The following is a 360,088-nucleotide window of genomic DNA, read 5'->3' as shown; positions in this document are numbered from 1 at the left end:
GTTGTTGCTTGAAGACTTTCGTCTTCATTTTATTCCATTAATTCTTTTCAGAATTAACAGGGCAGTTTCGCTCGTTGTTCAGTTTTCAAAGAACAATCTTTTCTTTCTTTAGGCTTCCGCACTTCATTTGCTCAAGTGTGAAAGTCTTTCGTGTCAACCGCTTGTCTCAGCGGCGACTTTTATAATATATCACAGCCACCCAAGTTAATGCAAGTACTTTTTTAAAATCTTTTTTATTTCTTTTTTCAAGCCGTTTTCCTCGCGCTTGGGGCGAACATTAATGTAGCATATTCACCACAAGCTCGTCAACCTCCATCCCCATATTCGCATAATTCTGAAGATATGACTAACAATAGCCCCTGCTATCCAGCCACCCATTGCAGCCCGGCCAGCATCATTACACCAGGAACGCCTAATACAACTGTTGCACCGATCGTAAACGGACTAAGTGGAATATGCATGCCTGGCACAAGCTCCATTTCATTTACGATATATAATAGTCCTGCCGCAAGAATAAGATGGAGAGCAAAGCCCCGCAGCCACCCCCATGAGATTCTATTTTTCAACAACACCCATGCCAGCAATAACGACGATCCAATCAACATGCACAGCCATACCATTTTCATGGAGCCACCTCTTCCACCCATTGCGGCCAAGGACCGCTTATTTTTTTGGCTTTCATCAATAACATGGCATATCTTTTCTCCGCCGTTATAATGGCATGAATCGCATAATCCACTTGCTCGTGTCCCAGAGCATACTCAAAGTACCTTCTGGCGCTTTCCCATTCCCTCAACGCTTCTTTGATTTCATCCCGCAGCTTCCGCTTACGCATGATGTCTTCCTCATCCAATAGTAATCTTTGAATCATGCCCTCACCCCGTATTCCATTCGTATCGGTTTCTTTTTATGTGTATAGGCCTGTACCACAGATTAGAACCCGCAAAAAGAAAACGGACTACAGCGTTTCAAAAACGTATAATGGCATAGCAAAAAAACCGCCACGAAACCAATTGAATGATTTCGTAACGGTTTTTTGTTTTAGCTAAGCTCTCGTCTTCCCTCCAAAGCTTTGGAAAGAGTGACCTCGTCGGCATATTCCAAATCGCCGCCTACTGGCAAGCCGTGGGCAATCCGCGTCACTTTCAAGCCGAAAGGCTTAACTAGACGGGACAAATACATAGCAGTCGCTTCGCCTTCAATATTAGGGTTTGTTGCAAGAATAAGTTCCTGCACTCGTTCGTCGCTTAGTCTTTTCAAAAGCTCAGCGATTCGGATTTCTTCAGGACCAATTCCCTCCATAGGAGAGATAGCGCCTTGAAGAACATGATAGTATCCGTCGAATTCCCTCGTACGCTCCATCGCCACCAAGTCTCTTGATTCCTGCACGACGCAAATGATGGAACCGTCCCGCGTTTTGTCCTGACAAATCCGGCAAGGGTCGGTATCCGTAATATTGCAGCATACGGAGCAATAAAATAAATTCCGCTTTACACTGACCAGCGCTTTGGCAAAATCGATCACATCGTCTTCTTTCATCCGCAGCACATGGAAAGCCAGCCTCGCAGCCGTCTTAGGCCCAATGCCGGGAAGGCGGGTAAACGCATCTATCAGCTTGGCTATCGGTTCCGGGTAATGCAAAAAAGGTACAGCTCCTTTCAAACTGCATAAGCAGCTTTGGTCCGCCTCTTAAAATAGACCCGGGATTTTCATGCCGCCTGTAAATTTGCCCATATCCTGATTGGCCAGATCGTCTGCTTTTGTAAGTGCATCATTGACCGCAGTCATAACCAGATCTTGAAGCATTTCGATGTCATCCGGATCTACTGCTTCAGGTTTGATCGTAATGTTTAGAAGCTTTTTGTGCCCGTTAATGGTAACGTTAACGACTCCGCCGCCCGCAGTGCCATCAACCGTTTTGGTCTCAAGCTCTTCCTGCGCTTTCAGCATTTGTTCCTGCATCTTCTTCACTTGCTTCATCATTTGGTTCATATTGTTCATGTTCATTCACCTCATCAATGGTATTGGTTTATTAGCTATTCTCTTTAACGACTACAAGTTCTTCACCAAAAAGCTTCACCGCTTCCTCCACCCAAACGGGACGAGCGGCCCCCGCGGATGACTCCTCGCCTTGCAGCTCCAGCTCAAGCGTCTCGCCAGGTTTGTCACCGGCTCCATCGACGGCAGTCTGCCAGTCTTTCAGCATAACCGTAACGAGCTGATGAGGAGAGCCCAGCACATCCTGAATCACACGTTCGATGATCTCCCGATGATTAGGCTTTTCGGTTGTTTCCCGGTGAATTTCATTTTTGAAGGCGAGCAGCAGCCGGTCGCCATCTACGGAAACAAGCTCCCCGTCCTTCAGCCAAGCATGGAGAGTTACTTTGGCATCCTTCACCCGCTGAAGCACTTCGGCCCATTTGTTGCGAGCCTTGGCCGTCTCCTGCGAAATAACGGAAGCTATATAAGCATCCAGCTTAACCTTTGTCCGGGCAAGGCCTCCCCCGCCGCCGAACGAATTTCTTACCGCTCCACGCGGAGCGGCTCCCGCATTGCGCGAATTTCCGCTTTGCGCTTCTCCCGGCAAGGAAGCTGCCACTCCATTTTTCAGAAGCTGCTCAAGCTTCCTTTCCAATGCCTCTACTTGACCTCTCAGTCTAGAGACTTCTTGCGAAGATGAGGCGCCGGCAGAATCGCTAGCCGACGTTTGCCCCGTTTCCTCTCCCGAAGTGCAAAGCTTCATCAGCGCGACCTCGAACAAGGTTTGGGGCTGGGAAGCATGCTTCAGCTCCACCTGGTATCGATTTAATATATCGATCATTGCAAATAAACGGCCTGGGGTGTAGGATTCCGCCATAGTTTGAAAACGATCGCGATCCACCATTCTCTCCGTTACCGCACCAGAGGGAGCAAGTTTAAGCACAAGCAAATCGCGGAAATAATAAATAAGATTTTCCAAGCATTTATCCGCGCTTTTGCCTGCTAGCATCAGCCCTTCAACAAGAGGCATCAAAGCCGAGACATCACGAGCCTGCACCGCTTCCGCCAGCTGATAAAACTGTTCCGAAGCCATTCCGCCCGTAACGTCTACCGCCGCATCAAGCGTAATTCGATTATCTCCGAAAGCGGAAACTTGTTCAAGCAGGCTAATGGCATCCCGCATCCCGCCTTCCGACAAACGGGCTATATAAGCAAGGGCGTCTTCATCGGCGCTAATGCCCTCTTCCGAACAAATCTGTCTCAGCCTAGCCGTTTGCTCCTCCAAGGACACTTGGCGAAAATCGAAACGTTGACATCTGGACACGATCGTTGCGGGAAGCTTGTGCGGTTCGGTCGTCGCCAAAATAAAAATAACATGACCCGGCGGCTCTTCAAGCGTCTTGAGCAAAGCATTGAACGCTTCGGTCGTGAGCATGTGCACTTCATCAATAATGTACACTTTGAAGCGTACTTCAGAAGGCGCATATCTTACTTTGTCGCGAATGTCCCTAATCTCGTCAATGCCGCGGTTGGACGCCGCGTCTATTTCAATCACGTCCATAATATGTCCGGCCGTTATCCCTTCGCAAGCGGCGCATTCGTTGCACGGTTCTATAGAGGGACCGCGCTCGCAGTTGACCGCCTTGGCGAGTACTTTGGCCGTCGTCGTCTTCCCCGTGCCTCTTGGACCGTTGAATAAATAAGCATGGGAAACTCTGCTTTCGCGAATGGCGTTCTGAAGCGTTTGGATAATATGCTGTTGACCGACCATATCCTGAAACGTCTGTGGACGCCAGGCACGATACAAGGCTATATGTGACATGCGACCATTCCCTTTCAGCTTGCATTGTTTAATTGTCTAACAGCCATTTCTCATTTCACTATTATACTACAATGACGGGACAAGCAAAATGTTTTAAAAAGAGACAAGCAAAAAAGCCCCGCACAACCGCCTTCGTTCAAACTTGTTGGCTTGAACGGGCTGTTATTGCAGGACTTTTGTTGTACGGGCCATCATCGCCCATTGCTCTTTTACTTAGAACCGTGCACCTATCCCTGATACATGCGACCCAAGCGGCACTCTTGCTACACAGCTCGAGCCAGGCACTCCCCCGGCACATGAACTAACTTACTTACGGCTGCTTCCTTCCGGACCTGACCGGGTTCACAAGCGTCCATTGCGGAGGACCCAGCTGTCAACACTGCTTGCAAGCGCCAAACCTCACATCGGCATAACCTCAGATAGGAATTCAACCTCGCTACAGCGGATTGCGAGTTACAGGGCACCGCTACCTCCCCATCTAGCACGGCATAGACAAGTATAGTACATTACTAAGCAAAGCGCAACCTAAGATGTTTTTCGCACATCGGGGATTGCGGAAAATCGTCTTGGTGTTTTCGCATATCGGAGCATACATCCCCATAATGTTCTTTCCCATATCATCTCAGCCTGATTCAAGCCGCGGGTGAGCCAACGAGCCAAGCGAGCTACCTGTTCGCTTTTACACGAACCTGATAGCTGGGGAGGTTAGCCTGCACGGCATTCTGCACATCCGTCCGGAGCTGATTCGCTTGAACGGCGGTGATGCCCGGGTCCAGCTTCAAAGTAACGGTCACCTCGTTGCCATGAAAGCCGACGCTTGCTTTTTTAACCCCTTTGATCGGCTTCAGCACTTGCTGAATCAATTCCATATCCTTGGCGTACAACGTTCCGCTGCGGCCGAGCAAATTGGGATTGCTGTTGGAATACCCCATATATCCATCATTTTTGTACGACTGCATCTTATGGTCGGATCCGCTCGCGCAGCCGCCAAGCAGAAGCGCCGAAACGGATGCGCCAACCCAAAGCAGTCGCCAAAACCTTTTCCCTTTTCGGATTCCTTTAAAATAAGCCATAAAAAAACCTCCCTTATAACCATAGGATGGCTGAGGGAGGTTCTTGTATTCTGCCAAATAAAGGCCGAATGTACATATAAAATTAAATGCCGTATTTCTTCTTGAAACGGTCGACGCGGCCGCCGGCATCCAGGAACTTCTGCTTGCCCGTAAAGAACGGGTGACATGCGGAACAAATCTCTACTTTAAGGGTCGACTTGATCGAACCTGTTTCGAATTGGTTGCCGCAAGCGCAAGTTGCTGTAACGACGTGGTATGTCGGATGAATACCTTGTTTCATCTCGTTCACCTCTTTCTGCCCTGAACCTCATGCGGGTCCAGAGTTAAAATGCACATAACGTGATTATAGCACGATTACCCTATGCTGTGCAATGTCCCTGTCCAAAAATGCGGACATGAAGGTTGCAGCATCCTTCTGCGGTTATCGCTTAATGGAAGCCGGAGGAACATGGGTATAAGATCCGATGACAACATCAGGAAGCTCTTCGCGGAATATTTCCAACATTTGCTTCATGCCGTAAATTTCGCCCTGCGCTTTCGGAATTAGCGACAAATAGCTCTCAGGATCGATATTCAAATTTCTCATTTGAATAAGTTTGAGGCCCGTTCGTTTGGCAAAGCCGATCATCGCTTCGATTTCTTCCTCGCGGTCTGTAACCCCAGGGAATATCAAATAGTTGATAGAGGTATAAACCCCTTTGTCCGTTGCGTACTTCAAGGATCGTTCCACATTTTGCAGCGTATAGCCGCGTGGCTTGTAATAAGCGTTGTAATGCTCATCGATCGCGCTGATCGTGCTGACCCTCATCAAATCGAGACCTGAATCGACGATTGCGCGCATAAAGTCCGTCAAGCCGGCATTGGTGTTAATGTTGATGTAGCCAAGCGACGTTTGCGCTCTTACCCGGTTGATCGCCTCTACAATAATTTTCACTTGTGTAGAGGGCTCCCCTTCACAGCCTTGGCCAAAGCTAATGATGGACTCCGGCGTCTTAAGCTGCTCCAGCATTATGTCGACTACCTCGTCTACCGTCGGCTTAAAGTTCATACGGGTTTGAGGTGCGACGAAGCCGCTTTCCTCCGGCTGCTCGGAAATACAGCCAAAACAGCCCGCATTGCAGGAGTACGATACCGGAACGGCTCCTTCCCATCTACTTAGAAAAGTATTGGAAGCCGTTAGGCATTCATAACCCAAAGCGCAATTCGACAAATGTTTGTACAGTCGGTTTTCCGGATATTTGTTCAGCAATCTTTCCACTTGAACATTTAATTCGCCGCGATCGCAATTAAGCGGGTCCCAACGCTCGGGATCGTCGCATTGCTCCGCTGTCACGTAAAAACCGCCGTCCTTCCAAACCACGGCTGTATAGCCAAACAAAGGCAGCTTTTCGTTTTTGTCGGATTTTACGTAGCCGGGCAAACATAAACGAGTATAGCCTTGCGGCAAAAGAGCGCCTACTGCTTGTGCGCCGTTTTGAAGCGCCTGCATTTCGCCCGTTTTCGGATCAAGTCCGATCGGACGGGTAAAAGGAAGACTGACGAGCGTTGCTCCGGCAGGCAGAGGAATAAGCTCATCTTCCATTATATCTACAATCATATCGCCGCTGCGGCCGAGTCCGATGTAGTCGGGGTGGTCGAACACGTTGCCATGTTCGTCCGCATATACGAGATTCATGATGTACTCCTTTCAGGCGGGACTACGAGCTGTGTGTAGAGCGGGTTACCGGTCTCCGTCCGCTAGAAGGGGACGACCCGCTTTTTACCATAGGACGCTCCGTCTTGACGCCATCTTGAGAAGTGTCCAGCGACATTAAAAACTGCTCGTTGTTTTCCGATTCTTTCAGCTTCTTTAGGAAGTTGTCTACAAAATCCGGGGTATCGGTCATGCTGCGGCGAATGGCCCAAACTTTATCCAGTTCTTCTTTTGAAAGCAGCATTTCTTCGCGACGGGTTCCCGATCTGCGCATATCGAGCGCAGGGAAAATACGGCGTTCCGCCAGCTTCCGGTCAAGGTGAAGCTCCATGTTGCCCGTCCCTTTAAATTCTTCATAAATGATATCATCCATACGTGATCCCGTTTCGATCAGCGCCGTCGCCAAAATCGTCAGGCTGCCGCCCTCTTCCACGTTGCGCGCCGATCCGAAAAACCGTTTCGGACGGTGAAACGCCGCAGGATCGATACCGCCGCTAAGCGTCCGTCCAGACGGAGGAATGACTAAGTTGTATGCTCTTGCCAAACGAGTAATACTGTCGAGCAAAATGACAACGTCTTTTTTGTGCTCGACAAGTCTAAGCGCTCTTTCCAGCACAAGTTCAGCCACTTTGATATGATTTTCCGGCAGCTCGTCAAAAGTGGACGCTACAACTTCCCCTTTGACCGAACGCTGCATATCCGTAACTTCCTCCGGACGCTCGTCGATCAACAGCACAAACAATTCAATATCCGGCCGGTTTTCCGATATGCTGTTGGCGATTTCTTTCAGCAAAAGAGTTTTGCCCGCTTTGGGAGGAGCGACGATCAGCCCCCTTTGACCAAGGCCAACGGGTGCAAGCAAGTCCATCATACGTGTGGATAACTTCGACTGCGAGGTTTCTAGCACTAGCTTCTTCTCGGGATATAGAGGAGTAAGGGCAGGAAAATGAAGTCGTTCCGAAGCCGTTTCCGGATTTTCACCATTGACTGCGTTTACTTGCAGCAAGCCGAAATAACGTTCGTTTTCTTTGGGAGGACGGCATTTGCCCGATACGAGATCGCCGTTTCTTAGGTCAAACCTGCGAATTTGCGATGCGGAAATGTAAATATCCTCTTTGCTCGGCAAATAGTTGATAGGACGTAGGAAGCCAAAACCTTCTTGTAAAATATCAAGAACGCCTTCCATAAACATAAGGCCGCTCTTTTCTGCTTGCGCGCGAAGGATAGCAAAGATGAGCTCCTTCTTTTTTAGCTGCCCGTAATACGCGATCTGGTATTGCTTCGCAAGCTTGTAAAGCTCCGTCAGCTTCATTTCTTCCAAATCTGCGATTTGAAGATCCGACATAATCTCACCACTCTACTCAAAATATAAAAAAATATAGACTGATTAATCAGCCTGTCCAATAATTCCCGGATCTATTCGAGAGGCGAGAGGAAGAGCCGCTTAGGACTCCGTCTCTCTCCAAATTTCCGCTCCGAGCCTCGTTAAGTTCTCAACTAGATGGTCGTATCCTCGATCGATATATTCTACGCCGGTAATTTCCGTTACTTCATTCTCTACCGTAAGAGCAGCTACAACAAGCGCCGCGCCTGCTCGTAGATCGGCCGCTGTCACTTTAGCCGCTTTCAGCTTGTTTCCTTCGATAACGGCGGAGCGTCCCTCTACCCGGATATTTGCGCCCATGCGAGCCAGTTCGGGTACATGCTTGAAACGTGTGCCATATACATAGTCGGATAAAATGCTGACACCTTTCGCTTGAGTCAAAAGGGTCGTCATCGGCGATTGCAAATCGGTGGGAAAGCCAGGATAAACAAGTGCTTTTACATCAATGGCGGAGTATTCCGGAGCGCCGACAATTCGAATCGACTCGTCCATCTCCTCGACGCCAACGCCCATCTCTTCCAGTTTGGCAGTCATAGCTTCCAAATGTTTGGGAATAACGTTGTCGATAAGTACATCGCCACGGGTAGCCGCAGCCATAATCATATAAGTGCCTGCTTGAATTCGATCAGGGATAATGGAATGGCGGCAGCCGTGAAGCTTGTCGACCCCTTCGATGCGGATCGTTTCGGTACCTGCGCCTTTGATGGTTGCGCCCATCGCGTTAAGGAGAGTAGCTACATCTATAATTTCAGGCTCTTTTGCCGCGTTTTCGATAATGGTAGAGCCTTTGGCCCGCGAGGCCGCCAGCATAATGTTAATTGTTGCCCCAACGCTTGCGACGTCCAAATAAATTTTGGCGCCACGCAGTTCCTTTGCGGAGATGTGGATGGAGCCGTGGTCATTGGTTACAGTTGCGCCTAACGCCTCAAACCCTTTAATGTGCTGGTCGATAGGACGGGGCTCAAAGTTGCAGCCGCCGGGCAATCCAATCGTCGCTTCACCGAAGCGGCCGAGCATGGCGCCCATCAAATAATAAGAAGCTCTCAAAAGCTTTACTTTGCCGTTAGGCATTGGTTTTGCTATTAGATTGGAGGGATCGATGCGCATCGTATCGCCACTGCGAGAAACTTCCGCGCCAAGATCCTGCAAAATTTCACTATAAACCGCTACATCGCTAATGAGCGGCAAATTATCAAGAATAACTTCGGATTCCGCCAATATTGCAGCAGGAACTAGAGCGACCGCGCTGTTTTTTGCACCGCTGATCTGTACCGTCCCGCGAAGCGGCCTTCCGCCGCGAATCATTAATTTCTCCATGAAATGATTAGTCCTCCCGTTAGCCCAAAAGAAAACAAAGGAAAAACCGCCGGAGCGGCAGGCTTCGGCCACACGGCTTCAGCCCGCTGCCCTGATCAGGCGGTTTGTCTCCCTTGATCCTTTTACTTACGCTTGGTTATTGCTTCCGAACAAGCGAATTTTTTCTTGAATTACAGCCTTCATCGCGGAGCGAGCTGGCGTCAAATATTTACGCGGATCGAATACTTCAGCGTTCGAACCCAAAACTTCACGGATTGTTGCTGTGAATGCAACTTGGTTCTCCGTATTTACATTGATTTTGCCAACGCCCGCTTGGATCGACAGACGAATTGCTTCGTCAGGCACACCGGAACCGCCGTGAAGAACGACTGGCACTGGAATCGCGTCAGCTACTTTTTGAATAATATCGTAATGGATTTTAGGCTCGCCCTTGTACATACCGTGAGCTGTACCTACAGCAATAGCCAAGCAGTCTACGCCCGTCTCTTCGTAGAAACGGATAGCTTCCTCAGCATTAGCAAGTTTCGCGTCAGCTTCATCAACACTCAGGTCATCCTCTACGCCGCCGATTGTACCCAGTTCGCCCTCTACGGAAACGCCCATAGCACGAGCTGCTTTTACCACTTCTTTAGTCAGGGCGATGTTCTCTTCCAGACCGTAGTGGGAACCGTCGAACATAACGGACGAGAAGCCCGCGCGGATACATTTCATAGCTACTTCAAAGCTGCTTCCGTGGTCGAGGTGAAGAGCGATCGGAAGACCGGACTTCTTAGCTGCGGCTTCAGCCATTGCAACTGTAAACTCGATACCCATATATTTTAGAGCGCCTTCGCTGACTCCATAAATAAATGGCGAATTTTCCTCCATAGCAGCCTCTACAGTCGCTTGCGCGAACTCAAGGTTGTTCATGTTGAATTGACCTACTGCGAATTTGTTTGCTTTTGCTTTTGGCAAAAACTCATTCATAGACACGAGTGGCATAGTTCTGTTCCTCCTAAAGTTAGCTTTCTGTCTCAAGCCCGTTCCGACTTGTCATTCTGAGCTATTATACCATATTGCGCGGACAAATAGTAAAGCTTGTTTTAACCTTGGTGCAAACAGTTCCTTCCATTTTCATTCCTTAACCCGCACGTCCACATTTCAAAATGAAGGGAAAGGAACAAAAAACGGTCGAAACACCCTTTTCAAATCCTCATACAAAAGGGCACCGCCACTGATTATCAGCAACGATGCCGCCTCTTCTTTTCATTATGAGCTGACTGCGAGACGTTCGGAAGAACCTCCGCTTTGCAGCTGGCGATTCACTTCGATCCGCATTTCGTCGATGTCGAAAGGTTTCGTAAAATGCATAAGCGCACCTAAATCCGTCGCCTCTTTGATCATATCCAGCTCGCCGTAAGCCGTCATCATGATCACCTTAATTGAGGAGTCGATCGCTTTAATGTGCTTCAATATTTCAAGTCCGTCCATGCCCGGAATCTTCATATCGAGTAAGACCAGGTCCGGAGCTTCGTGCTTCACGATCTCAAGGGCGATTTTGCCGTTAGCGGCTTGGAACGTATTATAGCCCTCGCTGCTGAACACTTCCAGGAGCAGCACTCGGATTCCATTCTGATCGTCAACAATTAATACCTTCTTCTTCTCCAACCTACATCTACCCCCCAAAGACTAAACTTCGAATAAAAAACGATGGACAACTTTCCGGCATTTTTTATATATATTCGTTAGGTCTAGGGATTTTCCTTCTAATCCATACAAAAACTTACTGGAATGCTAGGAAATTTAACATTAAATTTCAAATGAAGAAGAAAATTAACGCTGGGAGTAGGCAAGCGACGCTTGAACAAATCCTTTAAACAACGGTTGCGGACGGTTCGGTCTGGATGTGAACTCCGGATGGAATTGCACCGCCAAGAACCATGGATGATCCGGCAGCTCGACCATTTCAACAAGGCGTCCGTCGGGCGAAGTTCCCGAGATGCGAAGGCCAGCGGACTCAATGGTCTCTCTATATTCATTGTTAAATTCATAACGGTGGCGATGACGCTCGTATACGAGCTCGTCTCCATATTCGCGTGCAGCGAGTGTATCTTCTACGATTTTGCAAGGGTATAGGCCAAGACGCATCGTTCCGCCCAAATCTTCGATATCCTTCTGATCCGGAAGCAAATCGATAACCGGGTAAGGAGTCGAAGAATTGATTTCGGAACTGTTGGCGCCAGCAAGTCCCGTTACGTTGCGGGCAAACTCGATAACCGCTACCTGCATGCCGAGGCAAATGCCGAAGAACGGAATCTTTTGCTCGCGCGCATAACGAATTGCATTAATTTTGCCTTCAATCCCGCGATCTCCAAAGCCCCCTGGCACCAAAATGCCGTGAATGCCTTGCAGCTTTTCTCCTACGTTTTCCTGTGTCAGCGCCTCAGCGTCCACCCAGCGGATTTTCACTTCCGAGTCTGCGGAGATGCCTGCATGACCAAGCGATTCCACGATACTGAGATAAGCGTCGTGAAGAGCGACATATTTGCCGACAATGGCGATTTCCGTCGTTTTCTTCAACGATTTGACGCGGGCCACAAGGCTTTCCCATTCCGCCATGTCCGGTTGATTTGTCGTCAGCTTCAAATGGTTCACTACGATTTCGTCAAGCCCTTGCTCTCTTAACATGAGAGGCACTTCGTACAAGGTCGATGCGTCGATGCATTCTACGACAGCATTTGCATCGATGTCGCAGAATAAGCCGATTTTCCGTTTCAAATCCTCAGCAAGCGGATACTCCGTACGGCAAACGATCACATTTGGCTGGATGCCGATGCTGCGAAGCTCTTTGACGCTGTGCTGAGTCGGCTTCGTTTTTACTTCGCCGGCAGCTTTAATATAAGGAATGAGAGTAACGTGAATATACATCACGTTGTCGCGGCCGATGTCGCTTTTGATTTGGCGAATAGCTTCAAGGAAAGGCAAGCTTTCGATATCGCCAACCGTGCCGCCGATTTCCGTAATGACAACGTCGGACCCTGCTTCTCTGCCCGCACGGAAAACGCGCTCTTTAATTTCGTTCGTGATATGAGGGATAACTTGAACCGTTCCGCCCAAATAATCGCCGCGGCGCTCTTTTGTAATGACGTTGGAATAAATTTTTCCTGTCGTTACGTTGTTGTTTTTAGACAAGTTGATATCGATGAAACGCTCATAATGGCCAAGGTCGAGATCCGTTTCTGCGCCGTCGTCAGTTACGAATACTTCGCCATGCTGATAAGGGCTCATCGTTCCTGGATCGACGTTGATGTACGGATCGAACTTTTGAATCGTTACTTTAAGACCCCTGTTTTTTAGCAATCTGCCGAGAGAAGCCGCTGTAATGCCCTTGCCCAAAGATGATACTACGCCGCCGGTTACGAATATATATTTGGTCACTGTGATGATACCCTCCATGCTCCTATGTTTAATATTTTAGTTTGCCCCTTTGGAAGGCGGTTTAAAAAGCCCGCAACACTTAAAATAGCGATTTTTTTAAATAGCTCCCTAAGGTGATAAACCTGAAAACTTGTCCCTTCAAACAAAAAAAGTGACACCCGTAGCAACGGGGGCACTTTTCTTTTCTGCATATCATATGCGTTATTTGTTAACCCAATCTTAAAGCCCATGCAATAGTTTACTCCGCCCTTATAGGACATGTCAAGCGAAACTAGCTTCCAGAAGGGACTACTTTTCCTCTTCGTCTTCTTCGTCGCTGAAAGCCTCTTCTCCGTCTTCCTCTTCCAGCTCTTCGTCCTCGTCTTCAAGGTCTTCATCCTCGATGTCGACTTCCTCGTCCACTTCGCCTTCTTCTTCCGATTCCTCGAAGTCTTCGTGGTCTTCGTCGTAGGAGTCGAAGTCCTCTTCTTCCGCCGCGTAGCTGTCATCTTCCTCTTCCGTGTACAGGTCTTCGTCGTCCAAATCGTCGTCGTCGTTAATAATACGAGTACGCTTCGCATTGCCTACCGGATCTTCAGAACGCTCTACCGGGTACCAGCGCTTAAGTCCCCACATATTGCTTCCGACGCAGGCAAAACGCCCGTCGATGTTGATCTCTGTATAAACCTGTGCAATAAACTGATTAATGCCGTCTGCGGAAAGACCGCGTATCTTAGCGATCTCAAGCATTAGATCGCGATAATAATAAGGCGTATTAGCCGCTTTCAGCACCTCGAACGCCAAATCGACCATAGGCATTTCCTTTACGCGTTCAGGATCCAGCTTAAGTGTGAAATTGCTGCCGCTCATATGGACACATCCTCTCTTGCCAATTAATTATGTACTCATTCATTAGTTAATTACACGCTAGTCACAGTATAGTAAAACCTATTTTATTGAAAAAAGCAAGCAGGCCGAAGCGGAAGCAAAAAAGCGAAGGGAAGCTCCCTTCGCTTTGACTGTATCCATCCGATAAAGCCGCAGGCGGCTATTCCGGAGATGCAAGAGCGCAACGGCTCTTCATTTATCCTATGTCCTTCAGCAAATTTTGACACGGTATTCGGCCTATTTCTCGCAAAAAAGGCAAGTTGCTCATGCGGCGCGACGAGCGGGTTCATACAATAGTGCAGCATCGTCCTTCGGGAGGGGGAGCACAAAGTGGATACCGCAGCATTAGTACGCTGGCTACAGCATGCATTGGAAAAATCCGATTCTGATACAGCCAAAAGAATTATCCGATTCCAAAGCGGTTCCCAATATCGGAGCTTTCTGCGCAAATTGTCGGAGCTCGCCACGCCGGAATCGAAACTTAAATCGATAAAGCCTTTGCCCATTATCCGAGGTATTTCCTGTAGGCTGCCCGACGATACGACCATCTCTGAGCCGTTTTTGAAAAAGATTTGGATGGAAAAAGATTGCAAAATAAGCGTCAATCCCTCCAAACTAAAAACGCAATCGCTGGAGAATGGCATTCCATGGGGCGTGCAGCAAATAAAAGCGCCTTACGCTTGGAGCTTCACCACCGGACACCGCGTCAAAATCGGGGTCATCGATACGGGAGTCGACTTCGGCCATCCCGATCTTCACCATTCTCTTTTAAGAGGCATCAACCTTTTGAACCGCAGCAAAATGCCCTTTGACGACAACGGTCACGGCACTCATATCGCGGGCACCATAGCGGCAGCCAATCAAATGCAGGGCATGATCGGAGTCGCCCCGCGGGCCATTATCGCTCCGGTTAAAGCTTTCGACCACAACGGAAGCGCGTTCGTCTCCGATATTATTCTCGGCATCGAATGGTGCGTACGCAACAGAATGGACATCATCAACATGAGCTTCGGAATGAAAACCCGAAGCAAAGCTCTTCTTGGCGCCGTCACCAACGCTTTTAACGCCGGGGTTATTATCGTGGCTTCATCCGGCAACGACGGCCGGCTCCGTTCTGTCGATTACCCGGCCCGCTATCCTCAAACGATCTCCGTCGGCGCAACCAACAAATTGCGCAAGGTCGCCCCGTTCAGCAACCGCGGAGCTTATATCGACATTTACGCTCCAGGCGACAAGATCACCTCCGCTTGGCTTAGGGGCAATTATAACGAAATGAGCGGCACCTCTATGGCCACTTCCCATGTCAGCGGCGCCATCGCTCTCCTGTTGTCCCTTCGTCCCGGACTGACCCCAAGCGATATTAAAGCTATTTTAAAGCGGTCCATGCAACCGCTCCGTTACAGCAAATCCAAACGCAGCGCCGGCGAGCTCGACATTGTCCGCATGCTGCAGGCCGCAGAGAAATTCTAAACGTTAAATTCGACATAACGAACCGATGCGGAGCTATAAAAAAAGGAAAGGCCGTTTCCCCAAGGGGCAACGGCCTTTATTGTCGCAAATTACATTTTCTCCGGTGCAGAGACGCCAACGAGGCGCAGCACATTGGCAATCGTCAGACGGAGAGCGGCAAGCAGCGCCAGCCTCGCCTGAGTTTGGTCGGCGTCTTCGGTAATGACCCGCTCTGCGCGATAGTAGCTGTGGAATTCAGACGCCAGCTCGTACACGTAGCGAATTAGGCGATGCGGAGCAAACTGCGCCGCCGCTTCCTCGATTTCCTTCGGCAGCTCCCCAATTTTGCGAAGCAAATCGTATTCCGCTTCCGTATTCAGCTTCTGAAGCTGTACTCCGCTGAAATCGGCAGTCGCTATACCTTGCTCTTCCGCTTGTCTAAAAATGCTGCAAATACGGGCGTGGGCATATTGAACATAAAAGACCGGATTTTCATTGGACGTCGAAATGGCAAGATCCATATCAAAGTCCAGATGGGAATCCATGCTTCTCATTGTGAAGAAATAGCGGATCGCATCCACTCCCACTTCATCCATCAAGTCTTCCATTGTGACCGCTTTGCCCGTCCGCTTGGACATTTTCATCTTTTCGCCGTTTTGGAACAGGCTGACCATTTGCGCAATGAGAACCGTCAGCTTGCCTGGATCGTTGCCAAGCGCAGCCATTGCCGCTTTGACACGAGGGATATACCCGTGATGGTCCGCTCCCCAAATGTTGATCATACGGTCGAAACCTCTGCTGTATTTATCGCGGTGGTAGGCAATGTCCGGCGTTAAATAAGTGTAGGAGCCGTCATTTTTCACAAGCACACGGTTTTTGTCGTCGCCAAAAGGAACCGTGGCCAGCCAGGTCGCGCCTTCTTCCTCATAAACATGCCCGGACGCTTTAAGCGCATCCAGCCCTTGCTCCACTTGGCCGCTTTCATAAAGCGCGGTTTCGCTGTACCACACATCAAAGCCGACACGGAAACGGCCAAGATCCCGCTTAATTTTATCGAGCTCCTTCTCGAGGCCGAAGCTGCGGAAAAAGGCAGACCGCTCTTGATCGGGCAAGCCAAGCAGCTTGTCGCCTTCCGCTTCCGCAAGTCCTTTGCCGAAGCCGATAATGTCTTCCCCGTAATAACCGTCCTCCGGCATTACGGCCTCTTGACCCAAAGCCTGACGATATCGGGCTTCAAGCGACAAAGCGAGGTTTTCCACTTGTTTGCCGGCATCGTTAATGTAATACTCGCGCGTCACTTCGTATCCCGCGAAGTCCAGCAAGTTGCAGAGCGCATCGCCAACGGCCGCTCCTCTTGCATGTCCTAGATGAAGGCTGCCCGTCGGGTTGGCGCTTACGAACTCCACCTGAACGCGCTCTCCGCTTCCTGCGGAAATGCGGCCATATTTGTCGCCCGCCTCAAGCACCTGCGAAATAACAGGATAAAGATAGCTTTTGTCCATACGGAAATTGATAAAGCCCGGACCCGCGATTTCGGCCGATTGAATGGAGGCTCCTTTTTGATCGAGATGCTCAATAATCGCTTCCGCAATTTGGCGCGGATTTTTTTTGGCCAGCTTGGTCAGCTGCATAGCCGCGTTGGTGGCGAGGTCGCCATGCGACTTATCCTTTGGCACCTCCAGCACAAACACCGGAAGTTCCTCTCTCGACGCCAATCCCGCCGCAACAGCGGCATCCGCGATAGCGCCTTTCACTTGCTCGTATAAATGGTCCAACACATTTCCATTGTTGCTCATTATTCATGATCCTCCTGTATATGGAGACGGATGTGGAACCGCCCCGACATTTGCTCACTCACGTATAAATCGTATCTCCACTCCAGCGTAAAAGGCGGAGCGGTAGGCAGCATCTCTCCTCGGTCGCCGCTTGCCTTTGCGTTCAATACTAGCGACGATGTCCGCGTTTCCAAATCAAACAAAGCGACATCGTTGCGATAGACGCCCCTTCTGCTCTGGCCCGCCGTAAACGTCTGTTCCGACTGAACGGCTCCGCTGCGTTTGATAAAAAGCTCTCCCGGCGTATAGCGAACGAGCGCTTTCGTCCCGCCTTCTTCTTCATAACGGATATAGACCGACTTCTCCTTGCGGAACCATTCTCCCTTGTACTTATGCGTTGCTTTTTCACCGTTCTGCTTGCTTTCCAAAATGATAATTGCCTTGCCGTTGCTTACCATAATTCGCTCCCGCTTATGTTTCATTTCATATGTTACTACTATATACAGGAAGCCTCTCAATTTCAACGCCGGGATTCACAGGATTGCCTGGGGAGGCCCGCTTTTTATTCCGTAAAAGGGACGATGACGCTCCAAGCGCGAATTCGGTCCTCTAAAGAACGCATCTGTTTTGTCGGAATGGGACTGGTGGAGGGAAGCTTAAGAAGCGTTACCGTCTGGAGCGCCGGATGCCCGCCAAAAGCTTTTCGAAACGTATCGTACGCTTTGCTTCCATTAAACGCAATACAGCGTATACCGGGGTGACGCTCCAATAAAGATGGGATATCGTTAGGCACTTCTTCTTTGATTTTGGCATCTAAGCTGCCCTCTCGCTCGCATGAAGCGATAACGTCCCAAAGGGCAAGCCGATTGCGCTTTATAAAAGCGATCCGATTGTCATACACGGGGTCGGGCGCAGCATATTGCTCCCGGTCGCTTCCGCGTTCTTGAAAAAGTCCGTAGATGACCCGCCAAAAATAGTTTTGCGGATGGCCGTAAAACTGGCCGTGCTCCAGCGATTTGACGCTTGGCGCCGTACCCGCGATCAGCACACGCGCACGCTCGTCAACGACGGGTGGAAACGAATAAATACGCGACATATAGGCCGCCCCCTTTCTATTTCCATTATGTCCCCTATTGCGTCTATCATGCCAGTGGCTTCCTGGCGAAAATACAAGAGAACTGAAAAAAGCTCTCGCGGTCGAGAGCCTTTTTTGTACTGCTAATCCGCCACTTCCCGATCCCGGCAAGCCGATAAAAACGGTTCCGGCTGATCCACATAAATATATATTCTCGTCACAGCCCGTCTCCTGCCGTAAACGGGAGCGACCTCACGCTCGCCGCGCAAGCGGATTAACACATTCGGGTCAGGCGAAAAGGAAATAAAGGAACGCCCTCTCTCCTCTTTCGTTAGTTTCACTCCTTCTCCATTCACCCGTTCAACGCTTTCGATTTCATCCCAACAAATCCAAGCGGACAGTTGAAGACCAAATTGCGCCCGCAAGCCATCCTCTCCTACAAGAACAGGGTTAAGGCGCATCGCCCTGTAGTCGGCCACCATCATAAAGATGGCGTAAGCGTTGCCCGCCGTCAAAATCCATGCCGCCAAATGCGACCATTGCATAAGCAAAATATGAAAGATTGCACCCTCAATAATAAGCAGCTTGGCAAAAAGAAGAACGACGATCAAGCGCCCTGATTGTTCATGCATATAAAAAGCACTATAACCTGAAGGCTCGTATGGCTTCTTCCTCCAAGAAAACAGCGCATAATAATAGATGGACAACTCATGCAAAAGGAGCGACGAGCCGATGCCTCTCCCAAAAACCCCAGTCAGCCCTCCGCTCAGCCACTCCAAAGCAGAGCTTCCTGCGGAATGCTGCCTTTTGCTTTCGCGTACAGCCATAGTCAGTTTGATGATTCCGTACGTAATAAACGACAGTTCTACCGGGATGAGAACGTATTTGATCCAAGCGAGCGTCTCCTCGCCCGATTGCGGTACAAGAAACGTCAACACCGCAAATCCGAGCAGAAGCAGCGGCGGCAATATCATAACCGACTTGTTCCCTTTACGGACAATAAACAAATATACAAGGAGCGGCACTACGATCATCAGGTCAAAAGCAACACCGAAAACGAGAGGTTTTTCGTTGCCCTCAAACAGCGCGGAGCGGATCAGCGCAGCATCGACTGCACCGATGACCGCACAAACGACGAGTGTGAAATAAAAGCTGCGTTTATTAGTTGTTGCAGTCATTCCATTCCCCTCCATTGTTGTTTCGATACCCTCACTATAGAACATTTTTCCATATCATGATATTGAAATGGCCTTGTTTCCTCCGCTCAACGAACCAATTTTGCTTTTTTAGACACAAAAAAAGAGCCCGGTCGGCCGATGGCCGTACCTGACTCTTTAAAACGGGAGCGAATACCGCTCCGCATATGTTATTTCACAAGGTCTTCCACAAACTTCGGAAGAATAAACGCCGCTTTGTGCAGGCGAGGAGAATAATATTTCGTATCCAGTTCAGTGATGGACGACTCGTCCACTTGAAGCGGATCATGCTTCTTACTGCCCATTGTAAACGTCCAAAGACCGGACGGGTACGTTGGAATATTCGCACCGTACACGCGAACGATTGGGAACACTTCTTTTACGTCGCGGTTAACGCTTTGAATCAGATCGGCTTTGAACCAAGGGTTGTCCGTTTGGGCAACAAAAATGCCGTCTTCCTTAAGCGCCTCGTAGATGCCTTGGTAGAAGCCGCGCGTAAACAGGTTTGCCGCAGGACCTACAGGCTCGGTGGAGTCGACCATAATGACGTCGTACGTATTTTTGTGATCATGGATATGCATGAAGCCGTCGTTGACCAACACTTCAACGCGTGGATTGTCAAGCTCGCCCGCAATGGTCGGCAAATACTTTTTGGAGTATTCGATAACTTTGCCGTCGATATCGACGAGCACCGCTTTTTTAACTTTTGGGTGCTTCATGACTTCGCGAATAACGCCGCCGTCGCCGCCGCCGACTACAAGCACGTTTTCCGGATTCGGGTGGGTAAACAGAACAGGGTGAGCAACCATTTCATGATAAACGAACTCGTCCTTCACAGTCGTCATAACCATGCCGTCCAGAACCAGCATTGTGCCGAATTCTTCCGTCTCGATCATATCCAGCTGTTGAAATTCCGTTTGTTCGTGAACGTAGCTTTTCGTAATCTTCGCCGTAATGCCGAAGCTTTCGGTTTGTTTCTCCGTGTACCATAATTCCATGTCGATATATCCCTTCTTTCCCTCAGTGGTTCAACCTGTATTATAGTATTTCAAGACAAAAATGCAACCTTTTGCGGAACATTCGGCCTAAAATATTGCACAGATGCTTTCGGCACCTGACGAATCGCGCTTATTAAGCGCTCGCTGACGCCTGGAAAGGCGTCTTTTTGGATCTTGCCAGACCAAAAAGAAGGACGACCGCTACCAGCGTAAAGGCAGCGCAAGCCATATATACATTCCGGTAGCCAAACGCGTCCGCGATCACTCCAAACAGCACGAATCCAAGCATGGACCCCACTTTGTTTGAATTGGAGTACAGGTTGGTCGCCGTACCCGGCATGTCCGGCAAAAAGTCTTGAAAATACGTAATGGCGATGCCCGATGTAATGGAAATATAAGCGGCGCTCAAAATTTGCACCACAAAGATATGCCACGGCTCGCCGGCAAAATAAAGCGTTGAGAAGTACACAAAGGAGATAAGAACGCCAAGCCGGATGAGCTTGTCGCTTTTGATCCGGGTAGCCAAGTAACCGAAGCCCAGCATAAACGGCACTTCAAAAATAGGCGGAATGCTGAAAATAAGGCCGATATCCTCTTTGCTACCCCCAAGAACTTTGGTGACATATTGCGCCATATTCATGGAGTTAAGTGTATTGGCGGTTGAAATAAAAGTAAAAGCAACGAGATTTATAAAAATATAGGGCTGGAACACAATTTGACGCAGCGGCAAATTAGCTTGAGGAGACTTAGGTCCCGCAGCCTCCAGCTTGCGGTGAAGAAACAAGAGAGCAATAATCGCCACTATGGCGTTGCAAGTAGCCGCTACGATAAACAGCCCCGTAAACCCCATGTAAAGCAGCACATAGGCTGCAATCGCCGGACCGACCGTCCACGACAAAGCAAAGATGGTACGCAATATGTTCATATATAAAGGAAGCTGCTTTGGCGGCAAATCCGAACGGGTCAAAATTTCCCTGCCAATGGCGAACACTTGCGAAAAGGTAGACGAGGCAATGCCTAAAAAGATGGATGAAAACGCAAGCAGTACATAATAGTTGCGGGAATACGCGAATCCGATATAGCCGACCACTCCTGCAAGCGCACATAAAATCAAAATAAATTTGCGGTCATGCACTTTGTCGGACAGTTTAGCTATCCATGTGCTAAGTACGATGCCCGCAAGCGACGACACCATCATAAAAAGGCCAAATGTCGTATTGCTCATCCCCACTTCGTCGATGCCGAACAAGGAATTGAAGGGCATTACAAACGCAAAGGAAATGCCCAAAAAAATGTTGACGAGCATAATGATCGGAAACCCTTGAATGCTCATCGCTGTTTTCACGTGCTGTTTCATTGATGCTGATAAAGTCCCCATCTCCACCACTCCATCATGTCTTTTTCTGTCGAATAATTGCTTTAATCATCGTCCCATAAACAATTTCAAAGATCAATAGATTAAAGCGTTTAAAGTTTATAATTAATTAGGAAATACGTGTTGTACGACAAGCGCATGAATAGTGCATCCTTCTTTTTTCCATACTAAGGAAAAGCAATGTTTTTATGCGGAAGGAGCCAGCAGCATGAAACGGTTTTTGAAATCAAACTCCTCACGGCAGGGCAAGCCCTCTCTCCGTTTTCGGTTTCCTCTGCTGTCGGAGAGGCTGCTTCCTTTTCTATTGAAGATGAAAAAATGGCTGCGGCGTCTCGCCTTGGCGGGCATAGTCGCGCTCGTTGCGATAGCCGGGCTTTACATCTATTTGCGGGCACAGTCGCTGCCGTTCTCCACGATAAGCCAAACTTCTCAAATGGTTGATATGGACGGCAACGTCATCGACACATTCCATGCGGGAGAAAACCGCCGTTCGGTGGCGCTGGAGGAAATGTCCCATTACGTTATCGACGCTACGCTTGCGATAGAAGACCGCCGCTTTTACGATCATGGCGGCTTTGATCTAAAAGGGATGGCGCGCGCGGTCGTCGTCAATGTGCAGAGCATGTCCGCCAAGCAAGGAGCCAGCACGCTGACACAGCAGCTTGCGCGCAACTTGTATCTCACTCATGAGCGGACGTGGCAGCGCAAATTTAAAGAAGCCATGTATACGGCACAGCTGGAGATGAAGTATTCAAAAGAAGACATTTTGGGCATGTATTTGAACCAAATTTATTATGGACACGGCTCATATGGAATCGAAGCGGCGGCGATGATGTATTTCGGCAAACACGCATCCGGCCTGTCGCTTGCGGAAAGCAGCATGCTTGCGGGCATCCCGAAGGGACCCAAATATTATTCCCCTTATTTAAATATGAAAAATGCTAAAGACAGGCAATATCTCATTTTGGAGGCAATGAAAGAGGGCGGGTCCATAACGGAGGAGCAAGCGGCTGCCGCCTATGCGGAGTTGCTGCAATTTCAACCTGCCGGCTCGGGCCAGCAAGAGGGCTTCGCCCCGTATTTCCGCGACTATATCCGGCATGTAGCTGTGGAGAAGCTTGGCATCGATGAAGCGCTGCTGAACAAAGGCGGCATTACGATTTATACGACGCTGGATCAGAAAGCGCAAGCTGCCGCAGAGGAAGCCATCCGCAAGGCGATCCCGGAAACTTCGGAGGAGCAGGCCGCGCTAATCGCCATTGACCCCCGAAGCGGGCATATTAAAGCGATGGTCGGCGGAAGGAATTATAAGGACAACCAATATAACCGCGTGTTTGCCAGTACCCGTCAGCCGGGCTCATCCTTTAAGCCTTTTCTTTATTTGACGGCGCTGCAAAGCGGCTTTATGTCGCCCGTTTCCCGGTTCAAAAGCGAGCCGACCGTATTCAACTACGACGAAGGGCGCAAAACGTATGAACCGCATAATTACGGCGACAAGTATGCAAACGATTATATCGACATGCGGACGGCGATCAGCGGATCGGACAACATTTATGCCGTCAACACGATTATGACGGTCGGAGCGGATAAGGTCATTGAAACGGCGCGCAAAATGGGCATCCGCAGTTCTATGAAGCCTATGCCTTCGCTTGCGCTTGGAACGTTTCCCGTCAGCCCCTTCGAAATGGCCTCCGCTTATGGAGCTTTCGCCAATAGAGGAATTCGAGTGGAGCCCGTTGCCATTCTACGGATCGAGGATCGCAGAGGAAATGTGTTGTACGAGGCTAAGGAGCAAGCGGAACAAGTCATCACTTCAGCAGAAGCTTATGTCATGACGAGCCTGCTCGAAAGCGTATTTGATGAAGGCGGCACCGCGCACCGGGTTGCCGCTATGTTGAAACGGCCCGTCGCCGGCAAAACAGGGACGACTTCTACGGATGCATGGCTGGTCGGGTATACGCCGGAGTTGGCAGCTGCCGTGTGGGTCGGCTACGACAAAAACCGTATGCTTACCGTTGCGGAAGCGCGCCGCGCGGCGCCGATCTTCGCCGCTTTTGTGGAAGAAACGCTTTCGGCGGTGCCGCCCAAATATTTCGCGGTGCCGGATGGCGTTGTGAATGTCTATATCGATCCGGCCTCCGGCAGGCTGGCGGCCGCCACTTGCCCCGGCAGGCGGCTGGAGTCGTTCCTCGTCGGATCGGAGCCTACAGAGGTATGCGGCTCTGCACGCGACGCGGACGGAGCTTCAAGCGGCGGCGGCACAGGCACGGACAACAACAGCAAAACCGACAAGCAACGCTCTTGGTGGCAAGATTTGAAGCGTTGGTGGACCGATTAGCTTTAGTTTTTTAAGGAAGACCTGCCAAGATGAGAATCTAAGCAGGTTTTCCTTATTTGCATTCGTTCCCGCTCAGTAGACTCAATGAGTCCAAACGGATGCCCAAAAATAATTTTTTGTCTATTTTATGTTCAAAAAGTGAATTTTCTTTGAACAAACGACATAATATGTGGTATAGTATGGTTAAGAAAGCACTTACATTTCGATTGGGAGTGTTCAATATGACTACAAAATCAGTAACGATAAGCCATTTAGGGCCAACTAAATCCGACGTAAAGCGTCTTGTAAACGTAATGACCATCATCGCTTGGGGAGTACTCGCCATCGGCTTTGTTCTCTGCCTTGTCAACCTTAGCCACTTCAGCGACAAAAACATCGGCCTCATGGTCGGAATCGGTTTCCTTATCGGCAGCGTCCATATCTACGTGATCGGCACAGCCATCGGTCTTGTTCATGCAAGATTGAATAACAATTCTTCGTCCTCTTCCGATTCAAGCGGACAAGAATAATTTGCGATACCCTACCAATTATTAATCTAAAAGCCCTCCGGGTTCCGAAAGGAACCCGGAGGGCTTTGTTTGTTGCGATTATCCAATACAAGTGTGCCAGAATTCCGTTCAAATAAGGCAGCACATCGAAAGGTACGATCTCCTCCAAAAAGCAACTGAGAACCTCCTTCCCTCTTCAATCGTCCAAACTACCGCCCTTTGTCCATCAAACTTTCGATCCCTTTCTCTACTCCCACTGCCCCCTCATTATTTTTGAGTACTTTAGGCCTGATGTAACCATCTATGAATTGCAACACGTGTCGTATATCGTCAATTGTTATATGGTTTGTGTCAATATAAGGATGGAGTTGCTTTAGCCCTTCATGATTTTCTTCAAGGAATTATTTTGAAATAATAATAAAAATGATCAGGAAGAGGGATATGAACGGTCGAGATATTTTCTATACTTAAAAGGTCTAACCAAAGCGAAATCCCAACCGCATCGCGGGCGGTTATGAGAGCGCTTTCCTAATTAAAGGAGGGTATCATGATGTCCAATAGAATAGGCAACAAAATGTTATTTATATTGGTAATGGCAGCTTTACTCCTTAGTTTATTCCCACCCGCGCTCGCCAAGAAAGCTGCCGCTCAAAGCTATAAGATAAAGTACGTGACAGAATGGACTAACGGCGAGATTGTGACTAATTACGACAGGGAATATCCTGACAATTCGGGTGGCACCTTGAAGGCAATTACGATCTCCCTCGGCCCCGGGATCTCGTTGCCTCCCGGAGCCTACTTGGAGTATCGCATATATGCCCAAAGAGAAGGATGGTATCCGTGGGTAGCGGGGGGACAACGAGCGCACTCCGTTGTGCCCATGCATGCGATAACAGCCATTGAAATGAGACTGATCAATGCTCCTAACATACAGGTCCGTTACTTGACTGATATTGAATGGGGATCGGGATATAAACAGGATGGGGAAACTGCCGGCAGAATACCATCAACTGGCTATGATGGATATAGTATTGAAGTGTTTATTGCGGATATTAACGTTCTACCCACAGTAGCCGCACTCTTCAATCCGCAAAGCGGCAAAGCGCTCGATGTCCAAGGAGCTGGAACGGCAGACGGCGCGAGATTGATAATCTGGGATTTCTTCAATTTCAGCAACCAAAGATGGCGGCTCCAATATGTAGACCACAATGGTTACTATAAGCTGATCGATTCAAACAGCAATAAGGCTATCGATGTTTATGGGGTGTCTACTGCCAATGGAGCTATTATCCATATATGGACACCTTACAATACAGACTCTCAGCTATGGAAGCCTGTTAACCTTAATGATGGCACCTATAAATTCATCAACAAGTTAAGCGGCAAAGCGCTGGACGTCAAAAACGGGGGCACCGCTAATTTAACGCCTGTACATCTGTGGGAGGACAATGGCTCGGGCGCGCAAAAGTGGAGGCTCATTCCGGTTTAACATGTTTTGAAATGAACGCGGCTTCCCTCTTTTTCCGGTGGCCGCTTTTTTAAACTGTTTTTTCACTACCTGGCATATGAGTGCTGTTCCATCAAACTTACGGGATGCTTCCCCACCCGCTATTCACGGTTATTTATCAGGAATTATTTTGAATTAATGATAAAAATGAGTAGGAAGAGGGATACGAACTGCTTAAACTTTTTCTATACTTACAATGGATAAAGCGAAATCGAAATCGCACCGCGGGCGGTTATGAGAGCGCTTTCCAAATTAAAGGAGGGTATCTTGATGTCCAATTTAATAGGTTTTCGGTCGTTGAAATTACTAGTAATGGTCGCTTTACTCCTTAGTTTGCTCCCGCCTGCGTTAGCCGAAAGAGCTGCTGCGCAAACCTACAAGCTAAAGTATATTACCGAATGGACAGACAGTACGGTTTTGACTAGTTATGACGGTGATACTACCGTAGAACATGATGGTTTCTTGGATGGACTAACCGTTTCAACCGCACCGGGCGTCTTGCCTCCTGGTGCCCGTTTGGAGTTTCGCGTTTATGTCCAGAGGGAAGGGTGGTATCCGTGGACAGGAGGCGGACAACGATTGTTCGCAATTAGTCAGGCGAACGTAATATCAGCCATCGAAATGAGGTTGGTCAACGCTCCTCATATCCAGATCCGTTACAGGGTCGCGACTGCACCTGGAGGACCCGGGGAATGGAAGCAAGACGGGGAAACGGCAGGTGTACTTACACCTATGTTTGCTAACTACAGTATCAGATATATACAAGCGGAGATTAACGTTCTGCCCGCTTTAGCTGCGCTCTACAATCCGCAAAGCGGCAGAGCGCTAGACGTTCAAGGATCTGGGACAGCAGACGGAACAAGATTAATCATCTTTGACTTCTTCAATACTAACAATCAAAGATGGCGGCTCCAATATGTAGACCACAATGGCTACTATAAACTGATCGATTCAAACAGCAACAAGGCCATCGATGTTTATGGGGTGTCTACTGCGAATGGGGCTGTTATCCATATATGGACACCGTACAATACCGATTCTCAATTGTGGAAGCCCGTCAAACTTAGCGATGGCAACTATAAATTCATCAACAAGCTAAGCGGCAAAGTGTTGGATGTCAAAAATTCCGGAACCACTAATTTGACTCCTGTTCACTTGTGGGAGGATAATGGCTCCGGGGCGCAGAAATGGAGACTCATTCCACTATAAAATAGCTCCACGGCTTCCCGGATATTCGGGGGGCCGTTTTTTATGAACCGTCCATTTTGTCAGAGAACATACAATGAAATAAGTCGGCCTTTCTCTCGATTGCACCTAGCCCCTTTCGTCCTCCTTTTTTGCTGTTCCTATCGTTTAAAGTGGTTATTTTAAAATCGTTCGACACTCTCAAATCCCCTCCTTCTAAAAATTACCTATGTCTAACTCGTGACTAATATATGTCGGAAAAAAGTCGAATTATTTACGTAATTGTTAACCCCGCAGTCACGGAGGTTCAAATCTGCTATGTTAGTCGTAAGCTATTTTAATGAGCGTATTTTTTTGAAGCAAACTTAAACGTTGAGAGCAATCGTATTTTCGAAGGAAGCGTCCCTCTGCTGCGGATCGAGCTAACTACCAAAAGCGGACGCCCTAACGAAGCAAGCTTGCTCCCCAAAAAAGTTTGCTTCATAAACATGTTAAGGAGTTGGAACCGAGATGAGACGTAAATATCGAATGCTGACAGCAGGGCTCTTCATGGCGATGGTTTTCCTGCTCTCAGGCTGCGGGGAGCAATATATCGTGCTTGACCCGAAGGGACCGATTGCGCAGGATCAGAAGGATTTGATTATTATATCAACGCTTCTGTGCGCCATCATTATTGTTCCCGTCCTGATTTTGACAGGGATTATCGTCTGGCGTTACCGGGATCGCCCCGGAAGAAAAGCCGCATATGCGCCTAACTGGGAGCATAGCACGAAGCTGGAAGTGACTTGGTGGACCATTCCAATCGTCATCATCCTTATTCTTGCGATCATTACCGGCATTTACACATTCAAACTAGAGCCATCCAAACCTCTTGTATCCGAAAAAGAACCCATTACGATACAAGTCACCTCTATGGACTGGAAATGGCTGTTTAAATACCCTGGCGAAAACATCGCTACCGTCAACTATGTGAAATTCCCTGAAGATGTTCCGGTTCGTTTCCAACTGACTTCGGATACGGCGATGAACTCCTTCTGGATTCCGCAGCTCGGCGGCCAGCTCTACTCCATGTCGGGCATGGCGATGACCTTGTATTTGCAAGCCGACGAAAAAGGCAGCTACTTTGGCTCAGGCGCCAACTTCAACGGCGAACATTTCGCCCAAATGACGTTTAAAGCGGACGCCGTTTCACAAGAGGAATATGACGCTTGGATACAGGAAGTAAAAGGCGATGCGCCAGCTTTGACACAAGAAGGCTATAAAGAGCTTCAGAAGCCAGGAAGTTCTAATGTTATGCTGTTCTCCAGCTTCCCGGAAGGTTTGTTCAATCAAATCGTTACGCAATATGTAGAAAAAGGAAGTAAAGGCGCTCATGCAGGCCACGGCGCAGACTCCGGCGAAGCGAAAAGCGACGATTCAGCAAAAGCGCAATCGTCCGGCGAAAGCGACCATTCCGGTCAAGGCGATGCCGGAAACAAGGAAGCGGATAAACCGGCTTCCGATCAAAACAACGAGCATGCGGGGCACTAAAGGTACCGTCAACGAAAGGAGTATTACTCATGTGGGATAAGATCAAAGACTTTTCATCCGAGTTTTTCGTTACGGGCGACCCCCTCATTCTAGGCGCGCAAGTATCCATTGCGTTAACCCTTGTAGCGATTGTATTCACACTTACGTATTTCAAAAAATGGCGCTGGCTTTGGACGGAATGGCTAACCACCGTCGATCACAAAAAAATCGGCATCATGTACATTATCGCAGCCATTATGATGTTGTTCCGCGGCGGCGTAGACGCCCTCTTGATGCGGGTACAGCTTGCCGCACCAGAACTCGAATTTCTAAACGCGGAACACTATAATCAAATCTTTACGACGCATGGCGTCATTATGATTTTGTTTATGGCCATGCCGCTAATGTTCGGTTTGTTTAATATCGTCGTTCCGCTCCAAATCGGCGCGCGCGACGTTGCATTCCCGTTCCTGAACTCCTTGAGCTTCTGGATGTTCTTCTTCGGCGCCATGTTGTTCAATCTATCATTTATTATCGGCGGTTCGCCGGATGCGGGCTGGCTCGCTTACCCGCCTTTATCAGAGCTGTCAGGCAGTCCGGGCGTCGGCCAGGATTTCTATATATGGGGTATACAAATATCCGGTATCGGCTCGCTTGCAACAGGCATCAACTTTGTCGTAACGATTTTGAAAATGCGCGCTCCAGGCATGAAACTGATGCAAATGCCAATGTTCAGCTGGTCCGTGCTTTCGTCCTGCGTAACGATCATGTTCGCTTTCCCTATTTTGACCGTTACTTTGTTCCTGCTGTTCCTTGACCGTTATCTCGGCGCGCATTTCTTTACGCTCGACGGCGGCGGCAATCCGATGATGTATATCAACCTCATCTGGATGTGGGGACATCCCGAAGTTTATATCGTTGTATTGCCAGCCTTCGGTATTTTCTCCGAAGTGGTTGCAGCATTTTCGAAGAAAAAGCTGTTTGGTTACAAATCGATGGTATTCGCTCTTATGTCGATCAGCTTCTTCTCGTTCTTTACATGGGCGCATCACTTCTTTACGATGGGCACCGGCGCAAACGTCAATGCGTTTTTCGCCATCACTACAATGATTATCGCCATACCGACGGGCGTCAAAGTATTTAACTGGCTCTTTACGATGTACCGAGGAAGGTTGTCTTTCCCTACGCCAATGATGTGGTCGGTCGCCTTTATCCCTTGTTTTGTCATCGGGGGAATGACCGGGGTGCTGCTGTCCGTAGCGCCTGCCGACTTCCAGTTCCACAACAGCTACTTCCTGATCGCTCACTTCCACCAAGTGTTGATCGGCGGCGTTGTGTTCGGTTACTTCGCGGGTCTTTACTACTGGTGGCCAAAAATGTTCGGCTTCAAGCTGCACGAAGGGCTTGGCAAATGGGCGTTCTGGTTCTGGAATATCGGTTTCTATGTTTGCTTCATGCCGCAATATGCGCTTGGCCTAATGGGCATGACGCGCCGCGTGAACGAATACAACTTCGATATGGGCTGGCAGCCGCTTAACGTCATTTCGACGGTCGGCGCTTTCTTGATGGGTATCGCGTTTATTTTCCAAGTATGGCAAATTGCGCACAGCATCAAGTTCTACAAAAAAGAAACAACTGGCGACAGCTGGGATGGCCGTACGCTGGAATGGTCGATTCCATCTCCGGCTCCGTTCTACAACTTCGCCCGCACTCCAATCGTTACAAGTCAAGACGATTGGTGGGAGAAAAAGCAGCGCCGCCTAAGAGGCGAAGCGGAAATTCCGGAAGTCGCCCGCGCAGAGCAGGCTCCGCTTGAGCCGATTCATATGCCGCGCAACTCCGGCATCCCGTTTATTATGTCTCTCGCCTGGTTCGTAGCCGGCTTCGGCTTCGTCTGGGATTGGAAATGGATGATTGTCCTTGGACTCGCCGGCGTTGTCGCATGTATGCTGGCAAGATCTTTCACCTATAATACCGATTACTACGTTTCTGTCGCCGAGGTTGAACGGACGGAAGCCGCAGCCAGGGGGGCTCACTAAATGGCACACGCAATTGATCATAAAGCCGGAGCGCATGAGCACTCCGGGCATGGCGGCCATGACGACGGCCATCACGGCCACGATCATCATGACCAAGAAGAGATGAAGACGTTTGGCTTCTGGCTCTTCCTTATCACTGACGTTATTTTGTTCGGCACTCTATTCGCAACGTTCGTCGTGCTTCGCCTCAATACAGCAGGCGGCCCGACGGGCGAGGAATTGATCCAGATGCCGGGCATCATCCTCTCCACCTTCATCTTGCTGACGAGCAGCTTCACCAGCGGCATTGCGCTGCTGGAGATGAACCGGGGCAACAAAAAAGGGCTCATTACTTGGCTCGTCATTACCGCTTTGCTTGGCGCTTCCTTCATCTACTTGGAAGTATCGGAGTTTATCCACCTCGTTCATGAGGGCGCCAATATCGGAACAAGCGCATACTGGTCCGCTTTCTTTACTTTGGTCGGCACGCACGGCCTGCACGTTACGGTCGGTCTCGTCTGGATGACGGCGCTTATCCTTCAGATTCGCAAACGCGGCATTACACCAGTAACAAAGCGCAAAGTAAACATTATCAGCTTGTACTGGCATTTCCTTGACGTCGTTTGGATTTTCGTCTTCACAATCGTGTACCTGATGGGGGTGATGTAGAATGGGGAACCATAACGCGCATTCCGGCCACGGAGAACATGAAGGCCACAAAGGGCATGGCTCCATGAAGTCCTATGTCATCGGTTTTCTCCTGTCGATCGTGCTTACGATTATTCCGCTTGTTGTCGTGATGAACGATATGTTCAGCAAACAAGTGAACACGATCATTATTCTCGTGATGGCGATTCTACAATTTGCGGTTCAGCTTCTATTCTTCATGCACATTAGAGAAGAAGAAAAACCTCGCTACAACATGATCTCGCTTATTTTCGGTCTCGTCATTATGCTGACGATCGTAGCGGGCTCGATCTGGATTATGACTTACAATGCAGTCGCTACCTAAGAAGCTTATTCAATAGAGAGAAAGCAGCCTAGTGCAATAAGGCGGCCCGCTGGATGGTCATTTTGAAAAAAATGGCCTTCTCAGCGGGCCGCTTTTCATTTTCGCTCCAAAAAAAGCGCCATACTTCTTACCGGGTTCACGATAATAAGACATGCAACTTTTGTCCATGTCCTTCCGTTACTTATTCAAGCAAGATCATTTTAAACCGGGAGGCGTTGGTTTCGTCATGATGCTAGAGGAAGAAGTGCCTGGACTTTTGAGACTTGGATTGCTGCTGTTTCTTATTCCTGCAGGTTGTTTATCCGCATATTTGACAATGAAGTATAAACAAAGCGGTTTCGGCTGGGTCACGGTTCATCTGCTCTTATTGGCGATATGCGCGTTTTCCGGGGTACAATTGCTGGATACAAGGGCGGCAGCAAGCTCGGAGTACAATTCCTTGGCCTTTGCCGGAATGGGCATCTTGTGGGCGATCAGCATGATTTGTTTAGTGGTCGGTTTGACGAAGTTAAAAGATATGGTAAGGCTAGGGTTTCTTTGGCTCCAAACGGAAACGAAATAACAAAAGCGGCAAGAAGGGCTAACACGCTCTTCCTTGCCGCTTTATTTGATTACGGATAACGACGATCCAGCGCTACCCCATCCGGTATTGCCAGCGTCAAGCCTGGGTCGGCCGATACGGAAAACCATGATCCCGCAACAGCGTCGGGAGGGTTGACGAATACATACATGACGTCGCCTATCGTTTTGGTAGTCATAATGTTTTTGCTTGCCGTCTCGCGGCTCAAAGCCTCATCCGACCAATACCGGATTTGTCCCAGCAGTTGAAGCTCTTGCCCGCTTGTTTTGTCTATCGCGATTTCAACTGGCGACTGGAGCACGATTTTTATGATCTTATCTGGAACAGCCGCTTTTTCCGATTCTACATAGACGGTACGTTCCGTCGTTTTCATTTGGCGCTCCAACTCGTCAAATAATCCGGTCGACATCAGCAACGCCATCACTACACTCGCAAACCCGACCAGTCCGACAAAAAATACGCTGATCCAATCGTATCGAATAACCGTGTCCCGCTTGCCAGACACAAACAAATAAATGAGCAGCTCAAGACCAAGCAATATAAAGACAAGCGGCGCCACCCACAGAAGCATATCGTAAGCATCGATTTCCTGCCATAACGAAACGGCAAATGCGGTGCCGATCAGCATGAGCGTAAAGCCCATAGACAACGTCCCTACACGCCAGGAACGGCCCTTCTCACGTTCAGCCGGCTGATTGCCTACCGCTGCTGGGGGAACTGTATTGTCCAATGCGCTCATCGCCGATCCCCTCTTTCGCCAGAATGCGGACGCGGTTGATGTTCATGTCCGCGCTCTTTGCCGCCCAGCAGGCTGCGGCTGCCGAAAGCCAGCCTGAGTCCAAAAGCGATCATAACAAACGCGATGATGGCGGTAGGCAGCATATATTTGTATTGATAATAATGCTCCTGAATCAGCACCGAATACCGCGACAACACGTTCATAATAATCCGGTCAAGCAGGAAATATACCCCAAAGCCGAGCAGCCCGACTCCTAACCAGCGCTGGTAAGGAACAAACATCGGAATAATGGGATCGTCCGAAAGCATTTGACGGTTGTGCCGGGAAAGCTGAGCCAGCGCATCAAAAAAAGCAAAGCACCAAAACAGCGGCAGCAAGAATAAGAAGAGCGACAACCGCAACGTATCCATAATATAAATCGCGAGCAGGAAGCCGGCCATTAATTGCAGCCCTCTTTTTTGAAGACCGAGATAAAGATGGCCCGCGCCCGGAAAGATAGCCAGTGCAATCGTCAACACCTTGTTTTTCTGGCCGGAGGCAATATGAGCCTCAATTCCTTCAAATAACGACTTGTCCTCAAGCGTTTCTCCGCGATGCTTGCTTTGCACCAAACTGACCGCATCGAACATGGCATAAATCCAAATGATCGGCAAAGCGAGCAAAAAGACGAGCAGCGAAGCGCTGCTTGTAATCACACTCAGAAACAGAATGATCGCAAACAGCCCAACAAACGCCACGAGAAATGTAATGCCGCGCTGCATAAGGCCAAGATTCATATGGCCAAGCCCCGGAATAATCGACATTAGAATCGTTCTCGTTTTCTCCTGCTGCTGTTCGTAAGCGTCTTGTCGGAACCCCGCTCCGCCGTTATAGGAATACGCAGCACCTTGAGAGGTTGAAGCCTCTCCTTCGTAGCTGAATTGCCCCGGGTGCGGGCCGTTTCCGTTCATCCCTTGAGCCGAATAACTTTGAGGAGGCGCTGCTCCTCGTGAAGTATGCTTATACCCGCCGGAAACAAGCGTTAAAATCATGTCCAGCATGTTGGCAAAACCGAATATAGCGGCAACAAATAACAACAACATGATTGGCTCTTCGCTTCCATTGGATATAAAAGCAACGAATATGCTGAGCAAAATAGCGCCAAAAAATCCGCCTCCGTACAAAATGCACCGGATCGGCCTGCCCAAATAGGCATGGCCTAACCCAGGTATAAACGATAGCAGAAATGCCACTAACGGGCTTTTATTTATCGTCATATTGATCTTCCTCTCCTCACTAAAATTTATTTAAAGCGCCACTTTTGAACTCCGTCTAGCCATGATCCTGCTTGATCGACCAGCCGATCCGACCAGGTAGGCTGATTCACCCATTCCGAACCGATAGAATAAGGAGGTTCCTGTTGCTCCACTTTATCCAGCCGCTGCAATCCTTCGGAGAAGCTTGCCAATGCACCTGTAGCCAGCAGCAAGATGGTGATGGATGCTGCAATCGTGTAATGAGTAGCCGGGTGTTGCAGCCACGAATCGTACTTTTTCTTTTTCGACCGTTGATCCCTTTCAATCGGCTGCTCCTTTTGAAGCTCCTTTGGAACCAGCTTTTGCTCATAGTTGTCTCCGTGCGGGATATCGTTCTGAGCCCTCTCCGCTTCAAGCTTGGCGGCGGCGGGATTGTCGACATTTGCTTCACTTGAAGAGTATTCCGGCTTCTCTGCCGGGAACGACACATGATGCAGCGGACGTTCCGCAATAGTATGATTTGAGCCATGCATCAGCTCCGCCATAATTTGCTCTTCTATTCGGTCCATATCAGGCACAACTATATGGAGAGGAGACGGCCCGCCGCCGCGCTCGGCCTCCTCCATAGCGGCCATAAACTGCCACAAACAGCCTTCGCAAACCAACAGTTCTTCATCAACGCGCTCCCGCTCTTGCGGAGACATCTCTCCACGGATGTAGAGATAGAGCTGTTCCGTTGTCAAATGGCCCTTCTTTGTTTCGCTCATTCGAAATCCTCCTTCCGCCAATGTCGCTTCATCCAGCCCCTTGCCCGGTATAACCTGGATTCCACGCTTTTCAGCTCCAGCCCCGTCTCGGAAGCAATTTGCTCGTAGCTTTTCTCTTCTATATAAAACGCGGTTACGACTTCTCGGTAATTGTCCGGCAGCTCGCTCACCTTGGCTTGAATGTGCTTTAGCTCCTCTTCGCGCAATGCGACGGTCTCAGCCGCCGGCACGGGGGCGGCATCCAGCATCCCTTCGCCCCGGAACGATGTCTCGTGACGATCGACTGTCTCCAGTTCGATAAGCTGCTCCGGTCTTCTTGCTTTGCTTCGTTTAAAATCGATAGCCCGATTGACCGCAATTCGTGTAATCCATGTCTTCAGCCCATCCATTCGGCAGTTCGGGAGAGAGCGATAGATTTGCAGGAGCACATCCTGCGTCACATCCTCCGCATCATGCGGTGAATGCAACACGGCGTATACGGTTTTATAAATATAAGCGCCATAGGCTTGCACAAACGGTCGATAATGCTCGGGCCCTCCGTCGCGCGCGGCCAGCAGCCATGCTTCTTCTTGAATAACGCTCCCCTCCCTTCCGCTATAAATAGACGTTGCAACCTTGTCCAACCCCTGCACTATATTAAATTTTTTTTGCATCGCGCATTTAAAGGGTTCCAGCTCACGGATTCATTCTACCCCTATGCCCTAAAGACGGCAAACCGCCTGCAGCCCGCTCCGTTGAAAATATTGCAATTCACCAGCTCTAGACAAATGCCTCTATGCTCTTTATAATCCTTTAAAACATCAACTCAGCCTATGAAGGAGGAACGTACATGATCTTATACCCATCGCTAAAAGAAACGCCCGTCATCGGTATAACCGCCCCTTCGTCCGGCGTAGACGATCCGTTGCATCCTCTACTGAAAAAAGCTATCGGGCGGTTAAATGAAAGAGGCTTCGGCACGCAAACTGGAAAAACCACTTGGAACCAACATAAAGCAAAGTCTGCACCGGCCATCGACCGTGCAAGCGAGTTGAACGAGATGATGGCAAACGTTGAGATTGACCTCATCATTCCGCCTTGGGGTGGAGAATTGCTCATTGAGACGCTGGAGCATCTCGCTTTTGACCGGTTTCCAAACAAATGGCTGCTCGGTTACTCCGATACTAGCGTATTGCTGCTCGCCACCACTTTAAAGACGGGCATCGCAACCGCCCATGGAACAAACTTAATTGATTTGCGCGGGGAAAAAAGTGACGAAACAACGGCCAAATGGCTCTCCGTATTGCGTACGGAAAACGGTGGTACAATCGTCCAGCATTCATCGCCCTTTTATCAAGAGGAATGGAACTTCGAGGAGCCCTCTCCTTCCGTATTCCATCTAACCGAGCCGACCTATTGGAATACGTTGTCGGATGAGCCGGTTCGGATAGAAGGCCGCCTCCTTGGCGGCTGCATCGATCTCATCCGGCATTTGATCGGAACTCCATATGGCGACGTGTCTACGTTTCAGCGCGAAAAGCTTCGAGGTGAGCCGATTGTGTGGTATTTCGAAAATTGCGAGATGAAAACAACCGATCTCCGCCGCTCGCTCGTTCAGATGAAGCTGGCCGGGTGGTTCCGGCATTGCTCCGGCCTGCTGTTCGGACGCAGCCCAGCGGGCGGTCCCGTTGAAGACTACACGGTGGAAGACGTCTACCGGGAGCTTGCCGAAGAAGTAGGAGTACCGCTCATCCACGATATCGATTGCGGCCATATGCCTCCTCAAATCACCTTCGTGAACGGAGCATACGCCGTTATCGAGTCGGAAGGCGGTAAAGGAACGGTTGTACAACATTTCAAACCGTAAGTAAATATAAGAAAGACACCTCTTCACCGCGCAGCCACTGCATGCGGTGAATAAGGTGTCTTTTTAAAAAAAGGCTTATGCCTGCTTACGCAAAGGGCATTCCCTATCCCTTTATGGAGATAAGTCCCGCTTTCCCTAACAGTCGCTCCGCAATAACCGCTACCTCGGCGCGGGATACGAATGCTTTAGGATCAAGCGCTTCTGCAGAGCGGCCATTCACCATTCCGGCCTTCAAGTTTGCCGCAACCGCTGTTTTCGCCCATTTAGATACGCTCGCCCCATCGCGATAAGGCTTAACAATAGAATCTATTTCCTCTGGGGTCATTTCCGTGTTTATGCTCAGTCTGTCCATTGCTTTCGCAACAATAACCATAGCCTGCTCCCTCGTAATGCTAGCTTCTGGTCTAAAGCTTCCATCCTCGTATCCGGTAATCAAGCCGCTTTTAGATGCGGTATATACAACGTCCGCATACCATGCCGATTTGTCGACATCGCTAAATCCGGCCGATCCGCTTTCAAGCTTTAGTCCGAGCGCACGAACGATAATCGCTGCGAATTGAGCACGGCTAATGGCCTTATTAGGCGAAAATGACCCGTTAGCCCCGCCTTCCAAAACAAGGCGCGACGCCATGCGGCCAACCGGCTCCTCGGCCCAATGTCCCTTCATATCCGAAAATACGGCCGAGCGGCTAACCGCTCCATAAAGGCTGTTCGTTATGCTGCTTGCTACAGCGTAAGCCTTACCGTTTTTGCTCTCTACACGAGTCGGGACATGACGGATGGAACCATCCTTTTCAAAGACAACAACCGTCGTCATCTCCCCTTCGCTGCCATCCGGAAGAAGCAGCCAGCGCTCCACATACGAACTGAAGCCCGGCAGTTCAATCGTGCGGCCGCCATGGGTAGCCGTAATGACAAACGAGATCGGTTTGGCTATCAGCTGAATGTTACGCTGATTTGCCGATTGCTCGGCACGAGCCGCTTCATCCGCTGCTGCATCGCCCGCTTCTACTGCAAAGGTCAAGGAACCGGCTTCAATGTCCTTGCCGAATAAAGCGGCATACTTTTGCAAATCAATGGCGTTAGCTGATACAGGGTATATAGCGTTTTCGCGTTCGATTTGGATGACAGCTTTATTTTGAATCATCAATCTCATAATGTCCCCTGACAATTCCGCAACGGTTGCATCTGTACCTTTTATGGAAGGAATGACGATGGTCGCCTCTTCGCCACCAGTGATGGCGGCTTTCAGCTTCTCATAATCCAGCGTCACTTTCAAAAGCGACTGACCGCCGCGCGACACTACATTTGCCTTGCCCAAAGCAAGCGGTTTTCCGTCAATAATGACCGTAAAGTCAGGATCGGGTGATGTGCCGCCGCCACCGCCGCCTGTATAGATAGGCGCAAATATCGCTGTCACATTCAAATTGCGGCTAACGGCTTTATCTGTACGGGCCTCGCTCGTCACACCGTCGCTCCAGCGGACAAACTGGTAGCCGCTACCCGGCACGGCTTTTACTTCCGTACCGTCCTCGCCGTGGAATACCGTTTGGCTGGCATTTCCGTTCAACGTTCCGTTCGCATCGGCTTGATAGCTAAGTGTATACTGGTTGCGTTCAAAAACAGCCGTCACCTGAACGTCGGCAGTGACTGCCCCCTCCGTCCGGCTTGCGGTCGTTACGCCGTCGCTCCAGTTTTTGAAATGGTAGCCTGCTTCCGGCACAGCCGTCACTTCAGCCCCGTCTTTGCCGTATTCGATCGTTTGGGAGGCCGTTCCCGCTATTCTGCCGCCCGTTCCGCCGGAGTAAGTCAGCGTAAAGGTGTCGATAGCGAATTGTGCCGTGACGCTAACCACTCCTTTTATGTTGGAATCGGTCCGACCAGCGGTTGTTACCCCGTCGCTCCACTTTACAAAATGATAGTGAAAATCCGGTACGGCCGTCACGGCCGTACCATCCGAGCCGTGCTCCACCGTTTGGGAGACGTTGCCCGTAATGGTGCCGTTTGCCCCCGCCAAATAATCCACCGTATATTGATTGATAGCAAATTGAGCCGTTACATTGATATTGCCCCTCACGTCCGCATCAAGGCGCGAAGGCACAATCACTCCGTCGCTCCAGCTCACGAAATGATACCCTTCATCCGGCACTGCCGTAACTCGTACTCCGTCCGAACCATGATCGACAAGCTGAGCAGCATCGCCGTCTATCGTCCCGCCCGATCCAGCCGCATACGTTAACGTATATTCATAAATAGAAAATAGTGCAGTGACGTCGATCGCGCCAGTTACGTCCAAATCAGTGCGGGAAAGCGACGTTATACCATCGCTCCAGCCGGTAAATTGGTATCCATCATTCGGCACTGCGGTAACGGCAGTCCCGTCAGCCCCATGGTCGACCGTTTGCGAAGCTGAACCGTCAACGGTTCCGCCGGAACCCGCCCGATAAGTCAAACCGTATTGGTTGATGGCAAATTGGGCCGTTGCTTGGAACGACGCTCTTACCGCCCTTTCTGTTCTCGAGGGGGACACAACTCCGTCGCTCCATTGAACAAAATGATAGCCCGTATTCGGCACTGCCGTTACTTGCTGACCGTCTTGTCCCGCATTGACGGTTTGAGAAGCCAGTCCGCTAATCGTGCCGCCCGCAGACGCCGCATAAACCAAATTGTAAGTGTCGATGGCAAAAATCGCCTGTGCCGCAATCGGTCCCGTCACGACGAGATCGGTTCGCACCGCCCCCGCATAACCGTCGCTCCAGCCCGCAAAATGATAATCTGCATCCGGCACCGCCGTCACTTCCGTACCCGAATCTCCATGAGCTACGGACTGAGCGAGATTGCCCGTTACGCTTCCGTTCGGGCCAGCCGAATAAATCAGGTCGTACATATTGATTTCGAACTGCGCCGTAACGGATAAGTCTCCCGTTATCCCGGCATCGGTTCGAGTCGGGTTCGTATTTCCGTCGCTCCAAGCCGTAAAATGATAACCTACGTTTGGAACAGCCGTGACCGCTTTGCCGCTGCCTCCCGGTGCAACGCCTTGAGCCGCCTCGCCGCTAATCGCTCCGTTTGCTCCGGCGACATATTCCAGCTTGTGCTGTGCCATTAGAATTGTGCCGTTAGCGCCAAGCGCCATAAACCCGCCGTTTACATAAGCTGCTCCGTACAACACTGCGGTAGTTCCCGATACTCTGGAAGTCCAATTGACTCCATCGGACGAGCTGAGAATATTCCCGCCGTTTCCAACAATAACGTAGGTTCCGTTGCCATACGCAGCGCTTTGGAATGTACCGTTCACAGGCGGTGTCACCGCTGTCCAAGCTATTCCGTCCTCCGAAATGAGAATCGCGGAGCCGCTGCCTACCGCAATAAATTTGCCATTGCCATACACAATACCGCGCAAAGTGGAGGAAATGCCGGATGTTTGCGGAGTCCAGTTACGTCCATCCGAAGAAGTCATAATGAGTCCGCCGCCACCTACAGCAACATATGTACCTTCTCCAAAAGCCACCGCATTAAGCGCTACATTTCCCGCAGGGTTATGCGATGACCAGTTTACTCCATTGCTTGAATATAAAATAACCGGGCTTTGCGCGAAATTAATATCGCTTAGCGCCCCGACCGCAACATAGCCTGCCGAGCCGCCCGTTACGCCAAAAAGCTGCGTCCCCGTATCGTTCGGCGGCGCAATATGCCGCCAGCTTACGCCATCATTGGACTGCATTATGGCGCCATGGTAGCTTTGCTGGCCGTACATGACTCTCTGCGCATAGCCTACACCGATAAAACCGTCCGTACCATAGGTTAGGCCTCTAAGCTCATGATTCCGTCCTGTGTCCAGCACGGACCACTCCGCCCCGTCAGTCGAGCTTCGGTAAAGACTGCCGCTATGCATGTCTCCGGCATTCGAACCTTTCCAAGGCATAGGCGGCGTTCCAGCGGCAATCACCTTTCCGTTTCCATAAACCGCCGTTCGAAAACTATCTGTAGAATCGGTAGACTTCGATGGTTTCGCCATCCAATGAAGCCCTTCAAGCGCGTCTCCCGCCGCATAAGCTTTGTCTAATCCTACGCCTGACGCCGATTGCAACAAACCTGCCAATAGCGCAACGACGAGCAGAGACGAAATTTTATTCCTAATACTCTCGTTCATCATGTAACCTCCGTCTAAGTTGTAAACCTTCTTCACTATACAGCGCTACAGCGGTTTTGTTAATAGGCGATAATTGTAAGCCAGCAGACTCAATCGGCCGCATAAAAAAGAGCCGTCCCCCCGGAACTTATCGCTCCGGAGGGACAGCTCTTTTTTTCCTTATCAAACAAGTGAAACGCTCTATCGCTTACCCGCCCAACACTTCTTTCAGTTCGGCTGGCGAACGGTCCCACCACTCGCTATTATGCTCGACAAGCAGCTTGCGAAGCGCAGCCTTTTCCGTTTCGCCCAAATTGTCCAGCATATAGCGGCGTTTAATCGCGTAGTCTAAACGATTGACGTGATCGGCAAGAATTTTCCAGCCCCGCTTCGCTTCGGAATCGACCAGCATTTCGCATGCCGTCGCTCCGGCGTAATAGGAGCCTTCCTCGCCACGCTCAACCGCTACCCAAACGATCCAGCACTCGCGTCCGTTCGGAGTATCTTCCTTATTCGGCGTAAACTTGATGCCGCGTTCGACTTTGCTCTTTGCATGCATCGCCCCAACGTCGATATAAGCGACTCCTTCATCAATCATTACGCATGCTACATCGCTAAGGTCGATGGAGCCCGCGCCAAACCCTTTATGTTTCTTGCTGCTCACTACGTTGAGCGACAAGGATTTCTTCTCTTTCACTTCCGGCTGATCCGGCGTATTTCCTTGATCTGTCAAGCTTATCCCACCTTCCCATGCAATAATTCCATTTTAGCTAATAATCTTGGAATTGCAAACATATACATGCTTTAGATGCTTGTCAACGGGAGGGAATATTCAATGTCTCCACGCTATGTCAAACGAATAGTATTCGGCACGCTCGCCGTCGTCCTCATCGCTCTTTCGGTCAGGTATGGCTTCGGCAACGCTTGGCAATCCCAGTATACGTATGCATTCGCCCCCGCTGGCAGCGCGATGAAATCTGTTTCGGCTGCGCCCATTTCGGCCAAGCCGCAAACCTTCCAGCAGCCGGATGCCGCCATGCCGCCAAAGCCGCAGCCGCTAAGCAAATGGGTAGTGGAATACCACATTAACGTCGCATTGCGCGATGACGGACAACACTTGGACGGCACACAGGATGTCACTTGGACCAATCCCGGCAAAAAAACGGTGTCCGAGCTGTATTTCCACTTGTACCCCAATGCCTTTCAATCGCCCAAAACCACATTTATGAGCGAATCCGGGGGGATGCTGCGGAAGGACAAAGCTACGCCGAACAGCAAAAGCCATCTAAAGCTTCTGACGCTTCAAACGCTGGAAGGAGAAAGCTTGCTGCCTCGCCTGCAATATACGCAGCCGGATGACGGCAACCCGAGTGATTACACGCTGGCTAGGCTTAGGCTGCCGGAGCCGGTCGCTCCGGGCAAATCGGTTACGCTGCGGATGGGCTTCGAGGTGAAGCTGCCGGAAGTTTTTGCTCGAATGGGCTATTCCGGTGATTTCATTATGGCGGGCCAATGGTTTCCCAAGCTTGCCGTATATGAAACAGACGGCATGAGAGGCCGTTCCTCCGAGGGCTGGAACGTGCACCAATACCACGGAAACTCAGAATTTTACAGCGATTTCGGTATCTACAGCGTGCGTATTGCCGTTCCCGAATCGTATACGGTGGCCGCGACCGGCTTTCAAACGAAACCCGTTGTCCGTCAGGACGGGAAAAACATTTTTCAATTTTACGCCGAGGATGTCCACGATTTTGCATGGGCCGCCTCTCCGAATTTTATTTATGAGGAAGTCGCTTTCTCCGACAAGGGCATTCCCGGCGTTCGTATTAAACTATATTTGGACCCTGCCCATGCGGAGTTAAAAGAACGCTACATGCACGCCGCCAAATCCGCTTTGTCCAATTATGCGAAATGGTACGGAGCTTATCCGTACACGACCTTGTCCGTAGTCGTCCCGCCAAAAGGAGCCGGGGGGGCCGGCGGCATGGAATATCCGACGCTCGTCACCGCATTCTCCGCAGAGAACGACAATCCCGGCTACGAGTTGGAACGCACAGTCGTGCATGAGATTGGCCACCAGTATTGGTACGGCATGGTCGCGTCCAACGAATTTGAGGAAGCTTGGCTTGATGAAGGCTTCACCTCTTACGCCGAGGACAAAGTGATGGAAGCCGCTTATGGCGTAAGCTCAAATCTAAGAACGGAAGCGAGCTATATGACCGATCCGGCTCCGCTCAAGCAGCCGTCCTGGGTTTATCACAACCGCAACCAATACGCAGAAAACGTGTACATGCGTGCCAAGCTGGTGCTGGTCGATATCGAAAACAAGGTTGGCCCGCGAGTTATGAGCAAAATCATGCGCACGTATTTCCAAAAATATAAGTTCAAGCACCCCTCTACAGCCGATTTTCAACGGGTTGTGGAAAGTGTGACGAAAGCGGATTGGACCGAATATTTTAATCAATTTGTTTACGGCAGCCGAATGGCCGACTTTTCAGTGGATGCCATTCAAGTAAAAGCAGTAGGCGGGAACGAGACGCCTCAATATGAATCGACCGTCCTTATTCGCAAAAACGGCGGGACGAACGGTCCGATTCCGATCCTGTTCCGGTTCGAGGACGGCACATCCCTCTCGAAAGTATGGGCGGGAGACGAAGCGCATATCGAATATACCGAAGTATCGTCCTCACCTCTGAAATGGGTATCCGTCGATCCCGACCATACCAACGTGCTGGACAATAAACTCATCAACAACTACATGCTGGCACAACTGCCCGGCGATACCCGTACACGCTGGAATGTAGGAGTTTCCCGCTTTCTGCAAGGATTGTTAGGCGCTTTCGGGTGGTAGCCGGTTCAATTGCTCAGACGGTTGGCTTCTGCAGTCGCTTTGCACTTGCTTTTGCACTTGCTTTTGCACTTGCTGTGGCACTTGCTGTTGAACTTGCTTTTGCAACTGCTTCGGAACTGGCTTCTGCACTCGCTTCTACAATTGCTTCTACAATTGCTTCGGCGCAAGTATACGCTTTTGAGGAGGGTTGGCGATGAAACACGATATGCTGCAAGGCTGGCGGCTGACGTTTAAACATATGAATTTGATCGTGTTGTTGTTTCTGTACCAGCTGCTTTGGGGATTTCTGTTGTACCGCGTCATCGATGATACGATTACGCCGCTGCTGCGGCGTTTCCCCGCCCACAGTTCAAACGAGCAGGCCGTTCAGTCGTTTTTGACGGAGGCGCAATTCCAACTGTTCAAGACGGACCTTATCCAGCCGTATCTTTGGATGCTCGGAGGATTGTTTCTTGTGCGGATGCTCGTGACGCCGCTGTTTAACGCCGGACTGTTTTATTCCATCCATCGCCAGAATGAAGACCGTGCCGGCGGAACCCGGCTGCTGGAAGGGATACGCTCCAACTGGAAATCCGTTATGCTGCTGTACTGGGGCGGCTCCGTCCTTATGCTGGCCCCGGCATGGTGGCTCGTTCCGGATTGGATTAGCTCGCTGCGGCATAATGGCGTCTCGCCCGTCCTATTTTCCGAGACACTTCCCGGAGCGGCCGGTTGGATCATTTGGTCAGCGCTCGTTTATCTGCTGTTTTTATCGATGCAATTTGGCGCCGTCACTGGGGAAGGCATTCTAAACTCGCTTTGGAGCTCTCTCAAACGTTTCTTTTCATATGGCGCTATTTCATTAATCATGTGGGGCATCGCCGCCCTGCTTGGCATCGCCGTTACAAGCATGTCTCTCGCCTGGGCCGGGTTGTTCGCCGTCATCGTTCACCAAGCCTATCCGCTTATCCAAACTCTTCTTCGGGTATGGACCCTGGCGGCTCAGTTCAACTGCCTCAACAAAACAGAAGCGTAAAAAGGCTGTCTCTTGTGCCGCAAGGCTATGGGGACAGCTTTTTTCAGTCCATCTTCTAAATTCGAATGACTCCCGCATAATACAGCAGAACCAACAGTACGAGCAGCGGAGCGACAAACCGGAGCATAAACAGCCATATTTTGATCCAAAATGCCGTTAAACCGGCCTCCGCCGCCGCTCCTTTCCATGCATAACCCGCAAACAGAGTGATGACGAGCCCGCTGACCGGAAGCACGATGTTGGAGCATACAAAATCAATCCAGTCAAACAACGACTTCCCGCCTAGCTCCAGTACGCTTGAACCGATCCCCAGCGACAGCGCCGACGGCACCCCGGCTATAAAACAAAGCAAACTGACCGTCACAACAGTGGTCGGCCGATTCCAACCGAATCTTTCGCTCGCATAAGCAACGGGTACTTCCAAAATCGAGACAGCAGATGTAATGGCGGCAAAGGCCAGCAGCACAAAAAACAAGCCGCCAAAAAACGCTCCCCAAGGCATAGCGGAAAAAGCGGCGGGCAGCGCCACAAAAATGAGCCCCGGTCCCTCTGTCGGAGCGATGCCGAAAACGAAAATCGTTGGAAAAATAATAAGCCCGGCTAATAAGGCATACAAAGCGTTGCCAACCCCTACCGAGAGGGTAGCAGCGCCAAGCGACTGGCTTTTCTGCACATAAGCGCCGTAAGTAACCATAGTCCCCATGCCAAGCGACATCGAAAAAAACGCCTGCCCAAGCGCCACTAAAGCCGATTCCGCCGTCAGCTTGCTAAAGTCCGGTTTCAGGAAAAACGATACCCCTTCCATCGCGCCCTCCAACGACAGTGCATGAAAAGCCAGCAGAAGCAGAAGCACTACCAGTGCGGGAATAATAAATTTGTTAAACCGTTCAATTCCTTCCGATACTCCGCGTATAAGCACCAATGCCGTCACCAGCATCACAACCAGCTGCCACCCAATCGGAGTAAGGCTGTTCATAAAGTTGCTGAACAACCCCGTATAATCGCTCGTTCGGAACAACTTCCCCGTAAACGAAAGCAAGGCGTAATGGAGCGTCCACCCTGCCACAACTCCATAGAACGACATAATAAAAAATGAACCCGCCACCGACAGAAAGCCAAGCGCTCCCCACCCCTTATTGCCGCTGATTTTGGTCAAGGAGGAGGCGGCGTTGCCTCTCCCGCCGCGTCCCACCGCCAGCTCTGCGAGAAGAACGGGCAATCCGACGAGAAGGAGGCAAACCATAAACAGCAGAAAAAAGGCCGCTCCCCCATACGTCCCCGTCACATAGGGAAACTTCCACATGTTCCCGAGGCCAACAGCGCTGCCGATAGCCGACATAATAAACCCGAAGGACGAAAACCGGTCGTTCCGTCTATGTTCGCTCATAAAAAAATACCACCCATCCGTGTAATCGACACTAATGGGTAGTATGACCAATTGTATAAAATTATCGGCTACAGCAGCGCTTCGATATCGCCAGCCATAGAGAGCGGCTCATCCGTCGATTCAAAACGCTTGACCACACGGCCTTCACGGTCGATCAGAAATTTGGTGAAATTCCATTTGATCGAATCCCCCTCCAAGAAATGAGGCAGCTTCTCTTGCAGGAACGCATTCAGCATCCGGCCGCTTGGCTCGTCTGTATTCAGACCGTGAAACGGCGCTTCTTCCGTCAAATGACGGAACAGTGGGTGAGCCGTGTCGCCACGCACATCGGTTTTCGCAAATAGCGGGAACGACACGCCATAATTCATTTGGCAAAAGGACTGCACATCGGAGTTGGCGCCAGGCTCTTGCTCCCCGAATTGATTGCTTGGGAAGCCGAGAATTTCAAAGCCGCGATCGCGGTAGGTGTCGTATAGCTTTTGCAAATCGGTATATTGCGGAGTAAATCCGCATTTACTTGCCGTATTGACGACAACAAGCACTTTTCCTTCATACGAATTCATTGATGTATGCGCCCCATTAATCTTTTCCAATTCAAAATTGTAGATGCTCATGAAAAGTCCTCCTGTTGGTTGGATATGGTCAAACATGACTGCTTTCCGCGCCCCGGCTCAGCCGCAAATAATCGCTAACCATCGCCAGTCTCCACGGCACAATCATGCCGAAAGCAAGCAAATAAAAAATCGCTCCGGTCTGAGGAATCGTCATATAGTGCTCGACCACCCCATGCAGCATTAGGCGAAGCAGAAACAGCACAATCATAATCGCGATAAAAGCTTTCGAGCGGCGAACAAATATATCGGAATCCACCTTCTCCATCCGAGTCGTCACGATGAGCGGAAACGCGAACAACAGCAGTCCCGTTCCAAAAGCGGACAAGCCCCACAACCAAGAAATATGCGTATCGGGCACCGCAAACATAATAAAGCCGGTCGCCATGCCAAGCGGCGGCATAACAATCTTCTTCAGCGTCGTCGGCCTTTTGCCGGCCCGCAAGCGGATAAAGATAAGCGTAAGTCCCGCCAAAACCGAAAAAGCGACCGCTCCGGCTTGCAGGATGGGGTTGGACCACATAATAACGAACCTCCGTCTATTATCCGATTCACTAAGCTCTGCCTCTCCATAGTTTACCTTTCAAAACGATGCCGCGCAAACATCGCGCATAGAAAAAACGGCCCTCATGCCAACTAGCATGGGGCCGTCTATAAAGTGTTATTTTATCCCTGTGGAACATACTGCCGAATATCTACGCCAAGCTCTTCCGAGAGCTTCATCCCGAGCGTTCGGTCGGCACGGAAAAAGTTGCAGATCGCCCGCAGACGGATATCGTCGTTCGTCGCCCTCAGATCGCCCGTCAAATTGGCAATCAGATTGGCCTGTTGATCTTCCGGCAAAGAACGGAACCGCTCGCCCGCTTGCGTAAAATCATCCGTCTTTTCGATTTTTTCTCTGCCCGCCGCCCCGTGGAAAGGCGCATGATAATCGGCGTATGCCGGATCTTCCTTCGGGCTTTCGGAATCGCTGTTCGGCTCATAATTGACGGGAGACGGATCGGCTTTTATCGTCATAGCGCCATCCCTTTGATGGTTACGCACCGGAGCATAAGGGCAATTGACGGGAATGTTTAAATAATTCGCCCCAAGCCGGTAGCGCTGCGTATCGGGATACGAAAACAGTCTTCCTTGCAGCAGCTTATCCTCAGACGGCTCAATGCCGGGTACGAGGGAGCTTGGAGAAAAGGCCGATTGTTCCACCTCGGCGAAATAGTTGACGGGATTGCGATTCAAAGTCATCGTGCCCACTTTGCGGAGCGGATACATATCTTCCGGCCATACCTTCGTCGGATCAAGCGGGTCGAAGGTGTAGCGGTCCACATGCTCTCTCGGCATAAGCTGGACATGCAGCTCCCATTCCGGAAAGTTGCCGAGTTCAATCGCATCGTAGAGATCCCTTGTCGCATGGTTAAAATCTTTGGCCTGCATCTCAGCCGCTTCCTGAGCCGTAAAGTTCCGCACTCCTTGCAGCGACTTCCAAGTGTATTTGACGTAAATGGTCTTCCCCGCCTCGTTGATCCACTTGAATGCATGGACACCGAAGCCGTCCATTTCCCTATAAGTGGCCGGAGTTCCATCATCCGAAAACAGCCAAGTGAGCATATGCGTCGACTCCGGCGTTAGCGTCATAAAATCCCAATACCGGGAAGGCTCCTGGATATTCGTATGCGGTGCGGGCTTGAGTGAATGAACCATATCCGGGAACTTGAGCGCATCGCGAATAAAGAAGACGGGAAGATGATTGCCGACTAAATCGTAATTGCCCTCTTGCGTATAAAACTTGACTGCGAACCCGCGAGGATCGCGCGCCGTCTCCGGTGAGCCCGTGCCATGAATAACGGTAGAGAAACGGACAAGTACCGGAGTTTCCGTTCCGGCTTCACCAAGAAAATGAGCTTTTGTATGTTCCGTCATGCTGTTCTCAAGCCGGAATACGCCGTGCGCTCCCGCTCCCCGGGCATGAACGACCCGCTCAGGAATACGCTCCCGGTCGAAGTGGGCCAGCTTCTCAAGCAAATGGTAATCCTCTAGCAGAGTCGGTCCCCGCTGTCCCGCCGTACGAGAGCTTTGATTGTTGCCAACCGGAGCGCCTTGATTTGTAGTTAAACGATTGTCCATAATGTACACCTCATTAGTTTATATATTTAGACTTGATCTAAATCTCTATACTAATTGTACCTATCCGGTGCCCGACTATCATGAAATCACGATGAACGGTAGATGAACATTGGATGAACGAAAGAAGACGAAGTCCGAGTCATCAAGTGCTAAACGCAAGAAAGGAGTGGACATAGACAACAGGCGGCCATAGCGAACATACGATCATAGCAAACATGCTCTTCAGTTAGCCATACTACTAATGGCTGATGTCGTCCGCCAGCCGGTACCCCGCTCCGCGAACGGTCACGATATATTTGGGCGTCACCGCGCTGTCTTTCAGCTTTTTGCGCAAGCTTTTGATATGAACATCTACAACGTTGCTGCCCCCGTAGAAGTTTAGACCCCACACCGCGTCCAGCAAATGTTCCCTTGTCAACACCGAGCCGTCGGAAGAAACGAAAAAAACAAGCAGATCATATTCCGTTTTGGTTAGTTCGATGCGCTGCCCGTTTCGTTCCACCTTCATCTTTTTTAAGTCAATTCGAATATCTTTAAACAGTTTGATGTCGTCAACGCCTGCGAAGGGTTGCGAAGGCGCAGGACGATTCTCCAACATCAGATTAATGCGTTCTACTGCTTCACCCGGCTCGGCAGGCCAGAGGAGAAGCTCTGCCCCGGAAAGCTCCGCATCCCCGCGCTCCTCGTAAGACGGGAGATCGAGCAGCACCAACACAGGGACATGATGCTCTGACGCCGCTTTCAGCAGCCCTGCGCCGCCCTCAAGCGTATGCTGGGCGGAAGGCAATTGAATCGGCAAGGCATCATAAACAAGCAGCTCAGGCTGCAAGGCTGGAAGCATGTTCTTATCAAACTCGTGCAGCGAAAATATGTCGAAACAATCCGCGGCGAGCGCGGCAAGCAGCCCCCGCACCCTCTCAGGCATAGGACTGATGACCATAACCCGTTTTGTCAGGCCGCACAAGACGCCTTCCGTCTGCCCGGTCAGGAGTTCGTCGCCCGACATGTGCCGCACACTCCTTCCAAAACAACTTGCGCATGCTCAATCCGATAACCCGTTTGCCCGGCCACTTTCTCCATCCAATCGGAAGGAACTTCGGCGAGGACTTCGTCTACCCGTCCGCATTTGGTACATACAATATGCTGGTGATCTTCCGTTCTGGCATCATAGCGGCTAACCGCCTCGCCTAGCTTCAGCTCACGGATTAATCCGACATCCGTCAAGTAACGAAGAGAGTTGTACACCGTTCCATAAGCAAAGTTATGGCCCTGAACCCGCAATCTCTCAATGACTTCCGCTGCTGTAGGGTGGTCATGCGTTCCCTGTACGATCTCGTACACCGCTTTCCTCTGTATAGTTAAGTTTATTTTGTTCATCTCTATCTCATGCCGCCTTTACCTATAATATGATTTAGACTAAGTATAAATTCATTCCAAACGACCGTCAACCTGCATCCGTCGCCAATGAGCAGGGGCCGTTTTTGTCCTATCAACCTACCTAGAAAAAGAACAGAGTTTAATTATCTGAATATTTACAAAATTAAAACAATGGGCTATAATGAGGGTAGCTAAAGGAGAGGGGATAGTCCATTGAAGCAAGTTAGCGAAGCATGTCTTATTACTTGAGAAAGGAGCAGGACGCTCACATCGGACATGCGGGGAACCGTCGCAACTAGTCGCAAAGCCATCATAAAAAGGACTATTAAAAAAGCTATGCAAGAGCAAGCTGAGGATTGGAGCGTTTGAAACAATTGAATAGTTGGTTCATAGAAAGGTAAAGGGATTTCGGTTATCATCGATAAGCGAAATCCCTTTTTATGTGTCGTTTAATATTAAAGCAGCGGACTGAGAAGTCTGGAGACCGACTCCCTGAGTCGATTGAATAGAGGTCTCTCGCCATAAATCTCCATCGTTAACTCTCTTGCGTTATCCACATCTTCCAAGAAAATATCCATCAAGCGCCTCGCCGTTGCAGTGTCATAAATAAAAGCGTTGATCTCGAAATTCAGCTTGAAGCTGCGGATGTCCAAATTGGCCGTTCCCACCGAGGCGACTCTGCCGTCCACAACGAGCGTTTTGGCATGCAGAAAGCCCTTTTCGTACAAATACACTCGAACCCCGCTCGACAACAGCTCCCCTAGATAGGAGTGCGTAGCCCAATAAACAAAAAAGTGATCCGGCTTGCTCGGAAGCATAATACATACCTTCACGCCAGAAAGCGCAGCAATGCGCAGCGCCGTCATCAAGCTTTCGTCCGGGACAAAATACGGCGTTTGCAGGGCGATCGACTCTTTGGCTGAATAAATCATTTTGATATACGCGTTTTTGATTTCCTGATACTCGGTATCCGGTCCGCTGGCTACCAGCTGCATGCCGATAGAGCCGACGTTCTGCTCCCCGGCAGGGAAGTACGTTTCGCTCAGCTCCATTCTACCCGCCGAAGCCATATTCCAGTCCATCAAAAACTGCGCCTGCATTTGCAGCACGGCCCCGCCCTTCACTTTCAAGTGCGTATCCCGCCACTCTCCAAAATGTTTGTTGAGCCCCAAATATTCATCGCCAATATTAAAACCGCCAATATAGCCGATTTTGCCATCCACAATAACAAGCTTGCGGTGATTCCGGTAATTGATCTTCAAGTTCAAATAAGGAATGCGCGACGGGAAAAAGGCCGCCTCCATTCCGCCCGCTTCTCGCAGCTCCTTGAAATAGCGGCTTGGCAGCTTCGAGCTCCCAATATGGTCATACAAGAAACGGACCTCCACGCCTTGCGCAGCTTTTTTGGCTAGCGCGCTTACAAGCCGGCGCCCAAGAACATCGTCCCGAACAATGTAGTAGACCATATGGATATGATGTTCCGCCGCTTCGATATCCCGTATAAGCGAATCAAACTTGTGATTGCCATCCGTATAAATTTCAATTGAATTATTGCTCGTATACAGCGCGTAGCCTGTCGTCAAATTCATGTACATCATGTCTTGATAATCCGACAGCTCATGTCCTTGCGGCAGCAAACTTCGCTCTTCCAGGCGATGCTGCTGGTTTTGCATCGTTTCCTCGATAATGCGCTGATTGACTCCGACTAGCTTGGAAAGCTTTCGCTTCTTCATCTTTTGACCCAAAATCAAATACAACACGAAGCCGAGCACCGGGATAAAAAATAAAACCATCAGCCAAGCCCAAGTTGAACTGGCATTTCGCCGCTCCAAAAAAATAACCGTAACAGCAAGAAAAATATTGAGCAGCGATATAATAAAATAAACATTTTGCAGCATGTTAGAATGCACGCCGGCACCTCCGTAAGTGGCAACAATCGCAAGTTGCGATTCGAGTATAAAAGGTTCGCCTCGTGGTCTATCCTAGTACCAAGGAGGTGATGAATCATGGCAAAAGACGTATTGTGCGAAGTTAATTCCTGCAAATTTTGGGCTGCCGGCAATCATTGCGGAGCATCATCCATTTATGTCGTAAGCAACCGCGGCAAGCAGGCAAGCAGCTCCGGAGAGACAGACTGCAAAACTTTTGAAGCAAAGGTATAAAAGAAAGGCCTCACCTTCTGCGGCGCGGAGCCTGAAACCGTCCTTCATGTTTCTTGAACATGCGGCTTATGCCGTCTTCCGCGCCGTCGACTAATTGTAGTGTGCTACCTACTCCAACCCTTCATACCGGCATGCTATCGCCGCCGTTACCCCTTTACAGGAACCGCATCGTAATACTCCTCTAGCGTGGAGCCGTTATCCGAAATCTCCTTCGCTATTTCCTTGCCGACATAACGCAAATGCCATGGCTCGTATTGGTAACCCGTAATATCTTGCTTCCCTTTCGGGTATCGAATAATAAAACCGTATTCCGCCGCATATTTGGCAAGCCAGTCCGCCTCTTTTGTCTCGCCAAAGCAGTCCTGTGCGGCACATTTCCCATCGCTTCCGGATATATCAATTGCCAGACCCGTTTCATGCTCGCTTGTCCCCGGCAAAGCGCTGTACGTTCTTGCCTTTTTGTAGCCGTCCCGCTTTACATAACGGTCGAACAGCGCCTTTTGCGTTTCGTGGGAGCGGTAAGCCGACACTCCCGCCAAGTAGACGCCGTCCGATTCCGCACCGGCAAACATGTCCTCAAGCGCGCCAGACGCCTCTTTACGCAACATGCGCTTCTCGATTTTTTCAGAGAAAGTGAACCGCACATCGGGATATACTAAATCGTCCGGAGAATAGTCTTCAGGCAGCTTATTGAATGGATTGACGAGCGCCTCTACGCTGTCCGGCACTGCAATGACCGCAATTGCACCGTCTTCTCCTTTAGAAATGCCGGTTCCCCCGCTCTGCGGCTCGCTGCTTGGCTTTGCTGTTGGCTGTTCCGGCTTTTCGCTCGGCTTTGCCGCGGGCTCCTCCGCCCCAGCTTGTCCGCCTTGCTCCCCGGACGTTACGCCTCCGCTTTCTCCCGGCTGCTCGGCCGATCCGCCTGTCAACTGGCCGCCTTTGCCTTCCCCGGTGCTTGTCCCTTCCGACAACTTAGGCTGCTCCAGCTTGGCAGACTGAGTCGCATCTCCATCCTTATTTAGAGCCATGTAGCCTCCTATTGCAACCATACCTGCGACTAATACAATCGCCAACCGTTTTCTTTTCATTTTTTCCGTTCCCCCTGCTCGAATGTTGGCATACCATAACCTATTGACGCAATGAGAAGCCGGGATGATGCGCCTATTCACCTGTTAAAAACCGACATAATTGTTAAGGGCCGTTTTGCCTTTTGACAACCGACTGAAAAAAAGAGCATAATAATAATAGATTTACAATATCTATTTATACTATAGAAAAAAGCACAACGGCTAACTCGGAGAGAAGGCCTGTTTTTGCTGTGAAAGGTAGGGTCCTAGTGTCAAATACAAAGACAAAACGGCTTTTGAGCACTCGTCCTATTTTATTTTTCTCTTTCATTATGCTCATTAAAAGCTACTTGGCGTGGATGGTTATTTTCGAGGGAGGTCCATCTTGGACAACCATCCTGAAGGAAGTTCCGTTTGTTCTGATCGTCTATTGTTTAATTGAATGGTTTGCCAGCAAAAGAAAGCTTCTCTATTACACCATCGCAAACCTGCTCATGACTTCTATTTTATTTGCCGTCATTATGTATTACAAGTATTACGGAGTTATTGTCACTTATTTCGCACTAGCTCAGGTCAATCAGGTGACCGCCGTCAAAAACAGCGTGTTCTCCTTAATGGACCCTTACTTCCTGTTTATTTACACTGATGTTGTCATCATGATTGCTCTACTATTTCTTAAAAAGAAAGCGGTAGGATGGAAAAAATCGTTTGCCGAGAAAGAGAACAAACGAGTGGTCGTCGCCATGCTGTCCTTGTCGCTTGCGATTTGTTTGTTCAATGTGCTGCCGAATCGGGCCAGCATGAACGAAATCGTCAAGGCGGAGCAAATGGGCATTCTCAATTATGAGGCCTATACCATCTTCTCCAACAAAGACATTGATTATGTCGATCCTAACGTCATTACGCAAGAAAAAATCGACACCGTCAAAAAGAGCGTCAAGCCTTCCGCCCCATTGCTTGAAGGAACAGCGAAGGGGAAAAACTTGATCATCATCCAAATGGAATCGATGCAAAACTTCTTGATCGGGCTTAACGTAGAAGGTCAAGAAATAACGCCGAATATGAACAAGCTGGTCAAAGAAAACAGCTACTTTAAACATTTCTATCAGCAAGTTGGACAAGGCAATACGTCCGATGCGGAATTCGTCGTGAATACGTCGCTGTATATCCCGCCTCGCGGCGCGGCTACGCAAATGTACGCAGGCAAGGAGCTTCCGAGCTTGCCGAAGCTTTTGAAAGCCCAAGGATATGACACATCGACATACCATACCAACGTTGTGGAGTTCTGGAACCGCGGCGAGCTGTACAAAGCGCTTGGGTTCGACCGCTATTACGACGCCGATTTCTTTGGCACCGAAGACACTGTTTTCTTCGGCGCTTCCGATAATACGCTTTATAAGAAAACGGCCGACGAGCTTTCCAGTCTAGACGCGAAGGAAAATCCGTTTTATGCTCACATCATCTCCATGACGGCTCATCATCCTTATACAATGCCTGCGGAGAAGCAGCTCATTACAGTACCGGAGCGTTATCAAAATACGCTTGTCGGCGATTACCTCATCGCTCAAAACTATGCGGATCACGAGCTTGGCCTCTTTATCGAGGATTTGAAGGCTCGCGGCATTTGGGACGACAGTCTGATCGTCCTGTACGGTGATCATCTTGGCTTGCCGATTTACTCTCTAGACCGTCATGAGAAGGATTTGATGGCGGAGATTTATTCAAGAGAGTACACGTACACGGATATGATCAACATTCCGCTCGTCGTCATTAATCCGGGCAGCGATGCCAAGCCAGCAACCTACGATCAGCTTGGCGGGCAAGTCGACGTACTGCCGACAATCGCCAATCTGCTTGGACTCACGCTCGACAACCAAGTCCATTTCGGGCAAGATTTGTTTAACAACGAGTCGTACAACATTTTGCCTCAACGTTATTATTTGCCTAGCGGTTCCTTCTTAAGCAGCCAAGAGCTGTTTATGTCAGGCAGCGGCTTTGAGGACGGACGCCATTATCCGATTGCAGGCGACGGTCACAGCGAGCAAGCCGTTACGCAAAACGATTTTGACCGCGCTTTGGAATTGCTTAACTTGTCCGATAGCTATGTCAACCATCTTCCAAGCTGGAAGAAAGAATAGCCTTATGCAAAAGAGGGCCCCGTTTCTCGAAAACGGCGGCCCTCTTTTTATATTTTAACAAAGCGCATACCCATTCCTCTGAATGAATGTTACACATACGCCAGCATCATTCTTGAGCCGGCGATTGCCGCTTAGCCTTTTACAGCTTCCAGCACTTCCGCTGCATGTCCTTCCACGCTTACGCTGCGCCACTCGCGCACAAGCACTCCCTCTTCATCCAGCAAAAAGGTGGAGCGTTCCACTCCCAGGAACGTTTTGCCGCCCCAGCTAAGCTCTTTCCATACGCCAAACAACTGCGCAGCCTCTTGATCTGTATCCGAAAGCAGCAAAAACGGCAGCTTGTACTCCCCTACAAATTGCTCATGCGAAGCCAGATCATCCGGGCTAATCCCTACAACTTCTGCGCCATACTCCGCAAACTGCCCGTTAAAGTCGCGGAAATCGCAAGACTCCGCCGTACAGCCCGGTGTCATATCCTTAGGATAAAAGTAAATAACGAGCTTCTTCCCCTTAAAATCATCAAGCGAAACCTTCGATCCATTTGAAGCCAGCAGCGTAAAATTCGGTACTTTGTTGCCTACAGTTGCAGCGCTCATTGCCATTCCTCCTCAAAGTGTCCATCATATAAACCATGAAATCGTTTAAACGGCCGCTTCTATAATGTCAGTTATAAAGTCCAATTCATTACGGCCGAGCAACAGCCAGTACTTGACCTGTTCTATGTTCTTCGAGGTGAACTACGCCAACCCCTTTTATTCGTACGGAAAAAGGAAACAGCTCCGCGGAAAGCGGGGTGAAATGCCATCTGCGCCCCTCTATGGCGACGATAAACATCCCCTCTTCATCGCCTGCGGGATTAAAATCCGGAGAACCTTTTTTGTACGTGTGAATGCCAAGCTCCTCAAGTTCTTTTACGGCGCGCGGCACATCCCTGGTCGGCAATCCCATTTCGCTGATGCCTAGCAGATCGCTTTTGGGATTAAAGGGCCTGTCTATCGCGTTGTCCATAGTGTGTCTTGCAATGATCTCCAATATATTGCCGCCGCTGTCCATAAAATAAACGGCGTGCGAGTCCCACAACTCGCTGCGCGATATATCGGAGCCCGCCTCCGTGCAAAGCTCTAGCTTCGATTCGATCCAGCTCTTTGCCTCGCCCAATTTGTTTTCCGGAATATTAATGGCAAAATGATAAAAGGGATCTAGATGTTCCTCAATGCCTGCCTCATCCGTTACTTTTTTAAACGTCATGTCGCTGTATCCGACTTTTACGGTAATCTGCCGCTCATCCGATGACAATATCGGAAACTCCATTACATCCCGGTAAAAGGAAACGAGCTTATCCAGCGGCGAGCGGGTCCACATTTCAATAGATTCCATAATCATGACTTTTGCGCCTCCAGCTTTTCGTAATAAACAACTTGTTCCCGAATAAAAAGGTCTCGTGCTTCATCGTCCTTCAACATTCCGTAAGAGAGCATCAGCTTGGTCAGCGCCGCTTCCATGGACATATTTTCGATAAACCGGGCTCCCGCACCGATAAGCTTGTGAGAAGATTCGTAAAGCGCATCCGATGCATCTTTAATTGGACATAAGTAACAAGCGATTCCGTGCTCCTGGCAACGTTCAAGAAAACGCAGCAAAGAATACGAGCCACTCTCCAAGGCGTTGGCCGTTCCGGAATGATGCAAATCATGCAAAATGACTTTCGGCTTTGCCCCTTCGAAATGGTAATAGTCATAATTCAAGCCGGGATAAGGCTTTATGTAAATGATAGCGTCCTCCAACCGGAGCGACGAACTTTCCCATTGGAGCGGGTTTTGGCCAGCTCGTTCCTTCAGCATGGCAGGCGCCGGGTTGCGGCCGTCTTCCCTCCATTTGAACGTTCGATCTCCCGCCATTTCCCCATATTCCAGCTCATAGGGGCTGCGGAACTGATCCGTAAACGATTCATTTTGAAATACTCGCGTTCCCAAATAAACAAGCGATTGTCCCTTATCGTTTTCGTAGACGACAAAAACGCCCGGCAATTGAGCATCGACAATAAAATCGATCGAGCTGGAGAGGTTGCGCAATCCGTTGCTGCGCTCATCGGCAATAGGGTAATTGCTTGCCGTCAGCACTAGCGGAAACGAAATGTCGGCAAACAAGTAGCCCATCATCGCTGCTGTATAAGCAAGTGTGTCGGAGCCGTGCGTAATGATTACGCCGTCATAGCTGGCGGGATCGGCTTCGCGGATCGATGCGGCGAGCGTGATCCAATCTTGAGGAGTTATATTTTCGCTGAGCAAATTAAGCGGCTGCAGCGTAACAAGCTCCACTTCGCTGCGGCTCGAAGACATATTGCGGTATTCCTCTAGCAGCGTATAGGAGCCGGAATCGTCAACATTTATAGCAAGGCCTTGCGCTTTGCTGCCAATCGTACCCCCTGTAAAAACAACCAAAATTCGCTTCATCGCAAGTCCTCCTTTTAAATTTCATCTTTTTGGTAAGCTTCAAGGCAATCTTATTATTACTATCATCATCTTACTACCAACATAAAGGATTGTCTAAAAACGACTCAATGATTCGCATAGCCGAAAAGGATAACTGCGTAAGACATATCCCTCCGATCGCTGTTATAACCAGATTCCCTGAACATGATAGCAGGGGGGGAATCCGGTTATAATGGCGAGCGCTGCGCTTCTCCATGATAGGTCTTACTCCGTTTGTTTTTCGGCCATTATTAGAAGGCGAAGATGCTGTTCCTTCGTTATCTCGAAGCGCACGGTAGCCACTTTAATGAGGGTCATCTGTTGCGTACTCCTCATGTGAAAAAAATAGAATACAGCAAACAGCTTTCTGCCGAACGACAGAAAGGCGGTTAGGAACACATCGTTCCTAACCGCCTTTCTTTATTTGAGCCATATCTTTGAGCTATATTTTCGTCAAATGAGTCTTAAGAGTGAGTCTTATGAATTTTATAATGATGCCGATTTATCTTTCCGCTCCCCGCGGCCCATAAACGGCCACCAGTTGGCCTCGCCAAAGGTGCGCACCATGACCGGGATAAACAAAGGCAAAATGACAAGAGCGTACAAGAACAGCCCGCTTAATACGACTGTGGCAATTTGCAGAAGAGACATGACGCCGGATGGCAGCATCGCCGCAAACGTTCCGCCCAAAATGACGGCTGCGGACATGATGACCGCGCCCATGTTTTTCATCGCTTCCAGGATGGCCGCTTTTGCCCCTAAGTGGCGATATTCTTTGAAACGGTCCATCAAGAAAATGCTGTAGTCCACGCCTAGTGCAATGAGCAAGACAAAGCCGAAGAACGGAACCGCCCAGCTTATGCCGGATATTCCCAGCATTCTGACAAAAATCACTTCCGTAATCGCCAGAGACGTATAGAACGTCACCAGTAGCGAAATGACTACGTAAAGCGGAATGACAATGGAACGGAACAATAAGATAAGAATAAGCGAGATGCCGATCAGCATCAGCATTACCGTTTTGGAATAATCCTCGTTCGAGATCGTATTCAGGTCGTGGTTCATGCTTGTAACCCCGCCGATCGCGACCGTTGCTTCGCTGTATGGCGTGCCCTGGAAAGCGCGTTTTACGGCTTCTTCTAAGGCTCCGACCTCCGCCATTGTATCCTGGGAGTAAGGATTGCTTGCAAATATAACATCAAACTTCGCCGTATTGCGGTCTTTCGACATATAAACATTAAGCGAAGATTGGAATTGCTCATTTGCGATAGCCTCTTGCGGAATATGCCAGCCCGTCATATTTTTGTCCGGGGCATCCGCTAGCCCTTGTAAATATCCTCCTGCCGAGGAGAGGCCTTCTGTCACTTGAGTAAGGCCGTTTACGCTTTGGTCAAGGCCGCTGGTCAATTGACCAAGCTGATCGTTCAGCGACGCAAAGCCGTTTTTCAGCTCCTCTTGCCCCTTCGCAAGTTGGCCCAGACCTTGTGTGACTCCCGGCAGCTTATCGATAATTTGACCTTGGCCACTCGCCGCTTTTTCGATGCCGCTTTGCAAATCGGAAAGACCTTTCGACAGCTTGCCAAGTCCGGTCTCCAGAGCGGATTGGCCATTCACAGCTTGAGAGAACCCTTTATTGGCTTCCTCTACGCCCGAAGCAACGCCACTCAGGCTTTTGTTCATTTCAGTCAGCTGCGTTCCAAGCGCGGCAGCGCCCTTTTGCATGCCGGCAAGTGCCCCAATCGCCTGTTGGAAAGTGGCGTCGCTTTTTAATTCGGGATAGGTTTCCTGCAAACCGCTCAAGCTTTTCGTAATCCCGTCAAGCCCTGAAGCCAACTTCGCTTGTTCTGCCGCGACAGCGCTATACCCTTTCGTCAGTTGGTTCAGCCCGCCGCCGACTCCTTCGTAGCCCTCCAGCAGCTTCTTGCTGCCTTCGGCTAGCTTGGCTGCGCTGCTTTGCGCTTCCTGAAGTCCTTTCACCAACTGGTCTGCGCCAACCGAACCTTCATTCAGCCCTTTCTCTAAAGCGCGAAGTCCCGACGCAAGCGCATCTACACCCGTTTGCAGCTCTTTGGTACCACTCACCAACTGCTCCGCTCCATCGGCTGCTTCCGCCAGCTTTGGCGCATTGCCGCTCAGCGCGCTGCTCGCTTCGGAAAGGCCGCTGCTGATTTCGACAAGCCCATCGCCGCTTTTGCCAAGCCCGTCATCCAGCGTCAGCACCTGATCTGCAACGAGAAAATCTTTGAGTACTTCGCCTGTAGGCCGCGTTGCGCTGCGCACCGTCTTAACGCCCTCGACTTTGGCAAGCTCACGGCTCACCTGCTCCAAAGCCGCCAATCCCTCTGACGTATCGAGCGGCTCCTTCGATTTAACTATGACGCCCGTCGGCAGCGTCTCGCCCGGGCCAAATCCGTCCGCGATCAAGTTAAAGGCTTTGACGGAGTCATATTTTTCACCGATTTCATCGAGCGAGTTAAAGGAAATGGTCCCTTTGTAAGCCGTCAAAAAAGGAACAATGATGACAGCCAAAATAACAAGCGCCCACACTGGCCGTTTCAGCGAAAAGCTGCCAACGGCTCCCCATAGCTTGCTCGGCTTATGCTCCAGAGAACCTTTGGACGGCCAGAACAACGCTTTGCCCAGCACGGACAAAAATACAGGGACAAGCGTAAACAACGCCAGAAGCAAGACGAGAACTCCTACCGCCACCGCTACTGCGGAACGATAGAGGACAAAGGTCGACAGGCCAATGGAGGCGAATCCGACCAGCACCGCAAGCCCGGAGAAAAACACCGTTCTTCCCGCAGTGCGATAAGTATGGACAATGGCTTCCGTCTTGTCGCCTCGATGGGCTAGCTCCTCTTTGTACCGGCTAATAATTAAAATACAGTAGTCGGTCCCGATACCAAAAAGGACGGCAACCATAAAGATTTGCGTGAAATTGGAAAGCGGGAAGTCTAAGTATTCCACCAGAAACGCTACGATCGACTGGGAAACCAAATAAGCGAATCCGACCGAAAGAAGCGGCACAAGCGGCGCTGCGGCGGAACGGAATACAATAAACAGGATAATTAGTATAAAGCCTACCGTAATAAATTCCGTTTTCTTCAGCCCGTCTTGAGAGCTCTGAACAACATCCTCGTTAATGATCCAATTGCCAGTGTAATAGTGGTCGACCGGCACGCCTTCCAAAGCTTGGTACAGTTCGTCCTTCAGCTCTTTCAGCTCGCGCTCCCCCGCATCTACGTACAGAAGCGACAGTATCGTGCTGCCGTCCTTTGATACCATCTGCTCTTTCAGCTCGGGGATATTAAAATGGGTCATCACTGCCTTGACTCCTAAGGAGTCATCGGCGCTTTCCAGCTTTTCAATGCTTTTTTTCACTTCGGCAACATCAGCGTCTTTTAAGCCGCCTTCTTTATGAAACACAAGAACGGTCGAAAGGTTATCCTGCCCGTTCCCTTCTTCCTTGGCCGTTCCTGCCAGCTCGCCGATTTCCTTCTCTAAATCGCTGGCGATGGTAGAGGAATATCCATCCGGTACCGTAATCTGCCCTTTTGTCCGGACCAGCTCCTCCATGGCTGGAGCGCTCACCATAAGTGCTACGGCGCCAAGCACCCATAACACAAGAACAAGCCATTTCAGCTTCAATACGACTTTCATATTTCCTCTCCCTCTCCTCTAGACCTAAATTGCTCTCTGTTTAAGTACTCGCTCACGACTTCACAAAGGAATCGGCCAGCTTCTCGTATGTTTCAATAAATGCGGTAGCCTCTTTTGTATCGAAGTGTTGAATGACCTCTTCCAGAATGGCTTGAACGCGCTCCTCCAGCTCTTCGCAAATCCGGTTTCCTTCTTCCGTCAGCATCAGGTTAATCACTCTGCGGTCCTTCTCCTCCGGAACTCTCTGGATGAGCCCCTTATCTGACAATCTTGTAATAATAGCCGTAATGGAGCTTTTGCCCACACAAAATATTTCGGACAGCTCCGATGCGGTGCTCGTTTGTTTATGCTTCAGAAAACGCAGCGTTTTAAATTGCTCGACCGTCAAATCTTCGCTCATCAGATCGCGCACCTTGGCATGCATTCTTCGCTCTACAATAAAGCTCGCCAGCTCATACCGAAGGATCCAATCCCTCAGCAGGTTCTGATCCAGCTCCACAATCATTCCTCCCCTATAATTAATTCTACTGTTGAACTATTCGATAATAGAACTATATCAGAAGAGAAGTATCTTGTGCAACTTTGCATAACCATATTCGAGCAATCGAGAAGGATAATAGAAAAATTTGTCGAATAGTAGGGAAATAACCCGTTTTAACGCAAAATTATACATAAGATTCCATCTTAATCGATCGAACTGCTACATCTCACTGCTTCAACTATGCTTTCAACCCATAAACTGTAAAAAGAATCAACAGCATGTTACAACACCGGGAGGACGCACGTGAGCATTTTGCAACAATCTCAACGAAACAAATGGATGGCCGCAGCTTCATTTACCGCCTGCGTAACGCTGGCTGTTGCGGGAGAATGGAGCCAGTTTCACTTTGTATATGGGATGAGTTTTACGCTGACAAGTCTGTTCGTTTTGCTTGCTGTCCGCCTATTCGGTGTTTGGGGGGGCTTTTGGACATCGGCAGTCGCCTTCTGTGCCGGCGTCTTTTTTATGAACAGCCCTCTGCTGCACGGCATTTTTATTTTGGAAGCTTTATTTGTAGGGCTGCTTCTTCGCCGTTATAACGGGCGGCTATTCGGGAGCGACGTTTTGTTCTGGCTGTTGATCGGCATACCGGCTACCTACTTTGCTTACCGTTACGACCTGCAAGGCGCCGTTATCGACATTAAACCGATTGCCTGCATTCTCGCCCTGAACGGGCTGTTTAATGCTTTGTTCGCAGAGATGGCCTATCAATATTTGCCGCTGAGCCGCTGGAGCGGATGGTCTGGCATCAAGCGGCTGCCCGTCACGATCAGCCAATTGCTGCTGCATCTTTCTTTAGGCATTGTCATGCTGTCTTTCTTTTTGAATATGGCGGTAAACGGGATGAATTCCTTTAAGGAAGTTTCATTATATGTCGAGCGGCAAGCTGAAACGACCACTATGATGGTAAAGAAAGAATGGGAGGCGGCTAGAGATCCTCTGTCTTCCCCTCAAGACGAAATGCAAAGCCGCAGGCTGCAATACATTATTGACCGCTATACGCTGGACAGCATCAGCTTCAGCTTTACGGACCGCAACTATCGAGTCATTGCCTCCAACCAGCATGAACTAGTCGGAAAACAATTGAACCCTTGGGACAACCATACCTTTAAACGGCTGAGCACAAAGCTGTATTTCACCAAAATTAAGCGGGAACGCTTCCAGATCACTCCGTATACATGGCATAACGAACGATTCCTGTTTCAGGAGAAAATGCCCACCAGCAAAGGTCAAATTGTCATTTCATTTCCGATGAAGTCGTATGAAAACTTTTTATTTAATAAATACATAACTCACTTTCTATATATGATCGGATTTGGGCTTGTCGCAGCCTTCATCTCTTTGCTCATTAACCGCACCTTTGCAAAAGGCATTCAGCGGCTCGCCGTCTCCACCCGAAATTTGCCGCTTAAACTTAAACAAAACAACGCTCTGCATTTGCCGACTAGCAGCGTAGTCGAAATCCATTCTTTAATTATGAATGTCAAACATATGGCCAGCAGTCTAGTGTACCTATTCCATGAATCTCAGCGCAACAATGAACGGCTGCAGGCTCAGGCCCAGCTTTTGCAGCAATCCGAGGAAAGGCTTCATCGCTTGGCGTATTACGATACGTTGACGGGCTTGCCCAACCGACTGCAATTTTCCCGCTTTTTCCATGAGCTTGTCACCGTCAGCGAAAAAACGGGGAACTTATCCATCGCGGTTATTTTTGTCGATATCAACCGATTCAAGCAAATCAACGATACGCTTGGCCATGCCGCCGGAGACCGACTTCTGCAATATGTCGCCAAACGTTTTCAGGCGCTCACATCTAAGGAAAGCGACGTATTCCGCCTGGGCGGCGATGAATTTGTATTTATGGTGAGGCATCAAACGGAAACGGAGCTGGCTCGCTTTGCCGATTCGGTTCGGAGCAGCTTTGCCGATTCGTTCCTATTAGACGGCATGCCGATTTATTTGACTCTCAGCATTGGCATAAGCGTTTACCCCGATGATGGGGACGATGCGGATACCGTCATTCGGAACGCCGATATCGCCATGTATAACGCCAAAGAAGAGGCCGATGGAAACTACCGTTTTTACAAACCTTCACTGCTGCCTCTCCTGGAGGAAAAAATGAAGCTGGAGAACGGGCTGTACAAAGCGCTCCTGGAAAACCAGTTTTCCCTTTATTATCAGCCCAAAATAAATGCCGTTTCCGGTGACTTATGCGGGATTGAGGCATTGATTCGCTGGACTCATCCGGAATTTGGGCTGGTGCCGCCGGATAAATTTATTCCGCTTGCGGAGGAATCTGGATTTATTTTGGAAATAGACCGTTGGGTATTCCGTGAAGCTTGCCGCCAGAACAAAGCGTGGCAGGAAGCGGGACTGAAGCCGATTAGCGTATCCGTTAACATTTCCGCAAAACATTTTTATCAGGGCAACCTGACGGATATGATTATGGCCGGGCTGCATGATACAGGACTTGATCCGCAGTACGTCAGCTTGGAAATTACGGAAGGCGTGTTTATGCGCAATATCGAGCAAGTGATTGAAACCATTCTCTACTTGCGCACGCTCGGCATCCAAATTTCCATTGATGATTTCGGCACGGGATACTCTTCGCTCAACCAATTGCAAAGACTGCCTATTTCCGATGTCAAGCTGGACCGTTCTTTTATTAAAGGCATAACAAGCGACAACAAAAAATCGTCTATCGTCAGAGCCATCATCGAGCTGGTTCATAGCATGAATATGAAGGTTGTAGCCGAAGGAGTCGAGACGGCCGATGAATCGGAGTTTTGCAAACAGTTAAAATGCGATGAGCTTCAAGGTTACTTATTCAGCCGTCCTCTGCCAGCGGATGAACTGGAGACGATGCTGGAGAAGTCAGCTGGCTAGCGGGCAATATTTTAATAAACTTTTATAACTTCACACTTTTCTAACAACAGCAACGGAACTTCTCTAATAATTAAGTGCTATGGTGATAATATGGCAGATCCAAGCCGTTAATCAAACCGCGGAAGCATACGGTTGGCAATCGGGTCTCCCCTTATTTTACATACACTCTAGAGAGGTGCGACCTTCATGTTCAAATGGAAAAATCGAAGCTTAGTCGTAACAAGTTCCCTCGTGCTGACGGTTTTGTTGATCGTTATGATCGCGGCGAACCAATTCATGTCCTATCATTCGCAGAAGAAAGCCCTGATGGACGAAATCAACCATATCGGTGAAACCTTGGGCTATCAGCTTGAATACGAGGACGATCTGGTATCGGCAGCACATGAAGAAATGATCGTGAGTGGAACGAGCCTCTCAACTCCGTTTGGCGTACTAAAACAAAAATTTGACGGCATGGTGCGAAATGCGCTGGTTACGAACGCTTACATCTACATGCCGGAAGTTAAAGAAGAAGACGGGAAACGTATTATTACCATGCTTCAAAGCAATCAAGAATTAGTTGACACGGATCTCGGGCCGGGCGGAACCTACGCCATGAATGCGACATTCGATAAAGCGATTCAATCCGCTCTTGAGAAAAAAGAAGTATGGACCAGCATATATTCAGACTCGTACGGGCAATGGATCAGTTATGTCAAACCAATCACCGATTCTACGGGTAACATCGTCGGTCTATTCTGTCTTGATTTCGACTATGGAAAAGTATCTTCAGAGCTCAACAAAGTATTGTTGGAGAACTTAATTATCGCAGCTGCGTTGTCGGCTGCCGCCATTCTTATCGTTGTCATTTTGGTAAGAGCAGCTGTAAAACCGCTTCGCCGCCTTGCTGAAATGTCCGAGCTGGCCGCAGCGGGCGATTTGACGATTGCTGTTCCCGCTAAAGGAACAAACGAAATTGCTTTAGTTTCTCAATCGTTTAATACGATGATTGCCAGCCTTCGCAAACTGACGCAAGAAATTCGCAGCAGTACGATAGAAGTAGCGGAATCCGCGTCAAACATGCAAGAAAGCGCCGAGCAAACGTCGAAAGCTACGGAAGAAGTAACGGAGGCGATTCAGGAGGTTGCATCAGGCTCTGACGCTCAGTTGCTTAGTTTCCAAGAATGCCAGCGTGCTATGGGCGAAATGGCTATCGGAATCGGGCGGATCGCCGAATCTGCATCATCCGTATCCGAGCTTGCCACGGACGCGGCTACTCTTGCCGTGGATGGCGAATCCGTCATCGAGCAAACCCAGCTTTCCATGCGGCAAGTCGAAGCCAATATTGAAAAAACGACTGAAGCTTTGCGCGAATTAAGAGAGCATAGCGACCGGATCGGAGATATTCTTGGTCTGATCGGCGAGGTAGCCGACCAAACGAATCTACTGGCACTTAACGCATCGATTGAGGCGGCCCGTGCGGGTGAACACGGGAAAGGTTTTGCTGTAGTTGCCGTTGAAATCCGCAAGCTGGCCGAAAGATCCAAGGAATCGTCCGCTCAAATCGGGCAAATTCTCCACTCGATCGGCGACAGATCCAAAGAAGCGGCGGGCTCCATGGAGCATTCTTTCGCCGCAGCAAGAGTTTGTTCCAGCGTTGCTAGTCAGGCGGGCGAATCTTTCCGTGCAATTGTAGACTCCATTAAACAAGTGTCTATCCAAGTGCAAGAGGTGTCTGCGGCCTCCCAGCAAATGTCCGCAGGCAGCGAAGAGATCGCTGCTTCGCTTGATGAGCTCGAAGGCATCGCTCAAACTTCAGCAGGCAATGCCCAGCGCGTCGCCGCCGCATCGGAACAGCAACTGGCTTCCATGCAGGAGGTCGCCAGCAGCTCCGAGCAGCTTCGCAATTTAGCCAGCGACCTGAACAACGCGGTTGGATATTTTAAGACTTAAGCTTTGCTTTGTCCAATGTTAAATTGGCAATTGGCAGATGTAATAAAGCCCCTAAAGCGGTCACGTTTATGTGACTGCTTTAGGGGCTTTTTTGGACTAGGCTTAGCTTGCGGCGGTGTCAGAAACCATTAGAGTGCTCGGGGGCTGCCGTTTCGGACATTTAGTTGTGCAAGAAAACACTAGACCGCTCAGTTGGCACCGTATCGGACATTTAGTTGTGCCAGAAACCACTAGACCGCTCTGTCGGCGCCGTTTCAGACATTTAGTTGTGCCAGAAAACACTAGACCGGTCAGTTGGCACCGTATCGGACATTTATTTGTGTCAGAAAACACTAGACCGCTCTTTCGGCACCGTATCGGACATTTAGTTGTGTCAGAAACCACTAGACCGCTCTGTCGGCGCCGTTTCAGACATTTAGTTGTGTCAAAAACCACTAGACCGCTCAGTTGGCACCGTATCGGACATTTAGTTGTGCCAGAAACCACTAGAACGCTCTGTCGGCGCTGTTTCAGACATTTAGTTGTGTCAGAAACCACTAGAACGCTCTGTCGGCGCTGTTTCGGACATTTAGTTGTGCCAGAAACCACTAGAACGCTCTGTCGGCACCGTATCGGACATTTAGTTGTGCCAGAAACCACTAGAACGCTCTGTCGGCGCTGTTTCAGACATTTAGTTGTGCCAGAAACCACTAGACCTCTCAGTCGGTGCCGTTTCAGACATTTAGTTGTGTCAAAAACCACTAGACCTCTCAGTCCGCGCCGTTTCAGACATTTAGTTGTGTCAAAAACCACTAGACCTCTCAGTCGGCGCTGTTTCGGACATTTAGTTGTATCAAAAACCACTAGCTCATGCAAAAAGCTCCACCCAACAAAAAAACGCTCCCCACGGAACAAGCAATATAGCTTGCTCCGTGAGAGCGTTCTTGTTCTTGTTCTTGTTCTTCCTCTTGTAGATTGCCTTTTACTGTGCAGATTGTCCTTGCACACTGCCCTTTCGCACTGCCCTAACGCACTACCCTTGGCAGGCTGCCTACAAATTGCCTCCGCAGACCAACTCTACCTCTACCTCTACTTCTACCTCTAACTTGGACGCCTCAGGACAGCTTCCCCACTATTAAGCCGGCTGAACCGAACCTTGCTGCAGCTCATACATCGCATAATATTTCCCGTGATGCTCCATCAGCGCGTCGTGGTTGCCGCGCTCAACGATTACGCCGCGATCCAGCACTAAAATTTGATCCGCTTGACGAATAGTCGACAATCGGTGCGCAATAACAAAGGTTGTGCGCCCTTTTTTCAGCACGTTCAGCGCCTCTTGAATAATGGCTTCCGTCTCAGTGTCGATACTGGCCGTCGCTTCATCCAAAATGAGGACGGCTGGGTCGAAGGCAAGCGCCCGCGCAAAAGAAATCAGCTGACGCTGACCAGCGGACAGCGTGCTGCCCTTCTCAATGACCGGGGCATCAATGCCGCCCGGCAATTGGCTGAACATGTCGTATGCGCCGACATCTTTAAGCGCCTGCACCACTTTTTCGCGCGTAATCGACGGATCGTCAAGGCTTACGTTCGATGCGATCGTTCCCGTGAACAGGAACGGGTCCTGCAAGACGATACCCATATGCTGGCGAAGCATTTGCTTCGGAATATCCCGCACGTCCATCCCGTCAACGATGATTCGGCCCGAGCCCTCTTGAATGTCATAGAATCGGAATAGAAGGTTCAGAATCGAGCTTTTGCCCGATCCGGTATGACCGACCAGAGCGACCGTTTCACCTTGTCGCGCCTCGAATGTAATATTTTTCAGCACCTTTTCATCCTTTTTGTAGGCGAACGTAACATTTTCAAACGATACATTGCCCTTGTAACGCTCCATGCGGCCTTTCGCCACGTCGATGCCTTCTTCATCCATCAGCTTGAACACCCGCTCAGCGGAAACACGAGCCGTCTCTAGGTTCGACAGTTGGTTTACGATACCGACAATCGGCGCAAACATCCGGTTCATATAGTCTATATAAGCGTACAATACGCCAACCGTTACGAACGAGCCAAGCGATCCGCCCCAGAACATCCAAATGACGATGAGGAACAACACATTCCTTACGACGTTGACCAGATTATGCGACGTAATGGAGTTTAGGCTGAGCAATTTATTTTGATATTTAAAATAGTGATCGTTCATTTCGGCGAACTCTTTTGTCGTTTCCTTCTGACGCCGAAACGCCTGAATAATCGTCATCCCTTGAATCGACTCATTGATCATAGCGTTAATTTCGCTAAGCTTCGTTCGAATGACCCGATTATATTTCGCCGCAAATTTGCGGTATACAATAATCCATACGATCAAAATCGGAATCAACGGCAGCGTAATAAGCGCAAGTTTCGGGTCCAAAAGGAACAAAGCTCCGTAGATGGCTCCCATGTAAATCGCACCTGTAAAAAAGTTCGCCAACACGCCCACATACAGCTCGCGAATCGCTTCCGTATCGTTTGTAATGCGGGAGACAACCTGACCTGCGGCCAAATTGTCATAGTAGTTGACCGGCAAACGCTGCGTATGCGCATATACGTCGTTCCGCATCTTTGCGACGATTTTGTTCGCCGATGTTTGCAGCATAAGCTTCTGTCCGTATGCGAAAATCGCCACCAGAATAAGCAAGCCGAAATAAAGAGCGGCCAGCTTAAGCAGTCCTGGAACCTCCGGCTTGTAAAAGCTGTAAAGCTCCTGCGTCGTCAGCTTTACAACGGGATGAGTTGCGCTTTGTCCCGTTTTCTCATCCGTAACTGTTAATTGCCCGTCCCGGACAACCCGTCCTCCACTCTCCAAACCAAGCGCCCCGTTCAAAAAGTAATAGCTGCGCCCGACTTGAAGAACGCGAACCTCGGCTCCTTTTTCCCCGACTTCCTCGGTCTTGAAGCGGTCTTCCCGTTTGTACCACTTCTCTCCATAACGAACAGCAAACGGCTGCTCGCCTTTCACTTCATGCCATTTCTTTTCGATTCCCAAAATGTTCTGGTCAATCATCCGCTTGGCAATGAGGGGGCCCATAAGCTCCGCGCACACCGCCAAAACGAGCAGTACCATAGCGATTAGAATCGGTTTTTTGTACAGCATGGCGTATTTAAACAATCTCTTGCCCGTTGTGCCCATCTTGTTTCTACGCCTCCTATCTATTCATTCTCTATTTTGGCTTCCAGCTGTTGACGATCGTATTGCTCCTTGTACCAGCCATCGCCAGTCAGCAGTTTCTCATGAGTTCCTTCTTCCACAATACGTCCTTCATCCAGGACGATAATCCAATCGGCATGTTGAACTGCCGACAGCCGGTGTGTTGTAATAAGCGTTGTTTTGCCGGCGCGTTCGGTGCGAATGCCCTCTATAATTTCAGCTTCCGTCTTCGCGTCAACGGCGGACAATGCGTCGTCCAGCATCAACATTTCGGGATCGGCGATAAGCGCCCGCGCGATGCTGACCCTCTGCTTCTGGCCGCCGGACAAGGCGACGCCTTTTTCCCCAACCATCGTTTCCAGGCCATCCGGCAAAAAGGCGATATCTTTCGCAAAAGACGCTCTCTCCAGCGCATTTTGCAAATCGGCGGCCGATGCATCCGCTTTTCCGAACAGGATGTTTTCCCGAATCGTCTTCGAAAATAAAATCGGCTGCTGAGGCACATAACCGATCCAGCCTAGCACCTGATCAATTTTCAAATTGCCGAGAGGCTCTCCGGAAATGCGAATGTTCCCTTGCCCTAGCGGATATTCGCGCAGCAACTGCTTAAGCAAAGTCGTCTTGCCGCTGCCCGTGCGTCCTACAATACCAAGCGTCCCGCCTTGCTTCAGATCCAGCGTAATGTTTTGCAAATTATCGCTTTGCGAAGAAGGATATCTAAACGTTGACCGGTCAAACTCAACCATCTTCGGCTCGGCAACGACTGCCGGGGACGAGGACTCCTTCACATCGGGCTTGTAGCCCAGCGTTTCGTTCACCCGATCAAGCGAAGCGTTGCCACGCTGCATAATATTGATTAGCTCGCCAATGGCGAACATCGGCCAGATGAGCATGCCGAGAAAAATATTGAAAGAAACGAGCTCGCCAAGCGTAATTTCATTATGAAAAACGAGATAACCGCCGTAGCAAAGGCCTATCAAATAGCTAAGTCCAACCAAAATTTTCATCGTAGGCTCAAACAATGCATCGATGCGGGCAACGGCGATATTTTTGCCAAGGACTTCTTCCGTCTTCGCTTGAAATCTCGCCTCGCTCGCCTCCTCCTGAACAAAAGCCCGAGTCACCCGAACCCCTGCAACGGATTCCAGCACCTGATCGTTCATCTCGCCGAAAGCGTCTTGCGCATCCATAAAGCGCTCGTGTATTTTCTTCCCGTAATATTGCATAGCCAGCGCCATAATCGGGAGCGGCAGAAGCGCCGCAATCGTTAGCTTGAGACTAATGGTCGCCGCCATAACGATCAAAATGGTAATCATAAACAAAGTTGAATCAACCAGCGTCAAAATGCCGAATCCCGCCGTAGTCGACACCGCTCCAAGGTCGTTCGTCGAACGCGCCATCAAGTCGCCCGTCCGGTTGCGCTCATAAAACGTCGGTGTCATACGGAGAAAATGACCCATCATGCTCGACCGAAGCAGCCTTTCCAGAACAAACGCTCCGCCAAACAATTGATAATGCCAAACATAAGTAATTAAATACCCGACGACCGTCAGCCCTATCCAAAGGTACATGATGTTGTTGAACTGCGCTGTGCCGATCGTATTTTGGCTAATGCCGTCTACCAGGTAGCCCAGCAGCCATGGAGGAATAATATCGATAACTCCCGTCAGTACAAGCAGCGTGACCGCTACGGTGTACCGTTTCCATTCTTTTCTGAAAAACCATCCTAACTTTTTCAGTACGCCAAACATTGTTTTTTACCACACCTTCCGTGATCCAGCCTCATGTCTATTTTTCGGCAGTGCCGGTCTTGCTCTTAACCCTTAACTCTTATTCACCTGTCGCGCATGAAAAAAGAGCAACAAAAAAAGCATGCCGTCGCAACGACACGCTTTCTCCCGCCTAGAAAGAAAATCCATTGCAGTGGCAACGGCTCTCTTTCGGAGGACTCAGAAAAGGCGCATGATTACGACAACGTAACCCTGCGCCTCAAGCTTCGAAATTTTTAGAAAATTTCTATTCAGGAAATGCGCGGGCGGATTAGATTGATCATGCCGTTGTTCAATTGCTTATTCTTGATGTTGTGATTGTGGTTTGTTGGCATGAACGTAATCCCCCTTAGAAATTTTTTGAAATCTAATTGTCACTTTATCATCGCTATTAAACGACTGTCAATCCATAATACGGTTATAGGTATTCTTTACCGCCTCCTGCCACTCTTCCGGAAGCAGCTGCCGATAGCCGGATTCTAAATAGCGGTCATCTATGAGGGCAAGCGTCCCGGAGTCCTTCTCTGAACGGATCAGGCGTCCTCCAGCCTGAAGCACCTTGTTCATGCCCGGAATGACATAGGCGTAATGAAAACCGCTTTTTCCCCGCCCCTGATAGTAGGCTTTCAGCGTGTCCCGTTCGAGCCCAATCTGAGGCAATCCTACGCCTATGACAAGGACGCCGATAAGCCTATCGCCCGGCAGGTCGACCCCTTCCGAAAATACGCCCCCCATCACGGCAAAACCGACCAGCGAAGTTTCCCTTCCCGCCTGAAAAGCGGCTAAAAACTGCTCCCGCTCCCCCTCATCCATGTCGCCCCGTTGCAGCATGACAGTCGGTCCCGCATCGCTTTCATCCAAGCCCATTAGCTCTATATATGCTTCATAAACGGCGTTCATGTAAGCGTAGGAGGGGAAAAAGACGAAATAATTGCCTCTTTTGGCATCCACGGCTTTATCAATCAGCTCGGCAATCGGTCTATAAGAATCAGCCCTGTCCTGATAGCGGGTCGATACGGGATGAATGGCGACGGAAAGCTGGCTGCTGGAAAATGGAGAAGGCAGCGACAGCGTATAATCCTGCTCTCCCCCGCCAAGCATGTCCATGTAGTAGCCTTGAGGCGACAGCGTTGCGGAAAAATAGATGGCGGAGCGATAGCCTTTGACCGTCTCCTTCACCAGCTCCGAAGGGTCAAGGCAAAATAGCTTCACCCTTACATCGTTCCTCCCTACTTCCGTCATCACGGTGTAGCGCTCGTCATATAGCTTCGCAGCCCGCAAAAACTGCTGCGTTTGAAAATACAAATCCAGCAGCTCTCCATCCGCTTCGTCGAGAACAGATTGAACGGTTTCCGAAAATCGCTCCGTCCTCTGGATTAGCTCCGACGGCCTTTCTTTTTCCGCAATGGCGGGTTTTCCGTCCAGCATCTCTTTTCTTTTGGCTATAAAATAATCGTTTACAACTTTGGCCGCTGCGCTAATTTCCGCATTCCTTCCCTTAAACGCCCTTTGCACGGACAGAAACGGCGCTTTGGTCAGCTCGCCGGAATACATTTCTCGTGCCCGATCGGGCAAATTATGAGCCTCGTCCACCAAAACGGCCGTTTTTCGCTTTGCCTCGCCATACTGCCGTTTGAACGAAATTCTTGGATCAAACACGTAGTTGTAATCGCAGATCGCCATATCGGAAGCATAGGCCACGTCCAACGAATATTCGAACGGGCAAACCCGATGCTTGCGCGCATAACTTTCGATAACCGAACGAGTCATCAACGTTTCTTGCTCCAATATGTCCATCACGGCCTCATTGATCCGGTCGTAATAACCGTCCGCATAAGGGCAATGCTCCTTCTCGCAGCGGGTCTCCTCTTGGAAGCAAATTTTATCTTTTGCCGTTATCGTAACGGCATGGAGCCGAAGCCCTTTTGACTCCATCAGCACAAGCGCATCTTCCGCCGCGGCCCTCGTCGTCGTCCTCGCCGTCACATAATAAATCCGCTGCAACAGAGCGGTTCCGATCGCTTTGACGGCGGGAAAAATGGTGGAGATCGTTTTGCCAATTCCCGTAGGCGCACGGGCGAACAAGCTAACCCCTTCATCGATTGATTTATAAACCGCGCCCGCAAGCTTTCTCTGGCCGTCCCTGTAGCTCTCGAACGGGAAAGGCAAAGCCGCAATGCTGTCGTCGCGCCGCCGCTCGTGCTGCTTGCGCAGCCTGGCATATGGCGCAAATCGGCGCACCATATCCAAAATATCGCGTTCCAGCTCCTCCATGCTTGCCTCGCGTTGGAACCGTACCGTCTCATCCGTCAACGTATTGATGTAGGTAAGCTGAACGCGCATAGCTGGGACACCGGCTTCTTTGGCGTACATGTAGGCATAAAACCATGCTTGCGCCCAGTGAACGTCGTAGCCCCCAGCTTCGCGTACTTTGGAGAGGTCGCCTTTGGATGACTTGATTTCATCTATGGTCGGCAGCGGGTCCGTTGCCAGCAATCCATCGCATCTGCCGTCCACCTCAAACAGCAGCTCATCGCATGGGATGCCCGCTTTTAAATAAACTTCCTTCTGATCCCCGTCGCCATAGGTTCCCTGCACCCGCTGATGCGCCTTAGTCCCCTCCAGCATGGCATCTGGCGATTGCAGCCGGACATCAATACTGCCGCTACTAAACACATATTCGACCAGATGTCTGACCGACAAGGCTACCGTAAATGTCTCAGCCATTGCTTCTCCTTTTTCGATCCATTCTTCGCTTTTTCGTTCCGTAGAGTTCGCTTCTTAAGAACATTTGTTCTCTCGATTGTAACATAGTTGGCGAAGCCGTCCAATCGGACCGTGCGTACATTTCTTTTTTGAAAGCGGGTTGACAACCCCAAAAATGCTATGGTAGGATTGGAAACAATTCACAAGAACGGAGGGTTACGTGTGGTAAACTAATTTTTCGATGCGGCACTGGCACAAGGTTGGACAATCATTTTATAGGCTAATTGTGCATAGTAATCGGAGAATGGTTTCCCATTGCGGGACCCTATATTTTAGCATCTGCTGGAACGGATAGTCTGACCATGATTGAGCTTGGTCATATTTTGAGCGTAAATGCAGCTCAGGCTTAGATCCGTTCGGAAATGAAATTAAAATTCGCAGATGCAAAACTAATTTTTGGTATGGAATGGCGAAGGAAATGCCCCTCTTTGAAGAAATTGAAGTTTTAGCGTTCTAGCCCTTGAATGTTATGGGTTTAGCGCAGCCTTCAATTCGGCGTTTCATGATCTATTTACATCCTATCTCCCATGATTACTTTAAGCACAGGCAGCCGGCCTGTGTTTTTTATTTTTCTCTTGAGGAGAGTGATCATTTATGCAACAGAAAATTATTCATACAAACGGAATCGAACTATATACGGAACATTTTGGAAATCCTTCTAACCCGGCCATTTTGCTCATTATGGGAGCGCAGGCTTCGCTAGTTTGGTGGGAAGAGGCCTTCTGCAACTATTTAGCCGATGAAGGTCGTTTCGTTATTCGCTACGACAACCGGGACGTTGGACGGTCCACCTTTTACGAGCCTGGCAAGCCTGATTATACGTTTGAACATATGGCGGACGACGCTATCGAAATCTTGAATGCTTATGGCATACAACGGGCACATTTTGTCGGCATGTCCATGGGTGGAATGCTTACGCAAATGATTGCGCTTCGTCATCCGGAACGGGTCGACAGCGTCACTCTCATTTCGGCTTCGAACTTTGCTCCGGACCTTCCGCCAGTGAGCGATAAAGTGATGGAGTTTTTCTTAACAATCGGTGAAGTTGACTGGGCAGACGAAAAAGCCGTTGTCGAGCTGGCGGTAGCCAAAGCTAAAGTATTAAGCGGGTGGAAGTATCCCATTGACGAAGAAAGAGTAGCCCTGCTCTCCTTGCAGGAAATGCGGCGCGGCAAAAATTTGGCCTCCATGAGCAATCATGCGCTTGTTGCCGGTGGCGAGGGCTATTTAACCAGAACGTCGGAAATTGCGGTTCCCGCACTGATTATCCACGGTTCAGAGGACCCTCTCGTCCCTTACGCACACGGAGCGGCATTGGCTGCCGCGATTCCCAATTCGACTATCCTCCCTTTGGAGGGAACCGGGCACGAATTGCCTTTTGGAGATTGGGATGAAGTCGTGCGGGCCATTGTTCGCCATACTTCCTATGAAAATAAATGTACGTGTTCAAAGCAATCCGGTTTGTAGTATACGGCGCGGTCGTATTCCGTTTTCATGCATTCCGCGTTGTTTTCGACAGCATTAAACGCGCCTCTGACAACAGAAAGGCTGCTCGGCAAGCCATAGCTTGCGAGCAGCCTTTCAACTATTAACTACTCTAGCGGCATTTTATTTCTTCACAATGTCCTGGACCGCTTTATCGAGCTTCTCCAGCAATTGCTCGCCCGTAATTTGTTTGCCGAGGTATTCCTGCATCGCCGCGCCCCATTGCTGAGTGATGCCGTCGGGCAGACGATCCCAGTTCCAGCTTTTCACCTGGGCAGGATTCGCCCCGGAAAATACAGCGAAGTCACCGGCGATATCGCCGACCGCTTCAGGGTTAGCCTCAATGGAAGTCAGCGCCGGCACAAACTTGAAGTCTGTCGAGATGTAGCGCTTGCCCGTCTCTGAAGTTACCATCCAATTCAGGAACGCTTTTGCTTCCTCCACTTGATCGGACTTGCTGTTGACAATCCAGTTGTTCGGCACACCGGTAAATACGTTTGGCGTTGCATCCAAAAGCGGCACCGGCATCATGCCGAGGTTCAGCTCAGGATCAACTTCGTCCACCATGCCTTGAATCCAGTTGCCATGCTGAATCATAGCATATTTGCCAGCGGCGAATTCCGCCACTTGCGTATTGTAGTCCGTCGTCAGCGCATTTTCTTGGCCGTTAGCAAACATAATGTCGACCAGCTTCAGCCACTGCTTCATGACCGCATCGTCTTTCAGCGTCGCTTTGCCCGCTTTCACATCTTCGATAAATGCCGCAGGATCGGCTTGGTTAGCGAGTGCGATATTAAGCGTATGGATACCCATCGACCACCACTCGGAAGTAAGAGCAAACGGCGTAATGCCAGCCGCTTTAAGCTTCTCAGCAACCGCCGACAGCTCATCGAGCGACTTCGGCAGCTCGGTAATGCCCGCTTGCGCGAACAAATCTTTATTGTACGTAAATCCGTACGCTTCAAGGTTCATCGGCATGCCGAGAAGTTTGCCGTCGCGAGTAATTTGCGCCTTCGACGCTTCAACCAAATCTTTAGCCCAAGGCTCGGCGGACAAGTCTGCCGCACGGTCTACATAAGGATCGAAGCCAGCCCAGCCGCTGGAATTGAAAATTTCAGGCTCTTCGCCCGCTGCGAGCTCAGCTTTGAGCAAGGCGCTGTAATCTTCACCGCCGCCATGAGTTTCGATTTCGACCTTAACGCCGGTTTCCTTTTCGTATTCCTTAGCCAGTTGCTCCAGCGCCGCCGCAATTTCAACCTTGAACTGGAATACCTTAATCGTCACGTCTTTTTTGGGCGCTTCGGAAGGCTGTGCGGACGCATCCGTACCTGCCGAGCCCGATCCCTTATTTGCATTGCCATTTGCGCAACCGCTTGCCACGCCAATCAGCAGCATGGCGGATACGAGCAGCATCATCATTTTTTTCATGTTATGACCTCCCTGGCTATTGTTTGTTCTCTTCCTATTACAGCGCTTACAACGCCATTATAATTGTGCAACTACGAGGCACAACACCGACGATATTGAACGGTTAGGTGTAAAATGTTGATCGCTTTTTGACGCCTTACCCTTTGACCGACCCCGCCGTAATGCCTTCAATAATATGTTTTTGCAGCATGAGGAAAAAGACAACAATCGGAATCGTACTCAGCGTCAAAGCCGCCATGGCGAGATCCCACTTCCGTAAATATTGACCGAAAAACTTTTGCACCGCAAGCGGTATGGTCGTCATCGTATCGTTAATGACCAGCACCGGCAGCAAATAGTCGTTCCAAATCCACAGCACATTCAAAATCGCCACCGTCACCCCAATTGGCTTCAGCAAAGGAAATACGATTTTCCAAAACACGCCGTACGGCGAGCAGCCGTCCACCACCCCGGCTTCTTCAATTTCCACCGGCACCGATTTAATAAAACCGTGATAAAGAAACATAGAAAGCGAGATGCCGAAGCCCATATAACAAATGACGATTCCGTAAAACTCGCCCCGCAGCTCCAGCAGCGACGTCACCCGCATAAGCGGCAGCATAACCGATTGGAAAGGAATAATCATTGCGGCTACCAGCACCGTAAGCAGCAGCTTGTTAAAAAAAGTCGGACGCCGCACCAAACGATAAGCCATCATCGAGCTAATGACCACAAGGAGCAGCACGCTCACGGACGTGATGAGAAACGAATTTAGAAACACCTTTGGAAAATCGATCGCCACCCACGCCTTGCGAAAATTGTCCAGTCCCAGCGTTTCCGGCAACGAGGCGGCATTCAGCAAAATGTCTTTCAGCTTTTTGAACGAATTGACAAACAGAAAGTAAAACGGCACCAGAAAAACTATCGCGGTCAAAATGCCGATTAGCTCGTAAACTCCAAGCAGCGCCGTATAAGAACGTTTCGTTTTCATTACGCCTCCACCTCCCGTTTTTTCGTAAACCACACTTGGGTGATGGTAATGAGCGCCACGGCGGCAAAGAAAATCATCGCTTTCGCCGTTCCGAGGCCGTAACGGTTATTCACCAGCGCCTCGCGATACACGTTTAGCGCAATCGATTCCGAGGAATGGCCCGGGCCGCCCCCGGTCAACGACAGGTTGAGGTCGAACATTTTGAACGCGTTTGAAGTGGTCAAAAAGAGGCAAATCGTAATCGCCGGCATAATGAGGGGCACCAGAACGGATCGAAGCAGTTGAAACCTGCCAGCACCGTCAATACGTGCTGCCTCCAGCAAGTCTTTCGGCACGCCGATTAGCGCGGCGATATAGATAATCATCATATACCCCGCCGTCTGCCAAACAAAAACGATGACGATGCCCCAAAAGGCGGTATCCGGCGTTCCGAGCCATTGCAGCTTAAAAAATCCGATACCCATCGCCTCGCCCACAGCAGGAAAGCCGCGTACAAAAATAAAATACCAGATGTAGCCGAGCAAGAGCCCGCCGATAACGTTTGGAAGGAAAAAGACCGTTCGCAAAACATTACGTGTTTTTACCTTTTGCGTCAGCAGCAGCGCCAGCAGGAAAGCCGCCGCATTTGTGATCAGAACGGCCGCCAGTGTAAATTTTGCCGTAAACCAAAACGCCTGCCAAAAGCGCGGGTCATCGGTAAAGATACGCTCGATATTCTTCATCCCAATCCATTTCGCGCCATTTAAATCTAGACCGTTCCATTCCGTAAATGTATAATAAAAACCCATCGCAAACGGAGCCAGCACAATTATGATAAAAGCAAGCAACCCCGGCCCTACAAACACCGTCTGCTGGAGCCATTCGCCTCGGCCCTTGGAACGCCGCACTGCCTTTGCCATTGTCATCATCCTCTCATTCTTCTGTCCATTCAGTATAAAGCGGCTGCCCGCTCGCCAGCGACGGAGGATGATGAACAGCTAGGTGGAATATATTGACCTCTACGACGCTTATCGGTTACTGTGGCGAAGAGGAAGGATCGTTAGAAACGCTAGTCAAGGGGGACCCGCACATGAACAAAAGAAAGCCCTTTCATACGATTCGAAAAAAGCTGATGCTGCTTCTATTAGCCGCTACCATCCTGCCTTTTGCCATTTCTATGGCCATCTCTTACGAGGCCACGACCCGCTCTCTTACGGATGATGCCATAGCGGAAAACACCCGCCTTCTATCGCTAGGCAAAACAAATTTAGCCAACTATATGAACAATATCAATCAAAAATCTTTGGCCGTCTACAACGCGATGAACGTTCCCCGCTCCCTGTACTATATTTTAGATCACGGGATGGAAGATGAAGTGTTCCCAAACGATATTACCGATGTGATCCGCAACCGTAATTTGCTTAAGGATCATCTCTACAATATTTATCAAAGCGTCAGCGAGTTTCATAAGGTACGCCTCTATGTCGTCAAACAAAATGCGACTTACCTGCTTTGGAAAGACGATTTGAAAGTAGGACAGCATACGGGGGAGCCCGTCCGCGAAGCCGCTGACAAAGCCTACATCGAGCCGGCGCATCCCAGCCACAATTACGGCCTTGATTTCCTCGCAGATGCACCCGACGATACGGTGTTCACGCTGCACCGTCCCATCTTTCGCGCGCCGAGCGACGAGCTTCTAGCGGAGCTGTCCATCGATGTGCGGCTGGATGTGCTGGGCGAGCTGAATCGGCAGCTGTATGACGGTGAATACGAAAACTTTTATATTGCCGATGCCAACGGAAAATTGATTCTCTCCTCCCCAGGCGAAAGCGGCGGGAACGAGCCCGGCTCAGCTTTAATGGCGCAAATTTTCGAATCTGGCCAAAACAACGGGCATTTGGATTGGCAGCACGAAGGGTTTGACGGCATTGTATTTTACGAACGAGTTACCACTCCCTATATGGACTGGTATTTGATCAAACAGACTCCTTACAAGCACTTATACAGCTCGGCCGACCGGCTGGCCCGCATTCACATCGCCGTTGGGGTCGCTTCATTAGCCATTGTGGTGATCGGAACGCTTTTAATTTCTATTCGGTTCACGAAACCTCTCATGCGTTTAATCGGTTATGTCAACAAAATTGAGACCGGCAAGCTCAACGTCGAAATCGATATCGACAGCAACGATGAAATCGGGCTGCTTGCCAAACGGTTCCGTTCCATGATGGGCAAAATCAATCATCTCATTATGACGGAATACCGACTGGAAATCGCCAACAAAACAAATGAGCTGAAGGCGCTGCAAGCGCAAGTAAATCCTCATTTTTTGTACAACGCCCTTCAGTCGATCGGCACCGTTTCGCTACAGCATGGCGATCATAAAGCGTATTCGCTTATCGCCTCGTTAGGAAAACTGATGCGTTATCAGATGAATGCCATAGACGGTTCGGTCGAGTTGAACCGGGAGCTGGACTATGCAGCCGCTTATCTCGACTTGCAGAAGCAGCGATTCGATACGGCTCTGGCCGTCGAATGGAATATTGAAGAAAGCAGCCGAAGCGTTCTTGTCCCCAAAATGATTTTGCAGCCGCTGCTTGAAAACTTTTTTAAACACGGATTCGCTCAAACCGAAGAGCCGACAAAACTTGCCGTCACCTGCCGGATCCTAGCACGGCCCTCCAAGCTGCTTATCCAAGTCGAAGACAGCGGAAAAGGAGTCACGGAGACTCGGCTTGCGGAATTGCAGAAGCAATTGGATGCTCCGTTTGGTTCGCTCCACGCCGAGCTGACGGATGAGGGAAGCGGCATCGGGCTGCGCAACGTCCTATCGCGGCTTAAGCTGCATTGCCATCCCGATGCGGCTATGAAGCTGAACGGAACAGACGGAACAGCATTTTCCGTTGTCATTGAAATACCGCTAGCGGGGGAGGATGAGCAAAGATGAAGGCATTAATCATTGATGACGAAAAACATGTACGGGACGCTATTAGACTCCTCATCGACTGGAACCGATACGGCATCTCTTCGCTATATGAGGCCAAGGACGGCGAAGAGGCCACCCAAATGATTCAAATTCATCGGCCCGAAATTATTTTTACCGATATGATGATGCCGGAGATGAACGGCTCGGAGCTGATCGAATGGGCTGCGCGGCACTCTCCCGCCAGCAAGCTGATCGTCGTGAGCGGTCACGACGATTTCAGTCTTGTCCGCCACACGCTCAAATACGGCGGGCTCGACTATATTTTGAAGCCGATCGATCCGGAACAACTGGATGCCGCTCTTTCTAGAGCCGTAGAATGCTGGAACCGCGAGGAACGGGACCGCAGCCGCAGCCGCTTGCAAGCGATCGAGCTTAACCAGCTTAAACCTATGTTTTTGGAGCATTATTTCTGCTCCATTCTGAACGAACCGTCCGCACAGCAGGAGATGCCGGAAGCGATCATGCGGGAGCTGCAGCTTGAGGCGCCGATCCGGAGAGTGCGAATTGCCGTTGCCAGCTTGGAGCTTTCAGCGCCCTCCATTCGAAAAAAATTTGCAACGTCGGGACCTGACCTCATGTTTTTTGCCCTGACTAATATATGCAACGAGATATTGATGGCGGAAGGAGCCGGATGCGCTTTCCGATATTGGGGAACGGAGCAGGAGCTTGTCCTTATATTCTGGGAGGGAGCCGAGCAAGCGCGGGAGCAGCTCGCAGCTATTAACGGAGCAATTGAAGAGGCGCTCAAAATCCGCTTCGTCTTTGGACTGGGCGCGCCCTCCTCCTTCCCCTCTGGCGCCGCATTCTCTTACGAAGGGGCGAAAACCGCCCTGCTCCGCCGAAACGTGCTTGATAGTCGCTCCGGTGAAGTGTTAGAACACGATGCACAGACCAAGCGCGGCCATACTTTGCTTGCTTTCCACGAGTTTGAGGAGCAGATCCGCTTTGCGGTACAGAGCGGGGGCGCAGAGCGAATTCGGCGCGCTTTAAACGATTGGTTTTCCTTCATAGAGAAAAGCGGTTATGTTTCGTTTGAAGCGCTTATTCATTGGCATCAGCATTTTGAACTAACGAAGGCGATTTGGGAACTTCCCGATCAAGAAGAGGAGCATGGCGCTTCAGAGAGGTCTGAAGAACGGAATGAGCGGCGGCAGGAACGAAGAGAAGGCGGGACGCGGAGCATCTCGGACATTCCGATGGACGGGGATGGAAACTTTCGCTTTGAGGCTTGGAAAGAAGCTGTGTTTGCGGATGTCTGCGCTCTTTCCCAGCGGATACTTGCTCAGAGCAAAGACAAAGGCGTCATCCATGAAATCGCCAAATATATCGAGCAGAACGCTGGAAGAGATATTACGCTGCAAGACGTCGCGAGTCATTTCTATTTGAGCCGGGAATACATTTCGCGGAAATTCAAACAGGAGATGAACGAAAATATTTCGGACTATATTGCCGGTATTCGGATGAACAGGGCTAAGGAGCTGCTGGCGAACAAAGGACTTAAAATTTCTCAGATCGCGGAGCAGGTCGGCTTCCACGACGAAAAATATTTCAGCAAGGTGTTCAAAAAATGGATCGGCTGCACTCCCAACGATTATCGGAAGCACCATTACGGAAACAACGGGTAAAAAAACACCCCCACAAGAGGAGGCCATCGCCTCTCTTGCGGGGGTCTTGTTGCTTTGCTTATTCAGCCCTTTAATTCAGCCGTGCTGTTGTAAAGTACGGGCAGAACTTTCTCTCCGCTGATCATTGGAGAATTGCACATAATGCAGTTGGGCACGTTTTGGAACGAAAAGTTGTCTCTCATCCAACTGTTGCAGCCCTCGGTTGCGCATGTCCATACCTTCGTGTTCTCTTGTGGAATTTCTTCTAGCGGTTTTTTACGATTGTACATGGCCAGCCTCCTTGGCGCCAGCGTCAGCATAAATCCAAAAGGACAGCTATGCCCGCCTAGCTAATAAATGTGAATCCGCCCTGCCGGTATTGCGGACCTGCCCCTGCCCTAATGGCTGCAAACGTAAAAACTGCCTCAAACACAAGGTCATAGGGCAGTTTTCGTCTATAGGCTCTGTCATTGCAACGCACGACGCAGGGTTATGTTTTCAAATTTACGTCATTGTACCACGTCTTACTAAATAAGGCAAATGGATCGAAATATCCTTGCGTCATTTTAGGGAACAAAAGCCGGTTCGATCACGGATTCCCTGCGCTTATTGAGAGTAATGATGCGGATAATATTCGATTTTTGAGCCTGCATAAATGCAAAGCTCCCTTTGTTCCTCGTCGTAGTGTACGGGCCCATCCTGAACGTAATACCACGTTTTTAATACCGGTTCATCCTCGAACTCTTTAAAAATGAACACGTTCAGCTCAGCTTTGAACCGATTGACGGCCTCCGCTGTATCTCCCTGAACATGTTCAATCCGAAAAAGCCAGCCGTCCCCGCTCTCCTCCACCAAATAGGAAACGTCCTCCCGCCTCGAATCGAAAAAAGTCCGGCCGCTTACCGCGTGTTTGATCAGCAATGTTTGCATCATGGTTGCCTCCCTCCGCCCGACGTTATGGTATATCTATAAGCATAAAGAAACAATCCTTTTCCGCTTCAAGCGTAAGGGAGCCGACGTCTTCGATTTCCGCCGCATCGCCGCTGGAAAGCCGCTCCCCAATCAGCGACAGCTCCCCTTCGATTGTAAACAAAAATAGCTTCCTGCTGCTCACGGTATTGTGGCTAACGGTTTGCCCTGCCGTCAGCTTGCTCAAATAAATCGTCATCTCTTGCCCAATCGATGCCGTTCCATCCTCTGGCCCTTGATTCGAAACGACAGGAAGCAGAGCACCCTCAAGCTTTTCGGACTGAAACTTCACCGCCTCATAGCTCGGGCGAACTCCTCTTTCCTTTGGCATAAACCAAAGCTGGAGCAAGCGCAGCTCTTCTTCCTCTGAGGCATTAAACTCCGTATGAATGATGCCGCTTCCCGCCGACATGCGCTGCACTTCACCGAATCCGGTCACGACACGATTGCCTAGATTGTCCTCATGTCTAATCTTCCCGCTCAGCACGATAGACACAATTTCCATATCGCTGTGCGGATGAGCCCCGAACCCTTTCCCCGGCGCCAAATAATCGTCGTTGAACACCCGCATAACGCCAAATCCCATCCGAGCTTCATCCTGATAATCGCCAAACGAATAATAAGGATGGCTGCGAAGCCAGCCCAAATCCGTCGTATGTTTATCCGATGCGGAAAGCTTTCGAATCATGAGACCCGCTCCTCTTTATTTTTATTTACCCGCTGTTGTCAGAACAGACTCTTGTTTTCCTTTTTCGCTAACCGCTTCCGTTTTAGGATACAGCTTCATCAGCAGAAATGACTGCCCAATCATAAATAATCCCCCGGTTACCCAGTACAGAGAAATGGCAGCCGGCGCCCAAAGGGCGAACAGACCCATCATAATTGGCGACAAATAGCCGAGAAAAGCAAGCTGCTGCTGTTGCGGACCCGAAGTATCCATCCCTCTTTGCGACACTTTAAACTGCAAGAAGTAAACAAACGCCGCGATCAAAGGCAGCCACAAATCCGGTTGACCGAGCTTAAACCATAAGAATGCATGGGTGGACATCTCCGGAGTCATTTTGATAGCGGAATACAGTCCCGTTAAAATGGGTATTTGAATGAGCATCGGCAAACAGCCAATCGCCAGCGGGTTAATTTCATGCTTTTGATAAAGGGCCATTTGCTCCTGTTGTTTTTTCGCAAGGCTGTCGGCATCCTTTTTGCCTTTGAACTTCTCCTCCAGCTTCTTCAGCTCGGGCTGCGCGGCGGCCATCTTCTGCCTCATGCTTCGCTGCGACTTGTACTGCTTCTGCATAAGCGGGAATAGAGCCAGCCTAATGATGAGTGTAATAGCCATAATGGCGAACCCGTAATTGTCTTGAAAAATACCCGCCAGCCAGCTAATGAGCTCAGACAACGGATAAATGACGTAGTGATTAAAAATGCCGGGCGTATCTTCGTTAATCGTTCCGGATGCCGAGCCGCAGCCAGGCAAAATCATGATCGTTAAAAGAGCAAAGAAAATGAGAACCGTGCGTTTTCCGTTCTTGCGGAAAGGGATAAATGATCTATTAAACATATATAGCCTCCTCGTTGATTGGGTTTGCGCATAATCAACGAGGCGCGGCACTCCGATTCGTCTTCGTCAGGCGATTCCTTACGCTTTACGTGACGGACAAGCCGCTTCTGAACAATGGCAGCAGGCAGCGTCTCTTGCGGCACAATCGGGACAAGCCGGTCATCCTTATGCCGGCTCCCGAAATTCATAGAGCCTTCCGTATATAAGCCCAACGTATATATTCCGGCAAGCGCGCATATCCATCCGATGGAGAACAAATACGGCAGCCATTCGTGCAGCTCCAGTTCGAGTATCATTTTATCCCCTCCCTTCTCCGCTTAGTAATACGCCATTAATCTGGATATAGTAACAATAATCCAAAAGACTAAAGATTTCTACAGGAAGTGGGCGCCATGCGAAGAAAGACGAAACTAAATTTGATTTATTTTCTTCTCCTTGCCTTTGTCGCGGCCATTTCTTTGCCGGGCTTAGTGTTTAGCGAGACGAAGGAAACAAGCGGCTCACCCGCCGTGTCGACCGTCACTTCTCCCCAAACACCCCTCGCTGCCGGGGCAAAAGGCACTCTTGTTATGGGAACATCTCCCGATTATCCGCCTTACGAAAACGTCGATGCCAAACATAACGGCGAAATCGTCGGCATGGATATCGACATCGCCAAATTTATTGCCGAACAGCTTGGCTACAAGCTAGAAATTGCTTCCATGGATTTTAACGGGCTCATTGCCGCTCTGCAAACGGGTCGCGTCGACTTTGTCATGTCCGCCATGTCCGTCACGGAGGAGAGGAAAGAAAACGTCGATTTTTCCAATTCCTATTATGTAGCCCGCAATACAATCGTTTCTAAAAAAAGCGAGCCGCTTCAAGAGCCAAACGATCTCACCGGCAAAATAGTAGGCACGCAGCTAGGCTCCACGCAAGATTTGTATGCCGGAACGTTGCAGGACATTCAGCTTAAGAAGCTGAACCGCATCCCGGACTTGATCCAGGAATTAAAGACGGGACGCATTCACGCGGTTATTGTTGAAGATGCCGTGGCCGTAGAAATGACCGCCGCCAATCCCGATCTGGTCATGAACTTCCTGCCGCCCGGCAGCGCAGAGGACGGGTACGCCATCGCCTTTCCAAAGGGCTCTTCGCTTGTGGAGCCGTTTAACGGCGTTCTCGATGAAATGAAGGCTAACGGGAAGCTGGGGTCCATCGTCGACAAATGGTTTGCAACCGAAAAAACCGATCAAAAAGCCTCTTTGCTGAATCTGAATTTCGGCATTTTGAAAGGGTATGTCCCTTATATTTTAAAAGGCGTTTATGTGACGCTTCTGTTTACTTTGGTGTCGGCGGCATTCGGCTTTGTGTGGGGCACCATCCTGTCCCTGATGAAATTATCCGGCATTAAGCCGCTGGAATGGTTTGCGACTGCTTATACTTCCGTATTGCGCGGAACGCCTCTGCTGCTGCAACTGTTTCTCATTTATTACGCAACGCCGCAGCTGTTCCAATACGATATTTCGCCGCTCATGGCGGCAGGCTTAGCTTTCGGCCTTAACTCCGCCGCTTATTTGTCGGAAACGATTCGCGGCGGCATCATGGCCGTAGACAAGGGCCAGCGGGAAGCGGCCATGTCGCTTGGCATCCCGTATTGGACGATGATGTTCAGCATCATTTTGCCCCAGGCGGTTCGAACGATTTTGCCTGCGCTTGTCAATGAATGCGTTGCGCTGCTTAAGGAGTCCTCCCTCGTGTCCGTCATCGGGGTGCAAGATATTATGCGCCGGGCGAATGTCGTACAGGCGACGGAATTCCGCGCGCTGGAGGCGCTGCTGTTCGCAGGCCTCATCTACTACGTGCTTGTCCTTGTGCTGACATCGCTTGCCCATCTGCTGGAGAGGAGGCTTCGCCGAAGTGATTAACGTAACCGAGCTGACCAAATCGTATGGCAAACATCAAGTTTTAAAAGGGATCACGACCTCCGTGCAGCAAGGAGAGGTCGTTGCGCTGATCGGGCCTTCCGGGTCGGGCAAGTCAACCTTCCTTCGCTGCCTCAATTTGCTTGAGACTCCCACCTCCGGCATCATTACCGTTAACGATATTGAGCTGACGAGCAAGCATACGGACATAGCTGCCGTCCGGCAGCGCATCGGCATGGTTTTTCAACATTTCCATCTCTTCCCCCATATGACGGTGCTCGAAAACATTACGTTCGCCCCAAGGCGCGTAAAGAAAATTCCGGCAGCCGCAGCCGAGGAAAAAGCGATGGCTCTGCTGGAGCGCGTTGGCCTTGCGGAGAAGGCCGGCAGCTATCCTTCACGGCTTTCCGGCGGTCAGAAGCAGCGGGTAGCCATTGCAAGAAGCCTTGCCATGGAGCCGGACATCATGCTGTTTGACGAGCCCACTTCCGCGCTGGACCCCGAAATGGTCAAGGAGGTGCTGGCCGTTATTCAGAGTCTCGCAAGCTTAGGCATGACGATGCTGATCGTCACCCACGAAATGAAATTCGCTCAGGGCGCAGCCGATACGATTTATTTTATGGACAACGGCAAGCTGGTCGAGCGGACGCCTCCCGCTCAATTTTTTGCCAAGCCCCAAAGCGAGCGGGCTGTTCGATTTCTGGAGCAAGTGCTCTAGAAGGGCGGCGGAGTGCTCTGTAGTACATGTTGGAGTCGAGAACACTATTCTTTTAAAAGCCTTGACCGGAGTGGTTCCAGTCAAGGCTTTATTATGTTTAATATGGATTTATTGGATTTGGTTATAACTTTTCCGCATTCGCAACTTTTTCTCCTGTAAGCTACTATTTTAGGTAGAGGAGCTTTCAAAGGAGCTTTCAAAGGATTTTTTAAAGAAGCTTTTAAAGGAACTTTTTTAGAAGAACATTTTACAAAAACTTTTTTATAAGATTTTCTAGATGAGCATTTTTGTAAAGTAATCTTAAATAAAGCTTTTGGGAGGAATCGTGCTGTGCGTTCGGAAAAGGAAATGATGGATTCCATTATGCGTTTTGCCGAAGAGGAGCCTGCGGTGCGCGCCGCCGTTCTGAACGGCTCAAGGGTGAACCCGCATGCTGCCAAAGACCGGTTCCAAGACTACGATATCGTCTTTTTTGTGAATGAGGTCCGCCACTGGGTGGAAGACCGCAGCTGGATCGGTCGATTCGGAGACATTTTGATCATGCAACTGCCCGACGAAGGTACGCTCCTTGCGGACGAGCCTAGAGAAAGCTTTGCCTATTTAATGCTGTTTGCCGATGGCAACCGGATCGACTTGACCTTCTCCCCTGCAAGGGAGCTTCCCGAGTGGAAACACGACAGCTTAACGCTCGTTCTTTTGGACAAAGACGGCTTAATCGGTCAGCTGCCTCCGCCAAACCTTAATGATTACATGACCGAGCATCCTAGCCAAAGTCATTTTGCCGAATGCTGCAACGAGTTTTGGTGGGTCGGCACATATATTGCCAAAGGTCTGGCTAGAGGCGAGCTCTATTATGCCAAATTCCATATCGAACGCCCTGTGCGCGACATGCTTATCTACATGCTTAACTGGTACATAGCCGCTGGTTCGAACTTTAAGGCCAATCCCGGCAAGCTGGGTAAATATTATGAGCAGCTTCTGCCGCCGGACATGTGGAGCAAGTTCAAGCTGACTTTTGCGGATAGCGATCCCGAAAAGATATGGAAGGCTCTCTTTATGATGTGCGACCTATTCCGGGAAGCAGCGGAAGAAACGGCGGAGCGGCTGGGATATGTCTACAACCGCGATGAAGACCGCCGCGTCTCCGCTTATTTAAAAAGCATTTATCAATCCATGTTTCCAGGCAACGGCGTGTCGTAGCCATCCGGTTCCTTTTTGCCAGCGGCGCGGAGTTCGGCTAGACCGTTCATATAAGGCCTAAGCGCTGGAGGGATATAAATCGAGCCGTCCTCCCGCTGATGGTTTTCCAATAGAGGGATGAGGATGCGCGGGCTCGCCACTGCCGTATTGTTCAGCGTATGGCAATAGCGCAGCACGCCGTTTTCATCCTTGTAGCGGATATTCGCCCGCCTCGCCTGAAAGTCGTGAAGGTTCGACGACGAATGCGTCTCTCCGTAAGCGTCCCGGCTTGGCATCCAAGTCTCCAAATCGTATTGCTTGTAGGTTTTTTGCGACATATCGCCCGTACATACCGCCACCTTCCGGTACGGAAGCTCTAGCTCCATAAGCAGCCTCTCTGCGTTCCCCGTTATGGCCTGTAGCATCGCTTCCGATTCCTCGGGAACCGCTCGGCAAATGACTACCTGCTCCACCTTTGCAAATTGATGGACCCGATAAAGCCCCCGCACGTCCCGGCCTGCCGAGCCTACCTCGCTACGAAAACAAACCGACGCCGCAGCCAGCTTGATCGGCTCCTCCACATCGACGATTTCTCCCGAGTAATACATCATCAGCGGAACTTCCGATGTGCCGACCAAATAACGGTCTTCTTCCGGAAGATGAAACGCCTGGTCTCTGCCCATCGGAAAAAAAGCGGTATGGCTCATCGCCTCTTCCTTCACCATAAGCGGAACCTCGAGCGGCGTGAAGCCTTGCGCAAGCAGCATATCCATGGCTAGCTGCTGTACGGCGCGATGAAGCAAAACACCCGCTCCTTTTAAATAATAGTGCCGGCTTCCGGCCGTTTTGACGCCCCGTGGCACATCGATCAAGCCGTGAATGTCGCCAAGCTCCATATGGTCCCTCGCTTTAAAGCCGAATGCCGGAGGGGTTCCAACACGCGTAAGCTCCACATTGCCCTCATCCGACCTGCCGATTGGCGTATCGGGCGATGCAGGGTTCGGCATTTTTTCGTGAATGGCGGCGAACCGCTGCTCCGCCCCTATCAGTTCCTCCTCAAGCTGGCCAAGCCGCCCGTTGACGAACTGCATTTGTTCCCGAATGCTCTCGGCTTCGGTTTCGTGTTGCTTCGACTGCTCTCGTTCACCGGCGGTTTCGTCTCCCGCATTCAGTTCCGCTCGATCACCAGCGGCCTCCGCTCCTGTATCTGGCTGCACTCCCTCAGCTTTGCGCTTGCTTTGCATAAGCCGGCCCATCTCTGCCGACAATCGGTTCCGCCGCTCCCGAAGGAGATCCGTCTCGCTTTTTAATCTGCGCCGCTCCGTATCCAGCTCTAGCCACTCGTCGACCGAAACGTCGATTCCCTTTCTTACAGCCGTCAACTTAACCTGCTCTGCGTTTTCCCTGATCCATTTTGCATCCAACATGACACCGCGCTCCTTTTTGATAAAAATACAAAAAGCGCCCTCATCCCAATGGGACGAGGAGCGCTTATCTCGCGGTGCCACCCAAATTAACCGGACTATTAACCAAAGTCCGATCCTCTTTGCTCCGCTGTAACGGGCGGAACCCGGCAAACTTAGGGCGAAGGCGCTAAAGGCCATCCCTTGGCGAAAACGCCTCCGAGTTGGATGCTCATCTCAGGCATAATGTCCGTATCGAATTTTTAAGTATTATAGCTCAAGCAGCTCTGTACCGCAAGCGGGGATCAAGACGCCTGGTTCAAAATACGGCCAGCTTCCAACTTCGTAAGCGTGCCCAAATCAGTCCTTGCAACCGTTTCGCCGCCCAGCTTTTTAATCGCCTCAAGCTGAGTTTGGGTTGCCGGCTGCTGCTTAATAAGACGTTCTATGTTGTCGTATCCGATTTTTTGAGCGAGTCCGCGGTCTCCGAGCGCATCAAACAAACGGTAAATCGCATCGATGGCCTCCACCTCATTGCCAATCCCAAATCCAGAGTCCGTGCTGACCAGAAAACGGTCAGAATACTTTTGGATAATCGGCACAAAATCAATCAACTCATTTTCGCTTTCGGCATTATACTCCGTAAATCCAGCAAAAAAATCAGCGTACAAATTAGGGTGGTTCTCCAGCAACTTCTCCAATTGAAACGGAGAGTTGTGGGCATTGGCATGAGCCAATATAAAAGTAGTATCCGGATATGCATCAAGCGCCTCTTTTAACTTGGCTAACGGAACCCCTGCTATAGGATCGATATGCAGCAAAACGGGCGCTTTGTATTCGGCCAGAAGCTCGTAAATTTGCGGCAATACCCCGTCCATTGGATGCTCCGTTTTCCAGGCGGCTGTGGCAAGAAGCGGAGAGAACTGGGATGCCGCCGCAATTTCTCCCAGTCCAAAAAACCCTTTTTCCAAGTTGACCTTCAATTGCTCAATTCCAGACTCCTCCACTAAGTTGACGCCTGTTGTGAACGGAATAAACCTTTCCGGATCGTCCAAGTAGGCTTTCCACGCTCTGTTATCCGTTTCGACGGCACCCGGCGTGGACACTTGGCCAAACAAGACGACCCGGTCGATGCCGTAGTTATCCCATGATTCCTTCATCGTTAAATGCTTTTCATTAGCCGAATTATGATTATGAGCATCGATCACAGGAATGTCTTTATACTCCGCTACAAGCTCATCGAACGTTTTCTTTTTGACTGGTTCCGTGCTTGGCGGGGCGCTCGTTGCAGGCGACGGGGAAACTTGCGAAGATGATGACGGGAGGATCTTTATCGCATATTTTTTAGAATTCATTTTCTCAACAAGGAACAGACAAAGCACCGCGATCCAGAAAGCGGCAATAGTGATGAAAAATACCTTTCGATATTTGCCCGATGACATCTGAACCCTCTCGCTTTCTCCGCTATTTTCACCATATTATAGCAGAAAACAAAAAAAGGGGACTGCCGAGATTTTCCTCGGAATCCCCTCTTGGCTAAGCTGAACCTTACGCTTGTTGCAAAGCTTCAATTTCAAGCGAGATTTTCACTTCATCGCCGATTAGAACACCGCCTGTTTCAAGCGCAGCGTTGTAAGTCAGACCATAGTTGCTCCGTTTGATCGAACCCAATGCGCTGAAGCCCGCTTTTGTTGCTCCCCACGGGTCCTTGCCCGAACCTTCAAACGTCACATCAAATGTTTCGGTGCGAGTTACGCCATGCAAAGTGACATCTCCCGTTACCGCATATTCGTTTTTGCCTGTCTTTGCAATAGATGTAGCCTGGAAGCCCAAAACCGGAAATTGCTCTACATTGAAGAAATCTGCCGATTTGAGATGAGCGTCGCGATCTCCGTTGCGCGTATCTACGCTGCCAAGATCAATGCTGAACGTAATATGGGCATTCGTCAGGTCGCTAACGTCCGCGTCTATTGTCGCCTCGAATGAATGGAACAATCCTTTTACTTTCGCGATCATCATATGTTTGACCGAAAACCCGATTTCACTATGCGATGCGTCTACTGTCCAAATTGCTTTTGTCATGATTAAAAACCTCCGCTTTCTTAATTAAATTATATTTTGTTATTTACTAACTTTTTGTTATGTACTTATCTTAAAACAAAGATATTGTGCTGTCAACCTTTTTTTCAAATCACATTTCCGCAGCAAAAAAAGCCGTCGCCACGGCCGGGATGCGGGCTCTGGAGACGGCTCTACTTCTATTTAGAAAGAATAAGGTTATTCTGCAGCTTCTTCGGATACTTCCTCCGCGTCCACACCGGCTTCCTCCGCCGACGCAGCCGCTTCTTCCAGTTCTTCCTCCAATTCAGCCTCCACTGTATCAACAGCGTCGGCCTCTACCGTTTCTCCCGATGCATCCGCCTCTTCCTCTGCGGATGAATCATCGTCCGAGATCAATTCGACTGCTTCAATTTGTTCAGCGCCTTCTTGAACCTCTTCGTGTTCATGGCTCATTTTTCCCACCTCCCTTCCTGCGATTATCTTAATTGTAGCGCTTTCATAGACTCTCGCAAGAGGTGTAAAATGTCGCATTGTAGGAACTTTTCGCACTTTGGTTGCCGGCAGCTTTCGGCCATTCCATAGCCGGATCAAATCCCCCGACTGAGGTCTAGGTTCATGATGCGACTGACGGAGGTATCCAGTTGTGGTAGATAAGTTTAAGATTAAGACGAATCGCTGGAACGGGAGGATATCCAACACATGTACAGTATATTGGCCTATATCGAGCAAGGCGCCATCCTATTGCTGCTGGCTCTAAGCCTGGCCGCCTCGAGTCAGGCTTCCAAGCTTATTGTTGCAAGCTCCGAAAAAGAAATGCATCTGAACGCACGCATGCTTAAGCATCGAATTGCCGTATTGGGTATAATTGGCGTCATAGCCATCGCTGCCGATATAACCATATCCGCAATTGCGCATCCGGTTTTCTGGATGGACCGGCTGGCGCTTCACGTCCCCCTTCTTCTTCTAGCGGCATCTCTTCTCTGGTTTCTTGCCGTACCTAGACTGAATCTCCTTATTAGAAGAACAAGAGCAATGTCGGACAAAATGCCTGATGCCGCAAGAATCCGCTTTGCCGCAGATACCGCGCTCAGAGCGCCCTTTAGACTGTCGGCTCTTTTATCGCTGGGCTGCCTTTACTTTATTATCGTACCGCCCGTCCCATTCCGCCCCTTTGAAGTCGGCGCCCCACTTGCCGTCCTTCTCATAGCGGGGCTGGTCATTTGGCGGAATCAAATGACAAGGTACCATAAAGACGGGATTGCGAGCTGGATAGGCTCTCCTCCTTCGCTAAGACGCAGCCGGTTCCGCCCGGTCGCTGTAATGGTGTCCGTGGCCGCCCTTCCGTTATGGGCTATTCTTAACAGCGGCTTTGTATCCGATCGCTCAAGCGCCGCAATGGAAACGCCCATTTATGGTCTAGATGGGGCTGAGACAGCCTCACCCGCTTCCTTGCCTTTCGCTGATACCCAGCTTGCTTTGGAAGCACGTCCATACAATGGGGAAATGATTATGATTTTGGACAACAAGCTTTCTTTTTATAACGGAACCCCTTCTCTCTATGATACAATTAATGGAAAGGTGTTCCCGGAATCATCCGCCTACACGATGCAGAGTGGCGATTTGGTAAAAACAACCGTTATGAATCGCGATACCGTTAATTTGCCTATGCAATTGAAGGATTGTTACTTGCTTGTGCTTTCCCGCAACGGAGAAATAGCGGATGGCCGAGCGGAGTGGTTAGATACGCTGGACGTTGCTCCTGGAGAAGTATACGAAATTGCCCTGCTTGCCAAACATTCCGGCAGCTTTCGACTCCAGATGGAATAACGCTATTTGGAACCTGCCTCATCATCCTTTATACTATATAAGAATGGAGTGCTAATCGGTATGAAACTAAAAACGATTGGCGGCGCGCTGCTGCTGCTGCTCGGCATCATCCTCTTGCTTAACCAAGGACAAGGGGAAACGTTCGGTCCGGGAAAAATTTTCGCTTACTTCTGGCCTTCGCTATTCGTACTTCCGCTCGGTTTGCTGCTGCACTGGCTTTATTTCGGCATGACGGGAGGCAAAGGCGCAGGACTGCTCATTCCAGGCGGCATCCTGATCGTATCCGGCATTGTTTGCCAGATCGCTATGCTGGTGGGCAACTGGGAGTATATGTGGCCAGGGTTTATTCTCGCGCCGGCTGTCGGCTTGCTTGAGTTTTATTGGTTCGGCGGACGGAACAAGTGGCTGCTTATTCCCATCAATATTCTCACCGTTCTTTCTTTACTCTTTTTCGCCGTCTTCTCGTTCGGCACTTTCTTCAATACCGCACTATCGAAGCAGCCTTACTTCGCCATCATTCTGATTTTAGGCGGAGCCGCACTGCTGACTTGGCGGAAGAAAACCGACTGAGGCACGGAACGTGCGGAGATGCTCCGCCCCATATGCCAAGGAGGGTTCACCCAATCTATGTTGACCTTTGACCAAAAACTTTCCATTATCGCGTCCTTTCCTGAACTACAGCGGAAGGACGTTTCGCTTGGGCGCGTAAATTTTCATTATGAAGAAAGCGCTCATGAGAAAAAAACCGTTGTTTATCATTTGCATCCCAACGGCAATGGCTTTGTATTCGCCGGATTGCTGAACGATGTCGAAACCGATGCCAAAGGAATGGCAAACATTCGAGAGTTCAGCGAAGAAGGGCTGAAGTCGCTTATTGCGCGCTCCATCGAATCCTTGTCCCCTGGACAAGCCGGCGCAGCTTCCGACGACAACGAGTCCCCGGATGACGAGGGGCAGTATCGCCCGTCGCAAGCCGAGTTCTGGCGCGGACCCGGCGGCGCGAGGCTTACGCTGCTTTTCGAGGATGATTTGTGGTACGTGTATGCAGGCAAAGAATTGGAAATGGCGTTTGAAACCCATAGCGAAGCTGTGCAATATATGGCTGACGAGGGTTTTCGACGCGAATAGACAGGAATTTACCCCCCCGTTGTCTAATTGTTAGAAAACAACTTAGAGATCGGGGGGAAATTTTTGTCCATAAAAGCCAAGTTATCTTTCTCCATTTCCATCATCGTGGCTATCATCCTAATTTTGAACGTTACATCTTCCTATATATCTTCCCAAATGGCTCAAGAGGTCGCACAGGAGCAGCAGACGGAAACGATTGCCCGGCAGCTCGTCCTGACATTAGAGACGCTGGAGAACACCCGGCGGTCCATGGACTTGGAGCTCGGGAAAAAGCTGCGGCTGGCGGCCATTTTAGCTGAAGAAAGGCTGAATCCCGACATCCGCTTTGTGAGCAATGAGCAGCTAAGAGAGCTGAGCAACGATCTTGGGCTGGACGATATTACGTTGTGGCAGCGCATAGACGGCGAAGTCGTCTCCGTCCAATCGTCGAATCCCGAGGAAATCGGGTTAAGCTCCAAGACATGGGATTATTGGGACAAAGCCTTCCACCAACTGCTGGATCTGGAGCCCGTAACGGTATCGCAAGGAAAGGCGATGAAACATTATTGGACGGGGCCAATCAACTATGCCTCTTCCGATCCGACGCTGATCAATAAGTGGGGCTATTATTACGACGGCAGCACCAACTATATGATCAATACGATTATAAATACGGATAAAAACTTTCAATACGATTTGGTAAACGGAACAAATGATTTAATTCACAAGCTGCTTGCCCAGCAGTCTTCGCTGCTGGAAATTTCGGGCTTTGACCCGCAATATTTTGGCACGGCACCGATCATTAAAATGAAAAAGGGTGTACCTGTCTACAATCTTGACGTTAGAGACGTTCCATTCGGGGCTTATACATACCGCAATGTCGAGTCGGACTTAGCCAGTATAAAGCAAGCTCTCGAAACCGGAGAAACGATAACGGAAACGTTTGAGACCGGGAGCGAGCGGGTTATGCGAAGCTTTGTTCCCATACATACGGACAAACCTTACGTAATCGGGGTCGCCTTTGATATGAAGGCGCTCCAGAAGCCGCTGTATCATGAATTGATTACCCATTCCGTCATTTCGCTAGCGCTTGTCCTGCTCACCATGGTAGCCAGTTATTTTATCGCCGGTTACATGTTGCGTTCGCTCAACCAAATTTTTCACAAGGTCAACTCCATTGCGGAAGGCGACTTTTCCGCGACGATTTCCATACGCAATAAGGATGAGCTTGGCCTGCTCGCCGCCCGGGTAAACACGATGGGTGTCAACCTACTCAACTATACGACCCAGCTTAAAGATACGGCTCGCGAGCTGCAGAGCACCCAGCAATACTTGGAGTCGTTTTTCAGACATACTTCCAATGCGATCCATGTCATTGATTTGGAAGGGCGAATCATGCAAGTCAACAATGCATTTGAATCGATTTATGGCTGGAAGGAAGCTGAGCTGGTCGGTCGGCACTTGCCGAATCTTCCTCCTCAGCACCGGGCGGCATATGACCGATTAATCCAAACCGTATTGCGCGGCGGCTCCGTTACGGATTATGAGACGACTCGCTATACGAAAAACGGGGATATCATTGATGTCAGCATCACCATTTCCGCCATTAGGGATGAACAGGGCAGCATTGTAGCCATTGCCGCGATTTCCCGCAATATTACGTCCCGGAAACAAGCCGAAGAGATGATCCGGCGTTCGGAAAAGCTTGCCGTTGTAGGCCAGTTAGCCGCCGGAGTTGCGCATGAGGTGAGAAATCCGCTGACCACTTTGCGGGGATTTGTACAGCTGCATAAGCAGACGGGGCGCTTGTCCGAGACGTATCTGGACATCATGCTCTCCGAGCTCGATCAAATCAATATGATTGTGAGCGAGTTTCTCGTTTTGGCAAAGCCTCAAGCCATATGCAAAAGCGCGCTTCGCGTCGACGAGCTAATCTCCGACATTGTGATGCTGATGGACCCTGTAGCCAGAATGAGCCATGTCGCCCTGTCCGTTTCCAAATTGGCCGATATTCCAGAGATGGACGGCGTAGCCAATCAGCTCAAGCAAGTATTTGTCAACATCGTCAAAAACGGGATGGAAGCTATGCCCGATGGAGGGCAGCTTGTCATTGAGCTGGATAGGTTAGGCGAAAACGAAATCGCCATTCGGTTCATAGATACGGGCTACGGAATTACAGAGGACGATTTAAAGAGGCTAGGCGAGCCATTTTTTACGAAAAAAGACGGTGGCAACGGGCTTGGCATTATGGTATGCCAACAAATTATAGTCAATCATAAAGGAAGCATGACCTACAGCAGCGAGATCGGCATAGGAACATGCGTCGAAATTCGTCTGCCCCTCGAAACCGACTCAGACGAAGAGCTGGAATAGCGGTTCGAGAAACGGCGGCAACCAAATTTAAAGGGGTCATTTTATGTCTGGCTCAATATCAGATGAAAATAAACGTATTTTGATTGTTACGGCGGTCGAAGCGGAACGTGATGCCGTACGAAGAGGGCTGGAACAAGCCGGTGCTGCTAATAAAGGAATAGATGCCATTGCAGTGGGAGTCGGTCCCGCTGCCGCGGCTGCTGGGACGGCGGCGGCGCTTGCGCTCGCATCCATCCCCTATGCTGCGGTCATTAGTGCGGGAATCGGGGGAGGTTTTGCCGAGCGTGTCCAAGTAGGCGGACTTGTCCTTGCTACTTCCATTGTAGCGGCTGATCTTGGCGCGGAATCTCCTGACGGTTTTATTTCCCTCGATGAATTGGGATTCGGCACTGCGGCTGCTCCCGTTAGCGACGTATGGAATGTTCAAATAGGGAGAGCGTTAACCGCAAGCGGAATAAGCGCCGTCCACGCCCCGATTATAACCGTCACCACCGCGACCGGAACGGCTCATACCGCGGCCTTAAGAGAGAAAGTGGTACCCGGTGCGGCGGCGGAAGGAATGGAAGGCCATGGCGTTGCAGCAGCGGCAGCTCGTATGGGAGTCCCCGCTACTGAACTTCGCGCGATTTCCAACCCGGTTGGCCCGCGTGACCGGGCCGCTTGGCGGATTGGAGACGCGCTGAAGGCTTTGGAAGCCGCTAGTCGGGCGCTTGCCCTTGGCTTAAAATAGAACCAGGACGCCCCAACAATTGCTTCTAACGACGATCTATTGAATTTCAACTGGAGGAGGCAGACGAACCATGACGGAAATAACCAACAATCTGAACATCGCCTATTCCCCTTGCCCCAACGATACTTTTATTTTCCATGCGTGGGCGCATGGACTTGTGCCAGGCGCCCCTAAATTAAACGTCACTTATGCCGATATCGACAAAACGAATTATTGGGCTGCTGGGCTCGAAGGCCCCGAGGTCATGAAAATTTCCTATGCCGCCTTGCCTTGGGTGCTGTCCGATTATCGGCTGCTTCCATGCGGCGGCGCGCTCGGCAGAGGCTGCGGCCCGCTTGTTCTGACTGGCAACGGCGGCGGGACTGAGGCGAACGGCGCTTCATTGTCCGGCAAGCGGGTTGCAGTGCCAAGCGACCGGTCAACCGCTTATTTGCTATTTCGGTTATGGGCCGAACAGCAAGTGCCGGGCGGAGTAGGCGAAATCGTTGTCATGCCTTTCCATGAAATTATGCCCGCTGTTCAAGAAGGCCGCATCGATGCCGGATTAGTCATCCATGAGGCTCGATTCACTTACCCGGACTATGGACTGAAGCTGCTCGCCGATTTGGGAAGCTGGTGGGAAGAGGACACTGGCCTGCCAATTCCGCTTGGCGCCATTATTGCCCGTCGGTCGCTTGACGCCGATTCCATTAGCGCATGGATTCGCTCTTCGCTTGATTACGCTTGGAATCAGCCGGAAGCATCGGCCTCTTACGTAATGGCTTTTGCACAAGAAATGTCTCCTGAAGTGGCGAAATCGCACATTGGACTGTACGTAAACGACTTCAGCCGCGACCTCGGCAACGACGGGTACGGCGCGGTTGAATCGCTGCTTGGCCGGGCTGCCTCATTAGGACTCGTTCCCGCATTCGACCTTAGCTTGTTGAGGGGCTAATCTATACGAAAAATCCCGTTCGGCCCTCGGAGCCCCCGCCTAATGACTGGCGGGCAGCCCCGGCGCCAACCGGGATTTTTTTTTTTTTGACCTCTTCGTTTAACTGTTGTCTTCCACATAACGCTGCAAAGCGGAAAGCTTGTTCTCCCAGTACCTCTCGTAATAGGAGAGCCATTTCTCCAGCTCCCTCAGCGGTTCGGCATCAAGCCGGTAGCGCGTCTCGCGTCCGACCTTCCTGTCCTTCACAAGCCCCGCTTCCGCCAAAATGCGCAAATGCTTGGACACCGCAGTTCGGCTAATCGGAAATTGCCCGCTAATGGCCGTTACGGGCAGCTCACCGCTGTCGCTGAGCAAATGAAGCAGCTTCCTCCGGGTCGGATCGGCAATCGCTTGAAATACATCATGCTTTTGCAGCTCGCCCATTCTAGTCCTCTACAACCTGTACTAATTTGTTCAAAATACCTACCCAGCCGCCAGCCATGCGCTCCCGTACAACTGAATGCTTCTCGCTAAAAGCCGTCGCCGTATCGGCGTTCCAGCCCGCGTGGGTCAGAGTAAAGAGCGTCCCGCCGTCCGTCTCCTCAAGGACAAATGAAACCGTCCAATCCTTGTCCCAAGAAAAGGACAAGCGATGAGGCGGAACAAGCTCCAGCACCTTGCATGGAGACTGTCCGAAAGGTCCTGCATTCAAATGAAACTCATGTCCCAATACCGGCTGAAAATCGTTTGGCATAAACCATGCCGCGATTCCTTCTGCCGTTGCAACGGCATCCCACACTTTAGCGATCGGCGCTTTGATCGTTACCTTTTTGACCACGTCCTCCAATGGTCCACTTTGTTGTTCATTAGAGTTTGTCATCGTATTTGTCCTCCGTTTAGGTTAAATTTGCAAGCAAAAACTGAATAGTAGATTGTATGTCCATCCGAAATTACGAAACCATTTGGTTTCATATTCAGGATTATATGACACCTTAAGGTTTCGTGTCAACAATACCTTCATTTGACGCAAACGCGTTTTACGGGAATAATAGATAAAAAAAGTGGATCCGCGCTGGACAAGCGCATATTTATAAGGAGGTTTTCCCATGTCTATCGTTCCTCAATTGGTCTCGTTTAATAAAAAATTTGTTCAAGAAAAACAATACGAGGCTTATTTAACGGACAAGTTTCCGGAAAAAAAGATCGCCATTCTTACTTGTATGGATACAAGGCTCGTGGAATTGCTGCCCAAAGCTTTAAATTTGCGAAACGGCGATGCCAAGTTTATTAAAAATGCAGGAGCTATTTTGACTCAGCCTTTTGGGAGCGCCATGCGCAGCATTCTTATCGCCGTATACGAGCTTGGAGCGCGCGAGGTGCTCGTGATCGGCCATCACGGCTGCGGCATGACCAACCTTGACGCCAAATCGATGATCGACAAATTTCCCGCTCATGGCATCGACCCGCTCGCCGTAGAGACGCTTGAACACGCGGGCATTAAGATGGAGAAGTTTCTAAAAAGCTTCAGCAGCTCCGAAGAAGGGGTTATGCACAGCGTGCGTATGATTCGCAACCATCCCCTTTTCCCAAAAGCGATCCCTGTTCACGGCTTCGTTATCGATCCCGTTACTGGAGAGCTTGAAGTGATCGTGGAGGATTACCGGGAGGAATAGAATTATCTCTTTCCCGCAATAGTGTTTATCTACCATGAACTGCGCCGTCTCATCCCATTTGAACTGGGCTGGAGCGGTGTTCTTTTTTTGTCAAACTTTCTCGCTCCATTCCTTCTCGGAGTAGGTATACTATTGGAAACATAACTTTTTTGAAAACTGCTCTACTCAAAGATAGCTTTAATGACTAATGACATCTAACTCCGACAAACGAAGAGGAGGTCTAGGAACTATGCTGCTGAGAAAATCGATTGCCGGTTACCTCGCGTCTTTTGCCACTGTCATTTATTACGTCCTGCACTTTACGTTGTTTGATGGACAATCGCTTTCTACAACTTTCGAGGATCTATTTCAATCTTTATCGTTTTTGAGCCTATATGTTTTTCCCGTTGTATTTGTATACGGATCGCTGGTCTCTATTGGAGTCGAGCTGGCAGCAAAGCGCTGGGTCTCTAATCGGACTCTAAATTGGCTGTTGATGGCCGCGGGGCATATGATCTTCGGAATGCTATTTGCATTGCCCTTCCGCATATGGGGATTCGTACTGCTTTGCGGGGCAAGCGCTCTCGTTTACTTTTTGATCGATAGACTTCTGGTGTCGCTACTGAAGCTGAAGCTGCGAAATGCGGTCGTAACCGGAGCTTTTTTACTTCCGATTGCCGTCATTACGGTTTCGGGACTGTTTTGGCAGTCGAATGCAGCGCCCCTCCCTGCTTTTGACCAAGCGGCAGCGGTTAAATTCGCCACCTCAAGCAAAGACACGGTCATTGATTCTTTCCCTAAGCATGTCGGAATGGAGACAGCGGACATTCAAGGATATTGGGTGACCAAAGAAACCGCCGTCCAACCGGTAGGGGAGGAAAAATACGAAGTGACTTTTACCGAGGAATGGAGCAAGGAAAACGAAAGCGGCGAGCGGTGGTACACGTATATCGTAGATCGGCACAGCATGCTTTCTAAAGACAGCGGAGGCATCACCCCTCCTTATGAGCAGGCGTCTTCCACGAATTAAGAAACTTCATGAGATATAAATCCCATGTGGATTAAACTCTATTTAATAACTATGCATTAAAAAAATCCCGTACAAAAAAAGCCGGCAGCTCCATTGCCGGCTTTCTTATCCTATGTGATCACTTGAACAGCTTTCGTCAAATGATCACTCGGAAACATTCACGTGACTTCCACTTCTTGTCCGGCAGTTAGATTGGCGATCGTTTTTAAAACATCCTTATTATTTTCACGTCCACAAATTTTTGTATCCTTGCTTACGGAAAAGCCAGTTTGCCCATTACCGTTGGTCTTGAAGCCCCCGTCGCTGACGGTACGTTATTCGAAATGCCCCTTAAGCAGTCATGGCCGAGCAGCGCAAAGATAACCGCCTCTTTGGCATCGTCCGCAAGTCCAAGCGATCCGGAGGTCGTCAGCTGCAGCTCTGGCAGCTGACGCTGAAGCATCGCCATCAATGTACGGTTATGCGCCCCGCCGCCACTAACGATCAGCTCATCTATCCGGCTTCGCGGCATAACCAGCTCCCTGCATGCTTGTGCAATCGAATAGGCGGTAAACGCCGTCGCCGTTGCGATTATATCCGCGGCTTCAAGCCCGCGCTCCGCAGCCCGAACAAGAAATCCCCTTGTATACTCCGCCCCAAACAGCTCTCTGCCCGTCGACTTAGGCGGCGGCATCCGGAAATAAGGATGTTCCATCAGCTCGTCCAGCCATTCCTCATCCGGTTCCCCAAGCGCGGCCCAAGCCCCTTCCGCGTCATAGCTCATCCGGCCATCCGTTAAGGTGAACACCACTTGATCTATGATCATATTGCCAGGCCCCGTATCAAAAGCAAAAATATCGCTCACTCCGGCTCCGGCAGGGATAGCAGTACAATTGCCGATTCCGCCGATATTTTGCAGCAGTCTTCCTTTTGCGGAATCGCCAAATAAAATCAAATCTCCATAGGGGACAAGCGGGGCTCCTTGACCGCCTACAGCCATATCCGCAGGCCGGAAATCGCCTACGGTTAAACATCCCGTCCGTTTGGCGATGACGGACAAGTCCCCTATTTGCAAAGTTGAACTCGGCTCAAACGGATCGGCCGATGAAGCGTTGGGCATATGCCAGATCGTCTGGCCATGGGAGCTTACAAAATCAATTTGCTCCATCGGCAATCCGGCTTCGCGCGCGCCTTCTATAGCCGCTTCTGCAAATACTTCTCCCAAATAAGCGTTCATGCCGCAAATGGCAGAGACGCCGGAGGCCGCCGGATCGCAAAGCTCCTTTATTTTGTTGCGAAGCTCATCGCCGTATGGCCTTGTGTAATAGTGAAGCAGCCGCACTTTGGATTCCCGGCCGTTCCCTTCGATTTCAACGACAGCGGCATCGACCCCGTCAAGCGAAGTTCCCGACATCAATCCAATGCCAATGACGGCCGACTTTCCTGTTGACCAAGCGAGCATGCGCCATCACCCCCACCCATGTAGTTGAATGCCTAGTTTAAGCGTGCAACGAATCGTGCCAGACGTTAGCCGCGAAGCTTCTCCAAGGCGAGCAGCACCGCTCCATAAGAAGCGTCCCGCTTCGGCTCGATACAGCGAAGTAAAGGCTGTCTCCATGCCACACGCTCTATGAAAGTGGAGCGCATTTGCCTGTTTTCAGTAAGCACGCTCCCCAGCAAAGCGATTTCCCCATCCCGCATATCCAATTGCTCGACTAGCGACGATGCCATCTCCGCAAGCGCATCCGCATTTTTCCGTACAATGCGCTGTGCGACTCTATCGCCAGCTTCGCATGCCTCGGATAGCAGTGGAGCCAAAGCGGCGATTTCCTTTTTGCTTCTCGCCTTGTCATACACATAACCTATAAGTTCGGGCACGCTCGTCAAACCTAAGCGATCATATACAAGCTCTGTAATAGCCGTGTTCGGTTCGCGACCGTCCGCCGCACGCACAACCGCCGCCAGCAAATCCCTACCGATGCTGTAGCCGCTGCCTTCATCGTCGATGAGATGGCCATAGCCGCCTACACGTTTGGTCATGCCCGATGAATGGCGCCCATAAGCAATCGAACCGGTTCCCGCGATCAAAATAGCTCCGTATAGCCCGGAATGCGCTCCGCACAGTGCCGTTTCGTGATCTCCACCAAGGACAAGCTCGCCGCCAAAGCCGCCGCTTCGCATACCGTCCGTCAACAATCCGCCTACAACGGGATTGCTAATACCCGCCGCTCCGACACAAATGGCCGCGCAAGCGGCAAGCCCTCCCGCAAGTGCCCCATCGATAACGGCGCAAGCCTCCGAAAGGGCGGCACGCACGCTAGTTTCATCCTGTCCGTTGTAATTTAAGGGACCCACCGTGAAGGTATGAAGGACTCCGCCATTTTCGTCAGCTACGGTTACCGCCGTTTTTGTCCCGCCGCCGTCCAGCCCTGCTACGTATCTCATATCCATCACTCCGACTTTTGTTGTTAATAAAGGTGAAACCGTTTTTTCCGAACCGCAAATAGCCGGCTTTCTTCGCGGAACTGCTCCAGCAGCTCCGAAACGTTCACCGATTCGTCGCGATAAACGTTGTCTCCTCCAAGCAAATCAATAAACGGCCTGCCGTTTTCCTTCACCGGGGGGAGAAAGGCAAATGGCTCGAACAGCCTTTGGACGGTAAACAAAAGCCGGACCCCCAGCTCCACAGGCCGAACAGCTTTTTCATCCAGCACATGGACATAGACGCCTCCGCACAGCTCTCCCTCATGTTTGGAGAAGGTTGGCTTAAAAAAGACAGGCCGGAAATGTACGCCCGGCAGCTTCTGCCCGTTCATTTCGCGGGCCAGCAGCTCGGAATCCACAAACGGAGCCCCGATCATTTCAAACGGCGCTGTCGTACCTCGCCCCTCCGACAAGTTTGTTCCTTCGAACAAACAGGTGCCGGGATACAGCAACGCGATATGGAAACGCGGAATGCCCATCGAAGGCGGAATCCACACCTTGCCCGTATCGGAGAAAGTCATCTCCCTACTCCAGCCCTCGCATTTGATGACATGCAGCTCCGCGTTCCAGCCTCGCTCTTCGTTTGCCATCACAGCCACTTCTCCCCCGGTAAGACCATACCGCACAGCCAGAGGATAGTTGCCGACAAAAGAAGAGTATTTCTCCTTCAGCACATTGCCTTCGACCGTGTTTCCGTCCAGCGGATTGTACCGATCCAGCACAACAAAAGGTTTGCCCGCCCCGGCGCAATCCTCCAGAGCAAAAAGCATCGTGTATATAAACGTATAATAACGAGTTCCGACGTCTTGAATATCGTAAACGACGATATCGACGGCATCCAGCATTTGTTTGGAAAGCCGTTTGGAATCTTTGCGGTAAAGGCTGTACACCGGGACCCCGGTAGCCGGATCTTCATACGTATCCACCAAAGCCCCCGCCGCCATATCTCCTCTCACTCCATGCTCGGGCGAGAACAGAGCCGACAGCCCAAAGCGCTCGTGCAAAATATCAATCGTAGACCGAAACTCAGCCGACAGCCCTGTCGGGGACGTAATAAGGCCAATCCGCTTCCCCCGGAACAACGGCTCGTATTCCGATATCCGGTCAATTCCGTTTAAAATCATCGCACTCTTTGCCTCCTGTCCCTGTTACAGCTCAGACTGGCGCAGACGCATCGTTTCCGCCGGAATCATAAACGTCTCCGCATATTCCTTCCTCGCCTCAAGTCCGCGCACTCTCGCCAACGACTTATAATAATCCATATAATTAAACGATTTGCTGCCGGTCACAAACCAATGCGTCGACAGAGCCTTAATCCACAAATCGAATGCTTCCTGATTAAAATCGACGTACACATAAGGCACGTAGTCGACCGCGTCCTCCCAATTTTCTCCGTAATAAAGCTTTGGGGCAAAATGAGGCTGATGCTCCCGCTCCATGGCCCGCAAGCCTGCGAAAAAACGGGCGTCATTGACGATGCGATGAGTCGTCGCGTGGTCTTTGTGCATGCTGTTCCGATGATGCGTAATAATGATAGTGGGCTTTAGTTCACGAATGACGTCGCAAACGCGCAGCCGGATGGCCTGATCGTCTGGAACTTCGCCGTCCGGGATTTCGAATACGCGGGCTTCCCCTCCAAGCATTCCCGCAAACGTATGCGCCTCGCGAATTTTTTGCTCCCGGTATTCGTGAACGTCTTGTCCTTCCGGCACGCCTCTCTCCCCGGCAGTTAGGGCGAGCGTCGCAATTTTGTCGCCTTTCAAATAATGGCTGGCGAGCACGCCTCCGGCTACCAGCTCCACATCTCCTACATGCGCGCCTATCCCCAAAATCGTGATCGGTTCTCTTTCACTCATGACTGGAAAGCTCCCTTCTCATCGTAGCGAATGTTTTGACTGTGCGAAAGCCGGCTTTTTCATAAATGCGCTTGGCGGGATTTTCGCTTCCTGTATAAAGAGACATATAGTCCGTTCCGATCGATTGAAACGCTTCGCAAAGCCGGAAAAACAAGCTTGAACCAAGGCCATGCCCTTCATGGGCAGGATGTACGCCGATTCCGGCAAAATAGCCTCTGCCGCTTAGCTGGCGAATAACGGGACCCGCGAAGCCAACCGACTTTCCGCGAAATGCGGCAATGACGACGGGCACGCCAGCTTCGGCCGCCGCCGAAACTTCTCGTTTCCAAAGCGGGTTGTCGAGCGCTTCTAGCAAAGCGTCCAGCTCAAGCTCCGCCTGCTCTTCGGCACCCGCACTTTTCCTAACGACTGCCGGCTCCGCCGAGCCTAGCAAACCAACCGTATATCCTTGCTCCGCGCCCACTCGTTCTTTTTCCACAACGCTCTCCGGCACTTTAAAATCCCCAAGCGGCAAATACATCGCGCATTGAACGGCCCGCTCCGCGTACCCCCGGCCCAGCAAAAAATGATGCAGCGCGCTTCCCGCCGGAACCCCAGGGGCATTGTTGTGTTCGTGACGGTCCGTTCCCGGAATGTACCAAGGCAGCTGCATTGGGTTAAAAAACAAAACATCCGATTGCGTTTTCCCCAGCTCTCTGAACCGGGACTCCAAAGCGTCCAGCAAAAGGCCGAAACGGATGTCGCGGACAGTCCCGGCATCTTCTTTTAGAATAATCGCCGTTATATATCCCGCCCTCTCGCCAAGCGGTAATTCATCTCCCGTACAGCCGCACGCGAAGCCGGTGACAGCTCCCTCTTCCATCCATATAAACGTGCAAGCGGGATCGAAATGCGGATTACCAGCGATGATGCGGTCAAAGCTTTCCTCCGTCATTTCTTTATAGCCGTCCTTCACCGCCACTGTATTCCAAAGCTCGATAGTCCCCATTTTATACCGATCATCCCATTGCACAATCATGCCTATCCCCCGCTCCCTCCTTCGACTTGCCAAGCCGCTACCATGGAAACCACACGAAAAAGGCTGCGGGGAGAGCCGCAGCCTTTACTGGCGTCAGCTAATCCCCGCCCGTTATCGATATGCGCCGACTATCCTTTGACCGCCCCAACCGTTACCCCTTCGAGGAAATAACGCTGCAAGCTGAAAAACAGAATAAACATCGGCACCGCTGAAATCGTCGCTCCGGCCATCATCGGCGCAAAATACGTCGTGTTGGCAAACCGGAAGTTTTTGAGGCCGACCTGAATCGTCTGCATATCCATCGTGTTCGTCACGAGGAACGGCCAGAAAAACGTGTTCCACGATTCCATAAACGTCAGAATAGCCATAACGGCCATGACGGTTTTGGACAGCGGCATAATGATTTTGGTGAAAATTTTGAACTGGCTGGCGCCTTCCACCTTAGCGCTCTCCAAAATTTCTTTCGGAATGGAGCCCATAAATTGTTTTGCCAAAAAGATATTGTATACGGTTACGAGAGACGGCAAAATAAGCGCCTCATACGTGTTTTGGATTTCGAAAATGTTGACGATCAAAATATAAAGCGGAACTTGCGTCACCTGATACGGAATCATCATAGCCGCAAGCAGCACGGCAAACAGCACGTTGCGCCCTTTAAACTGGATTTTGGCAAAAGCATAACCCGCCATCGTAGCGAACAGTACATTGGATACCATAACAACCGACGCGACTATGAGAGAGTTCACAAGCCAGCGCCACGTATGCTCGCTGAATTGAAAGAAAAACTTGTACGATTCCAGAGAAAACTTGCCCGGCCAGATGCTGTAGCTAATGGCACCGGCTTCGACGGGATCTCCAAAGGATGACATGATCATGAAATAAATCGGAAACAGCGTCGCAAGCGCAAACAGCAGAAGGAGGACAACTATAATCGTGTTCCGTACATATCTGGCTGTTCGGTTGCCTAAATGATTGTTAAACAGGGCCAAATCGGGTCCCTCCTTCTGCTAGTATTCAACGTCCTTGCCCAAAAATTTAAACTGGATAAATGCGATCAAGCCGATGATAAACGCCAGCACAAGCGATTGAGCGGCCGCCTTGCCGAACTCGAAATATTTGAACGCCGTATCGAAAATAAGCAGGCCAACCATCGTTGTGGAATGATCCGGGCCGCCGCCCGTCATCAGGTAAGCGTTCTGGAATACTTGGAACGAGCCGATTACGCCGGTCACCAGCAGGAACAAGGTCGTTGGCTTCAAGCACGGGATCACGATATGCCACATCTTTTGCCAAAACGTTGCCCCGTCAATTTCCGCCGCCTCGTAGTAGCTTTCGTCGATGCCAAGAAGCGCGGCTACATAAATGATAATGCTTGTGCCGTGGCTCGATAGCCAAGACATCAAAACAAGCGAAAACATCGAAGTGGAGCTAGAGCCGAGCCAGTTCTGATTGTCGATGCCGAGCATCCCGACCAGTTGATTGAGTACGCCGCCCGGCATCGGATCGAAAATCCAAAGCCATACGACGGATAGTGCGACGCCAGACGCTACAGCAGGCAAATAATAAATCGCTTTGAAGGTCGTCTGCGCCCATTTTTTAAGCGGCATAATCATAATGGCTACGCCGAAGGAAAGAAGCAGTGCTACCGGAACGGTAAGTATCGTATACAGCGCCGTGTTCCAGACCGCTTTGCCAAACAGCTCGCTTTTGAAAATGCTCGCGTAATTGTCGAGTCCAATATAGGTGGAACCTAGAGGCCGATACTCTTGAAAACTGATGAGAAGAGCGCTAATGACGGGATAAGCGGTGAACAGAGCGTACACAAGAAGCGCAACCGCAATAAATGCGTACCCCCATGCTCCGTCACCTTTATTCAAGCGATTCTTAATGCCAGATGTTGTTCGAGCCATCCTGCAAGACTCCTTTCCACTACCGAAACTTCAGCTAAAACGTAGATCGGATAGCCCCCCGTTCAAGGGGCGGCTATCCGAACCGGGACGCGCTACATTACTCTTGGACAACTCCGTCCGCACCGAAGGCTTCTACAGCAGCCTTTTTCACGGCCTCGTACATTTCTTCAGGCGTAATTTCGTTTGCAAGCAAAGCTTGCAGCTTAGGAATAATCACTTCTGTCTCTACTTTAATCGCTTTTGCGCCAAGGTCAACAGGGATGTCTGGACGAGCCGGAGCCGCATGCTCAAGCATTCTGTCAACAGCCGCTACGTTGTCCGGATTGCGAGTGGACTCCATCGTTTCAGCGATTTTGCGCGCGCTGTCTGAAATATGAGCTGCGAACAGATCGGCGTTCGTTTGCGCCGCCACTTGACCGCTTGCTAGGAAGTAAGCCGCTTTTGCAACGTTTGCTTTATGCTCGGCAGTAGGCTCTTTTTTGCCGCGGAAAGCGACGTAGCCGTCAACTACTGCATGGGATACCGCTTCATGGCCTGCGAAGGATGGGAGCGGCAATACGATGTAATCGACTTTGATGCTGCCCGCTACCGCGCTGCCGTCGTTGGCGTCGATTTTTTTGTTATTGTTGTTAGCGGAGTTTTCAAATACGGCAAGACCTTTGCCCGTAATCATCGTTTGGCCGGTCAGGAACATATTCCAGCGCTTGCCTGCGTCTACGGAGCCGAGCTCTTTCGGCATGGAGCCGTCGTCGATCATTGTTCTAACCGCTTTCAAAACTTCAAGGAAGTTTTTACTTGTGTATGCATACTTATTATCCATTGTAAAAGGAGACGGCAAGCCCGCATTTTTCACCAAAATGCCGAGGTAGTCTCTGGATGCTACGCCCGCTGTTGCGAAAACGAAGCCGTAACGGGAAGTCGTTCCGTTTTCTTGCACGACGCCTTTTTTGATCGCCGCGCGGAACTCGTCGTAGGTCCAGCCTTCTTGCTGCACTTTTTTCCAATCGATGCCCGCTTCCTCAAGGAACTGCTTGTTGCCGCCGATCGCGTGAACTTCCATGTACGCTGGAAGACCGTATTGGCCGCCGTCCTTCTGCATGTAAGACAATGGCGCTTCGTCAAAATCAGCTAGCATTTCCGGTGTGAGCACATCCTTCATATCCATCACCATGCCCATTTGAGCATACTTGGAAATACCTTCGGAGTTAATAAAGGCCAAGTCCGGCGGGCTGCCCGCATTCACTTGCGTATCCAGCTTCTGAGTCATATCTTCCCAGCTGGCGGGTTCAATTTTTAAAGTCAGGTTTGGATATAGTTTGTTGAAGTCTGCTTCCATCTGCTTGAAATTTTCCTGGTACTTAGGGGAAACCGGCGGCAGCAAAGCCGTGATCGTGTCTTTCGCCCCGGAATCGGTTCCGGCTGAAGCGGACGGGCTAGTGCCAGGCGAGCTGCTCGGTCCCGCATTGTTGTTGCCGGACCCGCATGCGGACAATGCGCCTACGGACAGCATTAGTGCCAAAACAGTTGCAGCAAATCTTGTTTTTCTTTTCATTGCTGAGATCCTCCCTTAAGTTAAATTCTATATACTCTCATCTGGCCAAGCAATACTACATGACTTTGGTACAGACGCGTATAGCCTTTTTCAGGCTGCCACCGCATTCCAAAAGCACTTTCCGCGCTTCCTCCGAGCCGAGTCCTGACTTGATCATCATGATGGCCAGCTTGCAATCCATCCCGGCCTGACTCAGCACTTCCTCCGCAGCCGCCAAATCTGCTCCCGTCGAGGTCGTAATCATTCTAACGGCTCTTTCGTACAGCTTTTTATTGCTGGCTCTCATATCGACCATCAAATTGTTGTACGTCTTGCCCAGCTTCACCATTGTGCCCGTTGTCAGCATGTTGAGCACGAGCTTTTGCGCCGTGCCTGCCTTCATACGAGTGGAACCCGCGATGACCTCCGGCCCGACAACCGGAGCAATCGTAATGCCGCTTACCTCGCTCAGCCTCGTCTCTTTGTTGTTCACCACACAAATCGTCTGAGCGCCGATTTCCCCGGCTCTGCGCAGCCCTTCAATCACAAAGGCAGCGCTTCCACTTGCAGAAATGCCAATGACGGCATCCTTGTCTGTGACGCCAATCCGGTCGATAAGCGCCCGGCCTTCCACTCCATCGTCCTCGCAGCCTTCCACGGCAACTCTCAGCGCAATATCGCCACCGGCAATATGTCCCTGAATGAGCTTTGGGTCCGTTCCGAAGGTTGGCGGGCATTCCGAGGCATCCAGCACACCAAGCCTGCCTGAGGTTCCCGCGCCGATGTAAAACATTTTACCACCGCCGGACAATACACGATGAAGCGCTTCCACAGCTGCGGCGATTTGGGCCAGCTCCGCTGCAACCGCCGCCGGGACCGTCGCATCCTCCTGATTGATCAGCGCCAGCATTTGCTCCGTGGTCAGCTCATCAATCATGTCCGTACTGGCATTAATCCCCTCCGTCGTTAAGCTTGCAAGATAGTCATTCATAGTGATTCCCCTAACGTGATCATGGATCGGGCTCGCTTTTCTCCACTCCGCCCGTTTGATCGATTGATTCTGTTGTGTAGCTTAGCTTTATATTAAACTTTTTATTTCAGACGCGTCAATACATTTTGAAATAAAAATTTATATTGAAAATTATAATTGGCATTTTATATCAAGGAGTGAAGGAGGGGATTCGCTTTGAAGGGGGGAGAAGGCTGGAGAGGGTTTGCTTTGATGGTGTACCTTTATTGGTTTCTGGCGCCGCAATTTACTCTAGAACAACTGTTTCCGCACCTCTAGTTGTTTCTGGCATCACTATTTACTCTCAAACACCTGTTTTCGCACCTCTAGTTGTTTCTGACACCACTATTTACTCTCAAACACCCGTTTCCGCACCTCTAGTTGTTTCTGGCACCACTATTTACTTTCGAATACCCGTTTTCGCACCTCTAGTTGTTTCTGGCACCACTATTTACTTTCGAATACCCGTTTTCGCACCTCTAGTTGTTTCTGGCACCACTATCTACTTTCGAATACCCGTTTTCGCACCTCTAGTTGTTTCTGCCCACCACTATTTACTTTCGAATACCCATTTTTGCACCTCTAGTTGTTTCTGGCACCACTATTTGTTCTCGGGCATCATCCGTTTTCACTACGAAAAGCCGGAGTTATCCGCTTGGCTGAATGCTCACCCATTGGGGGGCAGCAGCATAGAATACAAAAAAAAATCAGCACCACACGATGCTGATTACGCCAGTTATCTACAACCAAAAATAACACGAAACAGGAGTGACTATAAACATGTCCTTTTTGCCCCCATTCGGACCGCCGTCGGGAGGACCTCCATTCGGGCCTCCGGGAGGACCTCCATTCGGACCAGGACCAGGTCCAGGCCCTACGCCCGGCCCTCCAGGCGGCCATCAGCAAATGGCGCCAACCTCGCCGCCGCCATCGTTTGTCCCTCAGCACCAATCTGCCTCACTGCTGACCGTCGATTCGGGCGGCATTCGCCGCTGCATGTTCCGCTTCACGTATATATGGCTTCATAACGGCAGCCAGTTCTGGTACTTTCCTATCTTTTTGGGACCGCACTCGATCGCCGGGTTTAGGTGGAACGGCTTTACGTGGCTGTATGTCGGCTTTGACCTTCGGTCGATCGAATCGTTTAGCTGCGTTTAAGGAATAACGATCTCTTTGTCTTTGCAAATATACTTGAACTTTGTATTGATTTTATCCGGCCCGTACTTTTTGACTTCCTTAGCGATGCGCGCATTTAGTTTTCTTACTCGCTTCGGAATGGGGACGCAAATATATCCGCCATCACAAGGGTCGTCGATTTCACAACATGAGCAACAGGAATGTTTTTTCGAAGAGGAAGAAGCCGCTCCGTTACGTCCGGATAACGCTAAAGCGCCTGCTCCTGCCTGGGCCAATACCGGAGCAACAGGATTGTTTTCGATGATGACCCTGCTTTGACTCGCGACGCCACACTGCGCAGCATTGATAAACGGGTTGCTTGCAGGGACAAACGGAAACATAATGTTTTGTGGATTGTTGTTATGGCCATCTCCTGGATTCGAAGGATCGTTGATCGTAAAGCTGTTCGAATCGTTGTTCAAAAAGCGGCCAAACAGAACATGCCCAGCTTCATGAGCAAGCAAATACGAATCGATCGCATCGTCGCTTAGGACGCAATGTCCGACAAGGCGGAAATTGTTCGTGTTGACGAAATTGTCAATATAAGGACCCGCATTGCCAACTGCGCCGGAGCTGAGTGTCGGCCCGCTCACATAGACCACATAAATCGCGATCGCATTGTTTGTTGCCGCTTTTGTTTGTGAGATCAAATTCACCACCCTTGGATCGGAGCTGCTCGGTACCGTACTAGCTACCAAAGTAACGTCGTCCCGAAAAATGATTTGCTGGGAAACAAAGTTAATGTTGCAGCTTACTCCGGGAAAAAATCCTGTGCTCCACACCTGAGTCGCTCTTGTAATATCCGCCGTTACTCGGGCGAGTCGCAGCTCCGGTGTATCACTTGATCTTGCCCCTCTGGTAAAAATGCTAATCACGTTAACAGTTGCCATAACCATCCGCCTCCTTGTAAAAGATAAGGGTTGTACAATTACAGGAGATGCAAAAGGTTACAAAACGGCTTGGACAAACTGCCGACAGAGCAGCTTTTTCATAAAAAAAGGCTTAACCGGAAGTAATGCCGGCTAAGCCTTTTTTCTCGTAAGTCTATTAAGCCAACTAGCATATGAGCTAGCCCCATCGTTTGACCTTTTCTATATCTATCTTCTTCTTTTGTTCGCAATAATCGTGTGGCTCTTGGACAAGTACTTTTTCACTTGCTGGTAATCGGCGCTGGCTACGCCTGCAAACAGCATGTCGATAATCGTAAGCATAGCGATGCGCGAGCCCATGGCGCCGCTGCGGATCGAAATTTCCGGCGTCGAGATGCTGAGCAGCGTGTCCGCCCGGTCCGATAGCTCGCTTTTGCTATACTTGGTAATCGCCACGATATGCGCTCCGCTCTTTTTCGCCATATCAAGCGAGTCCAAAATTTCAACCGTGTCGCCGGAATTGCTGACAAAGATAGCGACATCCTCTTTCGTAAGCAGAGTCGCAGCCGTAAGCTGGCTATGCCCGTCCACAAACGCATGACAAATCTTATTGATTCGCGTAAACTTTTGCTCCGCATCCTGCGCTACGAGTCCCGACGCGCCAATGCCGAAAAACATAATGCGCTTGCTCGTCCGAAGCGCCTGTACAGCACGCTCGACAGCCGACCGATCCAGCACGCTCAGCGTATCTTCAATCGATCTCATGTTGTTGCGGCTAATGTTGGAAATGATCGTTTGGAGCTCGTCGCCGGGCTGAATGTCCGTATACTGGTCCGCCGACTCTTCGTCCATGGAACCGAGCGAAGCGGAAATGCTGACGATGAAGCTGCGATAGCCGTTGTAGCCCATCGTTTTGCAAAAGCGCAAGACGGAGGCGTCGCTCGTTTTGCTAGCTTGTGCCAGACTTTTGATAGATAGATGCGGGATCTCTTCCTTATTGGCCAAAATGTACTCCGCGACCAGCCGCTCAACGGGCGTCAGACTGTCCTTGCGGTCCCGGATTTTGATCAAAACGTTATCGTTTATCGCCATGTGCCGCTCCCTGTCCGTTTCATATTTTTGCAACTAAATAGTATACGTATTAGGAACAAATTACAAGTAGTATTCCGATATGTTCCATTGCCTTATTTTACTCGTTTGAAAATTTATTTCAAAATATTTTTATCATAATGATTAATATACTGCAATTTTTATTGTTGGAAATAATCCTCCCATGCTATACTTGCATCACAAACGACTAACGCGGCAAAGGATGAGTGACATGGACAAAACGTTGAAAATCGCGATTATCGGAGCGGGCAGCACGTACACGCCTGAGTTGATGGAAGGCATTATCAAACGCAAAGACGCACTCCCGCTCAGCGAGCTGGCGCTAATGGATATAGACGAGAGGAAGCTGGATATCGTCGGCGGCCTATGCGAGCGAATGATCGAAGCGGCAGGCATGAGCACCAAAGTCGTTAAAACCGATCAGCTTGACAAAGCTTTAGCCGGAGCTGATTTTGTACTGGGCCAAATAAGGGTCGGCAAGCTTCCCGCACGGGTGCTCGATGAGCAAATCCCGCTCAAGTACGGTCTGATCGGGCAAGAAACTTGCGGAATCGGCGGCTTTTTCAAAGCGATGCGCACTATTCCCGTCATGCTGGACATCGCGAAGCGAATGGAAAAGCTTTGTCCCGATGCGTGGCTCATCAACTTCTCCAACCCTGCCGGAATAATTACGGAAGCGATTTTGAATCATACCCATGTGAAAATGCTCGGCCTGTGCAACGTTCCCTACAACATGTCCAAAAGCATTAAAGAGTCGATGGAGCTTCCAGACGCCGAGCTTACTTATGTCGGGCTCAACCATCTAAGCTGGATTACTGCTATCGAACAGGATGGGAAAGACCACTTGAAGACGGCGCTCGATAGGGGCTTGAACAGCGAAACGATGAAAAACATCCCGTCCAGCGGCTTCAGCAAAGAGCTCGTCCAGCTTGTCGGAGCGATCCCATCCTCTTATTTGGAATATTACTATTTTAAACATAAAAAGTTGAGCATTTTAAAAGAATCGGAGCTGTCACGCGGCGAAAAATGTATGCAAATCGAAGAAGAGCTGCTGGGCATCTACTCCGATGCGGAGCTGCATACGAAACCGGAGCTGCTCGCCTCGCGCGGCGGAGCCAACTACTCCGAGGTCGCCATCAGCCTCGTCGACGCCATCTATAACGACAAGCAGGAGAAGCACGTCATCAATCTGCTTAACCATGGCGCTCTGCCGTTTATGGAGGATAGCGACGCCGTTGAGGTAACGGCCATCATCGGGAAGAACGGCGCTGTTCCGGTTTCCGTCCCCGGCTTCGACAACCGCCATATCATCGACTATATGCGAATGGTAAAAGCGTACGAGCGCGAGACGGTGGCCGCAGCGGTCGACGGAAGCGAAGCGGCAGCTATGCGCGCTCTAATGATGAATCCTCTTGTCGGAGATTATCATACGGCGTATGCTTGCTTCCAAGAGATGAAAGAAGCGCACAAAAGCTATCTTCCCCAATTCAAATAAGGAGCTTAAACGGCTATGAGAGGTCAATATGTTATCGGAGTCGACGGCGGCAACAGCAAAACGGACTATTTTCTGTTTGATTTAAACGGAGAAAAGAAGGACCATATTCGCTCCGGCACTTGCAGCCACGAGCAATTTAAGGACGGGTATGAGGGCGCCTACCGCGAAATGAACGAAAACATTACGCTTATTTTATCGCGAAACGGGCTTGGCACGGAGCATATAGCGGCGGCGGCTTTCGGACTGGCGGGGGCGGATATTCCTTCGCAAAAGAAACGGTTGAACGAAGTGGTGGAGAGAATCGGCTTTACTCACTATGCGCTCGACAACGATTCCTTCCTCGGCATTAAGGCCGGGAGCAGTAAGGGCTGCGGAATCTGTTCCATCAACGGTTCCGGCGTCGTAACGGGGGGCATCTCTCCGAGCGGAAGAAGACTGCAAGTCGGCGGGGTCGGCAGCGAGCTGTCCGGCGACGAGGGCGGCGGCTACTATTTGGCGAGGCGCGTCATCCGGGCGATTTACGACAGCTTCTACCGTCTGGCGCCTGAGACCAACATGACGGATTCCGTCATGGGGCTGATTGGCGTTCAGAACAAAGAATCGTTTATGGAGCATGCCCTGGAAAGCATTCTTGCCCGCACTCTTCCCTATACCGAAATCGTAACGATTTTGCTTGAGGCTGCCGAAGAAGGCGATGCCGTCGCTTGGTCTATCGTCGACCATACCGCCAGACAGTTGGCTTATTCGACCGTAGGCTGTTTAAGTCATCTCGACTTTGACGATGAGCCGGTCGACATTGTGATGGCGGGGTCCGTTTGGGTAAAAGCGAAGTCTCCTGTCATGCGCGAACGATTCAAAGCGCTTGTCACGGAACTGACCGGACGAGAGTGCCGCTTCATTCTTCTTCAAGAGCCTCCAGCGGCAGGCGCCGTTCTATGGGCGCTGGAGCTGGCGCATAGCGGTATCGCAGGTTCCGGCCTTCGCCGCAAAGTCATTGAAGCAGTTCGTTAACGAAAAGCCCTTTCGTATCCACTATGGAGACGGGAGGGCTTTCATTTTTTTAAAAAGCAGCCCCGACTTCAAGTAATGTCTGTCTCAGGTTGTCTCTGCCCATACTTTTATTTACAATAGCCTATTATGCAGCATTGCAGAAGGAGGCTCTGTCATGGCCGATTCACGTATAGGCGATTTTAAAAAAGTGATCGAAAACTTGCCCGGCACGCCTTGGAAAAGAGAGGATTTGCTCATTCCAGAGCTTTTATTGGAGAGAGAAAAGGATTTGGAGCTTTATTACGCTCCATACGACTATGTCAATCCGGCCGCCAAAGTGATGATCGTCGGCATTACGCCAGGCTTTACCCAAATGTCGCTATCGATTCAAACGGCCAAGCAAGACCTCGCCTCCGCTTCCCCCTTGTCTGACATCGACCGCAGAGCCAAAATCGAAGCCAGCTTCGCCGGCTCTATGCGAGTTCATCTGATTGCCATGCTGAATGAGCTGGGCCTGCCCTCTATGCTTGGCCTAAGGGACAGCAGTGACCTTTTTGGACCCTACCGCGAGCTCATTCATACGACTTCCGTCATCCGCTACCCTTTATTTCGCAAGGGAGACAACTATACGGGCCATCAGCCCAAAATGCTCTCATCCGCTCTCATTCGTAAATATGCGATGACCGGCTTTGCGAATGAGCTTGCCGCTGTAAGCGACGCCGTCGTTATCCCGCTTGGCAAATCTGTAGCGGAGGTGCTTGGGGCCATCGCGTTGGAAGACGAACGGTTTCAAGACGGCGCCCTCCAACAACGCTGCCTGTTCGGGTTTCCTCATCCCTCCGGGGCGAACGGCCATCGCAAAAAACAGTTCGAAGCGCTTAAAGAGGAGCATCGGTCCACTCTATCTAAAATCCTCTTGAATTAAGTCCGCATTGATGCCAATCGCCGCCCGGCTGCCTTCGCCTGCGGCAATGACGGCTTGCGCGGGCGCAATCATCGACGCATCTCCTGCGGCATAAACGCCAACAACGCTGGAGCGCCCAAGCCGATCCGTCGCAATGCCGCCTTGCTCATTCAATACGCAGCCCAGCTCATTGCCGAACGGTGAGGCTTGCCTCCACGAAGGCGACACGAACCCTCCTCTACGCACGACCTCTTCACCACCGGCGAAGCGCACGGCGCGAAGCTGCCCTTCTTCGCCGAGCATATCCGTAATTTTTTTCTTGGTGACGACGATCCCTTTTTTCCAAAGCAGCTTCAGCTCGCTCATCGTCAAAGGCTCGGCTCCGTTCGTGCAAAGCATCAAGTCTTGGCTCCATTGATAAGCTAGACGAGTCAGCGGGAAAGCACCTGCCCCGTCCGCAATAATAATTAAGGGCCTGTCATGCATTTCCCAGCCGTCGCAGTACGGGCAACTAAATAGGCTGGTGCCATAGAAGGCTCCAAGGTTCGGAACTCGGGGCAGCGTCTCCTTGAGCCCCCCGGCCAAAAGAAGCTTGCGAGCCTGCACCGAAAAGCCTCCGCTTGTCGCCAAACGGAAGCCTCCTTCTTCCGCAGTAATCTCTTCGACCTTATCCCGTTTCAGCACAACGGACGGATAACTTTTAATATCCTGCCATGCCAGCTTTCTAAACTGCTCTGGAGTAACCCCGTCTCTTGTAATAAAGCCGTGCGTATGTTTCGTCACTGCGTTTCTTGGCTTGCTGTCATCAAACACAATGACGCTTCTCCTCGCTCTTCCAAGCAATAATGCCGCATTTAGCCCCGCCGGGCCGCCCCCGACGATCGCGCAATCCACTTTCATTCCGCTTCCACCTTCCGGGACTGCCCCAGCATAATGAAATCCCACTAGTTACCCCTTTATATATATCGCCAAAAGAACTCCATCATGCTTGAAACTAAACAGCATTGCGGAATGGGGCTACCTGCCAGCCTCTCGATTTTAATTATGCCGTGCTTTAAAAAAACGACGACCGTTCCCCGGTCAACACCCGGATCGCGGTCGTCGCATCATTTTATTTTACAATTGGATTGGGTTGACTACCCCCGTTACAATCCCCTTAACGTATCCTTATAGTTGCCGCATTTACAGTTGACTGAGAGTACGGAATCGCTTATCCTTACTATTTCGATTAGCTCATTACACTGCTCACAATGAGTAAATTCTACCTTTTGTTTTACTTTGAACTCCCCCAAAGCCGATTCCAATTTCTCAATTTTTTGCAGGATTGCTTTATCCACTTTATCTAGCCTCCATTTCAGAAAGAACTTTTCTTAAATCCTTGCCTTCAATTCTGGCTCGCTCAACAGCATCACGCAGTAATTGATACCGCTCAACATTGTTTAGTCCCGGAAGATTTCTGCCGGTTAAGCTGGCTGCTACTTCATCATATAACGAACCTGCTTCGAACGCAGTACCATTTCTAGTGGTTATCATATGACCAGCTTCATGCGCAACTACCGCCCTAGGTGTCATAGATTCGAATACAGAACTACTCGTTCTAGCATTAGCCTTAAATGCATTTGGTCCAATGAATACTTTATCCAACATATCAGAATATGACGACATATGAGAGCTAATAAGAAAATCATCTGGATTAAGCCCTAATTCCTTAACATGCTTTTCGATTTGTGCTCTTTGAGCATCTGTTAATGTTTCTGTATTACGGACACCACGACTCCCAAGTTCACGTAAGCCAAGATCACTTGCCGCATCGGCTTTCCTTGCGCTACCAATACCATCTATCACGTCATCGGCACGCTTTACAACATCAACGACAGTGTCCGCCTTCCGTACCCAAGGAACGAATGTTCCAGCTGCTGCAAGCCATCTCTCACCCGTGGACAACTTTTCGCCTGTAATAACATCACTGCCCATAATAGCTTCAGCAGCCGATTTAATATTGCCCACGATTGGCACAAAATCCAATCCAAATGAGAAACCTTTGGCTAGCCATCCTGCACCTTTTTTCTTCTCCTCGTATGGGGTGCTTTTATCCGTATAATTTGGACCACATGTGTTGGGATACTCCGCTAAGTAAGCCGTTTTCGGCGGATAACCACCCTTTTCCCTTAGCTTATCCAGTATCGCCTGCGGGGTAAGCATTGGATATCCGACCATAGTTATGCCTGCATTCTGGTTTTGTAAATTAGTAGGGTTTCCAATATAACTTGTGACACTTACGTAATCTATAGTGCTGCTTCCAAGCTCGGGAACGAGCTTAACAATTCCCGCTTCAGTATTGTTGTACCTCTCCATCGACTGATTTGCGAATGCCTGTACCGCTCTTATCTTTCTCTCCAATTCTGCCAATCGGCTACTCGTCCTGTTCATACGAGAACTAATTTGACGGCGTGACGAGATTGCATAATCGATATGGATATTGCCGAAGTCCCTCAAAACCGCAGTTGCCATAAAATCATAGTTTAAATAGAGCTTTTTATTATGTCATGCGCTCATATTACAGCTTCATAAAAAAAATCAGCGACCAGTACCGTTGAAATACCCGGTCGGATCGCTGCATCATTTAATCATCTAAATACTTAACATCCGCTTACAGCGGCCGCTCCAAAGTAAACCGCTCGCCCAGCTTCGCATAATCGTGGCCGGCCAAGCGGCTGACCGGACTTAGCAGCTCCGGATTGATTTTCCCTCTATCATACAGCGCTTCGTCAAGATGAAACCTCACTACTCTGCCAATCAGCAAGTCGCAGGAAGGCGCATCGTCCGTGCCGCCCAGCGGAATCGACCGCTCCAGCACACATTCCATTCGAATTCGCGCCTCAGCTATGCCCGGCACCGAGATGACATCGCTCGCCACAGCGGTTAGACCCGCAAGCTCCACTTCGCTAACTTCCGGCGGAACGGGAGCCGCCGTTGCATTGATTGCCTTAATATACGTTTCGTCGGCAATATGCACGACGAACTCTTCCCGGCTCTCCGCATGAGCCGCCGTATCCTTTTTTACACCGCTTTTGCGCTGAACGGATACGGACAGCAGAGGCGGATTGGCGGACACAATGTTGAAGAAGCTGAACGGAGCCGCATTAAGCACCCCTTCCTCCGACATCGTCGTCACAAGAGCAATGGGCCGTGGAATAACGCTTCCGATCAGAAGCTTATAGTTATCCTGCGTACTTTGGCTGGCCGGGTCGATGGCAATCATTCCGACTCTCCCCCAAACGTCCGGGCAAACCATTGTGCCGCAGCATCCGCTTCCGTCGAGGTCAACTGATGACCGAACCTCTCCCAATGAACTGCCACAGATGCTCCGGCGCCGGAAAGCAGTCCCTCCAAATCGTTTGTTTCGCCTGGCGTGCACATAGAGTCATTTTCGCCAGCCCCGATAAATACAGGCAGCCCCGTCATATCCGGCAGCTCTAGTCCGCGAATAGGAACCATAGGGTGATGCAAAACAGCGCCGCGAAGCGAATCCTTCTCGTGAAACAACAGGCTGGCCGCGATATTGGCCCCATTGGAATAACCTACAGCGACCACATTGCGGCGGTCAAAGCCGTATTCGGCCGAAGCGCTGTTCAAAAATTCGTTCAGCTCCCCCGTACGGAATACCAAATCTTCTAAATCGAATACGCCAGCCGCCAGTCGGCGGAAAAATCTCGGCATTCCGTTCTCCAGCACGTTGCCTCGAACGCTGAGGACGGAGGAGGACGGAGAGATTAAATTCGCGAGCGGGAGCAAATCCCGCTCCGTTCCCCCTGTGCCATGGAGCAGCAGCAGCACTGGCGCTTTATCGTCTGTACCCTTTTGAAAAATATGCTTCATCCTTACATCTCCTCCAATTCTCTTACGGTAAACGGGGTCAGCAAACGCTCAATTTCCTCGCGATGCTTCTCGTACCATTCCGGCAGCATGAGCTTCTCGCCCAAATGCTCCGGCTCTTCGTCGCGTGCAAATCCAGGTGGATCGGTCGCAATTTCAAACAAGATGCCGCCTTCCTCGCGGAAGTAGAGGGCATTAAAATATTGACGGTCCACAATCGGAGTCGGCTGATAACCGTTGCTGGCTACAAGACCTCTCCACAGTGCATGCTCCTCATCGTCTTTGGCTCTCCATGCAATATGATGCACAGTGCCTGCGCCGCCATGGCCGGGAGCCATTGCCGTAGCGTTCACTTCAATGACGTTGCCGATATCGCCAAACGACCGGTAGCGGACAAAACCAACATCCTCTCCCACTTTCGTGAGGCCCATTACATTTTCGAGCAGCTTTCCTGTCGATTCCGGCGCCGTACTAAACAATACCGCTCCGCCAAAGCCTTTAATCGCTTTATCTGTGGGAATTCCGCCAAAGCTCCACTCGCTAAGCGGCCCTTCCTCGCGAGCTACGATTTCCGCACGCAAGCCGTCCGGGTCGGCAAACTGCAAATACTGTTCGCCAAAACGCTCCGTTTCCTGCACTTCGACCCCTAATTTAGCCAGACGCTCCTGCCAGAACGAGTAAGCGCCAGCTGGAACAACATAAGTAGTAATGCCGACTTGACCTCCGCCGATTTTTCCTTTGCGCGAATCCTTCCACGGGAAAAAAGTGATGATCGTACCCGGACTTCCCGCTTGATCGCCGAAATAAAGATGGTACACTTCCGGAGCATCAAAGTTAATCGTTTTTTTCACAAGACGCAGCCCCAGAATGCCTGCGTAAAAATCTGAAGTTTGCTGCGGATCTCTTACAAATGCAGTAACGTGGTGAATGCCTGCCGTTTTCGTTGTCATGTTCATCTCTCCTCTATATTATCTTTAATTTAAGATATATGACCTGCAAAAGCAGTCCCGCTTACGATACTTCCTTCCCTGTTCACTATCTGTCTGAAGAGAAGAAGAAACTCTCTACTTAAAGGACTGCTGAGCGTATTTCCCGAGCTTTTTCAGCAGGTGGCTGGCCGCCCGCTTTTCTTCAGCCGTTAATCCTTCCGACGCTTGTTCAATAACGGTAGTATGCACCGGGAAAACGTCTTCTATAAACTTGCGGCCCGCTTCCGTCACTTCTGCGTAAATGAGACGGCGGTCTTCCGTGGAAGTTCGTCTGACGACCAGCCCCTTTTTCTCCAGCTTATCCACGACATAAGTAATGTTCCCGCTGCTCATCAGCACTTTGCCGCCAATTTGCTGCAGAGGCTGCGCTCCCTTATGGTAAAGCAGCTCCAATACGCCAAATTCCGTGCGGTTAAGTCCTTGCTTGCGGATGTCGCGGTCGGCATGTGCGTTGATCCATTGCGCAGCCCGGGACAAAGCGATATACAAATCCAATGCTTCATTGGAGGACTCTTCTTTTGTCATCGTCCCACATCCTTTTATTTTGAATTGCGTTATCTTAAATTTAAGATATCAGAATTTTTATGTCCTGTCAACAAGATGACCGCTACATTTTCCGAAAATTTTTCCGAAGTAGCAAATGCCCGCCTATTAAAAAACGCGTTCAGAGAACGTAAAACTCTCTGAACGCGCTGCCCCAAACTATCCGGTCAAAGTCGCTCCCCCGTCCGGCGACGAGTCCGGCTTCACTAAAGCGTGCTTCTCCCACGCCCGGCTTCGCCAGCGGAAGAAGAAGATGACCGCTCTCAGCCATTCGTCCGCCGCAATCGCAAGCCAAATGCCAATCAGCCCTAGCTCCAAATGGAACACAAACAAATAACCGAGCGACAAGCTCATGACCACCATGGAAAACATGCCGACCCAGAGCGGATACTTCGCATCGCCGGAAGCGCGCAACGCGTTGACCAGCACCAGATTGATCGTTCTGCCCGTCTCCAGCAGCAAGCTGAACAGCAGCACCTGCGCTCCAATTCTCAACACATCCGCATCATCCGTAAACATGCCGACCAATTGCTCGCGGAACAAAATGACGACAGCCACGACAACGAGCGTGCTGATGCTGGCCGACTGAACGCTTTTCCATACCCGTTTGTAGGCTTCTTCCGCTCTTCCCGCTCCAACGAAGCGGCCAACCAAAATGGAAGTACCGATCCCGACGGCAAGCGCGAACAAATAAATAAACATAGAAATGTTGGACGCGTATTGCTTTGCGGCGAGTGCCGCCTCTCCCAAATAGGTCGTGTAGAACAAAAAGACGATTTGGCAAAATTGATACATGACCTGCTCCAAAGCGGACGGAATGCCGATTTTTAATATTTGGCGAATATACTCTTTGGACAGATTTACATAGTAGCTTAACTTGATTCGAACCTCCATTACCCGGTACAGCAGCCAGAAAAAGACCACTACAGCAAGCAATCGACTCGCGATGGTCGAAATCGCTGCGCCTTCCACACCCATAGCCGGCATTCCGAAGTTGCCGAAAATAAGCGCATAGTTGCCGATAATATGCACCACGTTCATCCCAAGCGACACAAACATCGCTTCTTTCGTAAAGCCATGAACGCGAATAATAGCGGCAAGCGAGTTAATAATCGCCTGTAGGAAGATCGCACCTCCGACAATCGCCAAATAGCTTTGAGCGAACTCGTATACTTCCCCTTGAAGATTTAGCGTGCGCAGCAAGTAACTGTTGAATAGGACAAAACCTACGCTCAGCACGATACCGACGAGCAAATTGAGCGTGACGGCGAGCGCCGATATTTTGGCCGTCTCCAAAAATTTGCGCGAGCCGATATATTGGGCCACAACGATGGCGGCCCCGTTGCCGATCACCTCAAGCAGCAAAATCGCGATGTGCAAATATTGATTCGCCGCTCCTACGCCCGATACGGCATTGTCGGAAATGGCGCTCAGCATAAACGTATCCGCAATACCCATCATCATAAACAGCGATATTTCTAGAAAAATGGGCCATGTCAAATAAAACAGCTTTAAATCTTTGGCTTCTGTCTTGTCTCCCAACCCTATCACCTTCGTTTTTTGTCTATTGCCCCTAGTGTGAGCATGTTATCGTATCGTAGCACAAAACACATGTTCGCGCATTTGCAATAATTGGCGAAAATGCATGTGATTTTGCTCACCCGTTTCAAAATGAAACACCGCCCCAAAGCCGGGATCGGCTCTGAGACGGTGTCTCCATCCAAACCTTATTTCTGCGAAGCTGCCAGCTCCCAAATGAACGCAGTCGCTTTGGCCGCTTGTTCGCGCGTTACCGTATCTTTAGGCGCAAAGCTTAAACCGTTTGCTCCGCTTTTTCCAACCAGCACGCCCGCTTGCTGCATAAGCGCCGCCGCCTCTTTCGCATAGCCGCTAATAAGCGCCGCATCAACGAATGGCGCAGGAGCTTCGCCGCTTGGCAGCTCCAATTCTAACGCCTTCACGAAACGGGCAAGCATGACGGCCATCTGCTCTCTTGTCACTTTATTTTCCGGACGGAAATGGCCGCTGCCGTCTCCCTCCGCAATACCCAGCTTCGCAGCCCACTCTATCGCTTTTGCATAGTATTGACCGTCCATTACATCGGCAAAACGAGATCCTCCGGCTTCTTTGAGATCAGCTTTCGCGATGCGTGACAGCAGCAACGTAAAGTCGCCTCTGCTTAATTCCAGCTTCAACCCGAACTTTCCGTCGCCGATGCCGTTCATCACTCCCGCTTCCGCCAGAGCTTTAATTTCGTTCTCCGCGTAGCTGCCCGCTACATCCGAGAAAACAACCTCAGAATGGTCGGACCCGCTCTTAATTTCATAGACCGCTACTTTTCCGCCTACTTCAAATGCCGCTAGCAAAAGCGGATTTCCTGTCGGGCTGTCCGCAGCGGAAATAAATTCGAGGCCTTCTGGCGCCGTATCCGTATCGAGGTTCGGTTCGCCTTTTGCATCCTTAAACTGACGAGTATTCACATAGCTTGCAAAAGCCGGCTTCACCGGATTCGTCACATCGTACATCATAATGCCGCCAATGCGCTCCAAGCCTACAAAAGCGAATGTTTTGCCATCGATTACACCCGTTTTGACATCTTCCGGCTCCGGACCTTTTTTGGCGCTGCGGTCGTCCAGTTTAATTTTGCTGTTGCTTGTATTGAAATAGTCCGGCAATCTCTCCGCCGTTATTTTTTCAAAGTCGCTGCCGCTGTCATAGACCTGTTTCATCGACGACGCTTCATAAATGGAGAAGGAACGGCCCCCATACAAATAGATTCCGTCATTGCCCCGGTCCGATACCACTTCCACATCGTCAAAATCGGTTGTCCCTTGCAATAAAGCGTACGCTTTCGACGATGGATTCAGCTTGCCTTTCATATCCTTCACTTTGCTCGCATTGACCCGGTTCGGCCACTCCGTCGCATCGCCTTCGTTCGCCGTCAGCAAATACGTTTTGCCGTCCACCTCGTATGAAGCGATGCCATCCGGCATGTACGCGCCATAGAATGGCACATTCTCAAACTTGATTTTGCCGTCCTTGCGAAGATCGAGCGCATTGCGCGGGTCGCTGTAATCCTTGAGACCAAGCGACTTAACGGATAAAACTTGTCCTTTTTCAATATCGACTGTCGCCATCGCGTTGTTCTCTTGCAGCGCTACATACGCCGTTTTGCCGCCAGGCGCGATCGTAATATATTCCGGCTCCAAATCGTAAAGCGCATCCGCTTTAGTCCCTTTGCCCGTAATGATTCCGTCTTTATCCGACGCCCCGCGAATATGAACATCGTCGTCGATAACGGAAGGTTGGTCAAAATAAAGCTGCGACGACTTCCCGCTCGCCGTGTCTACAATCGTCACGCTGCCTTTTCCGTCTTCGCCCGGCACGCCTGTGCGCGGCTCCGCTTCATCCGCCGTCAGGACGTATCGTCCGTCCTCCGTTACCGTAATCATATCCGGTTGAATGCCGGCCGCATATTCCGCCACCAGCTTGCCCTCGTAATCCAGCGCCAAAATTTTGCCCGCTTTGTTTACGCCTTTTTCCTGCACCGCTAAGTAAACACGGTCGTTTTTTGTGCTGATGGCTACGCTTGTCAAATCGCCAAACACAAAACCGTTCGTTTCCGCGAGCTTCTGAACGAGCACCGTCGCTTCTTTTTTAAGCTCGCCCTTGCCCCCGTTCAGCCCTACAATATCAAGGCTTGGCGGGTTGCTTGAGCCGTTGACCAAATAAAACTTGCCGTTTTCTTTATTGTATTTAATAATTTCTGCAACTCCGCCATTCTCGTTATGCGTCCCGACGGAATAATAACCAATCTTATTAAGCTTATAAGAATCAGCGAAAGCGCCTTCGGCTATTCCACCCTCTGCCATAACAGCTCCTCCGCCAAGGATCGAACCTAGTGCTAATTGTGAAGCGATAACGGTGCTCCATGCTTTTTTCCCTATTTTCTTTTTCAAAACAAATCCTCTCCCTTGTCCGATTTCATAAACCAAGTGTAGAAACAAAATGTTTTCCGCATGTTAAGGGGATTATGAAGGTATTGTAAAACGGCGGCCGTTCCGCTATTCCCATCTTTTTGCAGAGGACGGCTTGACTGGCGCCTTGATTCCCGCTATGCTAAATGACAATCCAATCAATCATGACACAGCCATGATGGGAAAGAGTACTCGGGCAGGGCGAATGCCGTTAGCGAGCCGGCGACTGGTGAAAGGTCCGGCGCATACAGCCCCCGATGAATGGGTCCCATCGCTTCAAACCGAACCTCGGCCGTTGCGGCGCATAACGAGCAGTAGGCTTTGACGGCACTCCCCCGTTATCATGGGAGAAATGAGAGCGGCCGATTGGCCGAATTCGGGTGGTATCGCGGAGCAGCGCTTCGTCCCTTGCAAGCAATAGGGATGAGGCGTTTTTTTGTTGCCTCCAATTAGAAGCGCCCTAATTAAATAAAGAAAGAGGTCTATACGATGAGCAAACGAATTTTGTCAGGTATCAAGCCAAGCGGCGAGCTTAACATCGGCGGCTACGTTGGCGCGCTGCGCCAATTCGTCAAACTTCAAGAGGAGTTTGAAGGCTTTTTTTTCGTACCCGATTTGCACGCCATTACCGTACCGCAAGACCCTAAGGAGCTGAGAGAACGCTCGCGCCAAATCGCCGCCCTCTATATCGCGGCAGGAGTCGATCCCAAAAAGAACACGATTTTTGTGCAATCGCAAGTATCCGCTCACGCGGAAATGGGCTGGATTATGGAAACGCAGGCGCACTTCGGCGAGATGAGTCGCATGACGCAGTTTAAGGAAAAATCCGACGGCAAAGATGCCGTAAGCTCGGCCTTGTTTACGTATCCCGCATTGATGGCGGCCGATATTTTGCTTTACCAAGCTACGCATGTGCCTGTTGGCGAAGATCAAAAGCAGCATTTGGAGCTGACCCGCGACTTGGGCAATCGCTTCAACAGCCGTTTTGGCAAAACATTTACCATCCCAGAGCCCGTTATTCAAGAAGTGGGAGCGCGCGTCATGGGACTTGACGATCCTTCCAGCAAAATGAGCAAAAGCAACCCGAACAAAAGCAGCTACGTGCTGTTGATGGATACTCCGGCCGATATTCGCAAAAAGTTTTCCCGCGCTGTTACGGATTCCGATATGAGCGTCCGTTACGATTGGGAGGCAAAACCTGCGGTCAGCAATCTGATTGAAATCTACTCCGTTTTTGCAGACGAATCGATCGCTGACGTCGAAAGACGTTATGAGGGTCAAGGCTACGGTACGTTTAAGAAAGAACTCGCTGAGGTCGTTATCGCGAAGTTGGTACCTCTGCAGGAGCGGTATGAGGAATTGATAAATTCCGAAGAACTGGACCGCATTCTGAAAGAAGGAGCTTTGAAAGCAGCCGAGACCGCTAACAAGACGTTAAATGCGGCTAAAAGTGCAATGGGTTTGTTGACTTACTGAAGCTTGAATCGTAGAGGCGGGGATCATCCATAAATCGTATTGCGGATTGCGGCTGATTCCCTGTTTTTTTTGAGGCAAAACCTATTTAGGGTACAAAATACTGCCTTTCTTTTTGTCAAAACGGAATAATCTCCCCTTTCCATCCTCGTAATAGAAGTACTCCTCGTCATGACTGTTATATTGTGCTCCTGTCACATTATACGACATGATGTCGTCGACTTCCTCTTTTGAAAATGCAAATGACTGCGGTTCGGCTATCATCTTGTCGATTAACCAATCGCCGTCCTTTAGCAGCAGCTCCACTGTCACTCCATGGGAACTGACCTGTGGGTGAAGTACCCCGCCGTATGTTTTAAAAGCAATGACGGCTCCGCTTTCGCTCTCCTTGACGACTTTCAAGCTCGGCTCGTACATATTAATTGCAAACAGCAAATCTCGCGGCTCCAGCAGCCAGCCCGGATCGTTTTCTATGACCGTTTGCCAGCTCGCTATATTATTTTTTGTGTTATAGGCCAGCAATGCCGGCTTTATATCCTCAAATGTTGGCATGTAGGCAGGGTCGGGACTGTCCTCCACTTTTTCATATACGGCCGCTATTAAAGCCATTAACGTATTGGACTCTAGCTGATGCAAAATTTGCGCGTATTGGTTTTCAAATTTCGCTTCTTTCAGCCAGCTAGGCATTTCCTGACTCACAGCCTGCGGAGATGGTTCGGTCGTCGACAAGTGCGGTGACGGAGCGGCAGTCGCTGACATTGAGCCCGGTTTAGCCGTTGAATAAGCGGTCAAGCTCCCAGACTCAGCCGAGCCGCTTATCGTTGCAGCCTCACTTCCAGCTTGCTCCGTTGCCTTGCCTGCTCCGACTTGGCATCCAGACAATAAAGCTACAACGACTATGATCGCTGCCGCCGTCGATGTTTTGAACAGCAGCAGCTTTTTGGACTTTTTGGATTCCGGCATATTCGTCTCTACCAACCCCTTTTCCAAGTAGACGCGTCATGGAATTAAATGGTTGCGTTCGGGAGCCGTAGTTTTTTACCGTCTATGAGGATGGCATGATGCCGTATCGGTTGCTTAAGCTTTGCCGCTTCTCCACCATTTTCGGGTAGGGTATGCTCCTGCCCCAATAGCCATGCTCTGGCCGATTAACGGCATCGCGAGCCGAACGCCTCTGCGCTCGGCTTCTTTCGACACCCGTTCGGCTGGATCGTCCCAATCATGCAGCGCAAGCGTAAAGCTGCCCCAATGAATCGGCATCAACACATCGCCTCGCACATCCTCATGCGCCAGTACCGTCTCCTCCGGGAGCATATGAATAGCGGCCCATTTCTCGTCGTATTGTCCGCATTCCATCATCGTCAAATCAAACGGGCCGTACCTTTCGCCAATTTGTTTAAAGTGAGGGCCGTAGCCGCTGTCCCCGCTAAAAAACACTTTGGCTTCCCGCCCGTGGATGACCCATGAGCACCATAATGTGCTGTCTCTCGATGAAGTGCCTCTGCCCGAAAAATGTCTAGCGGGAGTGCAAGCCAGCTTGATTTCTCCGAGCTTCATTTCTCCCCACCAGTCCAGCTCCGTAATGCGCTCCTTCTCTACGCCCCATCTGATAAGATGATTTCCGACGCCTAGCGGAGCAATAAACCGGCCGACTTTAGGTTTCAGCGCTCTAATGGTGCCGTAGTCCAAATGGTCGTAATGGTCGTGAGAAATAAGCACATAATCAATCGTAGGCAATGCTTCCAATTCCATTGGCAGCTTCCGCCCGAACCGCTTGCCGCCTACAAACGGAAACGGCGACGGCGCTATGCCGAACATGGGGTCGATCAACAGCGTAAGCCCCTCCATTTGCAGCATGGCCGCCGAATGTCCGAACCAAATCAGCCTTGGATTAGACGGCGCTTGAAAGGAATCGGCATGAAGCGTTGCCGACGGCAGCGGGGCGGACGGCTTGCGGCTCGGACTTCCTTTTATAAACTCCCATGCGACCGGGAACATATCCTTTAGGTTTGTTGTCATCCGAGTCGGGACGGGATATTGAAATCGGGTTCCCGTATAATGAGGCAGCTTCAAAAACTCCTTGCGCTGGCTGACCGGCACCCTCCCGCCGAAAGACGGGACGAGCTTTTGAACAAGAAAAAAGACAAGGGCAAGCAGAACGATAGCTAAAATGACTGTGACCGCAACAACCATAATTTCTCCTCCGTCTATTGGGATGTCTCCAAAAAATGTTATTCTTGATTATTATTATCTCAATTTGATCGTAGAGGAGCAAATCGGCATGAATTCATCCGTTGTAATAGGCATCGATGGGGGCGGTACGCATACGCGAGTCATGGTTTGCGATTTGAAAGGCCAGGAGCTTGCCCGCTTAGATAGCAAAGAAGCCGCCTCTTTATATAAAGACCGAAACGCTGTGCAAAATGTAAGGCGAGCCATTGTAAATGCCTTGCAAATCGCAGGACGCGGAGTGGAGGACGTTCGTCATTTGGCCGCCGGAATTGCGGGGTACGATACCCCCGAAGACTTAAGCTGGGTAGCGGAGCTGACGAGTATTCCCGGACTTTCTTGTCCTCAAACTTTAGTGAACGATGCCATAGCCGCTCATGCGGGAGCATTACTCGGTAAGCCCGGCATTATCGCTATTTCCGGGACAGGCTCAATTATCGTCGGGGTGACAGAGTCGGGAAGGCAAATTCGCAACTACGATTTCCATCATTACGCTCTAAGCGCCGCCAGATCTATTGCCTATGAAGCGGTTTACGAGCTGCTCGCCGGGCATGGAGACGAATCGGATCGCGAGCTTGCTCAGTCGGCGCTCTCCCACTTTGATGCGGAGAGCGTATTGGATCTCGCCGAACAGGCCCGCCGCGGCTTCGGCGAGAACAAGCAGGATCGCGACCGGCATTTCGGCCGGTTTGCGCCAGCCGTTACGATCGCTGCGGAACGGGGCAGTTCGATCGCTAAGCTCGTCTGCAGCCGGGCGGTGGACGGGCTTGCAACAGGTATTGAAATCATCGCCTCCGCATTTGAAAGCGAGGAAGTGGATGTTGCTTTTATCGGGAGCGTCCTCTCCGGCCGGTATGTTTCTAGGGAACTTGCCGCGCGGTTAGCCGATGGCAAAAACAAACGTTACCGCGTACTGCCGCCGGGACTTGACCCCGTTGCAGGAGCGGTTCTGCTGGCCCTGAAAGGGGCAGGGGCTTCCGTGTCGGAGCTTACGCTCGTCACCCGCTGCAGCTGAAGCTTTTTTCCGGCATGCATTCGCCAGAAGGTAACACCAAAAACCACTAAATCGATCAATGGGCACCTTCCGAGACATTTAGTTGTGCCAAAAACCACTAAATCGATCAATAGGCACCTTGTGGGACATTAGTTGTGCCAAAAACCACTAAATCGATCAATGGGCACCTTCCGAGGCATTTAGTTGCGTCAAAAACTACTAAATCGATCAATGGGCACCTTCCGAGACATTTAGTTGTGCCAAAAACCACTAAATCGATCAATGGGCACCTTTCGAGACATTTAGTTACGCCAAAAACCACTAAATCGATCAATGGGCACCTTCCGAGACATTTAGTTGTGCCAAAAACCACTAAATCGCTCAATAGGCACCTTTTAGGGCATTTAGTTGCGCCAAAAACCACTAAATCGCTCAATGGGCACCTTCCGAGAAATTTAGTTGTGCCAAAAACCACTAAATCGATCAATGGGCACCTTCCGAGGCATTTAGTTGTGCTAAAAACCACTAAATCGATCAATGTGCACCTTTTGGGACATTTAGTTGTGCCAAAAACCACTAAATCGATCAATGTGCACCTTCCGAGGCATTTAGTTGTGCCAAAAACCACTAAATCGATCAATAAGCACCTTTCGAGGCATTTAGTTGCTCCAAAAACCACTAAATCGCTCAATAGGCACCTTTCAGGGCATTTAGTTGTGCCAAAAACCACTAAATCGATCAATAGGCACCTTGTGGGACATTAGTTGTGCCAAAAAACACTAAATCGATCAATGAGCACCTTCCGAGGCATCCAGTTGCCCTACGGACGAACAGCAAAAAACCAGCCGCTGCTCAACAAGCAGTGGCTGGTTTTTCTGTTCATCCACTATAAGAAAATAGCTCCCAAAATAGCGACCACGACAATTCCCGTTAAGCCTTGCACAAGCGTAGCCATCGTCTGCGCCCGGTAGGCCGTTTTTAAATTCATGCCTGAAAATTGCGAGACGACCCAGAAGTAAGAATCGTTGACATGGCTAACTGCCATCGCCCCTGAACCAATCGCCATTACGGTCAAAATTTGGCCGATCGGCACCGTACCCATCGTCTCCATTAATCCGAGCGAAGGCATAAGCGGCATCATAATCGTAGATGTAATAATAAGCGCGGCGGTCGAGCTGCCCTGAGCCGTCTTTAGCACAGCCGCAATTACAAACGCCAGCACAAGCGCTCCCACGCCGACCAAAGCCGTGTTCCCTTCCACAAGCGACTTCACGTAATCCGCAATAGGGGTAGCTTTAATGACGGCGCCAAGAGCACCGCCCGCCCCAGTTATCATTATAATTACGGCTGCATCCAACAGACCTTCGCCCATCAGCTTTGTTAAATGCTCTTCGTCTCGTTTAGGCAGCAGTGTAAAAATAGCGAGCAATACGCCGACAAACAGCGCGTTGACAGGAGCGCCAAGGAAAGTGAATAGCGTATAGGCAAAACCGCTCATCAACATTTCTTTATTTCCTTCGGCGTCTACTCCTATAGGGAAGCTTGCAATCGATCCCAGGGCAAGCAGCAGCAGCGGCACAAATATCGGCCCGAACGCAGCCCAAGCGGATGGCAGCTTTCCGAATTTCTTTTTGTATTCTTCAAACGTTTCCGTCGCTTCATCCAGTGTAGAAGGAAGCTTGCTGGCCGCTACGCGAGCCCAAATATGTCCCGCAAGAGCGACGGGAATCGAGACGATCATTCCGATTACGATGACCCAGAACAAACCGGAAGGACCAATTCCCACATTGGTGGCAGCCGCGATAGGTCCCGGTGTTGGAGGGACTAGCGTATGCGTCGCATATAGGCCCGTGGACAAAGCGACCGACAAAGTGACGACGCTGACGCCTGAACGTTTGGCCAACGATTTTTTGAGCGACGACAAGATGACATAGCCGGAATCGCAAAAGACGGGAATCGATACAATCCATCCGATAATAGACATCGCAATGGCGGGATGACGATCGCCGAGCAGCCGGAGAACCACTTCCGCCATTTTGATCGCAGCGCCGGTCTTCTCCAGCACTTTTCCGATAATGGTACCAAAAATGATCACAAGTCCTATGCTTGTTATAATACCGCCAAAGCCCGACGCAATCGTTGCCCCTATATCTTTGATAATGGGTATTTCTTGACCGGACAGCTCGCCGACCAAATTCGTCCCAAGCGCCAAAATATAGGTTGCCGATACAATGGACAAAAACGGGTGGAGCTTCCACTTCGCCGTCGCGTATACAATAAACAGAATACAAGCAAGCAATAATGCTAAAATGACAGGGCCTAACCCAATAACTTCTTGGCTCATTTCCGTTCCCATACAGATCCCCCTATAGGTTCATGATGCGTATCACTTGTTCGGCCGATTGTTCAAGCAGCTCTCCCGTCCGCTCCATCGCTTCTTCCAGCGCCATAGGGCGGTTGACGATACTGAATACGCCTGTCACCCCATGCTCGTAAAGCTGTTCAATGCCTTCCCCTATCGAGCCCGCCAGCAGAATAACGGGGACCCCGTAGTCTTTTGCCGTTTTGGCCACGCCAAACGGAGTTTTGCCCCGGATGGTCTGAGCATCGACGCGACCTTCGCCGCTAATAACCAAATCCGCGCTGCGGATCGCTTCCGCAAGCCCCGCAAACCGAGCAACGATTGAAACTCCCGACTCCAGCTTTCCTTGCAAAAAGGCCAATATGCCGCCAGCCAAGCCCCCCGCCGCCCCCGTGCCGGGAACGTCATGAATCGCCACGCCCAGCGTTCTTTCAATGACATTTGCAAAATGGGTCAAGCCTTGATCCAGTTGCTCCACCATTTCAGGAGTGGCCCCTTTCTGAGGGCCAAAGACGGCAGAAGCTCCCTTCTCCCCGACAAAGGGATTGTCCACATCACATGCGATCATAAATTCGCTTTCCAAAATGCGAGCATCCAGGCGATCGATCCGGATCGTTTCAAGCTCATGCAGCTGTCCTCCGCCAAAACCGATTTCGCCGCCAGCCCGATTCAAAAGCTGGACTCCTAACGCCTGAAGCATACCCGCTCCGCCATCGTTGGTTGCGCTTCCGCCCAAAGCGAGAATAAACTGCCTGCACCCTTGGTCCAGCGCCGCTCGAATAAGCTCGCCAAAACCATAAGTCGTCGTATGAAGCGGATTGCGCTCATCGCTCTCGATTAAATAAAGTCCGGATGACATCGCCATTTCGATAATGCAGGTTGTGCCGTTTCCCAAAATGCCGAAGCCCGATTCCGTCTTTTTCCCCAAAGGGCCAAGTACCGAATGACGAACAAATTTGCCCCCTGTCGCGCTAATAAGGCAATCCATCGTTCCTTCCCCGCCGTCTGCCATAGGAATGACTTTCGTTTCGATTTCAGGAAACGCCCGCTTAATGCCTCTTTCAATTGCTCTTCCCGCTTCCTGCGCGGTCAAGCTCCCTTTAAAAGAATCCGGCGCAATGACAATGTTCATCGTTTTATCCTCCTAAAGGCAACAACCTTTCGTTTCTTCAACCGTATAAGCTGATGCTTCCTTCCGTTGTGATAATTCTCATTATAGAAGAGCGTACACGTCTTAAACTATATATAAAAAGCACAAGAAAACGCTTAATATAAAGCGCTTTCTTGTGCAAAATAAACAATGACATCCCTTTTTTATTCCTTAGATTCACGCAGCCGATACAACATTAAGCCCAATTGAATGCGGAGAGCTTGGCGAAATTCCCGCGGATCTTCGCCGCAATAATCGGCCACGCGCTCCAATCGATATAACAGAGTGTTGCGATGAATGCCCATCGCGCCTGCCGCTGAATTAGCGTTCATATTATGGTCGTAAAAGGTTTGCAGCGTATCCAGCATATGAGCATGATCCACCAGTTCCCCAAGCACCTGCGAAATAAGCTGCCTTGCCGTCCCTTCCGTTACCTCGGACAAAATAAGCTCCAGCGCGGAATCTTCAATATGAAGAGCCGTTCCGGCGATATACTCCTTGCGGGCAATTTCGAGCAGCTTGACCGTTTCATCATACGACTCCCTAATATCGCCGATATCGCGGCAGGGACGCCCAACCGCTATATGCGAATCGGCTTGGAACCTTTCCCGCAGGAGCTGCCTGAGGCTCTCGGCCGCTGCGAGCAGCGCTTTTTTGGCATGGCGGTTAGTTTTATAGGTTGAAGAGTCGGCTAAAATCATCCATCTCCCGCGACCAAGCTGAGCGATCAACGTCTCCTTTGGGTTCGGAAACAAGGCCGAAACTTCTTTGAACTTAAGCTCATACTCCTTCGCCTCATCCAGCGCGCTCATCTGCAACAACAGAATAACTCGGGGCAACCGCAAATCGAGGCCAAGCAGCTCTCCCCGGTTATACAGCCCTTCCTTAGCCGCGCGATCCATAGCTGAGCTCGATATTAACTCTTGAACCAAATACATTTTGGAGCGCTCTTTGAGCTCCACCTGCTCGGACAAATAAGATTGCTGGAGCAGCAGCTCCGTCATCATTCGTACAGCGCGGCCAAAGGGCACCACTTCCGCCTCACGGCCCGTTATGCCGATGACCCCCGCAATTTCGTTATGAAAATAAATCGGCATGTTGATGCCGGGTTTGCTCCCGGCGAAACTCACCGCGCCCTCCTCCGAAATCATGATTTCTTCGCCGCGCCGCACCACTTCGGCCGCTCCTTCATGCAGCATGCCGATTCTAAGCGGGTCGCTGGAGCTAATAATGATGCCATGCTTATCCATCACGTTCATATTCAACTGGGTTAGTTCTTTTGTTTTTTTGACGATTAAATCCGCCACTTTTTTCGTTATCCGCATACGAACCTCCGGCCAGGCAAACCGATTTTTAATGAAACGCATATGACGCGTCCACCTAAATCGTAGAGCCCCCTAAACCAAAAGTAAAGGTCCAAATCCTCTTATGCGGAAAAGAAAAAGCCGTCCGGGGACGTATAAGATGTCCTCAAGACGGCCCCTCTGGCCCTATCTAAGTGCTGTTTATTCCCCACGTCTATCGGCATATACCGCCATCGCATCGCGCATAAACGCAGCTAGGCCGTCGCCGAATTTATCGATATTTTTTGTAAAACGCTCATCGTCCACATACATTTGTCCAAGGCCTTTGAACGCCTCGGGCGAATAGGTCCCCATCCGGTTCAAAAAGGTGAACCATTCGCCGATAGCCTCCTGCGCCTCATCCGAAGCCGGATCCACTTGAATCAAGCTCGCTAGCTTGCGGTAGATTTGGTTCATCTCATCTTGCAGTTCACCCATACCCCCGTTCTGTTTGACCTCATCCAGCTTGGCATTCGATTGATCGATCAGCTTGTCGCCCCAGCGCTCGCGCGCTTCTTTCTCGTAAGGATTTGTACTGAAGTCGAATCCTTGAAATTTTTCCTGACTGCTCATCTCTACCTCTCCTTTTGCGTTTCGAATCGTTTTCTCCACCGTCAGAAGCAGCTTATCCAATTGAATTCGTTTTTCCCGCAGCATTTGCTCATGAAGGTAAAGCGCCTCCAGCCGGTCGAATTCCGGGCTCGTCACGATTTGTTTTATTTGCTTCAAGGGAAACCCGAGCTCGCGGAAAAATAAAATTTGCTGCAGCAGCTCCAAGTTTTTGTCCGAATACAGCCGGTAACCGGAGTCTGTCGTCTGATCGGGAATGAGCAATCCTATTTCATCGTAATGATGCAGCGTGCGCACGCTGATCCCCACCAAATCCGCAACCTCTTTTACTTTCATCGAGCTTTCGCCTCCCTATATCCATAACTTTAAAGTATCACGCAACGTGAGAGTCAATCCTTATTATCGTCTAATTTTTCAAAAGCGGAATCTAGCAAAAAATGCGTCCGCCCCTCTCCATCCACCCAAGCCAATCCTTCAACCCGCATATACAATATACTAGCTTGAAAATACGATTCTAACGGAGGGATTTACTCTTGTCCATTCAAAAGCAAGTCAAAGACGTCTTGAAATCGAAAGAAGTATCCCAGTTCATTGTCGAATACGAAAATGGAAGCTCTAAACAATATTTGCTGGACGGGAAAAAAAGCGAAAAGTCGGTCATTAAAAGTCTAATTAAATCCATCGACTGGAAGGATGTAGCTGAAGTCCAATTTGTTCTTGCCGATGATGAGGACGACGATGAGGAGGATATAGCGGACGAAAATATAGAGGACGCTGGCGACTTCGAGGACGATGATGAGGAAGATGAGGAATTCGAGGACGATGAGGACGAAGACGACGATTTCGAAGTCGATGAGGACGACGACAATTAATTATTCTTAAAAAAGGAACGTTGCAGGGCAACCTCACTTGCGGAGCTTGCTTTTGCCCAAATGCGCCTTTTTGCGTTTTAGGCTGTTTCATGAACGATTGGAACGCCAATGAGCTGCTGCAAGGGCCGACCGTCTTTGCAGCAGTGTAATCGTATGATTTAAGACGACCTATTATGAGACGAGCCTCTATTGAGGCCGAAATTAAACCGCTTTTGCAAACGAAAGCCTATCCCAAAAGCCAGACGAAAAAAAGCAAAAATCCTGCCCAAGGGCAGGATTTTTGCTTTCCAAATAAAAGAATGGGCCTTCCTTAACGTTTATTGCCCCCATACCTCCAAAATTTGTCCGGCGACATGGTTCCAAGTAAAGTTTTGCTCCACCAACTGCCGTCCGTGCAAGCCCATTTCACGGGCATTGCCGACATTGGCAAGCATGCTGTTTAAGTGGGAGGCATACTCCGCAGGGTCCTCCGGATTTTGAATGACAACTCCGTTGTTGTTGCGAATGACTTCGGGGTTGCCCCCGCGTGCCGTCGTAATGAGAGGAAGCCCTGCGGCCATCGCCTCGTAATGCACCCTCGCCAGCGGCTCTTCCCAAATCGAAGTGCAGACGAACACATCCGCCGCGCAAAACCATTTATGCACTTCGCTCGCTTGGACATAACCCGTCGTCACGACCTGTATCGGCGACTTTTCCGCAAGCGCCCGCAAATAAGCGATATAGTCGCTCACCCGGTCGTCGCTGTACCAGGCCGCGCCCACTACAACAAGTACGGCATCGGAATGCTTCACTTGCGACATGGCGCGCACCAGCACATGGGGGCCTTTGTTGCGGGAAAGCCGCCCCACAAACAAAATAATCTTTTTATTGCCGAGGCCATGCTGGGATCGGATGCTTTCGCGGTCTCTTAGGGCTGCCTGCGATTGCTTCCATGGAGCGAACTTAGCGAGGTCGACACCGGAATATATCGTTCGGATTTTCGACTCCGCCTGCGGATAGTCCTTGCAGATGGCCGCTCCGATATAGTTGCTGATGGTGACGATCGTATCCACTCGCTCCACAACGGCGTCTCCCTCTTCTCTGCTGAGCTTAAGAGGATTAAACATGTCGTTGTGCATGCTGAGCACGATTCGGGCATCCGGCTTCACCGCAGCGACGGGAAGCACCATTCTTGGCCGATTAAAGATGTGAATGAGATCGTACTGCTCGCCGTTCGATTCCAGATAAGGAATGACGTTGCCCATATAAATATCAAGCACGCCGCTCGATTCAAACCGCAAATATCGAATGCCGTTTACCGTTTCGTCGTTGCTCAGCTCGGGATCGGATCGCCCGATTATCGTTATTTTATGGCGCTCCCTCAGCAGACCCGATACGCCGCCGATATAGGTTTGGATCGCGCCTCCGCGAATATTGGGCACCGGAAGCTTTTCCGTACATATCATTAATATATTCATAGGCTATTCTCCCTTGCCGTTGCCCTGTTTCGATAGGCAGAAATAAAAGCATTGCCGCTGCCCGGCTTTGTTCCCGAGGAGGCGAGCCTCCCTTTGCCGAGGCGTTCATGTGGCTTAAGCGGGACAAATCTGCTCTTAGGCGCGCCTTTTACTGGAGAAACTAATTTTTTTGCGTCCTTTTGAGGCGGCTTTGCCTTCCACTTATGAACAGCCTCCAGCGCTGGCAACTTAAGCTGCTGCCTTGCCGCTTTTGATCCGCTTTCGCCCGGCGGCTTCACCGCTGCCGATTTTTTGGATTCCTGCTGCCTTGCCCTTTTTTTGGCATCCTTTTGCTTTGCCTCTTTTTCTTTTCTGTATTCCTTCAGTCTCCGTTCCTTTTCCTTGCTCAACTTCCGAGAATCTTTTGGCTTGATCGCTCTCAGCTTTTTGGCTTCCTCCGCCTTCGCCGCTTTCTTTTTCTTGCCCAATTTCGGCTTAACGGCGCCCATCCTCCTGTTTTCTATAGGCAGAAGCAAAGCGGGACGGGCTTTCTTACGCTCCACAGGCACTTTTTGCACTTTTTTCTTTTCTTTCTTGAGTTTCTCTGTGTTCTTCTTGGACTCGTATTCGACGCCCGGTCCTGGAATAATAACGGCTTTGCCGTCGGGATTGACGACGAGACGAATAACCTTTTTGCCTTTTCTGACCGTATCTTGCTCGCCGGTATCCGATCGGCCGGTGCCCGGAACGGCCTGCCCTCTCTTCGCGTAATCGCGGTAAGAGTATGGCCCCCGTACAACTTCTTCCGCTTCCGGATAGTCTCCGGCTGGATAGTTGGCTTTGTCCTTTTCAAGCTCCTTCAACACTTCCCACTTGTTCGCCTCCGTCGCAACGACCCGGTCCAATATGGCGCCAAGCTCCGTATTCATAAATTCTACGGGATGAAATACCACTTCTTTTACATGCTTATAAAATTCGTTCGGAAATGCCATATCGATCCACAACAGCTCGAACGTCTCTTGATCGAGCGGATTCGCCCGGTGGTAAGCGTCAATAACGCCGCGGATCCAGGCCAAATCCCATGCTCCCATGTCGTCCATGGTGCTTGTAATGATTTTCCTCAAATCTCGAATCGGAATATCAAATGCGACGCCGTCCAGATCGATGACCCAAATGCCGCCCGGCCCCATCTGGCCGTTAGACCAGCCGTAATCCTGGTGGGCGAGCCCCCAGTGCGCCTCTCCCTTACGGATCATTTTCGAATAAGCGGACGCTTGAAATCGGGTAAAAATGTCTTTCGCCTGAGTCTCGAACATATCGAGAACGGACAATAACTGAGGGCTGGCGGCCGTTTCCGGGTAGACGGAGGCAATATGCCGGAACCAACCGATTTTGGCCATTATTTTTTGATACTGGCCCTCCCATTTAAAAATCCGGGTCGATTTCCCCGCATCCAGCGGAGGCACATAGCCTTTCGACCATTTGTGAAACTCCCCAAGACCGTGGCATAGCGTCATCGCTCCATCGAGATCGATTTTGGCTACCGGAGTGAGCGTATCGATCCAGTCCGTTACAATCCACAGCTTGCCGCCTGCCACAACGGAATTGCGGCCGTCATGAGTAGGGATAATTCCGGGCACGCGAGCGCCATTCTCGACGACATATTGCTGCGCTCCCACACTAAACAAGCTCCGCTGCGGCGTCCGGTGCAGCACTTTCAGGCTGCGGGGGCCTTTGTTCGTTTCGATGCGCCAAATGGCCCCGCCTTTATCCGGCTTTGAAGTAATAAGCGTCATTCCGCTCACGCTCATGTCATAGGACTTGCACACTTGATGAGCAAGCTGTTCCAGCTCTGGCGGAACGTATTGCTCTAAATTTAAACCAGACTCCTCTTCCTCCAGCATGTTATCCCAAGGGACAATTTGATATTGTTCCAAATAAGCAACCTCCACTCATGTGTAGCCAATATTATGAAGTTCTATTATTTATATGTGTGCTAGAAAAGCATGGATAGGGATAGGAGTGGAGATTTGCTGAAGGGCGGGCGGTTTGGGTGCGGACAGGCGCTGAGGGACAGGCGCTGAGGGACAACCGCCGCTTGACCATTTGGACTTTTCCATAAAAAAAGCTTCTTCCGCCCAAGGATGACCCGTCGGTCATTCCGGCAAAAGAAGCCTATCGTTAGCGAGACTCGCCCTCTTCCTCAAAAAAATCTCCCCGGCGCAAGCCGTCTACAAAACGCTGGAGCCATTCGTAATATTTTTTGGCATGACGCAGCTTATGCAAATCTTGCAGCGCCAGCCTCCGCTCCTCTTCTCCAGTCCCTTCGCTAAGAACAAGCTCCGCCAGCTCCGGGCACGATTCCTCAATCGCTTCCGTCATGACGTCGATTTCCCTCTGCAGCTTATGGGAAAAAAACTTTTGAAAAGCTTGAAAAAAGTCTCCTTCCGCAGCATACCTCTCCTTCCGGTCCTGCTTCTCCCCAAGCTTATGTACCATTTGGGATTCCACAAGCGATCGAACCGCATAGCTCATGTTGCTTTTGCTCATGTTCATTTTTGTTTTCATTTCGTCGAGCGTCATCGGCTCGTTTTCAAAAAACATAACGCCGTACAGCTGCCCGGAAGAGCGTGTCACCCCATACAAATCCATGGTGTCCGCTATCGCTTCGATCATTTTATTCCGAATGGCCTCGCGTGTCTCCTCCGCCGTGTCCCGGCTTGATGGCTGCATCATGCCCGTTTTCCCCTCGCTTGTCTTATATTCCGTCCTATTTGTTCAAATATTTTTGAATGAGTATCTCTATTATATCAAAGAAAATCTGCGTGAAGGGGAAATTAGCAAAATTAGCAAAGAAAATCCCTTTCACAATAACTTAACGTGGAGATTACCGTCGCTTGACACTTCATCACAAAATTGAATGTACAATTATTTTTGAACAGACAAGCCAAAGCAAGAAAAAAGGAGGTAATAACTTGTAAATTAAATGATTTTTGAATTGATGACCAAAATAAAACCATTTTAGAATAGGAGACTACATCCATGAAAAAGAAGTGGGCTTGGAAAACAACGCTGATTCTTGCTGCAATAGCGGTTATGATAACGGGCTGCGGCGGCAAAACGGCGAACAAATCGGACCCGGCAAGCGGAACTGCGGGCTCTCCGCCCCCAGCGGAGCAAGCTTCCGGAGAAATTAACGTCTACACCTCTATTGAAGAAGAGCATGTCAAATTGTATCTGGAATCGTTCCACGCCAAATACCCGGATGTCAAAGTCAACATCGTGCGTGATGCAACCGGCATTATGACGGCCAAGCTCATTGCCGAAAAGGACAATCCGCAAGCCGACGTCGTCTGGGGCCTTGCCGCTACAAGCTTGCTCGTGATGGATGACATGAACATGCTTGAAGGCTACTCCCCAGCCGGTGTAGATCGTGTACTCCCTGAGTTCAAAGACAGTGCGAACCCGCCTAAGTGGGTCGGCATCGACATTTGGGAAACGGCGATTATCGCCAATAAAGTTGAGCTGGAAAAACGCAACCTGCCTATCCCGCAGTCTTTTGAGGATCTTGCAAAGCCGGAGTATAAAGGACTGATCGCTATGCCTCATCCCGCCTCTTCCGGCACGGGTTACTTGACGGTCAATGCGCTGCTCCAGCTTTACAAGGATGGAGCTTGGTCCTACATGGACAAGCTTCACGACAATATGATGGTCTACACGCATTCCGGCTCGAAGCCGGCCAAGATGGCCGCATCCGGCGAAGTTCCAATCGGCATTTCCTACGGCTTCAGCGGTATTCAGCAGAAACAAAAAGGCGCTCCGGTAGAAGTGATTTTCCCGAAGGAAGGTTCCGGTTGGGAACTGGAGGCGAACGCACTTGTCAAAAAAGGCGAAATCAAGCCGGCGGCCAAGCTGTTTCTGGACTGGGCGATCAGCGACGAGCCTATGAAGGAATATAACAAAAACTACGCGATTTTGAGCATTAAGCAAGAAGGCGCTACTATCCCTGAAGGATACGCTAAGGACCCGGTATCTCAGCTTGCCAAAATCGATTTGTATCAAGCGGCAAGAGACCGCGAGTCCGTACTGGCGGAGTGGGAAACGAAATACGGTGCCAAAACGGAGCCGAAACAATAAGGATCAGCCGGGAGGAGAATCGGATTGAACAAAGGATATCTGTCGCTGCGCCAGCTGTCCAAGCGGTTCGGCAAACAAACCGCGCTTCAGGATATTGAGCTGGATATTTATAAACATGAATTCATTTGTCTATTGGGACCGAGCGGCTGCGGCAAAACGACGCTGCTGCGCATCATCGCGGGTCTCGAAAAAACGGATCAAGGCACGCTTTCCATCGGAGGCAGGGATATTACGTCCCTGCCAGCCGGGAAGCGAAACTTCGGCATGATGTTCCAATCGTATGCTCTGTTTCCGAATTTGACGATTAGCGAAAACATCGCATACGGCCTCAAAAACCGGATGACGAAGGGCCAGATGCTCGACCGCGTGGATGAAATGCTGGATCTGGTTGAGCTCAGCGAGCAGCGAAACAAAGTGCCCTCTCAGTTGTCCGGCGGGCAGCAGCAGCGGGTTGCGCTGGCGAGAGCTCTTGCCATCTCTCCCGATTGCCTGCTGCTGGACGAGCCGTTGTCGGCTCTTGATGCCAAAGTACGCGTGAAGCTGCGCAATGAAATCCGCCGCCTGCATGAGCAATTCGGCATGACGACGATTATGGTGACGCATGATCAAGAGGAAGCTCTGACGATGGCCGACCGGATTGCGGTAATGAACCACTCCCGCATGGTGCAGGTAGGATCGCCGATCGACGTTTACGACCGTCCAGCCACCCCTTTTGTAGCCGACTTCATTGGCGCCGTCAGCTTTATTCAAAATCATCAGCGCCATGCCCGTGACGGCATAACAGCCATTCGCCCCGAGCATGTGAAGCTGGTGCGCGAGGAAACGAGAGGCAGCCTGCAAGGCTTCGTGCGGGAGCTGGAATATCGCGGAACGCATTACCGCCTGACGGCGGACATTGCGGGCAGACTGGGCCAATCGATTACCATCGATGTCCCGGCGGCAGATATGGGCGCATTTCAAGTCCGGCTGAACGGAATTGTCCGGTTCATCCTGCCGGACGAGCATATGATTACATTTGACCGCATCGCCGAATCCGCGGTCGGTTAAGGAGAGAAAACATGATGGTCGACTTGTTGAAACGGCTTAAGCCTGAGGGAGGCGGCTGGAGCCAAAACGCCATGATTCTTGTCATGACGATGGCGCTGGCGGTTTCTATTCTCCTCCCCCTTGGGGAACTGGTCGGGAAGGCCGTTACGGACCAAGAGGGCCATTTTATCGGACTCCAACATTTTATCCGCTACTTCTCGACGCCTGCGCTTGTTGCATCGCTATGGAATTCCATCTACGTATCCGCGATCACAACCGTCATCTCCGTTACTTTCGGTTTTGGCGTCGCCTTTGCGCTGGAGAGAAGCGGCATACGCGGCAAATGGTTCTTCCGCGCTGTCATGCTGCTTCCGCTGTTCGCCCCCTCCATGCTGCACGGCTTGTCGCTCATTTACTTGTTCGGCAACCAGGGGCTGATCTCGACCGGCTTTTTTGGAGTGCTGCCCGAATTTCGAATCGATCTGTACGGGCCGACGGGCATCGTTATGGCGGAAGTGCTTTATACGTTCCCTCAAGCTTTTCTAATGATGTCCATCGCCCTTGCCGGAGCGGACTTTCGCTTGTACGAGGCTGCGGATACGCTTGGCGCTTCCAAGTGGCGCACGTTCTGGACCGTCACGGTGCCGAGCGTCAAATTCGCGCTCATCAGTGCCATTTTGGTCTGTTTTGTGCTCACGTTCACCGACTTCGGCGCTCCAAAAGTAGTAGGCGGACAGTTTAACGTCCTGGCTACCGATTTGTACAAGCAAGTTATTGGTCAGCAAAATATGGGGCTTGGGTCGGCCGTAGGGGTGCTTCTGCTTATACCGGCTGTCCTTTCCTTCGCGGCGGACCGAATATTCCAGAAAAAACAAAGCGGATGGATCAGCTCCAAGTCGACCCCTTACCGCATTGCAAACCGCAAGCTGCGGGACACCTTGCTGTTTCTGCTTTGCTCCACGGTTGCAGCGGTCATCCTTGGCATTATTCTCGTTGCGATCTACGGCTCTTTGGTTCAAGTTTGGCCTTACAACTTCTCGATCTCGCTTGCCCATTACGAAGGCTTCTTGGAGAAGGGCGGTCCTTTTGCCAATAGCCTCGTCATTGCGCTTGGATCGGCGGTGATCGGGACGGCGCTCACGTTTGTTTTCGCTTACCTGATCGAAAAATCTCGCGGTTACGCACTGCTGCGCCAAGCGGGCTACTTCCTGTCCATGCTGCCGATGGCGCTGCCGGGTCTGGTGCTAGGCCTCATCTACGTCTTTTATTTTAATAATCCGAACGGGCCCCTCCATGGGCTGTACGGTACGATTTGGATTTTGTTCCTATGCAATATCGTCCACTTTTATTCTGTTTCCTTTCTAACGATGACATCGGCGCTCAAAAAGCTGGACAACGAATTCGAAGCGGCATCCGAGTCGATGAACGTCCCTTGGTACCGAACGTTGCTGAAGGTCACGCTGCCGCTTTCGTTCCCGGCGCTGCTAGAAGTGTTTGTCTACTACTTCATCAACAGTATGGTAACCGTATCGGCGATTATCTTTTTGTACGCGCCGGACTTGAAGCCTGCTGCCGTTGCGATCGTCAATATGGAGGATTCCGGCGAAATTGCGCCGGCTGCCGCCATGTCTACTTTAATCATTGCAACGAATTTGCTGCTTCGTTCAGCCGTCATGTGGGTCACCCGCAGACAGCGCAAAAAAGCGGAGGCCTATTTGGCCAAAAAAGAAGACTAACCCTCTATAGTCACTGGCAGGAGAGATGGATATGCCCGAGTTACTTGTGAACGAACATCGTTATCCAATCAAAGGAATTTTGTTTGATAAAGACGGGACGCTGCTCGACTTCATCGGCTTATGGGGTCCGTGGAGCGAATCGGTATATCGGCGCTTCTCGTGCCGTATGCCAGCTCCGATCCCGCCGCTGTCCCAGCTTTGGGGCACAGTAGACAGCGATGGCGGGCGCGTCACGGATTACAGCATTGAAGGGCCGCTTGCCATGGGATCAAACGGTGATTTGGAAGCCATTATGGCTTGGCAGGGCTACCGGCTTGGGATGCCGTGGGGCGAAGCGATGCGGCTGGTGAAACAATGCATGGACGAGGCCCGTGCGGAGATGGAGTCGACTCGGCCCGCACAGCCTATCCCCGGCATGTTGCCGTTCCTCCGGCTGTGCGCTGCGCACGGCCTCGCTCTTGGCGTCGTAACGGCGGACGATACACGGGAAGCGGACAGCCACTTGAGCTGGCTCGGCATCCGCTCCCATTTCAAAACGGTTGTCGGTCACGACAGCGTAAAGCGAGGCAAGCCGTTCCCCGACATGGTGGAGCTGGCCTGCCGCCAGCTTGGCTTGCTGCCGTCTGAAGTAGCCGTCATTGGCGATACCAACGGCGACATGCAAATGGGCAACTCGGCAGGCGCAGCGGTCACGGTCGGACTGGCGGGGGAGCAGGCTTGCGGGCTCCCGGATGCTGGCGCCGTCGTCTCCGCCTACTCTCAGCTTCGACTGGAGGCTTCGCCTGATGCGGGCGGATAGCGGCCTCGGCTGGATGCTGCTCATTCTCGCCATCCTGTTTGAGCTGTCCGGCACAACGGCCATGAAATTATCCGGAGGCTTCACTAAGCTGTGGCCCTCCATCCTTATGTTTCTTCTGTATGGTTGCAGCTTTACGCTGCTGAACTATGCGCTTAACTATATTTCCGTCGGCGTAGCCTACGCGATCTGGTCGGGCGTCGGAATTGTCCTTATTACGGCTATTGGCACCACCCTGTTTAACGAAACGGTATCGCTTAAGCAAATGTGCTGGATCGTCTTGATCGTCATTGGCATTGTGGGGCTAAAGTGGAGCAGCTCTTCCAGCCACTAAACCGCTCGCAAACACATTCGAATAGAGGTGCAAACATCGATGTTTATGTCCACATCCGTTCAAAAGAAAATTTCGCTCGCATTATGTTTTGTTATCGTCTGCTTAACGGCGCTTCAAGCCGTTGCTGTCCCCAAAGCGGACGCCGCCGCTCAAACCGTCACGATGGACAAGCCTGCGTATATTCAAGGCAAGCCGATTACCCTCTCTTTTACAGGGGGGACGCTCAACGACTGGATCGGGCTTTACCCGAAAGGGGCCGAACCGAAAGGCAGCAATCCATCCCTGACTTGGGGCTACACCAAAAGTAACCCGAACGGCAAAATGAGCTTCGTCAAAACGCTCGCGCCGGGCGAATACGAAGTTTTGTATATGGAAAACGACGGCTATAACATTTTTCAGCGTGTGCCGTTTTCTATTATTTCGTTGTCGCCTCCTTCCGGGGTAACATTTCACGATACGGACGGGGATGGCGGCGAAGTTGGCGGCGAGGTTCGCATCGCTCCGCCTGCAATCGCAGCAAACGTAACGGCATACAACCTCTATTGGGGAGACGATGTCGGCAAGCTAGCCGGTCTTGCTCCTATCGCGGTTCTGTCGCCGGATTTGGGCGGCGGGTCGTACGCCGTTTACACCTTCCCGGACAACACGCCTATCCCGGCTGGAGCGACCAAGCTGCTCGCTTATTCCGACTCCGCGGCGGGAGAAACAGATTCCAGCGCGGAAGCCGCCCTTCCAGGCATCGTAAGAGAAACGCCGGAAGCACAGTTTCAAGTTCTATCGGATATGCATGTGATGGGCGATCCAAACCATATTCACAACAAACATTTGGACGATACGCTGAAGGACATCGCCGAGTTGGCCCCGGACAGCGACGGCATTATGACCGTGGGCGACAACACGGAAAATGGGTATGAGGAGCAGTACAAAGAACTGGCGAGAATTTTTGACAAATACAAAGAACAGCTCCCGGAGAGCTACTTCGTAGAGGGCAATCACGACGTCCGCTGGGGTGATTGGGATATCCGTTCGGACCTGTTCGAGAAGTACACAAATATGACTTCGAAATACTACGACGTATGGGTTAAAGGTTATCATTTTATCTTTTTGGGCACGGAAAAAGGACTCAAAGACTACTCCTATTTGTCGGATGAGCAATTGCAATGGCTGGAGCAGAAGCTGGCCGAAGACGCAGCGGCGAACAAACCCGTGTTTGTTTTCCACCATCAGCCTTTAAAAAACACGGTAGCAGGCACCCAGGTTTCCAAAAATCCGTCCTTCTACTGGTATGGCGTTAGACAAGACCGGGAACTAAAAACGATTTTGAGCAAATATCCGCAAGCCATTATGTTCAGCGGCCACACCCACTGGGAACTCGGCTCTATGGATACGATGTACAATTCCAAATATGCCACTATGTTTAATACGGCGGCAACCTCCTACCTCTGGACGGACGGCAATGCCAGCAAAGTGGGGAACCAAGGCTATTTCGTTGAAGTGTACGACGACAAGGTGCTGGTCAAAGGGCGCGATTTCATGAACGACAAATGGATCGCAAATGCCCAATTTGAAGTGAGCCTTCCGGCTTCCATTCCTTCGGTCGATCCTGAGGCCGATCCCGATCTGGACCTGGGCGGCCCTGAGCTGGCGATGGCGGATTTGACGCTGGCTCCGGGAGAAGCCGTAAAAGTGGACTACAGGGGCTCCGTCGCCAAAGACTGGATCGGCATTTTCCGGGAAGGAACGAAGCTGAGCAACACAACTGCCGCTCTGGCAAAAAGAAATACAAACAGCTCCGTACAGCCTGACGGCTCACTGACTTTCGAAGGGCTGAACCTCGCTCCAGGCCGCTATGATGCGGTGTATGTAGGGGAAGCGGACTATACAACGGCAAACGACAACATTGAGCTGGGTCGGGTGACGTTCACCGTAGCAGAGGAAGAGGAACCGACTTACACGGTTGAAGTAACCGGAGAAGGCGGCGCAGCAGCGATCACGGCCAAAGACGGCCACTTGCAGCTTAATGCCCGCTTGGCTCCGAATGCCGCAGCAGAGTTCGACTGGTCCGTCACAAACGAAGACGACACAGCTACCGACAAAGCGTCGATTAGCGCCTCCGGCTTGCTGACCGCAGCGAAAGACGGGAAAGTAAAAGCAACTGCAACTTGGAAGCAAGACCGTACCGTACAAGGCTCCGTTCTCATCAGCATTAGCGGTCAAACGAACTCCGGCGGCGGCAATAATGGCGGTGGAAACGAAGGCGGCAATAATGGAGGAAATAACGGGGGCGGCAATGAACCTCAGCCCGAGCAGCCGGGCGTTCATACGGTCGATATGGACGATATTAACCAATCTGCCGGCAAAGACACGGTCGAGATCCGGGTAACAGCGGATACGAAGCAGCTTGTCGTTCCGACGGACCTTGCTTCCAAGCTGAATCAGAAAGGTCTAGCAGTGAAATCGGACAATCTGCAAATGGTCATTCCAGCCGAAGTCATTCGCCAAGCGCTGCTTGCTTCTTCCGGCGCTCCAAACGGCAAGCTGGTGCTGGATATCGCTCCTCTGTCCGAAAGCAAGAAAAACGAGCTTTTGGAAAAAATGAACGGGCCGAAGGGTCAGGCGGGAATATCGCTTACTGGAGACATTTACGATTTCTCCTTCACTTTCGTAGCCGGAAACGGGAATACAACGGCGATTCGCTCTTTTGAAAAACCAGTTCAAATTAAGCTGAAAACAGCGGCAGGAGTAAATCCCGACGTGGCGGGCATTTTCTATATCGCTGAAGACGGGAAGCTGGAGTATGCGGGAGGCAAGCTGGAAGGCGGCTATATGTCCGCTGAAGTAAGCCATTTTAGCCAATATGCCGTACTCAGCCTCGAAAAAACGTTTGCAGACGTTCCGGCGGCGCATTGGGCATTCCGCTCCATTCAAAGCCTGACCGCCAAAGGAATCGTGCAGGGCGTGAGCGAAACGGAATTCCGTCCGGGCCGCTCCGTTACGCGTGCGGAGTTTGCAGCTTTGCTTGTTAGAACTTTGAACTTAAAGGATGCAGCGGAGCTTCCTTTCGAAGACGTTGCAGCTGACGCATGGTATGCCGAATCGGTAGCCGCAGCGTTTAAAGCGGGTATCATCAGCGGCAAAAGCGCCGTTTCCTTTGATCCGGAAGGAAACATTACGCGGGAAGAAATGGTCGCAATGGCGATGCGGGCATTCCGAACATTCGGGGAAGAGCAAGCCGCTCAGCCTGCGGCTACCCCTTTCAGCGATGAGTCCTCCATTTCCAAATGGGCGCTCGATGACGTTTACGCGGCTGCCGAGCTTGGGCTCGTTCAAGGACGCGGGGCAAATCGATTTGCTCCGCAAGGAGTAACGACAAGAGCCGAGGCGGCTCAAGTGATCCAAAATGTGCTCCAACACGCCAACTAACGAAACAACTAACGAAAAAAACGGCTGTTGCCCCGTCCTAAGCGGGTGCAGCAGCCGTTTTTTCATTTCCATCAAAACGGGTTCAATACATGATAGAATACGTTAGGCGTAGCCATGCGGTAGTAGAAGCTGCACCAGCCTGCGCCTTTGTTGTTGAAGCGGTTTGTCGTGCTGTATACGAGACGCTCTTGCTCCAGCTCCTCGATGTTCGCAATGCGGCCGTCCACGTAGTCCAGCAAGCGCATGCCCGCCGTATCCAAACGGCTGATGACGCCTCCGTAACGAATATCGATGACTTCCCAGCCGAACGGCCTAAACATCGTCAGCCACTGCGAGCGGTGAGCCGAACGCAGCTCCGAGACAGCGCGGGAGATAGCCGGAAGAACCTCCGTCGCAATTCGTTTAAGCTCCGCTTTGTCCCCTGCATCATAAGCCCGTTTAAGCTCAAGGCCGACTTCGCTTTTCAGCTTCAGTACGCCCGCCAGCTTCTGCGGCACCTCAAACAGATAGTCCAATTCAGCGGCAGGGTTCCGGCGGGAAGCGATATCGCCTTCCAGCTTGGCGTAATGAGCGTTCATTTCAAGCCCGTCGATCTGCTTGTCGAACAGGCCGAGCAGAACGTCCTGGTACAGAAGGAATTTACACGGATTGCTTTGTTTCTGGTTGTCCGGCTCCGCACCCGGCGTCTCGTCCAAATACTTCATTTGCAAATACAGGTCCGCATCAATGCCCGTGCAGAATTTCACCCGCTCCTCGACAACCGCCATGTCCGGCGATCCTTCCGTGTAGGCGTGCTCCGCATAAAGCTGAAGTCCGAGGAACGCGATATAAGGGTTGCTCTCCATTCCGTCGTCGCCCCACATAGTCGCGTACACTTCTTTGATGCCTTCTTTTTTACAAACGGTCAGCGCCGTTTCTGTCGCAGGCAAGGATAGGCCATAGTTAACCCCAAATGTATTGAACACCCATACGGCTCCCGCAAATACGAGATTGTTGCCTAGCGGGCGGTGCTTCGCGATAAGCGTTTCATAATCTGCCGCCTCCACATGGTTGTAGTCCCAATAAACCATATCGACATCCTTCGGAATGCGGCTAGCCATCTCCTCCGGAATTTGCGTTTCATGACCGTAGTAGTCTTCGCCGTTCGACGAGGCCAGCTTCAGGAACATGTCGCTCCACATCATCGCTTTCAGGCCGAGACCGCGCGTCACTTTCAGCACCTTGTCCAAATGGCCTGTCATAATTTCAAAACGGCTTACATGACCGTTATGGTCCAAAAACTTGCCGCGGCCGAGCTCTTCCGCCTCGTCCATGCCGATATGAAGCTTTTTGCTGCGGAACGGAGCCGTTACGCTGCGAATCATATTTTCGACCAGACGATCGGTTTTCTCGCTGCCTACAAGCAACGCGCCTTTTGTATCTTTATATTCTTTCACAGGCTCCCATTTCAGAAACTCTTCCAAATGAGCCAACGTTTGAATGCTTGGGAAAGCTTCAATGCCGAATTGATCCGCATAATCGTCGATTTCCTTCAGCTCGGCCGCGGAGTAGCGCCCCCGCATATAGCCGAAATAAGGCTCGCCTTCAATTTCATACGTATCCTCTAGATATAGCATTACTGTATTTAGGCCCATCAAAGCCATTTTGCGCAGCAAAAACTTGAAGGCGTCTACCGTCAGCACGCCATTGCGCGACAAATCGAACATAGGGCCGATTGTATCGAATTGCTGCTTCTCTTTTATATGAAAAGCTTCACCGCCTTGCGCCTTCTGCACCAGCAAGCCGAGGCCCCGGAAAAATTGATGTTTTGCCTCATAGCGGATATACGCTTCTTGACCATTCAAACCAACCTCTAGCCCGCCTTGCGAAGGCTCGACCGTTACGGCAATGCCGCCTTCCGATTCGGCAACGCCGAGATCGTGAAGCAGCAGCGATATCCCTTGCCGCAGCTCTTCCGTGTTTCCTTGAAACTTCAAGTTCATGCCAGCTTCCTCCTAAGAGTGATTGAATTATTCATATCTATGTATTTTACATCAAAACGAATGATTGAATCCATCATCATTAACGAGCAAAAAAGACGATAACTGTCACCCAGTCACCGTCTTTGTCCCTCATGCCGCCGATATCTCTTAATCGGACAGCTTCTTTATTTTTCATAGCCTAAAGCTGCATATCCCGCCTTGTATATCCTGCAAAAGCAATCGCGAGCGAAATCGCGGAAACGGCCGCCGACAGCGCCACATAGACGGGATCGAAACCGTCCGTGAGCAGCATGCTCGCCTCAAAATATTTAAAAGGCGTGAAGTAGCCGAGAGCGTCCAATCCATCCCCAAGGTCCATTCCGATGGACAAAAGGAAAGTCGCCATCATAACAGCTGCGGAAATCGCTACCGCCCGCTTGGGCCGCCGTCCTGCCGACGCAATTGCCATACCGATGCTCAGGAACAAAAGCTGAGCAAGCAGCATGCCTAACATGAGCCTAAACATATCGCTTGCTATGGCGGAAGCTCCCCCATCCGTATAAGGCACAACAAACAAGAAGGAACTAGCGGTCATCGCCGCATTAAAAAGGAGAACCAGAACGATAGCCGCAGTCAGCTTAACCGCCAAAAGCCGGGCTCTCGAAATCGGTTTGACGAGCAAAAATTCCGCCGTTTTGTCCCGCTCTTCCTTGGCCATCATATTCGCTCCCAGCATGGAGGAATGAATCGCCGCCATTACGAGCAAATAAAGATACAACATCCCAAAGTACCCCATTGCTGTTGACAGATCCAAGCTTCCAATACCCAAAATCGCCTGCATCGCCTTTGGCAAATCGGCCATCAGCTCTCCTACAGCATCGCTCGACTCCGACAGCGTACTGTACTTGGCCATACCGCTCCAAACCATGAGCAGAATGCCCACTGTCCAAATAAGCAGCGATTTTACACTTGCCTTCATCTCTCTGCTAAACACATTCATGGCCTACCGCTCCCTTCTAGCCGACATGCACATCGCGCTTCAAATACCGGACGAAGCTGAAGCCTATGCAGCCGGCAACCATGACGGCTCCGGCAATCAAAAAGGCCGGCTCGTAAGCACCATGCTCGACAATATAAGAACGCTCAAAATATTGAAACGGCGTAACATAACGGAGCGGACCGTCCCCCGTCCATTCGCTGACGGCCGACAGCATAAAAAATCCGAATACACTGCCGAGAGACAAAGGAAGCACCGTCTTAAGCCTGGGAAACAACAACGCCGCCGCAAAGCCGATAGCGAGAAACATAAGCTGAAGCCCAAATAGTGAGCCATTAATTAAGGCAAATGTATCAAAGCTGAATGACTCCCTCTGTACCGAATAAGCCATTAATGCGGATACGCCAAAATAAAATACGTTGGTCACTGCAAGTACCGTCAGCGCCGCCAGCCCTTTCGACGTCAGTACCGCCCCTCTTGTCACCGGCTTGGTCAGAAGGAAATCGGCCGTTTTCTCCCGGGTTTCCTTAGACACGATCGAGGTTCCAAGCTGCATCGCTTGGATAGCCCCGCATAACGCAATATTCAGGAAAATGTAAGAATAAAAGCCGAGCAAAGTGGCAACTCCGTCAATTTGCAGCCCTACGGCCTGAATAACGGCCTCCGGCAGCGACTTCATCATGTCTTGCACTTGCTCAGCATCTTCCGCAAATGCGGGGTACATGGACATAAACATAACCGCCATGCCGGCTAGGGCGACCGTCCATCCAATCATCGTTCCCCGGTACATTCTTAATTCATGCCAGTACATGTTCATGAGGTTTTCCCTCCCGCGCCACGTAATAATGCATGAAAATTTCCTCCAAATCCGGCTCCTCGACCCATAGGTTGGACAGCTCCAGCACTGCAATCCGGCGCAATATTTCGTTAATATCTCCTTTGAACAGGAAGCTGATCTCGCCGTTTTTCTCCTTCCACTCCGTCACGCCGGGAATGGCGAACGAGGACGCATCTACGGTCGATGCCGCTTGCAGCTTGAACTTTTTGTACGTGTTGTTTTTCAAATCGCTCATGCGCTCAAGTGCGATCAGCCGCCCTTCTTTAATAATCGCCACCCGATCGCACAGCCGCTGCACTTCGCTTAAAATATGGGAGGAAAACAGAATGGTCGCCCCTTTTCGGTTCTCCTCCTCCAACAGCTCAAAAAATCGCTGCTGCATAAGCGGATCAAGCCCGCTCGTCGGCTCATCCAAAATAATCAGCTTCGGCTCATGCAGCAGCCCTTGCACGATGCCGACCTTCTTCTTATTGCCAAGCGATAGATCATCGATCCGCTTCGTGACATCCAGTTCCATCCGATCGGTCAGCTCCGCGATCCGTTTGCGGCAATCCTTTTTGTAAAAGCTGGCGGAGTAGTTCAGCAAATCTTTTACTTTCATGTTGTCATAATAGAACACCTCGGAAGGCAAATAGCCGATTTCCCGCTTAATTTCCGGTCCGAAGCGCAAACAGTCCTTGCCAAAAATGCGGGCACTGCCGCTCGTCGGGTAAATGAGTCCCAGCAGCGTGCGAATCGTTGTGGACTTGCCCGCCCCGTTAGGGCCGATAAAGCCGAAAATTTCGCCCTGCTCCACCGTAAAGCTGAGGTCGGTTATTCCTCTGGCCCCGCCATACGTTTTGGTCAATCGATCCAATTCAATCACATGCATAAAGGAATCCTCCTCGTCATGTTCCCCATTCTGCGCCTGTACGGCTTTTCACTTACTTATAGAAACTGAGCTTGAACAAGTCTAAATATTGATCGGTTTGCTCCAGAAGAGCATCGATATCGACTTTCTGCCCAAGCTTTCTGTATTTCTCTCTCTCCTGTTCTCCCAATCCTTCCAATGACCAAAGAATGATTTGCAGCGCCTTGTTCGGATCGACGCCATCTTTGAACTTGGTCCGGTCGATATCCGCGAACAATTTAAAATATTCGGATGCGGCAATTTCCTTTCTTTTGTCCTGCAGCTCATGGCTCACATCGGCAGCCTCCTCGAAATACACTGACTTTAAAAATTCAAAAAAGTTTGGATAAACGCCGAAAATACCCAGCTTTACGATAGACAACTGCCGCATTCTTACGAACAAATCCTTTTCCAACAGATCGATCTTGTTTGCAACGGCTTCGCTTGTAATCCGAATGGTATGATCGTACAAATAGACATACAAATCCTTTTTACTCGTAAAATAATGGAACAGCAGACCCTTCGATATGCCTGCCTCCTTTGCGATTTCATTCGTCGAAGCAGCCGCATACCCTTTCAGCGCAAATTCCTTAAGCGCCGCATTGATAATGCGCCCCCTCTTCTCCTCGTCTATGCTCAAAAATTTCGAATACAACCTTCATTCCTCCTATTCGCGAATAGAACGCCGCCTTGCCTGCACGGCCGTACACGGCAAAACGGAAATAGCATTGACCAGTGTGGTCAATGCTATTGTATTCCTCATTGACCACACTGGTCAATAGAAGTTTTCCTTTTTTTACAAATCCCTTCTCAGCGCACTGAGTACGTCAATTCGCGTTGCCCGTTTGGCCGGCCGATAGCCGGACAGCACGGCCACACCAAGTGCAATGGCGCAGGATAGCGCCGCCAAATACAGCGGAATAACAGAGAAGAGAAAGCCGGCCGGGACCTCTTCGCCCATTGTTTTTTCAAGCAGCAGAGGCAGCCCCGCATTGACGGCCATTGAAATCGCGTAAGCGGCGGCAGTTCCCACAAAGGCGCCGAGTACGCCAATAATGGCGCTTTCCAGCAGAAAAATTTTGCGAATAACGGACGGATGCGCACCAATCGCCTTCATAATGCCGATATCTTGCGCCCGCTCCGTCACCGCCATCGTCATCGTATTGAATATGCCGATCGAGGCAATCAAAACCGCTATCGTACCGACAAAGATCAATCCGATTTTCATAATGGCAAACATCAGGTTCACCTGCTTAAGCTCGTCGGCAATGGAGTAGTTGTAGTAGCCCTTTTCGCGCAAAGCTTCACCGATGCCTTTGACGTTGGAAGCATGATCCGCAATGACCTGAACCTGCTTGTAGCTTCTTTTCCCGCCTGGCTTCGGCATCTGCTTCATGGCCGCTTCGACTTGCTCTACAGTTGGGTCCACCTCAAACTGGGGTAAATCTCCGTTTTGCGTCCCCGTCACACCTTCAATCGTTCCCAAAAAACCTTCGCCGATATAAAGAGTTCGGTCCAACTCCCATTCTTTTGCCGGCTTTTCCGTAATGCCGACCACCTTCACTTCAATCAGCTTCGTTTCCTTTTTACCTGCCTTGTAATAGGCGACGTTCAGCGTCATCGTTTGATTCAACCATTCCGATGCATCGCGCCACTCGCCTGGAATGCCATGCTCGTCGACGCTTTGCCGAATTTGATAGCCGAGCACCACTTCGTTCTCCGACTCCGGGAGCCTTCCTGCGCTTAATGAAAAACCGGCGCGGCCCTCCGCTTCGAAATCCACTGCGAGCGTACTGTCGTTGTTGACATCGGCCACACCGATTGTTGCTCCCAGCCGCTGCTGAATGTAGTTGCGATACGTTACCGCCTTGACGTTCGGCATCTCGCGAAACGTTGCGATATCCTCACCGAAAATGTCCGGCTCCTTAAACTTGTCGGGATGTTTGCCATTTACATCGATGCCGGTGACGAGCCGGTCGCCTACGATATTGTTCACAATGCTTTGCTGCAGGCCAAAACCGACGGAGGCAAGCACGATCAAAAATGCGCAGCCCATCGCAGTAGCCAGCACTGTCATAAACAATCTCGTTTTGTTCTTTTTCATGTTTTGCCGGACAAACCGGAGTTGATCCCCAAATTTCACAGCAGCGTCCCCCTTGTTATGGAATGGGCAGAAGCCGCCTCTGCAAATGCGTCCGATCCTTGCGGCGTCGACTGGGCAACGATTCGCCCATCTTGCAGCCGGATGGCCCGATGGGCAATGGAAGCCACTTGATCGTCATGAGTAATGATGACAAAAGTGATGCCCAGCTCATGGTTTAATTGCCGGATCATCGTCAGCAGCGACTTCTCGTTTTCGCTGTCCAGACTTCCCGACGGCTCGTCCGCAAGCACAATAGGCGGTTCAAGCACGAGTGACCTCGCTACCGATATTCTCTGCTGCTGCCCTCCGGACAGCTCGCTTGGATAATGGCTGGCGAATGAAGCCATATCCATCCCCTCAAGCAGGTGAAGCACTTTTCTGCGCCTCTCGTCCGCTCCAACTCCCTTTAGCACAAGCGGAAGCTCTACATTTTCATATGCCGTCATACTGCCGATCAGCTGAAAGCTTTGAAAAATAAAGCCGTAATGAGCTAGCCGAAAGTCGGCCCACTGTCCTTCGTCCAGCTTCGTGACCGTTTGGCCCGCCACTCGGATTTCGCCTCTAGTCGGCCTGATGTAGCCCGACATCAGATTCAACAGAGTCGATTTGCCCGAGCCGCTGCGCCCTACGATTGCTACGATCTCCCCTTTGGCCACCTTTAAATGAATGTCGTTTAAGACAGGTACGATTCGTTCCTTTCCCTTTTTGCCAATTATAAATTGATGGCTGATTCCATCCAGCTCAATCATCTTTGTCCCACCTCTCTAGCGTTGTTCTGCTTCTATATTTCCTACTATAACAGCCGAAATATAAGCTCTCTTAAAGAAATTCTTAAAATATACTTTGAATTTTTATAATCTTTTGCCAACCATATCCAACTAATTAACTACTACTAAATGCCCTTTTAGTACCTTGACTAGAAATATTTTTCAAATTACACTAGCGATGACTTCCTGTTGAACGGACTTGCGATAGATATAGAAACAGGAGAGGATGGGACTTATGCGTTACAAACCACTGGTCAGCGTCATCATTCCAACTTATAACCGTGTAGAAGTGCTTCCTTCCGCCATACAATCGGTTATCGATCAAACTTACTCTAACTGGGAGCTTATCATTGTCAGTGACGGCTGCGAGGACCATACGGAGGCCCTTGTCCAATCTTTTAGCTCGCAGGACAGCCGTATTCGCTATTTGACCAATTCACGGAGCAAAGGAGTCGGCGGGGCGCGAAACAGCGGAATGCTGAGCGCGAAGGGGAGCTACGTTTCCTTTCTCGATTCAGACGATGAGTGGTTTCCGTTTCACCTGCAAGACAGCCTTCAAATGATTCAAGATTCAAGAGCGGACATTAGCTTCGCTTTATGGGAAGAAAAACACGGATCGACTTTGTACCGCAATTTTGATAACGATACCGAGCAAAAGCTGCTTTCCGAAATGAGAGCCGGCTTTGAAACGAACGGCAGCGGAATCGTATTTGAACAAGGTCTGTTGGAACGTTTTCTTGGGGAAACCAAACATTTCTACTGTATTAACACCATGGTTTTTCGCAAGGACCTCCTTCATACCTTTGGGTTATTCAACGAACAGTTCCGAATTGGCGAAGATACTTCCTTCATTATTCAATTTTTCGACCGGTGCCGGATTGCGCTTATTACGAAATCCCATTTTGTATATAACCAATCTCCAGACAGCGTTTATCAATTTATCGACAGACGGAATCTGAACCCCGACACGCTCTATCGGCAAAAAGAGATTTTTGCACGGATCGAAGCGGTATGCCTCCAAAACATCCAATTCCGCTTGCATGTACAAGCCCTCGTCAATAAGTCGAGCCACTTGCCCAATCACAAAAGAATGCAACTCATAGCCAGATATACGCTTGCTCGTCAATATTATACGCTGAGCTATATCAACAAATGGGACAAGCGGAAGGCGCTCAAATATTGCTTTCAATCTATGAAGCATAGCGTCAACGCCTTTAATCTATTGCTGGTTCCTTATATTTTGTTTTCAGGAGAGAAGGGCAGCGAGTTTTTGAAACGGCCCGTTAATTTGTATTAGCGGAATGGAAGAGGACTAGCCCTTTATTAACGATCAGGAGGAGTTTTCATTGGAAAACGCAAAGCCGCTAGTGAGCATTATCATGCCTGCCTTTAACCGGGAAAAAACGTTGCCCATCTCTGTCGGCTCCATTTTGGAACAGGGTTTTGCCGATTGGGAGCTGATTATTGTAGATGATGGCAGTGCGGACGGGACAACCAGGGTGGCGGAGAAGCTGGGGGAGAGCGACAGCCGTATTCGCTGCATTCGGAACGAAAGAACCAAAGGCGTTGGCGGAGCTCGAAATACCGGGATGCTTGCGGCAAAGGGCGATTTTATTGCTTTTCTCGACTCCGACGATCAATGGCTGCCGTTTCATTTGGAGGAGTCGCTCCGCATGATCGAGGAGACCGGATCGGACGCAGGTTTCGCCCTTTGGGTGGAGCGCCAAGGGGAGACGATATCCAGCGTATTCGATGAACCTGCCAGCGCCGCAAGGCTGGCCGCCATCCGGCGGTCGTTCCCTATGCACAAGGAAGAGGTTTTTGTGATGGGGGAAGGCTTGTTCGAGCGTTATTTAAAAGATACGCTTTGCATTTTTCATATTAATACAATGGTTTTTAAAAGGGAGAAGTTGAAGCAAAGCGGGCTGTTTTTGGAGGAGTTTCATATCGGCGAAGATACGGCGTTTATGATTAACTTTTTTGACCATTCCCGAATTGTCATGCAACTCAAGCCCCATTCCATCTACAACTTGTCGCCGGACAGCGTTTATTTTTTTGTGGACCGGCGGAAAGTCGATCCCGATAACATTCATGAAAATAAAGAATTGCAGGCGAAGCTGGAAAAAGCGGGGCTGCAGGCGCTCGCATTCAAGTTTCATATGCACCAAAAAATTGCAGGTTTGGACTGGAAAGACCGCAATCGGCTGCTGTTCTTGTCCAAATTAAATTTGGCCCGGCAGTATTATACGCTGAGTTACCTGTATCGCTTCGAGAAACGGAAAGCGCTCCGCTATTGCTTCCAGTCCATGAAGTATAACGTCAACCTATTTAACTTGCTTCTGCTCGGGCATATTATATTTTCAATTAAGCGCAGCAACTCTTATTTAAGAAGGCCGGTTGATTTGTGGTGAGAAGTGTACGCTATGTTTCGCGGTCAAGACCCCTTTTAGTGGACAACAGAAAAAGCCCCAGTTAAGAAGGTGGCGCCACTACTGGCCCGGGGAAACTCATTTCCTGCGGCTTCAGTAGTTGCTGGCAATACTAACTGCGCTGTTTTCCTTAGAAGCTGATCTGGATTTATAATAGAACAATCAACAAACAGGTCGATTATGGATATATCTAACATAATCGACCTGTTCATCGTAACGGTATTGTGTTATTTAAGATATAAAATTCAAGCGTTTATGTGCGTACAAACAAATGACAAGCTCCTCATACAGGTATTACGCGGGTTAGATGTGTAATTGGATGAATGATGGGTTCATTCGGCATTGGATAGCCCACTTAAAAAAGAAACCTTGAAAGTCACGAAACCAATCAAGGTTCTTGGAAAGTCAATCTGGACTTATTAAGCATTTACCTACTAATTCTTCTGCCTCGTACCCGTTTGGTTTAAGACTTAAGGAAATAGTATCTTTATTTATTTGTGGATTTTTATAACCCATATGCACTACATTATTAATCAAAAATTCCCTTGAAGCATCATTTGAATCTACTAATAAATTCCCTGTAAGTACGCCTGAATATTTGCCAGTAATCACAACTACATTGGCGCTCCCCACAAACATCGAAAATTCTACATTTATTGAAAACATTCGTTTCACCACCTTCTATTTCTCCGACATTTCTCTATATTCTCTAAGTTGCTGAATTGTATCTCTGATTTCAGAATTCGGGATACCATATGCTCTTCTAAAATTAATCAACTTTTACTTAGTCTCAATTTCCATTTCGAAAAAGACCATCTTTGCTATACAAAAAAACACCCCAAGATAATGACCATCTCTTACAAAATGGCTCCATTCTCTTGAAGGTGTTTTGTTTGCCTTACTCTAAAGAGTTCATTCGTTGCCAGCCGCACGCATCTGCTTACTCCGCAATTGACCGCATGCCGCATCGATATCCGCTCCGTGCTCCAGCCTTACGCTTACGCTGATGCCTTGCTTCTTCATCACATCATAGAAAGCGCGGATTGATTCCTGTTCGCTGCGCTGATACTGGCTGTGTTCGTCAACCGGGTTGTACGGAATGAGATTGACGTTTACCAGCTTGCTGCGGCTGCGCATCAGCTCGGCAAGCTCCATAGCCTGCTCCACCCCATCGTTTACATCCCGCAGCAAAATATATTCCATCGTCATCCGGCGTCTGGTCGTCTCCAAATAATAATCGATCGCGTCCATCAGCTTTTCGATTGGAATCGCCTTATTAATTTTCATAATGCGAGTACGAAGCTCATTGTTCGGAGCATGCAGTGACACCGCCAAGTTGACGTTCAAATCACTGTCGGCGAACTCTCTGATTTTGCCGGCCAACCCGCTGGTCGACACAGTAATATGGCGGGCTCCGATAGCCAACCCTTTATGATCCTTTACGACGCGGATAAAATCGGACATATGAACGAAGTTGTCAAAAGGTTCGCCAATCCCCATCACTACGATATGGCTGACTCGCTCTCCTTCGCCTACGGCATCAAGGTGCAATTGAACCTTCATAATTTGTTCCACAATTTCACCGCTGGACAGATCGCGGCTTTTGGCAATAAGGCCTGATGCGCAAAAGCTGCATCCGATATTGCAGCCGACTTGAGTCGTCACGCAGACGGACAGGCCAAACTTATGGCGCATCAATACCGTTTCGATCAAATTCCCATCGTACAGCTTAAACAGAAACTTAATTGTGCCGTCCTTCGACTCCTGCTTTACATGCTCTGACATCGTGCTAATGGCAAAATGCTCCCGAAGCAAAGCCAAGCAGCTCTCATGGACATCGGTCATCTCCTCAAACGAAGTCACCCGTTTTCTGTACAGCCATTCCCACACTTGGGTAGCCCGAAATTTCCGGTGTCCTCGCTCCAGAAGCCAAGCCGACAATTGCTCTAAAGTTAATCCATAAATGGATGGTATATTCATGAAGTATCCTCTTTTCAAGCCTCTATATTCCAACGCTTCTCCGCTCTTTCGCTGGGTCCGCAGCCTGCTTCCTATTGTCCCAAAAATAGCTCCCGAACACAAGGGGCGAGAGGCAATGAGCATGAAGCATCCCGTACGTCCAATCGTTGCCTTTCCTTTCAAACTCCGCTTAAGGTCCGAACGCGCCCCACCCGCTCCTTCATATCTTCATAGCTGATTGCTCCAACGAACCGTTCCCTAATGACGCCGTTGCGATCAATAATGTAAGTGGTCGGATACGCCTTTACCTGATAGGCCTCAAAAATCTCACCTTCCTTATCAAGCGCAACCGGGAAAGTATAGCCGTACTTCTCCATATAATCGTGCACCGCAGCCTCTCCCGCATCCTGACTCGTCACATTCACTGACAAGAGCACCGCCCCGTCATCCTCGCTCCGATATTCATCGTACAGCCTCTGCATATGCGGCATTTCCGTCTTGCACACCCCGCACCATGTCGTCCAAAAGCTGATGACCACTTCACGTCCCAAATAATCATCCAAGGCCACTCTCTCGCCTCTATTATCCGTTAATTCAATGGGAGGGGCATTGTCCCCTTTAGACGCACCTGTTGCATCTTCGCCACTATCACCATAATTCTCATTGTACGTAGCTTCCTCTGTCAACTGGCCGTATAACGTGGTACCAAGCAACCCGACAACAAGAAGGATAACCGCCACTTGCCTCATTATCCTGAGAATAAAACCTCTCGGACTCCAGCCCTCTTGATTCGTCAATCCAAAAGTTTCCGGACGATGAAAGGCTGCCCATCCCGCCATGGCACCAAAGAGTCCCATGCTATGAAGGAGGCCTGCATGACCTGAAAACGCGATAATCGAAAACAAATAGACAATTGACCAAGCCGAAATCATGATCCCCAGCCGCCTTGCCGCTCCTTGCAAGCCGTACAAACGAAACAAGCGATATCCCGCATAGGCTAACGCCGCTATGGCAGCCAGCCAAAATCCGACCGTCCCGCCGCTGAAAAAAACAAGCGACATCGGCTGCTTAAATACTCCAATGGGATCGATAAGCAGCAGGCTGCCCTTCCACACCGCTATCCAAAGCAGCGCCGCGCTCCACGCGATGGCCACATCCTGTTGCCGTCCCTCCTTGCTCTTGTTACAAAACCGGATGGCCAGCACACCTGCCAGACCAGCCGCCAAATAAACAAGCAGCTCTGTATTTAGCACAAGCGTCCCCAGTTGCCAGTTACCCATAAGCCCGATCCCCCATAGTCCAAAAAAGTGAAAATGCCGCTTTTCCACGCATATTGCGCATATTGGGCACCTTGCATACTTTACGCACATTACGCAATTTACGCAGTTACGCAATTTACGCAGTTACGCAATTTACGCAGTTACGCACTTTACGCACTTTACGCACTTTGCACATTTTACGCACTTTACGCACTTTACGCACTTTGCACATTTTACGCACTTTCCGCCCTTTAGACCTATCATATCACGCAGAGGACTGGCCCGCTTGCTAAACCCTGCTTATGGCCGCGCAAGCCCTTCCGCCGCAGCCAGCAATTCTTCTTTCGTAACGGAGGATTGTTCTGAACCTACTCGGTACACATATTGTTTGCTTTCTCCAGCTTCTTTCAACTGGGTCCAAGTTAATTCTTGATAATAGCCGGATTCAACAAACGGCGAATCGTTTTGCTCGGCATACACTCCGCTCGCTCCTCCAATGTCTAGTCGCTCAAGCGGCTTAGAGCCTGGGGCTGCCACGGTTTGGAGAGTAATCTCCTCTGTCAAAGCCTCGACCATAACGAGCAATTGTTTGCCTGACTCGTTTTGATATAGGTATGTATAGCCCAGGATGAGCTGCTCATGACTCCTTACTTTCTTCCATGAATACTTTTCCCCAGATGTGCGGACTTCCTTGCTGAGGGTGTCCTTGGCTTCCATCCCTTCAACTCCGATCGTCGCTCTGATAGACGGTTCACCCTTGTAGCCGCTTTGAAAATGATATCCTCCAGAGAGCGATTCCGGCAGCAGATCGTCGAAACCATCTTCGTTCATCATCCCATCGATCCGCTCCTTTTGCGCGATAAGCAAAGGCTGCTTTACCCCCATCATCGGATTATGACGATAGAAGGCAACCGGCGAATCTGCCAAAGCGGCCAAATAAACGACGGCCGACTCTCCGGGCTGAAGCTGCTCCCTCACCTCTCTCAGTGACCGGCGAATTTCCGCCACCGCTTCAGTCCCAAGAGGAGCGGCTTCCTCCGCCGAGCGAATTTGGATGCCCCAAAGCCCTTCACGTTCCTGAAACAACACTTTGCCGCCGCCATAAGCGAAGCCAGACAAAAGGAGTATAACCGCAGCATAAATAGCTATCCGCTTCAAGGGCGGTCTCCTTCCTCCTTTTCCAACAGCCCTCGAACCGAATTCGTTCCTAAACTCCTCCATCACTTCCGATCTCATTGCCGCAGGAGCGGATAAGTTTTGGGCCAACCTCTTATATTCGCACTTCAGTTTTTCTTCAATGGACATAAGTAGACACCCCCTCCCTTTCCGATGTTTCCATAAAAGACCTAAGCTGCTTAAGCGCAAGGCTATGCCTTGACTTCACCGTGCCAACCGGAATATTCAACACGTCAGCAATCGATTCCAGAGAGCAGTCCTGATAATATTTTAGGACGATGACCTCCCGAAGCTTGTGGGAGAGCCGATTAACAAACGGCAGCACCTCTTCCCGGTTGCCTACCGCTTCAATCGCAGCGTCTACGGCGCCGCCTTTTTCACGTCCGTATACCTTTTTCGCCCGATTCAGCACTCGGAAGCTTCTCCAAATCCCTCTCCGCCAGCTCCGTACTTGCCGGATAATGAGCCCATTAAACCAAGGAATGATTGGGCGCCCTTGATCGTAACTCCCCAGTGAACGGAGCAGCGCGATATAAACTTCGCTCATAATGTCGTCGACATCTCTCTCATGGCCGATCAAATAATAAATCATGCTGTATGCATGAGACTTGGTTTCTTCAAAAAAGAGCTGAAACGCCTCTTCGTCCCCTTTGATCATTAGAGCCGCCCATCCCCGCAGCCTTTCGTCCTTCATGATGCCAATCCCCCCATCCGCAAGCTACCGCACCTCAACGACATACGGAACGGTAAGCACTTCACCTTTATATTGAAACTGCGTCCACAGCTTGTATCGTCCAGCCGCCGGAAATTCCGTATGAAACATCACGCTTCCGGCCGCGCTCATCCCTTCAACCGCGTGAACATGCACATAATCCTCCGCATCCTCATCCAATATGACGCAGTGGCCGCCCGCTCCCAAATAAGGCTCTAGTCCCACACTTTCTCCCGTTGCCGCATCTTCGAAGGCAACCGTCAGCATCGTCATTTGGCCTGCCCGCAATTCGTTTAAGCCCGGTACTGCCGTTAATGTAAACGCCAATCCGCCAACCGTCTTCGTATACGTTTCATCCCTCTGAAGCGCCGGTACTGTCGCCCGCCTTTCTTCACTTAGAGCGCCGCTTTCAAAAGAAACCCACTGTTTATATACCGTAACGCCCTTCCGATCGGGATTAAATTCGGCGACAAACAGGAAATCCCCTCCATGCTGAAGCTCCATCTCCACCTCGAACACGCCTTTCCCTTTATAAACGGGATGGACATGAGAAAAGGATTGCAAATCCTTGCTTACCGCAATTAAATGCATCAGCTTGGTCATATCCTCCGAAAAGTGGAGAACGGGCTCTCCCGCAGCATTCAACACACGAAGCAGCAACACCCTTCGGAACTTTTCTCCATAACGAGTCTCAGACTGCTCTTCCATAAGCACTCGATATCCCAAATCGGAAGGAACAACCATGCCTTCATTCTGCAAATATGGGATCAGACCTCTCTCGGGAGGCTGATAGTCTCTGTTGTACATTTGGGGCAAAGAACAGGCCGCCATCAGCAGGCATGCCATCCCTATCGACAGTACCACTATCCATCTGCTATTTTTCATATGCCAAATCGCTCCTGCCGGGCGGTACGGCAAGCAGGCTGACCGCTATCGATGCAAGTGCAGATTGCACAATGGAGCCGGTCCAAAGCTCAGTCTCCCAACCGATACCGACCGACTGATGCATCCATGCAAAATATAAGCTCCACAGTACAATAGGCACTGCCGCCGCTACGATCCGATAAGCCCACGCCCTTCCTTCCCATGGGCGCAACGCCCTGTACAACACATCGCCCACCGCCCCAGCCGCTAACGCAATGACGATAACCGGAAAATGGCGGAAGCCGTCCAACCAGCTGTTGAGCCCCGTAATGATGCCAAAATAGAGAGTCATCGCGCCAACCGGCAAAATCCAGCGCTTCATCAGTAGAAAGAGCGGAATCATAAACAACATCGTATTTATTAAAATATAACTTAGCCCTCGATATTCATTATTAACGGCGATTAAATGAAGGCCATATTCGTTCTGCATCCATTCAATGCTGGTCCGCGAGGGCAAATTAAAATGAAACATCCATGCATAAATGAGGAAAAAGCCCGCTGCAGCAGCGGCCAGCGCAACCGACAGAAACGGCGGGAAAAAGCTTCTCCACCCCGTTTGCATTCCGTCCTCTCTCGCAAAGGCCGATCGATAAGGACTCGACAGCAGAAGCAACGCCCCGACGAGCAGCATGAGATGGGCAGGACTGAGCAGCGCTGCCGTATCCTTTTCAATCCCAAACAGAGTATGCCATGCCATATCGAACAACCCGCCGCATAAAAAGACGCCAACTCCCCATAGCCCCATTCCATAGCCGCGAGGAACGCTGTCTATCCAAGGCAGCTTATATTTCCTGCGGTTCCAGACAACAAGCCCTGTCATCCAAGCGGCCGAGGTCAAAAATCCCCCATACAAAACGGCATGCCATGGCGTAAAAAACGTCTCCACCACTTCATGGCGGTGAGCGTATCCATCAATGAAAATACCAAGCAGCAGCCAAGCGCCAAACAGGATCGTCATATAGTCCGTTCGACTACTTTGGAGCGTACCTCCGCTTCGGTGCTCGCTGCCCCTTCCGGCCTCTGCCGATGCCTTCTTAACCGCAGCCTCAATTCGGCGCTCCATCGTCTAGTACTCCTTTACTTGAAACACAGTAGCAAACTCTACTTTTCCATCCTTCAACGAAAACTCCAATATCCTCTTATTCTCTTGATCGATATAGCCAATAATTTGAAACCCTTGCTGCTCTCTTTCCAAAAAGTTCGGACCATAGCTTTCCGCGATCGCGCCTTCCCCGTCCCCGACGCCTACCTGCCTCGCGGTGTTGCCGCCCTCCTTAAACGCGATGCCTTCCAGCTTGCCCCCTCGAAATAGATATTGGTAGCCTTTATATTCCAATACAGTCCCGCCAACGTCCGTGCTGCCTTCAAAATCCGGTTTCCCCTGCTCCGTCTTTACTTGCTCTTTCGTCATGCCCCAAGCGGATAATTCGCCTTTCTCCGAGCTTAAATCGGTACTTGTTATCCCTTTATAAGGCTCCATCCATATAGCTTCGGGCGCTTGTCCACCCGCACAGCCGCTCAGCAGCAATCCGATTGTCACCATCCATATTGCCAGTTTGCCTCTCAGCCTGTTTCTCATTTTGCTCCGTTTCCCCGTCATATTTTGCATGTCATTCAGCATCTCGTTCTCCCCTTTTCTTTAGTTGGCTCTCCTTCTGGTCGGTATGTATTGGCTGCATATCCCAAAAAAGGTTCACTCCTAGGCGAAAAAAAAGATCGCCTACAGCCATAAGGCCGGGCAATCTCAAAAACGGACAACTTTGTAAAAAATCAATCTGTTGTTTGCGCAATCTTTTTGAAACGAAGCAGACCGATTTTGAAAAAAACATAAATCGATGCGGCATCCGATTTTCGTAATTTCGTTATAGCCGGCTTTCACCACATATCGCCTTGCTGTAGCGCCGCTTTCTGCGCCTTGGTCAAACTTTTGGCTACCAAATCATAAGAATGGTCGATCATGGACTCGATTTCGGCATCCGGCACCGTTCCGTCTATCGTAACCGTGTTCCAATGCTTTTTGTTCAAATGGTAGCCGCCCTTAACCGCCGCATACTCCATACGGAGCAGCTCCGCCATATGAGGCTCGCATTTCAGCGATAGATTGGCAACCCCGTCGTTTTCTCCGATCAACGCAAACATTTTGCCGCTTACTTTCATGACAATCGGCTCCGGCCCGAACGGAAATTCTTCCTTGGCCCCTTTATGCTCCAAACAATATTTTACCCATTGTTCCTTTGTGCGCATCCGCTTTCCTTCCTCCTATCCGCTTGTCCAAAAATAAAAAAGAGCAGAATCCGGCGCAACCGGCTCCTACTCTTCTTTGTACACCATAATCCAGCGTATGGCAATTTCCACCTTTAAACTGGCTTAAGCTTTCTTCGCATTTTTTTGAATAAGCGAAATTTGTCCGGCATGAATTCCGGTATGATACATGAGACGGCTAACCGCTTCCAGCGGCGTGGAAGGGCCCATCGGCGATTCCGCAGGCTGAAGCCACTTTTCCTCCGGCAGCTCGCTCATCGCCTGAATTAAGCTAGCGTTCGATGCTTCCAACAGCTCTACAAGCTCCGCCAACTTGGTAAAGCCGGCCTCGTCCTTCTTCCCTGCGGGCCCCCGGCTCGTTACGACTTCCAACCCCTCGGGCATCGGCTTGCCGAAAAACCACTCCGCAAACATATATTCCACTTCCGCGTTATGGCGAAGCATATATCCGATGGATGCCGAACCGATTTGCAGGCTGAGATCCTCCTCCGGCAGCGCCTTTGCCATCTTGTGAAACCGCCCTTGAATCGCTTCCCACATTGGCTTAACCGTTGACCACGTCATGTTCTCCACTCCGTTTCGTTCCTTGACTTAATTTTTCCCGGCCGTATGGCCGTCCCGCGCTACATGCTGGAACCGCTCGCCCGCGAGATCGATATCGAAAGCAAGGCCAAAACCCGCTACATAACGTCCTTCGGATACCGTTAACTCGAACAGGGAAAAGTCTAGTCCGCGCAGCATGCCAATCATGTTTTTTCCGAACCGCTGCTCGAACTTTTCAAAAATGTCCTCGTAGCCTTCATTGCCTAGATTGCTCGCATTTCCTACAAAACGCGCCCGCTGACGCGCAAACAGGTTTTTGGAGTTTGCTTCGTCTTCAATCAGCATCACGTCCACTTCCGGACGCTCCTCCAAGTAGCGATAATGATTGGCAATACGGCTAATGTACACATATAGCTTGCCTTCATGCTCTACAAAAGGCGCGTTGGAAACAAACGGCTTGCCGTCCTCGCCAATCGTGCTGAGCATAACAGACTTCAAGCTAGCCGTGAACGCCAAATAGTTCTCTTTCAGAGTGTCCATATCGAGTGCTTTCAACTGAATCCCTTCTTTCTTCCTTATATTTTCTCAAAATATGAATGCGGGGCGCTCCGCTTGCGCCATCATACTGAATGTCGCTTTCAACCCCGTAGACGTTTCGGATCAGATCCGCAGTAAGAACATCCCTTGGCGTACCGCTAACGTGAATGTTTCCGTCTTTAATGACGCATACCTTGTCGCTGTAAAGACTGGCATGATTCAAGTCATGCAGCACCATCACGACAGTCAAGTTCAGCTCCCGGTTCAGCTTGCGAACCAGTTCCAGCACTTCGAGCTGATGCCCAATGTCCAAAAAAGTAGTCGGCTCGTCAAGCAGAAGCACTTTGGGACGCTGTGCCAGCGCCATAGCCAGCCAGGCTCTTTGCGCTTCTCCGCCGGAGAGCGAGACGACCAGCCGGTCCCGATAATCCGTCATATTCGTTTGCCGCAAAGCCCATTCCATAATATCCCGGTCTTCGGCCGTCAGCCGCTCATACCATTTCTTATGCGGCATCCGTCCGTAGCCGACCAGCTCCTCCACCGTCATATCGGCGGGACTGCTGTTGGACTGGCAAAGCATGCACATCAAGCGGGAAAGCTGCTTGGCACTAAGCGTGCCCAGCTCTTGATCCGCTATACAAACTTTGCCCCTTTGGCAAGGAATAAGCCGGGTCATCGCTTTTAGAACCGTCGACTTGCCCGAGCCGTTCGGCCCGATAATCGATACAACCTCTCCTTCACGAACATCCAGCGAAAAGTCGCTCACGATCGTCCGATCCGCATAACCGATTTGCAGGGACTGCACATTCAGCATATCAAGCTCCCCCCTTCCGCATCAAATACAGGAAATAAGGTCCTCCTACCATCGCCATCACAATGCCGGACGGAATTTGAAGCGGACTAAACAACGTTCGTCCAGCCGTATCCGCCACTAGCAAAATAAGAGCTCCAAGCATAATGCCAAGCGGCATGCTGTATCGGTAGTCGCTTCCGATCAGAAGTCTGGCGATATGCGGCACCACAAGGCCGACAAAGCCGACAAGGCCGACGGTCGATACGGAAATCGCCGCCAAATAGACGGCTACCAAAGAAAGGACGAAGCGCACCTGACTCAAATTTTGACCTAGATTATGCGCCGTTTGTTCGCCCAGCCTTAAAATATTCGCTTTCCTTACGCATAACAACGCGGCAATCCATCCCACGACGGAGTACGGCAAAATGACAAGCACGTCTTCCATGCCTTTCCCGTTCAAGCTGCCGTTCATCCATTGAAGGGCAGCCGGAAGCCGGTCGCTGTAAAGAATGGACAGCAAGCCGATAATGCCGCCAAATACGGCATTGATCGCTACCCCCGATAAAATGATTCGGATCGGTGTAAACCCGCCGCCCTTTTTCCAAGCCATAGCGAACACCATCGCCGCTGCGAAACCTCCGCCCACTATAGCGGCCAAAGGGATGAAGGAGGAGTAGCCTGGCACGACCAGCATAATGAACAATGCGGCAACCGCCGCGCCGCTTGAAACTCCCGTTAGGCCGGGATCGGCAAGCGGGTTCATCATGACCGCTTGCAGCAGCGCGCCGGAGGCCGCCAAATTGGCGCCAATAATTAGAGCGAGCAGCACACGCGGAATTCGAATATCCCAAAGGATCGTCGTCGCCCGATCATCCCCTTGCCCGATGATGGTCATAAACGTTTCCGCCGGAAAAAAACGGACGCTGCCGATGCCGACAGCGGTCAAGGCGGCAAGCGCGAGCAGCAGCCCCACTATAATGGCGATTACTACTTTGCGCTTGCTCTTCTCCTTTTTCCCCGCGATTGAATCAATCGCCCCGCTCATTATTCATACAGGATGCCGGAAAGCTCTTTGTAAGCGGAAGCCGCTTTCGGCAGGGATGCGATTCCGAACAGTCCGTAATCCAGCGCTTGCAGCTTGCCGTTTTTGAATGCGTTCAGCTTATCCCAAGCTCCGCCCGCCTTCACGTCTTCTTCAAACTTTTTCGCGACCGCAGCAGGATCGCCATGGGCTACAAGCAAAATAATGTCCGGATTAGCTTCAACAATGCTTTCCATATCAAGCGGAATGTACGTATCTTTCAGCTTCAGCACATCGGATACCACATTGACGCCACCCAAGTTTTTCACCAGGCTGCCAACATACGTATTTTCATTCATAAACATCAAGGACTCAGCCGAACCGAACAAAATGAGCACTTTAGGCGCAGTTTTGCCCTCCACAGAGGCAACGGCCGCTTTTTCCTCGGCGTTGAACTTTTCAATGTAGGAGTTAGCTTCCGTTTCTTTTTTAAACAAACGGCCAAGAGTAACCAAAGACAACTTCAGCTCATCCAAGGAATCCGCAGGCAAATAGGCCGTCGGCAGCTTTGCAGCTTCAAATTGTTTCTCCAAGTTATCCTTAATGGACGCCGGTCCAACGATGACATCCGGCTGCAAGCCTGCAATTGCCTCCAAATCAGGCTGATGCGAAGAGCCTACGCGAGGAACGGCATCGAATGCCGCAGGAAGCGCACTGCTGGAAGTCGGCACGCCGACAGGCGCAACGCCCAGCACATCAAACAATTCTGTAATCGCTACGGACATCGTAACGGCTTTGGAAGGCGACTGGTTCTCGAACTCTTTCAGCAGCTCCGCCACTTTCGTTTCATCCACGGAGCTTTGTGCCGGTTTCTCTGTTTCTTTTGGCTGCTCTTGTACAGCTTCCTCGGACGGCTTCACGCTTGGCTCGGATGCCGCGTTTCCACCTGTATTGCTTCCGCATGCTGCGGTAATTGCAAGAATAAGTGCGATAATGCCCAGTTTAAGACTAGTTGCTTTCATGTTGTTTGACCTCCTGGAATAGTTGATAACGATTATCATTATATAGATATTGATTATTATTATCAACAGAGAAATTTATTCCATTTTTCTCGGACAAAAAAAGAAGCGCGGGAATTCCCACGCCTCTTCGTTCGCTTATTTTGATTAATCGCGGCTTGCCAGCTTCGAAAGCAGGCGAAGCATCTCGATGTACAGCCATACCAAAGTGACCATAAGGCCAAATGCGCCGTACCACTCCATATATTTCGGTGCGCCATGCTCTGCGCCGGATTCAATGAAATCGAAATCAAGTACAAGGTTAAGCGCTGCAACCACAACAATCACAAGCGAAATACCGATGCCGATCAAATTGTTGTCGTGCAGATATGGAACCGTAATGCCAAAAAATCCAAGAACAAAGCTTGCCAGATACATGAGAGCGATACCCGCAGTAGCCGCGAACACGCCTAATCTAAAGTTTTTTGTCGCTTGAATGATTCTAAAGCGATAAGCGACCAACAGTGCGATAAATACGCACATCGTCAGCAAAGCCGCTTGCATCGTAATGCCGTTGTACAACGATTCATATCTGGCCGACAAGGCGCCCAGGAACAATCCTTCGCATGCCGCATAAAGCGGTACCAGGAAAGGGGAAGTTTTAGGAACAAAGCTAATAATGAGCGCAAGAATCAGTCCGGCAATGGCTCCGCCGATCATATAGCCCATTATGTTCGCATCGCCTTTCATGTACATCGACCAACTAACGAATGCTCCGCCAAGCAGGATCGCCAGCATAATAAACGATTTGTTTACCGTGCCGTTAATAGTCATTCTATCGCCTGAGGATAACTGACCGTAATTCTGGAAAGTGTTGTCTTTCAAAGTTGGATTACCGCTGCGTCCAAACACGCAAAAATCACCTCTTCTAATAGATTGTCCTAATAGTATCATATTCCTAACGATTATACATCAGTATAATGAAATAGTTGGTATTTTATGAAGAATATCTCGATTTTTCAAGCAAAAAAACTGCAAGACACGGAATGAACCATGTCATGCAGTCTCTTACCGCTAACGTTCAAAAAATTAATGGCCGTACGCTTCCATTTCCGCCTTCGGATCATGCTTCTCACGGCCCATGAAACAAGCGGCTCCGACGGCCAGCACTGCCGGGATAAGTCCCCATAGAAACACATCTGTGATCGACGACGAGACGCCTTTCAGCAAGCCCGACAACACACCGTCCGGAATAGAAGAGCGTACCGTTGAATCCATCAACACATAAGGGTCTTTCAAATCAAGCCCTTGCGGAATCGACCCCTCTCCGCCTTGGAACGATTCCTCCAGCTTGCGAGTCATCGAGCTGCTTTGCAAAATGCCGAAAACGGTAATGCCAAGCATCATTCCAAAAGATCGGAGGAAGTTCAATGTAGAGGTGGCCGCTCCGCGCTGCGCAGGAGACACGCATTGAATTGCCGCATTGGACAGCACGGAAAACGATGCGCCGATTCCAAGCCCAACAATAATCATATACATCGTAATGAGGAACCGGGAAGTATCCATCGAAATCGTCGTCAGCAGTCCGAGACCGGCTACAAGCAACACCAAAGTGGAAATCATGATGGTGCGGTACGTTAGCTTAGCCATCGCAAAACCGCCAAGCGTAGCCGTAATGACCGTTCCCACCATCATGGGCAGCAGCATGAGACCGGAGTTGGTCGCGGAACCGCCCAATACGCCTTGAATGAAGATCGGCAGATAGACGGAAGCTCCGATAAACGCCGCTCCGCTGAGGATCGCAATAACTGTGCTCGACGCGAACAGCCTCACTTTAAACATGTCGAACGAGATGATCGGCTCCGCCGCTTTTTTCTCTGCAGCGACAAACAAACAGCCTAACACAACAAAACCTGCCAGCAAGCTTACCAATTGCCAAGAATCCCACGCAAACAGCTTGCCGCCAAACTCCAAAGCAAACATGAGACAAACAACCGAACCGACCAACGTAACTGCGCCCAGCCAGTCAATTTTTTGTTTGGACAGGATAAGCGACTCATTGTAGCCTTTGAAAACAAGCGTCAATGAAAGAATGCCTAGCGGCAGGTTGATATAGAAGATCCACTGCCAGCTTATATAGTCTGTAATAAATGCACCGAGCAAAGGGCCGAATACACTGGATAAGCCGAATACCGCTCCAAACAGTCCCATCAGCTTGCCTCGGTTTTCAGGAGACACAGCGTCGAAAATAATCGTAAACGTAATCGGAACGAGAGCGCCCGCGCCGATACCCTGAATTGCACGGTAAATGCTTAGCTCCACGATACTGCCCGCCATACCGCACAACACCGATCCGATCATAAACAATATAATTCCGAATACAAAAAACCGCTTCCGTCCATACATATCAGACAGCTTGCCGAAAATCGGCATACCCGCCATCTCAGCCACCATATAAGCTGCCGTGACCCATACAAAATGGTTTAGCCCTCCAAGCTCGCCAACAATTGTACCCATCGCTGTAGCGACGATTGTGTTGTCCATGGAAGCCATCAGAATAGCAAGCAGCAGGCCTGCAATGACCAAGCCCGATTTGCTTTTTGCTCCGTTCATTTCAATCTTCCTCTCATTCGTTTTTACTGGATTGATCACAGTGTAGCCCACCAACTCTGACAACTGTGTGTCAGTGTTAATCCAGCATTTTTTTCGAATGTGAAAAAAGTTGAAATGTCGTGTACTGCAATGACGCAACTTGGCCTGGGCAATCGCTTAGAAAGCTACTCCTGAACGTTACGCGGCGTGGTTATGGCCCGGTGAGACGTCTGCCCCGCTCCCCTTCTCCGAGAGGAGCAGGTTCAGCAGAATAGCTGTAAGCGAGCCGGTGACAATGCCGTTTTGCAGCATCATTTTCGCAAAATCGGGAAGCTGGTCGAACAATTGCGGCACTGTAGCGGAGCCAAGGCCAACCGCGATGCTGCAAGCGGCGATAAGCAAATTGCGTTCTTTCCGCAAATCGACTTCGGCCAAAATATTGATGCCCGACACGGCGACGGAGCCGAACATAACAATCATCGCTCCGCCAAGCACAGCGCTTGGAATGACCGTCGTCACAGCGGCGAGCTTGGGCAGAAGCCCTAGCACAACCATGATGCCGCCAGCGGCAAAGATAACGTCGCGCGACTTCACCTTCGTCAAAGTGAGCAAGCCGACATTTTGCGAAAATGCCGTATAAGGAAAGGCGTTGAAAATGCCGCCGAGCGTAATGGCGACGCCTTCGGAACGGAGTCCGTTCACGATCTGCCGCTGCTCCACCTTCTGGTCCGTCGCTTTGCCGACTGCAAAATAAACGCCCGTCGACTCCACCATGCTGACGATGTTGACGAGAATCATCGTAATGACGGCTGTCAGACTAATTTGCGGCGTTCCAAAATAAAACGGCTCCGCTATGCTGAAATAAGACGCTTTGGCCACTCCGGAAAAATCGACGATTCCCATAAAGTAACCCGCAATCGTACCTGCAATAAGGCCGATTAGAACCGAAATGGCACGCAGAAATCCTTTGGCCAAACGATTGACGAGCAAAATGACGATCAGCGTGCCAAATGCCAGCAGCAGGTTGCGCGGAGCGCCGAAATCGGGCATCCCCTGTCCGCCCGCCGCATTGTTCATGGCTACGGGGATGAGCGAAAGACCGATAATGGTTACGACGGAGCCCGTCACGATGGTCGGGAAGAAACGCAATATTTTGCCGTACAGCGGGGCCGCTACTATAACAAACAACCCCGATATAATAATAGCGCCGTAAACGGTAGCCAAATTGGAAGAGAGACCGATCGCAATAATAGGACCTACCGCAGTAAAGGTACAGCCAAGCACGACAGGCAGTCTGCTGCCGAAATATTTGCCGCCCCATACTTGAAGAATAGTAGCAATGCCGCAGGTGAACAGATCGGCCGCGATTAAATACGCCATTTGCGTCTCATTCAGCTTCAGCGCCGCTCCTACGATCAGCGGAACGATAACGGCACCCGCGTACATAGCCAGCACATGCTGAAAGCCGAGCGTGATTACTCTTTGTTTGCTTAACATGCTTTTATGACCTCTCCTTCGCAAGCTCGCCAGCCCGACGATCTTCTTCCGCAAAATGGACTTCTCCCGGCTTCATAGAAATAATCCGCGCCAAGGAATGAATGCGCACGTCCTTTTCCTCCAGCAGCCCTCTTCCCTCTTGGAAGCTCTTTTCGATGACGGCCCCTACGCCGACAAGCCTTGCCCCGGACGCACGGACGATGTCGACCAATCCAACGAGCGCGGCTCCCGTCGCCAAAAAGTCGTCCACGATCAACACGTTGTCCTGCGGACTCAAATAACGCTGATCGACGCTGATCTGGTAAGTCTCCCCGCGCGTAAAGGAATGAACCTCAGCGGTATAGACGCTGTCCGACTGAGTGATCGCCTTTTTCTTCTTTGCATAGACAAAAGGAACGCCAAGCGCGATCCCCGCCGCCATCGCAAACTGAATGCCGCTTGCCTCTATCGTAAGCACCTTTGTAATGTTCTCATCGGCGAAAGCTCCCGCAAATTCCCGTCCCGTTGCAAGCGCCAGCTCCGTATCCACCTGATGATTCAAAAACGAATCCACCTTCAGCACCCGATCGGACAAAATAGCTCCTTCTTGCCGAATGCGGTTTTTCAGCTCTTCCATCTCAGTCATCTCTCCCTGTTTTCGTCTCTATCCCTTGTCTGTTGCCAATTCCAAAACAAAAAAGACAGCCTTCTCCTTGAGTTTATTTCTCTCAAGTGAAGCCTGTCCTGTTGGAATGATATCCTTGCGGCACATGCGCGTCGAAGATCGGGTGGCCTATTTGAAGCGTAAATTAGAAGGAGCCGAAAACGGCCCTGCCAAATCGTTGCTTCAAACGCCGGAACGTTTCTAGCCGCTCCCGTCTTCGCTTTCACTCATAGTCGGATGAATTCACGGTCATCCGGTAGAAACTTATGGGCCATATCCCCAAAATTATATGAGACCTATTCTTTTGTCATGATTCGTGTACTCGTAATGGTACACACTCCGGGGAGCAGTTTCAACAGAAAATATTTGTAAACACGATAGTCAAAAAAGAAAAGACCCGGAAAAAGGGATTACCCTTTAACCGAGCCCGCAACCATACCTTTCATAATCTGCTCTTGGAAGATCAGATAGATGACAATGGTCGGAATAACGGCAATAAACATTGCACCCATCGTCAAGGCGTAGTCCGTACCGAAGCCGTCGGAGAACAGCGACAAGCTAAGCGGCAGCGTCTTCAGCGCTTGCGAGTTGATAAAGACGAGGGCGAACGAGAAGTCGTTCCAGAAACGAAGGAACGCCAGAATCGTGACCGTCGCAATGACAGGCAAGCACAATGGGAAAATAATGCGTCCGAACACTCCCCACCAGCCGTTGCCGTCGATCATTGCAGCTTCTTCCACCTCGCGAGGGATAGACTGCATGTAGGCAATGCTGAGGAAAATCGCAATCGACAGCTCAAACGCCGTATAAGGCAAAATAAGCGACCAATACGTGTCCAAAATGTTGATTTTGTTCATGAAAATAAACAACGGTACGAGCGTACTGTGAATCGGAATGAGCATTCCCAGTAGGAACAGCCCTTTAATTACGCCGCTGAACTTGAAGGAGAACCGAGACAGCGCATAAGCGGCCAGCGTGCCGAGCAGAACCGTAAGAACAACCGATGTCACCGTTACTATGGTGGAGTTGAGCATCGCTCTGCCCATATCCCCAAGCTCCCAAGCGCGGGTTATATTTTCAAGCTGCCATTGCAGCGGCCAAGCGTAGGGACGGTTGAAAAATTCCTGATTCGATTTAAATGCACTTATAAATAGCCAGTATAGCGGATAAAGCGTGCCTAACGCGTACAGGAACAACAGAGCTTTGAGGCCGAAACCAAGCGGCTTCTTCCAAAACGGCTGTTTCAAGTCTGCTTGAATTTTCGTCGATGCTTGCATAAGATTCACTCCTTCATCGGCCTTGCCTTAAAACCGTGCTCAGCTTTTTCTTTTGGTGATGATGTAGTTCAGACCTATGAGCAAGGCGCTGATCAGAATGATCATGGTCGATACGGCAGAGCCGTAACCATAACGGTAAACGGTAAAGCTGTTGTTGTACATATACGTCGCGAGAAGTTCCGTCGATTGAGCAGGACCGCCGCCCGTCATAACAATGACATGGTCGAACGCCTTAAGGCTGCCCGAGATACAAAGCACGATCGTGACAACAATCGTTTCCCACATGATAGGAAGCGTTACGAAAAACAATTTGCGGTGGCCAACGGCACCGTCGATTTTGGCCGCATCGTTCACCTCGGAGGAGATGTTTTGCAAAGCGGCGATAAAGATGATCAAGTAAGGACCGATGTTGGCCCAGTTAATCGGGATAGAGACCGCGAACATATTTACTTTCGGATCGGACAGCCAAGCGCGCGTCCAAGAATCCAAACCGACCATTTCCAGCAGCGTGTTGACCAAACCGAATTGAGGCTGGTAAATGTAGCCCCAGATCAAGCCGACAACGACAGTGGACAATACCATCGGCATAAATACGGCGGAACGGATAATCCGGTTGAACATGTTGTTTTTAAGAAGCAGCAGCGCCAGCAAAAGCGCGATTGGCACTTGGCCAATAATCGCCGAAGCAACAAGGATCAAGTTGTTTTTGAGCGCTCTCCAGAAAATAGGATCCTGCAGCATCATCTCATAGTTGTCCAAGCCGATAAATTTCAGCGAGCCCAGGCCGCTCCAATCGAAGAAACCGTAGTAAGCCGACCAAATAATCGGAACGATGGCAAAAACTACGAAAATAAGCAATGCAGGAAGCAGCGCCAGGGCGACGAAGCTTCGTGAACGCAATGATGATAGCATGGCGACAGCCCTCCTCGAATTCATAACCCGCGCCGTCTTTCGTAAACGTCAGACGGCGCGAGTGTGTGTTACGTTACTTATTTTTTAGTCGATCTAGCTTGAGCGTCCTGCAGCTTTTTCGCTACATCCTCAGGCTTGCCGCCCATCATAATTTCTTGCAAACCGTTGTTAATTGTTTCGCCAGCTTCAGCGGACAAGTAAGCGTCATATACTGGAGTGATGCCAGCGTTCATCGCTACGTTGAAAGCTTTCAGGTAAAGCGGGCTAACGTTGGAGTTAGCAAGGTCCATTTTGTACATAACCATGGAGTTGCTCTCTGCGATCGATTTTTGGCCGTCTGGACCAGCAATTGCGTAAATCAATTCAAGTGCCGCGTCTTTGGAAGCGCCGGATGTCTTCTTGCTCAGTGCGAAACCGCCGCCTGCGCCGCCGGACAATGTGCCAGCTGTACCTTTGCCGCCTTCGATCGTAGGAAGAGTTGTTACTTCGATTGGCGCCACTTGCTCAGCCGTTGCGGATGCAGCAAGGTTAGTCAGTGTCCAAGCGCCGCTGATCATCATAGCTGCGTTGCCTTGAACGAAGTATTGCTCAGCTTGAGTGTTGTCGATGCTGTTAGCGCCTTCTTGGAACGCTTTGTTGTCTACCAGCTCTTTGAATTTGCCAAGAGCGTCTACGAAAGTTTGGTCTGTGAAGGAAGCTTCGCCTTTAACAGCTTTCAAGAACCAGTCTGTGCCTGTTACGCGGTCTGCAAGCGAACCAAGGATAGTCGATTGAGCAACCCAAGGAGCTTTATTGCCAAGCGCGATTGGCGTGATGCCTTTTCCGTTGAACGCTTTAACAGCATCCATCATTTCTGTCCAAGTTGTTGGCACTTTTACGCCGTTTTTCTCAAACAGGTCTTTGTTGTAGTAAAGGAAAGATGTTGCGGACAAGCCGATTGGAGCGGAATAGATTTGGTTAGGCTCGAACGTGAAACGGTCGAATGCGCCATCCATGAAGTTGCCTTTCCAATCTGGGTATTTCTCAGCTAGAGGTGTAATCGGTTGCAACAATCCAGCGTCAAAAAATTCTTGCGACTGGCTGCCTGCGTAAACGAAGAACACGTCTGGCATTTCGTTGCCTGCTGCTACTGTGCTTAGACGCTGACGGTATCCGTCTACCGGAATCGCTTGAGCGTCAAGCTCTACATTCGGATGATCTGCTTTGTACTTGTCGATCAAACCTCTGACCGCTTTAGCGCGAAGGTCGTCGCCGGCAAAGTTATGCCAGATCGTCAATTTTACTTTTTCTTCTTTGCCGCTTTCGGCTGGCTTTTCTGCACTCGGTTTGTTATTGGTGCCGCTTCCACAAGCAGCGACAAGCAGGGAAACGAGAGTAATAAGCGTTACTACCAATGTAAGTCTCTTCTTCATTGAGTTGATCCCCTCTCGATAATATAGTTTTAGTATAGTAAAGGCACGGAGGTTGTCGTAGGGGGGATAATTCAGGTTCATGGGGGTGAAATTTCACCTAGTGGCCGCGCTCGCGGAAATAAGACGGCGTCTCGCCCGTATATCGTTTGAACAAGCGGTTGAAATGTTTGATGTCCTCGTACCCCACCCGCTTAGCGACCTCGCTCACTTTGGCCGGCGTTTCCCTAAGCAGCCTGATCGCCCACTCGATACGCGCTTCCGTAACAAACTCGATATAGTTTTTCCCTGTTTCTTTTTTAAATAACTCGCTGAAATAATTAGGGTTCATATGGACGTTTGCCGCCACTTGCGCTAGCGTCAAGCTTTGGTCCAGATGTTCCCGGATATACGCGATGGTCTGTTCGATCGCTGAATTTCGGCCTCCCGACAGCCGCTCGTATTGGCGAATAATTGCAGACAGTATCCCTTCCATTACTTCTTCAGGTTTTATAATAAGAAAGGCGGTGTCCAGTTCCTCGAGCTGTCTCAGCTTTTGCGCGGATTGGCCGACCGATGCGGCCGCACGCTCCAGCCAGCGGTAACTGGCGATCATATAAGAGTGCAAATAAGATTTCATGGAGCCGGGCGTCGCTTCCGGGTTGCTTTTGATCGCGGCCAGCGTCCTTTGCATCCAATCGTGAAGCCGCTCCGCGCTGCCGCTTCGAAGAACGGAAGTGAGCGCCTCCTCCTCCTCTTGGGAGCACACGGTTCTCATCCCTTGTCGATGCGATATGTCTTCATAGCGAATCAAGCCGGAATCTCCGGCTAGGAACCGATAAGCGGAAGCTAGTCCCGCCGTTCGGAGCGATTCTCGAAGCCCCAGCACATTGCGCGCAGGCAAGCCTGATGCGGCGAACAGCTTGGCTCCTGTCGCACGCTCCGCGCCATCGACGGCGGTACGAACCAATCTCGATGCACCTTGCTGCCCAGCGCGGAACAGAACGAGCCATCCGCCTTCCCAGTCCAAAATGGCGGAGTTCAGCCTCTCTCGCAGCATACGGCCTGTCTCTTCAAGCTCGGCTCCAGCCTCGGCAACCGACGGAAGCTGGGCCTCAGACGTAATAAGCCAAAGCTCCAGCGACTCTAAGTCGGATGCCGTCCGAAGCTCGGGGTAATAATAAAGAAGCTCTTCCGCTTCCCCTTCGCTGGCAGGCTGATCGCCGCGCAGCAACCGCTCCAGCCGCTTCGAGCGAAACGCCGTTTGATGGGCTTCGCCCTCTCTTTTGGCTGCTCGCTTCTCCATAATCCGTCCCTGCGCTCGCACCGCAGCGGCCATAATGTCGCCCGGCCGGCTCGTTTTTAGCAAATAGTCGCTAATGCCTTCCCTCATCGCTTGCTGGGCATACGCAAACTCTTCATACCCGGACAGAATGACAATTTCCGTGCCCGGAAAGTCGCGTTTTACCTCGCGCGCCATCTCCAGCCCCGTCTTGCCCGTCATTCGAATATCGGTCAAAATGATGTCCGGCTGCTCCAAGGGAATACGCATTAAAGCCTCTTCCGCAGAGGCGGCAGGCTTCAGCAGCGTAAATCCGTTCTCTTCCCACTTAATGACGGTGCTGAGCCCTTCGCGAATAATCGTTTCGTCATCTATAATAAGCAGCTTCATCAGCTTCTCCTCCTTATTCACCCCGGCCAGCGCCTTCGCTTGTCTCCTTTGGCTTCCGTTCCTGCTCTGCGTCCAAGCTATCGGGAAAAACGGAAAACTTGATTTGAGTTCCCACACCCGCCTTACTCTCCAGCAGCAGCCCCGCTTCCGGGCCATAATGAAGCAGCAGCCGGTTATGAACGTTGCGCAGCCCATAGCTTCCGCCGGACATACCAGGCGGCTTAGCCCGATCCGGCTTATCCGCCATCCGGCTCCGCAGTTCCTCCAGCTTCTCTTCGCTCATCCCGATGCCGTCATCCTCCACAACAAAGGCGATCGCCTCGCCCTCCGCTGCCGCACGCACCTTTATAGTGCCCGCGCCTTCCCGCTTCAATATGCCGTGGATCATCGCATTTTCAATCAGCGGCTGCAGCAATAGCTTAAGCATTCTCTGTTCCAGCAGCTCTCCCGGAATGTCCGCCTCGTACCGGAACTTGTCCGGATAGCGGATCGACTGAATATTGACGTAGTTGTCGATATGCAGCATCTCTTGGTTCACCGTGCAATACTCTTGACCCTTGTTGAGGCTGAACCTCAAAAAGTCGCTTAAGGAGCCGACCATATCGGCGATTTTCGCTTCGCCTTTCATAAGCGCCATCCAGTGAATAGAAGACAGCGTGTTATATAGAAAATGAGGATTGATTTGCGCTTGAAGCGCAATCATGTCCGCTTCCTTTTTGAGCGCCTCGTTTTTTTTCACCTCGTCGGTCAACTTTTCAATTCGGGAGCTCATTCGATTGTAGCTAATAATAAGCTGTCCGACCTCGTCTATCGATGTAACTTGCAAAGCGGGAAGCGGCTCTTCCGGACTGGAATGCTTAAGCAGCTTCGTCAGCGCCGTCAGCGGCCTCGTCACCCTTTGAATGAGAAACAAAACAAAAGCAATGACAAACAAAGCGGCAAGGCTGACCGCCACGGCTGTCAAAGCTAAAAAGTATTGATTTTGCGACTTGTAAACTTGCGTCGGAATAATGCCGACCAGCTTCCAATCGACGTTCGCAAGACCGTAATAAAGCACCGTTTTTCGCTCGGCGCCTTCGCCATATTCGAACCATCCCGAAGAAGCTCCCCTGAAACGGGCGATATCCGGAAAATAACTGGACAGCGCCACATTTTTTTCAAATGCGGCCGGGCCCGCCATAATTCGATTGTCGCCATCCAGCAGCAAGACGAACCCGCCGCCCTCCAGCTCCCCTTGCCTAAGATGTTCGGAGATAACGCTTTGCAGCAGGCTTATTTTTAACATGCCGATTTCATCATACTTTTTTGTGTTTCGAATGGGACGCGACATCGTGATCACTTCCCGCCGTCCGTCGAGCGACGTCGTTTGCTTGTGGACGGAAGACCACCATTTCGAATGATCGGAATAATAGTTGGGCTGAACTTCCGTTATGTCATGCCAATCGGACTCAATAACCGATTTATAAGAGATTGGAGGCTGGCCTCCCTTGGATTCCACCACTATATTGGCGATATAGGGCTTGGAAATGGACAATGTCATTAGCATGCTCGCCATTTTGGTTCCCATCAGCGCGTCCATTTGACCTGAGCGCAAATGCTCCTGCACATCGTCGTGGCCAAGAATATACAAAGAGAGCGACTCCGCGTCGCTCACCATATTTTCAAGATAAGTGCCCATAAGCGTTAAGGTGTTCATTCCGGAGCTTTTTGCTTTTTCCTCCGTCAGCCCTTCCGCAATGAAATATGAAAAAATCCCAAGCGACAGCACGGGAACAAGTACGGATACTATAATCCATAAGGACAGCTTTTTCTTAAGCGAGCCTCCTAGCCAATTGTTCATCGGTAGCTTCTTCCCCATCCCATGCTGTCGGCTTGGCCGCGCATTTCCATATTTTTATTTTATCACAGCCCCTTTGCGGCAACCAAAGGTTCGTTTGTTTTTGACTATTAGCAAAGTTCGATCAATTTGTAAGCGTTATCATATATGTTTGGGCCAATCATTGGTTTATACTAAAATAGGCCGATGCATTCGTATCCTCGACTCGCTTATTATTCCAGCGCCTTTATAAATTCATCCACATCGCGGCCCGCTTTCAACTGATTGCACTCGTAGCAGGCGCACACGCAGTTGACCGGCGTCGTATGACCGCCTTTCGCACGCGGGAGCACATGGTCGATGGTATCGCCATATTGCCCGCAAAACCGGCATGTATAGTTGTCTCTGGTCAAAATAAACTGCCGGAACTCCTTATTGCTGTACAGTCGTTTAATCGTTTGGCGGTTTACGACAACTGCCGCTCCTTCGTTTACCAAAATGGAGGCAAGTTCCGGCTCGATCTCTTGATACCAGCGCCGGCCGTTATCCGTTTTTCCGCGCATGCGAATAAAGCCTTGGGCGGTTGGCCTGAGGGAAGAGGCTTCGAGCGGCCGTTCCTTTTCTTTTGACAGGGGCTGCGCCTGAGGCGGGGGTGCCGTACCGCCTTTCCGCTTGCGGGCGCCTCGATTCCTTTTGCGGACAGTAGCGGCTCCGGCATTCGTCCGTTCCTTTATGGTTGCCGCTTCGGCAGTGCCAGCCTCGCTGCCCGAGACTTGACTGCTGCCCGTGCTCCTGCAGGCTCGGCATGTGCCTCTGCGCCCATGCTTGCCTTTGCGCCGCCCGGTTCTGCGAAGAAACTCGCCAAGCGGCTTCATGACTCCGCAAGCGGTGCATGGCTTCATCTCCGGCGAAGGCCGGTTGTCGGTAGTGGATGTTGTCGTCATGCCCCCAGTATAGCATGTAGCTCTAACAATAATAAATCGGTCAAAAGAAAGCACGGAAAGACAGGATTGGCTTTCCCGCGAATGATACGATATCTCTCGAAAGGAAGTGAATACGGGTGGATGCGCTAATCGATCTTAAACATGCATTGGACTATATGGAAACGCAAATGGAGAATCGGCTGGATATAGAGGAAGTCGCCAAGGCGGCCTGCATGTCCGCTTTCCACTTCCAGCGCCTGTTCCATGTCGTAACCGGTGTTACGGTTGCCGAATATGTGCGGAAGCGGAAGCTGACTTTAGCGGCGCAGGAGCTTGCCTCCTCAACCGCTAAAGTCGTCGATGTAGCGCTCAAATACGGCTACGACACTCCGGAGTCATTCTCCAAGGCGTTCCGGCGCATTCACGGCCTATCCCCGTCCGAGGCGCGCACGGAAGGAGCCAAGCTGAAGGCGTTCCCCCGCATATCCTTCCAGCTCATTTTGAAGGGAGACAAAGACATGGATTATCGTATTGAAAACAAAGAGGCATTTACGTTGGTAGGCAAATCGATTAATACGACGACTCAAAATGGGGAAAACCACAACCAGATTACCCAATTTTGGCAGGATGTATTGTCTGACGGGACGTTTTCGGACCTGCTGACCATTGCTCAAGAAGAGAAGTCCTTTGGAGCTTGCTACAACTTAAACCAAGCAACGGGACAATTTTCTTATTTGATCGGGGTTAACAGTTCCCTCGACGCGGCTAAAGAAAACAACTACCAGGTCCGAGAAATCCCGGCTGCCACTTGGGCGGTATTTACGTCCGTCGGACCGCTCCCTCACACCATTCAGCAGACGTTTACACGCGTCTTTCAAGAATGGTTCCCGGCTACCGGCTATGAGCATGCGGGCGGTTCTGAATTGGAAGTTTATTATCCCGGCGACACAAGTGTAGACGATTACCGCTGCGAAATTTGGATTCCCATTTTGAAAAAACAAGCTTAACCGGGCACCCCGTCCGGCAAATGAAACAGCCTCCTTCGCGCGGACGATACCGCTCATAAGGAGGCTGTTTGTTTTAGTTATTTCAATTTTAGTTCTCCGTCGTAGGTAGCGATTACGCCATACAGATCGGGGCGACGGTCGCGGAAAATGCCCCATTCGATGCGCTGCGTTTCAAGCTGGCCCAGATCAAACTCAGCGACAAGAACCGTCTCTTCCGTGCGGTCGGCTTCAGCGATTTTGTTCCCTTGCGGCCCCGCGATAAAGGAGGAACCGTAGAACGTAATGCTGGATTCTTCGTCCGTTTCGAGGCCAACACGGTTGGAGGCGACAACGGGAACGAGGTTGGATGCGGCATGGCCAAGCATGCACATTTGCCAATGGTCTTTGGAATCGATAGAACCGTCTTGCGGCTCGGTACCGATTGCGGTCGGGTAGAACAAAATTTCCGCCCCCATCAGCGCCATGCAGCGCGCCGCTTCAGGGTACCATTGATCCCAACAAATGCCGACACCGATTTTGCCATAGCGTGTATTCCAAACTTTAAAGCCGGTATCCCCCGGGTTGAAATAAAACTTTTCCTCGTAGCCCGGTCCGTCGGGAATATGGCTCTTGCGGTACTTGCCCAACACTTCCCCGTCCGCATCGATAATAGCGATAGAGTTGTAGCGCGCATTGTTCTTTTTCTCATAAAAGCTGATTGGAAGAACCACTTGCAGCTCCTTCGCCACTTTGCGGAAATGGTTGATTGCCGCGTTTTCTTCCAGCTCAGTAGCGTAGACGTAATAATCCGCCTTCTCCTTCTGGCAGAAGTATGGAGTTTCAAACAGCTCCTGCAGCAAAATAATTTGCGCGCCTTGGCTCGCCGCTTCGCGTACAAGCTTGTCCGCTTTGCTAATATTATCGTCACGGTCCGTAGAGCAGCTCATTTGTGTCGCTGCCACTTTTACGATTCGTTTGGTCATTTTATACATACCTCCTATGCCCTCGGTCTTAAGATGTGCGTCCTGCCGGCATTTGCTGTGTCGTACAATGCACGTTGCCGCCTTCGGCAATAATGGCCATGCCGTTTACTTTGCGAATTTTACGGTCCGGGAACGCCTCCGCCAAAATATTTTCGGCCTGACGGTCCGTTTCTGCCGCAGCTCCGCCGAACACAGGCAAAATAATGCCGTCGTTGACAAAATAAAAATTCAAATAGCTCAGCGTTAAGCGCTGACCATCATATTCAGCCATTGGAGGCTGCGGAATTTCGATAATTTCAAGCTTCCGTCCCTTGGCGTCTACCGCATCCCGAAGAATTTTACGATTCTCTTGCGTAATGGCGTAGTTTTCATCAGACGGGTCGTCGCATACTTGAAGAATGACTTTGCCCGGCGCCGCGAAACAAGCAATGTTGTCCACATGGCCGTCCGTCTCGTCGCCGCTCAGACCGCGTTTCAGCCAAATGATGGATTCGACGTTCACGAAACGTTTGACTTGCTCTTCAATCTCCTCGCGTGAAAGCTCCGGATTGCGGTTACCGTTCAGCAAGCACTCTTCCGTTGTAAGCAGAGTTCCTTCTCCATCCGAATGAATGGAGCCGCCCTCCATCACAAGAGGAGCGTCGAACTGACGAACGCCAACATGCTTCAGCACCTGCGGAGCTACCGCGTCGTCCAAATCCCAAGGCGAATATTTGCCGCCCCATGCGTTGAAGCCCCAGTTCACGCCCGCGAGCTCGCCTTCTTCGCTAAGCAGGAAGGTTGGCCCGTTGTCTCTCAGCCATGCGTCATTGTGCTCGATTTCCAGCAGCTCAACGCCCGCGTTGCCGGCAAAACGTGCCGCGACCCGCTTCGCATCATCCGGATTAACGACGACGGTGATCGGCTCAAATTCGGAAATTGCGGTTATAATATCGGCATATCCAGCCGTTACTTCTTCATAATTGTCCGGGTGCACCATTGAGTCCAGCACAGGCCAGGAAATAAAAGTTCTCTCATGCTTGGCCCACTCGGCGGGCATTGTATAATTCAGTTCTCTAGGATTCATCGTGTCCTCCATATCAAAACATATAATCGTAATATGCGGGGAAAGCCCCAAAATGACTACCCTATCATATAACAAAAGTACGCCCGTCACAATGGATTCGAGAGATGATTGCTCTCCCAACGGAGGGATTATTTCACAACCTTAAACGAGACGGTCGTTCCAACCTTCGGCGTGCTTTCTATGCAGAGGCCGGAGCCGTTATGGAGCTTCAGCCGATAATGCGTATTGGCCAGCCCTATGCCGCGGCGCTTGCCTTCTTCGGCACGTCCTCTTGCCAGCAGCCCGCCAAGCTCAGCCTCGCTTATTCCTGCGCCATCGTCGCTAACCGAAACTTCCGCCTCTTGCGGTCCGTCCACAGTTCGAATGCGGATCGTCCCGCCGCTTGAACGGCTCAAAATGCCATGTTTAAGCGCGTTTTCAACCAACGGTTGAATGGTCAGCGGAGGCAGCAGCAAAGCCAAGTTTTCGTCGGCTTCCCAAACGACGTTGATTCGATCGCCGAACCGCTCTTTTTCAATATAGAGATAGGCCTGCACCAGCTCCAGCTCTTTTTTCAAAGGGACGAGCCCTTCCGCATTATGGTTATTAAAGCTTGCCCGCAAGTATTGGCTAAAAGCGGTCAGCAGCTGCTTCATCCGCCCTTGATCGATTTCGCTAAGCGCGGCGACCGAACTAAGCGTATTGAACAGAAAATGCGGCTCAATTTGCGCTTGCAGCCATGCAGCCTCCATCTTCGCTTGCTCCTTGGCCGCTTTCGTCATCTCGGTTAAAGCCTCGACCCTTGCTCTCAGCTCGTCCGCATCCACCGGTTTTTGAATATAATCGCTTGCGCCAGAGCGGAATCCAGCCGCAATATCCTCTGACCGACCGCGTGCCGTCAGAAGCAGAACAGGCAGCTCCGAGCGGGAAAATCTTTCGCGTACAGCCTCGGTCAATTCATAGCCGGATATTCCCGGCATCATCACATCCGCGATCACCAGATCCCATTTTCCCGTTTCCAATAAAGGCAAAGCCTCGTTGCCGCTCGTTGTCGTTGTAATGTCGTAGCGCTCCTCGCTTAGAACGCTGCTGAGCACCTTCAAATTGACGGGGTCGTCGTCGACGGCCAGCACCCTCGGCCTCCCATGATCATGCACCAGGCTTTGAGCATCCTCGCTTTTGACCTTGCCCGCGCCTTTCTGTCTGGCATCGTCGCTCTCCTCTTGCCCGACAATGGCGCGAGCTCCGAAAGTCCCATCCCCTTCAGCGTTAGTCCACTCCGCTGCCGCGGTCGATAAAATAACGCCGGAGTTCTGAGGACCGGCTTGAACGACCGAAGTCTGTGCCGCTGCCGCCCCCAAATAGAGAGGCAAAGCAAAGGCAAAGCGGGAGCCCTCGCCTAGCTTGGACTTCACCGTCAGCTCCCCTCCGTGCAGATGCACCAGCTCCCGGCTAATCGCAAGGCCAAGCCCAAGGCCAGTCACGGCCCCTTCTCCTTGCTGATACGGCTGAAAAATACGGGCTGCCGTCGCTTCGTCCATCCCTGCTCCCGTATCCCGGATAACGATGTGGACGCTGCCGTTTTTCGCTTCGGCGTGAACGACGATTTCTCCCCGCTCCGTAAATTTAATCGCGTTGTGAACCAAGTTGTACAACACTTGAACGATCCGATTTTCATCCGCCTTTACAAGAGGAAGCGAGCTGGGCACCTCATTAATAAGGACAACCGGCTTGCCTTCCGTCATATAACGGAGCATATCGAGCACTCCCCCCGCAACGGCTTGCAGATGCAACGGTCCCTTTTGCAAACGTACGCCGTTTTCCTTGAATCTCGTAAGCTCCGTCAAATCCTCCAGCATATAGGACATTCGCTTGCCGACTGAAACGAGCAGCCGCAGCCGGGTTTCAGTCTCCTCCGTACCGTACCGCCCGTCCTGCAAAACGGACTCCGCCATATTCAGCATGCCGTGCAGAGGATTTCTCAGCTCATGAGAGGTGCTGGCCAGAAAGTCGTCCTTCTGCTTATCCACCGCTTGCAGCCGCTCCGCCAGCTTTGCCGTTTGGTTCGCCGTCCGGAAATAGCTCTTGAACCAATACAGAGCAAGCATCATAAAGGCGAATACCGTGTCCCATGGGTAAAAACCGCTGCCGAAAAGGCCTGTATTTTTGATAATGCCCCATACGAGATTATTAGACACCGCAGCGGCTCCGAGCAAAATAAAGATCAAATCCTCTTCGCCTTTAAAAATCGCCTTGACGGTTAACGTCGGAATCACAATATACGGGATCAAAATAAGCGCTGTATGCACCAAGTCTCCGTAGCTGAGCAGCCGGGCGGGCATCAGCAGCACGAACAGGGCATACAGCCCGCAAGCTGCGGCGAACCAGCCGCTAAAGCGCATGATGCTGAAGCGTTGCAGAAGATGCTTCGCATAATACAGGATGGATACGGCCGCCCCTAGGAACGACAAGTAATAAAGCTTCATGTTCCACTCGTAGCCAATGGAAGTCCAGCTCATCAGCAAACGATCGTCGTCAATCAGGATCGTCATTGTAGCGCTTAAAATAAGCAAGGAAAAATAAATAAGCGCCCTCTGCCGCACTCCGATAAAATAAAGCGCAGCGGCGTACAAAATATGCATGAACAGCAGAATGCATACAGCCATCTGGGTCCCTTCGGAAAATTGCTGCGATTTGCGAATCGCTTCTTCGGTGCCGAAGAGGATCGGCTGCATAATGCCGCTCATGATCCGGTCGTCAAAATTGGCAACATGAATAACGATGTCCAGCATTCCGGTTTCGTTATTCGCCTTAAAATTAGCCGTAAACGGAACGCTTCCAGGCTTGTACTCCTCTGCGCTGGAAGCGGGTACCCCCGACCCGCCAACCCTCTGCCCATTTACATATAATGCAGCCGATGCCGGGATAGCCGGAATTCTCATGCTGAACAGGGACGCTTCGTCGGGGTTTACAAAAAGGAGCAGACGGTACGTTGCATAGCCGAACGCACCATCCTCATCCTTACCTAGCTCCTCCTTCCAATCAGAGGGCAACTCGACGATCGTCCCTTCGTTCGGGCTTTCTTTCCCGCGTTCAGGAACGAATAAATTCGAAGGATAGAATCCCCACTGCCCGTTCAAAATCATTTCGGGCTCTTTGTTCCAATCCCACTGACGGAGATCCAAAACGGCTCCAGAGACAGAGGTTTCGGGAGGAGACGTCTGGAATTGAAACCATAGAAATCTTATCGAAATTAAGGCTGCAAGGAAGATGGCCAGTATGGCCGCTAGTTTCATTTTGCTCATCGGATTATTTCCTTCTCGTCGGTGTTGTTCATCAAGTCGAGGAAACGTTGAGCCGCCGCCGACATGGCAAACGATTTCATCCGCACAATGCCTAAATCTACCTTCGGAATCGGTTCTTCCACTTTTACTTTGTATAGACTTCCCGCCGCCAGTTCCTTCGCTACAAACTCACCAATAACATAGGAAATGCCCAGGTTTGCCTGTGCAAATCCGACCAGCAGCTGCAAGCTGCCGATCTCTAGACTCGGTGCCAACGCAATGCCGTGGGAAGCCAAAAACCGGTCCATTGCCTTTCGGGAAGTCATATGGGCCGGGAATACGATAAGCGGATATTGTGCCAGCTCCTTCAAAGACACGGCTTCTTCGGCTAGATGCTTGTACTTCTCCCCCGTTACAAAACAATCCTGAATCGACAAAAGTTTTGTTTCCTCAAACGCTTCATCTCGAACGGGCAATCTGACGACGCAAAAATCGATTTTCCCTTCTCTTAGCAGCTTTAGGCATCCATGCGTCGAATGATGTTCAATTTTAATTTTTATATCGGGATACAATCGGTGAAAAGCTTTCATATGCGGCAGCAAAATATGCTCGATGACGGAAATGCTCGCCGCGATTCGGACCTCGCCGCCATTCAAGCTGGCCACCTCGTCCATCTTGCTCTCTGCCGACATAATTAGTTCGTAGGCTTGCTCAATATAGGTAAAAAGCGTTTGACCCTCATTCGTCAGCGAAACGCCGCGCGTCGACCGATGGAACAACGTCGTTTGAAGCGACTCCTCCAGCTGTTTGACGGCGAGGCTTGCGCTTGGCTGCGTTATATGCAACCGCTGAGCCGCTTTGGAAATGCTCCCTTCTTGTGCGGCAAAGAAAAAGACGCGGTACAGCTCTAAGTTGATCATCGATATATTCTCCTCTTATAGCAGCTATACGAATTAACAATTATTACTATACCATACAGCTAGCCTATGATAGACAAAGAAGTTTTTGTGAGACTAGTGAAAGGGAGGGACGCTTAGAAACATGTTGCAACTATCCATTATGACTATGTTTATGATGAAGTCATTTCGGCAGCATTTTGTATACCGGTCCAATACGGTCATTTTGGCGCTCGGCTCTTTTTTGCAGCTTTTTGTGCTAATAAGCGTGTGGAGGGGTCTATTTGCCGGGCAAGAGAGCATTCGAGGCGTGACCTACGACGACATGATCTTATTTGTGCTAGTCAATATGCTGGTCGGGACGCTGACGCATTCCCGCATCGCGGCTACGATTGGAGACAAGGTGATGACAGGCTCGATCAGCACCGATCTGATCCGCCCCGTTAGCTTCAAAACGTACATTTTGGCCGATCAATGGGGGGAAAATCTGTTCCGTCTACTGTTCAGCGCCATACCGGCCTGCGTCGTTTATTTTGCTTTTATGAGCGTGCCAAGCGTGGCCGCCGATCCTTTGCGTATTTTGCTCTTTTTCATTAGCGCGGCCGGGGGCATCGCCATTATCTATCACATCCACTACTTGCTTGGACTGACCAGCTTCTGGACAGGAAACGCCTATTACGTCGAATGGTTTATGAGAGCTTTTTTCGAGCTGTTTGCTGGCACATTTGTTCCCCTATGGTTTTATCCGCAGTGGCTTTTAAGCATTGGACACTATTTGCCGTTTCGCCTCGTCACCTTTGAACCGATAGCGATTTTGGCCGGAAGAACGGATATTCGGGGTGCGGTCGGCATTTTGCTGCTTCAAGGTTTGTGGATTGCGATTTTGCTGCTAATCGAAAACCGAGTGTGGAAAATGGCGCAAAACAAAGTATTTATTCAGGGAGGTTAGTCATGGATCGCCTGTCTCTCTACTGGACGTTTATCCGCATCAACATTAAAGCCAAAACGGAATACCGGGCCGCCTTCCTGATGACCTTTTTTTCCAGAGGCGTCCTGTGGAGCACGGAGTTCGCTTTAATTTGGGTGCTGCTTCACCAGTTTCAATCCATTGCAGGGTGGGGCCAATACGAGGTCATGTTTCTCTACGCCCTCAATCTGACCTCTTATTCGCTCGCCGCCTTTTTCTGCTTTCACCCCTTTACAAAGCTGCCTGCGAAAATTCAATCCGGAGAGTTTGACGAGCTGCTGACCAAGCCGCTGAACCCACTTCTTTATTTAATGAGCAGAGAGTTCACCGCCTCTTATTTTTCCAATGTCGCCTTTGGGCTGCTGTTTATAGCCATCTGCATTCATAATCTGGGGCTTGCGCTCGGTTTCTCCGATCTCCTTTTCCTGCTGCTGACGCTCATCGGGGGAACGCTCATCCAAGCGGCTGCATTTATGTACACAGCGATTCCATCGTTTTGGATGGTACGGAATACGAGCTTGGCCAACCTGTTTTTGAACGATTTCAAAAGCTTTATCCGCTATCCGATATCCATTTATCCGGCCTCAATCCAAATCTTTTTGACGCTGATCGTCCCGTATGCGTTTATTAATTTTTATCCGGCGCAATATTTTTTGGAGAAAGGGGATTTTCTTATGTTCCACCCCTCCTTCCAATACCTCGGCATTGCAGTAGGAGCCGTCTTGTTCGCAGGGGCATGCGCATTGTGGCATTGGGGTATCAAACATTATCACAGCACGGGATCATAAAGGAGGCCATTCCATGTCCATGATTCAAGTAAAGGACGTTTCGAAATGTTATAAAATTTACCGGAGCAACAACGGGTGGCTCGATTCCGTCAAATCGTTGTTCTCCCGCCCGTATGAGCTGAAAAGAGCAGTATCGCATTTAAGCTTTGAAGTCGGAAAGGGCGAGCTTGTCGGCTTTATCGGACCGAACGGCGCCGGGAAATCGACCACGGTCAAAATGCTGTCCGGCATTCTTACGCCTACTGAAGGCTCCATCCTTGTAGATGGACTGGAGCCCGGCCGCAACCGTAAAGAAACCGCCATGCGTATTGGCGTCGTATTCGGGCAGCGCTCTCAGCTCTACTGGGACTTGCCGATGGAGGATACGTTTCAGCTTTACCAAAGAATGTACCGGATTGAGCCGCAGGTTTTCCGCAGAAATGTCGACTTTTTTGTAGAGCTGCTTCAGATGCAAGGTTTTTTCCGAACCCCGGTCCGGCAGCTCAGCCTTGGCCAGAAGATGCGAGCTAATTTGGCGACCGCCATGCTTCACGATCCTAGCCTTTTGTATCTCGACGAGCCTACGATTGGTCTCGATGTTGTCGCCAAAGCCAGTATTCGAAAGTTTCTGCGCGAACTGAATGCGGAAAAACAAACGACCGTTATTTTAACCACGCATGATATGGACGATATAGAAGAGGTTTGCGGCAGACTGATGATGATCGACGGGGGCAGCATTATTTTTGACGGGAAATTGTCGCAGTTTAAAGAGCAATACAGTGGGGGCACGGTGCTGGAGGTGGATTATGTTGAGGAGCTCCCAGGCCGGACCGGGGCGGAATGGGCGGCGGCTGTGGAGGGCGGCGGACTGAAAATAGCGGCGATCAGCGGCAGAACGGTCTCCTACTTATTTCAAAGGGCGGACATTCCCGTAAGCGATGCCATCCATCTGGCAACGAGAGATCGGGCCATTCTCGATCTTCGCCTCAAAGAGCCAGAGCTGGAGAAAACGATCGGCATGATCTACGAAAGAAAGGGACTAAGGGCACATTAGCCCAAAGCCCTCTCAACGAACCGGCGGTGCAAACCACGCATCCTTGCTTCGATTTCGGGTGCCAATCCCCAGTTCGAAAGCTGGGATGCCGGACGGAGCGCGGCGCATAGATCCCAATAAGGAAGCTGATCAAGACTGACCGATGGCATCTGCCGAGCATATTCCTGTGTAAAAGCGTCCATCGCTTCTTCCCCGTATGCCCACAGCACCTCAAGCCGTGCGTTTCCAACATCGGAAACGGGGTCGCCAACAGCCGCGTCCTCCCAGTCCAATATCGCGGATAGCTCCCCGTTTTCCCAAAGCAAGTTGCCCGGCCAATAATCGCCATGAAGCAGCCCCACGGAATTGGGTGACAAAAGCAGCCAATCGGACGTTCCGAGCGCCTGCCGTATAAGGTCTTCATTTAGAGATTCATCGATCTTTTCGGGCGGACCGGCAAGCTTATTCGCTATTTCCGTCCCCTTGCTAGGCAAAAAGTTTATCTCTTCATTCGGATACGGAATCCGATGAACCGCTGCCAATCCAGCCGCCATTCTTTTAGCGAAGTTTAGGGAATCGGAAGGCGACAGCTCCACGCGTCCTTCTGAAAAAGCCGTTACTAAATACGGCTGAGGAAAGAGATGGCCGGTCTCATCCAAAAGCACAGGTGCGGGGACAGGAAGGCCGTGTTCATGCAGCATACGAAGCAACTGGAATTCATGCCGCGCAATATGCGGATTGCGGAGCCGGTCCGCCTCGCCGTGAAGGCGCGCAACCACTCTCTCCATTGTGCCGTTCTCTTCCAACAGCTCCAGTGCCGTTACTTGCGCAGATATTCCGCCCGTTAAATTCCAGAAGCGATGGAGCTTCAGCTTATCGTTTATTTTTTTCGCAACCTGCCCCCATTGCTGCCATTCCCTTGTATTCATCAGTACTCCCCTTAACTTTGCTCAACCCGATGTAACTCGGGATTTCTGTTCCCGCGCATTTTGTATTATACTTTTCATGAAGAACATAATAGGAGCTGACTATCCATGTCAATGAAAGAAGAGCTAATATCCCGGTTATTTACATACGTAAAAGTAGATACCCAATCCGATGAAAGCAACGAGAACTGCCCTTCGACACCGGGCCAGCTCACGCTTGGCCGCATGCTGGCGGAAGAGCTGAAAGAGATTGGAATGAGCGATATTACGGTGGACGAAAACGGTTACGTTATGGCTACGTTGCCCCCCAATACCGATAAAAACGTAAAAACGATCGGCTTTATGGCCCATCTCGATACCGCTACCGATATGACTGGCGCAAACGTCAATCCGCAAATCGTCGAAAACTACGACGGCGGGGATATTGTGCTGAACGCAGAACAGAACATCCTTCTGTCACCGTCCGAATTTCATGAGCTGCCTGGCTACAAAGGCCATACGCTCATTACGACGGACGGCACAACGCTGCTTGGAGCCGACGACAAAGCGGGCATGACGGAAATTATGACGGCCATGGCTTATTTAATCGCTCATCCGGAAATTAAGCATGGTCCAATCCGTGTAGCCTTTACTCCCGATGAGGAAATCGGCCGCGGCGCTCACCGCTTCAATGTGGAAGCGTTCGGAGCGGCTTACGCTTATACGATGGACGGAGGCCCGCTCGGCGAGCTTCAATATGAAAGCTTTAATGCTTCCAGCGCCAATATTGTCATCCACGGGAAAAATGTTCACCCCGGCACAGCCAAAGGGAAAATGGTGAATGCCCTGAAGATCGCTATGGAGCTAAACGCGATGCTTCCAGCAGGCGAAGCGCCGGAGCATACGGAAGGCTACGAAGGCTTCTTCCACTTGAATTCGATGGAAGGCGACGTGGAGAAAGCGGAAATGCACTACTTGATCCGCGATCATAGCCGCGAATTGTTTAACGGTCGCAAAGAGCTGATGTCGGGCATCGTGGCGCAGCTTGAGGCCAAATACGGCAAAGGCCGCGTCGTGCTTGAGCTCAAAGACCGCTATTTCAACATGGGAGAGAAAATCGAGCCTGTAAAAGAAGTGGTCGACATCGCTTATGAGGCTATGGTGAACCTCGGCATTAAGCCGATTGTAGAGCCGATTCGCGGCGGTACGGACGGATCGCAGCTTTCCTTTATGGGATTGCCTACTCCGAACATTTTCACCGGCGGCATGAATTATCACGGACGCTACGAATATGTATCCGTCGATCATATGGAACTCGCAGTCAAAACGATTGTGGAAATCGTTCGTCTGTATGAGGAGAAAGCTTAGCTGTACGTTTAAATGCAAAATCCCAACTAACGGCAAATGCGCAAAAAACCGTGATCCCGGCTTTCCTAGCCGGCTGCATCGCGGTTTTTTTATCGCCAATTTAGTCTATTTAAACAGATCGCGGATGGCGGTTAAGTCAAGCTCGCTTCTCACTTTATATTGTTTTAGCCGGTCTCCCTTTAAATTGCCATTATAGATTTGGATGTACTTGTCGCCAAATACCTCCATTCCGTATTGTGCATCTGCACCCACAAATAAAGTCAAACTGTACTTTTCATCGATTTTGCTAAGATCATCCCATCTTACATCTTTTATTAACTCCAGTCCTGCCAATGACTCCATGACTCGAGCTATTTTCTGAGGGTCCTCTATGTCCAAATCTTTTAAATCTTCTACCCTTAACGCCGATATGTGGCTTATTTCTTTTTTCTCCAGCTCGGCTCCAACCACCTCATGAAAAGAGGTAAACAAACTTGCAATGTATACGGCCAGAAGAGCGATGGCCACGACTGCCGCAATGCTGATTTTTAAGTTAGGTTTCTTCAAAACAACATCCTCCTCTGTTTGCCTTCTCGGAGCAGCTCTTTTATCCATCCTAAAAACCACTAATTCATAAGACGCTGATTTGCTCCTCCAGTTGCGCCAAAAACCACTATTTCTCACAAACTAGAAAAACACCCTCAACAAAAACAGCAAAGCCGCAGACCACGAACCGGTCTACGGCTTGCTTTTAATTATAAAACGAAAAATAGCTGATCATTTCTGCCGTCAAGCGCAGACTACAAGCCCGCCCTGCGGTACACCCGTTCCGGGCGGCCTACGGTGCCGTATGAAATATCGGCGACCAGAAGCCCTTTTTCCACGAAATATTCGAGATATCTCCGTGCCGTCGTGCGGCTGAACCCGCCTTTTTTGCCCAGCTCGTCCGCCGTCCATACGTCGTTTGAGCTCTCGATATACGCAAGCACTTTTTCGCTCGTGATTTTATCGATTCCTTTCGGAAAATAAGCCTCGCGATCCCCGCGATCCCCTGCGCCCCACAGCAATTGATCGATCCCCTGCTGATCGACCTGCCTGTTCGCTTCGCCAAGCATCTTCATCTGCTCGTGATATTTCTGATAAGTTTTCAGCTTGTCCTGAAATCTATCAAAAACGACCGGCTTGATCATGAAATCGTAGACGCCGCCCCTGATCGCCTCCCGCACAGTATCAAACTCCTTCGCAGCCGTAATAATCATCACGTCCGTACGGGGGTAGTCCCGTTGAATTTGCCTAAGCATGTCAATGCCCGACATATCCGGGAAATAGAGATCAAGCAAAACCAAGTCCGGCACCAGAATATCGAGCTGCTCCAGAGCCTGCGCCTTGTCAGTCGCAATGCCAACTACCTCAAAACCTTCCATTTTCTCTACGAATCTTTGGTTAATGTTTGCAATTCTAACATCATCCTCAATGATGACGACTCGAATCATGGTAGTCCCCCCTAGCCTTTGGAATGGCGACCGTGAAGACGGCCCCCCCATGCGAAGCGTTCCGCACCGACATTTTGCCTCTCAGCTGCTGAACGGCCCCGCTCACAATCGACAGTCCAAAACCTCTATTGCTTCCTTTTTTCGTGGAGTAGCCAATGTCGAACAGACGCCCTCTGGCTTCTTCAGATATACCGTTGCCGCTGTCGGACACTTCGATAATCAGCTCCTCTCCCTTGTCGAGAAACAGCGTTCTTACCCATTTGTCCCCATGCTCTACAGCCAGCGCCGCATCCATCGCATTATCAATTAAATTGCCGATGACGGTGACGAGCTGATTTCTGCTTATATGATCCGGAATATCCTTAAACGAGCTGCCCGCATCGATATCGAGACGCACCTTTAGCTCGTTGGCTCGATTGAACTTGCCAATCAAAATCCCGCCGATAATCGGATCGGGAATTTCGGACATTAAGAAGTGAATCAAATTTTGATGGATATTCGTCTCATGCGTGATCAAGTCCATTGCCTCTTGGTAGGACTCGAGCTGAATAAGACCATAAATCGTATACAACTTATTCGAGTATTCATGCGTCTGAGCGCGCAAAGCCTCTGTATACCGCTTAACCTGAGTAAGCTCCTCCGTCAGGCGAAGCAACTCCGACTTGTTCCGGAAGCTCGATACCGCGCCGACTACGCGATGCTGGCGATCGTAAATCGGCAGCCGGTTGACGACGACGAGGCTTTCGCTGATGACCATCTCCTGATCGGTTTCGGCTTCCCCAGACTGAATAACGTCAAGCAATCTGGAGTCCGGGATCACATCCCGGATATGCTGGCCTGTAATCGGCAGCTTTTCCGTCGGGTCAATCAGTATAGATGCCGTATGGTTGGCAAGAGTTACTATACCTTCCCGGTTAACGGCGATAATTCCTTCATGTATCGTTTCTAATATAGCCCGCTTCTCTTGGTACAGCAAGCCAATTTCCTTCGGTTCGAGCCCGTGGATCGATTTTTTTAGGCTGGAGGAAATCCAAATCGCGCCGATGCAGCCAACGATTAAAGCAAGCGTCGCAAAAAAGATCATCCGGTTTCGGTACGCCTGCGCCGATGCCTCGATATCTTCAATAAGGATGCCGACCGACACAATGCCGATGACTTCGTTATTATCGTTGTAAATCGGCGTTTTCCCCCTTAAAGAAGGGCCCATGGAACCAATCGCCTTCGAAATGATGGACATGCCGTTCAATACCGGCCCGTTGTCTCCTCCCACCATTTCCTTGCCGATCCGATCGGGCATGGGATGCGCATACCGGATGCCGTCCCGATTGCCGATCACTATATATTCCGCATCTGTTTCTAGCCGAATCTTTTCAACTATGGGCTGTATGACAACGGTTGGATTCTCATCGTCGAAAGCGTCGCGGATGACGTCCATTAAAGCGACCGTCTTCGCCAGCTTGAGTGCGGAAGCCCCTATATTTTTTTCTAACGTGTTTACAAGAAGCCGTTCAAAGCTGAAGGTCAGAGCAAGGATGATCAAGAAGAGCAATCCGCCTATCAACAAGATTAACCTCGTTTGTAACCGCATACAATCACCTCCAGGCAAAAATAGCTTCTTCCGATTTCCTAATTGTATTCTACATACTTCCCGGAACAAAGCAAATCGACAACAATTGTGTGTAATTTTTATGAACAAAATTGCGTAAATGCATCTTTTTCAACTTATAACGCAATTGTATTCAAGCGGCGATTGTCAATGATAGTATAAAGGCACCCACTCAGAAAGCGCTTACAGAAAAGCGCGATGGGATATAAAAGGAGGTACTTACCTATGTTGAAACGGAAAGGCCTGACAACCATAGCGGCGGCACTCGTACTAGCGGTAAGTTTGACAGCATGCAGCAGCGGCAGCGGATCGGGCGGAGATTACCCGAACAAGCCATTCGTCGTAACAGCACCATCAGGTGCAGGCGGCGGTTGGGACAAAACAGCAAGATCCCTGACAAAAGTGCTTGGCGAAACGAAACTAATCGAGCAAACGATGACGGTAGAAAACAAACCGGGCGGCGGCGGCACAGTGTTCTTGGCTGAGTACGTGGCAAAGGACAGCAAAGATCCGTACAAGCTGTTCGTAAGCTCCCCTCCGATTCTAATCAACAACTTGAAAAAAGAAGGCAACAGCCCGTATGGCTATAAAGATGTAACTCCACTTGCGCAAATGACGAAAGACTTCGGGGCAATCGCAGTTGCAGCGGATTCTCCATACCAAGACATTAAATCGTTGCTTGACGCAATCAAAGCTGACCCTAGCAAAATCACTTTGGCTGGCGGATCGGCTCCTGGTTCCATGGACCACTTGATTACCGTTCTTCCTGCATTTAAATACGGCATCGACCCTAAAGTCGTGAAGTACATGTCCTATGACGGCGGCGGCGAGGCAATCGCAGCATTGCTTGGCAAAAACGCTGACGCTATCGGCACTGACGTTTCTTCCCTTGGCAGCTACCTGAAAGCGGGCAACATCAAAATTTTGGCTGTGACTTCCTCTGAGCGTCTTGGCGGCGACTTTGCTGACATCCCAACGCTGAAAGAGCTCGGCATTGATACGGAATTCACGATCTGGCGCGGTGTATTCGGACCGAAAGAAATGACAAAAGAACAAGTCGCTTTCTGGGACGAGAAACTGAAAGCTCTAAATGAAAACGACACTTGGAAAGCAGAGCTGACGGCGAATGCTTGGGAAAGCGAATACAGAAATTCCGCTGACTTCGCTAAGTTCCTTGAAGAGCAAGAAAAAAGCGTTCAAGAGCTTCTGACAGCGCTCGGCATGCAAAAATAACAGAATTAGCTCGGGGGAGGGAGCCATTCTCTCCCCTTTTGATTCTAGAAGGAGGCGTCACCTATGAACAAAACATTTGACCGCTACGCCAGTATTTTCTTCCTTCTGCTTGGCATCGGTTTTATGTGGCAAAGCACAACCATTACCGCATCGGCGTATGGAAGCAAGGTTGGTCCGAACATTTTCCCGTTTGGCCTTGGGCTTGTGCTTGTACTGCTCAGCATTCGTCTTTTCTATGAGGCTTTAAAGGCAAAGCCTAGAGAAGGCGAGAAGGAAAAACTGGATTACAAACGGTTTTTTATTATTTTCGGAGCGGCTTTCATCTATGCGTTTTTCCTTGAGGAAATCGGCTATCTGGTCGGAACGTTCCTATTCCTGCTCGTAAGCTTTCAAACCATCGAAAAAGGGAAATGGATTCAGTCCCTTCTTGTTTCCTCTCTTTTCTCAGGAGGCGTTTACTTCATTTTCGTCGTTTTGCTGGAAGGCTCCATGCCGGGCTTGCCGTTCTTTCTACAATGAGCATGGGAGGTATAAATAATGAGCACCATAGACTATCTAATTGACGGCTTTGCCACCGCCTTGCAATGGCATAACCTGCTGTTCGCGCTCGTTGGAGTTATTATCGGAACTTCCGTAGGCGTGTTGCCGGGCATTGGCCCTATGAGCGGCGTAGCGCTTCTCATTCCTGTAACCGCTTCACTCACGGGCGGCCTGCCGCCGGAAGCGGCAGCAACAAGCTCCATTATCTTGCTTGCAGGCGTTTATTACGGAGCGATGTACGGTGGCTCCACCACTTCAATATTGCTCAATACACCGGGTGAATCGTCATCTGTCGTGACGACGCTCGACGGCTATCAAATGGCGAAACAAGGAAGAGCCGGCGCAGCATTGTCCATCGCCGCAATCGGTTCCTTCGCGGCAGGCTTGTTTGCCCTTGTCGCCCTTATCGCTCTAGCGAAACCGCTATCTACAGTTGCCATCAGATTCGGACCAGCCGATTATTTCTCTTTGATGCTGCTTGGCCTTTGCGCCGTCAGCGGACTTGCTGGCAAGTCGGTTACAAAAGCGCTTATTATGACCGTATTCGGTTTACTACTGGCTACAATCGGTATGGATACAGTATCCGGCGTGGCGCGGTTTACGTTTGACGTTCCGATCCTTTACTCCGGTCTGGAGTTCTTGACAATCGCCGTAGGTTTGTTTGCACTTGGAGAAGTATTCAAAACGATTCTTGAAAAAGATTATGGAAGCGGCGCTATATCCAAAATCGGCCGTATCCTGCCAACTAAAAAAGACTTGAAGGACAGCGCAGCTCCAATTGCACGGGGTTCCGTGCTTGGCTTCTTCATCGGTATTTTGCCGGGTGCAGGCGCAACGTTGGCTTCCTTCTTCAGCTACATTTTTGAGAAAAAACTGAGCAAAAATCCGGAAACGTTCGGCAAAGGCAATATTGCAGGCGTTGCCGCTCCAGAATCGGCCAACAACGCAGCTTCCGGCGGCGCAATGATTCCGTTGCTGACGCTTGGTATTCCAGGCTCCGGCACAACCGCTATTTTGATGGGCGCACTTATCATGTATAACATTCAGCCGGGTCCATTGCTGTTCGAAGAGCATCCGGACGTAGCTTGGGGTTTGATCGCAAGTATGCTGATCGGCAACCTGCTCCTGCTCGTGCTGAACATGCCGCTTGTAAAAGTGTTCGCTAAAGTTATCCAAACTCCAGCGAAATATTTGATTCCGATCATTGTTGCGATCTCGATCTTCGGCGTTTACGCTGTACAAGCGCAAATTTTCGACCTTATGCTTCTACTGGGCTGCGGCGTTGTAGGCTTCCTGCTAGCGCGTAACGACTTCCCGCTTGCACCGCTCGTGCTGGGTCTTGTTCTTGGACCAATGATTGAAAACAACATGCGCAGAGCGCTAACGACTTCCAACGGCGACTTCATGATTTTCTTGCAAAAGCCGATGTCTCTTGTCTTCTTGATTATTGCGGTGCTGTGGATTACAGTTCCGATTCTCTTGAAAAAGAGAGGCAAAGAAGTTGTTGTAAACGAAGAAGGCTAATAGGAGGCAGCTATGAATTCTACTAAACGCGGCGGCAAAAGCATTATTGCCCGAATCGAAATGAATACAAACGAAGCCAACTTCGGTCAAGTCGCTTCCGCGATATTCGAAGCTGGCGGAGACATTATAGCCATCGACGTCATTCAGACGAGCAAACATTCCACCGTCCGGGACATTACGATTACGGTCATCGACTCGGTTGACATCGATATTATTACCGAAAGAATCAGAAGCATGCAGGGCGTTCGTCTCGTCAACCTGTCCGATCGGACGTTCCTGCTCCACCTCGGCGGCAAAATCGAGACGAAGCTGAAGGCTCCGATCCAGAACCGCGACGACTTGTCCCGCGTCTATACGCCGGATGTCGCCCGCGTTTGCATGGCTATCCACGAGGAGCCGCGCAAAGCGTTTACGCTCACGGTGAAGCGCAATACAGTAGCGGTTATCTCCGATGGAAGCGCCGTACTTGGCCTCGGCAATATCGGGCCTTACGCGGCAATGCCGGTAATGGAAGGCAAGTCTATGCTCTTTAAGCAGCTCGCGGACGTAGACTCCTTCCCGATCTGTCTCGACACGCAAGACACCGAAAGCATTATCGCCACGATCAAAGCGATTGCGCCAGCTTTCGGTGGCATCAATCTGGAGGATATCTCTTCTCCGCGCTGCTTTGAAATCGAGCAGCGGCTGCGCGATGAGCTTGATATTCCCGTCTTTCACGACGATCAGCATGGCACAGCGGTTGTTCTGTATGCCGCACTGATCAACGCTCTAAAAGTGGTCGAAAAGTCCATTAACGACGTAAAAGTGGTCGTATGCGGCATCGGTGCCGCAGGCGTTGCATGCAGTAAAATTTTGTTGTCGGCGGGAGTCACCAATTTGATCGGAGTTGACCGCCACGGCATTTTGACGGCCGATCAAACCTATGACAACCCAATTTGGAACTGGTATGCACAAAATTCCAACCCTGACCGTCTTCAAGGTTCGCTGAAAGACGCCGTCAAAGACGCAGACATCTTCATCGGTCTATCCTCTGGCGGCTTGCTGAAGCGCGATGACGTTCTCACAATGGCGAAAGATCCTATTGTATTTGCGATGGCGAATCCGAATCCGGAAATTTTGCCTGATGAGATTGAAGACATTGCCGGCGTTGTCGCTACGGGCCGTTCGGATTACCCGAACCAAATCAACAATGTATTGTGCTTCCCTGGCATCTTCCGCGGCGCTCTCGACTGTAGAGCTACCGTCATTAATGAAGAGATGAAACTGGCGGCCGCAGAAGCGATCGCTTCGGTCATCACCGATGAAGAGCGGGGCCGCCATTACATTATCCCTAGCGTCTTCAATCAGCAAGTCGTCAAAGGCATTCGCGATCTCGTTATTCGTGCGGCTATCCAAACAGGAGTAGCCAGAAGAATTCCGCGGGAATACCGCTAACGATTCATCAATTCGTTGTTTTTAAGAAATGGGGGATTGTTATGGGCAGCAGCATTCGAGCCATCGTAGATATTAATATGAAGGCAAATGAGTTCTCATCCAGTATCGTTCTTGTCGTTAGCCCGGATCACTTTATCGATGCCAAGAGCATACTCGGACTAAGCATGACCCTGTATCGCGATCAAACGTACCGGCTTTACATCCACGGTCCAGACGAGGCGGAAGCCAAAGCGGCAATGCTGGATGTGTTCGCCAAGCACCATTTGAATGCTGTATTACATGGAGATTTAGAATAATGAAAAGGCCATTTCGAACATGAAGTTCGAAATGGCCTTTTTTTGTTAAATTTTACGGGCATCCAGAGAACTTGTCTCCGTCAGCTTTCTTAGCCCCGAGCCAGAGCGCCGATTGATTACGATAACCGCAAGAGCAGTCAGCATTTCAGCTGCCAATGGAACGAGCCAAATGCCTTTTACCCCAAACCACAAAGGCATAATCCACAATAGCGGAAGCACAAGCACCAGTCCCCTGCTCAAAATAATGCCAGTCGCTTTCCCCGTCTGCCTGATGGACTGATAATATTCGGCATAAACCATATTAAACCCAAGGAACAGATAATGCAGGAAAAACAAGCTGATCCCCGTAATGGTGAGCGTTAGCAAGCTTCCTTCGCCGATATCAAACAACATCACGATATACTCCCCGAAAAACAGCCCTACTCCGATACTCAAAACACCAATCAGAAGTGCCGTCACTACCGCAATTCGTAAAGCGGCCTTAAGTCTGCCGTACAGCTGCGCCCCAAAGTGGAAGCTGGCGAGCGGCTGAAGCGCGGCTCCAACGCCAAGGAACACGAGCAGCGCCATAGAATGAATGCTGTTGACGATCGCGTAAGCGGCTACTCCCGTCTCCCCCGCATAAGCCATAAACACAACGTTAAAGCCGATTGTAATAATAGCAACTGACATTTCCGTCATAAAGCTTGGAAACCCGATCATTAAAATATCTTTGACGGTACTCCATTCAAATTTGGGCATAACCCATTTCAAAATGCTTTTTTTACGGAAAAAATGAGTAAGCAAAACCAAAAACCCAATGGCCGCGGAAATAATGGTAGCGAGCGCCGAGCCTTCTACGCCCCAACCAAACTTGAAAATAAAGAAATAGTTGAAAATAATGTTGAGCACAGCCGTCGTGACGAGGCCGAGGGTCGCGAGCTTCGGATTGCCGTCGTTGCGGATAAAGATGCTCAGCACATTCTCCAGAACATAAATGACGCCAAACGTCAGCAATATTTTCAAATAGTCGGTCGTGTAAGGCACGATCTTATCGTTGGCTCCGAATAAATAAGCCATTTCCTCAAGCTTCCACAAACAGACCGACATAAGAATTCCAATGATGATGACAGCCAGTACCATCGATTGGGCAAAAACAGACCTTGCTCTATCCGGTTTATTTTCACCGAGGGCAATGGAGTACAACGTCGCTCCGCCCATACCGATCCATAATGAGATTGAAAAGATGATCGAAAACGCCGGTATGGCGATGTTGACTCCCGCAAGAGCGTCCGCCCCTACACCCCGGCTGACCATGATGCCATCGATTATAATATTAACCGACATCAGCACCATGCCGAGAACGGTCGGAATCAAATATTGAAAAAACAATTTGTTAATGCTTTTGGTTCTTAAATCTTGATGCACTTGCTGTGCTGCCGCTGACATAGCTCTAAATCTCCTTTGATTACTTCGATTTAGGCCATTGTAAACCTTCAAGTTGCTTGAAGGTCAAGAGCCCCGTTTTTGGACGGGAATTTGAATTTCGGTTATGAACTCCTCCGGGTTGCCCGTTATGGACAAATCGATCAGCCCCATTTCGACGGAATCTCCGGCAGGCTCGTAATGATTCGCTTCAATTTCTTGTAGAAGGAGCCGGTATGCTTCCGCCGTTTGGTCGTAAGGACCGTGATGGTACATGCAGGCGTATCGTCCTTCCTCGATGACCCTATTATGCTCAACCGGCTTAGACAAATCGTTGATTTGAATAAAAATGCTTTTATAGGCTCCATAATGACCGCTTAAATAAGCTTCTTTAGACACGGTAACCCCAATCGTGCCGACCAAAACGTTTGCATCATGCAGATGAAAATGGCTTTGCAGAGACTGAATATAATATTCGATCATTTCGTCGGTTGCATTAGGAACCATTGCGGCGGATCGGACAATTTTTGGCGGAAGGTCCTTAAATACCACCTGGCCTTTAGCGCTTTCCGACGCCTGCCGAATGATGCCGAGCGTATGCTCCATCTTTTGAATCATAAGGGCCATTTCTTTTTGCTTTTGCTCCATCAGCTCTTTTTGCTGAAGCAATAAATCGGCTGTATTGGCCGGGTTTCGCTCGTCGAGATAGTGCTTGATCCCTTTCAGCGGGATGCCTAAGTGCCGCAAAAATTTAATCGTGTCCAGCATCGAAAATTGATCGACGGTATAGTAACGATACTGATTTTGCGGGTCCGTGAATGCCGGATGAAAAATTCCCTTTTCGTCGTAATAACGAAGCGTGGATTCCGGGATACGATGTATTTTGGCCATTTCGCCGATCGTTAGCTTAGTATGGGTCAGCATAGGTTGCCTCTGCCTCCGTCACAACAGATTTCTGTTTAGATATTGCCTGCTCGGATTCCAGTTTATACGTTTAGGCTCAATAAAAAAACCGCCTCGTTTTGAACCGCGCCCCTAATGTTAAAGTGTGTCTAACAAGTGGGATGCAGTTCAGTTTAAGGCGGCCGATGCTGTTGGTAATATTAGTTTCGCCAAAAACCATTAAAGCGCTCATGGGGCACGATTCGGAGCATTTAGTTGTGCCAAAAACCACTAACGTGCTCATGGGGCACTTTTCAGAGCATTTAGTTGTGCCAAAAACCAATAAAGCGCTCATGGGGAACTTTTCGGAGCATTTAGTTGTGCTAAAAACCACTAAAGTGCTCATGGGGCACCTTTCGGAGCATTTAGTTGTGTCAAAAACCACTAAATCGCTCATGGAGCACTTTTCGGCGCATTTAGTTGTGCCAAAAACCACTAAATCGCTCATGGGGCACCTTTCGGAGCATTTAGTTGTGCCAAAAACCACTAACGCACTCATGGAGCACGATTCGGAGCATTTAGTTGTGCCAAAAACCACTAAAGTGCTCATGGGCACCTTTCGGAGCATTTAGTTGTGCCAAAAACCACTAAATCGCCAAAGAGCGCATTACTGCCCCACTCCAAACCCTCTCCCCGATGACTTTGCAGTCGGAAAGAATTTTTCGGAAATGCTCCCCGCTATAAAGAGCTGAGCGGCAAAATACGTCGACATAATCAAAATGCCCGATGCCGGAACGTCACTCACAAACTTATTCCATGCCAAAATGGAATCCGACGCGACAAACAATATAGCGCCGATTGCGGCATAACGGTTCCCGCTTAGCACGGCGGTCCAGCACATGATAGCAATCGCTAATATGTAAACCAGCACCGGAATCCACAAGCCGCTTTCCCCGCCTTCGGCATGAAGGCTGTCGTAAAACTTGGACCCCAGCACAAAGGAATAAACCCCTATCGGCAAAACAGATATCCAGCCCGCCATAGTACCGCGCAGCCTAGTCGCCATAGCCGCAATGTAAAAGAGATGGCCGATCAAAAAAGCACCCAGCCCAAACGTAAACCACTGCTCATCCGGCAGCAGCAAAAAGGCGTCTCCCGCAATGCTGAACAACAGCCCTGTCACAATAAGCCCCTTATAAGCCCCCGGCCTCTTGGATTCTGCAGGCGCCGATTGCACGGCGAGCGTTATAATAAGCACCATCGGCAACAGCTTGAACACCCAATGGAGCGGCTCGCTGTCCACCGATAATGTAGCCAAATGGATCAGGCCCGTCGCAATGATTAATCCAATCCCTATTTTTCTGTTCATGATGAATGTCCCCCTTGTCATCCGCACATACGGCGGGCGTCCCGTCATTGTCTATTACCCAGTATACACAACGGGAAGGGGCATTTGCAGTCCTCTTTCAAAAGCTTTTTTAATGGGCCACCGTTTTGAAATAGCGGTACACTCTATCCAGCTTTTGCTCATGTTTGCCCTTTGGACTTTCCATATTGCCGAACTCAAAAAACTTAACCTTTTTGATCCCCACATACGAAAATAAAGCCTTTTTCATCAGCACCTTATGCGCATTGTTTAGCCAAAGCAGCGGGTACAGCGTCGGCCCTTGCATCGTTGATATGCAGACGACCGACTTCCCTTTAAGCAGTCCCTCCGGCAGCAGACCGCCGGTGTCGCGGTATGCAAAGCCCGACGCAAACATTCGGTCGATGTAACCAAACAGCATAGCGGGCGGCCGACCCCACCAAATGGGGTATACGAATACGATTTTATCCGCCCATAACAATTGTTCTCTATATTTTTTCAGGCTGGGATCAGTAGCCATATCTCTTCTTCGTTTTTCCTGATTAAACACAAGCGACGGGTCGAAGCCTTCTTCGTACAAATCGAGAACCTGCGTTTCTGAAATATGCGGGTTCTCGCCGCTGCCCTGCAACACTCGCTCCAAAAACGCATAATTCAAACTCTGGTGATTGGGATGGGTGTAAATAATCAACGTTTTCATAGAGCACCTCTTTACTTATCATTTGATAACAAAATCGTAGCATACGGACAATTAGTTGTCAAATGATAAGTATAAAACGCAATTGTAACTAGATTGCGATTTTGGGATAATGAGTTTATCGCACAGTTTTGCTTCTGAAAGAATAGAGGTGACGTCCATTAACGGGGAAAATACGATTTTCAGCAAATTTGTCTTTTTTCTAACGGGTTTCCATCAAACCGTGCAAGACATGACCAAAGATGTTCGGCCCGAGTCCATCACCCCTGCCCAATATAGCATTTTGGAATATTTAATGGTCAGCCAGCCGGCTACCTTAAGCGCCATTAGCGAATGCGCGCATATGTCCATGCCCAATACTAGCCGGGAAATTCGCAAGCTTAGTGAAAAGGGGCTCTGCTGCAAGGAAGACAGTACGGATGATCGGCGCAAACAATTAATCCGTCTCACCGCAAGCGGCCAGATGCTCATGGAGGAGGCTTTCCGCCGCGTTGAGGAGCGCTTTATGGAGCGGCTCCGGGATGCGTCGCCGGAAGAGCTCGCAGAGCTTGAGCATGCGCTTGAAACCATTAAAAAAAGAGTGTTTTAGCCCTATGCGTCAGCCAAAACAACAAAACGGCCTTACTCCTCCAAAACAGAGGGTGAAGGCCGTTTTTTGCTCTCGCAAACGGCTGCTAATAGAGCCGCTTCCTGCATCTTTTTTTCCCGCTTAAATCTCTTTCACGTAATGCGGCTTGCTGTAATGACTCACGCCGCCCGAACCGACGAGCACTTTGCCGCCTTTGTTAAACGTAATGAGCCTGCTCTCGCCGTTCGTTAACAAAATGTTGATTTGGGCGCGGTTTGCCGTTGCGGTGTATACCACATACCCCGTCTTGCTAATGCTTGTCCTCCAGTGACTGTCAAACTCCGACCGCGCAACCCGATTGGAATAAACCTGATTCTCCAAACGTCCCAAATCCGATTTGCTCATATGCTGCACCACCCCTTCAAAAATGGTCAACCTCATCACCATCTTATTCCGGCGGCATTGCTTTCGCTTGGACAGGTCCCCCTATAAGCTCCACCCGCTCTAACGGACAAGCTTCATAAAGCTTTCCAGATCGTCGCCCTTCACCTGAACATCCGGTTTCAATTTGGTCCCAGCAATATTGGTTTGTTTTACATTCCAATAGAAGTTCACGACCAGCATCAACAATTTAGCTTCCTTATCTTCGAAAACCGCTTGTCCGATTCCTTTGCCAAACGTATCTCTTCCGACAAGGGTCGTATTCGGCAAATACGTTTTGAGTCCCAGCGCCAGCAGCTCCGCCGCACTAGCCGAATTTTCGTCCACAAGCACATAAATGCAGTCAAATTTCAATTGCGAAGCGTCGGAATAATAACCCTCCGTTTCGCCGTCCCTATAAATAACAGTACTTGTCACATAGTCCGGCAGCAGAACGTCCAATATTCCGTTAGCGCTGACCGTCTGCCCTCCTGTATTGCCTCGCAAATCGAGGACGAGCTTTTTCCGCTCCGTATTTTTCACGGCATCCAACGCTTCGATAAACCGGTCATCCGTCTTTTCGTTGAACGATTCGATACGGACATATACCATTTCCTTGTCCACCTTGGAGACGAAGCCGTCTACATCGGAAGACAAACGTTCGTAGTCGTCCCCATATAGGACAAAGGTGAATTCATCATCCTTCTTTTTTGCAGCCTCCACCGCTTTGGCTATATCCGCCGGACCGGCTCCAGCCTTTTTTAACGGGGCAAAGGCAGTATCCCATTCCTCGGAAGTTTCCAGATACAAATAATGGTCCCGGAAAAACTGCTCCGCCCTTACGCCAAGCGGCTTCTTCTTCTCCTTCAGCTTCTGTTCCACCAGCATGGCCATCGCGTCTTCCCCCGAAATATCGAGAGCGATGCCCGCATATTCCGCAGCCTTTTCGTCGTCTCCCAGCATCAGATAGCTGTACGCCATATGAGAATAAGAGCTGTAATCCTGCGGATTCTCGTCTAGCGCATGTCCAAACGATTCGACCGCTCCCTTATAGTCGCCCTGTTCCATACGGCAGACGCCCCCATACCACTCCATCTCAGAGGTGACCGCCGGCCATTCCTCCACGGTATGGCTATAATCGACGCAGCCCAAAAGCCGATTGCCGTAATATAGCGCCCTTAGCTTGGCGGCGGCATATTCGGTGCTCTGAGGTACCGCCTTAAGCGCAAGGTCGTAGTAGCTCACAGCTTCCGCATAGTAGGTTCCATTTGCATAAATTTCTCCCATGGCCGCGTGCAGCTCTACGCTGGATTCACTTTCCTTCACCGCTTTTTTGTACACTTCGTAGGCGCTGTTAAAGTTTTTTTTCGCCGCATACCCATTCATTAGCGCAATCGCGATAAAAGGCTGCTTAGGATGCAGTTCCAGCTTGGTTTGAAAATAGGATATCGCCTGATCGTAGCGGCCGTTTTCGAGAAACAGCCTCACTAGCTGCTCCTGTACTTCCGGATTGTCCGGGAAACGCTCGGCCGCTTGACGGTAAAAGGCTTCCGTCTTGCCATAGTCTTCTGTATATTGAAGCACAATAGACTTTAGCTTGTAGGGAGCATAGTTGTCTGGTGAAGCCGCTACCCTCTCTCCGGCAAAATCAAGCGCTTTGTCTTCCTCCTTCATAGCGATGAGCGAATAAACCTTCATTTCGGCCGCATCCTCATCCGATACGTCAAGTGAAAGCACCTTTTCGAAATCGTCCAAAGCTTCCTTATACTTTTCCAGCTCGTAATGGACCATGCCTCTGCCGTAATATGCGTTTGAACCGCTTCCGTCCAAAGCAATCGCCTCGTCGTACCAAGTCAGCGCCTCTGTGTGCCGGTCGAGGCCATACAGCGCATTTCCTCGGTTAACGTACTCCACATAATCGTTCGGCAACAGCAGCATGGACTTTTCAATCCAAAACAAGCTTTCTTCGTATCGGCCAAGCTCGTTGTATGCCCAGCTCAAGTTGTTGAAGGGCGAGTCCATCAGCTCCGAGGAATTGGCTTCCTCCTCCAGCGTCTCAATACCGGGATGCAGCTCATAAATCGATTCGACGGCTTGCTTAAGCGGAGCAATCGCTTCTTCGAACTTGCCTTGCTCCATCAAATCGTAGCCGGATTGATTAAATTGTTTAATTTGCTTTCTTATCCCTGTCGAGTCGTCGGCCACTCCTTCATCGAACCCGTCTGCAAATTGTTGAACGCAGCCGCTAAGCGCAAGCAGGGCGGCGACAAGGCCGATGATGCTGAATGCTTGAAATTTTAAACCTCTATTAATCAACTCTTTACCCTCTCTCTTATCCTGCGATACCGTCTCTCTATCTCTTATCCCCTCCTCAATTTTTTCGACGAAAATTTCCTTTCCCCTTCCTTATGAACCTATAATTATTTATTTTGTTATTTACTTCCATGTAAAACTTATTTACTGAAACAATTTTTCAACGTAAGGATTGACCAGGATACGATCCGGATCGGCCTCATCACGCACCCGCAAAAACTCATCCCACATCGGATAAAGCTCCTTTAGCCGCGCTCCGGTCAAATGATGCATTTTGCCCCAATGGGGCCTCCCGCCAAACCGGACAAACAGCTCTTCCATCTCTTCAAAATAAGCCTGATGCGGCATGCCTTTGTACATGTGAATAGCAATATAAGCGGAATCGCGGCCGTATGAGGGACTGAGCCAAATATCGTCGCCTTGCGCATAGCGGCACTCCACCGGAAAATGAACATGATAGTTTCGCCGCGCCATCAGCTCCCGCATTTCTTCAATGACGGGTACCATCGATTCCGCCGGTACGTTGTATTCCATCTCGTTAAACCGGACAAGGCGCTGCGTGGCAAACAGCCTGTGGCTGTAATCAACCTTGCGCATAGCCGGAACTTGCGATGCCGACAAGCGGCTAATCGCCGGGCTTGTTTTGGGAAAGGTCCGGCATATGCCAGACAGCAGACCAAACGCCGTATTTTCTAAAAGGACGTCCGCCACATAATCCTTCATTTTGCTGCCGCTGGCCGGTTTATCCGTTTCATTCATCAGCTTGATCTGGCAAGGCTCCGCATACGGAAACCAAAAGAACTCAAAGTGACGGTTCCCTTCGGCCAAAGCCGGGGCCTCCTGCAAACATTGCCGCAGCGGTATTTTTCGGCTTTCATATTCAAGACGGTATGCGCGGCGCAGCCTCAGCGTCACCTGTACCATAACGCCGAGCGAGCCTAATGAAACTTGCAGCGCTTTAAACCAATCCGGTCGCGACTCCGGCGTGCACTCAACGATCTCGCCCTGCCCGGTCACAATTGTAACGGCCGTCAGCTGCGTCGAAATATTTCCGAGGCGCAGGCCCGTCCCATGGGTGCCCGTGCTGATCGCTCCCGCTATCGACTGCACATCGATATCGCCTAAATTATGCTGCGCCAGCCCATAGCCGAACAGCTCTTCGCCAAGCCGCTTCAGCTTCGTTCCCGCCCAGACGGTCGCCGTACCTTCCTCCACATTCACGTTCACTATACCTTGGAGCAAATCGAGCGAAAGCAGAACATCATCCGTTGCCGCAAGCGGCGTAAAAGAATGTCCCGAACCTACGACGCGCAGCCGCCTTCCTTCCCGCTTGCATAAGCGAATCGCGTCCGCGACTTCCTGAATGGAAGAAGGGGTAAGCATCTCTTGCGGCTTGGCTGTCACCGACCCCGACCAATTGGACCAGCCTGTATGCTTCATTTTCACAGAAAGCACTCTCCCATTCCCCGATAAGTAAAATACGTTCCTGTCATAGAGCCTTGTGACACGGTATATAGAATAGGAAAGCGCTCGCATAACTCTCCGGCCTTGGCATGCCTGAAAAAGACGGGATCGCCCTGGACCAGCTTCACGTCGTCCTTGCAGCGCAGCGGAGTTTGCACCTCGCCCGCTCCCTCTAACGGAAACAACGATAAGCCTTCCGGCAAATAAGGCGTTGGAAGCCGGTCGCTCCCTGCGGAACCGGACGCGCTATAGCCGCCTCCAAGACAAGTGACGATATCCGCTCTCGGCTGCCTCACCACTTCAACCGCAAACCCGGCGGCAGGCTGGTAGCGGAACGAGGAGTAATGATCGAACAAGGCCAAGCCGGAGCCGGCTGTCACCTCTGTCACCCAAGGCTCCTTGCTGGAGCTGTCCAAGCTGCCTGTCCCTCCAGCGTTGACGAACCGCAGCTCCACTCCCATTTCCCGAAGGCCTTGTACAGCCTCCCTCCTTCGTCTGGCCGATTCCTGCACAGCCCTTTTTTTCAAAAGGCGAATGAACCCGCTCCGCAGCCCTTGTCCAGGCACCCGATCCGCCACCCCCGCCACCTGCGCTTCGTACCCCATCAAGCCGTCCAGCCGCAGCCACTTGTTCCCGGCAATCCCTTCGGCTACGGGCTTCAAATTCAGCCACGATGACAGCGGCGAGCGCCAAACCCCGAATCTCAGGCCGGGATATGAAACGGAAAGATCAAGGTCCAAACAAATCGGGACGACGGTCCCCTTCTCCCGCCCCATGTTTGCCAGCCGCTCCGCCTGCTCCAGGCTATCTACCATAAACGTTATGGTTTGACCTTCGGCTACTCGCTCCAGCAAACGACCGACGGCGGCTGGCTGGCCTTGAGGATAACCAAGCAGCAGATCGTCAAATCCTTGCGCCGCCAAAAAATCGGCTTCCTCCGCCGTGAAGCACATAAGCCCCTTATAGACGGGACTTACAGTCAGCAGCCTGCGAAGCACCTCCACGGACCGGATCGACTTGGTCGCAATTCGAATCCGCTTCCCTCCGGCTACCGCCGCCATATCCACGGCGTTCTGATCCAGCATATCCAAATCCAAAAATGCAAACGGCATAGGTATTCCGGCAAACAGCCTCTTATATTCGTCGTAAGTCCTCCGCATGGCTTCGGCGCCCCTTCAATTCTTGTTGTTACCAAACTTATTCGAAGTTCTGGATTCATTTTCCTTCTGCTTTAGCCATATTGAGCCGCCATAATCTTTAATTTGTTTTGGATATAAAAGACTGCTTCTTCTGGTGCTTCTACTTTGGCCTCGGCCCCTACCGCCCATATCGCATCGCTATAAAAAGAAATTTGCTCCATCGCAATCGGAATTGCTGCCACCCCGCTGCCATCGCTCCCCCGCTCGATAAAAGGAGCAAATCTATCGCTCGATTCCAACAGCCAAACTCCTTTCCGGGTAAGAGAGACCCTGAACTCTGTCCGCTCCTCACCGTCCCGCTCCGGCTTATTGTGTATGGTCAGCTTCCCTATCTCCTCTTTGAAAGGGATGTCGGGCTGAAGCACCGCCGATACGATGCGATCCCCGCGAAATTGTCTAACCTCCCCCTTCGTCATGCAATAGGCGGGGCAATACCAGTAGCCGGAGCTGGCATAAAGGCCGATTGGCTGAATGTCGCGAACCGATTCTCCTCCGCTCGAACGATATCGGATCGTGACCGTGCATTTCTCCAGCGCGCCTTGCAGAAGGGTTTGCAGCACACCGGCAGACATCGGCCGGTAAGGGCTCCAAATCATAACCTTTTCTTTCATCGCTTCAATTTTATCTTTCATATCCTCGGGCAAATAATGAAAAAACTTGTGCAGGGCGGAGCCCGCCCCTTCCTCGAACGGAAGCGAGCCTAAATATTGCAGCGAATGGCAGGCAAAAAACATCGCCACCGCTTCGCCTTCCGTAAAGCTGATCGGCGGCAGAAGCCTTTCTTTCAGCAGCCTGTACCCGCCTCCCCTGCCTTGAATGGAATAGACGGGAATGCCAAGCTCGCTAAGCTCCAGCAGATCGCGTGTGATCGTGCGGGTCGACAATCCAAATTCATCGGCCAGCTCCCTTACCGTAAACGACCTTCGAGCGTTGATCATCATAATCATTTGAATGAGTCGCTGCGATTTTTGCATGTGCTGGTTACCCCATCTCCATTTTTTCTCATCATAGCATATAAATAAGACATGATTTGTCTTGTTTTAGGTTTAAGATGAGGACATCAAACCAACACCAAACCTTATCGGAGGCTGATTGAATATGAAATCTATGAATCGGGAAGAGCAAGCAACTAAACAAACAGGATTTGTTTTTATCCATGGGGCGGGATTAAACGGCGGCATTTGGAGTGAGGTAATACGAGGGCTGGACGCCCCTTGTCTGGCGGTTGAATTTCCTCGGGCAAGTGCAAACGTCCGTTCAAAGAAGCGCAATGAAGCGGGCATCGCCGACTATATCTCCAGCATCAAGCGTCAAATCGAAGATTGGGGCGTACAAAGGTTTGTTCTGGTCGCACACTCTATTGGCGGCGTGCTGGCACTGAAACTAGCGGAAGAGTTTAAAGGCCGCGTAGCAGGCCTTGTTGCTGTAGGGGCAGCCATTCCGGAAAATGGCGGTTCCTTCTTATCTTCGCTTCCTTTCCCGCAGCGGGCCATTTACTCCGTCATTCTGCGATTGGTCGGCACCAAGCCGCCGGAAGCGGCATTGCGGTCTGGGCTGTGCAACGATTTGACTGACAAGCAGGCCGATGTCATTGCGAGCGGATTCCAGCCGGAATCGCGTCTGCTCTATACGGAGAAAACAGGCGCCGCAATCCCTCATATCCCGAAACTCTATATAAAGCTTACAAACGATAAGGAATTCACTCTTGTTATGCAGGACCGTATGATTGCGAGGCTGTCCGCCCAGCGCGTCGTGGAGCTGAATACGGGGCATCTCCCGATGATCGGCGATCCAACTGGCGTCAGAAACGCCATTTTAAGCATTCTGCCTGCTGCAAAAGCTGCCATTGCCAACTAAAGGTAGTTAGCCAAGCGGCTGCGCTCTCTTTTCCAACAATCAAGCTGCTCTGGCATAGACATCCACTGGTGACGCGACTCATAATGGTAAAAAGAGGATTGAGCCGGAGGAGTGACTTTCATGGATGAGCAGCTATGGACAAAACTGTACTCGATCATACCCGCAGCCGTTTGCGTGCCGCTTGAGGAATGGACTGGGCTGGGCCGTCTGGCCTCCCGAAGGAGCATCGCAAAGGGACAGCTGTGGGTAAGGTCGGGCGACCCCGTCGATTCCATCGGCTTATGCTCAAAAGGGTTGTTCCGCCTCTACTACACAACGCCAGACGGCAGCGAGTTTAACAAAAGCTTTTGCTCACAGCATGACTTTGTCGCCCCATACAGCGCGCTGCTTCAAGGAACGGCGGCTTGCCTGTCGATTCAGGCCTTGATGGACAGCGAGATTTTAGCCATCCGTTATGCCGATTTTGTGTCGCTGTACGACCGCCATCCCGGCTGGAACCGCTTTGGACGCCTCATCGCAGAACAATTGTTTCTCAAAAAAGAATTGCGGGAACGAGAATTGCTATTTTTGTCCGCTGAGGAGCGTTATCGGCTTTTCCAGGAGCAGTTCGGCAAAGCCGCATCGAACATTCCTCAGTACCACATTGCTTCGTACCTTGGCATTACGCCTGTCGCACTCAGCCGAATTCGGCGGCGCCTTAACCTAGGTTAAGGAATCGTTTCCCCTTCCGGTTTATAGTAAAACCAGAGAGGGGCGATTGTTATGAAGGCCAAAGGCCATACTGTGCTCATTACTGGAGGAGCGTCCGGCATTGGGCTTGCATTATCCGAAAAGTTTCTGGCGGAAGGAAACCGTGTCATTGCAGTTGGGCAAAACGAAAATAAACTGAAGCAGCTCAAAAATCGTTTCACCGGAGTATCTGTTTATACTTGCAATTTGGGGGACGACACCGCTGTCAACAAGCTAGTGCAAACGCTGTTCGATCACCATCCTGAGCTGAACATTTTAATCAACAATGCAGGCATTCAGCACAACTACTCCTTTATGAACGGCGTCGAACCGCATCTTATTGATAATGAGATTCGCATCAACTTTACAGCGCCTGTCCTGCTGACCTCGAAGCTCCTTCCTTTGCTGTCGCGTCAAGAGCAAGCCGCAATTGTCAACGTCTCGTCCGGCCTCGGGCTAGTCCCGAAAAAATCGGCCCCCGTCTACTGCGGGACAAAAGCCGCTCTGCACATTTACTCGAAAGCGCTGCGCGACCAACTGCAAGGAACGCAGATTCGCGTCTTTGAGATCATTCCGCCCGTGGTCGATACGGACATGACGCGAGGCCGAGGCCGGGGGAAAATTACGCCGGAACAGCTTGCAGATGAGTTTTTCCGCTGCTTTCTCCGAAATCGCGAAGAAGCGGCTATCGGCAAAGTAAAGCTGCTAAAGATGATTAACCGCCTGTTCCCGTCTTTTGCGGAAGCCATTCTTCGGAATTCTTAACCCTCGGCTTAAATATACTAAGGAGCATCCTTTTCAAACTAAATATGGGTCATGGAGCAAAGTAGGTACTGGACAAATACCACTTACGCAGCTGCTCAAAAGTCAAAGGACCTCCAATCACGCTTTGAGTGCGTGGATGAGGTCCTTTTTTGTACTTCCCGTCAGGCTGCTGTCGGAAAGCGGCACCAGAAACTGCTAGCTAATAGCTGCAACACTAGTCACTCCGACCCTTTAGTTGTGCCAGAAACCACTAGTGGCTGTCCAAAAGAATACTAATCAGTGATGCGCCATGCCCGAATCTGTTTGTTCTGGTTGCGTTTCCGGCTGGGTCTCTGCCCCGGCCGACCCTTCCGTAGTGGCACCGCCAGTGTTGCCGCCAGCGCTAGCATCAGTGCCGCCGGAGGAGCCCGACCCGGCCGATGTGCCGCCATGCGCACCATGCCCGGCGCCGGATGCCGACGCAATCTCCAGCATGGCGTCGATCTCGCCCTGTGCCCCTTCGGAAAGCTGGCTCTCCGTGCCCGTCAGCCACGCATGGTTGTAAGGCCCTTCAACGGGCGAATCCTTATATTTTGGCTGAATCGACATAACGTAGGACATGACCGAATCCGGCATTGCCCCTTCATCCGTCCAAAGGAGCGGAGCATGCTTGCCCAAATGGGAAAATGGCGCTGCCGCCAAAGCCAGATCCGGCGACTTCAGCGATACAAATGAGAAGTTGTGCCCCGGTGTCGTGATGCCCCACCCAAAGCCGGTTTCCGGGTCCTTAAACTTGGCAAAAGCGATGGCGTTGTCATAAGGGTTATCCCCTGCGATTCGAACGACCCGACCGTATTGTCCGAGCTGCTCAGCTACTTTAGCCGATACAGCGGCTTCCGGACCTAAAATATAAACGGTAGCTTTGCCTCCCCGCTTCTTCAAAGCGTCAGCCGTTTCTTGAGGAATCTCGTTTTCCTTCACATATAACAGCGGCTCCGGCATATGAGAAATCCAGTTGACTGCCGGCATGGTGTATTCCTTGCTTTCCATTGATCCTACGATGACGGACATCTGAAGATCATTCGTCAACTCCGAATAATACGAATCGATTGCTCCCGCAAAAGCAGCCGGGTTTGCCGCCTGTATTCGGTCCGCTTTGTACCCGAGCCCTTTAATCTCAGCCTCCACTTTTTCGCTTATATCGCCTGCCAGCAGCACTTGAACGCCTTCGTTGCTCTCTACGCCTTTTGGACGCAGCCTTTTCAGCTCGTCCAGCGTAGCGTCCGGCACCCCGTCCTTGCCCACGAACAAAAGAGGACCGTCATTCGGATGATGGATCATATTGGCGCTCACAAGCGCGGTCTGCCACTGCTCGGGGTCGGCCAAAATAACGCCGCCAGGGCGGTTGCTATCCGTCGTAGCCATCCATAACGTGCGCGAGACAAGTGCGGCGGCTTCCACCGGTTCGCTTGCATTGATTCGGGTCGTATTTTTAGAAGCGATCCACGGGGCGGACTGAGTTCCCGCTATTCCTCCGTCCTTGGTAGATGAATCATTATTGGAGCTGAGACATCCCGTAAGCGTCAACATGACAGCGGCCGAAACCAGACCAACTTTCATTGCTTTTTTCATCGACTACTCCTCCTAAAATAAAAAAAGATCTTCTATGTGCGAACAACTGTACAACTGCTGCATCTCTACCCTGCCCGCCGTTTCAGACGGTGGATAGATAATGTCAGTGTAACCCGCACTTTTGAAGATCTTATGAAGAAGCCGTTATTGCGCGAACAAAGCTGCATTAGGCACAAAAGTTAAAGCTTCCCCGGAAATCGAATATAAAAAGCGGTTCCGCCGCTCCCGCTGTCCGCCCGAATCGTGCCGCCATGCGCCGTGACGAGCTGCTTGACGATTGTAAGTCCAAGACCGCTGCCGCCCGTCTCGCGATTGCGCGATTTTTCCGCCCGATAGAACCGTTCAAAAATGTTTGGCAAATCTTCAGCCGGAATGCCGGCGCCGGAATCTCTCACCGTGAGGAGGACATATCGGCCCTCTTCCCTCGCTTCAATCCAAACGTCTCCTCCTGAAGGAGTAAATTTCAAAGCGTTGCTAAGCAAATTGACCAAAATTTGCATCATCCGATGTTGATCCATCTCCAGCCGAACACCGGGCTGCAGCCGGAGCCGCAGTTCCACCCTTTTCTCACGGAACGCCGACGATACCAACTCCTCCGCCCTCTGTACCACATCCTCCAGAAGACCGTTCCGAAGGTCAAGCTGAAAGCCGGGCGATTCCACGTAAGTCAAATCCTCCAGCTCCGCCACCAAATCCGTCAGCCTTTCTATTTCCTCATAGCAAGTATGGATACGCTCCGGCGTTGGGTCCCAAACTCCGTCCTCCAGCGCCCTCATGTGACTTTTCAGTGTTGCAAGCGGCGTCCGCAGCTCATGCGCGATGTCCTCGGTCATCGCTACTCTCAGCTTTTCCTGCCGTTGAAGCTGCTCGGCCAGCTTATTGAGCGACGCTCCGAGCTGCGCCAGCTCGTCGTCTCCCTTCGCTTCCGCTCTCGCGTCCCAATCCCCGTCCTTCATCCTCTCCGCCACTCTTTTGACGTCCAGCAGCGGTCTTGAAATCCGTTTCGCTACATAATAGCCGACAATGACGGCAAGTGTAATGGAGCCGAAGCAGGTCCACAAAATCGTCTGAATCATCGCCTGTTCCAAATGAAACGTCAGCGACTGGTGGTCGTTGCTCCTATCGGAGGTCTGTTCTTCGTACATCGAAATGTGGTAGTGGGTTTCCAAAATAATGCTGACTGTCGCAATAAGCACAATGCCGGCAGCGACTGCAATAATGACAAAGGCAAGGCGGAGTGGCAGCCGCTCCTTCATAGCTCTCCCCCCGCAAACCGATAGCCCGTCCCGTATACGGTCGTAATATAGCGCGGCGCCTTCGGATCGGCTTCGATTTTGGAACGAATATTTTTGACATGCTGATCGATTGTGCGGCTATCGCCTTCAAAATCGTAGCCGAGCACCTTCTCGACCAGTTCCTCCCTCGTAAAATGACGCTGCGGATACTTGGCAAGCGCCAGCAGCAGCTTGTATTCGTTTGGAGTCAGATTCGCCGGTCGGCCGCCGGAGTAAACGTCATGCTTCAATGAATCGATGACCAGATGCCCCTCGTTAAAGGTCAACCGATCGGCAAGCAGACTTGCATCGTCGCTCCTCCGCAAAATAGCGCGCACCCGCGCGACCACCTCACGCGGATCGAACGGCTTGGTCAAATAATCATCGGCTCCAAGGGACAGCCCTTTGATCCGGTTGTTTTCCGACACTTTGGCCGTCAGCATTAGAATGGGAACGGAATGAATACGGCGGATGGCTTCGCATACCCTCTCTCCTTCCATATCCGGCAGCATTAAATCCAAAATGACCAAATCGACGGCCTCGGTCTCCACAAGATGAAGCGCATCTAGTCCCGTCCCTGCTTCGACACATTGGAACCCCGCTTGCTTCAAATAGGAAACGATCACGTCTCGAATTTTAGGCTCATCATCTACAACGGCTATTGTTTTCATCCAGGCCTACTCCGGTTCATCCGCGCAGGAGCCGGACGCCTCTTTATTTTCTGCCAATAAAAGCAGCAAGCCGGTGAGCGTTTTTTGCTGCTCTTTGGACAAGCCCGCCAGCATGTTCTCCGAAACGCCGGACTGGAAAGCAAGCACTCCGCTCAAATGTTTTTCAGCCAGCTCCGTCAGCTCAATGAGCGTTGCCCGCTTGTCTGTCGGGTCCTGCGTCCGAACGAGCAGCCCGTCCTGCTCCAGCGCATCCACAAAATCGGTTACGGTGCGCGCTTTGATGCCCAGTTTGGCCGCCAGCTCGCTCATCCGGATTTGCTTCGCATCCGACACGGCGGAAAGCACCCGCAGACGCGGTGCAGAGATCGGGAACGGAAGCTGAAGAGAAGAGAGCTGCGCCTCAAATTCCCGTTGAATAAAATGGGTCGTCCTCACCAGCACACGAAGAACATCTATCGCTTCCAAACGATCCCCCGGTTCGTTCATGCTATCTCTCCTCACTTAACTATACTTTCATGTAATCGTTTTTTTGTTTACTCCATTGTACACAGTCGCCTCGATTCCCGGCAAATAAACGCAAGCCCTCTTTTCGAAAAATAGTGGGGCATACTGGGAAAGTTAATTGTACAGGCTTTGACAATTTCAGAAACAAATTGTATCCTTCAAGATATAGAGAGGTTCCTCAGTAATTTTATTATACATGATTAGGAGGCGCAGCAATGAGTACACCCGCTTCACAAAACAGCCAAAAGCTGCTGATTGTCCTTGCCATTACTTTAATTTTCTCCGTCATGAACGGAACGATGTTTAACGTCGTTCTTCCCGAAATCGGGAAGGAGTTTCAGCTTGTCCCCTCGGAAGTGAGCTGGATCATGACCAGTTACATGGTTGTATATGCGATAGGCTCGGTCTTTTTCGGAAAGCTAGCGGACAAATACAAATTAAAGGATCTGCTCACGTACGGCCTTCTTGTGTTCGCTTTAGGTTCCGCTATTGGTCTATGGTCAGCTGAATATTGGATGGTGATTTTGGGCCGGGTCCTTCAAGCGGCCGGAGCTTCCGTGCTGCCAGCGACCGCCATGATTATTCCAATCCGTTACTTCCCGCCTGAGAGACGGGGACGCGCACTCGGCACCTCTGCTATCGGCCTTGCTTTGGGCGGCGCTTTAGGTCCGGTCGTTGCCGGAGCGGTGACCTCCTTCGGCAGCTGGAGGCTGCTGTTCCTTATTTCATTGCTTCCTTTGCTGACACTGCCCTTTTTCCGCCGCTATTTGGACGATTCCAAAGGACAAGCCGGCAAAATCGATTATATTGGCGGAGCGCTGCTCGCTTCGGTCGTTGCCCTGCTGCTGCTCGGCATTACTCTGACCCGGCCGCTGCTGTTTGCCATCGGCGCGGTTCTATTGGTTCTGTTTATCGTCCGAATACGAAAAGCTGCCCATCCGTTTATCGATCCTGCCTTGTTTAGCAATAGAGGCTTTACCATTGGCCTCCTGATCGCATTTGCGACAACAGCTATGAATTTCGGCACCATGTATATGACACCGCAATTTTTGAACCAATTAAACGGACTTTCTCCGGGGAGCATCGGCTTTGTATTGTTCCCGGCGGCCATTGCTGCCGCCTTGCTCGGTAGAAGCGGCGGCAAGCTGGCCGATCTGAAGGGCAACTTTTCTCTCGTTCGCATCGCCTCGGCGCTTATGCTTCTAGCTTTTGCCCTGCTCTCCACCTTTGCAGGCGTTCAGCCTATGGTCATAGCGCTCCTTCTTGTCCTCGCCAGCGTGGGACAAACGTTTATGTCGGTAGCCATGTCGAATACGATTTCGCGGACGCTAACGAAAGAACAGACGGGAGTGGGCATGGGGATGTTCTCCATGACAAACTTTATTGCAGGCGCGGTTTCCATGGGTTTAATCGGCAAGCTGCTTGACCAAGGAGAATCCGCTTTTCATCTGAACCCGTTTGTAACCAACCCATCCGTATATATGTACAGCAACATCTTTTTTGTACTCGCCATTCTCATTGCCGCCTCCGCCGCCATTTATTGGCTTCAATTTGGAGATACGGCCGGATCTGCCGCCAAGTCGGGCGATCGAAAACCGCAAAAAGCCTAATTTATACCCCTTAACGAAAGCAGAATCGCTAAATCGGTTCTGCTTTCGTTTCATTCAATAACTTACTAAAGTTGATTTACATTAAAAAGTATAGTAAAATAAATAAAACAACCAGGGGGTGCCAACTATATGGAAATTGGAATCAGCACGTTTTTTGAAGCTTCGCCAAAGTCCTCCGTAGGCAAAGCTGTCAGCCATGCGGAACGCATTCGCAATGGAATAGAAGAAATTGTCCTTGCCGATCAAGTCGGCCTTGATGTTTATGGAATAGGCGAGCATCACAGAGAGGATTATGCAGCCAGCGCCCCGGCCGTTCTGCTTGCAGCAGCTGCGGCCAGAACGGAGCGCATTCGGTTGACCAGCGCCGTGACCGTGCTTTCGTCGGACGATCCCGTTCGGGTCTATCAGGCTTTTTCGACTGTGGATGCGATATCGAATGGCCGGGCAGAAATTATGGCCGGGCGCGGGTCATTCATTGAGTCTTTCCCGTTATTTGGGCAAAGCCTTGACCATTACGACGAACTGTTTGAACAAAACTTGGAGCTGCTGCTTGCGGTAAGGGAATCGGAAAATGTGACTTGGCGCGGAGGTCATCGTCCAGCCATTAACAATCGGGGCGTCTACCCTCGTTCCGTTCAAGCCCCGCTTCCGGTTTGGATAGCGACGGGCGGCAGCCCGGAATCGGCGGTCCGCGCCGGTATGATGGGCTTGCCCGTCGTCTTCGCCATTATCGGAGGCATGCCGGAAAGGTTCGCACCGCTCGTTAACTTGTATAGACAAGCTGCGGTCAAAGCCGGGCACGACCTGAGCAAGCTGCAAATCGGCACTCATTCGCACGGTTTTGTAGCGGACACAACGCAAGCGGCAGCGGATACCTTTTTCCCGTACACTCAAGCTCAGATGAATAAAATCGGAATGGAACGCGGCTGGCCGCATTACGACCGCGAAGCGTTCGACTCCGCCCGCAACCTGCGCGGCGCGCTGTATGTCGGAGATCCCGAATTTGTCGCCGAAAAAATTTTACTGCTGCATCAAAACTTAGGCATTACCCGCTTCTTCCACCATATCGACGTCGGCTCTATGCCGCATCGCGAGGTGCTGCGCTCCATCGAGCTGCTCGGCACAAAGGTAGCGCCAATTGTGCGCAAAGAGCTGGCAAAAAGGGAAGGCAACGCTTAAATTTTAAGCCAACGTGCAAAAAAAAAAGCATGACCCATAGGAGTCTCGCTTGCTTGATGAGATCGCTCGTTTGATTTTAAAAAACAAGGAATGGCGTTGGTTGGGGAGATTCATGACTTGACCTTCGCTATTCCTCTTTTTTGTTCTATAGTTGTCTTCTTGAACAGATTGTTGGCGAGCGAAGGCCACCCCATTGTCCGGAAGATCGGCTACGGCTGACCTCTAGTGGTTTCTCACACAACTAAATGCCCAAAACCAGACCTCGGCTCACCTCTAGTGGTTTCTCAAACAACTAAATGCCCAAATCCGGGCCTCGACTCACCTCTAGTGGTTTCTCACACAACTAAATGCCCAAATCCGGGCCTCGCCTCACCTCTAGTGGTTTCTCAAACAACTAAATCGCCAAAAGGAAGCTCGGCTATCCTCTAGTGGTTTCTCACACAACTAAATGCCCAAATCCGGGCCTCGGCTGACCTCTAGTGGTTTCTCACACAACTAAATGCCCAAAACCAGACCTCGGCTGACCTGTAGTGGTTTCTCACACAACTAAATGCCCAAAACCAGACCTCGACTCACCTCTAGTGGTTTCTCACACAACTAAATGCCCAAATCCGGGCCTCGCCTCACCTCTAGTGGTTTCTCAAACAACTAAATCGCCAAAAGGAAGCTCGGCCCGTTGTTCTCCAGCAGTTCGACGGCCAACTGCGGTCGCTCCTCAGTCACAATTGTGCGTTCTCCTCCCGAAAAAGCATGCCCAAAACAGGGAAAGACGAATGAGTCAGTCCCTCTTTCCCACACTTAAAGCCAAAAAGCCTTCAAATCCACTGCCGCTACAGTGGGTTTGAAGGCTTCTTCATAACAGGGGAGGCACAAAAATCAAAAAATGATTTGTGCCTCCCCTTTTGCCAACTACCTATTATACGCTGGCCAGATGAGCCATCTTATTTGGAAATATCGACAAATCCTTCGCCGAATACGTTTCTTACGTCGTGGATCGTAATAAAGGCGTTTTTGTCCACCGCTTTAACGATCTTTTTCAGTGTGCTGACCTCAGGCTTCGTAATAACGATGTACAAAATATCCTTCGGCGTATTTGTGTAATTGCCTTTGCCGTGGAAAATTGTAACGCCGCGATCCATTTCCCGGTTGACCCGCTCGGCAATGACGGCTTGTTCGTTCGATACGATCATTACCGCTTTTTGCGAGTTAAGGCCTTCGATAATGAAGTCCATCACTTTAGTGCCGACATAGAGCATAATGATCGTAAACAGCATACCCTGAATTTTGATAATAAAATAAGACGAGAAAACAACAATCAAATCAAAGAACAGCAGCGCGTAGCTAATGTTCCAATCCAAATATTTGTTCATAATTCTGGCCAAAATCGTCGTTCCCGCCGTCGTGCCGCCAACCCGAATAATAAGGCCGAGACCTACGCCCGTCAGCACCCCGCCGAAAATGGTGTTAATCATCAAATCGTCTGTAGCAATCGTCCAGTTCTCCGTAAGGATAAGGAACAAGGAATTGAACAATACCGCAATAATGGTGTATATCGTCGTTGTTCGATCCAAAAACCTATATCCGACTATGAGCAGGAAAGCATTAATAATCAAATTGACGAGGCCAGGCGACCATTCGAACAAATAATAAAGAATGATCGTGACGCCCGTGACGCCGCCTTCCCCCAAGTCGTTTGGAATGACGAATACATTAATGGCCACCGCAAACACAAAGGCGCCAAACATAATCGTCAAAATATCGATAATCCTCTTTTTCATCGTCATTTTTCCCGTATCCTTCCCGATTACGAAATCCATAACAAAAAAACGAACACCACAAGGCCTTCGCTTGATTACTATAAAGTCGTTCATCATGCGTACTCGTTAACCAAGCCGATTATAGCAGAAGCGCTCACAGCTGGGCAATGGATCGTATTAAAGCAACACCGCGCCATAATCCGCACTTTAGACCGGGAGCCGAATCGCGACTATATAGGTAATCAATGCCACCACTAGCTTGCCTCCACAGCTCCATTCCAATACCCCGGAACAAGCTTATACCGGCAACATTCTTTACAACGACACCCAGCCCTAATCCGCTTGAAAAACACCCTCCCCGTAAAACAAAAAAAAGGCGCCGCCGCCCCTGGTTCACGGGTACGACAACGCCTTTTATTCAAATCTGGCCACGACTTTACAATTTCATTTAGAGAGCAGCTTTGATCTCAAGCAACTCGTATTGGATTACGCCTGCCGGTGCGCTCACATGAATTTTGTCGCCGACCTTTTTGCCCATTAGCTCTTTGCCAAGCGGGCTTTCATACGAAATTTTATCGTTTGCCACATCGGCTTCAGCCGGGCCCACAATTTGGTATTCGATTTTTTCACTAAACTCAACATCGTTCAAAACAACAACATTGCCTACGCCTACTTGACTGAGGCTTATGCTGCTTGCATCGACGACGCGGGCGATTTTCAACATCCGCTCCAATTGCAAAATACGGGTTTCCATAAAAGCTTGATCGTCTTTGGCGGAATGATATTCACTGTTCTCCTTCAAGTCCCCGTAGCTGATGGCCACTTTCAGCCGCTCCGACAGCTCCTTGCGCTTGACCGTTTTCAGTTCATCCAGCTCGGCCTCAATTTTCGCCAGTCCATCCGGCGTCAAAATCAATTCTTCATTCGACACTTGCTTCCACTCCATTTCTTATCTTCGCTCAATTGTAACTTACTTATCGATCTTTTTCACAAACTCCGATTTCAATTGCATAGCTCCAAATCCGTCGATCTTGCAGTCGATATCGTGATCTCCTTCAATCAACCGGATATTTTTCACTTTGGTGCCGATTTTAATAACGGAGGAGCTGCCTTTCACTTTCAAATCTTTAATGACGCTCACCGTATCTCCATCGCTAAGCGCGTTGCCGTTGGCATCCTTTATGACTTTCTGGTCATCAGCCTGCGATCCGCTCGGCTCCATCCCCCACTCATGCGCGCATTCCGGGCATACGTAGAGGTTCCCGTCTTCATATGTATATTCTGAATTGCACTTCGGGCAATTGGGCAAAGTCGACATCGTTCCAGCTCCATTCTTTTTTATAAGTATAGCGGAAAGTTTCCTTGAATCCAATCCACGGCATTATGAACCTTTCCTGCATCCTTTTTTCTTTTATCGGAATGGATATCATCATATACTACTTTATAGAATCAGAAAGCGAGCTGTGACCTACGAACGATTAAATGGTGAGGAGGGTGGATACTATGATAGCCATCCGTGCCAAAATGAAAGAACAGATCAACAAGCACCCCACCATAGCTTGGGTCTCTATAGCAGCTGTTGGAGGGCTGTTGTATATAAAAGTGTGGCTGCCGCTTACCGGCGTCGGGGTCCCTTGCGCGATCCGCGAGCTAACGGGCTTTTACTGCCCCGGCTGCGGGATTACAAGAGCCGCCCAGTCGCTGCTCGAAGGAGAGCTTTATCAGGGGCTTCGTTACAATGCTCTATGGTTAGTTCTCCTTCCCCTGTATGTTCTCTATGTGCTCGCCCGCAAAAAACAGCTGCATAAAACAAGCAAAGCCGTTTTTTCCATCATGATCGCTCTTGCCGTATTGTACGGTATCATGCGCAATATGCCCGGTTACGCGTGGCTTGCCCCCGTTGCCATCGGATAAGCGCGAGGCCAGCGGCCTGATTACGGTATCTCGGCTGTTAGACATCCACTAACGGCTTGCGAGGCCATTTTAGCTTTTTTGTCCAAGCCTATTTGGCGTATAATGGATGCGTACAACATAACAGAAGGCGGTGCCTATTCATGAAATTTAGCGAATATCCTTATTCTAGACCCGACGTAGCCGCATTCCAACAAAAATTCCAACAGCTGATCGGCCAATTCGAGGCGGCGGGCAGCTATGACGAGCAAGATGCGGCCATGACGGAAATCAACAAGCTCAGAAGCGAATTTGATTCCATGCAGCAAATTGCCTCCATTCGCCACTCTATCGATACAAATGACGAGTTTTACAAGGCGGAGCAGGATTTCTTTGACGAGAACGGTCCCGTCGTACAAGAGTACATTACAGACTTCTATAAAGCGCTTATAAAAGCTACATACAAAACAGAACTGGAAGATAAGTGGGGACGCCAATTGTTCCAGCTTGCCGAGCTGTCGCTCAAAACGTTCAGTCCCGACATTATTGGCGACCTTCAGCAAGAAAACAAACTGGTGACGGAATATACAAAGCTGATCGCTTCGGCCAAAATCGATTTTGAAGGTGAAGAGCGCACGCTTGCGCAAATGCAGCCCTTCCAGCAATCGACCGACCGCGATATGCGCAAACGTGCGGCGGAAGCTGTCTCTGGTTTTATGGGAGCCAATGAAGCCGATTTCGACCGGATTTATGACGAGCTAGTCAAAACGAGAGCCGGCATTGCAAAAAAACTGGGATTCGCTAGCTTTGTAGAGCTGGGCTACGCCCGGATGAGCCGTACCGATTATAATGCGGAGATGGTGTCCCGCTTCCGCGAGCAGGTGCTTCAGCATATCGTACCCGTCGCAACTAAGCTAAGAGAGCGCCAGCAGCGCCGTATCGGCGTAGAGCAGCTGCTTTACTACGATGAAAGTCTTTCGTTCCTCTCCGGCAATGCGACTCCTAAAGGGAATGCTGAATGGATTACCGCTGGCGGCGCCAAAATGTATGCGGAGCTTTCTCCCGAAACGGATGAGTTTTTCCAGTTCATGCAGCGGAACGAGCTGATGGACCTTGTCGCTAAGAAGGGGAAACAAAGCGGCGGCTATTGCACGTACATTAGCGAGCATCAAGCGCCTTACATTTTCTCCAATTTTAATGGCACCTCCGGCGATATCGACGTGCTGACTCACGAAGCCGGCCACGCCTTCCAAGTGTTCGAAAGCAGAGGATATTCTGTTCCTGAATACAGCTTCCCTACTTACGAGGCTTGTGAAATCCATTCGATGAGCATGGAGTTTTTTACATGGCCGTGGATGGAGCTGTTCTTTAAAGAAGATACGGAAAAATATAAGTTCGATCATTTGTCCGGCGCGCTTCTGTTTATCCCGTACGGCGTTACGGTGGATGAATTCCAGCACTTTATCTATGAAAATCCGGATGCGACCCCGGCTGAGCGCAAACAAGCATGGCGCCGCATCGAGGGCAAATATTTGCCGCACCGCAATTATGCGGACAACGCTTATTTGTCGCAAGGCGGCTTCTGGCATAAGCAAGGCCATATTTTCAACGCGCCGTTCTATTATATCGACTACACGCTGGCGGAAATTTGCGCCTTTCAATTTTGGAAAAAGATGCATGAGGACCGCGGCGCCGCTTGGTCGGACTATTTGCACCTCTGCCGCTTAGGCGGAAGCCTTTCCTTTACAGAGCTCGTTCGCGAGGCTGGACTGATCTCGCCATTTGAAGACGGCTGCGTCACCTCCGTCATCGGAACGATCGAGAGCTGGCTCGACAGCGTGGACGATACAGCGCTATAGTTAACAAAAGAGGGAGCCGAACATTCATCGGCCCCCTCTTCTTCTTTTGTTCATTACACTTTAAACTTTTCAATCGTAAGCTGCAATTGAGACGCCATATGGGACAAGGATCGCGCGGAATCGGACACCTCTTCCATCGAAGAGAGCTGCTTGTCCGTTTCGCCGGATACCTCCTGCGCCATACTGCCGGTCGACGACGAAATACCCGTTATAAACGACATAGAATGTACGATCTGCTCCGTCCCAACGGCCATCTGCTGAATAGAGGATGTAACCTCGTGAATTTGATCGTTGACCGAATTGACGGAGCCTTGAATATGGACAAAAGCTTTGCCTGCCGAATGAACGGCTTCAATGCCGGAAGCCACTTCTTCCGTTGCTGCGCCCATTGTGCCCACAGCAAGCTTCGTCTCCTCCTGAATCATTCCGATCAGCTCGCCGATTTGTGCGGCTGACGACGAAGTTTGCTCCGCTAGCTTGCGAATTTCGCTTGCCACTACCGCAAAACCACGGCCATGCTCCCCCGCGCGGGCAGCTTCAATGCCCGCATTCAGAGACAATATATTGGTCTGCTTTGAAATATCCGCAATGGCGTTTAATATTTTTCCAATTTGATAAGAACGTTCGTTTAGCCCGTTAATCCGTTCGGATAGGCTAGACACCGTTTCATGGATAGAGCTCATTTGAGCAACGGCTAGGCGAACCGTTTTATCTCCTTCCGAAGCGCGCAAATAAGCCTCGTTAGCCGTGTCGGACACGCTCTCCGCATGGTCTGCAATATGCTGGACGCTCATCGACATTTCATTTATGGTCGTCGACGCTTCCTCCAAATGGTGGAATTGCCGCTTCACATCCGCCGCGACATTTTGCATCGTGGACGCAATTTGCTGAGAGGCGTGAGAAGCTTGCTCGCTCGTTGCGGTCAGTTGCTGCGAGGAAGCCGCCACTTGCATCGTATTAGAGTTGACTTGATGGATAAGCTGACGCAATTGCTGCGACATTTGGTTGAAGGACTGCGCCAGCTCCCCGACTTCATCCCTGTTTTTGACCGTTATTTCGTCACAGGTCAGATCGCCTGTTGCAATTTGGCGCGCAGCGGCCGCAATTTTGACGACCGGCCGTGAAATCAATCTACCAATCAACCAAGCAATGACCAAACTAATCAGAACAGCGGCAACCGCTAGGGCAATGACCAGCTGCTTGATCGAAGCTACCTCGGTTGCAGTAATGCTCTTCTGATCATCCATCAGCTTCTGCTGGAAGACGGCCAGTTGCTCGGCTTTTTCGTCGAAACGGTCCATAATGTCTTTGCCTCTGGTCGCGGCCAGATTGATCGCTTCGTTTGCTTTGTTCTGCTTTTTAAGGTCGATGGAATTGGTGGAAATATGGAAGTATTCACTTTCGAACTGGTTGAGCTGCATAAGCAGCATTTTCCCTTCGGGATGCACGATAAGCTCGCTGAGGCTGTTGCTCTTTTCTGTATATTCGTTATGGGCGTCGTTAAAAGCTTGCAGCGTTTCGTCGTCGCTCAGCAGCAAGTGACCCCTTACCGCCGACTGCTGCTTTTTGACAATGACGTTCAACTGTTGGATTTGAATCAGCTTATTCGCCTTGTCCTCTACCAAGTCGAGGTAATGCCTCTCCATCAAAGTAAACTGGAAGTAGAAGATCGCAATAGTGGAAATCAATACGAGCAATACGGCCATAAATCCGGCAATCAATTTCCTGCTGATCGTTAGTCTCATAGAAACTCCTTATATTTAAATATTTAGTAAAATATCAATTTTAATATAGTACATCAAGAAAGCGATTACAATAGATGGAAACGGTATTAAAACTTATGTTCATAATGTGCACGGACATGTGAAATTTTCAGAAAATTACATTTGAAAGTATGGAAAAATGGTTTATGTCTGAATACCCCGTTTACTGTGCGGCTGCATGGCCATTTTTAAATCGAATTTCGGTTCCTTGCGGAATAAATGCGGTTTAGGTAAAATTTTTACAAAAGCAGATGTGGAGGAGAAGCTCTCATGCAGCGAAAAGTTCGTCAGTAGCCACGTGCCCCGCCTTGCCTTCCTGTACCCGCTAGTTGACCTGTTCCCAATTTAATAATAGGAAGAGAGTGAGCGATGATGACAGGACCGGCTCCAATGTCACGTATGGAACGATTAAAAATCGTCGATGAAATTGCAGAAAGATTACATGTCGTTTATGGAGAACAAATTTTAGCAATCGGCTTATACGGATCAACAGCAAGAGGCGAAGACGGACCGTATTCCGATATTGAGATGTTTTGTGTGCTGCGCGAATCGGAGGAGTCCGTAGACCTTATCCATGAATGGTCCACAGACGCTTGGACAGCGGCGGTTGACGTATGCAACGAAGGAGCGCTGCTGGAGAAAGCGTCCTCTATGACATGGGAGTGGCCTTTGTCGCATGGCCCTTATTTCAACCATTTAGGGCTGTATGATCCAGAGGGCTTTTTCCCCAAGCTGAAGGAAGCGGCGCAGTCTTTGAGCGCGGAGGATTTCAGAGTAGCGGTGAGCGAGGTCATTGCATGCGCTCTCTTTGAATACACTGGCAAACTCCGCAATGCAAATTTGCATGGTCCGGCAAGCTATTTGCCATATTTGGCTATGGAGATTGCGAAATATGGTGCGTATCTGCTAGGTTTGCATCATCGCAAAATATTTTCGAGCGGTGCCAAAGTGCTGCCGGAAGCGCTGGAACTTCCAAATCGGCCGCGCGGCTTCGATCAAGTCGCCGCTATGGTCATGTCTGGACGGCTGGATGACGGGGAACATATTTTTTCCGCCTGCGAGCAGTTTTGGTCAGGGCTAACCGAGTGGGCGAAGGAGAATGAATATCGGATTAGCTCCGAGAGGCGTATCCCTTTTTGAGCTCATTTGTCTAGTGGTTTTTGGCAATACTAAACGTCTACTTTCGGCGCTTTTGAGTGATTTAGTGGTTCTTGGTACAACTAAATATGAAAAGAGCGCAATTTAGACAATTGGGTGGACAGGCCGTCCGATCTACAATTGAGCTGCGCCAAGCGCCCCAAAATCTAAAAAAGAGCCAGCCGGACCCTCTCTGCTCCGGCTGGCTCTTCAAGTTATTTAAACTCCTTAGGAAACTGCTTAATGATCCCATCGGCTAGAGCGTCGGAGAGCACGATGATGTGATTGATGCCTTTGTCGAAGGCGGCGATATCGGCATCCCAATCTTTTTTAATCCGAGCGACAACGGCATCCGTCACCATTTGCAAATGAGTGTACAGCAAATCCTTCAGTTCTTTATCCGTCCAATTCGGATTGGCGTCGCTTAAAAATTTAGCGATATCGTCAGCATTCCGATGCCAGTCCTTATCCAGCTTTTCGACTTCCGCTTGCTGGCCGCTTTTTGCAGCCTCTACAATTTTATCCGCAATCAAAATATGCTCCCTGAGCAATTCCGCAAGTTTATTTCCCGCCGCTTCTCCGTAGAAAGGTTTGACGGCATCCCCGATATCCTGCTGATTTTTCAGCAAACGTGCCAAAATTTTATCTTTGTCCGCCAGCCCTTCCACTGCGCTAACAATATAATCCCGTGTGTAGACGACATGATCGATCCACAGTCTTCTTAAATTCCACTTAAGCTGTACCGCAGACTCCGTCAAACATTGCTGCTGTTTTTTGCCATGGGAAATCTTCTCTTCCCTGAATTCAGCCCTACCCGCCGCTGAAGCCTGTACGCTCGACATACCAACCGCTAAAGTCATTCCTATTACAAACAATGTGATCAAATGGCGTTTCATAAGGTCTCCACCCTTTCTATCCTAACTATCCCGTATAGTGTGGGCAATTATCCCTTTATCATTCATGAAAAAGGACGAATTCCACATTGGGGAACCATTTGACAATATATCAATTGAGTAGTAAAGTGATAATAAGAAAAACAAAAGGAGGGATACTACTTGCGGAACCATACGATCGGATCATTGATTTGGTTGAGACTAATGCGGTTTGCGAATCAAAGCAATGGAATGTCGAACGAGTTTTTGAAGCGCTTTGGCCTGACAACCGCTCAGTTTGATGTGATGATGCAAATTCATGTCTATCAGCCGCTCACGCAATCGGAACTGGCCGATAAGGTAACGGTGACGCATGGCGGTATTTCCCGTATGCTCGCTCGCCTCGAAAAGGAAGGCTACATTACGCGCCAAACGGATTGGAAAACGAAAACGATCCGCCTCACCGAAAAAGCGGAATCGATACTGGAACAAACAACTCCCGAGCAGCTTGCTTTTCAATCCTCTTTTTTCGAGGAAGCCCTTAGCCATGAAGAACAAAAAACGCTGTACGAGCTTATGAAACGCGTTCATAAACATAGCTTGCAAAAAGAAATCCCGCCGCAATAGTTTTTATTTCGCTGTCAGTTGACTAATCAACCAATCCATAAGGAGGAACTACTATGTATACCATTAACGGACATCACCACGTATCTATGTTGACTAAAGACGCAAAAGCGACCAACCATTTCTTCAGAGACATCCTTGGACTGCGCCGGGTGAAAAAGACGGTCAACCAAGACGATCCTTCCATGTACCATCTCTTTTACGGGGATCTGACAGGAAGCGCAGGAACCGAATTATCCTTCTTCGAAATGCCGATGGCTGGTCACACCGTTCGCGGAACAGACGCCATTACAGGGATCGGGCTGTTGGTGCAATCCCGCGAGAACCTTGATTATTGGAAAGCCCGCTTCGAGCAATTCCGCGTTAAACACGGTGAGATTACGACTTATGCCGGCCACGACGCTCTTCATTTTGAAGATGGGGAAGGACTGCGAATGGTCATCATCAATCATAACGAGAGAGAAGTTCCGGATATTTGGTCGGCGTGGGACGGCTCCGATGTACCGGAGGAACACCGCATTTTGGGCATTGGCTCAATGGAAATAACGGTAAGCGATCTGAACTCGCTAGCAACCACTTTAACGGGTATATTCGGATATACGGAAGTGTTCCGTTCGGAGGACGAGGCTGTGTATCAAGCGGAGCAGGGTCTCATTTTCGGCGAAATCGTGATTAAGCAGCAGGACGGCCCTCGCGAAAAACCGGGAAAAGGCAGCATTCATCATCTGGCCATAAGAGTGAACAATGAAGAGGAACTTCAATATTGGGACAAAGCCGTTCGGGACCGGGGCTTCCGCTCCAGCGGCATCATCGACCGCTTCTATTTCCAAAGCTTGTACTTCCGTGAATCCAATGGAATCCTGTTCGAAATTGCTACGGACGGGCCAGGTTTTACGGCGGATTCCACAATAGAGGATTTGGGGAAAGGGCTGGACCTGCCGCCGTTTCTGGAAGTTCGGCGCGCTGACATTGAAGCTAGGCTGGCTCCTATCGACTAAAAGCAACTAACAACAACGTCATCCAAACAGCGGCAAAAGCGCCGTCCCTCCATAAAGAGCGGACAGCGCTTTTTCTTTGGCTTTTTTCTATGGCTTTTTTCTATGGCTTTTTTCTATGGCTTTTTTCCACAGCTATTTTACATAGATACTTCTCACAGCTATTTCAAAGTCAGCTCCTTCTTCCAAGTAAGCTCTCCGTTTTTCTCGTCTCGAAAAACAAACGAAACTTGACCCTTTTCGCCCTTCATGCTGTCCGGGTAAATAAATCCGGAAAACTGCCCGTTCCCGCTGAAATAGAAACCATCCTCACCGCTTGCACCGTTATTCACCGCATCCTCTACCGTTTGAGCAATATCGCTTTGTTCCGATTTCCAGCGCATTTCGGCTAGCGAATAACCGGCTGGCGCTTGCGCCACTTGAAAATAAAAACTATTGCCTTCAGAACCTTCTTGAGGAGTCTGATCAATGACAATCAAAATTTGACGGTTCGGTTCTCCCTCAGCCGGTTTTACCGATTCGTTGCTTTGCTCCGTAGGAGGCTGTTCAGCCGAGGGCTGACCTGCCGACTCTCCGCCTGTCTGCACGTTCCCCTTGCCGCAAGCCCCCATCATCAGTGCTACCAGCAGCAATATCGCCAACGACAGCAGCCATTGATCCTTTCCCATTTTACGCTTCATCATCCACTTCTTCCCCTCTCTCCTCCAATGTAAAATAAAACGATACTCCGTTCCGGGTATTTTCCGCTCCGAACTCGCTGCCATGCAGCTTCAAAATATGTTTCACAATGGAAAGCCCGAGTCCGGTTCCCCCGGTCTTACGATCTCTCGAACGCTCCGCCCGGTAAAATTGATCCCAAATCCGCTCCATATCAGCTTCCGCAATAGGAGGTCCTTCATTTTCGATACGCACCCGCACCTTGGATTCTCTATAGCGCATAATTTCAACATGAATGACGCTTCCTTCAGCAGCATGACGAACCGCATTGCTGAGCAGGTTGACGGCAACTTGCTCCAGCCGATACATATCCGCCCATACTAGCCAATCACCGTCCGCCTTCCAAGCTATCTTGAGAGACTTATTTTCCAGCTCGCGGGTAAAAGCAAGCGCCGTATCCTCTAGCAGCCGCTTCACCGAAAACTCGGACGGTTTCAGGAGGATCGCCTTTGCTTCATATTTGGACAGCTCCAACATATCCAAAATGAGTAGATTCATTCGGTCTATTTCGCTTGTAATAAAGGTCAGATAACGCTCCCGTTTGTCATGAGCCACATCATCCTGCAAGCCTTCCGCGAACCCTTTTACGATGCCGAGCGGGGTTTTCAACTCATGGGAAATGTTTGCAATCAGCTCTCTTCGCAGCTCCTCTAGCCGCTTCTTCTCTTCCACATCTTCTTGAAGCCTTTGATTGGCAAAAGTTAAATCTCGCAAAGTGGAATCCAAATTATGCGACAACGCGTTCAGATTACGGGACAAAGCGCCGAATTCATCCTTGGAGTTGATGGACTCGCCCGCGGTAAAGTCGAGCTTTGCCATCCGCTCAGCCGTACGGCTTAGCTTCACAAGCGGCTTTGCCACCATTTTCGAAAAAAGCAGCGATAATATAAGGGCAACGGCAATAATGACGGGTGCTAAATAAAAGACGTATTTTTTCAGAACGTCGACGGCTTCTCCTACTGGCTGAAGGGAAGACAAAGCAAATATATATCGGCCCTCGTGATGGTCGCCCTTAATCGGCATTAACAAAATGGAATACGGCAACCCGGTCCATTTGTCGATCCATTCCAACTGCGTTGTCTTCCCCTCGCTAACCTCCGTTTCAACCAAATAGAGGCTAGCCACCGTTTCCTTTAACGCTTCCTTCAATAATTCGTCCTGGTAATACGGGTTGTACGCTCTTCTGTCGGGCAGCAGCAGTTCCGAAATAGGGCCGGCAACTCGGCTCAAGCCTTCTTCTGGACCAGCGTGATCCCCTCCGGCATTCGGCCGTGACAGTACAACAGGCATCATGACAGTATCCTTCTCATCCATAAAAAAGCCGTCCGCCACTAACCTTTCTCCTACAGTAAGCCCTTTGGGAATGTCGCCCACCTTCATGCCCTCCGCAGGAATACGAAGGGTAACGGTGTTGGCGCCGACAGTCATATCTATAAAATAGGGATTGATGTCTAACGAACCGTACTCGTCGTCCAAGATGGCGATGCTGGCATTGGCGCGATTCATAAATTCGCCTAGCAGCTTAGCCTCTTCCCTCTCTGTTCGATCCCCTGCTCCGTACTCACGTTCGAAACGTTCTGCGCTTTGCTGCAATTCATTCAGTTTGGACATTTTGTAAAATCGTTCAAAAAACAGCCCTTCCGCCACCGCAACAAGGGCAAAGAGGAGGACGATCATAGCCGACGTCGCAACAAAAAGCTTAAACACCACGCCGCGCCGCTTCATTGTTCGGGCTCGAACTTATAACCCGACCGGATGACGGTTCGTATAAGTTTTCCTTCATTCCCCAGTTTAGAACGCAGCTTCTTGACATGCGTATCCACCGTTCGCAAATCACCGTAATAATCGAAGCCCCATAACGCATTCAAAATGTGGTCGCGGGACATTACTTTTCCTTCATGCTTGGCAAAAAATACAAGCAGCTCATACTCTTTGGGCGTCAGAGCTACGGCGTTGCCTCCTACCGTTACCGTATGGGATCGGCGGTTCAGAAGAAGATCGCCGTAAGCTGACGTATCCCCCTCCCGCCCCAGCGTACCTTCCGTCCGTTTCATTAAGACGCCCGCACGAGCGACCAGCACTTTCGGGCTAAACGGCTTCGTCACATACTCATCCGCGCCAAGCTCAAAGCCCATCATTTGATCGTCGTCTTCGGCTCTCGCCGTAATCATAATAATCGGCACGTCAGATTTCTGCCGTATGCGTCTGCATACCGACCAGCCATCCATTTCGGGCATCATAATGTCCAAAATGATGAGATCCACTGACACCGTCTCAAACAGCTCGATAGCCTGCTTCCCATTGTCCGCCTCATGCACTTGCCACTGATCTTTTTTGAAATAGTCGGTTATAAACTCGCGCATCAGCATATCGTCCTCAACGAGCAGCAAATTTCGCTTCATTTTCTCCACTCCCCATCGGGCCGGCAGACGCGCAGTTTGCTACAGGTTGATCGCGTATGCCGCTATTTTTTGATCGAACTGGCTAATCCATATTTCCCCATCGCCTATCATTACCCCATAGTAATTGACGAATACACTTTCAACCTTTTGGGACAGCAGCTTCTCCTTCACCCTCACGGTCATAATATCCTCATACGTTTGAATGAACTGCTCTTTCGATTCGATTTGTACCGTCCCACCATTTTGATTGACGGCGAACGGGTAAGAAAACAATTCGGCCACCGCTTCCTTCTCATTGGCTGCGACTGCATGTTGTAATGCGTTTAAATAAACGTTGAATGCACCCGGATCATCAATTCCCGCCACCGAGAACCGATGATCCCCGTCAATATTGGAATAAACGGAAAAATCGTTCTCGATGTTGCTGGCTTCAACCCCCCGTTCTTTGTGAAAAGAGCTAAGCCGCTCGCCATAACCGGCCTGCTGCACTTCCAAAACCGCCTTTTGGCTCCTTGCGGCACTTGCGCTGGAATCGCCTTGCCCCCAACCTTGCCCCGCCATAACCGTTACAGCAATAGCTGCGCTCCATAAAATGGCACTCTTCGCTTTCATGTTTCCCATCTCTACATCTCCTCCTCTTTCTTTGTCTTTCTGATTTCTAGTTTAAAAAAACAATGTGTTCATCGTGTGTACTTGGTGTAAAGATAGCCACTATTCAAAAAAAAGAACGTAAGTTGTCGTATTCATAAATAAAAATTATGGTTAAATGTGATAATATGAGCTTTTTTGACTATAGATTACAAGTTTGGACTCTACTATACTGGGAATTGTAGTTAATCCATGAAAGAGGAGGAAGATGTATATGAGATTGGCAGGTAAGTCGATAGGCAGCAAGAAAATCATAAGATTGAGCATGGCTATGTTAGCGGCTTTACTAGTTTTCTCCCCTTTGGAAGCGGTTACAAGAGGAACCGCGAGCAACACCGTCTACGCTTTATCCGCAGCACCCTGGGTTTCAACGCAAGTTTATTTAACCGGCAACGAAGTTAGCCATAGCGGAAATGTGTACCGGGCCAAATGGTGGAATCAAGGAAGCACGCCTGGGACTGGAGACGCATCCAGCTCGCCTTGGCTGTTGCTAGGACCGGCAACCGGCGGCAATGACCCTACAGCTCCTACCACTCCACTGAACCTTGCCTCATCCGGACAAACGGACACCACGATTACGCTGACATGGTCGGCGTCCACAGATAACATCGGCGTAGCCGGCTACGACATTTACCGCAACAATGTGAAAGTCGGCGCGACATACGGGACAACAGTTCTGACTTATGCCGATACAGGCCTCACCCAAGACACTAATTATACCTACTACATCAAAGCTAGAGACGCAGCAGGCAACAACTCCGCCTCCAGCACAAGCATTACAGCTAGAACTTCGCTGGGACAACTTACCGCAGGTCAAAGCCGCGTGCTTACCGATCCGCAAATTTTGTCCATCTGGGGCGGAATCGATCCGCAGTACTCGCCGGCTAACGCAGTCTCGGCCGTACAAAGCGCGCTTACGCAAACTCAATATGAGCAGTTGTTCCCGATGCGGATCGGTACGCCAGCTTGGCATACTTTTGCCGCAACAAAAGATTACTATAAACCAGGTCAACCCGACTATTATTCCTATGCTAACTTGATCGCGGCCGTATCCGATGTCGCCAACATCAAGTACAAGATGGAATACCGTCAAGGCGCAACTTGGAACAACCGCGTATTCAGACTAAACAAAGCTACAAAAACCGAAACGCTTATTTATGAAAACGCTGACTTTAACGCTTCCTGGAATCTTTCGGTTCCAATCGTGTCCAAAACAGTCGACTTCGGTACGTTTATTAAAGAAGGCACGGCAACGAACCGCAAGCGCGAGCTGGCTGGCTTCCTTGCCAACATCGCTCACGAAACGGGCGGCGGCTGGCCGACAGCACCTGGCGGCGAGCTCAGCTGGGGCTTGTATTGGAACGAAGAAATCGCTTATATCAATTCAAGTACGATTGGCTATGTTCAAACTCATGCGGACTTCCCACCGGTAGCGGGCAAATCCTACCACGGACGCGGTCCAATTCAATTAAGCTGGAACTATAACTATGGTTTAATTAGCGGCATTATTTACGGTACAAAAAATACGCTTCTCCAAAATCCCGATCTGATCGAAAACGACGGCAAGCTAGGATTTATGACAGCCATCCTGTTCTGGATGACGCCTCAACCGCCAAAACCGTCCGCTCACGACGTTATGGCAGGCAACTGGACGCCATCTGCGGCAGAAATCGCAAAAGGCTTAACGCCTTCAGGATTCGGCATTACCATTATGATTATTAACGGCAGCTTTGAAGGAAACAAAGACGAAACCGACTATCGCGTCGGCCGCCGCGTTGGCCACTACCGCGACATTACGACCAAAATGGGCGTCAGCATTACCGGAGAAAAAGTCAACACTCTCGGCATGAACCCGTTTTAATTGAAAACGGCTATGCAGCGTAAGCAGGGCGGACATTCATGCGCCGTTCCCGTGAATCGCTCTAGGCTGGGCACCGCAGGACCGCTCCTTCGGTCCGCATCATTATCTCCGCAGGAAGCGGCACCTCTTTGCCAAAAGTGAGCTGCTGCACAAGCATGGCGAATGAAGTCTCCTTACCCTCACATTCAAAAAAAAGAGGCTGTACCCACTATTCCGACTGGGTGCAGCCTCTCCTCTTTCTAGCGATGTCGCTTCATTCTCGATCAATCGGCCTGTTAATCCCATCCTCGTAATAATCGAGAATAAGCTGCTGCCGCGTTCCTCTCACTGCATAGAACACGTCGGACACCCCTTTTCCTCTGCGCCTAAGCTCGGATAACAGCCATTCCTGCGTCAATCCGTTTTCCTTTAAATTTTTTTCGATGAGGATGCCGTCCATGATCAATTCAATCGGGAAAGCTTGCGGCTTGACCGGGATATGGAGATCCTTTTTGGAAACATTGCGGTACTCCTCTTTTTTCAAAGCGGATACCCTCCCGTTGTCTTCGAGCACAGCGTACTCCACCTCGTCGATATTAAAGATTCCCTTTTCCCGCAGCGCCTGATCGAGCGAGTCCAACGTGTAATGAACTTTTCTCATATTTTCTTCTAAAATACGTCCGCCCTCCATCAGAACGGTAGGAGAACCGGAAATCCAGTTTCTGATGCGCCGATTTTTCAAAGCGAGCTTGGAGAGCAGCAAAGAGATAACAACCGTCAATACAAGGGACAGCATCGTAGAGGAAGCTTTAAGCGTCACATTAAACGCCAGATTGGCCGCAATCGCTCCCAATGTAATGCCAGTCACGAAATCATGAAAGGTCATATTGGACAACGTCTGTTTGCCGACTATTTTGGCTGTTAGCAGCAGCAGAAAAATAGATGCGACGGTTCTAAGAATGATTTCTACAAAATGATGCAATGGGTATCCCTCCTACCCACCATTGTTGCCCTCTGCTTTCAGTTCAAACGAAGCTCTTCCAAATAGTGAATCCGAGCCAATCGCCTTGGAAGGAATCTTTGCCGCCGCTGTCCGTCATTGGACCGAAGCTAAGCTGGAAATCCTTATTGTTTTCAAAATAGTCGGCCGGCAGCAAAATAACCGCCATCTTCTCCACACTGGCTCCCGACTTCAGCTCATCGCTCGCCTTAGGTTCCAAATTGGGGGAAGATTTCAAGCCCACTGACGGGTTATCCAGCTCCAGCGTCACAACTATGCTGTTTGCTTTTACCGTTTGGCCGGAGTCGTTTTTGATTTTGTATTTAGCTGTAAGCGCGATAATTCCTTTATCTCCATAGCCTTGGAATGAGCTGGCATACGCGGGCTCAATATTCAACTTTGCCCACTGATAGCCGGTTAGCTCAACCGTAATGCCGTTTAGCCCTTCGCTCTTTTTCGGCTGGAACGTAAACAGCACCTCTTTTTTGGCGATTTTATTTTTGATCAGCAGGTCCTCGTAAGGAGGCTCCTTCGCAGGAGTACCGGGGCCTCCCGGCTTGTTATCGAGCAAATAGTCGCGGCTGCCTATTCTGAGCATGCCCACGCCAGGCTCCTCCGGCAAAAAGAACAATTTACGCTCGACCTTCCCGTTGTGATGAGCGAGCAGCAAAGTATAGTGGACAATCGTATAAGTGCCCGACGATTTCGACTGCGAGCCTGCGGCGACCGATGTCCCGGTTTCGCTGTCTGAGTCGCTTCCGTCTGCCGTTACTCCTGCAAATTTGTCATCTCTAAACGTGCCATCCTTAAAAAACGTGTATTCAACAGAGCTTGCAATTCCCCCTTGCGGATTGGTAACATAGCTGTCCGAGGCATATTTGCCTTCAAGCTTCAGCCTCCCGGACGGCGAATATTTGGTATAGGTTTTGCCCGCGATTTCCAGGTTCTTGTCGGAAACGATTTTAATTGAATGTTTTTCTCCATTGCTGAGAATAAGCTGATTGTCCTTAATTTGATAAGTTAAACATTTGTCTTTGCTGCAATTGATCGCGTCCGGTCCTTCCACGGGAATCGTCTTGACCACTTGCTTATCGTTCAAAAAGTAATAATAACTCCAGCAAAGCGAAGTACACATCCGAATGCCGCCTACGTCTAGCTCCCATTTGGCATAGAAGCCTTGAAGCGTTCCTTTTGGGACGGTAGGAACACCTTTGTTCACAATAGCTTGAGCGGCAGATTTCGTTAAGCCGGCCAGCTTCATGAAGTCTTCGCTATATAGGCTGATGACCCCTTGCGTACCGTTCCAGCCGACAACCGCTCCCGTCGCTTCACCAACGAATCGCAGCGGAACCATCGTATGCCCGCCCACTTTAATGGCCGGACTCGCCAGCGTCACTGTGTTGCCATTCACCTTCGCCGTCTTGCTTTTCAGCTTTAAGGAAAATGTTTTTCCGTCCTTCTTGCCGCTTACCGTTTCGGTTGCCGCATTCCAGGCAATCTCAATGCCAAGCGATTCAAATAATGGACGAAGCTGCACTAGCGTCGTGCCATCCTTCAGCAGCGGCTGAACGGTAAACGGTACGGGCTGCTTATCCGTATAAACCTCGATTCGCTTCGCCGCTTTCGCGTCGTCCGACTGCGCCATCCATAGCCATAACGCGGCTGACAGCAGCAGCAAACCGATCACGGCAGCGGCTGCTTTGTTCATTTTGAACTCGATCACAAAAAAATTCTCCTTTCCCGTTTGAAAATGTTCGTGAAAATTCCGATATTCATATATAAGCTGTTAATCCCTCCTTAAGCTCCACACTCCCAATAAACGGCAATAATTGGATAAATGTTTCAGAATCGACTCTATAGGAAAAGGATAGGAAACAACATGATGATTAACCAAGCTTTCATTTTATTGTTTACGCATGGATTGCCTATTCTATTTTTCACTTATATGGCGACCGACGTCCTCTTGCGGAATAAAAGAAGAACCGAACATATTTTGTTAAGCGTCGTCTCCGTATGTTATTTATTGTTGTTTGTCGAGGAATACGTCAGAAATCAGGTGTCGATTGAATACAGCCCCCTCTTGTCCTCCATTTGGCTGAGCAGCGTCGGGATTGTCATTACGGGTCTCTGCTTTCATTTTCTCGCCAAGCTGTCCCAATTGGAAAAAAGGCTTCCCCGATATATTTATCCTTATATCTTTTATTTGCCGCTTCTTTTTGTCGCCGTTAATGCCGCTATGGGGTTCACGCTCATTTCCGCCCATGAGTTTGTCAGACACGGAATATGGAATCTTCCCGTTTACAATACGGGATATTACATCGCTATGACCGCCAGCATTGTGACCAATATTCTTTATCTGGTGCCGCTTGTCATTGCCAAGGCAAACACGGAGTCGTCCGAGCAGAAGCTCATCTATACGCGGCTTATGTGGGGAGTGTTCATTTCCGTTTCCTGTCATACCCTTTTGGGTTATATCGACTACGGCGGCGCATTGCCTCCTTACCCCTATTTGTACACCGGCATGATTTGGTGTTTCTTCTTGCGGCTTACTATGAATAAACACGATTTTATGGGCCGGTATGACAAGCGGTTTGAGAAGCTGTTCCAGTTAAATCCTGAAGCCATCCTGCTAATGGACGGCAACGGTACGATCAAAAATGCCAATCCAGGGGCGATGCAGCTATTTCGGTCGATGAGACTGGAGGAGATGCCGCTGCTCGACATGTTCGATCCCGAACTAAAGGCACGCATCGACAAAAAGGAACCTGTGAAGCAATACGAAACCGAGCTGCTGCTCAACGGGGAGCGGACCGTCCTGCTCGTGAGCGCCGATTACGTATGGGTGGACTACGAGTATCATACCTTGCTGGTGCTGCGCAACATCACATTGCAAAAAAAATACGACGAAGAAATTCAATTCCTTGCTTTCCACGACTCCTTAACTCGGTTGCCGAATCGGCGTTTCTTTCACGAAAAGTTGAATGAAGCGCTGCTGCACGCAAACGACAAGCAAGAGACGCTGGCGCTGCTGCTCATCGATCTAGACCATATTAAGCGGCTTAACGATATACACGGACATCTGGCAGGAGACGAAGCGCTCAAACAAGCCGCCTCCATTCTTCGGGAAATCGCGAAGGAACGAGGAGTGGCCTCCCGCATGGGAGGAGATGAGTTCGTTCTGTATATTAGCGGTTCTCCGTCCCCCGCCGAAGTTCAGCTTCTCACTACGCGGATGCAGGATCAGTTCGCTATTTTTGCCGCAAAATTTGAGAATCTAAGGATCGGAATGAGCGTAGGCGTCAGCTATTACCCCGAAGATGGGAGGGATGGAAAAGCGCTTATTCATATAGCGGATTATGCTATGTACGAAATGAAACGCAATCGCAATTGCGCAAGGCTGTAATTTTCGCGTCTGCCGGCATCATGAACGGAACGGAGGCCTCCATGCGACTTTTACGAATGTAATCAACCGTTCTATCATCTACTTGTGAAGTAGGAGACGCGTGCTCCTGTATAGGGGCGTCTTATTCGCCGATATCCAACACTTGATCAAAGGGAGATGAAACGATGAAAAAAGGTTTATTTCGGGCCAAGCTGCTGCTAAGCATCGTAATGGCGGCATCGCTTCTGCAAGTCGGGACCGCATGGGGGGCGGCCGCTTCCATTCCCCCTGCCGATGACGCCTATGTGTACCAAAGCAACGCTACAACAAATTATGGCTCTGCCGCCTCTATGTTCGTTAAAGCCGGGAGCGGCGCAGAAAGGATTGCCTATTTGAAGTTCCCTGTAGGCCAACTATCCGGAATATCAAGCGCCAAGCTGCGCATTTACGCCAAATCCTCCACCGCTTCCTCGCTAAATGTTTATCAGACAACGGATGCTTGGCTGCAAGGGGGCATCACTTGGAACACCAAGCCCGCTGTGGGCGGCTTGATTGGAAGCACGGCTTTAAGCAACGCTTTTCAATATGTCGAAATTGACGTCACCTCCTATATTCAAGCACAGGCGGGCGGCGACGGAGCAGCCTCCTTTGTCCTCTCTGAAACGGCGGGCAAATACACCGAAATCAAAAGCAGCGAAAGCTTGACCGACAAACCTCAGCTCCTCGTTGTCGCCGACTATGTAGCCGGCGAAGGCGACGTGTCCGCCCCATCGGTACCCCTCAATTTGAAAGCGCTGTCTATTTCGGGCGGCCAGATTGACTTAAGCTGGGAGGAGTCGACGGATAATGTCGGAGTGACCGCCTACGATCTTTATCGCAATGGCACTTTCATTGGATCCGTTACCTCCGCCTTTGCCAGCGATACAACCGGCCTTCTTCCCTCTACCTCCTATAGCTACTATGTCAAAGCAAGAGACGCCAAAGGCAACCAATCGGCTTCGAGCGGGACAGTCGCTGTGGCAACACCGAATGGCAGCGGACCGGCGGGTTGCTCCACCGCTTTAAACACGGCTTCGGCCATTCAAACGGCCATGCAGTTGGCCGTTCCCGGCACCGTCATTAAGATCGCGCCCGGAACGTACAACGGCGTCCGCGCTACGAGCGGCGATCCGCGCCTCGATGCAAGCGGAGTGCCCGCTGGAGTCTTTTATTCCGGCGCCAGCGGAACCGCCAGCCAACGTATTATTTTGCAAGGCTGCGACCCAGCCAATCCTCCTATTCTCCAAGGCCCCGCCGTTAATGAAGGCTCCTACGGCATACACCTCACAGGGGACTACTGGGAAATTCGCGATATCAAAGTGACGCGCGCTCAAAAAGGGATTATGATCGACAACGGCAACTACAATTTGCTTCATAACGTCGAAGTTTCCAATATCGGCGACGAAGGCGTCCACTTCCGCGATGGAAGCTCCTACAACACGCTTCAACATTCCCTTATTCACGACACTGGCAACTATCAGCCGGGTTATGGCGAAGGAGCATATGTAGGATCAGATGAGGGCGCCGCTTACGAGCACACCGTTATCGGCAATCGAATTCGCAGCACTGTTTTTGGACCGGGCATCACCGCCGAACATATCGATATTAAAGAAGGAGCGGACGGCACGTTAGTGGAATCCTGCACCTTCAACGGCACAGGTATTACAGGTGCCAATTCGGCGGACAGCTTTATCGATGTGAAAGGAGTTAACTCTAAAGTTTACAATAATACGGGCAGCCGCAATGGCAATACCAGCATCGCAGACGCTTTCCAGAACCGGACGCACGGAACCAGCTATCCGACCGGCACCAACAACGATTTTAAAAACAACAGCGTTCATCTAGACGGAGTCGGCTTTGTCGTCAACGTCGTTGGAGGCTCGGCTAAAGTAAAAGGAAATACGCGTACCGACGGCTCAGCTAATTTGTATAAAGGCAGTTATAGCGTTTATTAATAGCGGGCAAGCAGAACGATTGAAGTTCATGGAAACGGGTATTCTGCCCCGCTAAACGATTGTAATGGAATCCCCTTTTCGCGGGGGACTTAGCCTTTTTTCTCAAGTGGGCCAAGTACTCGCAAAAAGGGGATTTACTTCGCAGGAAAACTATGGTATTTTAATTTCAATGAATTTAGAAATATAAAAGTAACAGGTGGGGTTTTTATGGCGGAGGAACAAACGGAGCTTAAACAAGCGGTTAAGGTGTATAAAGCATTGGGAGAGCCGACCCGATTGAAAATCGCGATGCTTCTAACCGAAGAACAAAACTTGTGCTGCTCGGCCATTATGGGCAAGCTGGAATCGGTAGCCGGCTCTACGCTTTCTCATCATCTCAAGCAGCTGACTGATTCAGGCCTGCTGAACTTGCGCAAGGACGGAACTTATATTTACTACAGCGTAAACCGTTCAGTCGCCCAAAAGTATGCGCCTTTTTTGCTCCAGTAGTTTTTTTAGCCTATATTTCTATAATTCTAGAAATATATAATTATATAGAGATGGATAGGAGAAAGGAGCTTTTATATGAATTCCAGTCAGTTGAAAATTTATATGCTGGCCATCGTGAGCTTCCTGGTCGGCACGTCGGAGCTTATTATAGCGGGGATTTTGGATAGGGTGGCGGAGGATATCGGAGTTTCCGTGTCTGCGGCAGGACAGCTCATTACCGTATTTTCGCTTGCTTATGCATTTGGAACGCCGCTTATTATTGCCGCTACGTCTCGTTTGGAAAGACGCAAATTGCTGATCTACTCTCTTATCCTATTCACAGTCGGCAATGCCATGACCGTTGCTTTTTCCGGATTCCCTTTATTAATTGTATCGCGGATTGTTTTGGCAATAGGCACCGGCGTTTTCATCGTAACCGCTTTGACAGTTGCCTCTAAGCTGGCTTCCCCGGGCAAGCAGGGCAGTGCAATCGCTACGGTTGTGATGGGCTTTAGCACCTCCTTGATTATCGGGGTACCCGCGGGGAGAGTCATCGCAGCGGCTTACGATTGGAAAATCATTTTTTGGGGCATCGGCCTGCTTGGCATTGCCGCGATTGCAGCCATCTGGTTTACCATTCCGCAGACGGATGGAGAAGAGCCCGTTCCTATTCGCAAGCAGCTTGCCCTGCTGAAAGAGTCTCGCATTTTGATTGCCTTATCGATCACTTTCTTTTGGATTACCGGATATTCCGTTGTCTATACGTACATCTCGCCGTTTCTGCTGAACGTAACGGGAATGAGTGAAAAGGTGATGAGCATAGCCTTGTTCGCTTTTGGCATAGCGAGCTTGATTGGCTCCAAACTGGGGGGCTACAGCACAGACAAATGGGGTGTTTCTCCCACCTTGATCGGCAGCATGATCGTTCATGCGTTGGCACTCATTTTATTATCTTTGACCGCGGCCTCCCCCGCCATCGTGTTTGCCGTTCTTCTGTTATGGTCTTTCTCCGCATGGTCTGCCGGCCCAACGCAACAATATTATTTAATTACGCTGGCGCCTGAAGCCTCCGGCATTTTAATCAGCCTAAACACCTCTGTCTTACAGTTTGCGATGGCCGCAGGGGCGGGTATTGGAGGCATTGTGGCTGCCGAGGCTCCTCTAGCATCCATCAGTTGGGTGGGCGCCGCATTTGTCGTTGTTGCCGCAGGGGTGGCCGCCTACACTCTAGGACTCATTGGCCCCCGCGCTAACAGACGCTCGGTTTCGGCGGATATCGAAGCGGGTAAACGGTGAAGTTATTGGTCAATGAAACTAAAGCTACGTTTTAATGAAACAGAAAGCCCCTCTTCGACTACGAAGAAGGGCTCTTTTTTATTTTTTCCACCATTTAAATATCCAAAATTTCCGTTGTTTTTTCATCAATTTTTCCCGTTCAATTTCTGCAACTATGGATTGATTCAATTCGAGAATATGGTTATAGATGGTCAACGCTTCATCAAAATACCCTCTTTTGAAAAGCCATGAAGCCTTGACTTCAAGAAGATGTGTATTGCTAGGATAAATTTTCAATCCTTTCTCAAGCACTGCCTTTGCCTGGGCTTTATCTCCAAGCTTGGAATAGGATTTTGCCAGATAGAGATAAGCTTCTTCATTATCATCATCTATTTCCATTAGCTCTTCACAAACCTGCACACATTGTTTCCAATCGCGTTTGTCAAACAGCAAAGGCAGTTTCCTCTCGTAGGCCTCTTTCGCCATTGGGTCAAGGACGATAATCTCGTCTAACAGACGCAGACTTTCTTCCTGCTCCTTTTTAGAATCTAGTACTCCAACCAAGTTTAAGTAGTATGAAACATAGCTTGAATCCACTTCCATTGCCTTGCGGTAGTATTGAGCAGCCTCACTTAATTCTCCTCTATCTCTGAAAATATGCCCTAATACATCATACAAAACATCTTCTTCCCCGAATTCATGGCTTAAACCCTCAAGTGCCAATTTCATAGCTTCATCCGGCATTGAGTTATTGTAGTAGCTGTATACGGCGTACTTATAAACTGGTGCGGAAGGATAGTTTTCTATGAGCTTGTCCAGCTCATTGTTCGCTTCAAAATATTGCTCAAGCCCAAAATGACTGACCGCCTTGCACCAAATTGCATCATATGTGTTACTGTCCCATTCCAACGCCTGCTCGCAAATATGAACCGCTTCTTCAAATCTTTCTAGAGAAAATAACGCCTCTCCTTTGGCCGAACAAATTAAGCTGAAATATTTTTTCTCTTTTGAATCGCTTTGAATCGCTGTATCAAACCATTCAAGCGTCTCTTCAAACTGCCCACTTTTAGTAAATGCTTTCATTTTAATAAGATGGACTTCCACATAGTCTTGATTTAGTCGGAGCGCTTCTTCGCACGCTTCAAGACACTCCTCGAACCGACTCAGCCCAAATAGCGCATTGGCCTTCTGCTTATAGCCGTTTGGGAACAAAGGGGCGTACGCAATGGCCTGCTCCGCTAAAGAGAGCGCCTCTTCAAATTGCCCCAGTTGAATTAAAGTGTAGGACTTATTGTTATAAAAAACGCCTTGATCCGGGTTCAAAGCAATAACCGCATCATAATATTCCAGTGATTCTTCATCCCGTCCAAGCTCGCCCGCCCTTTTAGTCGCTTTGCGCTGTACATCGTTGAAGTAGGCCGGAACGCTAATAACCGCTTCATGAATCGGTTTTCCTAAATGATGCTCTGCATCTTCTTTTAGCGATCTAATGATAAGGGCAGATAACTCCTCCGGCAAAAAGTGCTGGCTGCCAAGCTCCACTTTTCGGCCGGTTCCCATAAAACGTTTGAAAACGGACACGCTTATTTCAGGACTAAGCATTTGACGCTCCAGCGCGATTTGTCCAACGACCATCTCTCCCGTTGTATCTATCGCAACGACCGAAGGAGTCAGCGCTTGCCCCAACGCATTCGGTATAATGACAGATTCTTTCCCATTCCAATAGGAAACCAAACTATTTGTCGTTCCTAAATCAATCCCTATGATCGCCATAAACCCTCCGGTAATTTTTGACTCTTGGAACATTGTAATGGATGCTTTCCATTTCTTCTATCCGTTCTTTCATTTCTTTCATAAAAATTATTGTTGTATGCAAAAAAAGACGCCTAAGGCACAAAGCCCTAGGCGTCTCTTTTCTTTTAACCCGCCTACTGCAAAATAAAATAAACCAGAAAAAAGGCGGCGATCACATACATCGTCTTCGAAACTTCCTTGCTCCGCCCCGTTGCAATCTTCAACAGCGGATATGCGATAAAACCAAACGCAAGCCCGTTCGCGATGCTGAACGACAGCGGCATGATCGCCATCATCGCATAAGCCGGGAACGCTTCCGTAAAATCGTCGAACGGCACCTCTTTCACGCTCATGACCATGAGGCAGCCGACAATAATAAGAACGGGAGCGATCGCGCTGTTCGGAATCACTTTAAAAAGAGGGATCAAAAACAGGGCCGGTACAAACAACAATCCCGTCGTCATCGACGTCAGACCTGTGCGGCCTCCTGATGCGATGCCTGTCGCCGACTCCGCGGCCGTCGTCATCGGGCTGCACCCAAGCAGACCCGCGCTCATAACGGAGAAGGAATTAGCCTGAAATGACCTTCCGAATTTAGCTTTGTCCGGAAGCATCCCAAGCTGCGCCCCCATGTTTTGAAAGATGATGACCATCGACAGCGAAAAGACGGCAATCCAGAACGGAAACGTACCGATTGCACTGAAATCGAGCGCTAGAAACACCTCTCCGTAACCGCCAAACGAAAATCCGAAATCACGCACGGAGCTAAAGTCGACGATGCCGAGCAGCCAACCGATCCCGGTTCCGGCGAGGATAACGATTAGGAAGTTTCCTTTTACATTCCGCAAAAACAGAATCAAAGCCAGCGCCAGCGTCAACAAAGTGGTGAGCGCATGAGGATCGCCGAGCTTAGCCAACGTGACAAAAGTGCCTTCGCTTGCCACGATTACTCCGCCGTTTTTGAGCCCCAAAAAGGCGATAAACAATCCAATGCCCGCCGTCATGCCGCTCATAATCGACCTAGGTATGGCCTTCGATAAATAGTCGGCCCACTTAGTCACCGCCGTCAGCATAAACACGACACCAGCCAAAAACACCGCCGCAAGCGACTGCTGCCAGGTGAGCCCCAGCGCCATCACAAGCGTAAAGACAAAAAAGGCGTTGTCTCCCATTCCGGGAATCAGAATCAAAGGCGAATTCGCCCAAAACGCCATAAGCAGGCAGCCGATGAGGGAGCAGATAACCGTCGCCACAATGACCGCTTCGTAAGGCATGCCGGCCATCCTGAGGATGGCCCCGTTTACCGCAATAATATAGGCGACCGTCATAAAAGAAGTCAGTCCGGCCACCATCTCCGTCCGGATCGTCGAGCCCGCCTCGTGGATCTGGAAACGCTTCTGCAATCGACTAAGCAAGTAGTATCACCCTTCGCGGGAGAGCATGTCCCCCTCTATCGTTTGCCCACTTCGTAGGGCTCGCCTAACGCTTTCGGCGCCCTCGACTTTCCGACTGCTCCAATTAGAACGAGCAAAGTCAGCACATAAGGCAGCATGTAGAAAAACTCGATCGGCAGCTTCGCCGCAAAATCAAAAATTTGCAATTGGTCCTTCACCGCTTGCGCGAGACCGAAGAATAGCGCAGCCAGCATGGCGCCAATCGGATGCCATTTGCCGAAAATAACGGCAGCAAGCGCGATATAGCCTTGTCCAGAGATCGTATTGAACGAAAAGTTGCCGTTCGACGTTAGAACAATCGTTGCACCGCCCAAAGCAGCGATACATCCGCTCAAAATAACAGCAACATAACGAGTGCGGTTTACTTTTACTCCAACGGTAGCCGCCGCGCTCGGATTTTCCCCGACAGCGCGAAGCCGCAGTCCGACCGACGTTTTGAACAGGATAAAAAACAAAGCAATAACAAGGCCGATAGCTATATACGTCGTCGGGTAAGCGTTGAAGAAAGCGTCGCCGATAAACGGAATATCGCTAAGATAAGGAATGGTCACTTTATGAAAAACATTCGTCAGAAGCGGAGACTCCGCTGCGCCGTCGAACAGCATTTTGACCAAGAAAAACGTCGAGCTGGCCGCCAAAATGTTGATGACTACCCCGCTCACAACCTGATTCGCTTTAAACTTAATGGTCGCCACCGCATGAATGGCGGAAAACACCGCTGTACATACGAATGCTCCAATTATACCAATCCAAGGGGAGAAAGCGCCAACCCCGGCCGCTTCCGCGTAGTGGGCGAAAATAGCCGTAAAGAAAGCTCCCGACACCATAAACCCTTCAAGTCCGATATTGATGACGCCCGCGCGCTCCGAGATGAGGCCGCCCAAAGCGGCAAAAATAAAAGCTGTCGCAAAAACGAGCGTACCGTTTATTAGATTGCCGAAAATCTCCATAGTCTATTTCTCCTTCTTCGCTTTTTGGCCGAATGGACGGAACAGCAGCTTAACGATTCCCGGAGCAGCAACGAAAAAGATAATGATGGCGATAACCATCCGAATAATCTCTCCCGGCACATCCGCCATAAAGCTCATGCCTTGCGAGCCGTACGATAGTCCTCCGATCAGCATCGACGAAAGCAGAACGCCAAAAGCGGTATTTCCACCTAGCAAAGCAACGGCGATGCCGTCGAAGCCAAGGCCCGAGGTTACGGAATTGATCGCGATATATTTGAATACGCCGAGCACTTCAAACGTTCCGACAAGACCGCCGAACATCCCGGAAATAAACATCGTCCGCACAACGACGCCATGAACCTTCATCCCTGCATAATGGGCGGCATGCTGATTGTAGCCAACCGCTCGCAGCTCATAGCCCCATTTCGTTCTGTCCACATAGTAGTAGTAGAAAATAACGGCCATAATCGCGATGATAAAGCCCCAGTGAATCCGAGCCCCGTCCATCAGCTCAGACAGCCATCCGATTTGGATGCTCGCCGAGTCATGGATCAAAGCCGAGCGCTGAGTACCCTCCTGCGGCATAAACGTCCGGATCACATAGTGGCTCAAATATAGAGCGATGAAGTTGAACATAATGCATGTAATAACCTCGTTGACGCCCCGCTTCACTTTGATGAAGCCGACCAGCGCCCCCCATAGACCGCCAAGCACGGCGCCGAATATAACGGCCACGATGGCATGAAGAACGGGCGGCAGCTGGAGCTGCGTACCTACAATAAGAGCGCCAAGGGAACCCATGACGATCTGCCCGTCAACGCCGATGTTGAACAGCCCGCAGCGGAAAGCGATAGCAACCGCCAGACCGCACATGACAAGAGGAACGATTGTCCGAAGCGCTTCCCCGATATCGTAGCTTCCTCCAAACAGCTGAATGAGCAGTGCCTTGTAGGCCAAAATAGGATCGTAACCGCCGATCAGCATAATGACAGCGCCGATTAGCAATCCAAGAATGACGGCTACAATCGGAACAGCGATGGATTGATATTGAAACAGGTTTTTGAATTTCGTCGTCATGTTAGTGGTCTCCTCCTCGCTTGCCTGCCATCATAAGCCCCAGCTCTTGGTCGTTTGTAGTCTCAGGCGTCGTCTCGCCAACGATTTGACCCCCGAACAGCACCAAAATCCGGTCGGCTACATTCAAAATTTCCTCCAGCTCAAACGATACGAGCAGCACGGCCTTTCCTTGATCGCGCAGCGCGATCAGCTGCTTATGAACAAATTCAATCGCGCCTACATCGAGTCCCCTTGTCGGCTGAGCCGCAATCATCACAAGAGGGTCCTTGTCGATTTCACGGGCGATAATAATTTTTTGCTGGTTGCCGCCCGACATGGAGCGCACCTTCGTATCGATGCCCGGCGTACGGACGTCGAATTCGCTGACGAGTCTAGTCGCCATTTCTTCCATGGCTTCGGTATTGATGACGCCAAGCTTGTTCATGCCTGGACGGTGGTACGTTTGCAAAACTGTATTTTCACTGACCGTAAAGTCCAGTACTAGTCCATGTTTATGGCGATCCTGCGGAATATGGGAAATTCCAATTTCCGAAACGGTTCGCGGCGATTGGTTCGCTATGCTTGCGCCTTGCAGCCGGATATCGCCGGAACGAATCTTTCTCATTCCCGTAATCGCTTCAATCAGTTCCGTCTGGCCGTTGCCGTCTACCCCTGCAATGCCGACGATTTCACCCGCCCGTACCGAAAAGGACAGGCCCTCTACCGCATGTTTTCCGTTGTCGCCGTCTACGACGATTTGATCCACTTCCAAAAATACATCCCTCGGCGAAGCCGCCGTCTTGTCCGTATGCAGGTTGACGACCTTCCCGACCATCTTCTCCGCCAATTGCTGCGGATTCGTCGTGGATACGTCCACCGTTTCAATGACTTTGCCGCGGCGAATAATTGTGCACGTATCGGCAATTTCCATAATCTCTTTCAGCTTGTGGGTAATCAAAATAATCGATTTGCCTTCTGCGACGAGACGTTTCATAATATCGAGCAGCTCGCCAATTTCCTGTGGAGTCAGTACCGCAGTCGGTTCGTCAAAAATAAGGATGTCCGCTCCGCGATAGAGCGTTTTCAAAATTTCCACGCGCTGCTGCATGCCGACGCTGATCGTATCGATTGTAGCCGAAGGGTCTACGTCCAGCTTGTATTTTTCCGACAGCTCCTTTACCTTTTTGGCTGCCCCTTTTAAATCCACCTTAGCTCCGCGCTTTGGCTCCATCCCGAGAATAATATTTTCCGTTACCGTAAAAGTGTCGACCAGTTTAAAGTGCTGATGCACCATGCCGATGCCAAGATCGATAGCTTTGCTTGGGCTATCCATCTTCTCCTTGTTTCCATGGACGAAAATATCGCCTTCATCCGGCTGATACAGGCCGAATACAATACTCATCAACGTCGATTTGCCCGCTCCATTTTCCCCGAGCAAAGCATGAATCTCTCCGCGACGCAGTTTAAAACTGATGGAATCGTTGGCTACAACTCCTGGAAAACGCTTCGTGATCCCCTTCAACTCCAAAGCAATATCTGCACTAGTCACAAGGACCCCTCCCAATGTTTCCGTCCCCTGCTGCAAACGAGCAACAGGGGACGGTTTCTCTAAGGCTGCCATTTAAGGTGATCAACCGATTGAATGGCGTTCTACTCTCTCTTCAACTATTACTTCGCTTCAAGTCTTACTTCTCAGGAACAACGATTTCGCCGTTGATGATTTTTGTACGGTACTCTTCCACTTTAGCCAGCACGTCCGCCGGTACGTTTTTGTTCGATGTCGGAGCGATGTCTACGCCCTTTTCTTTCAAACCCATCAGCGTCACTTTACCCGCTGGGAAGTTGCCTTCCGCAAGGCTTCTGGAAACTTGGTAAACCGCTTCGTCTACTTTTTTGATCATCGATGTCAAAGTCACTTCGTCGCCGAATGTAAGCGATTGGTCTTTGTCTACGCCGATAACCCATACGTTCTCGCCTTTGCTCTTGCGCTCTGTCGCTTCATTGAACACGCCGTTTCCTGTCAGACCCGCTGCATGGAAAATGATGTCCGCGCCGTCGTTGTAGATCGTGGAAGCTGCTGATTTGCCCATGTCAACGCGGTTGAACAAACCTGTGTAGTTGACGATCAGCTTCGCATCCGGGTTAACCGCTTTGATGCCTTCGCGGAAACCGGTTTCAAAACGTTTAATAACCGGAATGTCCATGCCGCCTACAAAACCGATTTTGTTCGTTTTAGTCGTAAGACCTGCGATAACGCCAACCAAGTAAGCGCCTTCTTGCTCTTTAAAAGCAACCGCCGCTACGTTCGGAAGAACAAGGTCGGAGTCCACGATGCCGAATTTCGCATCCGGGTTCGCGTTAGCCAGCTCCGTTACGGCATCTGCAAGTGTAAACGCTGTCGCCCAAGTCAGGTCGTAGCCGCCTTTTACAAATTGGTTCAAGCTTGGCACAACGTCGCCGTCCGTCTTAGGCTCCAAGTACTTTACATCGAAGCCGTGAGCCGTTTTCAACAATTGCAGAGCTTCCCATGCGCTTTGGTTAAACGATTTGTCGTTTACGCTGCCCAGGTCCGTTACCATGCCGACTTTCAGCTTTTTAAGCTCTGTTCCCGCTTCTTCTTGTTTGCCGGAATTGGTGGAGCCGGTTTCTGGGGTGGCTGTGTTTCCAGTTTTTCCGCCGCCGCATGCAGTCAAAATGAGTACAAATGTGAGAAGCAAAGGCAAAGTTGTTTTTAGCCATCTTTTCATGTTCATTTCCCCCTAATGTTTAAATGGTGCTGCTGTCTTGCAGTAGATTCAAAAAGCTTTGACCAATACCCGGCTTGCTCACGCCAAAGTTGTCCGCAATCGTCGCCGCCAAATCCGCAAACGTACTTCTGGTTCCCATAGAAGCTTGATATCCGGTGAAGCGGGGACTATAGGCCAAAATCGGCACATACTCGCGAGTATGGTCCGTACCTGGATGAACGGGATCATTCCCGTGGTCTGCGGTTACGATCAGCAGCTCATTGCTGCCCGTTTGCCGCATCAGCTCAGGCACATATTGATCAAACTCTTCCAGGCAAGAAGCGTATCCTTCAGGATCGCGGCGATGCCCGTACAAAGAGTCAAAATCCACAAGGTTTGTAAAAATGAATCCGCCGTTCTTCTCTTTCATGAGGCGAATAGTGGTCTGAATGCCGTCCAAATTGCTTTTGGTAGGATAGGATTCGGTAATGCCTTGTCCTGTGAAAATGTCGTTGATTTTACCTACCGAAATGACGGAATGTCCGCTCTCCTTCAAGCTGTTCAGCACCGTCGGGCCAAAAGGCTCCAAGGCGTAATCATGCCTGTTCGGCGTGCGTTCGAAAGCTCCCGGCTCCCCGGTATACGGCCTTGCGATTACCCGGCCCACCATGTACGGATCGTGAAGCGTCAGCTCCCTGGCGATTTCGCAAGCACGGTACAGCTCCTCAAGCGGAATCTTCCCTTCATGAGCTGCAATTTGCATCACGCTGTCCGCCGACGTATAGATGATCCATGATCCGGTTCGCAGCTGCTCTTCCCCGTATTCGTCCAAAATGTCCGTGCCGGAAGCCGGCTTGTTGCCAAGCACCTTCCGTCCGGTCAGCTCCTCGAACTTTGCGATCAGCTCATCCGGGAATCCGTTCGGATACACTTGGAACGGCGATTCAACCTTCAGCCCCATCAGCTCCCAGTGGCCGGTCATCGTATCTTTGCCAACCGAAACTTCGGCCATCTTGCCGTAAAAGGCCCCAGGATTGTCCGCCGGAGCTACCGCTGCAAGCGGAGCAATATTTCCGAGTCCAAGCGCCGCCAGATTCGGCAAGGCGATGTTCGGCACCTGCTCGCAAATATGGCCGAGCGTGTGAGCGCCTTCATCTCCGAACGACGCGGCATCCGGCAGCTCGCCAATGCCGACGCTGTCGAGGACAATTACAGTTATGCGGTCAAAAGTCATGTTGGTTATCCCTCGTTTCAAAAATTGCTGCAATAGAATAGCGGTATATTTCCTCTTACTTGTGCTAAAATAATATCTTAGCTGCTGTTTCAATCTTTTTTATTGATGCAGCGACTTGGATAGAAAGGAGTTGGAGCTGTGATTACCAACCTCTCTGACGCCCCGATTTTTGCGGACATTCCGCCGGACGAGCTGTCCAGCATTGTCCCTTTGCTGAAAGAACGCGTTTTCAAAAAGAATCATATTCTCATGTTTGAAAACGACGTCAGCGACGACGTGTACATTATTCGCTCGGGCATGGTCAAAATCTATCGCATGCACGAAGGAAGGGAAGTCATTCTCAGCATTTCGAGAGCCGGCGACATCGTTGGCGAAGCCGAAGCGCTAACGCTTGACCAGCACCGGATATCGTCCATTGAAGCGCTTGAGCAAGTCGCCGTCTGGCAATTGTCGCGGCAGGACTTCCTGCATATCGTCGAGCAATACCCGTCGGTTATGCGCAGAGCGTACATCATTCTCGTAGAGAGAATTCGAATGCTCAACCGGCAAGTGCGATACTTGACCTTCTATGACGTGCGCGCCAAAGTGGCCAATTTAATCATGGATCTCTACTACAACTTTGGGACACCCGATGATAACGGTTACAAGATTGAGCTAAAAGTCAATCAGTCGATGCTGGCTAATATGCTTGGCGTGACTCGCGAATCGATTTCCAAAACGCTTGGCGATTTCCAAAGCGAAGGGTTGATCGATATTCGGGACAAGTACTTTCATCTGCTCGACAAAACCCGATTGGAAGTCATCTGCAACGGCACCGAAGAGTTTCCGGAGCTTCGCAAATGGTACACGCGATAGCAACCGCCGTGCACCCAATATATCAGATAGGATCGCTTTGGAACCGTTATCAAGCTAACGATTGTTTTGTTAACTTGTTCACAAAATCGGAGTTACCCTTGTCACAGACGGGCCGTATTCGGGCATGATATGATAAACCTCGTGCAAGCGTTTTCGTAATAAATAGAGTATTTAAGCCGTCCGTCAAGTTACTGTAAGATTCTGCGTTCTAACAGTAACAAGATGGAAGGCAACATCCAGCCTAATGCAATAAGTACTAGGCAGGTTCAAGCAATATGTAGGACTAAGTAATATGCAAGATCAAGTTCCGTTCCGTATCATCAAGTACCAGCCAGCGGCAAGGGTTCGATTGAATTTAATCACCGTTTGGAATTGAACCCCTGTTGTTTGGAATGATAGTGATTTGTATGGAATGACAGCAACATTGGAACAAACACGAAATTGACTACACACTTGGAGGGAATTGCGATGAGTATTCATATCGAAGCGGCCAAAGGGGAAATTGCGGAATCCATTCTGCTGCCAGGAGATCCGCTGCGCGCCAAATATATCGCTGAAACTTTTCTGGAGAATGCCGTTTGCTACAACAACGTACGCGGTATGCTCGGCTACACAGGTACTTACAAAGGTAAACGCGTATCCGTACAAGGCACTGGCATGGGTATGCCGTCCGCCTCTATCTATATTCATGAATTGATCAACGATTACGGAGTTCAAAACCTGGTTCGTATCGGCACTTGCGGCGCTATTCAGGACGATGTAAAAATCCGCGATGTCATTATCGCTCAAGCGGCTGCTACGAATTCGGCTATCATCCGCAAGGACTTCCCTGGTTACGACTTCCCGCCAATCGGCGACTTCGGCTTGATCAAGTCCGCTTATGAAATCGGACAAGCTAAAGGCCTTAACCTTCGCGTCGGCAATGTTCTTTCCTCCGACACGTTCTACGGAGACAACTTGGAAGAGTACAAAAACCTCGGCAAACACGGCGTATTCGCTGTCGAGATGGAAACTTCCGCCCTTTACTACCTGGCTGCCAAGTTCGGCGTAAAAGCTTTGTCGCTTCTGACTGTCAGCGACCACATCCTGACTGGCGAGCAAACCACATCCCAAGAAAGACAAACGACTTTCAACGACATGATCGTGGTAGCTTTGGAAGCTGTTACTCCTGAATAAACCTATTTAAATCGGTGCAGGGATTGTCCCTGCACCGATTTTTGCATTTACTGAGTTAGTTACTCTGATCGTTGGCTTTGTGCGACAAATCACTGGTTAGCCGCATGACCACCATTCGGTGCTTCTAGTTGTTCCATGCGCCACTAAATTGCTCAATGCACACTTTCGGGGACATTTAGTTGTTCCACAAACCACTAACCGCTCAATGAGCACCTTCCGAGACATTTAGTTGTTCCACAAACCACTAAACCACTCAATGAGCGCCTTCCGAGACATTTAGTTGTTCCACAAACCACTAAACCACTCAGTGAGCACCTTCCGAGACATTTAGTTGTTCCACAAACCACTAAACCACTCAATGAGCACCTTCGGGGACATTTAGTTGTTCCACAGACCACTAAAAAACCGCTGGTTGAGCCCCATTAGGCGCTTCTAGTTTTGCCACAAACCACTAAATGGCCTGCTGCGCGGAATCCATTTCTTACTTGAAGTTGCCAAACAACAGTATCATACAAAAAAGCGGCCTTCTCCGGACATCACCGAAAAAAACCGCTTCTCATCCTTTTCGAATAAATTCCTTCGGGTAAATTCCTTCCAATTGCGCTCCTTCGAGTAAACTCCTCCGTCCTCAAATAGCCTAGCCGCCCCTAGGCCGCTGCCCTCTTCCTCCGCTCGGCTGTGTCGTCACGCCGGACTCGTTCAGCCAAGTGATGACGTTTGAAATGCCGAATTCAACAGCTTCCGTCCCGTCCTTATACTCGCCGCCGCTATATAATCCGTTCCAAATGCTGCCGGTCGAGCTGCCTCCCGAATACAGAGTATAGGAGCCTGTGTTATTCAGGCTTGGCGAGCTGATTAGAAGCGTTTGATAGTCTTTGGCCGGAGCAAAAGTAACCAGCTCCGAGCCTTCTCCGTCCTTCAAATGAACCAACTGGCCCGCCGGCTGCGATTGCGGGTAGGTCATAAACATACCGTGCTGCGTCGATGACTCCGACGTCGCTCTAGCCATGCCGGAGCTGCCCGTCGCCACCAGCAAACCGCCCGTCATTTGGAATGTGCCGTCGTAGTCGAGGGCGCCGTTGTTGTTTGCGGTTGGTCCATGAACAACTACCGTGCCTCCAGACATGTCAATGGAGCCGTTGGAGTCCAGCCCGTCGCCACCCGATACAATGGACAAAGCTCCGCCGCTGATAACTAGTTTATTTCCTGACTCTGAAACCGGCTGTCCGCCTTCTCCGCCTGCCGCCGCAATGTTGACTCCATCGTCGCTAGAAACAACTCGCACCTCGCCGCCCGATATCGTAATAGATGGGCTTTCAATTCCTTCGTAACTCTCGGCTATATCCGTTTGCCCATCCCGGAAAGCAATCGCCACATCCGCTTTAATCGCATCCTTTGCCGAAGCCAATCGGATCGTTCCTCCGTTAATCGCTATTGACGAAGTAGCCTGAATACCGTCCGTTTTGGCCTCAATCGCAATCTCCCCGCCGTCTATAGAGATGTTGCCTTGACCGGCGTCCGTATCGTTGGTCGCTTTGATCCCGTCACCGCCCGCTTTGATGTTTAACTGCCCGCTCAGAACTGCGACCAGATCGCGACCAAGCAGTCCGTCATCAGCCGCCTCAATCTCGATTTGCCCCGCCGTTATTTTCAGCTTGTCTTTGCTCCCAATGCCGTTATTGTAATTGCCTTTCACCGTCAAGCTGCCGGAGCCGTTAATCGTCAAGTCATCTTCGCTAAAAATAACCGCGTTCGGCTCATCCGTCGAAGGATCCGGAAAAAGATACGTTTTTCCATCGGAAACGAGATTGGTTGTCCCCTCCTGCAAAGTAACTACCGTTAGCTTCGCTTGCTTTATATAAATCGGAGCACTGCTTTCATTGTGGATTTCCGCACCGTTCAGAATCAGTCTAACTGTGCCTTCTTCTTGAACATCCACGACAAGTTGACCGTTCGCAAGCTTTCCTCTGACGGAATAGACTCCTGGGGAGCTGATCGTGACAACCCCGCCGTTAACTGAAGCGCCCGTTCCTTCAACAGTGGCGCCAGTGCCGTTCAATTGAATGGAGGTCGCTTGCGCTGCGTTCCACGCCGCTTCACGGTCCTCTGCCCCGTATGTCGCTTGAACGGCTGCTTTCCCTCCGGATGTAATTGCCGCATCGGGAGCCTCATTTTCTCCCTCTTGGGTTGCCGATTCCGCTGAAGTCCCCCCGTTGCCAGCCGCGGATCCCGTTTGTTGCAATACTGAATCGTCCTCCAGTACCGCCTTTGCGGAAGATCGCGAAAATTGTTTCGCTGCCTCAAAACCGACCACTGCCACCAATGCCGCGCACAAAATGAACAAGCCCAACCATTTTAACATCCGCATACGATTCATCGTTCGTCACTCCTCTCATTTGTGGATTTCATTTCCACTTTTATGTTTGTATAGTAGCCCGGCCACCTTTAGCCAATCTTAAATTCATGCGGCCTTTTTTTCCCTAATTGCAAAATGGGGTGATATGATTAAGGTTAATTAAAGGTTTGAGCTATAAGATATTGTTGTGACCGGAATTTCCGGGATGACTGTAAAGGGGGAGCAGCGGTGAGAATATTGGTGGTAGAGGACGAAATGGGACTGGCCGAAGCGCTGACGCATCTTTTGAAAAAGCAAAACTACTCCGTAGATACCGTTTATGACGGAAGATCGGGACTCGACAACGCGCTAAGCGGCATTTACGACCTGCTGCTGCTCGATATTATGCTGCCCGAAATGGACGGATTGTCTATTCTGCGAACCATTCGCAACAAAGGCATTTCCACTCCCGTCATTCTGCTCACAGCAAAAGGGGAAATTACCGATAAAATTTCCGGACTTGACGGAGGGGCGGACGACTATGTCGCCAAGCCGTTTTCGATGGAGGAACTGCTTGCTCGGATTAGAGCCGCTTTAAGGCGGAAGGGCGAAGCGGTCATCGAAGACACTTTGAAAATCGGGGATATCGAGCTAAACACTTCTACTCTCAAGCTGGCTTGTCATGGCAAAGAGCTCAAGCTTATTTTGAAGGAAAGCGAGCTGCTGGAGCTGCTCATTACGAGAAAACAAGCCGTAACATCTAAAGAGCAAATTATCGAAAAGTTGTGGGGCTTTGATTCCGAAGCGGAGCATAACAACGTGGAAGTTTATATTTCCTTTCTGCGCAAAAAGCTCGCTTTTCTCCACTCATCCGTTCGTATTGGGACGATTCGCTCCGTAGGATACACATTGGAGGTCGGCACATCATGTTCGATAAGCTGAGGAACCGATTCCTGATCGTCAATATGGTTACTATTTCGCTCATTATGATTGCCGCTTTCGGGTTTATCTTCACCATTATGGATCAAAATGTGCGGAAAGAGATCGACATGGAGCTGCGCAGCGTATCCAAGTTTTACGGAAAGCCGGAAAGGCAGGATGATTGGCCCCTAGGGCCTCCCCATATCCGTCCCGGCAATTCGCCTTCAAAAATTCATTCCGGCGATAACCCGCCGCCTGGGCTGTCCCTTTCTTTTATCATGATCGCGGATAAACAATGGACGCTGCTTGGAACAAGCTCCTTATTCGATATGAACGATGAGTTTTATAAGCGGGCAAAAGCCGAAATCGTCAAAAATCCGGCGCCAACCGGCCGCTTCAGCCTTGATGATCGAAATTGGGCCTATACCCTTCAAGAGTACAGGGATGGGTATGCTATCGTTAGCCTTGACGTCACATCGCAAACCCAATTTATTGCTAACCTAGTCTATACCTTTATCATAGTAGGATTGGTCATGCTTATTGTCATCTACGGGACCAGCCGGTTTTTCGCCAATCGCTCCATTGCTCCCGTTAAAGAAGCTTTTGATAAGCAAAAGCAGTTTATTGCCGACGCTTCCCATGAGTTAAAAACGCCGCTGGCCGTCATCGACACGAATGCCGACGTCCTTCTGGCAAGCGGCGAAGACACGATTCAAAGCCAGTCCAAGTGGCTTCACCACATTAAATCCGAGGCCGATAGAATGAAGACGCTGACTAACGACCTGCTTTATTTGACCGAGATTAACGACGGCCGGATCAAAATGATTCATGCGCCGTTCAGTGTAAGCGAGGCAGTGGAAAGCGTGACGCTGACGATGGAGGCCGTCCTTTTTGAAAAAGAGCTTTCGCTCCAGTATGACGTAGAGCCCGGTCTATCCGTTCGAGGCAACAGCGAGCAAATGAAGCAAGTGGTCATGATTTTGCTGGACAACGCACTCAAATATACGAATGCCAACGGTTCCATCGTACTGTCGCTCAAAAAACGCCATCACGATGCATGGCTGACGATATCCAATACGGGAGAAGGCATCCCTCCCGAGCATCTTGGCCTTATTTTCGACCGATTCTATCGTGTGGAATCCTCTCGTTCGCGCAAGTTAGGCGGATATGGGCTGGGGCTGGCGATAGCCAAATCCATTGTGGAGCAGCACAAAGGGAAAATTCATGTCAAAAGCGTTCCGGGCGACAAAACGACTTTTTCCGTTCAGCTCCCGCTCTATGGGGAACAGCGTTCCGACGCGGGAAAAAGCTAACACCGCGAACCGCTGCGGCGACGCGCATAAAAGCCCTCCGTTCGGCCAAATAGGCCAAACAGAGGGCTTTCAAGTTTAAATCAGCTCATACTTGCTGAAAGTTAAGGAACAACCACAGTAATCGGATCGCTCAGCACCGTTCCAAACGGGTTAATCAGCTCGATTTGATACGTATACGTACCGGTTGTCCGCTTAAAGTAGAAGCTGGACGTTTGTCCGATCGTATTGCCAATTTCCTCGTAAATGTTCGATGCTACTTCAACCCCATTTTCAAAAATGCGGCCCGATGTGGCAAAGTTGCCGTGCCAAATGTCCCATCTTACCGAAAACTCGCCTTTTGTGTACAAATTGTTGTCGTTTACGGAGATAGACGGCTTAGCCGGAGCTCCCGTTGCGGAAGTGGCGACTTGGTTAATCGTGTTGGACCATGTCGTTCCGCATGCGTTTTTGGCGACAATGCCGAAGGAGTAACCGATATAGCCGTTGCGCAGGTTCGTCACGGTAAAGCTGTTGCTTTGAAGATCAGTTGCGGCATAAGGAGCGCGCGGAGAATAAAACACATCGTAGGAAACTGCTCCGGCCGAAGGTGTCCAAGTAAGCCCCATTTGATGATTGCCCGGCTGAACGGTCAACGTGAACGCTCCCGGCTTCTCGCAAGTTTGCTCTACCGCTGTAGCGCTGGCTGCTTGAAATATAGATAAGGACATAACAAGGGTTAATGCCACTGCAAATAGCTTCTTTTTTACGTTCATCTTCTCTCACTCCTAATTTTTCTTTTTTTGAACTAGGAGTACTCCTCTTTGTTAACAGTATGGATAGGACGTCCACCGTTATCATAGCAATTATTTCTATTTATGTCAAAACATGATAGACCAAATGTTCGTTATAAATAACAACTTTTTTATATTGGGTTTTCGGTTTTAAAAGCGGATATTTTTTTGAGATCAAGTGGGTTAGCGCTTAAAATGGCTGTTATTTCACATAATTTATTAGAAAATGACGGAGAGAAATGAAAAAGACGGAGGTTTTATATAGCAGTAACTCTATTATACCGTATAAAATTGAGGAGAAAAAGAGGGTGTAAATTCTTTATGAAGAACAATCGAACCGAAAGAACCGCCGTGCAGCAAAAGCGGCCCCTCCATTTATGTTTCTATCAGTTAACTCAATATGGACGACCAAACCTTCACCGCCGTCAAAGCAATGAGCACAATGAGCCCGTATTGCAGCCACTTCACATTTATCATGGAACTTACTTTGGAGCCTAGCGGCGCGCCGAGTAAACTTCCCACGATCGTAAAAACTGTCGGCCACAAAGGGATGTCTCCTCCCGAAAGCTTGCCGATGACACCGCCAATCGCCGAAATAAACACGATGGCAAGCGATGAAGCGATTGTCGTCCGGGTCGGTATTTTCAACACCTTCAACATAATGGGGATCAAAATAAAGGCTCCGCCCGCTCCTACGATTCCCGACAAAATGCCTACCAAAAAGGCCGATCCAGCGGCAATTCCCTTATGAAAGGCGATCGGGCCCCCCTCGTTATCCGCCTTCCCTCTGTTCGGGATCAGCATCAAAACGACGGCGACAACGGCCAATATGCCATAAAGAAGATTAATGCTTTCTCCATCCAAATAGCCTGAAACGGTGCCTCCGATCAAGCTTCCTGCCAAAATGCTTGTCCCCATGTACAAAACAAGCCCTTTATGAATGAGAGAGCTTCCTTTTTTATTTTTGAAACGGAACGCAGCCACTCCCGCCAACGAAGCAAAAAACACTTGAATCATACTGATGGACGACACCTCATGGGCCGAAAAGCCCTCCGCGCCAAATGCTGGCGGCACATACAGCAGCAGAGGGAAATTAATAATTGCCCCGCCTATCCCAAGCAATCCTGAAAAAAAGGAACCGATGAATCCCAGCAAAATCATGATGAAAGAAAGAAGTAGATCCATGGCGTCTCCTGTCTGTTTCGTGTAGTAAAAAATAGCCATATACGCGCATCGGCAAATGCGATATAATAAATCCAAGTAAACTCATATGAAATGGGTGGATATCATGTTTACTGTTTTAAAAAGCATATTTCAACCTAAATGTCCCGTTTGCAGCGGGAAACTTCAAACGACCAAAGAAGCCGATTGTTATGCAAAAGTTTGCCCACACGGCCATTATAAAGAGGAAAGCTACTCCTCCCTCGGGATTACAGTCGTTTACGATGGTGCCCAATCATAAGTGAACGCGTTCCAGCGCAGTTCGCTTTTTTTATTCGATTTCATAATACATATACCCCTATATGTATTATTCTAGTCTTCATTCTGCCTTCTGTCAACTTGGATAGTCTTAGCAAGGAGAAGCCTCCAAACAGCGCGGTTGCGCTTATTTGAAGGCTTCGCATTAATCGTTTGGACAGGAGCTTTCTCCTGCCAGATGACCGGAACGGTTTATTTTCGTTTGCAAATATTTTTCATTAAACTCGGAAATATTGCCCCACAGAGGTGTTCTCCCGGCTACGTCCATACCGGCGGTTTGAAGCGCGTCAAGTTTTTTGGGATTGTTCGTAATGAGCTTTACCGGCTTTGTGCGCAAGCTTTTTAGCACTTCTATAGCGTCGCCGTAATCACGGGAATCGTCCACAAAACCAAGGTTCAAATTCGCTTCCACCGTATCGTACCCGTTCTCTTGCAAGACGTAAGCCATCGCTTTGCTGAACAGCCCTATTCCTCTGCCCTCATGGTTGGCCAAATAAAATAAAGCCCCGGTGCCATGCTCCACGATCATTTTGAGCGATTGCTGAAGCTGGAAACCGCAGTCGCAGCGCTGGCTGCCGAAAATATCTCCCGTATGGCAAATGGAGTGCATTCGAATAAGCGCTTCCTCGTCATTCTCGAAATCCCCATAAGCCAGTACGCTGGATTGCTGCATCTCAGCCAAATTGGCGGCCGACAGCTTGGCAATAATTTTTTCGTAATTTTCCGTTACCTCTTTGCAGCGAAGCCAGCAATACCATTGAAACGTCACCACTTGACCATCTAAATCAACCGGCAATTGAATAGGCCCGACTACGTATAGAGCCTCTTCGCCGCTTTTGATCAGTCTAATTTTCTTTTCCAAAATTGAAATCATATTTTCCTGGAAAACCGGCATTATTTTACCCCTTATCCATTAAAAATTGTTCTTCTCAATATTCCTCCGCATCAAAGACAATATGCGATACCTTTAATTATACTCCCATCAGCCCCGACACGATATAAAAAAACGTCCGCTCGGCAACAGCTTCTAGTTAAATATGATCCAAAAGAAAGCCGAGCACCTTGAAAAATAGACTATTTTTACCTTTTTATCCAAATATGCTTGACGAAAATTTTCGTTTCGCATATGATATGACCAACGGTTAGTAACCAATGGTTATAAAATAAAAAGGATGAGGTGAGGCTATGTTTGCAGGACATTTCGGATTGGCTGCAGCGGTAAAAGCGAAAGCGCCGGAGGTGCCGCTTTGGGCTCTTATGATTGGAACTCAGTTGCTGGACGTCGCTTTTGTTCCTTTGCTGCTGACTGGCGTGGAAACCATTGAAGAAACGGATGGCGGAGGGTACGGGGGCATGATCATCCACGCCGACTATACCCATTCGCTGCTTGGCGCTATCATGATCGCGCTGCTCGCGGGGTGGCTCGGGCGGAAGTTTTGGGGCACCAGGGCCGGTATCGCTTTAGGAGGAATCGTATTCAGCCACTGGCTGCTCGATCTTCTTATGCATCGTGAGGATATGCCTCTTCTGCCAGGCAACTTGGGCGATTTGCCTCTGCTGGGGCTCGGAGCGTGGGAATTCAAAGGCATCTCTGTTCTGTTGGAGGTTGCGCTGCTCGCCGTCGGATTCACCATGTATATGTACTCCACGCTGAAGCGAACGGAAAGAAGCAAGCGGGGCGCCGCCTACTTGGCATCGGGAGCTATGGGAGTACTGCTTGTTTTTTCGCTTGCGACGGACGTATTTGGACTTTTCTAAAATCGAGAGGAGGCGTTAAGGATGAGCTTTATTTTGTTCATGCTGCTGTTCACGCTTGTATGCGGGTGGCTTGATGCACGGTGCGGCAAGTCATCCTGATGGGATTAACGGGATGAAACAAACTCTTCAGCCGCAAGGTGTGCAATTGAGCGAATGCTTGACGCACGGAACGACGGTCGCTACAATGGCCTTAACATTCAGGGGGTGAAGCGACCGATGTCCACTAAACAGAAGCAGCGTTCGGATGAAACGAAAAAAAGGATTATCGAGGCTTCGGAAAAGCTGTTTTCCAGCAAGGGGTACGACACTGTCACCATGCGCGAGATCGCCCAATTGGCGGGCTGTTCCCATACGACAATCTACATCTATTTTAAGGACAAAGAAGCTTTGTTGACACAGCTGTCCATGCCGCCTCTCCAATCTCTTCTGCATAAGCTTGAGGAACATCTGGAAGGAGAGGGGACCTCCGAGCAAAAGCTGGCATCTGTCAGCCTAGCGTTTCTTTCCTTCTGTCTGACCAATCGGAAAATGTATCATCTCTATTTTGCAACCAAATCCGTTCGAGTGGATGAAGAAATGCCGGAAATGGAGCTAAACCGGCTTAGAAATAAAATGTTCGGCAAGCTGGCCGGCGCCTTGCAGGCTTGTCTGGAACTTGCGCCGGACGATGAAAGAGTATTGATGTATACGCGCATCTACTTGTTTACTCTTAACGGAATTATATCCACCTATTCCGAATCCGACGAAACCGAAGGAGAGCTTATGGAACGACTGCATCCCACTTTCCAGACGTCCTTCGAGGTGCTGCTGTCCGGGTTTCGCCATCAAATATCGATATCTTGAACCTATTGGGCCAGCTTATTCATCCGGCCAGTAGCGGTATCGCTCCAGATCGATCCGGCCGTTCTCGTCAATCGTAACTCCTTCGCTTTCCAAACAGAGAACTTGTTCAAAACGGCCGGCCTCTTCCTGAATCGCAACTTCCCCTTTAGCGTTGACCACCCTGTGCCAAGGCAAGTGATGCCGGCCGCTCATCGCATGCAATATACGCACCACTTGACGGGCGCCTCTAGCGCTTCCCGCCAGCCCGGCAATTTGCCCGTAAGTCATGACGTGACCCTCCGGTATTCGTTTGATTATGTCAATTACGTTTTTCGTAAACGGCTGCATGGCCGGGCTCCATCCCTTCGTTGCTTTTGTCTTTATTCTATAGCATTAGAAACTCGGCGCCTATCTTAAACGGAGATGCCGCTCTCTGTTTCTAGGCAGCAAAATAGGCTGAGGCTTCGTGAAAGAAGCCAACAGCCTATTTTTTGCAATGATTTTAAGCTTCGTTATTGCTCCTCAGCATACTGCTCTCTACAGCACTCTTCTTGCAGTCGAATAACGTTTTGTGTACTCGCTCAGCTTGCTTACGATGACACCGTTCACTTTGCTGCCAATCGTGTTGTGAACAAACTGGCCGTTCCCCATATAAATGCCTACATGGCTAATTTTCGAAGATTTGCCGTTGTTGAAGAAAATAAGGTCGCCTTTGCGAAGATTGCTCTTCGACACATACTTGCCTTGGTTTTTCTGGGAAGCGGTTCCCCATTTCAAATTGACTCCGGATTTGCCAAACACATACTTCGTAAAGGAAGAACAGTCGAAAATGAGGCGGCTCGGGTTGTTGACGCCGAACTTATAAGTCACTTTGCCACGCAAAGCAAGCGCGTTATTGATGACAGCGTCCGCTTTGCTCAACGACTTTGCTGGAGCGGCAGCCGCAGCGCTATCCGTAGCCGTTGCCGCTTCTGCTTTCCCGATATAATGAGTGCCAGCCAGTGCTTGGCCGGATAGAAGAGTCAAGATGCAAGCCAATGCGATGGCTGTTTTGGTGATAGTGTTGAATTTCATGATATACCTCCTGGTGTTTGTCTTGTTGCATACGGAGTATATCATGATGATCTATCCCATTCGTGGATTCTTAACGCTTTCTAACTAAGGCAAGTTTTTAATATAGAGGAAAAACCTGCTTATCAAGCATTTAGGGCCATCGCCTTAAGGCAGACTAAATTTGATCTTATGTACCGCAAAAAGTACGGTAGGGAGCGTCCTGCTCCGCAGACGGAGCGGCATATTCCTCTTGTTCCGGGGAATAGGCGAACGGTTGGGAAAGCACCGCCAGCAGTCGTTGCAGGGGAAGGTAGTCGCCACGATTGGACGCCGCCTCCAAAGCTTCTTCTACCCTGTGATTGCGCGGGATGACGGCTGGATTGCTGCTCCGCATCAAATCAAGAACCTCTTCGCTGGAGTACCTCTGTCTTCCGATTCTCTCTTGCCATCGTCTATGCCAAGCGGCATATTCTTCTGAATTCCTTAAGGACGCTTCAGCCTCTTGAACGGTCAACCCTTTAAAGGTATTGGTATAGTCGGCGCCGCTTTCCTTCATGATGCGGAGAAGGTCTTCAATCAGTTGCTCATCCTCATCTTCTCCTTCATCATGAAACAGTCCAAGCTTCGCTCTCATGCCATCGACCCAATGTTCATGAAAATAAGCCGGAAACTTCGCCAGCTCATCCTCCGCCAGCTTTACAGCCTCCTCATCCTCTTCATGCAGCAAAGGAAGCAGCGATTCGGCGAGCCTTGCCAAATTCCAAGCGGCGATATACGGCTGTCTGCCATAGGCGTAACGCCCCGTCGAATCAATGGAGCTGAACACGGTTGCAGGATCGTAAACGTCCATAAACGCGCATGGCCCGTAATCGATCGTTTCGCCGCTGATCGCCATATTGTCCGTATTCATCACGCCATGCACAAAACCGACGAGCTGCCATTTTGCAATGAGCGCAGCTTGACGTTTGATCACTTCTTGAAGAAGCGTCAGAGCTTCATGCTCTCCGCCGGCCTTCTCTGGATAGTGTCTTTGCAAAGCATATTGGACCAAAGCTTGAAGATCCGGCACAAAACCTTTTGAGGCGGCATATTGAAACGTGCCAACACGCAGATGACTGGAAGCTACGCGGGTTAGAACAGCTCCCGGCAATACCGTCTCGCGGTAAACGGGCTCTCCGGTCGCCGCGACTGCAAGGCTCCGGGTCGTCGCAATGCCAAGCCCGTGCATCGCTTCGCTAATGATATATTCTCTCAGCATCGGCCCAAGCGCCGCCCGACCGTCGCCGCGACGGGAATACGGCGTAGCCCCTGATCCTTTGAGCGCGATATCGTATCTCTCGCCCTGAGGAGTGATCTGCTCTCCGAGCAGCAGCGCCCGGCCGTCGCCAAGCATCGTAAAATGTCCGAACTGATGTCCCGCATACGCTTGCGCCAGAGGTGCGGCCCCTTCGGGAATACGGTTTCCCGCAAAAACATCCGCTCCTTCGCGAGTGTTCAGCGCTTCCCCATGAAGTCCCAGAAACTCCGCCAAAGGGCTGTTAAACAAAATAAGTTCGGGAGCGCTGACTACAGCGGGGGAAACCGCGGAAAAAAAAGATTCGGGCAATCGGGCATAGTTGTTGTCGAAATGCCAGCCCGGCTCCTTAAAACCACTCTGACTTGTCATAAGAACTCATCCTCCTCAGCCATTCTTCGTCTCTATTATTCTAACCACTAGAAGAAAATATGATCAAGAAAACGCAAAGCGGCCGCCCGAGTTTGTGCACCGTCTCCCGAGCTGCCGCTTCTATTGTCGCGTCAATCCTTATCTTTGGCCAGCAACGCTTTGGCCGTAAGCTGATCCGTCACCAGCACGTTGGCATATTTGCCGCGCAGAGCTCCGTAGATGGCTTTTACTTTTTGCGCGCCGCCTGCGACCAGAATGGATTGCTCCTTCTGCTGCAAATCGGCCAGTTCAATGCCAATGGTGCGATCATCCAGCGCAGTATGGCAGATGTTGCCCTGCTCATCGAAAAAGCGGGAGCAAATATCGCCAACCGCCCGCTCCTTAATCCAACCCAGCTCCTCGTCTGAAAAATAATTGGACTGAATAAGCACCGAATCAGCATTCGGCAGTCCGACGGTAAAAATAGCGATGTTCGCGAGTCGGCCCAGATCAAGCACCCTGCGAATATGCCTATCCGACATAAGCGCCTGCTTCACCAAACTATGGTCGACAATTGCGGGCAGATATAAGAAATAAGGGGTCACATGAAACGCTTTGCCGAACAAAAAAATAATTTCCGACGGAGAGATCGTAATTTCGGCATGGCTGACGCCGCCGTTCAGCTGCACCATTCTGGAATCCTTGAGCGGTTTGTGCCCAAGATTGGATGCGACATGGAACATGGTGGTTCCCCACGAGGCTCCAATAATGTCCTTGTCCTTCACGGTATTCATCAAATAATGAGCGGCGGCTTCGCCGATAAATTTTTTGACGACCTCGTCGTCATAAGTAGGCACATAAGCGACAACCGCTTTTTTGAGATGGAATCGGTCGCGAAGCTCGGCCGCCAGCGACTCGCAATCTTCGGAAGGATCGGCAATGCTGATTTGAACAATGCCTTGCGCCTTCGCCTGCTGAATGAGCCGCGATACGGTGGGGCGGGACAGGCCGAGCAATTCGGCTATCTGATTTTGGTTATAGTCCAGTTGGTAATAAAGCTTGGCTACTTCAATGACTTTCCTGAGCTTGTCATCCTCCAAAACAATTCACACCACCTGCTGCTTTAGATGAGTTCCTTCGCCTTCTAATCTTGTAACCGGATTGCAATTTCTACTATAGTACTCCATCTTTCTTGGAAAAGCTAGGAAGTTTGAGTCAGAAAAGACTGTCTTTTCGCAATATTCTTTACATATGTCAAAATAAATAATGAAATTTTGTTCACCAATACCTCTCTATTATCTTTATTTTGTTCATTTTAACCATAAAAATTACGGAAATAGGCCATTGCGCCTTCTATTAACAAGTGTTATTATTTACATAATTTCATATAGGGGTGATACAATTGTTCAAAGGTAAAGTTTTGGCAACCTTATCTGTAAGCGCAATCATTTCTGCAGCATTGGCAGCGTCGGTTTATGCATATACTCCGACATCCGTATCTCATATCGATTGGATGCAGAAGAAATCGATTGTGGTCGGGAATCAGCATGGCTCTGTTTCTTTGGAGAAACATGTGACCACCGCTGAATACTTGACGATTGTCGCCCGTCTAAAAGGAGAAACGAAACTGCCTCCATCCAAAGCAATTGCCGGCTGGGCGTCGGGAGTGCTCGCGTGGGGGGAGAAAAACGGATATATTACAAAGCAAGAAACAAAAGCGCCAAATGCCGTTCTCTCGGCAAAAAGAATTGTAGAAATCGGTAAAAAAGCCGGCTACGAGCTTAAACTAGATACAGCGGCTTCTTCCGTAACAAGAAAAGACGTCATTCAAGCGCTCGGCCAAGCCGCTACTTTACATATTACAATTGGCCACACAAACGACGTTCACGGCCATATCGAAGAAAACAAAAACTTGAAAGAACTCGGCTATGCTAAAATCGCAACCCTGATCAAGCAAATGCGCGCGGAAAACCCGAACTTCTTGCTGATGGACGCTGGCGACACGTTCCAAGGCACCGTATTTGCCAACTTGTTCAAAGGCGAGTCGATTGTTCCAATCTTGAACGCGCTGGATTATGACGCACAAGCTGCGGGCAACCACGAATTCGACTTCGGCTATGAGCAATTGTTGAAGCTTGAAGGTATGGTGGAGCATCCGATCATCAGCGCCAATATATTCAAAATTGACGGCACCGAGCTGCTGCAGCCGGTTCATTTCGCTCAGGTCGGCGGCAAAAAGATTGCGATTGTCGGATTCACAACAGTGGAGACGCCAATTGTGACTCATCCGGACAACGTAAAAGGCCTCGTCTTCAAAGATCCGATTGAAATTGCAAAAAAACTCGTTCCTGAGCTGAAAAAGCAAGCGGATCAAGTGATCGTTGTCGGCCATAACGGCATCGAGGCGGATAGAGCGATGGCGCGTGCCGTTCCAGGCATCGACCTCATCATCGGCGGCCATTCCCATACACCGCTTGAGAAGCCTGAAAACGTAAACGGAACTTATATCGTTCAAGACTGGGAATACGGCAAATCTTTGGGACGCGCCGACTTGTACTACTGGAACAAGGATTTGGTTGCGTTTGACGGCGGCCTCATTCCTTACGACGAGAACATCAAGCCTGATCCTGAGGTAGAAAAGCTTGTAAAAGACGTCATTTCCAAAATCGACGGCCAGCTCAACGTGAAAATTGCTACAGCCGCAGTGGATCTGGTAGGCGACCGCAATTTCGTTCGGACGCAAGAAACGAATTTGGGCAACCTGATCTCGGACGCCTTGCTTGCAAAATCCAAAACGCTTAAAGGCTACGAAGCCGACATCGCGGTAACAAACGGCGGCGGCATTCGCTCTTTGGTGAAAGCTGGAGATGTAACGAAGAAAAGCCTGTACGACGTGCTTCCGTTCCCTAACACTTTGGTCATTACCGAATTGACGGGCGCTGAGCTGAAGGAAGTATTGGAGAACGGCGTGAGCCGAGTGGAAAACGCGGAAGGCCGCTTCCTGCAAGTAAGCGGAGTGACCTTTAAGTTCTCGCGCAGCCTTCCTGCCGGACAACGGGTGTCGGACATTAAAGTAGGCGGCGCTCCTGTCGACCTTAGCAGAACATACAAGCTGGCAACCAACGACTTTATCGTAGCGGGCGGCGACGGCTTCTCCGTCCTAATGGACAACAAATCGTTTAATACCGGCCTTACGATGTACGAGGTTGTGGAGGAAGCCATCATCAAGCAAGGCACTCTGAAGCCTGCTGTTGAAGGAAGAATTGTAGAAATCAAATAATGAAGCAAGGATCGGGAAGGGATGGTTCATCCTAACCCGATCTTTTTTTTGGCACGAAGTTGTCTTATCATAATAGCAACTAGATCAATTTTAAACGGGAATTCCATGGAGGTGGCCATAATTCATTTTGAGCAGGATACGTATGAGGCCGTTTTTGCCGGGGAGAGCATCGTCTTTTTGCCCAAGGAGTTCGCCTTGCTCCGTTATCTGTTCGAACATGAGGGACGCTCCTTCACGCGCGACGAGCTGCTGGATGCCGTCTGGCCTCTGGAAGCGCCAAGCGACCGGACGGTAGACGACCATATTTACCGCATTCGCAAAAAGCTGGCCGGATGGGCGCATCTGCTTCGCCTTGAGACGATCCGCGGCCAAGGCTACAAGCTGACTCGGCTTTCTCCTGCCCCCAAGCAAAATCCTCTCCTGGAAGATGAGCAATTTGCGGCCGACATCCGGAACATGTATGCCCGGTACCACAGCCTAGGAATGGGGTCGGCCATGAGGCTGCTGGCCGCCAACCGTGACATATTGGGTTTACCCGGCGATCCCTATTACGACGCTTATCTTCATTTTGTCCGCGGCGATGTGGAAGGACTTCTGAAGGCGGAGACGATCGGCGCTTCGCAGAAGGCGGCCTATGCCGTTTTTATTTACGCGACCATTCAATCGGATTATAAAGCTTCATTGCGCTATATAGAGCAGCTGCTCGCCAAAGGGGATTTGCTCGCTTCGGAATGGATGCTCGACCTGCGGCTCAGCGCTATTGTTTTGTACTTGAAGCTAGGGATGCTGGCAAAGGCGGGAGAGGAGATTGAATCGATCAGGCCCGGTATTGAGGGAATCGCCTCGCCCAGCTTTACAGCCGTTTTTTTGCTCAAAGAGATGTACTGGCATTTGCTGAAGGACGAGCTGGATGCCGCTTCGGCAAAGCTTGAGGAATGCGCCAGGCTGCTTGAGGAACATCCCATACAGCGGGAGAGGGGGGCGTATCTGGTTGCCAAGGCTATTCTCCTATACCGGAGGGGCGAAACCCGCTCTGCGAGGCAAATCCTTGACGAAGGAATGGAGACGACGCTGCAAACACAGTTTGTTCCACATCTGCTGACCCATTTGCATACCATTCTTAACTATTTGGACACGTCCGGGTCTGATGAGGCTTATCGGCAAAAATATAAGCGGCAATGGGACATGCTGGCGACAGAACGCCGATTCACTGAGCTGGCTGCCCTAACGGAGCGCTGGCTCCAGCTTCACCTCTGATCATTCTCTGACATTCCCCTGCTACGATGAAATCATCGAGTCTAAGCAGGGGGGTTTTTTGTATGTTAAGGAAAAATCGTTCGTTTGCCAAAATGTTCGCCGCTTACGGCCTGTCCGCCTTTGGCGATTATTTCGACTTTATGGCTATCGCCATTCTGCTTGGCTTTGTTTGGAAAGCGGACGCCATGACGATGGCTCTCGTCCCGCTCTCCTTTGCCATCCCTGGCATTTTGTTCAGCCAAATGGCGGGAATTGCCGCTGACAAATGGAACAAAAGAAATATAATGCTTGCCACTGACTTCATTCGCGCAGTGTTGACCGTTGCACTTATTTTCGCGCCAAATGCTCTAGTTCTGCTCGGACTGATCGCGCTTCGCTCCACCGCTCGCGTCTTCCATTATCCGGCTCAACAGGCAATGACGCGAAATGTTGTCGCGGAGGAGGAGCTGCTGCAAGCGACGTCGCTGAACGGAGCCGTGTTTCAGCTGTCAAAGGTGCTTGGCCCGCTTCTCGGCGCATCGGTCGCTGCCGCTTGGTCTCCATCTATATGCATGGCGGTCAATGCCGCTTGTTTCGTTCTATCGGCATGTTTGCTCTTGTCGGTTCCAGCCGAGCAGGGGCGGCCAGCGACAGTAGAGGACCGCTCGCAGGAAACGATTGGCCTCGCCTCGGCATGGCGGGATGGCTGGCGGATGCTCTGGCATAGCCGGGCTTTGCAGATGAGCATCTGCTTTTGTCTCTTTGGGCTAGCCGGCATTCAAATGATTGACGCCCAAATCGCCATCCTGCTCCGCGAGGCCGCTCCCGGGCGTCCCGAGCTGATCGGCTGGCTCGTCACCGCCATCGGGGCGGGCGGGCTGGCCGCCGTCGCTTGGCTGCGCCGATACCAACAGCTTTCGGCTTACGGCTGGCTGCTCGGAGGAGGCGTCGCGCTTATTGGCCTCATGTTCGCTGCGCTCGGAACCGTCGGAGAACATACTCCTGTTCTGTTGATTCTGCTAGCCTCTTTCATTGGAGGCATCGGTACCGGACTGACTTCTACCGGGATGAACTACATTATGCAGAAGGAAACTCCTCCTGAAGCGATCGGACGGGTGAGCGGCATTTTCGATTCGTTATGCAGCGCTATCTTCATTGTGGCGCCGCTGACCGGCGGGGCTTTCATCAAGCTATGGGGGGCTTCGTCCACCTTTGTTTACGTGGGAGTTGTAATCGGCGTCGTCGGCCTGTCGGGGATCGCCCTGCAAAAATGGTTATGGAGGAAGGAACAGCCCGCTGAGCGTTCACCTTCCGTTTCGGCATAAATTTATAGCTGTACGCTGAAATTTACGGCGACGGAGGCAAGCTGGGCAATTAAAGCTGGCTCTACGGTCGGATCGTCGAGGGCGCAGCTCTTGGGTGCTTGCCGGCCCCCTGTCAACAAAACCGCAGCAAATTCCTTGTAGCCAACAATGGAATTTATTGATAAGCTCAAACTAAATATGGCTTTACTAGATCAATGTGGTAGAAAATCAAAGCAAAAGGCAGGGATTAGCCTATATGTTTACGATTTTCATAGCTCTGACGGTCATTGGATTTATTCTCGTTCTGACCGATGGGAAAAACGAGTCCACAAGGTGGATCGGCTACGTCATTTTTGCGGCTGCTGCGGCCAGTCTCTCGATTTTAATCAACGATACGATCAAGCCCTATTTAGCCGTTCATCATTTGACCCATCCGGCATTTAACACGGTCGTTCACTTCGCCTCCGTTTCCTTGGGGTTTATCGGCCCTACTGCCATTCCCTATTGCTTCTTAATATACGGCCTGTCCTACAGCGGTTTCTTCAAACCCAAAACCGTTCGGCGGTTAAAACCCGTTTTGTTTCTTCCGCTTGTGGTCACTTTTTTGGTGACTCCCATCTATCCGGAATTGCGGTTTGATTATGTATTTTTAAGCTATTGGGTTGCGCCTTATGTGATCGTTTCGTCTGGTCTGCTTATATGGAGCTATATCAAAGAAAAAGACGCCACGAAAAAAAGAAGCCGCCTTCTGGCCGCCATCATTACGATAACCCCTATGCTGATTGCACTCTCCACCAGCATCCTCTTGCGCGCCTTCCATATTGAAGAGGCGTGGAGATTCAATGCCATCGGCACGACATTCGTGTTTGCCTTCTTTTGCATCGTCGTTGCCAAATCGGGCATTCTCGGGGTGAAAATTAATTTTGAAAAGCAGCGTCTCGACAGCGCTATGAAAGCCATCACGTCCGGCACCGGCATTTTGAACCATACGATCAAAAACCAAATTATGAAAATTTCCATCTGCACCGACAATATCCAAATGCAGAGCGGCGGCAACGATAAGGAAACAAACGAAAACCTTGCCATTATTAAAAGTGCCACCGACCACTTACTCGCCATGGTCAGCCGTATCCAAGACCAAATGCAGCATATCGTCCTTCATCAAAAAAAGACGAACCTCGGAGCCCTTCTCGACGGCATAATCAATACGGTGGAGCCTCACTACTTGGAGCTAGCCATCCGTATCCGCAAACGTTACGTCTCCGACGGGCTGGACGTGCTGTGCGACCCCGTTCATATTGAAGAAGTGGTCACCAATATAATAAAAAACGCCGTAGAGGCAATGCCGGGAGGAGGAGAAATCGAAATCTTCGCGGCAAAAAGCAAAAAGCATACTACGCTCACCATTAAAGACAATGGAGCTGGCATTACCGAAACCAACATTCCTTACGTATTCGACCCTTTTTTCACGACAAAAAACAAAAGTTTAAATTTCGGGTTAGGCTTGTCTTACTGCTACAATGTCATGAATTTAAGCGGAGGTTCCCTGGATATTACAAGCGAGCAGGATAGGGGGACAACGGTGCGGCTTCATTTTTCCAACCGTATACCGGCTTAAAGCCGGCAGCCAAGGAGGGAATAGCGGGTCCATGGACAACATCCGAATATTTATAGTCGAAGACGATCTCGATTGGTCCAAAGCTCTCGTTTCTTTTTTGAATAAGCAAGACGCCTTTTTTGTTGCGGGGGTTTCCGCCAGTAAAAACGACGCTTTGCAGCAATTGCAAACCGCCGGGACCGACATTGTGCTGCTTGATCTGAATTTGAGCGCCAACGAGCTCGACGGATTAGAGGTAGCAAAGCAGATATCATTAATATGCGAAGCCAAAATCATTGTCCTTACGGCGATGAGCGAGGAAGGGCTGGCTCTTAAATCATTCGATTCGGGCGCTATCCATTTTGTATCCAAAGCAAACTACAAGGAGCTTCCCGATCTCATCCGATCCGTCCATAATCAAACCTCGCCAATAGAAATATTCCTTCAAGACTATTACCGCCTAAAAAAAGAAGACCAGTTGAAGGAGCTGACGACCTCGGAAAGACAAGTCTACGAGCTAGTCGAGCAAGGTTTTTCTCAATCTCAAATCGTTCATATTTTGCAAAAGGCCAAAAGAACGCTAAAAAACCAAATGAATAGCATTTTCAAAAAACTGAAGGTCAAAAACTCCAAAGAGGCTCTGCAAAAGGTAGGCAATTACGGCCATATTAAAAATAAGGAAGAGAGCCGCACCTCTATAAACTGATTGGGTAGAGGTTTTTGGCTCTAGGAGGTGTTTCTAGTGGAGCCCATACGAGTTTTTTTGGTAGAGGACGATCCCGATTGGCTTAAGCTTGCCGACAAGCTGATCGGCGCGCAGCCGGATATGACAGTGGTTGGGCAGGCCGCTTCAAGAGATGAGGCGATTCGCTCTATTTCCGAGCTTGCGGTCGATGTCATCGTCCTGGATATTCAGTTGTCGCACAACAATTTGGATGGCATCAAGCTAGCTACCGAAATTGGCCAAATCAAGCGAGTCAAAACGATTATGCTGACCTCTATTAGCGAGGAGAATGTCATTCGCGATTCCTTTACGGCTGGAGCGGTCAATTTTATTCCCAAGGAACGGTTCAAAGAAATTCCGCAAGCGATCCGTGCGACCTATACCAACACCTCACCCATTGAAGTGCTTCTGCCCGAATATTCCCGATTGAAGCGGGAGGAGCAATTATCCGTTCTGACGCCCGCCGAGCGGGAAGTTTTTGATCTGATAGAACAGGGCTACACCCAGAACAAAATTGGAGATCGGCTGTTCAAATCGACCTTTACGATCAAGAAGCAGGTGGCCCAAATTTTAAAGAAGCTGCGTGTAGGAAGCTCCAAAGAAGCTCAGTTAAAAGTGAGGAACAATGGGATTCAATAAGAGGGCTACCTTTCCTTTAAAAGACATAGCAACCCCGTGAATAATAGGCAGTGACTGTAAAGCTGACCATTTAAAAATGGATCTTTACGGATCACCGTTAAATATTTACGGGGTTTTTGAATTGTTTAAAACGCAGGTACTATGAAATTTACTACTTATGAAGTTGCTAAATCACCGTTACAATTTAGTTAGGTTTAGCGCTGAGCTTACAGTAATACAACCTCGAAGGAGGGGATAAAAGCTGTAACAAAAATAGGATTTTACTATTCAATGGAGGGTTGATCCGTAATGAAAAAAGTATTGTCTTTGGTAATGGCACTCGTGCTTGTCATGTCATTCGTGCTTACGGTTTCTGCTTCTGCGGCCCCAGCGTATCAGTATCCGAACGGCTATACGCTTACCGGGGGAGGAAACTTAACCGTCACCGGAACATCATTCCGAGCGGCTTACCCTGGTGACAACGATGTCCTATTGTATCGCCACACCAGTCAAGGAGTTCAGCTTTACAATGCCGCAAGCTACCTCAACACGGGTGGCGGAACGTTCAGCCACACCTATACCGGGTTGCCTCAGGGCACCTATTATCTGTTCTTCCCCGGTCAACCGTGGAGAATTTCGAATGTACAATTTCAATTTCATTGATTGAAAAATAGACCGACATTGGGTTGCAGAAACTGACCAACCTGTACAAGCTTTCTTCGGTGATTCGCATTACTAGAGTTACTGCGCCATGAAAGGGCCGTCTCTTTCGGGTCATCCCCTGGCCAAAGAGACGGCTTCCCTTTTTGGCCGTTAACAGAGAGAGGATTTAACGCTCAGGCTGTACTTGGGCTATGCGCACATAAATCCGCCATACTACATTTTTTAGGAGTGATCTGATGAAAAAGAAAAAGATTTTCGCTAAATTGGCCCTATCGGCCTTGCTTGCCGTATCGGCCATCCCCGTTTCCTTCGCCTCGGCAGCTACGGGCTATTATTTGGGCTCGTGGGATTTGAAAGGAACGGGACAGCAGCAAAGCGTATACAATCAGCTATCTCAAATAGCTGTCGTGGAGCCATCAGGCACGTCTCGCACTTATTCCATCGGCAATACTTCCTGGGCGCTGCTTGGGGTTGAAGATTTGGACGGCGAGCCGGGAGCGGAAATTATCCTTAACGTTGTGAAGCCGGGAACGATTGGAGGCAGTGTCGTCTACATCATTTCGCACCGCACCGGACAAGTGAGGTCCTATGATCCGGGCGGATCTTGGGCTGTACTCAAAACAACCGATACGGACGGCGAGCCTGGGAAAGAAATTGTACTTAAGGTCATTCCAAGAAGCTTCGGCGTTGAGGAAATTAAAATCATCAACCAAAGAAGACAAGAAGTTAAACGCTATGCTTTCAACGAGTCCATTGCACCGCTTGGATTTGCCGACACAGATGGACAGCCCGGCGAAGAGGTCATTATTAACCGCGCCGGCAACGCTGTCGTTTTTATCCGCGACAGAACGACTAACTTAACTGTTTCTACGCTAAGAACGACAAATTGGAACGTTCTCGGCATTTCCGATACGGACGGAAAACCGGGTCAAGAAGTCGTTCTGAATACAGGCCAGCATGTGTACACCATAAGAGACGCAAGCCGCACCGCGGGCAACCATGCGATTGGTACCTATTGGACTTTCCGCGGTTTCGCCAATATGGACGGAAGACCGGGCAATGAAATTCAGGTTCTGGTAAATGGCGTTTTGAAAATTGTATACGACAATACTGACTCCTCTGTTATTCGCTAACACTTGTCCCCCAAGTGGAATGACCAATTTAAAATAAGGATAGGGCGCCGTTTGCGCAGAACGGCTGCCCTATCCTTTTTTCCACCATTAAATTACTCGAACAACGGAAACGCTTGTGCCGCTGAAGGTGACGGTCTGGCCGCTCACATTTGTGACATTCAGCACGCTGGGATTAGGCGCCGCAGGCGTATTGAATACCGCTTGCGAATTAATGGTCTGTACGCCCGTTAAGTTCTGGAAAGAAACTTGCGTGCCCGGCACAAGTCCTCCGTTTAAAGTGAATTGAATAGTCAGGGTCGTAACAGTTTCCGAACTTTGAATTTGCGTTTCGTAGAAGGCTAAATACGTTTGGCTTGGAGCAAGATTAATGTTGGCCGAGCCGGGCGTATGCGTAATGGAGGTGCCGTTCAGCGCATCGTTGCTGGCAAGACTGAGCGCAGTATTGTTAGGCACCGTCTGCGCAGCTTCGTTGGAGAATTGGCCGTTGTTTGAAGTAATTTGGAAGCCAGTCGTCCCCGTCGCACCTGTAGCTCCCGTATCTCCAGTTGCTCCAGTATCTCCTGTCGCCCCTGCGGCACCCGCATCTCCGACTGCGCCGGGATCGCCTACAGCACCTGTGACTCCGGTCGCTCCCGTCTCTCCCGTTGCCCCAGTAATGCCCGTTGCCCCTGTAATTCCCGTCGCTCCAGTTACCCCATCCGCCCCGGTCGCTCCCGTCGCTCCGGTTGCTCCTGTATCCCCTATGCTCCCGACAGCTCCCGCTGCTCCAGTTGGGCCTGTTGCTCCCGTTGCTCCTGTCTCTCCCGTTCCACCCGTTTCACCAGTCGCTCCAATGGAACCTACTGCACCGGCAGCACCTGTAACACCATCAGCACCTGTGGCTCCCGTTGGCCCATTCAGACCCGTGGATCCCGTTGCTCCCGTATTGCCTGTTGCACCAGCAACACCTGTGGGACCCGTTGCCCCTGTAACTCCAGTTGCTCCTGTAGCACCCGTTGCACCGGTACTGCCTATTGCCCCGGCAGCCCCCGCAGCTCCCACCGCTCCTACAGTACCTGCCGTTCCGGTTGGACCGGTGAGACCAGATGCGCCGGTAGCTCCGGTTCCCCCTGTAGCCCCGGTGGCGCCCGTTGCTCCCGTTGCCCCGGAATTTCCAGTCGGGCCCGTCGCTCCCGTTACTCCCACGCTTGGGCCAGTAGGCCCTGTTGGACCAGTCGGACCCAAAATTGTAGGAGCCGCCAAAATACCTTCAAGCTTGCAGAGCAAAGCCATTTCCGTCTGAACCACTTTTTGCATAGTGGCAATAACGCTGTCGTCGACACTGAGTAAATCGCTTATTGTAGCAATTGTCGTTAAGCCTGGCAGCGTTCCAACCGTATATTGCACCATTTCCGCTTGCGTATTAATAATATGACCGAGCCCCAGCTCTTCAATGGCGACGGAGGCGAGCAGCAAGCTTATCGCTTCGTCGCGAGTAATCGTAATTTGCGGCGTTATATTTGGAATATTCGCTTGAGACAAAGACTTTCACCACCTTTCTTTTCGAAAATAAACCAGCCATTTGCAGCCGCCTAGCCGATTTGGACAATCGACACATTGGCGCCGTTAAACGTAACGTTGTTGCCGCTCACATTCACCAATTGCAGCACGCTCGGATTAGGAGCCGCCGGTGTATTGAACACCGCTTGGGAGCTTAACGTTTGCGTCCCCGTCAGGTTCGTGAATACGGCATCCGTGCCCGGAATCATCGTACCGTTTAAATTAAATTGTATGGTTGCGGACGGGATGGTCTCCGCATTTAAAATTTGTGTTTCATAAATGGCCAGATACGTAGAATTTGGAGCCAAATTAATATTGGCCGATCCTGGCGTATGCGTAATGGAAGTCCCGTTTAAAAAGGCATTTGTTGCAAAAGTAAGGGCCGAATTGTTGCCGACCGTCACTGCGCCGGCATTAACAATCTGAGCATTGCTCGTCGTGAGATCACTTGTCGCTCCCGTTGCACCGGTAGCGCCGGTTGCCCCGGTAGCACCTGTTGCTCCTGTCGCCCCAGTAGCGCCTGTGGCACCTGTTGGGCCGGTCACTCCCGTTGCTCCCGTTGCTCCTGTTGCTCCGGTCACACCTGTCGGACCTGTTGCTCCTGTTGCTCCTGTTTCCCCGGTAGCACCTGTTGCCCCCGTCTCGCCAGTCGCTCCTGTAGCTCCCGTCGCTCCTGTCACACCTGTCGGACCTGTTGCTCCCGTTGCCCCTGTCGCCCCTGTGGCTCCCGGATCGCCTGTGGCCCCTGTTGCTCCCGTGACGCCTGTCGGACCTGTCGCTCCCGTCGCCCCTGTGGTTCCGGTTGCACCCGTCGCCCCCGCGATCCCTGTCGCTCCCGTCGCTCCAGTCGCTCCGGTGACTCCTGTTACACCTGTGGCTCCCGTTGCTCCGGTCGGGCCCGTGGCCCCGGTTGCCCCTGTCGCTCCGGCCAATCCCGCTGCTCCAGTCGCTCCTGTCGGACCTGTCGGACCTGTCGGGCCTGTTGCTCCGGTCGCGCCTGTTGCCCCGGTTGCCCCTGTCGCTCCGGTAATGCCGGTAGCGCCTGTGGCTCCCGTCGCCCCGGTCGGGCCCGTAACTCCTGTTGCGCCTGTGGCCCCGGTTGCACCAGTGGGGCCTGTCGGACCTGTCGGACCTCCCGAAGGTCCTGTTGGCCCGGTCGGCCCGGTCGGACCTTGCAGCTCGTCAGCAGCCAGCACCGCATTTAATTTTGTGCTTAATAAAAGCTCCTTATTGACGACGGCCTGCAACGCGTTTTGTACACTCTTATTTACATTCAGCAAATCGCTAATTGAAGCGGGAGTAGAGAGCCCCGGCAAAGTGCCGACCGCATATTGCAGCTTCTCGGCCTCTGAATTGATAATGTGTCCGAGTCCCAGTTCTTCGATCGCTATAGACGCCAGTATTAAATTGATAGCATCATCCCGGCTAAGCGTTACTGTTGGCGTAATGTTGGGTATGTTCGCTTGCGACAATTCAATCACCACCATCTTGTCAGTTTGTCCATTATATTCTCATGAAAATAGATTGGTTCTGTTCACAAAACCCAAATTCTATTAAACTTTCACCTATTAAAATCGCCGCCCGCCACGCAACGCGCAGCAGACGGCGATTTCGCCATTATTTTATAGACCAGACCGCTCTGCCATCCGGGCGATAAATGACCACATTTCCATCGTCTTGCAACACCAAGCGGCTTCCGGGATGCTGCCACGTATTGGAAGACCATCGTACCCGGCTTCCCTCGTCGTAAATAACCAAGTTCCCGTCCCCTTGCAGCACGCATACTCCGGCAGGCGCCCCCGTACCCGTAGCCCAAACCGCGCTTCTTTGAGTAACCGTTTGCGGCGGATAAGTGATGTTGCATGCGCTCAAAGCCTGTTTACGCTCCGTCACCAAACTGTTCAATTCGCGAATTTCCGCGAGCAGCTCTGCCTTTTCTCTTGGGGCCGCCAACTTCAACTGCGCTTGCAACGTAGCTATATTATTTTGCAGCCCCGCAATCTCATCGGAAATGGCGCGGCATTGCGCCGCAGGCGCCCCTTGCGTCTTGGTGATTTTGTACAAAACGAGATTGCCGTCCCCTTGGAATACAAAAGAATATTGTCCGTTCGGAGAGTGAATCCCTTTTTCAAAGGCCAAAATTTCGCCTGGTTGCATGTCGCCCCCCTCTGCCGCCGGGCCTGTTGGAAGCCATAACCTGCGATCCGTAGTCCAAGGATGCCTCTCCCAACTCAACCACCAGCTATCCGCCTCTGATGGTACCAGACCGCCCTTTTGCTTCCGTTCTTGCACGAGATCCCGCAACGTATTTTTTAGAGCCCGAACTTCTCGCATAGCCTGCAGGCTCGCTTCGATTCGCGGCGCCGGATGGATCGGTCTTCCGCTGCTGTCATAGTTCAGCTGATAGCCGTTCGCCGCATATTCCAGCTTCCAAATGGCGTGGCGCGTCTCGTAAATTAAAATCGTATTCCGGTCTCGCGAATATTGCTCAGCCAGCTCCCGATAGCCTGCCGGATTGCTTTGTTTCGCTTGATAAGTGTCATCAGCTCTCATATAGCCATGGGCCATACGAATATCGATCAGTCCGGGATCAATGGTCATAATGTCGTGTATATCGTTGTCAGGCTGAATAATCGTAACTTTGACATTTGCCCCCCAGCCGTTATGCGGCTCCACCTCGTTCAGCACCGTTTCGTTGGACATAATATCGCTCGTTGCACGATTGACAACATCGCCTACATTGGCCACTCCTTGATCAAATGAAGGCAGCAAATGACCGCCAAGCGCGCTGCGTGCCGGGTCCATTTTGCTGTCGGAAGCAAGCACAGCGAAAATTTCAGTCGCACCGGCTTCAATAGCCGCCTGAATCGGAACAATTTCACGCACACCGCCATCTACATAATTTTCTCCCCCCAGCTTAACTGGAGGAAACGCAAGCGGAATGGAAGCGGATGCCAGCGTGCCTTGAACCATGCTGACAGTTAAAGGAGTCGTCTGAGGCGGGTAAGAAATGTTGCAGCTGGTAAGCAGTCCTTTTTGATGGGAAATTTGCTTGTTCAGATCGCGAATTTGAGCGACGAGTGCCGCTTTGTCGCCGGTCGCCGCATGACGCAGCTCCTCCTGCAAATTGTTTCTGAACAGTTCTAGATTTTTAATCGTTGCGGCAATGGAACTGCACTGCGGGGCTAGCGAGGGGCTAGATTGGGTAAAGCTCGCACTTCCCCTCTCCAGCAGCTTCCCCGCTTCCGTCATATACCGCAATTGGCCGCTTTCGAGAGCGACGACGCCTAACCGCAGCTTAATATTGCTCTGTCTCACTTTGTTCAAATCCAGCTTTGCAGGATCGTTTAATTTAGCTTGAATCGGCCCTAAATTGTAGATAGAACGCGATTGTGCGTTAACTACCTTGCCAAGCTCGCGTTTAAGCTCTTCAATATCGTCTACCACCTGAGCGATGTCATATGCGACCCATGCCCAGCCGATCGGACCGAGCCCCAGCTTCGCCACCTCAACTCCAACCGTTCCAATTTGCTTCAAAGCAGACTGCTTTAGAAATTTAACAATCTCCGAATTTTGAACGTTGACAAGCCAGTCCTCCTCCTTCCACATATCGGCGCTTGTTTGCAGTTCCCGCCAAATCCCCGTCAGTCCCTTGAGTCCCCGAGTGGGGTCGTTCCCATCGCCTTCTCCCTCCGCCAGCTTAATCGCATTAATAGCCCCTACAGACGTACCCGCAATAACCGTTGGTTTAATGTTCCGCTCGTAAAGGTAACGTACCGCTCCTACCTGAAAATCGCCGCGCGCTCCACCGCCGCTTAGCACCAATCCTGTTGTCATTTCAATAGCCTCCTTATTTTTTGAAAATTTCCCATATGGAAGATCAAGTAAATTGTAAAATGAATGCAGCTTTTCAAATAGTTACATTCCGTCATCGTTTTTGTCATGGCTGTCATGAGCGTCTAAGGCGGAGAATGGGCATGGAAAAAAGGGGAGGCCCGTTTGGGACATTTAGTTGTGCCAGAAACCACTGGAGCTCGCGCGGAGCCCCTTTTTGGATATTTAGTTGTGCCAGAAACCACTAGAACTCTCGCGGAGCCCCGTTTGGGGCATGTAGTTGTGCCAGAAACCACTAGAACTCTCGCGGAGCCCCGTTTGGGACATTTAGTTGTGCCAGAAACCACTGGAGCTAGCGCGGAGCCCCTTTTTGGACATTTAGTTGTGCCAGAAACCACTAGAGCTCGCGCGGAGCCCCGTTTGGGACATTTAGTTGTGCCAGAAACCACTAGAGCTCGCGCGGAGCCCCGTTTGGGACATTTAGTTGTGCCAGAAACCACTAGAACTCGCGCGGAGACTCCTTTTGGATATTTGGTCGCGTAAGTAAGCTTTGAGATCAGCGGCTTTCGCTTGCTAACCAACTGCCTAAGAAGATACCTATAGGCCAACAAGGAGAAATGGTGCCGCAGGGATAGTTGATCTGAAAACTGATCTATGGCCCGCAAGATAGGCACTTTAAAAAAACCGCCCTCTTGCGGGCTTTTATGTTTTAAACATGCGAGCAATCTCATCAACGAAGCACACCTACTTATGGGACAGCCCCTCTCAGTCAGCGTTCGACCGCACCTTCTTTATACGAAAAAAGACCTCATCCCCCGGCAAACCGGGAAATAAGGCCTTCTTTTATCGAAATGATAAGCTTATACAACCAAAAACGCCGCCGCTTCATCGCAGAAATCGCATTTCCGTGGCGGGTCCCAATCGGCAAACTGCGTTTCCTTCAAATCGACAATATCCGGCGCATCCTCGTATTCGTCTACGAAACGTTCAAGCGCATATTCAATACACGGTTTACATACACAATACATACTGATTCGCTTCCTATTCTTTGAGGGTATAAAAGCTTTTCGACTACCTCCAGAATAGCAGAACTTGTCCGCTTCTGTGAAGCATACATTCATTCCGTTTTTCACTATTATTTCCTGAAAACGCCGACGGCACCCTTCCTATCGGGCTGAAATTTAAAAAAACCGGAAGCATTCGCCTTTATAGCGCCGCTCCCGGTCTTCCCGTTCATAAGGGATGAATCCCGATGGTGGTTATTCCTTTTTGCTTTCGGCAAGCTTTACAGTTACCGTCTTCTCTTCGCCTCCCCGGAAAAACGTCACTTTAATGTCGTCCCCGGCTTTCTTTTCCGTATACAAATATTTACGAAGCTCTTTTGTGCTGCCGATTTTCCGGTCGTCCAGCTTCACAATGACGTCGTTGAATTTCAGCCCCGCTTCACCCGAAGGGCCAGTCGCCTCAAGCACAATGACGCCGGACAACACCTCATCCGGAAGCTGAATGTCTTCCGCCTTCTCTTCATCCACGCTTCCATCCGGTGAGCCCTCTTGCTCCGTCTGGCTTTCCTCGTAAATGCGTCCTATGTCCTGCTGCTCCCAATACTGCTCCAAATCCATCGTATATACGCCAAGATACGGACGGGGAACATACCCTTTGCTGATCAGCATATCAATAATCGGCATCGCATTGTTGATAGGAATCGCATAACCGATGCTTTCCACGCCAAAATCGGCGATTTTCATGCTATTTATACCGACAACGCGCCCTTTCAAATCGATGAGCGGACCGCCGCTGTTGCCTTCGTTGATAGCCGCATCGACCCGAATCACTTCCTGCTCCCAGTCAATGACGCCGTTCTGGTTCAGCGATACCGGAATCACTTCTTTGATGACACTGACGATGCCCATCGTAATGGATTCGCCCATTCCTAACGGGTTGCCGATCGCCATTACAAATTCCGCAGCGCGCAGCAGCGAAGAATCGCCGATCTCCGCTACCGTATCGATTCCTTTGCCATCGATTTCGAGAACGGCTAAATCCGTAATTTGGTCGAGGCCGATCACTTTCGCTTCCCGCACTTCGCCAGTCGTCAATACGGTTTTCACTTTCTCCGCACCGTCAACAACATGGTAGTTGGTAACAATAAACGCCTTGCCGGCCTTCTTTTCAATAATGACGCCCGAACCGACGCCCGCTTCCTTCAGCTCGCCCGAGCCCTCTTCGCCGCCCTCCAGCAATCCGCCGAGACCAAGCTCCACTCGCTGCTCGTTGATAATACTCACGACGGCCGGCTTTACCTTCGCTGTTGCAATGATCGAGCGCTCAGAAGGATCGCCTCCCGCAGTGCTGCCCCCCAGAGCGCCTCCGCCAGACCCGCCGTCCCCGAAGCCGCCAAAAAAGACGCCGAATAGAAGCGCGGCCGCTACGGCGCTTATAAAGGAGGAAATAAACGCAACACGAAGATTGGACCATTTCCTCTCTCCGCCAAACGGAATACGCTTATCCTCCTGCCTGCCTCCGCGGGCCGTTCGTCTGGATACCTTCGTCGAATAGAAATCGTCGTCGAATATGCTCATTTTGAATCGCTCCTCTCCTTGCTCCGGGGACCTTATTACGATCAATTTTAGTAATCTAGGAATGTTTTCGGAAGAATGGACTAAAATAATAATAGATTAAAAGCTGCATGATATTCATTTTGGGGCAAAAAAGGAGCGATTGCATATGAAAACCGCACGAACGTCCGCTTGGGAGCACGTACAGCTGGCCGCCAAGCTGGCCGATTTGAAGGAAGAGCATTACCGCACAGTCCTTACATTGAGCGCTATGCTAGAGCTTTTCATAGAGAAGGGCTTATTATCCAGAGAAGAACTAGAAGCCAAATCGCTAGCTATCGACGAACAGCTCGAATCTCTTATTTCCGCTTCACTTCATCCCATGCCGTAGGCTTGTCGTGGAATGTTCTGCGCAGCGGGAATTCCTCTTGCTTATAAAATATTCCGTGATTCTCCAATATAGAATTGACCGTTAGCATAGCCAAATCCATTTGGTTATGGTCTAAGCTCAGATGGGCCAAATAGACCCGTTTCGTACGGTCCGTCATTAGCTCGATCAGCGCTTCGCCTGCCGCCACGTTGGATAAATGACCGATATCGCTCAAAATGCGGCGCTTAATGTTCCATGGATAACGCCCCATTCGAAGCATCTCCGTATCGTGGTTCGACTCCAGCACAAGCACATCGGAATCGATAATTTGCCGCTTCACCTTTTCACTTACATAACCGAGATCGGTCGCGAGACTCAGCTTTTCGCCATGCTCCTCGAAGCAATAACCGACCGGCTCCGCCGCATCGTGAGAAATCGGGTACGACTGCACCCGCATCGGGCCGAAATCAAGCGCCTCTCCCGTTTCCATAATGACTCTTTTCTCCGCATCGATCACTCCGACATGACGCTCCATTGCCGCCCATGTCGCCCCGTTGGCATAGATGGGAATATCGTATTTGCGCGCAAAGGCGCCTAGTCCTTTAATATGATCGGAATGCTCATGCGTGACGAACAAAGCGTCCAGCTCATGTCCGGCCACTCCTCTCTCCCGCATCAGCTCTTCTAATTTCTTTGCGCTAAGGCCCGCATCCACCATAACCGTTTTTTCAGCGCCTTGCACAACCGTCGCGTTGCCGGTGGAGCCGCTTGCCAATACCGTAAATCGAAGTCCCAAAACGTCCAGTCCTCTCCCGCTTGCCTCACAATCTAGCTTTCATTTGTTCTCCTACCATTGTAACCTTGTTCCGTCAAAAATGCCGCTGTTGTTTTCTGGTTTCCCGCCAAAAAACATCCCCTTATTTGGCAGATTCCCCATCTTCTTTGCCGCTGTCGTCCTCTTCACCATCGGCCGCCACTTCGCCGCTGATAGCATGAATGTAATACACTTTTCCGTCCTCCAGCATCACTCGCCAGGAAGGGGCGGAAACTTGTTTTTCGGAATCGAAAATTTGCCCGTGGTAGCCAAGCTGAATATCGGTAATGACGGAGCCTTCCTCGAGATACGTTTCGATGAGGGAAGCCACCACTTTTACGGCCGGAATGACCTGCTTCGCTTCGCCCATTCCGATTTCCTCTACGCGGTCCTGCCGGTAGCCCGTTATTTTCAAATTGCTGTTGTAGTAAAACTCCAGCTTCACATTAAACATGGGACGCCCATCCACAATCCGGTGAAGTACATTTACACCTGTCGGGCTGCTGTGCGAATCATACACATATTTCTCAATATCCGGGATTTGATCGTCCAAGGCGCTGGCCAGCTCCGGAGTGGAAAATGCGAGCGAGCTGTCAATTGGCTCCTTCAGCGTCTTAGGCTCAGTCCCCTTCTGGCTGTCGGAATGAAGGAGATAGGTCAGATCGCTAAGCCTCGGCGTATCCGGCGGCAAATTAGCCGCCAGCGTAATCCGCTTCTGCTCCATAAGCTGCAGCTTGTCCGGCGGCAGCTCCGCTGAATTGGCGTTGGCGTTCAACTGCTCGCTAATATCTCTCCAAAGCTGGTACCCCAGCAAAATATTGAGCAGCAAAAAAGAAATAATAAGCACGCTTTTGGCTCTGCTCCAATCCATAATCCCGTACCTCCTTCCTGATCCGGCTGCCTATTGCTTGGCCGTTTCATCCGCAGCGTCCCCATCGTTGTTCGAAGAGAGCGCCGCCGCTCCCAGCCCGCTGCCGGTCTCCGCATCCGGCTTCCCCTCGCCAGCCGCCGCTAAAGCTTTCTCTTCAGACGCCATCGTCTGATTGCCATCCTCCGCCTCAGAGGATACTTCTTTCTCCGGCTCATCCGGTACGACCGGCGGTTTGTATCCTTTAGGGTAAGCCTCCAGCAACGCTTCCTCCTTGCCGTCTGCCAGCCGTACAGCCCATACAGGAACAAACTTCATGCGGTTCTCTTCCACGTATATGGCTTTAAGCGCCGGGTACAAAGCTACAATCTCGTCCCGTCGATTATAACGCTCCAGCAATTGCTCAAGCTCCTTGCCTCCCTGAAGCCAGCGCGGGTCCCTTGAAACCGGCTGAGAAGCAAGCGTGATGGTCGACCGCGAATATTCGGTTACAGCCCCTTGCTGTAGTGTCAGCTTCATATCTCCGTATCGGAAAGCGAACTGGTCAATCACCGGGTATTGGCCAATGTATTTCCGGAAGGTCACATACTTTTTGTCTTCTTCGAGCGTCGAGTTCATGAGCCGGTAAGTTCCGTCCCAACCGCCGTGCTGATTAATGAAATCAACCGATGCAAACACGTTTTCGCTAATAGGAATGTCGTTGCTTGTAGTTGCAGCTGGTTTCGTATAGCTAATCCACAAGCCTCCTTGCTCAACCTTCAGCCCGCTTTTGCCATCGGTAAAAATTTGCGACCCGCTCCGATCCTCGAATGCCCGCGTTGTGCTGGAATCAAAAAACAGGCTGCGCTGCATTTGCTCCGGCGAATACGATTCAAACGGGTATACAAGCTCAGTCGCCATAAACGGCTCGGCAGGGATATACAGGCCATCCGCCGTCATCTTGTAGCCCGGCAGATGCTGCCCAAAGCCGACATAATCTTGTACATCGCGCACGGTCAGATCGGCCCGAACCGATTCATAGACGACATCCTCTTCGCTGCTGAAGAAAAAGGTGCGAATTTCTTCCGTATCCGTCTTTTTCATAATCCAAATTTTATCGATTTTTTCGCCAAGGAACAGCACATCTCCCTCAAGCTTAAGCAGCTTCTGCAACAAATCGACGGAAATGCCGCTCGAAAATTTGAGCTCGATGCCGATATCGTTTTTGCGCACGTCATTCCAATCAAGTATGGTTGCAGGACTGCGCTGGAATCCCTTAAACTCCCTCCCGGCAATACGCTGGTTCAAAATCATTTCATAAAACTGCGTCCCCGGATAAATGACCGTATGTTTGTCATTGCCCATATGGATAATGAGCTCCTCGGGGAAAATAGCGTTCTCTACGCTGGACGGCTTGCCAAGAGGCTCCGCATTGACATAATCCTGATCGCTGCGCACGGTCGCTCCGAGACCCGGCATGCTGTACGCCAGAAAGTAGCTTTGAATCAAGCTTAAAGCGACCAGCACAATCAATGCTGCCGTCTTTGTTTTCTCTATCATTCAGACTCGCCCCCTTCTTGCAAAAGAGGAAGCGTAAACGTAACCGTTGTTCCCTCGTTCAGCTCTGAATAAAGCGATATGGCTCCGCCATGCGCTCTGACGATTTCCCGGGCAATCGAAAGGCCGAGGCCCGTTCCGCCCATATTGCGCGACCTCGCCTTATCGACTCGATAAAAACGGTCGAAAATGCGGTTCAAATCCTTTTTCGGAATGCCGATTCCGGTATCCTTGACGCTAATTTCTAGAAATTGATCGTTCCCTGCCTTGCGCGCCGCCAGCTCGATCGCTCCGCCGTCCAATGTATATTTGATCGCATTGGAAATGAGATTGTCGAGCACCTGCTCGATTTGATCTCGATCCAGCCAAGCATGCTTTAAGCCCCGATCCACATGAACGGAAGCTTTGATCGACTTTTGACGCATCATAAAGGAAAAGCGGTCGGCCACTTCATCGAGCATTTCCGGAATATCCGTTTTCCTCTGTCTAAGAGGAGCCTGGTTGGAATCGAAACGGGACAAATGGAGCAGATCGGTAACGAGCCGAATCATCCGCTCCGTTTCATTGCTGATGACGCCGACGAAACGCTCCGACAGCTCCCGCTCTTCCAGCGCACCGTCCGACAGCGCTTCGGCGTAGCTTTTAATCGTTGTAAGCGGAGTTCTCAGCTCATGGGATACATTCGCCACGAATTGACGGCGCGATTGCTCCAGCTTCTCTTGCTCCGTTACGTCTTGAAGCACCGCAATTGTGCCCGTAATCCCTTTGCCTCTACGGTGAATCGGCGTAAATGTCGCTTTCAGCAAGCTTCCGTTCACCGCTTCCTGCTCCTGCTCGTTGCGATTAAGCAGAATCGTTCTGCCACGCCCCTGTTGAAGCTCAGCCAGCTTTTCGGAAGAGAGGCCCAGCATTGCGCTCATCTCCACTCCTTGAAACGTTTCCACATCAAGCAGCTCCAAAGCCCGCCGATTCCAGACGATAATTACGCCTTTTTCGTCGGCGGCAACCACCCCGTCGCTCATATTGGACAAGACGGACACCAGCTTTTCATTTTCCTCCTCGTTGGCGGAGAGAGCTTCCTTCAAGCGTGTCGTCATTTCGTTAAAAGCCATGCTGAGCCGGCCAATCTCATCGTCGCCAAGCACGGGCGCCTTCATGTCGAACCGACCATGCGCCACCGCCTCTACTTGCCGCGTCAAGCCTTGAATAGGACTCGTAAACGTATGGGCGAGCAAAATGCCAAGCACCCCCGTCAGCCCAAGCGCAATGAGCGTACCCGAAAAAAAGATTTGATTGACTCGATTGACCGTTTCGTACAGTTCCGTCATCGACGCCACAACGTAAACAGCGCCCACCACTTTGTCATTGTAGGTAACGGGCAAGGCAATCATCTTTTTCCGGGTATTGTCCTCGTCTATCATTTCCTCTTCATTATCAGGTATGTTTTGCAGCGCTCGGCTGACCGCCAGCGACTTGTTTTTTTGCCCGATGTACGATTGATGCACTTGAAGCGAAGTCGCCACCACTTTGCCGTTGGCGTCAAGCACTTGCACTTCCGCCCCGCTAATGCTGAATAAGTTGCGAACGACAAGGTTCAAATCTTCCGTCGTATTGTCGGGAGAATCGCCCTCAGATTCGATGTTCGGCATTAAGCTGGGAGCCGCAAACTTGGATAAAATGTCGGCCTGCTCTTTCAAGTTGTTCGTAAAGCTGGTAATTAGCGAATTTTTGACTGTACTAATAAAGTAGACGCCGATAAGCTGCATGGCAACGAGAATGAGCAGCAAATAAATAATGACCAGCTTAACCTGAATGGTGCGGAAAAAGCTCCGCGCCTTCATCCGTAACCGAAGCCTCCCGACTTCGGATTGCGCATCATGTAGCCCAGGCCGCGTCTTGTCATAATATAATCGGGCCTGCTGGGGTCATCCTCGATCTTCTCCCGAAGACGGCGAATCGTGACATCAACCGTCCGAACATCGCCAAAATATTCAAAGCCCCATACCGCTTGGAGCAAATGCTCTCTTGTCATCACTTTGCCGCTGTTGCGGGCCATATAATGAACCAGCTCAAATTCCCGATGGGTCAAGTCGAGCGGTTCGCCATTTTTGTACACGACATACATGTCCGTATCGATAAAAAGATTAAACAGCTTGAGTCCCTGCTGTTCACTTTGCTGCTCCCCGGCAGCATTCGTCGCTCCGGCTTCGGATTGTCCCGGCTTGTTTTGCCGGCGCAAATGCGCCTTTACCCGCGCAAGGAGCTCTCTCGTACTGAAAGGCTTCGTTACATAATCATCGGCTCCAAGCTCAAGACCGAGCACCTTATCGATTTCCGTATCTTTGGCTGTCAGCATAATAATAGGCATATGAAGCTTCGTTCGAATCTCGCGGCATACGTCCATGCCGTCTTTCACTGGAAGCATAAGGTCGAGCAAAACTAAATCCGGCTGTTCCTCGAACGCCAGACGTACAGCTTCACCGCCATCGAAGGCGCAAATGACCTGATGGCCTTCCTTTTCCAAATTAAATTTCAATATATCCGCTATCGGCTGTTCGTCGTCGACCACTAATATTTTTCCGTGCATCGTTACACCGCCTATCGCTTGACCTTGTTTGTCTCTATTCTAACATAAGGGGGCATGGCCTACACAATGAAACTTCCTTCATGAAACGGGCTATCTGAATAAAAAAAAGCACAACCCGGACCTTACGTCCAAGCCATGCTTCTTTGCAATGGGAATGAATAAAATTATAAGTACTTCATTGGGTTTTGCGGTACGCCGTTTTTGTGGATTTCAAAATGCAGATGCGTGCCGGTGGAGTTGCCTGTATTGCCCATCACTCCGATTTGGTCGCCCTTCTCCACTTTGTCGCCTTTGCTTACTGTGTAAGAGCTCATATGAGCGTAAAGCGTTTTGTAGCCGTTTTGATGATTGATAATAATCGTTTTGCCTGTGCCTGTACGAGTTCCTACAAATTCAACGATGCCATTGTCGGCAGCCAAAATGCGCTTGTTGCCGATAAAATCGATTCCGGAATGCAGACGGCCCCAACGCTGACCGTATTTGCTAGTAATGCGATAGCTGCTTAGCGGTATTCTAAACTGGCCTGTACCTTCGCCAAGAACAACCATCGTGCCCTTCTCGACAATTTCCGGGATTGGCTCTACGACAACTTCTTTGCTAATCAGCTCTTCCGCAAGCACGTAGCCGTTTTCCTTCTCGATTCGATAAGTGAGACGCTGTGTGCCTTCCACGCCGGCTTGAATCTGTTTCGATTCTCCGACTCTCATTTTGTCGTTTTTACGAACTTCGACGGGAGCTGCGATCTTTTCCATTTCAACATTGTTTTCAACCGTACGCACCGTAAGCTCCGGCTGCAGCACCGTCAAATCCAACTCGTCCCCGATCGTAATTTTGTCATCCTCGATCCAAGGGTTGTTTTCGTAAATGACCTGCGGGGAGATATCAAACTTCTGTGCGATACAGCCGACGCAATCCCCTGCTTGTACTACATATTTGGTAGGCTTCGTGCTGCCGTCGATAATTTTCTTGTAAATGTCTTCGCCTTCAGCAATCTTCTTCGGATCGATGTTGACGCTGTTCACCTTTACTTCTTCCACAAAAGCGACTTCCGTCACAAGCGTGCCCGGTTCCTTCAGCGCAGCGGCGTCGGCAACCTTCTCGCTTGCCACGACTTCGCCTTCCTTGTTGTACGATAGCGTCCTTACCTCTGGCGAACCTTTGCTGGCAGTCGCCGCTAGCTCAGGCGCGTATTTGCTCTGCACCCGCTTCAGGATGCCGTCCGCCGTTTCCTGATTTTTGACGATGCCGATCACTTTGCCGTCAATCTTTACTTCAACGCCAACCGCATAGGATGTGAACTTACTCTCAAGCTTAGCGAGCGTGGCATCCGTTTCCGGTACCGCTTTAAAGGCGCTGTCGCTTTCGTATGTAATATCACCGGTTTCCAATACCATGTTCAGGTCCGGATTGGCTTTCCGTACTTCCGCCGTCTCAGCCGCAACCAGCTTTTCTACCGATTCCGTCTCGCTGACTGTTCCTACTTCTTGGCCGTTCATATATACATGATAGAATTCGAATGTGTTACGTTCCACGTATTGCGTATATTGTTGGTAGCCGATAATGCCGGCAACGGTAAGCAAAACTGCTGCTCCACCGATCAATTGTGTCGACTTCTTCCGCCAAAGTGGGGTGGACGCCATCACGTCTGCCGCTTCTTGCTCGGTCTTACCACTCAAGTCTTTCGAGTCTGTACGACGAATGAATCGGGTTGAACGTTCCCAAATCTTCTTAATACGACTCATGTCCCTGAAATCGGTCATGATTGTCTCCTTTTTCTCACTTCTGCTGAGAGATTTGCGAGTTCCAACATGAAAAAAGACGAATTATCCCGTCGGATCACTCGCCTAATACTTTAACACAGGGTTTACAAAGGGGGCAACCTTTGCCATCATACCGTAATATTAATATTTTTTCAGAATCTCCATCATGCTGTCGTATTCCGCTTGATCCAAATGCTGGGCCATAATTTGCTGAACGCTTGTCAATTCCGTTTCCGTAAGCCCATTTTCCACATATTCAGATATTTTTTGCCAGGATTCTTGCGGCAATTTGGTCATCAGAAGCTGGAATAATTGCGCTTTGTCCTCCTCGTTCATTCCTTCTTTCGCCGACTCGATTTCGTCAACCGTCACCGCGGTTTCCGTTCCGTCTACACCGCCATTTTCCGATGGAATTTGCGCCTCGGATTCACCGCCATTAGTCCCTGCCGTACCTTCTTGCATCCCAGTTTCCGGCTCCGCTTCCGCTTCAATACCCGCTGCCTCCGCTCCTGCACCCATCCCGACATCGGTAAGCGGCGGCTGCTCGATTTCGCCAAACGTTTCCTTCGCTTCGGCATCGCTGTCCAAAGCCGTTCCCGGCTTCCCTTCCTCCGCGCTCAGCTCTTTGGAATCGCTGGACAGCAAAGGATCGCTGCCCCATAAAGCCCCCCATACTCCCGACATCGCCATAGGCGGAACCTCAAGCGGCAGCTCGAACTGCTTCAGCACCGATTCCACATAGCTCGTTACAATATAACCCGTCGTCCATATCGACAAAAAGCTCAAAATAAGCCCCGCCGCCACAAGCTTGCCTACCCATGCCAAACCTTTCAACATAGATTCTCATCTCCTATCTCATATCTACCATTATGGTCAAGGAATAGAGACGACATTCTCGCAAGCTTCGGCAGGAAAGAAAATGATTACATGTTTTTTTATGGAATGAAGCAAACTAACGATAATCGATCGGACGGAATGGAGGAGGTTAAATTGGCAACCGAGGCAGAGTCGCCTATGGAGCAAGCGATCCAGAGAGAGCGCGAGCTGCTTGCCCTTCCGCTGGAGGAGCAACTGGAATCCAATTTGAATGTTCTGCGCAGCCTCTATTCGGAAGGCTCGGACATTATCATCCATTCCTTTCAGCTTCCTAACGGCTCGGGAGCGGCTCTTATTTATGTTGACGGCATGACGAGCATTCAAGAAATCGATTTGCAGCTTTTGCAGCCGCTCAAACAAAGGGTAAACCAGAATACGGCTAACGAGTGGCCGGAGCTGCTGATGAAAGTGACGCTTAATCCTTCGAAAATGGTTAGCGCCGTCGGGGAAGCGGTCGATAGTGTAGCGGAAGGAAGCACTCTGCTTCTAATGGACGGGCAGTCAAGCGGAGCTGTGTTCAGCGTTCCCTACTGGTCATCCCGCTCCATTGCGGAGCCAGACGCGGAGTCCGTTATACGCGGGCCGAGAGAAGGCTTTGTCGAAACGCTCAGAATAAATACTTCCATGCTGAGGAGAAGGCTCCAATCTCCCGCTCTCAAGCTAAAAGATTTTAAACTCGGGCGTTATTCGAAAACGGCTTGCGTCCTCGCCTATATGGAGGGAATTGCAGATCCCAGCCTCGTACAAGAGATGGAGCAGCGGCTTAGCCGCATTGACGTCGACTCCGTCATCGACAGCAGCTTAATTGAAGAAATGGTGGAAGACAATCCGCTCTCCCCTTTTCCCCAATTGCAATCGACCGAGCGGCCGGATGTCGTCAGCGCTGCCTTGCTGGAGGGCCGAATTGGATTGCTGGTCAACGGCTCCCCTATTGCGCTGCTGGCACCGGCGACTTTATTCACGCTGATGCAATCTCCCGAGGACTACTATCAGCGGGCTTATGTGTCGACAGGCATTCGCTGGCTGCGCATGCTGTTCAGCTTTATTGCCGTATTTATGCCTTCTATTTATGTAGCGGTGCTGTCCTATCATCAAGAAATGATCCCGACTACTCTGCTGCTGACCATCTCGCAATCGAGAGAACAAATTCCGTTCCCCGCTTTGGTCGAGGCGCTGCTGATGGAAGTTACGTTCGAGGCGCTGCGGGAGGCTGGCATCCGGCTGCCTAAGCAAGTAGGCTCCGCTGTCAGCATTGTCGGTGCTTTGGTCATCGGACAAGCGGCTATTTCCGCAGGGATCGTCTCCTCTCCCATGATTATGGTCGTCGCAATTACGGGCGTCGCCTCTTTCCTCATTCCGAGCTACCCGCTCGGTATTGCTATGAGGGTAATACGATTCCCGATTATGTTCTGCGCCGGCTTTCTTGGATTGTATGGCATCGTGCTTGCCATTTTGCTTATTCTCATTCATATGCTCTCGCTTCGTTCATTCGGAGTGCCCTATTTGTCGGCGGTCGCCCCGCTCAAATGGTCGCAGCTTGAGGATACGCTCATCCGCGCCCCCCGTTGGGCTTACGATGAACGCCCGCACTTTACGGGCGGACTTTGGAACAAGCTGCGGCAGAAACCGTCAAGACCCAAATGAATGCGGTAAAGGATGGATGACATGATGAAGCCGTCTCCCCAGATTCGTCTATCCGTTTGCCTGCTCGCCTGCCTGCTCCTGCCGTCCCTGCTGACCGGCTGCTGGGACAGGACGGAAGTCAATGACCTCGCTATTGTGACGGCGGCCGGCTTTGAACTGACGGAGGATCGCAAAATAAAGCTGTCCGTTCAAGTGTTTGCCCCGGTCAGCTCGGTCGGCGGCGGCGCCTCTTTAGGCAGCGGGCCTTCCATTGGCCTAAATCAAGCTTTGGTGGAGAGCGCCGTCGGCATCAATTCCGCAGATGCCTCTGCCAAGCTGCAAGAGCTGCTGTCGCGCAAGCTGTTTTGGGGGCAGGCCGATATTTTTTTAATCGGTGAAAAGCTGGCCAAATCGGGCATCAAAGACCCGCTCGACTTTTTAACGCGCCATCCGCATCCCCGGGAGAGGGCAAACGTGTACATAAGCGACGGACCTCCTGATGAAATTTTGGGCTGGAAACCCAACATTGAGCGCAACAGTGCAGAAGTGATGCGCGAAATGGCGCTCATTCAGACGGGATTCAACGTTACGCTTCTTGATACGATTGTCAGCTTTGCCGATCTATCGGAATCCGCGATTATCCCAACGATCCGCATGAAAAAAAGCGGAAACAAAGCAAGCCCTTATATATCAGGAGCTGCCGCTTTTAAAGACTTGAAGCTGGACCACCGCTACTCGGTCAAACAAAGCCGTGGACTGCTTTGGACGCGTAGAAAAATTAAGGAATCCACTTTGTCTACTGCCGTGGAAGGAAGCCCGGGGAAAGCGTCCATCGGCATTTTTCGAGCCCATACCAAATTAAAGCCCGAAATCCGTAACGGCAAATGGATGATGCATTTCTATATCGACGCTTCCGGCAATCTCATTGAAAACACCACTCTGCTCAACGCCTCGAAACCGGCAGCCTTAAGAAAAATGGAGGACGCATTCTCCTCCCTTCTTCAAGATAGGCTCGGCACATCGGTGCAGTTGGCGCAAAAAAACGGGACGGATGTGCTCGGATACGCCGAGCAATTTTACCGCCATTGCCCTCGCGAGTGGAAGAAGCTTAACGACGGCTGGGAGAAGCAGTTCGCGAAAGTGGAGACGATTTATCATATCGAAGTGCGGATAAGGAGAGTAGGAATGGTCGGGCAAAACCGTTCCATTATGAACAAAATTTCGCCGGAGTAAGAGGCGGCTTTTGAAGGAGGTGGGATCAAATGGCGTATGTCGTTGTAGCTTTGCTGGCGCTGGCCGCCTTTTTTCTGGACCGCCCCTTGCTAAAGGACAAAAGGCTCTCCATCGCTTACGGCATTTTTATGACCCTAGCGATCGGAGCCTCTTATGTAGTTATGTTCAATCGCGATTTGGTCGGCCTGCCGCAGCTTGTATCCAATATGATGGACCCGCTTGCCAAAGCATTTTATGACTTGAAGGAATAAAAAGGGAGGTGCCGATAACTCATGCTTGAGCGAGGTAAGCTGTCAGCTCTGCAGCTAGGCAGCATCATGTATTTAACGGTCATTGCCACATCGATGATGGGCGCCCCTTCGTTTGCGCATAATCAGGCGGGCAACGATATGTGGATGGCTCCCATTGTCGGCTCGCTTCCCGTCTTCGCGCTGATCGGCATTTTGCTCTCCTTGCACCGCCTTTATCCTGGAAAATCGCTAATCCAATATAGTCAGGACATTTTGGGAAAATGGCTCGGCAATGCGATAAACGTCGTTTTTCTGTTGACCTGCATGCTTCAAAGCTCCAATCAAGCCAGACAGTTCGGCGAGCTGATGAACCAGTTTTTTTTCAAAAAAACTCCGCTCGCCGTGGTCATATGCAGCCTAGTCATCGTTTGCGTTTTCGCCGCAAGGCTAGGAGCGGAAGTGATTGGCCGGGCGGCGCTGCTGTTTATGCCGTTTGTGCTGCTGATCGTTCTGATCTTTTTTATGCCGTTTTTTAAAGATGTCGACCCTGACCGCGTACTGCCTTTCTTCCATAATGGAGTCGCCCCTGTGGTGAGAGGATCATTTTATTTGCAAATATGGCTGCCTATGTATGTGTATATAAGCTACTTCCTTCCTTTTTTGAGCGACGAAAAAAATGCGGCCAAACGATGCTTGCAATCGTTGATTGCCACCGTTATTACTCTCACTTCCGTTTTGCTTTTTATTCTGTTTATTTTGGGGGAGGCTACTTCATCCTACGAGCTGCCTTTTATGGTGCTTGCCCGCTACTTGTCCATGTTCGATTTTCTAGAGCAGTTTGATGCCGTCATTATGGTGTTTTGGGTCATGAACGTCTTTATTCGCACTATCGTTACTCTCTACACTCTATCCATCGGATTTGCCCAGATGCTCCGTCTGTCGGATTACCGCCCCCTTGTATTTCCAGTCGGGCTCCTCGTAATCGCCGTCAGCTTCTGGGGGACGCCGAGCATTGCCGACCTCTTTGCCGCATCACCCCATATGTCATTTCTTTTTTTCGGCGCTTACGTTTTGATCCCGTTCCTGTTGTTCCTCGTTGCCAAAATACGCAATTGGGGGAAATCCGGCAGCAGCAAGAGCAAACAGCCGCAATCTCCCGCTGCGCAAGAAGGATGAACCTTTCGACTCCATCCCCCGCTTAGAAAAAAAGGCTGGGCTAACGTCGTATACAACGACGCTGGCCCAGCCTTTTGGATCCCACTAAAGTTTCATTCTACTCGTAAATAGGACGAACCGGATTCGTTTGCTCGCGGTTGCGGCCTACCGAGAAGATCGCAATCGGAATTCCCGTCAATTCGGAAACGCGGTTCAAATAGTTAAGCGTGTTCGTAGGCAAGTCTTCCAGCTTCTTCGCGCCGGAAATGTCCTCCGACCAGCCCGGGTGCTCTTCGTACACCGCTTCGCATTCCGACAGCATCTTCAGGCTTGCCGGGTAGTGGTGAATAATTTCGCCGCGGTATTTGTAGCCCGTGCAAATTTTCACTGTATCCAGTCCAGTCAACACATCCAAAGAGTTGAGAGACAGGCCTGTAATGCCGCTTACGCGACGAGCGTGGCGAACGACAACTGTGTCGAACCAGCCTACACGGCGAGGACGGCCGGTTACTGTACCGTACTCATGGCCTTTGTCGCGAATGATTTGGCCAATTTCGTTGTCCTGCTCCGTCGGGAACGGACCGTCGCCTACACGAGTGGTATACGCTTTAGCAACGCCGATGACCTGCTGAATTTTGGACGGGCCAACGCCCGAGCCGATGCACACGCCGCCAGCGGAAGGATTGGACGAGGTCACGAACGGATACGTCCCTTGGTCGATATCCAGCATTACGCCCTGAGCGCCTTCAAACAGCACCTTTTTCCCTTCGTCGATTGCATCGTTCAGCACGACCGATGTGTCCGTTACGTACGGACGAAGCACTTCGGCATAACCCAAGTAGTCTTCAATAATTTTATCCGTATCAAGCGGCTCGCCGCCATAAACTTGCTGGATCAAGTTGTTTTTCTCCACCATGACGCTGCGAACGCGAGCTTCGAACTCTGCTGCGTCCATCAAATCGGAGATGCGGATGCCGTTGCGGGCAGCCTTGTCCATGTAACAAGGGCCGATCCCTTTGCGCGTCGTACCGATCTTGTTGTCGCCCTTGCGGTCTTCCTCAAGAGCGTCCAGCACCAAATGGTACGGCATGATGACATGAGCGCGATCGCTAATTTTCAAGTTGGACGTGGAAAACTCATTTTCGTGAATATAGTTAATTTCGTCGATCAGCGCCTCCGGATTAATGACCATTCCGTTGCCGATGACGCAAGTTTTATCATGGTTAAAGATGCCCGAAGGAATCATTGTAAGTTTATATTTCTTGTTGTCAATGAGAATGGTGTGACCGGCGTTGTTTCCTCCTTGGTAACGAGCGACAACGTCTGCACCCTCCGCCAGGAAGTCTGTAATTTTGCCTTTCCCTTCGTCTCCCCATTGCGTTCCGACAACAACTACCGTAGACATAAACATACCCCCGTCCGATGTTTGAGAACATCGAAAATTACCGTCCCGGCGCATCGCCATGGAATAATGCCAAAGCGGCTATGGCCTTAAGACAGCAATATCAGTGTAGCAGTCCCACAAACAGAAGTCAAACGAAAAACGAACAATTGCATGGAGGTCCATACAATTGTTCGGATATTACGAAGCTTGTGACGGATCTTGATGCGTTCTGTCCAAGCTGACGAATTTATTGTAATTTTTCAGAAAAACGAGCTCGACCGTTCCGACCGGGCCGTTACGCTGTTTGGCGATAATGATCTCGATGATATTCTTTTTCTCCGATTCTTTATCGTAGTAGTCATCCCGGTACAGGAAAGAAACGATATCGGCATCTTGCTCGATGGAACCGGATTCCCTAAGGTCGGACATCATCGGCCGTTTGTCCTGCCGCTGCTCGACGCCCCGGCTAAGCTGAGACAAAGCGATTACGGGAACTTCCAGTTCCCTTGCTATCTGCTTCAATGTACGTGAAATTTCCGATACTTCCTGCTGACGGTTTTCGCCCGCCTTGCCCCGTCCTTGAATGAGCTGCAAATAATCGATCAAAATCATTCCAAGTCCGCGCTCTTTTTTAAGGCGGCGGCATTTGGCACGAATATCGGCTACCGTAATGCCCGGCGTATCGTCAATAAATATTTGCGCTTCGGAAAGCGCGCCGATCGCCATCGTCAGCTTTTCCCAGTCGTCGCCCTCCAGATTGCCCGTCCGCATTCGGGTCGCGTCGACGTTCGCCTCCGCACAAATCATACGCTGAACAAGCTGAGCCGCCGACATCTCTAGTGAAAAGATCGCTACAGTCTCTTTCGCCCGCACGCCTACGTTTTGAGCGATATTAAGAGCGAAGGCCGTCTTGCCCACGGATGGACGCGCCGCCACGATAATCAAATCGCTTCGCTGGAAGCCCGCCGTCATTTTGTCGAGGTCGACAAAGCCGGAAGGAATGCCCGTTGTGCCGCCCTTGTTGGAATACAGAAATTCGACCTTTTCGAATACTTCCATCAATACATCCCGGATCGAAATAAATCCGCTGCTGGAACGGCGGTTGGAAATTTCGAGAATCTTTTTCTCCGCATCGCTTAAAAGCACGCCAACGTCTTCCGCATTAGCATACCCGTCTGTCACGATATTAGTAGCCGTTCGAATCAGACGGCGAAGCATCGACTTCTCTTCTACAATTTGGGCGTAATAATCGACGTTTGCCGCTGTCGGAACCGCATTCGCCAAACCGGCTAAATAGCTGACTCCGCCCGCTTCCTCCAGCAGCCCTCCGTTTTGAAGATGCGCCGTAAGCGTGACGAGATCGACCGGTTGATTGTTCTCGCCCAGCTCAATCATGGCTTCAAATATAATTCTGTGGTCGCTTTTGTAGAAATCTTCGCTTCTGACCCGCTCCATTGCAGTAATGAGAGCTTCCGGCTGCAGCAAAATCGCTCCGATTACCGCTTGTTCCGCCTCTACATTTTGCGGGGGAACCCGGTCAAACGTCAGTTCGTTGCTCATCATGCGCTTCTCCCTTCTTAATAGCCTCTATTTATCCTCTTATAGACCGCAAAAAGGGACCATTCCTCCCCTGTCTAATCCGGAACGATCCCTCTTTGGACGCCATCTATCTTATTCTTCCGTTGTTTGAACGTTCAGCTTCGCCTTTACTTCCGGATGAAGCTTTACTGGAACCTGGGTAACGCCAAGCGTACGGATCGCATCTTCCAGCTCGATTTTGCGCTTGTCGATTTTAATGCCTTTTTCGGCTAGCGCATCGGCGATTTGCTTGCTTGTCACGGCCCCGAACAGGCGGCCTCCTTCACCGGCCTTTGCCTTCACGACAACCGTCATTTCCTCCAGCCTTTTGCCAAGCGCCTGCGCGTCTTCCTTCTCCTTCGCCTTGCGCTTCTCTTCCGATGCCGTTTGCAACTCAAGCGTCTTCAGGTTGCCGTCAGAAGCCAGCTTCGCCAGCCCTTTTGGCAGCAGGAAGTTGCGTACATAGCCTTCGGACAGCTCTTTAACCTGCCCTTTTTTGCCTTGACCCTTTACATCTTGCAAAAAGATTACTTTCATTCAAATAACCCCTCTTCCGATTCAATTTGTTTGAGCACTGCCTTGAGCTTCGCGGCTACTTCCTCGACCGTGCCTTCGAGCTGCGCCGCAGCATTCGTTAAATGGCCTCCGCCGCCCATTCGTTCCATGACGACTTGCACGTTCATGCTTCCAAGCGATCTGGCGCTGACGCCAATGAGGCCGTCCGGCCTCTCCCCTATGACGAACGATGCCAAAATATCCGTCATACTCAGCAGCGTATCTGCGGATTGAGCGATGAGCAGCTGCGGATTTTTTCTTCCGCTCTCTACGACCGCGATCGCTATATGATCGTGCAATACTTGCGCATGTTTAATAATTTCCGCTTTGCTCACGTACTCCTCAAGATCCTCTTGAAGCATACGCTGGATCATCATGGTGTCCGCGCCGTTCCTTCTAAGGAAGGAGGCGGCTTCGAACGTTCTCGCGCCCGTGCGGAGCGAGAAGCTCTTTGTATCGACTGTAATGCCCGCGAGCAAAGTAGTCGCCTCACGGACATCCAGCGATACCCGGTCATGAATATATTGCAGCAGTTCCGTCACCAGTTCGCAAGTCGATGAGGCATACGGCTCCAAATAAACCAAAATAGCGCTTGATATAAACTCTTCGCCGCGCCGATGATGATCGATCACAACGATCCGATCGGTCTGCGTCAGCAGCTTCGGCTCCTTCACCAAAGAAGCCTTATGCGTATCGACTACAACGGCAAGCGACTGCGGGTTCATGAGACCGGAAGCTTGTTCAGGCGATACAAACCGCTTGGAAAGCTTTTCGTCCTCGCGGATAAGCTCCATCATTTTTTCAATAGATGGGTTAATGCCCTCTAATACGATATAAGCTTCTTTGCCAAACATTTGAGCCGCCTTCAACACGCCAATCGCCGCGCCTACCGCATCCATATCGGGCAGCTTATGGCCCATAATGACGACGTTGTGGCTTTCTTTAATCAGATCGCGCAGCGCATGAGCGACGACGCGGGCTCTAACTCTCGTCCTTTTCTCCACCGCGTTTGACTTGCCGCCATAAAAGGACTGCCTAGCTCCCACTTTGACCGCGGCTTGGTCACCGCCTCGTCCAAGTGCGATATCAAGGCTCATATGCGCCCACTGGCCCAGCTCGACGATATGCTCCGCTCCGGCGGAGAAGCCGATGCTGAGCGTAACGGGAATCTTTTGCTCGCCCGTCATCTCCCGCACCTCATCCAAGATGACAAATCGGGAATGCTCCAGCTGGCGCAGCGTCTTCTGATCGGTAATAAGTAAAAACCGGTCGGAAGTAAGCCGTTTTAAATAAATTTTGTACTTTTGCGCCCATTCCGTAATTTCCGCCGTCACCTTGGAGAGCAGCGAGCTTCGTTGATGATCGTCAAGCCCTTGCGTCACTTCTTCCAAGTTATCGATCATCACGACGCCAAGAGACAGCTTCTCGTCTTCGTATTTACGGCCGAGCTGCCATAGTTCGGTAATATTTTTGACGTACAAAATTTTCTCTTTCGGTCTGAAAATAAGCTGGAACATTTGGCTGCCTACAACAGCTTCAACCGTTCCCTCGCGATCTTTGGCATGCTGAAGCGTAGGAAACAGCTCCGTTAGCGGCATGCCAATGGTCGATTCACGCTCCATTATTTTAGAAATGTAAGGGTTATGCCATTCCACCACGCGGTCTTCATTATATAAAATAATTCCGAACGGCAGCTCGCTAATGACGTCGTTGCCGCCTTTTTTGACCCGGTAGGAAAGCGTGGCGAGATAGGCTTTCAAATCTTTGCGGAATGCCCGCTCCGCGAAGTAGCTATAAACCGCCAGCCCTGCGGTAAGCGCGAAGCCCGCAAGGCCAAGCAGCCACTGAAACCATGCCAGAGCGGACGACATGACGAGCATAACCGCAATTGCGGCGATATGGTGCATTCCGTGCCATCTGGTTATTAGAAACTTTGGCATTTCCCAATCGCTCCCGCCTGCTATTTTGGTTTAGTAAACGACTTCCGGATCGGAAAAGCGGTATCCAGCACGCCGATTAAGCTGAGTGGCGGAATAAGCAGCACAGGAATAGCGATGAGGATGGGAACTGCCTTGCTCCAATTCCGTTCATGCGCGATAAAGAAGAAAAATCCGATCGCTTGAACCGCAAATACGTAACCGAGCAGCGGAACCAAGTTCAGCAGCGCCACGGCTAGAAACGAGTCGTCTCCTTTTTGCATAAACATATTAATGACATAGGCGATCAAATAATAAATGACCAGCACGCGCGGCAAACGCCAATCCTTCGCTTTCATGAAAGCCGGGACGTCCAGCGATCCGCTCCGCATCACCATTCTCCGGGCAACATAATGGGAAAAAATCGCATACGTCACGGAAATAAGAATAAACGTAAGCGGGATCATGTGAATGATGCTTGTAATAAGCGTCTCCGTCATTTCTGTTGTCCAGCCCGCCGCTTCTAGCGTGGCAGTCGGCATCGTTTCAAAAGTGGATCGGACCGTATCGCTCATTGCGTTTAGCAGCGACAAGTCTAAAATAAGCTCAAACACCAACAGCTCCAACATTAGCTGTGCCAATAAAACAAGTGAAACCGTTCGTATCACTTTAGCCGCTGATGCGCCTTTTCGGTATAGATGTCCCATCACAATCGATGGAACGAGGAAAAACAAGCCGATCAAGAGCACCTCAGGCATAATGATCCCCACGACAATCCATACCGGAAGCAGATGCAGCAAAAACGCTCCCCTGCTTAGCGTCGTATACAAGACCACATACGGAATCATCATAAGCAAAAGCGCGGCCAAATTCAGTCCCGGCACTGCAAGCAGCAGCAGCGTAAGAAACGCGGCACCGCTCCATAATACGGGTTTAAACCCAGTTTTCAATCCGTTCACCTCTTACGCCAGTTCTAAATCCTAATTGGACATTCAACACTCATTATAGCACAAAAGAAGAACGGCGCACGTATATCCGCCAGCCCATATTGTGGTCAAGCATAAAAGGAAGAGGCCTCCCCCCGAATGCTCAGATTCGTTGGGATAGCCCCTTTTGGCAATAATCGATAATTTCGCTTCTGCGTACAATGCCTATAAAATGATTGCGGTCATCTATGACAGGCACAAAGTTCTGCACCTTGGCGAGCGAGATCAGATCATCCATGTTCGCATCGATATTGACCGTTTTGTTGTTCAGGCGAAGTGGAATCTCTCCAAGCTTCACTTTATTTGCCGTCTCGAAGGTCAGATCGGGACGATTCTTCATAAACCATAACAAATCGCCTTCCGTTACCGTTCCTTTATAGCCGCCATCCTCGCCAATGATCGGCACCGCCGTATAGCGGTGAAATTCCATCCGCTCCAGCGCTTGTCTAAGCGTAGCGTCTTGCGGAAGACAGACTACTTCTTGCTTGGGAAGCAAGAAAAAAGCAATGTTCATCTACCTTTTCACTCCGTTTCGTTCGCCGATACCGAACTAGACAACGAGCTAACCTCTTTCTTCTGTTGCTCCGCGTATTTCGGCGGGAGGATCAGATTCGCCGCAGTCGTATCGGGATTCAACCAATTCTTGATCATCGTCTGGACCTGCCTCAGGTCCTCTTCATCCGCGAAATAATACCAGGCGCCGCCCGCCTTCAGGCGATGGCCTTGACCGAGTAAAGTATGGCTGTACATGTTGCGATTTTTCGACGTGAACAAATTTTGTCCCAAATCGATCAGCTGGCCCGGCTGGATGTCGGTACTGAAATTATCGCCCATAATATTGATGAGCTCAGGAATTTTAGCCCACTGCTTCATTCCTGTCGCCTTATCTATCATAGCAGAAAGGAACTGCTGATGTCGCTCCGTCCGGCTCATATCTCCGCCCGCATCCTCACGGTAACGGACAAAGTTGAGCGCATCGATGCCGTTATAGAGAGGCTGACCGCCTTTAATGATGAAATAGTCGTGGTTATAGCCTTTGTTTACAATATCCTCTTTAATCGGCAGCGATATTCCGCCCATGGCGTCGATTACGCTTTTGAACCCTTCAAAGTTAATGGATGCATAATGGTCAACCGGCGCATCGAACAGCTTTTCGATCGTATCCATCGTCATCCCTGCTCCGCCAAATGCATAGGAATGGTTGATCTTATCCTTCCGATCTTTGCCGACAATATCCACATACAAGTCGCGAGGAATCGACAGGAGCAAAATATTTCCGTCGCTAGGCCGCACAATCGAATAAATTAATGTATCGGATCGGCCAATTTCATTTTTCCTCTGATCCACCCCAAGCAGCAGCAATGAAAAAGGCTCTCCCTTTTTCTTATCCCAACCTACCGGCTTCGGCTCGCGGCCGTCTATCGGCTTATACGTCTTCTCCATCTGCTTTTCGACTCCGCCTTGCAGAAACCAGTCGAATCCCATCATCGCCAGCGCGCTTCGGTTAAAGTAAACTGCTGTCAGAACGAGCAGAACAGCCGCGCTAATCATGGTCGCGCGCTTATATTTTTTCATCCTCTTTTTCTCTCCAATCGCATTGTCTATCTCTCGTTATTTTGGTTTTACACCTATTCTAGACGAAAGAAACAGCCCCCGGGTTACAAACCGGTGACAAAGGATTGATTCCATTACTGGCAATTTATCGAAAAAAGTAGGTCTAATGCCGCTTCATGACGCATATAATCATCGAATATAATCATGGAACATGAGGTCGGCGGGCTAATCCGACAAGTGGAGCGATCAAGAACGAAATGTGTCGTCGCTTGGACAAGTATATTTAGTTAATCAGCTGGCTTGTCACTATTCAGACTATGAGAGGAAGTGCTTTTCATCATGCAACCGGTACAGGTTAATCCGGACCCTTCTTCAACCGGGCTTGACCCGAAAATCGCGGGACTGCTTTGTTATCTGCTGGGCTTTATTTCTGGATTTGTATTTTTGGCGTTAGAAAAGCAAAGCCGCTTCGTCAAGTTTCACGCTTTGCAATCCATTGCCGTGTTTGTAGCTATAGTCGCCATTAATTTGGTCTTCGGCTTCATTCCCATTATTGGGACGATTATTTCCATCTTGTTGACGCCGCTTACGTTCATTTTATGGATCGCTCTGATGCTGCTGGCTTTGCAAGGGAAAACATTCAAAATCCCCTTCGTGGGAGATTGGGCGGAAAGACAGGCGGGAAAGTTTTAATTTGAAGAATCGTTCCCCACTCTGCAAAGGTTATCAAAAAAGCGGACAAGTAGGCCATTTCGACTATTTGCCCGCTTTTTTTGATTCTTTCGCTAGATTCGGGAGACTGCCGTCAGCTACAGCCCCTTCTTGCCCGACAGCTCTCTTTCCTGCTTCAGCGCCTTTTTTAAGTCGTCCTGCACGCTCCCCTTCCAAAGCGACACGCCGGATCGATAAGCCGCACGGCCATTCAAATGTCCGGCCACAGGCCCTGTCATAAACACAAACACTATGCCAAGCAGCAGCTTAATGCTGATATGATCCTTAAAGATCCAAAAGTAAAAAAATCCGCCTAACAAAATAAAGAGGACACCGAGCGTTGCGCTTTTGGTCGCCGCATGGGATCGCAAATAAACATCCGGCAGCCGGATTAGCCCGAAGGCGCTCAGCACGCAAATAGCCGCTCCAAGCAATACGATTCCCCCAACTACTAGTTCAAAGATCAGTTCGATCGTCTCCGCTCTCAAGCACAACCCCCCTCTCGATATATCTCGCAAACGCCGTCGTTCCGATAAACGTCAAAATTCCGATCAGCAAAATAATATCGAAATAAGCTGTCGTGCCAAGCAGCATCCCGATGACCGCAATTATCGCCAGCAGCATAATGCCGATGGTGTCCAGCGCTGCAATGCGGTCCGAAATCGACGGACCTCTAAGCAGCCGATACATACAGCCGATAATCGATAGCGACAATAAGACAAGAGCCGTCAGCAGCATACCTTCCAAAACGCCCTCCATCATGCTCTTGTCACCTCCATAATCGCTCTCTCGAATGAGCTTTTAATTTGGTCGGCCAGCTGCTCGGCATCCTCGATGTCCATCGCATGAATGTAGAGCGTCTCCCCGTCGCCCGACACATCCAACGTCAAAGTTCCAGGAGTGAGACAAATGAGAAGCGACAAAAGCGTAATTTCCGCGTCCGTCTTCAAATCTGTTTTCATCTCTACAATGCCGGGACGAATCGTCAACCTTGGTTTCACGATTTGCACCATGACGGCGTAGCTGGAGAGCAGCAGCTCTTTATTAAACAGTACAAAAAGCTTCACAACCGCCCATGCCCGTCTAAACCACTTCATCGCTCCCACCCTTTCAACACCGCATCCACATAAATGGATGGGCGAACCAAGGTTTCTCCCGCATCCGTTACCAAAGCGTACACCCACTCCGCTCCAAGTCCGATTCCAATGACGAGCACCAGCAATCCGGCTCCCGGAGCAAGTGCAAGCAGGGACAGCTTACCTTTGTTTTCCTTAGATACACTTTTCTTAATCGCAAATTCCTTAGCTGCGCTCTCCTTAATTGCTCCTGCCTCATCTGTATCCATTCCCTCAGCCGCCGTCTTTTTCAAAAAGACCGCTGAACGCTCCGAGCCCCAAAACGCAGCCATAAACAAACGGAACAAGGAATACAATACGACGAAGCTGGAAGCGACCGAAATCGCTGCAAGCGCATATTGCTCCGCCTCGAATCCGCCTCGAATGATCAGCAGTTTGCCGGCAAAGCCGCTGAACGGCGGTATGCCCGCAACCGACAAAGCCGTTACAAAAAACATCCATCCGAGGACGGGATGTTTTTTGATCAGCCCGCCCATTTCCGAAAGCTTGCTCGTCCCGGCCGCCGCTATGATCATGCCGCCAAGAATAAACAGCAGCGCTTTGGCAATCATGTCATGCAGCAAATAAAAGACGGCGCCGTCAAGCGAATCTTTATTAAATGCAGCCAGACCAAACGCAATAAACCCTACGCTAATAATGACGTTGTAGTTTAGAATACGCGGGATATCCTTGTAGGCGAGCGCTCCAATCGCCCCCAGCACCATAGTTGCCCCGGCCATCCAGCCGATCCAGCTATGCGTAACCGACGGATCGTTGTAAAAGATCAGCGTAAACGTACGCAATAGCGCGTACAAGCCGACTTTGGTAAGCAGCGCCGCAAAAATTGCTCTAATAGCAGCCGGAGGCGCTCCATAAGAGCCGGGCAGCCAAAAGAATAAGAACAAGCCTGCTTTTAGAGCAAATACAATCATAAACAGGAGCGCAATAACGTTTAGAATGCCGCCTTGTCCCGCATCCGCCACTCTAGCGGACAAATCCGCCATATTAAGCGCACCGGTCACTCCGTACAAATAAGCGACAGCCGCCACAAACAGCGCGGAAGAAATAATGTTGATCAGCATATATTTGATCGATTCCCTCAGCTGCGGCTTCGTTCCGCCAAGCACGATAAGCGCATAAGAGGAAATAAGCATCACTTCAAAGCATACGAACAAGTTGAAAATATCACCCGTCAGAAACGAGCCCAATACGCCCACCAGCAAAAATTGAAACAGCGGATAATAGTAATGGCGTTCCCGCTCCCCGCCAATGGTGCGGAATGAATACACCAAGCAAAAAACTCCGATGATGGCCGTAGCTAATACAAGCAATGCCGCCAACATATCCGCTACAAAAATAATGCCGTAAGGAGGTGCCCATCCGCTCATATAGAGAGTTTGAATGCCTTCCGTCTTCACCTGTACCAAAATGCAGCAAGCTGCAGCCACATTGAGCAGTCCGCTGACGAGGCTGATCCAGCGCTGCGCCTTTACCCGCTCTTTCAAAAAGACTAGCAGCACAGCCGTACAAAGCGGAATAAGCAAGGGCACTACGAGTAAATTATTCATTTTCGTCCCCCCTTAGCTGTTCCATATCGTCTGTGCCGAGCTTCTGATAAGCCTTATAGGCCAAAACGAAAAAAAACGAAGTGACGCCAAAGCTGATGACAATCGACGTCAAAATAAGCGCCTGAGGCAAAGGATCGACGTAAGACTCCGCCTTCTCCCCGAGCAGCGGGGCCGCTCCCGTCTTAAGTCGCGACATGGTGAGCAGCAGCAAATGGACCCCATGCGTCAAAAAGGACGTGCCTAAAATGATACGAAGCAAGCTTTTCGATAGAATCAAGTAGACTCCCACCGTAAATAAAACCCCAATCGCCAAGGACATATACAGCTCCATCTATTGATCCCTCCCGATTGTCAAAATAATCGTCATCGTCACGCCGATAACCGTTAAATAAACGCCTAGATCAAACAAAGTCGCCGTCGCCAGCTCCAACTCGCCGATGAGCGGAATATCAAAATAGTCAAACGCATGGCTCAGAAACGGGGCGTCGAATACAAAGGAACCCATCCCCGTCAGAAGCGCGACCATAATGCCGATCGCCGTCAATTTCCTAAAGTTGACGGGAACCCAACGCTGAACCGACTCCATGCCGAACGACATGGCCATCAACAACAAAGCCGAAGAAGCCATCAATGCGCCGATAAATCCGCCGCCCGGATTGTGGTGTCCCATATAGAACAAATACAGCGAGAAGCAAAGGATAAGCACGATAGCGATTTTGGCAACCGTTCTTAAAATAACGTCGTTGCTTTTTGGAGCATGCACATCGTGATGGAACTCGAACTCTCGGGGCTTGAGTACTCGCTCTTCCCCGTCCAGCCTCAGCTTGATCAAAGCGTAAATTCCATAAGAAGCAACGCCAAGCACCACAATTTCCAGCAGCGTATCGAATCCGCGGAAGTCTACCAAAATGACGTTGACGACATTTTTTCCCCCGGCCAGCTTATAGCTATTTTCCAGGAAATAATTCGAGATGGACTCAAAGGATCGGTCGCCGCTCGCGCTGAGGGCAATAAGCGTCATCACGGCGCCTACGCCAACTGCAATAATAAAATTCCCTAGCTTGAAGCGCAGGGCGACCATTTCTTTTTTCAGCTTTGGCAAATGGTAGAAGCATAGCAAAAACAGCGCAACAGATACCGTTTCTACAATCATTTGCGTAAGCGCGAGGTCCGGCGCCCGGAAAATAACAAAAAACAGCGTCACCATATAGCCGGATACCCCGGTCAAAATAATCGCCATCAGCCGGGACGTCGCAAACGGAACGGCAATCGCAGACAGCACTAGAGCCGCGATAATAACCGCTTCGTAAAAGGAAGTCGCGGCATATCCCGTCGTATCCAGCTTCCACGCGCCTTCCCGGAACAAGGTCCAGCCTAGCGACAAGATGAGAAACACAAAAATATAGATCAAATAGTGACGGAGCGACCCCGTCATATAACGGTTCGTTATGCCTTTGGAGCCGCGGTCAAGCAGCCGCAGGCCGCCGTCATAGCCGCCATTCAAAGAAATCCCCTTGAATAAAGGCGCATGAAGCATCGTCCACTTGCGATGCAGCATAAAGAGCGCGGAGCCCATCGCAACGACGCCCATCGTCATAAATAGCTCCGTCGTCCATCCGTGCCACAAGTCGATCGACACTTTAAAGGTTTCTCCCGGCGCAAGCAGATGAGGATGAACGGCCGCCATTGCCGGCTCGATAATGGTATACGACAGCAGATTCGGAAATAACCCGAATACGAGAACAAGCGCGGCAAGCGCTACTGGAGGAAGCAGCAGGCCGAGAGGCGCTTCATGCGGCTTCTTGTCCAGCTTCTCAAACTGGGCTCTGCCTCCGAATGTGCGGAACACGAGCAGCATGCTGTATACAAAAGTAAAGATACTCGCGATCCAAGCCATGATCGGGAACAGCGCCCCCCATGTATCCATGCTGAGCAACTGCATCTCTCGAATGTTCAATACTGCGGTAAAAAACATTTCTTTGCTCAAAAACCCGCCAAACGGGGGAATGCCCGCCATTGAGAAGGAGCCAATGACCGCAATCGTAAACGTAATCGGCATAACCGCCATTAGTCCGCCAAGCTTGCGAATATCGCGAGTGCCCGTCTCATGGTCGACAATGCCGACAACCATAAACAATGCGCCTTTAAACACAGCGTGATTAATTAAATGGAAAACAGCCGCCATCGTCGCTTTCGTGTAAAAAACCGCCTGATCCATGCCGGAATACAAAGCCGCCGCAGAACCGAGGCCGAATAAGCTCATAATCAATCCGAGCTGGCTAATCGTTGAAAACGCAAGCAGCGCCTTCAAATCGGTTTGCTTCAATGCACGGAAAGCTCCATAAATAAGCGTGACAATTCCGGCGCCGGATACGAGCCACAGCCATAAGCCTTCGCCTGCAAACACAGGACTTAAACGGGCAACCAAATAAATGCCTGCCTTGACCATCGTGGCGGAATGCAAATAGGCGCTAACCGGCGTCGGCGCTTCCATCGCGTCCGGAAGCCAAATATGAAACGGGAATTGGGCCGATTTTGTAAAAGCCCCCAGCAAAATAAGCAGCATCGCAGGAATAAACAAAGCATGCTCTGTTAGCGCAGACGCGGAAATCCCGCCAATAATTTCTCTAATGCTGAACGTTCCTGTCATCACATACAGAAGAATAAAACCGGCGAACATGGCGAGACCGCCAAAAACGGTGATGACCATCGATTTTAAGGCGCCATAACGTGATTTCTCCCGCTCATGCCAAAAGGCGATCAGCAAAAAGGAGCTAATGCTCGTCATTTCCCAAAAGCCGTACAGAACCATCAAGTTGTCGGACAGGACAAGCCCTAACATGGCCCCCATAAACAACATCAAATACGTGTAGAAATGAGCCAGCTTTTCCTTGCTGCGATCCAAATAAAAGATGGAGTACAGCATTACAAGCGACCCGATCCCTGTAATAAGCAAGGAGAACAGTAAAGAAAGTCCGTCCCCATATACCGTAAAGTCAACGCCTAGCGACGGTATCCACGCGATTGAAGCGCGGATCGCTTCTCCTTCTCCGATTTCGGGAATGAGACTAAGCATCGCCGCAAAAAGGACAATCGGAGCAGGCAGCGCCAGCCACCCGGTATGCACCCGCGGCATTAGCCTTTGCAAAAGCGGTATAGCAATCGCAAATAAAAAAGGAATCAAAATAACAACATGAAGTAGAGACAACTGTGCAACCTCCTAAAGGGATTCCGTCATTCAAATCCAGTATTTCCTAAATAGCGGGCAAACAAGCGCGAGATAGCGCAATCCCAGCCGCCCTACTCCCCCGCAACCCCAAAAAAACGCAAAAAGAGCCCGCTGTTGGCAGGCTCCTCCATTAAAAACGAATATGCAATTATGTGCAAAATCAAACTTATTATATCTTTGAAAAGAGCCTTTTGTCAATGTAATCGTTTGCATAGCGAATGAAATAGCGCTTATGAGGGGATACCTTTTTAACAAAGGAGTGAGTCTCTCATGTTAGCTCTTCGCGTCAAAATCGCCTTCTGCGCTGCTGTTTTCCTGCTCATCGTTGGATTTGGAGCGGCTTTTTATCGGCAAATGGACCACGAGCGTCCCCCAATGCCGAGCCTATCCCCTGGGGGTGGCTATCGCTTGTTTCAATTAAAAGATTACGCAGGCTTTAATCAAAAAAAAGCCCCATATATCCCTTATATGCCTAGGGAATATGTCAAAATTGTTCAGGAGAAGAAGAACCCCATCAAATAGGCTGTTTTATTGCTATTAACCTTTGACAAACGGGATGCCGTCTCCTATCATTTTACACAGTAGCTATATGGCACAATTCGTCTATTCATCCCTAACATGTCAGGATGTGACTCTATGAAAAAACAATTTATGGTGATTGGACTAGGACGTTTCGGCTCCAGTCTAACCAAAACACTGATCGGAAACGGTCATGAGGTACTCGCCATCGATAAAAACGAACAGCTTGTGCAAGAAATGGCTTCAATCGCCACACACGCTATTCAAGCCGATTGCACGGACGAGTCTGTGCTTCGCGAGCTAGGAGCGCGCAATTTCTCTCATGCGATCGTCGCCATCGGCGATGATTTGCAAGCCAGCATTTTGACGACGCTGCTGCTGAAGGAGCTAAAGGTTCCCAAAGTAACGGCAAAAGCGCGCAACGAAATGCACGGCAAGGTGCTGGGCAAAATAGGCGCAGACTATGTCATTTACCCAGAGAGAGATATGGGCGTCCGGCTCGGCAACCAGCTTAGCTCCGACAACCTGATTGATTATATCGAGCTGTCGCCGGATTACAATTTGGCGGAAATTTTGGCGCCGCCGGCGATGAACGGCAAATCGTTGAAGGATCTCAATATTCGGGCTAAATACGGCTGTACGATTATGGCTATCAAAACAGGCGACAGCATCAACGTTTCGCCGAAAGCGGAGGACGCCATCCATACCGGGGACATTCTTCTTATTATAGGAAGCAATGAAGACATCCGGGACTTGGAGAATGATTATGAACGCCCTTAAACCTATCAGACGGAACGACTTATCCTGGCCGGAGAGAATTGTCACCCGGCTGAAAAACAAAACCAGCCCGCCTCAGCTCATTACAGCCGTCTTTTTTATGCTCGCTTGGATTGGCGCAATCTTACTGAATATGCCCTTCTCTTCCAGCACAGGGGAGCCGATCGGCCTTTTGAACGCGTTGTTCACTTCCGTATCGGCCGTCTGTGTAAACGGGCTCGTCGTACTCGATACCGGAACGGCTTTTTCGACTACGGGACAAGTCATCATTATGATTTTGATCCAAATTGGCGGTATCGGATTTATGACCTTGGGGGTTATGGTCGCCATATTGCTCGGCAAAAAAATCGGGCTCAAGCAGCGGCTGATCATCCAGCAGACGACGCAGTCCACTTCGGCGCAAGGGCTTGTACGACTCTCTTTGTACATGGTGCTGATCGTCTTTATTTTCGAATCGTTGGCCACTATTATTTTAACGCTGCGCTGGTCGGATGAAATGGGGTTTGGTACGGCGGCTTATTATGCGCTATTTCACTCCATCTCGGCCTTCAACAACGCGGGATTTGCCTTATGGTCAGACGGGCTAAGCTCCCATGTAGGCGATCCCATCGTGAACTTTACGATTATTCTTTTGTTCGTGGTTGGCGGACTCGGCTATATCGTAGTGGTGGATATTTTTAAAAAGCGGTCCTGGAGGAAGCTGTCGCTCCATTCCAAAATCGTTTTGCTCGCCACTTCCGTTTTGACGATAACGGGATTCCTTTTGCTTTTCTTTTTGGAAAGCTGGAACAGCGCTACCTTTGGACAGCTAACATTGAGCGAACAGGTCCATGCCGCTATTTTTCAAAGCATGTCTCCAAGGAGCGCAGGGTTCAACACTATTAATATTGGCGATATGCTGGCCGTTTCCCAGTTTATTCTGATCATTCTCATGTTCATCGGGGCGGCATCCGGCGGTACCGGCGGCGGGGTCAAAACGAACACGATCGTCGTGCTCATTCTCGCGACCATCAACACCTTCCGCGGGGGCGGCCAAATTCACGTATTCCAACGTAAAATATCGCAAGATACCGTTATGCGGGCGCTCGCAGTCGTCATCAGCTCGCTAATATGCGTCCTTACGGTCACGATTTTGCTCACCATTACGGAGAACATGCTGGAGGATCACTTTTTGGAGGTGCTGTTCGAGGCTACCTCAGCTTTTAGCACTACGGGGCTTTCCATGGGGCTGACCGCCGACCTCTCCACCGCCGGCAAAATTATTATCACCATTACCATGTTCATTGGCCGTCTGGGGCCGCTGACGCTTGCTTACGCGTTATCCCAAACAAAAAAGACATCCAAAATCGGATATCCGGAAGATCATATTCTTATTGGATAATGAGGAAACCCTTGCCCAGCTTATACAGCTTGCAAGGGTTTTTACTTTGGGGTGACACCACGAGACAGATACGGGATCATTCTCTAACTCATTTGACCAGGTATCAAGAAACCCTTGTATTTCCCGAATCCAAGCATCGGAAAGTTTCTTCACTTGCTCTAGCGTATTATAGTGCTCGAAAGGAACAGGAATATCCGGTTTGCCCTGTATTCCGCGAATCCAGCTATATTCAACGTCAGCTATATGAAAAAAAGTATAATGAATGTTTCCCGCTCTGCCAGTCCGCTTACGCAGCAATTGTTCTGCAGGCATTTGTTTGCACAACTCGAACCATTCATTTCTTACCATCCAGTTATATTGAAATAGCTTAATCAATTCAACACCCCTTATTGCCTTCACTCTGTCCACTATTCAAACCGATGTCAGCCTGCCAAATTTCCATACGTTAAATTCCCATATTAGTTATAGAACATACGTTCTAATTTCTGCAAATAAAACTTGCCCTTCCTATTAAAATGCATAAAAAAGAGCCTCCAATAGGAGGCTCTTCGTTATTGCCCTATACAGACTATTCAGTCGTGTAAGGAAGCAATGCGATTTGACGGGAACGTTTAATTGCAATTGTCAGCAAGCGTTGGTATTTCGCGCTTGTGCCAGTTACACGACGTGGCAAAATTTTGCCGCGCTCGCTAATAAACTTCTTCAGCAAATCAGTGTCTTTATAGTCAATGTTCGAAATTTTGTTTACAGTGAAGAAACAAACTTTACGACGTTTGTTACGTCCGCCTTTGCGGCCGCCGAATTTGCGTTCTGGACGCTCATCGCCGCCTTCTCTTTGCTTAAAGCTCATCGGGATCCATCCTTTCGTCAATAATTAAAATGGTAAATCATCTTCCGAAATGTCAATTGGGCGTCCGTCATCCTTGAAAGGATCGTTATTGTCGTTCCGAGATTGGTTCGAACGATTGCCGCCGTTCCCGCCGCTGTAGGAGTTTCCTCCACCGCCGCTATAACCGCCTGCATTTCCGCCTCCGCTGCTAAATCCTCCGCTATTGTCCTCACGCGGCGCTCCGCCTTCGCGGCTCGACTCCAGGAACCGGACGTTGTCTGCAATAACTTCCGTTACATACACACGCTTGCCCTCGTTGTTCTCGTAGTTGCGCACTTGAATGCGGCCTTCAACCGCCGTTAAGCGGCCTTTGCGTAAGTAATTGGCACAAGTTTCAGCTAGCTGGCGCCAAGTCACGACCGGAATAAAATCCGCCTCGCGCTCGCGTCCTTCACCGCCGCTAAATGGACGGTCAACGGCCAATGTGAATTGCGTTACCGCAACTCCGGCTGGCGTATAACGAAGCTCAGGATCCCTCGTCAATCTGCCGATCAATATGACACGGTTCAACATAACATGACCTCCCCTTGAACAAATCTTGCGTCGACTAAGCTACGTCTCTGACGATCAACGAACGAATAACTTCGTCCGAAATCTTCATGATACGGTCTAGTTCGTTAACAACTTCAGTTGTAGCGTTGAAGTGTACCAGAACAAAGTAACCATCACGAAGCTTGTTGATCTCATACGCAAGACGGCGTTTTCCGATTACGTCTGTCTTTGTAACCTCTCCACCGTTGGAGATGATGCCATTGAATTTATCAACGAGAGCTTGAACGTTTTCTTGCTCAACGTCTGGACGAATGATGTACATCACTTCATATTTGCGCATATTGTTTCACCTCCTTTTGGACTAACGGCCCCGCAAGCGGAGCAAGGAACGAGCCGTGGGCTCGCATCTCTATACTATATCAAATTATACATACCATGACAAGTACCCGGCTGCCATCCGTTATCTGTCAGACATGGCCGGAGCGCCTGGTGCTTATACTAATCCTTGGGCTATGCTGCAAGGGCTGCGGCTCGTCCCAAAATTCAGCCGGAGGTGCTCCGCAATGGGCGAATTTACAATGTTTAATGAAGGAGACCGCGCTCCTAACGACGGAACGTATATTGAAACGGGAGTCAATTCCTTTCACATGGGCATTCAAAACCCTAAGAAGGTACAGCTGAACAAAGGGGAACGATTCCCCGAGAACACTAACCACGAGCGCAAATGGACAAGAATGCCGAAATAATTTTGAATGACCTTGTATAAAGCTTCAGTAAACGGGCATTCTAAATTCGACGGTGTAAGAGAGGTGTGGTTCCGTTGGACCTAATGGTGCAAGGTAATCGACGTATTCCTTTTCATTCACTTCAGGATAGAAGCGAGGGGTTGTGCTAAAGACTACGGTCCGCAACACACATTCAGAGCCTATAAGAGCGAGCGTTCACGCGCAGCTTTATAAGTGCTCATGAGGATTCAAGAAGCGATTGCCGATTAACTCCGATTGAGGAATGTTGATCTCCAATGTTTCGTTAAGCTTGTTGTGTGAATTGATACAATACCATCAACAACACCGTCGGAAAGAGGGCTCGCGAGAGCCCTCTTCTCTTTTGCCCAAATAAAAAACGACCTCAGAAGAAATCGTTTTTATCAAACTTGGCTTATTTAGCAAAAATTTAATCCGTAGGGTCTTCACCGAAACGATTAGGGCCGGTTTCCCCTTTAAGACACATAAACACCAGGATAACAATAGAGCCGAATGGCACAAAAGAAATAAAAAACCACCATCCGCTACGGTTTGTATCATGCAATCTCCTTACCACTACTGCAATTCCAGGCAGCGCAACAACAAGTAAAAAAATATAATACAGGACTATTAGCGACTCATTAAATTGAACTAACAAAGCGAGCAAAATCACAATAAGAAAGTTTACTAAAGCAAACATCCAGTATTCCTTGCGTCTAGCTCTGCCGCTGAATGTTGCGTATTTCTTAAAAACCTTCAAATACCAAGACAAGGTAGCCACTCCTAGTTAGTAGTTAAGCCGAATATGTGCCGGAAGAAATCATTTTGGGATCTGGACCGTACGTATTGTTCCCTCTTTCACCTTCGATACAAGCAAGCACAAGCAGCACAATCACTCCAACCGGCAATAAGCCTATTAGAGCCCACAGCCCGCTGCGGCCAATGTCATGAAGTCTCCTCACCGAAAGTGCTATCGATGGAAGAATAACAGCTAATACATAGATGAAATAAATAGCAGGATGCAAAAAAGCAGATACTAAACTGACGACGAACGCGACAATTAAATTGAAAAGAAAGAACATCCAATATTCCTTACGCCGGGCCCTTCCGGAAAATACTGCATATTTCTTCCAAACCCCTAAGTACCAAGACAATATAATTCCCCCAATTGTGGATTTTTAAGTTAAATAAAAAACGATCTCTCATCAAGAGATCGCCTTTGTTCTTAGCTCCTAGCCTCTAAGCCTAGTAGGAAGTGGAAGAACTTTGTTTAGGATCTTCGCCATACTGGTTAGAACCTCTTACGCCTTCCAAGCAATGAAATACAATTAAAATGATAAAGCCTACAACCGGTATTAATCCCAAAAGAATAAACCAACCGTTCTTACCGATGTCGTGCAATCTTCGTACAGTCAAAGCTAAGGATGGAATAATAATGGCCAAATAATAAATGTAATAAAGAGTGTCAAAAGCGGAATGAACAAGAGTCAATATACTCAGCAAGAGAGCAAAAATAAAATTGAACAAAAAGAACATCCAATATTCTTTCCGTCTAGCTCTGCCACTGAATGTTGCATATTTCTTGAACGCGCCTAAATACCAAGACAAGAAAACTCCCCCTAATGTTGGAAATGCGTGCTACGTTTTAATTATAGGAAAGTTTCTAAATTTTTCAATACCATTTCTTAAAAAAATATTAAGTTTTTCAATATTTTCGATCCATTTTCTTTTCTATTCCATGTTTTCATTTTTTTCTTCCACTTGATCATGCTACCATGACATTAAGTGACACAAATCGATATTATATTTGAATTTAATTTTCATCGATATACGGATCACCTATTGATATAAGGCCGATTCCAGTAGAGCCGTTATTTCCCTGGCAATGGTGCTCGCTTCATTCCTTTTATTAATCCGCTACGCTCTCCAAAATCCGTATCACATTGCCCTCCACACTCGACAGATCCGTTCTAACTACAATATCCGGATGTGCAGGCGGCTCATAACGATCGGAAACACCCGTAAAGGACGGTATCTCCCCGGCAATGGCTCTCGCATACAGCCCTTTCACATCGCGGCGTATACACTCTTCAAGTGGACACTCCACATATACTTCTGTAAAATAATCCAGCTGAACCCGCGCATACTCGCGCATTTCCGCATAGGGCGAGATCATCGCCACAACGGCGGTAATCCCATTGCGGTTCAACATCCGACAAATGTACACCGCTCTGCGAACGTTTTCCATTCGGTCTTCCCGGCTGAAGCCTAGCTCTCTGCCCAGTGCCTGGCGCAATTCATCGCCATCCAAACATTCCACGGCGTGCCCCTTCGCTCTGAAGGCTTCCGTTAGCGCGCGGGCTGTTGTCGTTTTGCCCGAACTCGGCAGGCCGGTCAGCCATATCGTTTTCCCTTGCCGCAAGCGCTCATCCTCCCCGTTCCTTACCGTTTGACTGCAATGCGCTCCAATATCGATTCGCCGTACACCTCTTCAAGCTTTAATTCCGGCATGTGAATGTAGCCAATGTAGCAATCGCAGCAAGCCATACGGCATGGGCGCTTTTTGGAAATGGCATGCAAGCCTTCCCGATACAAGTTGCCAATCACTTGCCGATCCTTATAGCATCGTTTTACCCGTCCATCCCCCAGCACATAAAAGACGTCGTACCCCGCATTGCAAGCCTTGCCTTTGCTGTCATAATCCATTGCGTTTATTTGAAAATGGGGATCGATTTCCTGAAGCACGGCGGCATCCGCTTCCGTATAATAATCGGGCTGATCCTTGTACGCATTCACCCACATATAAACATCCTGCGGCAGCTTCCCACGAAGCTCTTTCAACGAATCTGTGGCGCTCTTCAAGCCCACTGACCCTACGCTGAACGCGATTCCTTTCTCATACAGCGTCATGCATTGGCGAAGAAACTTATCGCATGCCACTTGTCCGGGATGATACGTCACCCAGAAAGCGGCTTTGCCCGCATGCAGTCCGTCGATCCAATCGAGTTTGGCGGACAGATTCGTTTGAATCGCGACCTTCTCGACATGCTCCATATGGGACAGCTCTGCCATTGCCTCTCTGTACCAGCGATGAGTCAGCCCTTCCCCATACGGGTTAAAAAAGATCGAAAGCCTCGTGCCTTCGGCTCCCTGTTCTCTCACCCACAGGACAAAAGCTTCCAACTGCGCCCGATCCTTAGCCAGCGTCTCCAAACTGTCCTTATTTTTGCTGAAGGGGCAATAAGGGCAGTCGTAGTTGCAGGAGGTCAAGCTTCCGCGATAATAGATTTTGGCTCTCATGGCACAATAAAGCTTTCCATTAAGCTCCGCACATGCGGCGAAATCAACCAATCTCCGATCGCGTCGGAGTGGGCCAGTCCTTCCGGAGTCAGCCTGAATATTCCCTCTTCTGCTACAGCAAGCCCGGTTAATGCCAGCTTCTCTAGCTCTGGGTAATCCTCCAGCGGATTTGTGCCGAACCGCTCCTTGTAAGCACGCATTTCCAACCCCTCGATATGAAGAATCGCTTTTAAAATAAATCTGCGGCGACTTTCATCCCCGTCCAAAATAAACCCGTAATCCGCCTTCGTATAATCCGATGCAGACACATAATCCTCAATTATGCTTTCCGTGGCGCTTCGGCTCACCCCGTACCGCGTTGCATAATGCACCCCTTGAGTATAAGAACGTGCTCCGCAGCCAAGCCCTATCATTCCTTCCTCTTGGCAACTGTAAGGAAGCAATTGCTTGTTGGAGCGCCCCTCCGGCCTTGCGAACCTTCTCATGGAAGATTGAACATACCCATGCTCGGTCAGCCTGTCTCGCGCGGCAACATACATGTCCATCCGAATGTCGCTGCCGCTTTCTTTGATTTGGCCAGGCTTTACAATTGTATGGTCGCGGGTATAAAGCGGGTAAATAAAAATCTCTTCCGGGCTGTAAGACAAGGCGCGTTCAAGCGAATACAGCCATGTTTCCACCGTTTGGCCCGGCAATCCGTAGATCAAATCCAGATTTAGAATCGGAAATTTATGCTGCTTCAATAGACTCAGCGCCTGCTCCACCACCTGCGGCTTTTGCGGACGATAGATGGCGGATGCCTCGCTCTCCACAAAGCTTTGTATGCCCATGCTGATGCGGTCTACCGACCTGCTTTTCAGCACATGCAGCCTTTCCGCCGTAACCGTTTCAGGAGACGCCTCCACGGAAATGGAGGTCCGTTCAAGATCAACGCCCATCTTCCCTTCCGCTATCGCAAATAAACGGTCTAATTGATCCGGCAGCAGCAGCGTCGGCGTTCCGCCTCCAATGGCGAATCGAGCCACAGGCTTGCCTCCCGCAAAAGGAGCCCATTGCCCGGCCTGCCTCTCCAGCGCGTCTACATACTGCTCATGAACCGATGCCCGCTTATCCGGCAGCGTAAACAAGTTGCAAAACCCGCAACGCGCGCCGCAGAACGGAATGTGCATATATAGAAAAAACGTCTCTGCCGCTTCTTCGCGCCATAAATCAGCTAGCGGCAAGCTTTCGTTCAATTTTCGATAGGACATTTTGTGCGGATAAGAATACAAATACGAGCGGTACGGCTCCGAAAGGAGCGTATCCTTCCAATCGCGCAAAGCCGCCTCATCTTCCTTGTTGTCAACGGAACAGAGGGAATCCTCTTTGATCATCATCGCCGTACTCATCCTCCCCGATTTTTTTCACAATATAAAATGCCGGTAAGGCACATTCCAGACGACCTCATGCGCAAGACGATGCCCTTCGTAGCCATCCTCTCCATATGCCGTCCCATGATCCGAAAACACCATGCAAAAAACAGGCCTCTCCCGCTTCCTCATCTCCTGAAAAAGCCTGCCGAGCTGCCCGTCCACATATCCCAGCGCGGCTCTTTGCGTCTCCACCGAATCCTTTTTGGCGCCAGGCACAAAATAATGATTCGGCCCATGAATCGCAGATACGTTCATAAACAAAAACAGCTTTTCGCTGAAGTCCGCCCCATCCAGAAGCTTAATCGCATGATTGACCTGATGCTCCGTCGACCGCGGATTCGTCACCCCAAACGTCATTCTCCAGTAGCTTTCTTGAAAATAGCCCGGAAGCACTTTGGCAAGCGGCACTTTTTTCGTAAAAAAAATAACCCCTCCTATACATATCGTTCGATAGCCTTCCTGCGCAAGGCCGGATACAATATCCGGCGTATCGAACAACCACGTATTCGGGTTTGTTTTGAGCCCCGTATTTTTGGAATGGAACAACCGGACATGCTCCGATTTTTGAGTATGGGCGGGCGTCGGCAGAAATCCTCCGAAGAAAGCATGATGAGCCGCATAAGTAAAGCTGCCTGGAGAATGTCGCTTCTCCCATGATCCGCTTCCGCACAGATTTGGACAATTGCCTTCTTCCAGCACCGCCGCATCGTACCGAAGCGTATCCAGTGTAATCATGAGCAGGTCGTGGCTGCCAACTATTTCATTCATATCGATCGTCTGTTCACTCATGATGATGACTCCCCTCCTTGCCGTCTCCAGATGAAGCTTCTTTAAGCCGCAGCGTCTCCCACTCATACGTCGTGCAGCCCCGATAAACCGTCTCATACAGCAAATCGCCAAAAGGATTAACGTCCAGCACAAAGGGACGGCCGGCTCCTGCGCTGACCGCTATATCGATCCCTGCAATTCTCGACCCTTGGAATACGTTTAAAGCTGCTTCCGCACACCGTTTGATTGCATGCTGTGCATCGTTAGAGAGTCCGACAGCGTCTAGCCCCATTCTCTCACTTTGCAAATGGAGATTCGTAATTGGCGTGGAGCTGACTCTGGCGACGCTGTGGCAAGCCTCTCCGTCAACGACCAATTGTCTAATATCGAATGCGCGATTGTGAATAGCGGCTTTAGCCACCCATCCCTCCACATGCGCTCCATGGCAAAGAAGCCAATTCACAATGTTGCGAATAGTGGCCGAATCCGTGTAGCGCTTAAGCCGCTTCACGTTATAATAGACGGGCGGTCGAGCCGTATAGCTCTCGAACGCTATCGTAGTGACCGCAAGCTCCGCTCCCGTTGCCGGGTTAATTTGATAAGCGATGACGCCGCAAGCTCCCGAGCCTGAGGCCAGCTTCACAAAAACACGCGGCATTCGTTTCACCTTCATCAGCTCGCGCAGCGTCTCATAATTCGTAATCTCAGCTGGCGAACCGAGACGCTTCGGAACGGGTACACCTGCATCCAGCAATGTCGTGTACGTTCTCCTCTTGTCGAACATAACGGCAATGTCACGGGGCGCATTGATCCAGCTTGGCCGCGGCCATATCTCTTCCGCTTCCGTCTCGAGCCGCCTAAGCAATCGATAAAACCCTCGAAACCATTGAGACGGATGATAAATCCGTCCCCTCTGCTCTTCTATCTTCCATGCGTTTTTCATAGAGACCGGCTGACAATAATGCTCGTAAAGAGGCGGTACGATATCCTCCTGCCCAGCGGCATCGGGCGCTCCCAGCGCGATCAACTCACGCTCCACCTCAAAATGTTCACCCGGAGCATCCAGCCGAATAAGAGGGTTTTCCGGAAGCTCATCTCTATGAACTTCTATAAAAGAGGACAACGAAATAGTCCCTCTCAGCAGGTCGAGGTAGTTTAGTTCCAGCGCGAGCGGCAATCCGAGCTTCAGCCTCGCCGACTGAAGCCCCTGTGTGCGGCGATTGCCCGCATTGCCGATCAAAATCATTCCGTCCATCTCTACTCCGTCAAGGAAGGATAGCGATAATCCTCATCGTCATCGTACTCTTGTTGATCGCTTATATCCACATTAAGTTCCGTTTGCTCCCAGCGCTTCATCATCTCGTCGGACATGTAATGATAGTTTAAGTCGAGGAGCTTCAATTGTTTAATTTTAACGCTATTAATTAGCGCCTCAGCGCCTTTATCCGTTAAGGTACCCAAAGACAAATCGAGAGTATCCAGCTGATCCAAAATAGGCGCTTCCGCAATTGCGATTGCAATTTCATCCTGAATTTCACTGTCCTTCAGTCCCAAATAGTTTAGCTCCGGGAACTTGCCAGGCTCAATCAGTGGAAGTACATCAGACAAATCTCCGTCAAACCCGTAATTGTCCACTCCCAAATACAGCTCCAGCTTCTTCAGCTTTGGAAAGCTTCCATTGCTAATGCTCGCAAGCACATCCTTGCCAAGGCCGCCGCAAATAATCGTCAGCTCCTCAAGGCTGTCATGCCGGGCAGGATCGAGCGCAAGCCCCGTGCTACCTTTAATGGTAAACGATTTTAGGCCTGGGAAAGCCGTCAGTAAAGGAGCGAGATTCGATTGGTTGATCCAAGATACTTCGCATTCTTCGTAAGTCATATCGCCGATAAACAAATCATTAAGCTTAGGGAATCGATCCTTCAGTCGAACAAGCGCCTCTACAACTGTACTGGAGTCGTCTTCATACGCACCGCCCCAGTCCCCAATAATCAATTTCTCGATTGAAGCGGCTTCTTCGCCGCCGGCCAGCTGCTCTATCAACTCTACGATTTTCACTCCATCTTCATACTGATCATAATCTATCGATAATTTCACTTCAGACATGGCGATTCCTCCTGAGCGTTAAGGTTTGCACGCGAAATACTTCCAATATTTTTCCTGCGGCATCTAAGCTAATGTACCATAAATACCCATGTGGTACAACGAAGTTTACACCTCTTTTACACCCTTTAACCTTCAAGTTACCCTCTGTTGAAAACACAAAAAAACGGTCCCTCACAGGAACCGTTGGTTGTTTGTATTATGGCGGAGAAGGTGGGATTCGAACCCACGCACGCTTTGACACGCCTAGCTGATTTCGAGTCAGCCCCCTTGGGCCTCTTGGGTACCTCTCCGCATGTAATAAATAATATATCACATAATTTAGGCCTTTGCAAGCGCTGTTTTCAATGCTTTTTTACAATCCAAACGATGATCGTATGCATAATTCCAACAGCATATTTCCAGTGCTTTTAGGCAGACCGTATAGCCGTCTGCGCAACCCTAACGGCATGTTACTCCGCGCTTTGATCTTCCTCTTTTGGCTTAGACCTGAGCACCTTTTTCATATTCTTTTCAAACTTGATCCTTGGGATTAAGACGCTGTGCTTGCAACCCACGCATTTGATTCGAATGTCCATCCCCATCCGGATGATTTCCATCTCGTTTGTACCGCATGGATGCTGTTTTTTCATTTGAACGATATCCCCGAGTTCGAACTGCTTACGCTCCACCCGCTACCCCTCCTCAAAATTGCGCTGATACGTCACCATCTTCGGATAAGGAATTTCGATCCCGTTGCGATCTAACGCTTCCTTCATCTCTTTATTCAACACTCTTGCTACGATTGGATGAGTATTTGGCTTGCACTCTGCTATCACTCGAATCGTAACGGCAGTGGCGGACATCAATTGAACACCAAGCACTTCCGGCTCACTCACTAGATTTTCGTTCTCTAGCTCCTTCATCGTCTGCGAAATAATGGCCATCGCTTTATCCACGTCCGCTTCGTAAGCAACGGATACATCAACTACAGCTAAAGAGTTGTTTACCGAAAAATTAGTGACCTCGTTGATCATTCCGTTAGGAACGATATGCACCTCGCCAGTCCAGCTCAATATTTTAGTTGTGCGAAGTCCTATCACTTCTACCGTTCCTTTAAAGGTTCCCGTCTGGATGACATCGCCTACTGCAAATTGATCCTCCAAAATGATAAAGAACCCTGTCAAAATATCCTTTACCAAGCTTTGCGCGCCAAAACCGATAGCGATGCCGACAACTCCCGCGCCCGCCAGCAGCGGCCCAAGATTGATGCCGATTTCCGAAAGCAGAAGCATACCGGTTATGAAGTACACCGTATACGAAGTCACATTTTTGAGCAGCTTGCCCACCGTGGTCATTCTGCGTGCCTGATTCGGCTGAAACTTGGACGCCCTCTCCAATACGATCCGGTCTAACGTCTTATGAAGCAGCCAAATAACAAGCCTGCTGATCATTATAATAAATAGTATTTTGATAGCGGCCATACCAATATTGGACCACATCTTTTCGTCGCTTAATGCTTCTATAATTTTTTGATATAAGTTATTCACTTTCATCATCTCCATTTTCAGCTTGCTGGCGGCATTATAGGTCTAGTTGCTCGTAACCGGCCTCAATGGGTTTAAAAATGCCTCTGATCTCCACGTTCTCCTGCACAATCACGCTTTTTACGGTGGACAGATCGTCTTCCGGAAAATGAATCGACAAGGCGCAGCCTGCCGTTATTTCCTTTGGCGTAGGACAAATATCGATATCGATCTCCGCATATTCCAGCAGCATTTCCGCCCGAAGCGCCTGCTGAGTTGAATCAAAAGCGATGAGCATGTTGCCGCCTCCTGTTTCCCCGCCCATTTTTCAAATGTCCCGAACGTATAAAATGGTTGTCCCATCCATATACTAGTATCATAGTTAGAGCGATTGGGAGGGATTCTATTCTATGAAACTGCCATTTATGAAAGATTCTCCGTTTAAAGTTCCTTATACCACTTCCAACATACTCGGTATGCTCGTAAATCGGCTTACAGGCTTCTTGCAGGATGTACCGCCCAGTCGGCCTATCGTCATCGTCTGTATCGGTACGGACCGTTCTACCGGCGATGCCTTGGGTCCTCTTATCGGCACCTCGCTGCTCAAATACCGCAGTCCTCACTTCCATCTTTACGGCACGCTCGAAGATCCCGTTCATGCGATGAACCTCGAAGAAACTTTGCTCGAAATTAACCGAAAGTTTCATAAGCCCTACATCATTGGCATCGACGCTTGTTTAGGCCAGGTTTCCAGCGTCGGCTGCATTCAAGTAGGCGAAGGACCCGTTAGGCCCGGTGCTGGCGTAAATAAGGATTTGCCTCCTGTAGGCGATATCCATGTGACCGGCATCGTTAACGTAGGCGGCTTTATGGAATATTTCGTTTTGCAAAATACCAGGCTTCATCTCGTTATGAAAATGTCCGAAGTGATCGCTAACGGCCTCTTCACGGCCATCGCCAACCATATTCACATTTCTACACCCGTTCGCGACCAAACAGCCGCCTCCGATTCACCTTAGTTTCCTATACACATATTCCACTATTTCGCTTCCGCAATCGCTTTGCGCTCTTCCGGGGTAAGCGGATAAGGCGACTCGCCCTTCTCCACCGGCTTCGCATACACATAAGTGCTCTCTCTGCTATGCAGTCCCGAAAACACGGCTCCATCCTTATGATCGTTCATAATGGCAATCGAAAAACTTAAATCGCTTCCCCCATCGGAAAATGCATTGAAACGATGAATGCCGATTTTACTTTTCATATGAGGCAGAGTTGCTTGTACAGCAGCCAATTGCTGCTTAAGCGATTCTGTCTGTTCTTTTTGCGCCTGAAGTTGATTCTTCAAATCCACAACTACATCTTCAACATTTGTAACGCCTGTATCACCCATAACTGCTACATACTGCTTTCTAAGCTTTTTGAGCCTTGAACCGATCACCGCCATCCAAATCAGCAGTACAATAAACAGTACCATTAAAACAGCAGCCACAATATTAAACGGGTTCAAATACCACTCGTCCATTTCTATCCCATCCCCTATATCCCATATTGCTCTGTGATCTCTTTCATAGCTTCAGCCAGTGCATCCACTTCCTCTTTGGTCGTAAAAATGCCGACGCTTGCCCTCACCGCTCCCGTTAAAGACGTGCCTGCGCTCGCATGGGCGAGCGGCGTACAATGGAATCCGGCTCTAACCGCTATGCCATAATGCTGGTCTAGAATAAAGGAAAGCTCAGAAGGATCGACACCCTCTACATGAAACGCAACAATACCTGTTCTTGGCTCGCCGAGAGCGGGTCCAAGTAGCTTTACACTGCGCAACGCTGAGAGGTTTTCCATCAACCTTTGAGCCAGTTCCCACTCCTTGGCGTGGATCTTCTCCACCGTCTCATGCAGCACATACTTCACGCCCTCTAGAAGCCCCGCTAGGCCCGGAGTGTTCTGCGTCCCCGCTTCATACCGGTCTGGCCTGACAAGCGGCTGATACGGCGTCTCTGACTGGCTGCCAGTGCCTCCATGAAGCAGCGGCTCCAACTCCAAGTCTGGAGCAATATACAGTCCGCCTGTCCCTTGAGGACCAAGCAATCCTTTATGCCCGGGGAACGCAAGCATATCAATCCCCATCGCTTGTACATCTACCGGAATGATGCCTGCGCTTTGTGCCGCATCGACCAGCAGCTTTATTCCATTTGCTTTGGCTACTTCCCCAATTTCACCGAGAGGCAGAATCGTGCCCAAAAGATTGGAACTGTGATTGACGACAATCAAGGAAGTGTTTGGGCGTATAGCTTCTTTTACCGCTTCTATCGTTATCTTTCCCGTTTCATCGGCTTCTAAATAAGTGGCTTCAATACCAATGTTTTGCTCCAAGAAATGAATCGGCCTTCGCACAGAGTTATGCTCCACCGATGTCGTAATGACATGATCGCCAGGCTTTAGCCACCCTTTAATCGCCATGTTCAACGCCATCGTCGTATTGGATGCAAACGCAATATCATTGGGATTCCTTATATTAAACAGCTTTGCAAGCTGCTTGCGGGCGTCAAATAAAATCCGGCTTGCCCTGACCGCCATCGCGTGGCTCCCTCTTCCGGGATTCGCTGCATCATTCAGCATCGCACGCATGACCGCATCCGTTACCTCTGGAGGCTTGGGCCAAGAAGTTGCTGCATGGTCTAAATAAATGAATGGTTTTCCGGTTGCGCTCATTTGCCCGCTCCTTTCTCCCATTAATACAACAATGGCATATCTTAGTTTAATCTTTCGACCGAAAGATTACAACTTGATATGCCATCGTTATACCGTTTATTGCCATATGATCGTTCATATGCTGATATTCGCATATTTTGCGTCATAGGTTAGTTCGTTTCATCGCTGTAACGATGATTTGCTTCACCTTATGCTTCAACCATTATGCCAATCTTTGAAGCAGTTCCAGAAGCCTCTCCAAATCCTGCTTATTATAATATTGAAGCTCGATTCTGCCTTTATCTTTTTGCCCTTTAATTTTCACCGTTGTTTTAAACTGCTCACGCAGCATTTCCTCTACATGGTCGATGTAAGGGTCCTTTTTCTTCTGCTTTTGCTTGTTCGCTTGTTGAGGAGTCCCTTTGGTGTCCAACTTCTGAATGGCATCCTCTAGTTCACGAACGCTCCATTCCGATTGAACCGCCACTTCCGCCAGTTCCTTCTGAACCGACTTTTCCTTTATACCGGCCAAAGCTCGTGCATGTCCCATCGAAATTGTTCCACGTGAAACATATTCTTTAATTTCTGGGGGCAGCGAAAGCAATCTGACAAAGTTGGCGATATGCGAGCGCGACTTTCCAACCTTCAAGCTCAGCTCTTCCTGAGTTAGCTTAAACTTGTCCATCAAAGCTTGATAAGCAATTGCAACCTCAAGCGCATTCAAATCTTCGCGCTGCAAGTTTTCGATTAATGCAATTTCCATGACCTGCTGATCCGAAAATGATCGTACAACAGCCGGAATAGTCGTATTCCCGCAATATTGAGAAGCTCTAAACCTTCTCTCCCCCGCGATAATTTCATAGCCTTTCAGAACGGTCCGGACAATGATCGGTTGAATAACTCCATGCTGCTTGATCGATTCTGCAAGTTCTTTAATAGAATCTTCATCGAATGTTTTGCGTGGCTGGTACGGATTGGGTCTAAGCTGCGAAATGGGCACTTCAATGACTTTATCGTCATCGTTAACGGATAACGACGGAATTAAGGCATCAAGTCCTCTACCTAGCCGCTTGCTCATACGTAATCACTTCCTTCGCAAGTTCAAGATAAACTTCGGCGCCTTTGGATCTTGGATCATACGTGATAATGGCTTGACCATGAGACGGCGCCTCGCTCAGTCTAACATTTCGAGGTATGATCGTTTGATACACCTTTTGCTGGAAGTATTTCTTCACTTCCTCAATAACCTGAATGCCGAGGTTCGTACGGGCATCCAGCATCGTTAACAATACCCCTTCAATCTGCAAAGTCGTATTTAAATGCTTTTGAACGAGCCTTACTGTATTCAACAGCTGGCTCAATCCTTCAAGCGCATAGTATTCGCATTGAATAGGAATAAGAACGGAATCTGCAGCCGTCAAGGAGTTGATCGTCAATATACCTAAAGACGGCGGGCAATCGATTAAAACGTAATCAAACTGGTTTTTCACCATATGCAATGACTTTTTTAAACGAAGCTCTCTGGAAATCGTCGGAACCAATTCAATTTCCGCACCGGCGAGCTGAATCGTAGCCGGAATCACTTTAAGTCCTGGAACGCTAGTCTCCACCATCGCATCGTTTGGATGCACCTCATTAATAAGCACATCGTAGATGCAATTGGTTACATCCGCTTTGTTCACGCCTAAACCGCTAGTTGTATTTCCTTGCGGGTCTATATCAACAAGCAACACTTTTTTGCCTAAGGATGCAAGGCAGGCCGCTAAGTTAACGGACGTTGTTGTCTTGCCGACACCGCCTTTCTGGTTGGCAATTGCAATAATCTTCGACACTTCGAACTCACCTCATGAGTGAAACTTTTGTACAAATGGCATCGCCGCCTTCAGAGAAGGCGGCTTTAGAGGAAAATAAAGGGATGATATAGAGTTATAAATGTTAACGTTTAGGTATTTTGATCACGATTTCATAATGATCCTCATGATCCTTTTCGTTTGTTTTGATTTGCAGACCAGACCCGGAAACCATCTCGATCGATTGTCTAATCGTGTTCAAAGCTAATCGAACATCTTTTGTAAAGGAGATCCGCTTGGACTTTTTAAGCTTTGTAGACTCCTTCAAAAATGCGACCCGAACTTCCGTCTGCTTCACATTCAAGTCTTTGGTTATAATTTCGTCCAACACTTTGAGCTGCCATTCCTCTGAATCCAGAGACAATAGCGCTCTCGCATGACGCTCTGTAATCTTGCGATCCATTAAAGTCGTTTTAACCGTCTCCGGCAAAAGGAGCAGACGAAGCTTATTGGCAATGGTAGACTGGCTTTTGCCGAGTCGCTGTGCCAAGCTCTCTTGCGTCAATTGATGGAGCTCAATCAGCTTTTGATAGGCAACCGCCTCTTCAACCGCAGTTAATCCTTCACGCTGCAAATTTTCAATTAAAGCAATCGAAGCGGTCTGGGAATCGTTGAATTCGCGAACAATAGCCGGTATCGTTTCATAGCCCAGCTTTGTAACCGCTCTCCAACGGCGTTCTCCTGCAATGATTTCATATCGGTTATTCCGAACGCGGACAACTATAGGCTGAATAACGCCATGTGTCTTAATCGTTTGGCATAATTCTTCGATACGTTCATCATCAAAGACGGTACGTGGCTGGAACGGACTTGTATCGATGTCTCCAATGGGGATTTGACGTACTTCTTCTTGCCCCGTCACACGTTGGTCCGCAAAGCCGAACAAGCGAGAAAGTTGTTCTTTCATATCGATGACTACCACCCGATCATGTGATAAGAATAATAACCCGCTCAGGTGCTGAGAGGAATTCCGTTATTCCAAATAAATTCGACTATCTTCGATTGAACTCCTGCTTGACAGCCAAAATCAACCACAAAAACACGTATTAATTTGTGGCTATTTTGTGCAACAACAAATGTCTAGACAAAAACAGTCACTCCTAATAGGATGCCTCTTTTTCGCCTTGGACTGTCTCACATAATACGACCGGTCAATCTAGCCCAATTTAACGACATTTCGAGCTGGAAATCTAGTAAACATAGATTCTACTCTATTGTAATACAGACTGAAGCAAATATCTAATTTCTTAACAATAAAAAAAGCAGGAAAAGAATGTTTCACGTGAAACATTCTTTTATACCAGCGGTTGTTTTAAAGGAGTTCCTGCTTTTCTAGGATATTTGCGCGGCGTAGCATCCATTTTGTCCACCAAAACAATATGCCTTTCCGACTTTTCATTTGGAAGCTGAAAAGAGTGCTCGGCTTTGATTCGGCCCCTTAGTTCTCTCAAGCTAAATGCCGCTTCCTTCACTTCTTCATCCGATCGAGCGCCTTTCATAGCGGCGAATTGCCCCCCCTTTTTCACAAAAGGCAAGCAAAACTCGTTCAACACGCTTAACCTCGCTACCGCTCTGGCCGTAACCAAATCGTAACGGTCACGATGCTGCTCCAATCGGGCTATGTCCTCCGCTCTCCCGTGTACGCATTGAACGTCTTGAAGGCCGAGTTGTTCGGTTAGCGCTGTTAAGAAGCCGATTCGTTTGTTCAAGCTATCGACAATCAGCACTTTCAAATGGGGGAAACAAATTTTTAAAGGAATGCTCGGGAAGCCCGCGCCGGAACCGATATCCGCAAGTTTTTCCACTTTCGTCAAATCGGTATAAAACGCCAGCGATACGGAATCAAAAAAATGCTTTTCGTAAACAGCATCCCTCTCCGTTATCCCTGTAAGATTCATTCGTTCATTCCAGTCAACCAGCATATTGAAATACGTTTCGAATTGCTCCAACTGCAAAGAAGAGAGAGGAATTCCTCTCTCCCTCATTTCATCTGCAAACCATTGTATAGTTGTGTCCATAGTTTTAAGATCCTTTAGCCGCCGTTACGCGGTTGTAATGTTCAAGATAAACAAGAAGAATGGAAATATCGGCCGGTGTTACACCTGCGATACGCGAAGCTTGCCCGATCGACAATGGACGAATTTGGTTCAGCTTTTGCTTAGCTTCAGAAGACAAGCTATTCACTTCATCATAAACAATAGTGTCCGGAATCCGTTTTTTCTCCATTTTGTTCAGCCGTTCAACTTGAAGAAGCTGCTTTTCGATATATCCAGCATACTTAATCCCAATTTCAACCTGCTCCTTCATTTCCTCCGTCAGTTCGTAAGGCGAAGGAGATACGGAAGCCAAATGGGCGTATGTGATTTCAGGACGGCGAAGCAGTGCCAAAATATCTCCGCCTTGCGCAAGTGGAGCCGAACCTGCCGATGCCAGCATTTCCTCAACATCACTCGGTTTGATTCTCGTTTCGCTCAAACGGGTAATTTCCATCTCGACAAGCTCTTTTTTGCGAAGGAATTTGCCGTATCTCTCTTCCGTAATAAGTCCAATTTCATATCCAAGCGGAGTAAGCCGTAAATCCGCATTGTCGTGACGCAGCAACAAACGGTATTCCGCACGCGACGTCAACAAACGGTAAGGATCGTTAGTCCCTTTTGTCACCAGATCATCGATCATAACGCCGATATATCCTTGCGAACGGCCGATAACGACCGGTTCTTTCCCCTGCACTTTGCGCGCAGCGTTAATGCCCGCAATAACGCCTTGGCCTGCCGCTTCCTCATAACCAGACGTTCCGTTGATTTGTCCAGCTGTGAATAAGCCGTCCACCACTTTTGTCTCTAGCGAAGGCCAGAGCTGGGTGGGGATAACCGCATCATATTCAATCGCGTAACCGTTGCGCATCATCTCAACTTTTTCCAATCCTGGGATTGAGCGTAAAATGCTCAGTTGTACATCCTCTGGCATGCTTGTGGATAACCCTTGAACGTAATATTCAGAAGTATTTTTTCCTTCCGGCTCCAAAAAAATCTGATGTTTCGGCTTATCGGCGAAACGAACAATTTTGTCTTCAATAGAAGGGCAATAACGAGGACCCGTTCCTTCAATAGCACCTGAAAACATGGGCGCCCGGTGCAGGTTGTCGTTAATAATTTGATGTGTCTGCTCCGACGTATAGGTCAGCCAGCACGGAATTTGCTCATTATTCGACGACTCCGTCTCATGGGAGAAAAATTTAGGCTGATCGTCGCCAGGTTGAATTTCCGTTTTGGAAAAGTCGATTGTATCCTTATGAACGCGCGGCGGCGTGCCCGTTTTAAAGCGGATCAGCTCAAGGCCGTGCTCCTTCAGGCTTGCCGATAATCGAACGGACGGCTGCTGATTATTCGGTCCGCTCTCATACATCAGCTCGCCCATAATAATTTTGCCGCGCAAATAGGTTCCCGTTGTAATAACAACGGCTTTCGCCCTGTATTCCGCACCCGTTTTGGTCACAATGCCTACGCATTTGCCGTCTTCGACAATAAGCTCCTCCGCCATGCCTTGACGAAGAGTCAAATTGTCCGTTTCTTCGATTGTTTTTTTCATCAAATGCTGGTATTCGAACTTGTCCGCCTGCGCGCGAAGCGCGTGAACGGCTGGGCCTTTGCCCGTGTTCAGCATCCGCATTTGGATGAACGTTTTGTCGATATTGCGGCCCATCTCCCCGCCTAGAGCATCGATTTCCCGCACGACATGGCCCTTTGCCGGTCCGCCAATAGACGGATTGCACGGCATAAACGCGACCATATCCAAATTGATCGTGAGCAGCAGCGTATTGCAGCCCATTCTAGCCGATGCCAGCGCAGACTCACAGCCCGCATGACCGGCGCCAATGACAATAACATCATATTCTCCTGCCAAATATCTCATCGTGTAACCCCTACTTTCCAAGACAGAACTGTGAAAAAATTTGATCAATCAGCGAATCTCCCGCTTCGTCGCCGAGTATTTCCCCAAGCGCTTCCCAAGCGAGCCTTGCATCAATCTGAATCACATCTATCGGTATTCCCGAATACGTAGCGTCAATGGCGTCCGACAGCGATTGCTTCGCTCGTTTCAATAGCGAAATATGTCGAACATTGCTGACATACGTAAGATCATTAGCCTCCAGCTGGCCTTCAAAAAACATATCGCTAATCGTTTTCTCCAAAGAGTCCAGCCCGCTCTCCTGCAAAACAGACATTCGAACGATAGCTTCAGCAGGAACGTAGCGCTGCACTTCATCCATCTCCAAATGTCCTGGCAAATCCATTTTGTTCACGATGACGATCACGGATCGGTTGCGCAGCTGCTCCAACAGTTCGCGATCGTCAGCGCCAAGCGCCTCGTTATGGTTCAGTACAAAAAGAATCAAATCGGCTTCCTGAAGCGCATCCCGCGACCGCTCCACACCGATCCGCTCCACCACATCGCTCGTTTCACGAATGCCCGCTGTATCAAGCAAGCGCAGCGGAATCCCATTCAGCGTTACAAACTGTTCAATGACATCCCGTGTCGTTCCCGGAATATCAGTCACGATTGCCTTATTCTCTTGGGTCAGCACATTCATAAGCGACGATTTGCCGACATTCGGTCGACCCACAATCGCCGTCATTATGCCTTCCCGCAAAATTTTGCCCTCATTGGCCGTCTTCAGCAGCTTATCCAGCTCTCCGATAGCCGACTGGCACTGCTCCCGAATATAAGCGCTCGTCATTTCCTCCACGTCATGCTCGGGGTAATCGATATTGACTTCGATATGCGCAAGCAGCTCAATGACCGTTTGTCTCAGAGCTTTGATCCGTTTGGACAAAACACCTTCCGCCTGTTTCCTCGCCACAGAAAAAGCTCGGTCCGACTTTGACCGGATCAAGTCGATGACCGCTTCCGCCTGCATTAAATCGATTCGTCCGTTCAGAAAAGCCCTCTTCGTAAATTCGCCCGGTTCTGCGATCCGGATTCCTTCTTGCTGCAAAATCATATCGAGCACATTTTTGACCGCGATGACGCCGCCATGCGCGTTGATTTCCACAACATCCTCCGCTGTAAAGGAACGCGGACCTCTCATTAACGTGACCAGTACCTCTTCCACCTTTTCGCCTGTGGAACGATTTATTATATGCCCATAATGCACCGTATGCGTGTCGGCGTCTTTCAGGCTTGTTTTCGTTTGGAAAATGGCATCCGTTCCGCTAATCGCCTGCGGACCGCTTATGCGAATGATGGCTATGCCGCCTTCGCCGACTGCGGTCGAAATGGCAGCAATCGTATCATGCACCATGATCAATCAGCACCTCTCTACTCTAGGCCAAACATAAGTTGTAATGAAACAAATCCTATCTTCAAATGGAAAAACAGCAATGACCTTGGAGAAGCCATTGCTGTCATTACATAATATAACGGTATGGAAGGAGTTCTAAACGATCGTTACTGCCTCAGCGCTATGACGACGCGCCGGTTAGGCTCGTCGCCTTTACTGAATGTTTTCACTTTTGGGTGATTTTGCAGCTGCGAATGAATGACCTTGCGCTCATGCGGTGTCATCGGCTCAAGAACCACTTCTTTTCTTGTGCGGATGACTCGTCCCGCCAGACGGTCGGAGAGCTCCTCCAACGTCTTGCGGCGACGCTCGCGAAAATCTTCTGCATCGAGAACGATTCGAAGATGACTGTCTGAATAACGATTAGCCACAATATTAACCAAGTACTGCAAAGCGTCCAGCGTGCCGCCGCGGCGGCCAATCAACATGCCGAGGTCTCCCCCGCCCGAAACGGACAGCAATACGCCGTCCTTTGTCGATTTGCGCTCAACGCTCACTTGCAATCCCATTGTCCCTGCCACTTCAAGAAGAAACTGCTCGGCCTCTTCAAGAGCGTCCGGTATAAGCTCCAGCTCAACCTTAGCCTCTTTGACGCCGATCAGCCCGAACAGCCCTTTGGACGGCTGCTCCAGCACAACAATTTTGACGCGGTCTTCCGTAACCTTCCATTGTGTTAATCCATTACGCACAGCATCGTCTATCGTCTTGCCCGATGCAACGATTTTCTTCATTTCGCAAGGACCTCCTTCTTACCCTTGTCTGATGAACGTACGTACAGGAAGTAGTTTTGAATAATCGTGTAAATGTTGCTGAATACCCAGTACAGCGGAAGAGCTGCCGGGAACGACATCGACATCACGAAAATCAATACCGGGAAAATCGTCAAAATGATCGACATGCCTGGCATTGCCTGTGTTTGTTGCTTTTGCATCATTTTGGACTGGATAAAAGTAGTGGCAGCCGCCAAAACAGGCAAGAAATACCACGGACTCGGCTCGCCAAGCGAAAAACCAAAGATTTGTTCCGTACGGATATCCTGATTCCAATAGATCGCGTTGTAAAGCGCGATAAATACCGGCATCTGCACAAGAAGCGGCAAGCAGCCCGCCATCGGGTTAACCTGATGGGTTTGGAACAGCTTCATCGTTTCTTCTTGCTGCTTTTGCGGATTGTCTTTATATTTCTTTTTGATTTCTTGCATTTGCGGCTGTAGAGCCTGCATCGCCTTTGAGCTGCGGTATTGCTTCAGCGTAAGCGGCAAGATCAAAGTCCTTACGACAATCGTGAGCAAAAGAATGGCCAGAACATAAGAACCGCCTGTCCAGCTCGCGAACGCGTCAAGTGTGATTGCGAAGTAATAAACAACGTTTCTCTCCCAGAAATTCCCCTTCAAAAGGTCGGGAGTGTCCATCGTATGGTCGGCCGGCGCACAGCCCGCCAAAACGCCCATCAGCATAACAAGGCCGAGGACTAGAAGCCATTTTCGTTTTGAATTCCGAAACAACATTAAATCTCCTCTCTGAGAGCTTCTGCATAGTTCTATTCCAAGATAGACTATACCATAATTTATAACACAAAGAAACAAGCTCGGCAGGTTGTTTCCCGCATTCGAAGAAGTCGCTTGCAAGCTATGGAAAAAGGAGCCTCCTAAAGCAAGAAAGCGCCCTCAAGGAAAGACTTATTTAAGCAGCCCCGCTTTTTTCAAAACATGCATGACGCTCTTTTCCATTTCCTTATAAGACATCGTCGTTGCGGGTTTTCTTACAATTAAGATGAAGTCCGTGTTTGGGAGCACTCGCTTCTCCAAGCCGCGGACAATTTCCTTCACCATTCTGCGCATGCGGTTCCGCATAACGGCGTTGCCGATTTTTTTGCTGGCGGATACGCCCAGGCGAAACGGGTCTGCGACCTTTTGCTTCGACCAATACACCACGAACTGCCCATTGGCAAAAGATTTCCCGCCCCTGTAGATCCGGCCGAAATCCTCTCGGTTCCGAAGACGCAATGCTCTACGCACGACTACTTTCCACCGTCCTCTTCATCTTCTCTATAGTATCGCCAACTTGCCTGCTATCTAAATCTGAGCAAAAAAAAAGACCACCGGACGTGGTCTTCAGCTTACGCGCTCAGTACTTTTCTTCCCTTTTGGCGACGAGCCGCCAAAACTTTACGACCGTTCTTCGAGCTCATGCGTTTACGGAATCCGTGAACTTTCGCACGTTTGCTTACATTTGGTTTAAATGTAGGTCTCATTATGCTGCACCTCCTATATACATGTGAACCTGAATCGGAAAAAACGGCATAGGCCGCCCTTCGCAAAAATCGCTTTTTCTATTAAACCACGCTGGAACCCAAAAGTCAATGTTCGACCCCCACCGAAACGAGCTGGCAAATGTTCTCGCTTTAATCGTTTGTGGATAACCTCCACCAATCTCGCTTTGAGGATAAACTTGCCGAAAATTAATAACATGTGGATAAAAATTTGAGGCAAATTCCGAACTTTGTCGAAGTCTTCACAAGATATAAACAATATCTAGTGTTGTAGATAACTTTTATACACAACTTCTTGACGATGTGGATAATATCCTCAAATTCGTTGAAATATAAGGCGTCATTTGCTATGATGGATATGTTTTCGTTGTGGACGGGTACTTTCCATATGCCATTTTATTAACAGGCTGTGGATAACATTGTGAACAACCTTATCCCCTATTTATAACTCATACTTCGCTAATCCGTCATAATGTGGATGTTTTCGTGAATAGAGATAGCATTTCGACATTTTTTCCGCGTAACCGCGCCTTCGGGGCGATTGAAGATAAGGAGTGACAGTCTGTGGACAGCCATACCTACGATTTATGGCAACAAGTATTGTCAATTATCCAGACGAAGCTAAGCAAACCAAGCTACGATACTTGGTTCAAGGAAACGAAAGCTTCTTTTGTCGATGATTCTGTACTTGAAATAGCCGCGCCAACAACTTTTGCCGCAGAATGGCTGGAAGGTCGCTACACCAAGCTCATCCGTTCGACCTTATATGAATTTTTAGGCAGACAAGTGGATGTAAAATTTACGATCGGGGAGCCGAAAGCGGCCGAACTAAGCTTCGCGCAGCAGCCGAAGCCGGCCAAGTCGCCTGTTATCGTAGAAGAAACGCATTCGCATATGCTCAATCCCAAATATACGTTCGACACTTTCGTCGTTGGCGCCAATAACCGGTTCGCGCATGCGGCATCGCTCGCTGTAGCCGAAGCGCCGGCAAAAGTATACAATCCTCTGTTCCTGTACGGCGGCGTAGGACTAGGTAAAACTCACTTAATGCACGCAATTGGGCATTATATTATGGATCATAATCCGAATACCCGCGTCCTTTACATTTCGTCCGAAAAATTTACGAACGAATTTATTAACGCTATTCGCGACAATCAGGGCGAAAGCTTCCGGACGAAATACCGCAACATTGACGTGCTGCTGATTGACGATATTCAATTTTTGGCTGGCAAGGAGCAGACGCAGGAAGAGTTTTTCCACACGTTTAATGCTCTCCACGAGGAAAGAAAACATATCGTTATCTCCAGCGACAGGCCGCCGAAGGAAATTCCAACCTTGGAAGACCGGCTCAGATCGCGCTTCGAATGGGGACTGATTACCGACATTCAGCCGCCGGATCTCGAAACCCGCATCGCCATTCTTCGCAAGAAGGCAAAAGCGGAAAACCTCGATATTCCGAACGAAGCGATGAATTATATCGCGAATCAAATTAATACGAACATCCGTGAGCTGGAAGGCGCCCTTATCCGGGTTGTCGCCTACTCCTCGCTGATCAATGCGGACATCACGTCGCATTTGGCTGCGGAAGCGCTGAAGGATATTATTCCGTCCGGACGCCCCAGAATGATTACAATTGCGGATATTCAGGCGAAGGTTGGCGAATTTTACGGGCTGCGCATGGAAGAATTTAAGGCGCGGAAACGGACCAAAGCCGTTGCTTACCCGAGACAAATCGCCATGTACTTGTCCAGGGAGCTGACCGACTATTCCTTGCCTAAGATTGGCGAAGCTTTTGGAGGCCGGGACCATACGACTGTCATTCACGCCCATGAAAAAATTACAGGTCAGCTAAAGGTTGATCAGGAGCTGTTCAAAATCATCCAAAACCTGACTGAAAAAATCAAAAATCATATGTGAACAATCAAGCAAGCCTATGCACACGCTATGCACATGTGGATAGGCTTGCTTTATCCCTGTTTTTCGGGGTTATCCACATATTCAGGGCCCCTACTACTACTACTACTAAAAATCTTTAAAAAAATATCATCAAAAATAACGCAGAAACGGGTGAAGAGATGAAATTAACGATTTCCAAAAATGAACTGAACGACGCGATCCAACAAGTGGCAAAAGCAGCATCTTCCCGTCCAGCCATTCCTATTCTTGGCGGTATCAAAATTGATGTTAACCATCAGTTCGTTACCCTTACCGCAAGCGATACTGATATATCTATTCAAAGCTTCATCCAGGTAGAACAAGGAGATACGATTATTGCGCAAGTCGACAAACCGGGCAGCGTTGTGCTTCCAGCTAAGTTTTTTGTCGAGATTGTGAAAAAGCTGCCATCCGATCAAGTTGTTATAGATGTCGGCTCCAACTTTCAGACTCTTATTCGTTCGGGTTCGACAGAAATTCAAATGGTCGGCCTTGACCCTGAAGAGTTCCCGATTCTTCCGTCCATTGAGCAAAACGAAATTTTGCAGGTTCCTGGCGATTTGATCAAAACGATGATCAGACAAACGGTTCTTGCTGCATCGACTAGCGAGCAAACGCCTATTTTGACTGGCGTTTTGTGGAATTTGAACGAAGGCCAGCTGAAATTTGTCGCAACCGACCGCCATCGCCTGGCAAGCCGCACGACAAAAGTAGACACGCAAAATTCGTATCATTTCGGCAATATTGTCATTTCAGCCAAAACGCTGAACGAGCTGTCGCGCCTTATTCCCGACCAAAACACGCTTGTGGATATCGTTGTGGCCGACAATCAGGTTTTGTTCAAAATGGATAACATTTTGTTCTACACGCGTATTTTGGACGGCACCTATCCCGATACATCCAAAATCATTCCGCAAGTGTTCGAAACCGAGCTGGTACTGGACACTCGCAATTTAATGGACGCCATCGACCGGGCTTATTTGATGTCCCGTGAAGAAAAAACAAATATCGTTCGTCTCGCGACTCAAGAAGATGGCATGATTGAGATTTCCTCCAGCTCCACAGAGCTTGGACGGGTAACGGAGCAGCTCGATGCCAAATCGATGAAAGGCGAGCCGCTGCGGATCGCTTTCAACTCCAAATTTATGCTGGACGTACTCAAGGTCATTGACAGCGAGCAAATTTTTATCGGATTTACTGGCGCGATGAGGCCGATCATTATTCGTCCAATGGATCATAATTACAGCCTATACGTCATTTTGCCTTACCGCACAACGGGCTAATTCGTCCAAAGAAGCGCTGATAAAGGAGCTGTACGCAATGAAAAAGATAACGATCAACACAGAATATATCGCGTTAGGACAGTTTCTAAAGCTGTCGGACTGTATATCCACAGGTGGACAAGCGAAATTTTTTCTGCAAGAGGCAGTTGTCCACATCAATGGAGAGCCGGACAACCGTCGAGGTCGCAAGCTTTATGCTGGGGATAAAGTCAAAGTGGAAGGCTGCGGTGAATTTATCGTCGCTGCAGCGGGTGACGTTTCGTAGAAGTCGGGAGGCTTGAATCGTGTTTCTAAAAGGCATCGAATTGCACAACTACCGCAACTACGGCGGACTTAAGCTGTCTACGCCAAACCAAGTAAACGTCTTCCTTGGGCCGAACGCTCAAGGGAAGACGAATTTGCTGGAAGCGATCTTTGCGCTTGCGCTGTCCAAGTCGCATCGGACGTCGAAGGATAAAGAACTGATCGGCTGGCAGGGAGACTCGGCCCGAATATCGGGCGAGGTCATCAAGCGCTACGGTACGATATCGCTGGATCTCGCTTTTTCGACACAAGGAAAAAAAGCTAAAATTAACGGGCTCGAGCAGCGCAAGCTAAGCGATTTTATCGGTTCGGTCAATGTCGTAATGTTCGCTCCCGAAGATTTGGAAATTGTAAAAGGCGCGCCGGGCGTACGGAGAAGATTTCTCGACATGGAAATCGGACAAGTGCAGCCCGGTTATTTGTATACGCTCCAGCAGTACGGAAAAGTGCTTCAACAGCGGAACAATTACTTGAAAACGGCGAGCCCGGGTAACGTCAACAACGCGATGCTGGACGTATGGAATATGCAGCTTGCGGAGTTCGGTGTTAAAATCATGAAAAAAAGGCAACACTTTATTCATAAACTTCAGGCGTTCGCAGAACAGATTCATGCCGGCATTACGAACGGTACGGAGAAGCTGACTATTCATTATCGGCCTTCCTTCGGCACCAACGCGCTGCAAGATGAATCTGTTTTATTTGATCAATTTATGATAAAGTTAACACAGGTGAAAGATCAGGAGATTCGGAGAGGGGTTACGCTCGCCGGCCCGCATCGCGACGATTTGGCCTTCTTTATCAACGATAAGGAAGCCCAGGTGTTCGGTTCGCAAGGGCAGCAGCGCACGACGGCCCTATCGCTGAAACTCGCGGAGATTGAACTCATTAACGAGGAAATCGGCGAATACCCCCTGCTTCTTTTGGATGACGTGCTGTCGGAACTTGATCAGAACCGGCAGACTCAGCTGATAGAAACCTTTCAAAGCAAAGTGCAGACTTTTATTACGACGACCGGCCTGGAGAGCGTCAACATGAGCAAACTCCATGATGCCGGTATCTATTATGTGCGGGAAGGCACAGTGACAAGCTAAATACGCGCGGATTGGAGAAGTGAGGCGGACATGTATATCCATTTAGGCGGGGAGAAGATTATCCGGGCTGTCGAGCTGGTCGCCATATTTGATATTTCCATTGAGCAGTCCTCCAAGCTGTCGAAGCAATTCGTTGCAGGCGCGCGCAAGCGGAAAGACGTAGAAACAATCGGCGAGGAAGAGCCGAAATCTATCGTCGTCACAAAGAAAAAAATCTATTATTCGCCCATATCATCCTCGACGCTTAAGAAAAGAGCCCATCATTTCGCGGCGAATGGATAACGAATAGGAACAGCAGTTGAGAGGAGCAGTGAACTTGCATGTCTTTGGAACAGCATACGTATGACGAGAGTCAGATACAGGTTCTGGAAGGATTAGAGGCGGTACGCAAGCGCCCCGGAATGTATATCGGCTCCACAAGCAGCAAGGGCCTCCATCATCTTGTATGGGAAGTTGTCGACAATAGTATCGACGAAGCGCTAGCCGGCTTTTGCACCAAGATCGATGTTATCGTTCACGAGAACAATAGTATTACCGTTATAGATAATGGACGCGGCATTCCAGTCGGGTTGAACGCCAAGTTGCAAAAGTCTACGCTTGAAGTCGTTATGACTGTTCTTCACGCGGGCGGAAAGTTTGGCGGCGAAGGCTACAAAGTGTCCGGCGGTTTGCATGGCGTCGGCGTTTCCGTCGTAAATGCGCTGTCCGAATATGTTATCGTTCAAGTAAAGCGTGAAGGCAACCTTTATCAGCAGGAATACCGCAGAGGCACTCCTCAGTACGACATCAAAATTGTCGGAGAATCGGAGGACACTGGCACAACAGTTACCTTCTTGCCGGATCCCGAAATTTTTACCGACACGACCGAATATGATTACGAAACTCTTCAATCGCGGATTCGGGAGCTGGCGTTCCTGAACAAAGGGATTGAAATCGTTTTGACAGACGAGCGGACAGGCCAAAGCAACTCGTTCATATACGAGGGCGGCATTAACGAGTTTGTCCTTTATTTGAATCGCAATCGTGAAGCGCTGCATGAGGTTCCGATCTATGTGGAAGGCTCGAAAGACCATATTCATGTAGAAGTGGCTTTGCAGTACAACGACAGCTACAGTGAGAACATCTATTCATTCGCAAACAACATCAATACGCATGAGGGCGGTACGCATGAGTCCGGCTTTAAGAGCGCCCTGACGCGTATTATTAACGAATATGCGAGAAAGACGAATCTGATCAAGGACAATGATTCCAATTTCTCAGGCGACGATGTGCGGGAGGGCCTTACAGCCATTATTTCCGTCAAAATTCCGGAGCCGCAATTCGAAGGCCAAACGAAAACGAAGCTCGGCAACAGCGAAGTCCGCGGTATTGTGGAATCTTTTTTTGCAGAGAAGCTTCAAGAGTTTTTGGAAGAAAACCCTTCCGTTTCACGCCGCATCGTGGAGAAGGGCCTTCAAGCGGCCCGCGCTCGCGAAGCTGCTCGCAAAGCTCGCGAGCTGACTCGCCGCAAGAGCGCGCTGGAAGTGGGTTCGCTGCCGGGCAAGCTGGCCGACTGCTCCTCTAAGGACGCTGCGATCAGCGAGCTGTACATCGTCGAAGGCGATTCCGCCGGCGGTTCGGCGAAGCAAGGGCGCGACCGCCATTTCCAAGCTATTTTGCCGCTGCGGGGTAAAATTTTGAACGTAGAGAAAGCGCGGCTGGACCGCATTCTCGGCAACGCAGAAATTAGAGCCATCATTACGGCTCTTGGCACAGGCATCAGCGATGATTTTGATATCGCCAAAGCGCGCTACCACAAAATCATCATCATGACGGATGCCGACGTCGACGGCGCCCATATTCGGACGCTGCTGCTTACCTTCTTCTACCGCTACATGCGGGAAATTATCGAAGCTGGCTTTATCTACATCGCCCAGCCGCCGCTCTTCAAAGTCGAGCGCAACAAAGTCGTTCGCTACGCGCTTACTGAGAAGGAACGCGACGTCATTTTGGGCGAGTTTGGCGAAGGCGTCAAAGTAAACGTTCAACGTTACAAAGGTTTGGGCGAGATGAACGCGACTCAGCTTTGGGAGACGACGATGGACCCAGAGAGCCGTTCCATGCTGCAAGTATCCATTCAGGATGCGATCGAAGCCGATACGATCTTCGATACGCTGATGGGCGACAACGTGGAGCCGCGCCGCGAGTTTATTCAAAAGTACGCGAGATACGTCACTAATCTCGATATCTAAAAACAGCAAGGCAGCCATTCCTCAAGGGGTGGCTGCCTTTATTATTTTGAAACGCAAGGCAACGAGACTAGCGCCTTGCCTTCATTCCACCGTAAGCGATCGAATACTTCCGTACTTTCCGGTAGATGCTTTTGTCCGCCAACGTTTTGTAAATATAGGGATGAGGTTTTGTATTTACCTCCAAAATCCAGGGATGAAGCTTGGTATCAATCGCGATATCGACACCGATTTCTTTTAAACCCGGATAAGAAACGGAGAGCTGGCGGGCAATAGAGACCCCCAATTTGTGAAGCCGTTTTTCGTAAGGTCTCAGCTCAGTGGATGAAAGATGGTGCGAGAGCATGTTATCGAACGTTTTGATTGATCCGCCGCTATGGTAGTTGGTCACAACGTTGTTTGGCGCGGCCAGCCGGCAGATGATGGCGGTCGTTTCCCAATTGCGGCTAAGGTTCCTTTGCACTAAGACACGCAGATCGAACCGCCTGCTTTTGTGCTTGAGCAAATGGATGCCTTTTTGAATTAGGTAGCTCTTTTTCCCGGTGTATGCGCTTAGTCCTTCATAAAGCTCGTCGAGCGTTGACGCGGAGCGGCCGTTTTTTTGCACCTGGTAGTGGTAGCCCTGTGCGCCATGCTCGACCCTTATTACTCCATCTCCGTGTGTACCGCTTACTGGCTTAACGTATACCATGCCGTATTCGCCGATCATGGAACGAAGCGCGTCCCTGCTAAATTTTTTTGTATGCGGAATGTAGGCTCGCAAATCGGGCGATTTTAGAAGGGCTTTTGTTTTCGACCATTTGCTTCTTACGCGTTGAATGCCCAACTGTAGTTCAGCTCACTTTCGTAATGATTTTCTTAAGCGCCATAGGGATGATACAAGACAGACTCTGGAATGAATGGTATAATAAAAGTTGGGTCTGTTTACTTTATGACTCTATTTCAGAGATGGGGAATGGCGACTAGCCTATTTTTTGCAGTGTCGTTCGAGTCCCTTGTTAAAGGTTTGGGCAGGCCTTAATCTACGAAGAAGGTTTATATGCCCGTCTTTTGTGAAAGTAATATAACTAAGAGTAAATGGGACTACAGATAGATGTCGTCAGGGAGGTAAATCATGACGGAAGAACAACGAATGTCAGTGACAGACCGCGATATCGGCGTTGAGATGCGGGATTCCTTTATGGACTACGCGATGAGCATCATCGTAAGCCGTGCTTTGCCCGATGTAAGAGATGGACTTAAACCGGTTCATCGTCGTATTTTGTACGCGATGTCTGAGCTGGGCATGTCTCCGGACAAGCCTCACAAAAAATCGGCGAGAATCGTAGGGGAAGTTATCGGCAAGTACCATCCGCACGGCGACTCCGCGGTTTATGAGTCGATGGTCAGGATGGCGCAGGATTTCTCCATGCGTTATATGCTGGTAGACGGACATGGAAACTTCGGTTCCATTGACGGAGATATGGCTGCAGCGATGCGTTATACGGAAGCCCGTCTGTCCAAAATGGCAATGGAGCTTCTTCGCGATATTAACAAAGAAACAATCGATTTTGTGCCGAACTATGACGGGGAAGAGCAGGAGCCCGTTGTTTTGCCGTCGCGTTTTCCAAACTTGCTTGTAAACGGTGTAACGGGCATTGCCGTAGGCATGGCCACCAACATTCCGCCTCACAACCTGGTTGAAGTCATCGACGGAGCGCAGGCTTTGATCCGCAATCCGGATCTTACTCCGCTTGAGCTGATGGAATATGTTAAAGGTCCAGATTTCCCGACGGCTGCTTTCGTTATGGGCCGCAGCGGCATCCGCCAGGCTTATTTGACGGGTCGCGGATCGGTGACGATGCGGGCTAGAGCGACGATTGAGGAGAATAACGGCAAAGCGCGCATTATTGTGCATGAGCTTCCGTATCAAGTAATCAAAGCGCGCCTGGTAGAGAAAATAGCGGAACTCGTCCGCGAGAAAAAGATTGAAGGTATTACCGATCTACGCGACGAATCGGATCGCAACGGCATGCGGGTTGTTATCGAGCTTCGCCGCGACGTGAACCCGAGCGTAGTGCTGAACAATTTGTACAAGCATACGCAGCTTCAATCCAACTTCGGCATCAATATGCTGGCGCTTGTAAACGGCGAGCCGAAAACATTGAATTTGCGCGATATGCTATACCACTATTTGCAGCACCAAATTGAAGTCATCCGTCGTCGTACGGAATACGATTTGAAAAAAGCGGAGGCCCGCGCGCACATTTTGGAAGGACTTCGAATTGCGCTTGATCATTTGGATGAGGTCATCGCTCTAATCCGCGGCTCGCAAAATGCCGATGAAGCACGTGAGGGGCTAATTTCTAGATTCTCGCTCAGCTACGAGCAGGCCCAAGCGATTCTAGATATGCGCTTGCAGCGTCTGACCGGTTTGGAGCGGGAAAAAATTGAAGCGGAATACGCGGAGCTTATGCGTAAAATCGCGGAATACAAAGCTATCCTTGCGGACGAGCAGCTTGTTCTGGACATTATCAGCACAGAGCTGAACGAAATCAAGGAAAGATTCGGGGACGAGCGCCGTACCGAAATTACGGCGAGCGACGAGGAAATTTTGGATGAAGACCTAATTCCTCGCGAAGATGTAATCATCTCCGTAACCCATTCCGGCTACATCAAACGTTTGCCGGTAACGACTTACCGCAGCCAGAAGCGCGGCGGCAGAGGCGTAGTGGGCATGGATACGAAGGAACACGATTTTGTCGAGCATCTTTTCGTTTCCAATACGCATCACTTCCTGCTGTTCTTTACGAACAAAGGCAAAGTGTACAAGCTGAAAGCTTATGAAATTCCGGATCTTAGCCGTACGGCTCGCGGAACGCCGATCATCAACTTGATTCAAATCGAACAAGGCGAAACGATCAATGCGGTTATCCCGGTTCAGGCGTTCGATTCTGATCACTATCTATTCTTCGCTACACGCCAAGGTGTCGTGAAGAAAACCCCTCTGGACGATTACGTGAATATCCGTAAAGTGGGTCTCATTGCGATCTCGTTGCGCGAGGATGACGATTTGATCGGGGTTAAGCTGACAGACGGCAACCAGGAGATCATTATGGGTACGGCTCAGGGCATGTCCATTCGATTCTCGGAGCAGGACGTCCGTTCGATGGGTCGTTCCGCAACGGGTGTCAAAGGCATTGGTCTTGACGAAGAAGATACGGTTATCGATATGGATGTTGTTGTTCTGGACAAAGATGTGCTTATCGTTACGTCCAAAGGATATGGCAAACGTACGCCGATTAGCGAATACCGGATTCAAAATCGCGGCGGCAAAGGCATTAAGACGCTGAATGTCACCGATAAGAATGGACCGATCGTTTCGCTGAAGGTCGTCGAAAACGATGAGGATCTTATGATTATGACGGCGCTTGGAACGCTTATTCGCACAAGCATGGAGGGAATCTCCTCTATGGGACGCAACACGCAAGGCGTTAAGCTCATCCATACACGTGAGGATGATACGGTCGCTACGGTAACTCGCGTTGCACGCAGCGAAGAAAGTGAGGCCTTATCGGACGAAGAGAGCGAGGAAGAGGGGCCTTCGGCTTCGGAATAATCCGCTTGAACGCCTATAAGGCAGATGAATAACGGGCCACAAGGGGAGAGGACTTCCGTGGGTATTGTAATGGTTGCGCAATTAAAGCTAGGCGACAAGATCGGAGAAGATGTCCTCACCCCGCTAGGGAGCGTCCTGTTGCAAAAGGGCAAAATTGTAACGCCTAAAGATATAGAAGTGCTGCAGGCGTTTCTTGTGTCTAACGTAGCGGTGGAGAACAGTTTCAGTGAATTGAAGGCGGGGGATGAGAAACCGGATGATGTCGTTCAGGCGTCCGGTCAATCCCCGGCTACTCCGCTGCAACGCGAATATGAAAAAATGATTGAAGTGCTGCGCAATATTTACAACTCTTTTGTCACGGGTCAGGGTATGCCGATTATGGATATCCGCGTCCAGCTTGAGAGGCTGCTTCAGCATATTAACGACTACAATGTGTTGACGTTTTCCCCAAGATTGTTTCAAGAGAGGGATTACTTGCTTCATAATAGTACGACTTCATCGCTGACTTCCTTCCTCATTGCGAAGTGGGTAGGGCTGCCGCAGAAGGAATGGATGCAAGTAGCGCTTGCCGGCATGCTGAAGGATATCGGCAATGTTCGAATTGACAAGAGCATTTTGTCCAAGCCTACTCCGCTAACCGATGTCGAGAAAGAAGAAATGAAACGCCACACCGTTCTTGGTTATCAGCTGCTCAAAAATGTTGCAGCTCTTAATGAAGGAGCGAAGCTTGCGGCATTGCAGCATCATGAGAAAGTCGACGGAACCGGCTACCCTCTTGGCATTGATTCCACAAAGATTCACCCATATGCAAAGATCGTCAGCATAGCGGATATTTTTCATGCGATGACGTTGAACAGATTTTATCGCAAGGCTGTATCTCCGTATCTAGTTTTGGAACAAATCCAAAGCGACGCTTTCGGCAAGCTCGATCCGGGGTATGTAAGCACGTTCGTAGAAAAAGTGACGGGCATTCATAACGGAACCATTGTCCGATTAAGCGACGAGCGGGTTGGGGAGATTGTATTTTCGGATCGATCGCATCCAACGCGTCCTTGGGTTTCTATCGACGGTAACATTGTGAACTTGGCAGTGGAGCGTCAACTTCATATTAAAGAAGTAATCAAATAACGCTTAAGCGGTAGTAAGCCTATCATCTGTACTCGTTGAATCGGGTTAGGTGGTAGGCTTTTTTATTAGTAATGAGATGTCAGTGTTGCTGCTTCATTGAAGCAAGCTTAGTATTATGGATAATTAAAGATAGAAGGCAAACATGATAAATCATCGAATTCGATCGTCCTTAATGGAAGGAATGCCTTTTAAAAAACGAAAAAAGCTAGTAATATCAAGGGTTTTGGGCGTTAAAAATATAAAGTAAAAAATAATTATAAAAAACACTTGCAATTCATTAGGCATGCATGGTATATTATCTAAGTCGCCGCTGAGACATGCGGTTGATGAGAGAAACAAATTGTTCTTTGAAAACTGAACAACGAGCGAAACTGCCCTGTTAATTCTGAAAAGAATTAATGGAATAAAATGAAGACGAAAGTCTTCAAGCAACAA

The 360,088-nt window shown here is 50.0% G+C and carries 322 protein-coding genes, 1 tRNA gene, 1 other RNA gene and 1 riboswitch; of the genes, 106 read left to right on the top strand and 218 right to left on the bottom strand.

The genetic code is table 11. The features are described 5' to 3' along the window. Positions 1 to 362: 362 nt before the first annotated feature. From ACFQZE_RS21110 to rpoE, 15 genes are all read right to left on the bottom strand, one after another. Positions 363 to 626 (bottom strand): pro-sigmaK processing inhibitor BofA family protein, encoded by a 264-nt coding sequence (locus ACFQZE_RS21110; protein ID WP_379360755.1) that lies wholly within the window; start codon positions 624 to 626, stop codon positions 363 to 365. Then, positions 623 to 871: a DUF2508 domain-containing protein gene (locus ACFQZE_RS21105; RefSeq protein WP_379360753.1), complete on the bottom strand. Its 249-nt coding sequence runs from the start codon at positions 869 to 871 to the stop codon at positions 623 to 625. The genes ACFQZE_RS21110 and ACFQZE_RS21105 overlap by 4 nt, the downstream gene beginning before the upstream one ends. Before the next feature lie 170 nt (positions 872 to 1,041). Then, positions 1,042 to 1,641, bottom strand: a complete 600-nt coding sequence (recR, locus tag ACFQZE_RS21100; RefSeq protein WP_379360751.1) for a recombination mediator RecR — start codon at positions 1,639 to 1,641, stop codon at positions 1,042 to 1,044. A 48-nt stretch (positions 1,642 to 1,689) separates the two neighbouring features. Beyond that, a complete protein-coding gene (locus tag ACFQZE_RS21095; RefSeq protein ID WP_379360749.1) occupies positions 1,690 to 2,001 on the bottom strand; it encodes a YbaB/EbfC family nucleoid-associated protein in 312 nt (103 codons plus the stop codon). Positions 2,002 to 2,032: 31 nt separating this feature from the next. After that, positions 2,033 to 3,802, bottom strand: a complete 1,770-nt coding sequence (dnaX, locus tag ACFQZE_RS21090; protein ID WP_379360747.1) for a DNA polymerase III subunit gamma/tau — start codon at positions 3,800 to 3,802, stop codon at positions 2,033 to 2,035. Between the two features lie 219 nt (positions 3,803 to 4,021). Then, positions 4,022 to 4,289: signal recognition particle sRNA large type (gene ffs, locus ACFQZE_RS21085), an RNA gene on the bottom strand. Between the two features lie 178 nt (positions 4,290 to 4,467). Then, entirely contained in the window at positions 4,468 to 4,875 is a 408-nt protein-coding gene (locus ACFQZE_RS21080) for a YhcN/YlaJ family sporulation lipoprotein (RefSeq protein WP_379360745.1), read from the bottom strand. 82 nt (positions 4,876 to 4,957) lie between these two features. After that, complete coding sequence (gene rpmE / locus ACFQZE_RS21075; protein ID WP_379360743.1) at positions 4,958 to 5,155, bottom strand: 50S ribosomal protein L31; 198 nt, start codon at positions 5,153 to 5,155, stop codon at positions 4,958 to 4,960. A 141-nt stretch (positions 5,156 to 5,296) separates the two neighbouring features. Further along, positions 5,297 to 6,550: a radical SAM family protein gene (locus tag ACFQZE_RS21070; protein WP_379360741.1), complete on the bottom strand. Its 1,254-nt coding sequence runs from the start codon at positions 6,548 to 6,550 to the stop codon at positions 5,297 to 5,299. Between the two features lie 22 nt (positions 6,551 to 6,572). Then, complete coding sequence (gene rho / locus ACFQZE_RS21065) at positions 6,573 to 7,913, bottom strand: transcription termination factor Rho (RefSeq protein ID WP_379360739.1); 1,341 nt, start codon at positions 7,911 to 7,913, stop codon at positions 6,573 to 6,575. 99 nt (positions 7,914 to 8,012) lie between these two features. Next, complete coding sequence (locus tag ACFQZE_RS21060; RefSeq protein ID WP_379360737.1) at positions 8,013 to 9,269, bottom strand: UDP-N-acetylglucosamine 1-carboxyvinyltransferase; 1,257 nt, start codon at positions 9,267 to 9,269, stop codon at positions 8,013 to 8,015. Between the two features lie 126 nt (positions 9,270 to 9,395). Further along, on the bottom strand, positions 9,396 to 10,250 hold the full coding sequence (gene fba, locus ACFQZE_RS21055; RefSeq protein ID WP_379360735.1) for a class II fructose-1,6-bisphosphate aldolase: 855 nt from the start codon (positions 10,248 to 10,250) through the stop codon (positions 9,396 to 9,398). 267 nt (positions 10,251 to 10,517) lie between these two features. After that, positions 10,518 to 10,916 (bottom strand): response regulator, encoded by a 399-nt coding sequence (locus ACFQZE_RS21050; RefSeq protein WP_379360733.1) that lies wholly within the window; start codon positions 10,914 to 10,916, stop codon positions 10,518 to 10,520. A 165-nt stretch (positions 10,917 to 11,081) separates the two neighbouring features. Beyond that, positions 11,082 to 12,686, bottom strand: coding sequence for a CTP synthase (locus ACFQZE_RS21045; protein ID WP_379360731.1), 1,605 nt, complete (start codon positions 12,684 to 12,686; stop codon positions 11,082 to 11,084). 288 nt (positions 12,687 to 12,974) lie between these two features. Next, positions 12,975 to 13,535: a DNA-directed RNA polymerase subunit delta gene (rpoE, locus tag ACFQZE_RS21040; protein WP_379360730.1), complete on the bottom strand. Its 561-nt coding sequence runs from the start codon at positions 13,533 to 13,535 to the stop codon at positions 12,975 to 12,977. A gap of 348 nt (positions 13,536 to 13,883) precedes the next feature. Here rpoE and ACFQZE_RS21035 point away from each other — a divergent pair, with 348 nt between their 5' ends. Next, complete coding sequence (locus ACFQZE_RS21035) at positions 13,884 to 15,023, top strand: S8 family peptidase (RefSeq protein ID WP_379360729.1); 1,140 nt, start codon at positions 13,884 to 13,886, stop codon at positions 15,021 to 15,023. Positions 15,024 to 15,112: 89 nt separating this feature from the next. On the opposite strand, the gene argS is transcribed toward ACFQZE_RS21035, so the two are convergent. The 6 genes from argS to ACFQZE_RS21005 all read right to left on the bottom strand — a co-directional run bounded on the left by argS (position 15,113) and on the right by ACFQZE_RS21005 (position 21,424). Continuing rightward, a complete protein-coding gene (gene argS / locus ACFQZE_RS21030; RefSeq protein WP_379360727.1) occupies positions 15,113 to 16,798 on the bottom strand; it encodes an arginine--tRNA ligase in 1,686 nt (561 codons plus the stop codon). Further along, a complete protein-coding gene (locus ACFQZE_RS21025) occupies positions 16,798 to 17,259 on the bottom strand; it encodes a YwiB family protein (RefSeq protein ID WP_379360725.1) in 462 nt (153 codons plus the stop codon). The genes argS and ACFQZE_RS21025 overlap by 1 nt, the downstream gene beginning before the upstream one ends. An 80-nt stretch (positions 17,260 to 17,339) precedes the next feature. Further along, complete coding sequence (locus ACFQZE_RS21020) at positions 17,340 to 17,873, bottom strand: DNA-deoxyinosine glycosylase (protein WP_379360723.1); 534 nt, start codon at positions 17,871 to 17,873, stop codon at positions 17,340 to 17,342. 122 nt (positions 17,874 to 17,995) lie between these two features. Further along, the gene (locus ACFQZE_RS21015; protein WP_379360721.1) at positions 17,996 to 19,030 is read right to left on the bottom strand and encodes a hypothetical protein; all 1,035 of its coding nucleotides are present in this window, start codon (positions 19,028 to 19,030) and stop codon (positions 17,996 to 17,998) included. A 188-nt stretch (positions 19,031 to 19,218) separates the two neighbouring features. Then, positions 19,219 to 20,046: a polyamine aminopropyltransferase gene (speE, locus tag ACFQZE_RS21010; protein WP_379360719.1), complete on the bottom strand. Its 828-nt coding sequence runs from the start codon at positions 20,044 to 20,046 to the stop codon at positions 19,219 to 19,221. A gap of 133 nt (positions 20,047 to 20,179) precedes the next feature. Further along, the gene (locus ACFQZE_RS21005; RefSeq protein ID WP_379360717.1) at positions 20,180 to 21,424 is read right to left on the bottom strand and encodes a sugar efflux transporter; all 1,245 of its coding nucleotides are present in this window, start codon (positions 21,422 to 21,424) and stop codon (positions 20,180 to 20,182) included. 205 nt (positions 21,425 to 21,629) lie between these two features. On the opposite strand from ACFQZE_RS21005, the gene ACFQZE_RS21000 reads away from it, so the two are divergent. The 9 genes from ACFQZE_RS21000 to ACFQZE_RS20960 all read left to right on the top strand — a co-directional run bounded on the left by ACFQZE_RS21000 (position 21,630) and on the right by ACFQZE_RS20960 (position 32,040). Next, positions 21,630 to 23,759 (top strand): transglycosylase domain-containing protein, encoded by a 2,130-nt coding sequence (locus tag ACFQZE_RS21000; protein WP_379360715.1) that lies wholly within the window; start codon positions 21,630 to 21,632, stop codon positions 23,757 to 23,759. A gap of 221 nt (positions 23,760 to 23,980) precedes the next feature. Further along, a complete protein-coding gene (locus ACFQZE_RS20995) occupies positions 23,981 to 24,268 on the top strand; it encodes a hypothetical protein (protein WP_379360713.1) in 288 nt (95 codons plus the stop codon). Between the two features lie 526 nt (positions 24,269 to 24,794). Further along, complete coding sequence (locus tag ACFQZE_RS20990; RefSeq protein ID WP_379360711.1) at positions 24,795 to 25,736, top strand: RICIN domain-containing protein; 942 nt, start codon at positions 24,795 to 24,797, stop codon at positions 25,734 to 25,736. Between the two features lie 288 nt (positions 25,737 to 26,024). Beyond that, complete coding sequence (locus ACFQZE_RS20985) at positions 26,025 to 26,963, top strand: RICIN domain-containing protein (RefSeq protein ID WP_379360710.1); 939 nt, start codon at positions 26,025 to 26,027, stop codon at positions 26,961 to 26,963. A 486-nt stretch (positions 26,964 to 27,449) separates the two neighbouring features. Then, a complete protein-coding gene (gene cyoA / locus ACFQZE_RS20980; protein ID WP_379360708.1) occupies positions 27,450 to 28,469 on the top strand; it encodes a ubiquinol oxidase subunit II in 1,020 nt (339 codons plus the stop codon). A gap of 29 nt (positions 28,470 to 28,498) precedes the next feature. Next, positions 28,499 to 30,487 carry a cbb3-type cytochrome c oxidase subunit I gene (locus ACFQZE_RS20975; RefSeq protein ID WP_379360706.1) on the top strand — a complete coding sequence of 663 codons (1,989 nt, stop codon included), beginning with the start codon at positions 28,499 to 28,501 and terminating at the stop codon, positions 30,485 to 30,487. Further along, the gene (cyoC, locus tag ACFQZE_RS20970) at positions 30,488 to 31,135 is read left to right on the top strand and encodes a cytochrome o ubiquinol oxidase subunit III (RefSeq protein ID WP_379360704.1); all 648 of its coding nucleotides are present in this window, start codon (positions 30,488 to 30,490) and stop codon (positions 31,133 to 31,135) included. Between the two features lies 1 nt (position 31,136). Beyond that, the gene (gene cyoD, locus ACFQZE_RS20965; RefSeq protein ID WP_379360702.1) at positions 31,137 to 31,478 is read left to right on the top strand and encodes a cytochrome o ubiquinol oxidase subunit IV; all 342 of its coding nucleotides are present in this window, start codon (positions 31,137 to 31,139) and stop codon (positions 31,476 to 31,478) included. 226 nt (positions 31,479 to 31,704) lie between these two features. Further along, positions 31,705 to 32,040, top strand: coding sequence for a hypothetical protein (locus ACFQZE_RS20960; RefSeq protein WP_379360700.1), 336 nt, complete (start codon positions 31,705 to 31,707; stop codon positions 32,038 to 32,040). 49 nt (positions 32,041 to 32,089) lie between these two features. Here ACFQZE_RS20960 and ACFQZE_RS20955 read toward each other — a convergent pair whose 3' ends face one another. Genes ACFQZE_RS20955 through ACFQZE_RS20940 form a run of 4 tightly spaced genes read right to left on the bottom strand, consistent with a single transcriptional unit; the run spans position 32,090 to position 35,431 of the window. Then, positions 32,090 to 32,797: a hypothetical protein gene (locus tag ACFQZE_RS20955; RefSeq protein ID WP_379360698.1), complete on the bottom strand. Its 708-nt coding sequence runs from the start codon at positions 32,795 to 32,797 to the stop codon at positions 32,090 to 32,092. Beyond that, positions 32,794 to 34,053 carry a hypothetical protein gene (locus tag ACFQZE_RS20950; RefSeq protein ID WP_379360696.1) on the bottom strand — a complete coding sequence of 420 codons (1,260 nt, stop codon included), beginning with the start codon at positions 34,051 to 34,053 and terminating at the stop codon, positions 32,794 to 32,796. The genes ACFQZE_RS20955 and ACFQZE_RS20950 overlap by 4 nt, the downstream gene beginning before the upstream one ends. Positions 34,054 to 34,079: 26 nt before the next feature. Continuing rightward, complete coding sequence (locus tag ACFQZE_RS20945) at positions 34,080 to 34,799, bottom strand: zf-HC2 domain-containing protein (RefSeq protein WP_379360694.1); 720 nt, start codon at positions 34,797 to 34,799, stop codon at positions 34,080 to 34,082. Next, positions 34,796 to 35,431: an RNA polymerase sigma factor gene (locus ACFQZE_RS20940; protein ID WP_379360779.1), complete on the bottom strand. Its 636-nt coding sequence runs from the start codon at positions 35,429 to 35,431 to the stop codon at positions 34,796 to 34,798. The genes ACFQZE_RS20945 and ACFQZE_RS20940 overlap by 4 nt, the downstream gene beginning before the upstream one ends. A 197-nt stretch (positions 35,432 to 35,628) precedes the next feature. Here ACFQZE_RS20940 and ACFQZE_RS20935 point away from each other — a divergent pair, with 197 nt between their 5' ends. Next, positions 35,629 to 36,645, top strand: coding sequence for a S66 family peptidase (locus tag ACFQZE_RS20935; RefSeq protein ID WP_379360692.1), 1,017 nt, complete (start codon positions 35,629 to 35,631; stop codon positions 36,643 to 36,645). A 103-nt stretch (positions 36,646 to 36,748) separates the two neighbouring features. Here ACFQZE_RS20935 and ACFQZE_RS20930 read toward each other — a convergent pair whose 3' ends face one another. Continuing rightward, complete coding sequence (locus ACFQZE_RS20930; RefSeq protein WP_379360690.1) at positions 36,749 to 40,801, bottom strand: InlB B-repeat-containing protein; 4,053 nt, start codon at positions 40,799 to 40,801, stop codon at positions 36,749 to 36,751. Between the two features lie 184 nt (positions 40,802 to 40,985). Further along, the gene (locus ACFQZE_RS20925) at positions 40,986 to 41,510 is read right to left on the bottom strand and encodes a YwhD family protein (protein WP_379360688.1); all 525 of its coding nucleotides are present in this window, start codon (positions 41,508 to 41,510) and stop codon (positions 40,986 to 40,988) included. Between the two features lie 102 nt (positions 41,511 to 41,612). Here ACFQZE_RS20925 and ACFQZE_RS20920 point away from each other — a divergent pair, with 102 nt between their 5' ends. The 3 genes from ACFQZE_RS20920 to ACFQZE_RS20910 are packed head-to-tail and all read left to right on the top strand — an operon-like array spanning position 41,613 to position 44,643. Then, positions 41,613 to 43,628: a M1 family metallopeptidase gene (locus tag ACFQZE_RS20920; RefSeq protein WP_379360686.1), complete on the top strand. Its 2,016-nt coding sequence runs from the start codon at positions 41,613 to 41,615 to the stop codon at positions 43,626 to 43,628. Continuing rightward, positions 43,622 to 43,825 (top strand): hypothetical protein, encoded by a 204-nt coding sequence (locus tag ACFQZE_RS20915; RefSeq protein ID WP_379360684.1) that lies wholly within the window; start codon positions 43,622 to 43,624, stop codon positions 43,823 to 43,825. The genes ACFQZE_RS20920 and ACFQZE_RS20915 overlap by 7 nt, the downstream gene beginning before the upstream one ends. Next, positions 43,822 to 44,643 (top strand): hypothetical protein, encoded by an 822-nt coding sequence (locus ACFQZE_RS20910; RefSeq protein WP_379360682.1) that lies wholly within the window; start codon positions 43,822 to 43,824, stop codon positions 44,641 to 44,643. The genes ACFQZE_RS20915 and ACFQZE_RS20910 overlap by 4 nt, the downstream gene beginning before the upstream one ends. Positions 44,644 to 44,698: 55 nt before the next feature. On the opposite strand, the gene ACFQZE_RS20905 is transcribed toward ACFQZE_RS20910, so the two are convergent. The 7 genes from ACFQZE_RS20905 to cls all read right to left on the bottom strand — a co-directional run bounded on the left by ACFQZE_RS20905 (position 44,699) and on the right by cls (position 52,037). Beyond that, on the bottom strand, positions 44,699 to 46,030 hold the full coding sequence (locus ACFQZE_RS20905) for a sodium-dependent transporter (RefSeq protein WP_379360680.1): 1,332 nt from the start codon (positions 46,028 to 46,030) through the stop codon (positions 44,699 to 44,701). A 68-nt stretch (positions 46,031 to 46,098) separates the two neighbouring features. Beyond that, complete coding sequence (locus ACFQZE_RS20900) at positions 46,099 to 46,644, bottom strand: glutathione peroxidase (protein WP_379360678.1); 546 nt, start codon at positions 46,642 to 46,644, stop codon at positions 46,099 to 46,101. 28 nt (positions 46,645 to 46,672) lie between these two features. Next, positions 46,673 to 47,164 carry a CcdC family protein gene (locus ACFQZE_RS20895; RefSeq protein ID WP_379360676.1) on the bottom strand — a complete coding sequence of 164 codons (492 nt, stop codon included), beginning with the start codon at positions 47,162 to 47,164 and terminating at the stop codon, positions 46,673 to 46,675. 143 nt (positions 47,165 to 47,307) lie between these two features. Further along, positions 47,308 to 48,762: a catalase gene (locus ACFQZE_RS20890; RefSeq protein ID WP_379360674.1), complete on the bottom strand. Its 1,455-nt coding sequence runs from the start codon at positions 48,760 to 48,762 to the stop codon at positions 47,308 to 47,310. 238 nt (positions 48,763 to 49,000) lie between these two features. Next, on the bottom strand, positions 49,001 to 49,768 hold the full coding sequence (locus tag ACFQZE_RS20885) for a response regulator transcription factor (protein ID WP_379360672.1): 768 nt from the start codon (positions 49,766 to 49,768) through the stop codon (positions 49,001 to 49,003). Further along, positions 49,747 to 50,139, bottom strand: a complete 393-nt coding sequence (locus ACFQZE_RS20880; RefSeq protein WP_379360670.1) for a Fur family transcriptional regulator — start codon at positions 50,137 to 50,139, stop codon at positions 49,747 to 49,749. Before ACFQZE_RS20880 ends, ACFQZE_RS20885 begins: the two co-directional genes overlap by 22 nt. A gap of 455 nt (positions 50,140 to 50,594) precedes the next feature. Beyond that, entirely contained in the window at positions 50,595 to 52,037 is a 1,443-nt protein-coding gene (gene cls, locus ACFQZE_RS20875) for a cardiolipin synthase (protein ID WP_379360777.1), read from the bottom strand. A gap of 108 nt (positions 52,038 to 52,145) precedes the next feature. On the opposite strand from cls, the gene ACFQZE_RS20870 reads away from it, so the two are divergent. Beyond that, positions 52,146 to 52,301 carry a DUF1540 domain-containing protein gene (locus ACFQZE_RS20870; RefSeq protein WP_379360668.1) on the top strand — a complete coding sequence of 52 codons (156 nt, stop codon included), beginning with the start codon at positions 52,146 to 52,148 and terminating at the stop codon, positions 52,299 to 52,301. A 146-nt stretch (positions 52,302 to 52,447) separates the two neighbouring features. Here the strand turns inward: ACFQZE_RS20870 and ACFQZE_RS20865 are convergent, their stop codons facing one another. Beyond that, positions 52,448 to 53,389 (bottom strand): M15 family metallopeptidase, encoded by a 942-nt coding sequence (locus ACFQZE_RS20865; RefSeq protein WP_379360666.1) that lies wholly within the window; start codon positions 53,387 to 53,389, stop codon positions 52,448 to 52,450. Between the two features lie 248 nt (positions 53,390 to 53,637). Between ACFQZE_RS20865 and ACFQZE_RS20860 the strand changes: the two genes are divergently transcribed. Further along, positions 53,638 to 55,506 (top strand): LTA synthase family protein, encoded by a 1,869-nt coding sequence (locus tag ACFQZE_RS20860; protein ID WP_379360664.1) that lies wholly within the window; start codon positions 53,638 to 53,640, stop codon positions 55,504 to 55,506. A gap of 131 nt (positions 55,507 to 55,637) precedes the next feature. On the opposite strand, the gene ACFQZE_RS20855 is transcribed toward ACFQZE_RS20860, so the two are convergent. The 5 genes from ACFQZE_RS20855 to ACFQZE_RS20835 all read right to left on the bottom strand — a co-directional run bounded on the left by ACFQZE_RS20855 (position 55,638) and on the right by ACFQZE_RS20835 (position 62,145). Continuing rightward, positions 55,638 to 56,102 carry a peroxiredoxin gene (locus tag ACFQZE_RS20855; protein ID WP_379360662.1) on the bottom strand — a complete coding sequence of 155 codons (465 nt, stop codon included), beginning with the start codon at positions 56,100 to 56,102 and terminating at the stop codon, positions 55,638 to 55,640. 88 nt (positions 56,103 to 56,190) lie between these two features. Beyond that, positions 56,191 to 56,889, bottom strand: coding sequence for a VOC family protein (locus ACFQZE_RS20850; protein ID WP_379360660.1), 699 nt, complete (start codon positions 56,887 to 56,889; stop codon positions 56,191 to 56,193). Beyond that, positions 56,886 to 57,959 (bottom strand): asparaginase, encoded by a 1,074-nt coding sequence (locus ACFQZE_RS20845; protein WP_379360658.1) that lies wholly within the window; start codon positions 57,957 to 57,959, stop codon positions 56,886 to 56,888. Before ACFQZE_RS20845 ends, ACFQZE_RS20850 begins: the two co-directional genes overlap by 4 nt. A gap of 504 nt (positions 57,960 to 58,463) precedes the next feature. Beyond that, positions 58,464 to 61,640 (bottom strand): MMPL family transporter, encoded by a 3,177-nt coding sequence (locus tag ACFQZE_RS20840; RefSeq protein ID WP_379360656.1) that lies wholly within the window; start codon positions 61,638 to 61,640, stop codon positions 58,464 to 58,466. Between the two features lie 52 nt (positions 61,641 to 61,692). Continuing rightward, positions 61,693 to 62,145, bottom strand: a complete 453-nt coding sequence (locus ACFQZE_RS20835) for a MarR family winged helix-turn-helix transcriptional regulator (RefSeq protein WP_379360654.1) — start codon at positions 62,143 to 62,145, stop codon at positions 61,693 to 61,695. Between the two features lie 279 nt (positions 62,146 to 62,424). Between ACFQZE_RS20835 and ACFQZE_RS20830 the strand changes: the two genes are divergently transcribed. Both ACFQZE_RS20830 and ACFQZE_RS20825 read left to right on the top strand, forming a co-directional pair. Next, entirely contained in the window at positions 62,425 to 65,067 is a 2,643-nt protein-coding gene (locus ACFQZE_RS20830; RefSeq protein WP_379360652.1) for a putative bifunctional diguanylate cyclase/phosphodiesterase, read from the top strand. A 186-nt stretch (positions 65,068 to 65,253) separates the two neighbouring features. Beyond that, a complete protein-coding gene (locus ACFQZE_RS20825; RefSeq protein WP_379360650.1) occupies positions 65,254 to 66,999 on the top strand; it encodes a methyl-accepting chemotaxis protein in 1,746 nt (581 codons plus the stop codon). 1,114 nt (positions 67,000 to 68,113) lie between these two features. Here the strand turns inward: ACFQZE_RS20825 and ACFQZE_RS20820 are convergent. From ACFQZE_RS20820 to ACFQZE_RS20810, 3 genes are all read right to left on the bottom strand, one after another. Then, a complete protein-coding gene (locus ACFQZE_RS20820) occupies positions 68,114 to 70,147 on the bottom strand; it encodes an ABC transporter ATP-binding protein (RefSeq protein WP_379360648.1) in 2,034 nt (677 codons plus the stop codon). Between the two features lie 20 nt (positions 70,148 to 70,167). Further along, positions 70,168 to 71,916, bottom strand: a complete 1,749-nt coding sequence (locus ACFQZE_RS20815; protein WP_379360646.1) for an ABC transporter ATP-binding protein — start codon at positions 71,914 to 71,916, stop codon at positions 70,168 to 70,170. 420 nt (positions 71,917 to 72,336) lie between these two features. Then, entirely contained in the window at positions 72,337 to 74,661 is a 2,325-nt protein-coding gene (locus ACFQZE_RS20810; protein ID WP_379360644.1) for a helicase C-terminal domain-containing protein, read from the bottom strand. A 633-nt stretch (positions 74,662 to 75,294) separates the two neighbouring features. Between ACFQZE_RS20810 and ACFQZE_RS20805 the strand changes: the two genes are divergently transcribed. Next, positions 75,295 to 76,167: an alpha/beta fold hydrolase gene (locus tag ACFQZE_RS20805; RefSeq protein ID WP_379360642.1), complete on the top strand. Its 873-nt coding sequence runs from the start codon at positions 75,295 to 75,297 to the stop codon at positions 76,165 to 76,167. Positions 76,168 to 76,308: 141 nt separating this feature from the next. Here ACFQZE_RS20805 and ACFQZE_RS20800 read toward each other — a convergent pair whose 3' ends face one another. From ACFQZE_RS20800 to ACFQZE_RS20790, 3 genes are all read right to left on the bottom strand, one after another. After that, the gene (locus tag ACFQZE_RS20800; protein WP_379360640.1) at positions 76,309 to 77,613 is read right to left on the bottom strand and encodes an ABC transporter substrate-binding protein; all 1,305 of its coding nucleotides are present in this window, start codon (positions 77,611 to 77,613) and stop codon (positions 76,309 to 76,311) included. Positions 77,614 to 77,749: 136 nt separating this feature from the next. Next, positions 77,750 to 78,583 carry a carbohydrate ABC transporter permease gene (locus ACFQZE_RS20795; RefSeq protein ID WP_379360638.1) on the bottom strand — a complete coding sequence of 278 codons (834 nt, stop codon included), beginning with the start codon at positions 78,581 to 78,583 and terminating at the stop codon, positions 77,750 to 77,752. Beyond that, positions 78,583 to 79,482 (bottom strand): carbohydrate ABC transporter permease, encoded by a 900-nt coding sequence (locus tag ACFQZE_RS20790; protein WP_379360636.1) that lies wholly within the window; start codon positions 79,480 to 79,482, stop codon positions 78,583 to 78,585. The genes ACFQZE_RS20795 and ACFQZE_RS20790 overlap by 1 nt, the downstream gene beginning before the upstream one ends. A gap of 170 nt (positions 79,483 to 79,652) precedes the next feature. Here ACFQZE_RS20790 and ACFQZE_RS20785 point away from each other — a divergent pair, with 170 nt between their 5' ends. Together ACFQZE_RS20785 and ACFQZE_RS20780 are read left to right on the top strand one after the other, a co-directional pair. Beyond that, entirely contained in the window at positions 79,653 to 81,506 is a 1,854-nt protein-coding gene (locus ACFQZE_RS20785; protein WP_379360634.1) for a cache domain-containing sensor histidine kinase, read from the top strand. Beyond that, complete coding sequence (locus ACFQZE_RS20780) at positions 81,503 to 83,170, top strand: response regulator (protein ID WP_379360632.1); 1,668 nt, start codon at positions 81,503 to 81,505, stop codon at positions 83,168 to 83,170. The genes ACFQZE_RS20785 and ACFQZE_RS20780 overlap by 4 nt, the downstream gene beginning before the upstream one ends. Positions 83,171 to 83,232: 62 nt before the next feature. Here the strand turns inward: ACFQZE_RS20780 and ACFQZE_RS20775 are convergent, their stop codons facing one another. From ACFQZE_RS20775 to ACFQZE_RS20755, 5 genes are all read right to left on the bottom strand, one after another. Next, on the bottom strand, positions 83,233 to 83,439 hold the full coding sequence (locus tag ACFQZE_RS20775; RefSeq protein ID WP_379360630.1) for a cold-shock protein: 207 nt from the start codon (positions 83,437 to 83,439) through the stop codon (positions 83,233 to 83,235). A 316-nt stretch (positions 83,440 to 83,755) separates the two neighbouring features. After that, a complete protein-coding gene (locus ACFQZE_RS20770) occupies positions 83,756 to 84,082 on the bottom strand; it encodes a hypothetical protein (protein WP_379360628.1) in 327 nt (108 codons plus the stop codon). Between the two features lie 22 nt (positions 84,083 to 84,104). Further along, entirely contained in the window at positions 84,105 to 84,806 is a 702-nt protein-coding gene (locus tag ACFQZE_RS20765; protein WP_379360626.1) for a pirin family protein, read from the bottom strand. 21 nt (positions 84,807 to 84,827) lie between these two features. Beyond that, a complete protein-coding gene (gene yidC, locus ACFQZE_RS20760) occupies positions 84,828 to 85,679 on the bottom strand; it encodes a membrane protein insertase YidC (RefSeq protein WP_379360624.1) in 852 nt (283 codons plus the stop codon). Further along, positions 85,607 to 85,975 carry a hypothetical protein gene (locus ACFQZE_RS20755; RefSeq protein ID WP_379360622.1) on the bottom strand — a complete coding sequence of 123 codons (369 nt, stop codon included), beginning with the start codon at positions 85,973 to 85,975 and terminating at the stop codon, positions 85,607 to 85,609. The genes yidC and ACFQZE_RS20755 overlap by 73 nt, the downstream gene beginning before the upstream one ends. Before the next feature lie 96 nt (positions 85,976 to 86,071). Here ACFQZE_RS20755 and ACFQZE_RS20750 point away from each other — a divergent pair, with 96 nt between their 5' ends. From ACFQZE_RS20750 to ACFQZE_RS20740, 3 genes are all read left to right on the top strand, one after another. Then, the gene (locus ACFQZE_RS20750; RefSeq protein WP_379360620.1) at positions 86,072 to 87,586 is read left to right on the top strand and encodes an ABC transporter substrate-binding protein/permease; all 1,515 of its coding nucleotides are present in this window, start codon (positions 86,072 to 86,074) and stop codon (positions 87,584 to 87,586) included. Then, the gene (locus tag ACFQZE_RS20745; protein WP_379360618.1) at positions 87,579 to 88,301 is read left to right on the top strand and encodes an amino acid ABC transporter ATP-binding protein; all 723 of its coding nucleotides are present in this window, start codon (positions 87,579 to 87,581) and stop codon (positions 88,299 to 88,301) included. Before ACFQZE_RS20750 ends, ACFQZE_RS20745 begins: the two co-directional genes overlap by 8 nt. Before the next feature lie 330 nt (positions 88,302 to 88,631). Next, positions 88,632 to 89,501: an aminoglycoside 6-adenylyltransferase gene (locus tag ACFQZE_RS20740; protein WP_379360616.1), complete on the top strand. Its 870-nt coding sequence runs from the start codon at positions 88,632 to 88,634 to the stop codon at positions 89,499 to 89,501. Here the strand turns inward: ACFQZE_RS20740 and serS are convergent. The 4 genes from serS to ACFQZE_RS20720 all read right to left on the bottom strand — a co-directional run bounded on the left by serS (position 89,468) and on the right by ACFQZE_RS20720 (position 93,397). Further along, positions 89,468 to 90,907, bottom strand: a complete 1,440-nt coding sequence (gene serS / locus ACFQZE_RS20735) for a serine--tRNA ligase (RefSeq protein WP_379360614.1) — start codon at positions 90,905 to 90,907, stop codon at positions 89,468 to 89,470. The genes ACFQZE_RS20740 and serS overlap by 34 nt on opposite strands. 281 nt (positions 90,908 to 91,188) lie before the next feature. Further along, on the bottom strand, positions 91,189 to 92,325 hold the full coding sequence (locus ACFQZE_RS20730) for an amidohydrolase family protein (protein WP_379360612.1): 1,137 nt from the start codon (positions 92,323 to 92,325) through the stop codon (positions 91,189 to 91,191). 106 nt (positions 92,326 to 92,431) lie between these two features. Continuing rightward, a complete protein-coding gene (locus tag ACFQZE_RS20725; protein WP_379360610.1) occupies positions 92,432 to 92,965 on the bottom strand; it encodes a YceI family protein in 534 nt (177 codons plus the stop codon). A 195-nt stretch (positions 92,966 to 93,160) separates the two neighbouring features. Next, positions 93,161 to 93,397: a hypothetical protein gene (locus ACFQZE_RS20720; protein ID WP_379360608.1), complete on the bottom strand. Its 237-nt coding sequence runs from the start codon at positions 93,395 to 93,397 to the stop codon at positions 93,161 to 93,163. A 246-nt stretch (positions 93,398 to 93,643) separates the two neighbouring features. Here ACFQZE_RS20720 and ACFQZE_RS20715 point away from each other — a divergent pair, with 246 nt between their 5' ends. The 6 genes from ACFQZE_RS20715 (at position 93,644) to ACFQZE_RS20690 (ending at position 99,915) form a co-directional block, all read left to right on the top strand. Continuing rightward, complete coding sequence (locus tag ACFQZE_RS20715; protein WP_379360606.1) at positions 93,644 to 94,771, top strand: cupredoxin domain-containing protein; 1,128 nt, start codon at positions 93,644 to 93,646, stop codon at positions 94,769 to 94,771. A gap of 60 nt (positions 94,772 to 94,831) precedes the next feature. Next, on the top strand, positions 94,832 to 95,341 hold the full coding sequence (locus tag ACFQZE_RS20710; protein ID WP_379360604.1) for a hypothetical protein: 510 nt from the start codon (positions 94,832 to 94,834) through the stop codon (positions 95,339 to 95,341). Positions 95,342 to 95,398: 57 nt separating this feature from the next. Next, complete coding sequence (locus ACFQZE_RS20705; RefSeq protein WP_379360602.1) at positions 95,399 to 95,899, top strand: hypothetical protein; 501 nt, start codon at positions 95,399 to 95,401, stop codon at positions 95,897 to 95,899. 63 nt (positions 95,900 to 95,962) lie between these two features. Continuing rightward, entirely contained in the window at positions 95,963 to 98,251 is a 2,289-nt protein-coding gene (locus ACFQZE_RS20700; protein WP_379360600.1) for a PAS domain S-box protein, read from the top strand. Positions 98,252 to 98,294: 43 nt separating this feature from the next. Further along, positions 98,295 to 98,981, top strand: a complete 687-nt coding sequence (locus ACFQZE_RS20695; RefSeq protein ID WP_379360598.1) for a futalosine hydrolase — start codon at positions 98,295 to 98,297, stop codon at positions 98,979 to 98,981. Between the two features lie 91 nt (positions 98,982 to 99,072). Further along, the gene (locus ACFQZE_RS20690; RefSeq protein WP_379360775.1) at positions 99,073 to 99,915 is read left to right on the top strand and encodes a 1,4-dihydroxy-6-naphtoate synthase; all 843 of its coding nucleotides are present in this window, start codon (positions 99,073 to 99,075) and stop codon (positions 99,913 to 99,915) included. A gap of 99 nt (positions 99,916 to 100,014) precedes the next feature. Here the strand turns inward: ACFQZE_RS20690 and ACFQZE_RS20685 are convergent, their stop codons facing one another. Continuing rightward, the gene (locus tag ACFQZE_RS20685) at positions 100,015 to 100,338 is read right to left on the bottom strand and encodes an ArsR/SmtB family transcription factor (protein WP_379360596.1); all 324 of its coding nucleotides are present in this window, start codon (positions 100,336 to 100,338) and stop codon (positions 100,015 to 100,017) included. 1 nt (position 100,339) lies between these two features. Then, complete coding sequence (locus ACFQZE_RS20680) at positions 100,340 to 100,774, bottom strand: SRPBCC family protein (protein ID WP_379360594.1); 435 nt, start codon at positions 100,772 to 100,774, stop codon at positions 100,340 to 100,342. A 226-nt stretch (positions 100,775 to 101,000) separates the two neighbouring features. On the opposite strand from ACFQZE_RS20680, the gene ACFQZE_RS20675 reads away from it, so the two are divergent. Then, the gene (locus ACFQZE_RS20675) at positions 101,001 to 101,567 is read left to right on the top strand and encodes a beta-class carbonic anhydrase (RefSeq protein ID WP_379360592.1); all 567 of its coding nucleotides are present in this window, start codon (positions 101,001 to 101,003) and stop codon (positions 101,565 to 101,567) included. A gap of 229 nt (positions 101,568 to 101,796) precedes the next feature. Then, entirely contained in the window at positions 101,797 to 102,576 is a 780-nt protein-coding gene (locus tag ACFQZE_RS20670; RefSeq protein ID WP_379360781.1) for a hypothetical protein, read from the top strand. 253 nt (positions 102,577 to 102,829) lie between these two features. Here ACFQZE_RS20670 and ACFQZE_RS20665 read toward each other — a convergent pair whose 3' ends face one another. From ACFQZE_RS20665 to murQ, 9 genes are all read right to left on the bottom strand, one after another. Continuing rightward, positions 102,830 to 104,017, bottom strand: a complete 1,188-nt coding sequence (locus tag ACFQZE_RS20665; protein ID WP_379360590.1) for an anhydro-N-acetylmuramic acid kinase — start codon at positions 104,015 to 104,017, stop codon at positions 102,830 to 102,832. A 65-nt stretch (positions 104,018 to 104,082) separates the two neighbouring features. After that, positions 104,083 to 105,000 (bottom strand): N-acetylglucosamine kinase, encoded by a 918-nt coding sequence (locus ACFQZE_RS20660; RefSeq protein ID WP_379360588.1) that lies wholly within the window; start codon positions 104,998 to 105,000, stop codon positions 104,083 to 104,085. Between the two features lie 23 nt (positions 105,001 to 105,023). Beyond that, positions 105,024 to 106,163: an exo-beta-N-acetylmuramidase NamZ family protein gene (locus tag ACFQZE_RS20655; RefSeq protein ID WP_379360586.1), complete on the bottom strand. Its 1,140-nt coding sequence runs from the start codon at positions 106,161 to 106,163 to the stop codon at positions 105,024 to 105,026. A 24-nt stretch (positions 106,164 to 106,187) separates the two neighbouring features. Next, positions 106,188 to 106,895, bottom strand: a complete 708-nt coding sequence (locus ACFQZE_RS20650; protein WP_379360584.1) for a PIG-L deacetylase family protein — start codon at positions 106,893 to 106,895, stop codon at positions 106,188 to 106,190. Next, entirely contained in the window at positions 106,888 to 107,913 is a 1,026-nt protein-coding gene (locus ACFQZE_RS20645; RefSeq protein ID WP_379360582.1) for a GNAT family N-acetyltransferase, read from the bottom strand. The genes ACFQZE_RS20650 and ACFQZE_RS20645 overlap by 8 nt, the downstream gene beginning before the upstream one ends. A gap of 128 nt (positions 107,914 to 108,041) precedes the next feature. Further along, positions 108,042 to 108,902, bottom strand: a complete 861-nt coding sequence (locus ACFQZE_RS20640) for a carbohydrate ABC transporter permease (protein ID WP_379360580.1) — start codon at positions 108,900 to 108,902, stop codon at positions 108,042 to 108,044. 18 nt (positions 108,903 to 108,920) lie between these two features. Then, positions 108,921 to 109,823, bottom strand: coding sequence for a carbohydrate ABC transporter permease (locus tag ACFQZE_RS20635; protein WP_379360578.1), 903 nt, complete (start codon positions 109,821 to 109,823; stop codon positions 108,921 to 108,923). A gap of 97 nt (positions 109,824 to 109,920) precedes the next feature. Beyond that, on the bottom strand, positions 109,921 to 111,375 hold the full coding sequence (locus ACFQZE_RS20630; protein WP_379360576.1) for an ABC transporter substrate-binding protein: 1,455 nt from the start codon (positions 111,373 to 111,375) through the stop codon (positions 109,921 to 109,923). Between the two features lie 55 nt (positions 111,376 to 111,430). Then, a complete protein-coding gene (gene murQ, locus ACFQZE_RS20625; protein ID WP_379360574.1) occupies positions 111,431 to 112,345 on the bottom strand; it encodes an N-acetylmuramic acid 6-phosphate etherase in 915 nt (304 codons plus the stop codon). Positions 112,346 to 113,143: 798 nt separating this feature from the next. Between murQ and ACFQZE_RS20620 the strand changes: the two genes are divergently transcribed. Beyond that, positions 113,144 to 113,521, top strand: a complete 378-nt coding sequence (locus tag ACFQZE_RS20620) for a collagen-like protein (protein ID WP_379360572.1) — start codon at positions 113,144 to 113,146, stop codon at positions 113,519 to 113,521. On the opposite strand, the gene ACFQZE_RS20615 is transcribed toward ACFQZE_RS20620, so the two are convergent. Next, positions 113,518 to 114,429, bottom strand: coding sequence for a zinc metalloprotease (locus ACFQZE_RS20615; protein WP_379360570.1), 912 nt, complete (start codon positions 114,427 to 114,429; stop codon positions 113,518 to 113,520). The two genes, ACFQZE_RS20620 and ACFQZE_RS20615, sit on opposite strands and share 4 nt — an antisense overlap. A 207-nt stretch (positions 114,430 to 114,636) precedes the next feature. Further along, positions 114,637 to 115,500 (bottom strand): MurR/RpiR family transcriptional regulator, encoded by an 864-nt coding sequence (locus tag ACFQZE_RS20610; protein ID WP_379360568.1) that lies wholly within the window; start codon positions 115,498 to 115,500, stop codon positions 114,637 to 114,639. A 229-nt stretch (positions 115,501 to 115,729) separates the two neighbouring features. Here ACFQZE_RS20610 and ACFQZE_RS20605 point away from each other — a divergent pair, with 229 nt between their 5' ends. The 3 genes from ACFQZE_RS20605 to ACFQZE_RS20595 all read left to right on the top strand — a co-directional run bounded on the left by ACFQZE_RS20605 (position 115,730) and on the right by ACFQZE_RS20595 (position 118,928). Beyond that, positions 115,730 to 117,013: a 6-phospho-beta-glucosidase gene (locus tag ACFQZE_RS20605; protein ID WP_379360566.1), complete on the top strand. Its 1,284-nt coding sequence runs from the start codon at positions 115,730 to 115,732 to the stop codon at positions 117,011 to 117,013. Between the two features lie 15 nt (positions 117,014 to 117,028). Further along, a complete protein-coding gene (locus tag ACFQZE_RS20600) occupies positions 117,029 to 118,024 on the top strand; it encodes an N-acetylglucosamine kinase (protein ID WP_379360564.1) in 996 nt (331 codons plus the stop codon). A 154-nt stretch (positions 118,025 to 118,178) separates the two neighbouring features. Then, positions 118,179 to 118,928: a uracil-DNA glycosylase family protein gene (locus ACFQZE_RS20595; protein WP_379360562.1), complete on the top strand. Its 750-nt coding sequence runs from the start codon at positions 118,179 to 118,181 to the stop codon at positions 118,926 to 118,928. On the opposite strand, the gene ACFQZE_RS20590 is transcribed toward ACFQZE_RS20595, so the two are convergent. The 8 genes from ACFQZE_RS20590 to ACFQZE_RS20555 form a co-directional block, all read right to left on the bottom strand. Next, positions 118,905 to 119,807: an NAD(P)/FAD-dependent oxidoreductase gene (locus ACFQZE_RS20590; RefSeq protein WP_379360560.1), complete on the bottom strand. Its 903-nt coding sequence runs from the start codon at positions 119,805 to 119,807 to the stop codon at positions 118,905 to 118,907. The genes ACFQZE_RS20595 and ACFQZE_RS20590 overlap by 24 nt on opposite strands. A 438-nt stretch (positions 119,808 to 120,245) precedes the next feature. Next, positions 120,246 to 121,316 (bottom strand): pre-toxin TG domain-containing protein, encoded by a 1,071-nt coding sequence (locus tag ACFQZE_RS20585; protein WP_379360558.1) that lies wholly within the window; start codon positions 121,314 to 121,316, stop codon positions 120,246 to 120,248. A gap of 241 nt (positions 121,317 to 121,557) precedes the next feature. Further along, entirely contained in the window at positions 121,558 to 122,169 is a 612-nt protein-coding gene (locus tag ACFQZE_RS20580) for a flavin reductase family protein (protein WP_379360556.1), read from the bottom strand. After that, positions 122,166 to 122,786, bottom strand: coding sequence for an alpha/beta hydrolase (locus tag ACFQZE_RS20575; protein ID WP_379360554.1), 621 nt, complete (start codon positions 122,784 to 122,786; stop codon positions 122,166 to 122,168). The genes ACFQZE_RS20580 and ACFQZE_RS20575 overlap by 4 nt, the downstream gene beginning before the upstream one ends. A 2-nt stretch (positions 122,787 to 122,788) precedes the next feature. Beyond that, on the bottom strand, positions 122,789 to 123,733 hold the full coding sequence (locus ACFQZE_RS20570) for a ring-cleaving dioxygenase (RefSeq protein ID WP_379360552.1): 945 nt from the start codon (positions 123,731 to 123,733) through the stop codon (positions 122,789 to 122,791). Between the two features lie 114 nt (positions 123,734 to 123,847). Beyond that, complete coding sequence (locus ACFQZE_RS20565; RefSeq protein ID WP_379360550.1) at positions 123,848 to 124,297, bottom strand: MarR family winged helix-turn-helix transcriptional regulator; 450 nt, start codon at positions 124,295 to 124,297, stop codon at positions 123,848 to 123,850. Positions 124,298 to 124,474: 177 nt separating this feature from the next. After that, positions 124,475 to 125,857 (bottom strand): MATE family efflux transporter, encoded by a 1,383-nt coding sequence (locus ACFQZE_RS20560; RefSeq protein ID WP_379360548.1) that lies wholly within the window; start codon positions 125,855 to 125,857, stop codon positions 124,475 to 124,477. A gap of 185 nt (positions 125,858 to 126,042) precedes the next feature. Continuing rightward, positions 126,043 to 128,274, bottom strand: coding sequence for a choice-of-anchor I family protein (locus ACFQZE_RS20555; RefSeq protein ID WP_379360546.1), 2,232 nt, complete (start codon positions 128,272 to 128,274; stop codon positions 126,043 to 126,045). A gap of 507 nt (positions 128,275 to 128,781) precedes the next feature. Here ACFQZE_RS20555 and trpS point away from each other — a divergent pair. Beyond that, positions 128,782 to 129,768, top strand: a complete 987-nt coding sequence (gene trpS, locus ACFQZE_RS20550) for a tryptophan--tRNA ligase (protein ID WP_379360544.1) — start codon at positions 128,782 to 128,784, stop codon at positions 129,766 to 129,768. 81 nt (positions 129,769 to 129,849) lie between these two features. Here trpS and ACFQZE_RS20545 read toward each other — a convergent pair whose 3' ends face one another. After that, entirely contained in the window at positions 129,850 to 130,755 is a 906-nt protein-coding gene (locus ACFQZE_RS20545; protein ID WP_379360542.1) for a hypothetical protein, read from the bottom strand. Positions 130,756 to 130,842: 87 nt separating this feature from the next. Further along, a complete protein-coding gene (locus ACFQZE_RS20540; RefSeq protein WP_379360540.1) occupies positions 130,843 to 131,958 on the bottom strand; it encodes an MBL fold metallo-hydrolase in 1,116 nt (371 codons plus the stop codon). Between the two features lie 88 nt (positions 131,959 to 132,046). Between ACFQZE_RS20540 and ACFQZE_RS20535 the strand changes: the two genes are divergently transcribed. Continuing rightward, positions 132,047 to 133,009 carry an N-acetylglucosamine kinase gene (locus tag ACFQZE_RS20535; RefSeq protein ID WP_379360538.1) on the top strand — a complete coding sequence of 321 codons (963 nt, stop codon included), beginning with the start codon at positions 132,047 to 132,049 and terminating at the stop codon, positions 133,007 to 133,009. Positions 133,010 to 133,874: 865 nt separating this feature from the next. On the opposite strand, the gene ACFQZE_RS20530 is transcribed toward ACFQZE_RS20535, so the two are convergent. The 4 genes from ACFQZE_RS20530 to ACFQZE_RS20515 all read right to left on the bottom strand — a co-directional run bounded on the left by ACFQZE_RS20530 (position 133,875) and on the right by ACFQZE_RS20515 (position 138,749). Continuing rightward, positions 133,875 to 135,344, bottom strand: a complete 1,470-nt coding sequence (locus ACFQZE_RS20530) for a GntP family permease (RefSeq protein WP_379360536.1) — start codon at positions 135,342 to 135,344, stop codon at positions 133,875 to 133,877. A gap of 10 nt (positions 135,345 to 135,354) precedes the next feature. Continuing rightward, a complete protein-coding gene (locus ACFQZE_RS20525) occupies positions 135,355 to 136,482 on the bottom strand; it encodes a glycerate kinase (protein WP_379360534.1) in 1,128 nt (375 codons plus the stop codon). A 182-nt stretch (positions 136,483 to 136,664) separates the two neighbouring features. Next, positions 136,665 to 137,867: a CdaR family transcriptional regulator gene (locus ACFQZE_RS20520; RefSeq protein ID WP_379360532.1), complete on the bottom strand. Its 1,203-nt coding sequence runs from the start codon at positions 137,865 to 137,867 to the stop codon at positions 136,665 to 136,667. A gap of 138 nt (positions 137,868 to 138,005) precedes the next feature. After that, on the bottom strand, positions 138,006 to 138,749 hold the full coding sequence (locus ACFQZE_RS20515) for a MerR family transcriptional regulator (protein WP_379360528.1): 744 nt from the start codon (positions 138,747 to 138,749) through the stop codon (positions 138,006 to 138,008). 197 nt (positions 138,750 to 138,946) lie between these two features. Between ACFQZE_RS20515 and ACFQZE_RS20510 the strand changes: the two genes are divergently transcribed. Next, the gene (locus ACFQZE_RS20510) at positions 138,947 to 139,285 is read left to right on the top strand and encodes a hypothetical protein (RefSeq protein ID WP_379360526.1); all 339 of its coding nucleotides are present in this window, start codon (positions 138,947 to 138,949) and stop codon (positions 139,283 to 139,285) included. A 317-nt stretch (positions 139,286 to 139,602) separates the two neighbouring features. Here the strand turns inward: ACFQZE_RS20510 and ACFQZE_RS20505 are convergent, their stop codons facing one another. The 3 genes from ACFQZE_RS20505 to ACFQZE_RS20495 form a co-directional block, all read right to left on the bottom strand. Continuing rightward, the gene (locus tag ACFQZE_RS20505; protein WP_379360524.1) at positions 139,603 to 140,742 is read right to left on the bottom strand and encodes a glycosyltransferase family 4 protein; all 1,140 of its coding nucleotides are present in this window, start codon (positions 140,740 to 140,742) and stop codon (positions 139,603 to 139,605) included. Continuing rightward, complete coding sequence (locus ACFQZE_RS20500) at positions 140,739 to 142,658, bottom strand: CotS family spore coat protein (RefSeq protein WP_379360522.1); 1,920 nt, start codon at positions 142,656 to 142,658, stop codon at positions 140,739 to 140,741. Before ACFQZE_RS20500 ends, ACFQZE_RS20505 begins: the two co-directional genes overlap by 4 nt. A gap of 244 nt (positions 142,659 to 142,902) precedes the next feature. Beyond that, entirely contained in the window at positions 142,903 to 143,457 is a 555-nt protein-coding gene (locus ACFQZE_RS20495; RefSeq protein WP_379360520.1) for a GbsR/MarR family transcriptional regulator, read from the bottom strand. A 306-nt stretch (positions 143,458 to 143,763) separates the two neighbouring features. Between ACFQZE_RS20495 and ACFQZE_RS20490 the strand changes: the two genes are divergently transcribed. Genes ACFQZE_RS20490 through ACFQZE_RS20465 form a run of 6 tightly spaced genes read left to right on the top strand, consistent with a single transcriptional unit; the run spans position 143,764 to position 152,173 of the window. Beyond that, positions 143,764 to 144,858 carry a putative 2-aminoethylphosphonate ABC transporter substrate-binding protein gene (locus ACFQZE_RS20490; RefSeq protein ID WP_379360518.1) on the top strand — a complete coding sequence of 365 codons (1,095 nt, stop codon included), beginning with the start codon at positions 143,764 to 143,766 and terminating at the stop codon, positions 144,856 to 144,858. A gap of 24 nt (positions 144,859 to 144,882) precedes the next feature. Further along, positions 144,883 to 145,905 carry an ABC transporter ATP-binding protein gene (locus ACFQZE_RS20485; RefSeq protein WP_379360516.1) on the top strand — a complete coding sequence of 341 codons (1,023 nt, stop codon included), beginning with the start codon at positions 144,883 to 144,885 and terminating at the stop codon, positions 145,903 to 145,905. A gap of 14 nt (positions 145,906 to 145,919) precedes the next feature. Then, positions 145,920 to 147,620, top strand: a complete 1,701-nt coding sequence (locus tag ACFQZE_RS20480; RefSeq protein WP_379360773.1) for a putative 2-aminoethylphosphonate ABC transporter permease subunit — start codon at positions 145,920 to 145,922, stop codon at positions 147,618 to 147,620. Between the two features lie 31 nt (positions 147,621 to 147,651). Next, positions 147,652 to 148,419, top strand: coding sequence for an HAD family hydrolase (locus ACFQZE_RS20475; protein ID WP_379360514.1), 768 nt, complete (start codon positions 147,652 to 147,654; stop codon positions 148,417 to 148,419). Then, a complete protein-coding gene (locus tag ACFQZE_RS20470; protein ID WP_379360512.1) occupies positions 148,406 to 148,750 on the top strand; it encodes a DMT family transporter in 345 nt (114 codons plus the stop codon). Before ACFQZE_RS20475 ends, ACFQZE_RS20470 begins: the two co-directional genes overlap by 14 nt. A 39-nt stretch (positions 148,751 to 148,789) precedes the next feature. Then, the gene (locus ACFQZE_RS20465) at positions 148,790 to 152,173 is read left to right on the top strand and encodes an S-layer homology domain-containing protein (RefSeq protein WP_379360510.1); all 3,384 of its coding nucleotides are present in this window, start codon (positions 148,790 to 148,792) and stop codon (positions 152,171 to 152,173) included. Between the two features lie 71 nt (positions 152,174 to 152,244). Here the strand turns inward: ACFQZE_RS20465 and ACFQZE_RS20460 are convergent, their stop codons facing one another. The 7 genes from ACFQZE_RS20460 to ACFQZE_RS20430 all read right to left on the bottom strand — a co-directional run bounded on the left by ACFQZE_RS20460 (position 152,245) and on the right by ACFQZE_RS20430 (position 159,750). Further along, positions 152,245 to 154,155: a beta-N-acetylhexosaminidase gene (locus ACFQZE_RS20460; protein WP_379360508.1), complete on the bottom strand. Its 1,911-nt coding sequence runs from the start codon at positions 154,153 to 154,155 to the stop codon at positions 152,245 to 152,247. A 178-nt stretch (positions 154,156 to 154,333) separates the two neighbouring features. Beyond that, positions 154,334 to 155,134, bottom strand: a complete 801-nt coding sequence (locus tag ACFQZE_RS20455; RefSeq protein WP_379360506.1) for an ABC transporter permease subunit — start codon at positions 155,132 to 155,134, stop codon at positions 154,334 to 154,336. A gap of 16 nt (positions 155,135 to 155,150) precedes the next feature. Next, complete coding sequence (locus ACFQZE_RS20450; RefSeq protein ID WP_379360504.1) at positions 155,151 to 155,948, bottom strand: ABC transporter permease subunit; 798 nt, start codon at positions 155,946 to 155,948, stop codon at positions 155,151 to 155,153. Next, a complete protein-coding gene (locus tag ACFQZE_RS20445; protein ID WP_379360502.1) occupies positions 155,929 to 156,840 on the bottom strand; it encodes an ABC transporter ATP-binding protein in 912 nt (303 codons plus the stop codon). Before ACFQZE_RS20445 ends, ACFQZE_RS20450 begins: the two co-directional genes overlap by 20 nt. 52 nt (positions 156,841 to 156,892) lie before the next feature. Further along, positions 156,893 to 157,513, bottom strand: coding sequence for a TetR/AcrR family transcriptional regulator (locus tag ACFQZE_RS20440; RefSeq protein ID WP_379360500.1), 621 nt, complete (start codon positions 157,511 to 157,513; stop codon positions 156,893 to 156,895). 141 nt (positions 157,514 to 157,654) lie between these two features. After that, on the bottom strand, positions 157,655 to 159,001 hold the full coding sequence (locus ACFQZE_RS20435; RefSeq protein ID WP_379360498.1) for an ABC transporter permease: 1,347 nt from the start codon (positions 158,999 to 159,001) through the stop codon (positions 157,655 to 157,657). Further along, on the bottom strand, positions 158,998 to 159,750 hold the full coding sequence (locus tag ACFQZE_RS20430; RefSeq protein WP_379360496.1) for an ABC transporter ATP-binding protein: 753 nt from the start codon (positions 159,748 to 159,750) through the stop codon (positions 158,998 to 159,000). Before ACFQZE_RS20430 ends, ACFQZE_RS20435 begins: the two co-directional genes overlap by 4 nt. 253 nt (positions 159,751 to 160,003) lie before the next feature. On the opposite strand from ACFQZE_RS20430, the gene ACFQZE_RS20425 reads away from it, so the two are divergent. Both ACFQZE_RS20425 and ACFQZE_RS20420 read left to right on the top strand, forming a co-directional pair. Next, positions 160,004 to 161,065, top strand: a complete 1,062-nt coding sequence (locus tag ACFQZE_RS20425; RefSeq protein WP_379360494.1) for a glycosyltransferase family 2 protein — start codon at positions 160,004 to 160,006, stop codon at positions 161,063 to 161,065. Positions 161,066 to 161,114: 49 nt separating this feature from the next. Beyond that, a complete protein-coding gene (locus tag ACFQZE_RS20420; RefSeq protein WP_379360492.1) occupies positions 161,115 to 162,179 on the top strand; it encodes a glycosyltransferase family 2 protein in 1,065 nt (354 codons plus the stop codon). Between the two features lie 423 nt (positions 162,180 to 162,602). Here ACFQZE_RS20420 and ACFQZE_RS20415 read toward each other — a convergent pair whose 3' ends face one another. The 24 genes from ACFQZE_RS20415 to ACFQZE_RS20300 form a co-directional block, all read right to left on the bottom strand. Next, a complete protein-coding gene (locus tag ACFQZE_RS20415; RefSeq protein ID WP_379360490.1) occupies positions 162,603 to 162,875 on the bottom strand; it encodes a hypothetical protein in 273 nt (90 codons plus the stop codon). A 234-nt stretch (positions 162,876 to 163,109) separates the two neighbouring features. Then, on the bottom strand, positions 163,110 to 164,177 hold the full coding sequence (rlmN, locus tag ACFQZE_RS20410) for a dual-specificity RNA methyltransferase RlmN (protein WP_379360488.1): 1,068 nt from the start codon (positions 164,175 to 164,177) through the stop codon (positions 163,110 to 163,112). 158 nt (positions 164,178 to 164,335) lie between these two features. Further along, the gene (locus tag ACFQZE_RS20405) at positions 164,336 to 165,436 is read right to left on the bottom strand and encodes a TlpA family protein disulfide reductase (RefSeq protein WP_379360486.1); all 1,101 of its coding nucleotides are present in this window, start codon (positions 165,434 to 165,436) and stop codon (positions 164,336 to 164,338) included. A 279-nt stretch (positions 165,437 to 165,715) separates the two neighbouring features. Next, entirely contained in the window at positions 165,716 to 166,720 is a 1,005-nt protein-coding gene (locus tag ACFQZE_RS20400; protein WP_379360484.1) for a hypothetical protein, read from the bottom strand. Continuing rightward, positions 166,710 to 167,285: a sigma-70 family RNA polymerase sigma factor gene (locus tag ACFQZE_RS20395; protein WP_379360482.1), complete on the bottom strand. Its 576-nt coding sequence runs from the start codon at positions 167,283 to 167,285 to the stop codon at positions 166,710 to 166,712. Before ACFQZE_RS20395 ends, ACFQZE_RS20400 begins: the two co-directional genes overlap by 11 nt. A gap of 24 nt (positions 167,286 to 167,309) precedes the next feature. Next, on the bottom strand, positions 167,310 to 168,188 hold the full coding sequence (locus ACFQZE_RS20390) for a hypothetical protein (protein WP_379360480.1): 879 nt from the start codon (positions 168,186 to 168,188) through the stop codon (positions 167,310 to 167,312). Then, entirely contained in the window at positions 168,178 to 169,290 is a 1,113-nt protein-coding gene (locus ACFQZE_RS20385; RefSeq protein ID WP_379360478.1) for a hypothetical protein, read from the bottom strand. The genes ACFQZE_RS20390 and ACFQZE_RS20385 overlap by 11 nt, the downstream gene beginning before the upstream one ends. A gap of 3 nt (positions 169,291 to 169,293) precedes the next feature. Continuing rightward, complete coding sequence (locus ACFQZE_RS20380) at positions 169,294 to 169,848, bottom strand: hypothetical protein (protein WP_379360476.1); 555 nt, start codon at positions 169,846 to 169,848, stop codon at positions 169,294 to 169,296. A gap of 254 nt (positions 169,849 to 170,102) precedes the next feature. Then, complete coding sequence (locus ACFQZE_RS20375; protein ID WP_379360474.1) at positions 170,103 to 170,471, bottom strand: MmcQ/YjbR family DNA-binding protein; 369 nt, start codon at positions 170,469 to 170,471, stop codon at positions 170,103 to 170,105. Positions 170,472 to 170,594: 123 nt separating this feature from the next. Further along, positions 170,595 to 171,053, bottom strand: a complete 459-nt coding sequence (locus ACFQZE_RS20370; protein WP_379360472.1) for a DinB family protein — start codon at positions 171,051 to 171,053, stop codon at positions 170,595 to 170,597. 27 nt (positions 171,054 to 171,080) lie between these two features. Beyond that, the gene (locus ACFQZE_RS20365; RefSeq protein WP_379360470.1) at positions 171,081 to 171,587 is read right to left on the bottom strand and encodes a HugZ family pyridoxamine 5'-phosphate oxidase; all 507 of its coding nucleotides are present in this window, start codon (positions 171,585 to 171,587) and stop codon (positions 171,081 to 171,083) included. Next, positions 171,532 to 172,383, bottom strand: a complete 852-nt coding sequence (locus ACFQZE_RS20360; RefSeq protein WP_379360468.1) for an ABC transporter ATP-binding protein — start codon at positions 172,381 to 172,383, stop codon at positions 171,532 to 171,534. Before ACFQZE_RS20360 ends, ACFQZE_RS20365 begins: the two co-directional genes overlap by 56 nt. A gap of 1 nt (position 172,384) precedes the next feature. Next, positions 172,385 to 173,407: a FecCD family ABC transporter permease gene (locus ACFQZE_RS20355; protein ID WP_379360466.1), complete on the bottom strand. Its 1,023-nt coding sequence runs from the start codon at positions 173,405 to 173,407 to the stop codon at positions 172,385 to 172,387. Continuing rightward, positions 173,407 to 174,405: a helical backbone metal receptor gene (locus tag ACFQZE_RS20350; protein ID WP_379360464.1), complete on the bottom strand. Its 999-nt coding sequence runs from the start codon at positions 174,403 to 174,405 to the stop codon at positions 173,407 to 173,409. The genes ACFQZE_RS20355 and ACFQZE_RS20350 overlap by 1 nt, the downstream gene beginning before the upstream one ends. A gap of 144 nt (positions 174,406 to 174,549) precedes the next feature. Then, positions 174,550 to 175,293, bottom strand: coding sequence for a Bax inhibitor-1/YccA family protein (locus tag ACFQZE_RS20345; protein WP_379360462.1), 744 nt, complete (start codon positions 175,291 to 175,293; stop codon positions 174,550 to 174,552). A gap of 177 nt (positions 175,294 to 175,470) precedes the next feature. Further along, positions 175,471 to 176,994: an MDR family MFS transporter gene (locus ACFQZE_RS20340; protein ID WP_379360460.1), complete on the bottom strand. Its 1,524-nt coding sequence runs from the start codon at positions 176,992 to 176,994 to the stop codon at positions 175,471 to 175,473. A gap of 177 nt (positions 176,995 to 177,171) precedes the next feature. Further along, positions 177,172 to 178,470: a nucleobase:cation symporter-2 family protein gene (locus tag ACFQZE_RS20335; protein WP_379360458.1), complete on the bottom strand. Its 1,299-nt coding sequence runs from the start codon at positions 178,468 to 178,470 to the stop codon at positions 177,172 to 177,174. 4 nt (positions 178,471 to 178,474) lie between these two features. Continuing rightward, positions 178,475 to 179,086 (bottom strand): xanthine phosphoribosyltransferase, encoded by a 612-nt coding sequence (locus ACFQZE_RS20330; protein ID WP_379360456.1) that lies wholly within the window; start codon positions 179,084 to 179,086, stop codon positions 178,475 to 178,477. A 237-nt stretch (positions 179,087 to 179,323) separates the two neighbouring features. After that, a riboswitch (purine riboswitch) is annotated at positions 179,324 to 179,426 on the bottom strand. A 97-nt stretch (positions 179,427 to 179,523) separates the two neighbouring features. Continuing rightward, positions 179,524 to 180,390: a carbohydrate ABC transporter permease gene (locus ACFQZE_RS20325; protein WP_379360454.1), complete on the bottom strand. Its 867-nt coding sequence runs from the start codon at positions 180,388 to 180,390 to the stop codon at positions 179,524 to 179,526. Positions 180,391 to 180,429: 39 nt separating this feature from the next. Then, positions 180,430 to 181,302 (bottom strand): carbohydrate ABC transporter permease, encoded by an 873-nt coding sequence (locus ACFQZE_RS20320; RefSeq protein ID WP_379360452.1) that lies wholly within the window; start codon positions 181,300 to 181,302, stop codon positions 180,430 to 180,432. Positions 181,303 to 181,379: 77 nt separating this feature from the next. Beyond that, positions 181,380 to 182,714 carry an extracellular solute-binding protein gene (locus tag ACFQZE_RS20315; RefSeq protein ID WP_379360450.1) on the bottom strand — a complete coding sequence of 445 codons (1,335 nt, stop codon included), beginning with the start codon at positions 182,712 to 182,714 and terminating at the stop codon, positions 181,380 to 181,382. A gap of 97 nt (positions 182,715 to 182,811) precedes the next feature. Further along, complete coding sequence (locus ACFQZE_RS20310; protein WP_379360448.1) at positions 182,812 to 184,362, bottom strand: response regulator transcription factor; 1,551 nt, start codon at positions 184,360 to 184,362, stop codon at positions 182,812 to 182,814. 13 nt (positions 184,363 to 184,375) lie between these two features. Then, on the bottom strand, positions 184,376 to 186,202 hold the full coding sequence (locus tag ACFQZE_RS20305; RefSeq protein ID WP_379360446.1) for a sensor histidine kinase: 1,827 nt from the start codon (positions 186,200 to 186,202) through the stop codon (positions 184,376 to 184,378). Between the two features lie 209 nt (positions 186,203 to 186,411). Continuing rightward, positions 186,412 to 187,122 carry an HNH endonuclease gene (locus ACFQZE_RS20300; RefSeq protein WP_379360444.1) on the bottom strand — a complete coding sequence of 237 codons (711 nt, stop codon included), beginning with the start codon at positions 187,120 to 187,122 and terminating at the stop codon, positions 186,412 to 186,414. 116 nt (positions 187,123 to 187,238) lie between these two features. On the opposite strand from ACFQZE_RS20300, the gene ACFQZE_RS20295 reads away from it, so the two are divergent. After that, entirely contained in the window at positions 187,239 to 188,108 is an 870-nt protein-coding gene (locus ACFQZE_RS20295) for an AraC family transcriptional regulator (RefSeq protein ID WP_379360442.1), read from the top strand. Between the two features lie 77 nt (positions 188,109 to 188,185). Here ACFQZE_RS20295 and aguB read toward each other — a convergent pair whose 3' ends face one another. From aguB to ACFQZE_RS20275, 4 genes are all read right to left on the bottom strand, one after another. Continuing rightward, positions 188,186 to 189,070: an N-carbamoylputrescine amidase gene (aguB, locus tag ACFQZE_RS20290; protein WP_379360440.1), complete on the bottom strand. Its 885-nt coding sequence runs from the start codon at positions 189,068 to 189,070 to the stop codon at positions 188,186 to 188,188. Between the two features lie 28 nt (positions 189,071 to 189,098). Beyond that, entirely contained in the window at positions 189,099 to 190,136 is a 1,038-nt protein-coding gene (locus ACFQZE_RS20285; RefSeq protein ID WP_379360438.1) for an agmatine deiminase family protein, read from the bottom strand. A gap of 128 nt (positions 190,137 to 190,264) precedes the next feature. Further along, positions 190,265 to 193,420 carry a hybrid sensor histidine kinase/response regulator gene (locus ACFQZE_RS20280; RefSeq protein WP_379360436.1) on the bottom strand — a complete coding sequence of 1,052 codons (3,156 nt, stop codon included), beginning with the start codon at positions 193,418 to 193,420 and terminating at the stop codon, positions 190,265 to 190,267. Beyond that, a complete protein-coding gene (locus tag ACFQZE_RS20275) occupies positions 193,417 to 194,319 on the bottom strand; it encodes a LysR family transcriptional regulator (RefSeq protein ID WP_379360434.1) in 903 nt (300 codons plus the stop codon). Before ACFQZE_RS20275 ends, ACFQZE_RS20280 begins: the two co-directional genes overlap by 4 nt. Positions 194,320 to 194,440: 121 nt before the next feature. On the opposite strand from ACFQZE_RS20275, the gene ACFQZE_RS20270 reads away from it, so the two are divergent. The 3 genes from ACFQZE_RS20270 to ACFQZE_RS20260 are packed head-to-tail and all read left to right on the top strand — an operon-like array spanning position 194,441 to position 197,083. Then, complete coding sequence (locus ACFQZE_RS20270) at positions 194,441 to 195,244, top strand: ABC transporter permease (RefSeq protein WP_379360432.1); 804 nt, start codon at positions 194,441 to 194,443, stop codon at positions 195,242 to 195,244. A gap of 2 nt (positions 195,245 to 195,246) precedes the next feature. Then, positions 195,247 to 196,050, top strand: coding sequence for an ABC transporter permease (locus ACFQZE_RS20265; protein WP_379360430.1), 804 nt, complete (start codon positions 195,247 to 195,249; stop codon positions 196,048 to 196,050). A 13-nt stretch (positions 196,051 to 196,063) separates the two neighbouring features. Continuing rightward, entirely contained in the window at positions 196,064 to 197,083 is a 1,020-nt protein-coding gene (locus ACFQZE_RS20260) for an ABC transporter ATP-binding protein (protein WP_379360428.1), read from the top strand. Here ACFQZE_RS20260 and ACFQZE_RS20255 read toward each other — a convergent pair. Continuing rightward, entirely contained in the window at positions 197,080 to 197,991 is a 912-nt protein-coding gene (locus ACFQZE_RS20255; RefSeq protein WP_379360426.1) for a phosphotransferase family protein, read from the bottom strand. The two genes, ACFQZE_RS20260 and ACFQZE_RS20255, sit on opposite strands and share 4 nt — an antisense overlap. A 111-nt stretch (positions 197,992 to 198,102) precedes the next feature. On the opposite strand from ACFQZE_RS20255, the gene pepT reads away from it, so the two are divergent. Next, on the top strand, positions 198,103 to 199,335 hold the full coding sequence (gene pepT / locus ACFQZE_RS20250) for a peptidase T (RefSeq protein ID WP_379360771.1): 1,233 nt from the start codon (positions 198,103 to 198,105) through the stop codon (positions 199,333 to 199,335). 105 nt (positions 199,336 to 199,440) lie between these two features. Here pepT and ACFQZE_RS20245 read toward each other — a convergent pair whose 3' ends face one another. From ACFQZE_RS20245 to ACFQZE_RS20235, 3 genes are all read right to left on the bottom strand, one after another. Then, positions 199,441 to 199,881, bottom strand: coding sequence for a hypothetical protein (locus ACFQZE_RS20245; RefSeq protein ID WP_379360424.1), 441 nt, complete (start codon positions 199,879 to 199,881; stop codon positions 199,441 to 199,443). A 233-nt stretch (positions 199,882 to 200,114) separates the two neighbouring features. Beyond that, the gene (locus ACFQZE_RS20240; RefSeq protein ID WP_379360422.1) at positions 200,115 to 200,807 is read right to left on the bottom strand and encodes a response regulator; all 693 of its coding nucleotides are present in this window, start codon (positions 200,805 to 200,807) and stop codon (positions 200,115 to 200,117) included. Beyond that, positions 200,785 to 202,395 (bottom strand): ATP-binding protein, encoded by a 1,611-nt coding sequence (locus ACFQZE_RS20235; RefSeq protein ID WP_379360420.1) that lies wholly within the window; start codon positions 202,393 to 202,395, stop codon positions 200,785 to 200,787. Before ACFQZE_RS20235 ends, ACFQZE_RS20240 begins: the two co-directional genes overlap by 23 nt. A gap of 243 nt (positions 202,396 to 202,638) precedes the next feature. Here ACFQZE_RS20235 and ACFQZE_RS20230 point away from each other — a divergent pair, with 243 nt between their 5' ends. From ACFQZE_RS20230 to ACFQZE_RS20210, 5 genes are all read left to right on the top strand, one after another. After that, positions 202,639 to 203,646 (top strand): Bug family tripartite tricarboxylate transporter substrate binding protein, encoded by a 1,008-nt coding sequence (locus tag ACFQZE_RS20230; protein WP_379360418.1) that lies wholly within the window; start codon positions 202,639 to 202,641, stop codon positions 203,644 to 203,646. 63 nt (positions 203,647 to 203,709) lie between these two features. Beyond that, complete coding sequence (locus tag ACFQZE_RS20225; protein ID WP_379360416.1) at positions 203,710 to 204,165, top strand: tripartite tricarboxylate transporter TctB family protein; 456 nt, start codon at positions 203,710 to 203,712, stop codon at positions 204,163 to 204,165. A gap of 18 nt (positions 204,166 to 204,183) precedes the next feature. Continuing rightward, on the top strand, positions 204,184 to 205,710 hold the full coding sequence (locus ACFQZE_RS20220; RefSeq protein ID WP_379360414.1) for a tripartite tricarboxylate transporter permease: 1,527 nt from the start codon (positions 204,184 to 204,186) through the stop codon (positions 205,708 to 205,710). Positions 205,711 to 205,722: 12 nt separating this feature from the next. After that, the gene (locus ACFQZE_RS20215; protein ID WP_379360412.1) at positions 205,723 to 207,144 is read left to right on the top strand and encodes an NAD-dependent malic enzyme; all 1,422 of its coding nucleotides are present in this window, start codon (positions 205,723 to 205,725) and stop codon (positions 207,142 to 207,144) included. Between the two features lie 41 nt (positions 207,145 to 207,185). Then, the gene (locus ACFQZE_RS20210; RefSeq protein WP_379360410.1) at positions 207,186 to 207,440 is read left to right on the top strand and encodes an HPr family phosphocarrier protein; all 255 of its coding nucleotides are present in this window, start codon (positions 207,186 to 207,188) and stop codon (positions 207,438 to 207,440) included. 45 nt (positions 207,441 to 207,485) lie between these two features. Here the strand turns inward: ACFQZE_RS20210 and ACFQZE_RS20205 are convergent, their stop codons facing one another. Continuing rightward, a complete protein-coding gene (locus ACFQZE_RS20205; RefSeq protein ID WP_379360408.1) occupies positions 207,486 to 208,868 on the bottom strand; it encodes an MATE family efflux transporter in 1,383 nt (460 codons plus the stop codon). Between the two features lie 63 nt (positions 208,869 to 208,931). Then, positions 208,932 to 209,768, bottom strand: coding sequence for a MerR family transcriptional regulator (locus ACFQZE_RS20200; protein WP_379360406.1), 837 nt, complete (start codon positions 209,766 to 209,768; stop codon positions 208,932 to 208,934). A 170-nt stretch (positions 209,769 to 209,938) separates the two neighbouring features. Here ACFQZE_RS20200 and ACFQZE_RS20195 point away from each other — a divergent pair, with 170 nt between their 5' ends. Next, positions 209,939 to 210,358: a hypothetical protein gene (locus ACFQZE_RS20195; RefSeq protein WP_379360404.1), complete on the top strand. Its 420-nt coding sequence runs from the start codon at positions 209,939 to 209,941 to the stop codon at positions 210,356 to 210,358. Positions 210,359 to 210,393: 35 nt separating this feature from the next. Here ACFQZE_RS20195 and ACFQZE_RS20190 read toward each other — a convergent pair whose 3' ends face one another. Both ACFQZE_RS20190 and ACFQZE_RS20185 read right to left on the bottom strand, forming a co-directional pair. Continuing rightward, a complete protein-coding gene (locus ACFQZE_RS20190) occupies positions 210,394 to 211,095 on the bottom strand; it encodes a lysoplasmalogenase (RefSeq protein WP_379360402.1) in 702 nt (233 codons plus the stop codon). A 109-nt stretch (positions 211,096 to 211,204) separates the two neighbouring features. Beyond that, a complete protein-coding gene (locus tag ACFQZE_RS20185; RefSeq protein ID WP_379360400.1) occupies positions 211,205 to 211,792 on the bottom strand; it encodes an NAD(P)H-dependent oxidoreductase in 588 nt (195 codons plus the stop codon). 109 nt (positions 211,793 to 211,901) lie between these two features. On the opposite strand from ACFQZE_RS20185, the gene ACFQZE_RS20180 reads away from it, so the two are divergent. After that, entirely contained in the window at positions 211,902 to 212,378 is a 477-nt protein-coding gene (locus ACFQZE_RS20180; RefSeq protein WP_379360398.1) for a MarR family winged helix-turn-helix transcriptional regulator, read from the top strand. A gap of 120 nt (positions 212,379 to 212,498) precedes the next feature. Here ACFQZE_RS20180 and ACFQZE_RS20175 read toward each other — a convergent pair whose 3' ends face one another. The 5 genes from ACFQZE_RS20175 to ACFQZE_RS20155 form a co-directional block, all read right to left on the bottom strand. Further along, positions 212,499 to 212,762, bottom strand: coding sequence for a hypothetical protein (locus ACFQZE_RS20175; RefSeq protein WP_379360395.1), 264 nt, complete (start codon positions 212,760 to 212,762; stop codon positions 212,499 to 212,501). Between the two features lie 99 nt (positions 212,763 to 212,861). After that, complete coding sequence (locus tag ACFQZE_RS20170; protein WP_379360393.1) at positions 212,862 to 215,093, bottom strand: tetratricopeptide repeat protein; 2,232 nt, start codon at positions 215,091 to 215,093, stop codon at positions 212,862 to 212,864. A 141-nt stretch (positions 215,094 to 215,234) separates the two neighbouring features. Then, positions 215,235 to 216,530: a D-arabinono-1,4-lactone oxidase gene (locus ACFQZE_RS20165; protein WP_379360769.1), complete on the bottom strand. Its 1,296-nt coding sequence runs from the start codon at positions 216,528 to 216,530 to the stop codon at positions 215,235 to 215,237. A 2-nt stretch (positions 216,531 to 216,532) separates the two neighbouring features. After that, on the bottom strand, positions 216,533 to 217,714 hold the full coding sequence (locus ACFQZE_RS20160) for an amino acid deaminase/aldolase (protein WP_379360391.1): 1,182 nt from the start codon (positions 217,712 to 217,714) through the stop codon (positions 216,533 to 216,535). Positions 217,715 to 217,785: 71 nt separating this feature from the next. Next, positions 217,786 to 218,727, bottom strand: coding sequence for a helix-turn-helix transcriptional regulator (locus tag ACFQZE_RS20155; protein ID WP_379360389.1), 942 nt, complete (start codon positions 218,725 to 218,727; stop codon positions 217,786 to 217,788). Between the two features lie 124 nt (positions 218,728 to 218,851). Here ACFQZE_RS20155 and ACFQZE_RS20150 point away from each other — a divergent pair, with 124 nt between their 5' ends. From ACFQZE_RS20150 to ACFQZE_RS20140, 3 genes are all read left to right on the top strand, one after another. Next, positions 218,852 to 219,610, top strand: coding sequence for an alpha/beta fold hydrolase (locus tag ACFQZE_RS20150; protein ID WP_379360387.1), 759 nt, complete (start codon positions 218,852 to 218,854; stop codon positions 219,608 to 219,610). Positions 219,611 to 219,730: 120 nt separating this feature from the next. After that, positions 219,731 to 220,321: a Crp/Fnr family transcriptional regulator gene (locus ACFQZE_RS20145; RefSeq protein ID WP_379360385.1), complete on the top strand. Its 591-nt coding sequence runs from the start codon at positions 219,731 to 219,733 to the stop codon at positions 220,319 to 220,321. Between the two features lie 51 nt (positions 220,322 to 220,372). Beyond that, positions 220,373 to 221,104 (top strand): SDR family oxidoreductase, encoded by a 732-nt coding sequence (locus ACFQZE_RS20140; RefSeq protein WP_379360383.1) that lies wholly within the window; start codon positions 220,373 to 220,375, stop codon positions 221,102 to 221,104. A 276-nt stretch (positions 221,105 to 221,380) separates the two neighbouring features. Here the strand turns inward: ACFQZE_RS20140 and ACFQZE_RS20135 are convergent, their stop codons facing one another. The 4 genes from ACFQZE_RS20135 to ACFQZE_RS20120 all read right to left on the bottom strand — a co-directional run bounded on the left by ACFQZE_RS20135 (position 221,381) and on the right by ACFQZE_RS20120 (position 225,146). Next, on the bottom strand, positions 221,381 to 222,715 hold the full coding sequence (locus tag ACFQZE_RS20135; RefSeq protein ID WP_379360381.1) for a cell wall-binding repeat-containing protein: 1,335 nt from the start codon (positions 222,713 to 222,715) through the stop codon (positions 221,381 to 221,383). Positions 222,716 to 222,894: 179 nt separating this feature from the next. Next, positions 222,895 to 223,971, bottom strand: a complete 1,077-nt coding sequence (locus tag ACFQZE_RS20130; RefSeq protein WP_379360379.1) for a sensor histidine kinase — start codon at positions 223,969 to 223,971, stop codon at positions 222,895 to 222,897. Beyond that, complete coding sequence (locus tag ACFQZE_RS20125; protein WP_379360377.1) at positions 223,968 to 224,660, bottom strand: response regulator transcription factor; 693 nt, start codon at positions 224,658 to 224,660, stop codon at positions 223,968 to 223,970. Before ACFQZE_RS20125 ends, ACFQZE_RS20130 begins: the two co-directional genes overlap by 4 nt. A gap of 6 nt (positions 224,661 to 224,666) precedes the next feature. Beyond that, a complete protein-coding gene (locus ACFQZE_RS20120) occupies positions 224,667 to 225,146 on the bottom strand; it encodes a MarR family winged helix-turn-helix transcriptional regulator (RefSeq protein ID WP_379360375.1) in 480 nt (159 codons plus the stop codon). A 233-nt stretch (positions 225,147 to 225,379) separates the two neighbouring features. Between ACFQZE_RS20120 and ACFQZE_RS20115 the strand changes: the two genes are divergently transcribed. Together ACFQZE_RS20115 and ACFQZE_RS20110 are read left to right on the top strand one after the other, a co-directional pair. Then, positions 225,380 to 226,774 carry an MFS transporter gene (locus ACFQZE_RS20115; RefSeq protein ID WP_379360373.1) on the top strand — a complete coding sequence of 465 codons (1,395 nt, stop codon included), beginning with the start codon at positions 225,380 to 225,382 and terminating at the stop codon, positions 226,772 to 226,774. 129 nt (positions 226,775 to 226,903) lie between these two features. Beyond that, a complete protein-coding gene (locus ACFQZE_RS20110) occupies positions 226,904 to 227,953 on the top strand; it encodes an LLM class flavin-dependent oxidoreductase (protein WP_379360371.1) in 1,050 nt (349 codons plus the stop codon). Positions 227,954 to 228,894: 941 nt separating this feature from the next. Here the strand turns inward: ACFQZE_RS20110 and ACFQZE_RS20105 are convergent. The 3 genes from ACFQZE_RS20105 to ACFQZE_RS20095 form a co-directional block, all read right to left on the bottom strand. Then, positions 228,895 to 229,731, bottom strand: a complete 837-nt coding sequence (locus ACFQZE_RS20105; RefSeq protein WP_379360369.1) for a YitT family protein — start codon at positions 229,729 to 229,731, stop codon at positions 228,895 to 228,897. A gap of 427 nt (positions 229,732 to 230,158) precedes the next feature. After that, entirely contained in the window at positions 230,159 to 230,641 is a 483-nt protein-coding gene (greA, locus tag ACFQZE_RS20100) for a transcription elongation factor GreA (RefSeq protein ID WP_379360367.1), read from the bottom strand. Between the two features lie 39 nt (positions 230,642 to 230,680). Next, positions 230,681 to 231,028 carry a zinc ribbon domain-containing protein YjdM gene (locus ACFQZE_RS20095; protein WP_379360365.1) on the bottom strand — a complete coding sequence of 116 codons (348 nt, stop codon included), beginning with the start codon at positions 231,026 to 231,028 and terminating at the stop codon, positions 230,681 to 230,683. A gap of 185 nt (positions 231,029 to 231,213) precedes the next feature. Here ACFQZE_RS20095 and ACFQZE_RS20090 point away from each other — a divergent pair, with 185 nt between their 5' ends. After that, a complete protein-coding gene (locus ACFQZE_RS20090) occupies positions 231,214 to 231,624 on the top strand; it encodes a DUF2752 domain-containing protein (protein ID WP_379360363.1) in 411 nt (136 codons plus the stop codon). A 140-nt stretch (positions 231,625 to 231,764) separates the two neighbouring features. Further along, positions 231,765 to 233,459, top strand: coding sequence for a M3 family oligoendopeptidase (locus ACFQZE_RS20085; RefSeq protein WP_379360361.1), 1,695 nt, complete (start codon positions 231,765 to 231,767; stop codon positions 233,457 to 233,459). 53 nt (positions 233,460 to 233,512) lie between these two features. On the opposite strand, the gene ACFQZE_RS20080 is transcribed toward ACFQZE_RS20085, so the two are convergent. Then, positions 233,513 to 235,204, bottom strand: a complete 1,692-nt coding sequence (locus tag ACFQZE_RS20080) for a methyl-accepting chemotaxis protein (protein ID WP_379360359.1) — start codon at positions 235,202 to 235,204, stop codon at positions 233,513 to 233,515. A 387-nt stretch (positions 235,205 to 235,591) separates the two neighbouring features. Between ACFQZE_RS20080 and ACFQZE_RS20075 the strand changes: the two genes are divergently transcribed. Further along, positions 235,592 to 236,362, top strand: a complete 771-nt coding sequence (locus tag ACFQZE_RS20075) for an ANT(4')-I family aminoglycoside nucleotidyltransferase (protein WP_379360357.1) — start codon at positions 235,592 to 235,594, stop codon at positions 236,360 to 236,362. 212 nt (positions 236,363 to 236,574) lie between these two features. Here ACFQZE_RS20075 and ACFQZE_RS20070 read toward each other — a convergent pair whose 3' ends face one another. After that, positions 236,575 to 237,255 carry a glycosyltransferase gene (locus ACFQZE_RS20070; protein ID WP_379360355.1) on the bottom strand — a complete coding sequence of 227 codons (681 nt, stop codon included), beginning with the start codon at positions 237,253 to 237,255 and terminating at the stop codon, positions 236,575 to 236,577. A 159-nt stretch (positions 237,256 to 237,414) separates the two neighbouring features. On the opposite strand from ACFQZE_RS20070, the gene ACFQZE_RS20065 reads away from it, so the two are divergent. Together ACFQZE_RS20065 and ACFQZE_RS20060 are read left to right on the top strand one after the other, a co-directional pair. Beyond that, a complete protein-coding gene (locus tag ACFQZE_RS20065) occupies positions 237,415 to 237,858 on the top strand; it encodes a MarR family winged helix-turn-helix transcriptional regulator (RefSeq protein WP_379360353.1) in 444 nt (147 codons plus the stop codon). A 53-nt stretch (positions 237,859 to 237,911) separates the two neighbouring features. Further along, complete coding sequence (locus ACFQZE_RS20060; RefSeq protein ID WP_379360351.1) at positions 237,912 to 238,853, top strand: ring-cleaving dioxygenase; 942 nt, start codon at positions 237,912 to 237,914, stop codon at positions 238,851 to 238,853. A 158-nt stretch (positions 238,854 to 239,011) separates the two neighbouring features. On the opposite strand, the gene ACFQZE_RS20055 is transcribed toward ACFQZE_RS20060, so the two are convergent. The 4 genes from ACFQZE_RS20055 to ACFQZE_RS20040 are packed head-to-tail and all read right to left on the bottom strand — an operon-like array spanning position 239,012 to position 242,590. Further along, entirely contained in the window at positions 239,012 to 239,533 is a 522-nt protein-coding gene (locus ACFQZE_RS20055) for a hypothetical protein (RefSeq protein ID WP_379360349.1), read from the bottom strand. Beyond that, positions 239,520 to 241,292, bottom strand: coding sequence for a sensor histidine kinase (locus ACFQZE_RS20050; RefSeq protein ID WP_379360347.1), 1,773 nt, complete (start codon positions 241,290 to 241,292; stop codon positions 239,520 to 239,522). The genes ACFQZE_RS20055 and ACFQZE_RS20050 overlap by 14 nt, the downstream gene beginning before the upstream one ends. Then, positions 241,289 to 241,969: a response regulator transcription factor gene (locus ACFQZE_RS20045; protein WP_379360345.1), complete on the bottom strand. Its 681-nt coding sequence runs from the start codon at positions 241,967 to 241,969 to the stop codon at positions 241,289 to 241,291. Before ACFQZE_RS20045 ends, ACFQZE_RS20050 begins: the two co-directional genes overlap by 4 nt. Before the next feature lie 39 nt (positions 241,970 to 242,008). Then, positions 242,009 to 242,590, bottom strand: a complete 582-nt coding sequence (locus ACFQZE_RS20040; RefSeq protein WP_379360343.1) for a hypothetical protein — start codon at positions 242,588 to 242,590, stop codon at positions 242,009 to 242,011. Between the two features lie 241 nt (positions 242,591 to 242,831). On the opposite strand from ACFQZE_RS20040, the gene ACFQZE_RS20035 reads away from it, so the two are divergent. Then, the gene (locus ACFQZE_RS20035) at positions 242,832 to 244,478 is read left to right on the top strand and encodes a glycoside hydrolase family 19 protein (protein ID WP_379360341.1); all 1,647 of its coding nucleotides are present in this window, start codon (positions 242,832 to 242,834) and stop codon (positions 244,476 to 244,478) included. A 253-nt stretch (positions 244,479 to 244,731) separates the two neighbouring features. Here the strand turns inward: ACFQZE_RS20035 and ACFQZE_RS20030 are convergent, their stop codons facing one another. Beyond that, complete coding sequence (locus tag ACFQZE_RS20030) at positions 244,732 to 245,439, bottom strand: DUF421 domain-containing protein (RefSeq protein ID WP_379360339.1); 708 nt, start codon at positions 245,437 to 245,439, stop codon at positions 244,732 to 244,734. A 43-nt stretch (positions 245,440 to 245,482) separates the two neighbouring features. Next, the gene (locus tag ACFQZE_RS20025; RefSeq protein WP_379360337.1) at positions 245,483 to 247,180 is read right to left on the bottom strand and encodes a copper amine oxidase N-terminal domain-containing protein; all 1,698 of its coding nucleotides are present in this window, start codon (positions 247,178 to 247,180) and stop codon (positions 245,483 to 245,485) included. Positions 247,181 to 247,336: 156 nt separating this feature from the next. Between ACFQZE_RS20025 and ACFQZE_RS20020 the strand changes: the two genes are divergently transcribed. The 4 genes from ACFQZE_RS20020 to ACFQZE_RS20005 all read left to right on the top strand — a co-directional run bounded on the left by ACFQZE_RS20020 (position 247,337) and on the right by ACFQZE_RS20005 (position 252,597). Next, the gene (locus ACFQZE_RS20020; protein WP_379360335.1) at positions 247,337 to 248,860 is read left to right on the top strand and encodes a sensor domain-containing diguanylate cyclase; all 1,524 of its coding nucleotides are present in this window, start codon (positions 247,337 to 247,339) and stop codon (positions 248,858 to 248,860) included. 164 nt (positions 248,861 to 249,024) lie between these two features. After that, on the top strand, positions 249,025 to 250,833 hold the full coding sequence (locus ACFQZE_RS20015) for a CBM96 family carbohydrate-binding protein (protein ID WP_379360333.1): 1,809 nt from the start codon (positions 249,025 to 249,027) through the stop codon (positions 250,831 to 250,833). 207 nt (positions 250,834 to 251,040) lie between these two features. Further along, complete coding sequence (locus tag ACFQZE_RS20010) at positions 251,041 to 251,322, top strand: ArsR/SmtB family transcription factor (RefSeq protein ID WP_379360330.1); 282 nt, start codon at positions 251,041 to 251,043, stop codon at positions 251,320 to 251,322. A gap of 75 nt (positions 251,323 to 251,397) precedes the next feature. Further along, positions 251,398 to 252,597 (top strand): MFS transporter, encoded by a 1,200-nt coding sequence (locus ACFQZE_RS20005; RefSeq protein WP_379360327.1) that lies wholly within the window; start codon positions 251,398 to 251,400, stop codon positions 252,595 to 252,597. A 78-nt stretch (positions 252,598 to 252,675) separates the two neighbouring features. Here ACFQZE_RS20005 and ACFQZE_RS20000 read toward each other — a convergent pair whose 3' ends face one another. From ACFQZE_RS20000 to deoB, 7 genes are all read right to left on the bottom strand, one after another. Then, a complete protein-coding gene (locus ACFQZE_RS20000) occupies positions 252,676 to 254,349 on the bottom strand; it encodes an Hsp70 family protein (RefSeq protein ID WP_379360325.1) in 1,674 nt (557 codons plus the stop codon). 155 nt (positions 254,350 to 254,504) lie between these two features. Continuing rightward, a complete protein-coding gene (locus ACFQZE_RS19995; protein ID WP_379360767.1) occupies positions 254,505 to 255,722 on the bottom strand; it encodes an NCS2 family permease in 1,218 nt (405 codons plus the stop codon). 98 nt (positions 255,723 to 255,820) lie between these two features. After that, on the bottom strand, positions 255,821 to 256,774 hold the full coding sequence (locus ACFQZE_RS19990) for an ABC transporter permease (protein ID WP_379360323.1): 954 nt from the start codon (positions 256,772 to 256,774) through the stop codon (positions 255,821 to 255,823). Between the two features lie 3 nt (positions 256,775 to 256,777). Then, positions 256,778 to 257,851, bottom strand: coding sequence for an ABC transporter permease (locus ACFQZE_RS19985; protein ID WP_379360321.1), 1,074 nt, complete (start codon positions 257,849 to 257,851; stop codon positions 256,778 to 256,780). 1 nt (position 257,852) lies between these two features. Continuing rightward, positions 257,853 to 259,379, bottom strand: coding sequence for an ABC transporter ATP-binding protein (locus tag ACFQZE_RS19980; RefSeq protein WP_379360319.1), 1,527 nt, complete (start codon positions 259,377 to 259,379; stop codon positions 257,853 to 257,855). A 136-nt stretch (positions 259,380 to 259,515) separates the two neighbouring features. Beyond that, positions 259,516 to 260,577: a BMP family lipoprotein gene (locus tag ACFQZE_RS19975; RefSeq protein WP_379360317.1), complete on the bottom strand. Its 1,062-nt coding sequence runs from the start codon at positions 260,575 to 260,577 to the stop codon at positions 259,516 to 259,518. 19 nt (positions 260,578 to 260,596) lie between these two features. Then, entirely contained in the window at positions 260,597 to 261,790 is a 1,194-nt protein-coding gene (deoB, locus tag ACFQZE_RS19970) for a phosphopentomutase (RefSeq protein ID WP_379360315.1), read from the bottom strand. Between the two features lie 138 nt (positions 261,791 to 261,928). Between deoB and ACFQZE_RS19965 the strand changes: the two genes are divergently transcribed. Further along, complete coding sequence (locus ACFQZE_RS19965; RefSeq protein WP_379360313.1) at positions 261,929 to 262,645, top strand: Crp/Fnr family transcriptional regulator; 717 nt, start codon at positions 261,929 to 261,931, stop codon at positions 262,643 to 262,645. 468 nt (positions 262,646 to 263,113) lie between these two features. Then, complete coding sequence (gene deoD, locus ACFQZE_RS19960; RefSeq protein ID WP_379360311.1) at positions 263,114 to 263,821, top strand: purine-nucleoside phosphorylase; 708 nt, start codon at positions 263,114 to 263,116, stop codon at positions 263,819 to 263,821. Positions 263,822 to 264,458: 637 nt separating this feature from the next. Here the strand turns inward: deoD and ACFQZE_RS19955 are convergent. After that, a complete protein-coding gene (locus ACFQZE_RS19955) occupies positions 264,459 to 266,198 on the bottom strand; it encodes a carbohydrate-binding domain-containing protein (protein WP_379360309.1) in 1,740 nt (579 codons plus the stop codon). A 207-nt stretch (positions 266,199 to 266,405) separates the two neighbouring features. On the opposite strand from ACFQZE_RS19955, the gene ACFQZE_RS19950 reads away from it, so the two are divergent. Both ACFQZE_RS19950 and ACFQZE_RS19945 read left to right on the top strand, forming a co-directional pair. Beyond that, entirely contained in the window at positions 266,406 to 267,098 is a 693-nt protein-coding gene (locus ACFQZE_RS19950; protein ID WP_379360307.1) for a response regulator transcription factor, read from the top strand. Beyond that, on the top strand, positions 267,083 to 268,390 hold the full coding sequence (locus tag ACFQZE_RS19945) for a sensor histidine kinase (RefSeq protein WP_379360305.1): 1,308 nt from the start codon (positions 267,083 to 267,085) through the stop codon (positions 268,388 to 268,390). Before ACFQZE_RS19950 ends, ACFQZE_RS19945 begins: the two co-directional genes overlap by 16 nt. A 101-nt stretch (positions 268,391 to 268,491) precedes the next feature. Here the strand turns inward: ACFQZE_RS19945 and ACFQZE_RS19940 are convergent, their stop codons facing one another. From ACFQZE_RS19940 to ACFQZE_RS19930, 3 genes are all read right to left on the bottom strand, one after another. Then, complete coding sequence (locus ACFQZE_RS19940; RefSeq protein ID WP_379360303.1) at positions 268,492 to 269,142, bottom strand: chitinase N-terminal domain-containing protein; 651 nt, start codon at positions 269,140 to 269,142, stop codon at positions 268,492 to 268,494. Positions 269,143 to 269,550: 408 nt separating this feature from the next. Next, positions 269,551 to 270,345, bottom strand: coding sequence for a sulfite exporter TauE/SafE family protein (locus ACFQZE_RS19935; RefSeq protein ID WP_379360301.1), 795 nt, complete (start codon positions 270,343 to 270,345; stop codon positions 269,551 to 269,553). 439 nt (positions 270,346 to 270,784) lie between these two features. Continuing rightward, positions 270,785 to 271,534, bottom strand: a complete 750-nt coding sequence (locus ACFQZE_RS19930) for a GTP cyclohydrolase II (RefSeq protein WP_379360299.1) — start codon at positions 271,532 to 271,534, stop codon at positions 270,785 to 270,787. Positions 271,535 to 271,824: 290 nt separating this feature from the next. Here ACFQZE_RS19930 and ACFQZE_RS19925 point away from each other — a divergent pair, with 290 nt between their 5' ends. Both ACFQZE_RS19925 and ACFQZE_RS19920 read left to right on the top strand, forming a co-directional pair. Then, positions 271,825 to 272,397, top strand: a complete 573-nt coding sequence (locus tag ACFQZE_RS19925) for a metal-dependent hydrolase (protein ID WP_379360297.1) — start codon at positions 271,825 to 271,827, stop codon at positions 272,395 to 272,397. A gap of 216 nt (positions 272,398 to 272,613) precedes the next feature. After that, positions 272,614 to 273,240, top strand: coding sequence for a TetR/AcrR family transcriptional regulator (locus ACFQZE_RS19920; protein ID WP_379360295.1), 627 nt, complete (start codon positions 272,614 to 272,616; stop codon positions 273,238 to 273,240). 15 nt (positions 273,241 to 273,255) lie between these two features. Here ACFQZE_RS19920 and ACFQZE_RS19915 read toward each other — a convergent pair whose 3' ends face one another. The 4 genes from ACFQZE_RS19915 to ACFQZE_RS19900 all read right to left on the bottom strand — a co-directional run bounded on the left by ACFQZE_RS19915 (position 273,256) and on the right by ACFQZE_RS19900 (position 277,017). Beyond that, entirely contained in the window at positions 273,256 to 273,567 is a 312-nt protein-coding gene (locus ACFQZE_RS19915) for an MGMT family protein (protein WP_379360293.1), read from the bottom strand. A 189-nt stretch (positions 273,568 to 273,756) separates the two neighbouring features. After that, positions 273,757 to 274,293, bottom strand: coding sequence for a C40 family peptidase (locus ACFQZE_RS19910; RefSeq protein WP_379360291.1), 537 nt, complete (start codon positions 274,291 to 274,293; stop codon positions 273,757 to 273,759). Positions 274,294 to 274,459: 166 nt separating this feature from the next. Next, a complete protein-coding gene (locus ACFQZE_RS19905) occupies positions 274,460 to 275,938 on the bottom strand; it encodes a protein adenylyltransferase SelO (RefSeq protein ID WP_379360289.1) in 1,479 nt (492 codons plus the stop codon). 131 nt (positions 275,939 to 276,069) lie between these two features. Continuing rightward, entirely contained in the window at positions 276,070 to 277,017 is a 948-nt protein-coding gene (locus tag ACFQZE_RS19900; protein ID WP_379360287.1) for a DNA-binding transcriptional repressor DeoR, read from the bottom strand. A gap of 302 nt (positions 277,018 to 277,319) precedes the next feature. On the opposite strand from ACFQZE_RS19900, the gene ACFQZE_RS19895 reads away from it, so the two are divergent. From ACFQZE_RS19895 to ACFQZE_RS19860, 8 genes are all read left to right on the top strand, one after another. Beyond that, on the top strand, positions 277,320 to 279,197 hold the full coding sequence (locus ACFQZE_RS19895; protein WP_379360285.1) for a bifunctional metallophosphatase/5'-nucleotidase: 1,878 nt from the start codon (positions 277,320 to 277,322) through the stop codon (positions 279,195 to 279,197). Between the two features lie 111 nt (positions 279,198 to 279,308). Then, on the top strand, positions 279,309 to 280,454 hold the full coding sequence (locus ACFQZE_RS19890) for a winged helix-turn-helix domain-containing protein (RefSeq protein ID WP_379360283.1): 1,146 nt from the start codon (positions 279,309 to 279,311) through the stop codon (positions 280,452 to 280,454). Positions 280,455 to 280,516: 62 nt separating this feature from the next. Then, positions 280,517 to 281,758, top strand: a complete 1,242-nt coding sequence (locus ACFQZE_RS19885; RefSeq protein WP_379360281.1) for an MFS transporter — start codon at positions 280,517 to 280,519, stop codon at positions 281,756 to 281,758. Positions 281,759 to 281,993: 235 nt separating this feature from the next. Beyond that, positions 281,994 to 283,355 carry a sensor histidine kinase gene (locus tag ACFQZE_RS19880; RefSeq protein ID WP_379360279.1) on the top strand — a complete coding sequence of 454 codons (1,362 nt, stop codon included), beginning with the start codon at positions 281,994 to 281,996 and terminating at the stop codon, positions 283,353 to 283,355. Between the two features lie 31 nt (positions 283,356 to 283,386). Next, positions 283,387 to 284,040: a response regulator transcription factor gene (locus ACFQZE_RS19875; RefSeq protein ID WP_379360277.1), complete on the top strand. Its 654-nt coding sequence runs from the start codon at positions 283,387 to 283,389 to the stop codon at positions 284,038 to 284,040. 36 nt (positions 284,041 to 284,076) lie between these two features. After that, positions 284,077 to 284,697 carry a response regulator transcription factor gene (locus ACFQZE_RS19870; protein ID WP_379360275.1) on the top strand — a complete coding sequence of 207 codons (621 nt, stop codon included), beginning with the start codon at positions 284,077 to 284,079 and terminating at the stop codon, positions 284,695 to 284,697. Between the two features lie 288 nt (positions 284,698 to 284,985). Next, positions 284,986 to 285,339 (top strand): hypothetical protein, encoded by a 354-nt coding sequence (locus tag ACFQZE_RS19865; RefSeq protein WP_379360273.1) that lies wholly within the window; start codon positions 284,986 to 284,988, stop codon positions 285,337 to 285,339. 236 nt (positions 285,340 to 285,575) lie between these two features. Then, a complete protein-coding gene (locus ACFQZE_RS19860; RefSeq protein WP_379360271.1) occupies positions 285,576 to 286,472 on the top strand; it encodes a PA5033 family protein in 897 nt (298 codons plus the stop codon). An 87-nt stretch (positions 286,473 to 286,559) separates the two neighbouring features. On the opposite strand, the gene ACFQZE_RS19855 is transcribed toward ACFQZE_RS19860, so the two are convergent. From ACFQZE_RS19855 to ACFQZE_RS19835, 5 genes are all read right to left on the bottom strand, one after another. Then, complete coding sequence (locus tag ACFQZE_RS19855) at positions 286,560 to 287,993, bottom strand: collagen-like triple helix repeat-containing protein (RefSeq protein WP_483874781.1); 1,434 nt, start codon at positions 287,991 to 287,993, stop codon at positions 286,560 to 286,562. A gap of 50 nt (positions 287,994 to 288,043) precedes the next feature. After that, on the bottom strand, positions 288,044 to 289,483 hold the full coding sequence (locus ACFQZE_RS19850) for an alpha-helical endospore appendage domain-containing protein (protein WP_379360269.1): 1,440 nt from the start codon (positions 289,481 to 289,483) through the stop codon (positions 288,044 to 288,046). Positions 289,484 to 289,628: 145 nt separating this feature from the next. After that, positions 289,629 to 291,848: a patatin-like phospholipase family protein gene (locus ACFQZE_RS19845; RefSeq protein WP_379360267.1), complete on the bottom strand. Its 2,220-nt coding sequence runs from the start codon at positions 291,846 to 291,848 to the stop codon at positions 289,629 to 289,631. A gap of 857 nt (positions 291,849 to 292,705) precedes the next feature. Beyond that, positions 292,706 to 292,873, bottom strand: a complete 168-nt coding sequence (locus tag ACFQZE_RS19840) for a CxxH/CxxC protein (protein ID WP_379360265.1) — start codon at positions 292,871 to 292,873, stop codon at positions 292,706 to 292,708. A gap of 231 nt (positions 292,874 to 293,104) precedes the next feature. Beyond that, positions 293,105 to 294,427: a S1C family serine protease gene (locus ACFQZE_RS19835; RefSeq protein WP_379360263.1), complete on the bottom strand. Its 1,323-nt coding sequence runs from the start codon at positions 294,425 to 294,427 to the stop codon at positions 293,105 to 293,107. A 145-nt stretch (positions 294,428 to 294,572) separates the two neighbouring features. Between ACFQZE_RS19835 and ACFQZE_RS19830 the strand changes: the two genes are divergently transcribed. After that, positions 294,573 to 294,794, top strand: a complete 222-nt coding sequence (locus ACFQZE_RS19830; RefSeq protein WP_379360261.1) for a hypothetical protein — start codon at positions 294,573 to 294,575, stop codon at positions 294,792 to 294,794. Here ACFQZE_RS19830 and ACFQZE_RS19825 read toward each other — a convergent pair. The 7 genes from ACFQZE_RS19825 to ACFQZE_RS19795 form a co-directional block, all read right to left on the bottom strand. Next, on the bottom strand, positions 294,763 to 295,569 hold the full coding sequence (locus tag ACFQZE_RS19825; protein ID WP_379360259.1) for an MBL fold metallo-hydrolase: 807 nt from the start codon (positions 295,567 to 295,569) through the stop codon (positions 294,763 to 294,765). The two genes, ACFQZE_RS19830 and ACFQZE_RS19825, sit on opposite strands and share 32 nt — an antisense overlap. A gap of 121 nt (positions 295,570 to 295,690) precedes the next feature. Beyond that, positions 295,691 to 296,458 (bottom strand): two-component system regulatory protein YycI, encoded by a 768-nt coding sequence (gene yycI / locus ACFQZE_RS19820; protein ID WP_379360257.1) that lies wholly within the window; start codon positions 296,456 to 296,458, stop codon positions 295,691 to 295,693. Between the two features lie 30 nt (positions 296,459 to 296,488). Beyond that, complete coding sequence (locus ACFQZE_RS19815) at positions 296,489 to 297,994, bottom strand: YycH family regulatory protein (RefSeq protein WP_379360255.1); 1,506 nt, start codon at positions 297,992 to 297,994, stop codon at positions 296,489 to 296,491. Continuing rightward, the gene (gene walK, locus ACFQZE_RS19810) at positions 297,991 to 299,832 is read right to left on the bottom strand and encodes a cell wall metabolism sensor histidine kinase WalK (RefSeq protein ID WP_379360253.1); all 1,842 of its coding nucleotides are present in this window, start codon (positions 299,830 to 299,832) and stop codon (positions 297,991 to 297,993) included. The genes ACFQZE_RS19815 and walK overlap by 4 nt, the downstream gene beginning before the upstream one ends. Further along, entirely contained in the window at positions 299,829 to 300,578 is a 750-nt protein-coding gene (gene yycF / locus ACFQZE_RS19805; RefSeq protein WP_379360250.1) for a response regulator YycF, read from the bottom strand. Before yycF ends, walK begins: the two co-directional genes overlap by 4 nt. 164 nt (positions 300,579 to 300,742) lie before the next feature. After that, complete coding sequence (locus ACFQZE_RS19800) at positions 300,743 to 302,338, bottom strand: peptidoglycan DD-metalloendopeptidase family protein (RefSeq protein ID WP_379360248.1); 1,596 nt, start codon at positions 302,336 to 302,338, stop codon at positions 300,743 to 300,745. A gap of 141 nt (positions 302,339 to 302,479) precedes the next feature. Next, positions 302,480 to 303,175, bottom strand: coding sequence for a hypothetical protein (locus ACFQZE_RS19795; RefSeq protein ID WP_379360246.1), 696 nt, complete (start codon positions 303,173 to 303,175; stop codon positions 302,480 to 302,482). A gap of 153 nt (positions 303,176 to 303,328) precedes the next feature. Between ACFQZE_RS19795 and ACFQZE_RS19790 the strand changes: the two genes are divergently transcribed. The 4 genes from ACFQZE_RS19790 to ACFQZE_RS19775 are packed head-to-tail and all read left to right on the top strand — an operon-like array spanning position 303,329 to position 307,476. Next, positions 303,329 to 304,858 (top strand): spore germination protein, encoded by a 1,530-nt coding sequence (locus ACFQZE_RS19790; protein ID WP_379360244.1) that lies wholly within the window; start codon positions 303,329 to 303,331, stop codon positions 304,856 to 304,858. 21 nt (positions 304,859 to 304,879) lie between these two features. Continuing rightward, positions 304,880 to 306,070, top strand: a complete 1,191-nt coding sequence (locus tag ACFQZE_RS19785) for a Ger(x)C family spore germination protein (protein WP_379360242.1) — start codon at positions 304,880 to 304,882, stop codon at positions 306,068 to 306,070. A gap of 29 nt (positions 306,071 to 306,099) precedes the next feature. Continuing rightward, entirely contained in the window at positions 306,100 to 306,321 is a 222-nt protein-coding gene (locus tag ACFQZE_RS19780; protein WP_379360240.1) for a hypothetical protein, read from the top strand. A 21-nt stretch (positions 306,322 to 306,342) separates the two neighbouring features. Further along, positions 306,343 to 307,476 carry a GerAB/ArcD/ProY family transporter gene (locus tag ACFQZE_RS19775; RefSeq protein ID WP_379360238.1) on the top strand — a complete coding sequence of 378 codons (1,134 nt, stop codon included), beginning with the start codon at positions 306,343 to 306,345 and terminating at the stop codon, positions 307,474 to 307,476. 97 nt (positions 307,477 to 307,573) lie between these two features. On the opposite strand, the gene ACFQZE_RS19770 is transcribed toward ACFQZE_RS19775, so the two are convergent. From ACFQZE_RS19770 to ACFQZE_RS19740, 7 genes are all read right to left on the bottom strand, one after another. Then, positions 307,574 to 308,860, bottom strand: a complete 1,287-nt coding sequence (locus ACFQZE_RS19770) for an adenylosuccinate synthase (RefSeq protein ID WP_379360236.1) — start codon at positions 308,858 to 308,860, stop codon at positions 307,574 to 307,576. Between the two features lie 177 nt (positions 308,861 to 309,037). Further along, positions 309,038 to 310,399 (bottom strand): replicative DNA helicase, encoded by a 1,362-nt coding sequence (gene dnaB, locus ACFQZE_RS19765; protein ID WP_379360763.1) that lies wholly within the window; start codon positions 310,397 to 310,399, stop codon positions 309,038 to 309,040. Positions 310,400 to 310,510: 111 nt separating this feature from the next. Continuing rightward, positions 310,511 to 310,954: a 50S ribosomal protein L9 gene (rplI, locus tag ACFQZE_RS19760; RefSeq protein WP_379360234.1), complete on the bottom strand. Its 444-nt coding sequence runs from the start codon at positions 310,952 to 310,954 to the stop codon at positions 310,511 to 310,513. Continuing rightward, a complete protein-coding gene (locus ACFQZE_RS19755; RefSeq protein WP_379360232.1) occupies positions 310,951 to 312,912 on the bottom strand; it encodes a DHH family phosphoesterase in 1,962 nt (653 codons plus the stop codon). Before ACFQZE_RS19755 ends, rplI begins: the two co-directional genes overlap by 4 nt. A gap of 20 nt (positions 312,913 to 312,932) precedes the next feature. Next, positions 312,933 to 313,838, bottom strand: coding sequence for a DUF2232 domain-containing protein (locus tag ACFQZE_RS19750; RefSeq protein WP_379360230.1), 906 nt, complete (start codon positions 313,836 to 313,838; stop codon positions 312,933 to 312,935). Positions 313,839 to 313,977: 139 nt separating this feature from the next. Further along, positions 313,978 to 314,388: a CBS domain-containing protein gene (locus tag ACFQZE_RS19745; RefSeq protein ID WP_379360228.1), complete on the bottom strand. Its 411-nt coding sequence runs from the start codon at positions 314,386 to 314,388 to the stop codon at positions 313,978 to 313,980. A gap of 8 nt (positions 314,389 to 314,396) precedes the next feature. Beyond that, positions 314,397 to 315,449, bottom strand: a complete 1,053-nt coding sequence (locus ACFQZE_RS19740) for an LCP family protein (protein ID WP_379360226.1) — start codon at positions 315,447 to 315,449, stop codon at positions 314,397 to 314,399. 318 nt (positions 315,450 to 315,767) lie between these two features. Here ACFQZE_RS19740 and ACFQZE_RS19735 point away from each other — a divergent pair, with 318 nt between their 5' ends. Continuing rightward, positions 315,768 to 316,121, top strand: coding sequence for a DUF4870 domain-containing protein (locus tag ACFQZE_RS19735; protein ID WP_379360224.1), 354 nt, complete (start codon positions 315,768 to 315,770; stop codon positions 316,119 to 316,121). Between the two features lie 116 nt (positions 316,122 to 316,237). Here the strand turns inward: ACFQZE_RS19735 and mnhG are convergent, their stop codons facing one another. The 6 genes from mnhG to ACFQZE_RS19705 are packed head-to-tail and all read right to left on the bottom strand — an operon-like array spanning position 316,238 to position 322,030. Next, positions 316,238 to 316,627, bottom strand: coding sequence for a monovalent cation/H(+) antiporter subunit G (gene mnhG, locus ACFQZE_RS19730; RefSeq protein ID WP_379360222.1), 390 nt, complete (start codon positions 316,625 to 316,627; stop codon positions 316,238 to 316,240). After that, complete coding sequence (locus ACFQZE_RS19725; RefSeq protein ID WP_379360220.1) at positions 316,596 to 316,901, bottom strand: Na(+)/H(+) antiporter subunit F1; 306 nt, start codon at positions 316,899 to 316,901, stop codon at positions 316,596 to 316,598. Before ACFQZE_RS19725 ends, mnhG begins: the two co-directional genes overlap by 32 nt. Next, on the bottom strand, positions 316,898 to 317,236 hold the full coding sequence (locus ACFQZE_RS19720) for a Na+/H+ antiporter subunit E (RefSeq protein WP_379360218.1): 339 nt from the start codon (positions 317,234 to 317,236) through the stop codon (positions 316,898 to 316,900). Before ACFQZE_RS19720 ends, ACFQZE_RS19725 begins: the two co-directional genes overlap by 4 nt. After that, positions 317,233 to 318,822 carry a Na+/H+ antiporter subunit D gene (locus ACFQZE_RS19715; RefSeq protein ID WP_379360216.1) on the bottom strand — a complete coding sequence of 530 codons (1,590 nt, stop codon included), beginning with the start codon at positions 318,820 to 318,822 and terminating at the stop codon, positions 317,233 to 317,235. The genes ACFQZE_RS19720 and ACFQZE_RS19715 overlap by 4 nt, the downstream gene beginning before the upstream one ends. Continuing rightward, positions 318,815 to 319,153: a Na(+)/H(+) antiporter subunit C gene (locus tag ACFQZE_RS19710; protein WP_379360214.1), complete on the bottom strand. Its 339-nt coding sequence runs from the start codon at positions 319,151 to 319,153 to the stop codon at positions 318,815 to 318,817. Before ACFQZE_RS19710 ends, ACFQZE_RS19715 begins: the two co-directional genes overlap by 8 nt. After that, positions 319,154 to 322,030, bottom strand: a complete 2,877-nt coding sequence (locus tag ACFQZE_RS19705; protein ID WP_379360212.1) for a Na+/H+ antiporter subunit A — start codon at positions 322,028 to 322,030, stop codon at positions 319,154 to 319,156. It abuts the gene before it with no gap. Between the two features lie 657 nt (positions 322,031 to 322,687). On the opposite strand from ACFQZE_RS19705, the gene ACFQZE_RS19700 reads away from it, so the two are divergent. Together ACFQZE_RS19700 and ACFQZE_RS19695 are read left to right on the top strand one after the other, a co-directional pair. Further along, positions 322,688 to 323,350 carry a potassium channel family protein gene (locus ACFQZE_RS19700; protein ID WP_379360210.1) on the top strand — a complete coding sequence of 221 codons (663 nt, stop codon included), beginning with the start codon at positions 322,688 to 322,690 and terminating at the stop codon, positions 323,348 to 323,350. After that, positions 323,337 to 324,728, top strand: a complete 1,392-nt coding sequence (locus ACFQZE_RS19695) for a TrkH family potassium uptake protein (RefSeq protein WP_379360208.1) — start codon at positions 323,337 to 323,339, stop codon at positions 324,726 to 324,728. Before ACFQZE_RS19700 ends, ACFQZE_RS19695 begins: the two co-directional genes overlap by 14 nt. Here ACFQZE_RS19695 and ACFQZE_RS19690 read toward each other — a convergent pair. The 4 genes from ACFQZE_RS19690 to rpsF all read right to left on the bottom strand — a co-directional run bounded on the left by ACFQZE_RS19690 (position 324,666) and on the right by rpsF (position 326,449). Further along, complete coding sequence (locus tag ACFQZE_RS19690) at positions 324,666 to 325,127, bottom strand: DinB family protein (protein ID WP_379360206.1); 462 nt, start codon at positions 325,125 to 325,127, stop codon at positions 324,666 to 324,668. The genes ACFQZE_RS19695 and ACFQZE_RS19690 overlap by 63 nt on opposite strands. Before the next feature lie 169 nt (positions 325,128 to 325,296). Beyond that, positions 325,297 to 325,578, bottom strand: coding sequence for a 30S ribosomal protein S18 (gene rpsR / locus ACFQZE_RS19685; protein ID WP_379360204.1), 282 nt, complete (start codon positions 325,576 to 325,578; stop codon positions 325,297 to 325,299). Positions 325,579 to 325,602: 24 nt separating this feature from the next. Further along, positions 325,603 to 326,130: a single-stranded DNA-binding protein gene (ssb, locus tag ACFQZE_RS19680; RefSeq protein WP_379360202.1), complete on the bottom strand. Its 528-nt coding sequence runs from the start codon at positions 326,128 to 326,130 to the stop codon at positions 325,603 to 325,605. Positions 326,131 to 326,164: 34 nt separating this feature from the next. After that, the gene (rpsF, locus tag ACFQZE_RS19675; RefSeq protein ID WP_379360200.1) at positions 326,165 to 326,449 is read right to left on the bottom strand and encodes a 30S ribosomal protein S6; all 285 of its coding nucleotides are present in this window, start codon (positions 326,447 to 326,449) and stop codon (positions 326,165 to 326,167) included. 223 nt (positions 326,450 to 326,672) lie between these two features. Between rpsF and ACFQZE_RS19670 the strand changes: the two genes are divergently transcribed. Continuing rightward, entirely contained in the window at positions 326,673 to 326,855 is a 183-nt protein-coding gene (locus ACFQZE_RS19670; RefSeq protein WP_379360198.1) for a YjzC family protein, read from the top strand. Between the two features lie 427 nt (positions 326,856 to 327,282). Here ACFQZE_RS19670 and ACFQZE_RS19665 read toward each other — a convergent pair whose 3' ends face one another. The 13 genes from ACFQZE_RS19665 to ACFQZE_RS19605 all read right to left on the bottom strand — a co-directional run bounded on the left by ACFQZE_RS19665 (position 327,283) and on the right by ACFQZE_RS19605 (position 336,235). After that, complete coding sequence (locus ACFQZE_RS19665; RefSeq protein WP_379360196.1) at positions 327,283 to 327,624, bottom strand: DUF805 domain-containing protein; 342 nt, start codon at positions 327,622 to 327,624, stop codon at positions 327,283 to 327,285. 22 nt (positions 327,625 to 327,646) lie between these two features. Next, on the bottom strand, positions 327,647 to 328,006 hold the full coding sequence (locus ACFQZE_RS19660) for a DUF805 domain-containing protein (protein ID WP_379360194.1): 360 nt from the start codon (positions 328,004 to 328,006) through the stop codon (positions 327,647 to 327,649). A gap of 91 nt (positions 328,007 to 328,097) precedes the next feature. Then, complete coding sequence (locus ACFQZE_RS19655) at positions 328,098 to 328,460, bottom strand: DUF805 domain-containing protein (RefSeq protein ID WP_379360192.1); 363 nt, start codon at positions 328,458 to 328,460, stop codon at positions 328,098 to 328,100. A 301-nt stretch (positions 328,461 to 328,761) separates the two neighbouring features. Then, complete coding sequence (gene cysC, locus ACFQZE_RS19650) at positions 328,762 to 329,274, bottom strand: adenylyl-sulfate kinase (protein WP_379360190.1); 513 nt, start codon at positions 329,272 to 329,274, stop codon at positions 328,762 to 328,764. Positions 329,275 to 329,294: 20 nt separating this feature from the next. After that, positions 329,295 to 330,152, bottom strand: coding sequence for an STM4011 family radical SAM protein (locus tag ACFQZE_RS19645; protein ID WP_379360188.1), 858 nt, complete (start codon positions 330,150 to 330,152; stop codon positions 329,295 to 329,297). Beyond that, complete coding sequence (locus ACFQZE_RS19640) at positions 330,149 to 331,525, bottom strand: STM4012 family radical SAM protein (protein WP_379360761.1); 1,377 nt, start codon at positions 331,523 to 331,525, stop codon at positions 330,149 to 330,151. The genes ACFQZE_RS19645 and ACFQZE_RS19640 overlap by 4 nt, the downstream gene beginning before the upstream one ends. Before the next feature lie 30 nt (positions 331,526 to 331,555). Beyond that, complete coding sequence (locus ACFQZE_RS19635; protein ID WP_379360186.1) at positions 331,556 to 332,353, bottom strand: STM4013/SEN3800 family hydrolase; 798 nt, start codon at positions 332,351 to 332,353, stop codon at positions 331,556 to 331,558. Then, positions 332,346 to 333,587 (bottom strand): STM4014 family protein, encoded by a 1,242-nt coding sequence (locus tag ACFQZE_RS19630; protein ID WP_379360185.1) that lies wholly within the window; start codon positions 333,585 to 333,587, stop codon positions 332,346 to 332,348. The genes ACFQZE_RS19635 and ACFQZE_RS19630 overlap by 8 nt, the downstream gene beginning before the upstream one ends. 2 nt (positions 333,588 to 333,589) lie before the next feature. Further along, complete coding sequence (locus ACFQZE_RS19625; RefSeq protein ID WP_379360183.1) at positions 333,590 to 334,435, bottom strand: STM4015 family protein; 846 nt, start codon at positions 334,433 to 334,435, stop codon at positions 333,590 to 333,592. 199 nt (positions 334,436 to 334,634) lie between these two features. Continuing rightward, positions 334,635 to 334,725: transfer RNA gene (locus ACFQZE_RS19620), tRNA-Ser, on the bottom strand. A gap of 159 nt (positions 334,726 to 334,884) precedes the next feature. Further along, the gene (locus tag ACFQZE_RS19615; RefSeq protein WP_379360181.1) at positions 334,885 to 335,103 is read right to left on the bottom strand and encodes a DUF951 domain-containing protein; all 219 of its coding nucleotides are present in this window, start codon (positions 335,101 to 335,103) and stop codon (positions 334,885 to 334,887) included. A 3-nt stretch (positions 335,104 to 335,106) separates the two neighbouring features. Then, a complete protein-coding gene (locus tag ACFQZE_RS19610) occupies positions 335,107 to 335,967 on the bottom strand; it encodes a mechanosensitive ion channel family protein (RefSeq protein WP_379360759.1) in 861 nt (286 codons plus the stop codon). Positions 335,968 to 335,995: 28 nt separating this feature from the next. Next, positions 335,996 to 336,235 (bottom strand): putative Se/S carrier protein, encoded by a 240-nt coding sequence (locus ACFQZE_RS19605; protein ID WP_379360179.1) that lies wholly within the window; start codon positions 336,233 to 336,235, stop codon positions 335,996 to 335,998. 112 nt (positions 336,236 to 336,347) lie between these two features. Here ACFQZE_RS19605 and yyaC point away from each other — a divergent pair, with 112 nt between their 5' ends. After that, entirely contained in the window at positions 336,348 to 336,956 is a 609-nt protein-coding gene (yyaC, locus tag ACFQZE_RS19600; protein ID WP_379360177.1) for a spore protease YyaC, read from the top strand. Between the two features lie 20 nt (positions 336,957 to 336,976). Here yyaC and ACFQZE_RS19595 read toward each other — a convergent pair whose 3' ends face one another. The 12 genes from ACFQZE_RS19595 to rpmH all read right to left on the bottom strand — a co-directional run bounded on the left by ACFQZE_RS19595 (position 336,977) and on the right by rpmH (position 348,069). Beyond that, a complete protein-coding gene (locus ACFQZE_RS19595) occupies positions 336,977 to 337,459 on the bottom strand; it encodes a DUF4446 family protein (RefSeq protein WP_379360175.1) in 483 nt (160 codons plus the stop codon). A 14-nt stretch (positions 337,460 to 337,473) separates the two neighbouring features. Further along, entirely contained in the window at positions 337,474 to 338,646 is a 1,173-nt protein-coding gene (locus ACFQZE_RS19590; RefSeq protein WP_379360173.1) for an aminotransferase class V-fold PLP-dependent enzyme, read from the bottom strand. 202 nt (positions 338,647 to 338,848) lie between these two features. After that, positions 338,849 to 339,703: a ParB/RepB/Spo0J family partition protein gene (locus tag ACFQZE_RS19585; protein WP_379360171.1), complete on the bottom strand. Its 855-nt coding sequence runs from the start codon at positions 339,701 to 339,703 to the stop codon at positions 338,849 to 338,851. After that, positions 339,684 to 340,457 (bottom strand): ParA family protein, encoded by a 774-nt coding sequence (locus tag ACFQZE_RS19580; protein ID WP_379360169.1) that lies wholly within the window; start codon positions 340,455 to 340,457, stop codon positions 339,684 to 339,686. Before ACFQZE_RS19580 ends, ACFQZE_RS19585 begins: the two co-directional genes overlap by 20 nt. Before the next feature lie 103 nt (positions 340,458 to 340,560). Next, positions 340,561 to 341,382 (bottom strand): nucleoid occlusion protein, encoded by an 822-nt coding sequence (noc, locus tag ACFQZE_RS19575; RefSeq protein WP_379360167.1) that lies wholly within the window; start codon positions 341,380 to 341,382, stop codon positions 340,561 to 340,563. Positions 341,383 to 341,770: 388 nt separating this feature from the next. Continuing rightward, positions 341,771 to 342,493, bottom strand: coding sequence for a 16S rRNA (guanine(527)-N(7))-methyltransferase RsmG (gene rsmG, locus ACFQZE_RS19570; RefSeq protein WP_379360165.1), 723 nt, complete (start codon positions 342,491 to 342,493; stop codon positions 341,771 to 341,773). Between the two features lie 4 nt (positions 342,494 to 342,497). Beyond that, positions 342,498 to 344,387, bottom strand: coding sequence for a tRNA uridine-5-carboxymethylaminomethyl(34) synthesis enzyme MnmG (gene mnmG, locus ACFQZE_RS19565; RefSeq protein WP_379360163.1), 1,890 nt, complete (start codon positions 344,385 to 344,387; stop codon positions 342,498 to 342,500). Between the two features lie 10 nt (positions 344,388 to 344,397). Beyond that, positions 344,398 to 345,777 carry a tRNA uridine-5-carboxymethylaminomethyl(34) synthesis GTPase MnmE gene (gene mnmE / locus ACFQZE_RS19560; protein ID WP_379360757.1) on the bottom strand — a complete coding sequence of 460 codons (1,380 nt, stop codon included), beginning with the start codon at positions 345,775 to 345,777 and terminating at the stop codon, positions 344,398 to 344,400. Positions 345,778 to 345,923: 146 nt separating this feature from the next. After that, positions 345,924 to 346,547: an RNA-binding cell elongation regulator Jag/EloR gene (gene jag / locus ACFQZE_RS19555; protein ID WP_379360161.1), complete on the bottom strand. Its 624-nt coding sequence runs from the start codon at positions 346,545 to 346,547 to the stop codon at positions 345,924 to 345,926. Then, positions 346,544 to 347,323 carry a YidC/Oxa1 family membrane protein insertase gene (locus tag ACFQZE_RS19550; protein WP_379360159.1) on the bottom strand — a complete coding sequence of 260 codons (780 nt, stop codon included), beginning with the start codon at positions 347,321 to 347,323 and terminating at the stop codon, positions 346,544 to 346,546. The genes jag and ACFQZE_RS19550 overlap by 4 nt, the downstream gene beginning before the upstream one ends. A 171-nt stretch (positions 347,324 to 347,494) precedes the next feature. After that, positions 347,495 to 347,833: a ribonuclease P protein component gene (rnpA, locus tag ACFQZE_RS19545; protein WP_379360157.1), complete on the bottom strand. Its 339-nt coding sequence runs from the start codon at positions 347,831 to 347,833 to the stop codon at positions 347,495 to 347,497. Positions 347,834 to 347,934: 101 nt separating this feature from the next. Continuing rightward, on the bottom strand, positions 347,935 to 348,069 hold the full coding sequence (gene rpmH / locus ACFQZE_RS19540) for a 50S ribosomal protein L34 (protein WP_068681599.1): 135 nt from the start codon (positions 348,067 to 348,069) through the stop codon (positions 347,935 to 347,937). Positions 348,070 to 348,651: 582 nt separating this feature from the next. Here rpmH and dnaA point away from each other — a divergent pair. The 6 genes from dnaA to gyrB all read left to right on the top strand — a co-directional run bounded on the left by dnaA (position 348,652) and on the right by gyrB (position 354,930). After that, positions 348,652 to 350,004 (top strand): chromosomal replication initiator protein DnaA, encoded by a 1,353-nt coding sequence (gene dnaA, locus ACFQZE_RS19535; protein WP_379360155.1) that lies wholly within the window; start codon positions 348,652 to 348,654, stop codon positions 350,002 to 350,004. A 158-nt stretch (positions 350,005 to 350,162) separates the two neighbouring features. Next, on the top strand, positions 350,163 to 351,305 hold the full coding sequence (dnaN, locus tag ACFQZE_RS19530; RefSeq protein ID WP_379360153.1) for a DNA polymerase III subunit beta: 1,143 nt from the start codon (positions 350,163 to 350,165) through the stop codon (positions 351,303 to 351,305). Positions 351,306 to 351,342: 37 nt separating this feature from the next. Then, positions 351,343 to 351,570 (top strand): S4 domain-containing protein YaaA, encoded by a 228-nt coding sequence (gene yaaA / locus ACFQZE_RS19525; protein ID WP_379360151.1) that lies wholly within the window; start codon positions 351,343 to 351,345, stop codon positions 351,568 to 351,570. Positions 351,571 to 351,589: 19 nt separating this feature from the next. Beyond that, positions 351,590 to 352,699 carry a DNA replication/repair protein RecF gene (gene recF / locus ACFQZE_RS19520; protein ID WP_379360149.1) on the top strand — a complete coding sequence of 370 codons (1,110 nt, stop codon included), beginning with the start codon at positions 351,590 to 351,592 and terminating at the stop codon, positions 352,697 to 352,699. Between the two features lie 30 nt (positions 352,700 to 352,729). Continuing rightward, on the top strand, positions 352,730 to 352,981 hold the full coding sequence (gene remB, locus ACFQZE_RS19515) for an extracellular matrix regulator RemB (RefSeq protein ID WP_379360147.1): 252 nt from the start codon (positions 352,730 to 352,732) through the stop codon (positions 352,979 to 352,981). A 38-nt stretch (positions 352,982 to 353,019) separates the two neighbouring features. After that, positions 353,020 to 354,930, top strand: coding sequence for a DNA topoisomerase (ATP-hydrolyzing) subunit B (gyrB, locus tag ACFQZE_RS19510; RefSeq protein WP_379360145.1), 1,911 nt, complete (start codon positions 353,020 to 353,022; stop codon positions 354,928 to 354,930). 67 nt (positions 354,931 to 354,997) lie between these two features. Here gyrB and ACFQZE_RS19505 read toward each other — a convergent pair whose 3' ends face one another. Beyond that, entirely contained in the window at positions 354,998 to 355,753 is a 756-nt protein-coding gene (locus tag ACFQZE_RS19505; RefSeq protein WP_379360143.1) for a YheC/YheD family protein, read from the bottom strand. Positions 355,754 to 356,041: 288 nt separating this feature from the next. Between ACFQZE_RS19505 and gyrA the strand changes: the two genes are divergently transcribed. Beyond that, complete coding sequence (gene gyrA / locus ACFQZE_RS19500) at positions 356,042 to 358,525, top strand: DNA gyrase subunit A (protein WP_379360141.1); 2,484 nt, start codon at positions 356,042 to 356,044, stop codon at positions 358,523 to 358,525. A 57-nt stretch (positions 358,526 to 358,582) separates the two neighbouring features. After that, entirely contained in the window at positions 358,583 to 359,653 is a 1,071-nt protein-coding gene (locus ACFQZE_RS19495) for an HD-GYP domain-containing protein (RefSeq protein WP_379360139.1), read from the top strand. Positions 359,654 to 360,088: the final 435 nt, after the last annotated feature.

It is taken from the genome of Paenibacillus sp. GCM10027627, from assembly GCF_042675505.1.
Taxonomy (GTDB): domain Bacteria; phylum Bacillota; class Bacilli; order Paenibacillales; family Paenibacillaceae; genus Pristimantibacillus.
Note: the sequence above shows the minus strand (reverse complement) of the source record. Positions and strands in the feature narration are given on the sequence as shown.

Coding starts and splice junctions, on each gene's coding strand:
- ACFQZE_RS21110 (WP_379360755.1), bottom strand. CDS start 626: ATGAAAATGGTATGGCTGTGCATGTTGATTGGATCGTCGTTATTGCTG.
- ACFQZE_RS21105 (WP_379360753.1), bottom strand. CDS start 871: ATGATTCAAAGATTACTATTGGATGAGGAAGACATCATGCGTAAGCGG.
- ACFQZE_RS21095 (WP_379360749.1), bottom strand. CDS start 2,001: ATGAACAATATGAACCAAATGATGAAGCAAGTGAAGAAGATGCAGGAA.
- dnaX (WP_379360747.1), bottom strand. CDS start 3,802: ATGTCACATATAGCCTTGTATCGTGCCTGGCGTCCACAGACGTTTCAG.
- ACFQZE_RS21080 (WP_379360745.1), bottom strand. CDS start 4,875: ATGGCTTATTTTAAAGGAATCCGAAAAGGGAAAAGGTTTTGGCGACTG.
- rpmE (WP_379360743.1), bottom strand. CDS start 5,155: ATGAAACAAGGTATTCATCCGACATACCACGTCGTTACAGCAACTTGC.
- ACFQZE_RS21070 (WP_379360741.1), bottom strand. CDS start 6,550: ATGAATCTCGTATATGCGGACGAACATGGCAACGTGTTCGACCACCCC.
- rho (WP_379360739.1), bottom strand. CDS start 7,913: ATGTCGGATCTTCAAATCGCAGATTTGGAAGAAATGAAGCTGACGGAG.
- ACFQZE_RS21060 (WP_379360737.1), bottom strand. CDS start 9,269: ATGGAGAAATTAATGATTCGCGGCGGAAGGCCGCTTCGCGGGACGGTA.
- fba (WP_379360735.1), bottom strand. CDS start 10,250: ATGCCACTCGTGTCTATGAATGAGTTTTTGCCAAAAGCAAAAGCAAAC.
- rpoE (WP_379360730.1), bottom strand. CDS start 13,535: ATGAGCGGCAGCAATTTCACACTTAAGCTGGATCCTGAACGCGTAAAG.
- argS (WP_379360727.1), bottom strand. CDS start 16,798: ATGAGCAACAATGGAAATGTGTTGGACCATTTATACGAGCAAGTGAAA.
- ACFQZE_RS21025 (WP_379360725.1), bottom strand. CDS start 17,259: ATGAAACATAAGCGGGAGCGAATTATGGTAAGCAACGGCAAGGCAATT.
- ACFQZE_RS21020 (WP_379360723.1), bottom strand. CDS start 17,873: ATGTCGCGTATTTATTCGTTTCCACCCGTCGTTGACGAGCGTGCGCGT.
- ACFQZE_RS21015 (WP_379360721.1), bottom strand. CDS start 19,030: ATGACTGCAACAACTAATAAACGCAGCTTTTATTTCACACTCGTCGTT.
- speE (WP_379360719.1), bottom strand. CDS start 20,046: ATGGAATTATGGTACACGGAGAAACAAACCGAAAGCTTCGGCATTACG.
- ACFQZE_RS21005 (WP_379360717.1), bottom strand. CDS start 21,424: ATGGGGACTTTATCAGCATCAATGAAACAGCACGTGAAAACAGCGATG.
- ACFQZE_RS21000 (WP_379360715.1), top strand. CDS start 21,630: ATGAAACGGTTTTTGAAATCAAACTCCTCACGGCAGGGCAAGCCCTCT.
- ACFQZE_RS20995 (WP_379360713.1), top strand. CDS start 23,981: ATGACTACAAAATCAGTAACGATAAGCCATTTAGGGCCAACTAAATCC.
- ACFQZE_RS20990 (WP_379360711.1), top strand. CDS start 24,795: ATGATGTCCAATAGAATAGGCAACAAAATGTTATTTATATTGGTAATG.
- ACFQZE_RS20985 (WP_379360710.1), top strand. CDS start 26,025: ATGTCCAATTTAATAGGTTTTCGGTCGTTGAAATTACTAGTAATGGTC.
- cyoA (WP_379360708.1), top strand. CDS start 27,450: ATGAGACGTAAATATCGAATGCTGACAGCAGGGCTCTTCATGGCGATG.
- ACFQZE_RS20975 (WP_379360706.1), top strand. CDS start 28,499: ATGTGGGATAAGATCAAAGACTTTTCATCCGAGTTTTTCGTTACGGGC.
- cyoC (WP_379360704.1), top strand. CDS start 30,488: ATGGCACACGCAATTGATCATAAAGCCGGAGCGCATGAGCACTCCGGG.
- cyoD (WP_379360702.1), top strand. CDS start 31,137: ATGGGGAACCATAACGCGCATTCCGGCCACGGAGAACATGAAGGCCAC.
- ACFQZE_RS20960 (WP_379360700.1), top strand. CDS start 31,705: ATGATGCTAGAGGAAGAAGTGCCTGGACTTTTGAGACTTGGATTGCTG.
- ACFQZE_RS20955 (WP_379360698.1), bottom strand. CDS start 32,797: ATGAGCGCATTGGACAATACAGTTCCCCCAGCAGCGGTAGGCAATCAG.
- ACFQZE_RS20950 (WP_379360696.1), bottom strand. CDS start 34,053: ATGACGATAAATAAAAGCCCGTTAGTGGCATTTCTGCTATCGTTTATA.
- ACFQZE_RS20945 (WP_379360694.1), bottom strand. CDS start 34,799: ATGAGCGAAACAAAGAAGGGCCATTTGACAACGGAACAGCTCTATCTC.
- ACFQZE_RS20935 (WP_379360692.1), top strand. CDS start 35,629: ATGATCTTATACCCATCGCTAAAAGAAACGCCCGTCATCGGTATAACC.
- ACFQZE_RS20930 (WP_379360690.1), bottom strand. CDS start 40,801: ATGATGAACGAGAGTATTAGGAATAAAATTTCGTCTCTGCTCGTCGTT.
- ACFQZE_RS20920 (WP_379360686.1), top strand. CDS start 41,613: ATGTCTCCACGCTATGTCAAACGAATAGTATTCGGCACGCTCGCCGTC.
- ACFQZE_RS20910 (WP_379360682.1), top strand. CDS start 43,822: ATGAAACACGATATGCTGCAAGGCTGGCGGCTGACGTTTAAACATATG.
- ACFQZE_RS20905 (WP_379360680.1), bottom strand. CDS start 46,030: ATGAGCGAACATAGACGGAACGACCGGTTTTCGTCCTTCGGGTTTATT.
- ACFQZE_RS20900 (WP_379360678.1), bottom strand. CDS start 46,644: ATGAGCATCTACAATTTTGAATTGGAAAAGATTAATGGGGCGCATACA.
- ACFQZE_RS20895 (WP_379360676.1), bottom strand. CDS start 47,164: ATGTGGTCCAACCCCATCCTGCAAGCCGGAGCGGTCGCTTTTTCGGTT.
- ACFQZE_RS20890 (WP_379360674.1), bottom strand. CDS start 48,762: ATGGACAATCGTTTAACTACAAATCAAGGCGCTCCGGTTGGCAACAAT.
- ACFQZE_RS20885 (WP_379360672.1), bottom strand. CDS start 49,768: ATGTCGGGCGACGAACTCCTGACCGGGCAGACGGAAGGCGTCTTGTGC.
- ACFQZE_RS20880 (WP_379360670.1), bottom strand. CDS start 50,139: ATGAACAAAATAAACTTAACTATACAGAGGAAAGCGGTGTACGAGATC.
- cls (WP_379360777.1), bottom strand. CDS start 52,037: ATGCTGCAAAATGTTTATTTTATTATATCGCTGCTCAATATTTTTCTT.
- ACFQZE_RS20870 (WP_379360668.1), top strand. CDS start 52,146: ATGGCAAAAGACGTATTGTGCGAAGTTAATTCCTGCAAATTTTGGGCT.
- ACFQZE_RS20865 (WP_379360666.1), bottom strand. CDS start 53,389: ATGAAAAGAAAACGGTTGGCGATTGTATTAGTCGCAGGTATGGTTGCA.
- ACFQZE_RS20855 (WP_379360662.1), bottom strand. CDS start 56,102: ATGAGCGCTGCAACTGTAGGCAACAAAGTACCGAATTTTACGCTGCTG.
- ACFQZE_RS20850 (WP_379360660.1), bottom strand. CDS start 56,889: ATGATTATGGAATCTATTGAAATGTGGACCCGCTCGCCGCTGGATAAG.
- ACFQZE_RS20845 (WP_379360658.1), bottom strand. CDS start 57,959: ATGAAGCGAATTTTGGTTGTTTTTACAGGGGGTACGATTGGCAGCAAA.
- ACFQZE_RS20840 (WP_379360656.1), bottom strand. CDS start 61,640: ATGAAAGTCGTATTGAAGCTGAAATGGCTTGTTCTTGTGTTATGGGTG.
- ACFQZE_RS20835 (WP_379360654.1), bottom strand. CDS start 62,145: ATGATTGTGGAGCTGGATCAGAACCTGCTGAGGGATTGGATCCTTCGG.
- ACFQZE_RS20825 (WP_379360650.1), top strand. CDS start 65,254: ATGTTCAAATGGAAAAATCGAAGCTTAGTCGTAACAAGTTCCCTCGTG.
- ACFQZE_RS20820 (WP_379360648.1), bottom strand. CDS start 70,147: ATGGGCACAACGGGCAAGAGATTGTTTAAATACGCCATGCTGTACAAA.
- ACFQZE_RS20815 (WP_379360646.1), bottom strand. CDS start 71,916: ATGTTTGGCGTACTGAAAAAGTTAGGATGGTTTTTCAGAAAAGAATGG.
- ACFQZE_RS20810 (WP_379360644.1), bottom strand. CDS start 74,661: ATGGCTGAGACATTTACGGTAGCCTTGTCGGTCAGACATCTGGTCGAA.
- ACFQZE_RS20805 (WP_379360642.1), top strand. CDS start 75,295: ATGCAACAGAAAATTATTCATACAAACGGAATCGAACTATATACGGAA.
- ACFQZE_RS20800 (WP_379360640.1), bottom strand. CDS start 77,613: ATGAAAAAAATGATGATGCTGCTCGTATCCGCCATGCTGCTGATTGGC.
- ACFQZE_RS20795 (WP_379360638.1), bottom strand. CDS start 78,583: ATGAAAACGAAACGTTCTTATACGGCGCTGCTTGGAGTTTACGAGCTA.
- ACFQZE_RS20790 (WP_379360636.1), bottom strand. CDS start 79,482: ATGGCAAAGGCAGTGCGGCGTTCCAAGGGCCGAGGCGAATGGCTCCAG.
- ACFQZE_RS20785 (WP_379360634.1), top strand. CDS start 79,653: ATGAACAAAAGAAAGCCCTTTCATACGATTCGAAAAAAGCTGATGCTG.
- ACFQZE_RS20780 (WP_379360632.1), top strand. CDS start 81,503: ATGAAGGCATTAATCATTGATGACGAAAAACATGTACGGGACGCTATT.
- ACFQZE_RS20775 (WP_379360630.1), bottom strand. CDS start 83,439: ATGTACAATCGTAAAAAACCGCTAGAAGAAATTCCACAAGAGAACACG.
- ACFQZE_RS20770 (WP_379360628.1), bottom strand. CDS start 84,082: ATGATGCAAACATTGCTGATCAAACACGCGGTAAGCGGCCGGACTTTT.
- ACFQZE_RS20765 (WP_379360626.1), bottom strand. CDS start 84,806: ATGATTCGAAAGCTTTCCGCATCGGATAAACATACGACGGATTTGGGC.
- yidC (WP_379360624.1), bottom strand. CDS start 85,679: ATGTTTAATAGATCATTTATCCCTTTCCGCAAGAACGGAAAACGCACG.
- ACFQZE_RS20755 (WP_379360622.1), bottom strand. CDS start 85,975: ATGATACTCGAACTGGAGCTGCACGAATGGCTGCCGTATTTGTTCTCC.
- ACFQZE_RS20750 (WP_379360620.1), top strand. CDS start 86,072: ATGCGAAGAAAGACGAAACTAAATTTGATTTATTTTCTTCTCCTTGCC.
- serS (WP_379360614.1), bottom strand. CDS start 90,907: ATGTTGGATGCAAAATGGATCAGGGAAAACGCAGAGCAGGTTAAGTTG.
- ACFQZE_RS20730 (WP_379360612.1), bottom strand. CDS start 92,325: ATGTCATCGGGCAAATATCGAAAGGTATTTTTCATCACTATTGCCGCT.
- ACFQZE_RS20725 (WP_379360610.1), bottom strand. CDS start 92,965: ATGACAAAAGCAATTTGGACAGTAGACGCATCGCATAGTGAAATCGGG.
- ACFQZE_RS20720 (WP_379360608.1), bottom strand. CDS start 93,397: ATGAGCCATGAACACGAAGAGGTTCAAGAAGGCGCTGAACAAATTGAA.
- ACFQZE_RS20715 (WP_379360606.1), top strand. CDS start 93,644: ATGTACAGTATATTGGCCTATATCGAGCAAGGCGCCATCCTATTGCTG.
- ACFQZE_RS20710 (WP_379360604.1), top strand. CDS start 94,832: ATGAAACTAAAAACGATTGGCGGCGCGCTGCTGCTGCTGCTCGGCATC.
- ACFQZE_RS20705 (WP_379360602.1), top strand. CDS start 95,399: ATGTTGACCTTTGACCAAAAACTTTCCATTATCGCGTCCTTTCCTGAA.
- ACFQZE_RS20695 (WP_379360598.1), top strand. CDS start 98,295: ATGTCTGGCTCAATATCAGATGAAAATAAACGTATTTTGATTGTTACG.
- ACFQZE_RS20685 (WP_379360596.1), bottom strand. CDS start 100,338: ATGGGCGAGCTGCAAAAGCATGATGTATTTCAAGCGATTGCCGATCCG.
- ACFQZE_RS20680 (WP_379360594.1), bottom strand. CDS start 100,774: ATGACAAACTCTAATGAACAACAAAGTGGACCATTGGAGGACGTGGTC.
- ACFQZE_RS20675 (WP_379360592.1), top strand. CDS start 101,001: ATGTCTATCGTTCCTCAATTGGTCTCGTTTAATAAAAAATTTGTTCAA.
- ACFQZE_RS20670 (WP_379360781.1), top strand. CDS start 101,797: ATGCTGCTGAGAAAATCGATTGCCGGTTACCTCGCGTCTTTTGCCACT.
- ACFQZE_RS20665 (WP_379360590.1), bottom strand. CDS start 104,017: ATGCTCGCTTGGTCAACAGGAAAGTCGGCCGTCATTGGCATTGGATTG.
- ACFQZE_RS20660 (WP_379360588.1), bottom strand. CDS start 105,000: ATGAGATACGTAGCAGGGCTGGACGGCGGCGGGACAAAAACGGCGGTA.
- ACFQZE_RS20655 (WP_379360586.1), bottom strand. CDS start 106,163: ATGATTTTAAACGGAATTGACCGGATATCGGAATACGAGCCGTTGTTC.
- ACFQZE_RS20650 (WP_379360584.1), bottom strand. CDS start 106,895: ATGAGTGAAAGAGAACCGATCACGATTTTGGGGATAGGCGCGCATGTA.
- ACFQZE_RS20645 (WP_379360582.1), bottom strand. CDS start 107,913: ATGATTGTGCAATGGGATGATCGGTATAAAATGGGGACTATCGAGCTT.
- ACFQZE_RS20635 (WP_379360578.1), bottom strand. CDS start 109,823: ATGGCTCGAACAACATCTGGCATTAAGAATCGCTTGAATAAAGGTGAC.
- ACFQZE_RS20630 (WP_379360576.1), bottom strand. CDS start 111,375: ATGAAAAGAAAAACAAGATTTGCTGCAACTGTTTTGGCACTAATGCTG.
- murQ (WP_379360574.1), bottom strand. CDS start 112,345: ATGAATGACTATCTTGCAAGCTTAACGACGGAGGGGATTAATGCCAGT.
- ACFQZE_RS20620 (WP_379360572.1), top strand. CDS start 113,144: ATGTCCTTTTTGCCCCCATTCGGACCGCCGTCGGGAGGACCTCCATTC.
- ACFQZE_RS20615 (WP_379360570.1), bottom strand. CDS start 114,429: ATGGCAACTGTTAACGTGATTAGCATTTTTACCAGAGGGGCAAGATCA.
- ACFQZE_RS20610 (WP_379360568.1), bottom strand. CDS start 115,500: ATGGCGATAAACGATAACGTTTTGATCAAAATCCGGGACCGCAAGGAC.
- ACFQZE_RS20605 (WP_379360566.1), top strand. CDS start 115,730: ATGGACAAAACGTTGAAAATCGCGATTATCGGAGCGGGCAGCACGTAC.
- ACFQZE_RS20600 (WP_379360564.1), top strand. CDS start 117,029: ATGAGAGGTCAATATGTTATCGGAGTCGACGGCGGCAACAGCAAAACG.
- ACFQZE_RS20595 (WP_379360562.1), top strand. CDS start 118,179: ATGGCCGATTCACGTATAGGCGATTTTAAAAAAGTGATCGAAAACTTG.
- ACFQZE_RS20590 (WP_379360560.1), bottom strand. CDS start 119,807: ATGAAAGTGGATTGCGCGATCGTCGGGGGCGGCCCGGCGGGGCTAAAT.
- ACFQZE_RS20580 (WP_379360556.1), bottom strand. CDS start 122,169: ATGATTGCCATCGACCCGGCCAGCCAAAGTACGCAGGATAACTATAAG.
- ACFQZE_RS20575 (WP_379360554.1), bottom strand. CDS start 122,786: ATGAAGCATATTTTTCAAAAGGGTACAGACGATAAAGCGCCAGTGCTG.
- ACFQZE_RS20570 (WP_379360552.1), bottom strand. CDS start 123,733: ATGACAACGAAAACGGCAGGCATTCACCACGTTACTGCATTTGTAAGA.
- ACFQZE_RS20565 (WP_379360550.1), bottom strand. CDS start 124,297: ATGACAAAAGAAGAGTCCTCCAATGAAGCATTGGATTTGTATATCGCT.
- trpS (WP_379360544.1), top strand. CDS start 128,782: ATGAGCAAACGAATTTTGTCAGGTATCAAGCCAAGCGGCGAGCTTAAC.
- ACFQZE_RS20540 (WP_379360540.1), bottom strand. CDS start 131,958: ATGGTTGTTGCGGTCACAGTCATTTTAGCTATCGTTCTGCTTGCCCTT.
- ACFQZE_RS20535 (WP_379360538.1), top strand. CDS start 132,047: ATGAATTCATCCGTTGTAATAGGCATCGATGGGGGCGGTACGCATACG.
- ACFQZE_RS20530 (WP_379360536.1), bottom strand. CDS start 135,344: ATGGGAACGGAAATGAGCCAAGAAGTTATTGGGTTAGGCCCTGTCATT.
- ACFQZE_RS20525 (WP_379360534.1), bottom strand. CDS start 136,482: ATGAACATTGTCATTGCGCCGGATTCTTTTAAAGGGAGCTTGACCGCG.
- ACFQZE_RS20520 (WP_379360532.1), bottom strand. CDS start 137,867: ATGCGTTTCATTAAAAATCGGTTTGCCTGGCCGGAGGTTCGTATGCGG.
- ACFQZE_RS20515 (WP_379360528.1), bottom strand. CDS start 138,749: ATGAAAGTAAAAGAGGTTGCGGATTTGGTGGGGATCAGCGTGCGCACG.
- ACFQZE_RS20505 (WP_379360524.1), bottom strand. CDS start 140,742: ATGAATATATTAATGATATGTACGGAAAAGCTTCCGGTGCCCAATATT.
- ACFQZE_RS20495 (WP_379360520.1), bottom strand. CDS start 143,457: ATGATGCAGCCATCAAGCCGGGACACGGCGGAGGAGACACGCGAGGCC.
- ACFQZE_RS20490 (WP_379360518.1), top strand. CDS start 143,764: ATGAAAAAGAAGTGGGCTTGGAAAACAACGCTGATTCTTGCTGCAATA.
- ACFQZE_RS20480 (WP_379360773.1), top strand. CDS start 145,920: ATGGTCGACTTGTTGAAACGGCTTAAGCCTGAGGGAGGCGGCTGGAGC.
- ACFQZE_RS20475 (WP_379360514.1), top strand. CDS start 147,652: ATGCCCGAGTTACTTGTGAACGAACATCGTTATCCAATCAAAGGAATT.
- ACFQZE_RS20470 (WP_379360512.1), top strand. CDS start 148,406: ATGCGGGCGGATAGCGGCCTCGGCTGGATGCTGCTCATTCTCGCCATC.
- ACFQZE_RS20465 (WP_379360510.1), top strand. CDS start 148,790: ATGTTTATGTCCACATCCGTTCAAAAGAAAATTTCGCTCGCATTATGT.
- ACFQZE_RS20460 (WP_379360508.1), bottom strand. CDS start 154,155: ATGAACTTGAAGTTTCAAGGAAACACGGAAGAGCTGCGGCAAGGGATA.
- ACFQZE_RS20455 (WP_379360506.1), bottom strand. CDS start 155,134: ATGAATGTGTTTAGCAGAGAGATGAAGGCAAGTGTAAAATCGCTGCTT.
- ACFQZE_RS20450 (WP_379360504.1), bottom strand. CDS start 155,948: ATGAACATGTACTGGCATGAATTAAGAATGTACCGGGGAACGATGATT.
- ACFQZE_RS20445 (WP_379360502.1), bottom strand. CDS start 156,840: ATGCATGTGATTGAATTGGATCGATTGACCAAAACGTATGGCGGGGCC.
- ACFQZE_RS20430 (WP_379360496.1), bottom strand. CDS start 159,750: ATGATTGAGCTGGATGGAATCAGCCATCAATTTATAATTGGCAAAAAG.
- ACFQZE_RS20425 (WP_379360494.1), top strand. CDS start 160,004: ATGCGTTACAAACCACTGGTCAGCGTCATCATTCCAACTTATAACCGT.
- rlmN (WP_379360488.1), bottom strand. CDS start 164,177: ATGAATATACCATCCATTTATGGATTAACTTTAGAGCAATTGTCGGCT.
- ACFQZE_RS20405 (WP_379360486.1), bottom strand. CDS start 165,436: ATGGGTAACTGGCAACTGGGGACGCTTGTGCTAAATACAGAGCTGCTT.
- ACFQZE_RS20400 (WP_379360484.1), bottom strand. CDS start 166,720: ATGTCCATTGAAGAAAAACTGAAGTGCGAATATAAGAGGTTGGCCCAA.
- ACFQZE_RS20395 (WP_379360482.1), bottom strand. CDS start 167,285: ATGAAGGACGAAAGGCTGCGGGGATGGGCGGCTCTAATGATCAAAGGG.
- ACFQZE_RS20390 (WP_379360480.1), bottom strand. CDS start 168,188: ATGAAAAATAGCAGATGGATAGTGGTACTGTCGATAGGGATGGCATGC.
- ACFQZE_RS20385 (WP_379360478.1), bottom strand. CDS start 169,290: ATGGAGCGCCGAATTGAGGCTGCGGTTAAGAAGGCATCGGCAGAGGCC.
- ACFQZE_RS20380 (WP_379360476.1), bottom strand. CDS start 169,848: ATGCTGAATGACATGCAAAATATGACGGGGAAACGGAGCAAAATGAGA.
- ACFQZE_RS20375 (WP_379360474.1), bottom strand. CDS start 170,471: ATGCGCACAAAGGAACAATGGGTAAAATATTGTTTGGAGCATAAAGGG.
- ACFQZE_RS20370 (WP_379360472.1), bottom strand. CDS start 171,053: ATGACGTGGTCAACGGTTAAGCCAATGTGGGAAGCGATTCAAGGGCGG.
- ACFQZE_RS20360 (WP_379360468.1), bottom strand. CDS start 172,383: ATGCTGAATGTGCAGTCCCTGCAAATCGGTTATGCGGATCGGACGATC.
- ACFQZE_RS20355 (WP_379360466.1), bottom strand. CDS start 173,407: ATGAGCGGGGCGATTGATTCAATCGCGGGGAAAAAGGAGAAGAGCAAG.
- ACFQZE_RS20350 (WP_379360464.1), bottom strand. CDS start 174,405: ATGAAAGCAACTAGTCTTAAACTGGGCATTATCGCACTTATTCTTGCA.
- ACFQZE_RS20340 (WP_379360460.1), bottom strand. CDS start 176,994: ATGAACGGAGCAAAAAGCAAATCGGGCTTGGTCATTGCAGGCCTGCTG.
- ACFQZE_RS20335 (WP_379360458.1), bottom strand. CDS start 178,470: ATGTTAAGCAAACAAAGAGTAATCACGCTCGGCTTTCAGCATGTGCTG.
- ACFQZE_RS20330 (WP_379360456.1), bottom strand. CDS start 179,086: ATGGAAGAGCTGAAAAACCGCATTCGGCAAGAAGGAGCTATTTTGTCC.
- ACFQZE_RS20325 (WP_379360454.1), bottom strand. CDS start 180,390: ATGCAAGCATCGACGAAAATTCAAGCAGACTTGAAACAGCCGTTTTGG.
- ACFQZE_RS20320 (WP_379360452.1), bottom strand. CDS start 181,302: ATGCTATCATCATTGCGTTCACGAAGCTTCGTCGCCCTGGCGCTGCTT.
- ACFQZE_RS20315 (WP_379360450.1), bottom strand. CDS start 182,714: ATGAAGAAGAGACTTACATTGGTAGTAACGCTTATTACTCTCGTTTCC.
- ACFQZE_RS20310 (WP_379360448.1), bottom strand. CDS start 184,362: ATGAAGCTGCTTATTATAGATGACGAAACGATTATTCGCGAAGGGCTC.
- ACFQZE_RS20305 (WP_379360446.1), bottom strand. CDS start 186,202: ATGAACAATTGGCTAGGAGGCTCGCTTAAGAAAAAGCTGTCCTTATGG.
- ACFQZE_RS20300 (WP_379360444.1), bottom strand. CDS start 187,122: ATGACGACAACATCCACTACCGACAACCGGCCTTCGCCGGAGATGAAG.
- aguB (WP_379360440.1), bottom strand. CDS start 189,070: ATGACCAAACGAATCGTAAAAGTGGCAGCGACACAAATGAGCTGCTCT.
- ACFQZE_RS20285 (WP_379360438.1), bottom strand. CDS start 190,136: ATGAATCCTAGAGAACTGAATTATACAATGCCCGCCGAGTGGGCCAAG.
- ACFQZE_RS20280 (WP_379360436.1), bottom strand. CDS start 193,420: ATGAGCAAAATGAAACTAGCGGCCATACTGGCCATCTTCCTTGCAGCC.
- ACFQZE_RS20275 (WP_379360434.1), bottom strand. CDS start 194,319: ATGATCAACTTAGAGCTGTACCGCGTCTTTTTCTTTGCCGCACAAGAA.
- ACFQZE_RS20270 (WP_379360432.1), top strand. CDS start 194,441: ATGTTGCAACTATCCATTATGACTATGTTTATGATGAAGTCATTTCGG.
- ACFQZE_RS20265 (WP_379360430.1), top strand. CDS start 195,247: ATGGATCGCCTGTCTCTCTACTGGACGTTTATCCGCATCAACATTAAA.
- ACFQZE_RS20260 (WP_379360428.1), top strand. CDS start 196,064: ATGTCCATGATTCAAGTAAAGGACGTTTCGAAATGTTATAAAATTTAC.
- ACFQZE_RS20255 (WP_379360426.1), bottom strand. CDS start 197,991: ATGAATACAAGGGAATGGCAGCAATGGGGGCAGGTTGCGAAAAAAATA.
- pepT (WP_379360771.1), top strand. CDS start 198,103: ATGAAAGAAGAGCTAATATCCCGGTTATTTACATACGTAAAAGTAGAT.
- ACFQZE_RS20240 (WP_379360422.1), bottom strand. CDS start 200,807: ATGATTCGAGTCGTCATCATTGAGGATGATGTTAGAATTGCAAACATT.
- ACFQZE_RS20235 (WP_379360420.1), bottom strand. CDS start 202,395: ATGCGGTTACAAACGAGGTTAATCTTGTTGATAGGCGGATTGCTCTTC.
- ACFQZE_RS20230 (WP_379360418.1), top strand. CDS start 202,639: ATGTTGAAACGGAAAGGCCTGACAACCATAGCGGCGGCACTCGTACTA.
- ACFQZE_RS20225 (WP_379360416.1), top strand. CDS start 203,710: ATGAACAAAACATTTGACCGCTACGCCAGTATTTTCTTCCTTCTGCTT.
- ACFQZE_RS20220 (WP_379360414.1), top strand. CDS start 204,184: ATGAGCACCATAGACTATCTAATTGACGGCTTTGCCACCGCCTTGCAA.
- ACFQZE_RS20215 (WP_379360412.1), top strand. CDS start 205,723: ATGAATTCTACTAAACGCGGCGGCAAAAGCATTATTGCCCGAATCGAA.
- ACFQZE_RS20210 (WP_379360410.1), top strand. CDS start 207,186: ATGGGCAGCAGCATTCGAGCCATCGTAGATATTAATATGAAGGCAAAT.
- ACFQZE_RS20205 (WP_379360408.1), bottom strand. CDS start 208,868: ATGTCAGCGGCAGCACAGCAAGTGCATCAAGATTTAAGAACCAAAAGC.
- ACFQZE_RS20200 (WP_379360406.1), bottom strand. CDS start 209,768: ATGCTGACCCATACTAAGCTAACGATCGGCGAAATGGCCAAAATACAT.
- ACFQZE_RS20190 (WP_379360402.1), bottom strand. CDS start 211,095: ATGAACAGAAAAATAGGGATTGGATTAATCATTGCGACGGGCCTGATC.
- ACFQZE_RS20185 (WP_379360400.1), bottom strand. CDS start 211,792: ATGAAAACGTTGATTATTTACACCCATCCCAATCACCAGAGTTTGAAT.
- ACFQZE_RS20180 (WP_379360398.1), top strand. CDS start 211,902: ATGAGTTTATCGCACAGTTTTGCTTCTGAAAGAATAGAGGTGACGTCC.
- ACFQZE_RS20175 (WP_379360395.1), bottom strand. CDS start 212,762: ATGAGCAAATCGGATTTGGGACGTTTGGAGAATCAGGTTTATTCCAAT.
- ACFQZE_RS20165 (WP_379360769.1), bottom strand. CDS start 216,530: ATGAAGCATACAGGCTGGTCCAATTGGTCGGGGTCGGTGACAGCCAAG.
- ACFQZE_RS20160 (WP_379360391.1), bottom strand. CDS start 217,714: ATGCGGAGGACTTACGACGAATATAAGAGGCTGTTTGCCGGAATACCT.
- ACFQZE_RS20155 (WP_379360389.1), bottom strand. CDS start 218,727: ATGCAAAAATCGCAGCGACTCATTCAAATGATTATGATGATCAACGCT.
- ACFQZE_RS20150 (WP_379360387.1), top strand. CDS start 218,852: ATGAAATCTATGAATCGGGAAGAGCAAGCAACTAAACAAACAGGATTT.
- ACFQZE_RS20145 (WP_379360385.1), top strand. CDS start 219,731: ATGGATGAGCAGCTATGGACAAAACTGTACTCGATCATACCCGCAGCC.
- ACFQZE_RS20140 (WP_379360383.1), top strand. CDS start 220,373: ATGAAGGCCAAAGGCCATACTGTGCTCATTACTGGAGGAGCGTCCGGC.
- ACFQZE_RS20135 (WP_379360381.1), bottom strand. CDS start 222,715: ATGAAAAAAGCAATGAAAGTTGGTCTGGTTTCGGCCGCTGTCATGTTG.
- ACFQZE_RS20130 (WP_379360379.1), bottom strand. CDS start 223,971: ATGAAGGAGCGGCTGCCACTCCGCCTTGCCTTTGTCATTATTGCAGTC.
- ACFQZE_RS20125 (WP_379360377.1), bottom strand. CDS start 224,660: ATGAAAACAATAGCCGTTGTAGATGATGAGCCTAAAATTCGAGACGTG.
- ACFQZE_RS20120 (WP_379360375.1), bottom strand. CDS start 225,146: ATGAACGAACCGGGGGATCGTTTGGAAGCGATAGATGTTCTTCGTGTG.
- ACFQZE_RS20115 (WP_379360373.1), top strand. CDS start 225,380: ATGAGTACACCCGCTTCACAAAACAGCCAAAAGCTGCTGATTGTCCTT.
- ACFQZE_RS20110 (WP_379360371.1), top strand. CDS start 226,904: ATGGAAATTGGAATCAGCACGTTTTTTGAAGCTTCGCCAAAGTCCTCC.
- ACFQZE_RS20105 (WP_379360369.1), bottom strand. CDS start 229,731: ATGAAAAAGAGGATTATCGATATTTTGACGATTATGTTTGGCGCCTTT.
- ACFQZE_RS20095 (WP_379360365.1), bottom strand. CDS start 231,028: ATGTCGACTTTGCCCAATTGCCCGAAGTGCAATTCAGAATATACATAT.
- ACFQZE_RS20090 (WP_379360363.1), top strand. CDS start 231,214: ATGATAGCCATCCGTGCCAAAATGAAAGAACAGATCAACAAGCACCCC.
- ACFQZE_RS20085 (WP_379360361.1), top strand. CDS start 231,765: ATGAAATTTAGCGAATATCCTTATTCTAGACCCGACGTAGCCGCATTC.
- ACFQZE_RS20080 (WP_379360359.1), bottom strand. CDS start 235,204: ATGAGACTAACGATCAGCAGGAAATTGATTGCCGGATTTATGGCCGTA.
- ACFQZE_RS20075 (WP_379360357.1), top strand. CDS start 235,592: ATGATGACAGGACCGGCTCCAATGTCACGTATGGAACGATTAAAAATC.
- ACFQZE_RS20070 (WP_379360355.1), bottom strand. CDS start 237,255: ATGAAACGCCATTTGATCACATTGTTTGTAATAGGAATGACTTTAGCG.
- ACFQZE_RS20060 (WP_379360351.1), top strand. CDS start 237,912: ATGTATACCATTAACGGACATCACCACGTATCTATGTTGACTAAAGAC.
- ACFQZE_RS20055 (WP_379360349.1), bottom strand. CDS start 239,533: ATGATGAAGCGTAAAATGGGAAAGGATCAATGGCTGCTGTCGTTGGCG.
- ACFQZE_RS20050 (WP_379360347.1), bottom strand. CDS start 241,292: ATGAAGCGGCGCGGCGTGGTGTTTAAGCTTTTTGTTGCGACGTCGGCT.
- ACFQZE_RS20045 (WP_379360345.1), bottom strand. CDS start 241,969: ATGAAGCGAAATTTGCTGCTCGTTGAGGACGATATGCTGATGCGCGAG.
- ACFQZE_RS20040 (WP_379360343.1), bottom strand. CDS start 242,590: ATGGGAAACATGAAAGCGAAGAGTGCCATTTTATGGAGCGCAGCTATT.
- ACFQZE_RS20035 (WP_379360341.1), top strand. CDS start 242,832: ATGAGATTGGCAGGTAAGTCGATAGGCAGCAAGAAAATCATAAGATTG.
- ACFQZE_RS20020 (WP_379360335.1), top strand. CDS start 247,337: ATGATGATTAACCAAGCTTTCATTTTATTGTTTACGCATGGATTGCCT.
- ACFQZE_RS20015 (WP_379360333.1), top strand. CDS start 249,025: ATGAAAAAAGGTTTATTTCGGGCCAAGCTGCTGCTAAGCATCGTAATG.
- ACFQZE_RS20010 (WP_379360330.1), top strand. CDS start 251,041: ATGGCGGAGGAACAAACGGAGCTTAAACAAGCGGTTAAGGTGTATAAA.
- ACFQZE_RS20005 (WP_379360327.1), top strand. CDS start 251,398: ATGAATTCCAGTCAGTTGAAAATTTATATGCTGGCCATCGTGAGCTTC.
- ACFQZE_RS20000 (WP_379360325.1), bottom strand. CDS start 254,349: ATGGCGATCATAGGGATTGATTTAGGAACGACAAATAGTTTGGTTTCC.
- ACFQZE_RS19995 (WP_379360767.1), bottom strand. CDS start 255,722: ATGGTGGCCGGACTGACTTCTTTTATGACGGTCGCCTATATTATTGCG.
- ACFQZE_RS19990 (WP_379360323.1), bottom strand. CDS start 256,774: ATGGAGATTTTCGGCAATCTAATAAACGGTACGCTCGTTTTTGCGACA.
- ACFQZE_RS19985 (WP_379360321.1), bottom strand. CDS start 257,851: ATGACGACGAAATTCAAAAACCTGTTTCAATATCAATCCATCGCTGTT.
- ACFQZE_RS19975 (WP_379360317.1), bottom strand. CDS start 260,577: ATGAAAAGATGGCTAAAAACAACTTTGCCTTTGCTTCTCACATTTGTA.
- deoB (WP_379360315.1), bottom strand. CDS start 261,790: ATGACTTTTGACCGCATAACTGTAATTGTCCTCGACAGCGTCGGCATT.
- deoD (WP_379360311.1), top strand. CDS start 263,114: ATGAGTATTCATATCGAAGCGGCCAAAGGGGAAATTGCGGAATCCATT.
- ACFQZE_RS19955 (WP_379360309.1), bottom strand. CDS start 266,198: ATGAATCGTATGCGGATGTTAAAATGGTTGGGCTTGTTCATTTTGTGC.
- ACFQZE_RS19945 (WP_379360305.1), top strand. CDS start 267,083: ATGTTCGATAAGCTGAGGAACCGATTCCTGATCGTCAATATGGTTACT.
- ACFQZE_RS19940 (WP_379360303.1), bottom strand. CDS start 269,142: ATGAACGTAAAAAAGAAGCTATTTGCAGTGGCATTAACCCTTGTTATG.
- ACFQZE_RS19935 (WP_379360301.1), bottom strand. CDS start 270,345: ATGGATCTACTTCTTTCTTTCATCATGATTTTGCTGGGATTCATCGGT.
- ACFQZE_RS19930 (WP_379360299.1), bottom strand. CDS start 271,534: ATGCCGGTTTTCCAGGAAAATATGATTTCAATTTTGGAAAAGAAAATT.
- ACFQZE_RS19925 (WP_379360297.1), top strand. CDS start 271,825: ATGTTTGCAGGACATTTCGGATTGGCTGCAGCGGTAAAAGCGAAAGCG.
- ACFQZE_RS19920 (WP_379360295.1), top strand. CDS start 272,614: ATGTCCACTAAACAGAAGCAGCGTTCGGATGAAACGAAAAAAAGGATT.
- ACFQZE_RS19915 (WP_379360293.1), bottom strand. CDS start 273,567: ATGCAGCCGTTTACGAAAAACGTAATTGACATAATCAAACGAATACCG.
- ACFQZE_RS19910 (WP_379360291.1), bottom strand. CDS start 274,293: ATGAAATTCAACACTATCACCAAAACAGCCATCGCATTGGCTTGCATC.
- ACFQZE_RS19905 (WP_379360289.1), bottom strand. CDS start 275,938: ATGACAAGTCAGAGTGGTTTTAAGGAGCCGGGCTGGCATTTCGACAAC.
- ACFQZE_RS19885 (WP_379360281.1), top strand. CDS start 280,517: ATGTTAAGGAAAAATCGTTCGTTTGCCAAAATGTTCGCCGCTTACGGC.
- ACFQZE_RS19880 (WP_379360279.1), top strand. CDS start 281,994: ATGTTTACGATTTTCATAGCTCTGACGGTCATTGGATTTATTCTCGTT.
- ACFQZE_RS19875 (WP_379360277.1), top strand. CDS start 283,387: ATGGACAACATCCGAATATTTATAGTCGAAGACGATCTCGATTGGTCC.
- ACFQZE_RS19865 (WP_379360273.1), top strand. CDS start 284,986: ATGAAAAAAGTATTGTCTTTGGTAATGGCACTCGTGCTTGTCATGTCA.
- ACFQZE_RS19860 (WP_379360271.1), top strand. CDS start 285,576: ATGAAAAAGAAAAAGATTTTCGCTAAATTGGCCCTATCGGCCTTGCTT.
- ACFQZE_RS19845 (WP_379360267.1), bottom strand. CDS start 291,848: ATGACAACAGGATTGGTGCTAAGCGGCGGTGGAGCGCGCGGCGATTTT.
- ACFQZE_RS19840 (WP_379360265.1), bottom strand. CDS start 292,873: ATGTATTGTGTATGTAAACCGTGTATTGAATATGCGCTTGAACGTTTC.
- ACFQZE_RS19835 (WP_379360263.1), bottom strand. CDS start 294,427: ATGAGCATATTCGACGACGATTTCTATTCGACGAAGGTATCCAGACGA.
- ACFQZE_RS19830 (WP_379360261.1), top strand. CDS start 294,573: ATGAAAACCGCACGAACGTCCGCTTGGGAGCACGTACAGCTGGCCGCC.
- yycI (WP_379360257.1), bottom strand. CDS start 296,458: ATGGATTGGAGCAGAGCCAAAAGCGTGCTTATTATTTCTTTTTTGCTG.
- ACFQZE_RS19815 (WP_379360255.1), bottom strand. CDS start 297,994: ATGATAGAGAAAACAAAGACGGCAGCATTGATTGTGCTGGTCGCTTTA.
- walK (WP_379360253.1), bottom strand. CDS start 299,832: ATGAAGGCGCGGAGCTTTTTCCGCACCATTCAGGTTAAGCTGGTCATT.
- yycF (WP_379360250.1), bottom strand. CDS start 300,578: ATGCACGGAAAAATATTAGTGGTCGACGACGAACAGCCGATAGCGGAT.
- ACFQZE_RS19800 (WP_379360248.1), bottom strand. CDS start 302,338: ATGACCGATTTCAGGGACATGAGTCGTATTAAGAAGATTTGGGAACGT.
- ACFQZE_RS19795 (WP_379360246.1), bottom strand. CDS start 303,175: ATGTTGAAAGGTTTGGCATGGGTAGGCAAGCTTGTGGCGGCGGGGCTT.
- ACFQZE_RS19785 (WP_379360242.1), top strand. CDS start 304,880: ATGATGAAGCCGTCTCCCCAGATTCGTCTATCCGTTTGCCTGCTCGCC.
- ACFQZE_RS19780 (WP_379360240.1), top strand. CDS start 306,100: ATGGCGTATGTCGTTGTAGCTTTGCTGGCGCTGGCCGCCTTTTTTCTG.
- ACFQZE_RS19775 (WP_379360238.1), top strand. CDS start 306,343: ATGCTTGAGCGAGGTAAGCTGTCAGCTCTGCAGCTAGGCAGCATCATG.
- ACFQZE_RS19770 (WP_379360236.1), bottom strand. CDS start 308,860: ATGTCTACGGTAGTTGTTGTCGGAACGCAATGGGGAGACGAAGGGAAA.
- dnaB (WP_379360763.1), bottom strand. CDS start 310,399: ATGAGCAACGAACTGACGTTTGACCGGGTTCCCCCGCAAAATGTAGAG.
- rplI (WP_379360234.1), bottom strand. CDS start 310,954: ATGAAAGTAATCTTTTTGCAAGATGTAAAGGGTCAAGGCAAAAAAGGG.
- ACFQZE_RS19755 (WP_379360232.1), bottom strand. CDS start 312,912: ATGCCAAAGTTTCTAATAACCAGATGGCACGGAATGCACCATATCGCC.
- ACFQZE_RS19745 (WP_379360228.1), bottom strand. CDS start 314,388: ATGAACATTGCTTTTTTCTTGCTTCCCAAGCAAGAAGTAGTCTGTCTT.
- ACFQZE_RS19740 (WP_379360226.1), bottom strand. CDS start 315,449: ATGAAAAAATATAAGCGCGCGACCATGATTAGCGCGGCTGTTCTGCTC.
- ACFQZE_RS19735 (WP_379360224.1), top strand. CDS start 315,768: ATGCAACCGGTACAGGTTAATCCGGACCCTTCTTCAACCGGGCTTGAC.
- ACFQZE_RS19725 (WP_379360220.1), bottom strand. CDS start 316,901: ATGATGGAGGGCGTTTTGGAAGGTATGCTGCTGACGGCTCTTGTCTTA.
- ACFQZE_RS19720 (WP_379360218.1), bottom strand. CDS start 317,236: ATGAAGTGGTTTAGACGGGCATGGGCGGTTGTGAAGCTTTTTGTACTG.
- ACFQZE_RS19715 (WP_379360216.1), bottom strand. CDS start 318,822: ATGAATAATTTACTCGTAGTGCCCTTGCTTATTCCGCTTTGTACGGCT.
- ACFQZE_RS19710 (WP_379360214.1), bottom strand. CDS start 319,153: ATGGAGCTGTATATGTCCTTGGCGATTGGGGTTTTATTTACGGTGGGA.
- ACFQZE_RS19700 (WP_379360210.1), top strand. CDS start 322,688: ATGAAAAAACAATTTATGGTGATTGGACTAGGACGTTTCGGCTCCAGT.
- ACFQZE_RS19695 (WP_379360208.1), top strand. CDS start 323,337: ATGAACGCCCTTAAACCTATCAGACGGAACGACTTATCCTGGCCGGAG.
- rpsR (WP_379360204.1), bottom strand. CDS start 325,578: ATGAGCTTTAAGCAAAGAGAAGGCGGCGATGAGCGTCCAGAACGCAAA.
- ssb (WP_379360202.1), bottom strand. CDS start 326,130: ATGTTGAACCGTGTCATATTGATCGGCAGATTGACGAGGGATCCTGAG.
- rpsF (WP_379360200.1), bottom strand. CDS start 326,449: ATGCGCAAATATGAAGTGATGTACATCATTCGTCCAGACGTTGAGCAA.
- ACFQZE_RS19670 (WP_379360198.1), top strand. CDS start 326,673: ATGGGCGAATTTACAATGTTTAATGAAGGAGACCGCGCTCCTAACGAC.
- ACFQZE_RS19645 (WP_379360188.1), bottom strand. CDS start 330,152: ATGAGAGCCAAAATCTATTATCGCGGAAGCTTGACCTCCTGCAACTAC.
- ACFQZE_RS19640 (WP_379360761.1), bottom strand. CDS start 331,525: ATGATCAAAGAGGATTCCCTCTGTTCCGTTGACAACAAGGAAGATGAG.
- ACFQZE_RS19635 (WP_379360186.1), bottom strand. CDS start 332,353: ATGAGTGAACAGACGATCGATATGAATGAAATAGTTGGCAGCCACGAC.
- ACFQZE_RS19630 (WP_379360185.1), bottom strand. CDS start 333,587: ATGGACGGAATGATTTTGATCGGCAATGCGGGCAATCGCCGCACACAG.
- ACFQZE_RS19625 (WP_379360183.1), bottom strand. CDS start 334,435: ATGTCTGAAGTGAAATTATCGATAGATTATGATCAGTATGAAGATGGA.
- ACFQZE_RS19610 (WP_379360759.1), bottom strand. CDS start 335,967: ATGAAAGTGAATAACTTATATCAAAAAATTATAGAAGCATTAAGCGAC.
- ACFQZE_RS19605 (WP_379360179.1), bottom strand. CDS start 336,235: ATGCTCATCGCTTTTGATTCAACTCAGCAGGCGCTTCGGGCGGAAATG.
- yyaC (WP_379360177.1), top strand. CDS start 336,348: ATGAAACTGCCATTTATGAAAGATTCTCCGTTTAAAGTTCCTTATACC.
- ACFQZE_RS19595 (WP_379360175.1), bottom strand. CDS start 337,459: ATGGACGAGTGGTATTTGAACCCGTTTAATATTGTGGCTGCTGTTTTA.
- ACFQZE_RS19590 (WP_379360173.1), bottom strand. CDS start 338,646: ATGAGCGCAACCGGAAAACCATTCATTTATTTAGACCATGCAGCAACT.
- ACFQZE_RS19585 (WP_379360171.1), bottom strand. CDS start 339,703: ATGAGCAAGCGGCTAGGTAGAGGACTTGATGCCTTAATTCCGTCGTTA.
- noc (WP_379360167.1), bottom strand. CDS start 341,382: ATGAAAGAACAACTTTCTCGCTTGTTCGGCTTTGCGGACCAACGTGTG.
- rsmG (WP_379360165.1), bottom strand. CDS start 342,493: ATGGACACAACTATACAATGGTTTGCAGATGAAATGAGGGAGAGAGGA.
- mnmG (WP_379360163.1), bottom strand. CDS start 344,387: ATGAGATATTTGGCAGGAGAATATGATGTTATTGTCATTGGCGCCGGT.
- mnmE (WP_379360757.1), bottom strand. CDS start 345,777: ATGGTGCATGATACGATTGCTGCCATTTCGACCGCAGTCGGCGAAGGC.
- jag (WP_379360161.1), bottom strand. CDS start 346,547: ATGAAGAAAATCGTTGCATCGGGCAAGACGATAGACGATGCTGTGCGT.
- ACFQZE_RS19550 (WP_379360159.1), bottom strand. CDS start 347,323: ATGTTGTTTCGGAATTCAAAACGAAAATGGCTTCTAGTCCTCGGCCTT.
- rpmH (WP_068681599.1), bottom strand. CDS start 348,069: ATGAGACCTACATTTAAACCAAATGTAAGCAAACGTGCGAAAGTTCAC.
- dnaN (WP_379360153.1), top strand. CDS start 350,163: ATGAAATTAACGATTTCCAAAAATGAACTGAACGACGCGATCCAACAA.
- yaaA (WP_379360151.1), top strand. CDS start 351,343: ATGAAAAAGATAACGATCAACACAGAATATATCGCGTTAGGACAGTTT.
- remB (WP_379360147.1), top strand. CDS start 352,730: ATGTATATCCATTTAGGCGGGGAGAAGATTATCCGGGCTGTCGAGCTG.
- gyrB (WP_379360145.1), top strand. CDS start 353,020: ATGTCTTTGGAACAGCATACGTATGACGAGAGTCAGATACAGGTTCTG.
- gyrA (WP_379360141.1), top strand. CDS start 356,042: ATGACGGAAGAACAACGAATGTCAGTGACAGACCGCGATATCGGCGTT.